Annotated in this window: 371 protein-coding genes, 4 tRNA genes, 1 other RNA gene, 5 pseudogenes and 1 riboswitch (2 of these 382 running past the window's edge); of the genes and pseudogenes, 183 read left to right on the forward strand and 198 right to left on the reverse strand. The window is 53.1% G+C overall.

Translation table 11 applies throughout. The features are described 5' to 3' along the window. Positions 1 to 371, forward strand: the 3' end of a protein-coding gene (locus tag AABA21_RS15720; RefSeq protein WP_338251694.1) for a hypothetical protein. It extends 940 nt beyond the left edge of the window; 371 of the gene's 1,311 nt are visible here — the last part of the coding sequence; its start codon lies off the left edge, out of view; its stop codon occupies positions 369 to 371. Positions 372 to 480: 109 nt separating this feature from the next. Here the strand turns inward: AABA21_RS15720 and AABA21_RS15725 are convergent, their stop codons facing one another. Then, complete coding sequence (locus AABA21_RS15725) at positions 481 to 1,200, reverse strand: hypothetical protein (protein WP_338251696.1); 720 nt, start codon at positions 1,198 to 1,200, stop codon at positions 481 to 483. Between the two features lie 517 nt (positions 1,201 to 1,717). On the opposite strand from AABA21_RS15725, the gene pgmB reads away from it, so the two are divergent. From pgmB to AABA21_RS15800, 15 genes are all read left to right on the forward strand, one after another. After that, the gene (gene pgmB, locus AABA21_RS15730; RefSeq protein ID WP_338251698.1) at positions 1,718 to 2,368 is read left to right on the forward strand and encodes a beta-phosphoglucomutase; all 651 of its coding nucleotides are present in this window, start codon (positions 1,718 to 1,720) and stop codon (positions 2,366 to 2,368) included. Positions 2,369 to 2,423: 55 nt separating this feature from the next. Further along, on the forward strand, positions 2,424 to 4,643 hold the full coding sequence (locus AABA21_RS15735) for a glycoside hydrolase family 65 protein (protein WP_338251701.1): 2,220 nt from the start codon (positions 2,424 to 2,426) through the stop codon (positions 4,641 to 4,643). 154 nt (positions 4,644 to 4,797) lie between these two features. Then, positions 4,798 to 4,874 (forward strand) — tRNA-Glu (locus AABA21_RS15740). Positions 4,875 to 5,235: 361 nt separating this feature from the next. Next, a complete protein-coding gene (locus AABA21_RS15745; protein ID WP_338251702.1) occupies positions 5,236 to 5,619 on the forward strand; it encodes a cupredoxin domain-containing protein in 384 nt (127 codons plus the stop codon). A gap of 223 nt (positions 5,620 to 5,842) precedes the next feature. Beyond that, positions 5,843 to 6,508, forward strand: coding sequence for a hypothetical protein (locus AABA21_RS15750; protein WP_338251704.1), 666 nt, complete (start codon positions 5,843 to 5,845; stop codon positions 6,506 to 6,508). A 526-nt stretch (positions 6,509 to 7,034) separates the two neighbouring features. Continuing rightward, complete coding sequence (locus AABA21_RS15755) at positions 7,035 to 7,541, forward strand: (2Fe-2S)-binding protein (RefSeq protein WP_338251706.1); 507 nt, start codon at positions 7,035 to 7,037, stop codon at positions 7,539 to 7,541. A gap of 90 nt (positions 7,542 to 7,631) precedes the next feature. Further along, a complete protein-coding gene (locus AABA21_RS15760) occupies positions 7,632 to 9,968 on the forward strand; it encodes a xanthine dehydrogenase family protein molybdopterin-binding subunit (protein ID WP_338251708.1) in 2,337 nt (778 codons plus the stop codon). Between the two features lie 13 nt (positions 9,969 to 9,981). Further along, a complete protein-coding gene (locus tag AABA21_RS15765) occupies positions 9,982 to 10,848 on the forward strand; it encodes an FAD binding domain-containing protein (protein ID WP_338251710.1) in 867 nt (288 codons plus the stop codon). A gap of 300 nt (positions 10,849 to 11,148) precedes the next feature. Further along, positions 11,149 to 12,252, forward strand: coding sequence for an aminopeptidase (locus tag AABA21_RS15770; RefSeq protein WP_338251713.1), 1,104 nt, complete (start codon positions 11,149 to 11,151; stop codon positions 12,250 to 12,252). Positions 12,253 to 12,391: 139 nt separating this feature from the next. Next, entirely contained in the window at positions 12,392 to 13,249 is an 858-nt protein-coding gene (locus AABA21_RS15775) for an AAA family ATPase (protein WP_338251715.1), read from the forward strand. Continuing rightward, on the forward strand, positions 13,249 to 14,604 hold the full coding sequence (locus tag AABA21_RS15780; RefSeq protein ID WP_338251717.1) for a vWA domain-containing protein: 1,356 nt from the start codon (positions 13,249 to 13,251) through the stop codon (positions 14,602 to 14,604). Before AABA21_RS15775 ends, AABA21_RS15780 begins: the two co-directional genes overlap by 1 nt. Before the next feature lie 47 nt (positions 14,605 to 14,651). Next, positions 14,652 to 14,969 carry an XdhC family protein gene (locus tag AABA21_RS15785; protein ID WP_338251719.1) on the forward strand — a complete coding sequence of 106 codons (318 nt, stop codon included), beginning with the start codon at positions 14,652 to 14,654 and terminating at the stop codon, positions 14,967 to 14,969. A gap of 219 nt (positions 14,970 to 15,188) precedes the next feature. Next, a complete protein-coding gene (locus tag AABA21_RS15790) occupies positions 15,189 to 15,932 on the forward strand; it encodes an XdhC family protein (protein WP_338251721.1) in 744 nt (247 codons plus the stop codon). Positions 15,933 to 16,651: 719 nt separating this feature from the next. Next, on the forward strand, positions 16,652 to 18,010 hold the full coding sequence (locus AABA21_RS15795; protein WP_338251723.1) for an LCP family protein: 1,359 nt from the start codon (positions 16,652 to 16,654) through the stop codon (positions 18,008 to 18,010). Positions 18,011 to 18,173: 163 nt separating this feature from the next. After that, complete coding sequence (locus tag AABA21_RS15800; RefSeq protein WP_338251725.1) at positions 18,174 to 19,595, forward strand: FHA domain-containing serine/threonine-protein kinase; 1,422 nt, start codon at positions 18,174 to 18,176, stop codon at positions 19,593 to 19,595. Here the strand turns inward: AABA21_RS15800 and AABA21_RS15805 are convergent. Next, complete coding sequence (locus tag AABA21_RS15805) at positions 19,592 to 21,271, reverse strand: isovaleryl-CoA dehydrogenase (RefSeq protein ID WP_338251727.1); 1,680 nt, start codon at positions 21,269 to 21,271, stop codon at positions 19,592 to 19,594. The genes AABA21_RS15800 and AABA21_RS15805 overlap by 4 nt on opposite strands. A 269-nt stretch (positions 21,272 to 21,540) precedes the next feature. Between AABA21_RS15805 and AABA21_RS15810 the strand changes: the two genes are divergently transcribed. Continuing rightward, positions 21,541 to 21,864, forward strand: a complete 324-nt coding sequence (locus AABA21_RS15810) for a ferritin family protein (RefSeq protein ID WP_338251729.1) — start codon at positions 21,541 to 21,543, stop codon at positions 21,862 to 21,864. A 127-nt stretch (positions 21,865 to 21,991) separates the two neighbouring features. Here AABA21_RS15810 and AABA21_RS15815 read toward each other — a convergent pair whose 3' ends face one another. Continuing rightward, on the reverse strand, positions 21,992 to 23,023 hold the full coding sequence (locus tag AABA21_RS15815) for a homoserine dehydrogenase (RefSeq protein ID WP_338251731.1): 1,032 nt from the start codon (positions 23,021 to 23,023) through the stop codon (positions 21,992 to 21,994). Positions 23,024 to 23,042: 19 nt separating this feature from the next. Further along, a complete protein-coding gene (gene murJ / locus AABA21_RS15820; protein WP_338251733.1) occupies positions 23,043 to 25,400 on the reverse strand; it encodes a murein biosynthesis integral membrane protein MurJ in 2,358 nt (785 codons plus the stop codon). A gap of 315 nt (positions 25,401 to 25,715) precedes the next feature. Here murJ and AABA21_RS15825 point away from each other — a divergent pair, with 315 nt between their 5' ends. From AABA21_RS15825 to AABA21_RS15845, 5 genes are all read left to right on the forward strand, one after another. Next, positions 25,716 to 26,642: an acyl-CoA desaturase gene (locus AABA21_RS15825; RefSeq protein ID WP_338251736.1), complete on the forward strand. Its 927-nt coding sequence runs from the start codon at positions 25,716 to 25,718 to the stop codon at positions 26,640 to 26,642. A 202-nt stretch (positions 26,643 to 26,844) separates the two neighbouring features. Continuing rightward, a complete protein-coding gene (locus AABA21_RS15830) occupies positions 26,845 to 27,909 on the forward strand; it encodes a mannose-1-phosphate guanylyltransferase (RefSeq protein WP_338251737.1) in 1,065 nt (354 codons plus the stop codon). A 734-nt stretch (positions 27,910 to 28,643) separates the two neighbouring features. Next, positions 28,644 to 29,630: a glycosyltransferase family 2 protein gene (locus tag AABA21_RS15835; protein WP_338251739.1), complete on the forward strand. Its 987-nt coding sequence runs from the start codon at positions 28,644 to 28,646 to the stop codon at positions 29,628 to 29,630. A gap of 372 nt (positions 29,631 to 30,002) precedes the next feature. Beyond that, the gene (gene pepF, locus AABA21_RS15840) at positions 30,003 to 31,799 is read left to right on the forward strand and encodes an oligoendopeptidase F (RefSeq protein WP_338251741.1); all 1,797 of its coding nucleotides are present in this window, start codon (positions 30,003 to 30,005) and stop codon (positions 31,797 to 31,799) included. A 342-nt stretch (positions 31,800 to 32,141) separates the two neighbouring features. Beyond that, the gene (locus AABA21_RS15845; protein WP_338251743.1) at positions 32,142 to 32,372 is read left to right on the forward strand and encodes a CsbD family protein; all 231 of its coding nucleotides are present in this window, start codon (positions 32,142 to 32,144) and stop codon (positions 32,370 to 32,372) included. Positions 32,373 to 32,491: 119 nt separating this feature from the next. Here the strand turns inward: AABA21_RS15845 and zwf are convergent, their stop codons facing one another. Beyond that, entirely contained in the window at positions 32,492 to 34,081 is a 1,590-nt protein-coding gene (gene zwf, locus AABA21_RS15850) for a glucose-6-phosphate dehydrogenase (protein ID WP_338251745.1), read from the reverse strand. 333 nt (positions 34,082 to 34,414) lie between these two features. Here zwf and AABA21_RS15855 point away from each other — a divergent pair, with 333 nt between their 5' ends. Beyond that, a complete protein-coding gene (locus AABA21_RS15855; RefSeq protein WP_338251747.1) occupies positions 34,415 to 35,830 on the forward strand; it encodes a dihydrolipoyl dehydrogenase family protein in 1,416 nt (471 codons plus the stop codon). 34 nt (positions 35,831 to 35,864) lie between these two features. Here the strand turns inward: AABA21_RS15855 and AABA21_RS15860 are convergent, their stop codons facing one another. The 3 genes from AABA21_RS15860 to AABA21_RS15870 all read right to left on the reverse strand — a co-directional run bounded on the left by AABA21_RS15860 (position 35,865) and on the right by AABA21_RS15870 (position 39,965). Then, on the reverse strand, positions 35,865 to 36,914 hold the full coding sequence (locus tag AABA21_RS15860) for a hypothetical protein (RefSeq protein WP_338251749.1): 1,050 nt from the start codon (positions 36,912 to 36,914) through the stop codon (positions 35,865 to 35,867). A 287-nt stretch (positions 36,915 to 37,201) separates the two neighbouring features. Continuing rightward, complete coding sequence (locus AABA21_RS15865) at positions 37,202 to 38,257, reverse strand: alpha/beta hydrolase (RefSeq protein WP_338251751.1); 1,056 nt, start codon at positions 38,255 to 38,257, stop codon at positions 37,202 to 37,204. 190 nt (positions 38,258 to 38,447) lie between these two features. Beyond that, on the reverse strand, positions 38,448 to 39,965 hold the full coding sequence (locus AABA21_RS15870; RefSeq protein ID WP_338251753.1) for a phytoene desaturase: 1,518 nt from the start codon (positions 39,963 to 39,965) through the stop codon (positions 38,448 to 38,450). A gap of 380 nt (positions 39,966 to 40,345) precedes the next feature. Between AABA21_RS15870 and pncB the strand changes: the two genes are divergently transcribed. Further along, positions 40,346 to 41,740 carry a nicotinate phosphoribosyltransferase gene (pncB, locus tag AABA21_RS15875; protein ID WP_338251755.1) on the forward strand — a complete coding sequence of 465 codons (1,395 nt, stop codon included), beginning with the start codon at positions 40,346 to 40,348 and terminating at the stop codon, positions 41,738 to 41,740. Between the two features lie 199 nt (positions 41,741 to 41,939). Then, positions 41,940 to 42,734, forward strand: a complete 795-nt coding sequence (locus tag AABA21_RS15880; RefSeq protein ID WP_338251757.1) for a hypothetical protein — start codon at positions 41,940 to 41,942, stop codon at positions 42,732 to 42,734. Positions 42,735 to 42,778: 44 nt separating this feature from the next. Here AABA21_RS15880 and AABA21_RS15885 read toward each other — a convergent pair whose 3' ends face one another. From AABA21_RS15885 to AABA21_RS15915, 8 genes and pseudogenes are all read right to left on the reverse strand, one after another. Then, positions 42,779 to 43,549 carry a CPBP family intramembrane glutamic endopeptidase gene (locus AABA21_RS15885; protein ID WP_338251759.1) on the reverse strand — a complete coding sequence of 257 codons (771 nt, stop codon included), beginning with the start codon at positions 43,547 to 43,549 and terminating at the stop codon, positions 42,779 to 42,781. Positions 43,550 to 44,323: 774 nt separating this feature from the next. Next, entirely contained in the window at positions 44,324 to 44,785 is a 462-nt protein-coding gene (gene ndk / locus AABA21_RS15890; protein ID WP_126594371.1) for a nucleoside-diphosphate kinase, read from the reverse strand. Positions 44,786 to 44,811: 26 nt separating this feature from the next. After that, complete coding sequence (locus AABA21_RS15895; RefSeq protein ID WP_338251763.1) at positions 44,812 to 45,159, reverse strand: roadblock/LC7 domain-containing protein; 348 nt, start codon at positions 45,157 to 45,159, stop codon at positions 44,812 to 44,814. A 44-nt stretch (positions 45,160 to 45,203) separates the two neighbouring features. After that, entirely contained in the window at positions 45,204 to 48,716 is a 3,513-nt protein-coding gene (locus AABA21_RS15900) for a tetratricopeptide repeat protein (protein WP_338251765.1), read from the reverse strand. A gap of 23 nt (positions 48,717 to 48,739) precedes the next feature. Continuing rightward, entirely contained in the window at positions 48,740 to 50,008 is a 1,269-nt protein-coding gene (locus tag AABA21_RS15905) for a M16 family metallopeptidase (RefSeq protein WP_338251768.1), read from the reverse strand. A gap of 315 nt (positions 50,009 to 50,323) precedes the next feature. After that, on the reverse strand, positions 50,324 to 50,905 hold the full coding sequence (locus AABA21_RS15910) for a double zinc ribbon domain-containing protein (RefSeq protein ID WP_338251770.1): 582 nt from the start codon (positions 50,903 to 50,905) through the stop codon (positions 50,324 to 50,326). Positions 50,906 to 50,923: 18 nt separating this feature from the next. After that, positions 50,924 to 51,178 (reverse strand): annotated as a pseudogene (locus tag AABA21_RS39420) (double zinc ribbon domain-containing protein); the annotation flags it as partial. A gap of 280 nt (positions 51,179 to 51,458) precedes the next feature. Next, positions 51,459 to 53,555 carry an alpha-ketoacid dehydrogenase subunit alpha/beta gene (locus AABA21_RS15915; RefSeq protein WP_338251772.1) on the reverse strand — a complete coding sequence of 699 codons (2,097 nt, stop codon included), beginning with the start codon at positions 53,553 to 53,555 and terminating at the stop codon, positions 51,459 to 51,461. 293 nt (positions 53,556 to 53,848) lie between these two features. On the opposite strand from AABA21_RS15915, the gene AABA21_RS15920 reads away from it, so the two are divergent. From AABA21_RS15920 to AABA21_RS15930, 3 genes are all read left to right on the forward strand, one after another. Continuing rightward, positions 53,849 to 54,826: a thiamine pyrophosphate-dependent dehydrogenase E1 component subunit alpha gene (locus AABA21_RS15920; RefSeq protein ID WP_338251774.1), complete on the forward strand. Its 978-nt coding sequence runs from the start codon at positions 53,849 to 53,851 to the stop codon at positions 54,824 to 54,826. Positions 54,827 to 54,844: 18 nt separating this feature from the next. Continuing rightward, positions 54,845 to 55,510 carry an NUDIX hydrolase gene (locus AABA21_RS15925; protein ID WP_338251776.1) on the forward strand — a complete coding sequence of 222 codons (666 nt, stop codon included), beginning with the start codon at positions 54,845 to 54,847 and terminating at the stop codon, positions 55,508 to 55,510. Between the two features lie 273 nt (positions 55,511 to 55,783). After that, positions 55,784 to 57,799: a beta-galactosidase gene (locus tag AABA21_RS15930; protein ID WP_338251778.1), complete on the forward strand. Its 2,016-nt coding sequence runs from the start codon at positions 55,784 to 55,786 to the stop codon at positions 57,797 to 57,799. Between the two features lie 83 nt (positions 57,800 to 57,882). Here the strand turns inward: AABA21_RS15930 and AABA21_RS15935 are convergent, their stop codons facing one another. From AABA21_RS15935 to AABA21_RS15945, 3 genes are all read right to left on the reverse strand, one after another. Then, positions 57,883 to 59,280 (reverse strand): mercuric reductase, encoded by a 1,398-nt coding sequence (locus AABA21_RS15935; protein WP_338251780.1) that lies wholly within the window; start codon positions 59,278 to 59,280, stop codon positions 57,883 to 57,885. A 111-nt stretch (positions 59,281 to 59,391) separates the two neighbouring features. Next, on the reverse strand, positions 59,392 to 59,844 hold the full coding sequence (locus tag AABA21_RS15940) for an NUDIX domain-containing protein (RefSeq protein WP_338251782.1): 453 nt from the start codon (positions 59,842 to 59,844) through the stop codon (positions 59,392 to 59,394). 62 nt (positions 59,845 to 59,906) lie between these two features. Further along, complete coding sequence (locus tag AABA21_RS15945) at positions 59,907 to 61,040, reverse strand: amidohydrolase family protein (protein WP_338251784.1); 1,134 nt, start codon at positions 61,038 to 61,040, stop codon at positions 59,907 to 59,909. 274 nt (positions 61,041 to 61,314) lie between these two features. Here AABA21_RS15945 and AABA21_RS15950 point away from each other — a divergent pair, with 274 nt between their 5' ends. Together AABA21_RS15950 and AABA21_RS15955 are read left to right on the forward strand one after the other, a co-directional pair. After that, a complete protein-coding gene (locus tag AABA21_RS15950) occupies positions 61,315 to 62,439 on the forward strand; it encodes a competence protein CoiA (RefSeq protein ID WP_338251786.1) in 1,125 nt (374 codons plus the stop codon). A gap of 170 nt (positions 62,440 to 62,609) precedes the next feature. Then, positions 62,610 to 62,969 (forward strand): YtxH domain-containing protein, encoded by a 360-nt coding sequence (locus AABA21_RS15955; protein ID WP_338251788.1) that lies wholly within the window; start codon positions 62,610 to 62,612, stop codon positions 62,967 to 62,969. 232 nt (positions 62,970 to 63,201) lie between these two features. Here the strand turns inward: AABA21_RS15955 and AABA21_RS15960 are convergent, their stop codons facing one another. Then, positions 63,202 to 64,563, reverse strand: coding sequence for a glutamine synthetase family protein (locus AABA21_RS15960; protein ID WP_338251790.1), 1,362 nt, complete (start codon positions 64,561 to 64,563; stop codon positions 63,202 to 63,204). A 349-nt stretch (positions 64,564 to 64,912) separates the two neighbouring features. Here AABA21_RS15960 and AABA21_RS15965 point away from each other — a divergent pair, with 349 nt between their 5' ends. Next, on the forward strand, positions 64,913 to 65,815 hold the full coding sequence (locus AABA21_RS15965; RefSeq protein WP_338251792.1) for a hypothetical protein: 903 nt from the start codon (positions 64,913 to 64,915) through the stop codon (positions 65,813 to 65,815). 164 nt (positions 65,816 to 65,979) lie between these two features. Beyond that, on the forward strand, positions 65,980 to 66,471 hold the full coding sequence (locus AABA21_RS15970; protein WP_338251794.1) for an NUDIX hydrolase: 492 nt from the start codon (positions 65,980 to 65,982) through the stop codon (positions 66,469 to 66,471). A gap of 27 nt (positions 66,472 to 66,498) precedes the next feature. On the opposite strand, the gene AABA21_RS15975 is transcribed toward AABA21_RS15970, so the two are convergent. Further along, positions 66,499 to 67,704, reverse strand: a complete 1,206-nt coding sequence (locus tag AABA21_RS15975; protein ID WP_338251796.1) for a cytochrome P450 — start codon at positions 67,702 to 67,704, stop codon at positions 66,499 to 66,501. Between the two features lie 255 nt (positions 67,705 to 67,959). Here AABA21_RS15975 and AABA21_RS15980 point away from each other — a divergent pair, with 255 nt between their 5' ends. Together AABA21_RS15980 and AABA21_RS15985 are read left to right on the forward strand one after the other, a co-directional pair. After that, complete coding sequence (locus AABA21_RS15980) at positions 67,960 to 68,409, forward strand: GNAT family N-acetyltransferase (protein ID WP_338251798.1); 450 nt, start codon at positions 67,960 to 67,962, stop codon at positions 68,407 to 68,409. Positions 68,410 to 68,570: 161 nt separating this feature from the next. After that, positions 68,571 to 69,656, forward strand: a complete 1,086-nt coding sequence (locus AABA21_RS15985; RefSeq protein WP_338251800.1) for an L-threonylcarbamoyladenylate synthase — start codon at positions 68,571 to 68,573, stop codon at positions 69,654 to 69,656. A gap of 4 nt (positions 69,657 to 69,660) precedes the next feature. Here AABA21_RS15985 and AABA21_RS15990 read toward each other — a convergent pair whose 3' ends face one another. The 4 genes from AABA21_RS15990 to AABA21_RS16005 all read right to left on the reverse strand — a co-directional run bounded on the left by AABA21_RS15990 (position 69,661) and on the right by AABA21_RS16005 (position 75,410). Then, entirely contained in the window at positions 69,661 to 71,292 is a 1,632-nt protein-coding gene (locus AABA21_RS15990) for a helix-turn-helix domain-containing protein (protein ID WP_338251802.1), read from the reverse strand. Positions 71,293 to 71,473: 181 nt separating this feature from the next. Then, positions 71,474 to 72,289: a tetratricopeptide repeat protein gene (locus AABA21_RS15995; RefSeq protein WP_338251804.1), complete on the reverse strand. Its 816-nt coding sequence runs from the start codon at positions 72,287 to 72,289 to the stop codon at positions 71,474 to 71,476. 81 nt (positions 72,290 to 72,370) lie between these two features. Next, the gene (locus AABA21_RS16000; RefSeq protein ID WP_338251806.1) at positions 72,371 to 73,876 is read right to left on the reverse strand and encodes a MiaB/RimO family radical SAM methylthiotransferase; all 1,506 of its coding nucleotides are present in this window, start codon (positions 73,874 to 73,876) and stop codon (positions 72,371 to 72,373) included. 184 nt (positions 73,877 to 74,060) lie between these two features. Continuing rightward, complete coding sequence (locus tag AABA21_RS16005) at positions 74,061 to 75,410, reverse strand: phenylacetate--CoA ligase family protein (protein WP_338251808.1); 1,350 nt, start codon at positions 75,408 to 75,410, stop codon at positions 74,061 to 74,063. 273 nt (positions 75,411 to 75,683) lie between these two features. On the opposite strand from AABA21_RS16005, the gene AABA21_RS16010 reads away from it, so the two are divergent. Together AABA21_RS16010 and AABA21_RS16015 are read left to right on the forward strand one after the other, a co-directional pair. Further along, positions 75,684 to 76,337 (forward strand): HAD family hydrolase, encoded by a 654-nt coding sequence (locus AABA21_RS16010; protein WP_338251810.1) that lies wholly within the window; start codon positions 75,684 to 75,686, stop codon positions 76,335 to 76,337. A 54-nt stretch (positions 76,338 to 76,391) separates the two neighbouring features. Next, positions 76,392 to 76,487, forward strand: a tRNA-Sec gene (locus AABA21_RS16015). A gap of 2 nt (positions 76,488 to 76,489) precedes the next feature. On the opposite strand, the gene AABA21_RS16020 is transcribed toward AABA21_RS16015, so the two are convergent. From AABA21_RS16020 to AABA21_RS16035, 4 genes are all read right to left on the reverse strand, one after another. Continuing rightward, on the reverse strand, positions 76,490 to 77,359 hold the full coding sequence (locus AABA21_RS16020; RefSeq protein WP_338251812.1) for a carbohydrate ABC transporter permease: 870 nt from the start codon (positions 77,357 to 77,359) through the stop codon (positions 76,490 to 76,492). Beyond that, positions 77,359 to 78,339: a carbohydrate ABC transporter permease gene (locus AABA21_RS16025; RefSeq protein ID WP_338251814.1), complete on the reverse strand. Its 981-nt coding sequence runs from the start codon at positions 78,337 to 78,339 to the stop codon at positions 77,359 to 77,361. Before AABA21_RS16025 ends, AABA21_RS16020 begins: the two co-directional genes overlap by 1 nt. Before the next feature lie 79 nt (positions 78,340 to 78,418). Beyond that, positions 78,419 to 79,768, reverse strand: a complete 1,350-nt coding sequence (locus tag AABA21_RS16030; RefSeq protein ID WP_338251816.1) for an ABC transporter substrate-binding protein — start codon at positions 79,766 to 79,768, stop codon at positions 78,419 to 78,421. Positions 79,769 to 80,334: 566 nt separating this feature from the next. Then, a complete protein-coding gene (locus AABA21_RS16035) occupies positions 80,335 to 80,907 on the reverse strand; it encodes a hypothetical protein (protein WP_338251818.1) in 573 nt (190 codons plus the stop codon). Positions 80,908 to 81,236: 329 nt separating this feature from the next. On the opposite strand from AABA21_RS16035, the gene AABA21_RS16040 reads away from it, so the two are divergent. From AABA21_RS16040 to AABA21_RS16060, 5 genes are all read left to right on the forward strand, one after another. Further along, the gene (locus tag AABA21_RS16040) at positions 81,237 to 81,875 is read left to right on the forward strand and encodes a DUF47 domain-containing protein (protein ID WP_338251819.1); all 639 of its coding nucleotides are present in this window, start codon (positions 81,237 to 81,239) and stop codon (positions 81,873 to 81,875) included. Further along, a complete protein-coding gene (locus AABA21_RS16045) occupies positions 81,868 to 82,530 on the forward strand; it encodes an inorganic phosphate transporter (protein ID WP_338251821.1) in 663 nt (220 codons plus the stop codon). The genes AABA21_RS16040 and AABA21_RS16045 overlap by 8 nt, the downstream gene beginning before the upstream one ends. A 20-nt stretch (positions 82,531 to 82,550) precedes the next feature. Next, positions 82,551 to 82,877: an inorganic phosphate transporter gene (locus tag AABA21_RS16050; RefSeq protein WP_338258449.1), complete on the forward strand. Its 327-nt coding sequence runs from the start codon at positions 82,551 to 82,553 to the stop codon at positions 82,875 to 82,877. A 419-nt stretch (positions 82,878 to 83,296) separates the two neighbouring features. Beyond that, complete coding sequence (locus tag AABA21_RS16055; protein ID WP_338251824.1) at positions 83,297 to 84,166, forward strand: alkaline phosphatase family protein; 870 nt, start codon at positions 83,297 to 83,299, stop codon at positions 84,164 to 84,166. 238 nt (positions 84,167 to 84,404) lie between these two features. Then, positions 84,405 to 84,527 carry a hypothetical protein gene (locus AABA21_RS16060; RefSeq protein WP_338251826.1) on the forward strand — a complete coding sequence of 41 codons (123 nt, stop codon included), beginning with the start codon at positions 84,405 to 84,407 and terminating at the stop codon, positions 84,525 to 84,527. A 151-nt stretch (positions 84,528 to 84,678) separates the two neighbouring features. Here AABA21_RS16060 and nadE read toward each other — a convergent pair whose 3' ends face one another. Both nadE and AABA21_RS16070 read right to left on the reverse strand, forming a co-directional pair. Next, positions 84,679 to 85,518, reverse strand: coding sequence for an ammonia-dependent NAD(+) synthetase (gene nadE / locus AABA21_RS16065; RefSeq protein ID WP_338251828.1), 840 nt, complete (start codon positions 85,516 to 85,518; stop codon positions 84,679 to 84,681). 174 nt (positions 85,519 to 85,692) lie between these two features. Continuing rightward, positions 85,693 to 86,253, reverse strand: coding sequence for a P-loop nucleotide/nucleoside kinase family protein (locus AABA21_RS16070; RefSeq protein ID WP_338251830.1), 561 nt, complete (start codon positions 86,251 to 86,253; stop codon positions 85,693 to 85,695). Positions 86,254 to 86,576: 323 nt separating this feature from the next. Between AABA21_RS16070 and AABA21_RS16075 the strand changes: the two genes are divergently transcribed. Next, positions 86,577 to 86,972, forward strand: coding sequence for a PPOX class F420-dependent oxidoreductase (locus tag AABA21_RS16075; RefSeq protein ID WP_338251832.1), 396 nt, complete (start codon positions 86,577 to 86,579; stop codon positions 86,970 to 86,972). A gap of 27 nt (positions 86,973 to 86,999) precedes the next feature. After that, complete coding sequence (locus tag AABA21_RS16080; protein ID WP_338251834.1) at positions 87,000 to 88,067, forward strand: ABC transporter substrate-binding protein; 1,068 nt, start codon at positions 87,000 to 87,002, stop codon at positions 88,065 to 88,067. A gap of 636 nt (positions 88,068 to 88,703) precedes the next feature. On the opposite strand, the gene AABA21_RS16085 is transcribed toward AABA21_RS16080, so the two are convergent. The 12 genes from AABA21_RS16085 to AABA21_RS16140 form a co-directional block, all read right to left on the reverse strand. Further along, positions 88,704 to 90,224 (reverse strand): RnfABCDGE type electron transport complex subunit D, encoded by a 1,521-nt coding sequence (locus tag AABA21_RS16085; protein ID WP_338251835.1) that lies wholly within the window; start codon positions 90,222 to 90,224, stop codon positions 88,704 to 88,706. Then, complete coding sequence (locus AABA21_RS16090; protein WP_338251837.1) at positions 90,221 to 90,964, reverse strand: FAD:protein FMN transferase; 744 nt, start codon at positions 90,962 to 90,964, stop codon at positions 90,221 to 90,223. The genes AABA21_RS16085 and AABA21_RS16090 overlap by 4 nt, the downstream gene beginning before the upstream one ends. Before the next feature lie 7 nt (positions 90,965 to 90,971). Then, entirely contained in the window at positions 90,972 to 91,493 is a 522-nt protein-coding gene (locus AABA21_RS16095) for an FMN-binding protein (protein WP_338251839.1), read from the reverse strand. A 612-nt stretch (positions 91,494 to 92,105) separates the two neighbouring features. Beyond that, entirely contained in the window at positions 92,106 to 93,284 is a 1,179-nt protein-coding gene (locus AABA21_RS16100) for a 4-hydroxybenzoate 3-monooxygenase (protein ID WP_420917195.1), read from the reverse strand. Between the two features lie 18 nt (positions 93,285 to 93,302). Next, on the reverse strand, positions 93,303 to 94,652 hold the full coding sequence (gene pcaB / locus AABA21_RS16105; protein WP_338251843.1) for a 3-carboxy-cis,cis-muconate cycloisomerase: 1,350 nt from the start codon (positions 94,650 to 94,652) through the stop codon (positions 93,303 to 93,305). Beyond that, complete coding sequence (locus AABA21_RS16110; RefSeq protein WP_338251845.1) at positions 94,652 to 95,428, reverse strand: CoA-transferase subunit beta; 777 nt, start codon at positions 95,426 to 95,428, stop codon at positions 94,652 to 94,654. The genes pcaB and AABA21_RS16110 overlap by 1 nt, the downstream gene beginning before the upstream one ends. Positions 95,429 to 95,445: 17 nt before the next feature. Continuing rightward, a complete protein-coding gene (locus AABA21_RS16115; protein ID WP_338251847.1) occupies positions 95,446 to 96,276 on the reverse strand; it encodes a CoA transferase subunit A in 831 nt (276 codons plus the stop codon). 12 nt (positions 96,277 to 96,288) lie between these two features. Further along, a complete protein-coding gene (gene pcaG, locus AABA21_RS16120; RefSeq protein WP_338251849.1) occupies positions 96,289 to 96,873 on the reverse strand; it encodes a protocatechuate 3,4-dioxygenase subunit alpha in 585 nt (194 codons plus the stop codon). Then, positions 96,870 to 97,604, reverse strand: coding sequence for a protocatechuate 3,4-dioxygenase subunit beta (gene pcaH / locus AABA21_RS16125; RefSeq protein ID WP_338251851.1), 735 nt, complete (start codon positions 97,602 to 97,604; stop codon positions 96,870 to 96,872). Before pcaH ends, pcaG begins: the two co-directional genes overlap by 4 nt. After that, positions 97,601 to 97,996, reverse strand: a complete 396-nt coding sequence (pcaC, locus tag AABA21_RS16130) for a 4-carboxymuconolactone decarboxylase (protein WP_338251853.1) — start codon at positions 97,994 to 97,996, stop codon at positions 97,601 to 97,603. The genes pcaH and pcaC overlap by 4 nt, the downstream gene beginning before the upstream one ends. Positions 97,997 to 98,032: 36 nt before the next feature. Then, positions 98,033 to 99,118, reverse strand: a complete 1,086-nt coding sequence (locus tag AABA21_RS16135; RefSeq protein ID WP_338251855.1) for a cobalamin-independent methionine synthase II family protein — start codon at positions 99,116 to 99,118, stop codon at positions 98,033 to 98,035. A 235-nt stretch (positions 99,119 to 99,353) separates the two neighbouring features. Then, positions 99,354 to 100,091, reverse strand: a complete 738-nt coding sequence (locus AABA21_RS16140) for a mannosyltransferase YkcB-related protein (RefSeq protein ID WP_338251857.1) — start codon at positions 100,089 to 100,091, stop codon at positions 99,354 to 99,356. A gap of 206 nt (positions 100,092 to 100,297) precedes the next feature. Between AABA21_RS16140 and AABA21_RS16145 the strand changes: the two genes are divergently transcribed. The 5 genes from AABA21_RS16145 (at position 100,298) to AABA21_RS16165 (ending at position 104,779) form a co-directional block, all read left to right on the forward strand. Further along, entirely contained in the window at positions 100,298 to 101,155 is an 858-nt protein-coding gene (locus AABA21_RS16145) for a sensor histidine kinase (RefSeq protein ID WP_338251859.1), read from the forward strand. Between the two features lie 75 nt (positions 101,156 to 101,230). Continuing rightward, on the forward strand, positions 101,231 to 101,755 hold the full coding sequence (locus tag AABA21_RS16150; RefSeq protein ID WP_338251861.1) for a hypothetical protein: 525 nt from the start codon (positions 101,231 to 101,233) through the stop codon (positions 101,753 to 101,755). Between the two features lie 227 nt (positions 101,756 to 101,982). After that, a complete protein-coding gene (gene purU, locus AABA21_RS16155) occupies positions 101,983 to 102,843 on the forward strand; it encodes a formyltetrahydrofolate deformylase (protein WP_338251863.1) in 861 nt (286 codons plus the stop codon). A gap of 424 nt (positions 102,844 to 103,267) precedes the next feature. After that, complete coding sequence (locus AABA21_RS16160) at positions 103,268 to 103,675, forward strand: hypothetical protein (protein WP_338251865.1); 408 nt, start codon at positions 103,268 to 103,270, stop codon at positions 103,673 to 103,675. 372 nt (positions 103,676 to 104,047) lie between these two features. Then, positions 104,048 to 104,779, forward strand: coding sequence for a PadR family transcriptional regulator (locus AABA21_RS16165; RefSeq protein ID WP_338251867.1), 732 nt, complete (start codon positions 104,048 to 104,050; stop codon positions 104,777 to 104,779). A 104-nt stretch (positions 104,780 to 104,883) separates the two neighbouring features. Here the strand turns inward: AABA21_RS16165 and AABA21_RS16170 are convergent, their stop codons facing one another. The 6 genes from AABA21_RS16170 to AABA21_RS16195 all read right to left on the reverse strand — a co-directional run bounded on the left by AABA21_RS16170 (position 104,884) and on the right by AABA21_RS16195 (position 109,993). After that, complete coding sequence (locus AABA21_RS16170) at positions 104,884 to 105,198, reverse strand: DUF3307 domain-containing protein (protein WP_338251868.1); 315 nt, start codon at positions 105,196 to 105,198, stop codon at positions 104,884 to 104,886. Positions 105,199 to 105,319: 121 nt separating this feature from the next. Beyond that, complete coding sequence (locus AABA21_RS16175; protein ID WP_338251870.1) at positions 105,320 to 105,667, reverse strand: YrdB family protein; 348 nt, start codon at positions 105,665 to 105,667, stop codon at positions 105,320 to 105,322. A gap of 70 nt (positions 105,668 to 105,737) precedes the next feature. Further along, positions 105,738 to 106,310: a TetR/AcrR family transcriptional regulator gene (locus AABA21_RS16180; protein WP_338251872.1), complete on the reverse strand. Its 573-nt coding sequence runs from the start codon at positions 106,308 to 106,310 to the stop codon at positions 105,738 to 105,740. Further along, positions 106,300 to 107,028, reverse strand: a complete 729-nt coding sequence (locus AABA21_RS16185; protein WP_338251874.1) for an MBL fold metallo-hydrolase — start codon at positions 107,026 to 107,028, stop codon at positions 106,300 to 106,302. Before AABA21_RS16185 ends, AABA21_RS16180 begins: the two co-directional genes overlap by 11 nt. 164 nt (positions 107,029 to 107,192) lie before the next feature. Further along, positions 107,193 to 108,887, reverse strand: coding sequence for an O-antigen ligase family protein (locus AABA21_RS16190; RefSeq protein WP_338251876.1), 1,695 nt, complete (start codon positions 108,885 to 108,887; stop codon positions 107,193 to 107,195). A 383-nt stretch (positions 108,888 to 109,270) separates the two neighbouring features. Further along, complete coding sequence (locus AABA21_RS16195; RefSeq protein ID WP_338251877.1) at positions 109,271 to 109,993, reverse strand: metal-dependent transcriptional regulator; 723 nt, start codon at positions 109,991 to 109,993, stop codon at positions 109,271 to 109,273. Between the two features lie 342 nt (positions 109,994 to 110,335). On the opposite strand from AABA21_RS16195, the gene AABA21_RS16200 reads away from it, so the two are divergent. The 11 genes from AABA21_RS16200 (at position 110,336) to aroF (ending at position 121,920) form a co-directional block, all read left to right on the forward strand. Beyond that, complete coding sequence (locus tag AABA21_RS16200; RefSeq protein ID WP_338251879.1) at positions 110,336 to 111,154, forward strand: lytic transglycosylase domain-containing protein; 819 nt, start codon at positions 110,336 to 110,338, stop codon at positions 111,152 to 111,154. 594 nt (positions 111,155 to 111,748) lie between these two features. Beyond that, on the forward strand, positions 111,749 to 112,792 hold the full coding sequence (gene trpS / locus AABA21_RS16205) for a tryptophan--tRNA ligase (protein WP_338251881.1): 1,044 nt from the start codon (positions 111,749 to 111,751) through the stop codon (positions 112,790 to 112,792). 131 nt (positions 112,793 to 112,923) lie between these two features. Then, a complete protein-coding gene (trpE, locus tag AABA21_RS16210; RefSeq protein ID WP_338251882.1) occupies positions 112,924 to 114,546 on the forward strand; it encodes an anthranilate synthase component I in 1,623 nt (540 codons plus the stop codon). Then, positions 114,527 to 115,090 (forward strand): anthranilate synthase component II, encoded by a 564-nt coding sequence (locus AABA21_RS16215; RefSeq protein ID WP_338251884.1) that lies wholly within the window; start codon positions 114,527 to 114,529, stop codon positions 115,088 to 115,090. The genes trpE and AABA21_RS16215 overlap by 20 nt, the downstream gene beginning before the upstream one ends. A gap of 67 nt (positions 115,091 to 115,157) precedes the next feature. Further along, entirely contained in the window at positions 115,158 to 116,201 is a 1,044-nt protein-coding gene (gene trpD, locus AABA21_RS16220; protein ID WP_338251886.1) for an anthranilate phosphoribosyltransferase, read from the forward strand. A gap of 4 nt (positions 116,202 to 116,205) precedes the next feature. Next, positions 116,206 to 117,678 (forward strand): bifunctional indole-3-glycerol-phosphate synthase TrpC/phosphoribosylanthranilate isomerase TrpF, encoded by a 1,473-nt coding sequence (gene trpCF / locus AABA21_RS16225; RefSeq protein WP_338251888.1) that lies wholly within the window; start codon positions 116,206 to 116,208, stop codon positions 117,676 to 117,678. Between the two features lie 191 nt (positions 117,679 to 117,869). Beyond that, entirely contained in the window at positions 117,870 to 119,105 is a 1,236-nt protein-coding gene (gene trpB / locus AABA21_RS16230) for a tryptophan synthase subunit beta (RefSeq protein WP_338251890.1), read from the forward strand. A gap of 65 nt (positions 119,106 to 119,170) precedes the next feature. After that, entirely contained in the window at positions 119,171 to 120,076 is a 906-nt protein-coding gene (trpA, locus tag AABA21_RS16235) for a tryptophan synthase subunit alpha (protein WP_338251892.1), read from the forward strand. Between the two features lie 211 nt (positions 120,077 to 120,287). Then, positions 120,288 to 120,656, forward strand: coding sequence for a chorismate mutase (gene aroH / locus AABA21_RS16240; protein WP_126599354.1), 369 nt, complete (start codon positions 120,288 to 120,290; stop codon positions 120,654 to 120,656). A 43-nt stretch (positions 120,657 to 120,699) separates the two neighbouring features. Further along, complete coding sequence (locus AABA21_RS16245) at positions 120,700 to 120,828, forward strand: hypothetical protein (RefSeq protein ID WP_338251893.1); 129 nt, start codon at positions 120,700 to 120,702, stop codon at positions 120,826 to 120,828. A 12-nt stretch (positions 120,829 to 120,840) separates the two neighbouring features. Continuing rightward, complete coding sequence (gene aroF, locus AABA21_RS16250) at positions 120,841 to 121,920, forward strand: 3-deoxy-7-phosphoheptulonate synthase (protein ID WP_338251895.1); 1,080 nt, start codon at positions 120,841 to 120,843, stop codon at positions 121,918 to 121,920. A 78-nt stretch (positions 121,921 to 121,998) separates the two neighbouring features. Here aroF and AABA21_RS16255 read toward each other — a convergent pair whose 3' ends face one another. Continuing rightward, a complete protein-coding gene (locus AABA21_RS16255) occupies positions 121,999 to 122,499 on the reverse strand; it encodes a 6-pyruvoyl trahydropterin synthase family protein (protein ID WP_338251897.1) in 501 nt (166 codons plus the stop codon). 331 nt (positions 122,500 to 122,830) lie between these two features. Here AABA21_RS16255 and AABA21_RS16260 point away from each other — a divergent pair, with 331 nt between their 5' ends. Then, positions 122,831 to 123,151, forward strand: a complete 321-nt coding sequence (locus AABA21_RS16260; protein ID WP_338251899.1) for an SCP2 sterol-binding domain-containing protein — start codon at positions 122,831 to 122,833, stop codon at positions 123,149 to 123,151. 201 nt (positions 123,152 to 123,352) lie between these two features. Then, on the forward strand, positions 123,353 to 123,847 hold the full coding sequence (locus AABA21_RS16265; RefSeq protein WP_338251901.1) for a helix-turn-helix domain-containing protein: 495 nt from the start codon (positions 123,353 to 123,355) through the stop codon (positions 123,845 to 123,847). A 22-nt stretch (positions 123,848 to 123,869) separates the two neighbouring features. Here the strand turns inward: AABA21_RS16265 and AABA21_RS16270 are convergent, their stop codons facing one another. Continuing rightward, positions 123,870 to 124,610, reverse strand: coding sequence for a FadR/GntR family transcriptional regulator (locus AABA21_RS16270; protein ID WP_338251903.1), 741 nt, complete (start codon positions 124,608 to 124,610; stop codon positions 123,870 to 123,872). Positions 124,611 to 124,964: 354 nt separating this feature from the next. Between AABA21_RS16270 and AABA21_RS16275 the strand changes: the two genes are divergently transcribed. The 6 genes from AABA21_RS16275 to AABA21_RS16300 all read left to right on the forward strand — a co-directional run bounded on the left by AABA21_RS16275 (position 124,965) and on the right by AABA21_RS16300 (position 133,764). Further along, on the forward strand, positions 124,965 to 126,827 hold the full coding sequence (locus AABA21_RS16275) for a glycoside hydrolase family 15 protein (RefSeq protein ID WP_338251904.1): 1,863 nt from the start codon (positions 124,965 to 124,967) through the stop codon (positions 126,825 to 126,827). A gap of 713 nt (positions 126,828 to 127,540) precedes the next feature. Then, the gene (typA, locus tag AABA21_RS16280) at positions 127,541 to 129,403 is read left to right on the forward strand and encodes a translational GTPase TypA (RefSeq protein ID WP_338251906.1); all 1,863 of its coding nucleotides are present in this window, start codon (positions 127,541 to 127,543) and stop codon (positions 129,401 to 129,403) included. Positions 129,404 to 130,016: 613 nt separating this feature from the next. Next, positions 130,017 to 130,283 carry a glutaredoxin family protein gene (locus AABA21_RS16285; RefSeq protein ID WP_338251908.1) on the forward strand — a complete coding sequence of 89 codons (267 nt, stop codon included), beginning with the start codon at positions 130,017 to 130,019 and terminating at the stop codon, positions 130,281 to 130,283. A 22-nt stretch (positions 130,284 to 130,305) separates the two neighbouring features. Beyond that, the gene (locus AABA21_RS16290) at positions 130,306 to 130,920 is read left to right on the forward strand and encodes a DUF2085 domain-containing protein (protein WP_338251910.1); all 615 of its coding nucleotides are present in this window, start codon (positions 130,306 to 130,308) and stop codon (positions 130,918 to 130,920) included. Positions 130,921 to 131,158: 238 nt separating this feature from the next. Beyond that, the gene (gene mtaB, locus AABA21_RS16295; RefSeq protein ID WP_338251912.1) at positions 131,159 to 132,646 is read left to right on the forward strand and encodes a tRNA (N(6)-L-threonylcarbamoyladenosine(37)-C(2))-methylthiotransferase MtaB; all 1,488 of its coding nucleotides are present in this window, start codon (positions 131,159 to 131,161) and stop codon (positions 132,644 to 132,646) included. 5 nt (positions 132,647 to 132,651) lie between these two features. Further along, entirely contained in the window at positions 132,652 to 133,764 is a 1,113-nt protein-coding gene (locus tag AABA21_RS16300; protein WP_338251914.1) for a Vgb family protein, read from the forward strand. An 11-nt stretch (positions 133,765 to 133,775) separates the two neighbouring features. Here AABA21_RS16300 and AABA21_RS16305 read toward each other — a convergent pair whose 3' ends face one another. From AABA21_RS16305 to AABA21_RS16320, 4 genes are all read right to left on the reverse strand, one after another. Further along, positions 133,776 to 134,285, reverse strand: coding sequence for a nucleotidyltransferase domain-containing protein (locus AABA21_RS16305; protein ID WP_338251916.1), 510 nt, complete (start codon positions 134,283 to 134,285; stop codon positions 133,776 to 133,778). 254 nt (positions 134,286 to 134,539) lie between these two features. Then, entirely contained in the window at positions 134,540 to 136,567 is a 2,028-nt protein-coding gene (locus tag AABA21_RS16310) for a S9 family peptidase (protein ID WP_338251918.1), read from the reverse strand. A 94-nt stretch (positions 136,568 to 136,661) separates the two neighbouring features. Further along, positions 136,662 to 137,492, reverse strand: coding sequence for a hypothetical protein (locus AABA21_RS16315; RefSeq protein WP_338251919.1), 831 nt, complete (start codon positions 137,490 to 137,492; stop codon positions 136,662 to 136,664). A gap of 507 nt (positions 137,493 to 137,999) precedes the next feature. Next, a complete protein-coding gene (locus AABA21_RS16320; RefSeq protein ID WP_338251920.1) occupies positions 138,000 to 142,085 on the reverse strand; it encodes a hypothetical protein in 4,086 nt (1,361 codons plus the stop codon). 678 nt (positions 142,086 to 142,763) lie between these two features. Between AABA21_RS16320 and AABA21_RS16325 the strand changes: the two genes are divergently transcribed. From AABA21_RS16325 to AABA21_RS16340, 4 genes are all read left to right on the forward strand, one after another. Continuing rightward, positions 142,764 to 143,543, forward strand: a complete 780-nt coding sequence (locus tag AABA21_RS16325; RefSeq protein ID WP_338251922.1) for an ABC transporter transmembrane domain-containing protein — start codon at positions 142,764 to 142,766, stop codon at positions 143,541 to 143,543. Next, the gene (locus AABA21_RS16330) at positions 143,510 to 144,511 is read left to right on the forward strand and encodes an ABC transporter ATP-binding protein (RefSeq protein WP_338251924.1); all 1,002 of its coding nucleotides are present in this window, start codon (positions 143,510 to 143,512) and stop codon (positions 144,509 to 144,511) included. The genes AABA21_RS16325 and AABA21_RS16330 overlap by 34 nt, the downstream gene beginning before the upstream one ends. Further along, a complete protein-coding gene (locus AABA21_RS16335) occupies positions 144,508 to 146,283 on the forward strand; it encodes an ABC transporter ATP-binding protein (RefSeq protein ID WP_338251926.1) in 1,776 nt (591 codons plus the stop codon). Before AABA21_RS16330 ends, AABA21_RS16335 begins: the two co-directional genes overlap by 4 nt. Positions 146,284 to 146,416: 133 nt before the next feature. Beyond that, entirely contained in the window at positions 146,417 to 147,418 is a 1,002-nt protein-coding gene (locus AABA21_RS16340; protein ID WP_338251928.1) for a ferritin-like domain-containing protein, read from the forward strand. A 140-nt stretch (positions 147,419 to 147,558) separates the two neighbouring features. Here AABA21_RS16340 and AABA21_RS16345 read toward each other — a convergent pair whose 3' ends face one another. Further along, positions 147,559 to 148,182: a TetR-type transcription factor C-terminal domain-containing protein gene (locus AABA21_RS16345; protein ID WP_338251930.1), complete on the reverse strand. Its 624-nt coding sequence runs from the start codon at positions 148,180 to 148,182 to the stop codon at positions 147,559 to 147,561. A gap of 211 nt (positions 148,183 to 148,393) precedes the next feature. Between AABA21_RS16345 and AABA21_RS16350 the strand changes: the two genes are divergently transcribed. Beyond that, on the forward strand, positions 148,394 to 148,954 hold the full coding sequence (locus AABA21_RS16350) for an acyl-CoA thioesterase (RefSeq protein ID WP_338251932.1): 561 nt from the start codon (positions 148,394 to 148,396) through the stop codon (positions 148,952 to 148,954). 73 nt (positions 148,955 to 149,027) lie between these two features. Here AABA21_RS16350 and bcp read toward each other — a convergent pair whose 3' ends face one another. Together bcp and AABA21_RS39425 are read right to left on the reverse strand one after the other, a co-directional pair. Continuing rightward, positions 149,028 to 149,528 (reverse strand): thioredoxin-dependent thiol peroxidase, encoded by a 501-nt coding sequence (gene bcp / locus AABA21_RS16355; protein WP_338251934.1) that lies wholly within the window; start codon positions 149,526 to 149,528, stop codon positions 149,028 to 149,030. A gap of 234 nt (positions 149,529 to 149,762) precedes the next feature. Next, positions 149,763 to 151,090 (reverse strand): annotated as a pseudogene (locus AABA21_RS39425) (MFS transporter). 347 nt (positions 151,091 to 151,437) lie between these two features. On the opposite strand from AABA21_RS39425, the gene AABA21_RS16370 reads away from it, so the two are divergent. Continuing rightward, positions 151,438 to 151,728, forward strand: coding sequence for a DUF1330 domain-containing protein (locus AABA21_RS16370; protein ID WP_338251940.1), 291 nt, complete (start codon positions 151,438 to 151,440; stop codon positions 151,726 to 151,728). A 75-nt stretch (positions 151,729 to 151,803) separates the two neighbouring features. Here the strand turns inward: AABA21_RS16370 and AABA21_RS16375 are convergent, their stop codons facing one another. From AABA21_RS16375 to nadB, 6 genes are all read right to left on the reverse strand, one after another. After that, complete coding sequence (locus tag AABA21_RS16375; RefSeq protein ID WP_338251941.1) at positions 151,804 to 152,637, reverse strand: energy-coupling factor transporter transmembrane component T family protein; 834 nt, start codon at positions 152,635 to 152,637, stop codon at positions 151,804 to 151,806. Positions 152,638 to 152,667: 30 nt separating this feature from the next. Next, positions 152,668 to 154,455, reverse strand: coding sequence for an ABC transporter ATP-binding protein (locus AABA21_RS16380; RefSeq protein WP_338251943.1), 1,788 nt, complete (start codon positions 154,453 to 154,455; stop codon positions 152,668 to 152,670). 5 nt (positions 154,456 to 154,460) lie between these two features. Next, a complete protein-coding gene (locus tag AABA21_RS16385; protein ID WP_338251945.1) occupies positions 154,461 to 155,066 on the reverse strand; it encodes an ECF transporter S component in 606 nt (201 codons plus the stop codon). A 169-nt stretch (positions 155,067 to 155,235) separates the two neighbouring features. Beyond that, positions 155,236 to 156,420 carry a quinolinate synthase NadA gene (gene nadA / locus AABA21_RS16390; RefSeq protein WP_338251947.1) on the reverse strand — a complete coding sequence of 395 codons (1,185 nt, stop codon included), beginning with the start codon at positions 156,418 to 156,420 and terminating at the stop codon, positions 155,236 to 155,238. 24 nt (positions 156,421 to 156,444) lie between these two features. Next, positions 156,445 to 157,287, reverse strand: a complete 843-nt coding sequence (nadC, locus tag AABA21_RS16395; protein WP_338251949.1) for a carboxylating nicotinate-nucleotide diphosphorylase — start codon at positions 157,285 to 157,287, stop codon at positions 156,445 to 156,447. Further along, positions 157,280 to 158,956 carry an L-aspartate oxidase gene (gene nadB / locus AABA21_RS16400; RefSeq protein WP_338251951.1) on the reverse strand — a complete coding sequence of 559 codons (1,677 nt, stop codon included), beginning with the start codon at positions 158,954 to 158,956 and terminating at the stop codon, positions 157,280 to 157,282. The genes nadC and nadB overlap by 8 nt, the downstream gene beginning before the upstream one ends. A gap of 414 nt (positions 158,957 to 159,370) precedes the next feature. Here nadB and AABA21_RS16405 point away from each other — a divergent pair, with 414 nt between their 5' ends. Beyond that, positions 159,371 to 159,937, forward strand: a complete 567-nt coding sequence (locus AABA21_RS16405; protein WP_338251953.1) for a P-loop nucleotide/nucleoside kinase family protein — start codon at positions 159,371 to 159,373, stop codon at positions 159,935 to 159,937. Between the two features lie 431 nt (positions 159,938 to 160,368). Then, on the forward strand, positions 160,369 to 160,995 hold the full coding sequence (locus tag AABA21_RS16410) for a hypothetical protein (RefSeq protein WP_338251955.1): 627 nt from the start codon (positions 160,369 to 160,371) through the stop codon (positions 160,993 to 160,995). Between the two features lie 89 nt (positions 160,996 to 161,084). Here the strand turns inward: AABA21_RS16410 and AABA21_RS16415 are convergent, their stop codons facing one another. From AABA21_RS16415 to AABA21_RS16450, 8 genes are all read right to left on the reverse strand, one after another. Beyond that, a complete protein-coding gene (locus AABA21_RS16415; RefSeq protein WP_338251957.1) occupies positions 161,085 to 162,161 on the reverse strand; it encodes a sodium:calcium antiporter in 1,077 nt (358 codons plus the stop codon). 188 nt (positions 162,162 to 162,349) lie between these two features. Further along, positions 162,350 to 163,558 carry an ROK family protein gene (locus AABA21_RS16420; RefSeq protein ID WP_338251959.1) on the reverse strand — a complete coding sequence of 403 codons (1,209 nt, stop codon included), beginning with the start codon at positions 163,556 to 163,558 and terminating at the stop codon, positions 162,350 to 162,352. Between the two features lie 350 nt (positions 163,559 to 163,908). After that, complete coding sequence (locus tag AABA21_RS16425) at positions 163,909 to 164,799, reverse strand: carbohydrate ABC transporter permease (RefSeq protein ID WP_338251961.1); 891 nt, start codon at positions 164,797 to 164,799, stop codon at positions 163,909 to 163,911. A gap of 45 nt (positions 164,800 to 164,844) precedes the next feature. After that, entirely contained in the window at positions 164,845 to 165,756 is a 912-nt protein-coding gene (locus AABA21_RS16430; RefSeq protein WP_126599361.1) for a carbohydrate ABC transporter permease, read from the reverse strand. 191 nt (positions 165,757 to 165,947) lie between these two features. Beyond that, entirely contained in the window at positions 165,948 to 167,213 is a 1,266-nt protein-coding gene (locus AABA21_RS16435; RefSeq protein WP_338251965.1) for an ABC transporter substrate-binding protein, read from the reverse strand. A gap of 964 nt (positions 167,214 to 168,177) precedes the next feature. After that, positions 168,178 to 169,050, reverse strand: a complete 873-nt coding sequence (locus tag AABA21_RS16440; protein WP_338251967.1) for a carbohydrate ABC transporter permease — start codon at positions 169,048 to 169,050, stop codon at positions 168,178 to 168,180. A 15-nt stretch (positions 169,051 to 169,065) separates the two neighbouring features. Beyond that, positions 169,066 to 170,064 (reverse strand): carbohydrate ABC transporter permease, encoded by a 999-nt coding sequence (locus AABA21_RS16445; RefSeq protein WP_338251969.1) that lies wholly within the window; start codon positions 170,062 to 170,064, stop codon positions 169,066 to 169,068. 212 nt (positions 170,065 to 170,276) lie between these two features. After that, positions 170,277 to 171,752: an ABC transporter substrate-binding protein gene (locus AABA21_RS16450; RefSeq protein WP_338251971.1), complete on the reverse strand. Its 1,476-nt coding sequence runs from the start codon at positions 171,750 to 171,752 to the stop codon at positions 170,277 to 170,279. Positions 171,753 to 172,608: 856 nt separating this feature from the next. On the opposite strand from AABA21_RS16450, the gene AABA21_RS16455 reads away from it, so the two are divergent. The 3 genes from AABA21_RS16455 to AABA21_RS16465 all read left to right on the forward strand — a co-directional run bounded on the left by AABA21_RS16455 (position 172,609) and on the right by AABA21_RS16465 (position 176,310). Further along, positions 172,609 to 173,733 (forward strand): GntR family transcriptional regulator, encoded by a 1,125-nt coding sequence (locus tag AABA21_RS16455; protein WP_338251973.1) that lies wholly within the window; start codon positions 172,609 to 172,611, stop codon positions 173,731 to 173,733. 340 nt (positions 173,734 to 174,073) lie between these two features. Then, the gene (gene iscB, locus AABA21_RS16460; RefSeq protein WP_338251975.1) at positions 174,074 to 175,312 is read left to right on the forward strand and encodes an RNA-guided endonuclease IscB; all 1,239 of its coding nucleotides are present in this window, start codon (positions 174,074 to 174,076) and stop codon (positions 175,310 to 175,312) included. Next, entirely contained in the window at positions 175,309 to 176,310 is a 1,002-nt protein-coding gene (locus tag AABA21_RS16465; RefSeq protein WP_338251977.1) for a carboxylesterase family protein, read from the forward strand. The genes iscB and AABA21_RS16465 overlap by 4 nt, the downstream gene beginning before the upstream one ends. A gap of 65 nt (positions 176,311 to 176,375) precedes the next feature. On the opposite strand, the gene AABA21_RS16470 is transcribed toward AABA21_RS16465, so the two are convergent. Both AABA21_RS16470 and AABA21_RS16475 read right to left on the reverse strand, forming a co-directional pair. Next, a complete protein-coding gene (locus tag AABA21_RS16470; RefSeq protein ID WP_338251979.1) occupies positions 176,376 to 177,911 on the reverse strand; it encodes an AMP-binding protein in 1,536 nt (511 codons plus the stop codon). A gap of 96 nt (positions 177,912 to 178,007) precedes the next feature. Then, positions 178,008 to 179,384 (reverse strand): MFS transporter, encoded by a 1,377-nt coding sequence (locus AABA21_RS16475; RefSeq protein WP_338251981.1) that lies wholly within the window; start codon positions 179,382 to 179,384, stop codon positions 178,008 to 178,010. A gap of 265 nt (positions 179,385 to 179,649) precedes the next feature. On the opposite strand from AABA21_RS16475, the gene AABA21_RS16480 reads away from it, so the two are divergent. The 10 genes from AABA21_RS16480 (at position 179,650) to murQ (ending at position 191,495) form a co-directional block, all read left to right on the forward strand. Continuing rightward, complete coding sequence (locus AABA21_RS16480; protein WP_338251983.1) at positions 179,650 to 180,363, forward strand: response regulator; 714 nt, start codon at positions 179,650 to 179,652, stop codon at positions 180,361 to 180,363. An 8-nt stretch (positions 180,364 to 180,371) separates the two neighbouring features. Further along, the gene (locus tag AABA21_RS16485; RefSeq protein WP_338251984.1) at positions 180,372 to 181,910 is read left to right on the forward strand and encodes a sensor histidine kinase; all 1,539 of its coding nucleotides are present in this window, start codon (positions 180,372 to 180,374) and stop codon (positions 181,908 to 181,910) included. Between the two features lie 176 nt (positions 181,911 to 182,086). After that, entirely contained in the window at positions 182,087 to 183,301 is a 1,215-nt protein-coding gene (locus AABA21_RS16490) for an acyltransferase (RefSeq protein ID WP_338251986.1), read from the forward strand. Between the two features lie 570 nt (positions 183,302 to 183,871). After that, positions 183,872 to 185,182 carry an extracellular solute-binding protein gene (locus tag AABA21_RS16495; RefSeq protein WP_338251988.1) on the forward strand — a complete coding sequence of 437 codons (1,311 nt, stop codon included), beginning with the start codon at positions 183,872 to 183,874 and terminating at the stop codon, positions 185,180 to 185,182. Between the two features lie 121 nt (positions 185,183 to 185,303). Then, entirely contained in the window at positions 185,304 to 186,251 is a 948-nt protein-coding gene (locus AABA21_RS16500; RefSeq protein WP_338251990.1) for a carbohydrate ABC transporter permease, read from the forward strand. Positions 186,252 to 186,254: 3 nt separating this feature from the next. After that, a complete protein-coding gene (locus tag AABA21_RS16505; protein WP_338251992.1) occupies positions 186,255 to 187,115 on the forward strand; it encodes a carbohydrate ABC transporter permease in 861 nt (286 codons plus the stop codon). 2 nt (positions 187,116 to 187,117) lie between these two features. After that, the gene (locus AABA21_RS16510) at positions 187,118 to 188,299 is read left to right on the forward strand and encodes an exo-beta-N-acetylmuramidase NamZ family protein (RefSeq protein ID WP_338251994.1); all 1,182 of its coding nucleotides are present in this window, start codon (positions 187,118 to 187,120) and stop codon (positions 188,297 to 188,299) included. A 1-nt stretch (position 188,300) separates the two neighbouring features. Beyond that, positions 188,301 to 189,548 (forward strand): anhydro-N-acetylmuramic acid kinase, encoded by a 1,248-nt coding sequence (locus tag AABA21_RS16515; RefSeq protein ID WP_338251997.1) that lies wholly within the window; start codon positions 188,301 to 188,303, stop codon positions 189,546 to 189,548. A gap of 175 nt (positions 189,549 to 189,723) precedes the next feature. Then, the gene (locus AABA21_RS16520) at positions 189,724 to 190,470 is read left to right on the forward strand and encodes a GntR family transcriptional regulator (RefSeq protein ID WP_338251999.1); all 747 of its coding nucleotides are present in this window, start codon (positions 189,724 to 189,726) and stop codon (positions 190,468 to 190,470) included. Positions 190,471 to 190,559: 89 nt separating this feature from the next. Next, complete coding sequence (gene murQ, locus AABA21_RS16525; protein WP_338252001.1) at positions 190,560 to 191,495, forward strand: N-acetylmuramic acid 6-phosphate etherase; 936 nt, start codon at positions 190,560 to 190,562, stop codon at positions 191,493 to 191,495. A gap of 47 nt (positions 191,496 to 191,542) precedes the next feature. On the opposite strand, the gene AABA21_RS16530 is transcribed toward murQ, so the two are convergent. After that, positions 191,543 to 193,057 carry a CoA-acylating methylmalonate-semialdehyde dehydrogenase gene (locus tag AABA21_RS16530; protein ID WP_338252003.1) on the reverse strand — a complete coding sequence of 505 codons (1,515 nt, stop codon included), beginning with the start codon at positions 193,055 to 193,057 and terminating at the stop codon, positions 191,543 to 191,545. A gap of 36 nt (positions 193,058 to 193,093) precedes the next feature. Beyond that, positions 193,094 to 194,377, reverse strand: coding sequence for an aspartate aminotransferase family protein (locus tag AABA21_RS16535; RefSeq protein WP_338252005.1), 1,284 nt, complete (start codon positions 194,375 to 194,377; stop codon positions 193,094 to 193,096). Between the two features lie 529 nt (positions 194,378 to 194,906). On the opposite strand from AABA21_RS16535, the gene AABA21_RS16540 reads away from it, so the two are divergent. Then, positions 194,907 to 195,941 carry a hypothetical protein gene (locus AABA21_RS16540; protein ID WP_338252007.1) on the forward strand — a complete coding sequence of 345 codons (1,035 nt, stop codon included), beginning with the start codon at positions 194,907 to 194,909 and terminating at the stop codon, positions 195,939 to 195,941. 76 nt (positions 195,942 to 196,017) lie between these two features. Here the strand turns inward: AABA21_RS16540 and AABA21_RS16545 are convergent, their stop codons facing one another. From AABA21_RS16545 to AABA21_RS16610, 14 genes are all read right to left on the reverse strand, one after another. Next, positions 196,018 to 196,431 (reverse strand): secondary thiamine-phosphate synthase enzyme YjbQ, encoded by a 414-nt coding sequence (locus AABA21_RS16545; RefSeq protein WP_338252010.1) that lies wholly within the window; start codon positions 196,429 to 196,431, stop codon positions 196,018 to 196,020. A gap of 114 nt (positions 196,432 to 196,545) precedes the next feature. Continuing rightward, positions 196,546 to 197,880: a glutathionylspermidine synthase family protein gene (locus AABA21_RS16550; RefSeq protein ID WP_338252012.1), complete on the reverse strand. Its 1,335-nt coding sequence runs from the start codon at positions 197,878 to 197,880 to the stop codon at positions 196,546 to 196,548. Next, positions 197,873 to 198,310 (reverse strand): hypothetical protein, encoded by a 438-nt coding sequence (locus tag AABA21_RS16555; RefSeq protein WP_338252014.1) that lies wholly within the window; start codon positions 198,308 to 198,310, stop codon positions 197,873 to 197,875. Before AABA21_RS16555 ends, AABA21_RS16550 begins: the two co-directional genes overlap by 8 nt. A gap of 272 nt (positions 198,311 to 198,582) precedes the next feature. Beyond that, complete coding sequence (locus tag AABA21_RS16560) at positions 198,583 to 199,104, reverse strand: hypothetical protein (RefSeq protein ID WP_338252016.1); 522 nt, start codon at positions 199,102 to 199,104, stop codon at positions 198,583 to 198,585. Positions 199,105 to 199,432: 328 nt separating this feature from the next. Further along, the gene (locus tag AABA21_RS16565) at positions 199,433 to 200,260 is read right to left on the reverse strand and encodes a hypothetical protein (RefSeq protein ID WP_338252018.1); all 828 of its coding nucleotides are present in this window, start codon (positions 200,258 to 200,260) and stop codon (positions 199,433 to 199,435) included. A 150-nt stretch (positions 200,261 to 200,410) separates the two neighbouring features. Further along, complete coding sequence (locus tag AABA21_RS16570; protein ID WP_338252020.1) at positions 200,411 to 200,836, reverse strand: M67 family metallopeptidase; 426 nt, start codon at positions 200,834 to 200,836, stop codon at positions 200,411 to 200,413. Beyond that, positions 200,830 to 201,765, reverse strand: a complete 936-nt coding sequence (locus AABA21_RS16575) for a PLP-dependent cysteine synthase family protein (RefSeq protein ID WP_338252022.1) — start codon at positions 201,763 to 201,765, stop codon at positions 200,830 to 200,832. Before AABA21_RS16575 ends, AABA21_RS16570 begins: the two co-directional genes overlap by 7 nt. Before the next feature lie 14 nt (positions 201,766 to 201,779). Then, entirely contained in the window at positions 201,780 to 202,052 is a 273-nt protein-coding gene (locus AABA21_RS16580; RefSeq protein ID WP_338252024.1) for a MoaD/ThiS family protein, read from the reverse strand. A 142-nt stretch (positions 202,053 to 202,194) separates the two neighbouring features. After that, the gene (moeB, locus tag AABA21_RS16585) at positions 202,195 to 203,373 is read right to left on the reverse strand and encodes a molybdopterin-synthase adenylyltransferase MoeB (RefSeq protein WP_338252026.1); all 1,179 of its coding nucleotides are present in this window, start codon (positions 203,371 to 203,373) and stop codon (positions 202,195 to 202,197) included. A 366-nt stretch (positions 203,374 to 203,739) separates the two neighbouring features. After that, on the reverse strand, positions 203,740 to 204,783 hold the full coding sequence (locus AABA21_RS16590) for a HEAT repeat domain-containing protein (RefSeq protein WP_338252028.1): 1,044 nt from the start codon (positions 204,781 to 204,783) through the stop codon (positions 203,740 to 203,742). Between the two features lie 215 nt (positions 204,784 to 204,998). Continuing rightward, entirely contained in the window at positions 204,999 to 207,329 is a 2,331-nt protein-coding gene (locus AABA21_RS16595) for a xanthine dehydrogenase family protein molybdopterin-binding subunit (protein WP_338252030.1), read from the reverse strand. 220 nt (positions 207,330 to 207,549) lie between these two features. Beyond that, positions 207,550 to 208,434 carry an LLM class flavin-dependent oxidoreductase gene (locus AABA21_RS16600; RefSeq protein ID WP_338252032.1) on the reverse strand — a complete coding sequence of 295 codons (885 nt, stop codon included), beginning with the start codon at positions 208,432 to 208,434 and terminating at the stop codon, positions 207,550 to 207,552. Positions 208,435 to 208,704: 270 nt separating this feature from the next. Beyond that, the gene (locus AABA21_RS16605; RefSeq protein ID WP_338252034.1) at positions 208,705 to 208,959 is read right to left on the reverse strand and encodes a hypothetical protein; all 255 of its coding nucleotides are present in this window, start codon (positions 208,957 to 208,959) and stop codon (positions 208,705 to 208,707) included. 554 nt (positions 208,960 to 209,513) lie between these two features. After that, on the reverse strand, positions 209,514 to 210,524 hold the full coding sequence (locus tag AABA21_RS16610; RefSeq protein ID WP_338252036.1) for a Gfo/Idh/MocA family protein: 1,011 nt from the start codon (positions 210,522 to 210,524) through the stop codon (positions 209,514 to 209,516). A 208-nt stretch (positions 210,525 to 210,732) separates the two neighbouring features. Between AABA21_RS16610 and AABA21_RS16615 the strand changes: the two genes are divergently transcribed. Then, on the forward strand, positions 210,733 to 211,515 hold the full coding sequence (locus AABA21_RS16615; RefSeq protein ID WP_338258450.1) for an LLM class F420-dependent oxidoreductase: 783 nt from the start codon (positions 210,733 to 210,735) through the stop codon (positions 211,513 to 211,515). A 167-nt stretch (positions 211,516 to 211,682) separates the two neighbouring features. Here the strand turns inward: AABA21_RS16615 and AABA21_RS16620 are convergent. Further along, a tRNA-His gene (locus AABA21_RS16620) sits at positions 211,683 to 211,758 on the reverse strand. 161 nt (positions 211,759 to 211,919) lie between these two features. Beyond that, on the reverse strand, positions 211,920 to 212,303 hold the full coding sequence (locus tag AABA21_RS16625; protein ID WP_338252038.1) for a hypothetical protein: 384 nt from the start codon (positions 212,301 to 212,303) through the stop codon (positions 211,920 to 211,922). A gap of 343 nt (positions 212,304 to 212,646) precedes the next feature. On the opposite strand from AABA21_RS16625, the gene epsC reads away from it, so the two are divergent. After that, complete coding sequence (epsC, locus tag AABA21_RS16630; protein ID WP_338252040.1) at positions 212,647 to 213,417, forward strand: serine O-acetyltransferase EpsC; 771 nt, start codon at positions 212,647 to 212,649, stop codon at positions 213,415 to 213,417. Between the two features lie 228 nt (positions 213,418 to 213,645). Continuing rightward, a complete protein-coding gene (locus AABA21_RS16635) occupies positions 213,646 to 214,350 on the forward strand; it encodes a GerMN domain-containing protein (protein ID WP_338252042.1) in 705 nt (234 codons plus the stop codon). A gap of 88 nt (positions 214,351 to 214,438) precedes the next feature. Here AABA21_RS16635 and AABA21_RS16640 read toward each other — a convergent pair whose 3' ends face one another. After that, on the reverse strand, positions 214,439 to 215,368 hold the full coding sequence (locus tag AABA21_RS16640) for a nucleoside hydrolase (protein WP_338252044.1): 930 nt from the start codon (positions 215,366 to 215,368) through the stop codon (positions 214,439 to 214,441). Positions 215,369 to 215,630: 262 nt separating this feature from the next. On the opposite strand from AABA21_RS16640, the gene AABA21_RS16645 reads away from it, so the two are divergent. The 8 genes from AABA21_RS16645 to AABA21_RS16680 all read left to right on the forward strand — a co-directional run bounded on the left by AABA21_RS16645 (position 215,631) and on the right by AABA21_RS16680 (position 224,945). Continuing rightward, positions 215,631 to 216,839, forward strand: coding sequence for a 6-phosphofructokinase (locus tag AABA21_RS16645; RefSeq protein WP_338252046.1), 1,209 nt, complete (start codon positions 215,631 to 215,633; stop codon positions 216,837 to 216,839). Next, positions 216,836 to 218,017, forward strand: coding sequence for a phosphopentomutase (locus tag AABA21_RS16650; RefSeq protein ID WP_338252048.1), 1,182 nt, complete (start codon positions 216,836 to 216,838; stop codon positions 218,015 to 218,017). Before AABA21_RS16645 ends, AABA21_RS16650 begins: the two co-directional genes overlap by 4 nt. Next, on the forward strand, positions 218,014 to 218,580 hold the full coding sequence (locus tag AABA21_RS16655; protein WP_338252050.1) for a GNAT family N-acetyltransferase: 567 nt from the start codon (positions 218,014 to 218,016) through the stop codon (positions 218,578 to 218,580). The genes AABA21_RS16650 and AABA21_RS16655 overlap by 4 nt, the downstream gene beginning before the upstream one ends. A 91-nt stretch (positions 218,581 to 218,671) precedes the next feature. Then, entirely contained in the window at positions 218,672 to 220,033 is a 1,362-nt protein-coding gene (locus AABA21_RS16660) for a phosphohexomutase domain-containing protein (protein ID WP_338252052.1), read from the forward strand. A 233-nt stretch (positions 220,034 to 220,266) separates the two neighbouring features. After that, entirely contained in the window at positions 220,267 to 221,415 is a 1,149-nt protein-coding gene (sucC, locus tag AABA21_RS16665) for an ADP-forming succinate--CoA ligase subunit beta (RefSeq protein ID WP_126594517.1), read from the forward strand. 5 nt (positions 221,416 to 221,420) lie between these two features. Then, on the forward strand, positions 221,421 to 222,284 hold the full coding sequence (gene sucD, locus AABA21_RS16670) for a succinate--CoA ligase subunit alpha (RefSeq protein WP_338252055.1): 864 nt from the start codon (positions 221,421 to 221,423) through the stop codon (positions 222,282 to 222,284). Positions 222,285 to 222,607: 323 nt separating this feature from the next. Continuing rightward, a complete protein-coding gene (locus AABA21_RS16675) occupies positions 222,608 to 223,840 on the forward strand; it encodes a histone deacetylase family protein (RefSeq protein ID WP_338252058.1) in 1,233 nt (410 codons plus the stop codon). A gap of 238 nt (positions 223,841 to 224,078) precedes the next feature. Next, on the forward strand, positions 224,079 to 224,945 hold the full coding sequence (locus tag AABA21_RS16680) for a GNAT family N-acetyltransferase (protein ID WP_338252060.1): 867 nt from the start codon (positions 224,079 to 224,081) through the stop codon (positions 224,943 to 224,945). A 191-nt stretch (positions 224,946 to 225,136) separates the two neighbouring features. On the opposite strand, the gene AABA21_RS16685 is transcribed toward AABA21_RS16680, so the two are convergent. From AABA21_RS16685 to AABA21_RS16700, 4 genes are all read right to left on the reverse strand, one after another. After that, positions 225,137 to 227,092, reverse strand: a complete 1,956-nt coding sequence (locus AABA21_RS16685) for an adenylate/guanylate cyclase domain-containing protein (RefSeq protein ID WP_338252062.1) — start codon at positions 227,090 to 227,092, stop codon at positions 225,137 to 225,139. Between the two features lie 231 nt (positions 227,093 to 227,323). Continuing rightward, positions 227,324 to 228,223, reverse strand: a complete 900-nt coding sequence (locus tag AABA21_RS16690; RefSeq protein ID WP_338252064.1) for an SDR family oxidoreductase — start codon at positions 228,221 to 228,223, stop codon at positions 227,324 to 227,326. Positions 228,224 to 228,931: 708 nt separating this feature from the next. Continuing rightward, positions 228,932 to 231,301, reverse strand: a complete 2,370-nt coding sequence (locus AABA21_RS16695) for a sensor histidine kinase (protein ID WP_338252066.1) — start codon at positions 231,299 to 231,301, stop codon at positions 228,932 to 228,934. Beyond that, positions 231,301 to 232,071, reverse strand: coding sequence for a response regulator (locus AABA21_RS16700; RefSeq protein WP_338252068.1), 771 nt, complete (start codon positions 232,069 to 232,071; stop codon positions 231,301 to 231,303). The genes AABA21_RS16695 and AABA21_RS16700 overlap by 1 nt, the downstream gene beginning before the upstream one ends. Before the next feature lie 288 nt (positions 232,072 to 232,359). Between AABA21_RS16700 and AABA21_RS16705 the strand changes: the two genes are divergently transcribed. The 4 genes from AABA21_RS16705 (at position 232,360) to AABA21_RS16720 (ending at position 237,895) form a co-directional block, all read left to right on the forward strand. Then, a complete protein-coding gene (locus tag AABA21_RS16705; RefSeq protein WP_338252069.1) occupies positions 232,360 to 234,573 on the forward strand; it encodes an alpha-amylase/4-alpha-glucanotransferase domain-containing protein in 2,214 nt (737 codons plus the stop codon). A gap of 261 nt (positions 234,574 to 234,834) precedes the next feature. After that, positions 234,835 to 235,551 (forward strand): type 1 glutamine amidotransferase, encoded by a 717-nt coding sequence (locus AABA21_RS16710; protein ID WP_338252071.1) that lies wholly within the window; start codon positions 234,835 to 234,837, stop codon positions 235,549 to 235,551. A 435-nt stretch (positions 235,552 to 235,986) separates the two neighbouring features. Continuing rightward, positions 235,987 to 236,793 carry a PP2C family protein-serine/threonine phosphatase gene (locus AABA21_RS16715; protein WP_338252073.1) on the forward strand — a complete coding sequence of 269 codons (807 nt, stop codon included), beginning with the start codon at positions 235,987 to 235,989 and terminating at the stop codon, positions 236,791 to 236,793. 361 nt (positions 236,794 to 237,154) lie between these two features. Continuing rightward, positions 237,155 to 237,895: a nucleotidyltransferase domain-containing protein gene (locus tag AABA21_RS16720; RefSeq protein WP_338252074.1), complete on the forward strand. Its 741-nt coding sequence runs from the start codon at positions 237,155 to 237,157 to the stop codon at positions 237,893 to 237,895. 74 nt (positions 237,896 to 237,969) lie between these two features. Here AABA21_RS16720 and ftsH read toward each other — a convergent pair whose 3' ends face one another. The 5 genes from ftsH to AABA21_RS16745 form a co-directional block, all read right to left on the reverse strand. Further along, positions 237,970 to 240,258 (reverse strand): ATP-dependent zinc metalloprotease FtsH, encoded by a 2,289-nt coding sequence (gene ftsH, locus AABA21_RS16725; RefSeq protein ID WP_338252076.1) that lies wholly within the window; start codon positions 240,256 to 240,258, stop codon positions 237,970 to 237,972. A 928-nt stretch (positions 240,259 to 241,186) separates the two neighbouring features. After that, positions 241,187 to 243,019 carry a S9 family peptidase gene (locus AABA21_RS16730; protein WP_338252078.1) on the reverse strand — a complete coding sequence of 611 codons (1,833 nt, stop codon included), beginning with the start codon at positions 243,017 to 243,019 and terminating at the stop codon, positions 241,187 to 241,189. A gap of 32 nt (positions 243,020 to 243,051) precedes the next feature. Further along, the gene (locus AABA21_RS16735) at positions 243,052 to 245,325 is read right to left on the reverse strand and encodes a Tex family protein (RefSeq protein ID WP_420917196.1); all 2,274 of its coding nucleotides are present in this window, start codon (positions 245,323 to 245,325) and stop codon (positions 243,052 to 243,054) included. A gap of 340 nt (positions 245,326 to 245,665) precedes the next feature. Then, positions 245,666 to 246,076 (reverse strand): hypothetical protein, encoded by a 411-nt coding sequence (locus AABA21_RS16740; RefSeq protein WP_338252082.1) that lies wholly within the window; start codon positions 246,074 to 246,076, stop codon positions 245,666 to 245,668. After that, positions 245,985 to 247,394: a serine/threonine protein kinase gene (locus tag AABA21_RS16745; RefSeq protein ID WP_338252083.1), complete on the reverse strand. Its 1,410-nt coding sequence runs from the start codon at positions 247,392 to 247,394 to the stop codon at positions 245,985 to 245,987. Before AABA21_RS16745 ends, AABA21_RS16740 begins: the two co-directional genes overlap by 92 nt. Positions 247,395 to 247,917: 523 nt before the next feature. Here AABA21_RS16745 and AABA21_RS16750 point away from each other — a divergent pair. The 5 genes from AABA21_RS16750 to AABA21_RS16770 all read left to right on the forward strand — a co-directional run bounded on the left by AABA21_RS16750 (position 247,918) and on the right by AABA21_RS16770 (position 254,599). After that, a complete protein-coding gene (locus tag AABA21_RS16750) occupies positions 247,918 to 248,841 on the forward strand; it encodes a sigma-70 family RNA polymerase sigma factor (RefSeq protein WP_235845575.1) in 924 nt (307 codons plus the stop codon). Positions 248,842 to 249,657: 816 nt separating this feature from the next. Beyond that, a complete protein-coding gene (locus AABA21_RS16755) occupies positions 249,658 to 250,800 on the forward strand; it encodes a protein kinase domain-containing protein (RefSeq protein WP_338252088.1) in 1,143 nt (380 codons plus the stop codon). Positions 250,801 to 251,275: 475 nt separating this feature from the next. After that, positions 251,276 to 252,964: a HEAT repeat domain-containing protein gene (locus AABA21_RS16760; protein ID WP_338252091.1), complete on the forward strand. Its 1,689-nt coding sequence runs from the start codon at positions 251,276 to 251,278 to the stop codon at positions 252,962 to 252,964. A 49-nt stretch (positions 252,965 to 253,013) separates the two neighbouring features. Then, positions 253,014 to 253,739, forward strand: coding sequence for a cytochrome c biogenesis CcdA family protein (locus tag AABA21_RS16765; RefSeq protein ID WP_338252093.1), 726 nt, complete (start codon positions 253,014 to 253,016; stop codon positions 253,737 to 253,739). A gap of 32 nt (positions 253,740 to 253,771) precedes the next feature. Further along, the gene (locus AABA21_RS16770) at positions 253,772 to 254,599 is read left to right on the forward strand and encodes a DUF2085 domain-containing protein (protein WP_338252095.1); all 828 of its coding nucleotides are present in this window, start codon (positions 253,772 to 253,774) and stop codon (positions 254,597 to 254,599) included. Between the two features lie 79 nt (positions 254,600 to 254,678). On the opposite strand, the gene AABA21_RS16775 is transcribed toward AABA21_RS16770, so the two are convergent. Further along, on the reverse strand, positions 254,679 to 254,981 hold the full coding sequence (locus AABA21_RS16775) for an anti-sigma factor family protein (RefSeq protein ID WP_338252096.1): 303 nt from the start codon (positions 254,979 to 254,981) through the stop codon (positions 254,679 to 254,681). A gap of 157 nt (positions 254,982 to 255,138) precedes the next feature. Here AABA21_RS16775 and AABA21_RS16780 point away from each other — a divergent pair, with 157 nt between their 5' ends. Then, complete coding sequence (locus AABA21_RS16780) at positions 255,139 to 255,804, forward strand: sigma-70 family RNA polymerase sigma factor (RefSeq protein WP_338252098.1); 666 nt, start codon at positions 255,139 to 255,141, stop codon at positions 255,802 to 255,804. An 85-nt stretch (positions 255,805 to 255,889) separates the two neighbouring features. On the opposite strand, the gene AABA21_RS39430 is transcribed toward AABA21_RS16780, so the two are convergent. Continuing rightward, complete coding sequence (locus AABA21_RS39430) at positions 255,890 to 256,162, reverse strand: MarR family transcriptional regulator (RefSeq protein ID WP_420917159.1); 273 nt, start codon at positions 256,160 to 256,162, stop codon at positions 255,890 to 255,892. A 425-nt stretch (positions 256,163 to 256,587) separates the two neighbouring features. Between AABA21_RS39430 and AABA21_RS16785 the strand changes: the two genes are divergently transcribed. The 4 genes from AABA21_RS16785 to AABA21_RS16800 all read left to right on the forward strand — a co-directional run bounded on the left by AABA21_RS16785 (position 256,588) and on the right by AABA21_RS16800 (position 262,813). Next, positions 256,588 to 257,625 carry a queuosine 5'-phosphate N-glycosylase/hydrolase gene (locus AABA21_RS16785; protein ID WP_338252100.1) on the forward strand — a complete coding sequence of 346 codons (1,038 nt, stop codon included), beginning with the start codon at positions 256,588 to 256,590 and terminating at the stop codon, positions 257,623 to 257,625. Positions 257,626 to 257,714: 89 nt separating this feature from the next. Beyond that, complete coding sequence (locus AABA21_RS16790) at positions 257,715 to 259,253, forward strand: UDP-N-acetylmuramoyl-L-alanyl-D-glutamate--2,6-diaminopimelate ligase (RefSeq protein WP_338252102.1); 1,539 nt, start codon at positions 257,715 to 257,717, stop codon at positions 259,251 to 259,253. 102 nt (positions 259,254 to 259,355) lie between these two features. Then, complete coding sequence (locus AABA21_RS16795; RefSeq protein ID WP_338252103.1) at positions 259,356 to 261,299, forward strand: MraY family glycosyltransferase; 1,944 nt, start codon at positions 259,356 to 259,358, stop codon at positions 261,297 to 261,299. A gap of 209 nt (positions 261,300 to 261,508) precedes the next feature. Next, positions 261,509 to 262,813, forward strand: coding sequence for an MFS transporter (locus AABA21_RS16800; RefSeq protein WP_338252105.1), 1,305 nt, complete (start codon positions 261,509 to 261,511; stop codon positions 262,811 to 262,813). A gap of 108 nt (positions 262,814 to 262,921) precedes the next feature. On the opposite strand, the gene AABA21_RS16805 is transcribed toward AABA21_RS16800, so the two are convergent. The 6 genes from AABA21_RS16805 to AABA21_RS16830 form a co-directional block, all read right to left on the reverse strand. Continuing rightward, positions 262,922 to 264,157 carry a tetratricopeptide repeat protein gene (locus AABA21_RS16805; protein WP_338252107.1) on the reverse strand — a complete coding sequence of 412 codons (1,236 nt, stop codon included), beginning with the start codon at positions 264,155 to 264,157 and terminating at the stop codon, positions 262,922 to 262,924. Next, on the reverse strand, positions 264,088 to 266,694 hold the full coding sequence (locus AABA21_RS16810) for a CHAT domain-containing protein (protein WP_338252109.1): 2,607 nt from the start codon (positions 266,692 to 266,694) through the stop codon (positions 264,088 to 264,090). The genes AABA21_RS16805 and AABA21_RS16810 overlap by 70 nt, the downstream gene beginning before the upstream one ends. A 278-nt stretch (positions 266,695 to 266,972) precedes the next feature. Then, positions 266,973 to 268,286, reverse strand: a complete 1,314-nt coding sequence (obgE, locus tag AABA21_RS16815) for a GTPase ObgE (RefSeq protein ID WP_338252110.1) — start codon at positions 268,284 to 268,286, stop codon at positions 266,973 to 266,975. A 193-nt stretch (positions 268,287 to 268,479) separates the two neighbouring features. After that, on the reverse strand, positions 268,480 to 269,010 hold the full coding sequence (locus tag AABA21_RS16820; RefSeq protein ID WP_338252112.1) for a hypothetical protein: 531 nt from the start codon (positions 269,008 to 269,010) through the stop codon (positions 268,480 to 268,482). Between the two features lie 102 nt (positions 269,011 to 269,112). Next, positions 269,113 to 270,912, reverse strand: a complete 1,800-nt coding sequence (locus tag AABA21_RS16825; protein ID WP_338252114.1) for a serine/threonine protein kinase — start codon at positions 270,910 to 270,912, stop codon at positions 269,113 to 269,115. 70 nt (positions 270,913 to 270,982) lie between these two features. Next, positions 270,983 to 272,323 (reverse strand): NAD(P)/FAD-dependent oxidoreductase, encoded by a 1,341-nt coding sequence (locus tag AABA21_RS16830; protein WP_338252116.1) that lies wholly within the window; start codon positions 272,321 to 272,323, stop codon positions 270,983 to 270,985. Positions 272,324 to 272,720: 397 nt separating this feature from the next. On the opposite strand from AABA21_RS16830, the gene AABA21_RS16835 reads away from it, so the two are divergent. Beyond that, entirely contained in the window at positions 272,721 to 273,371 is a 651-nt protein-coding gene (locus tag AABA21_RS16835; RefSeq protein WP_338252118.1) for an ATP-dependent Clp protease proteolytic subunit, read from the forward strand. A 107-nt stretch (positions 273,372 to 273,478) separates the two neighbouring features. On the opposite strand, the gene AABA21_RS16840 is transcribed toward AABA21_RS16835, so the two are convergent. Together AABA21_RS16840 and AABA21_RS16845 are read right to left on the reverse strand one after the other, a co-directional pair. Next, positions 273,479 to 273,880 (reverse strand): hypothetical protein, encoded by a 402-nt coding sequence (locus AABA21_RS16840; protein ID WP_338252121.1) that lies wholly within the window; start codon positions 273,878 to 273,880, stop codon positions 273,479 to 273,481. Between the two features lie 269 nt (positions 273,881 to 274,149). Beyond that, a complete protein-coding gene (locus AABA21_RS16845; RefSeq protein ID WP_338252123.1) occupies positions 274,150 to 276,021 on the reverse strand; it encodes an alpha-amylase family glycosyl hydrolase in 1,872 nt (623 codons plus the stop codon). Positions 276,022 to 276,333: 312 nt separating this feature from the next. Here AABA21_RS16845 and AABA21_RS16850 point away from each other — a divergent pair, with 312 nt between their 5' ends. Continuing rightward, positions 276,334 to 277,128 (forward strand): class I SAM-dependent methyltransferase, encoded by a 795-nt coding sequence (locus AABA21_RS16850; RefSeq protein WP_338252125.1) that lies wholly within the window; start codon positions 276,334 to 276,336, stop codon positions 277,126 to 277,128. Between the two features lie 74 nt (positions 277,129 to 277,202). Here AABA21_RS16850 and AABA21_RS16855 read toward each other — a convergent pair whose 3' ends face one another. The 4 genes from AABA21_RS16855 to AABA21_RS16870 form a co-directional block, all read right to left on the reverse strand. After that, positions 277,203 to 277,346: a hypothetical protein gene (locus tag AABA21_RS16855; RefSeq protein ID WP_338252127.1), complete on the reverse strand. Its 144-nt coding sequence runs from the start codon at positions 277,344 to 277,346 to the stop codon at positions 277,203 to 277,205. Positions 277,347 to 277,439: 93 nt separating this feature from the next. Then, the gene (locus AABA21_RS16860; protein ID WP_338252129.1) at positions 277,440 to 277,838 is read right to left on the reverse strand and encodes a hypothetical protein; all 399 of its coding nucleotides are present in this window, start codon (positions 277,836 to 277,838) and stop codon (positions 277,440 to 277,442) included. 189 nt (positions 277,839 to 278,027) lie between these two features. Then, entirely contained in the window at positions 278,028 to 279,059 is a 1,032-nt protein-coding gene (locus AABA21_RS16865) for an endonuclease/exonuclease/phosphatase family protein (protein WP_338252131.1), read from the reverse strand. A gap of 192 nt (positions 279,060 to 279,251) precedes the next feature. Next, entirely contained in the window at positions 279,252 to 280,943 is a 1,692-nt protein-coding gene (locus tag AABA21_RS16870) for a sensor histidine kinase (RefSeq protein ID WP_338252134.1), read from the reverse strand. A gap of 311 nt (positions 280,944 to 281,254) precedes the next feature. On the opposite strand from AABA21_RS16870, the gene AABA21_RS16875 reads away from it, so the two are divergent. The 3 genes from AABA21_RS16875 (at position 281,255) to AABA21_RS16885 (ending at position 284,640) form a co-directional block, all read left to right on the forward strand. Then, a complete protein-coding gene (locus AABA21_RS16875; RefSeq protein ID WP_338252135.1) occupies positions 281,255 to 282,127 on the forward strand; it encodes a class I SAM-dependent methyltransferase in 873 nt (290 codons plus the stop codon). Between the two features lie 128 nt (positions 282,128 to 282,255). After that, positions 282,256 to 283,821 (forward strand): radical SAM protein, encoded by a 1,566-nt coding sequence (locus AABA21_RS16880; RefSeq protein WP_338252137.1) that lies wholly within the window; start codon positions 282,256 to 282,258, stop codon positions 283,819 to 283,821. Positions 283,822 to 283,830: 9 nt separating this feature from the next. After that, positions 283,831 to 284,640, forward strand: coding sequence for a class I SAM-dependent methyltransferase (locus AABA21_RS16885; protein ID WP_338252139.1), 810 nt, complete (start codon positions 283,831 to 283,833; stop codon positions 284,638 to 284,640). Positions 284,641 to 284,682: 42 nt separating this feature from the next. Here AABA21_RS16885 and AABA21_RS16890 read toward each other — a convergent pair whose 3' ends face one another. Further along, a complete protein-coding gene (locus tag AABA21_RS16890) occupies positions 284,683 to 285,573 on the reverse strand; it encodes a CDP-alcohol phosphatidyltransferase family protein (RefSeq protein WP_338252140.1) in 891 nt (296 codons plus the stop codon). A gap of 194 nt (positions 285,574 to 285,767) precedes the next feature. On the opposite strand from AABA21_RS16890, the gene AABA21_RS16895 reads away from it, so the two are divergent. Genes AABA21_RS16895 through AABA21_RS16905 form a run of 3 tightly spaced genes read left to right on the forward strand, consistent with a single transcriptional unit; the run spans position 285,768 to position 287,559 of the window. After that, positions 285,768 to 286,310 (forward strand): hypothetical protein, encoded by a 543-nt coding sequence (locus AABA21_RS16895; RefSeq protein WP_338252142.1) that lies wholly within the window; start codon positions 285,768 to 285,770, stop codon positions 286,308 to 286,310. Positions 286,311 to 286,342: 32 nt separating this feature from the next. Next, a complete protein-coding gene (locus AABA21_RS16900) occupies positions 286,343 to 286,894 on the forward strand; it encodes a hypothetical protein (protein ID WP_338252144.1) in 552 nt (183 codons plus the stop codon). Continuing rightward, entirely contained in the window at positions 286,891 to 287,559 is a 669-nt protein-coding gene (locus tag AABA21_RS16905; protein WP_338252146.1) for a class I SAM-dependent methyltransferase, read from the forward strand. The genes AABA21_RS16900 and AABA21_RS16905 overlap by 4 nt, the downstream gene beginning before the upstream one ends. A 77-nt stretch (positions 287,560 to 287,636) precedes the next feature. On the opposite strand, the gene AABA21_RS16910 is transcribed toward AABA21_RS16905, so the two are convergent. Continuing rightward, entirely contained in the window at positions 287,637 to 289,406 is a 1,770-nt protein-coding gene (locus tag AABA21_RS16910; protein ID WP_338252148.1) for a PAS domain-containing sensor histidine kinase, read from the reverse strand. Positions 289,407 to 289,824: 418 nt separating this feature from the next. On the opposite strand from AABA21_RS16910, the gene AABA21_RS16915 reads away from it, so the two are divergent. Both AABA21_RS16915 and AABA21_RS16920 read left to right on the forward strand, forming a co-directional pair. Beyond that, positions 289,825 to 290,958, forward strand: coding sequence for a hypothetical protein (locus AABA21_RS16915; protein ID WP_338252151.1), 1,134 nt, complete (start codon positions 289,825 to 289,827; stop codon positions 290,956 to 290,958). Between the two features lie 65 nt (positions 290,959 to 291,023). Beyond that, entirely contained in the window at positions 291,024 to 292,457 is a 1,434-nt protein-coding gene (locus AABA21_RS16920) for a dihydrolipoyl dehydrogenase family protein (RefSeq protein WP_338252153.1), read from the forward strand. A gap of 117 nt (positions 292,458 to 292,574) precedes the next feature. Here the strand turns inward: AABA21_RS16920 and AABA21_RS16925 are convergent, their stop codons facing one another. Together AABA21_RS16925 and AABA21_RS16930 are read right to left on the reverse strand one after the other, a co-directional pair. Continuing rightward, complete coding sequence (locus AABA21_RS16925; RefSeq protein ID WP_338252155.1) at positions 292,575 to 293,843, reverse strand: L-lactate MFS transporter; 1,269 nt, start codon at positions 293,841 to 293,843, stop codon at positions 292,575 to 292,577. 706 nt (positions 293,844 to 294,549) lie between these two features. Further along, positions 294,550 to 294,622, reverse strand: a tRNA-Ile gene (locus AABA21_RS16930). Positions 294,623 to 294,925: 303 nt separating this feature from the next. Between AABA21_RS16930 and AABA21_RS16935 the strand changes: the two genes are divergently transcribed. From AABA21_RS16935 to AABA21_RS16945, 3 genes are all read left to right on the forward strand, one after another. Beyond that, entirely contained in the window at positions 294,926 to 298,414 is a 3,489-nt protein-coding gene (locus tag AABA21_RS16935) for a phosphodiester glycosidase family protein (RefSeq protein ID WP_338252157.1), read from the forward strand. Positions 298,415 to 298,961: 547 nt separating this feature from the next. Then, positions 298,962 to 300,740, forward strand: a complete 1,779-nt coding sequence (locus AABA21_RS16940; RefSeq protein WP_338252159.1) for a 2-oxoacid:acceptor oxidoreductase subunit alpha — start codon at positions 298,962 to 298,964, stop codon at positions 300,738 to 300,740. A 2-nt stretch (positions 300,741 to 300,742) separates the two neighbouring features. Then, entirely contained in the window at positions 300,743 to 301,588 is an 846-nt protein-coding gene (locus AABA21_RS16945; RefSeq protein WP_338252161.1) for a 2-oxoacid:ferredoxin oxidoreductase subunit beta, read from the forward strand. Between the two features lie 123 nt (positions 301,589 to 301,711). On the opposite strand, the gene AABA21_RS16950 is transcribed toward AABA21_RS16945, so the two are convergent. From AABA21_RS16950 to AABA21_RS16970, 5 genes are all read right to left on the reverse strand, one after another. Further along, positions 301,712 to 301,936 (reverse strand): hypothetical protein, encoded by a 225-nt coding sequence (locus AABA21_RS16950; protein ID WP_338252163.1) that lies wholly within the window; start codon positions 301,934 to 301,936, stop codon positions 301,712 to 301,714. Positions 301,937 to 302,216: 280 nt separating this feature from the next. Continuing rightward, the gene (locus AABA21_RS16955; protein WP_338252165.1) at positions 302,217 to 302,525 is read right to left on the reverse strand and encodes a hypothetical protein; all 309 of its coding nucleotides are present in this window, start codon (positions 302,523 to 302,525) and stop codon (positions 302,217 to 302,219) included. 158 nt (positions 302,526 to 302,683) lie between these two features. After that, a complete protein-coding gene (locus tag AABA21_RS16960) occupies positions 302,684 to 303,148 on the reverse strand; it encodes a GNAT family N-acetyltransferase (RefSeq protein WP_338252166.1) in 465 nt (154 codons plus the stop codon). 83 nt (positions 303,149 to 303,231) lie between these two features. Next, positions 303,232 to 304,602, reverse strand: coding sequence for a cytochrome P450 (locus AABA21_RS16965; RefSeq protein WP_338252168.1), 1,371 nt, complete (start codon positions 304,600 to 304,602; stop codon positions 303,232 to 303,234). 268 nt (positions 304,603 to 304,870) lie between these two features. Next, positions 304,871 to 305,647, reverse strand: a complete 777-nt coding sequence (locus tag AABA21_RS16970) for an SDR family oxidoreductase (RefSeq protein ID WP_338252170.1) — start codon at positions 305,645 to 305,647, stop codon at positions 304,871 to 304,873. A gap of 165 nt (positions 305,648 to 305,812) precedes the next feature. On the opposite strand from AABA21_RS16970, the gene AABA21_RS16975 reads away from it, so the two are divergent. Then, entirely contained in the window at positions 305,813 to 307,240 is a 1,428-nt protein-coding gene (locus tag AABA21_RS16975) for a DUF4032 domain-containing protein (protein ID WP_338252171.1), read from the forward strand. A gap of 40 nt (positions 307,241 to 307,280) precedes the next feature. On the opposite strand, the gene recA is transcribed toward AABA21_RS16975, so the two are convergent. From recA to tyrS, 7 genes and pseudogenes are all read right to left on the reverse strand, one after another. Next, positions 307,281 to 308,351 carry a recombinase RecA gene (gene recA, locus AABA21_RS16980; protein WP_420917197.1) on the reverse strand — a complete coding sequence of 357 codons (1,071 nt, stop codon included), beginning with the start codon at positions 308,349 to 308,351 and terminating at the stop codon, positions 307,281 to 307,283. Positions 308,352 to 308,810: 459 nt separating this feature from the next. Beyond that, complete coding sequence (gene recR, locus AABA21_RS16985; RefSeq protein ID WP_126594570.1) at positions 308,811 to 309,419, reverse strand: recombination mediator RecR; 609 nt, start codon at positions 309,417 to 309,419, stop codon at positions 308,811 to 308,813. 2 nt (positions 309,420 to 309,421) lie between these two features. Beyond that, positions 309,422 to 309,718, reverse strand: a complete 297-nt coding sequence (locus AABA21_RS16990) for a YbaB/EbfC family nucleoid-associated protein (protein ID WP_338252176.1) — start codon at positions 309,716 to 309,718, stop codon at positions 309,422 to 309,424. Between the two features lie 16 nt (positions 309,719 to 309,734). Further along, positions 309,735 to 311,909, reverse strand: coding sequence for a DNA polymerase III subunit gamma/tau (dnaX, locus tag AABA21_RS16995; protein ID WP_338252178.1), 2,175 nt, complete (start codon positions 311,907 to 311,909; stop codon positions 309,735 to 309,737). Positions 311,910 to 312,024: 115 nt separating this feature from the next. Next, positions 312,025 to 312,124, reverse strand: an RNA gene (gene ffs, locus AABA21_RS17000) — signal recognition particle sRNA small type. A gap of 101 nt (positions 312,125 to 312,225) precedes the next feature. Then, positions 312,226 to 313,102 (reverse strand): annotated as a pseudogene (mtnP, locus tag AABA21_RS17005) (S-methyl-5'-thioadenosine phosphorylase). Between the two features lie 199 nt (positions 313,103 to 313,301). Beyond that, a complete protein-coding gene (tyrS, locus tag AABA21_RS17010; RefSeq protein ID WP_420917198.1) occupies positions 313,302 to 314,531 on the reverse strand; it encodes a tyrosine--tRNA ligase in 1,230 nt (409 codons plus the stop codon). 396 nt (positions 314,532 to 314,927) lie between these two features. On the opposite strand from tyrS, the gene AABA21_RS17015 reads away from it, so the two are divergent. After that, on the forward strand, positions 314,928 to 315,365 hold the full coding sequence (locus AABA21_RS17015) for an Hsp20/alpha crystallin family protein (protein ID WP_126594575.1): 438 nt from the start codon (positions 314,928 to 314,930) through the stop codon (positions 315,363 to 315,365). 81 nt (positions 315,366 to 315,446) lie between these two features. Here the strand turns inward: AABA21_RS17015 and AABA21_RS17020 are convergent, their stop codons facing one another. Further along, positions 315,447 to 317,048 (reverse strand): DUF255 domain-containing protein, encoded by a 1,602-nt coding sequence (locus AABA21_RS17020; RefSeq protein ID WP_338252186.1) that lies wholly within the window; start codon positions 317,046 to 317,048, stop codon positions 315,447 to 315,449. A gap of 403 nt (positions 317,049 to 317,451) precedes the next feature. On the opposite strand from AABA21_RS17020, the gene infC reads away from it, so the two are divergent. Both infC and AABA21_RS17030 read left to right on the forward strand, forming a co-directional pair. Beyond that, positions 317,452 to 318,156: a translation initiation factor IF-3 gene (gene infC, locus AABA21_RS17025; protein WP_338258451.1), complete on the forward strand. Its 705-nt coding sequence runs from the start codon at positions 317,452 to 317,454 to the stop codon at positions 318,154 to 318,156. Positions 318,157 to 318,408: 252 nt separating this feature from the next. Beyond that, positions 318,409 to 319,869: a S41 family peptidase gene (locus AABA21_RS17030; protein ID WP_338252188.1), complete on the forward strand. Its 1,461-nt coding sequence runs from the start codon at positions 318,409 to 318,411 to the stop codon at positions 319,867 to 319,869. Positions 319,870 to 319,961: 92 nt separating this feature from the next. On the opposite strand, the gene AABA21_RS17035 is transcribed toward AABA21_RS17030, so the two are convergent. Genes AABA21_RS17035 through glmU form a run of 4 tightly spaced genes read right to left on the reverse strand, consistent with a single transcriptional unit; the run spans position 319,962 to position 324,632 of the window. Then, positions 319,962 to 320,795: an AAC(3) family N-acetyltransferase gene (locus AABA21_RS17035; RefSeq protein ID WP_338252190.1), complete on the reverse strand. Its 834-nt coding sequence runs from the start codon at positions 320,793 to 320,795 to the stop codon at positions 319,962 to 319,964. Then, entirely contained in the window at positions 320,792 to 321,724 is a 933-nt protein-coding gene (locus AABA21_RS17040; RefSeq protein ID WP_338252191.1) for a hydroxymethylglutaryl-CoA lyase, read from the reverse strand. Before AABA21_RS17040 ends, AABA21_RS17035 begins: the two co-directional genes overlap by 4 nt. Positions 321,725 to 321,729: 5 nt before the next feature. Further along, positions 321,730 to 323,187: a hemolysin family protein gene (locus AABA21_RS17045; RefSeq protein ID WP_338252193.1), complete on the reverse strand. Its 1,458-nt coding sequence runs from the start codon at positions 323,185 to 323,187 to the stop codon at positions 321,730 to 321,732. A gap of 8 nt (positions 323,188 to 323,195) precedes the next feature. Then, positions 323,196 to 324,632 (reverse strand): bifunctional UDP-N-acetylglucosamine diphosphorylase/glucosamine-1-phosphate N-acetyltransferase GlmU, encoded by a 1,437-nt coding sequence (gene glmU, locus AABA21_RS17050; RefSeq protein ID WP_338252195.1) that lies wholly within the window; start codon positions 324,630 to 324,632, stop codon positions 323,196 to 323,198. 543 nt (positions 324,633 to 325,175) lie between these two features. Here glmU and AABA21_RS17055 point away from each other — a divergent pair. The 5 genes from AABA21_RS17055 to AABA21_RS17075 all read left to right on the forward strand — a co-directional run bounded on the left by AABA21_RS17055 (position 325,176) and on the right by AABA21_RS17075 (position 331,925). Then, entirely contained in the window at positions 325,176 to 326,783 is a 1,608-nt protein-coding gene (locus tag AABA21_RS17055) for a carboxyl transferase domain-containing protein (protein ID WP_338252197.1), read from the forward strand. Between the two features lie 173 nt (positions 326,784 to 326,956). Continuing rightward, positions 326,957 to 327,943 carry a magnesium/cobalt transporter CorA gene (corA, locus tag AABA21_RS17060; RefSeq protein WP_338252199.1) on the forward strand — a complete coding sequence of 329 codons (987 nt, stop codon included), beginning with the start codon at positions 326,957 to 326,959 and terminating at the stop codon, positions 327,941 to 327,943. 28 nt (positions 327,944 to 327,971) lie between these two features. Then, entirely contained in the window at positions 327,972 to 328,790 is an 819-nt protein-coding gene (locus AABA21_RS17065) for an enoyl-CoA hydratase-related protein (protein ID WP_338252201.1), read from the forward strand. A 90-nt stretch (positions 328,791 to 328,880) separates the two neighbouring features. Next, complete coding sequence (locus AABA21_RS17070; RefSeq protein ID WP_338252203.1) at positions 328,881 to 330,926, forward strand: acetyl/propionyl/methylcrotonyl-CoA carboxylase subunit alpha; 2,046 nt, start codon at positions 328,881 to 328,883, stop codon at positions 330,924 to 330,926. 9 nt (positions 330,927 to 330,935) lie between these two features. Continuing rightward, positions 330,936 to 331,925: an NAD(P)-dependent oxidoreductase gene (locus tag AABA21_RS17075; protein ID WP_479430358.1), complete on the forward strand. Its 990-nt coding sequence runs from the start codon at positions 330,936 to 330,938 to the stop codon at positions 331,923 to 331,925. Between the two features lie 74 nt (positions 331,926 to 331,999). Here the strand turns inward: AABA21_RS17075 and AABA21_RS17080 are convergent, their stop codons facing one another. After that, the gene (locus AABA21_RS17080; RefSeq protein ID WP_338252207.1) at positions 332,000 to 333,079 is read right to left on the reverse strand and encodes a site-2 protease family protein; all 1,080 of its coding nucleotides are present in this window, start codon (positions 333,077 to 333,079) and stop codon (positions 332,000 to 332,002) included. A gap of 190 nt (positions 333,080 to 333,269) precedes the next feature. Beyond that, the gene (locus AABA21_RS17085) at positions 333,270 to 334,595 is read right to left on the reverse strand and encodes an alpha-L-fucosidase (RefSeq protein WP_338252208.1); all 1,326 of its coding nucleotides are present in this window, start codon (positions 334,593 to 334,595) and stop codon (positions 333,270 to 333,272) included. Positions 334,596 to 335,074: 479 nt separating this feature from the next. On the opposite strand from AABA21_RS17085, the gene AABA21_RS17090 reads away from it, so the two are divergent. The 3 genes from AABA21_RS17090 to AABA21_RS17100 all read left to right on the forward strand — a co-directional run bounded on the left by AABA21_RS17090 (position 335,075) and on the right by AABA21_RS17100 (position 337,243). Beyond that, positions 335,075 to 335,839 carry an SDR family NAD(P)-dependent oxidoreductase gene (locus AABA21_RS17090; RefSeq protein WP_338252210.1) on the forward strand — a complete coding sequence of 255 codons (765 nt, stop codon included), beginning with the start codon at positions 335,075 to 335,077 and terminating at the stop codon, positions 335,837 to 335,839. A gap of 97 nt (positions 335,840 to 335,936) precedes the next feature. Then, positions 335,937 to 336,413 (forward strand): nucleotide triphosphate diphosphatase NUDT15, encoded by a 477-nt coding sequence (locus tag AABA21_RS17095; RefSeq protein WP_338252212.1) that lies wholly within the window; start codon positions 335,937 to 335,939, stop codon positions 336,411 to 336,413. Between the two features lie 215 nt (positions 336,414 to 336,628). After that, positions 336,629 to 337,243, forward strand: coding sequence for a hypothetical protein (locus AABA21_RS17100; RefSeq protein ID WP_338252215.1), 615 nt, complete (start codon positions 336,629 to 336,631; stop codon positions 337,241 to 337,243). 30 nt (positions 337,244 to 337,273) lie between these two features. Here the strand turns inward: AABA21_RS17100 and AABA21_RS17105 are convergent, their stop codons facing one another. From AABA21_RS17105 to AABA21_RS17115, 3 genes are all read right to left on the reverse strand, one after another. Next, complete coding sequence (locus tag AABA21_RS17105) at positions 337,274 to 337,636, reverse strand: hypothetical protein (RefSeq protein WP_338252217.1); 363 nt, start codon at positions 337,634 to 337,636, stop codon at positions 337,274 to 337,276. A gap of 81 nt (positions 337,637 to 337,717) precedes the next feature. Continuing rightward, entirely contained in the window at positions 337,718 to 339,049 is a 1,332-nt protein-coding gene (locus AABA21_RS17110; RefSeq protein WP_338252219.1) for an Nramp family divalent metal transporter, read from the reverse strand. Positions 339,050 to 339,230: 181 nt separating this feature from the next. Beyond that, complete coding sequence (locus tag AABA21_RS17115; RefSeq protein ID WP_338252221.1) at positions 339,231 to 340,469, reverse strand: competence/damage-inducible protein A; 1,239 nt, start codon at positions 340,467 to 340,469, stop codon at positions 339,231 to 339,233. A 297-nt stretch (positions 340,470 to 340,766) separates the two neighbouring features. On the opposite strand from AABA21_RS17115, the gene AABA21_RS17120 reads away from it, so the two are divergent. Further along, positions 340,767 to 343,133 carry an adenosylcobalamin-dependent ribonucleoside-diphosphate reductase gene (locus AABA21_RS17120; protein ID WP_338252223.1) on the forward strand — a complete coding sequence of 789 codons (2,367 nt, stop codon included), beginning with the start codon at positions 340,767 to 340,769 and terminating at the stop codon, positions 343,131 to 343,133. A 117-nt stretch (positions 343,134 to 343,250) separates the two neighbouring features. Here AABA21_RS17120 and AABA21_RS17125 read toward each other — a convergent pair whose 3' ends face one another. After that, positions 343,251 to 343,904, reverse strand: coding sequence for a ThuA domain-containing protein (locus tag AABA21_RS17125; RefSeq protein ID WP_338252225.1), 654 nt, complete (start codon positions 343,902 to 343,904; stop codon positions 343,251 to 343,253). A 388-nt stretch (positions 343,905 to 344,292) separates the two neighbouring features. Between AABA21_RS17125 and AABA21_RS17130 the strand changes: the two genes are divergently transcribed. Then, complete coding sequence (locus tag AABA21_RS17130) at positions 344,293 to 344,925, forward strand: mycothiol-dependent nitroreductase Rv2466c family protein (protein ID WP_338252227.1); 633 nt, start codon at positions 344,293 to 344,295, stop codon at positions 344,923 to 344,925. Positions 344,926 to 345,034: 109 nt separating this feature from the next. Here AABA21_RS17130 and AABA21_RS17135 read toward each other — a convergent pair whose 3' ends face one another. The 3 genes from AABA21_RS17135 to larE all read right to left on the reverse strand — a co-directional run bounded on the left by AABA21_RS17135 (position 345,035) and on the right by larE (position 348,833). Then, complete coding sequence (locus AABA21_RS17135) at positions 345,035 to 346,207, reverse strand: aminotransferase class I/II-fold pyridoxal phosphate-dependent enzyme (RefSeq protein ID WP_338252229.1); 1,173 nt, start codon at positions 346,205 to 346,207, stop codon at positions 345,035 to 345,037. A gap of 415 nt (positions 346,208 to 346,622) precedes the next feature. Further along, on the reverse strand, positions 346,623 to 347,777 hold the full coding sequence (nifS, locus tag AABA21_RS17140; RefSeq protein WP_338252231.1) for a cysteine desulfurase NifS: 1,155 nt from the start codon (positions 347,775 to 347,777) through the stop codon (positions 346,623 to 346,625). Positions 347,778 to 347,948: 171 nt separating this feature from the next. Beyond that, on the reverse strand, positions 347,949 to 348,833 hold the full coding sequence (gene larE / locus AABA21_RS17145; RefSeq protein ID WP_338252233.1) for an ATP-dependent sacrificial sulfur transferase LarE: 885 nt from the start codon (positions 348,831 to 348,833) through the stop codon (positions 347,949 to 347,951). Between the two features lie 292 nt (positions 348,834 to 349,125). Here larE and AABA21_RS17150 point away from each other — a divergent pair, with 292 nt between their 5' ends. Together AABA21_RS17150 and AABA21_RS17155 are read left to right on the forward strand one after the other, a co-directional pair. Beyond that, positions 349,126 to 349,767, forward strand: a complete 642-nt coding sequence (locus tag AABA21_RS17150) for a nucleotidyltransferase family protein (protein ID WP_338252235.1) — start codon at positions 349,126 to 349,128, stop codon at positions 349,765 to 349,767. Positions 349,768 to 349,779: 12 nt separating this feature from the next. Next, positions 349,780 to 350,157, forward strand: a complete 378-nt coding sequence (locus AABA21_RS17155) for a tetratricopeptide repeat protein (protein ID WP_338252237.1) — start codon at positions 349,780 to 349,782, stop codon at positions 350,155 to 350,157. Positions 350,158 to 350,485: 328 nt separating this feature from the next. Here AABA21_RS17155 and AABA21_RS17160 read toward each other — a convergent pair whose 3' ends face one another. The 6 genes from AABA21_RS17160 to AABA21_RS17185 all read right to left on the reverse strand — a co-directional run bounded on the left by AABA21_RS17160 (position 350,486) and on the right by AABA21_RS17185 (position 357,622). Next, a complete protein-coding gene (locus AABA21_RS17160; protein ID WP_338252239.1) occupies positions 350,486 to 351,268 on the reverse strand; it encodes a hypothetical protein in 783 nt (260 codons plus the stop codon). A 198-nt stretch (positions 351,269 to 351,466) separates the two neighbouring features. Beyond that, positions 351,467 to 352,840, reverse strand: coding sequence for an AI-2E family transporter (locus tag AABA21_RS17165; protein WP_338252241.1), 1,374 nt, complete (start codon positions 352,838 to 352,840; stop codon positions 351,467 to 351,469). A gap of 127 nt (positions 352,841 to 352,967) precedes the next feature. Beyond that, positions 352,968 to 353,621: a dTMP kinase gene (gene tmk / locus AABA21_RS17170; protein ID WP_338252243.1), complete on the reverse strand. Its 654-nt coding sequence runs from the start codon at positions 353,619 to 353,621 to the stop codon at positions 352,968 to 352,970. A gap of 63 nt (positions 353,622 to 353,684) precedes the next feature. Beyond that, positions 353,685 to 354,278, reverse strand: a complete 594-nt coding sequence (gene dcd / locus AABA21_RS17175) for a dCTP deaminase (protein ID WP_338252245.1) — start codon at positions 354,276 to 354,278, stop codon at positions 353,685 to 353,687. A 136-nt stretch (positions 354,279 to 354,414) separates the two neighbouring features. Beyond that, positions 354,415 to 356,520, reverse strand: a complete 2,106-nt coding sequence (locus tag AABA21_RS17180) for an exonuclease domain-containing protein (RefSeq protein WP_338252246.1) — start codon at positions 356,518 to 356,520, stop codon at positions 354,415 to 354,417. Between the two features lie 121 nt (positions 356,521 to 356,641). Continuing rightward, positions 356,642 to 357,622, reverse strand: coding sequence for an alpha/beta hydrolase family protein (locus AABA21_RS17185; RefSeq protein WP_338252248.1), 981 nt, complete (start codon positions 357,620 to 357,622; stop codon positions 356,642 to 356,644). Positions 357,623 to 357,855: 233 nt separating this feature from the next. On the opposite strand from AABA21_RS17185, the gene AABA21_RS17190 reads away from it, so the two are divergent. The 10 genes from AABA21_RS17190 (at position 357,856) to AABA21_RS17235 (ending at position 368,210) form a co-directional block, all read left to right on the forward strand. After that, on the forward strand, positions 357,856 to 358,722 hold the full coding sequence (locus AABA21_RS17190) for an alpha/beta hydrolase family protein (protein ID WP_338252250.1): 867 nt from the start codon (positions 357,856 to 357,858) through the stop codon (positions 358,720 to 358,722). Between the two features lie 41 nt (positions 358,723 to 358,763). Then, positions 358,764 to 359,720 carry a ribonuclease HIII gene (gene rnhC / locus AABA21_RS17195; protein ID WP_338252252.1) on the forward strand — a complete coding sequence of 319 codons (957 nt, stop codon included), beginning with the start codon at positions 358,764 to 358,766 and terminating at the stop codon, positions 359,718 to 359,720. A 95-nt stretch (positions 359,721 to 359,815) separates the two neighbouring features. Continuing rightward, positions 359,816 to 360,559 (forward strand): hypothetical protein, encoded by a 744-nt coding sequence (locus tag AABA21_RS17200; protein WP_338252254.1) that lies wholly within the window; start codon positions 359,816 to 359,818, stop codon positions 360,557 to 360,559. A 166-nt stretch (positions 360,560 to 360,725) separates the two neighbouring features. After that, entirely contained in the window at positions 360,726 to 361,871 is a 1,146-nt protein-coding gene (locus tag AABA21_RS17205) for a hypothetical protein (protein WP_338252256.1), read from the forward strand. A 104-nt stretch (positions 361,872 to 361,975) separates the two neighbouring features. After that, a complete protein-coding gene (locus AABA21_RS17210) occupies positions 361,976 to 363,151 on the forward strand; it encodes a cytochrome P450 (protein ID WP_338252259.1) in 1,176 nt (391 codons plus the stop codon). Between the two features lie 22 nt (positions 363,152 to 363,173). Beyond that, positions 363,174 to 364,287 (forward strand): peptide chain release factor 2 gene (gene prfB, locus AABA21_RS17215; RefSeq protein WP_338252260.1). Its coding sequence is split into 2 segments (ribosomal slippage): positions 363,174 to 363,239 and positions 363,241 to 364,287, totalling 1,113 coding nucleotides; the frame shifts between segments, so codons are not numbered across the junction. Between the two features lie 481 nt (positions 364,288 to 364,768). Continuing rightward, on the forward strand, positions 364,769 to 364,984 hold the full coding sequence (locus AABA21_RS17220; RefSeq protein WP_126594610.1) for a hypothetical protein: 216 nt from the start codon (positions 364,769 to 364,771) through the stop codon (positions 364,982 to 364,984). 262 nt (positions 364,985 to 365,246) lie between these two features. Continuing rightward, the gene (gene ftsY / locus AABA21_RS17225) at positions 365,247 to 366,254 is read left to right on the forward strand and encodes a signal recognition particle-docking protein FtsY (protein WP_338252263.1); all 1,008 of its coding nucleotides are present in this window, start codon (positions 365,247 to 365,249) and stop codon (positions 366,252 to 366,254) included. A gap of 13 nt (positions 366,255 to 366,267) precedes the next feature. Beyond that, the gene (gene accD / locus AABA21_RS17230; protein WP_338252265.1) at positions 366,268 to 367,143 is read left to right on the forward strand and encodes an acetyl-CoA carboxylase, carboxyltransferase subunit beta; all 876 of its coding nucleotides are present in this window, start codon (positions 366,268 to 366,270) and stop codon (positions 367,141 to 367,143) included. Between the two features lie 80 nt (positions 367,144 to 367,223). Continuing rightward, entirely contained in the window at positions 367,224 to 368,210 is a 987-nt protein-coding gene (locus tag AABA21_RS17235; RefSeq protein ID WP_338252267.1) for an acetyl-CoA carboxylase carboxyltransferase subunit alpha, read from the forward strand. Between the two features lie 82 nt (positions 368,211 to 368,292). Here AABA21_RS17235 and dnaK read toward each other — a convergent pair whose 3' ends face one another. The 3 genes from dnaK to AABA21_RS17250 all read right to left on the reverse strand — a co-directional run bounded on the left by dnaK (position 368,293) and on the right by AABA21_RS17250 (position 371,666). Then, entirely contained in the window at positions 368,293 to 370,173 is a 1,881-nt protein-coding gene (dnaK, locus tag AABA21_RS17240) for a molecular chaperone DnaK (protein ID WP_338252269.1), read from the reverse strand. Between the two features lie 282 nt (positions 370,174 to 370,455). Beyond that, a complete protein-coding gene (locus tag AABA21_RS17245) occupies positions 370,456 to 370,941 on the reverse strand; it encodes an Hsp20/alpha crystallin family protein (protein ID WP_338252271.1) in 486 nt (161 codons plus the stop codon). A gap of 338 nt (positions 370,942 to 371,279) precedes the next feature. Further along, the gene (locus tag AABA21_RS17250; RefSeq protein ID WP_338252273.1) at positions 371,280 to 371,666 is read right to left on the reverse strand and encodes a MerR family transcriptional regulator; all 387 of its coding nucleotides are present in this window, start codon (positions 371,664 to 371,666) and stop codon (positions 371,280 to 371,282) included. Positions 371,667 to 371,933: 267 nt separating this feature from the next. On the opposite strand from AABA21_RS17250, the gene AABA21_RS17255 reads away from it, so the two are divergent. After that, a complete protein-coding gene (locus AABA21_RS17255) occupies positions 371,934 to 372,794 on the forward strand; it encodes a sugar phosphate isomerase/epimerase family protein (protein ID WP_338252275.1) in 861 nt (286 codons plus the stop codon). A 439-nt stretch (positions 372,795 to 373,233) separates the two neighbouring features. Further along, on the forward strand, positions 373,234 to 374,973 hold the full coding sequence (locus AABA21_RS17260; protein WP_338252277.1) for an ArnT family glycosyltransferase: 1,740 nt from the start codon (positions 373,234 to 373,236) through the stop codon (positions 374,971 to 374,973). 83 nt (positions 374,974 to 375,056) lie between these two features. Here AABA21_RS17260 and AABA21_RS17265 read toward each other — a convergent pair whose 3' ends face one another. The 9 genes from AABA21_RS17265 to AABA21_RS17305 form a co-directional block, all read right to left on the reverse strand. Beyond that, a complete protein-coding gene (locus AABA21_RS17265) occupies positions 375,057 to 376,310 on the reverse strand; it encodes an MFS transporter (protein WP_338252279.1) in 1,254 nt (417 codons plus the stop codon). Positions 376,311 to 376,368: 58 nt separating this feature from the next. Next, entirely contained in the window at positions 376,369 to 377,178 is an 810-nt protein-coding gene (locus AABA21_RS17270) for a uroporphyrinogen-III synthase (protein WP_338252281.1), read from the reverse strand. 64 nt (positions 377,179 to 377,242) lie between these two features. Beyond that, positions 377,243 to 377,581: a Rieske (2Fe-2S) protein gene (locus tag AABA21_RS17275; RefSeq protein WP_338252283.1), complete on the reverse strand. Its 339-nt coding sequence runs from the start codon at positions 377,579 to 377,581 to the stop codon at positions 377,243 to 377,245. Between the two features lie 42 nt (positions 377,582 to 377,623). Continuing rightward, positions 377,624 to 380,077: a nitrite reductase large subunit NirB gene (nirB, locus tag AABA21_RS17280; RefSeq protein ID WP_338252285.1), complete on the reverse strand. Its 2,454-nt coding sequence runs from the start codon at positions 380,075 to 380,077 to the stop codon at positions 377,624 to 377,626. A 5-nt stretch (positions 380,078 to 380,082) separates the two neighbouring features. Then, on the reverse strand, positions 380,083 to 382,218 hold the full coding sequence (locus tag AABA21_RS17285; RefSeq protein ID WP_338252288.1) for a molybdopterin oxidoreductase family protein: 2,136 nt from the start codon (positions 382,216 to 382,218) through the stop codon (positions 380,083 to 380,085). 368 nt (positions 382,219 to 382,586) lie between these two features. Then, positions 382,587 to 383,645 (reverse strand): nicotinate-nucleotide--dimethylbenzimidazole phosphoribosyltransferase, encoded by a 1,059-nt coding sequence (gene cobT / locus AABA21_RS17290; protein WP_338252289.1) that lies wholly within the window; start codon positions 383,643 to 383,645, stop codon positions 382,587 to 382,589. A 134-nt stretch (positions 383,646 to 383,779) separates the two neighbouring features. Next, positions 383,780 to 384,415 (reverse strand): cob(I)yrinic acid a,c-diamide adenosyltransferase, encoded by a 636-nt coding sequence (cobO, locus tag AABA21_RS17295; RefSeq protein WP_338252291.1) that lies wholly within the window; start codon positions 384,413 to 384,415, stop codon positions 383,780 to 383,782. A gap of 52 nt (positions 384,416 to 384,467) precedes the next feature. Beyond that, entirely contained in the window at positions 384,468 to 385,469 is a 1,002-nt protein-coding gene (locus AABA21_RS17300) for an ABC transporter substrate-binding protein (RefSeq protein WP_338252293.1), read from the reverse strand. 121 nt (positions 385,470 to 385,590) lie between these two features. After that, a riboswitch (cobalamin riboswitch) is annotated at positions 385,591 to 385,786 on the reverse strand. 63 nt (positions 385,787 to 385,849) lie between these two features. Further along, positions 385,850 to 386,878 carry a D-2-hydroxyacid dehydrogenase gene (locus tag AABA21_RS17305; RefSeq protein ID WP_338252295.1) on the reverse strand — a complete coding sequence of 343 codons (1,029 nt, stop codon included), beginning with the start codon at positions 386,876 to 386,878 and terminating at the stop codon, positions 385,850 to 385,852. A gap of 204 nt (positions 386,879 to 387,082) precedes the next feature. Between AABA21_RS17305 and AABA21_RS17310 the strand changes: the two genes are divergently transcribed. Next, the gene (locus AABA21_RS17310; RefSeq protein WP_338252297.1) at positions 387,083 to 387,997 is read left to right on the forward strand and encodes a cation diffusion facilitator family transporter; all 915 of its coding nucleotides are present in this window, start codon (positions 387,083 to 387,085) and stop codon (positions 387,995 to 387,997) included. 38 nt (positions 387,998 to 388,035) lie between these two features. Here AABA21_RS17310 and cobU read toward each other — a convergent pair whose 3' ends face one another. Genes cobU through AABA21_RS17330 form a run of 4 tightly spaced genes read right to left on the reverse strand, consistent with a single transcriptional unit; the run spans position 388,036 to position 391,422 of the window. Then, positions 388,036 to 388,656, reverse strand: a complete 621-nt coding sequence (gene cobU, locus AABA21_RS17315) for a bifunctional adenosylcobinamide kinase/adenosylcobinamide-phosphate guanylyltransferase (protein ID WP_338252299.1) — start codon at positions 388,654 to 388,656, stop codon at positions 388,036 to 388,038. A 19-nt stretch (positions 388,657 to 388,675) separates the two neighbouring features. Next, positions 388,676 to 389,506, reverse strand: a complete 831-nt coding sequence (cobS, locus tag AABA21_RS17320; protein ID WP_338252301.1) for an adenosylcobinamide-GDP ribazoletransferase — start codon at positions 389,504 to 389,506, stop codon at positions 388,676 to 388,678. A gap of 3 nt (positions 389,507 to 389,509) precedes the next feature. Beyond that, complete coding sequence (locus tag AABA21_RS17325) at positions 389,510 to 390,244, reverse strand: histidine phosphatase family protein (protein ID WP_338252303.1); 735 nt, start codon at positions 390,242 to 390,244, stop codon at positions 389,510 to 389,512. Then, positions 390,223 to 391,422, reverse strand: coding sequence for an MFS transporter (locus tag AABA21_RS17330; protein ID WP_338252305.1), 1,200 nt, complete (start codon positions 391,420 to 391,422; stop codon positions 390,223 to 390,225). The genes AABA21_RS17325 and AABA21_RS17330 overlap by 22 nt, the downstream gene beginning before the upstream one ends. A gap of 338 nt (positions 391,423 to 391,760) precedes the next feature. Here AABA21_RS17330 and AABA21_RS17335 point away from each other — a divergent pair, with 338 nt between their 5' ends. Continuing rightward, positions 391,761 to 393,233: a serine/threonine protein kinase gene (locus AABA21_RS17335; protein ID WP_338252307.1), complete on the forward strand. Its 1,473-nt coding sequence runs from the start codon at positions 391,761 to 391,763 to the stop codon at positions 393,231 to 393,233. 130 nt (positions 393,234 to 393,363) lie between these two features. Next, positions 393,364 to 394,320 (forward strand): LLM class F420-dependent oxidoreductase, encoded by a 957-nt coding sequence (locus AABA21_RS17340; RefSeq protein ID WP_338252309.1) that lies wholly within the window; start codon positions 393,364 to 393,366, stop codon positions 394,318 to 394,320. 99 nt (positions 394,321 to 394,419) lie between these two features. On the opposite strand, the gene AABA21_RS17345 is transcribed toward AABA21_RS17340, so the two are convergent. The 4 genes from AABA21_RS17345 to AABA21_RS17360 form a co-directional block, all read right to left on the reverse strand. Next, entirely contained in the window at positions 394,420 to 394,875 is a 456-nt protein-coding gene (locus tag AABA21_RS17345; RefSeq protein ID WP_338252311.1) for a MarR family winged helix-turn-helix transcriptional regulator, read from the reverse strand. Between the two features lie 15 nt (positions 394,876 to 394,890). Beyond that, positions 394,891 to 396,807: a chloride channel protein gene (locus AABA21_RS17350; RefSeq protein WP_338252313.1), complete on the reverse strand. Its 1,917-nt coding sequence runs from the start codon at positions 396,805 to 396,807 to the stop codon at positions 394,891 to 394,893. 159 nt (positions 396,808 to 396,966) lie between these two features. Next, complete coding sequence (locus AABA21_RS17355) at positions 396,967 to 398,250, reverse strand: MFS transporter (RefSeq protein WP_338252315.1); 1,284 nt, start codon at positions 398,248 to 398,250, stop codon at positions 396,967 to 396,969. A gap of 838 nt (positions 398,251 to 399,088) precedes the next feature. Further along, positions 399,089 to 399,988: a hypothetical protein gene (locus tag AABA21_RS17360; protein WP_338252317.1), complete on the reverse strand. Its 900-nt coding sequence runs from the start codon at positions 399,986 to 399,988 to the stop codon at positions 399,089 to 399,091. Positions 399,989 to 400,216: 228 nt separating this feature from the next. Here AABA21_RS17360 and AABA21_RS17365 point away from each other — a divergent pair, with 228 nt between their 5' ends. After that, entirely contained in the window at positions 400,217 to 400,615 is a 399-nt protein-coding gene (locus AABA21_RS17365) for a response regulator (protein ID WP_338252319.1), read from the forward strand. Between the two features lie 176 nt (positions 400,616 to 400,791). Here AABA21_RS17365 and AABA21_RS17370 read toward each other — a convergent pair whose 3' ends face one another. From AABA21_RS17370 to AABA21_RS17380, 3 genes are all read right to left on the reverse strand, one after another. Next, positions 400,792 to 403,038, reverse strand: a complete 2,247-nt coding sequence (locus tag AABA21_RS17370; protein ID WP_338252321.1) for a transglycosylase domain-containing protein — start codon at positions 403,036 to 403,038, stop codon at positions 400,792 to 400,794. Positions 403,039 to 403,495: 457 nt separating this feature from the next. Then, positions 403,496 to 404,251, reverse strand: a complete 756-nt coding sequence (locus tag AABA21_RS17375) for a DUF72 domain-containing protein (protein ID WP_338252322.1) — start codon at positions 404,249 to 404,251, stop codon at positions 403,496 to 403,498. 342 nt (positions 404,252 to 404,593) lie between these two features. Further along, positions 404,594 to 405,931 (reverse strand): S53 family peptidase, encoded by a 1,338-nt coding sequence (locus AABA21_RS17380; RefSeq protein WP_338252324.1) that lies wholly within the window; start codon positions 405,929 to 405,931, stop codon positions 404,594 to 404,596. 508 nt (positions 405,932 to 406,439) lie between these two features. Between AABA21_RS17380 and AABA21_RS17385 the strand changes: the two genes are divergently transcribed. Next, on the forward strand, positions 406,440 to 407,075 hold the full coding sequence (locus AABA21_RS17385; RefSeq protein ID WP_338252326.1) for an RNA polymerase sigma factor: 636 nt from the start codon (positions 406,440 to 406,442) through the stop codon (positions 407,073 to 407,075). Between the two features lie 63 nt (positions 407,076 to 407,138). On the opposite strand, the gene AABA21_RS17390 is transcribed toward AABA21_RS17385, so the two are convergent. From AABA21_RS17390 to AABA21_RS17410, 5 genes are all read right to left on the reverse strand, one after another. Further along, the gene (locus AABA21_RS17390; protein ID WP_338252328.1) at positions 407,139 to 408,908 is read right to left on the reverse strand and encodes a helix-turn-helix domain-containing protein; all 1,770 of its coding nucleotides are present in this window, start codon (positions 408,906 to 408,908) and stop codon (positions 407,139 to 407,141) included. A 281-nt stretch (positions 408,909 to 409,189) separates the two neighbouring features. Then, positions 409,190 to 411,292, reverse strand: coding sequence for a hypothetical protein (locus tag AABA21_RS17395; RefSeq protein ID WP_338252330.1), 2,103 nt, complete (start codon positions 411,290 to 411,292; stop codon positions 409,190 to 409,192). Between the two features lie 81 nt (positions 411,293 to 411,373). Then, positions 411,374 to 412,219 (reverse strand): ferritin-like domain-containing protein, encoded by an 846-nt coding sequence (locus tag AABA21_RS17400; protein ID WP_338252331.1) that lies wholly within the window; start codon positions 412,217 to 412,219, stop codon positions 411,374 to 411,376. 522 nt (positions 412,220 to 412,741) lie between these two features. Continuing rightward, positions 412,742 to 414,838 (reverse strand): chloride channel protein, encoded by a 2,097-nt coding sequence (locus AABA21_RS17405; protein WP_338252333.1) that lies wholly within the window; start codon positions 414,836 to 414,838, stop codon positions 412,742 to 412,744. Between the two features lie 252 nt (positions 414,839 to 415,090). After that, a complete protein-coding gene (locus tag AABA21_RS17410; RefSeq protein ID WP_338252335.1) occupies positions 415,091 to 416,377 on the reverse strand; it encodes a hypothetical protein in 1,287 nt (428 codons plus the stop codon). A gap of 486 nt (positions 416,378 to 416,863) precedes the next feature. Here AABA21_RS17410 and AABA21_RS17415 point away from each other — a divergent pair, with 486 nt between their 5' ends. Next, positions 416,864 to 417,484 carry a TetR/AcrR family transcriptional regulator gene (locus tag AABA21_RS17415; protein ID WP_338252337.1) on the forward strand — a complete coding sequence of 207 codons (621 nt, stop codon included), beginning with the start codon at positions 416,864 to 416,866 and terminating at the stop codon, positions 417,482 to 417,484. Positions 417,485 to 417,630: 146 nt separating this feature from the next. Continuing rightward, a complete protein-coding gene (locus tag AABA21_RS17420; RefSeq protein WP_338252339.1) occupies positions 417,631 to 418,044 on the forward strand; it encodes a response regulator in 414 nt (137 codons plus the stop codon). Positions 418,045 to 418,080: 36 nt separating this feature from the next. Here the strand turns inward: AABA21_RS17420 and AABA21_RS17425 are convergent, their stop codons facing one another. The 3 genes from AABA21_RS17425 to AABA21_RS17435 are packed head-to-tail and all read right to left on the reverse strand — an operon-like array spanning position 418,081 to position 422,230. Then, on the reverse strand, positions 418,081 to 419,355 hold the full coding sequence (locus AABA21_RS17425; protein WP_338252341.1) for a sensor histidine kinase: 1,275 nt from the start codon (positions 419,353 to 419,355) through the stop codon (positions 418,081 to 418,083). Positions 419,356 to 419,396: 41 nt separating this feature from the next. Continuing rightward, positions 419,397 to 420,566 (reverse strand): sensor histidine kinase, encoded by a 1,170-nt coding sequence (locus AABA21_RS17430; RefSeq protein WP_338252343.1) that lies wholly within the window; start codon positions 420,564 to 420,566, stop codon positions 419,397 to 419,399. Continuing rightward, on the reverse strand, positions 420,563 to 422,230 hold the full coding sequence (locus tag AABA21_RS17435) for a PAS domain-containing protein (protein ID WP_338252345.1): 1,668 nt from the start codon (positions 422,228 to 422,230) through the stop codon (positions 420,563 to 420,565). The genes AABA21_RS17430 and AABA21_RS17435 overlap by 4 nt, the downstream gene beginning before the upstream one ends. A gap of 659 nt (positions 422,231 to 422,889) precedes the next feature. Between AABA21_RS17435 and AABA21_RS17440 the strand changes: the two genes are divergently transcribed. Both AABA21_RS17440 and AABA21_RS17445 read left to right on the forward strand, forming a co-directional pair. Then, positions 422,890 to 424,146, forward strand: coding sequence for an ROK family transcriptional regulator (locus AABA21_RS17440; protein ID WP_338252347.1), 1,257 nt, complete (start codon positions 422,890 to 422,892; stop codon positions 424,144 to 424,146). A 112-nt stretch (positions 424,147 to 424,258) separates the two neighbouring features. Continuing rightward, positions 424,259 to 424,933 carry a phosphatase PAP2 family protein gene (locus AABA21_RS17445; RefSeq protein ID WP_338252349.1) on the forward strand — a complete coding sequence of 225 codons (675 nt, stop codon included), beginning with the start codon at positions 424,259 to 424,261 and terminating at the stop codon, positions 424,931 to 424,933. A gap of 10 nt (positions 424,934 to 424,943) precedes the next feature. Here AABA21_RS17445 and AABA21_RS17450 read toward each other — a convergent pair whose 3' ends face one another. The 4 genes from AABA21_RS17450 to AABA21_RS17465 all read right to left on the reverse strand — a co-directional run bounded on the left by AABA21_RS17450 (position 424,944) and on the right by AABA21_RS17465 (position 429,159). Continuing rightward, positions 424,944 to 426,047, reverse strand: a complete 1,104-nt coding sequence (locus AABA21_RS17450) for a peptidoglycan recognition protein family protein (RefSeq protein ID WP_338252351.1) — start codon at positions 426,045 to 426,047, stop codon at positions 424,944 to 424,946. A 338-nt stretch (positions 426,048 to 426,385) separates the two neighbouring features. Further along, the gene (locus tag AABA21_RS17455) at positions 426,386 to 427,105 is read right to left on the reverse strand and encodes a hypothetical protein (protein ID WP_338252353.1); all 720 of its coding nucleotides are present in this window, start codon (positions 427,103 to 427,105) and stop codon (positions 426,386 to 426,388) included. Between the two features lie 63 nt (positions 427,106 to 427,168). Further along, the gene (locus AABA21_RS17460; RefSeq protein WP_338252354.1) at positions 427,169 to 428,356 is read right to left on the reverse strand and encodes a permease; all 1,188 of its coding nucleotides are present in this window, start codon (positions 428,354 to 428,356) and stop codon (positions 427,169 to 427,171) included. Between the two features lie 77 nt (positions 428,357 to 428,433). Beyond that, entirely contained in the window at positions 428,434 to 429,159 is a 726-nt protein-coding gene (locus AABA21_RS17465; protein WP_338252356.1) for a type 1 glutamine amidotransferase, read from the reverse strand. A 149-nt stretch (positions 429,160 to 429,308) separates the two neighbouring features. Here AABA21_RS17465 and AABA21_RS17470 point away from each other — a divergent pair, with 149 nt between their 5' ends. Beyond that, positions 429,309 to 429,659: a hypothetical protein gene (locus AABA21_RS17470; protein WP_338252358.1), complete on the forward strand. Its 351-nt coding sequence runs from the start codon at positions 429,309 to 429,311 to the stop codon at positions 429,657 to 429,659. Positions 429,660 to 429,674: 15 nt separating this feature from the next. On the opposite strand, the gene AABA21_RS17475 is transcribed toward AABA21_RS17470, so the two are convergent. Beyond that, positions 429,675 to 430,205: a DUF2243 domain-containing protein gene (locus AABA21_RS17475; protein WP_338252360.1), complete on the reverse strand. Its 531-nt coding sequence runs from the start codon at positions 430,203 to 430,205 to the stop codon at positions 429,675 to 429,677. Between the two features lie 219 nt (positions 430,206 to 430,424). Between AABA21_RS17475 and hisC the strand changes: the two genes are divergently transcribed. After that, a complete protein-coding gene (gene hisC / locus AABA21_RS17480; RefSeq protein ID WP_338252362.1) occupies positions 430,425 to 431,579 on the forward strand; it encodes a histidinol-phosphate transaminase in 1,155 nt (384 codons plus the stop codon). 355 nt (positions 431,580 to 431,934) lie between these two features. Here the strand turns inward: hisC and AABA21_RS17485 are convergent, their stop codons facing one another. Together AABA21_RS17485 and AABA21_RS17490 are read right to left on the reverse strand one after the other, a co-directional pair. Further along, the gene (locus AABA21_RS17485) at positions 431,935 to 432,342 is read right to left on the reverse strand and encodes a DUF4383 domain-containing protein (protein ID WP_338252364.1); all 408 of its coding nucleotides are present in this window, start codon (positions 432,340 to 432,342) and stop codon (positions 431,935 to 431,937) included. 419 nt (positions 432,343 to 432,761) lie between these two features. Then, positions 432,762 to 433,391: an RNA polymerase sigma factor gene (locus tag AABA21_RS17490; RefSeq protein WP_338252366.1), complete on the reverse strand. Its 630-nt coding sequence runs from the start codon at positions 433,389 to 433,391 to the stop codon at positions 432,762 to 432,764. 389 nt (positions 433,392 to 433,780) lie between these two features. On the opposite strand from AABA21_RS17490, the pseudogene AABA21_RS39435 reads away from it, so the two are divergent. Then, positions 433,781 to 433,879, forward strand: a pseudogene (locus tag AABA21_RS39435) (NADH-quinone oxidoreductase subunit D-related protein); the annotation flags it as partial. Between the two features lie 42 nt (positions 433,880 to 433,921). Here the strand turns inward: AABA21_RS39435 and AABA21_RS17500 are convergent. Beyond that, positions 433,922 to 434,659, reverse strand: coding sequence for an alpha/beta fold hydrolase (locus tag AABA21_RS17500; protein WP_338252370.1), 738 nt, complete (start codon positions 434,657 to 434,659; stop codon positions 433,922 to 433,924). A gap of 173 nt (positions 434,660 to 434,832) precedes the next feature. Here AABA21_RS17500 and AABA21_RS17505 point away from each other — a divergent pair, with 173 nt between their 5' ends. From AABA21_RS17505 to AABA21_RS17535, 7 genes are all read left to right on the forward strand, one after another. Then, complete coding sequence (locus tag AABA21_RS17505) at positions 434,833 to 435,591, forward strand: alpha/beta fold hydrolase (protein WP_338252372.1); 759 nt, start codon at positions 434,833 to 434,835, stop codon at positions 435,589 to 435,591. Between the two features lie 449 nt (positions 435,592 to 436,040). Beyond that, entirely contained in the window at positions 436,041 to 437,387 is a 1,347-nt protein-coding gene (locus AABA21_RS17510; protein ID WP_338252374.1) for an erythromycin esterase family protein, read from the forward strand. Positions 437,388 to 437,562: 175 nt separating this feature from the next. After that, on the forward strand, positions 437,563 to 438,660 hold the full coding sequence (locus AABA21_RS17515) for a hypothetical protein (RefSeq protein ID WP_338252376.1): 1,098 nt from the start codon (positions 437,563 to 437,565) through the stop codon (positions 438,658 to 438,660). 39 nt (positions 438,661 to 438,699) lie between these two features. Then, positions 438,700 to 440,985 carry a molybdopterin oxidoreductase family protein gene (locus AABA21_RS17520; RefSeq protein WP_338252378.1) on the forward strand — a complete coding sequence of 762 codons (2,286 nt, stop codon included), beginning with the start codon at positions 438,700 to 438,702 and terminating at the stop codon, positions 440,983 to 440,985. Positions 440,986 to 441,050: 65 nt separating this feature from the next. After that, positions 441,051 to 441,677, forward strand: coding sequence for a 4Fe-4S dicluster domain-containing protein (locus AABA21_RS17525; RefSeq protein WP_338252380.1), 627 nt, complete (start codon positions 441,051 to 441,053; stop codon positions 441,675 to 441,677). Beyond that, a complete protein-coding gene (locus AABA21_RS17530) occupies positions 441,674 to 442,204 on the forward strand; it encodes a QcrA and Rieske domain-containing protein (RefSeq protein ID WP_338252382.1) in 531 nt (176 codons plus the stop codon). Before AABA21_RS17525 ends, AABA21_RS17530 begins: the two co-directional genes overlap by 4 nt. Next, positions 442,201 to 442,512, forward strand: coding sequence for a hypothetical protein (locus tag AABA21_RS17535; RefSeq protein ID WP_338252384.1), 312 nt, complete (start codon positions 442,201 to 442,203; stop codon positions 442,510 to 442,512). The genes AABA21_RS17530 and AABA21_RS17535 overlap by 4 nt, the downstream gene beginning before the upstream one ends. Before the next feature lie 88 nt (positions 442,513 to 442,600). Here the strand turns inward: AABA21_RS17535 and AABA21_RS17540 are convergent, their stop codons facing one another. Both AABA21_RS17540 and AABA21_RS17545 read right to left on the reverse strand, forming a co-directional pair. Then, positions 442,601 to 444,034: a sialidase family protein gene (locus tag AABA21_RS17540; RefSeq protein WP_338252386.1), complete on the reverse strand. Its 1,434-nt coding sequence runs from the start codon at positions 444,032 to 444,034 to the stop codon at positions 442,601 to 442,603. A 340-nt stretch (positions 444,035 to 444,374) separates the two neighbouring features. After that, a complete protein-coding gene (locus AABA21_RS17545; protein ID WP_338252388.1) occupies positions 444,375 to 445,295 on the reverse strand; it encodes a formate/nitrite transporter family protein in 921 nt (306 codons plus the stop codon). Between the two features lie 564 nt (positions 445,296 to 445,859). On the opposite strand from AABA21_RS17545, the gene AABA21_RS17550 reads away from it, so the two are divergent. The 8 genes and pseudogenes from AABA21_RS17550 to AABA21_RS17585 all read left to right on the forward strand — a co-directional run bounded on the left by AABA21_RS17550 (position 445,860) and on the right by AABA21_RS17585 (position 452,780). Then, positions 445,860 to 447,086 carry a helix-turn-helix domain-containing protein gene (locus AABA21_RS17550; protein ID WP_338252390.1) on the forward strand — a complete coding sequence of 409 codons (1,227 nt, stop codon included), beginning with the start codon at positions 445,860 to 445,862 and terminating at the stop codon, positions 447,084 to 447,086. 406 nt (positions 447,087 to 447,492) lie between these two features. Further along, positions 447,493 to 447,963, forward strand: a complete 471-nt coding sequence (locus AABA21_RS17555) for an SRPBCC family protein (protein ID WP_338252392.1) — start codon at positions 447,493 to 447,495, stop codon at positions 447,961 to 447,963. A 38-nt stretch (positions 447,964 to 448,001) separates the two neighbouring features. Then, the gene (locus AABA21_RS17560; RefSeq protein WP_338252395.1) at positions 448,002 to 449,198 is read left to right on the forward strand and encodes a hypothetical protein; all 1,197 of its coding nucleotides are present in this window, start codon (positions 448,002 to 448,004) and stop codon (positions 449,196 to 449,198) included. A 197-nt stretch (positions 449,199 to 449,395) separates the two neighbouring features. Then, positions 449,396 to 449,554: pseudogene (locus AABA21_RS17565) on the forward strand (2Fe-2S iron-sulfur cluster-binding protein); the annotation flags it as partial. Positions 449,555 to 449,753: 199 nt separating this feature from the next. Further along, positions 449,754 to 451,115 (forward strand): cytochrome ubiquinol oxidase subunit I, encoded by a 1,362-nt coding sequence (locus AABA21_RS17570; protein WP_338252398.1) that lies wholly within the window; start codon positions 449,754 to 449,756, stop codon positions 451,113 to 451,115. 18 nt (positions 451,116 to 451,133) lie between these two features. Next, positions 451,134 to 452,183, forward strand: coding sequence for a cytochrome d ubiquinol oxidase subunit II (locus AABA21_RS17575; RefSeq protein WP_338252400.1), 1,050 nt, complete (start codon positions 451,134 to 451,136; stop codon positions 452,181 to 452,183). A 4-nt stretch (positions 452,184 to 452,187) separates the two neighbouring features. Beyond that, entirely contained in the window at positions 452,188 to 452,424 is a 237-nt protein-coding gene (locus AABA21_RS17580; RefSeq protein WP_338252402.1) for a hypothetical protein, read from the forward strand. Next, a complete protein-coding gene (locus AABA21_RS17585) occupies positions 452,421 to 452,780 on the forward strand; it encodes a hypothetical protein (RefSeq protein WP_338252404.1) in 360 nt (119 codons plus the stop codon). Before AABA21_RS17580 ends, AABA21_RS17585 begins: the two co-directional genes overlap by 4 nt. A 146-nt stretch (positions 452,781 to 452,926) precedes the next feature. On the opposite strand, the gene cydC is transcribed toward AABA21_RS17585, so the two are convergent. Beyond that, a complete protein-coding gene (gene cydC, locus AABA21_RS17590) occupies positions 452,927 to 454,708 on the reverse strand; it encodes a thiol reductant ABC exporter subunit CydC (RefSeq protein WP_338252406.1) in 1,782 nt (593 codons plus the stop codon). Beyond that, positions 454,705 to 456,468 carry a thiol reductant ABC exporter subunit CydD gene (gene cydD, locus AABA21_RS17595; RefSeq protein WP_338252408.1) on the reverse strand — a complete coding sequence of 588 codons (1,764 nt, stop codon included), beginning with the start codon at positions 456,466 to 456,468 and terminating at the stop codon, positions 454,705 to 454,707. Before cydD ends, cydC begins: the two co-directional genes overlap by 4 nt. A gap of 446 nt (positions 456,469 to 456,914) precedes the next feature. Between cydD and AABA21_RS17600 the strand changes: the two genes are divergently transcribed. Next, positions 456,915 to 458,705 carry a thiamine pyrophosphate-requiring protein gene (locus tag AABA21_RS17600; protein WP_338252410.1) on the forward strand — a complete coding sequence of 597 codons (1,791 nt, stop codon included), beginning with the start codon at positions 456,915 to 456,917 and terminating at the stop codon, positions 458,703 to 458,705. A 300-nt stretch (positions 458,706 to 459,005) separates the two neighbouring features. Here the strand turns inward: AABA21_RS17600 and nrfD are convergent, their stop codons facing one another. The 3 genes in view from nrfD to fdh are tightly spaced (at most 20 nt apart) and all read right to left on the reverse strand, a layout consistent with a single transcriptional unit that may run on beyond the window. After that, positions 459,006 to 460,109 (reverse strand): NrfD/PsrC family molybdoenzyme membrane anchor subunit, encoded by a 1,104-nt coding sequence (nrfD, locus tag AABA21_RS17605; RefSeq protein ID WP_338252412.1) that lies wholly within the window; start codon positions 460,107 to 460,109, stop codon positions 459,006 to 459,008. 6 nt (positions 460,110 to 460,115) lie between these two features. Beyond that, positions 460,116 to 460,892 (reverse strand): 4Fe-4S dicluster domain-containing protein, encoded by a 777-nt coding sequence (locus tag AABA21_RS17610; RefSeq protein WP_338252414.1) that lies wholly within the window; start codon positions 460,890 to 460,892, stop codon positions 460,116 to 460,118. Between the two features lie 20 nt (positions 460,893 to 460,912). Beyond that, on the reverse strand, positions 460,913 to 461,373 hold the end of the coding sequence (gene fdh / locus AABA21_RS17615) for a formate dehydrogenase (RefSeq protein WP_338258453.1). It continues 2,731 nt past the right edge of the window; 461 of the gene's 3,192 nt are visible here — the last part of the coding sequence; its start codon lies beyond the right edge, outside the window; its stop codon occupies positions 460,913 to 460,915.

The following is a 461,373-nucleotide window of genomic DNA, read 5'->3' on the forward strand; positions in this document are numbered from 1 at the left end:
CGGTCGCGGGTATCTTCCATGTGCTGCCGAAGGAGCCTTCGCTGTGGGTACCGATCCCGCTGTTTGTGGCGGCCGTCCTCTATACCCTTTTGCGGCGAACCAGCCTGCAAGAGCAGCGCGTTTTCATCATGTGTGGCGTCGTCTTCGCCATCTGCACCTACTGCATCTGGCATACCACCCCCTGGATGCTGCTGCTGGCTATCCCATCCGGTGGCACGGTCCTCCTGGGCGCCTGGCTCGGCAACTATATCTATGACATGATAGAGAAGCCGCGCCTGCAGTCCCTGGTAAGCTTCTTGATGGCCACCTGCGCCCAGATCCCGGCAGCCCTGGGAATTATCGATCTGTTCATGCGCCGCGCCACCCCCTAACAGCGTATACCGATTTTAAATGCGCAAGATCGAGGCCCCCTGCTCCGGTAAGCAAGGGGGCCTCGATCTTGCGCACAAAGTTTGTGGATTTTTCTTTATCGATATTTCGTCAATTACTGGCCTGCTTGGCATAGAGGCCAGTTTGCGAGACATAGATATCATAGGTTTTGCCATCGGCAGGTTCAAAGACACCATTGCCATACGTAGCATCCACAAACGGTTTGGTCAGCGAGTTACCATAGGTCTGGTAAAAGAAATCACCCGCCCCTCCGTTGAGTTCAACTACAACGTGATGAGAAGAACTTTCCAGCTTGGCATCATTATACGAGCCTTCGAGACGGGTCAATTTATAGCTGGAGTGAATGCCCAGGATGTTCATCCAGGCAGGAAATTTGATCATGACGCATTCCAGGCGCCATAGGTCTCCGTTGATCTGGTAACTCTTCGTTGAAGTTGGATTGCCGTCTTTATCCAGCATTGTCAACTGCAGATCCATATTATGTGGAGCGTTTTCAAAGCTGGTGGCCTGCACACGAGCTACTTTGATATCGTTGGTCAGACCCAGGTAGCTCTGGACGGCAAAGGTGAGCCAGAGCAGCGATACGGCCAGGATTAGCATGATAATGCCGCTAGCGCCACGTCTCCAGCGTAGTTCGCGGCGGCGCTTACGCCAGCGGCGATAGCGCTGGCCGTATTCGTCCTCAAATTCTTCCAGTTCGCGCCGACCACCAAACAGGCCCATAAGCGATGATATCAGCAGACCAACACCAAGTACCGCAACCAGGAACAGAACCAATTGCGGGGGACCAAGCTGTACAGGTGTATTCATATGAGTGCAACCTTTCGGATGTTATTCGCTATAAATTCAAATAAGCTCAAAGATACCTCTTCTTAAATACTATACGAGCAGAGCATTTCTTTCAGTTCAAAATCCCTTCCTGAGAAAAAAATGCCACTCTCTCAAGGAGAGGTAACCCTTTGTATATGATTAAACGCAGTCATGAAGGAAAGCTCTAATGTTATTGAAAGATACCCGTCTTAACAGGTAGGTAGGAGATACATCCTCTATTTCCACGTAATTTAATCAACGCGGCTTATACTATCTTACAGGAGCTATGAGATATATACCTTTTTTAAAAGCGTCAGTGTCAACATTTTATGGTGCTCTACGTTTACAATCTAGAGGGCTACGGCGTATGCTCAAGCGGGGTGCAGCGGTATCTCAGGCGAACTCAGTTGTAATACTTGTCATACCATGAATCCGGTATCTATGCTAGCTCACTCCTGTAAAGCAACGAATATGCCATATCAAGATAACAAATAACAAAGAATGCGAGGAATGAAAGATGCCCAAGGCGAAAGCGATCCTATTCGATTTAGATGGTGTGCTGACCGACACATCGGAATATCATTATCGTGCCTGGAAACAGTTAGCGGACGAAGAAGGAATTCCTTTGACCCGCGAGGAAAATGACGCGCATCTACGTGGTGTTGGTCGACGTGATTCGCTAATGTACATTATTCGCGGCCGCCAGTATAGCGAAGATAAGATTCAGGAGATGATGAAGCGCAAGAACGATTATTACAATAAGCTCATTGAGCAGATGAGCCCCAAAGAGGTGGTTGCCGGTGGTCGCGAGCTATTGCAGGAGATTCGTCAGGCGGGACTGAAAAGCGCAGTGGCCTCGGCTAGCAAAAACTGTCGCATCGTTTTGGAGCGACTGCAGATAATCGATCTCTTCGATGGCATTGCTGATGGCAATAGCGTAGTCAATGGCAAACCTGCACCCGATATTTTCGTGTTTGCCGCGGGCCTGGTACAGACATCCGTGATTGACTGTATCGGGGTTGAAGACGCAGACGCGGGTATCGAGGCGATTAAAACCGCTGGCATGTATGCGTTAGGAGTTGGTCCCAAAGAACGCTTCAAGCGTGCTGACAAGGTGGTACCAACAATGGAAAACATACGTTTAAAAGATATATTGGCAGATGCATGAGCATTATGAAGGTGCTTCTGCCCACAAAAGCAGAGCTAAGCATGGAGGATGCGACGTGGGAAATCTCTGGCAAGTAAACGAGGAATCGTTTAGTCCCAATCTCAAGCAGATACGCAGCCAGGAGACAGTGTTTACCATTGGAAATGGCTACTTTTGTACACGTGGCACCTTTGAAGAGGGCTATCCGCACGAAACGGCGGCAACCCTCCTTTTTGGCGTCTTCGATAGTGTCCCGGTTTCCAAGGAAGAACTGGCCAACGCCCCCGATTGGGTTGGGCTGCAATTGTTTGTCAATGGTGAGCGCTTCCGCCTGGATAGGGGGAAGCTGCTGGCCTATACGCGCTCACTGAATCTGCAAAACGGACTGCTGACGCGTACCGTTCATTGGGAAAGTCCCCTGGGTGTACGGGTACGTATCCACAGTGAGCGCTTTGCCAGCCTGGCGGATGAGCACCTGGGTATGATTCGCTATAGCGTCACGATCGATGACTCGCCCAAGGATCTGCCTGTGGCCATTTCGTTGCGCGCCAATTTTAACGCGGCCCGTGGCAATTATGATGTGATGCACTGGGAAACCACAGATCAGGGTCATAGCGCGGACCTGCTCTGGCTGCAAAGTGAGACACGCAGCACACATGTAACGCTGGTTCAGAGCATGAGCTTCAATGCGGATACAACCGCCTTCCAGAAGGAATTTGTGGATGGCGATGTCGAGCCGAGTATTCGCCTTACTGGTGCGCTGAACCCCCAGGAAAGTGTGGTCGCCGAAAAAGTCGTGGTGATGTATACATCGCGCGATAATGAGGATCCTCGCAAGGCCGCGATTATCCACCATCAACAAATGCTCAATACGGTCGCGGAAGAGACGCACAGCGACGCCCACAACGTTTTTGTCTTTGACTACCAAATACAAAAACAAGATGAGGCCTGGGCTCGCTTCTGGGAGCAGACGGACGTGGTCATCGAGGGCGACGAAAAAGCACAGGTAGGGTTGCGCTACAACATCTATCAGTTGCGCATCAATACCGCCGATAACGATAGCCGCTATAGCATTGCCGCCAAAGGCATGACCGGCTTTGGCTATCGCGGACACATCTTCCATGATACCGAGATCTTTATGCTGCCGTTCTTCACCTACGAACTACCGCACATTGCGCGCAATCTCTTACTCTATCGCTATCATCTTCTTCCTGCCGCGCGCAAAAAGGCCGCCAGCAATGGCTACGCCGGTGCTCAGTTCCCCTGGGAAAGTACGCTTAACGGAGAAGAGACCACCCCTCCCTCGATCGTCCACCCGGAAACCGGTGAGGTCATCCCTGTCCTCAATGGCTTTATCGAGCTGCATATCACATCCAGCATCGCTCACGCGACCTGGGAATACTGGCGCGTCTCCGCTGACGACGAGTTTATGCGCGACTACGGAGTTGAACTCTTGTTGAGTACCGCCCTGTTCTGGGATAGCCGGGCAGAGAAAAACGGGGACAAGGATGAGTATATCATCACAGACGTGATTGGACCCGACGAATGGCATGAGCACGTCAACGACAATGCCCATACCAATTTCATGGCCAGGCACAATATCCATATCGCCCTTGAGGTGTTTAAGTGGTTGCAGCAGACCGCCCCTTCTAAGGCCAAAGCTCTGGCTGAACAACTGGATCTGACAGATGAGCGCCTGGCACACATGCGCGATGTCATGGAACACCTGCGCTTCCCACAGGATCCGGTTACGGGCCTGATTGAGCAGTTCGATGGTTTCTTCAAGCTGGCGAAATTCGATCAGGAGAAGTATCGCGGGCGTAAAGATTCCTATCAGGGTATCCTGGGCGTGCATGAGGTGCAGAAATATCAGCTCATCAAGCAGGCCGATGTCTTGATGTTGCTCACGATGCTGCGCGACGAGTTCGACTACGATACTAAAAAAGTCAACTGGGACTACTACTTCCCGATTACCGACCATGACTATGGTTCCTCATTGACGCCCGCCCTGCATGCCATTCTCGGCTGCGAACTAGGCCATACCGAGGAAGCATACCGCATGTTTATGAAAGGGGCCCTGGTCGACCTGGAAAACCTGCGCGGCAACACACCAGAAGGGATCCATGCTGCCTGCGCTGGAGCCGTCTGGCAGGCCGCCATCTTTGGTTTTGCGGGCCTGCGCATTACCGACGATGGCTATACGACCCAGCCTCACTGGCCCGAAAACTGGCAGCGCCTCAGCTTCCAGTTTAAACATAAAGGAGAGCCGGTCAACATCGACTTGAAGCGCTCGTAATTGCCGACCTCGCCCTCCATTGGAGTTAAATCAAGGGGTGCAGGAGGGCGGCGAGCCCTCCTGCACCTCCCGCTTCGAGACCGAGAAAAAAAGCTTGACAAAAAGCCAGAGCCGGGTTATTATATAACGCGTGATCGATACACAATCCCTATGAGGCGCATTCGTCTAGCGGTTTAGGACATCGCCCTCTCAAGGCGGAGATCACGGGTTCGAATCCCGTATGCGCTACCAGGAAAAGAGGCCCAGGTGGAACTTCACCTGGGCCTCTTTTGACGCTTCTACTTTTTCGCATAGGTGATAAATAGCAGCGATACAGTCCGTGCGGATCGTCCACCGAAATGGGAAAAAGGATGGCTTCTTGTCAATCTGGCATTTTTTTGCTATTGATTATTAAGAGGTTAGGCAGATAAAAAGTCGTTTCTGTTCTGGCACCAGCACAGAAAAAACCAGCGCGGCCGCACATTTTCGGCCCCGCATCTTTGCTATATTGACGACATTTTGCTATAGTAGGAGTGTCCCCAGACAGGATACCCTTGTCATTATCAATCGATGGAGACGAACAGCTTTCTCAAGGAGGACTTCGAGGAACCCTATGAATAAAAAGATCCTGATTGGACTTTTAGCCCTTTCTCTTATCAGCGTTCTATTCTCTGCCTGTAGAGTTATCGATGCCAACTCTATCCCAAAGAACGTGGCCGCCCATATGGGTGCTTCAACATTTATTGAAACTGAGGTGACTGTCCCTAAAGGACAGAAACTGGACCTGATTGATAACGTTGCCGCTCCCCACGTTATTAAAAACGGTACCTGGAATGGTTCCACCCCAGATCCCACCACAGAGTCAGGTGCCCCCACTGTCAGTGCGAACTTCACCGGTGGCGATAAACAGACGGTCGGGCCTTTCAATACCGCGGGTACATTCAAACTGTATTGTACAATTCACGGCGGCATGAAGCTCACTGTAATTGTGAAATAACACGCTATCTTCTATCTTGAGAAGCACTGCCGATTATCAGCGGTGCTTCTTCTCTTTTTCCTCCTTTTTTCCTATCATCTACCTTTCATGGACCCGCATAGGCCTCAAGTACGGAAAGATATAGTACTTTCATGGCAGGTATAGCATAAATTCAGGGCCGCATACGGGAGGTGTGCTATACTACGCAGCAGTACTGAAAATATTCGAGGGTTATAGTCGATTTATGCAACAGAAAACAACCAATCCGGAAATAAAAGGAAAATCAGACTCGCTCATTCTTAAATGTGGAGCGGTGCTGCTGCTTTGTATACTCAGTGTTGTAGTTGCCGCCTGCGGAGCGAACGCGGATAGTACCAATGCGGCTGCCCAGGCGCAACCGACGCCGACTATTAATCTCAATGGAACATCACTAACCCCCACGCCAACCGTCCCGCCGCAAGCTTGCGGTGTGTGGATGGTCAATGCTTCTCCCACCTACAGCCCCGGTGGCGTAATCCCTATTTATGCTAAATTTGTTAAGATGGATGCGAATGGCAACCCTGTCGGCATCGGTGACGCTACTGTTACCTTTAATATCGCCTGGGGCGATATGACGACCGAGCCGGTCAACGCGGTAACCACCAGCGACGGTCTGGCAACCATCAGGCTTCCCATGGGGAATCATCCCGCCGCTATCAACCGGCTCTCATTGATTACAGCCCACTTCACGGCCGGAAATGTAACCTGTGACGTAGATAGTACCCGACCCCAGTCGTTTGTAATGAGGAGTGTCGGCAAGCCCAGTACAACCACTCCCACGGCGAGCACTGGTGGAGTTGATACCACTACTACCGGCGTTAATACCGGTGGCGGTGGTAATACCGGTGGCGGTGGCAAGAAACATCACTGACTGGCAATCAATGTAATCCAGTTAGCAGTAGTGGACCCCAACAATACTATCGTATTTGAGCAAAAAGGCGAGAACGCCATGAACGCGTTCTCGCCTTTTCACGTTGACAAGCTAACCTCACGTGTGCTACGCTCTTCTCGTTGTAGAATTCCTTTTCTGGATGTCCTAAGGGAGGGTCTTGAGGCGGCGGATGGAAAGGTATCCACGTTACCCTTCAGCCGACGAACAAACATTGATGAATTTCGATATTTGGTCGTTATCTGATTCTACATGTGGTATCGCTGTTGATCGCTTTGTTCCATCTTTCCGTTTCCTTCCTTTGTATGGAATGAAAGGAGTCAGGCCGATTTCTCAAAGTAGCGTACACTGAAGTTAAGTAAGAATGACAAAAATCATTCATTCCTCACAGGCACAAGTAAAGAACAGCAAACTATTTTGTATCGTCAGTTGCAAAGATGCGTCGTGCTCGGACCTTTCCAGGCTGTCGAAAGGGGCACGGCTAGCAGAGGTAAAGAAGGTAGTATCAATGACTACGAAGCGTTCAATCACCGTCACCGTCAATGGGCAAAAACATCAGAGCGAGGTCGAGCCGCGTACATTGCTGGTCCACTATCTACGTGAAACCTTAGATCTCACTGGCACCCACATCGGCTGCAATACTTCACAGTGTGGGGCCTGCGTTGTGCTGGTCAATGGGGAGGCTGTTAAGTCCTGTACCGTGCTGGCAGTTCAGGCCGATGGTACCGAGGTGACAACGATCGAGGGGCTGGCGCCTGAGGGCAGCCTGCACCCCATTCAGGAAGGCTTCTGGGAGAAACATGGCCTCCAGTGTGGTTTCTGCACTCCTGGCATGATCATGGCCTCTTATCAACTGCTCAAAAACAATCCTCACCCAACCGAGGCGGAAATTCGTCGCGGCCTCGAAGGCAATATCTGCCGCTGTACAGGCTATCAGAATATTGTCCGTGCCGTCCAGGACGCGGCCGAGCGCATGAGCACTAGCGCGGAGACCCCGGTTCCCACAGGAGACTAGCGCCTTTTTGTTGCGCAAGGATGCTCTCTAACCAGTGTTGTGTATGGAGTAGGTTCATTTCTCAATGTATGAGAAAGGATATGTATACTCATGGGCATTGCAGCTATGCTTGGGACGCCGATCAAACGGCGCGAGGATCCACGCTTGATTACCGGTCAAGCAACCTATGTCGATGACATCAAGCTTCTTGGTATGCTCCACATGGCAGTGCTTCGTAGCACCTACGGACACGCCAGCATCAACAGCATCAACACGGACGCCGCCCGCCAACTTCCTGGCGTGGTCGCCGTCTATACCGCGCAAGATCTAAAAGGTACCGTCGGCAATATCCCTGTGGCCGCGCCTCTTCCTCCCCATATCACTAATGGGATGGGACGACGCCTGCCGCTGGCCGAAAATAAAGTTCGCTTCTATGGAGATCCAGTGGCCATCGTCATCGCGGAAAACCGTTATGTGGCCCGCGACGCCCTAGATCTCATCGACGTTGACTATGAGCCGCTACCAGCGGCCATCGATATCGAAAAAGCTATGCAGCCGGACGCCCCGCTGCTCTATGAAGAATTTAATAGCAACGTCGCTGTCTCGATTCATCCTTCATCTGAAGCTATCGACAAGGCATTTGCTGAGACGGTGGCCAATGGTGGCGTCATCGTCAAAGAGCGCTTTGTCAATCAGCGCCTGGCTCCATCCCCCATGGAGACAAGAGGAGTGGTAGCGGAGTTCAGGAAGTCCGATAAATCGCTCAACCTGTGGAGCTCATCCCAGATCCCCCATCTGCTGCGCAACTACCTGGCGGAACAGCTCGGACTGGCCCAGCACCAGGTACGCGTGATCGTGCCAGAGGTGGGTGGTGGCTTCGGCTGCAAACTGAACATTTATCCGGAAGAGGCACTGGCCGCCTTCGCTGCCATGAAAACGGGCCGTCCGGTGAAATGGATCGAGGATCGGGATGAGAATCTGGCAGCCACCATCCATGGCCGTGACCAGGTCAATTATATCGAGGCGGCCGCGACCAGAGATGGAAAGGTCGTCGGGCTTAAATTCCATGTCATCTCGGACCTGGGCGCCTATCTGCAGTTCTTCACCGACGTAATTGCCATCGCCTTTACGCTCCCCATGCTCAGCGGCTGTTATGATATTCCCAATATCTACAGTAGCTGCGACACCGTCTTTACCAATAAGGCGCCAACCGATGCCTATCGTGGCGCGGGCCGTCCCGAAGCCACCTATATGGTTGAACGGGCCATGGACCTGGTAGCCAATGAGCTCAAACGTGATCCGGCCGAGATTCGCCTGCTCAACTTCGTGCAGCCAGAGCAGTTCCCGCATACGATGGCCACCGGCGCCCTCTATGATAGCGGCAACTATGCCGCGGCCCTTGAAAAGGCCATGGATATTATCCACTATGATGTGCTACGCGATGACCAGAAACGTGCGCGCGCTCAGGGAAAACTGATGGGTATCGGCATCTCGTCATACGTTGAGATCTGCGGCATTGGACCCAAAGGGACCACTCCCTTCGGGCTGTACGAAAGCGCCCGCGTGCGCATCGAGCAGACCGGCACGGTGATGGTCTATACGGGATCGTCGCCCCATGGACAGGGCGAAGAAACAACCTTCGCGCAGATCGTGGCCAGTGAATTCGGCATTCCCCAGGAAAAGGTCTTGATCCTGCACGGCGATACAGATTCCACCCCCGAGGGGCGTGGCACCTATGGTAGCCGCACCACCGCCGTCGGAGGAACGGCCGTCTACCAGGCATCGGGGCGCCTGAAAGAGAAGATGAAGACCATCGCCGCCGCCATGCTGGAGGCCAGCGCCTCCGATATTGAGGTGGAAGATGGCAAGTTTACCGTCGCTGGCTCACCGCAAAAATCCGTCTCATTTGAAGATGTAGCGGCCACCGCCAATACATCCAATACACTGGCTCCCGGAATAGAACCGGGACTGGAGACCACCGTCTTTTTTGAGCCTGAAGCCTGTACCTTCCCATTTGGTACCCACATCTGCGTCGTTGAGATCGATCAGGATACGGGAGAACCCGAGATCACGCGCTATGTGGCGGTCGATGACTGTGGCAAACAGCTCAATCCTCTCATCGTTGCCGGACAGGTGCATGGTGGCATCGCGCAGGGCGTGGGGCAAGCGATGTACGAAGAAGTGGTTTATAATGAAGACGGACAACTGCTGACGTCGACCTTCATGGACTACGCCATGCCGATCGCGCCAGAGTTGCCGTTCTTTGAGCTAGATCATACCGTCACGCCAACGACTGTCAACCCATTGGGTGTCAAGGGCGTTGGAGAAGCTGGCACGATCGGTTCGACACCAGCGGTCGCGGCCGCCGTAGCCGACGCTCTGAGTGTCAATCACGTCGATATGCCGCTCAAGCCTGAAAAGTTGTGGCGGATCATCCATAAGCAATAGAGAGGAAACATGTATGTCTGTACCAGCAGCATTCGATTATCATCCCGCCACCACGGTGGACGAGGCTATCGCGCTTTTGCAACAGTATGGAGACGAGGCAAAGGTGCTGGCCGGCGGTCATAGCCTGATCCCGGCTATGAAGCTGCGCCTGTCCCAGCCAGAACACCTGATCGATATCGCCAGGATCAGCAGCCTCTCCTACATTCGTGAGGAGGAGGGAAGCATCGCCGTGGGCGCCCTGACAACCTATAGTCAGATTGAAAAATCCGATCTGTTGCGCAAGCATTTTCCTTTGCTGCCAGAGGGAACGGCGATGATCGGTGATCAGCAGGTGCGCAATCGCGGCACCATTGGTGGCAGCATCGCTCACTCCGATCCCGCCGCCGATATGCCAGGTATCGTCCTGGCTCTGAAGGCTGAGATTGTGGTGCGGGGACCACAAGGACAGCGTACAATCGCGGCCGACGATTTCTTCGTGGATACCTTTACGACCGCGTTGGAGCCTGATGAGATCGTCATCGAGCTGCGCCTGCCGATCCCGGCCGCACAGACCGGTTCGGCATATGAGAAGCTGGCTAACCGGGCCTCTCACTATGCTATCGCTGGCTGCGCGGCCGTTATCACGCGTGGCAGCGATGGAACCTGCTCGGCTGCCAGCATCGCCATCACCGGCGCGACCGTACGCACCATTCGTGCTAAAGCGGTTGAAAGCGCGTTGGTGGGCAAGCAGTTGGATGAGTCAACGATCAGCGCAGCTGTCAGCCATGCTACTGACGGTGAGGATGTGGTTTCGGACATCCACGGTTCCGAAGAGTACCGCCGCAAAATGGTCGCCGTCGTTGCACGTCGCACTATTCTCAAAGCCATCGAGCGTATTTAACACATCGTATATCCGCCCGGCGGCATGCTGATTCCCAACATGCTAGGAATCAGCATGCCGCCGGGTGCGTTCCCGCCTGTGGCGCGCAAAAATCCGTTATAGGTTGGTGCATGGGGCGTGCGCAAATGCGCACGCCCCATGCACCAACCTATAAAACTAGTGCGTCCGCGCAGCGGACGCGCGTATGGGGCCGCACATGCGCCCCCATAATGACGAGAAGCAAACACCCTCATAAAGTTTGTATAATGAGGAGACACATCTCTACGATCTCATTCATTGCTAGAAAGAAACTATGAGCTCATGAACGATATCCGCATAGAACGCTGGGCACATACACTGGTCCACTATTGTCTCTATCTCAAGCCGGGGGACATCCTCTCCATTCAGGCAACGCCACTGGCGGCACCGCTAATCGAGGCTGTCTACCGCGAGGCGCTGCGTGTGGGAGCCCAGCCGGTTCCCCTGATCGAACTGGAAGAATTGACGCAGATCCTGTTGCGTGAAGGAAGCGATAGCCAGCTCACAACGCTTTCACCGGTTACCCTGACGATGGCAGAGAAGGCAACCGCCCGCTTGAATATCTCATCCAGCAGCAATCCTAAAGCTTTGAGCACCGTTTCGCCGGCGCGCAGCGCCAAACGTCAGCAGGCCTCTCGCTCGATCGCATCGACATTCCGTCAACGCGAACAGGCCGGTGAGTTTCGCTGGTGTGGCACCCTCTATCCCACCACCGGCTATGCCCAGGAAGCCAACATGTCCTTGAAAGAATTTGAAGAGTTTGTCTTTGATGTCTGCTTCCTGAATGATCCCGATCCCATTGCTCGCTGGAAGGAACTGGCCAGCCGGCAGCAGCGCTATGTCGATTGGCTGGTGGGCAAAAAACAGGTCCATGTACTGGGCGAGGGCACAGATCTCAAACTATCGATCGCCGATCGTATCTTCATCAATAGCGATGGCAAGCGCAACTTCCCCAGTGGCGAGTTCTTCACCGGTCCAATTGAGAACAGCGCCAACGGTGTGATACAATTTGATGTCCCGGCCACCTATGGCGGGAGGTCCGTTGAGGGGGTACGCCTGGTATTCCAGGAAGGCAAGGTCGTCGAGGCCAGCGCGCGTCAGGGCAATGACTATCTGCAACAGATGCTCAATATGGATGAAGGGTCCCGCTACCTGGGAGAGTTCGCCTTCGGCACCAATAAGGGCGTCACCCAGGCCACCAAACAAATCTTATTTGATGAGAAGATGGGAGGCACCATCCACATGGCACTGGGCGCCAGCTATCCCGAGACTGGCGGCCTCAACAAGTCCGCCCTGCACTGGGACATGGTCTGCGACCTGCGTACCTCCGGTGAGGTATGGATCGATAACACCCTCTTCCTTAAAGATGGTCAGATCTTGATTTAATTCTCGCCAAAAACAGATATACTATCATTATTCATTGGAAATGCTAACTTACCACGTTTTGAAAGGCAGGCTTACGTTGGAGCAGGCACAGTTTAGCCAAACGAACAACTTTGCAACGATTGAAGATGTACAACGTGCAATGTCCGAGCAACACTACATCACAGATCGCAGTCTGGCAACTGCTATCTTTCTATCACTCAAACGACGTAAGCCGCTCTTACTGGAAGGTGAACCTGGAGTAGGCAAAACAGAGATCGCCAAGGTGCTGGCGACCCTGCTGGGAACGCGCCTGATCCGCCTGCAATGTTACGAGGGCATCGATATCAATACGGCGGTCTATGAGTGGAACTATACGCGCCAGATGCTACACATTCGTCTGCTAGAGGCCAGCGCTGTTAATCAGCCAACCGAGATGAAAGAGATCTTTGGACCCGATTTCTTGATGCAGCGTCCACTCCTGCAGGCTATCGATCCCAGCAACCCTACCCCACCGGTGCTGCTCATCGATGAACTGGATCGTAGCGATGAAGAGTTCGAGGCCTATCTACTGGAACTGTTGTCAGACTTCCAGATCACGATTCCAGAGATCGGCACCATCCAGGCTAAAGAGCCGCCGTTCGTGATTATCACGTCCAATCGGACGCGCGAGATCCACGATGCGCTGCGCCGCCGCTGCCTCTACTATTGGATCGATTTTCCGACGCTGGAAAAAGAATATCAGATTATCCTGGCCCGCATGCCCGAGGCACCCGAGCGTCTGGCGAAACAGGTCACCCACTTCGTCCATGAGTTACGCAACCAGGAGTTGTATAAAGCGCCAGGCATCGCTGAGACGTTGGATTGGATGAGCTCGTTGCTGGCCCTGGATCAGCAGGAACTGACAGAAGGCGCGGTCCGCGATTCGCTGGGCGCTCTGCTCAAATATCAGGATGATCTGCTCAAAGTGGGCGGACTCGACATCGGCAAAATCTTACAGAAACTACGGGGAGCCTCCTGATGACAAACGCACAACCTCCAGAGGAGCAGGCGACTCAGGTGCTCACAACCAGGGACATCGAGCATGGAGAACGCCTGCTCTATCGCCTGACCGAGTTTGGTCGTCTCCTCTGGGAATCAGGCATCAACGTCGGACCACATCAGCTTCTGGAGGTGGCGGAGACGTTGAACGCTATTGATATCACCAATCCAGAGGATTTTTACGCTACCCTCAAGTGCAGTCTTCTGACGCGCCATGAGCAGGAACCGATCTTTGACCAGATGTTTAGCTACTTCTGGTCGCTGCGGAACAACCTGGATAAAAAGCTTGAGAACAATACCAACAACGCCATTAAGCGCGAGGAACGCCAGATGCGCCTGCCGCCCTCGGAACGTAAACGGCTGGCCGAGCACTTGAAAACCAGTGAGACGCGCAAAGAGCTACGCGGCGAGATGCGCCCCTCGGAACGCAAACGCACAACTGAGGAGGACGACAAAGAGACGAAGAATGACCTGGGTGAGCCCCAGGGAACCGCTTACAGCGCCATTGAACAGTTGCGCAAGAAGGACTTTGAGAACTTTACCTGGGAAGAAGTGCAAGAAGCCAAGCGTCTGATGTCCGAGATGCACTGGAATCTGGGACAGCGTTCCACCCGACGCAAGGCTCCATCTCGCACAGGCTCGTATCCCGATATGCGACGCATGGTCAGGCGCAATCTTAAATATGGGGCGGAAATGATCGAGCTAACGTGGCGCGAGATCAAGCAGAAGCCGCGTCCCCTGGTGATTATCTGTGACATCAGTGGCTCGATGAGCCTCTATTCACGTCTGCTGCTCCACTTCATTCATACCGTCTCAAACGGCCTGATGAACGTGGAAGCCTTTGTCTTTGGCACACGCCTGACGCGCATTACGCGCCAGTTGAAGAGGCGCGACGTGGATGACGCAGTGCGCGACGTCTCCAAGTTAGTGCAGGATTGGTCGGGAGGCACACGCATTGGAGATGCCCTGCACTACTTTAACTACCACTGGTCGAAGCGCGTCCTTGGACGTGGCGCCGTGGTCTTAATTATCAGCGATGGCTGGGACCGGGGCGAGGCCAGCACGCTGCAGGTCGAGATGGATCGTCTGCAGCGTAGCTGCCATCGCTTGATCTGGCTCAATCCGTTGCTTGGCTCACCCGACTATCGACCACTCACCATCGGCATGAAAACATCGCTCCCATTCATCGATGATTTCCTGCCCTCAAACAACCTGGATAGCCTGATCAACCTGGGCCATCTGCTCTCCAACATCAATGAGAGTCGGCCAGATCGCAGCACGGCCGCACGGCGCAAAGCGGTTGAAGCGTGGAGCAAGCCCAGAAAGCAATATTGATATTCTATGCAAGAGGCACTGTTTAGTTAAGCGCGGAGGAAACAGATATGCGCGACGTACTACCCGATATCGAGAAATGGCGTGCACAGGGCGAGCAGGTCGCGGTGGCGACGGTCATCAGTATGATCGGCTCGGCCCCGCGCCTTCCTGGCGCCAAACTGGCCGTCAGCGAAAAAGGAGAACTCACCGGCTCCGTCAGCGGAGGCTGTGTCGAACCAGCCGTGGTGCAGGCCGCCATGGAAGTAATTAAAAACGGCCAGCCCCAGTTGCTCGAATTCGGCATCAGCGAAGCCGATAACATCGAAAAGATCGGCCTCGCCTGCGGCGGCACCATCCGGGTCTTCGTAGAACGCCTGGATTGGTAACTCCCGTCCCCACAAACCCGTACGTGCGCCCCTCGCGGGCGCTTTGCCACCATAGGTGCCGGGCTTGCCCCGGCTTTGCCGCGAAGCGGCCCCGTGCCCGGGCGCATATGTTCCCCAAAGGTACCATCTCCCTGATCAGAGATGCATAGCGTTGAACGTATGATCCCTTGCAGACGCTTCACGCCACATACAAAAAACAAAAAGGTAGGAGGAGGTCCCATGGGTGGACTCTATGAAGAATTCAGGGATAGATTAGAGCAGGAGCAAGGTATCGCTATCGCGACAGTGGTGCGCGGCCCGGCACACGTCGGAGCAAAGATGCTCATCTATCCTGACGGCAGCAACCGGGGGACACTGGGCTCCTCCCACATCGATCAACAGGTAATTGGGGACGCTACGCAGGCTATCTGGAACGGAGCCGCCTCAATTCACACCTATGCCACAGAAGAGGCGGATTCTCAACCGCTTGAAGTCTTCATTGAAGGTTTCCCACCGCCTCCTGAATTGATCATTGTCGGGGCCGGCCACATCGCCATTCCACTCACCACATTCGCGAAAACCCTTAACTATCGCGTGGTTGTGATCGATGCCCGCGCCGCCTTCGCGACGGAAGAACGCTTTCCCCATGCAGACGAGTTAATCGTAGCGTGGCCGGATGAAATCTTAGCTCAACGGCCAATCTACCCATCGACATCGATCGCCGTCCTGACGCACGATCCCAAATTCGATGAGCCAACCCTCAAAGTCGTCCTTGAGCGGCACGCTGGCTATGTAGGAGCAATTGGCAGCCGCAAAACCAGCGCCGAACGCGCCGATCGCCTGAAGCAACAAGGGCTCAGCGATGAGCAGCTCGCGCGCATCCATGGTCCCATTGGCCTCAACATCGGCGCCACCTCCCCCGAAGAGATCGCCCTGGCCATCATAGCCCAGATAGTCGCCTATCGCCACAACAAACAACTCTAACACCATCTTGCGCCAGCGCGGAAAAGGCGCTGGCGCAAACCTCAATGCTTCTCTCCAACGTGAGCACACACTTATTTGGGGAAGTATACATTTTTGAGGGAATGTGGATGCTCGGGTACGGGGTCGCCTGTCGGCTCCGAGCTGGGGCAAGCCCAGCACCTACGATCGGCTGATATTTTCGCTCTCCCCTTCTTTCATATCCCCTTCCAACCACGTAACCCCATCCTCTTTCATCATGCCCCCTTCCAAACACGCAACCCCATCCTCTTTCATTATGCCCCCTTCCAAACACGCAACCCCAGCCCCTTTCATATCCCCTTCCAATCACACAATCCCATCCTCTTTCATATCCCCTTCCAATCACACAATCCCATCCTCTTTCATATCCCCTTCCAACCACGCAACCCCATCCTCTTTCATATCCCCTTCCAACCACGCAACCCCATCCTCTTTCATGTGAGGTGAAGTGGGGCGGCCGCAGCCGCCCCACTTCACCTCACATATCCCCAGGCGCCGAAGGCGCCTGCAATTGTATTAGTACTTTGATGGGATAGATGAGGTCAAAAAAGCTGATATGAAACTTCTCCAACCTTGAATCGTCTTTATGTAAGAGCCTAGAATTCACGATTCTTTCCATTCACGGGGTCAAGCAAATGGCCCAAAACATGTATTATGCTATATCATACTAGTGCAAAAAATTTCTAAGTAAAGGATATACAATGTCGGATAATCGCTATCGACCGGACGATGCAACCGAGGCATTCCCTCCGCATCAACCACAATCGGGTCAGGGCCAGGGACCTCAGGGAAAGTTGATTCTTGGCAGCTTTCATCAGCAGCAACAGAACCAACGTCCGGCACAACCATTTCCACCACAGCAGCCTGGTCCGCAACCCTTTAACCAGCCGCACCAGCATGCGCCAGCGCAACATCAGCAGCATAGCTATGCGCCTCAGCAACCCGCGCCTAATGCGTATCCTTCGCATCAGCCAGGGCCTGGACCGCGACCTGGGCATGGTGGTCAGTCTGGCAATACGCCGCAGCCACCAATGAAACCACGCAAGAAAAGAAACAAGCGCAAGATCGGCTGCCTGAGCGTCCTGGCCGTCCTCGTCGTGCTCATCATTGTTGGGGTGATTACAACACAACGTGCGCTGGCCTTTGGTTCAGCCATCTCCACCCAGGCGCCACTCACTACACAGACGGGCTACATGAGCACCGATCAACGCACCAACTTGCTGGTAATGGGCTACGGTGGCGGCAATCATGATGGAGCCAATCTGACCGACTCGCTGGTCGTGATCAGTATGATTCCTTCTACCAAGCATACTTCGCTCATTTCGATACCCCGCGACCTATGGGTACAGAATCCACCCAACTCGGGCAACTTTTCAAAGATCAACTCGGTCTATCAAACAGCCTCCAACAACGGTCAGAATCGCACAGCAGGTGCCGATGCAATGACCACAAAGGTGTCGCTGATCACGGGTATGGACGTCAAATATTGGATGATGATCGACTTCACCGGCTTTAAGACGTTTATCGACTCCATCGGTGGCGTCGATGTCTATGTGCCAGACTCATTCAATGCCTGCTATCCCAACAACGACGATGCTGCGAAAGACGCCAGTTGGAGGGTGGTAGATTTCGAAAAGGGCAATCAGCATATGGATGGGGCGACCGCGATTGCTTACGCACGCGCGCGCGAGCCCATGAACGTGTGTAGCAATAAGCCCTCTAAGAATCAGGCCGAATTAACCGACTTTGGCCGTTCCGCGCGCCAGCAGATTATCATCAAAGCGGCTCTGTCCAAACTTCGTAATATCACCACCTGGCCACGCTTCTTCAGTGCGATGGACGCGCTGGAGAAGACCGTCCACACCAACATGTCGCTGGCCGACCTGGGCCTGTTCTCACAAAAAATGGACCTGAACGATCCGCATACCGCGCACATCGGTCTTAGCACCAGCAACGTGATGGCTATCGATACCGCTAGCGATGGCGAATCTATCGTTGTCCCGCAAGGGAATAACTGGGGGATCATTCCAGCTTACATTAAGCAAAACCTTTACAACTAACAACTGACGATAGCTTGCACGCAAAAGCCCGAAGCTCTCCCCATCTAAAAGGAAAGCTTCGGGCTTTCCCTGTTATTTTCACCTTTTCTGGTTTGTGTTACAATGCCAGCAGCGATACGGCGCATCAAGAAGGTGCGTTCTTCCTCAGTTGAAAGGAATAGCTATGCCACAACGTGACACACGTCTCATTGGTGGAGTTTACCGCATCGGACAAACCATTACGTCCGGCGGCATGTTGACCACAGCGACAGCCTATAACCACAATACAAATGACGTGGTGGGACTGTATGTGCTGGATATTCCTTCTACTGACCTGCTGGATACTCTTCCTGGCCTGCTGCGACCATATGAGAAACGCCGCAGCATCAACTCCCCACATATATTGCGCGTGCTGGATTGGGGTGTGGATGGCACACGCCTCTATATCGCTACTGATCCTCCAAGAGGCATTACACTGCAACATGTGCTGGATACGGAGAACGTGAACCTCGCGCGAGCCCTGGATTTTTGCCGTCAACTGGCCATGGGTCTGCAGGCATTGCATGCCGCTGGCATCTTCGGCCTGGACCTGCGTCCGCAGTTGATCACGGTAGATACCCTGGGCATACAAGACAGGGTGCAGATTGATGATATCGGCCTGCGTCCATTACTACAGCAGTTGCGTTATATTCCCCGCCAGAGCAATGAAGACATTGGCTATCTAGATCCCCGTTACGCGCCACCAGAATACATCAATCACCAACCATCCAGTGCTCAGAGTGATATCTACCAGGCGGGCCTGCTCCTCTTTACCCTGGTGACGGGTCGGCTCCCATTTGTGGGGCGCACGGCCGCTGAAACAGGCATCCTGCAAACCAGTAGCCCGGTTCCCTCGATGCGCGTCTTCAAACATCAGACACCTGACGAGGTGCAACAACTGGTTGAGCGAGCAATGACCAAAGATCCGGCCAGGCGCTTCAGCAACACGGATGAGTTGCTTCTGGCGCTGGAACAGGTGCAAAAACAGACGCAAAGGCAGAGCCCGGTTCCAGGTCCTATCTTCAATGAAAAAGTAGCTGAAACCGACAGAGGTATCAGCTATACGGCGGAGATATCGCAGGCAGAAATGGAAGCCGCCTTAAACACGCCAGAAACACGGATAAAGTCCGCCGGGACCACCGAGGCCGCACAGGGGGCCCGACTCGCGCAACCGTTACCAGCCAACCTGCCCACCAGTCAGGGCGTTTACGCTTACCTCTGTCATGAGCAGGGAGATTATCCACAGCGCATTGCGATTACGCAGCCCAGCATCATCGTTGGCCGCCTGGACCCCAAGCGGGGACTGAGTCCCGATCTGGACCTCAGCCATATCGATCCAAAGATGAGCATCTCACGCCAGCATGCGCGTATCCGCTTTGAAGGCGCCTTCTTTACAATTGAAGACCTCAAAAGTCGCAATAAGACCAGGCTGGAAGACCAGGTGCTAACCCCTCTGAAGCCAGAACTGCTCAACCATGGAGCGCAGATCTCCTTCGGCAGTGTAAGCCTGTACTTCGAGGTTCCAGGTATGCAGAGTCACCAGCACCCCAGGCCTGCTGATAATTAGAGCGCCAACCAGGCTCGATTCAGGATAGGTTCCACATCAACTCCAGCTGGCAAGGTGCCAAAGGCATGGCCGCTTTCTTCTGCCAGCCGTGATGCACAGAAGGCATCAGCGACCTCTGAGGGAGCATGCTGGACCAACAGAGATGCCTGCCAGAGAAGCGCCATCCTTTCAACCAGGCGGCGTGCCTGCCATTCACGTTCCTCCGGCATCATATGGACAAGATCCTGCTGAAAGCGCGCGCTGGCCCTGTCCAGCCGCTGATCGGCGCCACGTCCCCGTGCTATCTCAGCCAGAAACGCGTCAAGCGATTGTGGATCTTTGCCCATCGAGCGCAGCACATCCAGGCAGATAACGTTGCCAGAGCCTTCCCAGACCGAATTGACCGGCATCTCACGATACAGGCGCGGCATCCCGCTCTCCTCCACATAGCCGTTACCTCCCAGGCACTCCAGAGCCTCAGCGGCAAGTTGTGGACCACGCTTGGTCACCCAGTATTTGGCAATGGCCGTTCCCATGCGCTGGATAAAGCTCTCGTGCGCATCCGATTGGGACCGGTCGCAGGCACGCGCGAGACGGAAAGCCAGGATAGTAGCAGCGTCAGACTCGATGGCCATATCGGCCAGAACATTGCGCATCAAGGGCTGCTCCAGCAGACGACGGCCAAAGGCCTCGCGGTACGTGGCATGGTGAATGGCCTGGGTCACTCCCTGCCGCATCAGAGCGGATGTTCCCAGCACGCAATCCAGGCGCGTACAATTCACCATCTCAATAATCGTCCGCACTCCACGTCCCTCTTCGCCAAGCCTCAGTGCCCAGGCATCTACGAATTCCACCTCGCTGGAGGCATTGGAGCGATTGCCCAGCTTATCTTTTAAACGCTGCAAAAAGAAGTTGTTGCGTGTGCCATCGGGCAAGATACGTGGCAGCAAGAAGCAGGTCAGCCCGCCAGGAGCCTGGGCCAGTACCAGAAAAAGATCACTCATAGGGGCCGAGCAAAACCACTTGTGTCCCGTCAATACATAAGCTGGCTCGCCATGCTCGCCCATCACCGGACGGGCCTGTGTGGTATTGGCTCGCACGTCTGAACCGCCCTGCTTCTCAGTCATCCCCATCCCACACAACAGCCCCTGTTTCTCTTGAGGAGGGCGCAGACCTGGATCATAGATATTGGTGGTCAATAATGGCAGCCAGGGAGCGGTTACCTCGGGATAGGCACGCAGGACAGGATAAGCGGCATGCGTCATGGAGATAGGGCAGCCATGGCCAGCCTCGGCCTGGGTACACAGGTAAAAAGTAGCGGCCCGCGCCACATGGTTGCCCTGTGGCTGCTCCTGCCGCCAGGAAAGGGAGTGTGCCCCGTGCTTTGCCGACATCTGGAGGAGCGAGTGCCAGGCTGGATGGAACGTTACCTCGTCGATGCGCTGGCCGTAGCGATCATGGGTACGCAATACCGGTCCAGATGTGTTGGCTGCCTGGCCCCAATCGATAACCTCCTCACTACCCACCAGCGCACCCAGTCCAGTTAAACGCGCCTCGGCCCAGTCTGCTCCTTCGCGTCGTACACACTTCATTAAAGTCCGATCCTGTGTGAACGCATTATAGTTCACCAGCGACGGCGGCTGATTCAAAACTGTATGGGTTGCGTGCAGTCCCACAACAGGTTCAACGCTCTTCATGCTAATCTCCTTTGATCTGCCCGAATTGCTCTTTCAAAGAATATGATACATTCAATTTGAGGCGAAAGCTACAGTTTTTCTACGAGAAAACCTGATTATTCCTTTGGCCCACCTCTCTGGACAACTAATGAGCAACGATTATCGTGTAATAAGCAGTATGCTACTTACGCTATATCCATACCAGACGCCACCTCGATGCTCAAGGTAGCTAATAAGCATCATATGCATACAGACAAACCACACAACTATTAAGAAAAGAGATAAGAGACATGGGTACAAACCAATATCATGAGCCGGCGGCAGAGCTTTCACCACAGACACGCACGTTCGCCCGTATCATAACCTCGCTACAGGAAGAGTGCGAGGCCATCAACTGGTATCAGCAGCGTATCTCAGTGGAGCCCGATCCAGAGGCGAAGGCGATTATGCAGCACTCGCAGGAAGAGGAGTTTCTGCACTTCTCGATGGACCTGGAATTTCTGCTGCGCCGTACGCCCAAGTGGAGGGCAGCCGCGCAAAATATCCTGTTCAAGGACGGCAATATTATAGACAATGCCGAAGAAGGCGAAGAGGAAGAAGAGAAGCTCGATTAATCCGCGAGATGAATACTCCGCACGGGCGGCCGCTGGCGCGGCCGGATCTGGTTTTTATATTGCTGCAAGGGGGCCATTCGCGCCCCCTTGCAGCAATATAAAAACCAGATCCCATTGTATTATCTGTCTACAGCGTCTTAGCGATGGCGATCACATCAGCTAGTAACCCCTGTCCGGTCTGTAGGCGTCCGGCGCCGGGGCCGCTGATGGTAACGGTAGATAGCGAGTCACCATGGAAGGTGATGGCATTCATAGCGCCATCAATGTGGGCCAGAGGATCCTCCAGCGGCAAAGCCACGGGTTCGACACTGGCCTGCAGTTGTTCCCCATCACGGGAGAGTGAGGCGATCAGTTTGATACGCCTGCCATCGCGGGCGGCCTGCTGCACCTGTTCAAGTGTAACGCTGGTAATACCCTGGCGCTGAACCTGAGCGGGCTTGATAGATTGACCAAAGACCAGGGCGGCCAGGATCACCGTTTTGGCCACCACATCATACCCTTCAACGTCCGCGGTTGGGTCTGCTTCGGCATAGCCCTGAGCCTGAGCTTCAGCCAGCACCTCGGCATAGTCACGTCCCCGGGCCATGGCGCTCAAGATATAATTCGTGGTGCCATTAAGGATGCCACGTACCGCGTGTACCTCAACACCAGCCATCCCCTCACGCACCGTGCTCAGTACAGGAGTCCCCGCCATCACGGTGGCCTCCATCCGCAACTGGACCCCTTGCTGACGAGCCAGGTCCAGCAGTTCGCTGGCCGCCAGGGCGGCTGGACCTTTGTTGGCCAGCGTCACGTGCATTCCCTTCTGCAAAGCCGTACGTACATAGCTCAGCCCCGGCTCGGCATCCCGCAGATTCGTCCAGGTCGCCTCAGCCAGTATATCTGCCTCAGTGGCCTGCAATCCTTCCAGCACACTAGACCAGTGGCGCACACCAGAATGCTGAGAGAGGGGCTGACGCCGCGCCGCCAGTTCGAGCAGGACGGCTATATCCAGCCCCTCTTCACGATAGATGAAGCCATGCCGGCTATTGGCCACGCTCACCAGCGCGACATCCATACCGTACTCACACCGCAAAAGTTCTCGCTTCGTCTGCAAAAGCTCGGCCAGGCCCTGACCGACAACACCAAAGCCGATAAGAGAAAGACGTACTCTTTTCATACACACCAACCAGCCTGAACTATATCCACGATAATTTGAGACGATCCAGGATACGCTTGACGGGTCCCAATTCCTGGATACCCAGGAAGCGCGAGGCGCGTACATATACAAACAGGCCCACAAAAACTTCTACGCCCAGTTTGACCATCGCCTCAATAGTGCCGATAAGACCAGTGGACTGTCCATTCGTGGTATCCAGAATACGGTCGAGCAACTCGCGCGCCACAAAGACAACCACCGCCATGGCCAGCGAGGCCAGCAATACACGTCCGATAAACCTCAGCAGTTCTCGGACCTGCAGATCTCCCAGGCGTTGGTTTAATAGCCAGAAAAGAACCGTTGCCTCCAATATGTTCGCCGCCGAAGTCGAGAAAGCCAGCGCAGCCAGGCCCCAGTTGGTTCCCCAGACCGCCGCATTGACCACCACCAGGCTCAACGCAATCTTAAACACAAATTGAGCTATACTCACGATCACCGGTGTCTTGGTATCGCGCAAGGCATAGAACGATCGCGTCAATAATTCAACTCCGCATAGGCCCGCCAGGCCCAGCGAAAACGCCGCCAACGGCCAGTAGGTTGCCTGCGCACTACTTAAATTATAGTGTCCGTGCTGCAAGAGAACCTGGATCACAGGCAGGCCCAGAATGATCAATCCAACGCTGGAAGGGATCGTCGTAAAGAGGACGCTACGCAGCGTCTCAAGAATTGTGCTGCGTACACGATCGAAGCGCCCTTTGGCTACGTTTTCAGCCAGCGTCGGGAAGACGGCGGTCGCCGGCGAGAGACCAAAGATACCGAAGGGTAGCAGTACCAGTTGGAACGCCTGGTAGTACTGGGTGACGCCACCACCAGCTGAACCTACAACCAGCAAGATCAGGCTGCGGTCGACGAATGTCGACAGATAGATCATCGCCGAGTTGCCGATACGCGGCAACATTGAGCGTGCGATCTGTATCACCCCCGGATCTTTCCAATCGAACGAGCGGGTATACTTCATGCCCACCTTAGCGAGTCCGGGGACCTGCGCACCAACCTGCAGCAGAGCACCAACGACCACACCCCAGGTGGCGGAGTAGACAGCCAGCTGTGGGTTTCCCCGGCCGGCAAAGGCGATGAAGATACCAGGGACCAGACCACCGATCAGGCCAACGTTATAGAGAACCGAGCCGATAGCGGAAAGCTTGAAATCCTGTTGCGCGTTCAGCACTGACGTCACGATGACACCACCACCCAGAATGACCGATTGCAATAACATGATGCGGGTCAAAGAAGCAATCAGATCCAGCTGGGCAGGAGGGGCCCCGATGTTATAAATGGGAACAATTTGACGCGCAAAAATGATGCCAATCAATGCCAGGACGGTCATGATCGCGATCGCCAGGTTTAATGCCGAACTGGCTACATGCCAGGCCTTCCTTTGATCACGCTCACCAACCATATAATTAGTGAACACAGGGATAAAGGCCGAGCTCAAGGCACCACCGGAGACGATGTTAAAAATAAAGTCAGGGATCAAAAATGCCTGCAGGTACGCATCGGAAACAGGACTGGTACCAAAGACATAGGCGAACATTGACGTACGCAAAATACCCAGGATACGGCTGGCCACAAACGCGATCGTGAGGATCGACATCGCGCGACCCACGCGCACTTTCTGGATCATACCGGTGTCTTGAGATGATGCAGAAGCGGGCTGCAAATTGGCATTAACGTTAGCCGTAGGTGGCTCGCGCCTGGGCAACCTCAGGCTCTCGGGAGGCTGGGTGGACGCGCGTACCGGGGACATCGTCTTTTCATCGTCGTAATCCGGCAATGACACCCGTGGCGAAAATTGTGATGGCGGGGCCGGTGTGAGCGGCTCCCTGGGGCTGGCACTCAACGAACCACTGGGAGGCGGCAGACTATCAGCCGCGGCCCGTGCCGCCTTGTTCCCCCCTCTCCAGGGAAACATAGCCGTGACATCCCCACCACGAATACGGCGCTGTTGACGCCGCATACGCTCTTCGCGTAACTGTTGCAAGCGCTCCTGACGCAACTGGGCCATGGGCTGCGACGGCTGGGGCACGTCAAAGTACTGGTATTCGGTCCCCTGACCAAACCCCAGAGTCATACCCATATCCTGCATCGGTTGCTGGGATTGCTGGTGATATTGCTGTTGATACTTAGAAGGCACCTGTGTCTGCTGAGGATCCTGTGCCTGCGAGGGATACTGCGGTAATGGCCGTCCTGGCGGAGAGGCGAATGACCGAGGAGGAGCACCTGAAGGAGTTGGAGGCCTCACTTCGGTGGCATCCTGATCATATTGCCATCCATAATACCCTTGTTGTTCTGATTGCCTCTGATCAGATCGAGGCCGCTGCTGTCCTTCGTTTTCCACGTTCTTCTCTATCGATAAATCGCAATGAGCATAATAACTCAATCCAATTACATTTTTATACAGTATTGTGCGTCAAGCATACCATACTAGCACGGTTCCTGACTAGAGGATCAGTATGATGGTACTCATCACTTCTCTTCCCACTGTCCATTATCGGCAGGCAGCAGCCGGCTATGCAGCAGAGCATATACAACGAGCATAGGAAAATCGGGACCAATATAAATTGTGTGAAACAAATCAGAAATAGATTAGCTCTTACTTATATAACAACTGTCAGGATAAGACAAAAACAAGATTCGTCTCGCAGAGAGATGCATGAAATCTAGCAATAGAGCAATCGGAGGTTTGATGAAATCCAGTCCCCTGTATAAAAGTGTCCTTATACTTGTAGTAACACTTCCCTTCCTGGCCACGATATATGCGATGTGGGCCCTCTGGAACAGGGCGGTCTTCCTATCAGATATTGTTATGCTGCTTATTATGTACACCTGCATTACCTTTGGCGTCACCGCCGGCTTTCATCGCATGTTGACACACCGCAGCTTTCGCGCCCACCCCATCATTAAGTTCCTCTTACTGGTCTTTGGATCAATGTCGCTGGAAGGATCGGCCTTAGAATGGGCCTCCACCCACGTCAAGCACCATGCACAGGCCGATAAAGAGGGCGATCCACATAGCCCAACCGAAGGCTTTATCCACGCGCACCTGGGCTGGCTCTTCAAAGATCGTATGGCCGATCCCAATGTCTATTGCCGCAACCTGGTCAATGATCGCATGGTTGTCTTTGTCAGCCGCACCTTCCTGGTGTGGGTAGTGCTTTCTCTGCTTATCCCCCTGGCCATCGGTGGCTGGCATGGCCTGCTCTGGGCGGGACTGGTACGTATCTTTATCGTGCACCATGTGACCTGGAGCGTCAATTCTATCTGTCATACCTTTGGCAAGCGTGAGTTTGAAACCACCGATAAGAGTCGCAACGAATGGATCGTTGGACTGCTGGCCTTTGGTGAGGGCTGGCACAATAATCATCACGCCTTCCCACGCTCAGCCTTCCATGGCCTTCACTGGTGGCAGGTCGATCTCTCGGCTTACCTGATTCGGGCGATGGAAAAAGTAGGGCTGGTCAAGGACGTGTATCGCATTCCTACCGATATGCTCAAAAATCGCTATCAAAATATGACGCCTAAAACAGCACTGGCACCTTCAACCCCGATCATCGAAAAAGTGGCAAGCGTCAGCAAATAAGCAACATACTAACATTCACCCATAATATATATAGTATGCCAGAAGGACAGGATAGTCCTTCTGGCATTTTAGTTCTACTGTTTGACACCGGCGACAAACACCGATACAATCCCCCCATAGACTTAGATACGCGACAACAACTTCCCGCAATCAGTCATAGTCGACAATGCAGGATTCGCAATAGGAGGCGGATAAGCTCTTTATGAAACACCTTAATGCCGTCATTTTAGCGGGTGGCAGCGGCACACGTTTATGGCCCCTGAGCACACCCAGCTTTCCCAAACAATTTCTCCCACTTCCAAGTGGTCAAAGCATGATACAGGAGACGCTGGACCGTGTTACCCCACTCGTGACCCCCGAACAGTCCTGGGTTGTTACAGGGAACAGTATGGCGGACCTGGTACAGGAACATCTGCCAACGGTACCCGCCAACCATATTTTACGTGAGCCAATGGGGCGCAATTCGGCCCCCGCCATCGCCTGGGCCGCCGCGTCGATCGCCCGACAGGATCCAGATGCGATTATGGCCATCTTTAGCGCGGACGCGGTGATCACCCAGGTCGAAGGCCTGCGTCAGACGCTGGTCCTGGCCTATGAACTGGCTGAACAGGGCAAACTGGTCACCATTGGCATCCAACCTACCTCACCCGAAACCGGCTATGGCTATATTCGTTTCGCCGATGAGATGGCGCAGGGGGCTGGTTACAAAGCGTTCCAGGTGGAACGTTTCGTGGAGAAACCCAACCTGGAAACTGCCCAGAGCTATCTAGATGACGGTCACTACGTCTGGAATGCGGGGATCTTTATCTGGAGTGTCAAAGCTATCCTGGCCGAGTTTGAGGCACACCTGCCACAGGTAGCCAGACAGATACAAGACATCGTTGATGCGGCTCCAACCGAACATGGGAAGGCCACGCTGGCGAACGTATGGCCAGAGATTCAGTCCATCTCCATCGACTATGGGATCCTCGAGAAGACACAGAACCTGGCCGTCATACCGGCACAACTGGGCTGGAACGATGTCGGCAACTGGGAGCAGTACGGCGCACTCTTCCCCTGTGATGACCAGGGTATCCACGCGGTAGGCTCCCACATCGGCCTGGGCAGCCAGAACGTCATCGTGTACAACAACACCAAACGCCGCGTGTATACCATCGGCCTGGAAGATATGATCGTGGTTGAAATGGATGATATCACCGTCATCTGCCATAAAACCCATGTCCACCGCGTCAAAGAGTTAGCCGAGCAGCAGCACAAACAAGCATAAAGGGAATCTCATACCTCCGTAAAAAATGGGCAGTTGCGCATGCGCAACTGCCCATTTTTTACGGAGGTATGAGATTTAACATGATCTCTCTATGTTTACCAGGTCCATCGCGCAGAGGTCCTAAAACATATGCTATAATTGTTCAGAGATTCGTAATGCCTCGTCGAAAAGGGGGTTGCCCATGTTACTCTCCAGCTATATATGCTCCGATAAAGATACACGCATCCCATCTCTCTTAGACCGCTCACTGTGGCAACAGGCTTATAGGTTTCCACACCGGTAGCGCACAACCAGGGGCCATTAGCCCACAATCAGCAGGTCCGTTTCTTCTCACATAGCAAAGGGATACTCCAATGAGGCATAAATACATGCACATACGTGGCATCGATATACAATTGCTTGCGACTATGATAGACTTTGGACGCTACGTCCACTTGGTTACGTTGACCCAATGATAAAACAGCAGGTATGTCCCACGAAAAGGAACCGCACATAGCCAGAGTTCCACAGCAGTCGAGCAGATACAGACAGCACCCGGGTATGACTACAAGCAAACACCATAACGTATTCATACGCTGGTGCTTCATCGTTAACCTGTTCGTGATATGTAGGGGGAGGATGGAATGGGACCAGGAACGTACTTTCGAGGGACTACCGACCCGTATACCTGCTATATCGGGCTGGTAGGAATGTTTCGTGGATAGAGTTTAGAGTAGCAAGGAAGGACATTACAGATGACTACCCGTCCATATCGTCAAAGTATTCCCGAAGAAATTCTCGCACTTTCGCATGAACGTGACCTCCTTCGGCGTAAAGGACAATACGATCGTGCTGATGTCCTCAAGCAGCAGCTTGAGGATGCTGGCTACGTCGTCAAAGATAATCCACATGGAGCCCACCTGGTCATTCTGCCCCACATTTTTGTGGATGGCACGTTGTATCGTACGATCCGCCAACTGCCTTCATTGCTTGATGAAGCTGACCTGTGTACCTTTTCGGTCAATATTCTTGCCCAGAACAGCAGCGAGCAGACGCGCCGCTGTGTTGATAGTGTACTCAGCCACGCAGGCAATACGTCGATTGAAGTTATTCTGGTAGATAATGCTTCACAGGATGGCCTCGACATCTGGGCGGAAGCGCTGCAGCACCAGGACAGCCGGGTGCACTTCCTACGAGCCACGCGCAAGATGGGGGTCGCCGAGGCGCGCAACATCGGACTCCAGCAGAGTCGTGGCCACTATATCCTGTTTCTCGATAGCAATGTCGTGCTCACGGGCGACATCTTTACTCCTCTGGCTAAAACACTTGAGGCCCCCCAGGTCGGCCTGACGGGTCCGCATGGCCTGCGTACCGATGATCTGCGCCATTTTGAGGAGAGCGAGGAGAACGAGGTTGAAGTTATCGATGCCCGGTGCATGGCCTTTAAGCGCGCGCTCTTGAAAAAAGCTGGCCTGCTTGATGAGGGATATCGCTATCCAGACTACATGGATGTCGACTTCTGCTTTGCTATTCGCGACCTTGATATGAGTATCGTGCGCACCCCGGATCTGCCCTTGCTGTCTCATCCCGCGCCACACAATCCCGCGCTATCGGAGTCCGAGCGCACGCGCCTGAAGAAGCGTAACTTCTATCGCTATCTCTCCAAATGGGGCGCGCGTGAAGATCTGTTGCTTGAGGGATTTGATGATGAAGAGGAGTATGAAGACGAAGAGGAAGAGTAGGGCCTTCATTACGCCATCCTAGTACCATAAAAAGGAGTGCATAATTTTTCTATTATGCACTCCTTTTTATGGTACTAGCAGCTCCTGTGTCTGGCGTCCCCAAAAATTGGTGTTTCTATCCCTTATTTATGATAAGCCACGCCGCGCTTTCTCCGCGATGGCCTGGCACAGCCTCGATCCAGCGCAGTAACAGCCCCGGAAAAAAGCCCGGGCATGTATATCCCCGCATAGATGGCATCCCGGCGTACTGAACTACGGGCGCATACGTAGAGGGGACGCCTGTCACCGGGGCTGGGGGCATATGATATTATGTGAGTACATCCAGAAACAAACAGGACCGTTTCCTATCATTGATGAAAGGTCGTACCAACATTGCAAACGTTTAAGAAGCGTGAAGAGATCCCAACCGAGTATACCTGGAACCTTGAGAGCATCTATACGCAAGATGATGGTTGGGAGAGTGATTTCCAACATATCCAGCAGCGCCTGCCAGCATTGGAAGCACTCAAGGGAACATTGGCACAAAGCGGGAGCGCCCTGTTAAAAGTGCTGCAGACACGCGATGAGATCACAGAAGCACTGGAAAAACTGTATGTATATGCCTCCATGCGTAAAGATGAGGATACAACCAATAGCAAATACCTGGCGATGGCTGATCGGGCGATGCAATTATTCGTGCGCACATCGACGGTCGCGGCATTCATTGAGCCAGAGATTCTCGCTCTTCCACAGGAGACACTCAATCAATACATTCAGCAGACGCCGGGCCTGGACCTCTATAATGTCCAGCTTCAGGATTTGAATCGCAAGCGGCCACACGTGCGTTCCGCTGAAGTAGAGGCTGTGCTGGCGGCCGCCGGCGAAATTAGCGATGCTCCAGATTCGATCTTCTCAATGATTGATAATGCTGACCTGAAGTTGCCCGTGATTCGCAATGAAGAGGGTGAAGAGGTTGAACTGACCCAGGGCAATTATCTGACCTTTATCCGCAGTAAAGATCGGCGCGTGCGTAAGGATGCGTTCGAGGCCCTGCATGGCACGTTCTTGAAGCAGCGCAATACCATCGCGGCCACCCTGGCAGCGCAGGTGAAAACCGATATCTTCTATACACGTCAGCGCAACTACAGTTCCAGCCGCGAACGCGCGCTCTCACGTTACAATATCCCGGAGAGCGTCTACGATAATCTGATCACTACGGTCAGCGAGCATATCCCGCTGCTCAATCGCTACATGAAGTTGCGCAAGCGCATCCTGCAGCTTGATGAATTGCACATGTATGATCTCTACACCCCGATTGTGGAAGAGACCACCGATGCCATCACGTATGGGCAGGCCCGCGACACTATTATCCAGGCCCTGGCACCGCTGGGTGAAAACTATATTTCCATACTGAAAGATGGCTTTTCAAAACGCTGGATAGATGTGTTTGAAACACCGGGCAAGCGTGGCGGTGCCTATAGCGGCGGCGCCTATGGGACCCAGCCGTTTATCCTGCTGAACTTCCAGGAGAAGCGCGAGAGCATGTTTACGCTGGCACATGAACTTGGCCATTCGATGCACTCGTACTTCACCCGCAGCAACCAGCCCTATCAATACGGAGACTACACCATCTTTGTCGCCGAGGTTGCCTCGACCCTCAATGAGGGTCTGCTAACCGAATACCTGCTAAAAAATACCGACAATAAAGCGGTGCGCATCTCTATCCTCAACCATGCTCTGGAGGATATCCGAGCCACCCTCTTCCGACAGACAATGTTCGCTGAGTTTGAGCAGCAGATCCATAGTCAGGCAGAGAATGGAGAGGCCCTGACCGCCGATACCCTGACCTCCCTGTATCGAGGACTCAATGAGAAGTACTATGGTGGCGAGGCCGTCATCGATAATCTGATCGGCATTGAATGGGCGCGCATCCCGCATTTCTACTATAATTTCTATGTCTATCAGTACGCGACAGGCATTTCAGCCGCCTCAGCCCTGGTGCAGCAGATCCTTAACGAAGGTCAACCAGCGGTTGAACGCTACCTGAAATTCCTGAGCTCTGGCTCGTCCAACTATAGTATCGATCTGTTGCGCAATGCTGGCGTCGACATGACCACACCGGAACCGGTTCGACAGGCGTTCCAACTCTTCGAAACCCATCTCTCCCAGATGGAAGAGCTTTTAGGTTAGTAATCCTTTAAGGGAAGACGCAGGGCGACCGCTGACGCGGCCGCCCTGGTTTTTTATATTGGTGCTGCAGGGACGCAGATGCGTCCCTGCAGCACCAATATACTATGGACTGTTGAGCACCACAGGGTCAAAACTCAAGCATGCTTCGAGCAATAACCATGAGCCATTGCGCGCCAACACCAGTTTTTTATATTGATGCTGTTAAAGCATGTGGATCTACTGATAGTAGAGTTTATTTGTATCCATCTGACCGCCCTAATGAGTATCACAAAAGAAGGGTGAAAATTAATTCATCCTAACGCAATAAAACGCAAGAGGATTCATTCAAAGGAGAAAAATCATATGAGCGACTACAATAAAGACCACAAAGACTTAGGCGACCAGGGCAACGAGGATACCCTGAAGGGTAAGTTGAAAGAGACTGCCGGTAAAGTTCAGAGTAAACTCGGCCACGCTACAGATAATCCTAAGGAAGAGGCTCGTGGCAATTCCAAGCAGTTCGAAGGCAAGACCCAATCAACTGTTGGTCATACCGAGCGCAAGATCGATAACACCCTTGATCCCAATAAATAAGGTGCCAGTTGCCACTTCTCCCCACTGTTAAAAGTGTACGCTACTACATCAGAACACAAAAGAGACGAGCAGCCAATCGGTTGCTCGTCTCTTTTGTGTTCTGATGCATGACTAGCGCATCAGGGATTTACCCACTCGCGACCATCACGCTCGATCAATTTATTCGCCTCTTCGGGACCCCAGGTGCCGGCGGCGTAAGGATAGACGGTCTCAGGCCCCATCTTTGTCCAGGCATTGGTGATGCTATCAATGATGCGCCAGGATTCCTCGATCTCGTCACGGCGGATGAACAGGGTAGAATCGCCCAGAATACAATCGGCGATCAGGCGCTCATATGCATCGGGCAACTCGATACCAAAGACGGTCTTATATGAGGCATCCAGGTCGATGCTTGAGAGATCATTGGCCGCGCCGGGTTTCTTGGCGCCAATACAGAGCGAGATCCCCTCTTCAGGCTGGATGCGCAAGATCAAACGGTTGGGCTTCATGCCGCTGATTTCATCCTTTGAGTACAACTGATGGGGCACACGCTTGAACTGAACCATGACTTCGGTGCTGCGTTTGGGGAGACGCTTGCCGGTGCGGATATATATCGGCACATCAGCCCAGCGCCAGTTCTCGATATACAACTTGAGAGCCATAAACGTATCGGTCTTGGAGTTAGGATCGACCCCCTTCTCTTGTTTATACCCTGGAACCTGCTGGCCATCCATGGTACCCGCGGTATACTGACCCCGCACAGTCCTCTCGGCCACCTCATCAGGTGTCAGCGTACAGATAGCGCGCAGCACTTTGACTTTCTCGTCACGAATATCGTTAGGCGAAAAGTCAGCTGGCGCCTCCATACAGGTCAGTGAGAGGATCTGCATCACATGATTCTGCACAATATCCTTAATAGCACCCGCATGCTCATAATATTCGGCTCGGCTCTCAATACCCAGACTCTCAGCAACCACAATTTGAATATGATCAATATACTTTTGATTCCAGAGCGGCTCCATAATACTATTGGCGAAGCGCAAAGCCACGATGTTTTGGACGGTCTCTTTTCCCATGTAGTGATCGATGCGGTAGATCTGATCCTCATGGAAGACGCTCCCGATGACTTTATTCAAGGCTTTGGCCGATTCCAGATCATGTCCAAAGGGTTTTTCTGTAATGATATGCACCCAGGATTTTTTCTCCTGTTGACCGTTGCTACTGCCATTCTGGGATGTCTGCTCGGGCTGAGCCAGGCCGGCCTTGCCCAATGATTGAATAATCTCAACATCCGTGTCCGGCGGTGTAGCCAGGTAATAGATGCGGTTTCCACCAGTTCCCTGTTCTTTATCTAATTTCTCGAGCAGTTGCTTTAAACGCTGGTAACCCTCATCCTCGTCAAAGTTCGACTGGCAATAGAAGAGGCGTTTCGCGAATGCTTGCTTGGCCTCATCATCCAATTTGTCATCTTCAGGCATATATTTATCAAGCGATTCGAGCACCATGGAGCGCCAGCCATCATCACCCAGTGGTCGACGGGCAAATGCGACGATACACATAGTTTCGGGCTGGGGATGGTCGTGGATAAGGTGTGCCAGGGTTGGTAGAATCTTACGTTGCGCCAGATCGCCGGTGGCTCCAAATAGCACAATGGCACAGGGATCTGGTTTACGGCCACTTTGCCAGATCGTGTGCTTCTTTAAATGAGGAGCTGTAGCTTGCTGAGTCATAAAGGTTTCTCCTTAAGAATACGAAACAATCTTCCCAACCTGTACGTGTCCCTCTACTGAATGACATTGGCGAGCCCGGGCAAACGTACACGTCTATGATATATACGTACCACACATATCACACTTTGACACTTAAGCCTTTGTTGAGCCAAAATATGCCCCGCGGGAGGCTCAAGGTATTTTTTATGGTGGATGGGATTTCAGATGTGTCTGCATCTGAAACCCCATCCACCATAAACATGCATCCATAGGGCAAAGGCGGGGAATCTTACCCGATAGGTGATCGGCGCTTTATCTTTATTTCACAACGCTCAAGGAGAATAGAACACTCTCATGAATTATGATCTCACCATTATTGGAGGAGGCTCGGCGGGGCTGACGGCAGCTCAGATCGCGCATTCACTGGGTGCCCGGGTACTTCTCATCGATAAAGAAAGATTGGGAGGCGATTGCCTTCATTATGGATGCGTGCCCAGCAAAAGCCTGATCCATGTAGCTGACCTGGTCACGCAGGCGCGTCAGGCCGCGCGATTTGGCATACAGGGTGGCCAGGGACAGATCGATATGGAAAAGGTTGGCCAGTACATTCAAGAAGTGATTGGACGCGTTGCCGCCAATGAGCAGACGTATATTGAAGGGGTAGATGTTGCCTTCGGCAAGGTAACATTCCAATCACCGACCATGCTGCGGCTCAATGACATGGACATCACCAGCCGCTATACCTTAATCGCAACCGGTTCTCGTCCCGCCATACCGGATCTCCCTGGTCTGGAAGAGCTTGATTTTTTGACCAATGAAACGGTTTTCGATCTCACGCGCCTGCCGTCTTCTCTGATCGTGCTGGGCGGTGGACCGGTGGGTGTGGAGATGGCACAGGCGCTAGCCCGGCTGGGAGCGCGGGTTACCATTATACAACGCGCTCCACAATTGTTACCACGCGAAGAGCCAGAAGTCGCGGAGGCCCTCGCTAATGTGCTGCGCGCGGATGGTATCACTATTTACACCCGGGCACAGCCACTCCATATCAGTCAGCATGACGGTCAGAAAAGGCTCGGCATACAGCAAGATGAGCAGACACTGCTTTTAGAGGCGGAGGCGGTGCTGGTTGCAACGGGTCGGCAGCCCAATGTTGCGGGGCTGGAGCTAGCCTCGATTGGCCTCCATAATACAGAACGAGGTATCGTGGTCAACGATTATCTGCAAACCAATCTGCCGCATATCTTCGCGCTAGGCGATGTGCTGGGCGATCTTTTCTTTACCCACATTGCCGCCTATCAGGCCGGGGTAGCCGTGCGCAATGCGCTCCTTCCAATTAAGAAGCAGAAAGTTGATTATCGCGTCCTTCCCTGGTGCACCTTTACCAGGCCCCAGGTCGCTCATATTGGCCTGACACAGGCGCAGGCGCAAAGCCAATATAAGCATGTACGTGTAGTTACCTTTCCCTGGCGTGAGATTGACCGCGCTCAAACAGAACATGAACAGGCTGGCTTCATCAAATTAATCCTCAAAGGCCGCAAGGAGGAGATCGTGGGAGCCCATCTGATCGGGTCACAGGCGGGAGAGTTGCTGGGAGAGCTAGCGCTGGCCATGAAACACCACCTCACTATCAACCATATCTACAATACGATTCACCCCTATCCTACCTACAGTACGGGCCTTCAACAGGCAACCTTTTATGCCTATCTGCTTGGGAGCACGGCTACCACCAATCGTAAGCTCATTCAAACTATTCTGCGCATGAAAAAATAAGCGCCCCCTTCTTTGGAGGCGCGTTTAACGCTACTTATGCCGCGTCGGGCGAAGAGGGAGCCACGTGTTTCTTACGCTGTGGCACGCTCTCACGCACATGTTTCAAGAAGCGCACAGGCGGGCTGACCATAATCGCCGCCAGCAACGCACAAAGAAGAATCGGCAATAAGAGAGACAACGTCACCGCTCCACTCAGCGCGATATGCAAAAACGCCAGGCAGGCAAACTGGGAAATAACCAACAACAGGAGCAGACCAGCAGAAGTTGAGAGCGTGACCGTCTTCCAACGCGTACGAAAGCGGTCATCTAAGAGCTTCTGGCGCATCTGCGCCTGCCGGGATGCGCTCTGTTGTAAGATAGCCAGCTGGCGCCTCTCCTCGTCAAGGTGCTGACGCTCCTTAGCCAGTATATCCGTTATGCGCTCCATCTCGCGCTTCAAATGAACTGCCTCCGCCAGGTATCGATCTCCATCGCTGCGCGCCCGCAGTTCCGCCGATTGCACAAAACGCACCAGGGGATCCGGCATCTCAGCCTCTACCTCCAGACCATCTAACGTCTGTGCCATAGCATTCAGGCGCTGCTGGATCTCCTCATCGACCGACTGCTCAAAGCGGTGGGCAAAATCCTGCTGCACCACCTTCAGGGCCGCATACTCATCATGCAGGCGATTGCGCTCATCCATCAATTCTAAGAGATGGGTTTGATAGTGAACAATATCTTGCTGATGCCCGCTATGGATGACGGCAACTTCCTCCTCAAAACGACCCTGCAACTGCGCCTTTTCTTCATCCAGTTGCTTGAAACTTTCTTGTAATTCCTCCAGAGAGAGCCGCAGGCGCCGATTCTCTTCACGTAGCTGCACCATCTGTCTCCAGACAAATTTAGTGCCAGGAGTTTCCGACCCAAGAGAGGGCAAGGCGTCCGTGTTCTTTTCGGACTGCTTCTGCTGTAAAATGTGTTGACGACGCTCATTCAAAGCACTACGGTGATCGAACGTACGTGGAAGCTTCTCGAGCGCTTCAGTCGTCTGTGAAAGCTGCTCAAGCGCTTCAGTCGTCTGTGAAACCTCTTCCGCTGGAAACATTTTTACATTTGCTCCTTCATGTACAGCAAAAACATACCTAGATGATAGAGTGCGTAGAATGCAACTACAATGTTGAGCGCTTCTTGTAATAGATTATGCACGTAAGTTCGCAAATATGCAAGGGGAGAGATCACAATGTTTATCACAAAATGGCTCTGTGCCTGTTTAAAAGATAGAAAAATATGTTGATGCGGCAGGGCACCGATCGGCGCTCTGCCGCATCAACATAGCTGAATAGGGGGACCCCTGCGTTCCCCAGGCCTGGAGAGACAGGGAAGCAAGTACCTTTAGAACTGACGATGGCGCTCGGGCAAAGCATCGGCGAGATGCCTGGCTAAAAATGACTGAATGACAAGATCATATTGCAAAGGATTCCAGCCATAGGCACCACAATGGACATTAGCATCGACAAAGTAGGTCTCGAGAGGAGCCCCATAGGCAGCCGCTTCCGCCTTGATTTGATGGGCGTGCTCTATTGGTATCAGATTATCTCCAGATGAGTGAATTAAGAGTATAGGTATAGGATGATACTTTAAAATCTTTTTCGAGCGTTGCTTCCAGCGTTTAAAGCTGGTATCGGGTCGCGCGATAACAGTAAAACCATAACGGAGCCGAAACACGATGCGGCTCATGCCAACGATGCTCCAGGCCAGCAGCGTCACCAGCAATTGTGGCAGTGGTTGTCGAGGATAACGCTTGAGCCATTCATCAACCAGCCGAAAGGCAACCAGGCGGCGTAGAATATCGTCTGAGCGAGCATAGGGACTATCAGCAATGATGGCAACCACATCTGGATGTGGAGGAGTCAGCAGGGCAACCGCCGCTCCCATTGAAAAACCATGAATGATAATCTTGCCGGGCAGGGTCTCTGGTTGATGGCCAGCTACAAAGATCGCCGCTTCCATGTCGCGTACCTCGGCATTGCCAGCAGTGGTCATGACGCTTTCGCTATCTCCATGGCCGCGAAAATCAAAAAAGAGGACGTTGTACCCTCGCGCATATTCCAGTTGCGCCACCGAACGCAGATGGGAGCGCGAAATGCGATAGCCATGACAGAGAATAACGGTTGGTGCCGGCTGGGGTTGAGCCCAGAAATCCCCGCAGAGCAGTGTTCCATCAGCGGTACTAAAGAGCAGTGAACGCTGCGCCATCTGTGGAGGCTCTTCAAGCAGGACCGAGGGCATCCCCCAGTCCATCGCCGAATCGGGGATGGGGGTATGAGGACGTGAAAACTCCTGTACAAAGAAATGCGCTACAAGTGCCAACCCGCTGGTGACTGTCAACCCCAGAATGCTTGCGGTACTGGTTGCAAGCCCTAGCGCCCATCGATGTTGCCCAGCCATAGACAAACTCCTTTACTTCCAAACTGGATCACCGATTAACACACATGTCAACCGAACACAAGGAGGTGAAGTGAAGAAATAGAGGATCTCCAGTTCTTCACCGCAGAAATAGCAGGGCGAGATACGACCTTCTCTATCCCCAAAAACATGTTCTGATATGGGCTATGCTTTCAGGATAAGAATCATATCATTACTTTCCCTTTGACGCTGGCGCCAGCGGCTGCATCACTTGATCAGATGCGCTAGCTCCAATCATATCTGCTACTATTTTACCCGAACTCATGACCCCAGGTAAACCCGCACCGGGATGAGTTCCAGCTCCAGCAAAATAGAGATTGGAAATATCTTCGCTAACGTTGTGGGGTCGGAACCAGGCCGACTGCGTCAGGATGGGTTCGACGGAGAAGGCACTGCCAAGATAGCTGTTGAGATCATCGCGGAAATGGAGCGGATCAATGTGGTGCTCGGTCACAATATGCCTGGATAGGTCCGGCATGTAGTGCTCTTCCAGATACTGGATGATTGAGTCGCGGTAGGGACGGGCGGTCGTGGTCCAATCGGTATCGCTTCCCAGATGAGGTACAGGCGATAAGACATACCAGGCATCGTGACCCTCCGGCGCCAGGGAAGGATCGGTAGCGGTCGGTCGATGCAGGTAGAGCGAGAAATCTTTGGCCAGGACCTTGCGTTTAAAGATGTCATCCAGCAATTCTTTATAACGCGGCCCCATCAGAATTTCATGATGAGCCATATTTTCATACTTGCGATCGGTGCCAAAATAGAGCACAAAAAGTGACATCGAGTATTGCATGTTTTTGAGCTTGCGATCGCTATTCTTCTGGCGAAAACGCTCGGGGATCAGGCGCATATAGGTAAAGGCTACATCGGCATTGCTGACGACGATATCCGCCGGGAAAAACTCACCCGCGCGGGTACTCACCCCTTCGGACCGCCTGGTTCGCTCATTAACGACGATCTCGCTTACCTCCTGGTTCAACCGCATCTGACCGCCCATATCCTCAAAGAGGCTGACCAGGGCACGCACCAGGGCGCCGGTCCCCCCCATAGCGAACCAGACCCCAAAGCGCTGCTCCAGCGTATGAATCAGGGCATAAATGGAGGTGCTCTGGAAAGGATTGCCGCCGATCAGCAAAGGATGAAAGCTGAAGACCTGGCGCAGACGCTCATCCTTGATATACTGGTTCACAAAGGCAGCCACGGATTTCTGGGATTGTAAGCGTACCAGGTCCGGCAATACTTTAGCCATTGAGCCAAAGGTGGTAAAAGGTTGATCGATCAGTTCAAAACCGGTTTTGAAGATCTTCTCGCCCGCGCGCGCAAACCGCAGGTATCCCTCTTCATCCACCGGGTTAAAGTCCCGAATCTGCTGCAACAATTGTTCACGATCGGCATTGTAGCGGAAAATCGAGCCATCTTCAAAGCGAATATTATAGAAAGGATCGATGGGTATAATGTTTACATAGTCTTCGGTTTTCTTCCCGCACAGTTCAAAGAGATCATGAATGAGCCAGGGGGCCGTAATGATCGTTGGACCACCATCAAAGGTAAAGCCATCCTGCTCATACACATATGCCCTCCCGCCGGGCTTATCACGCTTCTCAAACACGGTTACCTGGTGGCCCTGGGCCTGTAACCGAATGGCGGCGGTTAACCCACCAAAACCACTACCAATAACAATGATATTCATAATTGCTCCTCATCATAAAGGATGGTGATATGTATCTATTCAGATAACCTGCTGCGTGCACGAGTAAGAAGCCGCTGCAATTTGGGTATAGATGAGACCACTACCACGCTCAGCACTGTGTACGGTTATCTATAGCTGCTAAGCAAATAAATGCACTGGCGATTCTAAAGTTCTATCAACCAGAGCACTATAGTGACGCCAGACGCCTACGAAGAGGGTAGCAGGCTCAACAGATAGCAAGCATACGAATAGTATACAAGAGTGCCCGGCATAACAAATAAAGCTATACTTGTTTCAGTATGGTACAATGGTAGCACTTAGAAGGATATTGTAAAAAATACACTAAGTAGCAGCGCGCAAACGGAAGAAAGGGAGTAGCTATGAATCGTCGTGCCCCTAGTATACATCCAGGATTGATGACAGATATGTACCATCCAGACTCAGCATATGTCTCCTGGCGGACAGGACAGAATGGATTGACCACTTTTGATCTCTATACGCGCAGGGCCCCCTTTGGAGGCGCCTACTTACTGGTGGCCGGGCTTGAGGCTGCGGTAGAGTTTGCGCAGTCATTCCGCTATACAGATGACGAGTTGAAGTTTCTGGCCCATATTCGTGATTATGATGCGGCCTTCCTTGATGAGTTAGCGGAGCTCCGCTTTACCGGGGAGATCACGGCCATGCCCGAGGGGAGCATCGCCTTTCCACACGAGCCTATTTTGCGGGTCACGGCGCCATTTCGTGAAGCCATACTGCTCGAAGCCGGTCTGTTACAGGCCATCGGGCTGTCAACTCTGATCGCGACAAAGGCTTCCCGTATCGTCTATGCAGCCGAACAGGGGCGCCCCCGGCGCGTATCTGAATTTTCGTTTCGCCGCGCACAGGAACCCATGACAGTGGCGCGCGCCTCCTACATCGGAGGTTGTTCCAGCACCTCGCTGCTCAACGCGGCCTATGAATATCGCCTGCCCGCGACCGGCACGGTCCCTCATGCGCTGATCGAGATGTATCCCACTGAGAAAGAGGCTTTTGAAGCGGTGGCTGAGGCGTACAATCGCTATACACTGCTGCTGGATACCTACGATGTGCGGCGTGCCATTCTTACCGCGATCGAAGTAGGATTGCGCTTCCAGGAAACGCTGGGACATACGCTGGCGGCGGTACGCCTGGATAGCGGAGACCTGGTAGCTGATAGCGTCTATGTACGCGAGCAACTTGATAAAGCAGGGCTGCATAGCGTACGCATTCTGGCCAGCGGAGACCTGGATGAGTGGAAGATCCAGGAGATCCTGCAGAAGGGTGCAACCGTTGATTCATTCGGGGTAGGGACGGCACTGGGCAGTGGCGCGGGGTCACTTGAGCAGCATGCAGAGGGAGGCGCGCTGGGCACCGTCTATAAAGAAGCCTGGTACGTAGATGATCTGGGCAATGAATATCCCAAGATTAAAATCGCTGGCGCCAAGAGTACCTGGCCTGGCAAAAAAGAGATTTATCGCCATCCAGAGTGGAAAGAAGATGTCATCCAGCTATCCCATGAGCCACGGCCCGACAACTATCACCGGCTACTCAAGCCCGTCGTTCGCAATGGAGAAGTCGTACCCGGCAGCCTGCCGCCGCTCTCAGAGATTCGCGAGTTAGCCCAGTATAATCTCAATCTCCTGCCAGAACACTATCGGCAGCTCACGGTCACAGAACCGTATCCAGTGCACTTCAGCGAAGGCATGCAGGCATTGCGCAAACAGGCCTTCGACCTGGTCGGCGGCATCGAGGAATAAACCTGCGGTGCTCCAAAAGTTAAATCAGCGGTGGGGCGCAACGGGGAGCATTTGCTCTCCGTTGCGCCCCACCGCTGATTTAAAAGGATCTGCCATTAGGATCTCTGGTTGCCAGTGTGCCAGATAGCGGAACTCATTCGTTCTAAGAATAGATTCAACAAAATATAAAGATAAGGCTATTTTTGTGACGGATACAAACATGCAGTCTTCAACACATTCAGATATTATTTCTCAGCCGGAAGAGAATACAGCCGGCACCCAGGCCATCATCTGGACGCCGCCGTTTACTGTTTTCTTCACGGCCTTGCTTGGCTTTGGACTTGGCCTTGCCAGCCTGCTCACATTCATCTGGCTCAATAGCGGCCTCTACTCGGTTGAGCGCGTGGCTATAGTCTATAGTGTGGTCCTCATGGTTGCCTGGCTGGTGGTATTGCTCACCGGTCACTCGTGGTGGGTACGTGGTGGAGCTCTGTTTGGACTTATCTGGGCCGCCTGCAGCTTTGGCGGGTTCTGGCTAAGCAAACATGGCGTGGGTGCGCAGGATCCCTTAACGATTCAAATGCACGCCGCCACCAACAGTGCCTTGCTTGCCGGTTCCCTCTGTCTCTCTGTAGCTCGCGTACGACTGAAGTTATGGGATGCCATTCTGCTCTGGCTGGTACTCCTGGCCTTCTGTGCCTACCTTGGCTATAGCTATCTGAAAGTGCCTGCAGGGAGCAACTCGCTCCTATTTATCGAGGGCAGGATCGTAGCCTGGACACTTTATCTGAGCGTCGCGATCTGGTGGTTGCGCCCCTCTTGCTGGCGTGATCAGCCCGGGCTCACCTTTCTCTTTGGCCTGGCAACCATCCTGTTCATCGTTCTTAACAGATCCAGCACGCTAACCACTGAGCAAAACGTCTTCTTCCTCCAGGTAGGCTTTCTCTGCCTCTTACTCGCTGCCGTCAGGGTTTTTCAGGAAGAATGGCGTATCTATCGTCAGATCAATCGCTAGCCCATTGTGCTGGCGAGCAGGAGGCGAAACAACAGCTTATAGAATCAGATATGCACTCCGTGTACTGCCAGAATGATCAGCAAGGCGCTCAGGGCATTGTTTAAAAAGTGTAAGAAGTAGCCGGGCCAGTAAGAACCGGTCACCAGACGCAGAATGGCGAGGGCGATACCAATGAAGAAAAGGACCGGCAGTGAGGCAGGATCACCATGGGCGGCCCCAAAGATCAAGGCGCTCAATATCACCGCGATCACCGGTGGCATACCGTTTTTGAGTCCCATAAATGAGAAGCTGCGGAAAAAGATCTCCTCGCAGAAAGGCGCTACAACAACCGCTATGAACAGTGAGACGTAGGTCGTGATGGGAGCAGTCTTCGCGCGCTGCAAAACAAGCTGGTCGTTTGTTTGCAGAGGAAGATGAAACGTTGTAATCAGGTACGAGTAGACCTGGTTCAGTAAAATGATCAGCACCAACAAGCCGAGCACCAGCAGCACCGCCAGGCCTACATTACAACGACGAAACCCCAGCATTTGCCAGACTGAACGTTGATCGGCTCCATCTGCCTGGCTGTAACGCCGGGCATAAAAAAACGGCGCCATCAAAAAAGCGCTGTAGATAATCAGTGAAAAAATGAGCGAGACAACGGCGTTGGCTATATCCGCCTGTGGATCGAGAGGTTTGGCCGCCTGGCCTGTAGTACTGGTGCTGAAAAGAGAGCTTACAACTGTAAATGCAATCCATGGAATCAGGGTCAAGAAAATTCCATTGAAGGTCTGGGTAGTAGTCCAGGGGACGCGATCAAACTTCTGTTTAAGCAAGAGCTTACTCCGGTTTTTTCATAATCAATTATACCATTACACCCCCCACACTGTCTGTAGTCATACCCCTATTACTACAGAAAAGATATGGTATACTAGGTGCAAACCATCGTTTTCACATATAGCACGTCACATATAGTTAGGAAGGATACCTGGTTGGCAGGGACAATCGAAACAAATCCAGCAGAAAATTCCAACTGGCGCAGGCACAAAAATGCTTGCCCGTTTTACCGGGAACGTTGGTTCCCATGCAATGATGTGTCGGGAGAACCAATGTATCAGGTGTTCTGTCTCAAAGGCACCCCACCTGAGACCCTTGACGAACAGGAAAAGTGTTTCCGTAGCAAGGCTTGTTGCTGGCGTCTCAGCAAGAAAAGAAAACAGGCTCAGCATGCCACCGCTGAGGAACCTACGACCGCCGGGGCCGCCTCACGTTAAGCGCATCAGGCGAAAGATACTAGATCGCCGATATCAGTCCACGATCCATGTCCACCTGGAGCCTACGTCTCCATCTCGATCCCTGGACATGTATCAGCAATTTATCAGGACCGGAGCGTTTTCAGAGTATATCTGAATACACATACAGCTCATCCTCACCATACATGTTATCGCTTTCACCCATTTATCCATATAGGGCCTGCTCAGGCAGGGTCACACATGTGTGTTGATGTGGCTGCAGGGAATGATACCATGTAAGAAAAAGGGTCAGCGAGCACTTTCCCGGCAGGAAAGTGCTCGCTGACCCTTTTTATGTGGCAGGTGCTTTTTTTTTACTTAGCGCTCGGTGGAATTATAGACGTAATCCTGCAGGATATCGTCGTACTCAAAAAGCTCTTCAGGCTTGAAGAAGCGGGGCACCTCAACCTGCGCGGTCTCCAGGGAATCGGAGCAGTGGATCAGGTTGGCCTGCATGCTCATAGAGAACTCACCGCGAATAGTGCCAGGTGTGGCCTCACGGGAGTTGGTAACGCCGGCCAGCAGACGAACGGCGTCCACACATTTATAGCCCTCGACACAGATCGCGACGACAGGGGTGCGCTGCATGAAAGACTTCACCTCGGGGAAGAATGGGCGGCTAACCAGGTGGCTATAGTGCTCATTCAACAGTTCGCTTGACAGGCTCATCAGTTTCAAGCCAACCAGCTTGAGACCTTTGCGCTCCAGGCGGGAAATAATTTCACCGACGAGATCTCTTTGTACCGCATCGGGTTTAAGCAAAATCAGTGTACGTTCCATAACGTTACAGAAACTCCTTATATGTATTAATAACTGGCAACCAACTGGATCAGTTGCTGGCAGGCTTTTTTCATCTCTACGCGTACGCGCCCAAGATTTCCTGTGCCCTGTGTAGTAACGATGAGGATCAGGTCACCTGCTTCTTCCATTTGGATTGTACCAGTTTTTGTTTCGACAATCACGTGCCTCGCCTCACCATTATGTACCTGGTTCGTTAAATCACTAATGGAGCCAAAAGCGGCGGCCGCCATCGCCCCAGTAACTTCCTCATCCTCGCTGTGTAGTATACCAGAGACAATCAGGCCATCTTTCCCAACAAGAATCGCATCATATACCTCTTCGAGGTCTGTTAAACGTTGCAGGATGGTTTCCACTTAAAGACTCCTTCTTTCTGGATGATGTACCATACTCACCAATATCAGGCCTTCGCCTTCTTGGCCATTGTTAGCGCCTTATTGTACGCTTCCATCGCCTGTAAGTACTCCCCTTGACGCATATACGCGTCACCCAGAACGCGATATCCAGAAGAATAGTTGGGGGCCAGCTTCAGTAACGCGCGCACATTACTGACGACCTCACCAAGCAATTCAGGGGCGTTCCTGATGATCACACGATACTCTTGCATCGCGTTATCAAAATCTCCAATTAATTGAGCCTGGTAACCTCTAATCAAGCGCTCACGATGGCTGATGTTTACACCCTCGGCAATACGCTGTCCCACCCGTTCACCACTACGGGCACGATTTGCCCCCATACGACCCACGTCACGTGTAGTGGCACGCTGTATGGGCTGTAAGCGTACAGCTGGTCGCTTCATGGTAGTTTCAAGCTCACTGTCCAGCAAAGGATTCACGCGAGCTACTGGGGCCGCCTCAGATTCTGTGGACACATGCTCCGATGGCTGGAATGCAGCCGCTTCAGCAGGTCGCGCAGGGGCTACAGATGGCTGGGCAATTACAGGCTCAGACTGCCGCGTATCGGTGGTCTCCGGGGCAGTCTCTGTGATCGGCTGCTCAGGGACTTGCGCCTCTGATGGCGGCGTATTTCTCGCGGCAGGAACCGTGCCCAGAGCCGCTAACCAGGATGGCTCAGGCTCAGCGGATGGAGCCTGGGTCTCTAGTGGAGTTGGCTCAGCCGGTCGCGGGAAGAAGTTCCCCAGTTCTGCCAGAGCCGATGAGAGAGATGGCTCGGACGCGCTTGTGGATGAAGAGCGATCGCCTTCTGCCACCTCTTGCGGTTGCTCCTCTGATGCCTGTCCATTTTCCTGGCTATGGGCAATACTGGCCAGCGAATTTGGCTCAAGTGGTGTGAAACCACGCGAGCGCAGTCTCTGCTCTAACTCCTCCAGGGTAGTGACCAGATTTTGCTCTTCGGTGGCTTGCTGGGCCTCGTCGGGTTTCTCACCAGGTGCATTGGTTGTCTCTTCCTGCGCTGCGGGTGCACTGGCGGATGATTGGGTGCCTCCGGCCAGTTGCGCCAACCAATCATAGTCGATCGACTGCGATTGCACCTGCTGGTTGAGAATAGCCCAGGGATCTTCCACGACAGGCCGGGCAGATTCAGCGACTGGAGCGCTTTCGGCTGGCTGTATGGCCTCTTCGCGCGCCGGCTCTGGAGCTTGTTTCTCGTACCAGGAAGGATTAACCTGCTCGGCTGGCGCCTCATCCATTACATCGGGGTTCTGATCAGATGGGGAAGCGCTGCTTTGACTTAACTGCTGCATCCAGGAAGGCTGTTCAAGTGGCGCAGGCTCGCGATTGGACTCAAATGAAGACCAGAAATCCTGGCTCCCAGCTGGCTGCTGCTGCGATTGTGAAGGAGCATAGGCTGACTGCCAGGCAGCCCAGGGATCGTTGTTGGCCGGTGCGCTCTGTGACTCTTCAACCAGCTGGTTCAGTGCTGATTCAGCGGTTGATGAAGCCGCAGAAGTCTGCTGCTGCTCAGCGAACTGCGCATCAGGCTGTTCCCAGGTGGAACCGCTCTGCTTCTTTTGGGGCTGCGATGGAGACTCTAGCAACCAGGAAGGGTCCTGGAATCCCTGCGATTTTGACTGTGCAACCGGTGGTTTGGACTGCTCCCACGAGGCTCCGCTACTCTTCTGCACCGACGGCTGCTCCCACGAGGCTCCGCTACTCTTCTGCACCGACGGCTGCTCCCATGAGGCTCCACTACTTTGCTGGTTCGGAGCGGGGATCTCAGATTGAGATGATTGAGTTGGCCGGGCTTCAGCAGAAGCGGCCGCGACCTCTGGTTGAGAAGGAAGATCATCGGAGTGTTGCTGCCGTACTAATTCAGAAAAATCATACGCGCCGGTACCATCCAGGGAGGCTGCTCCAAGAGATTTCAGCCATGCCGGGCCAAAGGGTAATTCCTCCTCCAACACTTCTTCAGGCTGAGACGTATCGGCTCGCTCTGGTGCTGATTCAAAGGACTTTACAGGCTCTGCTTTCTGCTGAGTCTGGTCTGCCGGCTCTGGCTGCCACGTCTTCTCAGACGAGACAGGTTGCTCTTCCTGGGACTCCGCGACCTCTGGCTGCTGCGGTTGCACTGGTTTAGCTTCATCTTGAGCGAGCATGTTTAACCAGGCGGGGACCGCCGCATTATTCTTTGCCGCTTCAGGGATCGCAAATGACCATGACTGATCGGCATCGTCCTCTATATGATCATCGGCAGCAAGCTCTGCCTCCTGGCTATCAGAGATATCGGCATCTGCGTGCTGCGGAACAAAGCCAATATCACTTGTGTCCGGCCACGCTGGCGCATTGGAATCTTCCAGACCTGGATCGGAAGCATGACTGGCTACGTCGGGGCTGATGCTATTCAAGGCATTCTGCAAAAGCTGCCATGGCTCGGCCTGGTCAGGTTGCTCATTGGTTGCCGATGCCTGCTGTGGAGCGGCCGCGTTCCAGGCGTCATGATTATCCCAGGAAGACGTCGCGCTCTGTGATCTGGATGGAATATCCTCAGACATCCACGAGGGTAGTGACGAAACATCAGGCTGAGGGGAAGCTTCATCTGAGCGCGGCTTTACTAGCGTTTCATCGGTGCCCCAGTTCGCATTGCTACCCCAGGCGGATAAAGCATCGGACCCGACGTTTAACCCTGCCAGTGCGTCTGCCGGTTGAGATGGCGCCATGCTAGCCGATGAACCAGGCGCACCCAGTACCGCAGACGATTTACTTAACAGTTTCAGGAAGGGATCGCCAGCCTGATTTGCCATATGGTCAGCAAATAAATCATGGGCAAGCATCAGGTCCGGGTCCAGAGCCTCTACCTGTTTGATCAACTCCTGTGACCGCAACATATCCTGTGGTGCCACCATATACGCCAGTAACAATAACGCCTTGATACATCCAGGCACATCTTGAAGGATATGTTCTGCCAACGGGATAGCCTTTTCATGAAGGCCCTGCCGCCAGTAGACTTCCAGTAGACCGGTGCGGGCATCCAGACGATCGGGATACATTGAGAGCACGATATCCCACTCTTGCGCGGCCTGGATCAGCAGATCACCCCTCATATAAAGACGCGCGAGACCCGCGCGTGAGAACATAAAGCCTGGCTGACCCACCTTCTCACTCAGTTGATTAAATGCCTGCCGAATCTGTCCGTTCCCCCGACTCAACTCATAGGCCTGCTGGTAACAATCCAGAGCTGTATCATAGTCAGACATGCGCTCGCTGACCAGCGCGCGACTACAATAGGCAATGACATTGTCAGGATCATTGGTCAATACCCAATCGAACGCCTGCTGCGCATCCTCCAACTTATCTTGAGCCAGATATACCTCACCAAGAAGACGTTGCGCCTCAAGCGATTCCGGGAAAAAAGCCAGAACATACTGACAACTGGCAAGAGCTTCATCGACGCGTTTCGAACTAATTGCGTCCTCGATCTCTTGCAAATAATCACGAAGCGTTATTTGTGCCATAAAACTTGCTCTCCTCTTCCCGCCTATGCCCCCGTGAGCAATCTGTTAAATTGCTCGACCCGATGGGGAGAGTCTGGTCCGATAATCGCCAGACGACGCCATTCAGGAGCAAAGCAGTTCCGCGCTACACGCTGTATATCTTCAACAGTGACAGCATCCACCTTTGCAATTACCTCGTCCACGTTCCACACGCGGTTATAGAGGCATTCCTGACTTCCCAACCAGGAAGCCATCTGTTGCGTTCCTTCTAAACCGAGCAGAATACCACCTCGAACGTACGCTTTTATTCGCTGCATCTCATCAGCAGGAACCGGCTCCTGACGCAATCGGGTAAGTTCAGCAATAATTGCGCGAACGGCCGCCGAGGCGCGCGAAGGATCAACACCAGCACTGACGACCAGGCTACCAGTTTCATAATAGCTATTGACATAACTTCCAATATCGTAGGCCAGGCCCTGCTCTTCACGAATCGACTGGAAAAGACGCGAACTCATTCCATCACCAAGGATACCATTAATCAGCAGCAGAGGATAATAGTCTGAGGATGCATACGCGGCTCCAAGCGTGGCTAAACAAATATTTGTCTGCTCCGTATCTTTTTGAATCATACGCACGGGGGAAACACCACGAGGCGGAAGACTTTCCGTCCAGAGAGGATGCTCCGCAGGCTCCCAGTCCTCAAATAACTGCTTTACCTGCGCGATGACTTGCTCATGGTCAATGTTGCCCGCGATACTGAGCACCAGGGAGTTGGGTCGATAATAGGTACCCAGGTAGTCCAGCATCTGTTGACGCTGGATACGCGACACGACCTCCACCGAACCGGCGTCATCACGCCCCAATGGCAAACCCGGCCACATGACCTCATCGGCTAAAAGATTGACCCACTCTTGTGGATCATCCTGGGTGGCACTCAGTTCCTCAATAATAACGCCGCGCTCTTTCTCCACTTCCGTGGGATCAAAAAGTGGGTGTCGAATCATATCGGCCATGGCCTGCAGTACCACCGATAAATATTCACCGGGCACACGGGCAGTATAGTTAGTCAGCTCTTTACCGGTGCTCCCATTAAAACTACCTCCCACCCCTTCAATCGCATCAGAAATGGCCTTCGCACTTGGATACTGCTGAGAACCCTTAAAAAGCATATGCTCAATAAAATGGGAAATGCCAGAGATATCCTCTGGTTCATAGCGAGAACCAACATTAAAAAAGAAAGAGATACTCGCAGAGCGCATACCAGGCATATGGGTGGTAAGTAGGCGTAGTCCGTTATGTAGTGTTGTTCGCACGTAATTCATTCGCTAATTGGGCACAGAGCCTCATTCATGGGTGAAAAGAGTGCCCCGATCTCCTTATAGTACCTGATCAAAAAAATACTGATACAAATCCGATGGTTTAACTGTTCTTCGATTTCCTGCATACAAATTTAGATTACTCGCAGTATTATAGACGGTTTAGCAGGCTGCCGCAACAGAACACAAACGGAATAGGAAGAAAAGCCGCAAGCTTGACTAATGATTTCATCAGTCATATGAGCACGCCAACAGCGGTGCGAACGGTGTGGATGGAGCAGGTAAGCACATACTCCATCCGGAAAGGGGAGATTAAATCAGGCCGATATCGTCAGCCAGTCTACCCAGGCCGCCCAACATTCCATCGTCATCATCACGGCGATGATGGTGACGATGTCCCCCCATACCAATGTCGCCTTCAATCTCATTTTCGATGCCGCGCATCAACATTTCACCACCCAGAACGGCAGCGGCTCCACCCAACGCGCCCATGGCATATTTACCACCGTTGCCTTGCAAGAAACCACCCATGCCTGCCTGCTGACCCTGCATGGTAACAGGAGTCGGCACCACGCCAGCCAGGCTGGTTCGGCAACTCACACAGTTGGTCGAGCCAACAGGCGCCATAGCCATACAGGTCGGACAGCGCAGAGCTAGCGGTGGCTGTCCCATCATCGGCTGCGCCTGATAGCCGCCCTGCCCATAGGTCTGAGGCTGCTGGGGATACGGCTGCACATACGGCTGCTGATAGGCAGGATTAGGCGATTGTGGAGCGTACTGCCCCGACTGATTGCCCAGGGGCGCGCCACAGCCACCACAAAATCTCATATTGGCGGCATTAGCCTGACCACACTGCCTGCAATGCAGACCCGCGGGCTGGGCCGGTAAACGCATATCATGCCCACATTGCGTACAGAACGCACTATCCAACCCGACTTGTGTATGACACGCCGGACACGGACGCGTCGCAGGAGGTGGTGGAGTCACAGGGGCCGCAGTCCCCTTCAATGACGCGCCGCAATGCATACAAAAAGACGCATCCGCTCGCACCTCACCCTGACACTGAGGACAGTGTCCAATAGCCGCCGCTGGTTGTACGGCGGTACCACATTCAGGACAAAACTTTTTTCCAGTGACATTAGTTCCACAAAATGTACACGTTGCCATTCCGCGCCTGCCTTTCGCAACGTAGAACGTTGTATTTGCTACCTGTATATTTAAACGCAGTGTAGCATAGTTTCTTCAATTCGTCGAGCCACATATGACAAATCTTCTTCCATCCCCTTTTGCCCTCAGGCACACGCACAGGCGGCGCTCAAGCTATTTTTTAATAATTGGGGCAACACAGCAGGTGGGGCGAATGCCCCACCTGCTGTGTTGCCCCAATTATTAAAAAATAGGTGCGGCCGCGCTTGCGCGGCCGCACTGTTTCTACTGCCTGCTACTGCTATTCAGCCAGTAGTTCATTCAGCCTGGCTTCAATGGTGATGGCGGTTGGATAGAACTTCTCCTCTTCGCTTCCACTATAGGGCGATGGAGGAGCGGGGACCGCCGCCAGGAAAGCTGGCGTCCCATCCAGATCATAGAAACAATTCTGCACGATCCAGGAGTGAAGGTGACGGCCAAAGCTGGTCATGTCGATCTCTTCGGTGACGACAATCACACGATTAGCCTCTTTAACGGCGGACGCGACGGCCTCTTTGTCAAAGGGCTCCAGGGTACGCAGATCCACCACTTCAATGCTCACACCAGCACGTCGAGCCATATTGACGGCCGCGGTACAGGATTCCAGGACCATCGTCCCCCAGGCGATAATGGCGACGCTCAGAGGTCCCGTGCCAAAACGCAGGCGCCGTGCCTTACCAATAGGCAGGGTATAGTATCCTTCGGGCACATTCCAGTATTCAGCCATCTCGGGGATGATCTTGCCGTTGGCGTCCTTCGGTGGTTCAGAACGATAGAGGCGCCCACGCTCTAAAAAGACGACCGGCGATTGTGCACGAGCCGACTCTAGCAGCAAGCCCTTGGCATCAAATGGTGAAGCGGGACAGACGGTAATCATGCCCGGAATATTCGTGAACCATTGTTCACCTGTATTAGAGTGCCCATAGGCACCACCGCCTGCGGTACTACTGGAGATTGGACCACCGCCCCCACTACCGGACTTGGTGCGGATCAGCAAGGGGGAATTCCATTTGCCGTTTGTCTGATAAGGGATGCGCGCGGCCAGGCGAATCGTTTGCGTGGCGGACTGATGATAATCGACGAACTGGATCTCGGCGCAGCGAGCCCTGCCATCACGCAAGCCCGCGCCCGAAGCGATGCCCACAATCATTTGCTCATTTAAAGGGCTACTGATCGCGCGGCCGGGCATCTGTTTGACCAGCGAGGCGGTCGCGCCAAAGACGCCACCCTTGGGGCTCCCAACATCCTGCCCATACACGAAGAAGCCGGGATCACGCTGGGCCAGTTCAACCAGGGCCTCGTTGATCGCCCCCAGCATGGTCAGCGTACGTCGGTTGCCCCGGGGCGTATTCTCACGCCACTCGGGTATATTCACTATATGCTCAAGTACACGCTCGGGGCCCGGTTCAGGCTCTTTTAATACATCCTGCTCGATACGTTCAACCTGGGCGCGAATTTCCTTCCTGGTCCGCTCTATATCAGCGTCTTGCAATATTCCCTGCGCAACGAGCCAGCGACCAAAGTTCTTGACAGGATCTTTGGTGGCAGTCGTCTCCGCAATCTCTTCCCTTGTACGGTAGGAGCGAATATCGGTGCTACTCGAATGCGCGTCAAGCAGGCCCAGGCGCAGATGCATCAGGGCTGGTCCCTGACCTGAACGAATATGCTGCACCAGGCGGCGGCTCGCCTCATAGGTCGCCATCACATCGGTGCCATCAACCTCTTCCGCGTATACATTTCCGGCATTAGCCCAATCGACCAATGAACCTGACCATTGATTTCCGCCAGGCTGGGTAATGGCCCAGCCATTATCTTCAACGACGATCAAAATAGGGAGACGATGAATGCCAGCCTGTCGAAACAGCACGTTAAAATCATTTGTTGCCGCCCCACCATCACCGGTGGAACACAAAATTAAAGAGTCGCTTTTATCCCATTTTAGCGAAAAGCCAACTCCGCCAGCAAAGGGGCATAAGCCAGCAACTTCACTTACCGATGGAAGAATTTGATGCTGCTTACTGGCATAGTGCGCCGGCATATTGCGACCGGCATTCATTGGCCCGGTCACACGCGAGTAGGCCTCGCGCAGAGGTCCATACACATCACCGGTCCGTTGTAGCCAGGCGCCCAGATCGCGATAATATAATGCGAGCCAATCATTTTCATTCAGAGCCGCCACAACGGCAGCCATTACCTCATGCCCGGCACAACCAATGTAAAAAGGGAATTTTCCCTGTGTCTTACGTGTTTTCAACAAGTCATTAATGACTCTGGCGGTGACCATGGTGCGATAGAGCGTAACGACATCCAGCGGCCCTGCTGGCGTCTCTGTCTCTGTTGCTCGAAGATTCGTTGTCATATTTGTACTAATGCCTCCACATATTTGTCTGCGTTGACGCTGTAGGCTTCATCGATGCTCCTAACATAATAAATCACATCACCATTATAATGGTTGATGGCTTTGAAAAGCAATAATCACTCCTTTTTCGCTACTCGATCGACAAAGCAAAAAACCAGAGCACATACTAGACATTCTCTCTGGTTGAGCACTATAATGTGTCTAACTATTTTTTTCATCGGAACATGTCTCACCAGCGAAATACTGGTTGGTGGCAGAGAAGATCATGGGTACCCAAAGAGATGTATCAGTAAATGACGAGCATAGCTCCACCTTCAGCAGTTTTACGAGATCTCTACACCAAGATGCTCTTAACTCGCATCGTCGATGATTGCGCATGGAGGTTATACGCACAGGGATACATCGATTTTGTTACCAGCAGTCGTGGACATGAAGCAGCCCAGGTGGGTAGCGCGGTCTGTATCGAGGTCGGCCAGGATTTTACCCTCCCCTATGACCGGGACCTGGGAGTCGTTCTGACCATCGGGATGACACCCTATGAGGTTTTCCGGACCTGTCTGCATTCCCAACGCCAGCAGGCAGAGAGAAAAAGGGGAGCAAAGCCGTCCTTTCAGCATTGGGGCTATCAGAAGCACAATACGATCACCGGTCCAGCGCCGGTGGCGACTCAGCTGTTACATGCCGCTGGCATCGCGTTTGCCAGCAAACTCCGTAAAGCCACGGTAGTTACGATTGCTTACTGCGGCGATGATGCCATAAAAGAACCGGATTTTGCAGAAGGGATGCGTTTCGCCGCCCAGCATGCATTACCTGTGGTTTTTATCTGCGAACAAGATTGTACCCAGATCTGGGGTACAGATACCTTTGCCACCTCGCTTCCCCCTTCCTGCCTACCCAAAGACGCTCTACCAGCAGGAATCGCCTATCAACGAATCGATGGCACAGACATTGTCGCTGTCTACACTGCGATGCGCCAGGCAATGCAGTATGCACGCGAGGGGCATGGCCCGACATTTCTGGAAATGGCGATCACCCGCTCTCAACCAGCTGTACTACTTCCCTATGGTCGGGATCTCTCCAACGTGGTACAGTATGCGCCTCCCCAGTCCAATGCAGGAAAGCTCTTTGATCCCCTGGTGCGATGTCAGCACATCCTACAAGAGCAAGGCATATGGGATGAGGAATGGGCCGCCCAACTTTCTACACGCATGATGACTGAGGTTGAGCGAGCACTCCAAAACGCGCTGCGCGATACTCTCCAGTCAAAATGAGAAAGCCGAGCAGAGGAGATGACACATTCACGCCTGGAAAGTATTGATTTGCGACACCTTACTACCAATCAGCCCTTTTGCGCTGGCGTCATTCTACTACAGCAGGGGCAATTGATCGTAAGGCTCAATACTGACTACCTTCCCTCTCAAAAAGGGAAACAGACCGCCGCGTACCGGATCAGGGGCCTGGGTGGGGATCAGAAGCAAGGAGAAACGATCTGGGAGTGCGCCTTACGTGAAGCACAGGAAAAACTACAGGTTGAGCTTCAACTGCTCCCCTCCGCTTCAACCTATTTCCACGAAATAGATACAGGTGAGCAGTATCCTGTTACATCGACCGATATCATTCCACCCTTCCTTCTTGAACGCCAGAGCAATCTCTACCCCTACACCCCCTTACGCCCAGGGCTCCCTACCGGTCCTTATACATACTATTGTCTATTTCTCGCTCGAACCCTGCAACCACTGACCCGGGCGGGGACGACAGAAGGTCTGTTGTATATTCGACCTGAACTCTGGCCGACGTTACTACAACAGCCAACGTTAGAGAGCATTCTGCAACAGGGCGCAAGCATCCTTGATGGATCCGGGCTTTCACACCAACGCCCGCTCTGGGTTCCCTCCTGGGAATCTGTTGCGCTGGCCGCGTCTCTGCTCCAAAAGCATCCAGATCTATTACACTAAGCTTAATGGTAATGCACCAGCAGCTCTTTACGCTGCTGGTGCATTACCATTAAGCTTCAATTCAGCATATCGCAGGGTCGAATGCGTGCGAAAGATGTAAGCAGGGAAACAAAAATGGCAACGCTTTGATATAATGAAGTACTACAGGTCCCCACCCCGATCGGTCAGGGGCGGATCATCCGTACGTGGCACGCACCCATTATTCACGTTGCCTGCTTCAGATAAGCATAAAGATAATGGTGTCAATCTTTTTCTATGAGGAAGTAGTAAGCTATGCAACACCCATTACCAGGCCACATCTTGTATGGTGGTGATTACAATCCAGAACAATGGTCAGAAGACGTCTGGCTGGAAGACATGCGCCTGATGAAACTGGCCAACGTCAATATGGTCTCGATAAATATTTTTTCGTGGGCCCTGCTTGAACCAAAGCCAGAGCACTATCATTTCGAGCAATTGGATCGCATTATGGATCTGCTGCACGAGCACGGCATCTCCGCGGACCTGGCGACCGCGACGGCCTCGCCGCCCACCTGGATGAGCCGCCTCTACCCATCGATGCTTCCGGTGACCCGCGAAGGGGTGCGCATGTCGCACGGATCGCGCCAGCACTATTGTCCCAATAGCCCCGATTTTCGGCGCAAGAGCGCGGCACTGGTACAGCGTCTTGCGGAACGCTACGCGCAGCATCCAGCTTTGGAGATGTGGCACCTCAACAATGAATATGGCTGTCATACCAGCCAGTGCTACTGCGATAATTGCGCCGAGGCGTTTCGCGTCTGGCTACAGGATCGCTACAACTCGCTGGAGGAGCTCAATACGGTCTGGGGCACCAACTTCTGGAGTCAGCGCTACTACGAATGGGAAGATGTCCTTCCTCCCCGCATCAGTCCGGCGCAGAATAATCCAGGCCAGACCCTCGATTACTGGCGCTTCATGAATGATTCACTACTCGGCTGCTATCGCATTGAGGAGGACATTCTGCGCGCGGTCACGCCAAATGTGCCTCTGACCACCAACCTGATGGTGGCGTTCAAGCCCGTTGACGCCTATGATTGGGCCAGGCATATGGATATCGTCTCCTTTGATATGTATCCAGCCCCTGGAACCGATCCGGCCTGGAATGCGCTGCACCACGATCTGATGCGCTCCGCCAAAGGAGGTCGCCCTCACATGGTGATGGAGCAGAGTCCCAGCCAGGTCAACTGGCAGCCGCAGAATCCGCACAAGCGGCCCGGTCAGATGCGCCTGCATTCGCTGCAGGGCGTCGCCCATGGAGCCGATGGTATCCTCTTCTTCCAGTGGAGGCAATCTAAAACGGGCGCGGAGATGTTCCACAGTGCCGTCGTTACCCATGAGGGGGATGAGCACAACCGCATCTTCAAGCAGGCTGCGCAGGTGGGAGCCGAGCTGGCAATGCTCTCTGAGAGCGTGGCAGGCACCAGCACCCAATCCGATGTCGCCATTCTAATGGATTGGGACAACTGGTGGGCGGTCGAATATCTGCCCGGCCCCAGCCATCGGCTGAAGTATATGGAGATTGTAGGACGCTACTACCATGCCTTCCATCAGCAAAACATCAGCATCGATATCGTCAAGCCGGATAGCGACTTGAGCAAGTATAAAGTCGTGGCAGCGCCATTGCTGTACATGCTGCGTCCGGGGGTCGCCGATAACCTGGAGGCCTTTGTAAGTAAGGGCGGAACCCTGCTGACCTCCTTCTTCAGCGGTATCGTTGACGAAAATAATCATGTCGCCCTGGGCGGTTATCCGGGGATGCTGCGCAAGCTGCTGGGCATCCACGTCGAAGAGTTTGATCCCCTGACACCAGCCATGCACAACCAGGTGGTCATCAAAGAAGGAGCGCTGGCAGGCAGTTATCCCGCCGAGATGTGGGGTGAGTTAGTGCATCTAGAGGGAGCACAGGCATTGGGAACCTTCGCCGAGGATTACTACGCCGATCAGCCAGCGCTGACCGTCAACCACTTCGGTAATGGTAACGTTTATTACCTGGCCACGCAGAGCAGTCAGCAGTTCCTCGACAGTCTGGCGCAGGAGATCTGCCAGCAGGCAGGCGTCCAGCCCCTGCTGTCGCTCGGAAGCGAGATTGAGGTGACGCGGCGCATCACCACCAGCGGTGCCAGCATCTACTTCCTGCTCAACCACCAGCAGCAGGATCAGCAGGTCACCCTCCCCGATGGCACCTACACCTCACTGCTGGATGGCGCAACGGTTAAAGATCAGCTGACCATCCCGGCGATGGAAGTTGCTATCCTGCAGGCCCGTTAACCGCTCTAAGCTATAAGAAAAGCAGCGGCCAGGAGAGATATTCCTGGCCGCTGCTTTCTCCATGCGTCAAGCCCCGAATCAGATCAGGATGCGAACGAGCTGAAGAGGTTGTTCAGGGATTCAGCGAGAGTGGGATGCGCAAAGACACCATCGCGCAACGTGGTATAAGGCAGCTTGCCAAGCATAGCAATCTCAAGCATCGACATGATTTCTCCGCCCTCCAGTCCCAGGATACAGGCTCCCAGGATCTGGTCGTTATCGGCATCGACAATCGCTTTCATGACGCCGCGTGACTCATCAACTTCCAGGGCGCGCGCGACATACTCCATGGGCATTTTGGCCACTTTGATCTTCCGCCCCTGCTGCCGGGCCTCCGTTTCGGTGAGGCCCACGCGGCCCAGTTGTGGATCGATAAAGACTGTGTAGAGCACGAGGCGGTTGGCTATGCTGGCGTTGCTGTGCTCGATCAGATTGGTGCGCAGGATACGGAAGTCATCATAAGAGATGTGGGTAAAGGCGGGACCACCTTTTACGTCGCCGAGGGCATAGATGCCGGGCACATTGGTTTCCAGGCGATCGCTCACCTGAATATAGCCTCTTTGATTAGCGGTAATACCGGCAGCTTCCAGGTGCAGTGAATCAGAGTTGGGAACGCGGCCAGCGGCGGCCAGCAGGTGTGAGCCGGTCAGGGTACGCTCGCCTTCAGGTGTCTGCGCCGTTAGTTGGATATGCCCGTCCGCGCTCTTCTTGACGCTCTTCGCGGTGCTCTCCAGGAGGATCTCAATACCATCTTCACGCAAGATCTTGAGAACCTCCTGCGAGATATCGGCATCTTCACGCGATAGCAACTGCTTGCCGCGCTGGATAACGGTCACCTGGCTGCCAAAGCGCCGGAACATCTGGGTAAACTCCAGTCCAACATATCCTCCACCCAGCACCAGTAAGTGCTCGGGAACCTGGTCCAGCTCCATAATCGTAGTTGAGTTCAGGTACGGGATCTCTTCAATACCTTCAATTCGAGGAGTTGCTGGACGCTCACCAACATTAAGGCAGATGATCTCACCTCGCAACTGGCGCACCTCGCCATCACGCAGACGCACCTCGACGACTTTTGGCTCGATAAAATAGGCTTCACCCAGCAAGAGATCTACGTTCTCCGATTTTTCCAGGCGGCTCTGGCTGCCACTGCGAAAGCTCTCCACAATGTCGCGCTTGCGCTTGCGCACGACCGTCATATCCACGCTTACCGATCCATGTGTCTCAACACCATAATCGGCGGCGCGCCTGGTTAAATACGCGACGCGAGCGCTGGCAACCATCGTTTTGGTGGGGGTACATCCCTCATTAATGCAGGTGCCCCCGACATGTTCGCGCTCAATAATCGCCGTCTTCTTTCCCGCCTGTCCAAACGCCGTCGCCAGGGGCCCACCCGACTGGCCAGAACCAATAATAATGACGTCATATGGTGTTACAGCTGGCATTCCGTTTTACTCCTCTAGACTAGAAATATCACTACAAGATGTCCTTCCCACCCCATCCTCTACACGCCTGCAAATGCTCAAAAAGAGACAGGCAGAGAAAAAACCAGCAACCTACTCTAGCGAGAGGCGCTGGTCATCCTCGGGGCGGCTCAGTTGATTGCGTAGAACCGCCCTTTCCTGCCGGAGCAGCGCATCGTCAACGCGCTGCCGATGTTTGGGCAGCAGGTTGCGAGGAAGATCGGTGGTTGCGAAGTAGCGGCACTCGCTGGACTCTTCCGTGGTGGTCAGGACTCCACCGATCACGTGGCAGCGAAAGGTCAACACTACCTCTTGCTTCTGTGGCTTTGAATAGACGCCTACCAGTTGCTCAATCTCAACCTTCAGACCGGTCTCTTCGAGGACTTCTCGATGTAGCGCCTCTTCAACGGTCTCCCCAATCTCCATACCCCCCCCCGGTAGATTCCACCACCCGATGTCACGGCGTAACGCCAATAAAATCTGTTCTTCATGAAAAATAAGTGCAGAGACAGCTACACGAAAATTCCTTAGTGAGGAATCGATCATAACCATTTTCTCCCTTGGCAGATGTGCGGGCAGAGGGTACGTTGTCACAGCGTATCTACACCTCAAAGTTTGTATACCGCACGTGCGTTCTCGCGTAGGATAAGACGCGCAAACAGGTATGCTTGCTCCTGATCAAGCTCATCGGCCGCGATCATCTCTTGCAATACCTGCCCGATGATGGCACGTCCACGGACCGCTCCGGCCCAGTACATCTCTGGAACGTGGATACCATCCGAACTATACATGAGTTTACTGACAGGCGCAACACTGAGAGCCTGGCGCGTGAAAGCACACATCTCGAACTTCTCTACCATTGGAATCATGTACGACAAATCAAAATAGACGTGTGGATAGATCGCTGCCAGGTAGGCACCCAGCTGGCTGTAAGGATAGCTTTCATGCAGCAGAATGATCGGCATCGTCTGATAATCGCTGACCTCTAACACCGCACGCAGGTGCAAAGGATTCCCCAACCGCATATCGGTATCGCTATCGCCATAGCCGGTGTGAAATTGGATGGGGACATGTTGCTGCGCCGCCAGCCGGAAGGCGCGATGCAATAAATAGTCAATCAACGGCTTCTGCGCCAGGCGCAACTTCCCCTGACGCTGCACAATCTGGCGTGCCTCGCGGAAAGCAAGCGCGGCCTCATCCTTACTCCATTCACGAATCTCAAGCCCGCAACGATACGCGACAATACTCTTGAGCGAACAATAGCCCTGGCCGCGCAGGTCCTGCAGCGCCTGCTCGAACAGCGCGATGACCGTATCGAAGTCGCTCTGCTCGATCACCAGGCGCTCCATCAATGTCTCTAAACGTAGCATACGCACGGTTCGGCAGCCCGCGGCCCGTTGAATGGTCTGGGGAGAAAAACAATGCTCGGGGAGGGGATGACCAGTATCCAGGATCAGCGTATCGATATGGGCCGCGCCCACCAGGTGCGCCAGCAGCTCTGTTCCCTGGAAACGATTGTGGGCGGCCAGCACTTCCTCTTCAACTGGTGCACACGCGTAGACGGTCGATAGCTGCCTCAGCAGCCAGGTATAATAGATGGTGTGCTGCACATGCTTTTGCGCAAAATCGGGATGCGTCGCCTCGGTAAAATAGCTGCGAAAGCGCAACACGTCCATCTGCTGCTCAAGAAGAATCGGATGGCAGTGATTATCGACCACGGCAATATGTTGTAAGTCCAGCATACGTTATACCCCTGACCTCCCAATGTATAAGTCAGGCCGGGCACAGCTACAGTCAGCGTCCCACCTGAATATGTGTACATTATAGAACAATGCCGCTAAACTTTGCGTAATCTACATATTCATATTTTACACATTGATATGTACCAGAACCAACGGAGCATTGCAGCGACGGCTTCTACTTCGGTACCATAACTATAGCAAAAAATCGCACCGGCAGGTGCTATAATAAGGGTACAATAGACTTTTTCTTTTACAGCCAGACCAGGAACAGCCCATGCTTGTCGCATATGGTCCCGATCAACATACAGTGATCGCAGGTGAGACACCGTTTACACAGCTCCAGCAGTGGTCCCGCAACCATCAGTTATATTGCCCGAATTGCCGTGGCGTTGTCCATATCCGTGGTGGAGCAGAGAAACGTACGCAGGTCCATTTCGCGCACCAGAAGGGCGAGTGTGCGTGGAGTACAGAGGCCGAATCGATCCGCCATGCACAGGGTAAGCTGGTATTGGCCCAATGGCTGCGCCAGCAATATCCACAGGCAGCTATCTCTCTGGAGAAACGGCTGCCAGAGCCGAACCGCATCGCCGACGTTTTTCTGCAACACACCAATGGACAGCAGTGGGCCATCGAGTTCCAGTGCGCTCCCCTCGATATTGAAGAGTGGAGGATGCGTCACCAGGCATATCGCAAGGCGGGCATCACCGATTGCTGGATCATCGGCAATAACCGTCGTGAAAAGCAGGAAGCCTTTATTGAGGCCCTGCTCGCCACTAATCATGAGTTGCTATTCCTGGATCCACTCGTCAATCCTCCACGTACCTGGCTGCGCTGGCCCATCACTCGCCAGCAGGCGTTAGAAAAGCAGCGGGTCCCGGCTGTTGAACAGGCGGCGCATCCTCAGAGCGCCACCATCGATGGCTGGGTGGGACGTACGGGCTATGGCATGACCATTCTAGGCACACTGAATGAGATCCAACTCGATAGGCAGGCCCGGTTGATCCATCCAACACGGGTAGCGCTGGAACAGCGCAGTACCCTGCTGCAAGAGATGGAGGCGGCCACAGCGATAGATGAGCAACAACTGGTAAACTATCTGCGACCGGCCATCAATGATGCCACGCTGCGCTTATTTGTCATCCCTTTGCTGCATGCTTATCAGTTGGACACTGAGCTGGCGCGTCGCTATAACTATGGTCGCGGCCTACCCGATCAGCCGCTGCACCCGGACGACCGGCAACGCATTGATAAGGCCTGCCTCTGGCTACGTGGCCTGGTTATCCATGGCTATACGCAAGAAAAACTACAGCTGGTAATCAGGGAGTTCCCCTTCGCCGGACCCTACGCGGCATTCGCGGGCTACGCGGAGACATTGCTGGCCCTTGCCTCTCAACGGTAAAATACATATCCTCTAACCAATATTTCCCACCACTTTTTTGAGTACAGCCTATACTATAGGTATCTGAAACCAAACGCTTTTGCTACACGTAATCTACTCAGTGAGACGGATTAATCTATCAATAATGCCGTAGCGAAGTACGACTTGTGTATAGAGAAAGGATAAACCGCATGAACAGCTTTGTGAAAGGTATTCTCTTCGGGGTTGGTATTGGTTTGCTCGTCGCTCCTATGAAGGGTGATGAGATGCGTCAGCTGGTCAGTGAGCGTCTTGGCGAACTGCGCGGCTACATTCCTGAAAATGAGCAGATCGACGTCTATAAGGGCCAGATCACCGATCGTGTGAACCAGACCGCTGGCGCACTGAAGGATTATGCCCAGCAGGCGGCGACAACTGTAAAGAGCTCAGCCAATAATCTCAGCAACATTGCTCAGAATGCTGGTACGACCGTGAAGTCCAGCGGCCAGGATGTGGCTAACACCACCAAAGATACCCTGAACTCAACGAAAAACAGCTCATCCAATCTATAAGAGCTAGCCGTCATATAAGTATGGCTCATGTTGGCATGAGCCATACTTATATGATAAAAAAAGATCCGCGTTGCTACTTCTTTCCATTCTATAGCAGCTACAGCGGATCTTTTTTTATGGAGTGAGTCTGACTTCCATCACCCTGAGACACGTGAGCGCCACCGATGCACCAACAACCATATGGCCGTTTCTGCATGTGATATGAGGATATGCATCGCATGCAGAAACACAATTAATATTTATAGAAATGTTGCAGGGCTTCCTCTTCTGGCGATTTGTCCAAAAAGAACGAGGCTTCTTCACGCTTCACAGCGATATAAGATGTGGCCAGCAGTGGCCCCAGTGCGTCAAGCAACACCTGATCTTGCTCTAAAGCATCCAGGGCTTCATTTAAAGACAGGGGCAGGCGACGGATACCAAGCCGAGCACGTTCCTCATCGCTGTAATTCCCCGGATCGATCGCCTGGGCATTCCCAGGCTCAATTTTGTTGATGATACCATCGAGGCCAGCCGCAATCAATGCTCCTATCGATAGATAGGGATTGCCACTGTGATCGGCGCACTTCAGTTCCAGGTTGCTCGAATCCTGTTCGCGCCCCTTAAAGAGCGAGGGCACGCGAATGGCCCCTTCTCGATTATCAAAACCATAGGCTTCATAGGCGGAACTCCAGAAATGGGGGAGCAGGCGGCGATAGGAATTGGGGCTGGCACAGGTAATGGCAACCAGGGCATGCAGATGACGCAACACGCCACCGATAAAATAGAGCCCCATCTGGCTCAGGCCGCCAGGCCGATGCTCATCATAAAAAAGATTTTGCCCGGCACGCGCATGGCCCGTCATTCCCCACAGGCTAAGATGAATATGGGCGCCATTGCCGCCTTGGTCCAGAAAAGGCTTGGGAGCGAACGAAGCGTAGAGCTGAAATAAACGTGACACGCCACGCACCGTTTCACGCACACGCAGCACCTGGTCAGCCGCGGGTAGCGCGTCCGCATGCGCCAAAGATAATTCTTGCTGGGCCGGTCCCAGCTCAGGATGAAACAGTTCAACAGCAAATCCCTGCGCTTCCAGAGCGGCCAGGATACTATCGACGACCATCGCCTGTTCGTCCATACCAACGCTGCTATAGCAGGCGCTATAGTCGGCCGGCACGTACTGACCTTCAACATCCCGGGCCAGGTAAAACTCATGCTCAACCCCAACCTCTGCCCGTATATGGTGCTCAGCCAGGCGGGCCAGCATACGCTTCAAAAAGCTGCGGGGACATGCCTCCCAGGCCTCACCATCCAGGCGCACCATATCACATAACATGCTGGCTGTATTAGGGACGTAGGGGAGCACGACAAACGTCGCGGGATCGGGCAGCAGGCGGAACTCGCCAACCGGTCCCATACCTTCCACAGATGCAAGTGTCTCGACGCCAGTAAAAGCCTGCATTGCCAGCGTCTGCCCTACGCCCTCATGTATGCGATTGCCCAGTTGCCGGGCATGGGTCGCCTTGCCACGAATAATGCCGCCATTGTCACAATACAAGAAACGCACAAGTCGTATCTTCGCCGCCTGAACCTGCTGTATCACATCCCGCGTATCCATAGCGATATTTTTCTCCTCATTTCAGCCTACCTTAACAGAAAAGAGCAATGACATCATTGAAAGTAGTATAACAGAGCAGGTTTAGCGAAACAATAAAACCATATGTATAAGCTTATATATGCAATCAAGCTCAAGGGGATAATTATCTGTTCTAAATCGAGCACAAGCATGCTTGACCTTTAGTTGTATCATTACTGGTCATTCCATCCGTGCAAAAAGTAGCCTATGATATCAGAGTACTTCGGCCGATAAACATATGGAGTTGAAAAAGAGGCCATCAGCGTTGCAGCAGGTGGCGATAGCCTGACAGATGCATCTCCAATAATGAAGCAAAGAAGGAGAGGTAGCCATGGCAGTACAAAGAAGATTGATAGTGGCAGTCTTTAACGAGCGCAGTAGTGCAGAAAGCGCCATAGAGCAACTGTACAATGCGGGTGTAAGCAGCGATCGCATTAGCTATTCTGGCTCGGATGCAGGAAACGCCGGAGGAGGCTTTGTCGAGAGCATAAAAAACCTATTTGGCGGCACCCATACCCGTACGCCAGCTGATGTAATGCACGATCTTTCAAACATGGGGCTGGCAGAGGATGAGGCACAATACTATGCGCAGGAGTATGCCACGGGGCGGACAATCGTAGCCGTCCACCCCGATGAACAGAGTCAGAATGTGCTGGCAATCTTACAGGACAGTGGCGGCTATCATTTTCATAGCCCCGAAGGCACAGGTCCGGCCGCTCAAACGAGCACCGAAACTGAGGTCAAGGAGAACCTGCCTGATTATACGCAAACAGAAACAGGTGGACAATCGTCCGGTTACGATGTCAACCAGCTCACACCAGCAGAGCGCAGTGCTATGGAGCCGGCTAACGAAAGCTATAAGCAAGATGTCAACCAGCCTGAGCAGAGCAGGCAACCAGTTCCAGAAACCAGCCATATCAATAAACAAGGTAGCAATGCGCCAGGATATAGCCCTGGCCCCCAGGATGGTAGTGTGCTCCCAGGCCCCACAGAAAATTATGGACAGGCTGATACATTGCGCCAGGGTGGCACCTATGAGCAAAATGTGGAGCAGGTAAGACCTCCCGAACATCCGGCAGGCCCGGCAGGACCATACAGCCAGGGCATCGAGGGCACAGTGAATACCCCGAAAGAGCCCAATGAGCAGTTTAACCGCAGGCTCGAATCCGAGCCCAACCCCAACTTCGATTATAGTCGTGAGCAGCGCGAGAATCTTGATCGTGAGGACATCTAGAGATGATTCGCTCCTACGGCGCTCAATTGTTTTTGAGGAGGTAGTGCAACACCAGGGACGAGGGCGAATGCCCTCGTCCCTGGTGTTGCACTACCTCCTCAAAAACAGGGTTTGAAACGTACTAGAAGCAGAGCCAATACACATCAACTTCAAGGAGACTATGGATGCTTTATTTCATCACGAAAAGCCTGGCGGGTATCTGCTTTAACATACTAAATATCCTCTTGCTGGGCAATCTGCCCCCTTTCGGCGGTGTCTGTGTGATTGTAGAAAAAGATGAGCACTTTTTGCTTGTAGAGCAGCCAGGCGGAACCCTGGCGTTTCCTGGCGGATTTATGAAATGGAAAGAATCACCCGAACAGGCATTGATACGCGAGGGAAAAGAGGAAACAGGATTAGATCTGCGCCTGCACAATCTAATAGGCGTTCAACCGGGCACCTGCCGGGCGCTGCATCAGATGAGCACGTTAACCCTCATCTATGATGGTGAGATTGCCGGGGGCAGCTTGCGCCCCAGTTCTGAAGGCCGTCCTTTCTGGCTACCGGCGGCCGAACTTCCAAAGAGACTTGATCCATACTTTCAAACCATGCTAGAGCAATACTGGCGCTATCATGCCTTGCACGGCACAACCTCCACAGAACCTAATCCGCTATAGACCATAATTCGGCTATACTACGGCCCGCTATGCGCGCACTTGAAAGGTAACCGGCAGATGACGCGGTCCCATAATGAAGACACTACGAATAGTTTCGATAGGCTGAAGCCGCTCACGGCGAATGTGCTCGAAGCGCTCTAGCAGGATGCTCAGCGCGATTTTCGTCTCCAGACGTGCCAGGGGCGCCCCCAAACAAAAATGAATACCATGTCCAAAGCCCAGGTGCCGATTAGGGGCACGCCCAATGTCAAAGCGCTGCGGATCAGGAAACTGGGCCGGATCAAAGTTGGCGCTGGCCAGCCAGCCAATAATCGACTCTCCAGTAGAAATCTTACACCCATGTATCTCAACCGGCCGCGTGGCATAGCGGCCGACCAGTAAGGCTGGTGGACGATAGCGTAAGACCTCCTCGATTGCCTGTGGTATCAGCTCAGGACGTGCATGCAGCTGCTCCATCACCTCGGGATGCTCGTCGAAGCAGAGCAAAGCATTGCCAATCAGATTGGTCGTCGTGATATTGCCTGCAACCAGTAATAGGGAACAGAAGGCCAGGATCCCTTGCTCGAACAACGACTCGCCCTCGATCTGTGCCGCCAGCAAGGCGCTCACCAGGTCGTGCTGCGGCCGCAGACGTCTCTCGGCCAGCACCTGGCGGAAATAGTCATAAAGCTCATCCAGGGTCTGGCGCATGATCGTGCGCACACGCTTATTGTATTCCTCAACATTGTCGCGGCTCAGATCCTCATACTCACTCACCACCATCTGATCTGACCAGTGCTTAAACCGGGCGCGGTCCTCCGACGGAACCCCCAGCATCTCAGCAATCACGATCACGGGCAAAGGGTAAGAGAAGTCCGCGATAACATCCATCTTGCCTTGACGAGTCACCTGGTCCAATAAGTCATTGGTAATCTCGGCGATGCGAGGCGCCATGCTGGCGATGGCCCGCGGCGTAAATGCCTGAGAGACCAGTGAGCGCAGCTGCCGATGGCGCGGGGGATCAGTGGTCAACACGCTCTGACCCTTCGTCATCTCCTCGGGATACTCGGCAAACGGTGACCCATCCGAAGAAAACGTCTCATAATCAGAGGCCAGCTCCAGCACATCATCATACCCAAACACTTCCCAGAACTTTCCCCGCTCGTTATAAGAAACGGGACCAAACTCAGTACGCAGGGCGGTAAAGCTCTCATAAGGATGGAGCAGTTGATCTAATAAATCGCGTGGATTCATCGCAGGTCCGGTGCTTCTTGTGAAGATACGCTCCCACGAAAACACCATCTCCTTTCTCTCGCCGCTAGCTCTTTATCGTTACATACCAATACGTATCATAGTAATGCAAATCGTCCCAGAAAACAAATCAGCGCAACGACATGCTACAATTTCTCAAGCATATAGCTCAACGAGCTGGCATTACTGAGCAGTGTGTGCTTCGTTTAATAAAAAAAAGAGGCATCAATAACTATTTTCAGGTAGGAGAAATCTTCAATGTCTTCTGAATGGCAGCGCGGTGAATATACTATCAGTACCGACAAACAACGCTTAGATATCGACGTGATCCATAACTTTCTCACCCAAGCATACTGGTCAATCGGGGTTCCACGCGAGACGGTGGAGCGAGCCATAGAACATTCAATGCCCTTTGGGCTCTATAAAGGTCTGGAGCAAATCGGCCTGGCGCGCATCGTTACCGATTATACAACCTTTGCTTATATCGCGGATGTCTTTATCCTGGAGCCTTATCGTGGTCAGGGTCTTAGCAAATGGCTGATGGAGGTAATCCTGTCTCATCCTGATCTGCAGGGATTGCGGCGCTGGCTCTTGATGACCAAAGACGCCCATGGCCTTTATCAGCAGTTTGGCTTCAACACGCCCCATTATCCAGATCGCGTTCTGGAAATACTCGATCTCAATGTCTATACTCGCGCAAACAAATAAGCGGTGAGGCGGAGCACAACGATACATTTTACCTCTATGGAAGGTCTGGACAGGTGTTCGATGGGCAGCCAGCATGCGACTTTCGTGCGCGATGGAAACGTGCTATACTCAAGCGAAAAGTTACGTGAACAAGTTTTTCTCAGAGGAATAGAAACACATCCATGCAGCAGCGAGAGACACAGATTATTCAACTCGACCCCAACCACCTGGACGAGCCGTATGCGAGACAGCAGGTCGAGTATGCGGCCCGCTTATTACAAGAAGGTGAGTTGGTGGTTTTGCCGACCGAGACGGTGTATGGTCTGGGCGCCAACGCATTCAATGCACAGGCGGCCGAGCAGATCTTCATCGCCAAGGGACGGCCATTGAGCGATCCTTTAATCGTACATATCGCTGATGAGCATGAGCTGGAAAATATTGTATCGGTGGTACCCGAAGCTGCGAAAAAGCTGGCCGCGGCTTTCTGGCCGGGACCTCTGACGATGATCCTGCCGGCCGGTCCCCGAGTGCCTGGTCTGATTACCTCGGGACTCCCAAATGTTGCTGTACGCATGCCCTCCCATCCGATCGCGCGTGCCCTGATTCGCGCGGCGGGAGTGCCCGTAGCCGCTCCCAGCGCCAACCGCTTCATGCACGTCAGCCCCACCACCGCCCGGCACGCATACATGGACCTTAAGGGGCGTGTTCCCCTGATCCTGGATGGCGGCCCCTGCACGGTGGGGGTTGAGTCTACCATCCTGGATCTCTGTGCCGAGGTCCCTACCATCCTGCGCCCCGGCGGCACCGGCCTGGAAGCGCTGCGCCGCGTGCTTCAAAAGGTTCAACCACCTCAACTAAGACAGATACAGAGCGAAGAAGAAGAAGACCTCACCCAGGCCCAGGCAGCACCAGGACAGATGCGCGTCCACTATTCTCCCCATGTGCCCACTTACCTGTTTGAGGGTTCAGTAGAAGACATGCGCCACGCTATGCTGGCGGAGCTACAAGCTCGCCAGGCACGGGAAGAACATGTAGGGGTTTTGATCGCCGATGAGGATCTGAACGCATTCCAGGAAAGCGGGGCCATTATCTACAGCCTGGGCCATACGCCTGAGCAGGCTGCAACCCGTCTCTTCGCCGGTCTGCGCACCCTGGAAGATGCAGGCGTCAACGTCATCCTCTGTCGCAGCTTCACAGAACAAGGATTGGGATTGGCCATTCGCGACCGTCTGCTCAAGGCTGCAGGCGGCAAGATCACGAAAGTCTAGTCGCTCAGTGCTTTTTGAGATGATGAATTTTGAGGGCGATCTGCAGCGCCAGTCGCAGCTCGGGATCTTCGAGTGAGCGGCCAAGCAGAGCTTCAATGCGGTTGAGGCGGTAGAGCAGAGAGTTACGATGGAAATGCATGGTGCGTGCCATCTCGCTGAGATTGCCGTTGCAGCGGAAGAAGCCTTCCAGCGTCTCAACGTAGGTGCTATCGTTATTGAGCAGCGGGCCTAGCGTCTCATAATAGAAATCATCCAGCTCACTATGCCCATTGAGGTGGAAGAGCAGGCGATAAATACCCAGGCGGGCAAACGAGTGCAGATTCCCCTCGCCAAAGAGACGGCGCCCAATCTCCAGTGCCTGTTGCGCCTCGCGGAAGGAGAGCGGAAGGCCTTGCAGATTCTTCGCGATCCGTCCGATGCCACAGGAATAGGTCGGACGAGCGGTGCCATTATTTTTCTGGGAAGAGATGCGAAAGACGACGCGCTCCAGGCGCGAATAGAGCGAATTCTCAAGCTCCCGCTCGTTTTCACTCTGATCGTCAAAAGGTGGCAGTGGCAGGATCGCGATCACGCGGCGAGCCTCGCTCTGTACCCAGCAAGCCGGCCATTCGCGCAAAAGCTCTTCACGGACGCGCTTATTCCACTGGGCATGGGCACTACTGCTCGAAAAATCATGCTCACCAGGCGAAATCTCAAACACGACGATGGACTGTGGGGTCGTTAAATCATAGCCCAGCAAACGGGCACGCGCCATCATCTCTTCGGGCTGCTGGTAGTGGCCCTGAATAACATCGGTAAACGCCTCGACCTGGTAGCGGCTCTCAACCTCGGTACGATCTCGTTCACGCGCGAACTCAATGGCGATAATAGGAGTAGCCTGGCCCAGAATGATGCGCTCCAGGTAATCGAAATCACTCTCATTGCCGATCAGAGAAAGGTAACCGGCGATCTCATGGCGACTACTGGGAATAGGTTCCACCACGCGCACTAATCCCTGACGACGGAGCTGTTCATCGGTTAGTGGACTGGGCAACGCCAGAGGGGCGACATTGGCGGGTGCCGCCTGCAGACGCACATGCTGATCAGCATCCTGGATTACCACCCACTTACCGCGGTTGGTCGCAAGATACTCACAGACACCCTGAATACCAGCCCCCTGCAAACTTAATTGCATCAACTGGCTGGCGATCTCGGTTGCTTTACGCTCGGTTTCACCACGAAAACTCACCACGAACGTGATCACTTCCCGCTCAATCTCTTCAAGCAGAGCATTGAGCGGAAGCAAAATCAGAGGCAGATGCATCTGATCGGCGAAATCTCGCGCTTCCGCACCCAAAGCCTCCACAGACGGCGCAGCAACTGCAACAACCGCTACGCCAGCCTGATGCAGACTCTTCAGGAGATGGGGGAGGGTCTCATCCAGGCGCCGCAACTGTGACAGCGTCAGTAAAGCGAGCTCTCCGCCCTGCACGCTTTCGAATGCAGGCAAGCGAGAACGCATACGGCACGCCCACGTGACACGGCGCTCCAGACCCCCTCCGCCAGCTACTAATTGTGCATCACGTGAAGCGAGCAGAGTTAAGATGTTTCGGACTGAAGCCGAAGATTGTGATTGCGACGGGGATAAACTGCTCATAACTCACACGCAAACTAGCAGTGCACAAAGTAATACAAATTAACGACGAGCAGTTGTGGGAGCCGAAGCGGCCTTCTGGACACGCTGCTTCTCTTTCAGCTTTCTCGCTTTTTGTAAATGCTTATGCCAGGCAACTTTCTTTGTCTTATTCATGTATTATACAACCTTTCATCTAACAATGTTACTCTTCAATATCGGAATTGCCCTCAAATTCGAACTCGTTCAGATCTTCGGAATCGTCACCACCATCATAGTACTCATCATCGGTCCCCATTTCGTCATCCTCATCGCGGTCATGACGCAAAATGGAGTCCTTGATATAAGCACGAACGGTGTCGCCACTCCCTTGAGAGGGGAAGCTGACGGTACCAAACATATTGGGATGCTGATACTCTTCGCGAATAATGATGCGAACAAGATGCAGATCCAGGGTCAAAATACCCGCGGCATACCGATTACCTTCTTTGATATAGCTGATCAAACGACCCGCCAGACGAGGCTCGACCTGACCGATCGTCTCTTCGGCCGCATTGCGCACCAATAAACGATGGCCATCGACAACCAGATTAACGCGATCCCCGACGCCCAGGCGTGAGAGGACAGGGGCGGGGCCCAGGTTTATCAGTTCGGTCGTGCCGGTCTTGCCCGTCTCTTCAATGAAGAGCCGTGGATCGATCCGATCTACGCCAACGGGTCCTGGAGCGGATGCATCCTGCAACGTCTGCAAGCGATCCAGGTTCTTCTTCGCAATGGTGTTTCCCGGGCTATATTTTAAGGTCTGTGAATACGCCTGTCGAGCTTCGGAATACTGGCCCAACTCACTATACGCCTTGCCCAAACGATTGTACGCATCTGGTTCCTGGGAAAACATATTGAGAATATTCTTATTCGTCAACACCGCTTCTCCCCATTGGCCTTCTTGAGCCTGCCGGATCGCCAGATCGGTCCACTGCTTCTTCAGTCGTAACTTTTCTTCAGCAGACAGTGCTTGTGTCATTAAAGCCTCCTCCAACTTCGTGGATATGTTGTGTTGTATAGCTTACGCACTTAAACAAAAAGCACGCACGATTAACGCAACTTATAGTACAACCGCCTCACCTTGTAATGACCAGGCTGTGGCCCGTTCGATGCGCACGTGTACAAAGTCGCCGGGTTGAAAAACACGCTGACCTTCGGATGATGTGCTATCCGGCACGGGGCAGAACACCAGTTTGTTGCTGCGATTGCGTCCCTTCAACTGCTGGCGCCCATGCGTCATATTCGTGTCCTCAACCATCACTTCCTCTACCTTCCCCACATAAGACTGATTCAGTTCAAACGCGATCTTACCCTGAATTTCCTCCACGGCATGCAGACGGCGCTTTTTTTCTGCCAGGGGAACATCATCCTCCCAGCGGGCCGCGACCGTTCCTGGGCGCACAGAGTAAGCAGCGACATGAACGACATCAAAACGGATCTTCTCCAACAAATCCAACGTATGCTGGAACTCTTCTTCAGTTTCACCGCAGAAACCGACGATAATGTCGGTCGACAAGGTAATATCTGGCCACAGTTCGCGCACGCGCTCAATCCGCTCAACGTACTCATCCAGGGCATAACCTCGCTTCATACGCTTGAGCATGGCATCGTCGCCAGATTGGACCGGAATATTGAGATGCTCACACACCTTTGGAAGATGCGCCATGCGCTCAATCATACTATCCGTCATGTGGCGCGGATAGGAGGTCATAAAGCGGATGCGCTCTAACCCATCGATCTCGCTTAAGTTGGTCATCAGGTCCGCCAGGTCGGGCTGACCGGGCAGGTCCAGACCATAGGCCTCGACAGTTTGGCCCAGCAGGGTCAATTCTTTAGCGCCCTTATCTACCAGCGATCGGGCCTCAATCATGAGCTCATCCATCGGACGGCTGCGCTCGCGCCCTCGGCGATAAGGTACAATACAATACGTACAGACCTTATTACACCCCAGGACAATCGGTAGCCACGCGCTCGGACTCGCCTTGGCCGGCTCTATTTTCGTCGGATAGTGGGCGATACGCTCCCCAGGCTTAGGGGTAATAGCCATGGGAAGTACGGTACGCTTACCGGCACGGCTGGTAGAGGTCGCAAATGTAGGCAGGTCAGGAAAAACGGGAATCTCATCGTCTGTCTCATCACTGGCATCGGGCATAAATTCAATGTCCAGACAGCCAGCGCCAGAGATAGGGGTCCATCGCTCTTCCAGGAAACGCGGTAAAATATCTGCATGTTCAACCTTCATAAACAGATCAATATGCGGGTAGCGCTTTTCCAGCGCATCGATCGTCTTCTGGTTGCCAATCATGCATCCCATTAAAGCTACCAGAAGATCGCTGCGCTCGTTCTTGGCCCGTTTCAATTGAGCAAGCAGATTATGCGCCTTCTCCTCGGGTGCCTGCCGCACGCTACAGGTGTTCAGCACGACCAGATTGGCCTGCTCCATGCTGGCTTCTTCCCACCCTAATTCATCAAGCATAGTCTGAATGCGCTGAGAGTCAGCCTGATTCATTTGACAGCCAACTGTCCAGATATGATATTTTCCCCGTGGAATACTAATTGTGGTCATTTCAGAGCCTCTCTTCGAGCATCAATAGCCTGTGTAGTAGCATATGGGATATCTTTTACCTACTCGTCCTTATTCTAGGATGGACGGTATTATACACCATGTAAGGTTGCCTGTCACCATTCTGGCGTGCAGATTTTTGACCAATCGTGTACTGTTGTTCCAGAGACAGTACACGATTGATGACTTATTTCTTTGGGCGCCGATCCTCAACGCGTGCGCTGGCGGTCTTGGACTCTCCTCCGGTCGCTCGCGGTAAGCTATCCTGAGGCACAAGCTCAACTTTAGGGGTGTTGCCGGTAATCGATTTAACGGCGGCCGCCATGCGTCCCTGAAGCGACGTGACGCGCTCTGTGTCCTCAAGAACCGAGCTATCATTGATTTCGACCTTCAAAGCGAAGGTATCGAGATCATTTTTGCGATCGACGATAATGCGGAAGTTCGAGGCGGTCTCCGGAAACTGTACCAGCGCGGCCTCCACCTGGCTCGGAAAAACGATCAGGCCACGAATTGAGACGGCATCATCGCTGCGCCCCTTGATGGCCGCGATTTTAGGATGGGTGCGGCCGCAGACGCAACGCTCCTCCCACCACAGGCGGGACAGATCACGGCTGCGATAGCGGATCATGGCGGTACCATCGCCCGTCAGCCAGGTCCAGACGAGTTCACCATCGGTACCCTCCTCAACCGGCTCACCGGTCTCGGGATTGATGCACTCGACCAGGAAGCTATCTGCCCAGGCATGCATGCCATCGCGCACCTCGCACTCACAGGTCATGCCAGGTCCAAGGAACTCGGTCATCCCGAACTCATCATAAGCCGTAATGCCAAAGAGGTTCTCGATCTTCTGGCGCGTCTCCCAGGGCCACGGCTCGGCCCCGAACAGACCAACCTTCAACTGCGTATCCTTGAAGTCCAGCCCCTGCTCAAGCGCCTTGTTACCGACATAGAGGCCAACCGAAGGCGTCATACAAAAAGCCTTGACCCCGAAGTCCCGGATAAAATCGAACATGCGCTCATACTGACGAGCATCAGAACCCATCGGAATGGACATCACATCCATAGCCATCGCGCCGTAGTGAAAGCCAAAGCCCCCCGTCGGCAGGCCATAGCCATAGCAGTTCATCAGCACATCGCCTGGACGCAGACCCACCATCCACAGTTCACGCGCATTTAAATCGGCCCAGTTCTGAATATCCTTTTTGGTCGCGAAGACCGGCACGCTCTTCCCGGTGGTTCCACTGGTTGCATGCAGTTGCAGCGCGCCCCCTTCACCACCCATCGAACGCATCGCTGTACCCAAAGGATACGCGGCCCGCACCGTCTTCTTCTCCAGGAAGGGAAGCTTACGAATATCATCTAACGTACGGATATCAGAAGGCTTCACACCAGCCTCATCATAGAGATTTCGATAGAATTGATTTTGCGTATAAGCGCGCTCAACGATGGCCTGCAGCCGCTCCAGTTGCAGAGCCTGTAGCTTCTGCTTTGGCAGCGTCTCCATCTCCTCATTAAAGAACTTGCGATGACTTACCACAGAATATCCTCCAAATCCATCGCACTTTCATTCCCGGCAAGCGGCAAGTAGACTCCTGTATTTCTACCCATCGCGGGATATGATAGTATCAACATAGAAATATCTCGGTGCATCCTTCCCTCAGGAAGAAGCATCAATAGTCAAAATATAGGGTATGCGTTAAAGAAAGGCTTATGCCTGGCACCCATTCTACCATGGTCGCCTGATCACGTCCATTATAGGACGGCAAAATAGGAGTGGGTGCCAGCAGGGTATACAGGAGTATTTTCAGGTATGACAGATACAATTCGAGCCATCATCTGGGATCTGGACGGTGTCATCATCGACAGTGCAGAGGAGCATAAGCGCTCCTGGTACCGCCTGGCGGCAGAGGAAGGGCTCCCTTTTAGCGACCAGCAGTTCTACGATACCTTCGGCATGCGCAACGACGCTATCATACCCATCCTATGGGGCATCACCGACAAAGCAAGCGTACAGGCGCTGGCGGATAAAAAAGAAGCCTACTTCCGGGAGTTTGTGCGCGATACCGCCGCCCCACTACCAGGGGCTATCGAGCTCCTTGCAGGGCTGAAGGCAAAAGGCTATAAGCAAGCGCTGGCCTCTTCCACCCCCATCAAAAATATCGAAGTCATCAGTGAAGCCCTGGGACTCGAAAAATACCTCAGCGCGCTCGTCTCAGGCGAGACCGTCCCCCATGGCAAGCCAGCCCCCGACGTCTTCCTCAAGGCGGCCGCCGAACTGGGCATGGAGCCTGCCCACTGCCTGGTCATCGAGGACGCAGTCGCGGGCGTTGAGGCAGCCCATCGCGGAGGCATGTATTGCATCTCTGTCGCGGGAGAAAGAAAGCTCCCCGGACTGAAGGCCGCGGAGCTCATGGTCAAGGACCTCACGCAGGTCAGCCCTGAAATTATCCGTGACCTCGCTTGACAGGCGTATCAAAGCGTGGCATCATGAAGAGGTAGCGCAGCTACACAACATCGTGGAGGTGTAGGGGCCCCGGTGGGTCTCACCGTCTTCAAAACGGCTGGGGGGGCGCTCGGCGCGTTCCCCGGTGGGTTCGACTCCCATACGCCTCTGTTTTACCCCTTCACACCTCCGGCCGTCAGACCGCCAATCAGGTAGCGCTGGAACACCATATATAAGATTACTACAGGCAGAGCACTCACGACCGAGGCCCCCATCAATTGTCCATACAACGGCAATCCCCCACCTTCCTGTGCGGAACTGAAAGCCTGCAATTGTACCGCAATGGTACGCGTTTCTGGAGCCGTAAGGACGCTGGCGAATAAAACATCGTTCCAACCGGTCAGGAAAGAAAAGACCAGAGCAACCACCACACCAGGAAGCACAAGCGGTACGATTACGCTCCAGAGCGCTCGCAGTCGCGTCGCGCCGTCGACAAGTGCCGCTTCCTCCAGTTCGATCGGGATGCTGCCCAGGTACGACACCATAAGCCAGGTGGCAAATGGCAGCGCGAACGTCAGGTATGTAACGATCACCGCCTGGTATGTCCCCACAAGTTTGATGTGGAGCACAGCCTGGATCGACGCAAAGAGTACAAAGAGTGGCAGCAGCAGCATCACGCCTGGGACGGTCTGCAAACCAATAAGAGAGTAAAGGTACGGTAGGCGCCCATGGAACTTGAAGCGGGAAATAACGTATCCCGCACCTACGGCCAGGATCACAGCGATGACGCTCGCGGTCAGCGAGATGAGCAGGCTATTAAACAGCCCTTGCCCCAGGTTTACTGTTGTCCACATCTCGATATAATTACTGAACGCCCAGTGGGACGGAATAAGATGTGTCCCATCACTAATCTCACTATCGGGAGTGACCGAGAGCAATACTGTATAGATGATGGGTATCAATGCGAAGATAAGCAGGAACACGGTCGCAATGATGCGTACAGATGGCGGTAAAATGTCCTGCGAATTTCTCTGTCTCTTCATTATACAGTCACCTCCCCCAGACGTAGCGTGCGAATATAAAAGATCCCGGGAATCAACATGATAAGCAGCGTAATCACCGACATCGCCCCACCGAGTCCGAAATTAAATAGCTGGAATGAGGAGACATAAATGTTGAGAGGCAGGACATCGACCTGTGTGGGAGGAGGAGTGCCAAACATCACGAACGGCAGAGTAAAGTTATTGAAGTGATTCAGTGTCGAGAGCAGTAGAGCAAGTCCCAGGATGCTACGTAGCTGCGGCAAGACGATCCTTGTTAGCCGTTGCCAGGAGTTCGCTCCATCTACTGAGGCGGCATCGTACATATCGGCTGGAATAGACTGTAATCCGGCCAGGACCATGATGTAGATGAACGCCCATGAAGCCCACACATCAGCGATAACCATCGCCCAGAAACTATTTGGTCCCAGCAGCCAGTACGTATTAATGCTCGCTACATGTATCCCCGCCAGGAAGCGATCAACGAGCCCGGTTTTATTCAAGAACATCATACGCCAGACGAGCGCGGTCACAAACGTCGGTATCACATAGGGGATCAAGTATAACGCGCGCACAACGCCACGACCACGATACGGGGTATTGACGGTCAATGCGGCCAGTATACCAATGGGTGTAATGATCACAGTCGTCAGTATCGCGAACCCAAAACTTACCCCTAACGATACCAACGTTGAAGTGCCAACTATGTTGCCCGAGGCAAACGATTCCACGTAGTTCTCAAGACCGACCCAGGGGGCATGAATCCAGCTCCTTAGTGTATATTGATCAAGATTCAAGAAGCTAATGTATAGGGCGATCAAAAAAGGAAGACCAACAATCACGAAGAGCATTAGGACGCTCGGCCACATCAGCCAGAGGGGCCGTCCGCCAGCGCTGCTACGGGGAGCCCGCTTAGGGATCCGTGCTCCGGAGATAGGAGGAGGACTTTCGGGGCCGGCTTCTGGAATAGGTTGTATCGACATATTTCCCACCTTCAAGGCTACGAGACCCGCGCCTGAACGCGGGTCTCTCTCCACTTCATATCAGAGTGTATCCTGATCCTCAATGCAGCTTACTTTGAATCTCCTTGTTGGCCTGATCCAAAAGTGGCTTGATCTGGGAGGGATTATAGTGGTTCGTCGCGACCGAGTTGGCCAGCTTGGAGCTGACGCTGGCTAATGAGATCTCGAGCGGTCCCCACTCACCGGAGAAGGGGGTTGGTGTGGCACCTTGCTCTGCCTTGACAAAGGCCGCAGTCTTCGGGTCCTTGTTGCTCAGGTAATTTGCGGCCTGCACGTTCGCAGGCAAATCTCCGAAGGTTTGAGTCCAGTCAAGCTGGTGCTGATAGTCCGTCACCAGGTTAATAAACTTGAAGGCCAGATCCTTCACATTGGAGTAATCAGCAACGGCAAGCATATCACCGGACACAATCGTCGAAGCGGGTGCACCGTTAGCTGGCCGCTGCTGCATACCATAGGGCACCGTTGGCATGGGAGCAAACGCGTACTTGCCTGCGACAGACGACTTCTGGAGTGTCGGTGTGATCGTCGGCGTGACCATATTCAACATGGCCACTTTACCATTACCAAAGGCACTCGTGGCATCAGTCGCTTTCCATGTCATCGAGTTCGGATCGGCGATCTTGAATGTAGTGGCCCAGTCAAACCAGAATTTGACGGAATTGACAGCCGTTGGGGTGTTCATTTCAGCGGTCTTGAGGTCCGGGGAGAGGAAACTTCCACCACCCATCTGCTCGTTGAACGTCCACCAGATCTTCCATGGATCAAATGAATCAGAGGGGTCTATCTCCGCGCCGTAGACACCGGCGGAAGTGTCTGTCATTTTCTTCGCGTCAGTCACAAAATCGCTCCAGGTTGTAGGAGGAGCACTGATCCCGGCCTTTTTAAACAGGTCCATATTATAGGCCATACCAAAAGGACGCATCACCCAGGGAACGGCAATCGCCTGATCGGGCGATGACCCGGCCATGGTCATCTGTTGCGGGAAGAAGCGGCTCTTCCCACCCACTTTGTTCCAGTCATCAGCGGTGAGCGTGGTGAAACCCTTCGTTGCTTGCGCCGTAGGCACAAAGGTCGTGCCCAGGCTAAATATATCAGGGCCACTGCCGCTGACAATCGAGGTCTGGATCTTTGTCTGTTCCTCGCTACTGCTAGAGTAGGTGTCCCAAACAATACTGCTGCCAGTCGCCTTGTGGAAATCGTTCCCAATCTGCTGCATCCATTGCTTCTGTTGTGCAGCAAAGGTTGTGTTCGCACCCACCAGAACATGGAGGGTCTGACCACCGCTATTCGTGGACCCGCTCCCACTGGAACCACCGCATGCTACTAGCACGAGTGGCAGCAGTACAATCCAGCATGAGCAAAGGATCATTAGTCGGCTGCTTGCTTTCATAGATTTTGTTTCCTCCATTGGATAACAAATACAGCACTGAAAAACTCCGACCAATACAAGGCCATATGATAAAAAATTTCCCTTATACATTCCGCATAAATACTCCGAAAGCGTATCTGACATAAAGGCAAAGAGTATAAGGGAAGCGACTCCATAGGGCCATAGGTCATCTTATATAGAAACAAGCATACTCAAATTTACAGTCAAAAGCAACCCTTCTTAAATAAAGCAAATGACATAGGCATATATTATCTAACACTGAGAATTGAGTTCCACAACTCTCCGTCCTTCCTTTTTTTGTTGACAAGATATGATAAATAATAGCTAAGAGATTGTGAACGAGAGAGACAATCGCTTTCTTTTTGCTACGCCAACGGATGATACGGTGATAGAAAGCAGATAGATACGTTCCTGAGTTGATGGAGAGCGTGGCAGGGGGAATCGTATCTGTTTCTCGCCATCTTAGGCGCGCCCATCATCTCTCCAGTAGTTTTGAACCCAGATCTGCCGCAAGACATGGACGGCAGGGATCTCTCGCAGTGGCACATAGAGGGAGGACACGACATTCACCGATGTAAAAAAAGGGCATGCACAAATGAGAGCTCAGCACTAAAATGATCCATCGGCCTTCTTCTGCCCGCTATATATTGCAAGGAAAAACTATACCTGTGTTTCATCCCCTGGCTTTCCAGATCTTTGTAACGCAGGTGAATTGCCAGGCAGCGCATAAAATTGTAGCCATCACTGAAAGTCGATGGTGGAGAGCCCCAGCCCTCTTCGTATGCCTGGTGGCGTAACGCGTCACCAGCTAGCGGGAGAATGCCGCGATAGAAATCTTCTGGTGAAAGGTTCACAAGAAGGCCTCGTAGCATCTCTATAGGTGGCACAACCCAGGTCCCACCATCTCCGTCAGGCTCCGCCTCATCCAATGACTCGAAAGAGGAGTAGATTGCGCCCGTCGTATCCGATTGAACACGGTACCCAAGCATATAGCGATACTCGTCACTCCAATCCAGGTATGCCAGCTCATCCTCAGCGCGATCGAGCCACTGTGTGAGTGTCTCCATCAGCATCACATCTGATAGAGCAAGGAGCGCGTCTTGTATCTGCTTCGCCAGATCTTTCGTTTTCTTTTTCATAATGATTTGCTTCTCTTCGAGAATGCCACACGCTGGCCAGGATCACCAACATACCCCAAACGGTAAGGAACCAAAGGATCGCGCAGCATCAGATTCTCGATGCGTAAAGGTACAATACCAGATAGAATTCACCACCGTATCATAAGAATTAACTATTTTTTCGGATACATTGTAATCTTGATCCACCTAAAGACACCCCATTTAAGGATGATATTCTCAAATAAGAAAGCCAGCCATGCAGGATTTGAACCCCCGAACACAAGTGTACCGTGTAAGTACATAAGGATGAAAGGGAATTTTTTCGCAGTGATGCGCCAAAGGAGTGTTATATGGTATTGGTACGCTTCCTTCCTCGCAATGAGCGATTCTTTGATTATTTTCGCCAGGCAGCTGAGAATAGTGCCAGGGTCGCGCAGGCTTTGTGCGAGCTACTCGAAAACTATAGTGACATCGAGCAAAAAACGCGGCAGATTCAGGACCTCGAACGCCATGGCGACGAAATCACGCACCAGATCTTCAAAGCACTCTATAGTACATTCGTTACGCCACTCGACCGCGAGGATATCGCGAACCTGGCCAATCGGCTCGATGACTTTGTTGATGCCATTGAAGAGGCTACTCGCCGCATCAGGCTCTACCGTATCGATCAACCAACTGAACATGCTCGCCGCCTGGCCCGCATCATCGATCAGCAGGCGACCATTATAGCGGAGACAGTGCCACTGCTGGAAAACAAAAAGCAGTGGAATAAGCTACTGCAATGTTCCATCTCCATCAACCGACTTGAAGGGGAGGCCGACGATACACTCGACCAGGCACTCGCATCCCAGTTTGATGGGGTGAGTGATATGAATGGCCTCATCAAAGCTATACGCTGGGGAGAGATCTACCAGCATCTAGAAGAAGCGGCTGACCGCGCAGAGGATCTCGCGGATTCATTGGAAGGGCTTGTGGCAAAGAATGCTTGATGCAAAATTTCTGCTGCTGGTGCTGATTGTAGCGATTGGTCTTATTTTTGATTTCATTAATGGCTTTCACGATACAGCCAACGCGATCGCGACCTCGGTCGCGACACGCGTTCTCAAGCCTGGTACAGCCGTATTGATGGCTGGCATACTCAATATCGTGGGGGCATTGACGGGTACTGCTGTCGCCACCACTATCGGAAAAGGCATAGTGCCACCCACGGTGGCAACCCAGCTCCTGGTTATTGCCGCCCTGCTGGCCGCGATCATCTGGGACCTCATTACCTGGCGCTTTGGTATCCCTTCGAGCTCCAGCCATGCGCTTATCTTTTCTATTGTGGGCGCGGGTGTGGCGTCGGCAGGCTGGCAGGTCATCGAACTTGGCGGCTTGACCAAAACATTTCAGGGGCTCATCTTCTCGCCACTACTCGGCTTCCTGGTCGCATTCCTCTTTATGATCCTGCTGTTATGGATCTTCGCTCAAATGCGCCCAATGCTGGTCAGTCGCATCTTTGGTCGCCTGCAAATCCTCTCGGCGGCATGGGTCGCCTTCAGTCATGGTGGCAACGATGCGCAAAAGACGATGGGAGTAATCACGATGGCTCTGGCCAGCTATTACGGCTGGACCGGCAGCAACTGGGGGTCCCCCTATGGGTGATCCTGGCGGCAGCTACCTCGATGGGTCTGGGAACATGTATCGGAGGCTGGCGCGTTGTGAAAACAATCGGACTAAAAGTCGTCGAACTGCGCCCCATCAATGGCTTTGCGGCTGAAACCGCTTCGGCCGCCATCATTGAGGTAGCCAGCCGGCTGGGCATCCCGGTCTCGACCACGCATGTTATCTCTTCGGCGATTTTAGGAGTAGGAGCAACCAAGCGTCTCTCGGCGGTACGCTGGGGAGTCGCCGGGCGCATCGTAGTAGCCTGGGTAGTAACGATTCCTGCCTGTGTCTTCCTGGGTTGGATCATCTACTTGCTGCTCCACTTCATAACAGGTATCCGCTAGTACAGCAAGCGCTGCTGCCAGAAGCGATGCATTTGTATAACTATCAAAATGTAAGTATAATAGCAATTATTGCCTTCCTTTACAAAACGATTAGCAGGCTTTAAATTGTCCTTAACGTTTTTCTGGTATGCTGGATCTGGAAGATGAGGACAAGATAGAGATACCTTTCCCATCACTATGCCAGTGCAGTCTGATGATAAGCAAAACTAAATGGTGCCATTAGCGAGCTTTGTTATTCAGACAAGCTTATCAATAGCATGCATTGATGCATGTTGATCACTCGCAATATCCATAACCATCACAATTGAAATGTAGCCTCACTGGCATAGCATCCAATAACCTGTGTCCAGATATACGTATGTATGTCCAGAGGGAGACCGACAATCTCTATCCTCCGGACATCCCATGGGAGGTTTTGCATGAACAATCGTATCTTTCATTCTTCTCTGGCCATATTTATGGGGCTTGCGATAGCCAGCCTGACACTTGCGCTGACAAACAATGTACTGACGCCCCAGGCCCATGCCGCGACTTTACCCCGTCCAGCACATGTCGTGGTGGTAATGGAAGAGAATCATTCTTATTCTGAGGTCATCGGCTCATCCAGCGCGCCATACATCAACTCGCTGGCAGGCCAGGGAGCGTTATTTACACATTCGTACGCGGTTACCCATCCAAGCCAGCCAAACTATCTGGCACTTTTCTCTGGCTCTACGCAAGGCATTACGAGTGATTCCTGCCCACATACCTTTACAAAAGGGAACCTGGCAAGCGAATTAATTGGCGCTAGCTTCACCTTTACCGGCTATTCTGAGAGCCTGCCCAAAGCCGGTTCGACCGTTTGCACCTCGGGAGCATACGCCCGCAAACATAGTCCCTGGGTCAATTTCTCCAATGTACCGACCAGCGACAATCAGCCCTTCACCAGCTTCCCGAGCAGCGCCAGCTACAGTACACTACCCACTGTCTCGTTCGTCATTCCCAATTTGAACAACGATATGCACGATGGAACGATCCAGCAGGGCGATACCTGGCTCAAAAACAATATCGATGCCTATGCTCAATGGGCCAAGAAGAATAATAGCCTGCTGATCGTAACCTGGGACGAGGATGATAGTTCCCAGAGCAACCAGGTCCCCACAATCTTCGTTGGTCAGTCGGTAAAGATCGGTCACTATAGCGAGACTATCAATCACTACAACGTCCTGCGTACATTGGAAGATATGTATGGACTGACAGCTCTGGGTAGCAGCGCCAGCGCCTCAGCTATCTCCGACTGCTGGAACTAAATCTGCACGCCGCCATTTCTAGAGAACGCAGGAACAGAACTCATCAGTACAGGGCCGATGGCCATTATTAACGGGGGAGACATATCAGACAGGATATATATTAACTGCCTGACATGTCTCCTCTCTTCTGCACCGGGAGGGAGTGAACAGGATTTGCCACCATTATACTGGGCCATACGTACTAATGTTAGGAAGGCGTTATTCCCTATCCGAAGGCAGAAATGGAAGGAGATCATCTATGTCTAGAAAAGATCGTTATAGAAGAGAGAAGAAAGGTTCTCCTCTTTTGAAGTGGGTCGCGGAAACGGTGTTGATCGCCGCTGCGGCACGTGTGATCCGCCGGGTGGTACGCGGTCGCTAGCAACATTGCCACATTCGCATAAACTAAATCATTGTTGGAATTTATTCAAGACACATGATTAACTCTCAAACATTACTCATTCATCTTTAACAGCGCAACCTGGTCGGGTTGCGCTGTTGTGATTTTGTGCTCGATTCCTGGCACTTTGAAGCTAAACGTTCTGCGTTTTCCACCAGGTGTCAAATGGCGCGACAGGTACCTGCCGTTTGTGTTCGGTTATGTAATATCGCCGCTCAATGCGCTGAGCTACGTCGGCGGGAACTTCCTTTCCTTCGAGGTAGTCATCGATCATATCATAGGTAATATTGAGCTCATCCTCATCAAGCTGGCCTGGATTTTCGTCGAGTAGATCGGCGGTTGGCGCTTTTGTGTAGATCTGTTCGTCTGCGCCCAGGTATTGCAACAACAGTTTTCCCTGGCGCTTGGTAAGCCCAGAGAGGGGTGTCAGGTCTACGCCGCCATCACCATATTTGGTAAAGAAGCCTGATACTGCCTCCGCCGCGTGATCTGTGCCTACCACAAGGACGTTGAAATGATTGGCGAAGCGATAGTGGACCGTCATTCGTTCCTGCGCCTTCTGGTTTCCCTTATTGTAGTCCGACATCTTGAAGCTAGTAGCCTCCTTAAATGAGGCAACCGCGCTATCAACCGCGGGCTGAATATTCACGCTGTAGGTGCGGTCAGGAGCAATAAATTGCAGTGCCTTCTGCGCGTCCTCCTCGTCCTTTTGCTCACCATAAGGAAGTCGAAGAGCGATAAACACGTAATCTTTCCCTGTCTGCTCACGAAGCTCTTCGACCGCAATCTGGCATAAGCGTCCAGCAAGGCTGGAGTCCTGACCTCCCGAGATGCCAAGTACAAAACCATCCATCGAGGCATATGTGACATAATCTTTGAGAAATTGTACGCGCGAGGCGACTTCTTCTTCTGGATCGATTACCGCTTTTGTATGCAGTGCTTCCATAATATTTTTTTGTCTGGTTGTTGTCATAAGAAAACTCCTCAGCGAATAGATCAGATCATCACCTGCGTTCCACACATTGGGTGCAGAAAATACATAGTGGTCTCCATGTTATAGCGTGCGATGAACGCTCAGGGATGCAAAACATAGCTAACTGGATCTAAAAAAGCGAGGCCTAACGACCACGATGAGGCGAAGATCAGTTTAGAGATTTCGTAGCAGTTGTTCAACGGTCTCGTCGGGCGTCTGTTCGGAGGTGTCGATCCAGAGTCCGATGCCTGACATCGTTGCACGCAGTTCATGATCAAGGTAGGTTGCCCAGGCATACCCTTGTGGATCCTTTGCGCGGGACAAGTCTCTATGTTGAGCCACGACATCTACTCGTGGGGCCAGCACTACCAGCGAGAAAGGGAGACCATGCAGTTCTTCCTGCAGATGCTGCCAGCGATCTCCAATGATGATGTCATCAAGAACGACCGTATAGCCTGCCTCAAAAAACGATCTGCCCAGCAAGCACATATGTTTGAGTCGCAGGCGAAGCTGTTGCGCAGCCTCCCCAGCCGGTTCGCCAGGCTCGCCGACCCACACGCCGCCTGAGACGATCATGCGCTGAAGCACATCCGCCTCAATATGCACTCCACGCGCAAAACGCTGTGCAAGCAGATGCGCGATGGTTGATTTTCCAGCGGCCATAATGCCGGTCACCACAATAATCCTGGGCTGATCTGGAACTACAGCCTGCGCTTCAGCAATATTTCTATGCATAATGGCCACTTCTTCCTTTGCAGCTATGTCTACAATACATTCATTCCCCGTATGACCCCAATTGGAAAAAAAGCTCTTCATGAGAGAGATTCTTCATAGTATACAGCTTCTGCTCCAACGTTTCACAATTCTTGAGTAGATAGGAAGATAAGCGAATTTTTTTATGTAAATGTAACGTGTATAGATTAAGTGGCCCGAGTCATAATAAAGATGTGCAAAAAGGACGACAATAATTATTGCTGGCCCCTGCACACTGTTAATTCTTGCTGATAAGAATAGAGTAAGAAGGATGCTGGCATAAGTACAATATAAAGGAGAGAACTATGGCTGTAATTCCAGAAAAATATAAGGATCTTTTGGAAACGAAATCGGGCGCACACATTGCCACCATTGGGCCCAAGGGAGAGCCCCAAAGCTCACCGGTCTGGTTCGGCTGGGATGGTGAGCATGTGCTTTTTAGCCTGACGAAGAAGCGTCAGAAGTTCCACAATCTGCAACGCGATGCGCGCATCGCTCTTTCGATCACCGATCCCAAGATGCTGGAGCGCTACCTTGAGATTCGTGGCCGAGTGGTACGATTCGATGAAGATCCAGATCTGAAGTTCATCAATTCGATGGCGAAAAAGTATCTCGGCCTCGATAAATATCCCTGGCATCAGCCCGGCGATGAGCGCGTGGTGATGGTGGTTCAGCCCGAGCATACCACTTCCCAGGGTTAACAAGATAAATAGAAACAGGCACCTGTGATGCCAAAGCTACGAGCGACGCTTGTAACTCCCCTGACCGGTTCACTGGCTCCATTTGGGCAGGCATGCGCGGCCGGACTTACCCTCTGGGCCACGCATGCGGCTGATCTTCCGAGACCGTGGACCGGAATCGATCTGGATGTGCGCGATGCCGGTCCTACCATGGATACAGCGATACAGGCGGCAATAGATACCCATCCAGATGTAGTATTTGGCCCCTATGGCAGCAACACCATGCTTACCACCGCCCGCGCCACACAACGTCTGATCTGGAATCATGGTGGCGCGACCTCTCGCCTATCGTATCCTACATTTCCCCACGTCATCAATATCCTCTCCCCAGCCTCCACCTATTTCGTGGGGACGCTTCAGGCGATGCGCGCGCTCGATCCAACCGCGACCACTGTTGTTCTTTGTCATTCAACAACCGGCTTTGGACGCGACGTGGCCGCTGGCGCGCAAAAAGCTGCCGCCGAGCTTCACTTCAAACTGCAATCCATAGCATTTAAACCGCAACAGGCTACCGCAGTAGCATCTGGAGTGCCAGATGCTGATGTACTGCTGGTGGTGGGAAACTTCGCCGACGAACAGGCATTGGCACCGCGCTTGCTGACACGCCCATGGCGGGCTGCGGCCTTTGTAGGCGCGGGCGTAACAGAAGTACTGGCCTCACTGGGGAAGCAACGCGAAGGCTTACTGGGTCCAGCCCAATGGATGTCCACCATACCAATAAAGCCCGATGAGGGACCCGGCGCAAGCTGGTTCACTAATAACTATAAGAAATTCATAGGGGGAGATCCTCCCTACCCGGCTACACAGGCATTCGCCGCAGGACTGATATACGCTCGCTGCCTGCGCGATAGCGGAAGTAGTGAGGAGGAGGCTCTGCTTGCCACGGCCCGCCAGCTCGATTGCCACACGCTGTATGGACGTTTTCATCTCGATCCACAGAGTGGTCTGCAAACGGGTCACCAGGTCCTCACCGTGCAGTGGCAAAATAGAGAGCGCCGTGTGGTATGGCCTCCCGAACACGCGGAGCGTCCCTTAATTCTGAAAAGCACAGGCTAAACGCTGAGAACCTGCTCCTGCGCCAAAGGATGATACTCACTAGAGACCCTTGCGATGCCGATGAGCATTGGAGTCGCTACCAGACCGCGATTCTCTGTCTCGAGCGCACGCCTGTGAGTCGGCCTCATGGGTTCGCCCCATGCGTGGATCCTGCTCTGACGGTCTTTTTTCGATCTGAGGTCGTGCGCCTGGATCTGTACGTGCCACTGCCTGAGCATGAAATCTGCCAGGCTTCTTGTATGATCCAGTGGTAATAACTGTACTTTTTCGTGGATTGTTCCGACCAGCTGACTTTTTTGAACGCCAGCCCTGATGCTGTTTTGCCATTTCTACCCCCTCTCGACCATTGAGAATGCAAAAGATAATCAGGCAATTCCATCATAGGATTACACGCCCTCAGCCAGGAATATTGTGACATCTCACTATATGTTAAGCTCAACAAATGCCCTCAAAATTATCGTCTGCGACCTGTATGTGTTTTCGCATCTTCGATACTCACGAGTTCATTGTATATTGGTACATGGGGTGCGCATCAGCGCACCCCATGTACCAATATACAAAACCAGTGCGGCCGCGCAGCGGACGCCCGTGCGGGGGCATATGAGTGTCCCCAGGGTGACGAGAGTCAGACCTGTTCTAAACAAGACCGGGGAAGAAGTCTTTTTTAATCTGGTCGTTCCTGACACCTATGTTCTTCAAAACCTGCTCATAGGCACGAACCATTTCTGGCGGACCCGAGAGGTAATAAGTACGCTCGGTGTAGTCAGGAACCGTCTGGAAAATCATCTGCTCATTGAGGCGGCCAACAAAGCCGGTCCAATTTTGAGGGACGGCAGTGGTATCGGTCAGTGTACAGAAGGTCTTGATACCAAGCTGGGTATACGCGGAGTTCAAAACGTCTTTATAGGCGATCTCGCTGGCGTACCTGTTGGCGTAGAGCAGAATAATGTCACGTCTCTGCCGCGTGTCAAGCAGATACTTAAGCATGCTCCTGAAGGGAGTGATACCGATGCCACCCGCGATAAACACCAGCTTCTGTTTAGGATCTTTTGGAAGGGTAAAATCACCGGCAATCTGTGCGGCGACCATCTTTGACCTGCCATCCATGCGCTGCATGGCATTCTTGAAACTGCTCCCGTTCTCATAGAAGCGCACGCCAAGATGAACGTTGTTCTCGGTCGGCGAGGAGGCCAGGGTGAAGTAGCGGCGGTTTCCCCGGCTATCGGCATGGGGATGCTCCAATGTGAACTCCATATATTGTCCAGGAGTAAACGCTAACTTCTGCGAAGGCTTGAAGACAAAATCCAGGATGTCTGGTCCCATTTTGATTTTCCTGTTAAGCCTGAGCACCACCCTCTGTTTGGGACTCACCAGATAGGAGAAGATGTTGCCAAACACCAGCGCCAGTTCAGGGGTCAGGTAGAAGCTGCCAACATGGAGTTGCGGGATGAAGAGCACCCCGACAATCGCCGAGTAAAGCCAACGCAAGCCTCTGGTGGGAGGAGCCGTCAACGGCTCGGTAAGCATCACGGTCGCGAAAAAGAACAGTGGCGAGAGTAACACCAGCTGGTTGATCTCGGTGAGGGCCGATTTTCCCTGCACCAGACCGACAACACAATCACAGACCAGCGCGGTCACGCTAAAGATGACCACCAGATCTATCTGGCGCAGCTTACGAGCAATCAGCAGGCCACCAACCAGGACGAAAGGAAGCATGCTGGTGGTGCCGATCCACCAGCTGGCCGACTCCCCCAATACAAACGAGGTGATCACGACAGCGATGGCGGCCGGATTAAAAACGTGCTTCTTGTAGGGGGCCAGCACATATTTGGAGGCCATGGCCAGGATAGCGGCCCAGCCCAGAAACTGAAAGCTGGCATGCGATTGTCCGGGATCGATAATCAGGGCCAGGATCAATGCGGTAATGGTGGCCGATTCAATGTTGGTGGGAACCTCAAAGAAGTAGCCAAAGATGGTATTTGCCGCCCAGCAGAGAGCAATCAGAATGGCGGTTGAAACCAGCAGCGCTAGTGGCGAGAATGGCAGGAACTTGAAGTAGGCCAGAACCGCGGCGGCCCCAACCAGTGCAATCAAGACGTAGAGGACCAGGCGGTACATAGTAATGCGATCAAGCACGTAATCTATTTTAGCGATCATGATTTTAGTACACACCTTTCAAATCCACTAGTATAGGTTGCACGAGCATGACTATCAATCATATATCCTTCAAAACCAGCTAATTTTTCAATAAATTGTATTCCCTTCCCCCCCATCGCAAAGGCAGCCGTGGCAAAGCGGTCCGCTTCATACACATCTGGACCGATCACGCTGATACTGACAATATCCGTTATCTGCCCCTGCGGATCATGCGGATTATAGATGTGCTGCCCCCGAATGGCCGTACCGGAAGTAGCAATCCCTTGATCTGAAAGAGTCAGGATCTTGACGTTCTGATTACGATTGAAGGGATTGCGTATGCCGATCCGCCAGGGACGGCCGTCTTTGCTGCCAGCGACCTGAACATCTCCACCGGCATCAATGTAGTAGTTCTGGAAACCCTGTGCCTTCAACAGATTCGCGGCGTTACGGATTGCCCAGCCCTTCACAATGCCAGAAGGATCACAGTACCCATCACGATAGATGTTGAAGTAGCCTTGCGTCTCCTTCCTGGTCTGCTCACCGAGCTCCAGGATCGTTCGCATATCATTACTGCAATCTTTAAGACTCAGCTCGCCACGATTGATGCGCGAGATTTCACTATCATCCTTATAGGTGCTAAAACGCTCATCTACCGCAACAAAGTAGTTAAACACTTGCTCCAGCGTGGCTTCAGTTGCATCTGGATCTAACACTTCCACTGTGATCGGCATGCCCATTAATAAACGTGTATCTTTCATGGTTTATTTATGCCTTGGCCTGGGACAGCGCGTCGCCCAGTGACTGAATAAAGGCTTCGCTCGAATCGGTCGCGCCGGTAACGATATCAACATTATTGGACTGAGCCTGAATAGCTTCCTGCGTCAACTGTGGATCGGCATAGCTATTGATTGAAACGGAACGATTGCGATCGTTGGGATACTGCAAGAACTGCACATCCGTGATCTTCCCATTCTGAATGATCGCTTTGACCTGGATATTGCCCCAGTGCGCGTCCGCTACACTGCCCGTATATGACCCGTCTTTATACCGGTCGCTGCTGGGTAAACCACCATTGCCCGATGCCGCTGTAGGCGTAGGAGTCGGGTTAGAATTGCCTGATGAACCAGACGAACCCGATGAACCAGAGGAGCTCGACGCGGTCGGGGTAGAGGTTACTGTGCTGGTAGAAGTTGTCGGCAAAGCAGTTACTTGATTCGCGTGACTGAATAATAAGCTATAGATAATGAAGGCGCCTACAATCAGGGTCGCCACCGTTACTTTCTTCATAATACTGATATCCCTTCAAGAAAGGCCTGAACCACCATATACACCAAAGGCAGAAGGCTCAAAGACTATAGATACAGACAAAGCTCTCTCTATCAACCAGGCCAGGACGATACTCATGGCATAATCAGCGAAAAGAGCCGGTGTCTGTGCTTCATACTTCTATGTATCCTCAATATACATTGCTTTTATTTGAACTACATTAAAACCCTACACTTATCTGCCCATTGTGACTGGAGTATTACCACCATGAGAAAGTGGAGCTCGGATTGGCGCCCCAAATCGGTGATACTCGCACCCTTTCCACATCAAACCTCTCTCCCATTGCTGCTTATGATACGTTTCTATTTACCATGCAGATATTAAGCAAAGGTGAGTGTTCAGTTCAGCATTTCCTGGTGAACAGGTCCTGTCTGGCAATTCCAGCAATCTTTCTCGGGGTCAGCATTGTCCCATACGTGAGTTAACTTAATATTAAGGCGGCAACATCAAAAAAGAGGCTAAAAGCTGTAAAAAAATTGTAAAACCTTCTCCTCAAAAAACCTCTTCCTTTACCATCACACGCGCATAAAGGAAGAGGCTAAAAGGCAGCTGGCAAGCAAAGAGTTGGGCGGCCTACACGCTAAAGGGAAGGCCGACATAGTTTTCGGCCAGACTCATAGAGGCGGCATGGGAGCCAACGGTATAGTTGAGCTGAGCGCGCTGCATGCGCTGCTGAAAAGGATCGTCATCAGGAAAACGATGGAGCATGGAGGTCATCCACCAGGAGAAGTGCTCGGTGCGCCAGACACGTCGCAAGCAGGTGGCCGAGTACGCGACCAGCAGGTCCTCACGCTGCTGTTGATAGAAGCGAGCCAGGGCTCTGGCCAGGTGACGCACATCAGCGATAGCCAGATTCAGACCCTTGGCCCCTGTTGGAGGGACAATATGCGCCGCATCCCCTGCCAGAAAGAGGCGACCATACTGCATCGGTTCGATCACAAAGCTGCGCATAGCCACAATGTTTTTTTGCACAATAGAGCCAACCCGCAATTGCCAATCATCATCGGTAACCAGCCGCGCCTCCAGCTCTTCAATAATCATCTCATCAGACCAGTTGGCGATATCGTCCTGCGGGTCACATTGGATATACATGCGCTGAAGCTGCGGTGAGCGTGTGCTGACCAGGGCAAAGCCATGCTGATGATAGGCATAGATCAGCTCTCTAGCAGATGGTGGCGCCTGCAATAGGATACCAAGCCAGCCAAAGGGATAAGAACGGCTGTATACCTGCTGCACAGATAAAGGTATATACGCGCGTGACACACCATGGAAGCCATCGCATCCGGCAATAAAGTCGCAACGCAGTTCGACCTGTTCTTGCTCATGCCTGAAATGGATGATCGGCTGGTCGCTGGCAACCTCGGCAAGCTGTACGTCCTGCACATCGAAGAAGATCTGACCTCCCTGCTGCAGCCGGGCGGCAATACAGTCCTTGACCACTTCATGCTGCGGATAGATCATGATGGCGCGCCCATTGGTGAGCTCATGCAGGTTAATACGATGTCCACATCTATCGAAGCGCAGCTCAATACCATGGTGCACCGCACCTTCGCGCCTCATGCGCTCACCGATCCCCATCTCCACCATCAAGTCTACCGTGCCCTGCTCCAGCACGCCCGCACGAATGGTCGACTCGACCTCCGCCCGACTGCGATTTTCAATCACGACCGAATCGATGCCCTCTAAGGATAAGAGCAACGCCAAAAATAAACCAGCGGGACCGGCCCCGATGATGCCAACGGGAGTATGCATATGCATAGCGATTTCTCCTCACTGGGGACCCTGTAATTCCTCTTGATACGCATTAAGCGAACGATCAATCAAAGCCTCTGTACTTCCCAGATAAGCGGCGGGATCAAGCGCCTGCTCGATGACGTCAGCCGACAGGACGGTATGTATCTGTGGCTCTGCCAGGGCCGCCTGGCGCAGAGATATGCCTGAACTGACGACGCGTTCGCAGGTAGCGTTGACGATGCGCTGTGCTTCCGGTCGTCCTATATGCGGAGCAAGTGCCATCGTCAGCGATTCGGCCATAATCAAGCCACTGGTGGCTGCGATATTCTCCTGCATACGCGTCTCATCTACCTGCAAACCAGTCAGGGCTGCGCCCACGTGCGCGACCGCGCCTGCTGTATAGCGGAAGATATCTGGCAGGGCGGTCCACTCAGTCTGCCAGCCGCCTGCCGCGCGCTCGTGCTCCTGCGCCATAGCCGAGAGGAGCACGGGAACCTCGCCCTGAGCCCGCCGAGCCGAGGCCAGAGCGGCAATCGAGTCAACGGGATTGTGCTTCTGGGGCATGGCCGAGGAGCCACCTTTCCCGGCCGCTCTTCCTTCCGACACTTCTCCGACCTCTCCCTGTGACAGCAGCATCAGGTCCTGCGCGACCTTCGCCATCGTGCCAGCGATGATACCCAACGTGGTAGCAATGCGCGCCACGCGATCACGCTCTGTGTGCCAGGGCAGATCGGGAGCTGGCAGTTCCAGCTCTTCAGCCAGGAACGCGACCACCTGCAGGCCCTGCTCACCAAGAGCAGCCAGTGTGCCAGCCGCGCCTCCCAGTTGCACAGCCAGCGCCTCTATCCGCAGCGCACGTAGCGAGCGTAGCTGCCGCAGAACCACGTCCAGCCAACGCGCCGCTTTGAGTCCAAAGGTAACCGGCAGAGCCGATTGTAGCAGCGTGCGCCCGACCATGACGGTATGCCGATAGCGCTCTACCAGGTGCGCGCACGCCGCGCATATATCCAGCAATGCCCTCTCAAGCAGGTCCAGGCCATGGCGCATCTGCAGCATCATGGCGGTATCGATCACATCCTGGCTGGTGGCGCCCCAGTGCACGTATTTTTGCGCTTCACCCGTGACCTGGGCCGTCAGCATGCGCATCAGGGGAATAGCTGGAGTGCCAGCCGTGGCGGCCTCACGATAGAGGGTCTCAATATCGAACGCCTCTACCTGGCAGTGGGACGCAATGGTGGCGGCGGCCTCAGCTGGAATGATGCCGGCCCGCGCTTCTGAACGGGCCAACGCCGCCTCAAACGTCAGCATCTCTTGCACATGCGCCGTCGACGAAAAGGCGGCTGCCATCTCTGGTGTACTGAATAAAGCATCTATTGGCTCTGGCATCAGGGTAGCACCTTTCCAGCGTGGGCCTGCTTTGTGCGCGCATGCAGGTCACGCAGGACCTCTAATTCTGTATCGGTCGGTGGCGGCGTGTGCTCCACCGTTTGTGCAAAACGGATCGGCCAGCCCGTGTTCTGTATGACCTCTTCACGCGTGACGTTCTGGTGCATCGAGGTTACCACCAGTTCATGAGTACCCGGTTCTGGCCGCAGCAGGCAGAGATCGGTTACAACCAGGGTGGGACCCAGCGTCGTAATGCCAAGACGCTCCCGATGGTCGCCTCCTTGACCATAGCCAAAGGAGGTAATGAAATCCACCTGCTCGACAAACGTGCGGCGGCTCTGGCGCATGACCACATAGGTCTGGCCGCACTGGCTGGCGATTTCTGGCGCGCCACCGCCACCCGGGAGCCGTACTTTAGGCCGCTCATAGCTGCCAATCACGCTGGAGTTGATATTCCCAAAGCGATCGATCTGCGCGCCTCCCAGAAAACCAATCGAGATCCGTCCTCCCTGCAGCCAGTACTGGAACATCTCCGGCACAGATACCGTCATCAAGGCGGTTTCACTGAGCTCGGGATCACCAATCGAGAGCGGCAGGACCGCGGGCCGCGTCGCGATCGTGCCCGATTCATAGATCAGCGTAATATCTGGCGCGTGGGTCAGCCGCGCCAGGTTACAGGCTTCGGAAGGTGCTCCGATACCGACGAAGCAGACGTCCTCATTTGTTAAGGCACGCGACGCCGCGATCGCCATCATCTCCGCAGTCGAATACTCCATAGCATACTCCCCCACTTTCATGAAAACTGACTCGCGGGCTGATCACTCAACACGTGCTCACGCATCCAGGCGTGAAAGGTCTCGCGATCCCTGGCGATGGCATCCCAGGCGGTATAGAAGGCATTATCGCGTCCATAGTAGCCATGGGTGTAGGATGGATAGGCGCCGTTTGGAACCTGCACAACCGAGTTGATGGTCCAGGAAGGGAGGACGGTAGCATTGGGACCCGGCACACGCAGATCATCGACGATCTCTTCGACGGTCACGATCACCTGCCGCGCGGCCAGCACGGCCTCTTTCTGTACGCCAATAATGCCCTCGATAAACACGTTGCCGCGACGATCGGCCCGCTGGGCATGGATAATGGTCAGATCAGGACGTACGGCAGGTACGGCCGCCAGTTGCTCGCCCGTAAAAGGACACTGGATGTGGCGAATATTGGGATTGATGCCAACCAGGTCCGAGCCCTGATAGCCACGAAAGATGGCGCAGGGCAGACCAGCGGCACCGGCGGCATAGGCATTGGCCAGAGCGGCATGGCTATGCTCTTCAAGCTCCAGAGGTCCCGGCCAACCATGCTCAACGGCATCCCGCAACCGGTGCAGGGTCCCAACACCTGGATTGCCGCCCCAGGAAAAGATCAGCTTACGGGCACAACCCATACCGATCATCTGGTCGTAGATCAGATCGGGTGTCATACGGATCAGGCAGAGCTGCTGCTTTCGCTGCCGGATGATCTCGTGGCCGGCGGCAAACGGGATCAAATGGGTAAAGCCTTCCATGGCAATGGTCATGCCATCCTGGACATACTCCGCGATCGCGGATGGTAACGACATAAAAGCGGTCATCAGCCTTCTCCATCAGACATTGAAAAACGCGGTTTCGTTCGCCCCCTGCAAGATAATATCAAAGCGATAGCGAACTAGATCCCCATCCATATCACGTCGGGCCAGCAGCGTTGGGCGTCGCTGCTCAGGGACGCGCAGCAGAATGGGATCACCGCTATTGGCCGCCTCTTCGTCCTCAAAATACAAGCGCGTCACCAGGTGGTTGAGCAGTCCACGGGCAAAGACGGTCACACAGATATGGGGCGCCTGCAACCGTGACCCATCAAAAAGCACCGCACCCGGCTTCACCGTCTCAAACCAGTAGCTCCCATCTTCAGCGGTACCGGAGCGGCCAAATCCACTAAAAGAAGGGTCAAGCTCAGCCGAGCCCTGGTCCGCGGGATGGTTATAGCGGCCATGCGCATTGGCCTGCCAGATCTCAATCAACGCATCAGACACCGGCAGGCTGTCGCCATCCCGCACGATGCCCTCAATACGAATACGCTCACCCATGGTCTGGGGACCAGTTAAAACGTTGCGCCGACAATCCTCACGCAAAAGAGCGGGCGCGAAGAAGGGACCAACCGTCTGCGCAGACGTCAATGTAGGCTTATTCATGCTCCTCCCTCTCCTGACGACTCAAACGGGGTCGCGTGGGACCCGCGCACAACGATATCCCAACGATATCCCAGCGCCCATTCAGGCTCGGTTACATCATGCGCATAGCTCGCGATCAGGCGCTGTTGGGCAGCTTCAGTCGGGACTGATTGCACCATAGGATCCAGCTGATGCAGAGGGTCGTCTGGAAAATACATCTGCGTCACCAGGCGCGACATCATCGACTGACCAAACAGGGAAAAATGGATATGCGCCGGCCGCCAGGCATTGGGATGATTCTTCCACGGATACGCCCCCGGCCGAATGGTCAGAAAGCGGTAGATGCCCTCGGCATTAGTCAAACAACGTCCCATGCCAAGGAAGTTCGGATCGAGCGGTCCCGGCCACTGGTCGCGCTTATGCAGATAACGACCGGACGCGTTGGCCTGCCAGATCTCCAGCAGCGTATTGGGGATGGGATTGCCCAGATCGTCCAGCACACACCCCGTGACGATGATACGCTGGCCGATCGCCTCACCGCCTGTGCCAGCGTTGCGCGTCAGGTCAGCATCCTCGGGTGTAACCGCGCTAATAGCCGGGCCGGGACCAGTCAGTTCAGAGATGGTCAGCGGCACATCAATCAGTGGCAACAGCGGGGCTCGGCGACGCGTGGATTGATAGGCCTCGTATAAATAGGGAGGAAAGATTTCTCTATCTCCCCGCACGATATCGCCGATAGTGATATGGCTCATTCCTCGCTCCCTTCATCTCGCATATCGGCGTCCGGAAACTCTTTCTTCGCTAGCTTGAAAGCGGCGTTGGCCGCCGGCACCCCCGCATAGACCCCTACATGTAAGAGCACTTCAGCAATCTCGTGTGGATCGACGCCACAATTGCGGCTGGCATGCAGATGCAGGGCCAGTTCCTCACGACCCAGCGCCGCCAGAATGGCGATCGTCACCAGGCTCCGCGTGCGCCTGTCCAGATCTGGCCGAGACCAGAGGGTGCCCCAGGCGGTCTCGGTAATGAAACGCTGGAAATCGGCGTCCAGGGATGTGGTATTGGCCTGCGCCCGCTCGACGTGCTCGCTTCCCAGCACCTCCTTGCGGACGCGCATTCCCTGCTCATAGCGTGACTCTGTCATGATTACAGCTCCAGTTCCTTAGAAACAGACGGCTGATTACGAGCCCCAGATCTCACACACCACGCTGGCGACGAGCTCTAATTTGCGGTGCTGATCCTCAAAGGAGATATGGTTGCCTTCCATGGTCGATGCGAAGCCACATTGAGGACTGAGCGCCAGGCGTTCCAGAGGCACAAATTGAGAGGCTTCCCGAATGCGATGACGCAGTTCGTCAGCGGTCTCCAGCCGTGTCTTCTTGGTCGTGACCAGTCCCAAGACCACAAAGCGATCATCAGGGACGTGGCGCAGCGGATCAAAGCCACCGGAGCGCGCATCATCGTACTCTAATAGGAAGCGCTGAAAGTGGGTCTGACTGAAGATGCGCGAGATGGGTTCATAGTCGCCGCTGGCATAGAACTTGCTCTGATTATTGCCGCGGCAGATATGCATGGAGAATGTGACACCTGGATGCCCGTCAATGATGGCATTATCCATGGCGATACATTGATCGATGATCTTATCCGGATCGCTGCCGCGCTGTCGATAGCCCTCGCGCATCTGTGGATCAAGCAGGGCAGCATATTGTGGGGCATCGATCTGAATATAGGTGCAACCCAACCGCACCAGTTCCGCGACTTCGCGGCGCGAGAAATCCACAATATCGGCCAGATAGGCGTCACGTGTGGCGTAGGCCGCCTTCGATTTCTCGGGATCATAATAGGCGGCGGCCTGCTGGGCACTGATCATAGTTACCTTACCGGGGCGCGACTTGCGTGATCGCAGATAGACCCATTCCTCAGCGCACATGCTGCGCTTCCACTGCAACTTCTCCACCACCACCGGACGCCTGAGGACCAGTTCCTCACCACTCTCGTCCCTGAAAGGGATGGCCCAGCCACCATACTTATCAAAGCCCGACAGAGCATCAACCAGGTGGCCATAAAAAGCATAGCGCCTCAGTTCACCGTCCGTAATCACATCCAGCCCGACCTCCTCCTGCAAGGAGATCGCCTCGTTGACCGCTCGATCCTCAATGGACTTAAAGTCCGCGGCGCTCAACTGATCTGCCTCAAATTGCTTCCTCGCCTCTACCAGGTAGGTCGGCCTGAGCAGGCTTCCCACCACCTCACTGTGATAGGCCATATCTATGTCCCTCCTAAAATAAATACAGGTTTTAACAAAAGAGAGTAACAGACCATGTTACCCATCAAAGCACTAACAACAACCTTATTTCATTTGTCGGGAGCCAGGATATCATTTATTACAATCTATAGAGATTTCTCCCCTATTTTAACATAATAAATCGCTGAGAACGCGAAAGAGTCTAATGACAAGGAGGTATGACAACGGTTGCCATACCTCCTTGCTGTTGGATTTACTAACTGCTGGCTTTACAATCGTAGAGCTGTGAAGAGCCGCCAAAGCCACTGCTAGTGGTCGATGTGCTGGATTGCCACTGACTGGAAGGAACGACCTTACAGCTTTGTGTCACCCAGGAAGTTGTACTGCTGCTCTGTCCACCAGGACCACCACCAAAGCCACCCGAACCGTTAGGCAGGAAGTAGCGCACGGTGCCGTTGGCGACCAGGGCCTTGAGCTGACTGCTCGTCAGGATGGGATCGCTACCGGAGAAGCCTCCAAGAGCCATGACGGCTTTGTTGGTAGAGAGGATAATTGAGTCGGCCGTCTGGGAACTGGGAACCGCCAGCAGGTATTTCGTGCTGCCCTGGTTGGCCTCCAGGTATGTGATCAGCGCGGTATCCACACTATTCCCACCGTTACCAGGCCCAGCCGCAGGTGAACCTCCTGATGCACCTGTGGGGGCTGGCTGATTAGTGGTTGTAGTTCCCTGTCGATCAAAGGCGAAGCGGCGACTATTGCCCGAGGCACCACCGGTGCCGCCAAATCCCTGGCTCTGACCAGCCATCGGCAGATCGGCCGCGATATTGTCGATGGCTGGGATAGCTGACCAGACGGTGGGGGTTAAAAGCAGCGCCGCCAGACCCAGGCCGACCGCCGGCATCAGCAGACGATCGGTAATCGCCTGGCGCGGCAGCAGGCGTCCCAGGAAGAGCACAATCGCGGCTATCGCGCAACCAATCCCGATGATCGGCATCAGCCAACTTCCCCAGCCTGCTCCCAACGCCCGATGCCAGCAGCCTGCCCTCAACATTTCTGGATACGAACCTGGTCAAAACCACGCTCAAAACGGGTCAGCCAGCCTCGGATATCGTCGATGGCGGAGGTACAGTCGGCCCTATCTATCGTTATGCCCTGCTCGTAACCGCGCCGGATAGTAATGCTACAAGTGGCGTTGTCCTGGTGGGCGAGACCATCCAGCCCCAGACATCCACGCTCAATCTATTGCTGGTTCTCCTACTCTCTGTTGGAAGTATCGCCTTAGTGGGAACGGGAGCAGGCGGACTCTTTCTGGCAGACCGGGCGTTGTCGCCGGCGCGTCAGGCGTGGCTCAAGCAGCAGCGCTTTATCGCCGATGCCTCACATGAACTACGCACCCCGCTCACATTGCTGCGTGCCGATGCTGATGTACTGCTGCGGGGACGGAAGCATCTGGATGAGGAGGATGCGGCCCTGCTCGATGATATCATCGGTGAAACCACGCATATGACAAAACTCACCACGAACTTGTTAACTCTGGCCCGCCTTGATAGCAACACCGTGCGTTGTGAGCGGGATATCATCGATCTGGCGGAGCTGACAGCCTGCATGGTACATCGTGTGCAGGCGCTGGCAGAGCAGCAGCACATTATCGTTCGGATCACCGAAAGTCAGCCGGGGCAGGTGCTGGGTGATCAAGGGATGCTGGAGCAGGCCGTCCTGGGCTTGCTGGATAACGCGATTAAATATAATCACCAGGGTGGGCAGGTGAATGTACGTACCCTTCGTCAGCAAAAGCAGATCATTGTAGAGATACAGGACACCGGCAAAGGCATTCCGGCAGAGCACATCTCCCATCTCGGTGAGCGTTTCTATCGCGTCGACAAGGCGCGCTCTCGCAGCATCGGGGGGACCGGGCTGGGGCTCTCTATCGCGAAAGAAAGCGTGCGGGCCACCGGAGGCAGATCGCCATCCAGAGCGACGCGGAACAGGGTACAACGGTACGCTTGGCCCTGCCTGAGATCCAGGAACTCCAACAGGCAGTTGATAGACCACCATTAAGATAGGTAAAATGGCAGGCCTTTGCTATAATACGATACATAGATAGAGATTTTTACCAGGAGCTAACGATATATCATGGAACAGCCGGCCAAAAAACGTCGTCTTATCTCTCCCAGAATGGGCACCATCCTGGGTATCATAGTCATCGCAATTGCGGTATATGGTGTGCTTCGCTCGGGTCCACACGAAGTAGAACACGACTCCCTGTTCGCCCCGCCACCAACACCCACAGTCGTCGTCACCAATCCGGTGTCGAGCACTGACCTGCATCAAAAATACACGTATAATGGGGTCAATATCACCTTTACGAAAGCTGAGATGGCCAGCAAGTTCTCCGATGATTTCAAGCCCGGAGGCACCTATGTCGTACGTGTCTCCCTGAATACCACCAACAACAATAGTGATACCATCGGTGTGGACTACGTCAGTCTGACGCGCTTGATCTTACCTTCAGGCCAGAGCGTCAAGGGGAAGGTGGCTTCGATCAATGCGGCTGTCTATCCTGGTAAGCCCCAGAACGGCTATATCGATTTCCCTGTCAATGACAAAGTTGACCTTACGCAGCTCAAGCTACAATTTGATAAGACGGTACTATCTTAATCAACCAACACAAAAAGGGTGCGGGCGCATACGCTCGCACCCTTTTTGTGTTGTGATGTCACAGTTGCTGACATAGCAATTGTGACCACGCGATAAAATAGATATGGCGGCATTGTCCATTGACACAGTTATGGACACGACGTACCATAGACGTCTGAACTATAGATACGCTGCTCGATGAACAGCATGAAATACTATTCATTAAAAACTGGTGGGAGGGCCACGCGGTGTCCACACAAAAAGATACGATCACATTGCTTATCTCCTGTCCTGATAAACCAGGCATTGTCTCCGCCGTCTCAGGCTTTATTTTTGAGCACCATGGAAACATTCTGGAATCCGATCAATACTCAACCAATCAGCACGACGGCAGCTTTTTTATGCGCATCAGCTTTGCGGAAAATACCTTTGCGCTCAATGAGAAGGATCTGCCTGCAGCGTTTCAATCCATTGCAAACCGATTTCAGATGCAGTGGCATGTCAGCTATTCGCGCCGACGCAAGCGTGTCGGTATCCTGGTCTCTAAATATGACCATTGCCTCGTTGATCTGCTCTGGCGCTGGAAGATCGGTGAGCTGACGATGGATATTCCTTTTATTATCAGCAACCACCCCACCCTGGAGGGACTGGCCAGCATGTATGGCGTTCCCTATTATCATTTTCCTGTCAAGCGCGAGACCAGGCAGGAGGATGAACGGCGCATGCTTGAATTTATTGGCGATCAGGTAGATTTCCTGGTGCTGGCACGCTACATGCAGATCCTGGAGCCATTCTTTGTCGACGCCTTTCCACAACGCATCATCAACATCCATCATAGCTTCTTGCCCGCCTTTGTAGGGGCCAGTCCCTATGACCAGGCCTTCAGACGCGGCGTCAAACTGATCGGGGCCACCGCCCACTACGTTACCAGTAGCCTTGATGAGGGACCCATTATCGCCCAGGATGTCATTCACTGCGATCATCGCGATGCCGTGGATGATCTGAGCCGTAAGGGCCGCGATGTCGAACGTCGCGTGCTCGCCGAAGCTGTACGCCTGCATACGTCAGACCGTGTGCTGGTCTACGAAAACAAAACCATCGTCTTCTAAACAGCGCCCTCTTCAGGGAACCACCTATCCTGCAGGGGGCGATTTCTTCAAGCTACGCAGCTATAAATAAAAACGACTCAGTTCTTCATAGATACTTTATCCACATTTCCTGACCTTTACTGTTCACATCTGATTATCGCAAACCCATTCGCAATTTTTTCTATACTACTTCTGTAGTAATTTATCGATAAACGTCCGGTTACCTAACAACACCCTCAAGTCTCTCTATAAGCGTATTGATGATTAGAATTATGCATTTAATGGATGAGCTTTTACGAGCGATTTTCTTCATAATACAGAGCTTAAAAAGGGCGTGTTATAAAAACTATATTTTTTGCGGCACCTGTTGAACTACTAGAGAAGGATATGATACTATTATGCGAGGTAAAAACGGCAACCCCCCAAATCCAAAAGAGGAGTTCAAATGAACGACATGCTTCGGTTCGCACCGACATTTCGTAAGGCACAAGTTGAGTTAAGTTTTGAGGAACAGACTCAACTCAACACTATTATCGATCTTCTTATCCCATCTGATGAGGATTTTCCACCCCCTTCCAGTTTGCATTTAATTGATGATATCCTGCTTCATATTTCGCCCAGAGCCGGGCGCAAAAATACCCCGATGTTGAGTGAGAAGCGTTTACGCACGGCATTGCATGAGCTGAATTTATCCGCCGATGGAAATTTCTGTCTCGCCAGCACTGAAAAGCAACAAAGCTTGCTTCGCCACCTTGAGTATCGTGATCCCGCCTTCTTTCAAGCGCTCTGGACTCTTGTCAATCATAGTTACTATGCATTGTTAGCCACACGCTGGCATCCACAAATGGCATAACTTATTTTCAAGACGTCGTCAGACAAGGCATTATTTCCCAACACCCATACAACCCATCAATAGAAATGCAACGATCCGCAGAGAGAAGTTTCCATTCTGCCAAAGAGAATGTGCGAACTCAACTGCGGATCTTTGTAAAACCGCCGATTTCCACCCGCTGTATTCTTCCTCTCTTAATGGGTTTATCAAGATCATCCTGGCACACCAATATGAGGCTTTTCCTGAATATCATCACAATTGACGTCTGTTATTTGTAACCTCCGACCAGATTGCACGTAATTCATATTGACAACAATACGATATATCGCATATAGTAAGAATACGATAACGATATATCGCAATCTAGTGGACTCAGAAAGGAGACCCGCTGAAATGTTTAACCGTTTTAACAGACGTTTTGCCTTTGGTTATGAAGGTGGACCCCAGGATTGGGAAGGATGGACACCACCATGGTTCAATCGTGATGAGCCTCATCATCACCATCATGGACCTCGCTTCTTTGGAATGCGTCGCGGACCCTTTGGCCCTGGTGGCCCCTTTGGCCCTGGCGGTCCCTTTGGTCCTGAGGGTGGCCCTTTCAGGGGTGGACGGTTCTTTGGACGAGGTGACGTCAAGTATGCGCTGCTTGAACTGCTGCGCGAACGTCCTATGCATGGCTATGAGATGATGAAGGCTCTGGAGGAGCGCTCTGGCGGCTTCTATGCTCCCAGCGCCGGTACTATCTATCCGACACTGCAGTTGTTGGAAGATCGCGGGCTCGTTACGGTCCGCGAGGAGAACGGCAAGAAGATCTATAGCATCACAGAGGAAGGGAAGAATTTCCTCAATGAGCGCCAGAAAGAGGAAGAGAACTTCACCCCGCCCTGGGCTCGTGGCCGCTTCTGGAATGAGCCGGAGATTCAGGCTATTCGCACCGAGGCCATGGAGGTTGCCCGCCTCTTTGCTATCGCGGGCCGCTCATCTTTCCGTGATCCCGAAAAGCTCGCTCGCCTGCGCGTGATCCTGGAACGCACCCACAAAGACCTGAATGACTTCATCTATGACACTCCAGAAAACACCGCCGGACCGGGAAGCGACACACCACCAACCAATCAAAACGTCTAACTCCAAATTTCTCTAACATCGAGGCTAGCAAATATAGATGAGGGGAAGCACAATCTGCTTCCCCTCATTTGTCGTAATATACTTTGTTTTAATGAGAGAATAGGCTAGAAATGAAAAAAGAGGATCAGAAGAATGGTAAGAATATGCAAGGCTTGATCTAACCAGATAGGATCAATCAGTTTGTAGCGCGCCTTCAAGGGGTCCACAATAAAATGGGTTCCAAAGATAATCGCAGTCGCCAGTAATGAGGGGTGGGCAAACAGCACAAAGGTGGCGGTATAGGTCGCGCAGTGATAAAAGTTAACCTCCCAACTCTTCCCTTTCTCCATGCTCATCCACGCGCTCTGAAAGGCGAAGTCTCCGATAAAGTGGCAGGCCAGCCAGATTAATAACGTGGTAGCCGAAAACGTAACGTTCATGAAATTCTCCCTGGCAGTCTCTTTTGTCCAGTTTAATCGCCAGGAAGAATAATTACAGTGAACTATATCGCATTCATATTATGAACCATTGCACAACTTTTTTCGGCCCCGGTTAAACATATTATTTATCGCGCCACATATAAGCCAGACCACAGGCCAGCACAACGAGAACCGCAAACACAATGCCCAGCAAACGCTGGCTGGCGGCGTAGAGAGCCAGGACAGCAGAGCCAAAGAAAACGATCTGCAGTAGTAGATACCAGGGACCATGCAGCTGCCGCTGCGACTTTGGCGCACCCCATATGCCCCAGACCACTATCGCCAGTACCGGCGCACCAATCCCCAATGCGATCTTCCCGATTACCCCCTCCCCATTGTGGAAGCCCCAATAGCACAGCGCCACCAACACACCCATTTCCAGAAAAAAGACCAGGGCCAGATTCATATTTTTGAACAGTGACAGAGACATAATCAATGGCATCCTTTCAATATAATAGGTATAATCGCTTGTTTTTGTGAGCTTGCTCGCATGATAAAAACTATAGCTTGTTTGAACCTTCAAGAGAGACGATAAACATGGTAATCAGCCAGTGGAAGCTGGCCTCGCGATCTATGGGCATGCCAAAGCCGCCGTTTACTTCCAGGGTGATAAAGCCATGTACAAGGCTGCGCAGTCCGCGAATGGCGTGAATGGCGTCCTCCTCCTTTAGCTGATACGGGACCAGGATGCGCTGGATAAGCTGCACCAGCTGGCCACCCATCTCCTGCCATTCCTGGTCGTCGGGATCGGGCGCCTGCTGGGTAAGCAGGTAGCGACCGGGGGCGATCCTGGCGTATCCCCGATAGGCGTCGGCCAGAGCCAGGATCGCTTCTCCCTTTGACTTGCCAGCGATGGCGTGCAGGATGCGCGTCTGCAAGTCGCGCAGGCTGTAGAGCACCAGTTCATGCTTGAGGCCGGGCAAACCTGCCACGTGATTATAGAGGGAAGGTGTACGCACCCCTAACCGTTCAGCCAGTCTGCCCAGGGAGAGATGCTCGATCCCTTCCTCATCAATCAGATGAGCCGCCGCCTCAACCACGCTCAATTGATCCAGACCAGCCCTACGCGACATGCATCTGCTCCCTTTGCTTCTGTGAGAGTTCCCGCTCCAGTACGTAAATAGCGCGCTCCATCGCCGCCTGGGGCTGACTCAGCATGCGGCCATGACCGATGGCCAGCAAAGAGGGCTGCAAAGCCAGGAGCTTGCGCGCGCTTTCCAGCGCAATGCCTTTATTCCAGGTAGAGAGCGCGGGCAATGGAAACAAAGGTTTGAATGTACCCGCAACCGCCACACCACCCAATGTCTGGAAAGCGTCGCCGGCAATCAGGGAGCGATCCCGCGTATCCAGGAACGCCACATGACCCACGGAATGGCCAGGTGAGAAAACAACCTCCAGCGAACCGATACGATCGCCCTCATTCAGCAGAAAGGTAGGTTTTGTCTGACAGGGGTAATTGCCGAGCTTCTTGTCCTGGGGCTCAGAAGGGTCCAGACTTACGTCTCCAGCCATTAAACGCGCCTCGCGCCCGCTGATCGCCACAGGAACGTCAGGCAAAGCGGCATGCAAGGCATCCAGTGAGCCAACATGATCACTATGGTCATGGGTCAGCAGGATGCGCACGATCGGTAGCCCCAGCTTTTTTGCTTCAGCCAGGATCGCCTGCGCCTGGCTAGCGGGCCATGCCGTATCGATCAAAGTAAATCCATCGTCCTCGCGTACCAGGTAACAATTAACCATCCCGAGATAAGTCAGTTGAAACAGATTATCGCCAGCAGCCGTTACTTTCATCGTTTACTCCATCTTTTTGTTAATGTCATTAGCAAATTAACTAATCACATTAGTATAATAAACTAATGTGATTAGTTTGTCAAGATAAAAAGACAGAAAAAATACAGGTCACCAGACTGTAGTTTGTGACCTGTACAGCTAAGCAGTAATTTCGCCTTATATTGCTAATGCTTCAGTCTCAGAGGATTGTTCCAGGACAGGCCGATCTGGGCGCGAATGACCAGCAAGGTGGCAACCAGGAGCCAGAAGCAGAAAACCAGGTCCTGTGCCAGAAATGAGCAATCGACCAGGCCCTGGATGAATCCGGCCAGCATGGCGGCGGCGGCCCCAAGCACCATCCAGCGCCAGTGCTCACCCTGCTCTACGGTCCGACTGGAAAGGTAGCGCAGGATGCGTGCAAACAGCCAGCAGAAGAGGACCAGGAAGGCGATAAAGGCCAGCAGCCCAAAGATGCCGATGCTCACCCAGATGTGCAGGAAGTTGTTATGTGGATGCGAGAGGCCCGGCTCATCATACATATGCGTCGTCTGCCCATTTTCCTCGCTGACGATGTAGTAGTGTGAAGCCGGTGGGCACGAGAGCATCCATGAATACTGGGGAGCCTTGAGCCCTCCATCTTTCACAAAATTTGGATCGGCAGAGGGCACCACATGAGGATCAGCATAGTGACAGATCCAGTTATCGAGCCCATAGCCGAACAGCGGCTGATCGTGAATCATGGCCTCGGCGCTCTGCCACAGGTGTATCCGTCGTTGCAGGGTGGTAACATGATTTTGATCCATGTGCCCGTTAATCACCGTATCCATGAAGACCTGATCCACTTTTTGGTGCATGGCACCGTAGCCCGCAGCGGCAAGCACTATGGCGATAGCTCCCCCAATCAATAAAACTTTGCGATTGCGGATAGCAAAAATGATGAGGAATACAAGTACCACAGGAAAGGCTGCGAGCGCCGAGCCACGCGAGTCATTGTGCAATAGCGCATATACAAATGGTATACACAATAGCAGGATCGGCAGGCGGGTCTTCCAGGAGAGGCGCGAGAAGACGATGGCCAATCCGATGGGTAGCGTGTAGTCAAAGAGCAGACCTACACTGGGGTCGCTTCCATAGACAGTATTGTTTTTTCCGAACATGGCATATTGCACAATAGCCATGAAAGCAATGATCAGGCCGCTGGCGAACAGCGCGCCAAGCATACGAGCAAGATCCTGGCGCGAGCGCAGGCAGCATAGTATCAAAACGACATAGAGCAGGGGATCTATAATCTCCTGCCGCAGGGCTCGCAACGCATCTCGCTGGGAACTGGCACCAATCAGTGAGATCAAAGCGGCCAGCACAAAAATAACAACTGGCCAGAAGAAAGGCCCAATGCGCTGCCGCAGTTCGGACCACGAGAGCCGATAGGACCAGTGCTGGCGCCTCAACAGTAACTGTACGGCCGCGATCGCGACACAGATCCAGAGCACAATCTCGGCCGGGCTAAATCCGGCCGCATGAATCACATCCTTGGGCGCCAGGTAATATGGCAACGCCAGCGGCAGCAGGGCTACGGCGAAGGATAAACGAGACCAGCAAAGGGCGATAAATATGGCCAGGAAAGGCAGGGCGAACCATGGGCTCAGTCGCTCCAGGCCACCTATCGGGAATTTAAGATTCTGGTTGCCAATCACATAGTACAAGGCCATCGAAAGAATCAGGCCGCACTCGATCAACCGATTGCGCCAGAAGGCGCGACGTGTTTCCATCGTTCCGCCATCATGATCTACTGGAGGGACATCCGCAACTGAAGGCGGCAGGTCGGCGGATTCAGTTGTGTTGGAAGCCCGCGCTTCCAGGTTTGCCTGTGATAAAGACATAGGTGAATCGCTCATGACACATTTTTACCATTCCGCACATCAGTGTGCATCGTTTCTATAGCCGCTCACAGCGGCACCAAAGGAGAAGGCAACGGGGATAAAGGCACAGCCATATTTGAAACTCGCTGAACTCGCTCGCTCACGTTACATCCTTGCCTGATTTTATAATACCTATGGGTGACTAATAACAAGCTGTAAACAAACACGAAGTATAGCAGAATATAGAAAGAGAGTCCATTACCTAAGAAGATCGGGGGGCGCCTGTATGGCTGCTTGTGCCCATATTCGCAGGGGAAATTTGAGGTGCTAATCAAACGGCACCAACTTCAAAAGCAGATGGAGGGACAGGAAGCCCATCTGCTTCTGCGGTCAGCATTATATGACTATTCTGGAACCACCCACAATTTGGTGGCCGCGTCGGCACTAATGGTCACGACCCGTTCGTCAACCAACAGACGTACCTTTTCCTGTGGCTCTCCGGTCGCGGCATCAACGGAAGAGGCGTCATCGGACTGGGCCAGCATCATCAGGCGCGTCCCCGGCGTCAGACCTTTCTCATGCATATACATGATCAAAGCCTCTTCATCCTCTACCACCTCGGACACACACAGTATTTTGACGTGGGCGCCGTTGGCGACGGTTGAGAGGCGCGCCGCGTGATTGTCTTTAAGATATGTGCGCGCATTGGGAACCGAACCGGGGATAGGATTGCCATGTGGGCAGGTCATCGGGTTATTGAGGTTAGCGATCACCCGTGACTCAACGGCACCAGAGATGAAGTGCTCAAGGCGGCAGGCCTCTTCATGCACCTCGTGCCACTGCATCCCCAACATGTCGACCAGAAAGCGTTCCGTCAGCCGGTGACGCCGCAACACAGCTTCCGCCGCCTCGTTGCCGACCTCGGTCAAAGTCACATGCCGCTTGGCATTCATCTCTATATAGCCATCTCGCACCAGGCGCTTCAACATCTCCGTTACGGTCGGAGCCGAAACATGGAAGCGTTCTGCCAGACGGGCCCCGATCACTACCTCATCTTCCATGCTCATGTTGTAAATCATTTCCAGGTATTCTTCAACCGTTGCACTCAAAATCTCTTCTGTTTTCATGACACCATGTCCCGTTTCTCTAGTATCTTCGACAAAGCTACGGCATGTGTAGCCAGGAGGCGCTGCAGTCTGGAGAGCGGAATGGAAGCAATGGGAGTATCCCTTTCCGTCAATTGTACACACATTTCGCCGGGCATCCACTCCACTACTAGTGTAACATTTTTTGTGCCTTCAGTCTATATGCATGATACAACGCTTACGCTATAATGCACATTTTTCCTATACAGCTACTATATAATATTTTTACTGCAATTTATAAGACTAGCATTTCTAGGGGTACCCGCATTTGTATTTAACAATTGTGAGAGAGCATATAGTAAATGGGAAAGGAGAAGTGGAAGTATGGAGCAGGACCCATTGCAAAAAATACTACATAAACCTGGTAGTAGCGGCCTCCAGGCGAATAGGAGTCGCCCAACTTTTTTTCGTTTCCTCACCCCCAAATATATAGTGCTCATCTTATGTAGCATACTACTTACTGGGGGTACCGTCGTGGCATCGCTGGTCCATCCCGACGCGTTCGCGGCCCCCCACTCACGCGCGTCGGCACATTGTTTCTGGCATCGCATCAACGCCGGCGATACCCTGGACGCCATTGCCGTTATGTATCGCGCCAATCTATGGACGATCGCACGCGCCAATCAGATCAACAATATCAATCTGATCTATGCCGGTCGCAGCCTGTGTATTCCATCAAAAGTGCAACGACGAGCCAACGCGGGCATCCAGGCCAATGGTTATGTCAGGTGGTACGCCTACCAAGCTCTGGATTGGTCTTCCCACGCGCAGGCCAACCGCTTATTGCGCAACGCCGCCGCCAGGCATGGGCTCCCGGCCAATCTACTCCTGGCTATCGCGTGGCAGGAAAGCGGCTGGAACCAGCATGTAATCGCCCGCGATGGTGGCATCGGCATCATGCAGATCATGCCCTATACCGCGCAGGGGCTCAATCGGCAGGTCAATAGACACCTTGATCCCTACAAGCTCTATGACAACATAGAACTGGGAGCCATTTATTTACGCGCCCTCTGGCATGGTTTTCACGGTAATATGAGCAAGATCATTAGCGCCTATAACGAAGGCGGCTGGAACGTGAAGCACCGTGGCATCTTTAACTGGCGCTACGTACACAACGTGCGCGCCTTGATGCGTTGGTATTGACCTTCATCTCACATAGATCTCGCGTTGGTTCCACTTGCTCATACATGAATTACAGACCCAGGAACAGTTTTCCAGAAACACGAGCATAGTCTTGACACTTGTTCGTATTCCCTTTATACTATTTTGTAAAGACAAAAGAATAGTGAAGCCACGAACAGGAAGAGTACATAGCTGTGCATGGACACAGAGAGTCGGGGATGGTGGAAACCGACACCAGTCTGGCTATGGAATGGGCCTGGTAGCTAAAGAGCGAACGTTTCGGCGTAGCCGGAATTATTAGTACTCTTTCGGAATGTCCCCCGTTACTGAGGACAGGATATCCTGCTCTAACAATTGCGCACTGCTTTCAAGAGCCCGCAACGTTAGTCTAAACGCACCGTATCCGGCAAGAGGGATTATCTGTCCTTTCCAGACAAACAAAGCATGTTGGACGGCTAATCTAAAACAGGGTGGTACCACGAAAGCGCTTCTTATCACGCTTCTCGTCCTTGTACGGATGAGGGGCGTTTTTTTATTGGAATTTTTCTCACTTTTTACAGCCCATACCATTCATGTGGAAGAGCCACACCCGATTCGTCGTGGAGGAAAGAAAGAATGACAGTTGAAACCAATCAAGCGGTACAGGAAGCTACACAGCCAGCGCAGGCGCCGGTAAAGAAACGCGTCTTCTCTGGCATTCAACCAACAAACAATGTTCACCTGGGCAACTATCTGGGTGCTATCCGCAACTGGGTCGAGACACAGGATCAGTACGATAACATCTTCTGCATCGTCGATCTGCACGCCATTACGCTGCCGATCGATCCCAAAGAACTGCATATTAATACCCGCAAGCTGGCGGCTCTCTACCTGGCCTGTGGACTCGATACCAGGTATTGCAAACTGTTTGTGCAATCACATGTGCGCCAGCATGCTGAAATACAGTGGCTCTTAAACTGCTACACACCGATGGGATGGCTCAATCGTATGACGCAGTTCAAGACCAAAGCAGGCGAGGATATGGATTCGGTAGGAACGGGGCTCTACTGCTATCCGGTGCTGATGGCCGGTGACATCCTGCTCTACCAGACCCACTATGTGCCCGTGGGCGATGATCAGCGTCAACATGTAGAGATGACGCGCGACCTGGCGCAACGCATTAACAGTCTGTATGGAAAACAGATCTTTACCATTCCAGAAGCCCAGATCCGGACCAGCGGGGCTCGTATTATGTCTCTGGAAGATCCAACCAAAAAGATGAGCAAGAGCGATCCCAATCCAAGCTCTTATATCACCCTGTTGGATGATCCCAAAACGATTAAAAAGAAGATCGCGCGCGCCACCACCGATTCGGAGCGCCTGGTCAAGTTCGATCCGGCCCGTCCGGGCATCACAAATCTGTTATCGATCTATCAGATCCTCACCGGTCAAACGCAGGAGGTGATTGAGGCCGAGTTTGAGGGCAAAGGCTATGGTGACTTCAAGGCGGCCCTGACCGATCGCCTGGTAGAGACGCTGAGTCCAATTCAGCAACGCTACCAGGAGATTATCAGCGATATGCCCGCGCTGGAAAATCTTCTGAAACAGGGGGCTGACGATGTTCGCCCGCTTGCCGAACGCACTACCGAGAAAATGAAGCGGGCTATAGGCCTGGGTTAGAGTTGAAATGACTTCCGCTGGCCTGTCTGTTGACTGCAGCAATCAGGCAGCCCAGCATAGCATACACTGTTGTCGGGGAACTGCGCAGATTCTCTGAGAGTGTGCGCAGCAGTAAATGGAGCAGGTGCTATATGTATTATCCAACATTGGATGAGGTGAAGCAGGTACGGGATGCGGTGATGGGGGAGAAGAAGAATGATCGCCGGCCACTTTTGCCGCTCTATAGCGATATCCTGGCTGATATGGAGACGCCGGTTTCAGCGTATTGTAAGACGGCGCAGAGACCATACAGCTTCTTGCTGGAGAGCGTCACGGGCGGTGAGCAGGTCGCGCGCTATTCGTTTATCGGTATTGATCCGTACCTGGTGATGATTCATCGAGGCGAAACGGTACGGTTGAGACGCATGCATGCTGTCCCTGACTCCTACAGCGAGGAAGAAGTCGCCTGCCACGATCCACTGCAGTTGTTGGAAGAGGAACTGGGACAATATCAGCTGGTAATGCCGCCTCACCTTGAGCGGTCCCACGATCAGCTCCCCAAGTTCTTTGGCGGCGCGGTCGGCTACCTGTCGTATGACGCGGCCGCCCGCTTTGAGCGTCTGCCTGAACCCAGGCCCAATGAACTGGATCTGCCCCTGGCGATCTTCATGCTGACCGAGACGGTGCTGGTCTTCGACCATGTACGCCATAGCGTACGCGTCGTGACGCACGTTCACCTGGATGCGCCAGACATCGAGGCCGAGTATCGGCGGGCGCAAGAGATTGTAGACGATGTGCAAACGCGGCTCCAGCAGCCGGTGCGCCTGCCTGAGGAACCAGAGCCAATCTATGACGAAGCAGCCCTCAGGGTCACGTCGAATCGCACACAGGCTGAGTTTGAAAGCATGGTCAGTCGCTCTATTGAGTATATTAAGGCCGGTGACATCTTCCAGGTGGTACCTTCACAGCGCCTGAGCCGCCATGTGAACGCCTCGCCATTCACCGTCTACCGCGCGCTGCGGGCCATCAATCCGTCACCACACATGTTCTTCCTGGACCTGGAGGACTTCCACCTGGTTGGGGCGTCACCAGAGCTGCTGGTGCGCTACGAAGACAACGAAGTGACCATTCGTCCGATCGCAGGGACGCGGCCGCGCGGCTCTGACAAACAGAGCGATGAGCAGCTGGCCGTTGAGTTGCAGCAAGATCCAAAAGAACGCGCCGAACATATCATGCTGCTGGACCTGGCACGCAACGACGTGGGACGCGTCAGTAAGATCGGCAGTGTACAGGTCGATGACTTTATGACCATCGAACGCTACTCACACGTTATGCACCTGGTCACTAATGTCTCGGGACAGTTGCGTGAGGGTGTCTCCGCCTTTGACGCGCTCCGGGCTGGCTTCCCGGCCGGAACGGTATCGGGCGCGCCCAAGATCCGGGCTATGGAGATCATCAGCGAACTGGAAGGCGAGACACGAGGCGCGTACGCAGGCGCCGTTGGCTACTTTAGCCATACGGGCAACCAGGAAACAGCCATCACGCTACGCACGATGGTCATCAAAGATGGAAAGGCCTATGTCCAGGCCGGAGGCGGTGTCGTCGCGGATTCAACCCCGGCCAATGAGTATCAGGAAAGTTTGAACAAGGCACGGGCGCTGCTGCGAGCACTCGATGAGGCCGAACATATTGCGCAGATCAATCGGCAGACGACCCATGAGTCACCCACCATTGCCCAGGGAGGAAAGAAGAAAGATGCTCCTGTTACTCGATAACTATGATAGCTTTACCTACAACCTGTATCAATACCTGGCGGAGCTCGGGGCAGAGGTTGTGGTAAAGCGCAACGACGAGGTCACGCTGGCAGACGTGGAACAGCTCCAGCCCGAGCGCATCGTCGTCTCTCCGGGCCCCTGTACCCCCAGCGAGGCCGGAATGTCCTGCGAAGTGATCGCCGCCTTTGGCTCGCGCATCCCTGTGCTGGGGGTGTGTCTGGGCCACCAATCAATCGGACAGGTGTATGGGGGACGCGTCATCCGCGCACCCGAACCGATGCACGGCAAGACGTCGCAGATGCACCACGACGGCAAAGGCGTCTTCAAGAATCTGCCCCGGCCCTTCGAGGCGATCCGCTACCACAGCCTGATCGTTGAGGAGGATTCGCTGCCAGAGGTGCTTGAGGTAACGGCCAGGACTGAAGACGGCCTGATCATGGGCCTAAAGCATCGCGCCTATCCGGTTGAAGGTGTGCAGTTTCATCCCGAGTCGATCATGACCAACGTAGGCAAAGATTTATTACGCAACTTTTTAGAGCAGTAGGCAATCCATTGGGCAGGGATGAGAGATAGATCGCCTGCAGACGAAGCCAGAGAGGATAGATTTGAGCATGATTCGCGAAGCTATTGCTCACATCGCGTCGGGCGCAACCCTCGATACAGAGGAAGCCGCCGCCGCCATGGAAGAAATTATGACCGGTGCGGCCACACCATCACAGATCGGCGCTTTTCTGACCGCTTTACGTATGCGCCCGGGGGCGGAAACGGTAGAGGAGATCGCTGGCATGGCCCTGGTGATGCGCGATAAAGCGCTCCAGGTTCATCTCGACGAGCCGGCCGCGAGTCAGGCCATGGACACCTGTGGGACCGGTGGAGATGGCTCAGGTACTTTAAATGTCTCAACGGCGGCGGGCATCATCGCTGCCGCCGCCGGGTCTACCATCGCCAAGCACGGCAATCGCTCGGCCACGAGCAAATGTGGCAGCGCCGATGTGCTGGAGGCGCTGGGTGTACAGATCAATCTGGAACCAGAAGCGCTGGCCCGTAGCATTCATGAATGCGGCTTTGGCTTTATGTTCGCCCAGGCCTACCATCCAGCCATGAAGTACGTTGGTCCCACCCGCCGTGAGATCGGTATCCGTACCGTCTTCAATATTCTGGGACCACTGACCAATCCCGCCCATACCCCTTACCAGGTGCTGGGTGTGGCGGATAACTCACTGATGCAGAAGATGGGAGAGGTGCTGCTGCGTCTGGGGTGCAAGCATGCCCTGATCATACATAGTGAGGATGGCATGGATGAATGTTCGATCAGTGCGCCTACCCACATCTGCGAAGTACGGGTCGGGCAGGAGCTACGCACCTACACCATCACGCCAGAGGACTTTGGACTGGCCAGTTCCAACAATCTAGAAGGCATCCAGGGGGGAGATCCAGCGCATAATGCCGCCATGCTGCGCGAGATCCTCTCGACGTATAACGCCAACCCGGCAACGGACATGATCTGCCTCAATACGGCGGCGGCCCTGATGGCCAATGAGCAGGTCGCGTCCTTTAAGGATGGAATTAAACTGGCACAGGCGACGTTACAGGAAGGAAAGGCCCGGCGCAAACTGGCCGAGGTCATTGAGTGTTCTCAGGCATATGGTAGGTAAAAACATGTTTCTTGATCGCATCGTTAATCAGACACGCATAGATTTAGCGCAACGCAAAATAGATCTGCCGCTGGAGCAGATCAAAAGACAGGCACTGGAACAGCCAAGTCCACGAGATGTGCTGGAAGCATTTGATCCTCGGGACCGCGTTCATCTGATTGCCGAAGTGAAACGTGCGTCACCATCCAAAGGATTGCTGGCACCCGACCTTGATCCAGTTGCCACCGCGAAGATCTATGAGCAGAGCGGAGCGTCGGTTATTTCCGTACTGACTGAGCCGCATTTCTTTCTGGGTTCACCTGAATACCTGACCGCCATCAAGAATGCGGTCAGCGTACCAGTCCTGCGCAAAGATTTTATCATCGATGAGTACCAGGTCTATGAGGCCAGGGCCTGGGGCGCCGATATGATCCTGCTCATCTGTGCCATCCTGGACGATCAACAATTGAGGGATCTCCTGAACGTGGCGACCAGTCTACGCATGCGCGCCCTGGTCGAGGTTCACAGCCAGGATGAGGCGCAACGCGCCATCGCCGCCGGTGCCGTCATTATTGGTGTAAACAGCCGCAACCTGACCACGTTTGAGATGAATCCCTACCTGATCCGTGACATTCGGCGCATCCTACCAGAGGATCGCGTGATTGTCGCCGAGAGCGGCATCCATAGCGAGGCCGATGTACGCCGACTGGCCCGCTATGATGTACAGGCCATGCTGGTCGGCGAATCACTGGTCGTCTCTAAAAATATTCCGGACCATATCCAGATGCTCCTGCGGCATGCTAATCATACCACCCAGGTGAAGATCTGCGGCCTGAGCGAGCCAGAACATATCGACACGGCCATTGAAGCCGGTGCCGACATGCTGGGCTTTATTTTTCATAAACCCAGCCACCGCTACATTCAGCCCGAACGCGTCTTGGAGGTACTGGCAGCCAGTCAGAGCTATACACAGCCACGCCAGGGGCAGGTGCTCCCAGACCTGGTAGGCGTTTTCGTGAACGAGGACGCGGATACAATCAATGCGATCGCCGACCAGATCGGTCTGCACTATATCCAGTTGCATGGCGATGAGACGCCTGAGTTCTGCCAGCAGATCAACCGACCCGTTATCAAGGCGCTCTCATTGCGGCAACTTGAGGATCTGGAACGTCTGGCGTCCTATCGGGATATTACCTGGCGCCTCTTGATCGACACACCCACTCCTGACTGGGGAGGCACAGGTCGCACCGGAGATTGGGAACTGGCACGCCTGGCGGCACAGCAGAGCAAGATTCTACTGGCCGGCGGCCTGACCGCCGAAAACGTCGCCACCGCCATAGATCAGGTCCAGCCCTGGGGTCTTGATGTCAGTAGCGGAGTTGAAACCGAGCGCAGAAAAGATAGCCAGAAGATCGCGGCCTTTATCGCTCAGGTACGCCAGAGCGAGAAGGGTCAGCAAGAGGCGCCAGAACGCCAGGAAGAGTCCTCGCTGCGCTAGCTGCACTCTTTCTCATCGGGCGATTCCCAGACAGGAGGTGCAGGAGGGCCGGCGAGGCCCTCCTGCCGGGGTTGGGGGTGTCCCCCACCAATCCCCTTTTTCCTCCCCCGCCGCAGGCGGGGATACAAGAGGTCTACCATGCCCGGTAAAAAAGGAAAAGATCATCATAGAGATAAGGGAAGAAGGCACATATGCAAGATACAAAAACGCACAACACTTATCAGCACAATCTGTATCCAGATGAGCGTGGACGCTTTGGAGATTTTGGCGGCAAATTTGTACCGGAAAATCTCATGGCGGCCCTGGCGGAACTGGAGACGGCTTATAAAGAAGCGATGCAAGATAAGGCATTTATAGGAGAGCTTAATCAGGAACTTGCCAGCTATGTCGGGCGGCCCACCACCCTGCATTATGTGCCACGCTTTTCGGAGATGGTGGGCAACAACGTCAAAATCTACCTCAAACGCGAGGACCTGGCGCATACGGGCGCGCATAAGATCAACAACGCACTGGGACAGGGCATGCTCGCCAAGCGCATGGGGAAGCAGCGCATCATCGCCGAGACCGGCGCGGGCCAGCATGGCGTGGCGACGGCGACAGTCTGCGCCAAGCTGGGCCTCGACTGCATCATCTATATGGGCGAGGTAGACATTCAGCGTCAATCGCTCAACGTCTTCCGCATGAAACTACTGGGCGCCGAGGTACGCTCGGTCGATAGCGGCACCAAAACGCTCAAAGACGCCATTAATGAGGCCATCCGCGACTGGGTCACCAATGTCGAGACCACCTTCTACCTGTTTGGTACCGCCGCGGGTCCCGCCCCCTACCCACGCATCGTGCGTGACTTCCAGGCCGTCATCGGTCGCGAGGCGCGCCAGCAGATCATGCAGCAAGAGGGACGCCTCCCGGATCAGATCTACGCCTGCGTCGGCGGCGGCAGTAACGCCATCGGCATCTTCTATCCCTTCGCCGATGCCAGCGAGGTTGAATTGATCGGGGTAGAGGCCGGTGGCACCAGCATGGATCCCGGCATGCATGCCTCCACCCTCGTCGCCGGTAGCCCCGGCGTCCTGCACGGAGCCATGAGCTATCTCCTGCAAAATGAAGATGGCCAGATTCTGGACACGCATAGCATCTCGGCCGGCCTGGACTACCCTGGTGTCGGACCAGAGCATAGCTATATGAAAGACAGCGGCCGCGCCAGCTACGTGACGGCCACCGATGCTACCGCCCTCAAGGGTCTGGAGGCTCTCAGCCGTACTGAAGGCATCATCCCGGCCCTGGAATCGGCGCACGCCATCGGCTATGTGCTGGAACAGGGACAGCAGGGCAAGCTTGCCGAAGGTTCACTGATCGTTATCAACCTCTCAGGACGTGGTGATAAAGATATGATGACCGTGGCCAAAGCCTTTAATGTCAATCTGTAATCGTTGAAAGTAGCCTGGAGCAGGCGGGCGGCGGATCAGGCACTTGCGTTGAAAAAAGAGAAGCAATGGCTGATCTGGCTTGCGACGCCACAGAAGAGCAGGAGGAAATGATGGACGCAATCCCAGGAAGCGTTATTGAAGAACAAGGCAGCCAGTATATACCGGCACAGAAAATCACCCGAGCCTTTGAACGCGCCCAGCAAGAGGAGCGCGGAGTACTTATTCCGTATTTCATGTGTGGCTATCCAGACGCCGCGTCAACGGTCGAGATCGTAGTGGCCGCGGCGGAAGGAGGAGCGGACATTATTGAGCTAGGGATGCCGTTTAGCGATCCTCTGGCCGATGGCGCCACCATCCAGCACGCGGGCCACATCGCCCTGCAAAATGGGATGAGCGTTAAGGGATGCATGAATATCGCCAGAGAGGTCGCGTCCAAAAGCGATGTCACGTTGCTCTTGATGGGCTACTACAATCCAGTGCTGGCCTATGGCCTGGAGCGCTTCTGCGCCACGGCCCGCGCCAACGGCATCAGCGGTCTGATCATCCCGGATCTACCGGCGGAGGAGGCCGATCCTTTGCAGGAGATCGCCTACCGCCACGGCCTGGCGCTGATCTTCCTGGTTCCGCCTACCGCACCGGATGAGCGCATCACCATGGCGGCCCGGCGCACCGCCGCCGGTCCCGGCGGATTCATCTACTGCGTCTCGCTCAGCGGCGTGACCGGTTCCCGCCAGCAGTTGCCCGCCCATCTGCAAAACTTTATCCAGCGCATCCGCACGGCGACACAGGAGCAGCGGCTCCCGCTGGCGGTTGGCTTTGGTCTCTCTACACCCGAGCACATCGCCACCGTCACCAGCTACGCTGAAGGAGCCGTCGTCGGCAGCGCCCTGGTAAAGATTATAGATCAGCATAAGGACGACAACCCGGCTGACGCAGTCAGAGAATATATTCGGCATCTGCGTCAAAAGTAGCCCAAATCTGGAGGTGAGAGGGTCAACAAACCGGTCTCTGAAGCGGAAGATCAATACCATCACATATTATCTGCACATAGAAGCGGTTATACTAACGGTCAGATAATACAGATAAAAAATTGCCATCATCCTTTACAATGGAAGGTACATCCGTCTGGCTTTTTCTCTAAAGTTAGAGATGTTATCCCATTGTGAAAGGGCAGAAGAAGTGATGTATTGCCGAGGCATTCGTGGTGCAACCACCGTAGAGCATAACGATCGCGAGGAAATTCTCGCGGCAACCAGGGAGCTCCTTGAGTTGCTGATCGAGAAAAATGATCTGAAGGTCGAGGATATCGCGAGCGCCATATTCTCCTTGACGGAAGATCTGGATGCCGAATTTCCCGCGGTCGCAGCCAGAGGATTGGGATGGACCGAGACCGCGCTGATGTGCACCCGCGAGATTCCAGTACCAGATAGCTTGCAAAAATGTATTCGTGTGCTCATACATGTAAATACGACCCGTAGCGCTCAAGAAATACAACATGTCTTTATTAAAGAGGCGGTTAATTTACGCCCCACGTTCGGAGTGGATGCGTAGTTGAGGTGGGGTCATTCCCTTGGAAATGGAATGAATCAATACGATGACAGTGCAAATTATCGGCAATCATGACGAAGAGGTCACGATGGACCGTTCATGCGCCATACCCCTATGCTATGCACTGGCGCCTGGCGCTTATCGTTGCCCCGACCTCTCTGATTTTCAAGTATAAGGAGTAATGTTCATGATTGTCGTGATGAAAGCAAATAGTAGTGAAGCCGATATCCAACATGTGTTGAATTACCTGGAAAAACACGGCCTGACCGGCCATCTATCACAGGGAGTGGAGCGTACCGTGATCGGTGTGCTCGGCGCGATCGGCCCGACCGGTGCACCCGGAAGTATCGGTGGAATCAATCCCGCAGTCGGCGAGGCTCTTGAGGGCATGCCGAATGTGGAGAATGTCGTTCGTGTCTCCAAACCCTATAAACTGGCCAGCCGCGAGTTTCATCCAGAAGATACGGTGGTAGAGGTCCCGGCGGCCTGTGTCTCCGGCGGAGTGGTAAACATCGGTGGTCCTGAGTTGGTCATGATGGCGGGGCCCTGTACCGTTGAAAGCGAAGAGCAGTTGATGACGACGGCCGCCGCTGTACGTAAAGAGGGGGCGGTTATCCTACGCGGTGGCGCCTTTAAGCCGTCCACGTCACCATATGGCTTCCGTGGCCTGGGCGAAGAAGGCTTAAGGTTGCTGGCGAAAGCGCGCGATGAGTTCGGCATGGCCATCATTACCGAGGTCATGACCCCGACCGATGTCGCGATGGTCTGCGAGTATGCAGATATCCTCCAGATTGGTACGCGCAACATGCAGAACTACATGTTGTTGGACGAAGTGGGGCGCACCCGCAAGCCGGTCGTACTCAAACGCGGTATGTCCTCCACTTTTGAAGAATGGCTGCTGGCTGCCGAATACGTCCTCTCGCAGGGAAACCGCAACGTGATCCTGTGTGAGCGCGGTATCCGCACCTTTGAGAAGACAACCCGCAACACCATGGATATCAGCGCCTTCCCCTTGATCAAACGCCTCTCCCACCTGCCGATCATCTCGGATCCCAGCCAGGGGACGGGTCGCCGTGACATCGTTGGTCCTATGTCACTGGCGTCGATCGCCGCGGGCGCGGATGCCCTGCTGGTCGAGGTGCATCCAAATCCAGATGAGGCTTTGAAAGACGGCGCGCAGTCGATCACCATTGAGCAATTCCGTCAGCTCATGCCGCAGGTCCAATCCGTGGCATCGGCGATCGGTCGCCAGTTTATCACCAGGTAACAGGTCTACTATCCAGGCAGAGCCCAGCTACGTCTCGCTTTCAGCCGGGACGTAGCTGGGCTCTGCCTGGATCCACGGCTATAAATGCAATTCCTGCCGATAAAAAGCCATCTGTGTGGGAGCCTCTTCTACCCCAACCATGATGCTGCGCAGCCCTGCCGTGGGATACTCTTCCAGAACCTGGCAGAGCTTTTCACCGATATACTGCGCCAGCAACTCAGATGTAGAATTCTCGATCGGCAACTCGACGACATCGGAATGCGGAAACACATAACGCCTCTCACGAAAACGAACTTCCCAGCCATCCGACGAACGTGTCAGTTCGAGGTGTGGATTGCGTAGGGGCAATAAGAAACGATGGTCTAGCTGCTGGCAGATCTCCTTCGTACGCTTCTTCAGGATCGTAAAGTCAAACACCAGTCCATCGGGACCCAGATCTCCCTCAACCTCAACTAACACACCATAATTATGTCCGTGCAAGCGCTCGCACTTTCCGCTATATGTAATAAAATGAGCAGAACTAAAATTCAGGTAGCCGCCTTCTACCTTTACCTTTCGCATAATCTGCGTACCAGCCATACCAGGGACCTCGTTTCCTCATAGAATGCTTTCGCCGCACCACGAACGCACTACCACCCTTCAGCCTCCCTCATCTATCGACGATGCCGGCAAAATTTAACCGTACCCACAGAATATCATTGCACAAACCGAGGCACAAGAGCACACTCTCCATTGTTAATAGCTTCGATGGTAAAATCCCCGCGCTGAGCGCGGGGATTTTACCATCGAAGCTATTAACACCACAGACGCGTAGCGTCTGAATAAAGGTCTACCTCAACAAGAATATGATATACTGTGAAAAGGCTAGCAGGAGCCCTTCCTGCTCGAACCACAAAGGAGACAGGTATACATGAAAGTTGTCGACACCTTCGCAGCTATGCAAAAGCTCTTCAATCCAGCGGCAGCGGCTGGCTTGAAGAAAACCATTCAATTAAATATTACAGGCGAGGACGCCGGGGTCTATGCCATAAAAATTGAAAACCAGACCTGCGAACTTGTCCCACCCGAATCTGTCAAACCCGATCTCACTCTGACCATGAGCGACCAAGACTGGATCGCCGTCACCCAGGGCCAACTCAATCCAATGAACGCCTTCCTATCAGGTAAAATTAAGGCAACAGGGGATATGATGCTTGCTATGAAGATTCCCAATCTTTTCCCAGCAAAATAAGGAGCAAGCGTCATTTTACTCCTGATAAAGTGAAAAGGGCTGATGCTGCTGATACGCAGTATCTGTCCTTTTGACGCTTTTAATGCACGAAACCTGATCAACCTTGCGGCACAGCCAGGACCTATGGTATACTCCACATGACTAAGTTATGTCTTTGCCAGGCACTTTTAGTATACGGCACACCGTAGAAAGGCGTCCGACATGGTTCTTAGGAGTAGTGAGCTACATCATAATCTTCAATATCTAAATGGTATGTTAACCACCCACGAGGCAGCGAAACATTTAGACCTGAGCTATTGGCACTTTATGCATCTGGTAGAAGCTGGAAGAATCCCCGGAGTACGGGTAGTTGATCGCTGGCTCTTTTCTCCGGACGACCTCAACGATTACAAACGCAGCAAATTCGGAGTCCTGGAAGATATGGCAAAAACAGCTCTCGAAAGCCCGGCCATTGGTCTGACAGAAAAACAGGCCATCATCTGTCACCATCTCGTCGCCAACGAACGTCCCTCTGAAATTGCCCGCAAACTTCAGCAATCCCGCCAGGCAGTCCATTCACAGATATCACTAATACGTGAGAAAGTTACGCGCTTACAAGCCACTTCCATTATTTCATCAGAGTCACCCACGATAGGAAACACGCCAACCACCATGAAACGCACAACACGCAGCAAACGCGCACAAACCTCCCTGTAAATAGAAAGCGAACGATGCTGCGCTACTCTTGCTTGTTTTCCATCAGACGCCGCCGCACATCCTGCTGATAGGCCTGGAAAACAGATTCAATATGTTCTTTCATAGCCTGGACCGTTCCATCTGGTGTCCCGTCTTTGAGTGCGGCAAAAATCGCATCGTGCTGATCGGCTGAAGCTAACAGTGATCCAGGCGCCCCACCGGTCGCCATTTTGATGGCCCAGCGTTGCAGGCGCATCACGGTAGCAACGGTTTCGAGCAGGAAAGGATTATGCGCAGCCTCAGCGATACCATAGTGAAAGGCATTATCGCTTTCAAGAAAAAGATCCCAGTCGCCCGCCTCGGCAGCCTGGCGATTAAGCTGAACAGACTTCTCTAAAACACGAAGCTCGGAGAGTGTAATACGTTCGGTCGCCAGTCGGGTCGTCAGGGACTCCTGCATACTCCTGAACTCAAATAGCTCGCGCACGTGCTCAGGATCGACCGGCATTGAGAACTCGATGGCGGCCGCGGCAAATGGACGCGTCTTATCGTTTACATAGATACCGCTGCCCCGTCGCGTGCGCACATATCCGCTGGCCGTCAGCATCTTTACCGCCTCGCGTACCACAGCCCGGCTCACACCAAGCTGTTCCGCCAGTTGCTGCTCAGTCGGCAGACGATCACCGGGCTGCAGTTTCGCTTGCTGAATAAACTCAACGAGCCGGGTGGCAATAGACTCATATTGGGGTTGATAGCTACTTTCAACTCTGGTTGTTGCAGTCATAAGTCCTTTTTTCTCTCCGCAGACATCATTGGCTGATAAAATGGCGGCTCACGTCTTTGCACGCCCAGACACAGGCTGAGCGGGGTCCAGAATAAGTATTACTATTTTGTGAGGACAGCATTCAATAAAAGATCACGTTGCTCTGCATTATAACGGAAAATATCATCTATGACAAGCGCCGCTAGCAACGTAACAGAAAAGGCGCTTTTCCCTATGCCTGTCGCTCTATGTCTGAGGCATGGAGAAAATTATTCATATTTATTAACTCGCATCTATATAGTCAGCAAAGGACATCTATTCGATAGGCGTAGAACGTATCAAAAATAAGGATGTGTCTATCTATTTAAGGAAGCAATGATGCAAGAACAAATATCCACTTCTCGTCTATCCAATAAGACCTATCAACCGATCGAGGATTACGGGGTTATTGGGGACCTGCATACGGTTGCGCTGGTAGGCAAAAATGGCGCTATCGATTGGTGTTGTATCCCAAGCTTTGATGCACCCAGCGTTTTTGGCGCCCTGCTCGATGTAAATAAAGGGGGCACCTTTCGCATCAGTCCAGCATTCGATCAGACCACCAGCATGGGGCGTCGACAGATGTACTTGCCCGAGACCAATATTCTGATCACGCGCTTCTTGACCGCCGATGGTGTGGGAGAGATTACGGACTTTATGCCCATCAAACAGCCCGGTTCCAAAGTCCTACAGCATCACATTATCCGTGAAGTCAAGGTGGTTCGTGGCTCACTGCCCTTTGAGATGGTGTGTACACCTGCCTTTAATTACGGACGCGATCCTCATACACGTAGCCTTTCCGCCCATGGTGTCGTCTTCCATAGCGCCTCACTTAGCCTGGGGCTGGCGTCTACGATCCCGCTTGCAGAGGATGAGGATGGGGGCGTGCACGCGAAGTTCACCCTGCATACCCATCAGCGAGCTTATTTTGTGCTCGAGAGCGCGCAAGACCACGATATAGAGCCTCAACCAATCAGTTCCCGACAGTATGAGCGTGCTTTTCAGGAAACAATGAACTACTGGCAACGCTGGCTCTCTCAGTGTCAGTATCAAGGACGGTGGCGTGAGATGGTGCAGCGCTCGGCCCTGGTGTTGAAGCTGCTTACCTATCAGCCAACGGGGGCGATCGTGGCTGCGGCAACCACCAGCCTGCCAGAAACACTGGGAGGCGCGCGCAACTGGGATTATCGCTATACCTGGCTACGCGATGCCGCCTTCAGCATCTATAGTCTGTTGATCCTGGGATTCTATCAGGAGGCGGAAGCGTTTATGGGATGGCTGGACGCCCGTTGCCATGAGCTCAAAGACAATGGCTCTCTACAACCAATGTACACCATCAATGGCGGGCACGATCTGACCGAATTAACACTCGATCACCTGGAGGGCTACCGACAGAGCGCGCCGGTCCGTATCGGCAATGGTGCCTATAAGCAAAAGCAGCTAGACATCTATGGCGAATTGATGGACTCAATCTATATCTTTAACCGACATCAGGATATCTCTTACGATCTCTGGCATAACCTGCGCCATCTGCTGAAGTGGTTAGGGGAGCACTGGCGAGAGCCTGATGAGGGGATCTGGGAGGTCCGTGGCGGCCAGCAGCACTTCGTCCATTCACGCGTCATGAGTTGGGTGGCCTTTGATCGCGCTATCCGTATCGCCCGCCATCGTGGCCTGCCCGCTCCCATAGCCGAGTGGAGCGATATCAGTGCCAGCATCTACGAAGATGTCATGCAGAATGGATGGGATGAAAAGACCAGAAGCTTCGTCCAGTACTATGGCAGTAACGCCATCGACGCCAGTTCGCTGCTCATGGTCCTGACCAAGTTCACCGGCCCGACCGATCCGCGCATGCAAGAGACCATTGACCGCATACAGAAAGAGCTCACCAGTGACTCGCACGTTTACCGCTACAATCCCACGCACGCGGCGGCCGATGGATTGGGCAGCTACGAAGGAACCTTCAGCCCCTGTAGCTTCTGGCTGGCCGAGACGCTGGCCCGCTCTGGCCGCCTTGAAGAGGCACGGCTGGTCCTGGAGAAAATGCTGACGTACTCCAATCATCTGGGACTCTACGCGGAAGAGATCGGACCGACCGGCGAGGCACTGGGCAACTTCCCCCAGGCCTTTACCCACCTCTCCCTGATCAGCACCTGCTATAATATGGACCGCGCCCTTAATGGTACCCTGTTGCGCTAACCGCTTATAAGCAGGAATAATATCCGACAGGAAACATTGGCGGCGCCCATGAAGGGCGCCGTTTTCTTTCCAGTCCTGGCATTGTCAGGAAAATCAGCGCCAGCAAGAGGTCCATTCAGGCGTCAAAGAAAGCCCGGGAATAGCCAATGTGATGGATTTGTTATCGTATAATGGGACAGATGGGTGGAGGATAGAGTATGATGTACTTGCACATGTGAAAATTGAGGCCAGCACCAGAACACATCCTCTGCTCGTGGCTGGCATGGCTGTTTTCACAACTCGATATAGATAGCAAAAAGAAATGTGAGCGGTTCCCGCATAGGAATATGCTAATGCAACAGGGCTTCAACTCGACAGAAACCCATTATTAGGATAAAATCTTACGGGAACTCAATTAAGTAAGATGCAATCTGCAAGGACGCATGATTACGAGAATGCGATTTCATGACTTGCGACATTCCGCGGCCACTACTGGCTATGAGCGTTGACCCCAATGTTGTACTGCAACGGCTCGGTCATGCAAGCGTACAGAGAACTTGCGTTTCGTATGGACTTCACTGAAGGTCCATGCCTCTAAATAAAAGCATTAAACGCTTCAAAGATTTTTAATGTTCGGCAGAAAAGCAAATTCGTAAATAGTTGTGTCCAGATGAGCGCACGCTGAGAAACTCGCGGCTTGATCTGTTTGTCACACGAAGGGAATTATACATTTTATGCAGGCTGAAACGGCTTTACAGGCGGACTCAAAATTGGTTAAACGAAATGATATTCGGAATGTCGCCATTATCGCCCACGTAGACCATGGAAAAACGACGTTGGTGGATGGATTGCTGAAACAGAGCCATATCTTCCGCGAAAATCAGCAGGTGGGTGCATTAATTATGGACTCCAACGATCAGGAGCGTGAGCGCGGCATCACCATCCTGGCGAAAAATACAGCCATCGATTACCGGGACACTCGAATCAATATTATTGACACACCGGGACACGCTGACTTTGGTGGTGAGGTGGAACGTGTATTAAACATGGCCGATGGCTGTATCCTGCTCGTCGACGCCGCTGAGGGACCGATGCCCCAGACGCGCTTTGTGTTGCAGAAGGCGCTGGAACTTGATCTGCAACCGATTGTGATCATTAACAAAATCGACCGCAAAGATGCACGCATCGACGCGGTGGTTGAAGAGACACAGGATCTCTTCCTGGAACTGGCGACATCGGATAGCCACCTGGACTTTCCGATCCTTTATGCGATCGGGCGCGATGGCGTCGCTATGTATAAACCAGAAGATGAGCGCAAAGACCTGCAGCCTTTGTTCGATACCATCGTGAAGACGGTACCCGCTCCTGAAGTTGCGATCGATGCTCCTTTCCAGATGCTGATAACAGCCCTGGACTATGATGATTATAAGGGTAAATATGCCATTGGCCGCGTCATCCGTGGACGCATCACGCCTAACACATCGGTGGCGCGCATCAATCGCGAGGGCGACGTTTCGCGTCAGAAGATCAACCTGGTCATGAACTATAAAGGCCTGCAGCGCACCGAGGTTCCAGAGGCGATCGCGGGCGATATCGTCGCACTGACCGGCATCTCCGATGCCAATATCGGTGAGACGCTGGCCGACATCGACCATCCTGAGGCTCTGCCCTCGATTGAGATCTCCGAGCCAACCTTGAAAATGACCTTTGGTGTCAACACCAGTCCTTTCTCGGGTCGCGAAGGAAAGTTCTCGACTTCACGGCAGTTGCGCTCGCGCCTCTATCGCGAGCTGGAGACCAATGTCAGTCTGCGTGTTGAGGATGGTAATACCCCTGACGAGTTTGTCGTCTCGGGCCGTGGCGAATTGCACCTTTCGGTTCTGATCGAGACGATGCGTCGCGAGAGCTATGAGCTGCAGGTTTCCCGCCCAGAGGTCATCACACACGAAGATGAGAACGGCCACCTGACCGAGCCAGTCGAGCACCTGGTTATCGATACCAAAGATACCTATATGGGCGTGTTAACCGAGGCTCTGGCCATTCGTAAGGCGCAGCTCACCAACATGACCAATGATGGCAGCGGCAATATTCGCATCGAGTACGACATTCCAACCCGTGGCTTGATCGGCTTCCGCAACGCCTTCCTGACCCTGACCAAAGGAAATGGCGCCATGAGCAGCCTGCTCAAAGGCTTCGTACCCTGGATGGGTAAGATCAACAGTGCCCGCATGGGCGCCCTGGTCGCGTCCGAGCTGGGAACCGCCGTCACCTACGGACTCAGCAACGCTCAGATGCGCGGCGATACCTTCATCGAGCCGGGCACACCGGTCTATGAAGGCATGATCGTCGGCCTCAATTCGCGTCCCGATGATCTGGTCGTCAACATCTGTAAAGAGAAGCAGAAAACCAATATTCGCTCCTCTACATCAGACATCGCGGTACGCCTGACGCCACCCATCCTGATGAGCCTGGAGCAGTCGCTCGACTTCATCAACAACGACGAACTGGTCGAGGTAACGCCAAAGAACATCCGGTTGCGCAAGCGCTACCTGACGCAGCACGAGCGCGCACGCATGCGCTCCCGCGAAAACGACTAATCAATTCAACCAGCCTGCTACTCTTGTGAAATAGTGCAAGAGTAGCAGGCTGGTTTTTATATTGGTGCAGCAGGGGTACGCGAAGGCGTACCCCTGCTGCACCAATATAAAAACCAATTTTCAAATTATCTTAAAAATTTGTCATTATTGAGCCATTAAATCTGTCTATATATGTGTACTACTATTCCCGATAGTAATACTTATGACAGACTAGCGCCCGAAACACAGGAACGCCAACGTTCCTTTTCAGCCGGTACAACGATAGTACAAAGAAATGGAGAGTTTATTATGGCAAAATTCCTGCGTAAAGCGGCCCTTGTCCTGTCTATATGCCTATCAGGCCTATTGGCACCCACATTATGGACAGGATATAGTGCTCCTTCCCACGCCACTCAGTACACGCATAGCTCCCAGGCTGCATCCCAGCTCACCAGTATACATACTTCCGACGTGCCTAACGTCACCTGCCCGCCACCTCCGCGCGGCTGCTGGTAAAAAAAACGGGATGGTACAGGGGGGATGGATAGCGATCTCTTGTACCATCCCTCTGCACCTTTGCCTGCAAATTGTGTTATGATTGAAGCAATAACACTACTAGATGGAGGCAGGGAGCGTGGAAGAACAGGCGCAAAACCAGAGGCTGCCGCAGGTCACGTTCTATACAAAAGCCGGCTGTCATCTCTGTGATGAGGCCCGCGAGTCGCTGGATGAGATCGCGACTCAGGCCGAATACGACCTCACCGAGATCGATATCCGGCGCGATATGGACCTTTTCGAGCGCTACCGCTATCGCATTCCGGTCGTGATGATTGATGAAACCATTGTGGCGGAAGGCCGTATAGAATATAGTGATCTGGCATCAGCGTTTAACATAAAGTAGTACAACAAGGAAGTAGAGAGCGATGGCAACACAATCATTCAATCACAATCACCAGCCGGGGACCCCTCCCCCGCCGCATGTGCTGCCAGGCCGATCAAAATCCGCCTTTGAGCGCTGGATTGATCGTGGCGGCGATTTTTTAACTGAATACTGGGCTTTGATTATCTCCATTGGGTTAGGGATACTGGTGGCGATCGCGATCGCGATCCCGTTCCTATCCTACCTGGGCCTGGATAGCATCGCCAAACCGCTCTTCTTTTCCTTACACTACGTCTGCGCCCAGATACCGTCGCACTCGATCTACATCTTTGGGCATCAGCTGGGCCTCTGTGAGCGCAACTTCTCCATCTATACCTCAATGTTTCTGACCAGCCTGATTTTTGTGTTGAGCAAGAAACGGATGCCTGGCATTCCCTGGTGGCTCTGGATCCTGATGCTACTTCCAATGGCCTGGGATGGCACGACACAGATGTTTGGCTGGCGGGAAAGCGACTGGATACTGCGCGTGATTACCGGTACCCTCTTCGGCGTTGGCAACATCTGGTTCGCCCTGCCCTTGATGCAAAAAAGCCTGAATGAAGCCACCCTGCCACCCCAAGTGAAAGCAACACCGCGCCAGGCGCACCCCAACCTGTAAACAAATTAAGGAGTGCGGGGTTCTCCCTGCTGGGGTGTGGGCGAGCATGCTGGGAGCATGCTCAGTCCCCACAAAACTTCTTTTTCTCTTTTTACGCGCCGCCGAAGGCGGCAATTAAGAATTGGCTGGTAGCCAACTATAGCGGAATGCGCTATAATCAAGCGGTTAGCAGAATTATCATCATACCGTTAGAGCCAGCAAGGCCCCTATGTAAGAGCCAGAAACAAGTAGAGAGAGTATGTCCGAGAATTTAGCACAACAGGAAACAACCTTTGCCGTAACCACCCTGGGCTGCAAAGTCAATCAAGCCGATAGCGAGGCCATTAGCGACCAGATGGACGCGGCCGGCTTCAAGCAGCGCGACTTTGAGGAGCCCGCAGATGTCTATATCGTCAATACCTGTACCGTGACGCACCTGGGAGATCGCAGCTCGCGCCAGCTGATCGCACAGGCTCATCGCCGTCATCCCGACGCGCTGCTGGTCGTCACCGGTTGCTATGCCCAGTTGAATCCGCAGGCCGTCTCTGCCCTGCCTGGCGTCGACCTCGTCATCGGAAATACCGAAAAAGAGGGGCTGGTCCCGACTATCCGCGAACACTTGTTGCGCCCGGGGTCTACAGATGAAGAGGTACAGGACGCAGGCATGGACAGCGAGACAGCGGCGACACAGCCGAAGCGCTCACTGCCCGTGCTGCCCCTCGATACCCAGCATATCGGCAGCGATAACGCGCTGACCTTCCGGGTCCAGGAAGATGAACCGCAGCCCGAAAATCCATCCCGCCTGACGCCGTTTACGGACAACGTGCAGACCAGCGAGCTGGCCAATAATCGTCTGTTCTCACGCACCCGCGTGCAGATGAAGGTACAGGATGGCTGCGATAATCGCTGCACCTACTGCATCGTGCCGTATGTGCGCGGCGGATCACGTAGCCGCAGTATCGCCTCAGTAGTTGAAAACGTACAGCGCAAGGCGCGCGCCGGCTTTCAGGAGATCGTGCTCACCGGTATTCACCTGGGCGATTACCATCCTGACCAGGATGAAAAGCTGGATCTGGGTGACCTGATCGCGACCTTGCTGCGCGACACTGATATGCCGCGCATCCGCGTCTCATCACTGGAACCCGAAGATTTTCAGCTGGAGTGGTTGGAGATGTGGGCCGACCCGCGCATGTGTCGCCATCTGCACCTGCCGATGCAGAGTGGTTCAGATGCCATCCTGCGCCGCATGGCCCGGCGCTACAATAGCGAACGTTACCGCACCATCATCACCACCGCCAAACAGCTGGTGCCTGGCATCGCCATCAGCACAGATATTATCACGGGCTTTCCCGGAGAGACCGACGAGGATTTTGAGCTGACCTATCAGCTGGCAAAAGAACTGGAGTTCGCCAAGTCGCACGTCTTCCGCTTCTCGCCACGCCAGGGTACGCCGGCGGCCCGCATGCGCGGCCAGATTAAAGATGTCGTGAAAAAGGCCCGCAGCCAGCGTTTGCTGGAATTGAACGATGAGCATAGCCGCCTGTTTCGTGAGCAGGCGCTCAACCAAACCGTTCCGGTACTGATCGAACAATTCAAGCATGGCAAGTGGGAGGGTCTGACCGACAACTATATCCGCGTCGAGGTCAACGACCTGCCCGAGAATCCCGCCGGCTGGCAGCATACCGTGGTCCAGGCTCGTCTCAATTACCTGATCGACGATGGCGTCCATGGCACCTATATCCAATAACACAGATGATACCTATACGCAAACGTCTGCCAGCCTGGAGCGTGGCTCTACTGGTAGGCATCTTACTACTCATCAGCGCGTGCAGTGATATGCCAGTGAACCAGGCTGGTGATCAGGCGCGCGCGCAGACCAATCAAGTGCGAGGGACCTTTAGCGAGTACCCACTGCCACAGGATAAAAGCGGGATCATGCGTCCCGCGATAGATAGTCATGGCCGCGTCTGGTTTGGTGAGATGGGCCAGAACTACCTGGCCTCATTTGATCCCCGCAGCAAGACCTTTGAGCAGATCACACCTCCCCAGGGGCAGGCTGGCATCATGGGGATCATTGTGGCACCCGACAACACAGTCTGGTATGCCGAGCAGTACGCCAACTATATCGGTCATTATAATCCTATCAATAAGCACTTTGATATCTATACGCTGCCCACTGTGACCAAACCAGATCCCACCAGCAGCAAGCAGACGCTCAAGCTGCCAGTCGCACCTAACGAATTATTACTGGATCGGCAGGGGAACATCTGGTTCACCGAAATGAACGCTGATGCCATCGGCAAGCTCAACGTCAAGACCGGTACGTTCAGCCACTACCCCCTATCCAAACCCAGGACTGTGCAGAAGCTCAGCCCCTATAGCATCACACAGGACAGGCAGGGAAAGATCTGGTTCACCAACTCGGGGACCAACACGATCGGCAGCCTTGCTCCAACCAATGGCTCTCTACGCTTTTATACCCCACCTACGCCAGCGGATCAGGATCCTTTTTCATTGATGGAGATTACAAGCGATCCCTCTGGCATGCTCTGGATCAGTACGTTTAATACCAACAACATAATCCACTTCGATCCACACAGGGAGAGCTTTACCACTTATGCCGCCCCCGGTACCAGTCGCGGCATCCCAGGCATCTACGGCCTGCTGGCTACCTCATCAAACGATATCTGGGCCACCGTCTCGGCCTCCAACTCTATCGTCCACTTTAATGTTAAAACAAAGGCGTTCGATTATTATCCCATCCCTAGCTCGAACTGCACCCCACTGGGTATCAGCCAGGCACCGGATAAGAGCTTCTGGTTTACCGAGTCGGCCACTAACCAGCTGGGTGTCCTCAAACCCTGAACAACCGTCTCTTAGCCTTCTTTGCGGGCGAATCTCTCGTACTCAGCAGGCAAGGCAAAACCAAAGTGTTCGCAGAGGACACGCACATCGTGATAGTCATTCTCATCCAGTTCATAGCCTGAATGAAACTTGAGCAGCCACTCGGGCGAGATGCACTTCACCGGGTATCCCCCTATCGTCCCACGACCGGTCAGGGAATCGGGCGGATACTCAACGCCAAATACCAGCCGACCCTGCTCATCAAATGTATAAGAATGAAAATCGACCTCGTGGCCCTGGTCATCGCCCATCACAAAGTTACAGTCGCGTGTATCATCGCGGGGCACGTCTCTATAACCATGCGCCTCAAGCAGAGAGCGCAGCGCGGGCACATCCTTATGCTGCAATGCGATATCCAAATCTTCATGCGGACGCGTCTGCTTTCCCACCAGGGCATCGACGCCCCAGCCACCATCGACAAAGACCTCGATACCATGCCGCGCACAAAGCTGCAGAAACCACACAACAGCATCCCCATTCATCTCCCTGCAGCCTTTTTGTTCAAAACTTCCAGTATGTTCCATCTGTCTTGTACCTCGTCATACACTACACTAAGGAGATATCTGAAAACCCGGGTTGCGCGCCTGCGGCGCGCAATTTATTTATGAGGAGTTGAAATAATACAGTATGTGGGTGCGAAAGCACCCACATACTGTATTATTTCAACTCCTCACTTGTGCAGCCGCGTATGCGGCTGCACAAGTGAGAGCGCTCAATTTCCCATTGACGATAAAGGTCAGGCCAGGTACGTGGCAAACCAATCCAGGATGTGCTGCAGGCGCACCTGGCGCAGTTTGGGATGACCGCCACGCGAGAGCCCATGGCTCTGTCCTTCGAAGCGCACAAACTTCACATCCCGACCCAACCATTTGAGGGCCGCGAATAGCTGCTCGGCCTGCTCAATGTTACAGCGCAGGTCCTGCTCGCTGTGAATAATAAGCAGCGGCGTGTGGATGTTCTTGACATAGGAGATGGGAGACATATGCATATAGCTTTCCAGGCTCTCCCAGGGAGTGGTGCTCAGAACGTCGCTGGCGAGATCCCAGCCGATGTCGCTGGTCCCAAACATAGTAGCCATATTGCTGACACAGCGATCGGTAATAGCAACCTTGAAGCGATCGTAGTGACCAACCAGCCAGTTCGTCATAAATCCGCCATAGCTGCCACCGGTAACCGCCAGGCGCTGCTCATCGATATAGCCTCGCTTGATTACCTCCTCCATGCCCATCATAATGTCGATGGAATCTTTCTCGCCCCAGGCGTTACGCACGGCATCGGCGAACTCATAGCCATAGCCCAGGCTACCACGAGGATTACAGTAGAACACGACATAGCCCTGTGCCGCTAACAGCTGCATTTCGTGGAAGAAGCCATAGCCGTAGCCTGTATTGGGTCCACCATGAATCTCGACCACCAGGGGATATTTATGGGCGGGATCAAAGTCCTGTGGCTTAAGAATCCATCCTTCGATCTCCCAGCCATCGGCACCGGTATAGGTAATGCGCTCCGGCTGTGCCAGGAAGATCTCATCAAGCAAGGCATCATTGGCGTGCGAGACACGCTGTAGCTCCGCCTGGGGGGCCAGCAAACACACAAAGATCTCCTGCGGCAATGTGGTTCCGCCAACCAGTAAGGCCAGTTTTTGTGAGGCGGCATCTATGCTGAGATCACGCACGTGCACCTCACCGGGGGTCAGTACAGGCGGATCGGTATTCTCGCTCTGGCTGGAGAGGGCAAAGACCTGAGAGGCGCCCCGGTACGTGGCGACCGCGTAGAGCGTCTGCCCATCCGCGGACCAGACCGGCGCGGGAGCCAGGTGCTCATCACCAACATCAGAGTTGGTCCAGTCAGCGAACGCCCCGACAAAGTCGGTCGAAAGGCAGGTGGGGACTGTATCCTGCGCATCGGCGGCAATGCGATACAGGCGCAGTTGACCGGCGGCATGCACCTTTGGGGCAGCCAGGAAGGCCAGCTGCTGTCCATCTGGTGACCAGGAGGGCGAAGAGCAGCCCAGTTTACCATCGGTAAGGCGCCGCGGTTCAGAGCTCTGCAGGTCCAACACATAGACATCATCACCAGGAAACTGCCAGCGGTCCTCGTTGTGATTGGAGGTAAAAGCGATGCGTGTCCCATCGGGCGACCAGACAGCTTCGCTATCATCCCAATCCCCATCCGTCAACTGGCGCGGCTCACCGCCGGTGCGGTCAACTAAAAACAGATGGGAGCGCCGCTCGTTGATGAAACCCACGCCATCCAGGCGATACCAGAGACGATCAATTACACGCACCTTGGGCAGAGGCTTCCCCTCGGCCGTCTCTTCATCAGCCGGTCCGACGGGGGCATTAAATGTCAATTGCTGGTTGTCAGGAGACCAGGCCGGGGAAGCGGCGCCGTGCTGCATATACGTTACCTGCCGGGCTTCACCGCCATCGGTGGGCATAACCCAGATCTGTGGCTTCCCTTTCCCTTGCTTCTTCTGCATGGCGGGATCACTACTGTAGCCTTCGCCCACGCGCTCTGAGACAAACGCCAGCCAGCGACCATCCGGCGACCAGCTGGGACTATGGGCGTTGGCAGGACCGGTTGTGAAGCGTCGTGCCTGCTGATCCTGTAGTGAAGCAATCCAGATCTCAGAATGATACTCATGCTTCTGCCCATCGATGATTGTTTCCACATAGGCAATTCGCTGTCCATCCGGTGAGATACGTGGCCGACTCAAAAACTTTAGCTGATACAGATCATCAATCGTAATGGATCGTCCCATAACATCAATCCTCTTCCTTAAAAAATTGAAACCCATGGTAATATATACGCTTGCATTCAGCATATTACCACGGGTTTTCGATCATTTGAAAAAATCACCGGCGGCGACGGCTGCGGCGATCGCGCTCCAGGGCGATATCGAGGGTCTCGTGCAGGCGCTCAAAGTCATCAACATCGAGCTGCAGCTCGATCGCCGGCAGATCTTCGGGACGGCCACGCCCCTCCTCGAACAATTGCAGAACCATTACCAGTTCGACCTCGTCCAGGCTCAATAAACCTTCGTCCGTCGGCAGGTCAAGTGGATTTTCGATCTCTTCGTCCTCATCGGTCTCCTCTGAGGTATCCGCGCGTGGAATGAACTCAATATTGGTACGGGCGCATTTCAGCCGTCCGGTAATCTTTAATGCGTCCGTGGACATCTCCTCAGCCAGTTCGCGCACCACCTCCATCATCTGGACGAAAGCATCCTGTAGCTGCTCCAGGGCATCTTCATCACTATCAGCATCCATCTCTGAAGCCAGTTCGTTATGGCCCTGACTACTACCAGCCTCCGGCAGGCGCTGGCGCGCCAGTTCATTGAGCTGCTTTAAAGCCTGAGCAAAAGCTGGCGAGAAAGAGGTCCCATCACGTTCAGCCGACCGGCTTCCCTCTTCATGCCCACCCTCATCGTGGCTGCGCAAAGGCTGCTCATCCTCTTCCTCCTCATCATCATCGTTGTTCCCCGCATTCAAGCCAAGAGCTGCCTCAATCATGAGAATCTGCTGATGAAGCTGCTCTGCTACTTCACGGGGGAAGTAAGAAATAACACGTGCCTGACGTGATGCTGCCAGTAATTGAAACTGGGGCCAGTCCCGGTACCGTTCTCGGCCACGCAGATAGCGAACTTCGACCACACCCAGCGTGTCCAGCCGCAGCGAAATTTCCATGACTCCCTCCTCATAAACCGAACGAACCGGCTATTGAATCCATTTGAAATACTACCATCCACACCGCCCTGTCTCACATACATGTGCTATACATGCTCAAGACAGGAGCGAAGTGCCTGTATCAGTCAAAATCCAACGACCATTTATACTACACAACCACCCGCACATATATGAAATACGCTTATGCTCTCTTTGCTCTGCTCTCCTGAACCAGAAATAATCCTCTTTTCACAGCACTTTTCACTGCTGAAAAGCGGGTCTGGTAAAGAGCAAAAAAGGTGATAGATAGGCAGATGCAATTTGGATATAGCCTGCTTCAGAATATACGTCACCATCATATCACAATGGTGAAGAATTGAGATAATCCTGCTCACCAGTTTCCCCTCACCGACTCCTATCGGAATGCTTGAGCGCCCCCTCGCAGGCGTCCGTGCTGATGTGTGAGGTGGTGCATCGGATACGCCATGCGCACCCGATGCACCACCTCACACATCAGTCATATCCTATCTATTCGGCACTGGCCCAGAAAGTGGCCAGGCGAGGGCGAACAAGCAGCAGCGTAGTGGCCAGGATGACCAGCAAGATGCCTAACAGGAAGAGCGCCAGGAAAGTGGGAATACCCAGCGAGGGCAGGAAGAGCACGTGGATCGCGGTGACGATCACCAGTGCCGCAGAACTGAGAACGAAGAAGCGAATGTGGGTAATAAACCCTAGCAATAACAGGATGATGGATTCACCGGCCAGCAACAATGAGGGTCCCACATTGGCGTGCTGGAAACTAAGCCAGAGCGTTGGCCCTAGCAAGAGGCTCGCTCCGGCAACCGAACAGAGCTGCCCAAGGACCTGGTGTTGTTGAATGCGAACATCATGGCCGATAAACGGCGCAATGACGATAAGGTACACGGCCGGAGTGGTGCAGAGGATAGTAAGTTCCGTCTGCCCCAGCGTATGCAGTTCCCAGCTCACGGCCAGGGAGCAGAGAAATCCTGCGACGTAGCGCAGTAGCCTCTGACGCGACTGATCGAGCTGCAGTTGACCCCACCATAAGATCAGGCCCGCCAATACGACCAGCGAACCTGCGGCAATATGTGAGGACTGACTATTATTTACCGACAACACAAAGCTGCAGAATACCACCAGCATCTCGCCGATGAGCGCCACCCCGCTGGTCAGCAGGTCCGCAGGAACGATCGAGTAGCGCGGCGCGAAGAGCCGCCAACCAAACTGGGACACGAACACCAGGCAGAAGATCAGGCACAGCAGTCCCAGTTGATTCCATTGTCCGATACTCGCATGCAGAATCGTCCAGGCAGCCAGCACAGTGGCCAGAATTATCAGCTCAGGCACCCGCTCTACCAGCACGATTATTATCACCAGCGCGGTAAACATACCCAGCGTCAACAGGAGCCATGGCAAAGGGATCGTCGACCCCTGCATCTCACACCAGACGCAGGTATTCGCCATACTCACCAGGGCGATCACGTACCAGATCCAGCCCCAGGCTTGCAGCGAAGAACCAGAAAAAAACTTCAGGACTCGCAGCGCAATCATTCCCAGCACACTGCACACCAACACACTGCCAACCAGTGCCAGCAGGACAAGTTGTGTCTGCATCAGACAGCCAACGCGACCGATACCAGGCAATACAACGATAGATGAACAGGCAACGATCGAGGGTAACAGCATAATTCCCCAGAAGGCCAGCAGGGCTACTAACCAGAGCCCATGTTTCTGCCGCTCAAGCAAAGAGATGCCGTACGCGGTCAACGCGAAGACGAACAGGAGCAGCGGTATCGCCGCATAAAAAGGCGTATTGACCCCGTGGAGGGTGCCTTGCACGCCAGTCAATATGGCTCCGAAGACGGCGGTAGCATAGACTGGCAACACATGGCGAACCTGCAGAGTACGCTGCTTCCCCGTTGCCTCCTCCATCCCAAAGCGTACATAGCGAATGCCCAGGCCGACACCCGCGAAAGCCAGCGTCAGCAAAGGAGGACGATACAGGTCCCCTAGCTGGCCGGCCGCGTAAACGGCCCAGCAAGCTAGAGCAGCAAAAATCCAGAGCAGGGCCAGTTGCACCCATTCATTGCGTTCAACGACCCCAGACAGATATATTAATGCCGCGAAACCGAGCAGGGTCCAGGACGCCGCCTGACTCCAGCCCTGCATTCCTCCCTGTATCTCCATCGCCAGCACCGCGCTGATGGCTACGATATACCAGGGGAGCGCCCACTTCAAGCTGAATACACGACTGATCACAACCGCCAGCAACAAGACTCCAATCGCTACCCCGGCCAGCCACCAGAATTGATTGGCCGGAATCGATACGCCCAGCGCGGCAAAAGCGGTTGCCACACCCAGTATCCAGACGTCACGATCGATCACGGCGGCTACATACCAGACAAGCGCCAGCAAGGCTATTTCTATACTCAATAGAGCGGGAAGCGATATCCAGTTGGACAGCGCATGCTGGGGCACAGCGTATTCATGGAAAGCAAAGGCAACGCTATACAGAAGTCCCATCACATACAAGGGCCACGCGCGATTGATCGAGAGCATACTATGCGCCCGCGCCGGTCGGTGCAACTTCTCCCAACGCGCACAGATGGCTGCTAGCACGGGCATCGACAATGCCAGACCGAAAAACGGAAGTGGTTGATCGACCAGGGTCAACAGTGAGGTGATCGCCAATACCACCGGCAGCACCAGCCAGTTATCTAGCTTCATATACAGAATCAGGGTATAAGAAGCGAAGATATACAGCAGCAGGAGCAGGACCACGCTTCCAGAGGGAAGCCTAAAACACAAAGACAAAGATTCACAGGCAACCCAGAGGGACAGAACCGCCACTGGATACGACCAGGAGGCACCCACCCAACGATAAATGAAGGCCGCCACCGCAGCCCATGCGATGGTCAGAACGCACAGGCCCCAGATCAGCGAGCTATTGGTCCAGAGCAGAAGCTGAATCTGTACAACATGCAACAACAGGCCAGACAACAGGAGTAGCCAGCACCAGCGGGCCACATCACGTCCCGGTATTTTTTGCCACCCCACATGATTTATGATGACTCCAAAGAGAGCAGCGCTCCCAATGACAACACAACACAGCTTGATCGGCAGCCAGACATCAACGACAAAGGTTGAATACCCGGCGCTGTCATACGGCATCCCATACGCCCGAACGAACATCTGGATCGGTAAACCGGGATCGGTATTATATGCCGTCAACATCACCAGCAGCACAACCAGGATCTCAAGCTGCAGATTCATCGCTTTGATGGGCCAGGAGCGTCGAGCACTTATGCGTGTTATCCACCAATAGAACACGGCCACCAGCGTCATGGCCAGCACATACCCCATGGTCGTCGCCAGGCCAGCAAAGAGGAGAGAAAGCACAAATGCCAGAAAGAGGTAAGGCAGCAGACGAGCCACATCATAGCGTCGCGAGCGCCAGGTAAACAGACTGGTCCAGGTCAATGCCAGCAAGGAGTACAGCGCGATCGACAGGCGGCCTCCAAGCTCTACCACGTTATGAGCATCCCGGTGAAGCATGACCATCATACTATCGAGCAGTCCACCCATGATAAGCGTCCCAAACACAGCGCTATACATGAGGAGAAGCCCCGGCAGGCGCAGAATCTCTAGCCGTTCGTTGCTCAGCTTTGAAGTCCCTGAACCGGTAACGAAGTAGAGCATGGGAAATGCCAGCAACATAAAAGCGCAGGACCACCACCAGAGGTTCAGTTGTAGCGCTGAGGCGACAGCCAGGTCAGTAATGGCCAGCGCCACCGCCGCCAGGTATCCAAATGGCTTGAAGCGCTGATAGACGGCCAGAGAACTATAAGCCAGCGTAGCGTAGGCAGCCGAGATCGCGATCAACGTCGCCGATGAGAGCTGCCCATGGCTGACCAGACGATAAAATGAAAAGCCAAGCAGGGGAATCTGTAGAGCGAAGATGGCGGTATAGATGATGGCAACTGTACGTACACGAGGAAAACGGAACGCAATGGCACCGGTAGCCCCGAAGAAGATGTGGACGCCTAAGAGAACCAGGAACGCCAGCAACAGATCGGATGTAGTAGCAATAAAGCTCAATGAGCCCACCAGGATCAGAAAAGCACCCAGTGAGGCCACGATATTAATCGATTGGTCCGCGAAAAACGAATGCCAGGAAAAGGTTGGCTGCGGCGCGATAGGCGCGGGAGACGGTGCAGATTGGCTGGTAGATGGGGCCTGCTGTAGCGGTGGTGCGGGCACAGCCAGTTTCTTCTCCTCCACTGGACGTGTAGACACTGAAACTGGTTGGGGATGGGGCAAAGCGACGGTGGTGTGGGCAGCAGACTGCTCCCCCCGAGCTCGCGCCTCAAAATCAACAAGATAGTCCAGGCGACGCTCATAACGGCTTATCAGATCGGAGACCGTAATCTTCGCGCCACCGTGGGTGGCGACACGCGCCAGTTCGCCAATCGCCCTGCTCAGGAACGCCTTCTCTCGAGCGAGGTCCATTGGATAGCCGCAACGCAAACACTCGCTTTCGCTCCCTGAACCTGGCGACCCGCAACAATCACAGCGGGAAGCATGCAGATGCATATCTATACTCCTCAAAAAACCATCAGGTATTTTCATACATCGATACAGAAAAAGACAATGAATGCGAAAGATGATGATTTCAGTGTACCGTGTTCAGTTTATGCTCAGCAGTGTCATATGTCCCATTTGCATAAGCAGTTGCCTCCATACCCATTGGTATGGGGCTAACGAAGCGCCCCCGCTCAGGCGTCCGCTACGCGGCCGCCTTTGTTATATATATGAGCTGGAGCAAAAAACGCGCGTCAGACGCGCGTTTTTTGCTCCAGCTCATATATATAATTTTTGAGCACCTACGCTCAAAAGAATACTTAAAGTGATACATTTTTTTCTTGACAAAGCGCAACAAATCGGTTAAGCTTTGTCTGCTTAGAAAAGATTGATATACATAGAGGGAGTAACACTGTGGTGAACATACAAGGGCTCGGCGTTCATGATTCTGTCGGCAAGCCTCTTGTGGCCCACAGTCGCATTCTGCTCATTTTTGCGGAATCTTTGAGGTAACTCCCCCTCTTTCTCGCTCATTCACACGACTGTGGACCCCCGGTAAAGTCCACGGTTTTTTGTTGTCCGCATTTCTACCTCATCTACACATCTAACCGCCAGGATAGATCCGGCCCGCCGTTCTTGTAAACCGATCATTAGATCATCCGTTGTTGCCTGTTCAGGAAAGGAGTCCCTATGCGCATCCCGCTCAAAGACTACCGGGAGCTCTTATGGCGTTATCTGGCCCCTCAGCGCATACGCGTCTTGTTGCTCGGGCTACTGCTCTGCGCTGATATAGCTTTGCAATTGATCAATCCGCAGTTTTTGCGTACCTTTATCGATACCATTACGTCCAGTGGGCCGCAACCAGTATTGCTCGGGTTGGCGATCCTCTTCATTATAGTAGCGCTGGTGCAACAGCTGGTAACTATCGCCGCCACCTACATCAGCGAGCGGCTGGCATGGATCGCCACCAATGCGTTGCGCGCCGACCTGGCCCTACACCTGGTCCGCATGGATATGTCATTTCACAAGGTGCATACGCCAGGTGAAATGATCGAGCGCGTCGATGGCGATGTGACGAATATGGCCAACTTCTTCTCGCAATTTGTGATCAAGATCCTGGGCGGTCTGCTGCTCTTGCTGGGTATCCTGGTCATCCTCTGGTATACCGAGTGGCACGTCGGGCTGGCGCTGAGTGTCTTCGCCATCATCGCGCTAATCTCCATTAATGCCGCGCGGGGCATCGCGATTAAACCCTGGAAAGCCTTTCGTCAGACGAGCGCGGAACTGTTTGGTTTTTGGAGGAGCGCCTGCGCGGCACCGAGGACATCCGCTCCAGCGGAGCGCAGCCGTATATTATGCGCCGCCTGTTCATGCTTACACGCGAACGTCTCAGAACGGGCAGACGGGCACGTATCCTCTCATCCATTCCCTGGAGCATGCCCGTCCTTTTCTTTGCCACGGCCTATATAATCGCCTTCTCATTGATCGCCTGGCTCTATGGCACACATAGCATCAGCATTGGCGTGGCCTTCCTGATCTATTACTATACCCAGCAGCTCTCGCAGCCGATCATGATGATCTCGAATCAGCTCGACGACTTTCAGAAGGCCAGCGCGGGCATTGTACGTGTACAGGAATTGATGGGGACGCAGAGCGAGTTGACCGATGGCGAAGGGATCCCCCTGCCAGAAGGTCCGTTGAGCGTAGATTTTAAGCAGGTTGACTTTGGTTATGGCGAAGAGGAGATGGTGCTACAAGATGTCTCGTTTCATCTTAAACCTGGTGAGGTACTCGGACTCCTTGGACGCACTGGCAGCGGCAAAACGACGATTACACGCCTGCTCTTTCGTCTTTATGATCCAGCAGCCGGTAAGGTCGAACTGGGAGGGGTTGATGTTGCTCATGCGCACCTGTCCGATCTACGCCGCCATATTGGGATCGTCACCCAGGATGTGCAGTTGTTTCATGCTACGGTACGCGATAATCTGACCCTCTTCGATAACAGTATTGATGATGCCCATATCGAGCGGGCACTGCAGCAGTTGGGGCTGACCGATTGGTTTCATAAGCTGGCGGATGGACTGGATACCATGCTGGCGGCCAATGGGGGTGGACTATCAGCGGGCGAGGCCCAGCTGCTGGCCTTCACGCGGGTCTTCCTGCACAATCCGGGTCTGATCATCCTGGATGAGGCCTCTTCCCGCCTGGACCCGGCCACCGAACAGCTCATTGAGCGGGCCGTCGATACCCTGCTCAGCGGTCGCACCGGTATCATCATCGCCCATCGCCTGGGAACCGTCAAACGGGCCGATACCATCTTGATTATGGACTCGGGGCACATCGCGGAATATGGGGAGCGGGAAGCGCTGCAGATGGATTCCCATTCTCAATTCGCACGATTGCTGCTCACCGCACACGAAGCAGAGGTGCTGGCATGAAAACGTGGAAATTCTTCGCGAGCCTGGTTCGCTTTCAGCCCTGGAATTATACCTTCAATTGCCTGGCTATCGTCACGGTCCTGCTGGCCGAAATGATTCCAGGCCTGGTCGGGCAACAGTTTTTTGATCGCCTGACGGCACGGCCGGCCGTGAATATCGAGCTCTGGTGGCTGATCGCGCTGTTGCTGTTTGCCGCTCTTGGTCGCATTGCCGGCATTGTCTGCTGCCAGATCACCAATTCGCCGTTCATCCTTTGCAATACGGCCCTGTTGCAGAAAAACATCCTGGCCCGTATCCTGCAGTTGCCGGGGGCATACGCCCTGCCAGCCTCCTCAGGAGAGGCCATCAGCCGCCTGCGCGATGACGTAGACGAGAACTCCGTCTTCTTAATGGCCTTTAATGATTTGATCGCCTTCACCGTTTTTTCACTGGTAGCCATGATCGTTATGTTGCGCATTAACGTCGTCATCACCCTGACCATCTTTTTACCGCTGGTCATGATTACCGCGATAGTTAACATCGCCAGTATGCAGATCAAGAAGCGGCGTGGCGAAAATCGCAAGGCGACGGGCGATGTGACCGGATTCTTAGGGGAAATGTTTGGTGCCGTACAGGCCATTCAGGTCGCCAATGCCGAGGAGCAAGCGATTCAGCACTTTCGCCAGCTCAATAAAAAGCGTATGGACATGACCGTACGCGACCGCATCTTTGACCAGGTCTTACAATCATTCTTCGCCAATACAGTGAGCCTGGGGACCGGCATGATCTTGTTGCTGGCCGGTCAATCGATGCATGCGGGTACATTCACCATTGGTGACTTTGCCCTCTTCGTCTACTATCTGGGCTGGATTACCGAGTTCACCACCCAGTTTGGTCTCGTACTGACACGCTATCGCCAGGCGGGTGTTTCGGTGGAACGCATGCTCACCCTGCTCAAGGGGGCGCCTTCCCATACACTCGTACAACCGGGTCCGATCTATACTAAAGGTCCATTTCCAGAGGTACCCGAACTTCCCCAAATTGGGGCCGACCGGCTACACATTTTGGAAACCAGAGACCTGACCTATCATCACTCGGGTAGTGAAGCGGGTATAGAACAGGTCAACCTGCAATTGGAGCAGGGGACGTTTACAGTCATTACCGGGCGTATCGGCTCAGGGAAAACAACCTTGCTGCAGACGTTGCTGGGTCTCTTGCCCAGAGAGCGGGGAGACATCTACTGGAATGGTCAGCCGATCCCGGACCCGGCCGCCTTCTTTGTTCCTCCACGCAGCGCCTATACATCACAGGTCCCCCAGCTTTTCAGTGATAGCCTGCGGGATAACATTCTGCTGGGGTTACCAGAAAATGAGCAGGCGCTGCAGACAGCCTTACACCTGGCGGTACTGGCGCCCGATATCGCCGAGATGGACAAAGGGCTGGACACGCTGGTCGGACCCAAAGGGGTACGGCTCTCAGGCGGCCAGATCCAGCGCTCGGCCGCCGCCCGTATGTTTGTACGACCGGCCAGCTTGCTGGTGGTGGATGACCTTTCCAGCGCCCTCGATGTCGAGACTGAAGCGCTCCTCTGGCAACGCATTTTTGCGAGCCCCGAACATACGGTCCTGGCGGTTTCTCATCGACGAGCCGCGCTACGCCGGGCCGATCAGATTATTGTTTTGAAGAACGGCAAAATCGAGGCCCGAGGCAAAATCGATGAGCTTCTGACCAGCTGCAGCGAAATGCGCCATCTCTGGCATGGTCAACACAGCCTCCAACCAGACACGGATTAACATGGCTCAGCACAAGCAACAGATACGCATTTGACATTTTAACTCCTGGTTATTCTAGTAGAGAGGCTATCAAATCGATAGTCTCCCTACCAGGATTTTTCTAATCCTTCTTGAGAAAGGACTTAGGTATCGTATGAGAACAAATGACGATCAGTCGCTTGATAATGTCCAAACGTACCTGACTGAAATGATCACTGCTCAGCGTGCACGCCGCACAGTTCTGAAAGGAGCTGTCGCGGGCCTGGCCTCTCTTTCGGCCCTGGGAACGGGCGCACTTATCAAACCTGGAGGAGTATTTGCACATAGCTTGAATTCGAAGCTTCAGCACATTCTTGATGTTGCCATAACAGCCGAACAACTGGCTGTCACCTTGTATAGCAGTGTGGACAACACTACCAATTCAGGCATGAAAAGTATTGGTCTAACCGATCTACACGCTGCTTTAGTTGAAGAGCAGATCCATGAGCTCTTTTTAGAGTCCCTGGGCGCGCAACCGCTCACCAGTACATTTAGTTTTCCAAATGGCGCCTCCACTTTTACCGATCTGCGAACATTCATCGAGACGCAACAGCAGCTAGAAGGTATTTTGGCCTCGATCTATCTGGCTGGCGTACTGGAAGTTGCACAGCTTGATCAAGAGAGGTTAGCCCAAATTCTGGCGCAAATCGCTGCCATTGAGGCTGAGCATCGTGTACTGGCTCGTCAGGTAGCCGGTCTTATCCCGGCAAATAATTACGCTTATGAGCCGGTATTGATTAAACACGTTGCGGACGCGATAAGTGTACTATCCACGTATGGATACCTGAGCCCGGTCCCCGGCAATAGCTATGCGTATTCCCAGGTCAGTACACATTTCCCAGGAATTGAGTATCGTACTCCTTACGTCACAAACAGCACTCCTGGTAGCACTGGTGGCTTATCCACTCTATCAGGCCCTGGTGGTCCCGGCGCTCCCGGCGCTCCCGCCGCTCCCGGTGGTCCTGGTGATTTCGGAGGCGCTGGCGCTCCTGGCGGTCCTGGCGCTCCTGGCACCTCTGGAGGACAGACTGGCCCTATTGACAATCTTCAGTACGGGGGTGGTGATAGCGGTCCATCCGGGTTTGCGCACAAGCGGCCAGTTAAGATGGGCTTCTAAGCGCTCAGTCTGATATTCCTGGCAAAGGATAGCAGGCTCTATACCTCTAACCCATCACATATACCCACTATGGCATAGAGCCTCTATCGACCCTGGTAGAGAGAATGCGTACACGCATGCTCATCACCACGCCAGAAGTATCAGTCTGGTTGCTCTTCTTTCTGGTGAAGGTAGTCGATAGCTCCATCCAGCGGCACCACATAATCAGAGCAGAGCGCATTCAGCAAGAGGACGCTGTATTGATCTGCCAGGCGGGTAAAGGTTAAAGCATCGCTGGCATTAAACCACTGATGCGTCCACTGCAGTGCCGAAAGCACAAACAAACAGGCGAGCAAGCTATCGGACACACGAAAGACCTTCTCTTTAACACCCGCGACAACAACGCGGTAAAAGTATGCATCATACGTTTCACGCATTGCCTGAATCTCCTGGCGCCGGACATCATCGAGAAAGACCCAATCGCGCAAAAAAACGCAGACATGATCGCGATCCTGCGCTACAACTTCCAGGTGACGATAGATCAACAGATGCAACTGTTCAGCCGGCGAAATCGTACGCGGCACGGTACGCGCCTGGGTTAAAAATAGACCAGCCACGCGAGACACAATATGCCAGAGCATTTCATCCCTGGTCCCGAGCAAGCCAACGACATGAGCTTCACTCATCTCTAATACACGCGCGATATCACGCATCGCCGTACCTTGATATCCCTTATCACCAAACTGCTTCGCCACGATGGCCCATAGTTCCTCTTTGTTACGCATCTTCACTTCACCCCCACCAGAACAACCACACATTACAATACTTGATATGCCGAAAGAGGTTATTCACCCCTGGCTACTCTAAAGATACCTACAAGTGTATCCAAAGCGGAAAAAAACAAGCCGAGAATATATATACAGGCAGCCTTGTTGCTCGGAACAGAATAAGATATAGTAGTGGGTGCAAAACAACCTATGTGTAAGAGAGAGTAACATGAACCCATTCGATAGAATATTCACACGCTACCGCAATTTTCCTGAAGTCGATTTGACGCAGGGGCGTAGTATCGCTTACTCGCGTAGCACCACGCGCAGAATCATGGAGTTAATCGACGCCAACGGACAGGGCAACGTCCATGGCGGCGTCATCATGCGCATGGTCGATGAGGCGGCCGCCATTGTCGCCATTAAACATTGCCAGAGTCCGACCGTCGTCACGGCCCGTGTCGAGCGCTTCGACTTTCTCGCCCCCGCCTTTATCGGCGATGTGGTCTCCGTTCTCTGTACCATGCATTACGTCGGCAGAACGAGCATGGAGGTCGGCGTAGAGGTCACCGCTGAGGACCTGATCAGCCGCGAGGTACGCAAGATCGCCAGCAGTTATGTCATCTATGTAGCCCTGGATGAGAACCGCAAACCACGGCAGGTCCCTCCACTGGTCCCGGCCGATGAAGAAGAGGCAAAGATCATTGAGCACGCACGCCAACGCCGTCTGCGCCGTCAGAAGATCGATGAAGAATTCAAACAGCTACAGCGCGAAACCGACGCACACTAAAACAACCCAAAAGAAGCGGCATCCAATACGTTAATATTGGATGCCACTTTCTATATGACTGGAACAGATATGTTTAGAGGCCCAGGGACTCAACAGTCTCCAGTACTTCGTTGGCGTGCTCGTCAGGCTTCACCTTACGCCAGACTTTGCGCACGACGCCGTCTTTATCGATCAAGAAGGTCTGACGGTCAACGCCCATATACTTCTTGCCGTACATGTTCTTTTCTTTCCAGACGTGATACTGTTCCGCGACCGTCTTTTCGGTATCAGCAAGCAGGGGGAATGGGAGAGAAAACTTATCTTTAAACTTCTGGTGGGATGCGATACTATCTACACTGATGCCGAGAACGACTACGCCGCGCTGTTGTAGCAGATGGTTGGCATCACGGAAGCTACAGGCCTCCTTCGTACAGCCAGGGGTATCATCTTTTGGATAGAAATAGAGAACAACAACGTTCTTGCCCTTGAAGTCTCCTAAATGTACCTGACCATCTTTGACTATATCTTCGCTACCAATAGCGGGCAATGTAAAATCGGGAGCAGGCTGCTGTTCCTGAATTTCAGTCTCGCTCATAAAAACACCTTTCATCTTAGCGTATATGGTTCGCGTTATAGGCCATCCCAGAAAACCAGATAGAGGACAGTTTCTGGTACGCTCTTTATATGCATTGTAACAGGGGCCATGCCAGAAATATTCCTCTCAATACCACAACACAGGCAGCAAGGAACACATAGTTGTGTCCTTTGCTGCCTGTGTTGTGGTATGGTTATAATTCCACGCGGAGATTCAGAATATCCAGTCTACGCCTCAGGCTTTAGAGGCGCCCACCATATCCTCTTGCGCCGTTTCTTTCTCATCCTCGCCAGGCATTTTGATCTGCTCGATACGACCTAGCAAGAAGAGGAAGCAGAGAACGCCTACGATGAGAATAGCGCCAGCGATCAGGAAGTTGGCCGCAAACGAGTTGGTTTTATCAATCACCAGACCAGCCACAATCGGAGCAATAATACCCGAGATGTTGCCCAGTAGATTCATAATACTTCCTACAGAGCCAACGGTTCCCTTTGGCGCGATGATGGCCGGAATACTCCAGGCCACCGGCGCAGCAAAGGCCAGACCACCAATGGCGATGCTGATCCAGATCGTCGCCAGGACGGCATTGGTCGTGAACGCGGCCCCGATCACCGCCAGACCCAGCAGCATACCAATCGTGACGATCGTTTTACGTACCCTGGTAGCGTCATAACCGCGAGCGATCAAAGCATCTACCAGCACACCACCGATAACCAGGTCGGTAATCGTTGCCACAATCCAGGGAATAATCGTGTACCAGCCACTTTTCAGGACCGACATATGCAGCGATTTCTGCAGATAGCCAGGGAGCCAGGTGAGAAACAGGTAGAATGAATAGTTGTAGGCCGCGAATCCAAGGCTCAGGCCCCAGACCTTTGGCTGACGTAACAAAAATCCAAAATTCGCCATCGCGTTGGTCGGAGCAACCTTCTCAGGCTGCGCGCCCCCTCAACGATGTAGCGATGCTCGTCCTCTGACAGCGCCTTTGAATCGCTGGGATCTCTATACAGCGCCCAGTAGATAACCGCGTAGACGATGTTGATGACACCAGCCGCAATGAAGGCGGCCCTCCATCCATAGCCCGCAACAATAAATGCCATCAGCGGTGCCCCGATCACCGAAGAGAACTTGGCGGCCGCGTCGAAGGCCGAAGTGGCCAAGCCACGCTCCTTGATGGGAAACCAGTAACCGGTCGCCTTGGAAGCGCCCGGAAAGACTGGAGCCTCACCAATACCAAGCAAGATACGAGACAGGATAATCAAACCGAAGCCACTGACCAGACCTGTCATGAACGTAGCCAACGCCCAGATAACACTACCTATGCGATTGAGCCAGCGCACACCAAAACGGTCCAACCACGCACCGACTGGTAGCTGCAAAATGGTATAGCTCCAGAGAAATGAAGAAAGAATCAAACCAGTTTCAAAATTTGAGAGCCCGAGCTCTTTTTCAAGTGGAGTAAGTGCAACTGAGATATTTACACGATCCAGGTAATTGACGATAATTCCTAGACTCAACAGGCTTGCAATGCCCCAACGCACATTCCCTACACGCTTTTTCATTGTAAATGTAAAACCTCCATATAAAAACCCATTGCCGGGTAACTCCACTGTAGCACAATTTTCTCAGCCCTACAATATGATTTTTCTACTAAAAGAACACTTGCTGTGTATATTTCAAAATCAGGTCGCATAAATAAGTTATTTGTATGTCAAAGCAACATAAGAATAAAATAAAGTAAATGTTGTAAACTGTTCAGCAGCCAGTACATTCTCCCTTTACTCTCTACAAAATGAATTTGACAGCATTGCTTCTTTTCCTTATGCTGTAGACAATGGTCGCTAACAAGCGTTCCGAGAAAAATCTGCCATCACGACTAGATCGCAAGAAAAGAAAGAAGTGAAGCTCAATGGCTGCATATTTTATTGTTGATGTTAAAGTGCATGATCCACAGATGTATGAGGAGTATCGCAAGCAGGTCGGTGCGACACTGGAAAAATACGGCGGCAAATTTCTGGTGCGCGGAGGCGCCTTCGAGGTTATCGAGGGCGAATGGCCCCTGCAGCGCCTGGTGATCCTGGAATTTGAAGACGCGGCACAGTTCAGGCGCTGGTACGATTCACCCGAATATTCAAAAATCAGGGAGATCCGCTTCCGCGCATCTGAAGCCCGGGCCGTGATGATCCAGGGAGCTGAATAGCTTCTGCTATAGCAGAGCCGCTTGACGTGGCTCTGCTATTTTTTTGAGGGGGGTGCGCAAACATGCAAATCAACGTCAGTGGCTAAACAGGAGATTGATGCCGACAAGAAGCGCGCAGATGATGATGGTTGCTGTCAGGGCCAGGATATCAAAGCGAGTGAAGTGCAGGGCGCGTAGCCTGGTGCGCTGCCAGCCCGCGTGACGTCCATAGCAGCGAGCCTCCATAGCCACGTTGAGGACTTTAACTTTTTTGAAGCCACTGACAAAGAGTGGAATGAGCAGCAGAGAGAGCTTTGAGACGCGCTGGAAGAGGTTGCCCTGGTCAAAGTTCAGTCCCCGAGCCGCCTGGGCCTTCATAAGACGTTCAACCTCGGTAACAAATATCGGGATAAACTTGAGGGCGATCACCAGCACCATCACCAGGGCATTGATCGGGATACCAATCCTCTGCAGCGGAGCGGCTAGCACCTCCATGCCGTCCGTCAGATCTACCATCGAGGTTGTAAAAGACAGCATGGTCGCCAGATAGTAAAGGAAGAGGACGCGCACAATCGTCAGTACGCTATTGATGATGCCCTGCCAGGTTATGCCTAAGATCCACCAGTGCCAGAGCCACTGCGAGCTATGTGGAGGCACATAGAATAGAACCTCAAAGATAAAGGCAATCAACAAAAAGATGAGAAATGGTCGCAGACTGCGCAGGACATAGCCGAGCGAGATGCGCGATAGCTGATGCAAAACGATACAAAACAGCAGGCAGAGCGCAAAGGCCTGAAAGGTACTCAGATAAGAGGTCAGGCCGATCAATAAAACAGCGCAGATCAGCTTGGCCCGTGGATCCATGCGCGCCAGCACAGAACCATTGTTCACATACTGCCCAAAGGTTATATAGCGAGAAAGCTCAATCATAGCCACCACCCTTGCAAGGACACCGATAGTTCAAAGAACACCGAAACGTGCTTTCAGCAATTCCGCTTCTAATTCGGCACGATCCAGGACATCAGTCCGCAATGCCGGTAGCTGCGCGCGCAAGGAGAGCGCGATCTGCGCCGCCTCCGGCAAGGCAATATCCAGGGCGCGCAACTCGGGTGCCCGCGACAGTGTCTCCCTGGGTGTACCACTAAAGACCAGGCGCCCCTTATCCAGTACATGAATGGTGTCCACCAGTTCGATCACATCCCTCAGGCTACTGGATGCGTAGATAAGCGTTAAACCCGAGCGCTGCTTGAGCGCTCGTATCAGAGCAAACAGCTCATGCCGTCCCTGTGGATCAAGACCGGCCATCGGCTCATCAAAGATAATCACCTCTGGCTGCAGGGCCAGCACGCCCGCGATCGCCACCCTGCGCTTCTGCCCACCACTCAAGGCATAGGTATACCGGGTACGGAAATCCTCATAGGGCAGTCCCACCGCCTCCAGAGACTCCTGTACCAGGCGACGCGACTCAGCCAGAGAGAACTTGCGCTGGCGCGGCCCAAACGAGACATCTTTGCCTACCGTCTCCTCAAAAATCTGCGATTCGGGAGATTGAAAGACGACCCCCACACGGGAACGTATGCTGGCCAGTTTAAATGCCTTATCGCTCGTATTCTTACCATTAAAATAAAAGAGGCCAGAGGTGGGTTTGATCAGGCCCGCCAGTAGATCGATCAGCGTTGACTTGCCCGAACCAGTCGGACCCACCAGACCGACGGCGCTCCCCGGCGTGATTGCCAGCGCCAGCTGATGCAGAGCCTCCTGCGCGAAAGGCGTCTCGCTTCTATGGATATAAGAAATACCATGCAGCCCGAATAGGAAGGCATCCCCTTTTTCTGTGATCAACTCGGGGGTGAGAGGATGAAGCGCATGGGGCTGATTGGCGCTACCCGGCTCGCTCGCGGTCACAGAAACAACCTGGCCGGTGGCCTCAGGAGAAACAACAAACTGCTCGGGACTCAGTACCACGGCTGGAAGCTGTAACCAGCCCTGAGCGCGCAAGGTGTGTCCGATATGCGTCACCATCGGAACGTCAAGTCCGACGGCCTGAAGTTCGTCGGTACGAGAGAAGATAGCCGCTGGTGTATCATCCATCAAGATGCGACCAGCGTCCATCACGATCACGCGATCAAACGAAACAATCTCAGGCATAAAATGCGTGATATGGATGACGGCAATCCCCTGCTCGTGCGCCAGGTTCTGAATCGTTTCCATCAGTTGACTGGCTGTATGACCGGAGATCATGGTGGTTGGTTCATCCAGAACCAGGTAGCGCGGTCGCATGGCCAGCACACCGGCAATGGCTACACGCTGCTTAAGGCTGACCGAGAGCTCGCTGATCGCGACCTGCGCGTAGTCTTCCAGGTCCAGAGCCTGCATGGCCTCTCGCACACGTATAGCGATCTCAGCGCGCGGCAGGCCCAGATTCTCTGGGCCAAAGGCCACCTCATCGATAACGGTGCTGGCGATCAGCTGATCATCCGGATTCTGAAAGACCACCCCGACGCGCTGGCGAATGGTCCAGATGTCGTCCCCACCGGCATCGGTGCGCAGGCCATCAACCAGCACCGAACCAGATTGGGGTGTCAGGATAGCGGCCAGCAATCTGCTGAGTGTGCTCTTCCCTGAGCCGTTCTGACCAATAATGGCGACCGTCTCCCCTTCACGAATGGTCAGAAAAATATCCCGCAGCGCAGGCGGCACGTCCGCCTGCGCGCTATAGTTAAATGTAGCGTTCTTGATCTCAATCATAATGCTTAATACGGCAGTTGATCACGCGGCTTCGTGTCAGGTGCGTGGACCAGGCGCGACTCCAAAATGTAGAAGATGCGTACCAGGATGACGGTCAGAATCGCTGCGATGATGGCCTCGATGATGGACTGCACCAGTACGATCGAAATAATCACCTGCGCCGGAAAATAGCCGCGAATAATGAGGGCTGCCACAACCAGGATGGTGTTGGTGGCCGCGCCTACAAAACCAGCCGCAGCCGCCGCCAGGTCCCGGTTGATGCGCACCAGGGCGGCAAAAGTAGCCCAGGCCGTCAGGCCAATAAAGATGCGCGGCAGAATAGCGACGCTTGGATCTTTAAAAAAAGGGACGGTGGCGCGAAAAAAGCTGAGCACTCCAAAGATCAAGCCCGAAATAAGACCGACGATTGGTCCGGCGATCACACCACCCACAATGGTAGGAATGTGCTCAATGGTCGCGTTACCAATCGCATTGGGAAGAGGGATAAAACCGAGGTTTGGGATGACGCCAAGGATAATGGTGATAGCAGCCAGTACGCCCGCGATGATGATCCGTTCCGTCGTCAATGACCAGGGACGAGTAGTGGAAGGATTAGAGCTAACGTCACTCACATTCTTGCTCCTTCTGAAGAAAAACCAGCTTCCAATAAAAAGGCGGTTTGCTTTACCAGTATAAACCAGATGAGTTCAAAAGAAAAGCGAACATGCGCGAAAAATAAAGAGGCTATCCATGCTCACGGGATAACCTCTTTTGTGCTGCTTCAGTTGTTTTATATTGATCTTACGCCAGATCGAGCATGCGCTGCAGAGCGACACGCGCCCAGTGGGCGGTCTCTTCATCAACGCTGACCTGGTTGATCACATTGTCTTCCAAAAGCTCTTCCAGCACCCAGGCGACGTAGGCCGGATGGATGCGGTACATGGTTGAGCAAGGGCAGACGATCGGATCGAGACAGAAGACAAACTTGTCGGGATTCTCCTGGGCGATGCGGTGAACCAGGTTGATCTCGGTGGCTACTGCCCACTGGCTACCGGCCGGGGCCTTCCCGATCTGCTCGATGATGTATTCGGTCGAACCGTAGAGATCTGCGGCATTGACCACCTCCTGGCGGCACTCAGGATGAACGATGACGTTGATGCCGGGATAATCGGCGCGCGCCTTCTCGATCTGCTCAACGCTGAAGCGCATGTGGGTCGAGCAGTGACCTTTCCAGAGGATGATCTTTGAATTGGCCAGTACCTCTTCCGCATCGTCAAAGGCCATCGGATCTTTAGGGTCCCAGACCACCATCTGGTCGGCAGCGATCCCATAGTGGGCAGCCGTGTTGCGCCCCAGGTGCTGATCGGGGAAGAAGAGCACACGTTTGCCCTGCTTGAACGCCCAATCGATAACCTTTGGAGCATTCGACGAGGTACAGACGATACCTCCGTTGACACCACAAAAAGCCTTCAGGTTGGCCGCCGAGTTCATGTAGGTGACCGGAATGATACCGGCGTCATCCCCCAGCGTCTCGTGCAGCAGTTCCCAGCACTCTTCGACCTCAGCAATATTGGCCATATCGGCCATAGAGCAGCCGGCCGCCGGATTGGGCAGGATGACCTTCTGATGCGGTTCACTGAGCACGTCGGCGCTCTCAGCCATGAAGTGTACGCCACAAAAGATGATATAGTCGGCGTTCTTGCGTTTAGAAGCCAGCTGCGCCAGCTTGAATGAATCACCGCGATAGTCCGCGTACTTGATGATTTCATCACGCTGGTAGTGGTGGCCCAGGATCACCAGGCGCTCGCCAAGGGCGGCCCGGGCCGCGCTGATGCGGCGGTCCAGTTCCTCACCACCCATCTCAGCGTAGAATAGAGGGATCGCATCTACGCGCTTTGAAAGGTCATAACGAGCGCGTTTCTGCGGATTGAGCAGCGGCAGTACATGCGTTTCCTGGCTTACGGCACACTCAGTTTTGACAGCCATGGGTTTGCTCCTTCAGAACATGCTTTATGCAAACTCTAGAGAGATGTTAAAATTGGGCGCTGAATGCGTCAGGGCGCCGAGCGAGATAAAATCTACGCCGGTCGCGGCAACAGCGCGTAAACGCTCAGGATTAGTTCCAATATCGCCAGAGGCCTCGATTAAGACACGGGGATCTTCACGGCGGATCACATCTACCGCCTCGCCCATCTGTTCGACCGTCATATTATCCAGCAGAATAACATCGGCACCCGCCTCCAGCGCGGTGCGTACCTCGGCCAGCGTCTCACATTCGACTTCAATTTTGAGCAGGTGGGGCGCCATCTGACGAGCACCGGCCACTGCGGCCTTGATGCCACCCGCCGCTTTAATATGGTTATCTTTAATCAGAACGCCATCATTGAGCCCAAAGCGATGATTATAGCCTCCACCCAGCAATACAGCCATTTTTTCCAGGGCGCGTAACCCCGGAGTAGTCTTACGCGTATCGATGATACGTGTACGCGAGCCTTCAACAGCCTGCGCACACTGCGCGGTTAGCGTCGCGACTCCAGACAGGCGGCCCAGAAAATTGAGCGCAACGCGCTCAGCGCTCAAGAGCGAGCGAGCGGGACCAGCCAGGAGCAGCAGGTTCTCATCGGCCTGCACCGACGCGCCATCCCGCACCAGTTGCTGAATCTGAATACGCTCGTCTACCTGTCGAAACACTTCGGCAGCCACAGCGATACCGGCAACAACGCCCGGCTTGCGCGCCAGGATACGTCCCTCCGACCACTGCTCCTCGGGTACCGTACTCAGAGTCGTGATATCAGCAAAGGCTCCATCTTCTTCTAACGCCTTCTTAATCAGATCCACAGGCGGTTTATGCATGTGAGACAGCCTCCTTCTGCAGCTCCAGTGATCCAAAAGGAACACTGTGCAGAGGCACAAAAGCGAGATGCCGGGCAGCCAGGCGTGTATCTGCGTTCTGATAATCCAGACGCCAGTGGCTCCCCCGACTCTCTCGTCGTTCGAGGGCCGCAGCAATGACCAGTTCGGCCACAAGCAGCATATTCAAGGTTTCCAAAGTAAAGGCATCCCGTCCTTCTGCCAGGAACAACTCGGCACGCAAGCGCTGAATCTGGCTCTGCGCTTCGAGCAGCCCTTCCTGATCGCGGCACAACGACACATACTGCCACATCACCTGGCGCACCGTCCGGCGAACCTGTGCTGTTGACAGCTCATACATCGAACCAGATGCCGATACATCTATGGCGCGAATTTCGTCATCGTATGTTAAAATCCGGGCCGCACGATATAGCGACGATGAGCCCATGGACTCCATGCCACCGGTTTGTACAAAATGATCGGCGATACGAATTCCATATACCAGGCCCTCCAGCAGTGAATTGCTGGCCAGGCGATTGGCGCCATGCACACCGGTACAGGCTACCTCGCCAACGGCATACAGGCCATCAACAGTAGTATGTCCATAGGTATCTACCAGCACGCCACCCATGCAATAGTGGGCTGCCGGAGCGATCGGCAATAGATCGGTCGCCAGGTCCAGACCATGTTGCCGGCAGAAGGCAGAGATGGTCGGGAAACGCGCGTGCATCTTCTCAGCGGGCAGGTGGCGCAGATCCAGATACTGACAATCGGTCTGCTCGCTCAGCATCTCGTTCAAGATGGCGCGTGCCACCACGTCGCGTGGAGCCAGTTCCTCCTGCGGGCTGTAACGCGGCATAAAACGCTCGCCAGCATGGTTGCGTAGATACGCCCCCTCGCCGCGTACCGCCTCAGAAATGAGGTTGGAAGCCCCATCAACCACCATCACAGTGGGATGAAACTGCATAAATTCCAGATCGGTTAGTGCGGCGCCCGCCTCCCAGGCCAGCGCCAATCCATCAGCCGTCGCACCAGCAGGATTCGAGGTATGCAGCCACAGGCCGCCCGCCCCACCATTCGCCAGCACTACAGCACGAGCCTCCACAGAGAAGGACTCTCCATTGCGGTGTGTCGCTTGCAAACCCACACAGCGACCATCACGCATCATCAAATGTTGTACAAAAGTATTTTCATATAAATCAATCGAGGAACGCGCTTGAATAGCAGTCGTCAGCGCGCGCTCAATCTCAGCGCCCGTTGCATCGCCACCGGCGTGCAGCACGCGCCAGCGACAATGGGCACCCTCACGGCCTAACAGCAGCCCATCGGGTGTGGCATGAGCATCTTCACCGGGCTGCGCCCGATCGAACTGGACACCCATTTCGATCAACCAGCGCACAGCTCCGGGAGCCTGCTCAACCAGAGTACGTACCGCATCCTCGTCACACAATCCAGCGCCGGCAGCCAGCGTATCCTGCAGATGAAGCTCGGGATCATCATCTTCTCCCAGAGCCACCGCCAGGCCCCCCTGCGCATAGCGCGTATTACTCTCACCGAGCTGACCCTTGGTGAAAAGGGCCACACGCACATGCTCAGGCAAACGCAAAGCTACCGAAAGTCCCGCGATGCCGCCACCAATGATAGCCACATCAAACGGTTGGCTGTGAGTCATGCCTTATTCTCCTTCGAATAAGTGTAACTTGTACACTTACGACTCAGACAAAAAAGAAAAGGTGTTTAATTTACACTAAGTCCGACCTTTAGTGTCAAGTGTACCCTATTTTGGGGCATTTGTCCATGCTAGATTGCGCGAATCTGGCGTTCCTCCGAAATTTCCTCCCCGGCAGCACTGTCCAGTTTTGGCCAACAAAATTCAGCACACATGATGTCAAAATACGCCTGGTTTTGAGCTCAATAACTGGGTATTTCACCCTCTTTCTCACGGATGAATATCGAGAGCATTTCGATTGGATGAAAAAACTAACTCCAGCCGAATTTTAGACTGATGAAGAGTATGGTAAAATATTATCTAGATAAGATTATCTCTCGCGATGTCAGATTTTAATATGAGAATACTGGAATTGCTATGAAAACGACGACGCCATTATTAGTCATTGTTAGCGGACCTGCTGCTACCGGAAAAACCTCTTTGGCGAAACAGCTCGCAGAAAAAAAGTCCATACCGGCTATATGCAAGGATGATATTAAAGAGTCTTTGTTTGATAGTCTGGGGTATGAAACTCCTGATTGGGTAGAGAAGCTTGAGGTAGCAACCTATGATTTATTATTTTACCTGGCTCATACCATGCTTAAGGTTTCAACATCACTCATCATTGAGAGTGATGTAACGCCGCATTTTAACGAGGAAAGAATTCAGAAAATCAGAGAACAATGTGATTTCCGAATTTTACAAATTGCTTGCCGAACTGAGGGGGAAACGCTGGTTAAACGATTTCATGAGCGTATGAGCAGTGGAACTCAGCACCCTGGCCATTTTGAGGCGTACTATCTAGAAAATTTTGAGGAGTTTAGAGAGTCGCTACAGAAAGGATATTCCACTACTCTCGATGTTGACAGTGATGTCATCGTTGTCGATACTACAGATTTTGCAAACATTGATTACGACCAATTGTTAAGCAAAATAATAGTATAACAATTGTGCTTATGCCCTGTGCCCTCTCCACCTCTAAGGTTTCTGACCCTGGTGAAGCAGCTGCTTCCTCGGTGATGCAGCTGCTTCCTCATCTCTGATGTCTATATAGGCAAGCTTTCAGTTTCCATTTACAGTTGTAAACGTGAAACTTATATCTTTGAAAAATTGTCTGGCAGAAAAGCGGGGCACACTTGTTATACACACGTTTCACACCATCTTCAAATTTATATTATCCGATTGAGAGAATTTTATTTCTTGTTAAGATTGCTTAACCCCACCTTTACAATAAACACATCATTATCACGGGTTTCTTTTACTTTTGCATAGGCAAATATATATACAATAATTAACAGCCCGTTTCTATCATTATTATTCATATTTTAGCTGTTGGTGGATGCACTACGCATAACTAACATTTGGCAAGAGGAATTATGTCAAAACAGGTTTTTGCATTGGATGCAACTGCAACGCATCGTATCACGGTGCATTGGGAGGCGGAAAATAATTCCGCTACCGTACTGGTTAATGGAACAATATTAGGCACGTTTTCTAGCGTTGAGGAAAAGGTAGCAGGTAAGGATTTTATCCTGCCCGATAATTCACCACTACATGTGCAATTTTTCAACGGTTACCCCCAGGCTTTTCGAGCCGGTTATCCACTGGCTACTGTACCTGATGTGGATGATACTCCCGTAAACCAACGACAGCGTGGTGGATGCCTGACCGCATGGATCATTTTCAATCTGGTGATTGCAGTGATAGGATTGGCGGTTAATCTTCTGGCTACCCTTGGCACGATGGTTAACAATAGGGTGGGGATTTCACCGCTAGTATTTCTTGTCCTCAGTCTGTTGGGAATTGTTGCCATTGTAGGCTTTAGCTTATTGCTTGCCTGGAAAAAATTGGGATTTTACCTGGTTGTGGGTCACGTATTGGCAGCTATTCTAATCATTTTGATAATTAGAAACTACGATATGAGAGTTTTTTTATCTTTGATAGGAATTGGAATTCTCTATGCCTGGCTCCAAAGAAGTGGTGTGTGGAAACAACTTAGCTAGTATATGCATGTATATATAGGGACGGGGCCAGAGAGCAGCGAATTGATGCTTTTCTCTGGCCCCTTCTTTTGTAGGTTATGCGCATAGGGTCATTTGCCAGGCATGAAAAGGAGGCCGATGATGGTAACGATGTAGACGCCTAACACGAGAACCGAGTCGATGCCGACGCGGTGGAAGAGTTGTTTGGGGCGGCGGAAGATGAGTCCATAGATGTAGATGCCGGTGAGCAGGCAGCCCAGACTGGCCAGGTAGATGTCGCTCTTCTGCGCCTGGGGTAGCACAGCCTGACCGGACAGGAGGTCGGCCAGAATGAAAAGGACGGGCAGGAAGGCGTTGCCGCCAAAGATGTCGCTGAAAGCCAGTTCGTAGTCGGAGATCCAGGTGGATTGCAGACCCGTTGAAACCTCGGGCAGCGATGTGGCTGCGGCAAGGATGGTAGCACCGAAGAGCACGCCACTCAAGCCGATATCCTTAGAGATGGCATCACCGCTAAACTCCAGGGCCGCGCCGGCGACCAGCGTAATGACAGATGCGATGATAAAGGTTAGCAGCGCGCGTCCGGTTGAGGTCTGCTTTTTACTCTTCTCCTTTTGCTGTTTTTTTGTGTTCTGTGCCGATGCATCCTGCGTATCACCGCCATCCTGATCTTTTTTAACCTGCCAGGGCAGGTCTTTGCGCGCCCTGCTTAAGAGCCAGAGTCCAAACACCCAGATCACGACGATAAGCAACGCCGAGGGCGACATACGCAAAAAAGCTATCCCCTGCGGAAGCTGGGTACCCATAATGGCAACCACCAGGACCGCGATTACCAGGACACCTTCCAGCACGAGCTCGATGGAAGAGGCAAGGTACGAGAGTGCATCTTTTTTTCTGGCTCCAAAGGCATCCAGGAGCACCAGCACCACAGTCTGAATGGCGATACCGCCCAAAATATTACCGGTGGCGATATCGATATTGTGGGTCACCCCCGCAGTCGCCGTAATGGCGATTTCCGGCAGGTTGGTGGCGACAGCCAGCAAGATCATACCGCCAAGCGCCTGCCCCAATCCAAAGCGATCCGAGAGGATATCAGTGCTATTGGACAGTTGAATTCCAGAGAGCCAGACCGCGATGGCCGCAACAATAAAAATCCCAATAAGGGCCAGTAGAGGCAATGATTGAAACATGGGATTCTCCCCGTATATAGAAATGCTATGAAACGTCATCTTTTCAGGCATGACATATCTCTATGATATAAGAAATACTGCCTCTTATACGTACTATCCCAGCCCCTGTGATACATACATGTGCTTACAACGGAGAGAAAAGGTCCTGGAGACAAAAGCATGCACCTTGCCACCGGGACCGTGAGTATTTAAAACTGTTTGGGGGAGGCAAAAAAGTCCTGAAGCACCAGACAGCCGGCGCCGCGCGCCCAGGATTCAATGGTCGTATTCTGCTCACAAATAAGCTGCAGATTCTTTCCCAGTTGTGAAAATGTGTGTTGCTTTAAGGCCGTTTTCATTGATGGCGATAGGAGCGACAGCAGGTGTTCACCTTCATTACAAATAATGAGGCATTCCGGGTTGAAAAGGTTAACCAGGCAAGCCAGACCATTGCCCAGATAAGTACCAGTCAGCTCAAACGCCCGCAGGGCATCCTGATTCCCCTGTACAGCCAGTTCAACCAGTTGCTCGACCAAAGAGACATTCACTGCCTCTGCCTGGGAGGAAGCGTCCGCGACAATTTCAGCGTAAGTGCGTAAAATACCATGGTCAGAAACATACGCTTCCAGACATCCTTGATTGCCACATTCACAGAAGCGCCCATGTGTATCGAAAGGAATGTGACCGAATTCCGCGCCCAACCCCTGCGCGCCACGAAACGGATTATCACGGATAATAGCGGCCATGCCCAACCCACGCCCAAAGGTGACAAGCAAAAAATTATGGTACATTTGCCCGCTTCTAAATAAACGCTCATAGCAGATCAGACAATTAACCGAATTATCCACAAAGACCGGCAACTTGAAATGTTCCTGTAACGGGGGACCAATCATCACATTATGCCAATCCAGAATCCAGCTATCCACCACCTCACCGAGTTCTGTATTGACACCACCAGAAACACCACAACCAACACCAAGCAGTTTCTCCCGTGGAACCCGGGTGCGCTCGATAAAAGCATCCACACTAGTAGTAATCCACTCAACAGCCTGCGCCCCATTACTACGGAAATGGGCTTCGTGGTGCTCTATCTCTACAATGTTGCCGTGCAGGTTCAGCAACACCATAATCAGTTCATACTCACGGATCTCTAGCCCAAGCACATATCCTCCTTCCGGATAGATTTCTAGGAGTTCAGCTTTGCGGCCGCCGGTCGATTGAGTCTCGCCCGTCTCGACGATGAGTTGTTGTTCTATGAGACTCGCAGTCATGCCAAAAATCGTGCCCTGACTTAACCCTGATAAACGCCTGAGCTCGGTGCGTGATACGGGAGCATGCACGCGAATCAGGTTGAGTAAGGTATTCTGGTTGATTTTTTGCATCATCTTACGATCTACTGGTGGGACCTGCCGATACATAAGTTCAATCCTCTTTTACCAAATGCACCAAAGAACGGTCGCGTGCTTCTATGCTATATATATCAGTACTTCTTGCATCTTAATGATGTCTATTCTATCATTGACAAAAAAAAGTATAGATGCAATGCCTGATTTTGGCAAGTGCATAGAGCACTCAACGGTTCCGTCGCTCGCCAGCGCTCATAATAAGCGCAATAAGAGTTCAGCTTATTTCTTAACAACCTTCAAGCAGAAAAGCTGTACTGGACTGTGAAGGTGAAAAAGAACCTGCCGCGGTAGTATGGCGGGCAGGTTCTCTTTTGCTCGTGTGGTCCGGTAGACACAAGATCGCCGTGTGACCTGCGGATAACTCAGCCTTTGAGACCAGTCTGAGTATAGCCTTCCACAATATAGCGTTGCAAAAACAGGAAGACAACAATCAAAGGCAGGATGGCAATCAGCGCGGCCAGGAAAAGCTCATGAAGCACGATGGTCTGGGCGGTCAAGAACGTTGAGAGTGAAACCTGCACAGTCCAGGCATTCTCATTTTGACCGGTAATCACCAGCGGCCAGAGGAAAGCATTCCATCCAGCAATAAAGCCCACGACAGCTAAAGCGGCAATAATAGGAAGTGAGTTAGGCACCACAATACGCCAGAGGATACCCCAATAGCCCAATCCATCTACACGGGCCGCCTCTTCCAACTCGCTGGGGAAGTTCAGGAAGAATTGTCGGAAAAGGAAAGTTGTGAAACCACTAAAGAGCCCAGGCACAATCAGCCCCCAGATATTTCCCACCCAGCCCAAAAAAGAGACGATCGTATAGGTAGGAATAAAGGTGACAGCTCCTGGAAGAATCAAGGTCGCAAGAATCGCTCCAAAAACCCAGCCATTCCAACGATAAGGAATACGGGCAATACCATAACCTGCGCATAAGGCAACGAGAACAGACCCTGCCGTCGTCGCAAGCGAGCTAAGTGCGGAAATAAGCAAACTATTAGCAAAAGGAACGCTTTCATCACTAAAAAGCTCACCGATATTCTCGAAATGCAGCGTACTCGGAAAAAAGGTCCAGTGAGGTGAGGTAATATCCTGTTCGGTTGCCAGGCCATTACGTAACAGCAGATAAAAGGGAATCAAAAAGAAGAGCGCGAGCACAATCAAGACGGCATAACGCACGATGCTACTGATTACTGCACCAGGGCGCGCACCTCTGGATTTCCTTCTTGCGGGTGTGCCAGTTCGAAGCTTCGTCACTGCCATAGATCTTTCCCTGTGTCCTTTCAAAATAATCTTTGGTGCAGTTGCTTAATTCGCTTTGCCAAAACTTAAAAATTTACTCTGCAGCAGCGTAAAGATCATGATTGTCAGGGCGATAATAATCGCACCAGCACTGCCACGACCAAAATCACCACCACTAATCGCTATCTGGTATAGATACAACAGCGGTGGGCGTCCAAGAACGATGTTACCACTGGAGCCGGTAAAGCTACCCAGAATGTTGTAAAATTCATCGTACGCCTGAAAAGCAGCGATCAGGTTGAGAATCAGAACGGCAACGGTCGTGTTACGCAAGAGAGGCAAGGTGATATAACGGAACGTGGCCCAACCTCGTTTGGCGCCATCGACTTCGGCGGCTTCGTACAATTCCCTAGGAATATCTTGCAGTCCGGCAATAAAAAGGATCATGTAGAAGCCTAATTGCAGCCATAGACGGCAGGTTACCAGGACAATCCAAAATAGCGGGGGGTTAGGGCTGGTAAGCCAGGTGGAGACGCGATCGATACCAAAGACTGCAAGCACCGTATTCATCAACCCTGATTGAAGGCCATTGAAGATATCCAATTTCCAGATCAGCGAGGCCACAACATAAGAACAAGCGGTTGGAATAAAAAAGACTGAACGGAAAAAGCCACGGCCATACCGGACACTATTCACCAGGAGCGCCAGGCCGAGAGCAAAGAGGCAGGTAGTTGGAATAATAAAAAGAGCGAACAGCACGCCAGTAACCATGGCGTTGCGAAAAGATTCGTCTTGAAACAAATTGAGGTAGTTGCCCAGACCAACAAACTGGGTGGGTAGAATCGTACTGCGAGCATCAAAGAAGCTCAGCATAATACTCCAGACAATAGGTATAAAGGTGAAAACGGTTAGACCAATTATGAGCGGTCCGACCATACTCCAATAAGCCCATGTAGTACGAAGCTGACGCCTGCGCATCTGCTTTCTGGTGCCAGGCTGAACGTGTTGTGGTTTGCTAGTGGCTTCATGCGCTGAGACCGAAGAGGAAGCATTCATTATGAGTATCCTTCCTATCTAGGAGGTAGTTGATGAGCGATAGCGAAAATGGGAGTAGTGGGCGGGTATGAATGCCTTTGGGCTATTTATACCCGCCCACTACTCATTTAAAACTACAGCAACTTCTGCAATTCGGTGTTACACTTGTCCTCGGCCTGTTTCAACTCACTTTTAATGTTAGCATTGTTCTTGACAGCACGAGTGATCACATCACTAAATGCGGTGCCCATAGTACCATCCCAGATAGGTGGGGTCGCTTTGCCATACTGTTTGGCGATAGTAACGGCATCAGAGGCAGGGCCACTCTGTAGCTTCGTCGCTTTGCTCGCCAGGCTGGCACGGGGAGGAATATGGAAGCCGTAGCTGAGACACCAATCTTCTTGATCTTTGGTGTTATCAATCCAGAGCCATTTCACGAAAGCTTTGGCAGCGTCTTTATTTTTTCCTTTGCCTGAGACACAGGCCCCCCAGCCACCCAGGAAGGTTGCCGGTGTCCCCTGGGCATCCAATTTTGGCCAGGCCATTACACCAAAGTCATCGCCCAGCGCCTTTTGAATGGCTGGCATCGCCCATAAACCTGTCCATTCCATGGCCGCCAGACCCTGCGTGAACGCTGATGGGTCCCACCAGTCCGTGGTGTTACCAAGCAGCAGTGCTTTCGTTTTATTCAATTCAACAATTTTTTCAATGGCCGCAGCCGTGCGATCATTGTTGAAAATAATCTTATTGTCTTTACTGACAAAATCGCTGCCCGCGGACCAGACAGCAATATTGCCCAGAGCCCCAATTCCACCGTCATTACCCACGAAGAGACCTTTCACATCCTTCGTGGTCAATTTCTGAGCAGCGGTGATAACTTCAGCGAATGTTGTGGGAGGTTGTACACCGGCCTTTTGCAGCATGCTTTTACGATAGTAGAGCAGGCCAGTATCATTGAGCATCTTGATACCATAGACTTTGCCATTAACGGTATATGGTGCCAGGCTGACATCGCTAAAGTCGCTTTTCGCGTCGCCAAACAGGTCATCTAGAGGCTCAAAAAAGCCATTTTTGATCTGATCAACACCAACCCCTGAAGTTTCAAACACATCAGGTGGATTATTACCGATAAGGGCCGAGTTCAGTACAGTAGCATAATCACCCGGAGTCCAACGCACAGTCACGTTAGCTTTGGTGTATTCTTTGGCATAACGCTTCGCAGCGGCTTCTGTACCACTCTCACCATACTGGTGATACCACTGAGATAAAGCGGTTCCCCCACCACTATTTGTAGCACCAGGACCTACCGAGGTATTTCCGCACGCGGCAAGCAACGAACCACTAATGGTTGCTGCACCAGTATATTGCAAAAAGCGGCGACGTGAAATAGATGATGCCATGATTGCTTCTCCATATCCACAGCAAGAGATCCATGGATAAAAACTAATCAATACACGATACAAACTTTTCCACAGGGAGCACACACTGTGTCCATAGACCTGCGGAGATCACCAGATCATATTGTTGAGAAACGTAATTGGCGTTGTTGGAAGAAGTGATGGGTATAGTTGCCGATTATCAGCATGCAACTATCAAAAAATGCATCTACGCATCTTTTTGCCAGGATTTGATTACGATGAAGGCATAAAACGATAGCGCCGCGAAGCAAATAACAGTAATGAAAAGAATCCCAGTTTATAGGCTGTGCTTGTGACGAACCTCTTGTCTGAGACAAAGTTTGGGGAAGGCAATTTATTTGCCTGGAGGTGATTTTTCTGATTTTTGCACTTAAGCAAATCAAAAAGGGTCTTTCCTTTTCCTGCTGCACTACAGTCTATCCTTTGTTGTTTGTGAAAGGCAACAATAAAACACCATCGTTTCCTGGACAAGAACCTGAGAAAAGCTCCTTTGAGGCTCATACCTCCTTTCCCAATACATTTGCTGGCTGCACACCATAAAATTATTACCGGAAAAGCTGTGCCTGTGCTAATCACAACTAGAGGGATCGGTCAGCACAAACATAAATGCTGGTGCATCAATAAACAGTATTGTGGCCTTACAACGTTGTAAATTTATAAAAAAACAACACTGCTTATTCAGCAAATTTATAAGTTGCTCGAAGACGGATAAAGTTACTTCACTCAATGACAATAATATAATGAATAGAAGAGCATTTGTCAAGTTTGTTTTGACAGAATTGTGATTTCCAATGTTCTTTGAACACTCAAAGAAAGAAGCCAGTATCAATTTTCAAAAACTACAGCAGATACAGAGGCAGTGGATAAAAAAGATAGGCCAGAGTGTGGAGCTCTGGCCTATCTCATTGGAGGTTCACCAAGGGTCAAAGTCGAAAGGGATAGTATGTTAGGATTTCACCGCTCCGGCAACTCCATTGATGAAGTAGCGCTGCAGGAAGATAAAGACCAGCATGATCGGCGCCAGCGTGATTACGGCGCCCGCTGTCAGGTACGACCACTGGGTCGAGTTCTGACCGATAAAGGCATACATGCCAACGGCCAGGGTCTGCAGATCGGGATTCGCCAGCGTGAAGACCAGGGGAATAAAGAAGTTATTCCAGGCCCCTATAAAGGTGAAGAGGGCGACCGTTGCCAGCATCGGTCCCGCCAGCGGAAACATAATCATCCAGAAACGCTGGTTAAAACCAGCCCCATCGACGCGGGCGGCATCCTCAATCTCTTTATCCATGGATGAGAAGTAACCGATAAAGAGGAAGGTGGGAAAAATCAGTCCACCGCCAGTCTCTACGACGATAACGGCGGACAGGGTGTTTAACAGACCCAGGCGCTGTATCAGGTCAAAAATGGGCAGGATAGTATAACCATGCGGCAAAAAGAGGGTCATAGCGATCAACCCGAGCAAGATTTTCTTGCCGGGAAAGCTGGTGCGCGAAATAGCGTAGCCGGCCATCGAGGTAAAAAGCAGCACAAAAGAGACCGTCAGACCAGAGACGATGACCGTATTGATGAAATATTGCCCAAAGGAGGCTTCATTCCAGGCGGCGGGATAGTTCCCCCACGCGATCGTCTTTCCTGGGAAGATACTTAAACCCTGGCTAAAGAAATCCTGGTCGGTCTTGAGTGAACTGCCCAGCATCCATAAAAAAGGATAGATCCAGACCAGGCCGCCAAGCAGGAGGATGGTGTGGGTGAGCCACATCGATTTGCCCGGCCGGCGTTTACGCCGTCGCACCATTCCTTGTTGCGCAATAACAGACATCTTTTTCTTTCCTCTCTAGGATACAAGCTCGCGTTGCTGCCTGACAGAACGGACGATCAACAACTGGAAGGCGGAGAAGACCATCAGGATCAGGCCATAAAAGAAGGAGGCGGCCGAGGCAAAACCGATGTTTGGTTGGACACCTGCACGCGCTGACCCACCAAAGGCCTGGTGGAAAATATAGGTATTCACGACTTCTGTGGCGTTAAACGGGCCACCATCCGTCATGACCATCACCAGATCAAAAATCTGCAGGCTACCTAGAATCGCCAGGATGAGAATGATCAGGCCAACCGCGCGCAACATTGGAACGGTAATATAGGCGAAGCGTCCAAAACTGTTGGCTCCATCAATGGTCGCCGCTTCGTACATCTCGGCGGGAATGGTCTGTAGCCCGGCCAGAAAGTAGACCAGGTTATAGCCCAGGGTATTCCAGATGCCTACCAGGATAATAATACCCAGCGCAAAACGGGGATCCCCCAGAAAGTCGATCTGGTCATGCGTGAGATGCAGGGCCATCAAGACCTTGTTGATGCCATCGCCAAAGTTCGAGACGATCAACTGCACCACAATACCAATGACCGCGGCCGAGGTTACAGCCGGTATAAAATACACAGAACGGTAGAAGGTGGAAAATTTCAATTTGGGGTTATTCAATGCCAGTGCCAGCACCAGTGCCAGCGCCAATTGTATCGGGACCAGCACCACGGTATAGATCAGGGTATGCAAGAACGCTCCCCAGAAGATGGAGTCATGCATGACGCGAGTAAAATTATCAAAGCCGACAAAGTCGCTCGGATCACCAATACCGTTCCACTGATAAAAGGTATAGCCTAAAGATGCAATCGTAGGGTAGATCGTAAACGCCAGGATAAGAATCACCATCGGGGCAATATAGAGGTATGACCAGCCACTTGCCATAATCTCTTGCCAGATTGTCCGCTTGAATGGTGTGCGCTGGCGAGATGCAGCTGGCTTCCCCGAGGGCTTAGAGGGCAATGTCGGTGCTTGCATACAATCTCTTTCCTTTACACATCAGCAGGTCAGGTGGGAGGAAAAGGGGTCTTTGCCCTTGCATGTGCGATGCTTTTTCGCTCCGACACGAAACCTGTGTTATATATATTTCTACGGCTTCCATTTTTTCTCTACGATGATAAGGGCGGCGGCTGTTGCGCAACAGTCGCCGCTCACCACGCGGGCGCTCCCGATTCAACATCAAACGGCGTCTACGCACCAGGTTTGGTGATGTAGGGCTTGGTCGGGTCCCAATCGGGGAAAGTCCAGTCGCTGGCGTTCACCTTATACCCTTTTTGCTGCGCCTGCTTGACCGCATCATCCTGAGCCTTCTGCATGCGCGCCTGAAGATCATTGAGTGAGCCCTGCAGGTCAGAAACCTGGCCGGTATACCAGCCAGAGGATAGATCTCCCAGGTCGGGTTTGACGGCCTGCACCTGCACGTTGGCCGTCTGAGGGTTACGGACACTGACATCAGGCGCTGGCAGGGTGAGCTTCGCGGTCGCCACGTATTGCGCGAAGGGTTTGAATTTCACCAGCGCGGGATCGTCGTTCTGTGAGAAGATCGAGAGATCCTCTCCCATGCTTACCCAACGCTTGCCCGCCTCCGGGCTGTATAGCCAATCCATCCAAGCCCACGCTTCATCGGAATGTTTGGTTTTAGATGACATGGCAAACAGGGTACCACCCGGAGTATAGGTAAAGTAAGCTTTTGGTGTAGCTTGAGGAGAGATCAGCGTCGTCAGGGTATAGTCAGTAAAGTTGTGCTGGCTCCACTCGGCCTGATTCCAGACGCCGCCAACGGTCATGCCAAATTTGCCGCGCTCAAAGTTGGCGCGTGCGATCTCATCGGTCATGCTCATCGAATTGGGGTGGAAATAGCCCTTGGTCTTCCATTCTTTAAACAGGGTCAGGAAGTCCGCGTAGTTGCGATCGCTCCCATAGGTATACTTGCCAACACGATTATCCATACCATAGGCGCCACCAGGGCTCCCGGCGCCACGCACAAACAGCTCAATCCACCAGAAGAGCAGGTTGAAGCTACTATTACCAAAGCCAAGACCATAGGCGTTGCCGTTACTCTTTTTGGTCACCTGCTCCGCGGCATGGGTCACATCATCCCAGGTCTTGGGCACAAAGATCGTTCCATCGGCATTGACCAGTCCAGCATCTTTAAAGACCTTATTATTGATGTAGAGCTGGAGCCAGGGAGCGTACCCGGAAAAGGGCGCCGTGTAGAGCTTGCCATTAAACATGTTGTTCCCCTCGTGGAAAGTACCGGTTGGGAACTTTTGTTTCCATGCATCATTCGCCCACTTATCAATTGGCATAAACCAGCCGTTGCTCACCTGAATATTAAAATTCGGCTTCTGAGGTATCATAGAAACGTCTGGTTGACTGCCGCTTTTGGCGGCCAATGCGTACAGGTTGTCGAAGGTATTACTCGCCTGGGTCGTCTTCTTTACCGTGATGTTTGGATGGGCCTTCTGGAAAAGCTTGATCTCATTATCTACCCAAGGGGCCTGGGAGACCCACCAGTCCCAATACTTGATGGTAACGGTAGAGCCACCACTACTAGAACCTGAACTGCCGCAGGCCGCCAGGGCGCTACCCAGCGTGGCAGCGCCAGCGGTAGCCGCCGCCGTTTGCAGAAAGCTGCGGCGATTCATACGCGAAAAATCACTCATGACCGAACTCGCTCCTTCACTCAAAATAAGGGCAGGACAAACATTTCATCAGCAGGCAAGGATGTGTTGACATCCGTTCAGCTGCATCGAAAGGGATATATATCGATCGTTTACAACCGTCTGGTCATAACGAAGGTGCCTTTGTTCTAGAACAGAAGTGTAAAAGATACACATACTGTTTTACATCTAGTAGCAAAAAGATAAAAAAGGCCAATATATACCAGGCTAAATGCTGAAGTCTCTATCGAGAGAAAAAAGAAAAGATATATACGAATCAATGCGTGAGCCGGCGCGTCCAACAATGATAGGTGAAAGGTATGCGCTTATGGTCAAAGCTAGAGGAAAATATTAATAAACATGGATACGGATGGGTGTCATAGTTGTAAATACTACAGGTCATACTTATGCTCCTTAGCACTCAAGCCCATCAGCACTTCTTCAACGAAGATGCCAACACTTTTAAGATCCTACGTCTGGCAAGCAGCGCCAACGGGTGTAGGGTGTAGGACTAGAACAGATAAGTAAAAACAAGAGATTATTCTCTTTTTCTCGAAACCCATGTCCTAGAACAAGTATAAGGCAGGGATTTATTTATTGTCAAGACTTTATCGCCTTAATTTAAGGCATAACACATTGAATACGTGATGAACGCCTTAAATAGGGCCAAAACTTCGATATAGAGCTATCGCTTCGTATACAAACCATCTATGTCGGGATATTTTTAGGGATAAACACCATAAAAGAAGCCTGGACGAAAAAGCTTGACAATAATTCTCACCCAAATTTATAATTGTCCTAGGACAGAAGAGATAAGAAAATCCTCAATACACGGTTTTAAAAATCGCTGGGAGCCACCTTGAAATCACAACTCAAAGCGGAAACAAAATTTGAGGGTATTTATAAGCGACTACGCGAACTGGCCTATACGCGTGGGCCAGGAGCGAAGTTGCCAACCATTCGTCAGTTATGCGATGAGTTGAGCACAACACGTGTCACCCTCAGCGATGCGCTCAACAAATTAGAAGCCGAACAGATTCTATACCGTAAAGACCGCCAGGGAATCTTCGTGTCACCTACGATTTACCACAAAGCGATCGGTATTCTCTTTGACCCGTCTCTTCTATCAGGTCCCGCGGCTTCTCCATTCTGGAGCATGCTGTGGATTAACTTAGAACAGGAAGCTCAGCAGCGAACCGCTTACCGTGAAGAAATCTGTACGTTTCGCTTCGTGAAGCCGATCAGCGATCACATCAATTCCCTGCCTGATGACATTCAGGAACTGATAGAGAACAGGAAGTTTAATGGGTTGCTAGCCGTTGGGCTTCATACCCGCAAGGCGCGAAGCTACGAAGATATGGATCTTCCCTGTGTTTCCTTCGCGGCTAATGGCTATTGGAATGTTACCCTCGATAGCAGAGAGCTGGGCCGCATGGCGACACTGGCGCTGATACAGCAGAATTGCAAGCGTATCGGCATCTGGACGCCAACCTTACAGTATCCCTATCTAGAAGATACGGAGCCTATACTGGCGATGCGGCAGCTACTCAATGAACAGAAACTCCCGTACTATCCAGAATTTACCCGCCAATCGTATGTTCCCCCCTCGCAAAAAACGCTGACCCTACAGGAGCAAGGATATCTATTGGCGAAAGAGGTATTCGGCGCGTTTAATCCAACACGGCCCGATGGCATTTTTATCTCCAATGACATGATGACCGATGGAGCACTGGTAGCACTGGAAGAGCTGGGGATCAGGATCGGGCAAGATGTCAACATCGTGACCCATGCCAACGCGGGCTCGCCGATCCTATTTGGTCGCACCAGAAACATGACCGTTTTTGAATTTGATCCTGCCTATATCGTTCAAGCTATGTTCTCTCTTTTGGATCAGCTTATGCTGGATCCAGCTCTGCCAACAACAACGATTCGTCTGCGCCCACAGCTACGCCAGTATCCCTTAACCTCAACTCGCTTTATATAAAATTGTGACATAAAATATAGTGAGATAAAAGTCGCTTCAAACGTATTCTATACTATAGACATGCATGCAGTTGTTTCCCGATCAGATTAGCAGTTAAAGAAGGATAGTTGCTAAAAGTCTAGCGAATCCTTGATTCCCTGGCTCATGGAACTACCAGCGGGCTTCACGCGAGTCGTGGAGCAGAAGTTTGTTGAGTGAATCACACCCTGGAATGGTGTCCCAGTTCCAGGCCCTGTGGCGCTGTATTAAGGAGAAGCGAAAGCTGAATGTGTGCAGCGTGTCAAAACCTCAAGAAACCATCGCGAGGGGCGTTTTACTTCCGAAAGGAGAGCTTAAAGCTATGATGTGTTTGGTGTATGTGGTCAATCAGAATGGCCATTGCTTGATGCCCTGCAAGCCATCCAAAGCGCGTAAATTGCTCAGGGATGGCCGGGCTCGCGTCAAGCACCGGAGCCCTTTCACGATCCAACTCCTCTGGGACTGTGAGGAGCACGTCCAGGAGGTGGTGGTCGGGGTCGATAAGGGCAGTTCGATAACAGGCTTCGCCTGTGTTGGCAACGGTGAGATCCTGCTGTCGGGGGAGATCGTTCATCGGAAAGACGTCAAAGAGAAGATGGAAACCCGCCGGATGCATCGGTGCAGCCGCCGCAGCCGCCGTTGGTATCGCCCGAAGCGGATACGCAACCGAGCTTCCAGTCGTCGCAGTGGGCGACTTCCTCCGTCGATCAAAACGAATGTGGAGGAGGTGATCCGTGTGGTCGAGCACCTGCCGTTGCCTCTCGCCCACATCGTGATCGAAGATGTCCAGGTAGACATCGCTCGTTTGAATGATCCGACGCTTCAAGCAAGTCGCTATCAGGACCCGACACGGCTGGATGAGAACCTCCGGATCGCGTGCCTGATGCGCGACGGCTACCAATGCCAGCACTGTCACAAGCGCGAGACGCGCTTGGAAGCGCATCACCTCGTGTTTCGCCAACACGGCGGCAAAGATACCCTCCGCAATCTGCTCACGCTCTGCGAGTCGTGTCATCACCGTGTGCACAAGGGCAAGATCACGCTGTCGGTGGCAGGCGTGAGCGGTCATTTGGACCATATCGCGCAACGGTCCATGCAAGGGAAAGCGCATCTGTACGCAACGCTGGAACAAGGCATTCCCCTGACCACCCTCTTTGGGTACCAGACGGCGATCTGGCGCAAACATCTGGACCTGCCCAAAGCCCATGATGTGGACGCTCTCTGCATTGCCACCTACGGCACCGGAGAAGTTATTCCCTGGCAGCAAGACCGTTTCTACCAGGTGGGGTTTCGCCCGCATCGAACGCGGCGGCACTACCATGATTTGCCTCGGAAAGGACAGGGCAGGGTGCGCTATCAGGTCAACAGCGAACTGGAGGGTTTCCGCAAAGGCGATGTGGTGCGCGTGAAGGGCACCTTTGTCAAGCAGATCAACTCGATCTACAGCGACGGCTATCTCGCCTTTCCACGGGTCAAAGGGGAACCCTCAAAAGCTCGACCGAAGGATTGCGTGTTGCTCGAACGTGGCACCACGATGCTCTGGCAAAGGACGGCAGGATGATCAAGAAATGTCAAGGATCCGTTATAAATCCAAAGAACGATCATAATACCCCAGCAGTGCAAACATCCCGGCAGAAAATTACGCTCACCATTATCAGTACGGCTATGCTCGTCCTCTGTATATGCGGTGGCTATGTGCTTCTGACCTATAACTTCCTCAGTAAAACCAGTCACGCGGCATCGGGCCCAACAGGCCAGGTAGCTCCCTCAGAGGTGAATAAGGCCGCCATGATTGACGGCTATCAGAAACGCGTCTTCACCGATGGACAGGGACATAGCCTGCCTTATTACCTTTACCAGCCGGCCCATTATAATCCCGCGCACAAGTATCCGCTGGTCCTCCTTCTCCATGGTGGAGGTGAACGTGCTCAGCCGCACAATACACCAGCACAGAACCGGGACTTGCTCTTTAAACAGGACTACGTCAAGGTATGGAGCGATACCTATACAGGAGCCCACAATCCTCATATTCAGCAGCACTGGCCAACCTTTGTCGTTGTGCCACAGGTCATGTTTCCCCATCAGTGGGTAAACACTCCATCACGCGAGGGCTCATATAAGCAGGTTCCCCATCCAACAACGGAACTGCTGATGGCCAAGCAGCTCATTGATAGCCTGCAAAAACAATATACAGGCGTTGATCCGCATCGGCTCTATGTTACCGGTGTATCGCAGGGAGGCTATGGTACCTGGGATATGATTGAACGCTGGCCGCACTACTTCGCGGCGGCCGCCCCCATTTCTGGCGCCGGCGATCCTTCAAAGGTAGACGTGTTAAAGGATCTCCCGGTCTGGGCCTTCCATGGCGCGAAGGACCCGATTGTACCTGTCTGGGGAACGCGCCAGATGATCGCCGCCATGAGGGCAGCAGGCGAATCACCACGCTACACAGAGCTTCCCCATGGCCAGCATTATATCTGGGGCGAAATCTATTCGTTGAACAACGCCAGCAATCCGGTCCCGAATTTTTATGACTGGCTTTTCTCACAAAAAAACTAGACTTGCGCTATGCCATGGAGTGGAGATGGGTATCCTAGCACATACCCACCTTCACCCCACGAAGACTATCTCTGGCGTTCCCTGTTCTGGAGCAGCTTGCGCTCGATCTTGCCGGTCGCGTTGCGTGGCAGCGCATCCAGCACCATAAAGTCAATGGGAACTTTATGGGAGCTTAGATGTCGCCGGGCATGAGCAAGCAGGCTCTCTTTGCTGTCTTCATCCCAATGCGTTCGTACGGCAATGTATGCCACGACCTGTTCGCCATAAAGGGGATCAGGACGGCCGACCACAGCGACTTCCTGGATAGCCGGATGCCGTAACAGCACCTCTTCGATCTCGCGCGGCGCGATATTTTCTCCACCTCGATTGATGACCTCGCGCAGACGACCGGTGATAAAGAGATAGCCCTCCTCATCCTGGTAGCCCAGATCACCGCTGCGAAACCAGCCATCCACAAAGGAGTCCTGACCTGCATTATTTTGATAGGCGCTAATAAGAGCCGGACCCGCGAGACAAATCTCACCAATCTCGCCAGACAACACATCTTTCAACGTATCTTTACCATCTCCTCGCGGGGCGCAGATGCGCAATTGGATACCTACCGGCAGACCCGCCGAGCCAGCCTTATGTTTGCCGGGTGGGATGGGATTGGCAACAACCTGGCTGGCCGCCTCTGACAGGCCATACGTTTCAATCACCGGGACCCCGAAACGCTGTTCGAACGCTTGCAGGTCACTGGCAGGCAATGAGGCCGAACCGGTACGTACAAAGCGCAGTGTACCCGGCAAGAAAGCTGGCTTGTCGGTCGAGAGCAACATGGAGACGATGGTGGGCACAAGGCTGGCCCAGGTCACCTGGTAGCGCTCAACCCAGGACCAGAACTGGCTGCGGCTAAACCGACGGGCTGTGACGACCGTGCTCCCAGCCAGGATAGACGAACAGAGGCTTACAACGGGAGCATTGACGTGAAAGAACGGCAATACCGTCAGGCCACGGTCCTGTGTGCTCAACCCATGACTGAGGCGCACCTGCTCGGCCGTCCACGCTACTTGCCGCTCACACAGGACAACGCCTTTAGGCTCTCCAGTGGTACCAGAAGTCGTCAGGCAGACCTGGCCTTCACGCTGCATCAAACAATCATCGACCATGGAGCCAGGTACAGGGGTGATTAAGGCTTCACACGTAGGAAGAGTCACGCTTACGGCAGTCTCCAGGCATGGAAATTGGTGAGCATCCTCCCTCTGTTCAGTGAACAAAACATCAGGTTGATAAGCAGCAACAATACGGCGCTTCTCATGTTCTGAAGCAGTTGGCGAGATCGGAACTAAACGATGTCCTCCACTGAGCGCACTGATCCAGATTACGGCATTGACGATGCCAGACGGCAAAGAGAGCACCAGCGTCTGTGGAGCATCCCCCAGAAACTGTCGCATAGCATTGACGGCTACCAGCATTTGTCGATAGGTCAAGGTACGTCCGCTCTCGGCCTCTACCAAACAGATCGCGCCAGGCTGCGTTTGGGCCCACTGAACCAGGCTGTGATAGAGAGATCCGGGAGTAAGGTGCACCTCTTGTGATCTATCTTCTTGTACTTTTAACATGATTATTCGTTTTTCTCTCTAACCCCTTGCGCTACTACAAGCAGTTGATAGGTATGACAGACAGTAAAAATGGCATACATTGCTGGCACAGCAACATCAAGAATTGGAGGCCTTCTCCAACACCACACCTCGCGTCTCGGTGCCTAACCAGGCCACCACACATACGCCAATCACAGCGATCACCGCCACAAACACATATGAGCCAGCCACATTAAAACTGGTTAGCAGAAAAGCCATGATAAAAGGGGCCAGCACCCCACCAAAGAGGCGTCCCACACCCTCAAACACGCCAATCCCCAGTTCACGCATGCGGGTTGGATACTGTTCGGCGCCATAGATTTTGATTACTGGATCAACCCCGATGCCGAAGAAGGAGAGTACACAGCCTGCGAGCAGGGCCAGCGCGCCGTTGTGGGCAAAGCCAAAGCAGAGCGCGCTCGCCGCTGCGATCAAGGTAAAGCTGATCAGGGTAAACTTACGGCCAAACCGTTCAATGGCGTACGCTGCGGCATACTTACCGGGAATCGAGGCCAGCACGATAATGGTGGTCAGTAAGAACGCGTTACTGATGCCGTAGCCCTCTTTCAGCAGAACCGTTGGGGTATAGGTCTGGATGGCATAAAAGATGAACAGGATACAGGCAAATGAGATGCACATCATCAGTGTCCGCTTGAGGTAGGCGCGGGAAAAGATGCCGGAGGATGCTCTGGACGGAGTGGGCATAGACTGCCCTGCATGGCTTCCAGGCTCCGGCAAGGCCAATCCTGTGCGGCTCTCAATGCGTTGCTCCAGTTGCGTAACGATCTGATCCGCCTCTTCACCCCGACCCTGAATCGTCAGCCAGCGTGGTGATTCGGGCATCCATTTGATCAGCACCGGGACATACAGCAGTGGCAACCCACCGATGTAGAACAGCATCCGCCATCCCCACTGCGTGGGCAATTGCGGGATCAACAGCAGGGCGAGTAACGGGGCCAGAAAGTAGCCAAAGGAAAGAAAGGAATCCAGCACAGCGGTCATAGAGCCACGAATGCGCTTCGAGGTCAATTCAGCCGCCATAGCATAGGGGATAGGGAACACAGCGCCCATACCCAGTCCCGCGATCAAGCGACAGACAATCAGCAATGGGATGGAAGGGACCATTCCGCACAGCAGTGAAAAAAAAGCGTACCAGGCCGTCCCGAACACTAACATCTTCTTGCGCCCAACCCGATCCGCTAACCAACCAGCCGGGATAATCGCCAGTACAATGCCCAGGGTAGAGACTGTGGCTAAAGAGCCGACCATAAAGCTGTTAAGCTGATACTGTTTTTCTAAAAGTGGCAGGATGTTGCCCATGATACCGATGTCGTATGACTCAATAAGCCAGGCGATACCAGCCAGCAGCATGATCCGCCATGTTTCTCGGCTCAAAGGGAGCCGATCAATCCTTTCCGGGATCGCATATTCTATGTGTGTCGTAGTGGTAGACAATCTCTGATCTCCTCCATCCTTGAACAGGTCCAACCATGTGTATATAGGTATCTTGTCAGAGATTGCTGAAAATCAAGCCATACATGACTGAATATTTGCTGAATATCATAAAACCAGGCCGCATTCAGCAAATATTCAGTTAGTATTGCTATATATTACAGAAGAAAAAATTTGCTAAACAAAACAGGATGGCATATAGTGATACATATGGACAGTTGATTATCTGAAAAACACAAGCCATCCTCCATTGCAGATACGAGAAGTCATGAACAGTATGATTGTTGCCACCGATAAAGATACGACACATAATAAACAGCCAACTATTTTAATTGTAGATGATGAACCACAGATCATTGATTTTCTGCAGATCGGGCTTACCTACGAGGGCTATAACGTAGTGAGCGCGACCAGCGGACCCGAAGCTATCGAGGCTACCAAAAATCATCTACCCGATCTGATAATCCTTGACATTATGTTGCCTGGATTTGACGGGCTGGAGGTCACGCGCCAGTTGCGCAAAACCCGTGATGTGGCCATTATCATGTTGACCGCCCGGGAAAGCCTGAATGACATGGTAACGGGGCTGGAGATCGGCGCGGACGACTATATGACCAAGCCGTTTGCCTTTAAAGAGCTGATCGCCAGGGTCAGGGCAGTAATGAGGCGCCACGGCACCCATTTCGTCGATACACTCACCTTCCACGACATCACCCTCGATCGCACAGCGCATGTCGTTACCCGTGGAGAGCAAACCATCGAGCTGACCCCCCGCGAATTCGAGTTGCTGGAGCTCTTTTTAATGCATCCACGGCAGGTGCTGACGCGTGAGATCATCCTGGCGCGTATCTGGGGCTACGATTATATGGGCGATGACAATATCATTGAGGTCTATATCCGTCATCTACGCGAGAAGCTGAACGATAATCCGCCACGCCTGCTCCAGACCGTGCGAGGCATTGGCTATACACTGCGGGGGTAAAAGACGCAATGGACAAGAGTAAAAAACGGTGGCGCTCCATTGCCAATAAAGTTTCTATCCGCTGGCGCCTCACGCTGATCTCTCTGGGCCTACTTACCCTGCTCTTGAGCGCGCTGGGTGTAATTATCCTCTTCACAGCTGAACAGGCTTTATATAGCAATGAAGCGACCTCACTGCGCTATGAAGCACGTCTGGCCGTTAATAGCTTGAAGAATCACCCGCTGCGACTGGTGGATGCGCCCGGTCCCCCTGCCGGCCCACTTGATCCCACCAGCGACATTCCGCTCAAGATTCTAGCTCAAAAAATCGCCAGCACCAGTGATGAAGCGACGATCCTGGCGCCCGATGGAACCATCATCGCCACTAGCACCAACGCGCCTTTTACCCCGTCTACCGTCTTGCTTTCATTCTCTCAGGTCAGGCAAACGCTACAAAATGATCAGCAAGGCAACAACTACCTGATTCAGAAAGACGTTCAGGGCAAACGTCAGATCGTTGTCCTGCTGCCCCTGGAGCAGGATAATGAAACCGTGGCCATTTTGCAGGTCGGCCGACCAATCGATTCCATCGACAATTTTATGACCACGTTACGCCTGATATTGCTGCTGGGAACCATTGGTGCCCTGGGCCTGGCGACAGCCCTGACCTTTCCACTGATCAGCGTGGCTCTGCATCCCCTGGTCGATATGGAGAGGAGCAGCCGCGAGATCGCCAATGGCGCTCTCTGGCTCCGCCTGAATACGGAACTGCCCAACGACGAGATCGGCGTGCTGGCTCGTTCGTTCAATAGCATGGTCGCTCAGCTTGAAACAGCCTTTCAACAACAGAAACGCTTTGTCGCCGATGTCTCGCATGAATTGCGTACCCCCCTGACGGCGTTGAATGGCAGCCTGGAGATGCTTCTGCTGGGAGCTGATAAAGGGAATCCTGAAACGACACGCCGCTTGACAAAGGGCATGTACGCCGAGGTGCAGCGCATGCATCGCCTGGTCGAGGACCTGCTGGCGCTTACCCGGCTGGATGAGCATAAGCTGCAGTTCCGCCAGGAGACAATCGACATTCAGAAATTCACGCGCACCCTCTACGACCAGGCACAGCAGCTGGCACATGGGCAGAACATCACACGCCTCGTCGCGGAAAATATCCTCCCCGTCCGTGCCGACGCGGACAAGCTGCAGCAAACGCTCTTGAATATCATCGATAACGCCTTGAAATTTACTCCTGCTACGGGCCAGGTGAAGATCATCGCATATAATGAGGAGCCTGATACGGTCATCATTGAAATTCAGGATACCGGCAAAGGCATTCCTGCCGATGCGCTCCCCCATATCTTTGATCGCTTCTATCGCGTCGATAGCGCCCGCAGTCGCTCCGCGCAGAAGGTCGGAGGCAATGGTCTGGGCCTGGCGATCGCCAAAGAGCTCATTGAAGCTCAGGGTGGCAATATTATTGTGCAAAGCCAGCTGGACAAAGGCACAACGGTCACGCTACGCCTGCCTGCGATCCCCCCCATCCAGGAACATAACGCCTCATCCGACCACGAATAACAGGCGGTATTCAGCGATTTTTCAGCCTTATACAGCCCTTTCTTCAGGCTGGTATGTCAGGATTCAATAGAGCCCGACTGATCTATCTCGTGGGTGATGGCTTGAGCAGATATTCTCCAGGAAGATATCCGGGCGTACAGAAGATATGCTGAATACTACATTTTGAGGTTTATTACATGAGCCAGGTAAAAAATGCGCGGCGTCCGTATATCTATGAGCTGGACCTGCTACGGGTTGTCACCATGCTGACGGTCATAGCGGTCCATATTACAGGGATATCTGCTGCATCTATCAATACAACTACTGCCGGTCTTCAGGCACAAAATGCGGTGGTCAATCTCTTGCATGTCAATCGTTCTATCTTTATGTTCATCTCAGCCTTCGCGCTTGTCTATGTGTATTACGGCAAACCTGTACAGACCATCCAATTCTGGAAGAAACGGAGCCTGGGCATCTTACTTCCTTATGTCGTCTGGAGCTTCCTGTATGAGATCTTCAAACTGCCACACGATGTGCCCTGGCCGATTTTTTTCCGGGTCCTGGCTGTCGATACCCTGACCGGGCAGGCCTCCTTTCAGCTCTACTTCATTCTGATCAGCATCCAATTCTATATCATCTTCCCCTTCTTTCTGGCCTTGATGAAGAAGGTGGCTCGACACCCCTGGATCACCCTGCTGACCAGCTTCACACTGCAGGTGGTGTACCTCTACGCGGACTATCATACCGTCCAGATGGGGCGCATCCCACTGGTTGGCTTCTGGCACTATTACGCGCGTTACGCTGAGCGCTGTATCCTGAGCTACCAGTTCTACTTTGTGCTGGGTGGCATCACCGCCATCTATTTTCCACAGGTACGAGCATTTCTGTTGCGCCATGGCAGGGTGGTGGTGAGTTGCGCGGTCATTGCGGTAGCCACCTTTACGCTGCACTATATCATACAGGTGCGGATCTATCACGAGCCGATTCCCCACGCGTCAGCCGTAACGCAACCCATGATGGCCTTTTATAGCCCCTGCATCATCTTCTTTTTATTCTGGCTCGCCAGCCGCTGGACCATCAATACCAGTCCGCAACAACCACCACGAGCCTTCAAATTCTGGCACACTCTCTCTGATACCTCCTTCGGCGTCTATCTGTGCCACGCCTTCATGCTCACGGTGGCTCTGAGCTGGTTGATACCAGCGATGCCAACCAGCTGGCCGGTCGCGCTACGCGTTTTTCTGGGCTGGCTCTTTATCGCCAGTATCTCTGTTTCCTTCTGCCTCGTATTGCTAAGGATACCGGTTCTGAGCCGTTTGATCGGACGTGAAGCGCCAAAGAAAGCGACTCCTCCACCAGAAAACAAATCATTGGCAACGCCCAACCGAGATGTAGTCAAACTAGGAGCCTGACTAGCATCAATCCAAAAAAACTGATTGTAGAGGTCTCAGGGGCGGCTAGCCGCCCCTGAGACCTCTACAATCAGTTTTTTTGGATTCTTCCATTCCTCCAATAGAGATAGCGATTATTCCATTCAAGTATAGGAAAATCAGTAGAACTGTCAGATGATCTCTAAATACATTATTTTTACTCGGGGCAAGATTTACGCTTGACAGGGTACGGAAAGTATGGCATAGTGTGATAAATCTATCTGTTGGTCTATACAACTTAACGACTAGAACACCTGTGATGCGAAGATAGAAAGGAAGCATCAATCAATGAAGAGGATGTGGCACTGTCTTCAACACTTATTTCTTCATCTTTTCATAGGTCTTCAAACCCTACAGCACAGTTCTCATATGGGAAGGATACGTATAAGCAGCTCAATTTTTTAAGACGGCTGGTTTGATACGGCATAGTTCCATATCAAGGCAGTTGCACTTTCTTCTTACCCTATGCATCACACTACATCCGTGTATAGCCCTAACAGAGGACATCATTTTCGCTATTCCCGATCTTTATTTCATCGAGGAGACACCAGCATGAGTTCGATAACACGACGACAATTCATGATCGACGGCGGCAAAGTTGCAGTTGGTACCAGCGCACTGGCAGCGCTACTGGCGGCATGTGGAGGAGGTTCTTCCGGTTCATCTACTCCGCAGGCGCAAACCTTACGCTATTGGGCCCTGGGTTACCAGCCAAATGGCGCTAATGCAACGGGTAAGCTGACCGACGCTGCTGTTAAGGCATACATGAAAAGTCATGCCAACACAACGGTCAAGGTCACTGGCTATACCGGAGACAATGCTGGCTTTACCAAAGTCACGCAGGCTGTCAATGGTGGTTCATCGGTGGATGTCTTCCGCATCCCATCCGATAATCTCCCTCTACTCGTCAAGCAGGGATCGGTGCAGCCAATTGACGATTATTTGACCGCCGACGACAAGGCCGATATCTATCCAAATTTGCTTGACGCCGTTAAAATTAATGGCAAGGCCTATGCCTGGCCGCTCTGGGTCCCTCCCGTTGGTATGTATTTGAACCTGGATATCTTTAAAGAGCGTGGTGTTCCTGTACCGACAGATGATTGGACCTATGAGCAATTTGTGGAGATCGCGCAGAAACTGACATTCACGCGCGCCAATGGTCAGAAGATCTATGGCTTTACCGGCATGATCGATCCAGGTGTGGTCAATACCTGGCCATTCATCATGGGCGATGGTGGCGTGCCCTTGACGCCGGATAATAAGAAATATGCCTTTGATTCTCCCGAGACTATCAGTGGGCTGCAAAAGTTGGTCGATCTGGCACAAAAGTATAAAGTGACCCCGCCCGACTTCGGCACCCAGGCAGCTGAGGATATCTCTACCGGCTTTAGTCAGCACAAAAATTATGCCATGTATTGCGCTCCCAGTGGCGACTCAAGCGGCTATGCGGCTATGAACATGAACTTCACCGTCAAACCGATGCCGATGGGGAAACTGGGCAAACATCTCACCACGGGCGGCATTGGCTTGATCGCTGTCGCGAAAACGAACAATAGTGATAGGATCAAGGCTGCCATGAATATGGCGAGTTACCTCACGGGTAACCAGGTCGCCAAGGATGTGCCCAAGTACTACCTGGCTCCAGGTGCGCGCAAGTCAATCACGGTGACCGATCCCATTAATAAGTTCACGCCCATGGTGTCGTATACCTATCTGATGCCGCTGATCGCGGAATGGACACAGATTCGTACACTGATCCATACCCATCTCCAGAATGCGGTGTTGGGTAAAGAAACACCGGAGCAAGCCCTCAAAGCACCAGCCAATGAGATCAACTCAATTCTCGCCGATAGTCAGTCCTAATGCTTACCACATGTAGATAGATACAATCGAACCGGGGAGCGCGACATGCTCCCCGGTCCCGCTTTTCCTTCACTGCTGTTTTGTGAAGCCAGCATTTTCAGCCCTTATGAGGAGGATGGTCATGTCAGACCTACAAGTAGCGGAGGCCGCCGAAACGCGCTCTGTCTACCGACCCAAACACAACAAGTTTCAGCGCTTTATCAAGGACCATGGCTGGAGCTACGCCTTTGTGCTTCCCAGTATGCTCGCCTTTACTATTTTTACCCTCGTTCCAGTTGTCTGGGCTCTGATTATCTCTTTTCAGCAAGGCGACATTGTTTCGAGTACTGAATGGGTTGGCTTCAGAAACTACATGCGGGCCTTTACAACCGGTAGTGGGGTCTTTACCAGGGCCATCGAGAATACTCTGTACTATACAATCATTACCGTTTGTGCCAATATCTTTATTGCTCTGATCCTGTCAGCCTTGATTCAAGGCAGGCATAAACACGTAAAGACCTTCTTCCTGGCGGCCTTCTATCTGCCGGCAGTAACCAGCTCGGTGATTGTCGCCATCGTCTGGAAGTTTATTTATAACTCAGAATACGGCTTTTTAAATTATTTGCTCAGTCTGTTCCACATCGCGCCGATGCGCTGGCTCTCTGATCCTGCCCTGGTACTCAATAGCATTACGCTTTCGACGATCCTGACCGTTCCGGCAACGGGCGTGGTGCTCTTTAACGCGGCCATGGGCAGCATTCCACCTGAATACTATGAGGCGGCACAGCTTGATGGCGCGGGTCCTGTCATGCGCTGGTGGCATATTACGTTGCCGCTGATCAAGTCTACAACGCTTTATGTAGTGGTACTCTATACCATCGCCAGTTTCCAGGTGTTCGAAAAGGTGTTTATCCTGGTCCCCAGCGGCGTGGGTAATAACACACAGTTTATCCTGACGCAAATCTACCAGAACGCCTTCCAGCAGTTCCAATATGGCATTGCCTCCGCTCAGGCCTTTATCCTGTTCTTAATGATTGCCGCGGTAACCATTGTACAGTTCCGCTTTTTGAGAAGCGATGTGGAGTATTAAACTATGGCACAATCTATCATAAAAACCAGCCGTACCACCCGGCCATTCAAGTGGACCACGATCGGGGCCTGGGCTGTTCTGATTGTGGCTGCCGTGATAGCACTGTGGCCAATGTACTGGCTCTTTGTCACCGCCATCACGCCTACAACCTATGCGATTAAGACGCCACCAGACCTTATCCCTGTGCATGCCAGCCTGTCGAATTTTCAACGCCTGCTTTCCGATGCCAGCGATTATTTATCCTGGGGAAAAAATAGTATCGTCATCGCGCTCACCATCACAGTCTTCCACATCTTTTTTGATACGCTGGCCGGCTATGCCTTCGCGAAAAAGCAATTCCCGGGACGCGATATCCTGTTCTGGATTCTGGTCGCGACGATGATGATCCCATCCTATGTGACCTTTATCCCGCTCTACGTCGAGACCCGTAACCTGGGCCTGCTGGACACGCTGCTGGCCGTGATTCTGCCTGGCATGGCTGGAGTCTTTGGCATCTTTCTGATGCGCCAGTTTATCCAGACGCTGCCAACGGAGTTGCTGGAGGCTGCTCGCATGGATGGCTGTGGCGAACTACGCGTCTTCTGGCACGTGATCCTGCCGCTCTCTAAACCAGCCATTGGCGCCCTGGCCATCATGGTCTTTGTGCAGCACTGGAACGACTTCTTCTGGCCGCTGGTTGTCCTGCAGTCCAGCAACAACTATACACTGCCAGTAGGGGTCGCAGGATTGCAAGGTGAGTTCACAACCGACTATGGCATTATCTTCGCGGGGGCCGCACTGGCCGCGCTACCGATGATTATCTTTTTCATGATCTTCCAGCGCAACTTCTTGAGTGGCGTACGCATGGGAGCTATTAAGGGGTAGTAGTGAGACAGACACGGGCACATGTAGAGTCCGGGCTGGAAGTGCTTCTGGCAACGGATATACCACAAGTAGCCGGCAAACGCGCCGGCCTGCTGACAAATGCGACGGGTATCGATCGGCGGTTTCGCAGTACAGTGGATCTGCTGCAGGCACACGGGCAGGTTGAGCTGTGCGCCCTGTTTGGACCCGAGCATGGCATTCGTGGGGATGTACAGGCGGGCGTCAAAGTAGCGGGCCAGGTAGATCAGCGTACCGGGCTGCCGATGTATAGCCTTTACGGAGAGACGCGCCGGCCAAATCCCGAGATGCTGACCGGTCTGGATCTCCTCATTTACGACATGCAGGACCTGGGTGCGCGCTACTCGACCTATATCGCCACGCTGCAATATGCCCAGCAGGCGGCGGCGCAGGCGGGACTGACCTTTGTGGTCCTTGATCGCCCTAATCCACTGGGCGGCGACCGAGTCGCGGGTAATATCCTTGATAACGCCTTCAATTCATTTGTGGGCTGCCATCCACTACCAATCCAGCATGGGATGACGAGCGGAGAGCTCGCGCGGCTGTTCGCGGCTGATTACGGCTGGCCCGAGCCGCTGGTGATCCCCATGCGCGGCTGGTGGCGCACGATGCGCTTTGAGGAGACGGATCTCCCCTGGGTACAGCCCACGCCCAATCTACCGACTCTGGACTCGATCAAACTATATCCAGGCACCTGCCTCGTTGAGGGCACGCCCTGCTCTGAAGGCCGGGGAACGACACGCCCCTTTGAACTGATCGGGGCACCTGATCTCGATCCTTTCGCGCTGGCAGAGGAACTGGACACGTATCAATTGCCGGGCGTGGTCTTTCGTCCGACCTATTTTACGCCGACCTTTTCCAAACATGCGCAACAGATATGTGGTGGGGTGCAGGTACATATAGTGGAGCCAGACCTGCTGCGGCCGGTTGAGATGGGAATATACCTGATCTATGCGCTGCATAAGCTCTCTTCAGCTCCCTTCAACTGGATCAGTGGCGCTGAGGGCAAATATTTTATTGATCTTCTGTACGGTAGCGATGCGTTGAGGCTGGCACTCGACGGCGGCGCGGAGGTTTCAGACATCCTCGCGACCTGGGAACCGGCATTAACCGCCTTTCAAGAGCGGCGACGTCCATTCCTGCTCTATGGGGCAGAGGAGGAATAGCATGTACGTCATTGGTATGAACTCGGGCACCTCGGTGGATGGGATTAACCTGGCACTGTGCGAGTTTTTAGCGGGTCCGCAGCCCCGTACCCTCTCTTTCCGCTTGCTCGCGCAGCGCGAATATCCCCATGAGGCAGCGCTCCGACAGCAGGTACTCGATCTGTGCCACTCCAAACGGGGTGCGCTGGATGAGTTGACGGAACTCAACTTTCGGCTGGGCGAGGCTTTTGCCAACGCCTGCCTCGCCTTTCTGGCCGAGGAAGGTCTACAGCGCCAGCAGGTGGATCTGATTGCGTCGCATGGGCAGACACTCTATCACCAGGTCGAGGCCGGACACGTGCTCTCAACCTGGCAGATGGGCGAGCCGGCGGTGATTGCTCAGCGCACCGGCATTACTACGGTCGCCGATTTTCGCGTGACAGACATGGCGGCCGGTGGACAGGGCGCGCCCCTGGTCTCTTTCTTTGATGCGCTGCTTTTCGCCGATGACGCGAAGACGCTGGCGCTGCAGAACATTGGTGGCATCGGCAACGTGACGCTCCTCCCCGCTGGAAAGGGACTGGCAGGGGCCAGCGCCTTTGATACCGGCCCTGGCAATGTCTGGATCGACTATGGCGCGCGCTACTTCTCGCAGGGACGAGAAACCTTTGATCGCGATGGGCAGATGGCGCGCTCGGGACAGGTCGATCAATCCCTGGTCTCCGAGGTACTCACCCATCCTTATTTCCAGCAGCCACCACCCAAGACGACCGGCCGCGAGCTGTTTGGAGATGCCTTTGCCCATGACCTGATCAATCAGGCCGCACAGCGCCAGTTGACAGACGCCGATACCATGGCGACCCTGACCGCCATTACCGCTGAGAGTATCGCCCTGGCCTATCGCCGCTTTGGCCCGCCACACATTGACGAGGTAATCGTCAGCGGCGGTGGCAGCTACAATCCAGTCCTGATGGCCCGCATACAGACACTGCTGCCTGCCAGTCAGGTTAAAACGCTGGAGGGTTATGGATTGACCGCCAGCGTAAAGGAAGCCGTGACCTTTGCTTTACTCGGCCATGAGACTATCTATGGGCGCGCCGCCAATCTTCCTCAATGTACAGGAGCGCACGCCAGGGCGATTCTGGGGAAAATCATTCCCGGCCCCAATTATACTGCTCTTTTGGGGCGCCTGGCCAAAGATTATCAAGAACAGCCATCTCAAGCAGACCAGCCAACTCAGCTTACCCGACTGTATTTCTTATCACAGTAAGGGGGTCATGCAGGAGTCAGCTTCATGGTAGTGCGACAGGCGCGCGAACACGCGCCTGTCGCACTACCATGAAAAAGAATGGGGCGGCTACGCGCCCCAGTTTCCGGGCATAATCATACAGAACGCGTATCATGATACAGGCATAACAGCTAGAGAGAAGAGATAGAATAAAGCTATGAATACAATTTATCGCAAGGGGCCGCTTCCCCGCTATTATCAATTGAAAGAGATTATGCGGGAGAAGATCAGCAATCGAGATTGGCTGCCCGGGCAACTGATTCCTTCGGAGCGGGAACTGAGCGAGCAGTACGGCATGAGTCGCATGACGGCGCGCCAGGCAATCACCGAACTGGTCAATGAGGGACTGTTCTACCGTGAGCAGGGCAAAGGCACGTTTGTCAGTCGCCATAAGATCACGCAGCAGCTCCTACACCTGACCGGTTTTACAGAAGATATTCGCGCCCGTGGTCAGCGTCCCTCTACCAGGGTTCTCTCGATGAGCATGAGCCCGGCCGACGAGAAGACGGCGGACTATCTGCGCATCAAACCCGGACAGCTTGTCTTTACACTGCAGCGGCTACGCCTGGCCGATGATGAGCCGCTGGCCATCGAGGTCTCCCACCTGAATTTTATTGGCTGCGAAAAATTTCTGGAAGAGGATCTGGAGCAGCATTCCCTCTATCAGTTACTGGAAACAAAATACGGCATGCTCTTGATCGAGGCCGAACAGGAGCTAGAGGCGGGCTTGATCAGCAGCAAGGAGGCGGAAAAACTTAAAGTACCCATAGGTAGTCCCGCCCTCTACACCAGGCGCACGGCCTACATCGAGCGCAATCAGCCGATTGAATATACCAGGTCGATCTATTGCGGCCATAAATACGTGTTCTACACCAGCTTGAAACGCGAGCAGCTCCTCTCCTAACATCTATCCGGAACTTCTACAGCCAGTCCAATGACTATACCGATACAACCACGAGCCGCTAGCTATCTTACTACGGGGAGTATGTCACTATGTCACAACAGCCAGCCCACACAGAACGCTTACTAAGCACACTGGAAACAGAACAGACTAATCCAGCTACCAGCCACATAGACCTGATGACGCCTTTAGAGATCGCCCGGGTGATAAATAATGAGGATGCTAGAGTGGCATTGGCCATTCAACCGGAGTTGCCCAAAATCGCGGGGGCCATGGAGGGTATCGCCACCCGCATGCGCCAGGGTGGCCGCCTGATCTATATTGGGGCCGGCACATCTGGACGCCTGGGCGTTCTCGACGCCTCGGAGTGTCCACCGACCTTCAATAGCTCACCCGAGCAGGTGATCGGCGTAATCGCGGGTGGCGAGCGCGCCCTCACCAATGCCATCGAGGGAGCGGAAGACGATCCGGCCGGTGGAGAAGCCGCCCTGGCCGCGCTACAGCTCACTGCCAATGATAGCATTGTGGGATTGGCGGCCAGTGGCCGCACGCCCTATGTGCTGGGAGCGGTCGCGTATGCACGCTCACTGGGCGCCCTGACGATCGGCATCGCCTGCACAAGTAACTCTCCATTAGAGCAGGCCGTTGAGATTATGATTGCGCCCATCGTGGGACCCGAGGTCATCAGTGGCTCCACGCGACTCAAGGCTGGCTCGGCCCAGAAGATGGTGCTCAACATGCTCAGCACCGGTGCGATGATCCTGCTGGGCAAAACCTACGGCAACCTGATGGTCGATGTACGGGCGACAAACTATAAGCTGGCCCAGCGCGCCATGAAAATAGTACAGCTGGCGACGGGATGCGCACAGGAACAGGCGGCCTCTCTGCTTGAGCGAGCCGGCGGCAACACCAAAGTGGCCATCATCATGGGCCTGACGAATGTCGATGCCGAGGTTGCTCGCGGGCAACTGGCTGCCCATGGACAAATCCTGCGGGCCGCCCTCAACGATACACATCCAACATCATGACAATACTGGTTCCCAGGGAGATACCCGGGAGCCAGTATCTGAATTATCTAGCGTCCGATACCGGTAATCGCTTGCTGTCCATCACCCGGCGTCCAGCGCGTAATGACCACTTTGCTCTCCGTGAAGAAACGCACGGCGTCACGTCCCTGGGGATGCAGGTTGCCAAAGAAGGAGCTCTTGGCCCCACTGAAGGGGAAGTATGACACGGGGGCCGCGACGCCAACGTTGATGCCGATATTGCCCGTCTCAACACGATAGCGGAATTCACGGGCGGCAAAGCCGCTCTGGGTAAAGATCGAGGCGGCGTTGCCATATTCTTTGGCGTTGATCAGCTCGATCGCCTCGGCTAACGTGTCGACCGGCACCAGCCCAATCACCGGACCAAAGATCTCTTCTTCATAGACGCTCATCCCTGGTCGCACATTATCCAGCACGGTAGGACCCACAAAGTAGCCCTGTGGGTAATCAGGGATGTCTACCTGGCGCCCATCCAGCACGGGCTCGGCCCCCTCTTCAATCCCACGCGCAATAGCGGCCGCGATGCGATCGCGCGCGGCCGACGAAACAACGGGACCCATATCAGTCCCCTTGTCCAATCCATTGCCGAGCCGCAGACGGGAAGCAGCTTCGCCAATGCGGGTGCGCACCGCTTCATGGGCGCTGCCGACCGTCAAAATGAGCGAATTCGCCAGGCAGCGCTGACCGGCCGCCCCAAAGCAGGAGTTCATGATGGTACCCAGGTACATATCCAGGTCGGCATCTGGCATGACAACAATCGCGTTTTTGGCTCCGCCCGAAGCCTGTACACGCTTGCCGTGCGCGGCCGCCTGAGCATACACGTATTGCGCGGTCCGCGTCGAACCGACGAACGAGATACCTTTGATGCCCGGATGCTCCAGCAAGCCATTCACAGCCTCCTTGCCACCGTTGACCATATTAATAACACCGGCGGGGAAACCAACCTGCTCGATCAGCTCAAAGACCCGTTTCTGAACGATCGGGTCCTGTTCGGATGGCTTGAGGATAAAGGTATTGCCGCACGCCACCGCGTAGGGCCAGAACCAGAACGCGATCATAAAGGGGAAATTAAAGGGAGTAATACCAGCAAAGGCGCCCAGCGGCTGATAGATAACCTCTTCATCGATACCATGGGCGGCCCCATCCTCCAGGCTATACCCCATCATTAATGAGGGAATGCCGCAGGCCGTCTCGACGTTTTCGATGCCGCGTTGGACCTCGCCGCGAGCGTCATCCAGCGTCTTACCCATCTCGGTCGTAATCAGGCGGGCCAGTTCGTCGCGGTGTTCATCCAATAGCTGGCGCAGTTTGAAGAAGTAACGCGCGCGCTCCTGGGGCGGAGTCGCTCGCCAGGCGGGAAAAGCCGCCCTGGCGGCCTCTACCGCCTGGTCAATATCACTACGGTTTCCCAACGGGACCAGGGCCAGCACCTCGTCGGTGGCGGGATTGTGAATCTGCTGGGTCTCATTAGAGGTCGATGGAACCCATTGGCCTCCGATATAGTTGTGTAGGATCTGTGCCTGCGTCGACTGCGAAATAGTCATAAATAATTCACTCCTTGAACTATAGGAAGCACGGCTTTAACTGCAGGCTTCCAGGGCGTGTTCAATAATCTGTAGAGCATGGGAGAGTTGTTCGCGCGTGATAACCAGCGGTGGCTGCAGGCGCAGGACGTTGCCAAACTGGCCCCCTACCCCGATCAACAGACCAGACTCACGACACAGGGCGCGCATCCGCGCTGCCTCGGCCGCGGCAGGCTCTTTTGTCTGACGATCCTTCACCAGTTCTATCCCCAGCATCAGACCCTGGCCACGCACATCGCCAATCAAGGGAAAGCGCTGCTGCAATTCGCGCAATGCCGGCAGCACCCATTGTCCCATCTCGGCCGCGTGCTGAATGATTCCTTCATCCTGCAACACTTCGATATTGGCCAGCGCCGCTGCGCACGAAACGGGATTGCCGCCAAAGGTGCTCAGATGCTCGCCCGGCTGGAAACAATCGGCGATCGCCTCCGGCGCGATAAAGGCGCCCAGCGGAAAACCATCCGCGATGCCTTTCGCCAGCGCCAGCAGATCTGGCTCAACATCTTCATGATGCTCGATCGCAAACATCTTTCCGGTGCGCCCAAAACCTGTCTGCACCTCATCCACCAGCAATAGAATACCCTCGCGCTCCAAAATCTGTTTGACGCGTGCGAGATACCCTTGTGGCAAGGGAATCAGTCCGCCCTCGCCCATGACGGGTTCAACGACGAAGGCGGCTACGTCTCCACTGGTCTGGGTGCGAATAACATCCTCGACCGCGTCGGCGCAGGCCAGACCACAACTCTCTGGCTCCAGCTTTAGAGGACAGCGGTAGCAGTACGGAGCCGGGGCAAAGGCCACGCCCGACATATAGGGTCCGCCACGCGTCTTGCGCGCCATATTCCCCGTCACGGACAGGGTGGCATAGGTTCGCCCATGAAAAGCCATCTGCAACGAGATAATCTCACGCTTGCCGGTGGCCACCTTCGCCATGCGTAGCGCTCCCTCAATGGCCTCGGCACCCGAATTGCAGAAAAAGGTCTTTTGCAATGCTCCGGGAGTAATCTTCGCCAGCACCTCGGCCAGGTCAGCCGTGGTTGGCACATAGTAGATATAACTGGCGGCATGGACCAGGCGATCAATCTGGGCTTTGGCCGCTTCAGCCACACGGGGATGAACATGGCCGGCGTTCACGACCGCTATACCGGCAAAGCAATCTAAATAGGTGCGTCCATCGGCCGCGAATATTTCCGCTCCCGCCGCGCGTTCTACCACCACCGGCTCGATGCTCTTCACAAAACTTGTGTTCACATAACGCTGGTATTTTTCAACCGTATCCATGATAAACCTCTAGCGCTAACCGCAATATTTTGCACAACTCCAGTATTCAGGTAATGTACCCGCCCACAAAAACCTTTGTCAATGCACAACTACCTGCTAGCATGCACATCAACACCCCCTCCATTGTAGAGCATGTCTGACTTTCATGATAATGGCCTGCGGGCTGCATGGGTTTTTCACACCTACGGTGCTTAACAGCCTATTGTATGTTGATGCAACAGGGGCGCGGATGCGCCCCTGTTGCATCAACATACAAAAAACATGCGGCCGCGTAGCGGACGCGCGTGTGGGGGCGCTCACGTGCCCCCGGGGTGACGAGAGTCAGGCACGCTCATAGAAAAATCGAGCAAAAACAGACAAAAATAGTTTCAGTTATTGATATCGTCCGGATGAAATATGAAAGAAAGACTATTTTCTGTAACTATTGCCAGAATATGCTTTCCTATGTATAAATACAATGATATGTGTACCGCTACCAAATATTCGTTTACAGTTACTAATAGGATTACCAGGCGACTGGAGGAAAATTTTGAAGACACTCTCTACCGATCTCCCCGTAGGGGTTAGCAGAAAAGCAAAGTTTGAAGGATCACGATTTGACCTGGTCTTTTCATTAGCGACCGCCTGGTTCCTAACAGGAGCCTGCCTGGATGCCTGGGCCCATAGCCACCTGGCCCGGCTGGAAACGTTTTTTACCCCCTGGCACGCGGTCCTCTATTCCGGGTTTCTGGTGACGGCACTGGTATTGGTCATTACCATCTGCCTTAATCGTACCCGTTGCTCTTCCTGGTATGAGGCCATTCCTTCCGGTTATGAATTGACCGTGCTGGCCGTGGCGGGCTTCGCCATTGGTGGTGTCGGCGATATGCTGTGGCACATCTTCTTTGGGATCGAGCGCGACATCGATGCTGAGCTCAGCCCCACTCACCTCTTGCTCATGATGTGTGGCTGTGTCTTCCTGGCCAGCCCCTATCGCTCCCTCTATCATCGCCAGGGTGGTTCCCTGCATGGTATCCAACGCCTGAACCTGGTGCTGTCGCAGATCCTGCTGATGGCCCTGCCAATCCTGGTCTCAACCGGCTTCCATCCCCTTGCCCACTTCTGGCCGACGGATACGCCCACAGGTGATGGCGAAGGGCAGATGCTGGCGGTGGTCAGTATCCTCTTTCAGGCCGTCGTCGTGACAGGCTTTGCCCTCTTTGCTCTCCAGCGCTGGCGCTTATTCCCCGGATTTTTTACACTTACCTGGGGAGCCACCGCCATCATCATGGCTGTGATGTCAGATAGCGTGTTGAGCGTCCTCATCGCAGCCCTTGGCGGCGTGCTGGCGGACTGTGCCTATCACTTTCTCCGGCCCGATCCAGAGAAGAACCTGACTAACTATCGGCTGTTCGCCCTGCTTACACCTATGTGCTTCTTCCTGGCCTACTTCCTGGTGCTGCAGTTTGCCACCCCGAGCGGTGTGATCTGGACGATTCACCTATCGGCGGGCTCGATCGTCGTCAGTGGTCTGCTTGGACTACTGCTCACCTACCTGATCAAGCCACCTCCGGTCAAAAATTGAGCAAAAGGCCCTATACCAACTTTTTGTTGGTATAGGGCCTTTTCTTTCGCAAATAATCAATCTAGCCTCACGATTATTACTCGCCAATCACCTTGACGATCACCTTCTTGTCGCGCTGGCCATCAAATTCCATATAGAAAATGCGCTGCCAGGGACCAGAATCGAACTGACCATTGGTGATCGGGATAACAACCTGGTGATGCAACAAGAGATTTTTCAGGTGGGCATCACCATTGTCTTCACCGGTACGATGATGCCAGTAATCAGGATTTTCGGGCGCCACTCGCTCGACCCATTCCATAATGTCATGCCAGAGCCCCGACTCTTCATCGTTGACAATGATGGAAGCGGTAATATGCATGGCAGAGACAAGCGCCAACCCCTCCTGTATGCCACTGGCGGCGATGATACGCTCGACTTCATCAGTAATCGGTACAATCTCCTTACGGTGACGCGTATGGAAAGTAAGATATTCCGTGTGTGATTTCATCTACTCTACTCCCCTGTTATAGGTTCAATTTCCTAACTAGCAATGACAACATGGTAGCCAGGCATACAGGAATTGTACCCGATCAGCATAAAAACCACTCACGACACCAGCCGGCTATATGCTTTCACGATGAGGATAGCAGATAGGGAGAAAGTAGGCGTTGTCGTCAAAGATCAGTTTGCGCGAGGCACGCACGCCCACAGCTGAAGGTCGGCCGGCGGTCACAAAACAGTTATGCACCAGGCTGACGCCCTGCTGACCGTGCTCGGTCTGCAATGTGGTTGTCGGCAAGGTGACATACTGTTGATAGACTTTGAGCTGTTTGTCATAGAAGTTGAGCTCGCTATGCTCAAGGATGCGCTGCTGATCTACAATGGTGATCGAAGAACCCTCGCGACCATAAACAGGCTTGACAACATAGGGCCCATTAAAGATTGGCTTCCCCTGCGCGTCAAGCGCCTCCAGATACGTTGGCAGCACGTATTGCTCAATCCAGCCATGCTCTTCCGCAGTAAAAATCTCACTCTGCGAGAGGTGTAGGGCCCATAACAGCGCCACCAGGGCTTTGTTCTGCAGAATAAACGCGATGGGCGGATTGATGATAGCCAGGCGTCGCCTGCGTACCAGGTCCATCAAAGCCAGGCCCACGGGGGTGCCGTCCGCCGCCATGTCTTCGATCAGATGCTCGGTTGGATACAGCTTATAGAGCACATCTACAGGATCACCCGCGACGGTCATCAAACGATCCCGCGTCACACGCAGTTTAGCGAGACCCTGGAAAGATGTACGATAAGGCAAGTTTCCCTGGTTTTCAAGCAGGTTGCGATAAAATTCGGTGGTGCCGCGCTCCTCTTTACGCCCCGCATAGGCGCTAAAGACTACCGACGCGGGTGACCGTGGTGGTGGTTCAATCCAGGCAAGGCCAGCCTGTATCGAGGTATGGATGGCCTGCGCCAGTTGTTGCTGGCATTGTGGATTGGGATCTTCCAGGCCAAAATCAATACAGACCTGGCCGTTCATGTGGAAAAGCTCCATTACAAAAGTGGGCGTCTCGGCATTGAATTCGATCAGGCGTGGCCCCTGAGCGGTCCAGGCGAACTCAAAGCGACCACACATCACGGCCGGCATGGCGGGCATGAAAATATGGCAATAGGGGATAGCCGGGGACGGAATACCTATATCCATGAGCGCCTGGTCATCGGACTGCTGCAGCAAGGTAGCCAGGCGCGTCATGATCCCATATAGCCTGCCGGATGCCAATCTCAGCGCCTGAACGTGGTTATGGGGCACCTCAAGCGCCCCATAAACCGCGTATTCTTCCACCGTGCTGCCAGGAAGCGTACCCCAGAATGAGGGAAAACGATTGTAATAGGCACGCCGCCAGTTTCGATAGTCTTCAGCGAAGTGCTGACCCTGGGTACGGGAGTCAGGATGTGGAGAATCAGCCACCCTCGCCTCCACCACCATGAGCTCCTCCTCCTTCGCCCCCACCCTCACCACCACTCCCGCCATGATCTCCGCCAACACCGCCATGCCCATCATCACCACCCACGCCGGATGCACCGGGTCTGGGATGCACACCGTCATCGCTCGGCACCCAGCCACCACGGCTTGGGTACCAGAGATAGTGACCACCGCTGTTGTTTGTACACGAGATAGGCTTGCTACTGCTGCTATCATTGGTCGCCGTAGGAGTGGGACAGGGAATATCACTGGTGGAACCGCAGCCACTGAGGGTTCCCAGCAAAGCCGCCCCCAGGCTGACAGCTGAAATCAGGCGCGCGATGTTCCCCGAAAGCTGACGGCTACCGTCCTCAGAGGTATGAGCGATAGGCTTTACCGATCCATCACGAATGACTGAGAAAAAAAGGGGCTTCAACTTCAGTGCTCTCCACTATACCAGGAGTAGATTGTGGAATCTGGTCTTGTACATCATGACAATCTGGAGCCGTCCACGTCGTCGGCTGCAACGATGATGATTCTTCAAACATATGTTTTTTCTCTTTTTATTAAAAAAAGTTATTATTATAGAATAAGATATATATACTCTATTTTATATTGAAATGCAAGCATGTTATTTTTCTTGTATGGTAGCAGAAACGGGTCGGCGAATCCGACCCGTTTCTGCTACCATACAAGAAAAATCGTGCTTCAAGGGTGCAGATCATTCTGATTTTTTTCGCTAAGGATGCGAAGTGCGTGGGCAACCTCGGCATCGATAACCTGTGAATCAGCATGCACGGCGTTAACACCTTCCGAAGTAAAAGCGGTGCCAGGTTGAGAGCTATCTTCAATCCTCATCCGCGCACCAGGTGCAGGTGCGAAAGAGAGATGGGGATGGCTCGCATAGTCGTAACCACCATGGCTGACAAGGATAACTTTCGCCTGCTCAACATATATACCCGCCCGGACCACCAGCAACGTCATTCCGGCCTCGTAAGCACGTTCATAAAAGTGTATCTCTGTCAGAGGAGTTCCAATCGACTCCAGATCAGCTTCAAGCTCCTCAACGCTTTCGTAGCGACGACTAAACATGTGTAAAAGCTTCCAGTGATCTGTCTTACGCGTGCACTGGATAGATTTGCGCGAAATGCCACACTGGTGTAGCTGATTAATCGCATGTTCCGCATGAGCGTAATTATCAAAAACGGCGATGAGAGGCTTCGTTAGCATAAACATCACCATCCTCCTTCTCATGATCCACAAATACAGTTCTATCTCTGCGAAATCCCGATAGCTTCTCTGTTGTCACGAGAAAATTGGAAGAAAGGAGACAAGCTATGAAAATCTGGATTGCTCTCCACCTTCCATAGCTCGGCTAGAGACACAATATTCCAACGTATACACGCGCCTATCATCGCTTCAGAACAACACTACGAGGCCTGCTGCTTATCCATGATCCGCTTTAATACACCGAGCAAGGCGATGGTGCCAAACCACGCGCCCGTAATCAACCAGTTGCGCTTCTTCGCATGCGGGTCATTCATGAGGTGCCTCCCATTTACCCATCCTGACGTTTTTTCTGTACCTCTGGGTCTGCGAAACGATCTTTCATAAGATTATTATACGCCGACGAGGTCATGTCTTGATAGTTCGGGATCACCGTTTCGGCCAGGGGTTGTGGATTAGTATGCGATTGCTGAACGGGCGAGGTGCGCTGTGCCGCTGGATTGCTGGGACGATCCATGGTCTGGCGGCCCAGTGTATTCATAACCAGCATATTACGTTCAGCCAGTACCTGATGAGGAACAAACGTATAGAGTGGACCCTGCATATCCGCCCGCTGCTGCTCAATCTGATCCGACCGATGCCCATACTCCGCGCAGGCCTGCTGGACCTGCCGCGAAAGCTCTTCCGGGGAGAGTGCAAAGAGGGCATCCAACATCCGTGTCAGGTTGTTCTGACGGTTAAGCATCACCTTACGACCATAGATCAGGCGCTGTATCTGCGCTTCCGCTGTATCCGCTCGCCGGGCCTCTTGAATCTGTCTGGTAATCTCAACAATAGGAAGCATATCTAATTTGCGATAGAGAAAAGCGACGACGGCCGCGACATCCCCTTTTTCTTGCCAGTTCTGCAGTAGGTTCAAGCAGAACAGACCATCATACTCCTTGACTGTACGCGGGATGCTCAACAGGCTGGTCTTACATTCACTGATCCACAGTGCGTGCAGGTAACGTACAACATCGGCGACTGAAAGCGAGTCAAAACGCTGATGCCCCTGTACCTGTTCAACAAAAAGAAAGGAACGCTCAAATTCAGGCTGCAATTGCTCAAAGGCAGCCATTTTCTGCACCACCAGTTCTGGCGGATCGGTCTGCACGGACATAACACTTCCCCTTTCCGCTATGCACAAACATGAGCTACTCTTAAAGCACGTCTGAAGGCGTTCAGAGGGAGACAAAAAGATAGAGAGCGAAGTGTGCAAATGAGGCCGGAACCCAATTTGCTCACTTCGCTCTCTATTCTGATTGGGAGATTAGTCGATAGCGATCTTGCCTTCGGTCACCTGACCCTGCGCGTCGATCTTGAAGACACGAGCGTAGGGTGGCTCGGGATGGTGACGGTGAGAGAAGATAATATAGAGGTAGCCGCTGCGCTTAGCATAATCGATGTCGCGCGGAGAAGGGTAGGCTTCGGTGATCGGGTGCGAATGGTAATAGATCAGGTCGCCATCATAGGTATCGATATCATCATAGATACGGATCAGATCTGTTTCGCTGATGATCGAGAAGTCATCGGGTCGCTCGGCGGCGTTAGCGGTTGGATAGTTCTTAACCGCCCGCCCATCGACGCTCCCCAACGCGCCACAGGTTTCATTGGGATATCCACTGCTCACATGCTCGACCATCTCTTGATAAATGGTCGAGGGAACATGCACCACAAAACTTGTTTCAGCTACCATAAGATTTTTGCCTCTAATGTATCTTCGATCTGCTCAATCGGGAGTGTCCAGAGATCTTCACTCAGATACTTCCAGCCACCATCCGGCAGCAAGGTGACGATCTTGCCCCGTTCCATACTCTCAGCCACTCGCAAGGCCGCGTGGAGAGAGGCACCGCACGATGGTCCGGCGAAGATGCCCTCTTGATCCTTTAACTGGCGCGTACGACGGATAGAATCGACGCTGGAGACCAGTATCTTGCCGTCCAGCAATGATTGATCCAGTACAGGAGGCACAAAACCATCCTGCAGGCTGCGTAGACCCTGTACTCCTTCGCCCTGCTGCGGCTCGGCCGCGACGACCTTGATAGCGGGATTGTATTCTTTCAGGCGGCGCGCGGTCCCCGTCAGGGTACCACCGGTGCCCAGACCCGCCACAAACACATCAATGTCGGGAAGGTCCTGGATAATTTCAACCGCCGTGGTCTCGTAGTGGGCGCGGGGATTGGCTGGATTGCCATACTGGTACAGCATCACGTAGCGATCATCTTCATCAGCCAGTTCCCTGGCCATCTTCACCGCTCCATTACTACCCAGGCGACCATCGGAATAGATGATTTTTGCGCCATACAGCTCGAGCATCTTCTGGCGTTCACTCGTTACATTATCCGGCATTACAGCGACAAACTGATATCCCTTAATACGAGCAATCATCGCCAGGGCGATACCGGTATTGCCACTTGTTGGCTCCAGCAAGATCGAACCCGGATGGAGTTTTCCAGCCGCCTCAGCCTCCTCGATCATCTTCTTCGCTACCCGATCCTTCACGCTACCCGTAGGATTGCTGCCCTCAAGTTTGGCATAAATCTCCACCCCCGGTCGCGGGCTGAAGCTCTTTAGCTCAACAAGTGGTGTGTTTCCAATTGTCTCCAGGAGGCTGCCATAGCGCATACGTCTTCTCTCTCCTAGCGCCCACCAGCCATAGCTGGCAGCAAGGTAATGGTATCGTTCGCGCCTACCTCGGTCTGCAGACCCTGTAGATAGCGGACATCTTGATCATTGACATAGACATTGACGAAGCGGCTCAGTTCCTGCTGGGGCTGAATCTGCTCCTTCAAGGAAGGATGAGCCTGGTACAGGTTGCTCAGGACGTCGCCCAGGGTTGCTCCCTGCGCGCTAACCTGCTTGGAACCGCCCGCGTACGAGCGCAATACCGGTGCTAAACGAATATTTGCCATGATGCTTTCTCCAGCTTTTCGAATTTTTTGCTTTTTTGTATACAGCCACCATCCGGTGGAAAAATAAGGTGGGAGCACAGGCCTCCGTACTCCCGGGCGGAGAACACAACGTTCTCCGCCTACCTCTATTGCTATCTATGCATTACGCGGGAATCGCGCAGACATCCGCGTAGGTTGGCAGATCTTCTGGATGCCCATGCTCACCACAGGCGGCGCAGTTAGGATCGCGGAAGAGCTTTAGCTCCATGAACTCGCCCGCCAGTGCATCATAGGTTAGCAGACGGCCAACCAGGGGCTCACCGATACCTAGCAAGACCTTGATGGCTTCGGTTGCCTGCAAGAGCCCAATGATACCAGGCAACACACCCAGCACACCGGCCTCGGCACAGCTAGGCGCCAACGCTGCTGGTGGTGGCTCCGGATACATACAGCGATAGCAAGGTCCCTCGTAGGGTTTAAACACCGTTACCTGTCCCTCGAAGCGGAACACACTGCCATGGATCACCGGCTTGTTGAAAAGCAGTGCCGCATCGTTGAGCAGGTAGCGCGTCGGGAAGTTATCGGTGCCATCAATGATCAGGTCATATTCGGAGACCAGTTGTTTGACGTTGTTATCGTCCAGACGCTCAATGTAGGTAACGACATTGACATCGGGATTAAGCGCATTGATGGTTGTGCGAGCCGACTCGGCCTTATATTGACCGATGCGCTCGGTGTTGTGGATTACCTGGCGCTGCAGGTTACTGTCATCGACCACGTCGGCATCGATGATGCCAATGGTGCCAACGCCAGCCGCGGCCAGATAGAGGGCCGCCGGAGAACCCAGGCCACCCGCGCCGATGAAAAGAACTTTGGAGTCGAGCAGCTTTAGCTGGCCCTGTTCACCAACCTCAGGCACGAGTAGATGGCGGCTATAGCGCTTTGACTGGGCATCGTTCAATGTACGCGGCTCCATAAAGCCCAGACCACTGCCCTTCCACTGACCAAAGCCACCGGCCATCGATACGACATCCTGATAGCCCATCTGCTGCAAGGTGCTTGCTGCCATGAGTGAACGCACACCACCAGCACAATACAGGACAACCTTCTTTGATTTATCGGGAACCGTCTCTTCAATCTGCGACTCAAGATGTCCCCGCGGAACATGTATAGCCCCGGGAATGTATCCTTCATTCCACTCGGTCTTCTCACGTACATCCACCAGTGTGAAATCTGCATTCCCCTGCTTACGCTGGTTTAATACATCATTCACCTGCGATGCGGACCACTCGGGCACATGTTGCCGTGCTTGCCGCAATATCTCGCGAAAAGCATCACCCATGTTACATCACCTCAATGTTGACTAAGTATATCAAATTTGTTTTTATCTAACTAACCAAAGAGTACCATGTAAGATTTTTTCTTGTCAAGAAAGCTGAGCTAACTACCGTTCTTCATGGGGCTCATCTGATTTGTTGAAGGTAGCGAAAAGGAAGGAAAATAGAGCAGGGATAGAATTTATCCCTAGCCTTTACGCTCTCAAGTATATCAACATTCTGCCAGCAGCTATTATTCCAGATAAGCGGCATTTCAGAGACAAATCCACTCCATCTTGTCAAATCGGCCAGATGGAGTGGATTTGTCTCTGATCAGGTTCACTCGGTCGCGGATAATTCACGCGTCGATGACTGTAATATTTTGTCTTGTTCTATATGCCGCAGCGTTTTTGGGCGGTATATCCGGTACCAATTTTGAAAGAGAATTGCTGCATCTCTTGCACCAGCGGTGCCAGATAGGGTTGTAATTTGCGATAGCGCAGGTAAAGCTGATGCAATACATATGAACCCGTCTCGGCCAGCCAGGGCGAAGTATCGGAGGTCATCAGTACCTGTAAAGTTGGCACAACGGTCAATTTACCAAATTGAATAAGTTCTTTGGCGGCCATCCAGGCCACACCATGGTCGGGATCGTTCAAGCTCCGGGCAAGAACGGGGACGGCCCTGGCATCGTTGATTTCACCCAGGGCACGCACGCAATGCCAGCGCGTCCAGGCTGAGAGGCTACTGCACTCGGCGATCAAAGCTGGTACGGCTGGTCCACCTATCTGCACTAACGCCTGAAAGATCTGCGTCCCCACGAACTCATCGGCGCTATGCAGGGTCTCCAACAACTCCGGCACAGCCGCAGCAGCGCGCATGCGTCCCAGGGACCTGGCCGCCTGCAGGCGCACCGCCGGCACAGCATCCTTCAAGGCTTCAATAAGCACCGGTACATCATGCTGATTTCCGATCAGGCCCAGGATGTAGGCCGCATTCTCACGCATGTGGAAATTGGGAGACCGCATGCCAGCCAGCAAAACACCGCGCGCTCGTTCACTATCCATGCCCGCGCCCGGCATAAAGAGGGTGCGCAGGCGTGTACGAGCATAAGGTGAACGTAGAGGCAGCGGTACTGCGAATGGTTTGCCAGCCCAGGTACCCAGAGCAATAAATTCCAACAGATCGCGGGCCAGGCGATCATCATCCGACGAAGAGACGGCAATCACTGCGCGTGGATCATTTTTAAGGATCCAGATCATCAAGCGCCAGGCGGCACCACGATGACCCTCGGCGGCCTGTTCAGCTAATACCTGTGGGGGAGTCTCTCCCATTGGTGGTGTGATATCAGAAGCCGGTGGCATCGAAGCCGGGATGGGTTGCTGCTCTATATTATGAGAATTTTGCGTATAAGGATCCGAATGGGGCGTCATCATAAGCTCTCCTGAACAGGATTAAACAACGCACCGTCAGAGAGGAAGATCCTAAAAAGAGACTACACTAAAGTATATCATATTCTCGCCCCACGGATGCTCAGCATCCGTGGAGTGATTGGGGGAATAGCGTGGGGTCACCCCACACCCCGGCAGGAGGACTCACCGTCCTCCTGCACCTCCTGCAATCGCATCCGTGGGGCGAGAATATGATCAGCTTATTGGTGGAGCGCGTTAAAGAGACGCTCAGGAGTGATGGGAATCTCGGTCGGAAGGACGCCAACCGCATCGTAGATGGCGTTGGCGATCGCGCCGGCTACCGGAATAACCGGGGGCTCACCGACACCTTTGGCTCCGTAAGGACCAGGCCCCGAGGGAACCTCGACCAGGATCGGTGTGATGTTGGGCACATCAAAGCTATGCGGCAGAGCATAATCCATGAAGGTAGCGGTAAGCAATTGACCGTTCTCGTCATGCTCCAGACCTTCAAAGAGCGCCCACCCAAGACCCTGGGTGACGCCACCGTGGATCTGTCCCTCAACGGCGGGTGGATTGATAGCCTGGCCGACGTCCTGAGCCGCGACATAATCCAGGACGCGCACCTCTCCGGTATCGGGATCAACCGCAACCCTGGCCAGGTGGGCCGCATACATTGGCGAGCCTTCAGGCACTGGCGTGCGACCCTGCCCATAGACGGGTCCGCGACGGCTGAAGCTGGTCGAGGCCTGGGCGATCTTTTGCAGCGACAGGGATTTGCCCGGTACGCCCTTTACCGCCACGCTATCGTTCTTGAACTCCAGATCGTCTACCGCCGCCTCCAGCATATCGCTGGCGATCTGCAAGATCTGTTGGCGAGCATCGCGTGCCGCCGCCATCACCGCGGGTCCCATCGAGTAGATCGTCTTACTACCACCCGTGGCACCACTATACGGCATGGTATCGGTGGCGTCGTGGGCCACATTAACCTGGGATGAGGGCACGCCCATTGCCTCGGCGGCGATCAGGGCCAGCGAGGTATCTGATCCGGTCAGGTCAACGGTGCCAACGACCACGGAGACCGTGCCGTCGGATTCCAGGCGACAGGCGGCGGCGGCCACATCATTGCCACCGGGCCAGCCGCCAACGGCCAGGCCAAAGCCAATCTTCCAGCCAGCCAGTTCAGCGGGAGGCTCTTTCGGCCCCTGGCGCTCCTTCCACAACGGGTGCTGTTCGATAGCGTCCAGGCACTCAATCAGACCCAGGGGCGGCAACGTAGGACGACGGGGATTGCCAGAAGGTTCACCACCGCGCAGGCCATTCTGACGCCGGAACTCAAGTGGATCGATCTGCATCTCCTGGCAGAGGTCCGCCACCGTTGACTCAAGCGCAAAGGCTGTCTGAGGCGCGTCTGGAGCGCGATATGCTCCCACACTGACCTTGTTTGTCAACACCTCGTAGCAACGAATGTCGGTATTGGGGCAGCGATAGACGCTCGAAATCAGGTGGCCGGCCAGGCCAGCCGCGGCGCCTGGAAAGGCACCAGAGTCAAGGATAATCCTGGCCTGCAACGCGACCAGCGTACCATCGCGATTCGCGCCCAGTTTGACTGTAATCACTGATTGTGGAGCGGGATTACCGGCCAGCATTTCATCCTGGCGCGTATAGACCAGGCGCACAGGCTTACGAATCGCGTAGGCCACCGCCGCCGCCAGGGGCTCAACCAGGCCAAACTTACCGCCAAAGGCGCCACCGATCGGCATCGGCTCGACCAGAATCTGGCGCTCCGGCAGGTTCAGGGCATTTGAGATATCCGTGCGTGCGTTGTAAAGGCCCTGCGTACTGGCATAGACGCGCATTTTGTGTCCAGAGGTCTGCTCTGGCACAACCGTGATCGACTGCGGCTCCATATAGGATTGATGGACCGAGTGCGTGCGATAGGTACGCTCAACCACCACGTCGGCCTCGCGTAAACCGGCCTCAATATCGCCAATATGCATATGCACATTGTCGCTAACGTTCTGTGACAGTTCTTCCTGCTCTTCCTCCTCAGCCTGCGTGTTGCCCACATCAGCATGCGTGCCACCACCAGCAATCTCAGAAGTCTCATCCTTGGAACGTGGCCGCGTCACGGGCGAATCAGGTTGGAGCGCCGCCAACGGATCAATTACTACTGGCAACGGATCATAATCGACATCCACCGCATCCGCGCCATCCTGCGCCAGGGCCTCAGATTCCGCCAACACAACCGCTACCGGATGACCACACCAGAATACTTCATCGCGAGCCAGGGGAGCCTGCGAGCGCGAACTCTCATGCGCTTTCGCCATTTTCAGCGTATCAGCTGTGTAAACAGCAACCACTCCTGGAATAGCCAGGGCCGCGGTCGTATCAATCGAGACAATGCGCGCATGAGCATATGGACTCAATACCAGCCGCGCATGAAGCAAACCTGGAAAAGCCAGGTCACCCGAAAAACGTGCGCGACCCGTCAATTTCTCTTCCGCATCCATACGGCGCGTGGGCTTACCAACCGCAACGCGATTTGTCTCGTGATCAATTGTTTGTGCCATATTGGAAAAATACTCCATCCGATGATCTAAAACAGTACATACGTTCACCAGTTATGGGTGCTGAGCCTTCCTCACCCGGCAGTGCCTGCAAACAAGCAGCAAAGCCGCGTCATGTAAGCTTTTCAGAACTTGCATAGACCTTCACCATAGCAGTGTATCACACCCATGGGTTTTATGTCAGACATAATCTATGCGAAATGGCATCTTCTTAGACCATATCTTACACGAAATGTGGAACAACATGGGCGACGAAATGCTGCAAGGACTCCACATCCAGAATGCGGAACATAAAGTGCGAAACCCCAATGGAGCGAAACCGCTCCAACTCGCGTATCACTTCCTCACCGCTGCCAGCGATAAAATGCTTGTTTGGATTACGTTTGACCCGCGCGGGATCATCTGAGACACTGATGGTGCTGAGATAGGAAAGGGTAATCTCCGAAAAATTCCGTCCAAAGTTGCTACAGTGCTGACGCAGAATCGCCAGCTTGCGCTCATATTCCTCGACTGTACAAGAGTTGAAGTTCCACCAATCCGCGTAACGGGCCACGATAGCCAGGGTGCGCTGCTCGCCGCCGCCCCCAACCAGCAAAGGAATCATAGGATTGGGCCTAGGGGCACCATAGGCATCATGCACCTGATAGTGCTTCCCCTCATACGTAGCTGGCTGCGTAGTCCACATGGCACGCAACACCTGAATCGCATCTTCCAGTTCCTCCATCCTGGTCTTCACAGGCGGATAGGAGAAGTTATAGGATATATACTCGTCCTCTTTCCAGCCCGCCCCGATACCCAGGATCAGGCGACCGCCCGTCAAAGCCTGCAGATTGGCGGCCATCTTGGCCAGCAAGGCGGGATTGCGATATGACTGGGACAGCACCAGGGAGCCGATCTTAAACTGCGGATACTGGGCCGCCAGGTAACTCAGGGTGGTCAGGCACTCCAGAGCATCGGTCTCACCAACCTGCACATGATCCTCTAACCAGAGCGTCGTAAAGCCCCTCTTCAGCTCTTCAATACATCGGCGGTTAAAATCCATCAACTCGTGCAACCCATGCCCTGGATCATTCTGACGCAGCATAAGACCAAATTCAACTGCAGCCAACTTCACACCTCCATTTTACTGCACTCGGAGAACAAACGCGGAAAGCACCTGCTGACTCTCTCCTATAGGTTATACCTTTCTACAGGGTACATTCGCTTCACATCGAAGCCTATCATGTTTGGGAGGAGAGAAGCAAGAAGGGAAAGCAGGATGGGCCTGGGAAACAGAGCAATAAAACAAACCAGGAGAAGCGCTATGCTTCATCGTGGCCTACAAATATACATCATTGAAGGAGCCAGCTACATATTCATAAAATACTGTTCGCTGCTGTTATTCGCTATCATCTTGAGGAACTGTTTCCACTCCTGGCTTTCTGCTGTCTTTATCCAGCACAATACTCGCCATATGTGGATCTGTATCACGCTCCTCTTGCAATGCCAGCAAGGTCGGCCGATAAGCGGTAATAAAATCCAGCAAACCCAGTGCCTCCTCAGGTGTCAGGTCAAAACTGATACCGGAAGGGTGTTTGAGGACCAGACCAGACTCTTCCATACGAGCGCGATAGCGCCCCACGATTGCATCCATAACTTTTGGCTCCTTCCTGCCGAGATATATCTCGTCAGATACATCACATCTCTTGTCTGTAATGCGCAATCCTACTTCCATTCTAGGTGGATACCAGGAATATAGTCAACAAACAGGCGGCGTTTTATACAGGTTTTCCATTTTCCTCTGTTAAACGCTCTCGATGCACAATTTTTGCGCTGTGGAGGAAGCAAAAGAAACACAGCAAAAACCAGTGCGACCGTTGCACGGTCGCACTGGTTTTTGCTGTGTTGGTACGGCAGGGGCGCAGCTGCGCCCCTGCCGTACCAACACACAAACGAACTCGTGAGCACCGGAGGTGCGAAAGCTCAAGGACCATATGTGTGTTAGTGCATCGAAGGCGCGAATGTGCCCCTGCCGTACCAACACACAAACGAACTCGTGAGCACCAGAGGTGCGAAAACTCAGGAGCCATATGTGTGTTGGTGCATCGAGGGCGCGAATGCGCCCTCGATGCACCAACACAAAAAAGAGTGCGGCCGCGCAGCGGACGCTACCACGTAGCCCCAGGGCAACAGGAGTCAGACCCACTCTTAAATAATTGGCCAATCGAGGCCAGCTGCCTCATAGATGGCTTCGATGGTAGCCAGGTTCTCAAGCGTCTCGCTTAAAGAGAGCTGTGGGTCCTGATGAGCACGAATGCATTGCGCGAAGTGTTCCACCTCTAACTGATACTGGTCCACACCCGAGAAAGACTGCTCCTGCATCTGACCGTCCTTTGTGATAAAAGCGGTCATATCATAGCTGCCTGGTGTAAAAGGGACGGGCAGCGTGATCATGCCAGCCTCGCCGATGATCTCCGCGCCCTGGCGCGAGGGCAGGCCAAAACTGCTGTCAAGAATGCCGAAGCAACCATCGCCATAATCCAGCACAGCGTTGGTGGCCAGATCAACGCTTACCGGGCCCGCTACATGCACGCGGGCGGCCACCGAACGGGGTGAACGCTCATAGATGGCTCGGAAAAGGTTGATAGGATAGCATCCCACATCCATCAACGAACCACCGGCCAGCTCGGGCTGCAAACGGATGTTTTCGCTACGCGTCCGAATATCAAAAGAGAATGAGGAACGCACCAGGTGAACAGGTCCAATTACACCCCTCGTGATCTGTTCCAGGGCCCAGACAATCTGGGGATGAAAGCGATACATAAAGGCTTCCATCAACAATACCTCGCTCTCATGCGCCACCTGCACCATCTCCTCACCCTCCTCACGCGTGACAGCCATTGGCTTCTCGCACAGGACGTGCTTGCCCGCCTGCAGGGCTCGTATGGTCCACTCTGCATGCAAGCTGTTGGGTAGAGGAATATACACCGCCTCAATCTCGGGATCCTCGATAATCGCAGCGTACGAATCATATATACGCACGTTCGGGGCAAAAGAATACGCCTCGGTGGCATGGTTTTTATCACGGCTGCCAACAGCGATCAGCTTTCCATTTGAGGACGCTTGAATAGCCGGCGCCACGGCACGCACACCGATATTGGCCGTACTTAAAATTCCCCAACGAACAGGGTCTTTTCGAATCAAAATCCTGGGTTCCATAGCAGGAAAATCCTTTCGATAAAATTCACTCTCAATTATAAGCGCAAACAATGGACCATGTTCAATAGCATTCACCCGATTTCCGCGTCAAGAATGGATAAAAGCCAGCTGAAACTTGCAACCTGTATTAAAACGTGCTTACACTCAGAGGGGTATGGGTATTACCATACCGCTAGCATAGAGAAAGGATATACATCTCGTGCCACAAATGACGAAAAAATATCCACTAAAGGTTGGAGTTCAGCTACACCCACAGCATACTTCTTACGAAGATTTCGCCAATGCGGTAAAACGCGTTGAAGAGCTGGGAGTGGATACCATCTGGAACTGGGACCACTTCTTCCCGCTCTACGGCGATCCACAGGGCAATCACTTTGAGGGTTGGACCCTGCTGACCGCCATGGGTATGCTCACCAGCAAGGCTCAGATTGGTTGTCTGGTTACCTGTAACACCTACCGCAATCCCGCCTTGCTCGCCGATATGGCCAAAACACTCGACCATATTACCAATGGACGCTTGATTCTGGGCATCGGCGCGGGCTGGTTCGAGCGCGACTATAAAGAGTACGGCTATGACTTCGGCACCGCGGGCAGCCGCCTGAACGCGCTGGAAGAGTCACTGGAGATCATCAAAAAGCGCTGGGAGGTCGATGTTCCCAAACCTGTACGAGGATCGGTTCCCATACTGATCGGTGGTGGTGGCGAAAAGAAGACCCTGCGCCTGACCGCTAAATACGCCGATCTGTGGCATGGCTTCGGCGATCCCGAGACCATTACCCATAAGATGGAAGTGCTCAACGACTGGTGTCAGAAAGAGGGCCGTGATCCCAACGAGATCGAGCGCACCTGCGGCACCGAAAAGGAAGACAGCGACGAGAAGCGTGATGCGCTCCTCAATGCCGGTATCAGTCAGCTCATCCTGGGCCTGGGTGCTCCCTGGGACTTTGAAGCGGTTCAGAAACTGGTACGCTGGCGCGATTCTCGCAAGTAGCAGTCTCTCGCCATATCTCAATACATCAGGTGTCCCCGGCTGTGTAGCTCACAGTCGGGGGCGCTTTTTGGCCTGGTCCTCTCATCACCGGTAGAGATAATAGCCACGTACGAGTGAAAAGACAAACAAAAAAGCGCTGCCTCCCAAATGAGAGGCAACGCTTTTAGTGGGGTGACCGATGGGGCTCGAACCCACAACCGCTGGAGCCACAATCCAGAGCTCCGCCTATTGAGCTACGGTCACCAGACTGTTTTTGTGTGCTCATTTCTTAGCACGTCGACAGTATACCGGAGCACTTGCGAATTGTCAATAGCTAAACAACATAATTTTTGTTAAATTTGGAAAAATCAATAAATTGATGGAGGTTACCTACGTTTTGTCGCCCTCACTACCCTATGTACAGGCTAAGAAAGGGCTGCGCGATTAAACACTGGCTTGATCGAGCGGTCCAAAAACAGATACCCAAGCGCGAGGGCGCTCATGGCGATCCCGAAGATAGGCCCGAACATGTGGATGATGTTTCTGTATTCAGGCGTGGTTAATAGATAGAGTTCATAGAGCACTTCGCTGCACTCATAGACGACCGTGGCCCAGTATGCCCAGTACTGCACGGTCCAGAGGCCAAAGACCACCACAAAGCCGAGCACGGCTCCCAACAGCAGAGCAATAAAATCACGCGATCCAGCGACGGTGAAAGGCAACAAGACAAGGCAGCCCAGTGATCCCATCAGCTCAAAAATGGCGAAGGTGGTAATACTGCGAGGGCGTGGACGGCGAACTAATTTCATGCGCATCTCTCTTTAAAGCATTTTGATATATGACGTGTCACAAACGAACATACTGGATATACTCTTCATATTTATACAGCACAGCCTGTCCATAAGTCAAAAAAGGACAGGCCACTGGTACCAACACAAAAAAACTCGCGTTCGGCCTGTACGCTTTTCCACACCTACGGTGCATATATATCATTTCACAATAGCGTCGCCGCGAATGCATGAATGCACATCCGCGGCGACGCTATTGAAAAAAGAAGTGGAGACACTTGACAAGCACAAATCCCTGTCCTACACTCCAAAGAGAAGACATAGGCCGAAATTTGGTCATCGAGAGAAAAGGACACAAGCAGGTATGTCACAGGGACCACAGAGTGCTTCAAACGGAACAGATGTTCCTGAGAACACGCAAGCAAACGACCAGCAATCCACTACTGATGGAGATGAACTGGCGTCTTTGCCAGAGTTGCCTCCAGGTATCTTTATTCCTGTTCCAGCCAAAACACCTCGTCGCAAAACGCGTTGGCCAGATGCCATCGATGTTATCTTTGAAAAAGATCCAGCCTGTAAAAACATCTTTGAGGCGCTGCTGTATCAAGGTCTATGGGCCATCCTGTTTCATCGCGTGGCGCATGAGCTTTATAAAAAGCATATCCCGCTCATTCCACGTCTGATCTCTCAGTTCGCACGCTTCATTACCGGTGGTATCGAGATCCATCCAGGAGCCCAGATCGGCAAACGATTCTTTATCGACCATGGCGCGGGCGTAGTAATCGGCGAGACCGCCGTGATCGGTGACAATGTGATGCTGTATCACCAGGTCACGCTGGGCGCCACTGGCTGGTGGAGGCCGAATCCATTTCGTAAGCAGCAGAAGAGACATCCCACCATCGAGGACGACGTCACTATTGGCGTCGGAACGGCCATTCTGGGTCCTATCACCATTGGCAAAGGCAGCAAGATTGGCGGTATGACCCTGGTGCTCGAATCGGTACCACCAAATTCGGTGGTCGTCTCCAAGCCAGCCGAGCTACTGGTAAAAGGTGGAGAGACGCTGGAGAAACACCAGGAACTGACCCAGGGCTGGAACGGCAAGGATCCCTGGGAGATGGACTACCAGATCTAATACTTCATCTGAATATCACTATTCGTAACGCACTCCCCGGTTAAAACAAGGGAGAGTGCGCTTTTTTTATATTCTAGCTGTTCTCTGTGATAATACTATGCCAGACATTTATGCGAATGTGATAAATTCGTTGCTAAAATACCCTATATTTGAATATAGGTCAGTTTATATAAGCAAAAATAATAAGGCAGTTTCATCTGCATAGAAAGGTATGAAAGGACAGGCACTATGTCTCACACATCAAAGCATTTCTATACGTCGGCATCTTTACCATCATGCACCACGATTTCAAAAATCATAGGATCTATTCTTCTGCTATCTCTGTTTGTTCTTTCAGCCTGTGCGTCAGGTCCGGCAAATACGCCTCACCAAACCCAGACTGGTTCTCAAACAGCTACATCACAGACGTTGAGCGACAAGGCAGGTGAAATCAATACTGTAATGCAGGTCAGTTCGCAAAACATGACAACCAATGGCTATATGATCAAAGTATACTTTTCAAAGTTTCCGAACTCCCTAAATTCCTCCACGGCTGTGTTTCCTGTGAATCGCATATCACCAACAATTGCAGTAGCGACATTCTCCCTCCAGCTCTTGATTGCAGGACCGACAAATGATGAGCATAACGCGGGATACTTTTCTGAGTTCAATAGTATCCTGACTGGCCCATCAAGCTGTTCCGCGCCTCACCCAACTGGTGGCCCCGACTTTACACTGACCTTAAACAAACAGGGGTCAAAGGCTAAACAGGGGACCGCGACGGTAAAGTTCTGCCGTGCAACTGCATCTCCCGGCATTGGTACGGATACACGCATCCTGGCGGAAATTAAAGCTACACTTACACAGTTTTCGAACATTAAAAATGTCGTAGTCCTTACCAAAGACGGACATTGCTTTGGTGACGAGAGCGGCCTGGATCATTGTTTACAGTAAGTGCCTGCCGATAAGGCTTTGTACCTTCTGTCATAGACCATGCTTCTTCTATAACAGGGGCTGATGCCACGAAGTTGTAATCGCTGGTTTAATAACACTGCAGGGTATCCAACAGCAAGTTCCAAAAACGCTCTACCTGTAGTGCATAGCCAACGCGTGCGTTCGCGGCCAGCCCCGTTTTCGCGTAGATATCGCAGACGGTACGCCCCACTGTCCATTCCCCCTGCGTTTCAATCTCCACATGCATCTCTTTCGTAAGAATAATGTCCGGATCAATCACGGCGGCTACGGCGCAAGGATCGTGCAGGGGCGGCGCGGGAAAACCAAACACCTGGCGGTAGGAATCCGCGAAATAGTGCAGCAGATCAGCAGCAAAAGTGGACACAGGACGCCGCATGGCGCGCAGGCGACCCATAATCTCTTCAGTTGCCAGGGCCTGGTGCGTCACTTCCAACGGGATCATCGTGATCGGCCTACCACAGGCAAAGACGATGGCCGCCGCCTCTGGATCAGCCCAGATGTTGAACTCGGCGCTGGCCGTGACGTTGCCCACGCTGATCGCGCCACCCATCAACGAGATGGCCTGGATCTTCGGTACGATGGCCGGCTCGCGCCTGATGGCCGACGCGATATTGGTCAAAGGTCCGGTAGGGACCAACACAATATCGCCATCGGAATGTAAGAGCAGATCTATTAACAGGTCAACGGCATGCTGAGCCGCCAGGGAAAAAGCGGGGGGAGGCACTTCAGGACCGTCCAGGCCTGATTCGCCATGGATATCAGCGGCGAAGCGCGGCGGCCGCAGCAGCGGACACTGCATGCCACGGGCCACCGGTATATCTAAGATACCGGCTAGCGTGCAGACCTTCAGCGCATTGGTCGAGGTCTTCTCCACCGACTGATTGCCGGCCACGGTGGTCACAGCCAGCAGTTCCAGCGCGGGATGGCGGGCCGCCAGCAACAGCGCGATGGCGTCATCGTGCCCCGGATCGCAATCCAGGATGATCTTCTGTCTCATGTGTCCTATCCTTTGTCAGCTACCTCAACATTGATAGTCAGTCTGAATCGATAGATGTCGTCTATACAGATGAGCATATTTATCGTAGCATGTTGATATAATAATTTTCAACTCGATACAAGAAGAAGTGCCAGCATCACAAATGAGACTGAATAGAACGAGCTCTACTTACATTTAGCACTCGACGCCAATCGATGGCATTGTTATAATGACCCTGAAAAACCATAGCTGCGACAGCTAGTTGAAAATAGAGGGTATTGTATTGTCAGCAAAAAAACCGGGCAATTTGATTATTGGACAATCCGGCGGAGCCACCGCCGTCATTAATGCCAGTCTTGTAGGTGCAGTGGAGGCCGCGCTCGCCGATCAGCGTATCGGCGGCATCTATGGCATGCACCATGGCATTGAGGGTCTTCTCAAGGAAGACATTATCGACCTGGGCAATCAACCGAACTCTGTATGGTCACAGCTTTTACATACACCATCGGCAGCTCTGGGTTCGTGTCGCTATAAGCTCCAGGAGCATGACCTGGAACGGACGATTGAAATTCTGCGCCGCTATGATATTCACTATATGCTCTATATCGGGGGCAACGATTCGGCCGATACAGCCCACCGCCTGGCCGAGGCGGCCCAGCAGAGCAACTATGAGCTCCAGATTATAAGCATTCCCAAAACCATTGATAATGATCTTCCCTTTACCGATCATTGTCCGGGTTATGGTAGTGCCGCTCGCTTCCTGGCGCAGGCCACCCAGGACTCTACCATGAATACGCTGTCGATCCCCTGGCACTATCCCATCAAAGTCATCGAGACGATGGGGCGCGACGCCGGCTGGTTAACGGCCGCAACCGTGCTGGGCAAACGCAGCGAGAGCGATGCGCCACATATCCTGCTGCTGCCTGAAAAACCATTCAATGAGCAAGGTTTTCTGACACAGGTTGAAGATATTTATAAGCAGCTGGGCTTTGTGATCGTCGCTGTGGCCGAGGCTATGCGCGATGAAAAGGGCAATGCCCTGGGTAGCTCGGGACAGGCCGGAACGGATGCTTTCCACCATCCTTTACTCAGCGGGGCCGCTCAGTACCTGGTAGAACTGGTTAAACGTGAGCTGAAGCTGCGCGCGCGCTTTGATAAACCCGGCGACCTGCAGCGTATGTCCAGCACCCATATTTCGGCGCCGGATCGTGATGAAGCGTACCTGGTTGGTAAGATGGGCGTACATGCCCTGCTTTCTGGTGAAAGTGATAAGATGATAACATTGGTGCGCGACGCACAGGCACCTTATCACTGTACAACTGGATTGGCGGCATTAAGCGAGGTCGCCAATGTACAGCGTCTGATGCCGGATGAGTACTTGAATGCATCCAAGACCATGGTCACGCAGGCATTCTACGATTATGCGTTGCCATTGATTGGCGATCCATTGGTACACCATACCCAACTGGAAATGACGAGGATACGGTCATGACACACCTGACGCGAGCGATCCTGATCGTGCTCGACGGCGTGGGGGCAGGCGAAAATCCCGATGCCCGCGCCTACGGCGACGAAGGGGCCAGTTCGCTCGAACACTGCGCCCAGGCCATTGGCGGCCTGGAACTGCCCAATCTCGGAAACCTGGGAATCGGCAACATCACTCCCATCGTTGGGACACCACCTCGTGACAGGGTCGCGGGTGCTTATGGGCGTATGGCCTCTGCCGCAGCCGGAAAAGATAGCACCACGGGCCACTGGGAAATGACAGGCGTGGTCCTCTCTAAACCACTACCCACCTATCCGCATGGTTTTCCCGCGGATGTGGTCGCCGCTTTTGAGCAGGCGATTGGACGTAAGGTTATCGGCAATAAAGTCGCCTCGGGCACCGAGATCATCAAAGAACTGGGCGAGGAACACGTACGCACCGGCTATCCCATCCTTTACACCTCAGCCGATAGCGTTTTTCAGGTCGCGGCTCACCAGGATGTGATTCCCCTCGCGGAGTTGTATCACATCTGCGAGATTGCCCGTAGTATGCTTACAGGCGATCATGCAGTCGGGCGAGTTATCGCGCGTCCCTTTATTGGTGAGCCGGGTGCCTTCAGGCGCACGGAACACCGCAGAGACTTCTCGCTAGCCCCCACCGGCACTACCTTGCTGGATCGCCTCAAGGACGCAGGCAAGGATGTGATTGGACTGGGTAAAATCGAAGACCTTTTCGCCGGACGCGGCTTAACCCAACGCGATCACACCGAGACGAACCGCGAGGGAATGGATGCTACCTTGAAATGGCTGGAGACAGATTTTTCGGGTCTCCTGTTTGTTAACCTGGTAGAATTCGATATGCTCTGGGGCCATCGTCGCGATAGCCAGGGATATGCGCAGGCTTTACGCGATGTCGATCAGTGGCTCCCACTGGTCCAGCAGCGTATGCGGCCCGGTGATGCGCTCTTCTTTAGCGCGGACCACGGGGTGGACCCCACCTATCGCGGGACAGACCATACCCGAGAATGCGTGCCCTTACTTGCCTATGGAGAGCCCATTCGTTCCGGCGTCGATCTTGGCGTTCGTCCAACCTTCGCGGATCTGGGGCAGACGCTCGCGGAAGCATTTGGTGTCGAACCCCTGGCCGCTGGAACGAGTTTCGCACCTATACTGGGGTTAGTATGACAGAATTACAACGTGATAACAAAGCAGATGTGGCCCAGGGACCCTATCTGCGTGGTGAACGCATCCAATTGCGCCGACCATCTATGAAAGATACAAACTATGTCTTTCACTGGGAACGCGACGATGAGGTGTGGCGCTATGATATTCATCGACCGTATTCACGTACCATGGGCGAATTCTTGCCCACATTCGAACGCAACTATATCCGTGGCAATGGACGCCAGTTCTGGTTCATCATCGAAGATGAGAACCGCATCCCGATTGGCACCATTACCTACTTTAACGTTGATAATCGTCTGGGACAGGCCGAACTAGGCCTGGGATTAGGCGATAAGACGCGCTGGGGTCAGGGATATGGGCCAGAAGCGATTCGCACGCTGGTACGCTATATCTTTACTCTGCCCGGTATCCGGCGTGTCTATGCCGAAACGGCCCTGGCCAACCATCCCTCGCGCCGAGCCTTCGAGAAAGCTGGCTTTACCGAGGTCGGCCAGATCTATGATCCCCGCAGCACGGGCGAGCCATGGGTGCTATTGGAGATATGGAAATCACATACCATGTAGTTCAGATAGAAGAAAGGAGCTGAGCTTTCTCCGACGATAGAACTGACCTGGGAAGGGTCTTTTATCAGGGAAAGCTCATACATAATTCATTATGAGCACTTCTCATACTGCTGTTGATCCATCCATTTTTAAGGCATACGATGTGCGTGGCGTTTATGGTGAAACGCTACAAGCTGAGACCGCCTACCGCATTGGACGCGCGGCCGCTCAGTATCTCAATGTGCCTGAAATCGCGGTTGGTCGAGACATGCGCGTCTCGTCTCCTGAAATCGCCGAGTCTTTGATTCGTGGTATCAGCGACCAGGGGGTCAACGTGGTTGACCTGGGACAGATCACGACCGACGGACTGTATTTCGCCGTGGGTAAATTTAATTACTCGGCCGGCGCTATGGTGACCGCCTCGCATAATCCCGGTAAATATAACGGCATCAAGTTCTGCCGCGCCCAGGCCTTCCCGATCAGCCTGGATACCGGTCTGGGCGATATTCGCGACCTGGCGGTCAGCGGCAATTTCGCCGAGCCAGCCAGAAAAGGTGAAGTCACAAAGCGCGATGTGATCGACGACTATGTGCAGCATGCGCTCTCCTTCATCGATGTCAACAAGATCAAACCACTCAAAGTGGTTATCGATGCCGGCAACGGCATGTCGGGTCTGATCATGCCCCGCGTGTTCAAGCACCTGCCCTGCGAACTGGTCCCGCTCTACTTTGACCTGGACGGCACGTTCCCCAACCATCCCGCCAGCCCGATCGAACCGGAGAACATGGTTGATGTGCAGAAAAAGGTGCGCGATGTGGGAGCAGACGTTGGTGCCGCCTTCGACGGCGACGCCGATCGTATGTTCCCGGTCGACGAGCATGGCGACCTGGTCGATGGCTCTCAGGTGACACTGGCCGTCACCAACAGCCTGCTGCAGAAAAATCCGGGCTCAACCATCCTCTACAACCTGATCGTCTCCAAGAGCGTTCCTGAGCTGATTGAGAAACTCGGTGGCAAAGGTCTGCGCACACGCGTCGGCCACTCGTTTATCAAAGCCGACATGCGCAAAGCCGATGGCATCTTCGGTGGCGAGCACTCCGGACACTTCTACTTCCGCGACAACTGGTTCGCTGACTCCGGCCTGATCGCGCTGCTGATCATGCTGGAACTGATCTCGGTCGAGAACAAACCCCTCTCAGAGATTATCCAGCCATTGGATCACTGGGTGCGCAGCGGTGAGGTGAACAGCACCGTCCAGGATGCCCAGGGCAAACTGCAGGCCCTGGAGGAGCACTTCGGCAAGTCGGCTAAATCGGTCGATAAGCTGGATGGCCTGACCGTCGACTACGGCGACTGGTGGTTCAATGTTCGTCCTTCGAACACCGAGCCCCTGCTGCGCCTGAACGTCGAAGCTAAAGACAATGCCTTAATGGAGCAGAAACGCGACGAGGTGCTGGCCTTCATTCGCGGCTAGCATCTGTCACAGCTTGTAATAATAGAGATAACGCCAACCCCGGATCAGGATTCCCTGTACTCCTGCCGGGGTTGCTCTCCGCGTGGTATATTACAAGCAGAAAAAAAGCGCGAGTATAACCGGCAACGCTCTGAAAAGAGTCATCCATATATTCCCTTGCGCATAATAGGTAATTTCTTTAAAATAGTGGGGAGTACAATGACGTACGACAAGTATCACAAGGAGCAACTATTTTGAAAATTCATGAATATCAGGCCAAAGGTATTCTGGGCAAGTATGGCATTCCGGTTCAACCGGGGAAGGTCGCCTATACACCAGAAGAGGCCGAAGCTATTGCCCGTGAACTGGGTGGGCCAGTTGTAATTAAAGCTCAGGTCTATGTCGGTGGACGCGGCAAAGCTGGCGGTATCCAATTCGGGGATACACCCGAGCAGGCCCGCGAGGCGGCTTCACGTGTCATTGGCATGGATATCAAAGGGCTCACGGTCGAAAAGGTTCTGGTAACTTCTAAAATCGATATTAAAGAAGAATACTATCTGGGCATCGTGCTCGATCGTAAATCTCAGGCGCCAGTGGTGATGGTTTCGACGGCCGGTGGCATCGATATTGAAGAGGTCGCGGAGAAAACGCCAGAAAAGATCATCCAGCAGCCGATCGATATGCGCTGGGGACTGCGCCACTTTGAGGCTCTGGACATCGTGGCCCGCGCGGGCTTTCCCTCCTACGTTTTGCGCCAATCAGCGGCCATCCTGGCGGCCCTGGCCAAAGCGTTCATTGAGAGCGACGCGAACCTGGCCGAGATCAATCCATTGGCCTATACCGCTGACGGCAAGGTGATGGCCGCCGACGGTAAGATCGTCATCGACGATAATGGGCTGTTCCGCCAGAAAGAATACGCCACCTGGGCCGAGCCTGAAGAGGCCAATCCCCTGGAATATGAAGCCAAGCAGGCCGGTCTGACCTACGTCAAGCTGGATGGGGATGTCGGCATTATCGGCAATGGCGCGGGTCTGGTGATGACCACGCTGGATATGGTGGCCCGCTCGGGCGGCAAACCGGCCAACTTCCTGGACATCGGCGGCGGCGCCAAGGCCGAGGTCATGTATAAGTCACTCACGTTTGTGGCCCGGGACCCACAGGTCAAGGGCATTCTCGTCAATATCTTCGGCGGCATCACGCGCGGTGAAGAGGTCGCCAAGGGCGTCATTATGGCCCAGGCCGAACTCCCCAAGGGCATGCCTATCGTGGTTCGCCTCTCGGGAACAGGTGCCGAAGAGGGACGAGCGCTGCTCAAAGACGCAGGACTGGACTGGGGTAAAGATATGCGCGACGCATCAGAGAAGATTGTGGCCGCGATCGCTCAAACGGAAAAAGGACTGTAAGGGACATGAGTATTCTATTAGATAACACAACACGCGTCATCGTTCAGGGTATTACCGGCCGCGAAGGTCAATACCATACCCGCAATATGCTGGCTGCCGGAACCAACATTGTGGGCGGTGTGACGCCGTCCAAAGGTGGACAGAGCGTCGAGGGTGTGCCGGTCTTCGATACCGTCTTCCAGGCCAGAGCCGCCACCGATGCCACGGCCAGCTGCATCTTCGTGCCCCCGGCAGGAGCCGCTGACGCGATTATGGAGGCCGCCACGGCCGGCATTGAGCTGATCGTGTGTATCACCGAGGGCATTCCCGTCATCGATATGACGCGTGCCATGCTGGTGGTGCGCGAAAAAGGCGCTCGCCTGATCGGTCCCAACTGTCCCGGCATGTGCACTCCTGGCTTTGGCAAGATCGGCATCATCCCCTACCAGATCTTCAATCCCGGTCCAGTAGGTTTTATTTCACGCTCAGGTACGCTGACCTACGAGGTCGTCTCCCTGCTAACGGGGGCTGGCATCGGTCAGTCCACCTGTATCGGCATCGGCGGCGATCCCATCATCGGCTCAACCTTTGTGGACTATCTCAGTCTCTTTGAGAAGGATCCACAGACGCAGGTTGTGGTGATGTGTGGTGAGATCGGCGGTAGCGATGAAGAGGATGCCGCTGAGTTCATCAAAACGATGACCAAACCTGTGGTAGCCTTCGTCTCCGGCCGCACCGCTCCAGCTGGCAAGCGCATGGGACACGCCGGAGCGATCATCTCCGGCAACACCGGTACCGCCCAGGGAAAAGTGGAGGCCCTGCAGGCCGCTGGCGTTCCTGTCGCCGATACCATTTTTGATATTCCTGACTTAGTCAAAAAAGTACTCTAACGCAACGCTGGGATATATAAATCATCCCGAACTTTTGAAAAAGTTCCCAAAACCGGGGTGTGGGCGAGCATGCTGGGAGCATGCTCACGTCCCCACAAAACTTCTTTTTCTTCTTTTTCGCGCCGCCTGCGGCGGCGCGAGAGGAGAAGAGGGAGTGTGGGGACACCCCACACCCCGGCAGGAGGGCTCGCCGCCCTCCTCCGCCTCCCGCACTGGGAGCGCGGAACCCGTTTTTCGAATGTTTCAAAAATCCGGGATGACTCATGTATCCCACCTAGAAAATAACCAGGCACTTAACGAAGCAGCCTGACCAAGGGAAATCTATGACAACGGCCCTCGTCTACGATCCAATATTTATGGAGCATCGTCCTCCCAAGGGGCATCCCGAACGTCCTCAAAGGATGGAGATGTCGATCGGCTATCTGCGCGCCTTGAACTGGCTAGAACGTCCAGGACTCGTGCAGTTGACGCCGCGCGCCGCCAGTATTGATGAACTGGCAACTGTACATGAACGCGAATACATCCAGGAAATCGAAGAGCTCAGCCAGCAGGCCGCCGAAACTGAAGCGGCCACCGGGGTCTCCACCAGCCTGCAGGCAGGCACCGATACATACGTGTCCGCTAAAACCTATGAAGCTGCTCGCAAGGCGGCGGGCGCTCCCCTGACGGCCCTGGATGCCATCATGAATGGCGAGGTGAAAAATGCCTATTGTCTGGTTCGCCCTCCCGGACACCATGCCGTAGCGGAAGCTGGCTTCGGGTTCTGCATCTTCAACAATGTCGCCGTCGCGGCTCGCTATGCGCTAGATCGCTATAGGCTAGAGCGCGTCATGATCATCGATTACGATGTACATCATGGAAATGGCACCCAGGAGACCTTCTATGATGATCCGCGCGTGCTCTACTTTTCGATCCACCAGGCTCCCTTCTTTCCCGGCACCGGCCTGTCCGAAGAGCGTGGGGAAGGAGATGCAATAGGTACAACCATCAATGTCCCGCTGCCGGCTGGCTCAGGTTATGAGATCTACGAGCCCATCTTCCGCCAGGTTCTGGCTCCGGCCGCCGACCGCTTTAATCCACAATTGATCCTGGTCTCAGCTGGCTATGATGCCCACTGGAAAGAGGCGGAAGGTCACACCGGCGTTCAGCCGGGCATGCGCATCTCTACCGCCGGCTTCGCCAAGCTCAATGAGATTATTCTCAAGCTGGCCGATACCCTCTGTGATGGCCGACTGATCATGATCCAGGAGGGTGGCTATGACCTGGATGTTGTCGCCAGCGGCGTCGCCACCAGCCTCAATCAGCTCCTTGGCGGCACCGAAGCCGTTGATAAGTATGGTCAGGCACCCGACATCGCCTTTCAGCTCAACACTGATGTCGTCATTTCAGAGCTGCGCCGCATCCACCAGCTCACCGGCTATCGCATGCGCAACCAGCCCAAACCAGACCGCGAGAAGTTGCTGCGTGAGATGAAGGGCCCCGTCATCACAAAGACACCAGCCACCCCTCAACCCTCAGATGACGCCAGCGATACCTGCTGCCAGAACGAAGAATAATCCTTAACAGCAGCAAGAAGGGGTTCTCGATTCCTCTCAGAGGAATCGAGAACCCCTTCTTGCTGCTGTTAGATTCAATGTTGACGCATGGGGATATGAAAGGTTACACTAAAAGCACGTAACAAAGACCACTTTGAGCATACATAATGCTCAAAAGTGTCTTCACTATAGGAAAAACACATCATAGCTTTGCGGCACATTTTGTGGCACATATCAAGGCTGCCGGCACAGAGGATATATGAAAAATAAAGAGAGACAGATACGGTTGCTTGGTGAGGAGGATATCCCTGCTATTGAACGGCTATTGCGTACATCGGAGTATATCTACCAGCGGTTTACACTCAGTGAGCTGCCTTTATTGCTAAAGCGCTATCCGGCGGTTGGTTTGTGGAATGATAGCACGCTCTACGGCTTTCTGCTATCACAGATTATTAGTTCGTCGCTGGCCTGGTTTAGCGGCTTTGGGGTCAGTTGGACAGAGAGCAAAGAATATGTGTCGGTGCTGGGTCGCTTGCTTGATCAGCTCTACGATCCATTACGGACTCAGGGCGTGCAGTATTTTCACTATTCTGGCAATGATTGCGAAAATGATTGGTTACGCTCCCTCCTTCTGGGTCGAGGCTTCATCCCCTATCGCAATCTCTATTCATACGACAAATTCGATTACAAGATTCCAACCGCTGGCAATCAAACGGTAACTATACGCAATGTAGATCTGGCGAGTGATATGCCCGCACTACTACGCATCGAAGAGGCCTGTTTTGAAGATCTGTGGCGCTATGATCCCTTCTCTTTTCAAGATATCGCCAGTACGCATCCTTACTTCGTTGTGGCTGTGCTCAATGGTGAAGTCGTGGGCTATCAGTTTAATGCGCTGGATGACGATTATGGCTACCTGGTACGTATCGCGGTACATCCTTCGGCGACGGGTCAGATGATTGGCGCGCGCCTGATGGCTGAGGCCATCTACTTTTTTGAGCGCGCTCGCGTCTCACGCATCATGCTCAATACCCAGGAAGATAACTATCATGCCCACCGCCTCTATGAGTGGTTTGGCTTTATCCGCTTACAGCAAAAAGGATTTGTGCTGCGCAAGCGTCTTTAATTTTGACTTTGGTGTATTGCGGGCGTAAGCGCCCCCGCTCGGGCGTCCGCATGCGCGGCCGCATAGTTATGAAATGAATGGAAGTGGCAGAAATTGCGCGATGCGCAATTTCTGCCACTTCCATTCATTTCATAACTATTTTGAGCTCTTACGCGCTCATAGGAGATGCAAGGCGCGTATCTTTAATTTATTCACCGCGGTCCCAGGACGTAGCGCACGGTGAGGGGAGCGCTCTTGTTTTTTACGATGAGGGAGAAGGGTTTGCCGGTCTGGATCTGGTTTTGGACCTGTTGATATGTGGGGTCGTTGAGCAAGATGTTGTTGTCGGAGACGTTGTTCTGCAGGCGCGAGGCGACGTTGATGGCGTCTCCAATGGCGGTATAGTTCTGCAGGCGTTCGTGCGCGCCTACATTTCCTACCGTTGCCAATCCGGTATTGACCCCGATGCCAAAGGAGACCTGCACCTCCTGCGGCTGCGAACGCTGGTAGTCGAGCACCGCCATGCGCATCTTCCAGGCTGCGCGTACCGCGCGCAACGCGTGATCAGCCTGGGGCAGGGGCGCGTTAAAGATGGCCATCAAGGCGTCACCCTGAAATGCCGTCAGGGTACCCGCCTCCTCCCAGATGGCATCGCACATGATCTTGAGGTAGCGATTGATCAGGTGCATGACCTCCTCCGGACGCATGTTTTCGCTCAAACGCGTATAGCCACGAATATCGGCGAAGATGACTGAGATCTCTTTGGTTTCACCACCCAGATTGAGGGCCATGGGATCGCGAATCAGTTGCTCAACAACATGGGGATGTACGTAGCGCTCGAAGATACCACGTATCTGCTTGGCGCGCGCCTGTGAGCGCTTCAGTTCGGTCTGGTCGTCGATAACCAGCGCCATACCGATATGCGAGCCCTGCACATCACGCAGAGAGCTGACATAATAGCTCAAGCTCACCATTTCGTCCCGCTCACGACCCGGAATCTGGCAGTTGATGGCCTGGTTAATTAATGTGCCGTGTTCGTGGTGGGCCTGCGCATTGTAGAGCATATCAATGACACCAACATCCGATGGCAGATTTTTAAAGGCATCGCGATAGTGCTTGCCCAGGGCCTGATTGGGATGTATACGCAGGATAATGCTGGCCGCCGCGTTAAAGGTGGTAATGATACCGGCAGAATTGGTCGTAATCACGCCATTGGCGATAGAGCCAAAGATGTTATCCATGTATTGCTTGTCTTCGCGCACCGTACGAATAGCACTGTTGAGATCAGCGAACAGACGAGCATTATCGATGGCAATGGCGGCCTGATTACAGAAGGCCAGCAGCAATTCCAGGTGCTTACGGTTAAAGAGACGAGTATTATAGCGGCTATCAACGTATACGGCTCCGATACAGTTGTTGCGCACGATCAGGGGCGCGCACATAATGGAGCGAATGCCATACACCAGGATGCTCTGGTTGTCTTTCAAACCCTCATCCAGTTGCGCGTCATCAGTTAGCAATGGCTGACGAGTCGCGATGACTTTCTTGATCGTGTTGCGGCTGATCTGCGCGGTAGCAAACGCGCTATCGGGGATATTGCTGGCGTTTTTGTCGCGCGCGACAGTCAATTCGGAGGCACCCGAACTGGTATTTACCAGCATCAACACACCGCGTTCGGCCTTCACAAATTGAATGACAAGGTCCATGACCAACGACAAAACCTCATCAAACTCCAGGGTCGAGTTAAGTGTGCGCGCGATCTCTGACAGCGTTTCCATTTCATCACGCTGCTGCTCCAGATGTAAGATACTGGTCACCATAGCCTGGCGCTCATTCTCGAAGGTGGGCCGGGACGACGAGGCTTGAACGGGAAGATCAACATCTTTGTGCGCTGGTCCCCTGGCGGGTAGCTGAGTTCTGGCCTCATTTACTGTACGCTGTATAGCCTGATAGATACGCCCTAGTTCCAGATCCGCATTGCGACTTACGTTCAAGGCATCGCTCAGCAGGCGCACACGGGGATCGCCTCCATCGCTCGCAAAAGTTCCCTCGACAGCGATCCCTAATCGCTCAGAACTTTCGTGGATGAGGCGTGAAATGCGGATCACCCTCTCACTGATCGCGCGTAATTCATCGCCTGCATTACCAGATAAATCGGCAGAGATCACGCAGATTCCTCCCTCCAGATAGAGCGTTGCCCCTCCCCGGGCCATGGCAAAGAGTTAGCAATGGTCGTCAGTATGTCATCCGATAGAGTTGCTACACAGCCATACGTTCAAAAGCGCACATGAAAAAGTGGACATATTCTTGTAACTGTAAATGAATATGCCCACCTATTATAGCACAGCAACGTTTTGCTTGCTTTATCATCTTCAGCCGCGCCTGCCTTTTACATCCTGCTACACTCCTTGTGTCTCCAGGTAAGTTTTGAAGGATTGTGGTTTGAAACCAAAGTCACGTTCGACACTATCCAGGTCGGTGGTGTTGTTGAATGAGAACAAGGCCATGGCGGCCTTCGTCAACGGTGGTTTGGGCATGACAGCCTCCATAACGGCGGCTCCCACGCCAACCAGGGGGGTTGGAGCGTACACCTTGGGTCGGCTATGATGGGTAGCTTGAAGCAGCATATCAAAGATCTGGCTAAACGAATAATATTCCGGCCCGCCAATCGTAAAGATCTTGCGATTGGTCTGATCTGGATTTTGCAGGACCTTGATAATCACCGTGACCACATCTTCCACGGAGATGGGCTGGAACATGGTTTTGCCCCCACCAATCAGCGGCACCACCGGTGCGGTCTCGATCAATTCCGTCAAGCCTTTAATAAAGGGTGCTCCTTTCCCGAAAAGCACGGAGGGACGAATAATGGTCCAATCCAGGCCGCTCTCCATCAGCATCTTCTCGGATAGGTAGCGCCCCTGCATATAACTACCTGGTTTATCTGGTTTGGTCCCCAGGCCACTGATCTCGATCATGCGTTTGACGCCTGCGGCTTTGGCCGCCAGAATCAGATTGGAGGTGCCCCCCACATTGGTCTCTTCATAGTTATTACCAGGAGACTGCTTGCGATCAGCGGTCATAAAGGCCGCGTGAATAATTGTGTCGACCCCCTGTAAAGCGGACTCCAGCGTAGCCGGCTGCGTGGTGGCTCCCTGCACTAATTCCACGCTCTCCACAGGTAAGATGCTGGCGGCCTGGTGCAGATCGCGCACCAGGCAACGTGGCCGCTCACCCTGGGCGACCAGGCGCGCTACCAGGTACCTTCCAATAAAACCAGTGGCCCCTGTAATGAGTAACATTGGCTCGTCCCCTTTCCTTCGAAATACATTCTTCACGTTAGTGATGCTGGATTGCCAGTCTTCAGGTAGCATTAGCTTCCCTATCCAGAACAGTTACCATAACGCCACAGCGGCACCATCAGACACAAACCAGCCGCATCTTCAATTGCCTTAAGAATGTGTCTTACTCACGTGCCCCCGGGGTACGTGGGCGCCCCCGCACGCGCGTCCGTTGCGCAGCCGCGCAGTATTTGTATATTGGTGTATGCGGGGCGCATCAGCGCCCCGCATACACCAATATACCATGGACCCGTGAGCACCAGAGGTGCGCAAGCTCACACGTCCACTTGCATGATGGTACATGGGGCACATGCGCGCCCCTGTACCACCCACATACCATGGACCCGTGAGCACCAGAGGTGCGCAAGTCCACACGTTCGCTTGTATGGTGGTAGATGGTGGGCTCATCAGCGCCCCTTATGCACCACCATGGACTCATGAGCACTGGAGGCGCGAAAGCTCACGCAGGCAGCAGTCAATGAGCATGAGAGTAAGCCACATTTTAAGCACAGTAGCTATTTGTACTGTAGTGCAAGATCAAGATCGGGACCAGGGCATGGCATCATGAATGTACTCATGAGCGGGCACATCCATTATGGGTGCCAGATCCTCGTTGACGGAAGGGATTAGCTCCTGCGGGGGGCGACAAAGCCGGGGCGGGCCCGGCAACTACCGCAAGGCTTCGATGGGGAGGAAGATGCGTACGCTGACACCTTCGTTGGGGGTTGTTTTGACGGTCAGGGTGCCACCGGCGATAGCCAGTAGCGCGCTATGCGTGAGCAGTCCGCCACCCGTTCCAGTGGTTGAGCTACTGGAAGAGACGATGCCGATGCCATCATCGGCCACAATAACTTCCAGATGCGGATTACAGGACGCTGAGAGCGTGAGTCGTAACCGGCGATGGATATCAGTACCCCGGGCATGGCGAGCGGCATTGCGTAGAGCCTCCTGCACGGCTGCAAAGATCAGTTCAGCGATTGCTGGCGGCACAAGATCATCAATTACCTGCATGGCCTCCTCTGAAACCTTCCATTCGACCACGTCAAAGGCCTGTTGAAAATCCTGCTCCAGCATGGTATGGATGGCGGTCATCATGCCATCACGCTCAAGGCGATGGGGGGCGCCGGTCGACATGGCTCGCATCATCGATGCCAGCTGACGATGGACGGTACTGATCGAGCCAATGGCCTCGTGCAAAGCCTGCTCGACACGCTCAGGGTTTTCGCTATCCTGCCCATGGAGGGAGCGCACCGTCTCCAGTCCCAGAAGAGCCAGGTGCAGCATCGGCAGGGTCTCATCGTGCAACACACGCCGTTGCTGGGCGCCCAGTAACTTGACGTCCACCACGCGCCGTCGCAGCAGGCCAGCCACCGCCAGCATGGCCTCGTGATCGCGCAACGTATCCAGGATACGCTGGCCGCATGCCTGGGCCAGGTCCATGTCCTCATTGGTAAACGCGCCACCATCCTGCCGGGGACCCAGATAGAGCCGGGCTACCAAACCCAACTCATCATAGATCGGCAATACCCAGCAGATCACCGGCATACCCTGCAATGACACGCGGATACGGTAGGAGTACAGGTCTGAGCGCAGGATCTTCGGACCGTGGATCTCGCCAGATACCGACTCATTCAATCCATCGCTGCTCAACTCCTCTACCTGATCAGGGAGGTCCAGGATTGACCAGCGATAGGAGAAGCTTCTTCTCACGGGACCAGTCAGAACGACCAGGCGCGCGCAGCGTACCTCTAATACTTCTTTGCACAGGTGAAAGAAGAGTGCCTCCATGTTTTGTTCGGTCTTTTGCAGGTCAGTATTGAGCCAGTGGCGTACGCTGGTACTACGCAAGAAGGGTCCTAGCAATGAAACATAGCGATCGTGCGCGGTATAGCTACTCCAGGTAAAGAGAGCATAGGCGCCGGTGGCGATGATGGTGATCAGTAGCAGGCTCCCTAGCGAACTATGCGTAATCCACATCAGGAATGAGATGAAAAGCGCGCTCGCCGTTGCCACAAATACGATACCACGCCACTGCTCAAAAAAGCCACGCCGGGCCAGGGGACGCTCAATAAGGATGCCATGCCTGACAATCGAGTAACCAATCAGCAAGACGATCACAGCCACGCAGCCGGTCGCATAGATATCCAGCAGGATCAGGTTCATGGGAATACTATTGAGGTCGGACGGATGGGGAGCGGGCAGGCCACCATTCCCCTGCATTCTCACCCAGGTGATGATCGACCAGACGCCCAACATACCCAGACTGAGGGTCAAACAGACCATCAACAGGGCCGCCAACAGGAGCACCGGACGCGCAAGGTGCCAGGATAATACGGGCTCATCCAGATTTTCCACGTCAATCTGGTCGTCCCAGAAAGCATCGACCAGGGCGCGCCGCAAAGAGTGGGTACGCACGCGCAGGACACCAAAGCGCCAGAGCGCACCGAGCAGGCGCGCTACCCGTGCCGGTGTAAACCAGGGTCCGATCACACAGAATGTCACATACGTTAAAAAGATCGGCAAGACCAGCAGCGGTAAAGATGGCCCCTGAGGCACAACACCATTGATATCACTTCCATAGGCCAGCAGCAATAGCGTTCCTCTGAACGTAAATACCGTCCGGTTGATGATTAGAATCGTCAGCACAATACAACCCAGCAACGCGCTACTCACCAGCAAATAGGGACGGCGATGGCGCCATTTGCTATTGAGGAAAGAGGCGTAGTACAGACCAATAACAAACCAGATATAGGGCACGCCAATGGCAGGGAACCAGACCAGGCGCCACAAAAAATCGGAGGAGATGGGCCCGCTCGTTGCCCTGGAGAGAGAGCCAGAGATCAGCAGCGCATGAATAAAGAAAAAGAGCGCCGCCAATCCTAGTCCTACCACGCCTACGCGCGCGATCATGCTGCGCCGATCGCCATTGAGCCACACGGTAAACGCCAGCCACAAAAAAGCGATCAGATTAAAAATCGATAAAGCCAGAGAGAGAGTTTGTAGAAATAGAGCCGGAGTCTGAAAAAACGGTACAGGCATTAGTTTTCTTCTTTGTAGAGAGGGACCCATTCACCCCGGCGATCCTGTACCAGGGCCACGCCCTCCTCGTTCCACATCACCATACGATTGAGCATATAAATCAGCGTCGCACGAGCACGCGCCACCTTATCATCGACGGCATTCTCGCTCAGTCCCCAGGCCGCGTAGATGCGCCCATTGGTGCGGCTGACAGCTCGCTTATCATGCAAATTGAGGCGTGCCGCGATCTGCTCGTTGGTCATGCCCTGGGCCATCAACTCGGCCACACGTAGTTCATTGGGCTCCAGAAGCGCTCGTGGAGATTGCTCATCCAGGTCGCGTACCTCTTGCACGCGATCCTCGATCTCCGGGTCAACCAGGCTGCGACCGCTGACGGCATCGCGCAACAGTGGGACCAGCATGCTTGGCAAGAGATAATTGCTCTTGCGTACATAGGCATAGTGCGTCAGGATGCCAGAAGCACGAAACTCACGGTAATATTCGTCGTCATCCTGAATTGAATAAAACACCACCGGCATACGCGGTCGCTCACGGCGAATGGCGACCGCGGCTCCCACGCCACTCAAAGCCCGCCGGCCCTCCCTGGGATCGCGCAATTGTACATCCATCAGGATGACGTCCACATCCAGTTCGAGCGCGCGCGCGACCGCTTCGCGACCGGTGGCAGCCTCGCCCAGCACATGCACCTCTCTGGTAGCCTCTAATCCCTCGTACAGCGCTTTGCGCAAAGGACCGTGGTCATCGACGAGCAATACATTTAATGTTCCCATATAAAAACGTGGCTACTCCATGCGCTGATATCAACTGTTGATCAGATGCGCGCCGCACTGACCAATCATCTACTCCCCACAACTCCACCATACGTACTGCCAAGTATAGCAATTTTTGACCGAAGAAGATAGCATCCGAAACCCGAAAATGTGCACCCGCGAACCAGGCCTCGGACATCTCATACTATCGCTTGAGGAATATCGTCTTGAAATCAAGCTGAGAAAACTATACTATAACACCGTACATAGTAGAAGCTATGCATACAAAATACAGAGGTTAAAGAGAACATGACAACAGCTCCAGAGCAGCAAAAAAGCATCCATATCGGACTGCTTTTACATAACCACCAGCCAGTCGGAAACTTCCCCTGGGTATTTCAGCAGGTATTTGAAGAATCTTACTTACCCATGATCGAGGCCCTGGAACGGCATCCCGGTGTACGTCTCTCACTCCATTATACGGGATCACTCCTGGATTGGTTGGAAGAAGCACATCCAGAGTTTCTGAGTCGAGTCGCCGCCCTGGTAGCACGCCAACAGGTTGAGATTGTCGGTGGCGGTTACTACGAGCCGATTCTGCCATCGATTCCAGATAACGACAAAGTTACCCAGATTCGCCGCCTGACGGAGCGCGTCGAGGCCGACTTCGGCACACGTCCCACCGGCATGTGGCTGGCCGAACGCGTCTGGGAGCCCAGCCTACCACGCTACTTAACTGAGGCGGGCATCCAGTGGACGATTCTGGACGATATCCATTTTAAGAATGTGGGCCTGGAAGATAAGGATCTCTATGGCTACTATGCCACCGAGGATCAGACCGGCATTCTGAAGGTCTATGCGACCAGCCAGTCACTGCGCTATACGATCCCCTGGCGTCCTCCCCAGGAAACCATCGAGACGTTGCGCACACTGGCCACCACGGCGGGGGATCGCATCGTGGTCATGGGCGACGATGGCGAGAAATTTGGGAGCTGGCCCGACACCCACCCATACTGCTGGGGACCCGACGGCCACTCCGGCTGGGTCGATCAGTTCTTCACTGCTCTGGAAGAGAATAGCGGCTGGCTGCAGACCACGCCACTGGGCGAGTATGCGAACCAGCACGCGGCCCTGGGACGCGTCTATATCCCAACCTCATCATATATCGAGATGACCGAGTGGGCCCTTCCCCCACAGCGCTCGTATCAGTTCTCTCAACTCCTACATCAACTGGAAAGCGAGCACCGCAGCGACATTATCCAGTTTATGCGCGGCGGCTTCTGGCGCAGCTTCCTGGTTCGCTATCCAGAGATTAATAACCAGCATAAAAAGATGCTACGCGTGCACGACACCGTCTATGCCGCGGGTGGAAATGAAGAGACCGGCCTGACCCATCTGCTCAAAGCCCAGGCCAACGATACCTACTGGCATGGCCTCTTCGGGGGCATCTATATGGCCCATGTGCGCTCAGCCATCTATCATCACCTGATCAAAGCCGAAAACGCCGCCGATCGCATCAACCATGGCCAGCAATCCTGGCAGCGCTACGAATTCACTGATTTCGAGCGCAACACGCTGCAGCAGTTGATCATTGAGAGCGATCAGCAAAACCTCTACCTGGATCCACAGCATGGCGGGAGCCTGTTTGAATGGGATCTGCGGCGCAGCGCCCATAATATGCTCAGCGTCATGACCAGGCAGGAGGAGAGCTATCACCAGACGCTACGCACCTATGAGCAGGAACGTCGTCGCCACGCGACCACGAAAGAAGAGACCCCGGCCAGCGGTGATCCTGGCAATCCACACAGCACCATCCGCACCAAAGAGGCCGACCTCGACCAACACCTGGTAATGGATCGCTATCGCCGCAGTAGCCTGGTAGATCATTTCTTGCCCGCGGGCCTGCCTCTCTCCAGCTACGCGCAGGTGCGCTACGAGGAGCAGGGCAACTTCGCCAATGAACCGTATCAGGCCGACGTCAAGCAGGACGAGGCGGGCATCACCGTCGTGTTGAGCCGCGAGGGAATGGTCAAACGTCCCGGTGCCCTGAGCCCCCTGCCAGTCTCCCTGACCAAAACCATCTTTGTTCCCAAAGGGGAAGAGAAACTGGTCATCCGCTACCAGGTCACCAATCGGGGGCAGGCTCGGCTTCAGAGCATGTTTGCCACGGAATTCAATATCAATCTGCTTGGTGGTGGCGGCAATCCACAGGCCTACTGCACCGTTGATGGCCAACAACTGGAGAGCCACAGCTTTGATAGCAGTGGCGAAGTCTCCAATGTGAGCTCGATACATGTCGGCAACAACTGGTTACAGCAGGACCTGGGTATCGCGCTCAGCCAGCCGGCTAACCTGTGGCGCTTCTCTATCGACACGGTCACCGGTTCAGAGGCAGGCTTTGAACGCACCCACCAGGGAAGCAATTTCACCTTTCTCTGGCCCCTCACACTGGATGGTGGTGAAAGCTGGAATGTCGAAATCACTGCTCTAGGATCCTCAACCTCAGTAGCCCAAAACTCCTAAATCTATAGGACCAAACAGGCGTGGTTACAAGAGAGGCTGATCTTTAACGTTAACTATATGGGGGAGAATCTATCTGACAACGCATGATTCTTCTCCCCTGTAGAAATTACGTCATAGATTTGTCTCTTTTTCTTACCATTCACTGTATTACTAAAAAAAGGCCAGGGAAACGGCGACAAATACACCTGTTGATATCTGGCATTCAGGTTGCCGGGATAGTTATCGATTATTGTGTATGTGGAACAGGAAGGAGCAAGGACTGTGCAGAGAATCCTGGTGCTACAACATGAACAAGAGGACCCCAAAGGATACCTGGGTGAGCTTCTGGAAGCCCATAGCATCACCCATGATGTCATAGAGGTCGAGAAAGCAACCCTTCCTGATCCATCAACCTATACGGCAGTTATCGCGTTAGGTGGTTCGCAACATGTCTATGCCGAACAAGCATACCCATACCTGGTTCAGGAAAAAGCCTGGCTACGCACAATCGTAGCGCAGGAGATTCCCTATCTGGGCATCTGCCTGGGAGCTCAATTGCTGGCGGATGTATTGGGAGGGCAGGTGCGCCAGCATATCATGACGGAGATCGGCTTCTTTGATGTCCAGTTGACGAGCTCCGGTCAGCAAGATCCTTTGTTCGCTGGCCTGCCAGGCTATCAGAAGGTGTTCCACTGGCATGAGGATACATTTGATCTGCCGCCAGGCGCCCGGCTCCTGGCGACCAGCGCGAATACGGAAAACCAGGCCTTCCGCCATGGGCGTTGCGCTTATGGATTGCAATACCATATAGAGCTTGACCACGACACGCTTAATACCTGGCTCTATCATCCGTCAATGAAAGAGAGTATGATTGCCATTCTGGGAATTTCAGCGTATCAAAAGATCGAAAAAGAACGGGAAATACACTTTTCCATCTATCAACAACATACGAAAATGCTATTTGAGAATTTTCTAAGAATATGTAATCTGATCCATTGAAATGATATTCGGGAGTGCAAAACCCTTTTCTTTTCATCCTACGATCTGCTATACTTGCACACAATAAGTTTATGCGACCCACACAACGGTTCGCCACATATGTTAATCCAGCGAACCAGCACTATATGCGGCAGGCACATCAGGGGTTGTGACAAAGTAGAGCATGTATAAGGATGTAGAGGATCAGCTTTAAAGGTATTCCTGGACCAAGCGGTCTGTTCTATTGTAAATGGTATAGACATGAATTATCAAGTGATGAGAAAAAGTACAACATCTATAGTAAAATCATTCGAAAGGCAGCAATCGACGAAGATGCCACACCAAACCAGACATAATAAGCGTACTACTATCCATCATCTTCATAAGCGATCACCTTTCGCTACTTCTAGTCGCAGCATCGCCAACGAACGCCACCCAAACCGTAATGAAGACTGCATGATCGTCGACGAGATCGGGGGTCTCTTCGCAGTCTTTGATGGCGTAGGAGGCAGCGCAGCCGCTGAAATTGCTTCGCAGACAGCCGCGAACTCTACGCGCGAGGCATGGAAGCTGATAATGACCAGAAATCCTCACCGGCGCAAGATCTATACATTTCTAGAAGATTGCAATAAACGTGATCTCTGCAAGATCCTGGAAGACCTGATCCTGAAATCAGATGAACAGGTACGCACCGGTGGCGCCCGGCGTGCGGGCACAGATGATCTGGCCACCACCGTCGCACTGGCCGCTTTTTGCCGCCAGCCAGGTTCTCACGAATACACAATGGTCTATGCGCATGTGGGAGATAGCCGCGTTTATCTACTACGTGGAGACGAGCGTATCAAGCGGCTCACCAGCGATGATGGTCTCCTGACCAAGCTGGTTGAAAATCAGATCGTTAACGAATACCATGCATTCCGCATCGACCAGGCAATGCGAGCCGATCAACTTTCTGAGGTCGAGTACAACTACTTCCGGTTGCGTGGCGGTATTACCCAGGCCCTGGGCGGCCCTATACCACCAACCATTCATACCGACAAAGTAAGCATACGACCAGGAGATCGCATCCTTCTCTGTACAGATGGCATTCACGATAATCTGACCGACGAAGAGATTGAAGATATTATAAGGACGAACCCACGTTCATCCGCATCCCGCGTCCTCGTTGAAAGCGCCCGCCAACGTTCCCATGAAGACCGTAGCCAGACAATTCGCTCCAAACCCGACGACATGAGTGCTATTGTACTTACCTGTCGTTTTTAACAGGCGTTTATCAACAGGCGGCGTTGACTCTACGCGCGACGTTCGCAATAACATAGCATAAATAGCGAGCACTGACAGGCAATGTACGACATCGCTTGCTCGTAGCTCGCTGCGTGGTCACGCCGCCGCAGATCCCCCACACCATACACCAACCAGCATGTGAGTCACCACCATACGGACAGAGCGGCGCTGAGGTGCGTCATTTTTTGCCGCTCTCGTTATCCCCAATCTGATTTTAGCCCGGCCAAAAAGCATATTCAGAGGAGAGATCAAGTCCTCAACATTTCAATATATCAATATTTCTGCCCGATGATCCGATAAAGGATAGTGCTTGAATATCCTAGCACATAAGGGAGGACCCATGAACTCTGTTGATATCGCACGTGCCTTTGTGCAGCAAACGTTCCCGAATTGTAAGGCCGCTATTCTTGCCGGAAGCGCTTCTCGAGGAGAAGAAACAGATACATCGGATCTGGACATTTTGGTAATCGTCGATAAGACGCAGTCGGTCTATGAAGAGTCGCTAAACGCGTTCGGGCGCGCGATCGACGTTTTGTTTTATTCCCATGAGGCCTGTCGCAAGCTCTTCAAGCTAGAAATCCAACGCCGTCGTCCGGTGCTGACGCATATGTGCGCGCACGGCATCATTTTAAAAGATCCAACGGGATTGGCGCTACAGATCCAGGATGAAGCCTGGCAGGTGCTACGCTATGGCCCAGAGGCGATGTCGCAGGAAGAACTAGACATGCATCGCAATGAACTGACGGATCAGCTTGACGATTTTATTGGCTCAAAGGATTGGTACGAGAGCAATATCGTCGCGTTTTCTGTGATCGTTGGCGCCATCAACCTTGTACTCAGCTCACGTCGCCATTGGCTTGGGGCGGGCAAGTGGCTGCTGCGCGAACTGCAAGACTATGATCCTCAACTGGCGCAGCAGTGCCTTGGCGCCATGGACAGCTTTTATAAACAGGGACGCAAAGATGATGTAATTGCCTTCGTAGAGCAAGCACTGGACCTGGTAGGTGGGCGGCTGGACAAAATTATCCACGGCAAAAAAGATACGCATCCGAATGAAGATCTGCTGGTATCCGAGACGTAACACAAAAAAAGAGGTGCAAAAAAAGAGGCTCCAACCATAGTAGACTGGTTGGAGCCTCTCTCTTCAGCGTACAATTATGCCTGCGCGACAACGGCTTCAAACTGATCGCGATCAAGCTGCTCGTATTCTATCAACGCACCAGCCAGCGTCGCCAGCATATCACCATGTTCGGTAAGGATGGCACGAGCCATGGTATGACCGTCTTGCAGGATACGCTGGACCTCCGCGTCAACTAGAGAGTTCATCGTTACACCACTGGTGGACCTGGAGGGCAACGTTTGCGCATAGTATCGGTCTGGAATGGACCGGGCCGTGCCATGCAGATGCAAATTGCCCTGCGCGTCAGCGACCAGGGTCCTGGCCTGTGCCGGGACCGCATCCGGATCGATCTGACGCAGATTGAGCTCATAGGATTCTTCAGGACGATAGTCCGCGAACATTACGCCTACGCGCTCACTCATTCCCCAACGCGTAACCATCTTACGAGCCAGGTCGGTCACCACCTGCAAATCATTTTCCGCCCCGGTGGTCACCCGTTCTGCTCCAAAGGTCAGCTCTTCCGCTACCCGACCTCCCAGACCGACCGCGATCCGCGCCATCAGCGTTTCACGGCTATAGTTATAACGATCCATCTCGGCGCTAAACTGCGTCACGCCCAGGCTCTGTCCGCGCGGCAAAATGGTCACGCGATTCACGCGATCAGCTTCGGGAAGGTGATGCGCAACCAGGGCATGGCCGCCTTCATGAACGGCAATAATGCGGCGCTCATCCTCACTCATCACCAGGGGTCGTAACGCGCCCAGCTGAATACGGGCCAGTGCCTCTTCGAAACATTCGTGGGTGACCGCCATTAAATCTCTTCGCGCCGCGGAGAGGGCGGCCTCGTTCACAAGGTTAGCGAGATCGGCGCCAGTCATGCCAGTGGTCAGGCGAGCCAGGCGCTCTAACGAGACATCCAGAGCCAGCGGTGTCTGACGCGAATGTACGCGCAAGATGGCTTCGCGGCCAACACGATCCGGCGGAGACACCGTGATGCGCCGATCAAAACGACCGGGTCGCAGCAGTGCTTTATCCAGGATATCTACCCGGTTGGTGGCCGCCATCACGATCACAGCCTGCCGCGCATCAAAACCGTCCAGTTCAACCAGCAGCTGGTTCAGCGTCTGGTCGCGCTCGTCGTTACCCGCGGCACGCAGAGAACGCTTGCGCCCTACCGCATCCATCTCATCGATAAAGATCACGCACGGTGCTACGCGGCGCGCCTGCTGGAAAAGATCGCGCACGCGGCTAGCTCCGACTCCGACAAACATCTCAACAAATTCAGAGGCACTGATACTAAAAAAGGGAACATGCGCTTCGCCCGCGACTGCTTTGGCCAGCAGGGTCTTGCCGGTACCAGGAGAACCCACCAGCAAAGCGCCACGAGGAATGTGAGCCCCCAGACGGCTGAATTTCTCCGGCTCGCGCAGAAACTGCACCATCTCCACCAGCTCAGATTTAACTTCATCGATACCAGCGACATCGGCGAACGTCACCGAAGGAATATTGATGATCGGCGTCGCACTTGATTTGCTCGCGGCCGTAGCGGAACCACGCATACCAGAGAGGGGCTTCGCATTATGGGCTTGCGTCGGCGGAGGTGATGCACCTTCGGGCAAGCGATCAAAGCGCCTGGCCCGGCTCTTACCAACCTGATTGATGCGGTCATCCATAGAGCCAGATGGATTTTGCCTGTTCCGCAGCACAAAAAACACCAGCAGCAGACCAAGCAACAGTAGTAAAGGCGCGAAGCGCAGCAACATAGTGAAGAGCAAAGATGGCTGTGGCGTAGAAAGAACGTGAACATCAACATGCGAAGACGCCAGCTGGCTCATGAGCAGATCTTTGCTACCAGCCGGGATGCGCACATAAAGCGTATGCTGCACAAAAGCGGTCGTATCCTGTGAAGCAGCCAGGGTGTTGCCATTATTAGCCAGGTAAGTATACCATCCTGCAGGATCAATCTGAGTCTCTTTTGCATTTTTAGGTATATTTTTAGTTGATTGAAGCGGATATTTAAGCAAGACATGAACATCATTATCTTGAATGGCCACCGCCGAAACATTTCCACTTTGCAATTGATGCATCAGGGTCGTGTAGTCCACAACCTGTGATCCATCGCTCGGATCACTGGCATCAGGTGCCGGTAGCCGCGAACAGATAGCAAGCAGTAATACGCATAGAACTATAATGAGTGTACATGTAAGAGCAGCATTACGGTGGTGCAGAAAAAATTGTCCTATCCTCCGCACATAATCATGTATCAGTCGCTGTTGACGCCTCCAATTGCCCGGCTTCATGCGGCGACTAGCTTTATCATCCATACCTTCACCTCGCCAAAAACAGGTTGTTCTATTACTAAGATCTCGATGCCAGTTCCCATAAAAAGAGAACTATCTGTAAACAAGAAAAGAAAATGCTGTCTCATCAGCACTGTATAGGTATAAAAAAAAAGCGCTCTATATCATCACAACTCTGTAGCTGTGAAATTGCTTTCTTTCATAAATATTTCGGGCCGCCACATCCACGTTCGCAGTCAGAAATAGACAACCATCAACCTAAGTCGGGAAAACAAACGTCGCCTTGGAGTTAAACTAGCTGTAGTTTACCGCGTTTCACCACGCACCGTACTATCCACAGTACTTTCTTCTTACTCCATATTATGTCAAACCATCTAAAGGTGTATCACTACATATTTCTTAAGGAGGTTTAGAAGAAGCCACGCTGCCAATTCATTTCCTATTTATGATGGTGGATAACATGAATAACGCCATCGATAAAATCGACCGCGCTGTTTCGGTAACGGATTCGTGTAACCTGGCACACGCCATCCGTACTAGTATTACGTTGCTCTTCTCTCTACAAGATACACATTTCACCCATAATGGGTACCACTTGAAACAAAAAGAGGCAAGACACCTGTACAGGTGTCTTGCCTCTTTTTGTTTCAAGTCTCATCTCGTTGGGGCGCATGCGCGCCCCTGTCACACCACCACACATAACCGATTTCGCACCTGCAGTACTCATGATTCTGTTTTATGTTGGTGCCTGAGGTACGCACATGCGCCCCTGTCACACCACCACACATAACCGGTGAGCACCTGTGGCGCTCAGAACCGATTTTTTTATGTTAGTGCATGGGGGCGCAGATACGCCCCCATGCACTAACATAAAAAAACCAGCGCGGCCGCGTAGCGGCCGCGCGTGTGGGGGCGTTCATGTGCCCCTAAGATGACGAGAGTAAAACACTCTCTAGGAGAGTTGCTGCTCCAGAAAGCGGGCGATAGCGGGATAGGCCAGCAGCCGATTGCTGCGTTTAATCAAACCATGACCCTCGTCTTCAAAACGCAGGTATTCCACCGGGACCTGACGGCGCTGGAGTGCAGCAACAATCTGTTCAGCCTCGCCAACGGGAACGCGTGGATCATTGGCGCCATGTACTACAAACAGCGGAGCGGTGATCTTATCGACGGAACGGATCGGTGAAATCTGCTCCAGGAACTCGCGATCGTTCTCAAGGCTACCATACTCGGATTCACGCAGCTTGCGGCGCCAGGGTCCCGTGTTTTCCAGGAAGGTGACAAAGTTGGCGATGCCCACAATATCAACGGCCGCGGCCCACAGATCGGGATAGGTGGTAATCGCCGACAAAACCATGAAGCCGCCATAGCTCCCACCCATCACGACGATACGCTTGCTGTCAGCGATACCACTATCGCGCAGCCAGAGGGCCGCGTGCTGCAGATCAGCCACAGAGTCCATGCGCAGGCGTACATCGTCCAGGCTCTGATAATCATATCCATAGCCAGTGCTGCCGCGCACATTTGGAGCCAGCACGGCAAATCCCTGGGACACAAAATACTGGGTTACCGGATCAAAGATGGGACGCGCCTGCCCCTCTGGCCCACCATGAACATTGATAATGACAGGCAACTGCTTTTGCTGTCCCGTGGGCAGATAAAGAAAGCCGGGGATCTCACGACCATCAAAGGTGGGATAGTGCACCAGGGTAGGATTGACAAAGGATGTTTGCGGGATGCCGCCGCGAGAGCTGTGGGTCGCGCGCACGATCGCGCCCGCCTCCAGATCCCAGACCCAGACATCCATGGCATCGTCAGCGGTAGCATACGATAAAGCCAGCCGTGAACCATCTTCAGACCAGGTTAAATCATAGATGACGCCACGAGGAAGAGTCGGCGTCAACAACGATCGTCGTTGCTCCCAACCCTGCGAGATATCGAACAGCGACAGCGTGGAATAGCCATCCTCATTCATAACCATCGCCAGCCGGGTGCCGTCTCTGGTCACTTCCAACAGCTCTACATCCCAGCGATTTTCACCCAGATAGCGCATAGCCAGGGTTGACAGATCCAGGTAAGCCAGTGAACGAAACTGGCGCTCATGGTTGCTCAAGAGATAAAGTCCCTGGCGATCGGCTGACCATGCCGCCGAGTGATAAACCGCCCCACGCCCCTCCAGATTCATTTCGGGAGTCAGCGCCCGCTCGGTTGCGGTTGCGCGATCCACCAGCAGCAGCTGGCTCCGCGTGTTGGAGAGCCAGCGCGTCAAATAGATCTGTGAGCCATCTGGAGAATAGCGATGGGCATAGTTGGTCCCATCGTGCTGCAGCAGTAAGCGCTGCTCACCGCTAGCGATCTCCATTTCATAGATATCGAAGTAACGGGCGTCGCGCTCATTGCTGCTGTAGGTGATGTAGCGCCCATCGGGGGACCAATCACCAAAGATATGCATCACCTCAAGGTTTGAGGTCAGCGCGGTCAGCCGCGAACCATCACCCGCCAGCAAAAAGAGTTGAGCCCGTTCATTGCCACCGATATCGCCCGCCACCAGGATGGTGTCCTCATGTGGAGCATATACCGCGCCAGACACGCGCTCACCACGAAATGTCAGTTGCTCTGGCCAGGATGGTGTCGCGGCCTGCATATTCAAGTCGACGCTCCAGACCTCCGCCACACCGGTAATGTTGGTCAAGAAACTTAGCTTCTGGCCATCCGGAGAAAAATGTGGTCCGAAAGCGGTACGCACATTGAGGTAACGCTCAAAACTATACGTCTCTTTTGCCATGCCCGATTTCTCCAATTCCTTTTGCACTTGTCTTATCCGTTGATGTTACGCATACTCAATTGTATCCGGCTACGCTTGATGTCGATATCCAGCACGCGCACCTGTACCACCTGACCCACCGAGACCACGCTGAGCGGATCACGTACAAAGCGGTCAGCCATCTCAGAGACGTGGACCAGTCCATCGTGCTTGACGCCGATATCGACAAAGGCGCCAAAATCAACGACATTGCGCACCGTTCCCTGCAAGAGCATACCCGGCTGCAGGTCCTCCATCTTCAACACATCGTGCCGCAGGATAGGCGCGGGTAGCTCATCGCGAGGATCGAGTCCGGGCTTCTCCAGGTTTTCCAGGATATCATTGAGCGTCGGCAGACCTACACCGATCTTTTCCGCCAGGTCGCGCCAGGCCGCGGCTTCACCGGACGCACCGGCGTTGCCCCGATTGCGATTTGAGCGGCCCAGGCTATGCTGCAGCTTGATAAATTGCCGGAACTGCGCGATGCGCTCGGCCGGTCTGGCGTTCTTCTGATCACCTTCGGGCAGCATCTTAAGCAGCGCGCGTGCCGCCTCGTAACTTTCGGGGTGGATGAACGTATTATCCAGCAGTTCACTGCCATTGGCGATCTTCAGGAAGCCGGCCGCCTGCACAAAGGTAGCCTGGCCCAGACCCGTCACCTTCAGTAGCTCCTTGCGCGTCTTAAACGGGCCGTTGGCCTCACGGTACTTCACAATCGCGTTGGCGACACGTGTATTGATGCCGGAGACGTGCTTCAGCAGGGCAGCCGAAGCCGAATTGACCTCAACACCGGCGAAATTGACACACGAAGCCACCACCCGCTCCAGTGCCGCCGCCAGCTCCTTTTGATCCACATCATGCTGATAGAGCCCAACACCCACGGCCTTGGGATCGATCTTCACCAGTTCGGCCAGGGGATCCTGCAAGCGGCGCGCGATCGAAATGGTGCCACGCTGGGTCGCGTCCAGAGAGGGAAACTCTTCGCGCGCGGCCTCCGAGGCCGAGTAGACCGAGGCGCCCGCCTCGTTAACGATCATATATCCGATCGTTTCCGCCTCCCGGTTGTGTTCGGCCAGCTCCCGCAAAAGGTCGGCCACCAGTTGTTCGGTCTCGCGCGAGGCCGTGCCGTTACCAATGGCGACCACGGTAATCTGATAATCGGTCAACATCTGCCGTAGCAGCTTGCGCGCCCGATCAGCCTGGTGCAGATACATGGTATCGGAGGTAATATATTTGCCCGTCTCATCCACAATGGTAAGCTTACAACCCGTACGGTAGCCCGGATCAATGCCCAGCACCTTTTTGCCGCGCAAGGGGGGTTGGAGCAACAGGTTACGCAGGTTGGTGGCAAAGACATTGATAGCATGCTCTTCAGCTTTGCGCGTCAGTTCCACGCGCACCTCACGCTCCATCGCGGGTGAAAGCAGGCGTTTATAGCCATCCTCCATCGCCTCGCTCAACATTGGAGCAAACGGCGACGTGGCCTTGATCGGATAATGGGTCGTAATGTCCCGCTGAGCCTGCTCATAGGGGAGTGAGATATTGACGCGCAGCACATCTTCGCGCTCACCACGATTGAGAGCCAGCACGCGATGGGGCACCAGCTTCGTCACATTCTCATTAAATTCATAGTAGAGCCGGTAGACGCCATTTGGATCTTTCTCCGCTACCTTCTCGGGATCGGTCACGCGCGCGCCCACAGCGGAGGCCTTGAAGAAGGTGGTACGCACCGAACCACGCACATTGGCATCTTCAGCGATCATTTCCGCCACGATATCACTGGCTCCGGCATAGGCTTCCAGACTGGTATCGACCCCTTTCTCGGCGTCCAGAAATGGCTGCGCGTGCTCTTCCAGCACCGCCTGGACATCTCCCTTTATCTCCTGCTGACGTAAGATGATTTCGGCCAGCGGGGCCAGGCCTTTTTCACGCGCAACGCTGGCACGCGTCTTGCGCTTCGGTCGATACGGAAGATAGAGATCCTCAACCTCCTGCAACGTCTTTGCCGCCTCAATCTGCGCGGCCAGTTCTGGAGTCAGCTTACCCTGTCCCCCAATCAGCCGATGCACGTCCTGCTTGCGCTCAAACAGCGCCCGCAACGCCGCTGCCCGGTCGGCAATAGCCTGAATCTGCACCTCGTCTAGGCTACCCGTTACCTCTTTACGATACCGCGCGATAAATGGCGTCGTATTGCCTTCATCGATAAGAGTGATCGTGCGTGCGATCTGTCCCGGACCAAGATTGAGCTCGGCAGCAAGGGCGCGGGCAATATCGTCAACCGACAACACAGCAATCGTCTCTGCCGCGGCCGTCGCTACATGATCAAGTGGTTCTTGAGTCGTCAATTATCTAAGCCTACCTTCCCTGAACAATTAGAGAGGTTCTTTTTTATTAAATAGAAGTAAACGTTTCCTCCCATCTCCGGGGGAACGCCCAATCAGTATAACACTTCACTCAGGCTGTTTCTATACGCAATGATGACTATACGATCATCCAGCCAGGTCTGTTTTCTCTTATTTCAATGGAGGTGCAGCAAGGGCGCGGATGCGCCCTTGCTGCACCTCCATTGAAATAAGAGAATGGTGACGCCTGCGTTTCCCACGCTCGGGGGCGTGCAGCTTGAACATTTTATTGCCGATGAGCACGGCCCCATAGACCACCCAGCCAGCCAAGGATCCAGGCAGTGAGCAGGCCCAGTAGCATCAGGAACAGAAAATTGACGAAAGGCGTTTGCCTGGTCAGAAACGCGGGGATCACGGGCCACTGCGGCTGCACAAAACTCCAGGCCTGCGTAAATAAAGCGCGCGAATCGCCCTGCGGATTATAGGTCATCAAGGTTTGATAGCGTTGGGTGGCACCAATCAACAGGCCCAGCAACATACCGACCCAGAAAACAACGGTGCCCCAGATGCCGGTCCAATAGCCGGCCCAGGCTCCGCGAAGCGGGCTACCACCCCGGCGCGTGGTCATAAAGCCAGCAAAGACATAGAACAGGAAGCCGAGTACCGTCGCCAGGTAAAAATCTGCCGCTTCCTTCAATGCTAATACCATCAGGGCCGCCAGGCAGCCCTGGATTAATCCCCACAGGCAACCCTGGCTGGACGGATTGGGTAAAGGCCGATTCTGGGCCGCATAAGCACGGGCGCGCTTCTTCTGTTCGGCCGGAGATAATGGGGGGGGCATAAGCATATCCCGGCGCTGGTTGTGGGGCTCCTACCTGACCCTGTGGCGCAGCGGGATAGCTGATCTGCTGCTGAACTCCACCCCCGTTATAGCCGTAAGATTGCTGCGGTTGTATAAATGGATATGGCGCTTGATTGTAAGCTGGCGGTCCGCCTCCTGGTGGAACCGGCACCGGCGGCATCGCCTGGGACGGTGAGCGGACTGCGATTGTTGGATCATTGTGCGGCCCCGCGTAGCTGTGCGTGGGAGGGGGAGTCAGAATGGGACCCGCTGGCCCCATCTGGGCCGCGATGGTTTGATCATTATAGGCGTCAAATGATGGCTCACGCAAGATTCGGGCCAGTTCTCCCATGCTCTCAAAGCGCTGATCCGCGTGGAGCGACAGCGCCTTCAGCAGAACCCACTCCATCTTTGGTGAGATCGCCGGGTTGAGCAGGCGTGGGACGATCAGCTCATCACGTACACTGCGACTGGTCGCAACGGGAGGGAGACGATTGGTCAGCAGGATATACATCGTCGCACCCATTGAATAGATATCTGACTGCGGCGAGGTCTTGCCGATGTATTGCTCAAGCGGGCTAAACCCTTCGCTCACCGCTCGCCCTAATGTCTGGGTGCTCGCGTTAGGATCGTAAAGCTTGGTCAGACCGAAATCAAGCAGGACGGCGGTATTGTTTGGCGTCAGCACGATGTTGCCGGGCTTGATGTCGCGGTGCATCACCGGTGGACGGCGGCTATGGAGCTCTTGCAGCGCATCCATCAGCGGAAGCAGCCAGCTTAAAACCTCCTGTTCGCGACAGGGACCACTGGACAACTGACCTGGCGCCTGCTCGCCAACCCGGCCACCAGGCACCCGCGAACGCAACACCTGCAGCAGATTCTGCCCCTCAATCATCTGCATAATCAGATAAAAACGCCCATTAGCCTCAAGGGCGTCATATACCTCCGGCAGATGAGGACTTCTCACGGTAAATAGCACGCTCGCCTCCATCAACGCCTGGCGGCGGGCGGCGGGCGTGACGTCGTACGTCTCTTTGATCGCGCATGGACGATTCTTTTCGCTCGTATCAACCCCGCTATAGACCGCGCCAAAGCCACCCTGATTAATCAGATTGCCAACAATATAGTGGCCTCCGATAAGCGTTCCTGGTGTTAATGCGACTGGTAAGCTCATGAGCGAGCATGGACCTCTACTTTCCACGAGACATAAACAGGAATGACAACCAGATCAGAAATGCGCAACATATTTACGTTACAAGGCAACGGGCGGTTACAGTAAATATTCTTTTTTGTTAAGCATTTGTGTCGGCAGCCCCAGCCACTATCATAGCACACCATACACTATCAGTGAATAATCTACCCGTTTTCTTACCATACTCCTGTATAACCAGGGTCTTAAGTCCTCTGGTCAGGCAAAAAAAAGATCCATCGGGATAGGTTCTACCAGGGCCACTGGAATAACGCAGCACACTTTGCTGTTCTCATGGGTATACTAAAAAAGGCGCAACACTTCACGTGGCCAGGTGTAGAGACCCTGTTGAGAACAGACAGGCAGCCGACACAGTAATAAACAGAGTAAACGTGGGTGGCAATCTTCAAAGAGAGGATGTTGTTGCTTGCAATACCATATACGTATGATACAATAAGCCAAGACTGAACTGATCTACGTACATGTTGCAGAAGAAGAGAGCAAGCACTTGGAACGAAATGTGATGTTTAACGCAGAACGCGACCGTGATAAGGCGGCTGAACCTGAACGCGAAAATGTAGCGGAAGCTGATATCAGTAACCTGGCACAAAGCGATAGCTTACGCCTCTATCTTCGTGAGATTTCACGCATTCCTCTGCTCTCTGCGGCAAGCGAGTCGCGCCTTGCAGAGAGAGCCGAGCAGGGCGACAAGGATGCACGAAACCATCTCATCGAAGCAAATTTGCGTCTGGTTGTCAGTATTGCCAAAAAATATGTTGGCCAGGGTCTTTCTCTGGAAGACCTCATTGGTGAAGGCAACATCGGTCTCATCAGAGCGGTGACCAAATTTGATTACCGCAAAGGTTTTCGTTTTTCTACCTATGCGACATGGTGGATTAAACAGGCTATCACACGTGCTATCCTCGAAGGAACCCGTGTGGTGCGACTCCCTGTGTATATTATGGAAGAGGTGATGCGTGTCAAACGCACCACGCGCCAGCTATACCAGGAAATGGGACGCGAGCCAACACCTGAGAGTATCGGTGAGCGACTCGGCATGACTGCAGAGCGTGTGAGCGAATTACTTATTTGGGCAGAAAAGGTCTTCTCACTCGATGCCCCTCTTTCGGAAGAAGAGGAAAATACCCTCGGCGATATCATTGAGGATATGCACGAGCGGGGACCAACCGAAATTACTGACCAGCAGTTACTACGCGAAGAGATTCGCAAGGTTCTAGGACAACTTACAGTACGCGAGCGACAGGTCATTGAATTGCGCTTCGGCCTCATCGATGACCATGATCACACGCTGGAAGAAGTGGGCAAAAAGTTAAAAGTTACGCGCGAACGTGTACGTCAGATAGAAGAACGGGCGATTCGTAAATTACGACACCCGCAGGCCAGCCGAATTCTGAAAGATTATCTCGACTAAATAGTGCTGATCACGGCATTGAGGGTGCAAGGCATAACATGGCTTTGCACCCTTTTTATCTAGAAGTGTGTCTGACTCTCGTCACCCTGGGGAGCACGTGAGCGCCCCCGCACGCGCGTCCGCTACGCGGCCGCACTGGTTTTGTGTGTTGGTGCAACAGGGGCGCTTTCGCGCCCCTGTTGCACCAACACATCATGGATTTGTGAGCACCAGAGGTGCGAAAGCTCAGGCGTGCTGCAGGCGATGATCATGAGAATCAGACACTCTCTCATTGTGTGGTGGTGCATGCGGGCGCGGATGCGCCCGCATGCACCACCACACAATGCTTCTTCAACTACACTCTTTCGATGGGGACAGAAAATCTGGACTTATAATGTATTGGAATATAAAATAACGTAAGATAGATATAAATTTAGTAGCTCCTTCACGTTTAAATGATGATATATAATCATCAGTATATATAGCTGCTATGCTGGCACAATGCAGCAGGTGGCCTGATCTTACCACTGGCTGGTATAAGTAATGCGTGCAGAAAATCAGAGCGCGCATTTCATGCTTTACATTTACGCTTTTAAAAGGTGAAAAACTCACGGCTATACATTTCATGAGCAAGGTACTTTTGGTCGCGGCTACTCTAGAAGTAGACATCATCCGTCTAGTTCAATAGCAGTAGTTGTAATATGGGGGTCAGAGATTTTTTGCGATAGCCGTAGAGCCGTTATCCATCACTAGGGATGGACAAATTCTTCATACCAGAAAGGAGAGCGACATGCGGCGTGCTGTTTACCATATAGCGCGCGTTTGTCGCAGCCTACTATGAATGAACTGGCAGGGCACATTCTTGGCGGATATTACCTTGAAGAGGAAGTTGGTCGGGGAGCAATGGGGGTTGTTTACCGGGCGAAACAGCTGGCATTAGGACGCGAAGTCGCCATTAAAGTGCTCCCACAGGGTCTGGCCCGCGATGCATCTTATGTGGCACGCTTTACCCGTGAAGCCCAGATTATCGCGGGTCTCAATCACCCCAATATTGTACAGATTTATGATGCGGGGCAACAGCAAAAATTGCTCTACTTTGCCATGGAGTTTGTACAGGGTCCAACGCTGGCCAGCCTTCTGAACTTAGATGGCGCGATCGCGCCTTATTTCGCCGTAGAATATGCAGCCCAGATTGCCGATGCGCTCGATGCCGCCTATCGCGAACGCAACGTTATCCATCGTGATATCAAACCCGAAAATCTCATGCTCAATCGCTGGGGCAAAATTAAAGTAATGGATTTTGGGCTGGCGCGCGCGCCTGGCCTGCAGGTCATTACGGTGGCACGCACACTGGTCGGCAGCATTTACTACTCTTCGCCAGAACAGATTTGGGGCTACACCCTGGATAATCGGAGCGATATCTATGCCCTGGGTGTTGTACTCTACGAGATGGTGTGCGGACGCCGTCCATTCACCGGCAGGTCAATGCCTGAAGTCACCCAGGCCATTATTCAGGGTCAGCTACAATCACCACGCCTACACAATGCCGCACTACCCGAGGCGTTGGAGCAGATTATCCTTAAATCCCTGGAGCGTGACCGCCATTATCGTTATCGCGAGGCGAGTCTGATGGCGCAGGAGCTTCGTGAGCTTCACCTGCCGCCTCCCACCAATGATCCTCGTACGTCGCAATCGCCCTATGGACAGCAGCAGCAGAAAAAGCTGGCTCAACCGCCAAGGAGGCCACAGGCAGCATTTCCCAATTACCGAGCCTCCGTAGAGCAGCAACATACACATCGAACGCCAGCGGTACGCCCACAAGCAACCCAGGGCTTCTCGCCCATCTCAGCGCCTCCACAGCAGCGTGCGGCCCAATCAACCCAGGGCTTCTCGCCTCTCTCCCGTGGCAATACCCAGCCCATGTTCAGGCAATCCACGCAAGGCATAGATAGGCTATCCCCCCTTCACAACCGCCTGTGAGCCCACCACAATCAACCCAGGGCTTCACTCGTATGCCTGCACCAGATCAAGCCCCATCTCAGTCTACCCAGAGATTTTCACGCCTGTCTGCTGAACAGTCACAGCCAGCACAGGGGGTACCAACCACACCTATCTTGCCAGTAGACGGGGCTGGAGAACAAAAATCAGCAAATGAGGATGGGAGCGCAAAGCCCTCGCAGAAAGAAAAAGAGGAACCCGGCCTTAGCTTCTGGGATCAACTACACAAGTTATTCAAAACTCCGGAGCGCTAATAGCTTCCAAGAAATAAAGCAATTCAGAAAGGGCAGGCGCACGTCAATAAAAACGACAACAATTTGGCAAACCGGTTACACTAATAAAGGCACCGTCCACAATGTTTATTGGCGGTGCTACATGTGTTGATCTCTTGTATTTAAATAATGGCCACCCCATAAACAACCAGCAATCTATGCAAAAGAAAGCGTATTTGTAGTCTATGCAGCAAGAAAGCATTCAAGCGGCGCTCGCCCTTCTTCTGGGTCCGAAAACGGAATATCGGACCCGATTACGCGCCACACGCAGGCTTGCCAAACAGGGACCCACGATCCTCCCCCTGGTTCTGAGTACTTTCAGCAATTACCCGGAGATCACCAGGCCTGAATGGCCCTGGTGGCCACCACAATACGAGCATACCAGTCGCCTATTGCTCCAATTGAGTCAATATGAAAAGATGCCATTAGGAGACCTCCTGCGCCATCCTATCCTGGGCGACGCGCCCGGACCCGTCTTATGGACCAGCATTATGGAGGCCGCGGGGCTGATACCGCAGGAGGATAATGAAGCATTGCTCTGCCTGGGATTGCAGACAGCCTGGGGCTCGGTTCGTTACGCGGCCACCATGGCGCTGGCTACGCGAGCCAGGGCGCATAGCCTGCATCCTTCTACCTGTACGCTCCTCCACCATCACCAGGGCGAGCATGAAAGCTATCCAGTGCGTCTGACCGCCTCGTATGCCCTGTTAAATAATGGAGATCCGGCGGGCCTCGAGGTGCTGATGTGCTTCTTATCAACCGATGTACCGGATGAAATACGAAAAGCAGCGACCTTTATCCTGGCTACTGAGCGTCCATTGCAGATCACGCCTGAACAGCAAGAGAGATTGGCAACGCGCCTGATCGAGCTCTTGAGCGATGAGGACGTTGAAATTGCCCAGCATGCCGCCCATGCCCTTGGCAAGGTCACCATACCTCAGACTATTTTGCAGCTCTACCCATTGTTGGAGACCACAGATGAGCGCTTACAAATCCTTGTGCTCACCATCCTGGAAGAGAGCGCGCGGCGCGACAAAACCCTGCGCCATCAAATGCGCCAGCATACGCTAACCATGCGCCTGCTGCCTATGCTTAAATCTGCCCATCCCGACCTGCGGCGACAGACCTGCTATACCCTGGCTGCCTGTGGGGGTGAATATGTGGCGGCTGTGTTTGGAACTATTGTGATGAATCGAGAGCATCCGGCACAGGGAGAAGTTATTGAGTGTCTACGCTGCTTCCACAGTGCCTTACGCGCACCGCTGCGGGGACACATTGTGCGCTGGCTACTGCGCGTGCTGGCCACCTCCGAGGAAAATCTGCAGGTGACCGCGCTGGACTCGCTGGCGCAATTGCTCTGGCAGGCGCGCAACAACGGCCGCCAGTCAGCCTGGGAAGAGATAGGGCAGGAGGTTATGAAGAACGATGTCTTCAAGGCCTTGCTGCATGTGCCCAGCCCTCTGCTGAGGCAAAGGGCGCTGGAATTGTGTGCGGCCCTGGGCAAATTCTTGCACGCCACGCCAGAGCTACGCCCATATATTCAATCACTGCTGCTCGATGACAGCGATAGTGGCGTCCGCGCCTGCGCCGCCTACGTTTGCGCTAAGACAGAAGCGCGCTGGGCCATTTCAGCCCTGCTACAGGCTCTGCTTGATAGCGACGAACATGTCGCCTCTACCGCTCTACATGCGCTGGCAGGCATCACATGCGCTGAAGACACGGTCGTCGTCTACGCGCTCACCGAACTGACGCGCCTGCAAGAGGATACCCTGCCCTCGATTCAGAATCTGGCCCTTGAAGCACGCTCAATCCTCAAAAAGTGGCAAAAAACACAGCAGAATGAGGAGCATAAGACGTTGCACAGTCTGAACTAAACCCCTATACTATAAAGCAAACGAAAGCGGAATTGTTCAAGGAGCATGTATGAATCCAACACAGATTAGTCTGGGCATAGCATTTATCGCGGGATTGGCCTCGTTCCTCTCTCCCTGCGTGTTACCTCTGGTCCCCATCTATCTCGCTCAACTCGTAGGGCCCAGCGTTTACCAGTCATCCACGACCAAACACACTATTTCAACCCGCCTGACAACTTTCCTACATGCCACGACCTTTGTGCTGGGATTTACGATTGCTTTTGTGGCGCTGGGAGCTACGGCCAGTACGCTGGGAAGCTTCTTGCGCGACCACCTGACCATCCTGCGCCAGGTTGGTGGCATCATCATGGTGCTCTTTGGGCTCCATCTAACCGGGTTACTGCGTATTCCCTTCCTCAATCAGCAGAAACGCATCACCTTTATTCCAGAGCATCCAGGCTATCCAGCCTCCCTTGTGATGGGGCTGGTCTTTGGCATCGCCTGGACCCCGTGCATCACGCCTATCCTGGCGGGCATCTTGATTCTGGCGGCCAATGCCACTACGCTCCAACACGGTGTGGGCCTGCTCCTGGTCTATTCGCTGGGCCTGGGCGTTCCCTTCCTCCTGCTGGGGCTGGGCATTAACCAGATGAGCCGGGCACTCAAGTGGTTCAAGCCACATCTGGGCAAGATTGAAACCGCCACCGGTATCCTGATGATGATCGTCGGCTGTATGATCTTCTTCAATGTGCTGACCTATATCAATTCATTCTTTAACTCGGGCATCAACTTATAAGTCGGTACAGAAGGATCATACGAGAGGGTATTATGGAGCACCAGGTTCAGCAGAAGGTATCCACAAGAAATACGCGCTATCCCTGGCTGACCAGCCTGCTTGCCGTATTCTATCTCGCACTGCTGGTCGCCGCGCTATGGTGGCCAGGCGCAACCCTGCTAGAACGCTTACGCTGGCTGGATAGTGGAATCTGTGCCCAGTTGCTCACCCATTCGCTCTACCCGGGTGGAAAGAGATTGCCGCTGTGTTCACGCAACACAGGCATCTATCTGGGCTTTTTTGTAACCATGATCATGTTATTTATCAGGAAACGAGGACGCGCGCAGGCTCTTCCCGGAAAATCCCTGATTATCGCGCTCTGCGTGGGTATCTTTTTTCTGGCCGTCGATGGCACCAACTCGCTGTTCGTTGACCTGGGCATCGCGCACCTCTATCAGCCAAACAACCTGTTGCGCCTGGCCAGTGGTCTGCTTGCCGGTCTTGCCATGGGCGTCTTTGTGCTCCCGGTCATCAATGGGCTCATCTGGCGCCATGGCAATACGCAGCGCAGCCTGCCGGCGTGGATAGAGTTAGGCTGGTTCCTTCCCATCTTGTTCGTATGCTTCTACGCCGCCGCCTCCCAGAGTGGCCTGGCTCTCTACCCGCTGGCAATACTGAGCACGCTTGGTCTACTCACCGCTGTGGGCGGCATCAACCTTATCTTCATCCTCTTGCTCAGTAAACGCGATGAATCCTTCACGCGCTACACAGAGCTCATTCCATTCTGTGGCTTCGCGCTGCTGGCAGCCACAGGAGAACTGCTTCTGCTGGCTCAGCTCAAATTATCCCTCTTTCAGGCGCTTGGAATTCCTTTATCCTGATTCATTCGATAGAATAGCTCGATGCGATAAAATACCCGCATATCTACCTACGACTGCGTGCAGTTCGGTAATCCCAAGACTAGCAACCTTCAAGATCAGCCTTGATTTCCCGCTTGATCTCGTGTGCCAGATCAGCGTCAATCTTGCCACGCTCACCACGAGCCAGACGCATCACGGCCTCCCGCAAATGGGTAGGAGCACGCTCAATCGTACAGCGCTCATGGATAAGCCTCTTTACTTCTAAATCAAAATGAAAACGACATTCACAATGTGGGCAACCCACCAGGTGTTGCTGAACGATCGCAACCTCCTCGGTGCTCAATTCGCGATCGATGTAAAGATGCAAACGTGCTGTCGCCTCAACACAATCTAAACATTCCATAGTAAAACTTCTCCTACACTAGCTCGCCACTCTATCTGTTCATTCTAACATAATTAGGTAGCCCTTTCATTCCCTGGACCTATAAGATATACTGATAATACTTTCCGAAAGAAAGTAGGAGGACCTCGTGGTGAGCCCCTTGTCAGAGGAGTGTTTAATGCAGGATAAGTCACAATTCAACGAGCTACCTACAGAAGATTTAACAGCGACGTCTGAGGAAGATAGAGAGAACGAGCAAGTACAGGCTACAGAGCCGCCCTCGGAAAACTTTGAGGCGGGTCTGCTCGCCCAGCTAGATAGCCTCTACCGTACCGCATTACGCATGACCAACAATCCGCAGGAAGCGGAAGATCTGGTGCAAGAAACCATGCTAAAAGCCATCCGCTTTTCTCATACCTATCAACCAGGTACGAATCTACGCGCATGGCTTTTTCGCATACTCAATACATCGGCCATCAATCGTTATCGTAAACAGGCAAATCATCCAACGCCCGTGGCCTTACCGGAAGGTGAAGAGTTTTATCTCTACAACCAGATTCGCGATTTAAGCGGCCAGGAGCGTAGCCAGGGTGCTGAAGAAGAAGTTTTAAACCAGTACCTGGATGAAGATGTCTATAAGGCGCTCAATGATCTCCCCCCCAATTTCAGAATGGCCATCATCCTTGCCGATATTGAGGGGCTATCCTATAAAGAGATCGCGGAAGCACTACAGATTCCGATCGGAACCGTAATGAGCCGCATTTCACGTGCCCGTCGCCAGTTACAGAAATCACTATGGCAATACGCTAAAGATAGAGGGTATGTCAGGACGGAAGCGTCGTAAAGGCATTTCTGCTTACAGAAATGCTACACAACTTCCGTACTGGCAATACCGCCAGATATTTCATCTCAAAAGGTGCTATTTATATTTATACAGGTCTTGCAGTGTGACGTATAGCCTCATTTCCAGCACGTGTAATGCGCACATTCACGCACCGCCGATCCATGATATCCACTGAACGTGTTACTAATCCCTTACGCTCAAGACGAGCGATCGCTTTTGTCGCTGCCGCGGAGCTTACTCCTAGAGCGGATGCGACCTCACCTACAAGCCAGTGCTCACGCCGTGTCAAGAAAGCCAGAACTTCTAACTGACGAGAGGTAACACTGCTAGCTGTTCGGCGCACCGTAGTCATACGCATTTTCTCCTACACATCAAATTTCTATGCACATATACCAACTATATGCGTTCACCAAAAATGACGTTGTGTACAAGAAAAGCGGGTACCATTCAAAAAGGTACCGTGAGAGAATATTATACGAGAAGTTATGCTCTTTTTGAGCAGCTTTTTTGAAAGCTGCATAGTAATGAGAGCTTCTTTAGGATCTCCCAGGATTCTGGTTCACCTGTGTACAATCGGCAATATTTGCGTGTCAAATCGGCTTGCACCAAAGGGAAAGCGCTCATCGTTATATAAAAAGCAAGGCATCAAGGATAGAACAGATACCAGGGAAGGGTGCGAATCAACCGATATTACCTATATCATTTATCCATTGATGGATGAATGATTGACGAAACCCGGGTTTGTTTGTAGAATCGAAGCGAGAAAAGCAGAGAGGCAGGACCATGTCAGAGCTTACATACGGACCCGCGGAGGATGGTAGAGATACAATACGACAGACAAGCGATCCCCTGGGTATCCTGACCAGCACACGCGCGGTGGTTGATCAGGCCAGCCATGTTCGAATCAACATGGAACAGATTGAACAGCTTGGGAAACATTGGCTACAAGAAGAGGCGCAGGGACAAAAACCGCTCATGCCTCTATGGGATGAACGCTACCATTTCTCAGATGGCACAGGTCGTACCGTCAACTGGTTATTGTTGCTGGATGCGCTCAATTTCTGTTTCTGGGCCGAAAAAGACCAGCCACGCTGGACCATTGATTACCAGGGACAGACACTCAATGGTTATTGGGCTGAGGCGGCGGCTTTGAAACGCGCGGTGGAAGAGGGTCTACCCCTGTGGGACGCCGAATATCTACACACCATCTCAGAACAGACAATAGCCCATATTTTTCGGGGCTCCGGCACCATCCCTCTCTTTGAGCAGCGCGTTCTGAACGCGCGCGAAGTCGGCCACGTCCTGCTTGAGCGTTACGGAGGCCAGTTCACCAACGCAATCGAGCAGACCGCGCACGATGCGATTCAACTCGTGCTCTTACTAGAGCGAGACTTCCCTTCATTTCGCGATGTCGCCGTCTATCGCGGACAACCAGTGCGTTTTTTGAAACGCGCCCAGATTACCGTCGCCGATATCAATGGCTCTTTCCATGGTCAGGATTGGGGAAACTTTACCAGACAGGACCAATTAACCATTTTTGCCGATTATAAGCTCCCTCAGGTGCTGCGAGAATATAATGTATTGGAATACGATGTTCACCTGGCCCGCAGGATTGATGCGAAAGAACTCATTCAGTCTGGTAGTGAGGAAGAAATAGAGATCCGCGCCTGTACAATCTGGGCCTGTGAACTTTTGCGGCAATCGTTACAGCGTCAGGAACACGCAATAACCGCAGCTGAAATTGATATGCGACTCTGGTTACTGGGGCAAAGCTCGGAAGAGATGCGTCCCTACCATCGGGCGCGCACCATGTACTATTGACGCGCAGTACATGGCGTGTGCGTCTGTCTTCGCTACCCAACAACCAGTCGTCGTTCCTACATACACATATTGATGGTAAATAACAACTTATGCAATTACATACATTACTCGATGCGCTACCAGAATACTCGTGGCGCGCGCAACAACAATATACTTTTGATCCAACCAGCGAGATCATGTCGATCGCCTATGACTCCAGAAAGGTCACCGAACACGGACTCTTCGTGGCTGTCCCTGGCACCCATACAGATGGACAGTTCTATCTCCCCGATGCCGCCGCACGCGGCGCCAGCCTGGCCATAGGCGAAAAGTTGCAGTCAGATGACCAGGCGCCGCCACTACCGTACATCGAGGTCCCAAACGTCCGCGTCGCCCTGGCTGATCTGGCCCGTGCTTTTTATGGCTATCCAGCCGACCAGCTATGCACCATTGGTATCACCGGTACCGACGGCAAAACCACGACCAGCAATCTGATCAGCACGTTATTTGAAACCGCTGGTCGGCGTAATGGCTTGATGACAACAGCCAATTTCAAGATGGATGGGAAAGAGTGGGAGAATACCACCCGCCAGAGCACACTGGAAGCCCTGGAGATCCAGGAATTTCTAAGGCGGCTGGTCGACGCACAGGTGCCCTATGCCGTCGTCGAAGCAACCTCCCACGGACTGGAGCTAGGCCGTGTCCATGGCTGTAACTTCGATGTCGGCGTGGTCACCAACATTACCCATGAGCACCTGGACTTCCATAAAACGATCGAAGCCTATCGAAGAGCCAAGGCTCGCCTGTTTGAGATGCTCGATCCCGAACGAGATAAGGGCATCAATAGCCGCCCGGTCGCTATTTTGAACCGCGACGATGTAAGCTACGACGTGCTGAAGCCGTATTGCAAAGTTCCTATACTGGATTATGGGATCGATACGCCGGCGGCTGTGCGCGCCGTCGATCTGCACCTGGGAGCGCAAAGTACCAGCTTCCGCGTTGTGCTACCGGATGGAGAGGCACACATCGAAACACGCCTGGTCGGTCGCTTCAATGTCAGCAATAGTCTGGCCGCTATCGCGACCGCCTACAGTCAGGGGATCAGCATCGCCGATATTGAACGAGGAATGGCGGCTATCTCGGGTATCACAGGACGAATGGAGACCATCGCGGAAGGACAACCCTTCTCCGTTATCGTGGACTACACCCATACGCCCGATAGCCTGCAAAAAGTCATCGCCACCCTGCGTCCATTGACCACGGGCAAAATGATCCTGGTATTTGGATCGGCCGGTGAGCGCGATCTGCAAAAGCGACCGATTATGGGACGCATCGCAGCCGAGCAATCTGAGTTCTTCGTGATTACCGATGAAGATCCGCGCGATGAAGACCGCGAGAAGATCCTGCGCGAAATCGCCGATGGCGCGATCGCGGCGGGAAAACGAGAAGGCAGAGATTTCCTGTGCATCGCGGATCGCACACAAGCCATCGCCGCCGCCTTTGAGCATGCCGGAGCCGGCGATACAGTGCTCCTGGCGGGCAAGGGACATGAGCAGAGCATCATCATGGGACGTGAGAAACTTCCCTGGGACGATCGTAAGGTCGCGCGTGAGCAGCTGAACAGACAGGGGTGGCACCATGCAAGATAGCAACGCCTGGGCCTGGCAACGCGACCAGGTGAAAGCCCCCCTTTCGGGGGCTGTGCAACAACCATCGTTTGTATAGGCCATCATTACGTCTTGGGAGTACTTATGAATCCGAATTCTCCGTGGTTATTACTAGTCGTCTTTGTCGGCTGTGCTATTGCAAGTACGTTACTCTGCCAGGCGGCCAGGCTACTTTTTCCCAAGTTTCGCAGTGGTGAGCACAAACCCGGCACTCATCGCGCCGACCTCCCAACAGGGAAACGCGAGATCAGGACGATTGAGCTGCCGCTGGTTGGCGGGCCCGCCTTTACCCTGGCCATTATAGGGATCGGCATCGCCTCGGGATACCTTCTCAACTTTGAACGCGATCAATGGATCTTGCTCTTTATCTCATTAGGAGCGATGCTGGGCTACGCCCTGGTAGGTTTTATTGATGACTGGCGTAAAGTATATCGCAGTGAAGGGCTCTCTGAAATCGCCAAATTCTCTGGCGTCTTTCTGGTTGGAGCAGGCGCGGCCGCGCTCTATTTTTACCTGCTTCCTCAGAGTGGCCAGATCTCTTACAGCCTGTGGAAGGATCTACCGATCCTGAATACGTTCCTCTGTCCCACACCGATCCCGCATCATCCGGAAATCTGCTCGGTGGCGGGTAGCTCTGTCGGCTATTATGGCTGGCTCATTTTCCTGATGATAATGACCGGCGTGGTCGGAAGCCTGACCTCGGTCTCGGTGGACTTCAGCGATGGATTGGATGGCCTGGCTGGTGGACTGGTATTTAGCGCGTCACTGGGCCTGGGCATCGTAGTGACCGGCCTGGTGGGGACGCAGCCAAATGGGGTTGTGCTGGAAGTATTGTCGCTACTGGGTGCGGGTGCAATTCTGGGCTATCTCCCCTGGAACTGGCCATCGGCCTGGGCCGCCCGCCGTGGACACGCCACGAGGCGCGCGAAGATTTATATGGGCGATAGCGGAGCCCTTGGCATGGGTGGCTTGCTGGCGATGATCGCGATCTTTTCGCGTAACGAGACACTCTTGCTTATGATCGGCGGCGCGTTTGTGCTGGAGGGGCTATCAGCCTTGATCTCCGCCCGCCTGCTTACGCGCTTCTTTCGTCGCTATCTCACCATCTTGCGCTTTTCGCATACCAATACCTTTGTACCGCATACCGAATTTCCCCTGCCGTTCCTGGCGACGCCGCTCCATCATCACTTCGACCTGCTGGGCTGGGATCGCCGCCGCCTGGTATACGCAGCATGGGCGCTGGGCGCCTGCTTCGCGGTCCTTGGCATCATGGTCAGCCTGGTACCATTCTCATGGCAGCGCTATATCGGGCGCTTCCTGATTATTTTGCTGGCCATTTTGATCTGGTCTAGTGGTTCCTGGTCGAAGAACTATTTTGTGGGCAAGCACTTTGTGGCGGGGGCCCGGCGCCATCGGCTGGCCCTCTACTATGGCTATCCTTTCCGCATCATAGGTCTAAAGCTCTATCACCTGGTCGAAGTAGTAGAGGCCAGCGAAGACGTTATCGAGACGCCAGCCGAAGAGCTGGCCCTCTGGCAGCGTATGACGATCTTTGATGCCAGATCTATGCTGGGCCTCTACTGCTATCGCGCAGGCTACTATCCGGCCGCGCAGGCGCAATGGACCCGTATTCCAGAGCGCAACCGTGTCCTGCGGCCAGAGATCGTCCATCTGCTGAATGAGCTGGAAAATCAACTGGCCCTGGAAAAACAGGAGACGCAGCCCATTCGGCGCCAGGATATCTTGCGCCACAAGGAAGAGCCCATTCTGGAGGGCAACCTGCCTCCGGCAGACCTGCCCAATCCATACGAACCGGTCAGCGAAGAGGAAAATCAAACTGGACCACTCAAAGTATGGACCGCCAATACGCCTGATTATCCCATTGAGAGCAACGATGAAGAGATCAAGGTGACCTCGCCTCTCAATAGCGACGTGCTACTAAGCAAGCCTGTGTCAGAGCGACGCCCGGATAGCGGTCCCGCCACAAAAGACCATCTATCCCGTCCCCAACACATGCCAAAGAAATAATCAGGCGCACTTGTAATAATATATGGTGCGGGGACGGCGCTTAAGCGCCGTCCCCGCACCATATATTATTACAAGTGCGCGCGTCAGAGTTTCCAGACTGTGTACCATCCTTTTTTATTACCTGCATTTGCTTATTGAGGCATCTTTTGTCATAATATTTAGTAAATTTAAGCGTTGCAAAGTCATCAAAAAAAGAGGTCATACTTATAATGTCCAGGGTCCCCACCTTACCAGAAGAACCTTCACAGGAACGCGTAGCCAGGCGCAGAATCTCTCCATTACGTGCCTTACGCTACCGGGATTTTCGGTTGTTATGGATCAGCCTGATTGTCTCATCAGTTGGCACCTGGCTGCAGATCGTCAGCCAGAGCCTGTTGGTATTAAAGATTACGCATAATTCTCCCATCGCGCTGGGCATCGTCTCGCTGGCGCAGGCTGCTTCGTTCTTTATATTTGCCTTTATAGGAGGAAGTATCGCCGATCAAAGCGATAAACGTCGCTTCCTGTTGGTCACACAAAGCCTGTCTATGCTCCTGGCGTTTATCCTGGGCATTATTACGATCACCGGTATCGTACAGGTCTGGATGATCGTTCTGCTGGCCTTCTGCTCAGGCACGGTGCTTAGCTTCGACCAGCCTGCGCGCTCCTCGCTGGTGCCCACGCTGGTACCACGGGAAGACCTCATGAATGCTATTTCGCTGCAGTCAATCGTCTTCAATGGCTCGGCATTTGTTGGACCCACCCTGGCCGGCGTCATGATCGTTATCTTTAGCAGTGCCAGAAATGGCAATACCCTCTTTCCCTATGCGGGCAACTTCTTTCTTAATGGCATCAGCTTTTTAGGGGTTCTAGTCGTACTCTATATGCTGCGCATTCCCCAGGATGAGGCGGAACAAAGCACGGCCAGGCGGGGACCATTACTGGCTTCCATCAGGGCATCACTCGGTACGGTACGCAGGGATGAAGCGCTGCCATGGGTTCTCTCTGGCTATGGAGCGCTGCTCTTCTTTGGTCCATCGAATACGTTAATTTTACCAATCTTTGGGACGCAGATTCTGCACCTGAATGCGGCGCAACTGGGACTGCTCTTCTCGGCGGCGGGACTCGGCACTATCCTGGGGGCGCTGGTGGTGGCTTCGTTAGGGGACTTCAAATATAAGGGCTTGCTGCTGCTCTGTTCACTGCTGGTGTGGACAGGTTCGCTCCTGATCTTTGCGCTAAGCCATTTCTTTGGCCTCTCATTGCTGGCACTACTGCTCTTTGGTATCTCGCAGAACGGCGTTGGGGCAACGACGATTACTCTCCTGCAGACACGGGTGCCACCTCAAATGAGAGGGCGCGTCATGAGCCTGAACACGCTGATGGTTATGGGCATCCGGCCGCTCGGTGATTTTCCGGCCAGTGGACTGATCGCGTTGATTGGCGGCCCGTTTACAGTATTGCTGTGCGCCGCCATCGTCGGTCTCTACTCGCTGTACCTGCTACTGGCCCGACCGGTTCTGCGCACACTGTAGGTGGTAGGCGATAAACGATCTGGTGGCCGTCCGCATACAGCGCCCAGGCAGCCCAACAAAAAAATTGGGGACCTGTAAAGAAAGGTCTCCCCACACCAGGAATAGACACTATACCAGGTTGAAGCGATTGCGCGAGGCACGATATTCAGCCTCCAGGTGTTGATCAGCGACCAGAGCCTGCACCTTATCTTGAATATCCCTGTACTGAGTCGAGGACTCCTCTACGCCTACCGCCAGGGCCTGTACCCAGGTATCGAGGGCCTCTTGATAGCGCTGCTGCGTCTGATAGAGCGTGCCCAGATGGTACAGAATATTCAGGCGCTCCCGATTCAAAGAGAAGCCTGTCAGCAAGCGCTCAGCCTCACGATAGTGGCGTTCCGCGTCAGCGAACTGACGCAGTACAGCCGCAACGTCTCCCTGACCAGCCAGCGCCAGGCCCTGAATATAGGAGATAACACTTTCCTGAGCCAGAAACTGCGCCTGCTCGTAATTATTTCTCGCCTCCAGGTAGGTGCCTTCCAGAAAGAAGAGAGACCCGATGAGGTACATCGTTAGCGCTATGTTCATACGATCGCCCAGGGCATTAAAGATAGCCCAGGATTCGCTATAACAATTGTGCGCCCGCTGTAACTCCTGCTTCTGCCGATAGAGATCCCCCATCGTACGCAGGGTCAGGGCCTCGCCACGCCTCAGGTGCCGCTCGCGGAAGAGAGGCAGTACCTCCTGGCAGGACTGTTCCGCCAGGTCCAGTTTTCCCTGCAGGATGTAGATGGCGCTCTTATCCATCATCACCCATGATTGGTCAACCGGGCGATCAAGCTCGTTAAACAGGCGTAACGACTCTTCAAAATCACGTACGGCCCGGCTGTATTGACCCAACGCACCATAGGCCGTGGCGCGATTATGCAGGGCTCTGGCATGGCCCAGCCTATCTCCCTGCTGCACGCAGATACCGATGGCCTGCTCGAAACAACGCAGCGCTTCAGCGTAACGAGCCTGATCGCGATACACCATCCCCTGAACATCCAGAACACGAGCCAGGCCGCGCTCCTGTCCGCACTCCTTAAACTGTGTTTCCGCTTGCTGGATACAGGTCAGTGCCAGAGGAAAATCCCCCTGGTCATGGAGCAAGAGAGCCAGTTCATACTGCGACCAGCCAATATACTCGGCCTCTTCTGGATGGCGCTGATGGGTCGCGAGGCTGCTTCTCAGATATACTTCTGCTTCGGCATAATCGCCCAGTTGCCGCAACAAAGCGCCCAGGCGACATTGTATTAAGCCCGTGCTCGTCCGATCTCCCAGGCGGGCCGCATAGCTCGCGGCGCGGCGCAATAGTTTTTGCATGGCCTCAAAATGGCCCTGCCCTTCAAGGGGGGCGCCGCCCTCAAAGCGACCTGGATCGCCTCATGTAGATCCAGGGGCTCGCCCGCCGCTTCCAGGTGCTCAAACGCCTCGATCCATTCCTCCATCTTCGGATGGGGCAGGCAATAATAATATGCGGCGACCACGCGATGCACCCGGCGGCGCTCCTCCAGCGGTAAGCGCAAGAGGGCAAAGTGGCGGATCTGTGGATGGATAGAGTACGCATATCCATCAAATAAAACAATTGAGGCCTGCACCAGTTCATCACGAGCCTCCCGCCACCGCTGGGGCAGCAGCGCCGATAGGTGTTCGGGCCGTTCTGGCTGTGCATCGCTATTCACCTGCGGCGATATCGGCTCGTGGGCAGTCGACAGGGTATCAGGAGAGACAAGCATCGCAATCTGCTCGCGATTAAACGGAATGCGGAACGCGGCCAGATATGAGAGCAACAGGCGAGCCGATGCGCTTAAACGCTGGTAAGAGACCTCCAGCACAGACATAATACCGGCCAGGGGGTTATCATAGAGTTCATCGCGTATCTCCTCAAGGGAACGCGTAGCTGCCTCTGGCGTATAGATATGGCCACCGATGGTGCGGGCGGTCCCAAAGATCAGCTCGGCTCCCAGGGGATAGCCATCCAGGAGGGCACAGATCTCTTTTAAGATGAACTGCTGGCGTGGTTCGTTCAATTGGATGCGCTGATCCAGGCCACTGGCGGCCGCCAGGTCCGTGAAAAGCGTCAATAAATCGCTATTGCTCATCTTCCCAATGCGATATTCATACCAGCGGCCCAATGTCCCATCCGTAACCAGCATGCTCTCAGGATTTGAGTGCGAGGTGACTACCACGACTACTTCTGGGGGCAGGCCGTTCAAAAACGTTAGCCACTGTTCCAGCTCAGAGCGCTCTGTGATCGATTCAAAGCCATCTAGCAGAAGGAGAGTGGGAAGATCACGACTGGCCAGCGAACGCAGGGTACCCTGGACGAGGCGAGAACGCTGCCGGGCATCACTGCTGGCGAGATTGCGCGCGGGAATCTGCAAGGCATGAATGATCTCCAGCAATGCATCGTTAAATAATTTTCCATTCTCCAGTGAAACACCGACGATACCGCCAGGAAACTTATCTCGATTATGTCGAATGGCTTCCAGCGCCAGCGCGGTCTTGCCAATGCCGGGCGAGCCCGTCAACGCGATATGCTGATAGCCCTGGGGCTTGCGCATACTCCGGCGAGCGGATGGAGAAGGCCGGTTCGTCGCGGCCAACGTCAGCAGTTGCTCAACGTCCCGCAGCTCGCGTTCCCGACCCACAAATGAAATGGCGGGCCCCAGGTGGGTCAGGGGGTGGGCATGGTCCTCTCGCGTATCAGATGTTACCATCAAAGCTACCGGCCCCTCATCGTCCTCGGCAACATGGCGATAGAGCACAGGGATAAACCAGCTCTTCTGCTGCATAGGTAACATCGCCTGTCTCGCCCGGGATAGCGCCTCTTCTAATGTACGGCCATCCGCCAGTGCCTCATAAAAATGATACATGAAGGTCGGACTGAGGTCATCTTGCAAAGAGAACGGCATGGCAACTACAGCCGGTACCTGGGCGGTCACTAAAGAGGTCGCCAGGGTCGAGTCGACCGCGGCCAGATGTTGGGATGGCGGTGCGTTTCCACCGGAGACTCTGTCATTGGTGACCAGAGCGGTCTCGCAGGCCGCAAAGACGCCGAGATGGACATCGCTACTGACCAGCACGCCCCGCAACGATTGCGTATCAATAAAATTGTTGTAGCCATCCTCATCGCAGAAACAGAGGTATGTTTGTGGCTGTACGCGGCTCAACGAGGTTCCACATTCCATGCATTTACGGGCGTCTGGATTACTGACCGTCTCACAACCATCCTTCGGGCACAGCTTGCCATAGGCCCCATGGCCATCGAAATGCACGACATAGCAAGGAAGCGTTGTATCGCTATCCTCGAATGTGCCCGCTCCCCCATATGAGTTCAGGTAGCGCACAAACTGGCTGAAAGTAGGAGGTTCCAGGCGGTCCAGGAATATCTGGCCGGTCTCGATCAAGGGATTTAACGCTTCCTCCATCGCCTCAAAGCTACGCTCGGTCTCCAGGGGCGCAAAATTGATGGGAGAGGCACTGATATACAATATACGAAAAGGAGGGTGTACAGGCAATTCAGAGCCGACAGGGGCATCCGGGCGCATGAGGGCACGGCTGAGCGTGAAAGTCCCAGAGGCAATCAAAAAGTGATTCCCATTATAGAGCAGTTCCCACGGGAGGCGCACAAACTCCTCGCAGCCGGGGGCAAAGATCAGCGTTAACGCGACCGTTCCCCGCCGCTTCAATGTGCGCTGGATAATGTTGCGCAGAACAAATGCGACCGAGGACTCAGCAGGCTGCATTGGATGGCGCTGAGAAGGATCGATATCGCAAACGGCGCAAAAGAGGCGATAGCCAATTCCACGTAATTCCGCATCGCTGCTTTCAAGCGTGTTCAACTTTTTCTGTAACACGCTTACCTGCCTGGAGGCATATGGAGGCACAAAACGTCCACTTACCGCATGCCCCGACCAGCTATCCTTTATTTGTACCTCGTACGAACCATCATCACACGTACAGAATAATAAGCTAAGTGTTTCTCCCATGGGCTTCAGTGATCTCGCATTCCATTGCTTTGCGTTCCAGTACACGATATCAAATATGGAATATGCCGCTTTCTCAGGTATAAGTATACCACAGATGTGCTTGTTATGATGCTATTGCGTGGTCATAACAAGCACATCTACAGGCTCTATTCACCCCAGTAGAGCTCAACCTTCCCAAAACGTACGGTATCGCCGACCTGTACGCCAGCTTCTTCAAGCGCCTTCGTGACACCCAGCTTTTCAAGCTGCACCTGCATGCGATCCATACCTTCTTCGCTCTCCTGATTCGTCATACCGACCAGGCGCTCGACACGCTTGCCGCGTACAATGTAGATCCCCATTTCCTTCGAAACAGTAAACGCATCATCGGGCATGGGACGTAAGATGGGGCTCTCGCCCTCACGAAGATCAACCACCGTCTGGGCGGCGGCACGCTCGGCCTCTTCGCGGGCAAGCTCATGCAGACGCCGTGAGGTCTCGGCTATCAAGTCATCCGTTCCCTGATGAGCGGCCGCTGAGATGGCGAATGCACTGTAGCCAGCCGCCTCAACTTTAGCCTTAAATTCGGGCCAGCGCTCCTGAGCCTCAGGTACATCCATTTTGTTAAGCACAACCATCTGGGGACGCTTAGCAAGCTCAGCGTCATATTCGCGCAACTCTTTATTGATCGCCTCAAAATCCTGCCAGGGATCACGCTCGACTGCGGAGCCGTCTACCATATGAATCAACAGACGCGTACGGCGAATATGGCGTAGAAATTCATGTCCCAGGCCAACTCCCTGGGCCGCCCCCTCGATCAGACCTGGAATATCAGCCATCACAAAGCTATAGCCATCGCCACCTCGCGGCTGCCCGACCTCAACCACACCCAGGTTGGGCTCCAGTGTTGTAAAGGGATAATTGGCAATCTTTGGATGGGCGGCGGAACAGACCGATAATAGCGTCGACTTACCCGCATTCGGATACCCGACCAGGCCCACATCGGCAATAACGCGTAGCTCCAGCTTAAGCCAGCGCTCCTCGCCGGGCTCGCCACGCTGAGATTCCTTTGGGGACTGGCGCGTCGAGGTAGCGAAGTGGACATTGCCCAGACCTCCACGCCCGCCACGCGCAACCATCACCTGCTGTCCCGGCTCAGTCAGGTCAGCAATCAGCGCATCCGTCTCCGCATCTCGGATAATCGTGCCACACGGCACACGCAAAACAATGTCATCTCCTTTGGCCCCGTGCATCTTCTGACGCACACCTGGGGCGCCCCCATCAGCTTTAAACTGCTGTTTATAGCGGTAATCAATCAGGGTATTCAAACCATTGGTGGCTTCAAAGTAGATGCTTCCACCTCGCCCACCATCTCCACCATCCGGGCCGCCAAATGGAGCGAATTTCTCGCGACGGAAGTGCGTTGATCCGTCACCTCCATTCCCGGCTTTAACATAAATCTTTGTATGATCGTAAAACATAAACCATCCCCAATGCGTTTTGCAGGCGTTAAAATCTGTATCTTTGTGGCGAAAGGCAGTATATCACAAAAGGGCCGCAGGCACAAAAATAGCCTGGCGACGTTGCGCGTGTATACGCCATGTCGCCAGGCTTAGTGCATAGAGAAAAGAGACGCGCTTTACAGCTTGACGCTCACTCTCCAGTTAGCTGTTTTTATAACAGACCATTGTCGTTGTTCTGGTTACCACCGAAACCACCCTGATTTCCTCCGCCAAAGCCGCCCTGATTTCCTCCGCCAAAGCCACCACCCAGAAACTGCTTGGCTGCCAGAGCCGCCACACCGGCAACGGCCATTTTCGCCCAGGGACTACCTAATGCACCGCCCGGGCCAAGCACCTGGTGCAGTATATCAGGCTGCTGCTGCTGGGCATAGCCAGTCACACGAGCGGCCTCCTGCGGCGACATGGTATAGGGATCGGTATTTTGGACGCCCAGCTGCTGTGGAGTTACCCCACGCTGCGTCAGACCATTTAAAATGTTCTGGAGTAAACCACCGCGCTGCTCAGGAGGCATCTGGGCATACACCTGCTGATGTGCCTGCTCAAGCACCTGTGGTGGCACATTCTGCGCGAACTGATTATAATTCTGCCATGCCTCCTGATGGGGAATCTGATTATAGGTTCCCTGGTCCCAGGCATTGGCATATTGCTGGCCCATTTGAGGATTATTCTGATATGGATTCATATATTTTCACCCTCTCTATTTCACAATAAACAATATCATTATTGTAATTTCATTCGTGCTTACAGTTGACCGTTGTAATACGTGATGCATTGAACCAAAGTTTCACAGCAGATTGCTCTCCATCCACCTCTCCACATCAGCCTGTTGCTCGCCCAGAACGAACGACGCCGCTACAGGAAGGGTTGATGGGACCAGCGATCCCGCACTGCCGCCACCAGGACTGACCTGCCAGCTGCCATATCCACCCCCACTGCCATAATCACATTGATTATTCTGTAAACTACAATATGTGCCACTGATAGAGCCATCGCCCTGGATCTGTCCCATGAAAAGGAGGGGCTGATGCCCGGCATAGCTTGGCACCTGGAACTGGATCTTTTTGTCGTTAGTCACCTGGCCAGTAAAGTCGCCATCACCCTGCAGGCCTGCTCCCAGCGTCAAATGACCATTGATTGTCCCCTGCTGCTGCCTCATGCTGGTCAATGTCATAGTTGAATCCACAGATGCAGGCGTGTTATGGATGGTACCACTGTAGGATGACGCGATGGTTGGGAAACCAGCAGCCGGCGGCGGCGCGGGCGCCCTGGTTGGGGCCGGCGTTGCCGGAGGTGCTGGCGTCGGCTTCGGCGTTGCAGTCGGCTTCGGCTTCGGCGTCGCTGTACTGGTCGGCGTTGGTGCTACCGTCTTTTGAGCTATAGGGGTAGATCGAGTCGTGGTTGGAGGAAAAAGTCCCGCCACCGGCAGCATATGGAACCAGGCCAGCACGGCAGTTCCGCCTCCCACCAACAGAAGCAACGCAATGAGCAAAACGATCAGTCCGGCTTTGCGGCGCCGTCGCGGCGAGGATGAATTTGGAGAAGCTCCACCGGGCTCCGAGGGTCCACCGGATACAGGAAAATCCTCGGTTTCGACGAAGTCACTCCCTCTGTCAGTATCAGGTACGGTGGAGACCGCCGCTGAGTGTTCCAATCTGCCAGTGGCAGGCAGGAGAGCTGGTGCCAGCGCCGGCGTCGCTTCTTCCTGTACCAGTAACGGGCTGGTTCGCTGCTTTGAACGTTCTTCCGGACTCAGCATGGCAGCCTCTAACGCCTGCCAGAACTCATCTACGGTAGCGAAACGATCGTTACTATTGACCGCCAGCGAGCGATGAATGGCCGCAGCAAAATCGGCCGGCATTTCCGGCACCAGTTCACTGATCGGCACCAAAGGATCAGCGCGATTCACGCTCAGGCGTGTGATACGGTAGAGCGCATCAATCGGGATGGTCCCTGACAACAGGGTATAGAGAGTAGCACCAAAGCCATAGATGTCGGTTCGGCTCTCCGTTCCACTCACATACTGCTCAGGAGCTCCATAGCCAGGGGAACAATGCCGGATGGCGGTTGTCGTGGCATCCTGATCGTACTCTTTGGCGATACCAAAATCGACAAGCACAGCGTTTTCGCCAGAAGTTGGGATAATGATATTGGATGGCTTGATATCCCGATGAATAATGGGAGGCTTCTGTGCATGCAAATAAGAGATGGCCGAAGCGATCGGGGCCATCATCTCCAGTACCTGGTGTATCTCGAAACGCTTACCAGGCTGTTCGGAACGCAACTGCTCCAGATTCGGGCCGGCAACATAATCCATCAAAATGCAGATGCGATCCTGTTTCGGCTCTTCAAAAACGCGGTAGACACGAGGCAGGGCAGGATGATCCAGGCGACGGAGAACTTCCCCTTCAAACAGGAAGCTCTCCTTCTGACGCCGCTCCAGACTTTCTACCTCTTTAAGCGCAAAGACATTTCCTTTGACTCGTCTATCCCTGACACGGTATACCGCGCCAAATCCACCCTGCCCCAGTAGATCTTCAATAATATAGCGGTCTCGGACTATCTTGCCCTTTGGAAATTCTTGCATCCCTTCACCTCAAGTTCTCCTTGTTTAGTACTTGTGACACTTTGTACACGAAGGGGCGCAAAAAGAAATTCTAGCTTGGTTGCAGTTCCCGCTCCACAGACTTCGCTTTTGTCACCGCCGGCTGCTGCTCATGTGTGATTAAACGAGCATTGCGCTGGAAAGTGACATATCCCCAGAATGACTGGAAAAGCACCAGAAAACGATTGCGGAAACCAATTAAAAAGAGAATGTGGGCCACGATCCAAAAGACCCAGGCAGGGAAACCGGTAAATTTCACCTTCCCTAGATCGGCAATGCCATAAGAGCGTCCCACAGTCGCCAGATTGCCCCTATTATGATAACGGAACTGTTGACTATTTAGTTTACCTGCGACACGATCTTTAATGACGGTAGCAGCATATGTGCCACCCTGCATAGCGGCCGGGGCAATCCCTGGAACTGGCTTACCATCCTGGGTAGCGGACGAGGTATCACCCACAATAAAGATATTGGGGTAACCGGGCAGGTTTAAATGCTCATCCACTTTGGCACGGCCCGCGCGATCTACCTCTGCCCCCAACCACTTACCGGCCGGCGAGGCAGAAACACCCGCGGTCCAGATCACGGTGCCGGCTTCAATCTGCTGGCCCCCAATCACCACCCCGTGCTCGTTCACTTCCTGGACGGCAGAGCTGGTACGAACTTCGACACCCAGATTATGCAAGCCGTCCTGTGCCTTTTTAGCCAGGTGCTCATTGAAAGCCGGCATAATACGTGGTAAAGCCTCGACCAGAATGATACGAGCAGATTTCGGGTCAATGTTGCGGAAATCTGATGCCAGGGCGACGTGGGCCAGTTCGGCTATCGCGCCAGACATCTCAACACCGGTAGGACCAGCACCGATCAGGATAAAGGTGAGCAACGCACGCTGGCGATCGGGATCGGTCTCCTGCTCGGCCTCTTCAAAAGCCAGCAGAATCTTACGCCGCAGCGCCGTGGCATCGGCGATCGACTTCAAGCCAGGCGCGAAAGGTGCCCAGTGATCATTGCCAAAGTAGCTATGGCTGGCGCCCGTAGCCACAATCAGATAGTCGAATGGGATCGAGCGGTCGGCGGTCAGCACCACTTGCTGCTCGCGGTCAATGCCGGTCACTTCGGCCAGCACAACCTTCGTATTTTTTTGTCCGTGCAAAATGTGACGGATAGGAGCCGAGATATCGGCCGGCGACAAGACAGCTGTAGCCACCTGATATAATAAAGGTTGGAAGAGATGGTGATTATTGCGATCGATCACAGTGATATCGACAGGTGCATCCTTTAGGGCTTTGGCAGCATTCAGACCGCCAAATCCAGCACCAACAATAACAACATGAGGTCGTTTTGCAGCACCATTAATAGTTGTCGAGCCACGTTGAGTGTGTAAAGCGTCCAAAGTGTGTCTCTTCTTCCTAAGCTCATCCAAGAGATAATAGTTCTTCGCTGAACCGTTCGATTAATCACTCTTAAAAATTGATAAATATATACCAGTCTATTAAAAGTATCACCAGTATACCTACCTATCTATACCCTCTAGCTTATCATGTTTTCTCTTTTTACAAAACACCTTTCCCTATTTACCTATCCTTTTCATGAGAATTCTATAAAGATTGCGTTACCACTGTGTATGAATTATCCATAGCCGGCAAACTTGGACAATTGCGTCGAGATCTTGTATCATGGAGACATACAAGTCACCCTCTAGAAATGCTATCCGTGCTACCTGCCAGGAAAGAGGAGCGCGTTCTCCATCGGTAAGATGGAAAAGAATATATCGTTATTCAGGAGCCAATATGAGCAAATTCAATCCACGCGATCCAAAGTGGATCAAAGAGTCTCGCGATTTTCTGGAGCCAAGAGGGATCATTCCTTACGTGGTAGAAACAACGCCACGCGGCATTATCAGCCATGATCTCTTCTCGCGCCTGCTCCAGGACCGCATCATCTTCGTAGGTACACAGATCGATGATATGGTTGCCAATAGCGTTGTAGGCCAGTTACTGTACTTGCAGAATGAAGATGCAACCAAAGATATTAGCATGTATATCAATAGCCCCGGTGGCGTGATCTATGCGGGCCTGGCGATCTATGACACGATGCAGTCGTTGAAAGCCGATGTCTCAACCGTATGTATGGGTATGGCGATGAGCATGGGAGCGGTGCTACTGGCTGTCGGCGCGCATGGCAAACGCTTTGCGCTCCCCAATTCAACCATCCTGATCCACCAACCACTGGGTGGCGCCGAAGGGCAAGCCTCCGACATCGAGATTACGGCACGCGAGATCATTCGCCTGCGCCAGAGTCTGCTGGGCATCCTTTCCAAGCATACCGGTCAGCCGATTGAACGCATCCAAAAAGATGCCGATCGTAACTACTATCTTTCCGCACCTCAGGCCGTGGAATATGGCCTCATCGACGAGGTGCTCACCAAAGAAGAGCAATAGTGCTACGCTTCAGATAACAGCACAAAGGAGCCAGCGAACACCGTGTTCGCTGGCTCCTTTCAGATTGACTGGTTACTATAGTTCTGGTTCAGTATCAGAAACCGTTATTAGTGGTGAGCCGCGCCATGAGCAGCGGTACCATGATGGGCCGCGCTGTGATGACCACCGTGATGGACTGAGCTGTGATGACCACCGTGATGGGATGCTCCATGGTGTCCACCATGAGGCATGGGAGCGGAAGCAATCAGGGCGCCACTAACGATGTGATGGGCAGCTACACCATGGTGAGCCGCGCCATGAGCAGCGGTACCATGATGGGCCGCGCTGTGATGACCACCGTGATGGACTGAGCTGTGATGACCACCGTGATGGGACGCGCCATGGTGTCCGCCGTGAGGCATTGGGGCCGCATGGATCGCCATCTGGCCAGGAACAAAGGCCAGACATCCACCAAGGGCTGCTCCAGCGGCAATCAAAGCCAGTTTACGTGTAATATCATGCATAGACATCTGAAGGAAACCTCCACAAACAAATCGTTTACTAATCGTTTACTATAGGTAGATTTTGTGGGCCAGGAATGTGCAATGTAGAAACCATATTACGGCCCTGAACACTATCTCCATCGCATGCCATGCATGTTCTGGAAATCTAGTATTATTTATCGGTAAGACTGATCTATTCAATAGAGGAGGCAAGAGGGTATACACAACGGCGACGGCGTGTCAGGCACGTCGTCGCCGTTGTGTATACCCTCTCTTCAGGCATGCAACAGGGTAAGTTACTCTTTGATGAAAATAAAACCATAGTGGCCGGGCACCTCAAGCTCGAACATCTGGTTCTCCTCAGAGACCTCGATCTCATAGGGCTCGCTACGCTTCTGGTGATCGATCATCTCGCGATAGGTACCTGTACAGGGGAACGGCACATCTATCTTCTGGGGCGCGTCCGAGAAGTTGAGGAAGACAAGCGCGACCTGGCCGCTTTCGCCGTGGTGACGCCGGTAGGCCACGATTTTGTCTTCAATGCGCGACTCAGCACTATAATAGAAGGACTCTCGACTACGCAGCGCGGCATAGTCGCGGCGCAGCGAACCCAGCGTACGGTAAAGCTGCACCAGGGGAGTTCCATACTCATCATAGAAATACTCCCAGCTGATGTTGCGCTGATAGCAGACACGCGCCCGGCCTTTAGTCGGCAAGACATAGTTTTGCGCGAACTCCTGACCCTGCCAGAGCATTGGTGTGCCCTCACAGGTATACAGCGCAATGGCAAAGGGCTGCAGCTTATAAAACTGGCTGCGATCCCCAAATGGCACATCATCGGGAAGAATAGCAACGTGTGAGATCAACTGGCTGTTGTCATGGTTCTCCAGGTACTGAAACGGCATCACGGGCATATCGACAGGCTGCCCCTCTATGTCCTGCACGGTCTTGGTGTAAGGATAGCCGGTATAGTTTTGATCCAGCACAACATGATGGACAAAATGTTCATCCACGGTCCCGGTCTCCGCCATGCCTTCCGCCATACAACGCAGACTGTCCTGCCAGGTGCTGGTCGAGAAAGTATTCTTGAGAATCTCCTGTGGCCGGTTCTGGGCCTCGGTACACTGGATTAAACGGCTATACTCACCCGCCTTACCGGTAGGCGTAAAGCGTGAAATCTTGAGAGATTCATTATAGGTATTGTAAGCGATCTGCGCGTACTGAATACCCATCGGACCATCGTAGAGGTCCGTCACCTCATCGTAGCGGAAGCCATCAACATGGTACTCATGGAGCCAGTGATAATTGGCGGTCTGAATATACTCTCGGGCAAAATCTTTCGAGAAATCGATCTCGGGACCAAAGGGACCATCGCCACCAATCATAGGACTCTCCAACCCTGTATCCTTATAAATAAGGTTATAGGGAAAGCTGGCGTCCACGTGCTGGTACACAACATCCAGGATCACAGCGATACCCTCGTTGTGGCAGGCATTGACCAGTTGCTTCAAGCCCTGGATGCCACCCCAGCGCTCATATGGAGCGAAGTAGTGTAGCGGCTCATATCCCCAGTTGAAGTTCAGCTTCAGGCTGGTAATCGGCATCAATTCCAGGCAGGTTACGCCCAGGCTCTTCAGATATGGGATACGCTCAATCACGCCCGCGAAGTTGCTATTAAATTCTTCCACATTCAATTCATACACGACCAGGTCGGCCAGTTCGGGCGTCTTCCAATCCTGATCGGTCCATTCAAATGGCGAAAAGCTCTCGGGCGTCACGACTGAGGAGAGCAGGCCGATATCGGTCGCCAGGGCAAATGGATCGGTAAACCAACGCGTCACGACGCGCTTTTCCTCACTAGCAGGATCTTTTTGCAGCAGCTGATAACGATAAAGGTACGTTCCAGAGAGACCAAAATGGGTTCCCTCCTCCAACGAAAGATGCACATCTACATGCCAGAGATCATTGGCCGCTCCTTCTCGGTAGCGAAGGAGAAAGTCGCGCGGTAGAACATTTTCATAAAAGTGATCCGCTTTATGCAATACCTGTACATGCACTTCATAACCATCCTGTGCAGTAATACCAGGTAGATAGATGCCAAAAGTGATATCCACCCCATCTTGATTGGCCGGCCTGGCATAGGCGCCAACTTCACGCAAATTGATCATGGATGCTCCTAAATTAAGATCTTCTGTCTCATAGGGGATTGATAGTGCTCCTGGTGGAAATCGCTCAGTCCTCCACGTATCACCCCCGGGTAAAACCCAACCATATCTAGCACGTAGCAGAGCTTTTACAGGTTTCAAACCGCCCCTTTACCACATCTGAACTCATCACGATGTTCGTATTACTGGAAAAACAATGCCAGCAGCATTTGATAGCGATGATGCTTTTTACTACGACGTTATCTGGTTATAGAGTAAGATATATGAGAAGATGTTGACATAATATACTGGTTCTAGATGAAGATAGGAAAGAGCATGCAACCCAAACCCGACAACTTCGATCGCCAGTTCGCGAAATCGTTTCAAAATCAGCAGGTGGTGGATGCCTACCGCTATCGCGCACCATATCCACCAGAAACGTTCTCCATCCTGGCCGACCTGATCAAAGATGAGCCGCGTACACTGCTAGATGTGGGAGCCGGTTCAGGCGATATTGCCCGCCAATGCATCCACTTTGTGGATCGTGTGGACGCGGTCGACTTCTCACAACACATGATTGAACGGGGGAAACAGTTGCCCGACGGCGATCATCCTCATCTGCACTGGATCTATGGCAAGATCGAAGAGGTCCCCCTTAGCCCACCCTATGCCTTGATCACCGCCGGCTCCAGCATTCACTGGACGGAGTGGGAAATAGCCTTCCCGCGCTTTCACGACCTTCTTACGCCACGGGGTGTGCTGGCCCTGGTCCACCGCCGTACCCTGTCGATGCCCTGGAACGAGGAGCTCTCACAGTTGCAGGCGCGCTACTCTAGCCACCGTGGACATCGCTCAACCTATGTGCGCAAAGAATTGGAGGAGCGCGGCCTGTTCCACACGATTGGTGAAACCGAGACCACGCCAATTGATTTTCATCAGAGCATCGAGGACTTTATTGAAGGACTGCACTCGCGCAGCAACTTTACTCGTGAACGCATGGGCCAGCAAGCGGCCGAAAAATTTGATCACGAGGCCAGCTCCTTCCTCTTGCGCTACCATCCTCATGGCATGATCCCCCTCCAGGTCATCGGCACCGTGGCCTGGGGGCATCCGCTCAAACCAACCAGCTAAAATGAGAGTAAACGGATCGCGCCGATCTGCAGAGAGCGGTGTGATCCCTCGGCTCAACACAGCCTATCGCAGTGCTAAAAGAAATTGGCGACATACGGCCAGAAAAAATAGAGCAGGCAGAGCAGAATGATCACAATAACGATAAGAATCAGGCGTATAAAACGTGCCCTGGGATAGTTTTCCCGGGCATACGATGGACGTCTATCGCGCTCTTCCATAAAATTCAAGCACTCCTAGCGATCTTTTTGAGATATGGGCAACAGTTAAGGTCTTGTGACGCATTGCTGCTCAGTCCCCAGTTAGTACAATGGTTAATCGTGTAAAGGAAGGATACGCGAGATGCGTTCAGGCGAAACGAAACGACCAAGGATGTTCCAGGACTTAATGGTGTGGTCATGACCACGGGCCGTGACAATGTAGGTGATATTCTCAGGGTCCAGATACCAGCGTTGAATGGCCCTATCCTGGTCCTCCATGGGACCATAGACGCCCCCGCGCAGGAGCACACGGCGGACCACCCCTTCACGGGCACAGGTCTCATCGCGCACAAACTGGACACGGTCCCCTTTACTATATTCAGGGGATGGTAGCGAGGCCGCGTCAAAGCCCTCGGGCCAGCTGACAACCCTCTGTCCGCGGCGAAAATCCACGGCCTCCCATTGGTTCAACGCTCCATTCCAGACTGGCGTGGGCAAATATTTCTCAGTCATTACTACAGATCACCTCTCTTAATATGGTCGTTATCCGACTCTTCTTAGCATACGTCTTACACGCAAGATCATTGCCTACCGGGTGCCTGGATTTTCGCACCTGTGGTGCTCAGGGGTTATTTGTATGTTGCGGCATCGGGTACGCGGATGCGCACCCGATAAATAACCAGTGTGGACTTATTCTAACCGCTAGACAGAAAACTGGCCAATCAGAATACAATGCTGACTGCCACGCGCGACGCAATTCGTGTCCAGCTTCAAAGGCTTAACGTTGGGTGATACGAGCATGTAGTCGATGCGAAAAAACGTCCATACCCGGTTGAAGTAGTTGATCCCCCACGATTGTCCATACCCCCCTCCTACCTGTAGCTGGCTATCAGTCAGACTGGAAGAGAGATCATGGTAGGACGGCTCGCGATCGGTGAGATTCATATCACCAAGTAGCAGCAGGTGCTCTCCATGCGCCAGTAGCGGCTGCAAAAACTGGTGGAGCGCCAGCACCTGATTATCGCGCCGCTGAGGGCAATACGTACAGCCATATACCGTATTGACGGACGAGATGGGATGCGCATTGACAACCATCATGGTGCGGCCATGACCTAGATCCAGGCGCACCCAGAGGACACGCGGAATATCCCACACCGCCCGCGATCCGTTCGCGGCCTGTACGCTGCCATGGTCTACAATTGGATATTTGCTCAGTACGGCCTCACCCGGAGGAACATCATTTGGCCGGTACAGATGATACGGATACGCCTGCAAAAGGTCCGTCGCCACGTCGATGCCGGTCCAATCAGCCTCCTGCAATGCTATGATATCAGGATTGGTTTCATTGATGATCTGCCTGAGATATCCGTCTCGCTTATTTCTGCCCCGGTAATTCCAGGTCAGCGCGGTGATTTTTTGCCCTGAGGCAGACTCCTGTGCATTTCCAGCGCCCGGCCGCGGTGGAAACCAGAGGCACAACAGCACGATCCCTGAGACAAACACAATGCGTAGCACCGTGGTAAAACGCCAGAACAGGAAAGGGACCAGGATGACCAGCGGTATAAACAGGTAGGGCGCAAAGATAGAAACCAATGGCAACACACCGGCCCGCTGGGGCACCAGGGTCTGGATCGTCAGCAGTGTGGCCAGTATCAAAAGATAGCTCAGGGTTCCAACAATCAAAGCTTTGAAGCGTTGCTTCTTCCAAACTCGAAAAAACCAGTTCCCGACCATTCTTCGTGAATCCTCTATTCAGCAGATGCAGATTTATGATGCTATATGACCATGCACCAATGCAGCATTTCATCCTTTTATCGTATTGTGCATTCCACGCATTAATACTCATGCTCCTTATACCGTAATTGATTTACTCGATAGAGTCAAGGTATAAGATTACTATTCAGCCAATCGAGCATAAATCGCGTGCTAGTCGGCGGCCTCAGTGACGATTTGAGATGATGCGTATAATGGCAGGTGGATGTAAAATGTTGAACCCTTGTGCAGTTTGCTTTCAACCCAGACGCGACCACCGTGACGATTAATAATTTCCCTGGTCACATAGAGTCCGATACCGAAGCCACTTAAGGAGGAGTTGTTGGTCGCACGTGCCCGATAGAAACGCTCAAAGATGCGTGAGCATTCATCGGGAGCGATCCCCATCCCTTGATCTTTCACCCACATCCAGGCCTCACGATGCTTCTCGCTCCGCTTATCGACGGGAACCACGCGCAAGCCGACTTCGATCTTGCCACCATCAGGGCTGTATTTGATCGCGTTATTGATCAAGTTACTGATGACCTGGATGATGCGCTCTTTATCAAAGACGCCGAGTAGTGGCTCTTGCTCATGCAGTCCCTCTACCGTTAGATGGATCTGGTGGCGGCTGGTCGTCATCACCTGGCTATCGACAACCTGCCTCAGGAGACGGTGAAGATCGTGTAACGCTCGATCGAGCCGCAATTGCTGCTGCTCAATCCGGGTAATATCCAGCATCGCGTCGATCAAACGGGTCAGGTATTCACTCTGGTCGACGATATGCATGAGCGCCGACTGCGTCAACTCGTTGAGGGAGCTTGCCTCCAGGGGCACATGCGCTAAGAGATCCGCAAATCCCTGGATAATGGTGACGGGCGTGCGCAATTCATGGCTGGCGATGGAGAGAAATTCATTTTTGTGCTGCTCAATGTTTTTTGTTTTTGTAATGTCTTGAAAGAGGATGATCGCTCCGGTCAGGATCTGCTGCTTATCGTGCTTAACTGAGATCGGGGCGCATGAAATCAGCACGACGATTCTCTGACCATCGGGGGTAACAAGCGTTGCTTCTTTACTGCGAATGATTTCGCCGCTTAACGCTTGAATCAGAAAAAAATTCCAGGGCGGAAGCACCTCCGGAGCCATATGCTGTACCTCAGGTACAGGCTGACGTGTAAACTGGTGTACTGGCAAACCGATCAACTGAGCGAGGGAGGTTTGCAATAAGCCAGCAGCCGCCTCATTGGCATAACGGATAGAGCCACTGATAGCATCGGCGATCAGAGCCCCCTCAGGAATTTGATCCAGAATAGTATACAGGCTTGTCTGCTCGCTCTGAATCGTCAGATTCATACGCGCCTGTACCAGCGCGGCCGCAATGTATGTACCAGCCGCCGTTAATGAAGATATCAGTGTTGTTTCCTGCGGCAACACGTTCGCAAAAGCCGCCGTCAACATGCCCTCATAATGATTGCCAAACCACAATGGAATAAAGATAATGCTCTGTATCTGCTCGTGATCCCAGAACCGCCACTTCTCCCCCTGCTCCTCACGCATGCCAGCCTGCACATCCGAGAGCACAAGCGGCTGCTGTCGGTTATGCGGCCACTCGTTGAATGGGCAAACGTGTTCTGATAATGTATGTAAACGGCGTGCCAGAACATCGTCATCACAGGTGGAATGAATGCCCAGCAAACGATAGCTCTTACGGGTATCATCTACAACGTGGAAGCATGTGACACTTGTATGCAAATGGGTATGAATAGTCTCTAGAGCCCTATCAATGATAGCCGCAATGTCGGAAGATTCACGTACGCTCTGCGCTACGCTATCAATGATCTGCTGGCCTATTTGCGTATGATCCATTGCAAGCCTCACTTCAAAATAACATTTGCACACATATCCCAACAAGCACGTGGCCTATTGCGACCAGCTACACACGCAATTAGTGTTCAGGTTGTGTTTGTCTTTGTTATAACTTACAAACAATGAAATACTATACGTTCCTTTAACAAACGTGTCAAGAAAAGTTTATCCTTGCATAAAAAGTAACATGTCTTTATACTAGCAAGTACTATTCTTATCACGTTTGAACAGACGAAAACGCCTATTACTATAGGATACGCTACGATCTCTACCTATAAATTCCTGACAGTTACAGTAAAAGGGGAAACACAATGGCAGATTTAGAGCATACTCCTTCACAGGGAGAGGCGTACTTCACTGATCCAGAGAGTGCCTCTGAAATAGCCAGGCTTACAAAGCAGGCTCGCCTGCTCACCAGGGCCATGGGAGGCCCCCTGGATGAAGCGATCGATCAGGCTGGCATCATCGACGTGCTTGATGTAGCCTGCGGGCCCGGCGAGTGGGCCCTGGAAATGGCATACCTTTATCCCAATAAACAGATCACCGGCGTCGATATCAGCCAGCTCATGATTGAATACGCCCGTTTCCAGGCATCGCAGCGCTCCCTGTTCAATACCCATTTCCACACTATGGATATTTTGCAGTCACTTGATTTTCAGACTGATAGTTTTGACTTTATTAATGTTCGCCTGATCGCTTCTTTCATGTTCCGCTCCAGCGACAACTGGCCCAGGTTCTTACAGGAATGTGTCCGGGTAGCGCGCCCGGGTGGCATCATTCGCCTGACAGATTGCGAATGGTTTATCAGCAACAGTCCAAAGACCGAAACATTATTTGGCTTATGCACACGGGCTATCCATCTCAGCGGCAATACATTCTCACAGGATGGGCGTCAGATAGCGATCACTCCTATGCTCAAGCGCTTCCTGCGCAATACCGGGTGTCGCAACGTTCAGCACAAAGCGTTCGCGGTTGACTGCTCCGCTGGCTCGGATTCTCACCAGAGCTTCTATGAGGATATGCAGGTCTTTCTCAAGCTTCTGCAACCCCTGGTCATCAGCACGGGGATCGCCAATAAAGATGAGGTAGAGTCGCTCTATACTCAGGCGCTGGAAGAGATGAAAATGGACGATTTTAACTGTCTGTGGTACTACCTCACCACCTGGGGAGAAAACGCAAAGTAGGTATCCAGGCAGAGCCACCTATAGTATTTCTACTTCTAATCGGTTACCATCAATACATAGTACCTGGCAGGCGATATTAACTCGAGCATGCGTCACAATAGTTGAGGGTAAAGCCGGAGGAGATTTTCATGCATCAACAGGATAAGGTACCTACCCGGGTCATTACAACTCCAGAGATAGCGAGAGATACCATAGCCAGCACTCCGGGACCAGGCTTGCGCCGCAAGGAAGACGCGGATTATGTCTTTCTCGAACTGACTCGCAGTATCTGTCCCGACTGCCGCAAAGTGATTGATGCGCATATACTTGTACGCGACAATAAAGTATATATGCGCAAGCGCTGTCCCGAGCATGGAGTATTTGAAGGACTGGTCTATGGCGATGCACAGGCCTACGTCTCCGCCACCCGCTTCAATAAACCGGGCACCATCCCCCTGGCTTACACCACAGAGGTACAAAACGGCTGTCCGTACGACTGCGGACTCTGTCCAGATCATCAGCAGCATGCCTGTCTGGGCATCATTGAGGTCAATAGCGCCTGTAACATGGATTGTCCGCTCTGTTTTGCCAATGCGGGCGCGGGTTTTAATCTGACCCTGGAGGAGGTTGAGGGCATCCTGGATCATCTGGTAGAGACAGAGGGCAATCCCGAGGTCGTGCAGTTCTCAGGCGGTGAGCCAACCATCCATCCGCAGATTATCGAGATGATCAAGGCGGCCAAAAAGCGCAATATCCGCCACGTCATGCTGAACACCAATGGGAAACGCATCGCCGACGATGATGAGTTCTTGTGGCAACTGGCCGATCTACGTCCTTCTATCTACTTCCAGTTTGATGGCTTTGAGGCCGAGACCTACCGTATCCTGCGCGATGAGCCCGCTATCCTGCCGCAAAAGCTGCGCGCGCTGGATCGGCTGGCAGAGATCGGCGCGCATGTCGTCCTGGTGCCCGCGGTGGATCGCTTTGTGAATCTACACGAGGTTGGCGCCATCGTCAACTTTGGTCTACAGCATCCAGCGGTACGCGGCATCAATTTTCAGCCCGCCTTCCAATCTGGTCGCCATGGTGAAAGCGATCCTATGCAGCGCCTGACCATCCCTGATATCCTGCAAGCATTGGAAGAACAGACTAATCAGACCCTGCTGGTCTCGGACTTCGTACCGGTCCCCTGCTGCTTTCCTACCTGCAACTCGGTAACGTATGTACTCAAAGATGGGGATACCGTTCTGCCGCTGACGCGCGTGCTCAATGTCGAGGATTATCTGGATTACATCGCTAACCGGGCGGCGGCTGACCTCTCAGAGGATATTAAGGCTGCCCTGGAGGGCCTGTGGTCATCTTCCGCTGTACCGGGATCGGACAAGGCGGCGCAGCAGTTCGCCCTTTCCTGCGCCGCCTGTGGGTTACCTGATAATGGATTAGACCTACAAGCGTTCGCGAACAACATCTTTATGATCATGCTCCAGGATTTTATGGATCCCTGGACATTTAACCAGAAGAACCTGATGAAGTGCTGTAAAGAGATCCTGTTACCAGACGGCAAGCAGATTCCGTTCTGCGCCTATAACAATGTGGGCTATCGCGAGCAGGCACGCGTCCAGCTACAGGCACGTGAACGCCAGCGCAGCCAGGCCAGGCGCTCCAGTATCCCTTATACACCCGAACCACTGACCTTCACCTTTGAGCAGAAATGAGGTTGGCCGATGAATACAGAGCATACATTTGACGCTACAAAGGTGAAGGCGTGCTGCGCGCTGGCCTATCAGAGCGATGCCGCCAGATTGCTGCTGGGCGATTCATTTCATCCAGGCGGTATCAAGCTAACCGAATACCTGGGATCCCTGCTACGCCTCGGGGAAAGACAGCGTGTGCTGGATGTGGCATCAGGGCAGGGGGCCAGCGCGATCGCGCTGGCCCGGCGCTTCGGCTGCCAGGTTCTGGGTATCGAGTATGGTGCGGAAGCGGTCCAACAGGCGACCCGGGCGGCTGCTGCCGCTAACCTCTCCCATCTCGTCACATTCCAACAGGGGGATGCCGAGCACCTGCCTGTATCGGACAACTCTTTTGATGCGCTCATCTGTGAGTGCGCCTTCTGCACATTCCCAGATAAAACGCTGGCGGCCTTAGAATTCCAGCGCGTCCTCAAGCCAACGGGCCAGTTGGGTCTGAGCGATCTCACATGTACAGGCGCGGTGCCCGAGGATCTACAGGGCCTGCTCGCCTGGATCGCCTGCATCGCGGATGCGCAACCGGTAGAGTCCTATATCCGCTACCTGGAGAAGGGGGGCCTGAATATCACCCGCATTGAAAACCATGACTCGGCACTGCATGACATGGTCGAGCAAATTCAAGGCAAGCTACTGGGAACAGAGCTGCTGCTGCGCCTGCAAAAAATCGAGTTGCCAGCTTCGTTTGACATAGAACAGGCAAAGAGGCTGGCCCGCGCAGCCAAAGCAGCTATCCAATCCAACACATTTGGCTACGTCACGCTCCTGGCACGTAAAGAATATTAAAAATCTAAAAATTTAAAAATCGCCGCCCGGCCCAGGAAGCACTTATGATGAGGCTTGCGGCCGTATATTTGCTATCAACTGGGCGGCGGGCGCAGCTATTAATAGAAAGATAACGATGCAGAGTAACGGAGCAGCCAGAAAATGAATGTGGATAGCCAACGAGGCCGGCAGCAGCAGGTAGAGAAAGTAGAGGCACTGTGTCAGGCCAGCGGCTTTGCCCCACCATGTTGAGCCAAAGCGTACGGGATGGGCCAGCGCCAGGTAGCTTACAAGCGCCGCCAGCAGGGGCAACAGAAAGCGTAGCAGCATGATCGCTCCGATCCAGAGCGGCAGCATACCATCCCGTAAGAAGATGAGCGTGAGCGTCAGATAGAGGCAGAAATCGGTCTCCCCATCGGCGATCTGCCCCAACCTGCTCTGCGTGCGCAGGTAGCGAGCAAGATAGCCATCCAACATATCGGTCGCGATGCCAGATAAAAAGATGACCAGCGTCAGAGCGGGAAACATGGTTAATCCGCCCACGAGCCGGGCCAGCAGATAGCATGTGCCCAGTCCCCGCACCCAGGTAAGCGTATTAGCGATTCCCACATGGGGCAATAGCTGACCGTCAGATGCAGAGCGGTTCAGACCCAGGTGCCAGAACAGGTCGCACTGTTGCCAGACGATACAGATAGCGAAGACTGGCAGCAAGTACGCGGTATCAGCGATACCCAGCAACAAGGTGTTGGCTAACAAAATAAGCAGGGATAGCACGCCAATGAGGCAGGTTATCCGCAGCCAGGAGCGTCTCAAGGACGGATGCCCACGGGCTGTCTGACAGGCCATCAGCCAGGAATGCAGGAAGAAACGTCCCCAGGCACGCGGACTGAAGCGGCTATCGCGCAGCGTCGTCAACAGTTCAACCACAAAGGTCTGTTCGGCACCTTTTTGCATAGGTCATGGTTCTCCTGGTACTATTTGTGTAAGGATCATGCATTTCAACAGGTAGCACTCGGCACTATTGTCGCACACGAGCGCCACGCGACGCTATCACGACATGATCAGATGCGTTTGCATGTCCGCAAAGCGTGTAAAAATATCCAGGCTCAGACGTGTTGTAGTATGAGCAAACAAAAGGAAAAATAGCATTGGAAACGCAAAAATCCATGGGGACAAAAGCGCCGGACAACAAAACCACCGCGCCACAGGGAATTGGCATGGCCGTCGCCTTTGACTGGGGACTGGCCGTACAGATCCTGTTTACGCCCGTGTACCTGCTCGTGTTCCACCCCTCAAACACGCGCATCAGCGGCATACTGTTTTTTATTATTGCGCTGATCGTTGCCTGTCTACCAGCACTCTTCGGCGAGATGGTCCGCAGTGGACGCGACTGGGCCCGACGCATACAAATCGTGGCCAATATAGTCCTCTCGCTAGGCGGCCTGATCTCGCTTGTTAACCTGTATCAGAGTGCCAGGATTGGCAACTACTGGCCCTTTGTAACGGAGATCATCTTGCTGATCTTCTCGCCCCTGATTGTATGGCGCCTGAGCCGTCCGGTCACCGCTCAATGGTTTAAAACGGTAACGACGCGCGAGGCGCGCCGGCGGCATGGGGGCATCTGGATATTTTTCATTATCCTATGGGCTTTAGCCGGAGGCATCTTACAAACCTTCGCCGCCCTGAGATAGGCTAACCAGAAACATACATAGAGGGAACACGTATGGCCAGATCATTTTCGGTAGCACGGATCCATTCTGATCAGCGCCAGGCATATATTCTGCTCCTGTTAGGAATCATCGCGCTGTTGGTGGCCTGGCTACTGCATCCTAATCCTTTTAAATATCCACTCGGGGTATTGTCTCTGGGTATAGGCATGCTGATCGCAGCGCTGTTCAATCCCGGCCGCCTGGTGATCGCCAGTAGTCTGACGACGGCCATCGGGATCGCGGTCTTCTTTACCTTTACCGGCCAGTTACCCGGCAACCTGGTCTTTCCGGTCTACATCCTCGCGCTCGGCATAGGACTTCTCATCGTCGCCTTCGCCGCCAGGCGCGGCTATGTTGGACATGGGGCACTATCTCCGGCCATTATTGTCATGGGAGTAGGCATCATCGAGATACTGCTGGCAAGGCACCTGACTCCGGCAAACTTTATCCCTTTCATGCTCTCATTCTGGCTCCCAGGACTGGGCCTGCTAGTGCTTGGCGTCATCTATCTTCTGGCCAGTCTGCGATCCAGAACAGTCAACCACGAAAGCCAGCCTGCCAGATGAGCACATATTATCAGGGGAAACGAGCCACGACCTATAACCGCACCTGGAAAACTTTTTCAGAGAAGACGCTGTCTGCTACGCTTGAGCAAATCGACAAACCAGGTCTATACGAAAAGGCTAAAAATCAGGATCAGCCTGTACGCATCCTGGATGTTGCCTGTGGTACCGGGCTCCTTTTACAAAAACTCACCCAACTGTTTCCACAGGCCGAATTATATGGCATCGATCAGAGTGCGGACATGCTGGATCAGGCAAGTCAGTTGCTGGCAAACCAGCCACACATCCACCTGATACAGGGTACCCTGAAAAGCGACCAGATGAGCACCTTGCCTTACCAGCCAGCTTCTTTCGATCTGATCACCTGCACCAATACTCTGCATTATCTGGACGATCCGCAGGCCGTACTACGAGGACTGAGGGCACTGCTAACTCCTCATGGACAACTGGTCGTAGAGGACTATGCGCGCCGCCCATTTCCTTTCCCCTGGCGACCATTCGAATGGCTGATCAAGCACGTGGACCCGCAGCACAACAAAGCATACACCCCGATCGAGGCACAACAGATCAGCGCGGCTGCCGGGCTACACGTCCTATCCAGTCGCAATTTCTCAGCTGGTTGGATGTGGCGATGCTGGGTCATACGTTCAACAGTCGGACAGCAATGAAAGCAGATCGAGTGTATTGTTTCTTGATTTTCCTGCTATCCTAACGTCCTGGTACATTATTCTGGTTTTCCCTCAGTTCACAGTGGTAACGTAAACCAGAACGTAGCGCCGTGACCTGGTTCACTTTGTACCCCAACACTACCCTGGTGGTGTTCAATAAAGGCCTTACACAGAAAGAAGCCCAGCCCCATGCTCAGGTCAAGTTCCTGCTGGACCGCACTCCCTTTGCCGCGATAGAAACGGTCCCAGAGACACTCTTGCTCCTTCACAGGAATACCTGCTCCTTCGTCATGAACCGAGACATGTATCATATTCTCCTCGGCCCTGAGTCGCACCATCACTGGCCGATCAGTCGGAGACGAAAGCAGAGCATTCTCCAGATATGTGGCCACAACCTGCTTGATTCGCTCAGGATCAGCCACAACAGGGATCGCCTGCTCCATCGGGGGCATATCGAGAACAATGGAATGCATGGGATCTGAGTGCTGATGTTCGAACACTACCTCTCTGAGCAAAGCAAGCAAATCGCAGTCTTTTTTGGATAGCTGAAACATTCCGACTTGCAAGCGTGCGTCATCAACGATGGCATTAATGATTCGCTGTTGCACACGCGCTCCCTCTGTCGCCGAATCTAAAGGCTGTTGTATTTGTTCAAGGTAACCAGTTATGCCTAGACTTTGCCCCGTAGCGACAGGCTTGAAACGATTCAGGCGGCGCTCAGCTACCTGAATGTTGCCTTTGATTGTCGTGAGTGGAGTGCGTAATTCATGCGCAGCTAGAGTCAGGAAATCATTGCTTAGACGATGTATTTCATGCATCAATACGGCAGCATTCCGTTTCTCCGATTGCGCCTGCAGATAGTGAAGGCCTTCAATGATGAGCATAGCTTGCGCCGCAACAGTTTTGATCAGCGCGACATCTTCCAACGTGTACACGCTGGCCACTCCCGCCTTCTTCACACTTAGTATCCCACTGAGTTGCTGTGTGAGGAAGAGCGGGACCACAAGGAGCATGCCAGGGCCATAGTCTGGAGGGGCAGTGGCCGGAAGGCGCATCTGCTCTGTCGAGATTTGCACCTCCTGGTTCGCGTACAATAGAGCTATTGTTGAATCATCGAAAACCTCAGAGAGGATGGCTGGCCCTACAGCTTCCCAACGATAGTTTTCTTGCTCGGCAGTCAGGCCACTTCCCGTGATATAGTAGATGTGCCCAGTTGCTGCCCCTGGTGCCCACAGTGTGACATGTTGGCACTCCAGGACCTGCCAGATGACATCCACGAGCTGCTGCGCTATCAAAAGGATTGCAGGAGACAGTAACGGTGTTTCTTCTGGTAAGGGGAGTTCTAAATGATAGGGGACCTGTGCGATAGCATCAATCAACGCCGATGTAGCCTTTGAGACCCGTTGGAGATAAATAGCTTTTTCATACAAATATGTCATATCTTGCAAGACGAGAAGCGTTCCCACACGGTGTTTCTGGTCATTATACAGAGAAGAATGAACCATGCGAACCGCGATTTGCCGCCCTGAAGGAAGGAGACAGAGAAAATGTGTTTCAGAAGGATGGGGTGGCGCTTCTTCGCCCATAACTAGATTTAAAGGCCAACTCATGGAGGCGAGTGTACTTTGCGATATCTTTTCCCCCCTATAACACTGGAGAAACTGCTGGAATCTGGCTCCTTTCCATACAGCTTTTTGTGGCCCTTCGAATAGGGCATGAGCAGCGGCATTGAGATAGATCATCTTCTCTTCTAAATCACAAACAATAACCCCATCTAGGAAGTTGTCAAAGATGCTTTCCAGACGCCTGAAGAGTTTCATCTCTCTGTACTGGTTAGTGAGTTTCATAGCTCATGCATCTTTCAGTTAGTTGCCTGATGAAAACCAGCGACCTCTTCTCATAATTTTTATGTCCTCGAGTATCATCATATCTTGGCGAGAAAAAGAACGCAACTCATTTGAGCCCTCTCCTCTCACTGAGCTCAGAGCGCATCTTCTCCTCACTTTAGCCTGGATCACAAAAAGGAGATGTCACTTCGTCCACGTGGCAGGAGAGAGCATTAAGGTTGCCCACAATGAGCAAGATAGCAAACTAGCAGCATCATACACTATCTCACTTGCCGGTATTCTAGTCATAATGTAGTGCTTTACTTTTGATTGAAATTGGCGGGAATATTTCCACAAAAAAGTGGTCTAGAGAAACAAAGGAAAACAGACAAGGAAGTGAAGCAGTAGAGATTACCTATTCAAGACAAGGAGATTTCAGATGAGTAAGGTGCTTTCCATTGACACGACAGAGCAAGTTTCGTTAAAAGAGCCGCCGAACACGTTTGTAAAGCGATACACACTTCTGAGTGCATGTGTATACACCATTCTTAGCGTTGTCATGCTGATCCTGTCCTTCTTTACACCACTGAATATCGCCTTCAGGGGACAGGAGATTGCTGTCAGCCTGAGCACAATCATCAAGGTAGCTGAGATTGTTTGCTGCATCGGCATGCTCCACGCTGCTGTTATGCTTTGGATGGCCATCTTGCGCGAAAAGCATATTCACCATGGCATAGGGGTACTCCCCGGTGACGCCGCTCTGGCTAATGCGTTTTTATACTTTGGCTTCTCCATGACGGCTTTCCATCTAGGTTATACGTCGCCAATGATCGCCCTCGCTCAGTTTATTGCTGCCCTGTCCGGCTTGATCTTCGGGACAGGTGGGTTAATCCTGTCCGGAGTTTCCAAGCCTGCTCGTCCGCTGGGCCACATAACCTTCTCAATCATGCTCCGTGATGGAGTGATCCTGATAGTGGGAACCATCTTGTTTGCGATCGCGATTGGCCAGTTAGCAGGAGATGCACTCAAACCTCCACAGTGGAACTGGATTAGCTTTCTAGGTATTGCGGTTCCTGGCATGTTTTTGCTCATAGGTCGTGAAGGCATCCGAGGACGCGTTGAGACATGGCAGGGTCTGGGCTGGATCCCTCGCCTGCTGGTCACAGATACACTCCTCATCCTTGGCTTAACAATTATGTTTTATGGAAGCTACTTCAACCTGACAGTGGGTCTCAACGGCTACCAGGTAGGACCAAAGGGAAATATAGCCGGACTATTACTCTGGATCATTGCTGTATTCCTGCTCCTGCTGGTACGCGGAGTCTACAAGATAGCAATTGCGCAAAAAGGCGATAATATCGGCTACCGGATGATCAGCAAACTCTTTTACGTGGTAGCGATCGTGCTCTTCTTCTATGGTGAGCGCTCCTTCCTCTCAGGCCACGCGCCAGTTTTCGCGGTGGGGAAAGCTGCTCCAGCCGTAGCGCTGATTCTGCTTGCGGCGTTCGTGATCCTTACTGCTGGCAGAACCGCTGCTCAAAAGGTCAAACTACTGTATGTTAAAACAAGCTAAAGAGGCACGTCGGGAAGGGCGAGGCTTGTCCTCGCCTTGTCTCCAAAAATCCGAAAGGATCATCTATGGCTTACGACGTAACTATTATTGGTGGTGGCTCAGCGGGCCTGACCGCTGCGCATCTCGCGCAGTCTCTTGGCAACAACGTGCTCCTTGTGGACAAAGAACGGCTCGGAGGTGATTGTCTCCATTATGGTTGTGTTCCGAGTAAGAGCCTGATCCATGTGGCACGTATTGTACAACAGATCAAGCAGTATGCACAATTTGGATTAAAAGCAACATATCAAGGTGTTGATATGGCAAAGGTGAGCGCTTATATACAGGCCGCTATTCAGCGCGTGAGTGTGGCGGAAAAGGCATATGTTAAAGGCGTCACCGTACGATTTGGACAGATCTCATTCACCTCACCAACAACGCTTCTTTTAGAGGGTGAGAAAATCATCAGTCGTAACATCTTGTTGGCGACAGGCTCGCGTCCTGCAGTGCCATCAATCGAAGGATTGCAGGCGACCGGGTATATGACCAATGAAGATGTGTTTGATCTGACGACACTGCCAGAGTCATGTGTTATCGTCGGCGGGGGGCCTGTTGGCGTAGAACTGGCACAGGCATTGCGGCGACTGGGCACAAAGATCACCCTTATTCAGGGGCCAGAGCGTCTCCTGCCACGAGAAGATCCCATAGTATCACAGGAGATCACTGCTACGCTGCAGTTTGAGGGCATTGAAATTATCACGAATGCACGCGTCATAAAAACCTATACAGAGGGAACAAAGAAGATAGTAGTGGCCCAACAAGGCATAAAAATACTATCGTTTGCGGCACATGAGCTGCTCCTGACCGTTGGTCGTCAACCCAATATCGAACATCTCAATCTTGAGGCGGCGGGGGTTCATTCCAGCAAACAAGGCATTCAGGTCAATGAGCATTTGCAAACAACAGCCAGGAACATTTATGCCTTTGGAGATGTGATAGGAGGATACCTTTTTACACACGTGGCCTCCTATCAGGCAGGAATAGCCGTGCGGAATGCGCTGGTACCTGTGGCTAAGAGAAAAGTGGACTACCGTGTTCTCCCCTGGTGTACTTTTACCGATCCAGAAGTTGCCAGAGTTGGATTAACAACCACACAGGCGGAACAACAATATCCATCTGTGCGCACCGTCACATTGCCCTGGTCAGAGATTGACCGCGCCCAGACAATGCATGAAACAGTCGGTTTTATCAAGCTGGTACTGGCTGGCAAAAAAGAGCAGATTGTCGGCGCACATATTGTTGGTGCCGGTGCCAGTGAGTTGTTGGGAGAGATCGCCCTGGCTATGCAGCAACACCTCCCCATTGGAAAGATCTTGAACACGATTCATACCTATCCCACGCTCAGTACAGGCTTACAACAGGCAGCATTGGAAGCGTACCTCACTGGTACTGATATCGTCCGGGATCGCAAATTCATACGCCTGCTATCTTCTATCCGCTCTAAACCTGTAGCGGATGCATAGCCTGTAGAATCCTATATCCGCTACCTTGAAAAGGGAGATCTGACCGTCACCCGGCCTGAAAACCACGACACGGTCCAGCAAATCCACAGAGATGCTCTTAAGTGTGAGACTGTATCACTAGTGCCCAGGGGCTGCAGTGACCTCAACAATGTCACCGCGACGACGTGCAAGTCTACGAGCGACGAGTGGTAGGGCTGCACTCACGAGCATAATAACGGCGATGATGTAGAGTGGTGTCACGTAGTCGGGGTTGGTGGTTGTACCGAAGCTAGTAATTAGCATTGGCCCAAAGATGCCACCTGCGCTCCATGCCGTGAGCATTACGCCGTAGATCGTACCGGCGTTCTTTGGCCCGAAGAAGTCGGCGGTGAAAGCTGGCATCGTGCCGAAACCGCCTCCACAGCACATTGCAATGATGGCTGCCGGAATGAGGAGCAGGGTAAAGTTGCTAACCGATGGCATAAGAGCGAAAACGATGGCCTGAATAACGAAGATGCTCAGAAAGGTGAAAGGACGCCCGATGCCATCGGAGAGCCAACCCCAGAAGAGCCGTCCCAAGGCGTTAAAGATGCCAATGTCACTGACAATAAGTGCAGCCGTCACTGGAGCAACACCGGGGAATTTCTGTGCTAATGGGGAGGCGACCGAAATCACAGCTACCCCGGCGGTGACATTTAATGCCAGCATGAGCCACAGGATATACCAGCGCGGGAGACGTAATGCTTCTGAAAGGGTATATTCACGTACAGAGCGATCTGTTTGTTGGCGCGCTGAGGGTATCCAGCCAGCAGGGGCATAGCCATCGGGAGCAGTGCGGAAGCATTGTGCCACAATGACAATGATCACCAGATAGACTATGCCGAGGCAGAGGAAGGTGCTGTTGACACCAATAGACTTAATCAATGATGCAGCGACCAGACCTGTGATCACAGCGCCTCCGCCAAAGCCTGTGGCTGCCAGGCCGCTGATGAAACCGCGCCGGTCAGGGAACCACTTGATGAGCATCGCGAGAGCAACGATGTAGCCAAGGCCAACGCCGATACCACTAATGATGCCAAAGGTGAGATACAAGAGAAACAGGTGAGGTGCCGCAAATGTTGCAAGTATGAGGCCAAGGCCATAGAGAATGCCACCTGCTGTGGCGATAACGCGGGGACCAAAGCGGTTATTGAGGTATCCGCCGAAGCCTGCAGTGCTACCCAGGGCGAGTAACACGATGCTAAAGGTGAGGTTAGCCTGAATCCTTGTAACATGATACAGCGCTATCACCGGATTGAGAAAAACGCTCCAGGCATAGACAGAGCCCAGAGCGAGCTGCATGATAACGGCAGCAATAGCGAGTACCCAGCGGTTGGGAAGGAACAACTGTAGCGGTGATCTACTCATGAGTGCCTCCTCTCGGAATAATTCCAGACAATAATAGGAACAACCTGAAGCACATTCCCCAAGGGGGAGCGGATAGTAAGTTAATTTGAAGAAGAATCTTACTATCCTCACATAGATATATAAAATACTATGCTACTCTTGCAATAGATTGCGCCGACACATTTGCACCTACCCAGGTTCTGGTAAATAGCGCGAATGTTCTTTCTTCCATGAGCACAAATCAGCCAGCAGGAATTTGTAATTTCAACAAGCACCGCCCCTTACGCAGGCACAACAATGTTAAAGGTTCCGTTCTGTACCGAAACCTTTCCCACCACATGGTCCTTACTTTGTGCATCCAATTGATTCACCACCCCATGACCATATCTCCTTGCCTACATCAGGATATGTTATTAACAGAAAACAACAATTGTGTTGATCAGCAATAGTACCTTTTTTTGGTGCTAATATTACATTTAAATTAAAAACAATTGAACACAATATTAAAATATGTTAATCTATCTTTTATGTTGATTAACATTTTTACCCATATTATTTTTTGAGTGATCATGAGAAGTCTTCCTTTCAATGGCACACTCACAGGTCACTGATCGCTCATACATTTTTGAGCTGATTGATCATTCAGCGCTTCTTCGACCGGTTTCCGCCAAAAAGAAAACAGCCAGCCTGGCATGAGTATGCCGGACTGGCTTCCTGAGCAATAGGGTGGGCCCAGCTGGGTTCGAACCAGCGACCAATCAGTTATGAGCCGACTGCTCTAACCGCTGAGCTATGGGCCCTTGCGCACAGTATTGTAGCATATCTTCTGCCGTTTGTGAAGGGCTTTCAAGCAGATTTTTTCGGCTGCCTCGCCTTTTCTCTTTATTACTCTATGATACGAGTTATCTTTTTTTAACGAAAGGAAAACTTATTTATGAATTTTAATTAATACTGCAATAGTAAAATGTTTACGTAGATTCTTATGTTTAATCCTACGCTGTTAAAATTTTATCTTTCATGTTAAGATTTTATAGCGTTTTTTACTTTTTACCGTCACATTTATTCATTGAGAGTGCCGTATGAGTTTTGTGCAAAGAGCTAAGGTGCCAACCCTCCACCATTATTTTGCTGGACGCATAGCACGCATCGGTATGAGTGCGACCATGATGGTCTTTTTAACGTTCTGCCTGGCTGGCCGGGCGGTTTCAGATTTGCAGATGGTCCCTGAAGACAACCACAACTGGTTGCCCACGACACCTCCCAGCTGGCCTCTGGTGGTGCAGCAACATAAATCGCCCCTACAGGTGCTAACACGTGGGGTAACTACATACAACGAGACTTTGAAAACGGTCGGAGGTCCCGAGCATGCGAGCGTGTTAAACGTCGACCTGGGTAGTAAAAATGTGCGCCTGGGCGTGGTACAGGCTCATGAGCAGTTATTAAGTTCCGATGAGACCCTCAGTTCGATGGCCAATCGCTCCCATGCTGTGGCGGGCATCAATGGTGATTTCTTTGAGATCAATGGCACCGGCGATCCAATCAATATGGTGATGCGTAATGGCCAGTTGCTCCAGAGTCCAGGGAACTATGCTGTTCTGGGGGTAACCCGTGATGGGCAGATCACCATGGCCCACGAGGCGTTTTCTGGCACGGTTACCGCAGGCGGGGCGACCCGCGTTTTGAACTCCGTCAATCGCTACACAGGTGCTCGGGATAACGGCCTCACGCTGATTACACCTGCGCTCGGCGATATGCCGCTCACCAATAATACGGTGGTGCTCCTCCAATCGGGGATGCCTGGGACCAATACCTATACCGTCCGGACGGTGCAGACAAAACTGGCTACGTTGAAGAAGCTCCCCAGCGGTACACAGGCTCTGGTGGGAGGTGGCACGGCCGGTGCGTGGTTGAGGTCAACGCTCCATAAGGGTGATACCTTATCGATCTCACAACAGATTGTGCCAGATAACAATCTGGTCCAGGCCATAGGTGGCGGTCCAATCCTGATCAAAAACGGGCAATTCTACAATGATCCGATCGCTCCCAATCCAGGCGATACGAATGTGCATAATCCATTGACGGCCGTAGGATTGGCACAGGATGGCAGGCATGCCATCTTCGTGGTGTTCGATGGTCATGAAGCCGGCATCACTCGGGGGCGTGGCCTGACGCGTCCACAGATGGCGGGCTATCTCCTGGCTCATGGTGCCTACCAGGCGATGATGTTTGATGGTGGCGGCTCCTCAGAAATGGTGGGGCGCCTCCCCGGCCAGAAAAAAGTTTCTGTGCTCAACACACCATCCGATGGTCGCGAGCGGCCGGTAGCCAACGGTCTGTTCGTCTACAGCACCGAAGAGCGACTGAGCCGGGCAACCTCGGTGGTCATCAATAATAACAAGCCGATTACACTGCTGACAAACACGTCGATCGCGGTCAAAGCCTATGCCCGCGACGCGATGAGTAATACGGTGGACCGCGCGGTCCAACTCACCGTTCATCCCAGTACGCTGGCTCGCATAAGACAGGGAAGATTGATCGCTGGTAACCGAACAGGCCATGGCTTGCTCGTTGGCCGGGCGGATAAAGCATTGAGCAGCCTGCCGATAACAGTAGTAGATCATGTGGACAGCCTGCATATCACTCCTCTCGACCCGGATCTGGATCATGGGCAGAAGCAACAATTTCAGGTGTCGGCAACCGTTCATGGAACAGACATCGCGGTCCCGGCCGATGCGGTTCACTGGAGCGTCACGCCGGACAGCCTGGGTAGCATCACGCAGAATGGCCTCTTTACCGCTTCGGAGACGGCGGTGACGCTGGGACAGGTTACGGCCACCCTTGGCGGCACGAGCGCCTCGGTCAGCGTGGCAGTGGGCAAAGAACCGGAGGCGATCACTCCCCTGACCGATCTCAGCAATTGGGGAGTCACCGATCGCTATCTTAATATCAGCCCACGTCCTTATGGTCTGGTGCCGGCGCAGCATATCGCCTCGGACGGATCGATCTTCCTGAGCACCAGTGAGAAACAGGCTCCTGGTGACGTAGGCTCACTGGATCTGCATTATGACTTTGCCAGCGCCCAGAAGGTCTACAATATCAGCGCCTATCCCGCCGCGCCCGAGAATGTACTGATCGGCTCGAAGAATGGTCGCTATCCTTCCGCCCTCGGGTTATGGGTCAAGGGCAACGCGACCCTGGGTGCGTTGAACGCAACGAATGTGACCTTGAAGGTGGGATTCTATCAGAGCGATAATACCGCCACCAATATCTACCCGACAGTTGCCATCGGCAATTACTGGCGATATGTCACCATCCCCTTGCAGTCCACCTACTCATTTCCATTGCGTCTGAATTACCTGGCCCTGGTAGCCGACAATCCGGAAAGCGAGCTCAAAGGGGATATCTACTTTAGCAAGCTAGCGGCACTATATCCACCTCGCCCGTTGGCGGTCACACCTTATCAACCATTTCCACACAATCCAGATTGGCTCCAGTTCAAGCAGAGTCCTACCCAGTTCAGCCAGGACGGGACAACCATTGCCGCCTTTGACGATGCGCACACCACTGCGGCCGCCCCGGACGCGACCGGCGAGGTGGTCCTCAAAGCCATCGGTAAACAGTTACAGCGCTGGCCGAATCAGGCTCGGCCGGCGCTCGTCCAATCATTAGGCGATATGGTAGAAAATGGACAACTACCCAATCTACAGCATGTAAAGTCGATCATGGATGGCTTTGGCATGCCATATCATATCGCGGTAGGCAACCATGAGATTACGCAGGGGGCCACGCCGGAGGATCAGAACTTTACCGCAGTCTTCGGGCCAACTCATTACGCGTATACGGTGGGCAACTCTCGCTTCATTGTGCTAGACAGTTCACATATCGGCCTGCTATGCTCTGATGCTTATCAGGTACCCAGCGAGCCACAGTACGAGTGGCTAAAACAGCAATTAGATGCTAACACCGCACAGACCGTCTTTATCACCACCCATGTACCGGCCTATGATCCTCATTCCGCTAAAAATAGCCAGTTCAGAGATGGCTTTGAGGCGGCCATGTATGAGGAACTGGCCCATCGCTATGAGCAGACACACGAGGGAAAGCACGTGGTCCTGTTGTTTGGGCATGCGCGTGGCTTCTCCGAACAACGACTGGATACCAACGGGATTGCTGTCAAAAATGGGATTCCCAATTTTGTCGTCGCCGATGTCGGGGCGCCAGCCTATGCACCGGCCAATCAGGGCGGCTTTTCGCATTATGCCCTGTTCCATATTCGCCCCAACGGGGTGGTGCAGTTCGCGGTATTGCCTGTACTGAGCAAGATCGAGGTCACGGCCAGCCGCAGCCGGCTCAAAGTAGGACAGACCGTGCAGGTGAAAGCGACCGGTACCACCGTAACCGGCGGCGATCTACCAGCCATCAAAATGCCGATCCAGAATCCAGCCTCACATCTCTGGTCGAGCTCTGATACGCACGTCGCCTCCATCGACACAGTCACCGGGCTGGTTAAAGCACGCCATCCTGGAACCGTCACCGTGACCAGTACATCGGGACAAACGCAAGGCAGTATGACACTGATGGTTACCAGGTAAGCAAAGAACACAGGTAGAGTGTATCAACACATTTCATCTGTGTTCTTCCGCTTTTAGCGCTCAGCAAAAAGATGCCTGATCCTTTTATTAGCGTGACATTGATGCTATCTTTCCCGCTCGAATCTGCAAATATACCATCAAATATAGCCTTTTTGGGCACTGATTGGATGCAAATTGTTGCATATAATGTAATTTCATCATTTTGCGCGTCCACTCATCCATTTGGTATGATATAATAGAAATAGCCAGGTGCTATGTTTACCTATATAGAGTCGAGTAGAATGGACAGTTAGATTGAGGATATATCCGCTCAGTCAGCTAGGAACGGATATGGTATTATGCACTTGCTGATACTGACCGTTTGGTGTTGTCTGGCACGTGGAAGAAGAATCTGTATTCACAGGACTCCTATATCCCTTATTCATAAACAGGGATATATAGATGCTATTGTGACAAAAATCCCCAACTTAAAGCACAGCCCGACTTTGTACATACCGCGCTATGCTCTGATGAGTGGCGCGGTCAACATTTTTCCAGGGGGCATTCAATGGAGAATGAAGTAACTATTCGTATTGGCGGTGAGTCTGGTGAGGGCACCATCTCAGGTGGTGACATCCTTGCCCTGGCCTCCGCTCGCTGGGGGTATCATGTCTATACCTTCAGGACATTCCCGGCCGAGATTCTCGGCGGGCCTTGTATGTTTCAGGTTCGTATTAGCGATCACCCGGTAAAATCGATGGGTGATTACGCAGATGTCCTGATCTGCTTGAATAAAGAAGCTTATGATCGTAACGTCGGTGAACTGCGCCATGGTGGCGTGCTTATGTATGATCCCTCCGACTTTACGCCCGAAGCAGGCGACTATATCACGTATGCCGTTCCCTTTAATGAGATTGCGCGTAAAGAGGTTCAGCTCTTCCAAACCAAAAATATGGTGATGCTGGGAGCTATCTGCGGGTTATTTGGTCCCCCTCTTGAGGCCATCATTCAAGTAGTGCAGTCGAAGCTCTCGCGCTCACGTAAGGCCAATGCAACGCTAATGGAAAAGAATTTGCTGGCCCTCGACGTCGCGAAGAAGTATGTTAGTGAAAAGATCACCAAGAGCGATCCTTACCTGCTGGGTCCTGTGGAGAAGGCCGATCGTGTAGTGCTGAATGGAAATCAGGCTATTGTTGCTGGCGCCCTGGCAGCGCAATGCCGCTACTTCGCAGGTTATCCCATCACGCCGGCCAGCGATATCATGGAGGGAATGGCGAAGGAGTTGCCACAGGTAGGTGGGACATTCCTGCAGGCCGAGGATGAAATCGCGGCCCTGGCCTCCGTACTGGGAGCATCATTTGGTGGTGTGCGCGCGATGACGGCCACCTCGGGCCCCGGCTTCTCTCTGATGACCGAGTTGATCGGCTTGAGCTCGATGGCCGAGTTGCCGGCGGTTATCGTTGATGCCCAGCGTGCCGGTCCCAGCACCGGTATGCCGACCAAAATGGAGCAGTCGGACCTTAGCTTCGCGCTTAACGCCGGACACGGTGATACGCCACGCATCGTCATGGCTCCTTCGAACGTGGCCAATTGCTACGAGTTGATCATCCAGGCCTTTGAGATGGCCGAGCGCTATCAGATGCCAGTTCTGTTCTTGAGCGATCAGTCTCTAACAGCGCGTGTTGAAAGCGTCGATAGCCACGTCTTCAAGAAGCCTGAGGTTCACGGACGCATTCAGTACAATGGCAAGCACGCCTCCAATGGCAGCAACGGCCATCAGGCGGAGCCCATGCTGGTAGGTGCAGGCGCGGCAGCCCATGAGTATGAGCGCTACGCCAATACACCAACCGGTATCTCGCCCATCAGCACTCCTGGATCGGGTGCCCCCGCCTATGTAGCAACCGGACTGGAGCACGATGAGGCCGGGCATCCTAACTATGAGCCGGAAGATCACACTGAAATGATGCAGAAGCGCTTCCGCAAACTGGCGACAGCAGCGGCGGAGATGCCGAAACCACAGCGCTATGGGGACGCAGACGCCACCGTTGGTATCATTGGCTGGGGCTCAACTGAAGGCACTATTCAGGAAGCCGTGGATCGCGCGCGGGCTAAAGGTCTGAAGGTCGCTTCACTCCATCCCACCATTCTCTCCCCGCTTCCCGACGAGGCGATTCAGGAGTTTATCTCCTCGGTAGAAAAGGTGATCGTACCGGAGAACAACTACTCGGGCCAGCTAGCAAATTTATTGGGTGCCAAATATGGGCTGCAGGCTGTTCGCCTGAATAAATATGGGGGAATTCCATTCACCGCCGCCGAAATCCTGCGGGCAATTGAGGAGGTTCACTAATCATGACTCAAACACTGATTAATCCGACGCCAAAAGATTATAAGAGTGAAGTAAAACCTACCTGGTGTCCCGGTTGTGGAGACTTTGGCGTGCTCAATGCGGCATTCCGTGGCCTGGCTGAGCTGAAGCTGCCAACCGACCAGACGGTGGTCGTCTCGGGCATCGGCTGCTCCAGCCGCTTCCCTCACTTTATGAAAACCTTTGGTTTCCATAGCGTGCACGGTCGTGCCCTGCCAGTCGCACAGGGACTCAAGATGGCACGCCCCGACCTGAATGTGATTACGGTCGGTGGCGATGGTGACTTCTTTAGTATCGGCGCCGGACACCTGATCCATGCCGCCCTGCGCAATATCGATATTACTGTTGTCGTCATGGATAATGAGATTTATGGACTGACCAAAGGCCAGACCTCACCGACGTCGCCACATGGTCATGTCACAAAGTCAACGCCATATGGTTTGCTGGCCTCGCAGTTTAATCCGATCGCGACCGCGCTTTCCTTAAATGTCAGCTTTGTAGCGCGCGGCTACTCGGCAAAACCGAAGGATCTGGCTACGTTAATCCAGCAGGGAGTTCAACATAAAGGGTTCTCATTCATTCATGCGCTTAGCCCATGCCCGACCTTCTATCATACCTTCGATGCCTGGGACGCAGCGGTCACCCCGATTGATTCCAGTCATGACAGCCATGATAAAGCAAAGGCCATAGCCCTGGCACTGGAGACGGAAAAACAGTATACAGGCATCTTCTACCAGGAAGAGCGCCCAACTATGGACCAGGCAGCCCATCAACTGGTACAAGAATCTAAATCATTTGATATTGCACAATATATGCAGCGCTACGCATAATCGCCCGGTGGAGAAATTATAAAGAGGGACTGGCCAATAATAGGTCAGTCCCTTCTTTGTAAATGAAATGCAACACATCCATCAGGGTGGTAGTCAGTACAAAGCGACGCTTATGAATATACTCTACTGTTGCTGCTGGGGTAGCTGCGCATAAGTAGAGACGCTAAGAGAATTGGCTACGCCCTGGGCGAACAGCTCACCACAGGTGCGACAAAAAACGCCGCTTTCATTGTGATAGGTGCCACCAATAGCCGTGAGCTGCCGTTCGGCAGGCTTGCCACACCATTCGCAGACGCTACCACGTGGAGCAAAATCTACGGAGACGGGTCGCTGGAATTCATTGGACATGAGGAGCCTCCTCTACTGTGCTGATCAGTGGTACTGTTCATACATATAAAAGACAAACAGCACACAACAAAGGGGGACTATCGTATCCAGTGGTAAGCACACGCCTTTGAATACACCCCACAATGATACGCAAATCCGCTACGTCTTTGCCCATGAGCCCCATTGCTCTTCTACTCAACTCCATCGAAGATAAAAATAGTGGAGTTGAGTAGACATACTATACCATAATTTGACACAAGTTACTAGATCTACTGATGAGGGAGCAACAAAATAGGTTCTCTTATTGCCCTTCCGGTAGGTCAGGATTTTGTCTCTCCGGGGTATTACGTTCGGCAGCTTCAGAAGTTGCATTCGCATTGGCACGCATAGCCGCCAGCTGCTGCCTGGTGGTAATATATGCCCCCCAGATCCAGCCAACAAGCCCCAGTCCAATGGTGATCCCCAACCAGATCAGCAAGACGGTATTGAAGGCAACGTTAAAGCCCGCGGCCAGCACACCGGCTAAAACGATACCAATGATCAGTCCCAGAGTCACACCAATCAGACAACCGGGATGGGCGAGGTTGCGCCCTTCTAAACGTTTCATCATGATAATAAATGATACCTCTACGAAAAATACTATTGTATAGGATGATAGCGCGACTACCCAGGAGCGTCAAGGGATTTTTTTCTGACAAAGAATTTTTGCTGCCTGCTTCTAACTATACGACAGATATTGATATGCCAGTGACCTCTGCCGGACATCTGTCAGGCCAGAGTATAGCGCAGAATCAGCATGTCACGTAAGAGAATGCCATCATTGACGATAGGCGGATGGATATAGGAAAAGAAATCGGGGCGCACGTGATCCATACGAAAACCCGCCTTCTGGTAAAAGCCGATGGTACCAAGCGCGGTATTGTCGGTCCCGACGATAATCGAGCGGACGCCACGCCGGCGCGCTTCCGTCACTATCTGCGCCAGCATAGCTGTGCCATGACCGTGTCCCCGTAACTGTTCGCCCACGGCGATATATTCGACCTCACCGCACTCCTCCTCCCAACGCATGACCACCGCCCCTACCATCTTCCCTTCCTGCCACCAGGCGTAAGAGGTGTGGTGACCATCCGTGACAAGGCTGCGAATCCGTTCATCATCCTCATCAGCGTCATGTAATAAAGGTAATAACTCAGTATAATCGGCCGGCGTAACCAGGCGCCACGGTATCTCCATAAGGCAATGTCCTTTTCTTTTTTTGATTCAACGCAAAGAGGGCTGCCGGAGCGCGCTCCGGCAGCCCTCTTTGCGTTGGGCCTTTATTTGCCAGAACGGCGTTTCACCACCATCTTGATCGGCTCATGGGGCCGGATGGTGATCGTTTTATTGGGATCGGGCACGATATGCTGTCCCGTTACCAGTTCGAAGGAGACGTGCTGAGCCAGGGTGACCAGCAGCAAATGACCTTCCATGAGGGCGAAGTGATTGCCGATGCAGATGCGCGGACCGGCCCCGAAGGGCATGTAGGCGTAGCGTGGCAGTTGCTTTTCGCGCTCGGGCGTGAAGCGCTCAGGATCGAACATTTCGGGATTCGAGAAGTATTCAGGGCGACGATGGATGGCGTAGATGGCAGCCAGCACAAGATCCTGCTTTTTAATGGGATAGCCATTGAGGTCACAGTCCCTTAAGGCAACGCGCGACACCGCATAGGCCGGTGGGTAGAGGCGCATGGCCTCTTTGAAGACCTGCAGTGAGTAGGGCAATTGAGCCAGGTCCGCATAGGTGGCGGTGCGCCCCAGCAGGGCCGTGTCAACCTCACGCTGCACCCTCGCGAAGATCTCGGGATGCTGGGCCAGCAGATACCAGGTCCAGGTCAGAGCGGTAGCGGTCGTCTCATGTCCGGCGCCAAACAGGGTCAAAGATTCATCGCGCAGCTGCTTGTCATCCATGCCGCTCCCATCTTCACGGGCACGCAGCAGGACCGAGAGAAAGTCGTTTTTCTCGCTGTCACTGGCGCGACGATCGGCGATCATCTGGTTAATGCGTCGATCAAGCACCGTCAGGGCCTGGCGCGCCCTTTTGCTGCGCGGTACCGGCCACGTTATCGGTATCGGGAACAGGTTTGAGAGGGAGTAATTGACGAACGAGAGCACCGTGCTCATGGCCGCACCCAGTTCATCCGCTTCCGTAAACACCTCGGCATCAAACAGAACCTTGCCCACAATGCTCATCGTCAGCTGCGTCATTTCATGGCCGATATCGACCACCTGTCCATCGTGCCAGGTGCGCTGGATCTGCTCGCTGTAGCGCACCATATCATCGGCGTAGCTCGCGATGTGGCGCGGCTGGAATGATGGCGCCATGAGCTTGCGCTGCTTGCGATGAAGTTCACCCTCGCTGATAAACAATCCATTGCCAATAATAGGATGAAAAGCTTTGTGCATCCCATCGCCCTTGTCGAAATCAGCAGTATGCTCAACCAGCATGCTGCGCACCAGGTCAGGTGAATTAAGCTGGACCAGGCGAAAGGGACCATAATGCATCAACCCGATATCACCATATTCGCGCGCGACACGATGATAGAGTGTCAGGCGATCGGCGTTGTGCTTGAACATAGAGCCAAGCAGTGGTGGCTCTGGAATTTCAGGAATGCTTTTCGCGCGGGGAGCATCCTTTATCTCTGTAACCATTGTCATCTGCCTTCTGACATACATCCCTGTTAAACCAGGGCATGCGCATACAACTGCATTGCCAGATTTAAAATTTATTATCTACATCATTCATTTACACATCAATATTATAGCACTCGTGATACATCCCAGGACAACTTTTACGACGGCACGCCGGGCTCCTCATACAAGGCTCCCAACCCACATCTCACCTGCCGCGCAGCAAGAAACCTGTACTGACATAGTACAGGTTTCTTGCTGCGCGGTTCACACATCACATTGATCGGCGTTACCAGGCGGTTGAGCCGCCATCGACCACGACGGTCTGCCCGGTCATATAGGCCGCGGCGGGCGAGGCCAGGAAGACGATCACGCCCTTGATATCGTCGGCTCGGCCAAAACGGGCCATGGGAATATCGGCCAGCATGGCCTCCCCGTAGCGCTCCAGCAGGGCGTTCGACATGCGCGTGGGAAACCAGCCCGGGGCGATGGCGTTGACGGTGATCCCATATTGCGCCCAGCTGGTCGCCAGGTCGCGCGTCATGTTGATGACCGCCGCCTTACTGGCGTGGTAGCCAACCACCTGGATATATTTGGGATTGCCACCGGTCAGACCGGCGACCGAGGCGATATTGATGATCTTACCCCCCTGCCCACGAGCGATCATACGCCTTCCAACCTGCTGGCTCATCATAAACGTGCCTTTGATATTGACATCGATGACCTGCTGAAACTTTTCAAGCGGCATATCTTCAGCCGGCGCCCCCCAGGTGGCCCCGCTATTGTTGACCAGGATATCGATGGCGCCGAACTTTTCCTCCGTGGCCTCCACAACGTGCTCGATATCGCTCAGCTTCGTGATATCACACGCCAGTGACAGCGCACGACCGCCGCTGGCCTCTATCTCACGCTGCACCTCTTCGCATGCGGCAAGTTTGCGCGAGCAGAGCACCACATTGGCGCCCGCATCGGAAAACGCCTGCGCAAAATACTGCCCCAGGCCACGCCCACCACCGGTAATAATCGCGGTCTTGCCGTCCAGGCGAAACAGATCCAGTGTCCCCAATGTAAAACCTCCTTGTGTGCACTAAAAACTTCTTCGTCATTCAGTTTGCGATTCATGTTCCAGACATGCTATCATCACTGTAACACATACTCGAGATTTTATCCGCTTACCGCTATCATAAGGAGTTTTTTTATTACTACCACTAATATTAAAATACAATTTACGATGGGCGCGGAAGATCGCCATCGGCTGGAGGGTCTGCCCTGGGACATCCAGTTAGAGGAATGGGAAAAGCAGGGAGTCCCCGTGCTGGTAGTACGGCGCGGCGACTCTCGCCATCCGGTGATCTTCGTTGAGCGGCAGGGAGCCCGCTATGCGATTAAAGAGACCACACCACGCATGGCTGAGCGCGAGATCCGCAGTCTGCATGAGATTGAGCAGCGCGGCATCCCGGCGTTGAGTCCTATTGGAACCGTGCTGGTATCGGCGCCCGCGATCGCGATCGAGGTACCGGGCTTAAAGGGGATGCGTCAGTATATCAGCGGGGATCGCGGCTATACTGTGACACGCCTGGCACCTCGCGTAGTACCGCACGTCTTACTCTATCGTCTGCCCCTGACCAAGCGCACCAAGCAGAGAATGCTCTCGGCGGTCGCCGTGCTGATGGTTGAGCTGCACGAGCATGGTGTCTACTGGGGCGATCCCTCTCTGGCCAATGCATTGATCCGCATCGATGGCAAACAGATCCTTTCGATCATGGCCGATGCTGAAACCGTAGAGCTGTTTCCGGGACCCATCAGTGAGGGGCTGCGCGAACAGGACCTGGCTCAGTTTGGTGAATCGCTGGCCTGGCAGGCTGAAGATCTGCGACAGGCGAAAGGATTGCCGGAAGATGTGCAGGTACTGGACGACTCCGACTATCGCTACTTCTGCCAGCGCTATCGCACGGTACGCCGCGAACACTCGCGCGTCACGGGTCCGCACGATCTCAATACCATCTATCATACCCAACGCCTGTTCCGCGCCATGGGTGATTGGAGAGATGTACTGGCGGAAAAGGCCAACAACGCCATGCACCAGATTACGCCGATCCTGCCAGGTTGGTATCAGCAGGCCATCTATGATCTGCTCCACGTAACCATTCCACGCGCCTACGCGCGCCGCTTCTACAATCTGATCGTCGGACACCAGGCGATCATGAGTAAGAATGAGCAGCGGGAGGTCAGTCTGGAGGAGGCCGCCCAGGATTGGTACGAGAAATATCACTTACCCACGATCCTGATGCTGCGCCAGCGTCTGACGAACGAGCAAGATCCGATGCAGGCCTACTTCGCCATTATGCAGCATAAGTGGGAAATGAGCATGAAAGCGGGCTACGAGATACCGCTGGATGAGGCGATCCTGGACTGGGAGTTGCAGACAGCCCAGACCGGCAAGCTGGGTCCGGTCGATCCCGCCTCCATTGCGACCTGGTGGCGACATCGCCAGCCAGTGACCACGGTACTGGAACCACCGATGATTGAGAGCGAGGAACTGGATCCACTGCTCTCAACGGCCGAACGTCCCCTGGTGCACCTGGACCTACCACAGTTGGAACAGGAGATGCCAAAGATCTTGAATAAAGAGAGTAAAGAAGAAGAAGAACAGAAATAAAAATCTCCCTCCTTCCTCTGGGGAAGGAGGGAGAGACAAACTAGACCTCTTCATCCACACCGGCTTCAGCCAGGGCTACCTCTTCGGGATCATCCTCTTCTTCGACCCCTTCGGCTTCAGCTGCCTTGAAAGCCAGGATGTTGCCACGGATCTGGTCTTCGATGGCGGTCGCGACATCGGTATTCTGACGTAAGAACTCTTTGGCGTTCTCACGGCCCTGACCCAGGCGAATATCGCCCACGGTAAACCAGGCGCCGCTCTTCTTCACCAGGCCCATCTCAAGACCCAGGTCGATCAAGCCACCCTCGCGCGAAATACCTTCGCTATACATGATGTCGAACTCGGCGGTGCGGAATGGCGGAGCCACCTTGTTCTTGATCACACGCACGCGGGTGCGGTTACCGACGACGTCTTGACCCTGCTTGATGGAGTCGGTACGGCGAATATCCAGGCGCACTGAAGCATAAAACTTGAGAGCCTTACCACCGGCAGTGGTCTCTGGATTGCCAAACATGACGCCAATCTTCTCACGCAGCTGGTTGGTGAAGATCACGGTCGTGTGGGAGTTATTGATCGCGCCTGTCAGTTTACGCAGCGCGTGGCTCATCAAACGTGCCTGCAGACCAACGTGCGAATCACCCATCTCGCCCTCGATTTCGGCGCGTGGTGTCAGGGCAGCCACCGAGTCGACAACGACCACGTCGATAGCGTTACTGCGTACCAGCGAGTCAACGATCTCCAGCGCCTGCTCGCCATTATCTGGCTGCGAGATCAGCAGGTTGGCGGTATCGACACCTAGCTTGGCCGCGTATGAAGGGTCAAGGGCATGCTCGGCGTCGACAAAGGCAGCAAAGCCACCCGCACGCTGCGCATTCGCGATGATATGCAAGCACAGCGTCGTTTTACCAGATGACTCAGGACCATAGATCTCGGTAACACGGCCACGTGGCACACCGCCAATACCCAACGCCAGGTCGAGCGCGATTGAACCGGAGGGGATAGCTTCGATCTGGACTTTGGCGGCATCACCAAGTTTCATAATCGAGCCCTTACCAAAGCGCCGCTCGATCTGGCTCAAGGCCAGGTCGATCGCCTTCTCACGTTCAGTCATACCAGCCGTATTGGTGTTACTGGCCGCAGCTGCTGCGTTTTTGTCCTTCTTGCTTATTGCCATGTTTTATTTTGGCAAAGCATGGAAAGGGGAGCTATGGACCGCGCCATATCCCCGGGAACCATACCCTGCCTTCCTCCTTTTTTCAATCCTCGCAAAAGGCGACACTTCTCAAAAGTATGTGTAACAGAGCAATCCACAGCACACAGACATCTGCGATTAGGATAGCCGCCATGGTGCTCTTGTAAATGTTCCTACAAAATAACTATTCTTTAGCAAAGGCAAAAAGCGGAAATTGATTGGATGTTTTTCTCTTTCCCGTGCAAAGTAGAACAAGTGTACCACGAGGCAATACATGTGTCAAGTTGTTTAAAAACTCGCGTCATCGCTGCCAGCGGCAGTCAAAAACGGGGTGAAACAGTAAACAGGGGATGCCCGGTTGAGACATCCCCTGTTTAGTTATATTTCGCGACGGCCTTCGAGAGCCCGGCTGAGCGTGCCCTCATCGGCGTATTCGAGGTCACTACCCAGCGAGAGGCCACGTGCCAGCGTCGTTACCTTCACCGGGGTCGCGATCCCATTCTTGATATCGTCTTTGATGACGCCTGCTGTGTAGTCGCCCTCAAAACTCGGGTTGGTGGCCAGAATGATCTCGCGCACATTGCCGGCCGAGAGGCGCTTGAGAAGTTCATCGATGCGAATATCTTTACGCCCGATGCCCTCCAGCGGCGACAGCGCGCCATGCAGGACATGATACAGACCCTTGTAGACGCCCGTCTTTTCTAAGGCCAGCACGTCGAGGGGCTCTTCAACCACACAGATACAATCCTGGTCACGACCCGGGTTGCTACAGATAGGACACGGATCGGTCTCAGTTATATTATAACAACGCGAGCAGTAGATAATGCTCTCTTTAAGGCGCAAAATAGCCTCGGCCAGGCGACGAGCCTGATCATTGGGGCTACGCAAAATGAAAAAGGTCAGACGCTGCGCCGTTTTTACGCCGACCCCTGGCAGCTTCGAAAGTTCTTCAACTAACGCTGCCACCGGAGCTGCGACATCACTCATATTTAAAACAGTCCAGGAATCTTCGCTCCACCAGTGGCGCCGGAGACAAGCTTCTGCTGCGCGTCGGTCACACGGTCGTGCGCGTCTTTGGCAGCTGCCTTCACCATTACCTCTAGCTCTTCGATATCATCAGCACTAAAAGCTTCGGGATCTACTTTGACTTCGGTGATTTCATACTTGCCGCTCATGGTGATGGTTACAGCGCCACCTCCGGCGGTGCCGGTAAACATAGTAGCTTCCAGCTCTTCCTGCATCTTCATCAACTTCTGCTGCATTTTTTGAATTTCACGCATGTTCATGGAAACAAAAACTCCTTTATTTTGGGTGTATCTCTTTGATCTCTGCTTTAAACATACGAATAACTTCCGTTACAACTGGATTGCTCTCCGCATGTTGCTTGATATTGTGCAAACGTGATCCGTTGTTTGCAGGTGCTTGTATAGTATTCTCTCTCACAGCCTCACTTCTGGCAAGTGGCGGGACGCTGGCCTTCACCGGTTCAACCAGTATGGGAGTCTGAGGCGCTGGCAGTGGTGCCGCTGGCCGCACCGTCTGCTGCCGCATCTCTGGAGCCTGGGGAATTGGCGGTGGGGGCGCTGGCCGCGCCGCTTCCACGTGCTGCCGCATCTCTGGAGCCGGGGATGCCGACCTTGGCGGCTGCACAGGCGCAGCTGGCGACTCGACGGGCGGAGGCTGTACCGCTGGCTGGGACGGCGCTACACCAGGTCTTGGAAAGGTTGAGACCGAAACGTTGGCATTGGGAGGAAGCAGACGAATATTGCATTCTGTCTTTAGCTCCACCTTGAGTGCCCAGCGAATAACCTCATAGTAATTATCGTTCTGCAGGGTTTTGTAATGGAAATCCATGTTGGCTTTGCAGACGACAATGGGGAGCCGGCTGGTACCCTCAACACCTAAGACGGAATATCCGCCCAGCAAAGCCGCTATCTTCGGTCCATCAGCCTTTGGGCGTGAGTGAACGCGCCTGCGCACCATCTCCCATCTATCTTTAACATCGGCCAGGGTCAGAGTTGGAAAGTCATCAGTCGGAATGCTTTCAGCAACAGGCAGCTCCTCAGCAGCAGGAAGCGGCTCCTCGGCGATAGGAGTAGGTAACGCGGCTACAGTCTCTTCAACTTCAACAGGAGCCGGCTCTCTTCTTTCTGAACGCGAAGTGGCAAGAGGCGTCAGTGAGTTCGTCATCTCGAGCTCGGCAGATGCGGATACCGATGCGGCAATATCTTTCACCTCTGTCCTGGCCGGGGCTCGATGCTCGGCCTCGGGTGCTGTCGTGTAGGAAGCCGCTGGCGTAGCTACACGCGGGCGAACCGGGGGTTGCGTGGGCGCACTAGGTCGTGCTGGAGCAACTACACCAGTTTGATCCGGACCATCCTGAGCGCCACGGTGTAGCTCTACACAGGCCAGAAAAGCCAGCTCCAATCCTAGCTGGGGAGTTCCCTGTCCTTTCTGCATCAGCTCATTCTGGGCAAAAGCACGCGCGCACTCCGTCAATTCATGTAGGCCAAAGTGCTGAGCGGCCTGCTGGATATCTCTGATCTCGTCCTCTGTATTGTCCAGAATCTCGCTAATGTTCGCGCCGGCCTTCGACAGCATCATGGCGCGCCAGAACTCCGCGACCTGAGTGTTGATCTGGCGCAGGTCAGCGCCAGCTTCAGACAACTCATTGATAAGGTGAAGCCCGGCGGCGCTATCTGTGTTCGCCACATGCAGGATTAACTTCTGGATCGCCTGGGGATCAGCCACACCCAGCATAGCCTGTACCTGTTCCAGGCTGATTACATTACCGCAGTAGGAGATGGCCTGGTCAAGCAGGCTCAAGGCGTCACGCATACCACCGGCGGCGGCACGGGCGATCAATTCCGCGGCTCCGGACTGCAGCTCGACCTGCTCTTGCTGCGCCACATAATGCAGGTGGCTGACTAGCTGGCGCAGACTGAAGCGCTTAAAGTCGAAGCGCTGGCAGCGCGAGAGCACTGTCGGCAACATTTTATGCACATCGGTGGTCGCCATCACAAATACGGCATGTTCTGGTGGCTCTTCCAGGGTCTTGAGCAGAGCGTTAAAGGCCTCGGTCGTCAGCATGTGTGCTTCGTCGAGGATGTAGACCTTGTACTTGCCAGTGGTGGGCGGCATCATGACTTTTTCACGCAGATCGCGGATGCTATCGATACCACGATTGGAGGCTGCATCTATTTCAGATACATTGAAGGAGCTGCCATTGGTAATCTCACGGCACTGCTCGCATTGATTGCAGGGCTCACCATTCTGAGGATTGGTGCAATTGATGGTCTTGGCCAGGAGGCGGGCCATACTCGTCTTACCGGTACCCCTCGGGCCGGTGAAGAGGTACGCGTGGGCGAGATTGCCACTACTGAGTGCATTCTTGAGTGTTTTGATAACGGGCTCTTGACCAACGAGATCGCCAAAGGTCTGAGAGCGCCACTTTCGGTAGAGTGATTGTGAGGCCATATTCTTTACTCCCGCCTATGTGTCCTCATGACGGGCCACGAGCCCACCCGCTGCCAGAAGAGTAGATGACACGCTTGACATAGAAAACCGATTTTCACCCGGTCCTGCCGGTTAGCGCAATCAGGAACCCCTACGTCACCCAGAGAGGTCCATTTACCGTTGCTTCCTCACGGACCTAGCGGAGTTCACAAACATCTGCCGCGCAGGACCCGATCACGCCAACCGACAGGACCGGAAGAAAATCGGTCCATCCCACTGGAATTTTTTTCTTTCCCCTCGTGGGATGAACCCATTTTACATCTGATTGGAACAGTTGTCAAGAGATATAGCGTCCAATTAAGAGGTCGTATTTCTCTTTGACTTCGGCCGGGATGCGGGCGGGATCAGTCATGATGGTTGAGGCCAGGGCGTGCTCACAGATACAGGTTTGCGCGCTACGATCAGCCGGCAGTTTCTGCGCGACTTTCTGCAGAATGCGTTTAGCATTCTCGATATTAGCGCTGAGATTCCCCCACCACCATGTCCACCGATACGCTCTCCTCCGACTCGTACCAGCAGTCGTAGTCGGTGGCGCAGGCGATGATGGCATAGCACAGCTCAGCCTCACGAGCCAGCTTGGCCTCAGGCAGAGCCGTCATGCCAATAATATCCATCCCCAGCTTGCGGTAGACGTTGGATTCCGCCTTCGTTGAGAAGAGTGGCCCTTCCATACAGACATAGGTGCCCCCCTGGTGCACGTTGACGTTCCCCAACTCGCGTGCCGACTCTAGCAGCAGTGAACCAAGCGTAGGGCAAAATGGCTCGGCGAACGAGCAATGCACGACCACGCCACCCTCATAAAAGCTCTTCACACGATCTTTGGTGCGATCAAAAAGCTGGTCGGGGATAACCAGGTCGCGCGGCGCGATATCCTCGCGCAGACTGCCGACAGCGCTGACCGAGATCGCCCACTCTACGCCCAGGCTTTTCAAAGCCCAGATGTTGGCGCGCGAGGGCACTTCCGACGGACTGAGGCGATGGCCGCGTCCATGTCGGGGCAAGAAAGCCATTGAGACACCAGAAACCTTGCCGATGGTGATCACATCGCTTGGATCCCCAAAGGGGGTTTGAATTTTGACCTCTTCGACATCGGTCATGCCCTCCATATGATAGAGGCCGCTCCCACCAATCACCCCGATCTTCGCCTGTGGCATAGAAAGCCCTCCTTGAAAGCTGAATGCGTGCGATGCTCAGCTATCTGTTGCTGAGCCTGGTACAGTCATTTTTGAGTTGGTGCAGCAGGGGCGCACCTGCGCCCCTGCTGCACCAACTCAAAAAACGAGGGCGGTCGCTTGCGCGGCCACCCGTATAGGGTGCTCACGCACGTCTGTAAAAAGCGTGTCTGACACGCTCTTACGCTTTGATGCGGATGTACTGGCGCTTGCCGACCTTGAGGATCGCTCCATCAATAACGTCCAGGGTGTAAGTGGGGTCAGAGATGCGCTCGGAATCGCCTGATGCTCCCTTCGGAAAGAGAGAGACGCCTCCCTGCTTGATCAGTTCACGCGCTCTGTTATTGCTGGCGGCCAGCCCGGCCTCCACGATAACCTCTACGATATTTTTGGACGCATCCAGGTGATAATCAGGGATATCGGTTGGCAGTTTGCGCTCGGAAAACTGGCGGATAAATGCTTCCTGCGCATCAACAGCCTCGGCCACGCTATGGAACTCGGCCACGATCTCACGCGCCATGCGCAGCTTGACATCACGGGGATTCAACGTTCCTTCGGACATCTTGCGATCGAATTCGTCCAGCTCCGTGTCTTCGACATCAGTGAGCGCCTCGAAGTAGGAGCGCATGGTCGGGTCGGGCAGGGACATCAGCTTGCCGAACATGTCGTTCGCCGGTGCCGTCATAGCGATGTAGTTGTCCAGCGATTTCCCCATCTTTTTGACGCCATCCAGACCCACGATCAGATTCATCGTCAGAATCTGCTGCGCCGACTGACCAAAGATCGGCTGCAGGTCGCGACCAACCAGCAGATTAAAGGTCTGGTCGGTACCACCGATCTCCACATCGGAACGTAAAGCAACCGAGTCATAGCCCTGCAACAGGGGATACATAAACTCGGCCAGCGAGATCTCAATGCCGCTTTTGTAGCGCTTGGCGAAATCGTCACGCTCCAGCATCTGGGCGACTGTCTTGAAACCAAGCAATTTAATCGCATCGCCAAGATCAAACTTGTCGAACCACTCGGTCTGGCGGTGTACCTCGGTCTGATCCTTATCTACAATTCTAAAGAACTGATCAAGGTACGTTCTGGCGTTGGCATTCACTTCTTCAGCGGTCAGGGGCTTGCGGGCCTCCACGCGGCCGCTGGGATCGCCAAGGCGGGCGGTCCAGTCGCCGATCACCACCACGGTCTTATGGCCCAGGCGCTGAAACTGGCGCAACTTGCGGAAAACCACCGCATGCCCGATCGTCAAGTCATAGTGCGTCGGGTCAACACCCAGCTTGACCCTCAGCGGCTCTCCCTTATTACCCTCTACCAGTAACCGACGCAGGTCGGCCTCTTTTTCTACTAGCGAGACACCACGCGTTAATAGATGGTCGATCTCTTTCTTTGTTGGGGACTGCTTCAACACCAATCTCATTCCTCCCGATATGCATAGTTTTGAACTTCACGGCATTGCGGTGAAGCTCCATGGCCTGGATCGCTTGTTAGCTGCATTGTAGCAGAATATACGAATGTCGTCGAGAGCTCCCCTGGAAGCTAACTTGATAACAACACTATCAAGTTTTCTAACAAATCTCTTACACTATGCTTACGTTCCTCTAACAGAAGGTAGAGTATAGTATCACCAGAAAGAAAAAACACAGAGATGAGGGGCGCGGGAACAGGGACGAGTGCAGAGGAGACCCGCTCCCGCCCTCCTCAGATCTGAGGATACCAGTGTGCTGATGAGAGCACACACCCATTCAAAACGCGTTACCAGATAGTCAACATAGAAGAAAAGAAGAGAAAAGGAGTTACTTCGATGGCTAATATCTCACGTTACAATCCATTTGGCGAGGTTGTTTCACTGCGCGAGGCGATGGATCGCCTGTTTGAGGATAGCGTTATCACCCCTCGTGTCAGCAACGGCAGCAGCCGTGGTGTCGCCGCTAACCTGTATGAGACGGCCGAGGGCTTCATTCTTCAATTGCCCATGCCTGGCGTCGATCCAGAACATGTTGAGATTACCGTTCAGCAGGATGTGGTCCAGTTGAAATGGGAGACCAAAGTTCAGGTTCCTGAGGGCGCGACCGTCCATTGGAACGGCTTCCAGTCCGGCCAGTACCACCAGGCGCTCACGGTGCCAGCTCCCATTAACGCGGAGCGTGTTGAAGCCAGCTATGCCGATGGCATCCTAACCCTGCGCCTGCCAAAGGCTGAGCATGCCAAAGCCCGCACCATCAAGGTAAACGCCCGCTAACCTTCTCATACATCGAGAGGTAAAGAAAAAGGGGTGGACAGAACGAGTCGCCGGTTCTGCCCACCCCTTTTTCTTTACCTCTCACAACCATCCCTGTTCAATAGCCTGCGCCACCACACAGGCGTAGGATGCACCTAAGATGCCGGTACGATAGTATTTCTGCATACATTCCATCAGGACCCGCATGGCGGTGTCGTGCAGATGCTTGCGCTGGCTATAGGCAGACATACGTAAGAGGCAGAAGGCGGCCAGCGCGTTCTCGGTCAATGGCTGCTCGCGTATGGCAAGGCGCCCGATCGCCCGAGGGTCAGCCGGATAGTCATAGAAGAGCCCGCTATCGGGATCTAATAGTTCCTGGCAGCTAAAGTGCATCAGGGCTATGGCTGTCTCCAGATGGTGCTTTGAGCCTGATACAGCATAGGCATCCAGCAGCGCCTGCGTCATCCAGACCTGGTCGGCCAGCTGACCCGGTAGCGAAGCCTGGCCATCAATGGCATAGTGCAGCATACTGCCGTCCCGATGCATGAGATGCGTGCATAAATAGTCCAGAGCCTGCAGGGCCTGAATGCTCAATGAGGTATCTTCTAACACCTGCGCCGCCAGCAGGTAGGAAGAGATCATGCGTGCATTCCAGGATGTATAGATGGCGTGGTCCACCTGTGGAGGCGTACGTGAGGCGCGCGAATACATGCCAGGCTCATAGTACTCCTCATCCGCACATTGACTGCCACTGAAAATCCCTTTATCAGGCTGCCAGAGGGTTGTATTGATATAGGCGATCAACTGCCTCGCCAGTTCGCTCCACTGGTGATCCCCAGATGCCTGGGCTGTCAGGACGAGTAGGCGCAGCATGGCCGCGTTTTCATCCAACATCTTCTCTGTATGCGGCATGCTCCAATCGCTGGCGGCGGAATAACGGAAGAACCCACCATCTTCATGGTCCCAGAGACCCCCGTCGCGCATCTGGACCAGCGAATAGCGCACCAGTTCATAGCTCCCTGAATCTTTTAACAGAAGCTCGAGCGCCTCGGGATGAGGAAATTTGAGATGGGGATGGATTGTAAAGCCACCCTGCTCGTGATCGTAGAGGTCAATGAGAATAGAGCTGGCCGCCGCCGGTAGTTCTTGCAAGGTGAGCTGCTCTTCTGGCTCCAGGGGGCGCAGGTCATAGCCAGCTAACGTCTGCGTGAGCGCGCGTGTGCGCCGATGCGTCTGCAGTTCAGACGCCTGAGCCGAAATCTCGACTCCGTGGTCCGCGTAGTATCGTCGAATATAGCCCAGATAATACAGCAGGGTTGTCGCGGGTACATACATGCCGCCCCAGAGTATCTCCCCCTCGGCTGAGAGCAGCAATACGCCGGGCCAGCCATTTTGATTGTAGCGCTGATTAATGTCGGGGCGTAGATCACTATCAACCCGAATTGGGATATAGTCCGCATTAATAACATCGATTACACGAGCCTCTGACAGCGTTGTTTCATCCATCAGCTGGCATCCCTGGGACCACACAGAGGAAATCAGTAAAAAGATGGGCTTATCCGTCTGGATAGCTTCGTCGAACGCGGCCTTACTCCAGGCGCGCCAGTGAATCTTGTGGGCCTGATTAGGATGAGAAGAGTAACGGAATACCGCAGGCATGGGAGCAAATGACCACGAATTGCTGGCGATCACATTGCCGCTCATAGGAGAGCCTCCTTCGTGTCAAGCCTGTTTTGCATAGTGGAGTCAAAAGTGGGAAGATAGGCATACCTCATACAACAAAATCCGTTCGGCTTTAAGTATACCATAAAAATGTGCTACACTACTATACACCAATATGAAATACATCTATACCAGAAGGTGACGGTCCCGTTAGCTATCATTCATGAAAAGCGATGGCCTGCCGATCATGTATCGGAGAAACTATACTTCTCATTTTATTGTTCACTTGCAAAGCTCGTTTGCAAGTAGTATACTTGAACAGACCGTTTGTGGCAGGTATTTTGTGCTGGGCAAAATTAATTGCTACAGAATACCCCTACGAACATGACACCTCATTGTTGAACGCAACTACCAATTAGTAAATTAAGAAGAGGAGAATAGCCCTATTAATAAGGATTTTCGGGGGAACGACCGCTCAAGAGAAACACGCGTGAATGAACGCATTCGCACGCGTGAAGTACGCTTAATCGATGAAAATGGCGAGATGCTAGGAGTGATGCCTCCTATGCGCGCATTGGATATCGCGCGCGACCGGAATCTGGACCTGGTCGAAGTTTCGCCACACGCAATGCCACCTGTCTGTAAGCTGATGGACTATGGTCGCTACAAGTATGAGCAGGCCAAGAAGGAAAACGAGGCCCGCAAAAACCAGAAGATCATCACGCTTAAAGAGATTCGCATGCGTCCACGTACCGATGACCATGATGTAGAAGTGAAGACGCGCAAGATCCAGCAATTTTTAGCTGATGGCGATAAAGTAAAGGTCAGCGTACAGTTCCGCGGACCTGATATGCGCCATCCGGATATCGGGCGTAAGTTGCTAGACGGTATAGCGGAAGAGTTAAAAGGTATAGCGACCATCGAACGCTCCCCGGCAATGGAAGGCCGCCTGATGTCGATGATCGTCTCCCGTGCACCTGGCTGGGAACCACCGAAGAAACAAGCGGCTCCCGCCGCGGGTAAGAATAAAAGTGCACAGGCAGCTGCGGAAACTGAGCAAGAACCAGTCGCTTCTGCAACTGAGCAAGAACCAGTCGCTTCTGCCACATCTGAAGCAACCGAAACACCCGGTGGATCACAGGAACAGTAGTACATATTCGCCTCATACACACTGCATCCTATCTCAATCGATCGTAGGTTGCTCAACAGTGGATTTCTAGAAAAACAGTAAAAGATGGTATAGTTCGTGGGGGACTATACCATCTTTTTTACCTGTTTAGCCCTCCTATCATTTGACTTTTAAGGAAACGACCACTAAGATAGAACTAAACATTCGGGTATATAAGGATCACAAGAAAATAAATAAGCGCACTCAAAGCAACGGTGCCTTAGGAGGCAATTGGTGAGCAGATACGATGACCCTAGCTGGTATGAACAGCAGCCAGAGGATGATCGAAACCCATCTCGGCAATCACAAGCGCACGCGGCAGATGACTTCGATCATTATCCGTTTCTTCCATCGCAAGATGCGAATAATTTTTCTTCACATCAACGAGAAGCTGTGACCTATCCTCCATTACATGAGACATCAACAACCCATCGGTTCCAACATATGCTCGGCCGCATACTGGCCCTGGTCGCACTGGTTGTTGTGGCCTTTTTAGGGGGTTGGTTCGGGCACCAGTACTTTGGTGAGGCCTACTTTAATCAAAATACGCCCTCCCAGTCCTATGAAGCCCTGTTTCAACAGGCCTGGAATAAAATTGATCAAAACTATGTGGATCGCAAATCTATAGACTATAAGAAGATGTCCTATGCCGCCATCAACGCGATGATCGCGACCCTGGGCGACAAGGGCCATACACGCTTTATGGACCCACAGGCGGCACAGGCTGAAAATCAGCAGTTGAGCGGCAAGTTCACTGGCGTTGGGATCTATTTAAGCCAGGATAAAACGAGCGGGAAGTTGATTGTTACGTCACCGATTCCAGGCTCTCCCGCAGAAAAAGCTGGCATTAAACACGGCGACGTTATTATCGCGGTAAACGGCAAGAGTACAGCAGGTAAAGATACAGCCGGCGTGAGCAGCATGATTCAAGGAAAGGTTGGCACAAACGTCTCCATTACGGTTCAGCGAGCCGGAGAGGCGAAGCCACTGACATTCCAGTTGACACGCTCGGAAATCAATGTTCCCAATGTGATTATGCACTATATCCCGGAAACCCACACGGCGCACATTCAGGTAGTCCAGTTCGCTGATGGGGTATCGGGGCAGGTAAAAGACCAGCTGGCAAAGGCCAAAAGCATGGGCGCGACCAACATCATCCTGGATCTGCGCGATAATCCAGGCGGCTTCTTGAATGAAGCGGTCAATATGACCAGCCTCTTTGTGAAAAGTGGACACGTTCTGCTGCAGCAGGATAGCAGTGGGAAGCGCATCCCCATCGATGTGACGGGCAATGCCGTCGATACGACATCACCGATGGTTGTGCTGGTCAACGGCAACTCGGCCAGCGCCGCCGAAATTGTGGCTGGCTCGCTGAAGGAGAATGGGCGCGCCACAGTCATTGGTGAGCGCACCTACGGAACCGGTACTGTCCTGCAGCCCTTCAACCTGTCCGACGGCTCACAATTGCTGATCGGTACCCAGGAATGGCTGACACCTCAGGGCCACTTCATCCGCAATAGTCCCGATAAGCATGACGGAGGCATCACCCCGAACATTGAGGTCAAGCTGCCAGCCACAGGCACGGTCCTGACCCCCAATGATGAAAACCAGGGGAACTTAAACGCCCAACAGATCCTAAAAAGTAAGGATACCCAGCTGATCAAGGCTCTTCAGTACCTGCAAGAAAAAAAGTAAGGACTTGTCCGAAAAACAGGTTTAGCGGGGGTTCACAGGGCGGCTAGCCGCCCTGTGAACCCCCGCTAAACCTGTTTTTCGGACAAGTCCTGTTATACCGCGAGGAGCGGTCCCCCTTTTACCGCGTCGTTACAGCGCAGGCAGGCCTCGTCGGAGCAATGGGTGATGTCGGGCTGCTCGCGGATGGCGCCGGACGCCAGTTGCAAGATCTCACCGGCCACGTATGCCTGCCAGAGGCTCTGCCCCACTTTGAGCTTCTGCTGGGCGGGCGACAGCACCGCCTCCAGTCGCCCAAAGCCTTCTGAGCAACTTCCAACCGCTACCAGCATAGGCTGGGAATCGGGTCCATTGGCACAGCGACGGAACAGCTCACGGCCCGCGACCTGCTCGGCGTAGTGCAAAAAGGTCATCCGCTCCAATCCAACACCCATCAAAATAATGGAGCCATGCATCAGGGTCAGGGTATGCAGAGGGGCATAGACATCGAGCGGATCCTGGCCAGCGATCAAGGTTTCCGCCAGTGGACCCAGGGCCGCAAACGAGTTCAAGGGATGATTGCCGCGCACACGCTGCGGATGCTCAACAACGTACTTTGGGATCTGTCCCATGGTGATATTCAGCTCACGCGAATCTGGCGTATAGACTGCAGTATTTCCCATATAGATCCTGGATGCGAGCTGTGTATAATCGATACCGTTGCGCGGCGGCCGCATAGCGGGTTGATCCGGTGGGGCGATCGCATAGGCGGCATCTGAAAAGGTCGGGACCAGCACGGTGCAGCCTTCGGTCAGAAAACCGGAGACAATGGTTTCGGCGCCGTGGGCTACCGGTCCAAATGAGCGCAGAGAGGAGTGGATGCACACAGGCATACCGGAAACACCCAGTATTTTTACGGCCTGGCGCACGTCATTCATGGTAACGGTCATTGCTCTGTTCCCGCCGCGGCGATAGTGGCCTGGTAGTATTTACTGAGGGGTGGATGATCCAGGTACGGGGCGATAAAGCGCGTCGCCTCCACTACCTTATCCAGATCGACGCCGGTCTTGATGCCCATCCCATCAAGCATATAAAGCAGATCTTCGGTGGCCAGGTTGCCGGCCGCGCCCGGTGCATAAGGACAGCCACCCAAACCACCGGCGGAAGAATCGATGGTGGTAATCCCCATCTGTAACGCGACCAGAACGTTGGCCAGCGCAGTCCCGCGAGTATCGTGAAAATGAACGCCGATCTGTTCCAATTCAATATCGGCCTGCAACATCAAATTTAAAACGTGGGCAACCTGCATGGGATTCGCCACACCAATGGTGTCTCCCAGCGAAATTTCGGCGACCCCCATTTCAAGTAGTGAGCCTGCGACCTCAACAACTCGGCGCGGATCCACCTCTCCTTCGTAGGGGCAACCAAAGACGGTCGAGATATAGCCACGAACCGGGATGGCTTCTTTACGCGCCAGTTCGAGGATAGGGCGAAAATTAGCCAGGCTTTCAGCAATGCTGGCATTGATATTATGGCGGGTAAAGCTATCACTGGCAGCGGTAAAAACAGCAACAGCACGCGCTCCAGACTCCAGGGCGCGCTCCATCCCTTTGAGATTAGGCACCAGCACGGGATATTCAACCGCTGGCTGACGCCGCAACGAGGTCATCACTGTTGCGGCATCACTCAATTGTGGAATGGCGCGCGGGCTGACAAACGAGGTGGCCTCAACCACCGGAAGACCAGCTTCGGCCAGCAATTGGATAAACTGGATCTTCTGCTCGGTTGGGATCTGACTCTTCTCATTTTGCAGACCGTCGCGCGGCCCTACTTCCACTATCCGAACCGTATCTGGCAATGTCGCGTTCACTAACTGCATCCTCTTTACGCACCTTTATATTCGAAATGAGACGGCTGTTCAGTCATATCTCCCTTATCTTCCACCTTCTTATCTTCAGATGTCTGCTGCTCGTCCTCGGCAGGAGCAGGTAGCAACAACACATCTGACTCTTCCTCCTGCTGCTGGCTCTTCACACACACGCGTATCTTGAGGATACGGCGTCCCCGCGTCGCCAGAACGGTCAGGGTAAGGTTCTCAAAGGTGATGGTATCTCCAACTCCTGGAATCTTATCTAGCTGCGCATAGACAAAGCCACCCAACGTCTCGTAGTCGCTATCATCCATGTCGGTATTCATCAGTTCGTTGAAGTCGTAAATGCTCATTTTGGCGTCAATGATATACTCGCTCTCATTTACAACCTCAAACAGCTTCTCTTCATGGTCGTATTCGTCCTGAATATCACCCACGATCTCTTCCATCAGGTCTTCAATGGTGACCAGTCCTGCCACCGAACCGTATTCATCGATAACCATCGCCATATGTGTGCGACTCTGACGCAACTCGCGCAAGAGATCATCCAGTTTCTTGGTCTCTGGTACACAATAAGCGCTGCGCACGAGATTATGAACCGGCAGTGAACCATGATTTTCACGCAACTGGCGCAGCATATCCTTGGTGTACAGGATACCCAGGATATCATCCATCCCAACGGAGGCTTCATAGACCGGGATACGGGAGAAACCGCCCTGCATGGCCAGGTCTACAGCCTGGTTGACCGTCGCAGTGCTGGGCAGCGTTACCATATCGATACGCGGCACCATCACTTCGCGCACGGTAGTATCGGCGAACTCAAAAATGCTGCGGATCATCTCGGTCTCTTCTTCTTCGAGGACGCCCTCCTCTTCACCCACGCTTACCAGCAGGCGCAGTTCGTCTTCGGTGATGAATGGCCCACGATGCTTCATCTGGCCGCCCAGTAGGCGCACCAGGCCGGAAGTAATTACACTGAGCAACCAGACGATTGGGCGCAAGACCCAGGCGGCGGCTCGCACCGGATCAATGAAGAAGCGGGCCCAGCGCAAGGGACTCTGTACCGCGGCCGTCTTGGGAGAGATCTCACAGAAGATTAAGACAACCAGTGAGGTAGCCACAGAAGAGATCACTTCGCCCAGTGAGGCGGAAAAGAAGCGCAGCGTTAAGACTGTTGCCATGCTGGATGCCACCACCACAGCAACACTGTTGACAATCAGAATCGTTGAGAGGAAAACGTTTGGCTCAGCTAACAGACGCTCAACTTTAAGCATCTGCGTATCGCCCTCTTCGGCCAGATTTTTTAGCTTGATGCGGTTGACCGAGGTAAAGGCGGTCTCAGCGGCCGAAGCCAATGCACAGAGCACCAGCATAACCAGCATGATAATCAACTGGAGCCAGGCCTGTGCATCAAATTGCGATGTGTGAAAATTAATATTGGCGGCTAAGCTCGATAAGCCAGGGCCGTCCATATGTGCACCTATTCCTTTTTGCCACCATCCGCCGCCCCATCTTCCGATACTGGCAGCGTACGCACCTGTCGTGCTGGAACACCATACACTAACATGCGGGGTGGAACATCTTTATTAACGAGCGCGCTGGCCCCGGTCATGGCGTGTTCACCAACGGTTACAGGGGGCACCAGCACGGTATCACACCCGATAAAGGCCTCATCGCCAATCGTTGTGCGATACTTTTGTTTGGTGAGGCCATTATAGTTGGATGTAATGGTTCCCGCACCGATATTGACATGGGCACCAACGGTTGCATCACCTATGTAACTGAAATGATGCATATCTGTTTCGGCACCAAGATACGAGTTTTTAACTTCCGCGTAATTACCCATCTTTACACCATGCGCCAGGTGTGCCCCCGGCCTGCAATGGCTAAATGGGCCCATACTTACTTCATCTTCTAATACGGATTGCTCAAGCGCCGAGTTGCGAATGACACAGCGATCGCCAATGGACGATTGATCAATAGTCGTCGAGGGACCAATCTTACACCAGGAGCCAATGATTGTCTGACCCGTGATCATCGTACCCGGCAAGATAACGGTGTCGGTCCCGATCTGAACCTCGTCGTCTATGTAAGTCGAAGCTGGATCGATGATGGTTACCCCGGCATACATGTGCCGCTCCAGAATACGGCGGCGCATAACCTGCTCGGCTTCGGCCAGTTGCACGCGATTGTTGATCCCCAGCGTCTCATCCAGCGAACCTTGCACGGTGGCAATGCGGCGCTCCTGCGCCCCCGCGACCGCGATCAGGTCGGTCAGATAATACTCGCCGCTGGCATTACGCGGCAGCGCCCGCAGGGATTCCCACAGCCACGCTCGCTCAAAGCAATAGACACCAGAGTTGACCTCGGTGATCTGCAGCTGCTCAGGGGTCGCTCGCTTGACCTCCACAATCTCTTTCACCTGCCCATGGCTGTCACGAACAACACGCCCATAGTCTGATGAAGGATCGGCATCGGCGGTCAAAAACGTCACGGTAGCCTGCTGTGTGAGATGTTCAGCCAGCACACTGGCCAGCATCTCGCTTCTCACCAGCGGTGTATCGCCGTAACAGACAAGCACGGTATCGGGCAGTGGGTCCAGCGTGTCAACAGCCTCCCGAGCCGCCAGTACAGCGTGACCTGTACCTAGCTGCTCATGCTGCATCGCATACTGGCAACGCTCGCCAAAGGCGGACAAGATCTGCTCGGCCTCGTGACCTAGAACCACCACGGGACGAGATGTAGTCACACTGTCACGCCAGGGAGCAAAGACAGAGGTGGAAGGAATAGCCTCAACAGATTTGAGCACATGAGATAATAACGGCTGACCCGCCAGTGGATGAAGGAGCTTTGACAACGTTGAACGCATCCGCGTACCTTTGCCCGCGGCAAGGACGACGGTCGCATATCTATTCATAGTTTGTTTCGCAAACCCTTTATGTTTTTTTTAATGATTTCTGGAGGAAACACGTAAAAATAGTTACTTATTTTTTAACTAGATCAGCTTAATTCCTACTTTTACACATGTATAGTACACGAAAGGGAACCTGTCTGTCAACCAAACCATGTGCCACCTGGCAGGTGGTGGCTCTCGCCAGCAGTTCGTGCCTGCGGCCCTTGACTCTACGCACCTACGGCGCTCGCGTCATTTAATCCTGACTCTACGCACCTACGGCGCTCACGTCATTTAATTAGGAAGGGGGTGGTGCCATACAACAGGGGGTGCGACCGCACCCCCTGTTGTATGGCACCACCCCCTTCCTAATTAAAAAGGGCGGCCGCGTAGCGGACGCCCGTGCGGGGGCGCTCAGGCACACCAATAGAAGGGAGCCTGACACCCTGTCACATACTCTCTTGACGGGCACATGGCTGGGTGATATGCTCATTTACAGCGCAATGATGCGCAACAATAATCACAAAAATCCTATTCTATCATCGTTGTTGAGAGGATATAGATACTATGGCTGTCATCGAAACCCACATAGATCGTCATAGCTCTGATTTTGTGGAAAATAGGCAATATTTCCAGCAACTCATCGAGCAATTGAACCTCAATATTCAACGCGTTCAGCAGGGCGGCGGAGAAAACGCTATCGCCAAGCATCGCAAACGCAACAAGCTACTTGCCCGTGAACGCATCCAACTTCTCTGCGATCCCGACACACCTTTCTTGGAGTTCAGTCCACTGGCAGCCTGGGATATGTATGATAACGATGCGCCTGCCGCCGGTATCGTGACCGGTATTGGCCTGATTGAGGGCCAGGAGTGCATAATCGTGGCCAACGATGCCACGGTTAAGGGCGGAACGTATTATCCGGAAACAGTCAAAAAGCATCTGCGTGCGCAGGAAATCGCGGAACAAAACCATCTCCCTTGCATTTATCTTGTAGATTCAGGCGGCGCCTTCCTGCCCTTGCAGGCCGAGGTATTCCCCGATCGCGATCATTTCGGGCGTATTTTCTATAATCAGGCGCGCATGTCCAGCAAGCGCATCCCTCAGATCGCGGCTGTGATGGGTTCCTGTACCGCCGGTGGGGCCTACGTTCCGGCCATGAGCGACGAAACGGTGATTGTGCGCGGCAATGGCACGATCTTCCTTGGCGGCCCTCCCCTGGTGAAGGCCGCGACCGGTGAGGAGGTCACGGCGGAAGATCTGGGCGGGGCCGACGTGCACAGCCGTACGTCGGGGGTAACCGACCATTATGCCCACAATGATGAACATGCCCTGGCCATCTGCCGCAGCATCGTGTCCCACCTCAATCGGCGCAAGTATATTCCCTGGGAGATTCGACCGGTGGTTGAGCCACGCTACGCGGCCGATGATCTGCTGGGTATTGTGCCGGGCGACAATCGCCGCAGCTACGATGTACGCGAAGTCATTGCTCGCCTGGTGGATGGTAGCGACTTCCATGAGTTTAAGGCGCTCTACGGCACGACCCTGGTGTGCGGCTTCGCGCGCCTGATGGGCTTTCCCGTTGGCATTATCGCCAATAACGGCATCCTCTTCTCCGAGAGCGCATTGAAGGCGACCCACTTTATCGAGCTGTGCGTGCAGCGTCAGACACCTTTAATCTTCTTGCAGAATATTACCGGATTTATGGTGGGACGGCAGTATGAAAATGGTGGTATCGCTAAAGATGGCGCCAAGATGGTGATGGCGGTCGCCACGGCGGCGGTCCCCAAGTTCACGGTGATTATCGGCGGCTCCTTCGGGGCTGGCAACTATGGGATGTGTGGACGCGCCTACTCACCGCACCAGCTCTGGATGTGGCCAAACGCGCGTATCTCGGTGATGGGAGGACAGCAGGCGGCGACAGTGCTGGCGACGGTACGCAAAGAAGGGCTGGCGGCACGCGGTAAATCTATGAGCTCGGAAGAAGAAGCCAGCTTTATGCAACCCATCCTGGATAAGTATGAGGCGGAGGGCAATCCCTACTATAGTACCGCGCGCCTGTGGGACGATGGCATCATTGATCCACGCGATACGCGCACGGTTCTGGGACTGGGCATTGCGGCATCACTCAACGCGCCAATGCCTGAAACCCCCTTCGGCGTGTTCAGGATGTAAGCTGTACACCTACGACTGATTGCCTGAGGTATCGAAATACTTCACCCGTTGCGTATATCATTTGAGGGTAAAGAGCAGTTGCCATTTCCTGCTTCAGGATAGACACGCTCTCTTCTTTCTCATATATGTATGTAGAACGGTCCTGTCAGGTAAGGAAGGGTACAGCAAAAATCATGCAACAAGCTATGGTCTGGCGGGAGGGATCGTTGATAGGCGATTGTTCACTTGAGCAATTGCACGATGCGCTACAAGATCCCCACGCCACAATCTGGCTCGATATTCAAACAGAGCATTGTCCAGAAAAATATATTGATTTACTGACACAAGAATTTCATTTACAACCATTAACCATCGAAAAGATCCAGGAAAAAGGGGAGCGCGCCAAGCTCATCAGTCAGCATAATTACTTTTACCTGGTTGTCCATGGCCTGGAATTTGATGGGGACGAGATAGAGGCGGCGACGCCAAAGTTAGATGTTATTTTTAGTAAGCGGTTCCTGATCACGATCCATCCCGCTCCGCTCCCCTGGCTCGCAGAGCTATGGGAGGCGACCCGTGAGGACGATTCGGAAGATTGCTTGATGCGACTGGGCGTTCCCTACCTGCTTCACCAGGTGCTGGATACCCTGGTCGATAGCTATTTTCCAGTGTTGGATGAGATCGATGACCTGGTTGATGAACTGGAAGACGCCACGGTCCAGCAGGATAGCCAGGATACCCAGAAACGAATCTTTAGTATGAAGCGGGTGCTGGCGCAGATGCGGCGTGTCATCAGTCCCCAGGTGGAGGTGTCGAACTCGTTGATTACACGCACCGGCGAAACGATCCCGACCGAGGTTGAGCCTTACTTCGCCGATGTCCACGATCACCTGGTGCGTACCTTTGAGGTGCTCGACTCATATCGTGATCTTATGAGTAGCCTGCTCGACGTCTATCTGACGACGGTCGCCAATCGTCAGAATGAGATTATGAAGCAGCTGGCTTTGATCTCGACGATCTTCTTGCCAATTACCTTCGTTACAGGCGTCTTTGGTCAGAACTTCGGGCATTCTCCCCAGGTAGATCACGATGCGGGCTTTAACTTCTGGTTTGTCCTGCTCTTTATGGCCCTGGTAACGATCATGCAGATCTGGTATTTCCGTCACCGAAAATGGATTTAGACTTCAACTGAGAAGGAGAAAAAGAAAATTGGCCGCGACGTTTCAGCATTTAAGTGTGGACTATCGCTTTGAGAACAGGATCGCGGTGGTCACATTGCAGCGTCCTCAGGTGCGCAATGCTCTCAATGCGCAATTGATCCAGGAGCTTGCAGCGGTTTTTACGCAACTGAGCGTGAATGAGCAGTTACATGGGGTGATCCTGACAGGTGAGGGCAAGTCCTTTTGCGCGGGCGCGGATATCAAGATGATGCAGGAGGCGGTCGATTATACGGCGGCCCAGAATGTAGAAGAGGCACTGCGCCTCTCCGACATGCTGCACGTGATCAATTCTTTCCCCTGTCCGGTCATCGCGCGCGTCAATGGTGATACACTGGGAGGAGGTGTAGGGCTGATCGCCGTCTGCGATATTGTGATCGCGGCCGAGCATACCCGCCTGGCTTTTAGCGAAGTAAAGCTTGGCATCGCGCCCGCCGTTATTTCACCGTATGTGTTGCGCAAAATTGGGGAGAATATGGCCCGCGTCCTGTTCGTTACCGGTGAGCGTTTCAGCGCGGCCCGCGCCCATGAAATTGGCCTGGTACATTCGGTTGTGCCCATGGAGCACCTTGACGATGCCGTCTCGCGTGCCGTCAATGAACTGCTCAGTGGAGGACCTCAGGCCATTCGCGCCTGCAAGGCCCTGGCACTCCAGGTGGGACAGATGAATACTGAAAATGGTCGTCGCTATACGGCGGAGGCCATCGCCCAGTTGCGCGTCAGTCCAGAGGGACAAGAGGGGCTACGAGCATTTCTGGAGAAGCGTCCTCCACGTTTTGCCGTATCCTCACAGGGATCGAAAGAAAAATAGTGACCACCCCTCCCGTTAACAGTGGAAGGGGCTATACTAAATCAAGGCCGATGAGGCCAGGTGATTTTGCATCAGGTTGATAAGGGAACTATGTTCAAGAAAATTCTTATTGCCAATCGAGGTGAGATTGCAGTTCGGATCATGGCGACCTGCCGTGAGATGGACATCCGCAGCGTCGCGGTCTATTCCGAGGCTGACCAACGCGCGCAGCACGTATTGTGCGCCGACGAGGCCTACCTGATCGGGCCCGCGCCAGCCAGCCAGAGCTATTTGAATACAACGGCCATCCTGGAGGTTGCCCGCCGCAGCGGCGCGGAGGCAATCCACCCGGGCTATGGCTTCCTATCCGAAAACGCCGAGTTCGCGGAGGCCTGCGAACAGGCCGGGATCGTCTTTATTGGCCCCTCGGCCGCCGCCATGCGTCTGATGGGCTCAAAGATCGCCGCCAAGCAATTGGCGCGCCAGGTCGATGCGCCGACGGTCCCTGGCTATAGTGGAGAGAGCCAGGATCCACAGGTACTGCAGCAGGAGGCGCTCAATATCGGGTTCCCCCTCCTTATCAAGGCCTCGGCCGGTGGAGGCGGTAAAGGAATGCGCGTCGTACAACAGGCTGAGGAGTTTCCAGAGCAGCTGGCCGGAGCCAGGCGCGAGGCGCAGGCAGCCTTTGGCGATGGCACGGTATTCCTTGAGCGCTACCTGCAGCAGCCACGCCACATCGAGATTCAGATCCTGGCCGATACACATGGCCATATCATTCACCTGGGCGAGCGCGAATGCTCGATCCAGCGTCGCCATCAAAAAATCATCGAGGAGAGCCCTTCAGTGGCGCTCACACCGGAGTTGCGTGATGAGATGGGACGCGCCGCTATCCGCATCGCACAGGCGGCCAACTATGTCAACGCCGGAACACTAGAGTTTATGCTAGATGCCGATTCACGCTTCTACTTTCTGGAAATGAATACGCGTCTGCAGGTAGAGCATCCCGTCACCGAGCTGGTCACCGGACTGGACCTGGTACGGCAACAGCTGCTCATCGCGGCCGGAGAGCCCCTGGCCCTGACGCAGGACGATATTACGTCGCGCGGGCACGCGATCGAGGCACGACTCTACGCGGAAGATCCAGAGCAGCAGTTTCTGCCATCCACCGGCGTCGTCAGCGGCTTTATCACGCCTGAAGGTCCTGGTGTACGCCTTGATAGCGGCGTCAAAGCGGGCGATGAGATCACGCAGTATTATGATCCGATGATCGCGAAATTAATCGTGTATGGCGAAGATCGTCAGGCGGCCATCGCCCGCTTGCGGTCCGCGCTGGAGCAGTGCGCCATCTTTGGGGTAACCACGAATATTTCGCTTCTGCATCGCATCAGCATGCACCCGGCATTCGCAGAGGGCGCGACCACCACCAGTTTTCTGGACCAGCATGGTCTGCTAACCACCACGGCCAGTGATGGAGAGGATCAGCGTCTGCCCGACGCGCTTCTGATGGCCGCCGCCATCAGCGACCTGCAGCAAGAAAAGCAAAATCAACCCTTCACGCCTATCTCCAGCAGCGATAAGCGGTATGATCGCTATAATCCCTGGCAGAAAGTGGGACCCTGGCGTATCGCGGGCAGTAGCCGCACCTTCACCTATACATATAAAGATCGCGATTACAGAGTCGCGGTCCAGCCTTCTACTGCCGATCCAACAACCTGGCGCCTCAGCATTGATGAGGGGGCGGCTCAGGATGTGGCAGGCATCAGCGCCAGCCATCAAAGACTCATCCTGCGCACCCTGACCGGGCAACAGGCGATCAGTGTACAATCGGACCAGGCAGAGGTACAACTCGCGCTGGCGGGACAGCACTATCGCCTCTATAAACATCAACCTCCGCAGGTGGATAGCGCGGCTCACGGAGCCGGCGCATCCCACAAACAAAAAAGCCTGACCGCCCCCATGGCGGGTACTATCGTCAAAGTCCAGGCCCAGGATGGTGATATAGTAGAAGCGCACCAGGTATTGGTGATCCTTGGTGCAATGAAGATGGAACACGCGATTACCGCACCTTATGCGGGCAAGATCAAACACATCTACTATACAGAAGGTGCCGTGGTGCAGGGTGGCGCGGTCGTCGTCGAGATGGAGGAGGATAGTTAAGCACTTAACTTGTCCTCCCTCTCACCGGTCGGAACGCCCTTCAGAGGCCCTAACAACATCAAGCATCATCCTTATACAGCGAAAGGACAGACAGGTATGCAGGTAGGTTTTATCGGTATCGGAGTCATGGGGCGCCCAATGACACTCAATCTGCTTAAAGCAGGCCATGATGTCACTATCTACGCGCGCCATCCCGAGAAGGAAGAGGTACAGGAAGTACTGAAAACAGGTGCCAAACAGGCTCCTTCTTCACGCGCCGTCGCTATGGCTTCCGAGATCGTCATCACCATGGTCCCCAACTCTCCCCAGGTTGAAGAGGTAGTGGCGGGCCCCGGTGGTATTTTAGAGGGCGCGCGCAAGGGTCTGATCATCATCGATATGAGCACGATCGCTCCCTCTGTCACCCGCGCCCTGTCTGAAAAAGCCGCCGCCCAGGACGTCTACTTTCTGGATGCCCCGGTCAGCGGAGGTTCGCAGGGAGCTATCAATGGAACCCTCTCGATCATGGTTGGCGGTGACAAGGAGGGCTTCAATCGCGTGCTACCTGTACTGGAGGCCATGGGTAAAAAAGAGAATATCACCTATGTGGGACCCAGTGGCTCAGGCGAAGTGGTCAAGCTGATCAACAATATGCTCGTCGGGACGATCACGGCCGCCACCGCCGAAGCCCTGGTGCTGGGTGTTAAGGCCGGAGCCGATGTCGCAACGATGGCGAAGATCATCGGCACCAGTACAGGAGCCAGCTGGCAGCTCGCCAACCAGTTTCCACTGCGCGCGTTCAACGGCAGCTTCAAGCCCGGCTTTATGACCGATCTGCTGTATAAAGACCTGGGGCTGGCCCTCGACCTGGCCGCCGAAAATAAGACAGAGACCGAGATGACCGCCCTGGCGCGCCAGTTCTATGAACAGGTTCAGGCCGCCGGTCATGGCAAAGATGATTATACCTCCCTGCTCAAAATTCTTGAGGAAAAAGCAGGCGTCGAGGTACGCATCAAATAACGCCATCAGATCAGTATAAACAATAAAATGGAGCCGCCTTCAAGATGATAGGCGGCTCCGTTTGTTATCAACTATTATTGAATTCCGGGTATCAAGCCATGGGATATGGTCATGCCTAAGAAGAGGACCGCGACCAGACCGAAGTACAGCAGCCCCATCAGGATGCGGGAGCTGAGCGGTACATCGTAGTAGGCTCTGGTCTGCGCGTTCTGCGGTCCGAAACCGCGCGACCATAACTGCATGGCGGCCATGACGACAAACAGTAGCAACCAGGGATAGAAGTTGCCGGTCATCCACTGCCAGATCTGGTACGCCAGCAACAGGATAAAGCCAATAATCCAGATGCGGCGATCAATGGCGGCCAGCACACGTCCACCATCAAAGGGCAGGATAGGGATCAGATTGAACAGGTTCAAGAAGAAACCAAAGTAGGCCAGTGGTCCCCAGATGCTACCAGGATGCTGGTAAGCCAGAAGCAGACAGGCACTGGCAGCCAGCGCGCCCGCAATCGGACCCGCGATACCGACCTCGGCCTCATCTTTGGCGTTCTGTGGCATCTGGCGCATCGTCACCGCCGCACCTAACAGCGGCACAAAAATCATGCCACCCATGGGGATTCCCTTGATGCGCATGACAAGAGCGTGCCCCATCTCATGGATAAAGAGCATCACTACCAGACCGATGGCAAATGGCCAGCCAAAGAGCAGCGAATAGACGAATACAGAGGCCAGAGCCGAAAAACCAAACAGACCGAACTTCAACAGCCAGCCAAACTTGAGTAGCAGGCCGCCAAGCGCGATCAGCAGGCCACCCAACCCGGCTGCGCCCTTTTTACGCGCGCCTCCTTGAGCTGTTCCAGCCTTCTCTTGCTGCTGCACGGCATAGTCCTGCACACTCTGTGGACCGCGATACTCTGGCGTCGGTTCGCCATAATGCGGTTGATACGAAGGCTGGTCCTTATAAGGATTATACCCCTGCGGCGGCTGATACTGGACGTATGCATCGGCATACGGATCAGGCTGCGGGGCAGGCTGAGCAGAAAAGGATCTCGGCTGCTCAGAGGGAGCATGATAGTACTCCGGGTGAGCATAATCTATTTCTTGAGCACTCCCATCACGATAGGCAGAATAATCTTCGGGATTGCTGTTATACACAATTATGCCTCATTTCTGGGTATCAAAACATGGTGTTGTGCATAAGTTTACCATATATTATTGTAAACAGCGAAATCGCCTTCTCTATTCCCGGATGATCCTTCCCATGCCTGAAAAACAGGTAAAGCCTGTGGCTGTTGCTACGTTAGCAACAGCCACAGGTTTTACCTGTTTTTCCTTTTTTCAGAGCTCAAGCGTCTTGCAGTATGAGTTCTACAACAGGCAGAATGACATCAGGACGCTGCGCTGGCAGTTCCAGGGTCAGTACGTCCTCGGCCAGGTCCGTAGGTGTGGTATGGCTGCCCGCTCTGACGCCACTTTCAAAGCGGAGCGCGGAGTTATCGTTCATAAAACGGGCGTATTTGACCTTGTTGGCCAGGCCTGGCAAAAAGATGTGCCCCATCGGCCAGGAGAAGAGGTGCAGGTAGAGACGATCTCCGCGCTGCGTGTAACGGCTGTCTGGTGGAGGAGTAAAGCGGCTGGCGGTCGTTCCATAGATCGCCTTGCCGTGATGCTTCATCCATTCTCCAACCTCTTGCAGGATGGCGCGTCCGTGAATATCTATCTCGCCACGGGCGGTCGGACCTACATTCAACAGCATATTGCCACCATTAGAGACCGATTCGATCAGCATGCGAATCAGCAGGTCTGGTGATTTCCAATTGGTATTATCGCGATCATAGCCCCAGCTGCCATTGAGGGTCTGACAGGCTTCCCAGGTCACACGCTTACCATTCACGGTCAACCAGCTACGTGGCTGGACCTGCTCAGGAGTAATAAAGTCGGCCGCCTCCTGCAGGTCGAGGCGATTGTTGAGGAGCACATCAGGCATCAACTCACGCACCAGCTCGACAACCTGCTCCGATTGCCAGTCCTCATGCCCTTTTCCACGCGCCCAGCCCCAATCCATACCGGGATAGGAGAAATCGAACCACAGCACGTCGATCGGACCATAGTTCGTCAGCAACTCCCGCACCTGTCCGCGTAGATATTCGCGATAGATCGCCATATCGCGTTTTTCTTCGCGCAGGGTCGTATCTTCCCGCCTGGGGTGCAGACCATCGACAGGAAAGTGGGGATGATGCCAGTCGATCAGCGAATAGTAAAAGCCAACCCGTAGCCCTTCAGCACGAAATGCCTCGACCCAGGGGCGTATCAGGTCCCGGCCAGCAGGCGTGTTGGGAGCCTTGTAGTCGGTCAACTGCGTATCCCAGAGGCAGAAGCCATCATGATGCTTGGTGGTAATCACCGCGTACTTCATGCCGGCCGCCTTCGCCATCCGAGCCCATTCACGAGGATCGTAGAGGTCGGGCTCAAACGTATCAAAATACTGTTGATACTGCTCTTCACTGATCTGATCCAGGCTCTTCGACCACTCGGCCAGGCCACCTCGTCCATAACGGGCGATGGCCGAATAGATGCCCCAGTGAATGAACATTCCGAAACGATCGTGGACGAACCACTGCGCGCGTTCTGGCACTACTGGAAATTCAATATCCGTCTGGTTCTCGCTCATAAAACGCTCCACTTCCAAAATAATTGATTTTTCGATTGCTGTACAATCCTTTAGTTACCCATTCCGTGGAAATGCAGGGGCAAGCATCGATGCATCTGGCCATTATTGCGGACGATGAAGGAGATAAGGCGCGAAATAAATAGCATTAATACCACATCGATTCAAGCAATGAACCATGCCTATTATGCTACATAGAAACAAGGCAAAATACTATATCATCGTCCACTCTGACATTATTGTACGCGTACAACTTCGTTACATGTGTAACATATAACATGTGAAATACGCCAATGTCAAGCAAACTACAATGCTATGTCTATTTAATCAGCCAATTTCCACATAATTAGTATGATCTATTCCAGGGCCATACCATGTTTGCCTGATTCGCCTAAAAAGATTCGCCATATGCTAAGCTGTAATGTAGGAATACGGCAACACAGGAACCTGAGCTTTTTTCTTTAGTGGGAGGATTGGTAACTATGCGCTTACAGAATAAAGTCGCTTTAATTACAGGTTCGGCCAGAGGCATGGGGAGATCAGCTGCCGAGTTATTTGCTCGTGAAGGAGCCAGTATTATCCTCACCGATATTGCTGAGCAGGAAGGAGCGGAGACGGCACAAAGTATTCAGGCGGCCGGAGGCAATGCCATCTTTGTGCCGGCCAACGTGTCACGAGCGGCGGATGTAGAGGCGCTGGTAGAGACCGGCATTAAACACTTTGGCTCGATCGATATTCTGTATAATAACGCGGGCATTATGCCGGCCGCCGACACCAGCGTGATTGAGACCAACGAAGAGACGTGGGAACAGGTGATGGATGTCAACTTGAAAAGCGCGTTTCTATGCTGCAAATACACACTGCCATATATGGTGCAGCAGCGGCGCGGCTCGATCATCAACATCGCCTCATTCGTCGTCTTCATGGGATCGAGCGTACCGCAAGAAGCTTATGGCGTCTCCAAAGGGGGATTGCTCGCCCTGACGAAATCACTCGCTGTCCAATATGGTCCTGCGGGTATCCGTTGCAATGCCATCTGTCCGGGTCCCATCAACACCGGCTTGCTTGATCATCTCTGGACCAGCGATGAAGAACGCAACCGCCGTTTATCGCGTATCCCCCTGGGGCGATTTGGCATGATCAATGATATTATCTACTTCGCCCTCTACCTGGCTTCCGATGAATCCTCCTGGACAACCGGCACCTGGATGACAATCGATGGTGGGATCTCATCAAACTACTTCTAAGTCAGCATACCTCTACCAGATCAAGTATGGGCACCATGCTTTGGATCTATATGGCAAAGATCAGCGTGATAAGTAAAAGTGGAAGGAGGAATTTAAAATGCCAGAAGGTCATGCACCATCAGCAAACGTTGGAGTTTCTGTTCTGATTAAAAACGGAGATCGTATTCTGTTGGAGAAACGCGTCAATACCCATGGCGCGGGCACGTGGGGACCACCAAGCGGGCATATCGATTTTGGAGAGACGCCGGAAGAGGCGGTCCTGCGTGAGACTCAGGAGGAGACGGGTCTGCAAATCAAGGATGTAAAGTTTCGCTGTATCACCAACGATGTCTTTCAAGATGAGCAAAAGCATTATATTACACTCTGGTTTGAAGCTCACTATGTCTCAGGAGAGCCCCGGGTCAAAGCTCCCGAAGAAGAGTCGGAAGTACGCTGGTTTACCTGGAGTGGACTGCCCGAACCACTATTCTTACCAGTCCAACATCTGATGGAAGGAAAAACATATCCTTCCCAGACCACACAGGACAAGATTGGCTCGGCGATCGAAACCCCTCCCTTGAGGTCCGAAGCATAGTAGCTCAAGAGAAACCGCGATATTCAGAGAGCGAATCTTCCAGCTCATAGGCAAGATTCGCTCTTTCTTTTTATATAAATCTTGCATAAATCGGGCTGATAGCGCTACAACAGTGGCAGGTTTATTCCATGCTAAACGAAACTTTTCTACACCAAATACGTGCATAAAAATACTCCGGGAAAATTCCTATCAGTGCAAAGGAAGGAGCTATACTTATGCCAAAACGACATCAGCAATCGATCGCGAAATCAGCTACAGGCAATAACAATCCAACGAAAACTACCGAACATACACATGAACATAGCGAGTTAGATCTTACCCATAAGGCTGACTCCCAGCGCCAGGAGGAGGATCCAGCCAGGCGTAGTGGAAGCGATTCCAATGCTTCTAACCATCGCAAAGGCACCCACTTACATCATGACGCCATAGAAGAACCGGCCGGCAAGCCCCCCGAAGGTCCTGATTTCAACCAGGATTTGGAGAGCGATAACCGGGCCGGTGAAAATCACGGCATGCGCGATCCCAATGTGATGGATCGCAGCCGCAGTGCTTACGATATCAAAGAACTCCATCAGATTCTGGCGGATCTTACCGCCGATGAAATGAAGACCATCTTCCTGGTTGCACCCGGCAAGCAATTGGAACAGGGAGCAAAATATATTGATCTTAAGCACCTTGAACGAGGTGAGTTCACCGCGACGGCCAGCATGCAGGCCGAACCAGATCACTACTACGTTCCCAAGAAAGAGACCGATTACGTTCTCTGGAATCGTCTAAACCAGGTCGACAACCCGGTACGGATGGATGAGCTAGAAAATTCTGAGGGGTAAGATGCGAAAAGAGAAGAGATGTAGCGATACCTACATCTCTTCTGATGGCGCGGAAGGCTTACGATATTTGCGGTCCCATTCAGCCTTTTTGCGCTCTGTCTGCGCCTGATCGACCAGCGCATCATACAGGTTTTCACGTTCATTGCGTGTGGCCGAAGCGGAAGAAAAAGGATGCTCTTCAGCATAATGATCGAACCACCAGAGCTGTTCTTGCGCGCGCTGCGCAACCAGGCTCAAGAGCTTATCAGCCTGTAGTGAACTGGCAGCATAAAAAGCAGCAACCAGAGCATGATAAGAGGTTTCAAAGAGTCCCCTGGCAAAAGTTTCGCGATTAAGCGCCATCAACTGATCATATATTTTTTCTGTCGTATTTTCATCGTCGATATTGGACATATGGACTTCCTTATAACACGCCACATGACAAATGCAACTTCCTGGCATATTCAGTTTATTACACCATAGCAAGCAACGAATCTATCCCATAATACTCGGGAAGATGGTGGTGACGAGGAGCAGGGCGACCAGCACCGTGACCAGCACCACGGTTCCCCAGGAGATAATGTTAAAGACGAGCCCATTGACATGGCGCCCCATCAGACGGCGGTTATTCACCAGCAAGGTGATAAATATCAACAAGATGGGCACCATGGCGGCATTCAGACTCTGCAGGATCACCAATACCTGGATGATTGGGAGGCCAGGAATCAACGTCACCAGGACGCTGAGGATGATGAGGCCGGTAAAGATGCTCTGAAAAACCGGAGCTTCGCTAAAGCTGCGGGAGACTCCACGCTCAAAACCAAAGGCTTCACAGATTCCATAGGCCGTAGACAGGGGTAGGACCGCAGCCGCCAATAATGAAGCACCAAAGAGACCGATACCAAAGAGGATCGACGAGAAACCACCAGCCAGTTTATCCAGCGCCATGGCGGCATCCAGCGGAGTCTCGACGGGATGGTTAGGGAAAAGGGCCGCCCCGGTGGTAATAACCACGAAGCCGGCGATGAGTACAGCGAAGATGGTACCACTATAGACATCGAGTTTCTCGTAAAGGTATTCACTGGCAGGAATACCTTTATCGGCCACCGAAGATTGTACAAAAAATTGCATGTATGGACTGATCGTGGTGCCAACCAGAGCCACCGCGGCCAGGATGTACGCATTGCTGCCGGTGATGTGAGGCAGGATGATACTATGAGTAACCGCTCCCCAGTTAGGGCGAGACGCAAAGGCAGCCGGGATATATGCCAGAAAGCCCAGCGACATAAATAAAAAGATCTTTTCTACACGGCGGTAGGATCCTTTGATAACCAGCCACCAGATAGCGATGCCGCACACGGGCACAACAAGATAGACCCAGGGCGTATGTACATCATTGGCGAACACCTGGACGCTGGCGGCGATTCCCAGGAACTCAGAAATAGTAACGCCGGTATTGGCAACCAGCAGAGCCAGCATGGCCACCACGGTCCAGCGCACCCCGAATTCTTCTCGGATGAGATCGGCCAGACCCTTACCGGTGATGACCCCCATGCGGGCACACATCTCCTGCACAATAGCCAGGCAGAAACCGGCTACTACCAGAGCCCAGAGCAGGTTATACTGATAGGTCGCCCCCGAAGTAGAAAAGGTGGCGATACCACCAGCATCATTGCCCGCATTGGCGGCGATCAAACCGGGTCCAAGAATAGCAAAAAGCTTAAACACAGAAGATGAACGATTAAGACGAAAACGAGACCGCCCACGCGACTTGCGCTCGGTGCGGTCTTTTTGAGGTTTCTGTGCTTTCTGGCGAGTTGTATCCATAGGGTGCACACACTGGGGTATGGCATCAACGTCATTCAGATGCTCGCGTACCCGCCCTTTCGTCCGTGTTATTTCTTGACCTGATCATAACACGCTCAATCTATAGAGACAAGTAGAAAATCAGGTATACCATCAGGCTTGCTTCTTAGAACTACACGGGTGAGCCCCCTATAAAAGATACTTATTCCGGAGTGATGGTCCCCTCCAGATAGCGCCGTAGCAGATTGAGAGCCGTGAGAACAGCATGGCGTTTATTATCAGCCCTTCCACCACGCCAACCGGGCCCCTTGCCTGTGATGATCCCCTCTGGGCCTTCTATGGCGATGTGGACGGTGCCAACAGGTTTATCATCCTGCTTGCCGGGGCCAGCTACTCCCGTGACGCCGATACCAAAGTCCGTTCCCAGCCGTTCGCGTACAGCATGGGCCATGGCGCGGGCGGTTTCTTCACTGACCACGCCATAGCGATCAACGGTCTCCTGCGGTACCCCCATCTGCACCTTGAGGTCGGTACTGTAGGTGACGATGCCTCCGATAAAATGTTTTGAACTGCTCTGGAAGTCAGTGATGGTGCTGGCCAGCATGCCGCCGGTCAGCGATTCCATGACACCCAGGGTTTGCTGACGCGCCTGTAGTGCCTTACCAATGACGCTGGCCAGGGTATCACCTTCGATGCCAAAGACATGGTCGCCCAGGAGGTCACGAGCCTTCTCTTCCATCTCAGCAACCAGTTGGAGCGCATCCTCAGTCCGCTCAGCCTTGGCGGTGATGCGCACATCAACGGCATCAATTTTGGCGTAGGTAGCAATGGTGGGATTGGTGGAAGGCAGTAAAGGTGTCAGGATCTCTTCAACGGTGGATTCCCCCAGCCCATAGACGCGCAGCAGGCGCGTAAAAATCAGGCCGCCGGTATATTTAGCCAGGCGAGGGACGATCTCTTCCTCCCACATACGGTACATTTCACGCGGCACGCCAGGCATCGCCACCAGAATATGGCCCTCCTTTTCAACCCACCAGCCCGGCGCGGACCCAACCGGATTGGGAATGCTCTCGGCTGAAGGGATGAGCGTAGCCTGCTTGATATTTCGCTCTGGCATGGTCCCTATATGGGCGAAGCGGGCTCGTAGCTGTGCTTCCAACTGGGGATCAACGGTCATCTTTTCGCCCATCAGTTCACTGATCGATTCACGGGTCAGATCGTCTTCCGTGGGTCCTAGCCCACCGGTCATAATAATCAGGTCGGCACGCTGCCAGGCCTGGCGCAATAACTCAACAACACGTCCCTGATTATCACCCACCTGCGACACATTATACAGATCAATACCCTGGGCCGCCAGGCTCTGAGCAAGATAGGTAGCATTGGTATCGGTAATATGGCCTAATAACAGTTCAGTGCCACATGATAAAATCTCTGCGCGCATGCATCCTCCTGCTTGCAAGGCAATCATAGCCTTTTTCAATAGTACCCGGACGGCAAACTCTTGCTAACCGTAACGGGTAGTCTTATAATATCATACTGTGTCTTGCATCAACATATTGTGCTATTCATAACTTTCAAATCAACATATTGTGTCCAGAGGGTTGTTTTTGGCAAGATTTACGAGTATACTGAGTGCGGTAGACAAAAAACACAAAAAATCCGCCTGCTAGAGATTAGCAAGGCATACTTTCTTAACTCCATACAATAAAAAAAAGAAATGAAAGAGGAGTAGTTCAGGATGCTAGAGCAAGAAGCCCGCTCAGTTGAAAATAGTGGTGATAACGCTAACCCGACGATAACCCAGCTGGAAGGGATTCGCCAGAAAGTCTTTATGGATCGCTATTCCCTCAAAGATCCAGATGGCAAAGCGTTGGAATTCTACCCGGAACAGATGTGGCAACGGGTAGCACGCGGCATCGCCGAGGTAGAGAAGACCGATGAGAAGCGCGCCGAGTGGGAAAAACTTTTTAACGAAGCCCTGACCAATTTTCAATTTGTGCCCGGCGGCCGTATCCTCGCCGGCGCCGGCACCGGACACCAGGTGACCTACTACAACTGCTACGTCATACCGAGCCCTGATGATAGCCGACAGGGGATTCTTGATAATCTCAAAGTCATGACGGAGATCATGGCGCGTGGTGGTGGTGTGGGTATCAATCTTTCAACACTTCGCCCTCGTGGCTCTTATATCAAGACCGTCAACGGCACAGCCTCAGGCCCCTGTTCCTGGGCACAGCTCTACTCGGTTGCCACCGGCGACGTCATTCAGCAGGGCGGTTCCAGGCGCGGGGCTTTAATGCTCATGCTCGACGATACGCATCCTGACATCGAAGAGTTCATTACGGTGAAGCGTACAGCTGGCAAGATCGAGCACGCCAACCTGTCAGTCTGTATCTCCGACGCCTTTATGCAGGCCGTGAAGGATGATGCCGACTGGAACCTGATCTGGCAGGGTGAGGTCAAAAAGACCATTCGCGCCCGTGAGCTGTGGGATCTCATCTGCACCTCCGCCTGGGAATCTGCTGAGCCCGGCGTCGTCTTTATGGACCGCTACAACAAAGAGTCCAACACCTGGTACTACGAGAACATCCGCTGCGTAAATCCCTGTGGAGAGCAGGGTTTACCGCCATTCGGGGTTTGCAATCTGGGTGCCATCAACCTGTCAGCCTTCGTGAAGGATGGGGTGATGGATTATGAGCGGCTGGCCCACATCAGTAAGGTCGCCATGCGCTTCCTGGATAATGTAATCGATTCTACCGAGTACTTCATTAAGGAGAACGCGGAGGCCCAACTGGGCACACGCCGTACCGGTCTGGGAACGATGGGCCTGGCCGATGCGCTGATCAAGATGGAAGTCGCCTACGGTAGCGAGCAGTCGATCCCGATCATCGAGCGCATCTACACCACCATCCGTAATGCCGCGTACGAGGCTTCAGCGGATAATGCCGCTGAGAAAGGGGCCTTCCCCAAATTCGATCGCGACAAATACATGCAGGGCAAGTTCATCAAGCGCCTGCCGAAGAATCTGCAGGAAAAGATTCGCAAGCAGGGTACTCGCAACGCTGTTATCCTGACCCAGGCACCAACCGGTACCACCAGTCTGCTGTCCGGTGTCAGCTCGGGCATCGAACCCGTCTATGACTTCGCGATGATCCGCCGCGACCGTACCGGCGAGCACATCATGTATCATCCACTGCTGCAGGCATGGCGCGATGGGCATCCCAATGAGCCAACACCGGACTACTTTGTCTCTTCGAAGGATCTCACTCCTGAAGAGCACGTCCGTGTTCAAGGCATGATCCAGCGCTATACTGACTCCAGCATCAGTAAGACGGTGAATGCTCCCAACAACCACACGGTTGAGCAGGTTCAGACGCTCTACCGCCTGGCCTATGAGATGGGCTGTAAAGGTGTGACGTACTATCGCGATGGCTCACGCGATGCTGTGCTGACACGTGTCGAGGATGAGAAGGCCAAGCAGCCTGCTGCGGCGCCCGAGACGGCACCAGCCCCGATGTTTGAGCCGGTGACCTCGATTCACCAGGGCATCAAGCAGCGGCCAGCCGTTGTGCAGGGCTATACGCGCCAGGTCACTGCGCCTGAGGGCAAGATCAACATTACCATCAACAGCGATGAGCAGGGACCCTTCGAGGTCTTCGTCAACGTCGGTAAGGCTGGTAGTGATATCGCGGCGCTCTCCGAAGCGCTGGGTCGCCTGATCTCGATCAATCTGCAGCTGCTCAGCCCGCTCTCGCAGACCGATCGTGCCCAGGAGATCACCAATCAGCTACGCGGCATCGGTGGAAGCCGCTCGGTTGGCTTTGGCGCCCAGCAGGTGCGCTCTCTGCCAGACGCCGTCGCCCGCGCCCTCGAACTGCACCTGGATACCCTGCAGGAAGCGATTAACACGGTTGCTGAGACTCATACCGAGGTCAAAGCCAGCGCCGCCGTGCCTCCTCTGGCACCGGCGAACGGGCACTCATCCAACGTGAACGTGAGCCAGCTCAAGCTCACCGGTAACCTGTGTCCCGAGTGTGGCTGCAACACCATGGTCTATGAGGAAGGCTGCCGCAAGTGCTATAGCTGCGGCCACAGCGAATGCTAACAACGCTAGATCAGGTGCGTTAGTACCTGTCGTCGTTATATAGTTTAAGGGGCATGCTCCGGAGCATGCCCCTTAAACTATTACGTCATAGCTTTTGCGTAAACCTACAACAACAATCTATTCCTTCAAATTGGCGGCATAGCTGATACCTCCCCAGAGATGGGCCAGAAACAATGGCTCGGAATAGCTTTCGGGAGTATGACCCATAGCGGTATACCAGGAACGTCCCTCCTCAAAATCATGGTACCAGGCAAGTGGGTGGTCAGAGCCCATTGTACCCCCCTGGTACGTTTTCTCGTCCACTGTCAGCAAGACATGCACATGGCCACGTGGATTCTCCTGAAAGTTATACCATTCATCGGTGCGTACCCACTGCGCAGGTAGCATCGAAGTTGAACTCGTCTTGGGATCGTCTACATGCACGGTCGCCTGAGCAATTTGTGGATGGTTAGTAAAAAAAGCTCCTACGAGCTGACCATACCAGGGCCAATCGTGCTCTGTGTCACTGGCCGCATGCACGCCGACATAGCCACCACCCGCGTGTATATAATGTTTAAGCGCAGCTTTCTGGTCATCATCAAAGATATTGCCCGACGTATTCAAAAAGATCACAGCCCGGTAACGAGCGAGGTTTTCCGCGGTAAAGAAAGCTGCATCTTCAGATACCTGCACCTCGACATGATGTGTGGCGGCAAGCTGCTTGATAGCAGCGATACCATTTTCAATCGATGCATGGCGATATCCCGCTGTTTTTGAAAAAATCAATATCATTGGAGTGTCTCCCTTGCTTTTTGCTGACGCCGTGCTTTTTGATGCTGGTCCGTTATTGCCTTCGTACGATAAGCGATAAGTCCCAAAGATCACAAGACTGGCAAACAGCAGCAAGCACGCCCCCAGGCTGATTATAAGACCTGATCGCTTAGACATTCCTCCCCCGGATGTAGTTAGCCAGACCATACTGTTCTCCTCATAGTCTACCACCATAGATGCTTTTTTTCACGCGTCCGGCCCGCTCACACACGTTATAAAAGAGCAGCAGAGCAAGCCAACAACTTTTCTTGACATAATTCACACGGTGAACGTATGCTATAAAAGCTCGCTTCACTTTATGAAGTAAAGGAAGCAGGACAATCACATGAATGAAAGAAGGTTTTCTCTGATGAGTACAAAAGAGGCAAGTGTCAACATCAACTTCCACTTTGATCCGCTCTGTCCACTGGCCTGGCGTACCGCGCTATGGGTACGCGAAACACGTCAGATACGCCCACTTCACATTACCTGGCGCCTTTTTAGCCTGGAGATCGTTAATCGAAAACCAGATGCGCAGCCTGATTACGTCAATGGTAACGGCTGGGCAGCGCTACGTACCCTGGCATTAGCGCGCCGTCTGCATGGCAATGAGAGCATTGAGAAGCTCTATATCGAACTGGGGAACGCCGCCCATAGCCGCAAAGAAGATATTCGGACGCGCCCGGTAGTTGAAGCGGCGGCCGAAGCCGCGGGGCTGGGGAAAGATTTCGTGGGGCAGGCCCTGGCCGATGATTCAACCATTCAGGACGTCATTCAGGACCATGAAGAGGCGGTAAAAAGATATCATGCCTTCGGTGTACCAACCATTGCGCTTGAGGACTCAAATGTCGGCTACTATGGTCCGGTGATCCACAGTGTACCGAAAGGCGAGGACGCGGCCGCGCTATGGGATCACTTCATCTGGTTCCTGCACAACGACAATATCTATGAGTTGAAGCGCGATCGCGCCGGCGCACCTCCTTTTGGACCTGTATCGGCCTAAATCATTGTCACCGTTGCCGCGGGTACGCTCCCTGTGGGCGCTTTTTACCCATCGTGTCCCTTCTTGCGAGCGCTTCTCAGGCGCCCACAGGAAGGGACACACCTGCGGATCAGGCGTGCTTTTTAATGAAGCGCTCGATACGCACCAGAGCCTCTTCAAGCTTCTCATAGGCTGTGCAATAGGTCGCGCGCACATAATTCTGGCCGGCCGCGCCAAACGAACTCCCAGGCACCACGGCTACCTCTTCTTCAAAGAGTAGCTTTTCGGCGAACTCTTCATCACTCATCCCCGTATTGCCGATGTAGGGAAAGGCATAGAAGGCACCTCGCGGCTCACAGGCCGGCAGTCCAATGCGATTTAAACCATCAACAAACATACGCCCGCGGCGCGCATAATCGGCATGCATGCGCTCTACATCGGGCTCTCCATGGCGCAGGGCCTGTAAAGCCGCTTCCTGTGCGGCCGTACCCGCGCACATGATCGTATACTGGTGCACCTTGAGCAGCGCACTCAGAATCTCTGCTGGTGCCAGCACATATCCCACTCGCCAGCCAGTCATAGCATAGGCTTTGGAAAAGCCATTCAGGATAACGGTACGCTCTTGCATCTGCGGCATATTGGCGATGCTGACATATTCGGTGCCATACACCAGGCGGCTATAAACCTCATCACTGGCGACGATCAGATCGTGCTCTACCGCCAGTCTGGCGATCCCTTCCAGTTCTTCACGGGGGATAACCGCACCGGTCGGATTATTCGGGTTTCCCAGCAGGATCATTTTGGTGCGTGGCGTAATGGCGGCCTCGATCTCGGCGGCGCGTACCCCGAAATTATACTGTGCATACGTAGGTACGGGGACGGGGACGCCACCAGCAAAGATGATATCGGCCTCGTAAGCAACATAGCCTGGATCAGGTGAGATGACCTCATCACCTGGGTCAAGGATGGTGCGCATAACCAGGTCAACGCCTTCACTCACGCCAACGGTCACCAGGACCTGAGAGATAGGATCGTAGGTCAAGCCATATTGCCGCTGCACCATGCTGGCGATCTCTTCACGCAGTTCGACGGTCCCCGAATTCGACGTATAGCGTGTACGCCCTTGCTGTATAGACTCGATGCCGGCCTGGCGAATATGCTCAGGTGTCACAAAATCTGGCTCACCAACACCTAACGAGATCACATTGGGCATGGTGTTGATAATATCGAAAAATTTACGGATGCCCGATGGCTTCACCTGGCGTACCCGCTGAGATATAATTTCTCGCTTGAGCGTATCCATTGTAATGTATTACCCCTTCTTTCGAGTCAGAGCGTTGAAATATCCAACTAACAACCATACAACTTATGGTAGGGGATCGCGCGATGACAGTAAACTAAATACATGCCCATCCACCACTACCCTCAACACTCCTCTTCTCATGGTAACATAAACTCTATGAATGACACAATAATGAGGTGACCCTCCTCGTCAGGAGGGTCACCTCATTGTATTCTCTTTTATGGCGAACATGAGCGCCCCCTTTCGGGCGTCCGCATACGCGGCCGCATTAATTTTATTTATTGGGGCGATAGTGCTAAAGAGGTGCGCTCAGCGCACCTCTTTAGCACTATCGCCCCAATAAATAAAATTGTTTGAGCGCCGTAGGCGCGTAATGTCAGGGGCCGCGCGCGCGAATCCTCTGGCTTGATGTGAATTAGATGCCGAGTCCGCGCAGGCGCTCGATGATGCCTGGCAGGGCATCAATAACGGTCTCTATCTCTTCTTCGGTGTTGCGCTTGCCCAGCGTCAGGCGCAGGCTGCCGTGGGACCACTCGGGGGGAAGGCCAATAGCGACCAGGACGTGCGAGGGATCAACGGAACCCGAGGTACAGGCCGAGCCTGTTGAAGCGGCCACTCCCAGCAGGTCCAGATTCAAGAGGATAGATTCGCCTTCAACGCCCTCAAAGGCGAAGCTGGCATTATTAGGCAGGCGCCGGGTGGGATGTCCTGTGAGACGGCTACGAGGAATCTGCAGGATGCCCTCGATCAGGCGATCCCGTAAAGCCTGGACGCGGGGCGTTGCCTGGGGCAATTCGGCGTACGCCAGTTCCAGGGCCGTCGCGGCCCCCACAATACCCGCGACATTTTCTGTGCCGGCGCGACGTCCCCGTTCCTGCGAACCACCCTGCATCTGTGGGAGGATGCGCATGCCCTGGCGTGTATACAGGATACCTACGCCCTTGGGGCCATAAAACTTGTGCGCCGACAGGGATAACATGTCCGCCTTGAGCTCCAGAACATCGATCGGCAAGGCTCCACCCGCCTGCACGGCATCTACGTGGAAAGGAACCTTGTAAGCCCGGCAGATACGGCCAATTTCAGCGATGGGCTCGATGGTCCCCACTTCGTTGTTAGCATACATGACAGAAACAAGACATGTCTGATCGGTAATCGAGCGTTCAACATCGTCAGGATCGACCATGCCATACTCATCCACAGGCAGATAGGTGATAGTAAAGCCAAAGCGTTCCAGATACTGGCAGGTGTGCAGCACCGCGTGATGCTCGATCGGCGTGGTGATAATATGCTTGCCCTTCTTTTGCTGCGCAGCAAACGCCATCCCTTTGATAGCAAGATTATCGCTTTCCGTGCCACAGCCTACAAAGGCAATTTCAGAGGGGCGAGCATGCAGAAGCTCGGCCACCTGCTCACGTGAGTGGTCGATCGCCTGCATGGCGTGACGTCCAAGCGTATAGATACTGCTGGCATTGCCATACTCAGTGGTAAAGTAGGGCAACATAGCATCAAGGATACGTGGATCTAGCGCGGTTGTTGCTGCGTGATCGAGATAGATAATGCGCTCTGACATGGTACCTTTTCCTGTTATCCAGCTGTAAGCAAGACATGCTTCCATCATTTAACGAGTATTTTTGTTCTTATTCAACACATAGATTATATCACAGAGGGTGCTGAGCAGGCTGGCTGGTATGCTGGAAGCGCGTCATCCGATACAGCCATGCCTGTCCTGCATCTGCTGTCATCAGGCGTCGGCCGGCTTCTTTTTCTTTTTGAAGAATGTCTCGTTCATGCTGCCGGTACGGTAGCCCAGCAGATCCATCGTTACATAGGTATACCCAATTTTACGCAGGCCATCAGTGACCTTGAGGCTCATTTCAGGTTCCACCAGCAGAGGAATCTCTGAGCGTTCCACCTCGATGCGGGCAATCTTGTCGTGATGGCGCACACGCAGTTGATGGAAGCCCAGTTCGTGCAAGAACTTTTCCGCCTTATATACCATCTGCAGCGATGCAACGTCCACCTTGCTGCCATAGGGAATACGAGAAGAGAAGCAAGCCATGGCTGGTTTATCCCAGACCGGCATGCCAAGCAGGCGAGCGACGGCGCGGATCTCTTTCTTCCCCATTTCCGCTTCCTTCAACGGTCCGCGCACCTTAAACTCACGAGCCGCGCGCTGCCCCGGCCGAAAATCACCATCATCGTCTTTATTGACACCATAGGCGATATGCGCCAGCTGGTGCTCTTTAGCCAGTGGTTCTAGATTGGTGAAGAGCTCATTCTTACAGAAATAGCAGCGATTGACATCGTTTTTGACATAGCGCTCGTCTTCTAATTCATGGGTCTCCAGCGTAATCAAAGGCAACTGCAGCTGACGCGCAACAGCGATGGCCTCTTCCGTCTCCTCAGAGGCATAAGCCGGTGAGGAGGCAATGGCCCCCATAGCTCGATCGCCAAGCACATCATGGGCCACCTTGAGCAGGAGCGCGCTATCTACTCCACCCGAATAGGCGACCAGCACCGAACCCATCTCGCGTAGAATCGCCTGTAGATGCTCGTATTTTGCTTGCGTCTCGGCATCCAACGCTACAACATTTTTGTCTTCATGTATCTGGGAGGTATTTACCATTTAAAACTCCTGAACGCATACAGTCTACGACCAACGTAACTGCAGTCTGGAAGAGGGCGGTTTCAGCCACACAATTCTGCAAGAAATAGCCATCCGCGTCATTGTCAGGGTGACTAGCCGTTATTATATCATCAAAAAAACCGCGTGAAGGCCCATCTGCCTGCAAAGCAGCGGAAGAAATGTATCAATAAGCTTCTTCTTTCCAGCTTTGAGCGCGTAAAATACAAGTGTACACACAATCAGCAATCGACATTATGTTAACCAGTTCATCACCCAAAGAAAAGAGTGCCTGATGTCAACATTAGATTCGGTTGCCGCCTTAATCCTGGCGGCGGGCAGTTCGAGCCGCATGTCACACGGCCACCACAAGTTGCTCCTACCACTTGGTGAGCGGCCGGTGCTCTCTCATGTAGTTGAGGCAGCCCTGCAGTCTCAAGCCACGCCAGTACTCGTTGTGCTGGGACACCAATCTGCCCAGGTTTTTGCCGCGCTCTCTAGTTACATGAACCATAACAAATTACACGTCCAGGAAAATCCCGACTATCGCTCTGGAATGAGCACGTCTCTGCGTATAGGTATCCAGGCGCTTACTCACTATCCTGACTGCTCGGCGGTCCTCGTGCTGCTGGGCGATCAACCTTTTGTTAGCGCGCAACTGATCGATCGCCTCCTCATGGCCAGGCGGCAGAGCGGGAAACGCATCATCGCTCCGTGCTATCATGGAAAGCGTGGCAATCCAGTTCTCTTTGATGCCAGCTTATTTTCAGAACTGGCCACCGTTAGTGGAGATGAAGGGGGGCGCAGCGTGATCGCCCGCCATGCCGATGAAGTGGAGCAGGTCGAGCTCAGCGATGCCCTGGCCCAGCACGATGTTGATACCTGGGAAGCCTATCAGGCGGCGCTCACCATCTGGCAGAGCCAGCAAACCACATAAAAGGACATGACAATGGAGATATCAGAAGCACAGAAAAAACAGGCCCTGTTCTGGCTTGACTACAGTCAGCAGCTTTCCAACTCGATTCGGTACGCGGAGGCGCTGGCGGCGGCCCAACGCTCGGTCAAGCTGGATGCCAGCAATGCCGACGCCTGGTATGCCCGCGGCACCTGCCAGGCCATGCTCGCCCACTATGAGGAGGCCCTGTCCGATTTCGAACAGGCCATACAACTCAATCCACGACATGTGGAGGCCTGGGATGGCAAAGCCTGGGTGGAAGGAATTCTCGGGCATAAAGAAGCGGCCCTGGCGGCTGTAAACAAGGCGCTGGAGATCGAGCCAGATTATCGCGAAGCCAGGCAGCGCAAAAAAAGATTGGAGGCCCTATAAGGGCGATGCTATCGTCCTTATAGGGATGTTGAGCGCCGCCGCTCGGGCGTCCGCATACGCGGCCGCAAAAGGTTTATATAAGTGCGGGACAAAAAAGGCGCGTTGAACGCGCCTTTTTTGTCCCGCACTTATATAATGTGGAGCACGCAGGTGCGAAAGCGCTGGCTCATATAATGTTGAGCACTGCATGCTTAACCCCTGTTTTTCTGATTCTTCCTGAGCATAGGCGGTTGTTATCTGCGGGATAAGCCTATGGCCGCGTCTCTGCCTGGGTGGCGTTCAGGAGCAATGGGAGCAACCTGAGGGGCGCGCTCTTTTTCGGTCAGGATCAGCAAGCCAATCCCGCAACATCCAAGGGCGATGCCCAGTAGATAGCCAGCGATGGTATCGGTAATAAAATGCACCCCGATATAAAACTGCATAAAACCGCCCAGAAACGAACCAATGGTGAAGATAAAGGCCAGAATTTTCCCCAAAAGCGCGGCCGCAGATAGCGGGCCATGATCCAGGCCAGCATCAGACCTGCCAGGCACCAGCGGGTCGCATGTCCTCCTGGATAGCTGTTCTCACTATCATCCATAACCGAGCCAATCGGCATCTGTGCCACGTCGCGCGCCCAGCTTACCTGTTTGCGGGGAGGATCTGGTACCTGCCCCAGCAGGCCCAATCCCGCGGCAACCTGCACCGAAGTAGGTTGACCCTCCATCTGTGGACAGGTTAGTACGGTCATGCCCGAACGCAGGGTTCGGGGCATCGGCTGGTCAAACGCCATCTTTCCACCAAGTTCAAACGCTACACTCACACCCAGGAGCAACAAGAAATAGATCAGTATTCGCTTTTTATGTCCAGCCAGAATACATAACACGCCCAATATTAACAGGACGACAGCGGTGGCCTGAGCCTCGCCCAGATGACGCCATTCATAAAAGGAGCAATCCAGTCGCGTGATGGGACGCCAGAGCAGCCAATGTTCAACTGCCAGCGTCGATTGACTCAACACACCACTGGCATACACAGCCGTATAGATCAAAAACGCGATCCCCGCACCAATCGCCGCCATAAACCATGGAAACGCAGAAGCTTTTTTTTGAGAAGGTACACGTATCTGCATCAGTCAAATTTCCCTATCATCAATCACATAGCATTAATGTTTATCATATATCAGCATATTTACGAAAATTGTAGTGATTTTGTTGATGAATGGCAAGCTTATTAGGCATTTTAGACAAAAAGAAGAAAGTAAACTGGTTGTGGGGTCTCAGCGGCTAATCGCCGCTGAGACCCCACAACCAGTTTATAATGAGGCTGATTATTTGTTGTCGTCGGATGCGGAGACAGGTTGCTCAGGGGCGGCCCTCTCCTGATCCGCCTGCGTTGACCCACTTTCATCAGCGGTGGCTTGCTCGCGATTTTTATCAGGCGCTGAAACCGAGATGATGTTGTTGCGCGTCACGCCGCCGGTAGCGACTGGCGTGCGTCGACGCAACATACCGGAGACCGATCCGGGCGCTTGCTGCTGCCTGGACTTCCCTGAGGACGGGGAGGGCCGCTTGAGCGTCCAGGGCGCACGCTTGCGGGACAGAATTTGATCCGCGGTCTCACCTCTGGCCGAACGATACAGACTGGCAACGACGACCCAGGCGGCGGCCACAATAGGAGTCGCAACCAGCGCGCCAATGGCACCACCAAAGGGTCCATATGAGGCGCCGAATAATTGAGCAAAAACGACCAGAGACATAATCGAGACAACCGGGTGCAGGCCGACCGCATGACCAACGATACGCGGCCCCAGGATATTGCTTTCAAGGATCTGAATAACGATAAAAGCGACCGCGACGATCAGGGTGCGCGGGAAAGGATCGGGCAGCAGCAGCGAGACCACGATTGGTGAAATCGAAGCCAGGCCGGGTCCGACCATGGGAATCGTTTCGAACAAGAAACCCAGCACGCCAAAGATGACCGCGAACTGCCCTAATCCAGTCATCCAGCAGACAATAGCGACCGCGACCCCTATGATCAAAGCCAGTGTCAATTGTCCACGAATATAGTTTCCAACCACTCGTGTCAGCGCATCCTCAAACAGTAGAGCCGTCGGGAGAGAGCGTTTGGGCATCACACTCATGATGCTATTGCGAATCCGTTTGCCATCCAGGGTCAGGTAGAAACTCACCATTAAGACAATCAAAAAATTCAAGAATGTATTGGTTAAAACAAAGATGATATTAATGGTGTTGGTGACAGCGGCATTGGCGAAACTGGTGACCTGAGAATTCAACTGGCCCAGCATCTCATCAATACGCGCCTGTGGGATACCCGCCTGCTTATTCAGAAAGCTCAAAAAGTTACTGAAGGTCTGCGGAATATGCTGGGTAAAGCTTACGATGGTGTCGGAAAAAATCGTGACCTGATTAACAAACGAGGTCACAAGAATATAAGAAAAAAGTCCAAGGAGCACCAGCACACACACATAGGAAACAACGGTCGCGAACAGCCGGGGCAATCCCCTACGCTCCAGAACATTGGCCATAGGCGTAATCAGGAATGCAACCGTCATTGACAACAATAATAGAAAGACTGCATCGATAAACTGATTGACGAGATTCCAGGCCGTCCATATGATCAATCCCATACAGATGATACAGATCAAGATATCTCGCCGTTGTTGCCAATTTATTTGGCCCATGCTTTTTATCCTTCTCGCTCAATAATACCAGGAGAAAAAGTCAGTACATTTAACAGACATAGAATTTGTAACCTTTTCTCTAAGGGTAATACGATCCAGTGCATAAGATTGCTGCAATGTTGTTGAGCTAAACAAAACTCTGACTCTGATTAAGGCGTGGGTCTATAAGCTCCACAATATGCTGATGGATGCGTTCGACAGGTTGAGCGGCGTCGATAACTTTGATGCGTTGAGGTTCAGCCTGTGCCAGTGCCAGAAAGGCCTGGCGCAGACGGGTGTGAAACTGTTCCGAGGCACGATCGAAGCGGCTCTGCTCCTGGCGGCCATTATGTGAGGTGCTGGTACGTTTATGCACCAGAGCCGGATCGAGATCAAGAAAGATAGTGAGGTCGGGCGCATGTCCCTGCGTGGCGATACGAGAAAGTTGAGCGATCAGGTCGGTTCCCAAACCCTGCGCGGCTCCCTGATAAGCAATACTAGAATCAAAACAGCGATCCGATAGAACAACCTTGCCCGCCGCCAGCGCGGGCAGGATGCGAGTCTGGAAATGCTGCGCCCGGTCTGCCTGGAAGAGAAAAGCCTCTGCCAGCGGCGTAATTGTCAATTCAGGCTGGTGGAAGAGCAGGCGCCGGATCTCTACTCCCAGAGGTGTACCGCCGGGCTCACAGGTACGTATATACTCCATCCCTCTCCGCTCCAACCAGCCTGCCAGCAGTTCCATCTGGGTCGTCTTGCCAGCGCCATCCAGACCCTCAAACGAGATAAAATATCCCCGGCCCATATTCAAAGTCTACCTTCCTGCTACATTCCAGATATACATTCCAACCCACATCACCAGCACTGGCTAGCGCACCCGGTCGGTACGATATACATCGTAGTCCCAGTCAAAATAGGGTTTGGGCAGCATGTCCTCAGGCGACCACTGCTGATCCCTCTTCCCATATTTACCATGATACTCTTTCAGGGTCTCACCTACATACTCAAAGGTAAGCTGACAGATGCGGAACCCCACCGGGACCCAGATGGTCGTCTGTGTATGGTTACTGATCTCCATCGTCCAGCGACTGATGTAGCCAACATCCCCCACACCCGCGCAGCGGCAAACAGAAAGACCCGAGCGTGCCACCGTACTGCGCGAATACATCTTGGCCAGGTAGCCATTGTGTCCACCAATGACCTCCTGGGTATGCGCCAGGATGGTGGTGCCAGGACGAATAGCGATCTTGCCATCTTTGGCCTGGCGTGGCTCTCCCCAATAGCCACGAATCTCTTCCGGAATATCCAGGTGCATCACCTCTATATTGGCGTTGCCCTGGAAATACCAGTCCCCCAATCGGCAATCGTACGAATTTGGTCCCAGGTGACGCTCGTTGAACGGCTCAATAATAATATTGCCGTTTTTCATCTCTTCCACAATACGCTTATCGGACAGTAACATGAAACTAAAGCTCCTCGTGTCATTTTGACTGACTATTGATGGTATCCCCAATCGCTCTACGCCGCGCTAGTGCAGGATGAAGATAAATGTTGAACAGGGGTAGCTTGACCCGCTTGTATACTTATTAGTCAGCTTATTATAGCGCATCGTATTCAGATGGAGTAGTCCCTGCGATGAGCATTTCCGCTTCATTGCTTTCAACTGTCAGTGTGAGCGCGCGGGCCGCATCTACTTCATGCCAGATACGCTGAACCAGGGTCGACTTCTCTTCAGGGCTGCTCAATGCGTGCTGGAATGGAAAGAAGGCCCGATCATTGCTGTGATGATGCAGCCAGCGACTGATGATATTGATCTGGTCGACCTCGGCCTTGCCAACCACAGCTGGTGGCTCACCCAGTGCGACAGCTCGCTGGAGCAGCCGGTCGATCGCTACCCTCATCTGCTCGGCCTCATGAGAGATACAACACTGCTCGATCAGGCGACCATGGCGGATAAAAAAGATCTCGTTACAGCCTTCCTGGGAAGATGGATAGACGATAAATAGATTGTTGGCCTCGACAGCACCCGTGATCAGGCGCTGGCCGATCAAGACCTCGTCGGCGCTGCGAATGGCGTCGCGCAACCAGGCCGCGCGTTCAAAGTTGAGCTGCTGCGCCGCCTCTAACATCTGCCGGCGCAGGCGCTCCAGCAGATCTTCGCTCTCTCCGCCCAGAAACGCGCATACTTGCTGGATGATGCGCTGATACGCCTCAACGTCTCCATCGCCACGGCAAGGAGCCGAACAGCGTCCCAGGTGGAAGCGTAAGCAGGGATCGCTGGCTTTGGCGGCCGGTGGCAGGCTACGCGTACAGGTGCGCAGGGGGAAAATCTTCTGCAGTAGTTCGATGGTGAGATCTACCATGCGCCGGCTGCGAAAGGGCCCAAAATAACGCGCACCGTCCGCCGCCACCTCGCGGGTCGCGTACACACGCGGAAACGTGTGATGCACGTCAATTTTGATAAAAGGATACAGTTCATAATTGCGCAGCTGCACATTATAGGCTGGTTGCAGCTCTTTAATCAGGCGCGACTCTACCAGCAGGGCTTCTAACTCTGAGCCCAGCACACGTGTCTCGATCTCTTTCACATTTTGGAGCAGCCCATCCATCTTCCGTGTATAACCCAGTGGCTGGCTATAGTAGGATGAAAGGCGATCCTTCAGACATTTGGCCTTGCCTACATAGATAACCTGTCCATGCTCATCCTTCATTAAATAGACGCCGGGCTTGGTCGGAAAGGTCCGTTTCCAGGCTGGATTGAGAAATAGGGCGCCATTGGGACGCGCACTGGCAGCGGCGGTGGGTGAGAGGCTCCCATCAGCGCGCCATTGCGCCTCCTCTTTCTTGGAGTGAACCTGCGTGATATCGCCACTCCAGGTGACAGGCAGTTGTAGGCGACGCCGCAAATGTCCCAGCGTCAAGATGCCCTCTTTACAGGCCAGGGACAGGATACGCAAAAATACTTCCGCCGTCACCTCGGCATCCCCAAAGGCGCGGTGCCGGTGCCGGGTTTCGATGTTGAGATGAGCGGCCACCATGTCCAGCTTAAAACGCTTCAAGGCGGGCAGGAAACGGCGCGCCAGGGGAATGGTATCGAAGCCATCAATCGGGAAGGAGAGGTCGAGCAGCCGGGCCTCAAAATTTAAGAAGTTGAGGTCAAAGCCCAGGTTATGCCCCACCAGCGGCGCTCCATCGATAAAGGCCAGCAGTTCGGGCAGCACCTGGTCAGCCGTAGGAGCCTCATTGATCATCGACTGCGTGATGCCGGTAAAGCGCTCAATAAAAGGAGGGATACGCCGGCGCGGATTGATCAGGCTATGATACGAACCTAGAATCTGGCCATGACCGACACGAACGGCCGCGACCTCAATAACTCGATCCGAGCCTGGACGCAGTCCTGTGGTTTCGGTATCAATTACCACAAACTCAACCGTATCCAGCGCTTGCTGCGTACTGCGCCAGGCACGCAAAGACCAGCATAGCGCGACGCCGGTAGCGGGATCGCCCTGCTCTTCAAATAAATCCGAACTCCGCAGTGCCTGCCGCAGCAGCACCGTCCAAAAAGCCACATTACCCTGCGCCCCAAATAATTGCTGGATCAACAGATCCTCACCCGTTGGCTGCCCCAGCACCTCCAACAGGTCATAGGCACGGCGCAACAAAACACTACGCTGCGGAGATCCACTCTCCCCTTCCTGCACCATAACAGCATGTCTCCTCGTACAAACAGGTCAAAAGCTACTAGATCATATGTCCGAGAATAACATGCATAAAACAGTTTGGCAAGCGAAGAAACAACAGGGCTATGCAGGCGCATCGCTATCCTTAAGAACGTAGCCAGCGATCCAACCAGCTATAGGCCAGTTGACGCACCTCGGAGGGAAAACTATGGCCGGAAGGAAATTCATGATAGCGGAAAGCCAGGGGAGGTGCAGACCGCTCTTCGTAGGCCTGACGAGCGCCCTGCGCGATCTGCCGTACCCCGTCGATCGGAAAGATCCAGTCCTGCGCCCCCGCCGACATGAAAAAAGGAGTTGGCGCAATCTCGGCCACCAGCACATCCATGTCGCCCACCTCCAACATCCCCGGAATGTAGGCTGCGAAGTTATGGTTGATGCCGTTGCGCAGAATCGCTTCAAACATGCTGATGCCACATGAGCAGACACCCGCTTTGACGCGCCGATCAAATAAGAGGAGCCAGCATACTTCCTGTCCACCCAGCGAATGCCCGAGCGTCCCTATACGCCCGGCATCCACGTCTGAGCGGCAGGAGAGATAATCCACGGCCCGCGACAGGTCCCAGACGTAGCGCGCCTGTAGAGTGCTGCCTTGCAGCAGATATTTCATCGCCAGATATTGCTCATACGCTCCTGCTGACAGGACTCTGGGAGCGGTACGCTTCCACAACTCTATGTTCTCGGTGGAGGCCTGACGCTCCTCAAAACCTTCCTGATCGGGGGCGATCACAATATAGCCACGCCGGCAAAGCTCAAGGGCATAAAATACATCGGGGTTGCCGGCCAGACCAACCGGTTCGCTCTTCCCTATATGGAACTCGCCATTATGCTGGTGGATGCATACGATGGCCGGAGCCGGTGCCACCAGGTGCCGGGGAATTAAAACATACGCGGGTACCCGCACGCCCGGACTCGCCTGATAGCTGATACGTTCGCGGGTATAGGTATCTCCTTCATATCGTTCTTCCACCTCCACATCCAATGGGCAGGATAGGGGCAATGTTCCCAGACGCTCCAAAAATGCCTCGCGGCGTCCGGATGGTTGTAGATCATTTTCCGATATCAACATGGACGGTAACTCCTCTTTAAGATAAAGCGAACGGCTTGCGAGCAACCAACAATGGCTTTTCTCGTTCTATCTACAGAACGTTCGTTAACCCCGTCATTTTGCTATCTACCATTAGCAATAGTACCATGCAGGGGTATTTGTGATATTAGATATGTATTTTCACTCGCCACAACCAGATTTTGTGGTACAATCTCAATAATAGTACAGATGTTCGAATAGGAAAGGGAACGACCATGACGCAACAGTATTCCGCTGAAGAGCAAGCACCAGAAAACCTGCAGCGCCGTCCCGTTGTTTATACCATCCCTGAAATGGAGAAGGTCGAGGTCCAGACCAACATTACATATAAAACGGTAGAAGATACCGCGTTGAAGCTGGATGTCTATTATCCACCGCACTACCAGAAACAAACAGCACTGCCTGCGGTCATCCTCATTCATGGAGATGGGCCGGCTGATTTTCTGAAGGATATTAAAGACAGCGGCCAGTATACCTCCTGGGGCAAATTGATCGCGGCCTCCGGTTTGATCGCCGTCATCGCCAACCATCGTTCTACCGAGGGGCTCACCAATGTTGTTGGTGTCGCCAACGACGTTGACGATCTGATGACCTATATCCGCGAACACCATAAACGGTTCCACATCAACGCGAACCGCCTTGGCATCTGGACCTGCTCGGCTGGCGCTCCCTTTGGATTGCGCACCGCCTTATACGAGACCCCAAAGTTTATCCGCTGCACCGTTTGCTACTACGGCTTTGTCGAGCTTAAAGCCTATTACCAGGGCCTTTATGGGGAAACAAACTATAGCGCGCCAGTCTTCAGTGAGGAAGATTTCGATGAGTTTTCCGCCAGCGATCTCTTATTGCGTCGAACACGCGATATCGCCCCACTCTTTATTGCTCGCGCCGGCCTCGATTACGCGGAGCTCAATGCCGCGCTGGATGGCTTTATCGGTGAGGCGCTCTCCCAGAATGTAGCACTCACTGTCATGAACCATCCCACCGGGCAGCATGCCTTTGACGTGCTTGATGCCGATGCGCGCACCGAAGAGATCATTGAAGAGACACTGGAATTCTTGCAGACACATTTGCTACAATGAGCCTTACCATACCCCAATAAACAGAAACGAGGAATAGCTCTTTGGCAGATGACCGGATTGAAGAGATCACGCGCCGCTTTCGTCACTTCGTTGCCGGGCAGGGCTGGTCGATCTGCGATGAAAAAGCCATTGCCCATGGTTATCAGTGTACGGTTACCGATGGCCAGGCCAGGGTGCCGGTCGCGCTGTATGCGACTGGCAAGACCCTGGTGCAGGGCAAAGCCAGCGCGCTGCAGACCGCGCTCAAAGCCTGGGATCAGCCTCGACCGACTCAGAATACCCTCCTCCCAGCCACCGAATCCTCTCCCTTAACTGTTCCGCATACAGCCATACCACAGGCGACCGGTGTGGCTCGTATCGGCTCCGATGAATCGGGCAAAGGAGATTTTTATGGGCCGCTGGTGATCGCAGCCGTCTTTGTTGATGAACACAATGAATCACAATTGCTGCGACTCGGCGTGCGAGATAGCAAAAAGCTGACCGATAAGAACATATCCGCGCTGGCCCGCGAGATACAAAAATTATGCCAGCATAAAATCCTGACCTACGCCCCGGTCGTCTACAACCAGCTTTATCAGCGCATGTCCAACCTCAATCGATTGCTGGCCGGGGCGCATGCGAGGGTAATCACCGAGTTGTCAAAAAATGTCCCAGCCCGGCTCGCCATTGTTGATCAGTTTGGTGACGAGTCGCTCGTACGCCTGGAGCTGCAAAAAGCCGCTTCGCCTCTACGCCTGGAGCAACGCCATCGTGCCGAAGATGATACCGCCGTCGCCGCCGCATCGATCCTGGCGCGCGCCAAATTTGTGCGTGACCTGGACACGCTCTCAGAAGAGATCGGTGTCCAGCTCCCTAAGGGCGCATCCAATCCGCAGATCGTCACTATTGGTCGTCAGATTGTTGCCCGGCGCGGCAAGGACGCATTGAGCTCCATCGCCAAGCTCCACTTCAAGACGGCCGCGACCATCCTGCAAACAGCGCCAGAAGATGAAGCATAAACGCCCACGAACGCATGGTGGCTGCCCCTCCATACGTTCATTGCTACGCTGCTCTTCATAGGTTATAATGAGGGAAATATAAGGAAGGAGCACTCATGATTTTCTGCGGTCAGTGTGGCCTGCAATTGGCCCCTGGAAGTACACGTTGTCCTCGCTGTGGCGCGGTGGTCGAAGAGACCGGTGCGGGCGGCACTGGAGGAGAACTACATACCGATGATGCCACGGTCGCCACACCCTCACTGCTGGTACAAAATCAGTCACCATCGCAGCCCCAGAGTGGTAGCCAGCAACCCTTGATATTGCGTCCGGGCGCCAGCACACCCGGTAACAATAACGATTATGGCAATCAGCTGCCCTATGATGCAACCAGCATGATGGATGCGACCAGCCAGACTCAGTCGCCACCAAGGGGCAATTCCTACCCGGGCTATCCGCCCCAGAGCGGTCCGGCATATCCTCCACAAAGCGGTCCCAATTATGCTCCCGCGCCACAAAGCGGCGGCAACTATGGTACGCAAAATATCTATCCGCCCGAGTATACAACCCATGGCGCGGGCGCCTATGGCAGTGGGATGTCGTATCCTCAGCAGCCAATGGGATATCCGCAAGCCACCAATCAATATCAGCTTCAACAAGATGAACACGCGATGCGGGCAGCCCGTGGACGTACCACCGGCCTGATCCTGGTCCTGTGCGGCCTCCTCTTTATTCTTACCGCGGTAGTGCTCTTCGCCCTGCAAAGCGGCCTCTTTGGAGGCAATAAAGCCCTTATTCCTGGCGGCACTGAACACCTGCTCGCGCTCGGCATGCTTCGTATAACAGCCGCCCTCGTTCATTAACCGCTATCATCTATCATGATACCTTTGCCGCCGGCCGGGCATTATCTCCCCTGGCTGGCGGCTCCTATTCCCTGCTTCCTCGCTTTTTATCTATCCCAAATTACATTTTGCGCGCATGTTAGAATAAAACAGGAGTGATAGAAAGTGGAGAGGGTGAACAGGGGATATGTTAAAAAAGCAACATAAGCCACGGCCTGAAATAGCCTATATAGCCCGACGTCGCAAATGGCGGCCCAGGCTCTTGATCGTTGTCCTGGCGCTGCTCGTCCTGTTAGCCGCGGCTCATTTTATCGCCGTCTATCATATCAGCCAACCCAGCCTGGCCTCCACCCAATCCTGCGCCTCACTGATTCATAAGACCGATTATACCCAGATTGTGCAGGTACAGCCCAGAACGCAGCGCATGGCCGCGGTACAATTTGTGAATGAGGTAACCGGGGGTCAGCCATCAGCCCTGATCCAGGTGGAAGATTTGAGCTCGCAACAGAAACTAGATGTCTATCTGTATACCTGCACACGCCAGCAAAGCAAACCGGTACTGAATCTGATTTTTAAGCAGCAGGGATTGATCAAAGGCATGATCGATGTCACCCAGGCCCATACATTGAGCGTCGGCCAGATCGACACGACACTCCCTCCGGATAGCGATGCCCTGCTTTTGCCGCTGCAACAGAATGTCTTTCAAGAATATGGCTGGCAAAATGGCTCGCTGCACCAACTCATCTTCCCAGGCCTCTATCCCGTAACCAGTCGAAGCGAAGCGGAAGCGCTACAGGATGAAGCCAATAACGGGCAGTCGTTGCCCTGGACAGATCCTCTGGCAACCGCGCGCCAGATGGCGCAGGATCTTTTCCAGTGGCCATCGAAAGCGATTCAAGCCACCCTGAAAGATAAGGGGACAAATGAAGCCCACGTGCTATTGGAGAAAACAGACGCCCGCATAGAAGTCGCCGTGACGCTTGACCGCCTGGTCCAGGACAATAACAAAGGACTCTGGTGGGTCACTAACGCCCAATCGCCTGGGATTACCCTCGATCAGACTCAATTCAATAATCCGCAATCATCTCCCCTGCAGATTCAAGGGGCGATCATCCCCACCCATGAAAAGATCACCGCCACCTTGTTCAACCATACCCTATCCACCATTCCCCTGCAACATAATAGCGACCTGCAAGCGGATAGTTCCGGTCACTTCTCCGGCACCCTCACCTACGACAATCTCTTCCCGGATCAACCCGCCCTGCTCCTTATCACCACCTACCCCAAAGACGAAGATGCCCGCCTCTTCCTCACCAACCTCATCCTCAATTAACTCTTTTATTAACCTGCAACCCCTTCCTCGTACGAGGCGTATAAAAAGAGGAACTGCGCGCCGCGCAACCCCTGTATATAAAGATATTTGTGGAAGGAAATACAATGTCTGAAACACCATACAGGCCTTTTGCCCATGTGCCACTGGCCGTCTTTCGCCAGATGCGCCAGCAGGATCCGGTCCATTTCGATCCACGCATGCACGGATGGGCCGTCTTTCGCTATGATGATGCGCAATATGTATTGAGCCATCCGCAACTATTTTCTTCCGAGGCCATCCTGCCGGGACAGCCACACCTGCCCAGTTTTCTCGGCATGGACGATCCGCGCCATCGCAAATTGCGCAACATTGTGTCGCAGGTCTTTACCCCCCGCATGATCGAACAACTGACGCCACAGATCACCGCCGTCGTCCATCAGCTCCTGGATCAGGTAGCGCCGCAGGGCCACATGGATGTTATTCGTGACTTCGCCTATCCGCTACCAATCACCATCATCGCCGGCCTGCTGGGCGTACCAGCCGAAGACCAGGATACCTTCCGCTCCTGGTCCGACTCGTTAACCGCCGCCAACGGAACAAATGATACGCCAGAGGCGCGCGCCACCAATGCTCAAAGCTTTCAGGACTACTTCTTACAGAAACTGTCCGAGCGCCGCCGGCAACCACAGCAGGATCTCATGAGCCGCTTGATTAATGCTGAAGTGGATGGAGAGAAGCTCAGCGACGAAGAACTGCTGGAATTCTGCCGCCTACTGCTCATCGCGGGTTATGAGACCACCGCCAATCTCCTGGGCAACGCATTTGTCTGTTTTGATCAGTACCCAGAGGTTGCAGAAAAACTACGGCAACATCCTGAATTTATGCCTGGCGCCGTCGAAGAGATCCTGCGCTGCTTCCCATCGGTGGCGGGTGATACTCGCGTGGCGCTGGAGGATACGACCCTGGGAGGAAAACAGATCCAGAAGCACCAGGTTGTAAGCGTGGTAGCCACTTCCGCTAACTATGATGAGTCCCAGTTCCCTGATCCCGAACGCTTCGACATTCATCGCGATCCCAATCGCCACCTCACCTTCGGCTATGGAGTCCATTTTTGTCTCGGTGCTCCCCTGGCCAGGCTAGAAGCGCGCATCGGACTCACCATCGCCCTGCGGCGGCTACAGAACATCCAGCGCGATCCCGGCCAGCCAATCGAGCCCGTGCAAAGTCCCTTTATCATTGGCGTGCGCAACTTTCCCATCACCTTTACAGCAACCGCGCACGAAGAATATACAACGCCATAGAAATCATGCTAAAATATCCGCTATGAGTGAATTGACAAATCGAATCGAACGCCTCCAGGGACGCGTCGAGAAAACCATGGTGCGTCTTTGACCTGGCGACAAAAGCTAAACAGATTACGACCTTAGAAGCTGAAAGTATGGAGCCGGACTTCTGGTCAGATAACCGGAAGGCCCAGTCCACCATGCAGCAGTTGAACGCCCTGCGCGAAGAGGTTACAACCTGGGAGGGGATCGCCACCCAACTTCAAGACCTGCTTGGATTAGCCCAATTACTGGAAGAGGAGCCAGATGAGGATATGCAGGCAGAGGTTGAGCAATCCCTTCCCCCAATAGAGGAGCAGATCGAGAAACTACAGTTCTCCTTAATGCTCAGTGGTGAGCACGATGAGCGCGATGCTATTGTCAGTATCCATGCCGGTAGCGGCGGTGTCGATGCCCAGGACTGGGCGGAGATACTGTTGCGCATGTATCTCCGCTGGGCCGAGCACCATCGCTTTAAAACCGAGATCTATGATTATAGCGAAGGTGAAGAAGCCGGACTGAAAAGCGCCACGGTCGAGATCAGCGGACGCTATGCGTATGGCTATCTACGCTCGGAAGCGGGCACCCATCGCCTGATCCGCCTCTCGCCCTTTGATGCCGCCCATCGGCGCCATACGTCTTTTGCCAAAGTAGAAGTTCTTCCGGATATTGAAAATTCGATTGAGATCAACATTCGACCGGAAGACCTTGACGTGGATACCTACCGTTCAACTGGAGCAGGTGGTCAACACGTGAACAAGACGGATTCCGCCGTACGCATCCGCCATATCCCAACCGGTATCGTGGTCACCTGTCAGAATGAGCGCTCACAGATTCAAAATCGTGAGGTAGCCATGAAGCTGCTCAGGGCCAAGCTCTTTGAGTTGGAGCAGAAGAAACACGAAGAAGAAACGGCCCGACTCAAAGGAGAACACGTGCAGGCGGACTTTGGCACCCAGATTCGTTCGGTAACGGTGCACCCGTATAGTATCGTCAAGGATCACCGCACCAATTTTGAAACAGGCAACACCGATGGCTATCTGGCCGGGGATGTCGATCCTTTTATCCAGGCTTATCTACAGGACAAAGCCGGTGGGGTCGCAACCGCCGAGTAACCAGATACTCATCAACCATAAAAAGCACAGCCCGGTTGTAGGTCGGGCTGTGCTTTTTATGGTTGATGAGATGATATGAGAAGCACCGTCCAAAAATGAAAATATTTCAAGAATTGAAGTATTTTACACAACGTTCATGATAAGCTTATTTCAATAGATATGAATGCTTGACTAGAGTTGTATCACCTGTTATGCTGAAGGTAAGAAGCAAAGAACTATGCTTCCTACCACTTCTGCTGCCAGAAAAAAGGTGAAGGATACCTCTTTTTTGCTCAACTAAATGAATAATTCTTCACCTAAATGCTGACAGAGGAGGGGACTTATGGTATGATAGGTAGGGCATGGGTTACTTACACCCTGCTGTGGGGACGCGGATGCAGCGGCGGAGGCTCCCCCTAGGCTTACTATCTCGCTAAGCCACGCTTGCTCATAAAATCGACAAGCGCATATTACCTCCAGAGAGAAGGAAGGAGGCGATTTCGTGGAAAACGCTTTTCCCCGGTGTCGCAAATGTAGTGAAGGTGATCTGGTTCCGCTTTCGGACTTCGGTAGCCAGGGAGCTTCTATAGAGTACAAGGCCTGGGTTTGCACCAACCCTTCTTGCCTGTACAATATCAAGATCCGCAATGGAGATATCATCATTAATGAGCCTATTAGTGATGGATCACTCCATACCTATCGCGGCAGTCGGCAGTAGGGGTGTTCACAACACCAAAAACAGCGCTTGCAAGCGATTACGATTGCTTGTGAACGTAAAAAGGAGGCAAAAGGTTGGCGATATACACACTTCCTTTTGCCTCTCTATATATCGAGGGGGAGTCACCCAAAAGGCCACGGCAGTGACCTGAAAGGGTGATGACTATCCCTCTATTTGGCTTTTTTACAACAAATACGGTATAAAGTCATAGAGTATCACTCATTTAGATTTTTTTAACTTACTAAAAGGAGTCAATGCTGACGTGCTCAATCGCTTCTTTGGGCAGAAACCTCAGGAAGACCCAAAACAAAATCAACCAAAAGACGATACTGCTCCAGCACAAACCGCTGGACAGCAACCGCCTGCGGAACAACGTTTTAGCTTCCTGGGCCGTACCCGTCAAATTTTCAACCGGCTGGGCAACACTGTTCAGGAAACCGACACCATCACCGATAGCCTATGGGATGAGTTGGAAGAGTCATTGTTGGGGGCTGACGTGGGACCAAGCACGACGCTATGGCTCATAGAGCGCCTGCGCCAACGCGTGAGCGACGAAAATATGCGTACAGGCGGCCAGGTACAACAAGCATTACGAGAAGAATTATCCACCCTCCTTGGAAAATCTTCATCTCTGCGTTTCTCCAAACAATCTCCTCTTACAGTGATCCTTGTGATCGGTGTCAACGGCTCAGGGAAAACTACCAGCATCGCTAAAATGGCTTATCGCCTGAAACGCGAGGGACATAGCGTCATGCTGGCTGCTGCCGATACTTTTCGCGCAGCCGCTATTGATCAGTTACAGGAGTGGGGTAATCGTGTTGAGGTACCGGTCATTAGCCAGAAACAAAATTCTGACCCCGGCGCCGTCGTCTTTGATGCACTTCAAGCCGCCCAGAGCCGTGGCAGTGATGTGCTGATCGTCGATACAGCCGGTCGCTTACACACCAAGTTTAACTTGATGGAAGAATTAAAGAAAATTAATAAAATTATTCAGAGATTCGTTCCAGATGGTCCACATGAGCTGCTAATGGTCATCGATGCTACCACGGGCCAGAATGCCCTGCTGCAGGCACGCAAGTTTGCGGAGGACATTGGTCTGACCGGTGTTATCATCACCAAGATGGATAGTACCGCGAAAGGTGGCTTTGCGTTTGCGGTCGCGGACGACTTAGGTGTGCCAATTAAATTTATTGGTACGGGTGAAAAAGTAGAGAATTTGATGCCATTCGAACCGCAAAATTTCGTGGCAGCGCTCTTCGCACAACAGTAACCGGAGGTTCCTTATGGCAAAAGAAGCTGCTGTCCCACTCACCAGGCAGGCTTCCTCCCCCACTGAGGATAAGCCTGCTCTGCCCTCAGTGGGCAATATAGCTGTCAAATGTCCAAAATGTAAAGAGATTCTGTACAGTCGCGATTGGGAAAAGAATCTGAAGGTGTGTTCACGTTGTAACCACCATTTCAGGTTGACCGCCCATGAGCGCATCGATCTACTGGTTGATCCTGGAAGTTTTGCTGAGCTGGATGCGGATATTATTTCTGTCGATCCTCTCCAGTTCACGACCTTTCCTCCTTCGTATTCGGATCAGCGCAACTACGCCGATAAGCTAGACGCCGAACGAAAGAAGGCCGGGATCAATGAGGCGGTGGTCATTGGCCACGCGACCATTGAGAACAAACCACTATCTATGGCGGTGATGGATTTCCACTTTATGGGAGGCAGCATGGGCTCCGCCGTAGGTGAGAAGATCACGCGCGCCATTGAGTCGGGGATTGAACGCCATGTCCCTGTGTTGATCGCCTCTACTTCAGGTGGCGCGCGCATGCAAGAGGGGCTTTTCTCTTTGATGCAGATGGCGAAGACCTCGGCCGCCCTGGCCCGCCTGGGTGAGGCCAGACTCCCCTATATTAGCCTGCTTACCGATCCCACGACCGGCGGCGTGTCGGCCAGCTTCGCGATGCTGGGCGACATTATCCTGGCCGAGCCAGGCGCCCTGGTGTGCTTTACCGGTCCACGTGTTATTGAACAGTTTATGCATATCAAACTGCCTGAAGGAACGGTGAACTCCGAATTCGGGCTACAACATGGTATGATCGACGCCGTCGTACATCGACGCGATCTACGTTCAACACTGGGACGGATCCTGAGTCTCTATTCGTGAGCAGTCGTCCGGAAGTGCCGTTCGTGGTCACGTCACGTCCGGACAGCACGAGACGGGAAAGCATAATAGAAGGGAAAGTGATGGCCTACGATCTTGAATTTGAAAAACCGCTGGCGGAGTTAGATAAAAAGATCTCTGCCCTGCAGCGCAAAGGTGATCGCCTGAAGCCGGATGAACAGGTTCAGCTCCACGAACTGGAGCGCGAACTGCGGCAAAAGACCGAGCAACTGTATAAAAATCTGAATACCTGGCAAACGGTGCAGGTGGCACGCCACAAGGATCGCCCTTACGCCGCCGACTATATTCGGCTGATGTGCGAAGACTTCTTTGAGATGCATGGTGACCGCTCCTTTGGCGATGACCACGCCATCATGGCGGGTCCAGCAAAACTTGGAAAGCAGACCGTGATGCTGGTCTGCCATCAGAAGGGCCGCGATATGAAGGAGAAGCAGTTCCGTAACCTGGGAATGCCCCATCCTGAAGGATATCGCAAAGCGTACCGCCTGATGGAACAGGCCGAGAAGTTCCAGATGCCTATCGTGTCGTTGATCGATGCCTCCGGCGCCTCGCCAGGCCTGGTCGATGAGGAACGTGGACAGGCCGAGGCGATCGCCTCCACGCTGTATCTGATGCCCCGCTTGAAGGTTCCTATCATCGCCACCGTGATCGGTGAAGGGGGGAGCGGCGGCGCCCTGGCCATTGGTGTGGCCGATCGCGTCTTGATGCTCGAACACAGCATCTATATGGTGGCCGCGCCCGAGGCGGCGGCGTCAATTATGTGGCGCGATGCGGCCTACGCATCCTACGCGGCCACCGCCATGCGCATCAGCGCACGCGAATTGCTGCCGCTGGGCTTGATCGATGAAATCCTGCCAGAACCAGTTGGCGGCGCCCATCGCAACTATCAGCAGACGGCAAGCACGCTAAAAGCAGCCCTGGAACGTCACCTGGAAGAGACGAAGAGCCTGCCAACCGACAAATTATTGGAGCTGCGCTACCAGAAGTTCCGCAACATAGGCAAGTATGGCTCTATTCAAGAGCTCACGCTCACCAGCACGCAGTCCTAGTCATTGACTTTTGCAGCTCAAAACCAGGTAGAAAAGCAGGAAAGCCGGGTCTGACCCGGCTTTCCTGCTTTTCTGTCTTTACTCAGACCTCTCGGTATTCACCTTCGACGGTGCCGCTATCTTCTGGAGTGGAGCGACCCGCGCCAGATCCGGCCGCATTCTGGCTATCATAGATCTCCTGTCCCACACGCTGCAGTGTCTGCTCAAGATCGCTGGTCAGCGATTGCAGGCTGGCGGTCTGGTTTGCGGTCAGCGCGTCGCGCAGAGCCTTAATCTTCTGCTCCACATCCGAACGCAGAGCGGCGGAGATTTTACCCTCGACGTCCTTCAGCGTCCGTTCGGCCTGGTAGGCAACGCTATCAGCCCGGTTGCGCAGTTCAATCTCCTCTTTGCGAGCGCGATCCTCCTGCGCATGCATCTCGGCCTCATGCACCATGCGCTCAACCTCAGACTTGGAGAGACCGCTGGAGGCGGTAATCGTGATGCGTTGCTCACGGCCGGTCGCCTTGTCCCGAGCGGTCACACTCAAGATGCCATTGGCGTCGATATCAAAGGTAACCTCAACCTGTGGCACGCCACGTGGAGCGGGCGCGATACCTTCCAGACGGAAGTGCCCCAGGCTCTTGTTGTCGCGCGCCAGTTCACGCTCACCCTGTAAGACGTGGATCTCAACGGCCGGCTGGTTGTCCTCCGCCGTACTGAAGACCTCGCTCTTACGGACCGGGATGGTCGTGTTGCGCTCGATCAAGGGAGTCATCACGCCACCCAGGGTCTCAACACCCAGGGAGAGCGGGGTGACGTCGAGCAGGAGCACATCCTTTACATCGCCCTGCAGCACACCGGCCTGGATCGCGGCACCAATCGCCACTACCTCGTCGGGGTTGACACCCTTATGGGGTTCTTTGCCGAACAGCTTGCGTACCATATCTACCACGGCAGGCATACGTGTCTGTCCACCAACCAGCACCACCTCGTCGACATCGGCGGGACGAATCTCGGCATCCTCCAACGCCTTCAACACCGGACCTCTGGTGCGCTCGATCAGTCCACTTACCAGCTGCTCCAGTTTGGCACGCGTCAGATTCATGACCAGGTGCCTGGGACCGCTGGCGTCGGCGGTAATAAAGGGCAGATTGATCTCGGTCTGCATAGCGGACGAGAGCTCTATTTTTGCTCTTTCAGCCGCCTCTTTAAGACGCTGGATAGCCATGCGATCGTTGCGCAGGTCAATGCCATTTTCGCGCCGGAACTCGTCTGCGATCCAGTCCATAATCACCTGGTCGAAGTCATCACCACCCAGGTGCGTATCGCCATTGGTCGACTTGACCTCAAACACACCCTCGCCTAGTTGCAGAATGGAGATATCAAAGGTACCGCCACCCAGGTCATAAACGGCGATCGTCTGGTCGCTCTTCTTGTCCAGACCATACGCCAGGGACGCGGCAGTCGGCTCGTTGATGATACGCAACACTTCCAGGCCAGCAATGCGGCCAGCGTCCTTTGTTGCCTGGCGCTGCGCATCGTTAAAGTAGGCGGGGACCGTAATTACGGCTTGCGTCACCGGCTCACCCAGGCGCGCCTCGGCGTCCGCCTTCAACTTCTGCAGAATCATAGCCGAGATTTCAGGAGGGCTATACTCGCGTCCGGCCAATCCTACACGCGCATCACCATTGGCGGCACGCGATATCTTATAGGGCACACTCTTGATAGTGCGCTGCACTTCAGCATCGTCAAAGCGGCGACCCATCAGACGCTTCACCGAGAAAATGGTGTTATCCGGATTCGTGACTGCCTGGCGCTTGGCCACCTGCCCGACCAGGCGTTCACCACTCTTCGTAATCGCCACGATTGAAGGGGTCAGGCGCGAACCCTCACTGTTCTCCAGTACGGTTGGATCGCCAGCCTCGATAATCACCACGACAGAGTTTGTGGTACCCAGATCAATACCAATTACTTTTGCCATAATTACGTTCCTCCTCATGAAACGAGGGTGTTGTATTTGCTACTCGAAAACGAGGTATAAGATTCATCCCTCAAGCAGTTTAAGCATAATGACACCTCCTCCACGTCCCCAACCACGTCGCTTTGCTTATGCTTAAAAGAGTTTAGATCTATATAAAACAGCCGCATGAGCTGTGGTCTTTCTATGTCACCTGTCTGGCAGGATAGAATAGAGGAAAGATAGTCTTCATTCAGGGGACCCGCAGGTCCCCTGTACATTCTGTTTGTCGTGCTGGCACAAAACTTATTTGGTGCCGGACTCAACAACCTGTTTGGGCTCGGTCTTGCTGCTAGATACCGCGATCTTGCGTGGACGGCTCTCTTCAGCAACCGGTATAGTGATGGTCAGCACACCATGTTCATAGCTGGTTTCGATACCGTCGGCATTAATGGGTTTCGGGAACGTAATGCTGCGCTCGAATTTGCCGGAGCCGCTCTCCTGAATCAGCCAGTTCACCTTTTCCTGCTCGCTCGTCCAGGGATGGAAGGTACCTTTCAGGAAGAGGGTATTGTCGCGTACGGTCAGTTCAATATCTTCTGTTTTGACACCCGGCAGCAGGGCCCGCACATGGTATCCTTGCTCGGTCTCATACGCGTCGATCATCGCATGCATGCCCTGAGAAGACTGCCCCCAGGTTGGACGGACAAAGCTCTGCTCAAACAACTGGTCCATCGCATTGCGCAGACTGACAAAATCACGGAATGGATCGTGCCGCATCATCATTGACATAGTAACAGCCTCCTTTTCTCTTTATAACCAGTTTTCTCAATGAGCTATTCACCTTCGCAATTCTGATTGAGGAGCAGTACCGCGCTTGTTCGCTTCTACATTCCTGCCTTCCTCAATCACCTTACGACCATATTATGCGTCACTTTACAAATTTTGTCAAGTCACCTGCAGACAAATTTTCATCATTCTAACAAATCTCTAACAATTGACACATAGCACTATGTAAACTTAATGATGTACATTCAGTAATACCCTTGCACGCTTATACTACAAATAAGGGAAAAAGATAACGGCGGTTGGCACGGAAAGTGCCAACCGCCGTTATCTTTTTCCCTTATTTATTCGTGTTCCTTCTTCTTTTCAGAGGAAGACTCAATAACATATTCGGTGTGTTGTACATGCATCAGTAAGGTACGAACCTCGTGCACCTCTTGTTTGAGACTGATGACCTGTTGACGCATCTGAAGAATATGACGGATACCCACAACATTCACCCCCTGATCGGCCAGTTCCGCGATCTCTTGTAACAGGGAGAGGTTTTCATCTGAGTAGAGGCGATTCTTGCCATCCTGGCGCGCGGGATCCAACAGTCCAGCTTCCTCATAGCGACGCAACGTCTGTGGAGGTATACCAACTAATTGCGAGACCACACCAATAGAATACTTGGGCAGGCGGCGATGCTCATCATCGCTCATCGGCTGAGACGCACGAGAACGTCTCTTCATGGGTAACCTCCTTCTAGCCACCCTTCTTATCATAGAAAAGCGAGCATGACCTCGTTTTTATCATGCCCTCTGTGGCTACCTTATTTATAGTTATTATAATATGACTTAACATTTTTTGTCAAGTCACATAGACAAAAACAACAACCTGCAGCTTTTTTTGCTTTTATTTTCGCCATTGCATCTTTATAGCTACTCTGTTACCATAAAAGAGTATTTCTATCAATAGAAATGTAGCGAACAAGTCACCCGTCAAAGGAGTATGTATCAATGTTCACAAGTTTAGATCCCGGAGCGATCGGTGTCTCTGTATCATTTGAAGAGGCGCTCAAGCTTGCTCGAGATGCCGGCTTCGAGGGCTTAGATTTGCCATTGAAAGATTTGCTGACCCGCGCCCAGCAGACTTCCGTACAAGAAATGAAAGAGCGCTTTCAACAGGCTCAGCTGCGACCTGGAGCCTGGGGGCTACCCGTCGATTTTAGAGGAGATGAGGAAAGCTATCAGACGGGGCTGGCTCAGTTGCCAGCATACGCGGAACTGGCTCAGGCGCTGGGTAGCAGCCGCTGTTCAACCTGGATTCTACCATTTTCAGATACACGCGACTATCAGTCTAATATGGAGTTCCACGCCAATCGCCTGCGTCCCATTGCCAGGATTCTGGCCGATCATGGCCAGCGCTTTGGCCTGGAGTTCGTCGGTCCCAAAACGATGCGCAATGGCCATCAATATGAGTTTATTTCGACCATCGCAGGTGCGCTCGAACTGGGACAGCAGATCGGCACCGGCAATACCGGTCTGTTGCTGGACAGCTATCACTGGTTTACCTCACATGGCACAGTGGCAGATATCCAGCAATTGACCAATCAGCAGATCGTCTATGTCCACGTCAATGATGCGCCAACCGATCGCGATGTAGATGAGCAGATCGACAGCGAACGCCTCTTGCCGGGCGCCAGCGGCGTTATCGATATCGCTGGATTCCTACAGGCTCTACAGAGCATTGGCTACGATGGTCCGGTGGTTGTTGAGCCATTTAATGCCGAGCATCGCACCCTGCCTTATGCAGAACGCGTCAAAGCTACGCGCGCCAGCCTGGCCAAAATCTGGCAGCAGGCTGGACTTAAAGCGTAAAGAAAAAAGATGCGCGGTGGATCTGATGCACCGCGCTGGTAGCACTGAAATACTTCTGTATGCGATAGTGCCGGAAAGACGCCAGACGTCTTTCCGGCACTATCGCATACAGAAGTAAAGTAAAAAAGTAGAGCGGTATCATGATCATCTCACCCGTAACGCTCCCTGTGTCTTGTCTTATCATATAAATGAACCTATACAGACAAGGAAATAGTCCTGAATATGGGATATGCACTGGCAAAAAAGATATAATATATAATTGTCCTGGTCGTTATATCGTCTACATTGCATGTCTGCTACTCTGCAAATGGAGACTATGACCCGGTCATCGATATAGCCCTTTTCTTGACTTTTCAGCGCCCGACTAGTAGCATGATGGTACTGTTGAGAATACATTTGTTTTTATTAGTACATATGCGATCAAGCAGAGGAATCACCATTGCTAAATGTTCGTCTATTAAATCGAAAGCTTAATGCATACAGCCTGATTGCAGGGGCGATCATTGCGTTCGCCCTGGGCTTACGCCTGATCCTTATCCTTTTGCATTGGCCCGCGACCAATAGTGATGAGGGGATCATGGCCATTATTGCCAATGACATCGCCTATCATGGGAAATGGCCCTTGATGTTTTATGGCCAGGATTATATGGGTGTCATTGAAGCATACCTGGGAGCTCTTTTTTATCATCTCACCGGGGGACTATCCATCACGGCTCTGCGTCTAGGCGTCGTTTTGCTCATCGGACTCTTCTTCATTGTTATGTATCGTCTCACCAGTCTCATTTACTCGCAAAAGATGGCGCTGCTTACGCTGGTAATCCTTTGCTTTAGTACGCTTTCCTATGTGGGTCGCCTGGTTTTAGCGACCGGTGGTTCCGCCGAGACGATTTTATTTGGCTCGCTCTCTTTCCTGATAGCAGCACGTCTCTCATATACATGTGAGCGCCAGACAACGATGCGCACCAGGCTCTTGCGCCTACCAGGCTATCTGCTCTTTGGCATCGTTGTTGGACTAGGAATCTGGAGCGATATGGTCGGCCTGGCTCTCTATCTGATGTCTACCCTGCTGCTAATTATCTTCTGCTGGCGCGAAATCTTTATCTGGGGTGGCTGGCTGATCGGACTCATAGGCGGTGCCATCGGGTTACTGCCAACTATTATCTATTCGATCCAGATTGGCACCAGCCCCATCGCGGACCTGCTGGGCAAGGCAGAGAGCACTCCACTCAATGCGACACCAGAACAGTTAACCCTCTGGCATAAAATTGTCGAGACCTTTCAGGTCAGCTTACCAACCGCGACCAGTTCTCCCTTCTGCCCGGTGATTGAATACCCCTTTATGGGCGATAATACACCGCGTACTGTAACCTGCGGCATCATTCAATCCAGCTGGAGCATTGGCTATGTGCTGTTGCTCATTGCATCGATTACTCTTACCATTCTGGCGCTCAAATACCTGAGAAGAAATCAAGAAGGGTTGAGCTCACAAGAGCAGCACCAAAAACGGGTCAGGTATGTTACACGCCTCTGTATGCTGGGGGCCGCTATCTTATCGCTCTTGATCTACATCAACAGCGCGGGACCCGTTAATCAACCCGGCTATCATGCACGCTACATTATCAGCCTGGTTGTGATTACGCCCGCCATCCTGGCACCCCTATACGAAGCAGCCCGCCATCTGCGGCCGGAACTGAAGTGGGCCAGGTTGCGGTTCTATAGTGGTCGCGCCGTCCTGGTAGCCCTGGCTGTCATCTTTATTGCTGGTACATACATCGCCTTTCAGGAAGTGCCGAAAGCGCAAGCGGCCAGCAACCAACGTGAGCAACTCATCAAGCAACTGAACGCACTGCATGTGAGCTATCTTTATACCGATTACTGGACCTGCTATAGCCTGGTTGTGGCGACCATGAATACGAAACATCCCATTATCTGTGCAGTCGTTGATGATCAGCTGAGCAATAAGCATAATCGTATCAAAGACTATGAAGCATTGGTGAAACAGTCAAAAAGACCTCCCTTTATGTGCGCAACGGATCTCAACCTTACGACAAAAGAAACCTACAACTGTGCACCAGCCGCTGAAAAACTGGCCAATGATACAAATCACCAAATAGGTCACTATTTTGTGATCCATAAACTCGATGGCTATCTGCTCTTCAGGGCTGAGCCAAAGTCTTAAGCTTTTCAAGTTCGGATAACTGCCGATGCACCATTTCTTCTTAAGAGAGGGACGTTACAAGATGTAGCGCCCCTCTGTTCCTGTCACATTTGATATTCCGGAACCTCAGCCAGAACCGGATCTTCAGCTACGTTTAATGCCCTCCAGCGGCTACGCCATCCACGCTGGCGCAGTACAAGTATACGTAGCATCGCCAACACGAGTAAGGCTACTCCAGCCAGCACGATCCATCCAAAAGTATATGATCCACTCGTCTGTTTAAAGCTACCCAGGATCAGAGGTAAGATAAATCCGCCAATTCCACCAAACGCTCCTACGACGCCAGTGACAATGCCGATTTCCGTCTGAAAGCGCTGCGGAATAAGCTGAAAGACCGCGCCATTCCCTACACTCAAAAACATTACGCCCATCACTAGCAGAGGAGCCATGAAAGGCAGGGGAAAGAGAAAAGCCGCCATTGCATAGGCCAGGGCAACCAGCAGAAATACTCCCGTTAAGATGCGTATACCGCCCAATTTATCAGCGATATAGCCACCAAAGGGTCGGCAGGTACTGCCAACAAAAGTTGCCAGAGCTGTTAAATAACCGGCATTGACCGCACTGATCCCATACTGGTTATGAAAAAATTGTGGCAGGAACGTACCTAGTCCCACAAAACCACCAAAGGTCACGCTATAGAGCAGGCAAAACCACCAGAGATCGCTCGTCTTTAAAATGGCGGCATATTTTGTGACTCCATGAGGTTGTGGACGTGTGGGACAGTCACTGGCAAACAGGAAAAAGAACAGCAATACCAGCGCCAATGGTAACATAGTTATACCCAATACAACATGCCAGCCATACGTTCTGGCGAGCGAGGGAGCCAGTAGATTGGCAAAGACTACCCCCATGTTCCCCGCTGCCGAGATGCCCATTACCAGGCCCTGTTTAGAGGGGGGATACCAGTGGCTGGCCATTGGTAAGGCCACCGCAAATGAAGAGCCCCCAATCCCGAGCATCAGGCCGATACAGAGTACAGCGGGAAAGTTTATGTTTAGCAGCCATCCTAACAAGAGGGGGATGAACAGAAAGATCAGCATCAACAGACCAACGCGCCTACCACCAAAACGGTCTCCTAATAATCCCATCGGGATACGCATTAAGGATCCGCTCAAGGTAGGAACCGCGACCATAACGGTCTGGAGAAAAGGGTTCAAGCCCAGGCTCTGAGAGATCGGTACACTCAGAGATCCCAGGAGAACCCAGATCGTAAAACACATATCAAAGTGCAGGAAAGAGGCCAGTACAGTCAACTTCGCGCTGGTCTGTATACCGTCGCGAGAATGCATAAAGGACATGCAGAACTCCTTTTCTGGCTGAAAAACAGGAGTGCTGTCGGACACGACGTCAGAATGATCAAGAAGCCATACGTTCCGCCAGAGCCTTGATTAAATGTCCCATCTTTGGATGCTCTGGAACAACATGCGGGGTGACGCCATATCCTTCTAACACACCTGTACAGGTAGGGCCGATCGAGGCCACTATGGTCCTGGTATTTAAGGCCGTGATGAGCTCGCTGGTGCAGTTCAACTCGGCAGCGATCATAAAGAGGTGGCGGACCTGTATCTGGCTGGTAAACATGATGGCGTCGACATTGCCCGCGATCAGTTCATGTACCAGTGTACGCAGTAAGGTAGTGTCGTCTGGTAACCGCCATTCGTACAGGCTTAACTCGGCCAGAATGGCTGCGCGATCACGCAGAAATTGGGCGATCTGGTCGTTGCGCTCACCATAATGCACGATCCCCACGGTTCGGCCTGCTACGTCAAAAGGCTTGAGCACCTCCAGCAGCTCAACGGTAGTGTAAGGCTCCTTAGCGCTGGCAGCAATCGGGATCTGTTCTTTTCTCAATACCGCCGATGGCTTGGGACCCCGACAGATAACGGTACATCTTCTTAAAGCGACTACTATTTCGTCTCGCCGCCCCAGTTGATCCGCCACTTGCAGCAAGGCTTTTACACCGACACCGGTGAAGAAAATGACCAGGGTGATCTCTCCCGCGCTCAAGTGATCAATAAAAGCCACCACCGGCTTGGAGCTTTCGATGGCTGCCTCGCGAACAGCGGGTACGCTCCAGGCGGCCCCTCCGTTGCGCCGAATCAGGTCGGCCATCTCATCGCTCATGCGCGCTTCTAGTACAGCAATCCGAGCATCGTGAAAAGCCATGTATTTACTCCTCATCCTTCCATACATTCCCAGGGAGGAGAAAGACGCTTCCTTAGCATACTGGCTATCGATCCAGACCGAGCAAGATTTCTCCGTTCGCTCCCAGCGAAACCTCATATGTTTTGAGGGACGCGCAGGTATTGCCAAGCGGTTCACCGCTCGCCAGGTGAAACTTATAGCCATGCAGGGGACAAACGACTTTACCATCGCCAGTCATCCCATCGGCCAGCGGCCCATTTTTATGGGGACAACTAGCCTGAAGCGCAAACACCTCACCGCTACGGGTACGAAAAAGGGCAATTCTTGTCTCCCCGATCTGAAATGTGCGTCCTTCTCCCAGGGGAAGTCTATCCAATGGGCCGAGATTATACATGACTCGGCCGGGTGTCATCATAATGCTCATACGTAACCACACCTTCCTCAACTTGTAAAGTTGCCGTTGTTCCTAACGTACGCTTACTTTTTCAATTGGATGCAGGGCGTCTGCGAACTGGGCTGGCGTGGCCGGAAGCGTGGCCTCTTGCCAGGGATCAGCATACGCGTCGACGGCCGCCTGCATATCCAGGTCCAGCTGCTGGCAGATATGATCGCAATCTTCAATGAGCAACTGGCGCAACCTCTCTATCCCGATGCGTTCAACAAAGCTGTGGGTGCGCTCAAGATATTTCGCCTGTTCACGGTAATACTGCATAAAGCGTCCAATATAAAGCAGCGCATCTTCACGGGTATTAACTGCACAAAGCAGATCCCCCTTGCGCACTGTAGAGCCAGCGGCCCCACCTATATAGATCTCCCAGCGGCCCCCTTCGATGGCCACTACGCCGATATCTTTAGTCGTAGACTCCGCGCAGTTGCGTGGACAGCCTGATACTGCCAGCTTGAGCTTGTGAGGAGATTCGATCCCCTGGTAGCGCTTCTCAATGTCGATACCAAGCGTTGTGCTATCACCCAGGCCATAGCGACAGAATTCAGAGCCCAGACAGGTTTTACAGGTGCGAAAACTCTTGGTATATGCGTGTCCGGAGGGCATTCCAAGATCCTTCCACACCTCAGGCAGTTGTTGCTTGGAAATCCCAACCAGGTCGATGCGCTGCCCACCGGTAAGCTTTACCATGGGAACCTGGTACTTTTCCGCGACATCCGCGATGCGGCGCAATTCTCGCGCGGATGTGACTCCACCATACATGCGTGGTACGACGCTGAATGTTCCGTTGCTCTGGATATTGGCATGCACCCTGTCGTTGATAAAGCGGGCATCACGCTGATCATCATAGGCACCGCCCCAGATCGTCTTGAGCAGCGAGGCAAGTCCGGCTTTGCTGGCCGGATCTTCTTTACCCCTGGCCAGGGCAGCAAAGACAGCAGCAACGCTATAGAGCTGCAGTTCTTTGATCGCCTTGATCAAATCCGGCTTGGTTAGTGCCACGCCGGGAACATAATAGTGGATCGAGGGGTCTTCAACCACCAGTCCATCCGAGGCGGATTCCAGCAATGCCTGCACCTGGGACATGCAGGAGCCGCAGCCGGTGCCGGCCCGGGTTGCGTCACAGAGCATCTTGAGGCTGCGCTTCCCCTCTTTAACACATTGCACGATCTTCCCCTTTGAGACACCATTGCAGTTGCAGATCTGCGTCTCGTCGGGCAGATCCGCCACATTCGTGGCCTTCTTTTCTCCCATGAGCGAGAAGAGGAGTTCAGAACGGTTCTCTGGTAGGACCGAACGGCGATCAAATAACTGGGAGAGTCGGGGGATAACCTCACCGTCACCCAGCACAATGGCGCCGGCGATCTTACCATCGCGTATGATTAATTTCTTGTACACGCTACGCGAGGGTTCTGAATATATCACAATCTCATCATCGGCATGCAGGGGCTCCTTGTCGCCCATAACGGCCAGATCGACTCCCATCACCTTGAGCTTGGTTGATTCGCGCGATCCTTGATAGATCCTCTGAGAAGTGGAACTGGTGAGACGTTCCGCCAGGCACTGCGCCTGTTCCCACAGCGGAGCTACCAATCCATATGTACGCTCCCGGTGCTGGATACATTCGCCAAGCGCATAGACATCGGGCACGCTGCAAGCCAGGTCATCTCCCACCAGGATGCCTCGATCAGCTTTGATACCAGCCTGGCGAGCCAATTCTACATTCGGCCGAATACCCGTTGAAATGACGACCATATCGCAATCCATACTGCTACCATCCTCAAAACCCAGTCCCTCCACCCGTTCTTGGCCGAAGACAGCGGTGGTGCGCTTCTCCAGGTGCAGTTGAACGCCCATGCGCTCTAAAGAAGTGCGGAGCATCTTGCCCGCCACCATATCGAGTTGAACGTTCATCACATGGGGAGCGACATGTACGACGCTCACATCCAGTCCTCGATTGAGCAGACCACGAGCCGCCTCCAGTCCCAGCAGTCCACCACCGACCACTGCCGCCCTGCTCGCCCTGGCGGCATATCCCAGCATCGCGGTACAATCATCAATAGTGCGGAAAACAAACGCGCCCCGCTTGAGCGTCCCATCTATGGTAGAGAGATTATCCAGGGCAGGGATGGCTGGCGAGCTTCCCGTAGCCAGCACCAGTTTGTCATAGGCCATCACCGTACCATCTGAAGCATACACCGTCTTTGAGCGGTGATCGATGGCATGGATGCGATTTCCAGCATAAAGTGTGATCCCATTGTCCTGATACCAGGCCAGAGAGTTGATGAAGATGTCGCCAGGATCGTGGCTGCCTGCCAGTACATTTGATAAAAGGATGCGATTATAATTGCCGTATGGTTCATCACCAAAGACTATGATCTCGTACTGATCGCGGCCTTGATGCGCTAACACCTCTTCAATCAGGCGTGCTCCGGCCATGCCGTTTCCAATAACAATCAAACGTTGTTTCTGCATCCTGCTTAAACCTCCATGATTGATGAAGCGTTTGCACGCTCTATACGCACCGTGCAGACCTTGAACTCGGGCATACGACTCTTTGGATCGAGCGCGGGATTGGTAAGACGATTGGCAGATTGTTGTCCACCCCAGTGAAATGGCACAAAAATGGTGTCCTCACGGATAGCAGCGGTAACTTTAGCGCGAAATACAGCGGAACCACGCCGCGTGGTCGCCTGTACCAGTTCGCCGTCGACGACGCCATACGTGCCCGCTGTTGTGGGATGCACCTCGAGCCAGGGCTGAGATGCAATGGCGTTCAACTGCTCAACGCGACGCGTCTGGGTCCCTGATTGATATTGCGCCAGGACGCGGCCAGTAGTCAGATACAGGGGATACCTGGCATCAGGCTCTTCGGCTGGCGCCTGGTGAGTAATGGAATGGAAGCGTGCGCGCCCAGAAGGCGTAGGAAAACGCTCCTGAAACAGGCGAGGCATTCCCGGATGTTCTGCCGAGGGGCAGGGCCAGAAAACCCCATCCTGCGCGTCAATCTTTTCATAGCTGATCCCGGCGTAATCAGCCGGACCACCGGCGCTGGCTCGTGCCAGTTCAGCAAAGATCTGGCGCGGCTCCGTATACGAGAAATAAGCCCCCTTGCCCATGGCGGCGGCCAGCATGCAAAGGATCTCACTATCAGCATAGATGCCCTGGGGTGCCGGAAAAGCTCGCTGGCGCCGCAGCACGCGCCCTTCGAGGTTGGTGATTGTCCCCTCTTCTTCCGCCCATTGCGTTGCAGGCAGGACAACGTTGGCCAGCTGAGCAGTTTCAGATAAAAAGAAATCCACCACAACCATAAATTCGGTGGCTCGCAGCCGCTCTTGAATATGCAGCGCATTGGGAGCGGATACCGCCAGGTTGGTTCCCATAATCAGAAGTGCATAAATACCACCTGGTCGCCCCAACGCCTCCAGCATCTCATAGGCGGATCTCCCCGGACCTGGAAGCGTCTCTTCGGCGACGCCCCATACATTAGCGATATGCCGCCGCGCGACTGGATCTGTGATGTGACGATAGCCCGGCAACTGGTCTGCCTTCTGACCGTGTTCCCGACCACCCTGGCCATTCCCCTGGCCCGTCAGGCATCCATAACCACTCCCTGGACGACCAACCAGGCCCAGCGCCAGGGCGACATTGATATAGGAAAGCACATTATGCACGCCTTGATGCTGCTGCTCGGCGCCACGCGCGGTCAGAATAATGGCGGAACGGGCCTCTCCCAACATACGCGCCATCTGGAATAATTGCGCTTCCGCAATGCCGGTAATGCGTTCGACACGCTCAGGCCAGTACAGGGCTACATTCGCTTTGACGCGTTCAAAGTCGGTGGTGCGCTGCTGAATATACTGATAGTCCAGCCAACCTTCGCGAATCAAGATATGGAGAATACCGTTTGCCAGGGCGGCATCAGTACCAGGGGTCAGGCGCAGGTAAACGGTAGCAGTCTGCGCTGTGATCGATGCGCGTGGATCGACCACAATCAAACGCCCACCCTGTTTGCGCTGGGATTCGAAGTATTGCATTAGCGGCGGCATAGTTTCTGCCGCGTTGCTGCCCACCAGCATCACCACATCAGCCTGCGCGATATCAGAGACAGGAAAAGGCAAGCCACGATCGAGACCAAAGGCAGCCTGCCCAGCCGTAGCCGCTGAAGACATACAGAAACGTCCATTGTAGTCGATCTGCGATGTCCCCAAAGCCACTCGGGCAAATTTTCCCAGCAGATAGGCTTTCTCATTGGTCAGGGAGCCACCGCCCAGCACCCCTAACGCATCCTTCCCGTAACGAGTCTGCACCCGTCGAAAGTTGTCAGCAATGGTAGCCATTGCTTCTTCCCAGGAGATCGGCTCGAATGTACCATCTGCCGCACGTCGTAGTGGTGTGCGCAAGCGCTCGCGATGCTGGAGGGTCGCCGCAGCGTGCCAGCCCTTAATGCACATACGGCCATTGTTTACCGGAAACCGGGGATTGCCTGCAATTGTGGCTCCCTCACGCGGCCCGCTAATGTACATGCCACACTGTAAGGCGCAGTATGGACAATGCGTAGCAACCTTATGTTGATCAGGAGCCCACGCTACCTGCGGGTCAACAGTATTCTGCATATCGCGCTCCCTCTTAAGACCTGTTGTTTGTACGTCAGTAATTCAGGACGTAATTAGCCACCCTGAAAACCAATATCTTATTGGTTTCTCTGATAGGTCATTCTATTGAGGTATATGTGCGGAACAAGCAGCACTGCAAGACCGGCTAATGGTATAAACGTGAACGAATTGATATTAATTTGTATAAATTGTACAAATATATCGTTCGAAGATATACTAACATCAAATTAATTTTGATAGAACGGCTGAAAAGTATAAAATATCCTGGCCTGTATTGTGCATATTGCACAATACAGGCCAGGATAGCGGTTGCGACATCACATATTTGTGCTTTATTTGCAAAGCGGGGGGCTTAGTCATGAAACGGTCTATGCATTGTCCCTGTTGCTGACGCCGGCCTCAGAGAAGGTGGCCATCTCTTTGTGCGTAAGCAGGGCCCCCTCAATAATGTGCATGGCCAGCACGGCGCCGGTGCCTTCACCCAATCTCAAGTTCAGGTTAAGCAGCGGCTCCAGGCCTAGCTTTTCGAGGATAAGGCGGTGGCCTCGCTCAACCGAGAGGTGGCCGGCGAAAAGAGAGTCGCGCACCCCGGGAGCAAGGGCCCAGGCGACCAGAGCCGCCGCGCTGGAGATAAAGCCGTCGATGATAATCGGGATACGCCGGGAGGCAGCGGCCAGAATTACGCCGACCAGGCCAGCTATCTCGAGTCCTCCCAGCTTTGCCAGTACATCGAGCGGCTGAGAGACATCAGGTGCGTTGTGGGCAATGGCACGCTCAATGATGCGCACCTTGTGCGCCAGTTGCTGGTCATCAATACCTGTCCCTCGGCCGGTAACGTATTCAGCCGGTACATCCAATAGACAGGCGGTCAGGGCGCTGGCCGCGGTCGTATTGCCGATCCCCATCTCACCGGTAGCCACCAGGTCCAGACCCTGGCCGGCCAGATTTTCAAGCACCTCGATACCAATGTTGATGGCCTGCAGAGCTTCGGCCTGGCTCATGGCCGCTTCACGCGCCATATTGGCGGTCCCACGCCGTACTTTACGCGAGAGAAGGTTGGGGTGCTCAAGGTCAGCGGCCACACCGATATCGACTACGGTCACATCGGCATGCGCCTGACGGGCCAGCGCGTTGATAGCCGCGCCGCCAGCCAGGAAGTTGAGCACCATCTGGGGCGTCACGTCTTTGGGATAGGCGCTCACGCCCTCGGCGGTTACCCCGTGGTCAGCAGCCATCACAATGACCCCGCGTCGCTGTATAACTGGAACTACACTCCTGGTGATGCCCGCCACCTGCGCCGCGATCTCTTCCAGACGTCCCAGACTCCCAGCGGGCTTGGTCAACTGCGCCTGCCGCGCACGCGCCTGCTCAACATAGTTGGAGTCAATCGGTGTAATACTGCCAATTAAAGCCTTCAGATCAGTCATAACATATACCCTTTTCGCACTGGCTCAGTCGCCTGATTGATGCAGGAGGCATCAATCAAATTGTTCTTGTGACGTTGTGGAAACTGTGTCCGACTATGCCGGACACAGTTTCCACAACGTCACAAGACAGAGAACTAAAAATCTATGCCCTTCTGGGCAAGGATCCCTTCATGATAAGGATGTTTGATCTCTGTCATCTCAGTAACCAGATCGGCATAGTCGATCAAGGCCTGGGGGGCGTCGCGCCCGGTAATAATCACATGCATTTTGGGATTGCGGGCCTGCAGCGTGCTCAGCACCTCATTCACATCGAGCCAGCCGTAATTAATGGCATAGGTGATCTCGTCCATAATCACGATGTCATACTGATTGCTCTCGATCTTTTCACGGCAGAGTTGCCAGCATTGCCGGGCCAGCGCCTTATCATGCTCCAGATTATCACTGTTCCAGGTAAAACCCTCGCCCAGCGGGATAATCTCCACGCCCATTTTCTGAGCGGCGCGAATCTCACCCCATTTGCCGGTCTGAGATTTCAAGAACTGCAACATCACCACGCGCATGTTCTGTCCCCAGGCACGGAACAAGACACCGAGGGCCGCCGTGGTCTTGCCTTTGCCATTGCCAGTATTGATGATCACCAGTCCTCTGGCTGGCTTGCGATGCGCACGCATCTCGGCCTGCTCTTTACGAAGGCGCGCACGTCCCTCTTCAGTTAATTCGTCAACTTCGACGGACTCATTGTGAGTCTCAGAATATTGCTGTTCTTCCATTCTTTTTTTATCCTATTCCATTAAACTTGAGGGTGTAAAAAATACAAAACAACTATACACTGGCTGTACAATAGCTCGGCAGCGCACCAGAAAACTTGTCGGGATGCACAACCTGCGCCAGGCAGCGCAATCCCTGCACGATGCGGGGTCCGGGACGCTGCATGATATCAGAATTAATGTGATAGACATGGTGAGATTTTACCGCCGCGATGCCACCCCAGTTTGCTCGCTTGTATACTACAGATGGCTGACCGCCATACATCGGGTCCTCGGTAAGAATGATATATTGTGGATTAGCAGCGATAATGGCCTCATCGGTGACCTGCGGATAGCCGCCGTTAGTGGTATTGCTGTGGAAGATATTGGTGGCGTTGGCATAGCCGGCCATCTCATCACCAAAGGAGTTACCGCCAAAGACGTAGGGTTTGCCGGGCGTACTATCGTCAACCTCTAACAGGGTTTTGGCCGTGGTTGTCCCTTTAACAGCGCTCTGCACCTGGGCAATCTGCTGCTTCATCTGCGCGACCAGCGGATTAGCGACGTTTTCAGTATGAGTCAAACGGCCAATCAGGGCAATCTGATCCATCGTCTGCGCGATAGTGGGTGAGGGGAGATCGACCACCTGTAAACCTAATTGCGACATCTGGGTATCATATTTGTTGGACAACCCACCCGAGCTCAAAACCAGGTCCGGCTTCAAAGCCACGATGGCCTCCACATTAAAACCCGAGCTGCTCGAAACCTTTTTCAAACCGGCCAGTGAGGGTGGATAGTTGGTGAACGCATCGACGCCAACGACCCGCTTCTCCAGGTGGAGGGCGCCCAAAATTTCGCTGATGCTGGGTGCCAGCGACACGATGCGCTGCGGTGCCGTTTTCGGGATCGCGATCGGGGTTCCATACGCGTCCAGCGCGGGAGTTGGGGTGGCTTGCGCGGCGGGTGTGCTGCCACCCGACGTCTGAGAATTGTTACTTTGCCCACAGGAAGCCAGAATAAGCACCAGGCCCAGTAAGAAGACACTTAATAAACGTAGTGAGATGACATGGGTGCGCATATGATGTGTATCCTTCTAGATAACGCCCACGGTCACCTCGCGAAAAATAGCAGCCAGCCAGGTCAACACGAGACCAAAGAGGAGAATGCCTGGGTAGCTCGCTCCTTTTACGCGAAGGATGAAGAGCATCACTCACCAGGCAGGTCTCCTGACTTCTGGCATACTTACGCGGCCTTCCCATTCCAACAAGAAAGAACAGTGGCAAGAGGTGCGATAAGCCTGTACCAGTTACAGTAGCGCGACTGCGTCGGATTTTCACCGACTTCCCTATTCTGCCAGAACTTCATGTCCTGACCACCTGGTAAACTAAAAAAGTTGAGTTATTTCCTCAGCTAGTATACCGAGGTTTATCCGCTTATGTCAATAAACGCGTCGCTTTCCTAATAGCCGCGTTCCTTATCAACCGCGTTGTAAAGCGACTCTCCCTTGAGATAGCGACGCAGGTTTTCGGTAAAGATCATGGCCACCCGATCATTATAGTGAGGCGTCATACCCGAGATATGGGGGCTCATGATGACATTGGGGATGCCAAAGAAAGGGCTGCTATCGGGCAGCGGCTCATCCGCGAAAACGTCCAGGGCGGCACCGGCGATCTCTTTTTCCTTTAAAGCTTTGATCAGGTCGGGCTCGTTACACACGTCGCCGCGCGCGATGTTGACGAATAATGCGCTATCTTTCATGGCATGGAATGCCGCGGCATCAAACATTCCCCTGGTATCGGGTGTCAACGGCACCGCAGCGACGACCACATCGCTCTCAGCCAGGGACTGGTGGAACTGATCTTTTGTATAATAGTGATCAGGCAAGGTCCCCTCTGGATCCCCAATATCCGGGAAGAGAAATCCGCGATCGCGATGATCTGGTCGCTGCTCCATGGCGATGATGCGCATGCCAAAAGCTTTGGCCAGCCGGGCAACTTCGCGTCCGATACTGCCATAGCCGACCACGTTGAGCGTCTTTCCACGCAACTCTTCGGGCATGAACAGATCGCGCTCCTGCTCATCGGGCCAGTGCCCCTTCTGCTTCCAGCTACCGAACTGGTGATACTGATGGAACCAGGTCAGCATCGTCGTCAAGACGTATTCGGCGATATTGACCGCATGCACGCCGCTGGCCGTGGTAATGATGGCATTGGACTTCGCCAGAGGACCAGTGAAAGCCTGGTTGGCGCCAGCGGAATAAAGCTGGACCCAGCGCAGGTTGGGCGCCTGCTCCGGCGTTGGAAAAGCTCCCAGGGTGAAGAGGATCTCCACATTTTTCCATAATTCATCCGAAATATCCTCTGCCTTCGCCCAGGGCCGCAGTTCGATAGTAAAATCGGGCGCAATCTCTCTTATACGATCGTTCCAGCTATCCGCCAGCTGCGCTGTAACCAGGATGGTGCGCCGGGAATCATTTCTGTGCTCCAAAGCAAAATCCTCCATGCATTCTTTTTCTTTTTATGTTATCACGCACAGACCCTGTATAGCAGATTAACCACTATCCGGCAGAGTTAGCCAATGAGAACTTTTTTATTTCCTTTTAATCCATCGTTCGTATTACATAGAGATGGTCATATGTGTAAGTATCAGTCAGCTGGTTTCGTGATAGCTGGCTGAAAACGAGAGGATTGTATGAAGCAGACTTCGCTCCGTTTGTACATGTTCTTATCAATAGCTGCCGCGCTAGCCACCATGGCGGTAAAGTTTATAGGATATTTTCTAACCGGGTCGGTGGGATTATTTTCAGACGCGGCCGAGTCGGTGGTGAATCTGGTGGCGGCGCTGGTTGGACTGTGGGCGCTGACGCTGGCCGCGCGCCCGGCTGATGAAGATCATGCCTATGGGCATACCAAGTCCGAATATTTCTCTAGCGGAGTCGAGGGCGCGCTCATCCTGGTGGCGGCCCTGATTATCGCCATCGAGTCGGTTCCCCGCCTCTTTCATCCCGAACCAATTGACCAGCCATTTCTAGGCCTGGGCTTCTCAGTCTTCGGTGCCATCATCAACGGTGTGCTGGCCTGGTTTATGCTGCAGGCGGGCAGGCGACAGCGCTCGATCACCCTGGAGGCGGACGCCCACCATTTATTCGCCGATGTGATAACGACGGTGGGCGTGCTGGTGGGAGTCCTGCTGGTCGCCATCACCAGGTGGTACATCCTGGACCCGATTGTGGCGCTATTGGTAGCCATCAATATCATCTGGACCGGCACAAAGTTGCTGCGCCAGACAGGTCTGGGATTACTCGATACGGCCCTGCCAAAAGAAGATATCGACATCGTCAATAGCGTCATAGAGCCATATCGCCAGCAAGGCATTGATTTTCATGCCCTGCGCAGCAGAATGGCCGGGCGCAGGCGCTTTGTGTCCTTCCACGTGATTGTGCCGGGCGATTGGACCGTGCAGAGAGGACACTCTATCTGTGAAGAAATTGAACTTGCCATCCGTAAAGCCCTGCCGGATAGCACGGTCTTCACCCACCTTGAGCCGAGAGAAGATCCCGTGACCTTCCAGGATATGGAGCTGGATCGAGCTCCAATCGAGTCTTGAGCACTTCTCAGGCATGCGCCAATGAGCCAGGACAGCAATTAAAGCCTTACCGTTTCATCCAATCGCTTGATATCTACTCCTAATCCTGCCATCATCAGGTAGACACGGATGGCAGCGGCGGCGATGCGCTGATTGACCAGTCCTAACACGTCCCGGTAGACACGCCCCAGGGCATAAGCCGGGACGATACCCAGGCCAACTTCATTGCTCACCACAACCAGGGTCTTACCCGGCTCCCATTCTGAAACCACCTGCAGTAGAGCATCAATCTCCTGCAGGGCTCCGGCATAGTGCTGCGCGCTGATCGTATTATCGTCCTCCAGTTGCGCGCTATTACCTTGCGCGAAGAGCCAGTTGGAGAGCCAGACCGTCAAACAATCCAGGATCACGACGTCGGCCACAGCGGCCGCCTGCCGTAGCGCCTTCGCCAGGTGGAGCGGCTCTTCGATCGTTCGCCAGTCAGTGGGGCGGGAGGACTGGTGGCGGGCGATGCGATCGCGCATATCTTCATCGATCGCCATGGCGGTGGCGATGAAGGCCACGCTGCGCCCGCTCGTTGTGGCCAGGCGCTCGGCAAACGTACTCTTCCCACTGCGTGCCCCACCCAGCAGGAGCACCAGGCGTGGAACCTCATCCACATCAGTATCTCTATTAGTCATGCTTTCATCTCTTCCCTATTTATAGCCAGAAGCGCAGCAGCGTCCATAAAAGGAGTAACGCTACCTCCATCAGTTCAGCGATCGTGCCATAGCTATCCCCGGTCAGACCACCTAGTTGAGCGGTAATCCATCTACCTACCAGCCAGGTCAACAGCGAGGCAGCCACGCACAAGACCAGGCCCATCACATGGCCTATCAGGCCCGCGATCAACAGCGTCAGGGCAGTGGCGCAGACCAGGCGCGGGCGCGTCGCGGTCTGGCGAAAGGCCGCTCCCAATCCCTCCTTACGAGCGGGGGGAAAAGCATACATCGCCAGCACCATGGTCCAGCGCGAGATTGGGAGAATGGTCAGCAGAATCCAGGGCACCAGTTGGCGATCCAGACTAGCCAGCAACGCGAATTTGAGCAGAAGGATGCTACCACCCCCCAGCATGCCAAAGCTGCCCAGGCGGCTATCGCGCATAATCTCAAGCTTGCGCTCACGGCTGCGCCCCCCAAACAGGCCATCGCAGGTATCCATTAAACCATCCAGGTGTAGACCACCGCTCAATATAATCAGCAGTACGACCAGTAAAGCGGCCAGCACCAGCGGAGAAAGTAGAACACCGGCCACCCGGGCCAGCAAAGCAGGCGCGATCGCCAGTAGCAGACCTACCAGCGGGAAATAAGCGCTGCCTAGAAACAACCTGCTATCGGCTTGGCTACCGTCGGTACGAAAGAGTCGGGTACTGCCCGGAACCGGCAGGGTAGTCAAAAAACGGATGGCGGCCACCAGCTCTTTATATTGATCAAGCCACCAGTTATGGTGCACTGATACCTCAGGATCAGTAGCAGGGTAGGTCTCAGGCATCCGCTATCGCTTCTCCGTTCTATTGCTTTTCATGTCTATATGAACTCCTGTCCGGTGATAATTGAGTAATGCCAGTGTTGTAGTCGCGGGCACATCTCTTGCCTCGGCCACAAAATCGATGGCACTGAGCGAGCCATGGGCGAATTGTAGCTGCCACTGACGCTCAAAAGGTATGCCCAGCAGTGAACAGAGCAACACGCGCAGCGGGCCCGCGTGGCTGACTAATGCGAGCTCTCCAGATGGTAAGCGTAGAGAGTCCCGTACCAGTTGAGCGAGCGCCTTCTGCACGCGCTGCTGTAGCGCGGCAAAGGTCTCCCCACCTGGTGGCGAAAACTGCACAGGCTGCGTAAAGAAACCCAGTTGATCTGGATAGCGCTCCGACACCTCCGCATAGGTCAACCCTTCCCACGCACCAAATGAAAGCTCACGCCAGGCGGCGGAGGTCTGCACTACCAGCGGCTCTGGTAACTGATGCGCCAGGATCGACGCGGTCTGGCGCGTCCGTCGCAGATCGCTGGCATATAGAGCAACCAGCGGCCGTGAACGCAACTGGTCGCCCACCCACCGCGCCTGTGACGCACCCTCGTCAGATAGAGGCACATCGTGCTGCCCGCAGAGGCGCCCCTGGCTATTCCAGTCCGTCACCCCGTGACGGACCAGCCAGATCCGGCGCACATAGGGCTCACCGCGCGCCTCCTCCGTTTCTCTTACCGCTGCTATTGGTGACTGATCTGCCATGTAGCCTTATCCTTCTTCACCCGAAATATTATCCACCAGAATAACAGCATCAACAGGGTCAAGGCAAGGTTATAGGGCAGCAGGGACCAGATACCAAAGTACTGGGCCAGGATACCAGCGATGCCGGGAAAGACGGAGGTGCCAAAGATACTCAGGCTCACCAGAAAACCGATCGCACTGGTCACCACACGGCCTGGGACGAGACTGGGGGTGAGCGCGACCGTCGTCGGATAGATGGGTCCCAGGCAGTAGCCAATGATACAAAAACCAATGGCTGCCACGCTATCAAAAGGTAACCACCAGATCAGGATGGCACACAACGCGACAATGATCGTACAGATATACAATAAGCGCACGTCGCTCATGCGCAGATAGCGGGCAAGCTGACTCAAGGTAAAACGCCCCAGGGTCAATCCCAACCAGTAGCCACTGACGATCCAACTGGACAAGGCAACCGACTGATGACGCCCCTCAACCAGGAAGCTATAGGTCCAGTTACCAACGCTCACCTCCACCCCCACATAGAGTAACAGAAATATACACAGCAGCCAGACGATCGGCAACTTCAATGCCGCCATCCAGGCACTGCCGGTCTCTTTGTTTTCTGCCTCACTACCGGAGACGCGAGGCGGTTCCGCGCTAAAGGTCAGTGCCACACCCAGTAAGAAGGGGATACTGAGCAGCATCCAGAGGTAAAAGACACTGCTCCAACCCCAGGCGGTTGTGAGCAGGAAGGCTGCCACCAGCGGACCAAATAATGCTCCCGCGCCATAGAAAGCATGCAGCGTATTGAGCTGAGAAGCATGGCGTGCCTGCGCTACCACATAAGCATTCAACCCCATCTCGATCATAGCGACCCCGAGTCCCATAAAAAGACGCGTCACCAGCACAATGCCGAAATCTGGCTTGATGCCAAGCGTCAAGGCGCCCAGCAAAAACGTAAGAGCGCCAATTACCAGGAAGAGGCGCATTCCCAGGCGCTCTAATACAATACTACTGAATAATGCTGAAATAAAATAACCAATTGAAGAGGTAACAAAAATAAGGCCAATAACAGATTTATCCACCCCATAATAACGACTCATGTCGGGCAGCAATACCCCAAAGGCTCCGCTATACAAACCAATCAATACAAAACCGAAAAAAGACAACAGCATTTGTAGAAACGATCGTTTCACAGCATCCATCCTTGTTATAGCATCGTGAGACATCATGCAAACATGAATTTTAGTATAACACCAATCACTGCTCGCTCAGGGGCATTGACCGAAAGATTCGCGCCTTCGGCCCCTGACACTACGCGCCTTCGGCGCTCACATGTATTTTTTAATGGGTGGTGCCACATCATGGTCGGGTGCATTTGCACCCGACCATGATGTGGCACCACCCATTAAAAAATAAGGTGGCCGCGTATGCGGCGCCCGAAAGGGGGCGCCGGGCTTACCACCTCCACGGAGTACACAAAAAGAACTACATATTTTGCATCTTTAGTGCTCCACTGAACCGTACCATACTTATGATGGAGTTTATTGGGACAAAGTTGGGGAATTACCGCATCCTGAAACGTCTGGGACACGGTGGCTTCGCGGATGTCTATCTCGGTGAACATGTCTATCTCCATACGCAGGCTGCAATCAAAATTCTGCATGCACAGATTGAGCAGGAGGAGATAGATCGTTTTAGCAATGAGGCACAGGTCATTGCACACCTGATACATCCACATATCATTCGTGTGTTGGACTTTGGTGTGGAAAATAGCACACCCTTTCTGGTTATGGAGTATGCGACCGGGGGAACGCTACGCCAGCAGGTGCCACGGGGCACGCGTCTGGAAGCCGCGGCCTTTATGCCCTATGTGCAGCAGGTAGCCTCTGCCCTGCAATATGCCCATGACCAGAAATTGATCCACCGGGATGTGAAGCCGCAGAATATGCTGCTGGATCAGCATGGAGAACTCAGGCTCAGCGATTTTGGAATCGCCGCCATTGAACAGACTTCGCAGAACCAGCAGACCGAGGAAGCCGTGCTTGGCACCATCGCGTACATGGCTCCCGAGCAACTTCAGGGAAAAGCCCGTCCGGCCAGTGATCAATATTCCCTGGCCGTCGTGGTCTATGAATGGCTGACCGGTCATCGACCATTTGCGGGCTCCCATGTCGAATTGATCACTCAGCATCTGACAGCTCCACCATCACCGATCGATGAACAGGCATTACAAATACCGCACGCGTTCACCGAGGTACTATTCAAAGCCCTGGCAAAAGATGCGCATGCGCGCTTTGCGCGTGTACAGGACTTCGCCGATGCGCTGGAACAGACCCTTGATCCCAGAAGAACACCTACTACCATCACGACACCACCCACATCCAGAGCTGAGGCGGCTGAACAGAGAACATCACACGTATCGACAACCCAGCTGCCCGCTGCCGCGAGTCTTCCACAGACGGCGGCAGCAGGATTTCAACCACAGATGGCTCAAAGTATCAGCAGCGATGGGCCCTTTACATCGATCATGACCAGATCGAAGCCGGTGGTTAAAAAAGCCGCTGGCTGCACGCGCAATCTGGTTCTGACCCTGCTGATCATTCCCTTACTACTCTGTGGGCTGGGATTCGCGGGGTATAGCTACCTCATCAATCGCAATCCTCCATCGCAGGCCAGCGAGATTGCCAATAACTTCATGGGTGCCCTGCGCGTCCATAACTATGAACAGGCATACAATGATCTGGGTGCTACGGTCAGCGGGCACGACAGCTTCATTAAACAGGCTCAGGGAGAAGATCGCTGTTATGGCCCGGTCGCCAGCTATACCGAGACCAGTTCAATTGCCCCCAATGGCACCCAGGTGCACAACTACACGATTACGCGCTCCAACCTGAGCAAACCCTATCATCTCCACCTGACGCTGGGTAAAGACTTCCTGGGAAACTGGCACGTCACCGATTATAATAGTGACATCTCTAGCGGCAATCCTGCCTGCAAGATTTGATTCTGCTACTTAACACAACATTCCCTGGCACCTGTACTTGACATCTTGCCCCTCCATCAACCTTAAATAAAGATGGTAATCGTTTTCTATCTATTTAAGAACAACCCGGAAGGAAAGGGGTATCTACCTGATGGCTTTAAAATTTGGTGTGATTGTTCCCCAGGGATGGCGCATGGATCTGGTGGGCATTACAGATCCGGTGGAAGGTTATGAGACGATGACACGTGTGGCCCAGGAGGCTGAAAATCTTGGCTTCGATTCGATCTGGCTGTTTGACCACTTCCATACGGTTCCCCAGCCCACGCAGGAGCCAACGTTTGAATGCTGGACCAGCACGGCGGCCCTGTCCCGCGATACAAAACGGGTACGCATCGGTCAGATGGTGACCTGCAATAGCTATCGCAATCCCGCTTTGCTGGCGAAGATGGCTAGTACGGTGGATGTGCTCAGCCATGGACGCTTGAACTTCGGTATCGGCGCCGGCTGGTACGAGCATGAATACAATGCCTACGGCTATGACTTTCCTGATGGTCCTACACGCCTGCGCCAATTGCGCGATGCCCTGCGCATTATTCGGGCGATGTGGACGGAAGAGGAAGCCACGGTCGAGGGCAAATATCTGCACGTCAATGGTGCCATCAACCAGCCCAAAGGGGTACAGAAACCACATATTCCCCTGCTGATCGGTGGCGCGGGCGAAAAAGTGACCTTGAAGCTAGTGGCGCAGTACGCGGACGCCTGTAACATTCAGCACCTGGACAATGAGGGACTGGCCCGCAAGTTCTCCATCATCAAAGAACACTGCGATAATGTTGGTCGCGACTACAACTCGATCTGGAGAACAGTGCTGTTCAATTGTGCCATCGCGGAAACCGATCAGGAAGCGTTGACCAAAAGCGCCCCATATCAGCGCAACACCCCGGCGGATCGCATCCGTCAGCAGGCGCTGGTGGGAACTCCGGATGCCATTTACAAGCGCGTCCAGGAGATTGAGCAGGCCGGCGCCCAGGAACTCATTATCTTCCTGCAGGACTCCGCCCAGTTGGAATCCCTGCGCATGTTCGCCAAAGCCTGTATCAACAGATAACCAATAAAAAGTGTCAGAAACACTTTTTATTGGTTATCATGAATACTCACACACGGGCGGCCGCATATACGGCCGCCCCTCCTAATAAAAGTCTATTGATCAAGATTTAGCACCGGATCTATCCGGCAGCGATTGGGCGGGCTCACCAATCAAGGCATTCAAAGCTTCTACCAGGGCAGGACCAGACGAACGTAATTCAGTTCGATGAAGCAGCGACAGTTTCTTCAGGATATCTTCACCGGCGGGGGTCAGGGTGATAAGCACACGACGCTGGTCAACGGTGTCGCGGGTACGCTCAATCAGGCCATGCTCGGCCATACGGTCAAGAAGTTCAACTGTGCTATGATGCCGCAGTTGTAAGCGCTCAGCGATATCGCGGATCGTAGGCGAGCCACGCAGCGAGAGTCCCTTGACAGCCAGCAACAACTGATGCTGCTGAGGCTCCAATCCGGTCGCGCGGGCCGCCTCCTCACTAAAATGGAGAAAACGGCGGATCGCATAGCGAAACTCACTCAAGGCGGAATAATCATTATCAGTCAACACTTCATCAAACATAAACAAACTCCATTCTTAGGGATGCACTCGCTCACCGGGCTCCTGCTCCTCTTCTCCTCCTACGTTCTCTACTTCTTCTACAACGTCAGTTGTGTTCGGTTGCCCACGTCTCGGCAAAAACAGGCGCAGGCGCAAAGGACGTTCTCGCCGACGTTCTTCCTCCAGATTATGCGAACGTGCCTTGAGGAGCGCACTCAGCGAAATTATGCCCAGTAATTTTGATGAGTTTTCGCTCTCAACAACAGGTAAACGGGTATAACCGCTGGTAGCCATTCGATTGATTACATAACGCAACGGCTCATCAGCATAGGCCACGACGGGTTGCTGGGTGATCAATTTACCAATCGGCTCCAATGAAGCACGCTCTTGCTGTATGAGACGCTGCAGATCATGGCGCGTTACTACACTGACCAGTAATTCCTCCTCGTTCAGGACTGGGAAGAGATGCTGTATGCGCTCCTGCTTCTCCAATTCATCGTGCACCGATGGGGGCAAGGCCGTTAGCAAAAGCGAATCAGACAGAGCTACCACATCGGTACGCATCACTTCACGTACAAAGAGCAATTCCAGTGGATCAATCGCGTACTCTCGGCTAAGATGATAACCACGGCGGCTAATCTTTTCTGTTAGAATCGAGCGGCGCATCAACAATACAATAAGGGCATAAGCAACTGTTACAGCAATTACCAGGGGTATTAACGCGTTAAAATCGTGCGTCAACTCCAGAGCAAAGATAATAGCGGTAAAAGGCGAACCTATTGTACCACCCAACACGGCCGCCATACTAATTAACGCCCAGAAACCCGCTCCTTCATTGGGCAGAAACATCGCTTCAATGCCACCCAGCGCACACCCTACCATGAGCAAAGGTGCCAGCACACCACCCGATGTGCCAGAACCCAGAGAAACACTCCAGATAATGGATTTGACCAACAGTACCCCTAGTATGATCTTGATCGAAACATCCCCTTGCAGTAATGCGCCAATTGTATCATAGCCCACACCCAATGCCTGCGGGAAAATCAATCCACCAATGCCGATCACCAGACCACCCAGCATCGGCCACCACATCCAATGAATAGGCAGGCGATGAAAAAAATCTTCACTACCATACACCATCAACGTTAGCAATGCCGCGGCACCACCAGCCAGCAGTCCCACCAGCACACAGCCGAGAAAACCTACCGGGCCGATAAAAGCGCTATGCGGTGGTACGGGAAAAAGTGGTCCACTCCCCAGCAGGTAGTGACGCAGGATGGCAGCGGTGACGCTGGCCAGCGCCACTGGCACCAGGCTACGTGGCTTCCACTCAAACAGCAACAATTCCACCGCCAGCAGGATGGAAGCAATGGGCGCGGCAAATGTCGCCGACATACCTGCCGCCGCACCCGCAACCAGTAGCGTCTTGCGCTCCACGCTGGTTAGATGAAAAAATTGCGCCACCATCGAGCCAAACGCCCCACCGGTCATAATAATGGGACCCTCAGCACCAAAGGGACCACCGGACCCGATTGAAATAGCTGAGGCAATTGGCTTGAGGAGCGCCACCTTTGGCTCGACCTTACTTCCATTGATCAAAATTGATTCAATAGCTTCAGGAATACCATGACCTCGAATGCGTTCAGAGCCATAGCGCGCCATAAAACCGATGATCAGAGCCCCCACAACAGGCACCAGCACTTCCAACAGTCCCAGTTTGTTTCCCACTGGCGAGACCAGATTCAGACCCCAACGTTGATAAAAGAAAAGATTGGTAAACAGTCCGATGAGCTTCAATAAAATGACGGCAATAAATGTACTACAAATACCAATACCAATAGCCAATACCGCAATAAAGAGCATGCGTGGAGTGGTAGTAAAATCCCCAAGTTTCTTCACAGGGATAGAATCTTCTAATAAATCTGCCTGACTGCCAGAACGAGTTGATGCCATAGACCTAGTCTCTCCCTTGTAATTACAAAGTATGATTGTTTAATCCTCTCAATTATATCGCATTACGATATAATTGCCAAGCAGTAAAAAGGCTGGCTGCTTAATTTTTCGTACTAAGCGGCCAGCCGGGTCAAAAATGATACTCTTACGCGAGCAACATTAATCGTCCTGTGTGGAGCGATGGACCAGCACTATGGAACGAATGCGTACCAGCAAGTAGCTAGTGATACTTCCAATCGCCAGGGCTCCAGCGGTCCAGCTGTAGACGGCGCTATAGCTGGAACTGGTCAGACCCAGTCCAAAGAGCGGAAAGAGCACGATCATGGCGAGGCTAAACATGCCGGTTTCAAACGAGAGCACCATCGCGCGCTGTGCCTCCGGGCTATCCTCGTTCAGGCGCGTGCTGACCGTAGGATAGAGAATAGCGCTTGCGGCCTGCAGAAGTACCAGAAAACCGAACAGGCTAAGCACAGCACCAGGCATTATCATCAACACCACGCCGACGAGTTGGCAAAGGACACAGGCCGGGATCAAGAAGCGTACCGCCACACGCCGCATCAGAGCGGGAGCCAGCGCGGTAAACAGACACTGACTCAGGCTGCTGATGGCCATAATAATACCAATGCTGCTCAGCGCAAACCCGAGATTATGAAATTGCAGTTGGACAAAAAAGTAAATGGTGGTACCACAACTTTCAACGAGGCCCGAAATCAAGATCAGTCCGAGCAGGCGCGGCGAGTGCCAGACTACGCGCAGGCCCTGCTTGAGGTGCAACAAAGGATGTGGACGCTCGCGCACCTCTGCCTGCTGGGGCTCCGTAACCGCCTTTGGCAGCAACAGCAAAGGAATGATTGCCAGTAAACAGACCAGCGCACGGCAGATAAAGGGTAGCGTCTGCATTATATTGCCCAGATAGCCCCCCAGCGTGGTGCCGGCCATTTCACTGATCACACTGAGCATCAAAGTCACGCTCAACAATCTGCTGTAGCGCGCCGACTGCTGCTGCACATCCCCGAGAGCGGCATAGCTGGTCAGGGACCACAAAACGGCCTCGTTGGCCCCCCCCAGGAAAGCATACGAGATACCGGAGAGCGCGAAGCTGATAAACAGAAATGGCAAGGTGGGCTGCAAGAAGAACAGCGTCTCGATGGCCCCCAGCAAACAATAGAGCATCAAGCTCTTACGGCGCCCCAGCAGGTCCGCGAAGATACCGGTCGGCACCTCGGCCACGAACTTGGCCAGGTGGAAGGTCATCTCCAGCAGTCCAATCATAAACGGCGAGTAGCCGTGGGAGGCAAGGTAGATCATCCAGATGGCGCTGGTAAAGAGCAGGCGCATGGTGCCGTTATAGCAGAAAAAAGCGACTAGCCAGCGCCGCCATGGTAGAGTTTGTTGAGCCAGAGGCTCCGAGAGCGCGGATGGCTCTATCACAGGTTTGTTCATACTTCATCAGGCCCTTTCAAAACATAGAGTTTAGCAATGGAATGAAAACAGGAGCGACACATTGAGGGCCTGGCGTAAATACCAAACGGAGAAGAGGCGCTGTTCGTCTCTTATATCTTCTGCCTTCGCATAACAGGCGGCATCATTCAAATGGAGAGAACAATACACAGCCACACAGGAAAGAAGATCGTCAGAAAGGAGGAAAATAGATCCACGCCAAACAGAGCATGCCTATCAGAAGCAAGCATGCACGATGATCAGCGCTACTATTCGCCGCACAAGCATTTCAGCGCCAGGCTGCTTATGCGGCACGCACATGTGTAATGGCTTTATAGGGGTAGTGGTAAGCCAGAAACTGAGCAATCTTGTCTTGCTCGGCACGGCAAATGTATTCATCCTGCATAATGTAATGAGCATACCTGATCCATAAACCGCTGTCAAGCAAAATACACAAACAGGATGCCATTCACATTTTGACGCTGTTGGCGAATGGCAAAACGAGCGTGAGAATGCCATTTTGGGTTCCAAATAAGCGATCAAAAGGTGCAAGAAAGACAACAAGAAAAGCGGACATGCGTCCGTAGGTGTCGGGCTTGCCTCGACTTGCCGCGAAGCGACCCCGTACCCGGACGTGCACGTTCCACCAACGGTGATATCGTTCCTTGCGAGCGCCGATGAACGCAAGCGCGTGCCATCCATTGGCTCATCCTTTTCGAGGAATGCTCATGTATTGAAAGAAACAAATGCGCCCGCCTTCGGGGCCGCTTCGCGGCAAGTCGGGGCAAGCCCGACACCTACGTGAATGACTGGCAGCGTAGCCTCTCTAGCTACTACCAATCTAATACTTATTGCGTAGATCGACGAGGGGTAGCCCTGTTTTCTGTACGATCAGCGCGTGCAAGCTCTGCAACTGCTGCATGTATTCATCCATTGGCAGAACTGGTTGGTTTAAAGAGACTACATTAGGCCACTCTTTCAGGTTGCCATACCAGCAAATCACTACTTGCTCACTCGCTAGCTCAAATTGGAAGGGCGGCCGGGTCTTTTTATTACGACCATCACTGCTGGTAACATCGTCGATAGCAAATAGGCGCGCGTCGGACCACAGAATAGTCTGTACTTTCTGCGACCGTAATTGAGTCAGGGTCAACCCATGTTCATCTGCCAGCAATTGATGTCCTGGCTGAAACCTCCACATCCACCAGCAAAAAGCACTCAAAAAAAGCCACACACTGAAAAGAGATGCAATGGTCATGCCTAAAAATTGCAGCCAGGTATTCACAATAAGAATCACCAGAAGTACAATAGTTGCACTTAAAAATATAGTTAGCAGTTTTGATTGATCTATTCGATAGTCTAACACAATCGGCACTACTATCTCCTGCGCAGATAACAGCGAGCCTGGTTGTTGCTCCGCCAGCAGTTGCTTCTCACCACGCACAACGGCCTGGCGCTTCTGCTCAAAATACTTGATCGAGCCACGCGAAACAATGCTCATGAGCAGCAGCATGATGCCAAACCAGAGAAGGAAATTGGGGTTAGCCAGCAGGAAAGGTACAAGAAAACTACGTGCATGAAAAATAAGCTCATATACAATGGCAATAACAAGCAGCAGCAGATAAATGCCAAGGCAGTAGAGGCTCAGGAACAATGCCCTTTTATTCTGCCCTACGCGCGGATGTATCTGAACGCGGGCAATTTTGTGATCGACGCCTGATCGAGCTGGATCCTTCAACATACAGCCCCCTATCCTCTATTCTATATCTTCTATATACATATTACATGAAGCCAGGCTGTATACATAACGGATAGAGCAAGAATGAAGATGCAGCACTGACGATTCTACATCCCTTTGATGCAATTAACGCCAAAAGTCGTATGCAGTGAAGCTCTCGGGGCTTTTGTCGCGTAGTAAGAAAAACAAGAGTTTCTTTGTAGATACTATTGCTAAAAGGATGCAGTTATTATGTCGCTCGATCATAAAAGTGAACAAGCACACGATAATAAAACGATTCTGGTCATTGAAGATGACGGCAGCGTCGGATCCAGCCTGGTGCAAATTATTGTGGAAGAGACACAGCACCTGGCTTTTTTAGTCACCGATCCAGAACAGGCGCTCAAAGTATTTGAAGATTTACTGCCGGACCTGTTGATCATCGATTATCACCTGCCGCATATGAATGGGATTCAGCTTTACGACTTTTTGCAGCAGCGTCGCGAGTTCCAGCATGTTCCCACCATTATTATCAGCGCGGCATTACCCGAGGGAGAGGTTACAGCGCGCCACCTATTCGCGCTAAATAAGCCATTTGATATCGATGATCTTCTCTCGGCAATCCACAATTTCCTGGATACTCCTGACTAAAGCTTCGCCCTTCTATCACCTCGCCACAGCCCTGAAGGATTATCCCACGAAAAAGCTGGCATAGCACCTATCGATGTACATAAACCGCACATCTCAATGCCATACCAGCTCTTGTATGTATGCGCTACCTCTCCTTCACTTCACCTGTGCTCCTGTAGTCAAAGAGAGAAGAGACCTTACTGCTTTAACACCCAGTCACCATTCTGTTTGACAACGGTCGAGGGCGGTCCCGGAAATTTGACGATTGGCTTATTCTGGTTCAGGTAGAGCTGAACATCATGCCAGATCGGTCCGGCTCCGTCAACACCAGTTACATTTATCATTTGAGAGTTGTCATTATTGCCGGCCCACACACCTACGGTATAGTGGGCGGTATACCCCATGGTCCAGTTATCGACAAACGAGTTAGAGGTACCGGTCTTTGCGGCAGCCGGAATGACCTTGCCCGGATTACCAGAGTAACACTGAGAGGTACTGCTGGTATAGAGATAGAGCGAGCTACACGGTCCAAACTCGATGTTTCGAGAAGGATTATCGGAGAGCACGTTCGTCATCATGAAGGCGGCGGCCGGACTCAGGACGCGCTTGCCGGTTGTATCCGGCTTGAAAACGGCTTTGCCATTCTGATCAGTTACCTCGGTGATTGCGTGGTAAGGGACGCGCACCCCGCCATTAGCGAAAGTGGCATATCCCTGTGTATTGTCAATCAAGCGCACGCTGAGTGCGCCCAGCACCATAGTGATGTTGGGAGTACCGAAGAAGACATTGGCGGCCTTGGACTGGCTCCCGTCGCTAATATTCATCATGTTCTCGGCCGTCTTCAAGGATGCATCAATACCAGCGGTCTGCTCGATCTTAATGGCCGGAATGTTCAATGAATTGTCCAATGCGATACGATACGGCATCCAGCCACCATAGGTCATACTATAATTATGTGGCTGATAAGGGGGCAGACCACAGCACATCGGCACGGTAAGCGGAGCATCCAATACCTTGCTGCCAGGGCTGGCCGTTCCCTGCTCAAACGCCGTCGCATAGACGTATGGCTTAAAAGAGGAACCGGGCTGGCGATAGCCCTGGGTGGCCACGTTAAAGGAACCATATTTGGGATCGTTGGGATCGATGTTGCCAACGATGGCGCTGACCGCCCCCGTATGCTGATCCATCACCACCACGGCGGCATTGGTGATATGGTGGGCCGTCATCTGCTGCACATGCAATTTGGCGTTAGCCTGCGCGAAGTTCTGCAGCTTCAGATCCAGAGCCGTCTTCACCACCAGTCCAGATCGTGGCAGGTCCGCGGGCTTGACATGCAGATCGTTTGTCAGCTCGCTGAGCACATAGTTGACATAGGTTGAGGCCTGTTCAGGCGGCAGACCCGTACGCTTAATAAAGTCTGGTTTCTGTAGCTCCTTAATGGCATCGGCCTTTTGCTGCCCGGTTATATAACCCTGGACGTACATCTGCTGCAATACCTGCAGGGTGCGGCTATAGCTATTGCGCGGATAGGCGATGGGATTGCGCAGTTCTGGATTACTGGGAATGCCGGCCAGGGTCGCAGACTGCGCAATATCCAGTTGCTGCGCCGCTGTCTGCGTGGGTGTATCCTGCAAGCCAAAGTAGCGAGTGGCCGCCGCTTCGGCCCCATAGACCATATTGCCATAATAGATAGTATTGAGATACATCCCCATAATTTGTTCTTTGGTATAGTGTCGCGTTACTTCGGGCGCCAGGATAACCTCCTGCAATTTACGCAGGGCTGTATCTTTGTTACCGACGATCGTATTCTTCACCAATTGTTGCGTTATCGTACTACCACCAGCCACCACCCCGTGGGCGGTCAAGTCAGCAATGGCAGCTCGCACGATACCGGTAATATCAAAGCCGCTATTTTTCCAGAAATTCTGATCTTCGATCGCGACCTCGGCATTCACCAGATTCTTCGAAATCTTGTTTAGCGGTTGCGTTGTCTGGACCCCATCATCAGCTCGCTGAAAAATCAGGTTGTTCTGTGCGTCATATACTTTTAAGTTGTCTTTAGGCAACATGTCTTGCAGGGTTAAGATGCTGCCATGATACTGCTTATCAACGGCATTGGAGAAGCTCGCGTAGGAAACAAAAATGATCACGACCAACAGCAGGACAGAGAGCCCGCTAACGATGACCGAAAGCATGGTGCGCGTCGTATTGCGCGCCCTGGCTTCCACCTGTGTATTAGTACCATGTAACGACTTACGCTTAAAATAGCGCTTGGTATGCCAGCCAGCTTCATGTACACGCTTATGCGAAGCCTCATACATAACTCCTGGAGTTGGTGGCTCTGGTGCCTCGCCCAGGCGCTGGGCAACGGCAGCCTGACTATAAGCCGGGAGCTTCATGGGTTGACGTTGAGGGGAAGATGTCCCTTCAGTCTGCGGAACCATTGGAAGTGTCTTCTTTTCTTCTCCTTCTCCTGGCTTCGATGTATTCCCGGGACGCATTCCGGTTGCCATATTACTCTGTCTTTCTAGCTTAATAGAAGTTCTTATTCTAATAAAAACTATGATATGCCGAAAAAAGTTTCGATTAATATAATGAATTCTAGTAAGCAACCTGGGTAGAGAAACGCACGGCAGTTGGGCTACTAAGGGGATAAATATAATGATAAAGATGCTCTATGCCTGATGTTGCGTTTACCAGCTTCCCTGGTTTTTATACTCTCCAGCCATAAGTATACCAGAGAAATATCGTAATCTCTGCATATAACACTTTCATACCAGCCAAATAGGACTTTTTATATCCTTACGCATCCATCAGGGAAATGGTGACAGGGGCATGATACTGCCTATCCGCTTTTTCGCTTATTCCTGGTACCCTACCATTCATGGCACGCTATGGTGTTCAGCCAGGTTGGACGGCCTGTGATCCAACCAGTTCGCGCAAACGCTGGGCGTTGTAGATAGCGCAGGCATCGGGATCATTATTGAAATAGGCATAAACATCACGCCCCTGCTTTGACGCATCTTTTAAGCGCTGAGCCCAGAACGTTAATTCTTCTTCGCTAAGGCCAATGCCATGGGCGCCATGATGGAAACGGACATAGGTAAATGGACCAACAGCGGGCAGATCGAGGGGAGTAGGAAGGGCGCCGCCGACGCTCTGCACCAGCACAAAACCCGCATCCTGGAGGATCTGTGCCAGGCGAGGAAAATGCTCCGGCTGCAGCCAGCTAGGATCACGAAATTCAAAGGCAGCTCTGTGATGAGACGGCAATTGCCGCACAAAGTCCGCCAATCGTTCCAGGTTTACATGCCAGCGCGGGGGCAATTGATAGAGAAAAGGTCCCAGGCGCTCCTGCAATCCCTCTGCGGCGGTAACGAGACGCTGAATACCTTCCTCGGGATCGTTGAGCTTCTTCATATGCGTCAGGTAGCGGCTCCCCTTGACAGCGAACACAAAATCCGGATGATCCTCGGTCTGCTGGTATAAGGCGGCGAATTGCTCACGCGTCGGCAGCCGATAGAAGCTTCGATTGAACTCGACGGTCGGGAAACGCTGAGCATAGTAGGCCAGCTGAGCGCGCTCAGGCAGCTTTTTGGGATAGAAACGCTCCATCCAATGCGGATAAACCCAACCCGAAGTACCGATCCAGATCATATACCACCTCACGTATTGCAATCAAACACCATCAAAAAAACCATGCCTGATGAAGGCATAAAACGTTCGCTTATTGTGAATACGCATACAGGAACAAATTCGCTCCCAGGCCTCCCCGCTGTTATTTTCTTTATAGCCATACTATGCTACCAGAGCGACAAATTTCAGCAACGCTTCCGCAAATGGTTGCTGCCATATTTACAATTACACCGTCCCGGGCTCATGCAACGCCTGCAGGCTAATGACTTCCCAATTTCTAATTCCTGACCAACACAGGACCCATAAATAAAAAGGGATGTGTGGCTCGAAGCCACACATCCCTTTTTATTGTCGAGCACTATGCTACGGCATAGCATTGACGTCGTTGACAAAGTTTTTGGGCGTGCCCAGACCGGTGATGTAGTCATAGCCGGCTTGAGCTGTACACTGGAAGCCACAGCTACCATTGCTGCCGCTGGTAATGTCGCGGAAGGCATCTGGATGCTGCTTGGCCACGCTATAGATCAGATCTGGCGTGAGCTGCTTGTTCACCAGAGCGGCGATACCGGTCCAGATTGGGGCAGCTACGCTGGTACCAACCATGCCGTTCCAGCGACCCTGATAGAAGATGGACATATGTGTTCCAGAGACCGCGGCCACATCAGGTACCGCGCGCTTACCGTTGGCCTGAGGAACGCCATAGGCTTTCTGACCAGCAGGTTCCGCATAAGTCGTCGAACCACCGCCGGAACCGTTCCAGGCGGTCTCGACACCATTGTTAAGAACAGTACCACCAACAGCGATCACCCCTGGATAGCTGGATGGGAAGGAACCCGGTACGGCGTGACCGTTATCACCACTGGCAGCGATGAGCGCGACATGGTTAGGATTATTTGCATACAGCGACTCAAACTGCGAGGCAGTGCTGCTATCAAAACCATAGCTCATGTTGATAGCCTTGAGGCCGGGAGTTTTGATGATCTCCGATGGTCCTGTCGCCAGGCCGTTACTGCTCTTCTGCACATTGTAAAGCAATAGTTTGGCCTTTGGCGCCACGGCATGGATCGTCTCAATGTCCAGGGTACCTTCAGCCTGGTCCGCTCCCGGAGAAATAGTCTGACCGCCCTGATATTTGATGGTCAGGCAGCCACTGGCAACGGTACACTGTGGCAGGCCAAATTTCGTGCTATATGCAGCCAGGTCAGACTCAATGGTCGGAAGGCCACCGTCAATAACCACGGCCACCAACTGGCCTGCGCCACCATTGGCACCGGGCAAATTATACTGCTTCCAGAGATCCTGCGGTGTCAGATAACCGGCGATAGGTGAACTACTGGCACCTGGGCCTCCCGGACCACCACCTGGGCCTCCCGGACCACCACCTGGGCCTCCCGGACCACCGCCTGGGCCTCCTGGACCCCACGGACCTCTCGGACCACCACCTGGACCTCCCGGACCCCACGGACCTCCCGGGCCAGCCATATGCTGAAAATTAGAATTGGTAGATACCCTACTACTTAGTCTGGAGTAGAGAAAAGTAGAGCTCAGTAATACAATAGTAACCAGCGCAAGTAGGAGGAGACGAACAGAAAGTTGCCCGTTCCCTTCATATTGAGCTGAATAAGCGCTCTGGCTAACGGTATTGTAGGTGTTTGGGGGAGTTTTCATCGTCAATCGGTTGTCCTGACGTAATTTAAACATGATAACCTCTTGTACATACTAGTGACACTCCTCCTTGCCCTTGTAACCATCCCAAGTCAGTATGGCTCGGAGAACTCAAAATCCAAAGTCTCTATATCAGACATCCAGATGTATTGATGTCTGATACCACTTTCACAGTAAGCACTCTACAGATGCTGGCTTCTTCTTGAAACAAGCAGTATATGCTCTGCTTGCTTACTGTTGTGTAAAGCATAACATGGATCACATTGATATATATTGATACATGGAGAAATATAGCCTAAATAGGCTAACCTCTGCATAGCAGGTATGTGGTAAGACATGATTAGCACAACAGTAATTTGCGTTTCGGGCATAACGGGGAGAGCCCTTATAATTTTCTTATCTCATTAGATTTCCCTTAAGATTTAGCCGGGGTCCAATTTTTCCATGGAATTCCATAGAAAAATAAGTTACGCTACAAACTATAAGGTTAAAGAAACACATGTGCTGTGTTTTCTGTGATGATAGTAAGAGGACGGACGATATTATGATACAGCAGCAATCACCTATAGAGAGAGAAACTGTATGGGAGATTCCCTCACACGAAAGCCTGCTCGCAATGCGCGTGCTCGCCGGTGATCAAGAGGCATTTACGCATTTCGTAAAATATTATAGTGGTCCACTATATAACTATATTTATCATGTTTTACAGGATGCAGAGCTATCAGCTGACATACTACAAAACGTATTTACGCGTTTCTATACGTTTCTTCCCCAGATGAATCTGGATAAGCCCTTCAAGCCATGGCTCTTTCAAGTCGCTCATAACTTCTGCATCGATGAAATACGTAGCAAACGCCGGCGCATGACGCAGACATTTTCTACCCTGATCATCATGGATGAGGAGACGAACACGGAAGGTATCCTGGATATTGAAGATCCCAAATCAAGCATTGAAGAGATATGCGAGCGTCACGATATGCAGACATCAATACGCAGGGCGCTCAAGGCGCTCTCATTAAAAGCCCGCAATGTGGTTATCTTGCGCTGCACCTCCAATATGACGTTTTCACAGATTGGCCAGGCCCTGGATATGCCAGAACAAACAGCAAAGACCTACTTTTGCCGCGCAAGAAAAATACTGCGCCAGGAATTACTGAAGGATGAGATTATTCAGAGGTAGATTGCAGGGCGGCTACCATCTCCATGCTGACCTGAAAAACACAGCAGTTCTTTCAGGTCGCACTTACTGAGCAATGGTCTCGAGAAGAGGAAACATAAACACACCTGGGAAAGTGGCGAAGGCTTCTTTCACCATGAGCAAAGCACGCGTTGCTATTGCCTGGTTATCCTGTACGCTATGTATACGTTGTTCAAGGATAGTAGCATAGCGCAGGTAGATCCGCAGTAAATAACTGGCGTCTAGATCCTGGTTGGGCACGATACGCGAGGCTGTAGCGAGAGCCTGTTGGAAAAAGTGATCCGCCAGGTCGAAACGTTTGAGCTGGTCATTGTTCTTACTGGCTCCTTCAACCAGGGCGATTTCTTCGGCCAGGATGCCAAACGCAAAACATAGATCCGCTAATGTGCCAGTATCATCGGTCAGGGAAGCCTTCATATGCTCAAGGGCCTGTGCCAGGTCAAATGACTGGTTACAGTCTTGCATGTCATTGTCAGATACGTGCGCGCAATGCCGAATGACATCCCAGGCAACATCTGGATTTTTGAGGAAGCGCAACACCCATTCACATATACAAGCGGCCAGCTGTCTCTCTTTATTCGCAATACTGCTATGGTTATTCAAGCGAGCAAGCATAGCACGCCGCACCGTGACATGTATAAGATAAGCCAGAGCGGTGGTCGCGGTCTGACGCATATCGGCAGGGAATCCGGCTTTAGCTTCGTAGCGCTCCATCAGTTTCAGAAAAATCTGGCGGCATTGCTCATATGCATTATCGAGCAGTCCGCTGGGAACGGACGGGCAAACATTATGCTCGTTGCTAAGCAAGGTACCCGCAAAGGTGGAAGAGTTCCAGTAACCCCAATCGATCAGAACCATAGTTTGCATCAGGCGGGCATGCATCTCACCCACCATATCGCTGCTGATCTGATACAGGCTACAACTCTGTAACAGATAGGTTACGGCCTGATGGAAACTCTGCTCGATCTCGGCGGTCGATAAGCCTTTCTCGGCCTGCAATCTATGGGGAAAAGCTTGAGGCAGGGCCGCATAGATACAATACCCCCATCCAAGATAGAGCTTACCAGCGCTGGCGAGATTACTGGTAGCCTGCAGATACCGATTTGCTTCCTCAAAATAGAGACAGGCTTTAACATGGTAGCCCAGGGCCCGGCAATCATCGCCACAGCGATATGCCACCTGTTGCAGCAAATCCTCATTAGCAGGGTTATGCTCTTTCAGCGAGGCCAGGGCACGCTGGTGATAGCGCAGTGCGCTGATATAGTCATACTCCCGGGCATAATTATTTCCCAGGGCATTGCTGATAAAAGGATGGTAGTCGGAGGCAGCTAACGCCAGCGCTTGCTCCAGTGAGGCGCGCGCCCTGGCATATTCGCCATCCTCTTGCAACACCAGACCATTTAAGAAAAGGAGCCTGGCTTGCCGCTCCTGCCAGGTGAGCCCTTGGGAAGATGAGAAAAGGGAAGAGCTTCTCAATTGCGCAGGCAGCGAAAAAGGAATCTTTTGCTGGCCTTTAAGGACCATGTCCAGCAGAGCTATAATTTCCTGATCATCTTCGTTCTGCTGTGAAAAAGAAACAGGCTGTGGGAAGTATTGATTTTTCGTCTCCGCGTCTTGTAAGTGTCTCTCAAAATCTTCTGGCGCCTGCTGCAATTTTTCCGCAAAGTGTAACAAGGCACTATGTGATGGAATAATACTATTGCGCTCAACTGCACTGACATACGATTTGGAAAACTGATCAGCCCCTAACTCACTCTGAGTGAGGCCTTGCTGACGACGCAACTGGCGAAGGTATTCACCAAAGGATTGTCGCATTAGAAGCACCTCTTTCAGCGGCATTGTTTACATCTTTATATATTGCGAAAGCTCATTTCTCTAATATTGACCATTTTATGTTACACGTTAAAGCAACTAAAAACGTAGTATACGCAGTTCTTTCGAAGCCGTCAAGAAAATGAAAGAAACACAAAATTTTCATTGATGGCTATTTGTCAGGTGTTCTTCCTCCTATAAAATGATCGCCTGGCTTACTGGGAGCCAGGCGATCATTTTATAGGAGAAGACTGTCTCCACACTACGCGAGCCAGAGGTGAAAGCTAATAATGGTGCTTTTTGTGGTGTGTCTGAGTACCCTGGCCACCATTCGCGTTTTGATTGCCTGGATTCGTAGCTGGAGCACAGGCAGCGGTGGTTGGCATAGTGGCCGGGGTCGCGCCCGCCACAGGCGTTGTTCCTGCTACCGGCGTCATTCCTGCGACGGGAGTTGTTCCCGCTACTGGCATCGTGCCTCCCGCTGGATTAGCTGGAATGCAGGCTGTGGCGACCGTTCCTAGTGTCGCGGTTCCGGTGATGCCATTGGCGGTCACCGAGCCACAGCCAACCACCATGTTGTTCTGGGCCGGATCGGTCACGGTAAAGAACCAGTTGTTGGGGATAGCCTGTACCCCCTGTAAATTATTGATCACCGTGTTAGCCATGTTCTGGCTATTGCCGTTGGTGTTTTCCCGCTGCGTAAAGATAGGCGTACCTGTGCAGCTGTTGGTCGCCACATTCACGTTGATTAACTGGTTGGGATGGTTAGGATAGGTAATGTTCAATGCAACGGGCGCATTACCAGCAGCCGTGACCAGATTGATGGTTGCTCCGCCGGTCGCGACCTGCTGCACACCACCAGCGCCTGTGTTGCCGTTTCCATTACCAGCATTACCATTTCCGTTAGCCGGAAGCGGTTTGACTGTGATGGTTGCAGCCGTTACCACACCATTGCCATTCGTGGTGAGCGCGATAGGATTCTGAATGTTCAATGCACCGACACAGTTGAGTCCACCGGCACCCAGTGTCGTATTCAGGCGGTTAGCCAGGAAGGTGAACAGGCTATTGGCCGTGGCGCCACCATCAGGCGATGCTACATTCTGGAAGTTCTGCATATCCAGATTTAAGCGTGGCAGCGCGACATTGACGATATTCTGACAATAGGTGGTTGTGCTGGCATCGTTCAGGGTCGCGGCTAGCGTCTGGTCGACACCCGCGCGATAGGCATTGATCTTATTCAGGTTGGGTTGGCCATTGACGAGCACGAAGTCATCCATGGAAGGGATCAGCGCGACAGGAGGCTGCTGCTGAGCGGCGGCCTGCAACTCGTCAGTTGGCATGGTAGCCGTCGGGGTACCTGGATTTACCTGGTCAGGAATGGTAAATGCTGTACAGCCAAGGGCTGGATCAAGGACTTTGGAGACCAGCGCGTTATCACTGGGATTACCCAGCGTGGTTGCGCCTTGTAGTTGGGCCTGGTTGGCCGCGTTCAACTGAGCGATCTGTCCATTGGCCGTAGCAAGATACTGGGTCTGCACATTATCACTCTGATCCATATCAACGATACCAAAATCACGAGTCGAAGGACAGGCCATGCCATCTTTGGCCGTACCTAGCGCTGGGATCGTGATCTTTCCGGCAGCGATCAGCTGATTCGCCGTCTGGAAAAAGTTGACCGCGTTACAATAGGCGAACTGTCCAAAGGAAGAGTTAGCAAGGCCATTCACACAGTTACCCGTGTTCATACCGGGTCCGGCCACCTGCATCTGTCCCTGTTGCACGACATTTTGTGCCTGAGCCTGGGTCTGCTGCTGATTCTGGGCGGCATTGGCATTCGCCTGCTGAGCGGCCGCGTTCGTATTCTGGGTAGCGGCATCGTTGTTCTGGGCAGCCGCCTTAGCATTGTTCTGCAGTGTCAAAACAGTGCCGTTGTCACCAAACCAGATACCCACGATGGCTCCGGCCGGTAGCTGAGGCGCGACTGGCGCTACAGCTGGCTGCGTCCCCTGATCGACAACCACCGGCTCATAGGCAGACATCTGCCCGGTCTGTGGATCCAGGATCACCGCCTGCACAAAGGCCGCCTGATTGATGTTGGCTTCATGGCAGGCACCCTGAGCAGGATTGGTGGCGACGAGTTGATAGGGGGTAGCCAGTCCCTGTGCCGTTAACGGATTAGCGGGGATAATCAACGTACAGTTCATATTGACCCCCGCGGCCGCATGTGACGCCAGGCGCGGTATGATAACAAATACACTGACGCCAATAAGCATGGCAATCACTGTAACCGCGGCTCCGATGAGCATCAAAGGTGAAAAACGTTTCTGCCTGCGTATGCTCGCAGAACTCCTTAACATTTTTGCCGGATCACGTGGTTTTGTCAACATATGTTTTCTAACCTCTTTCGTACCCTGGGCGGCTTATACCCAACAAGCCGCCTTCACTTCATGATCTCTTATCGTCAATCGCTAAAATTTCAGATGCGCTGCCGGTGTAGCGTTAGTAATTGGCGGTGTGGTCGGTGCCGGTGTAATCGTTGTCGTCTGTACCATGGTGGGCATCGTCATGGTTACCCCTGCGCCCCTAGTAAGGACAGCATGGAATTCAAAGGTGTTGTCATTGCGAGGTGAAAGGTATCCCGCCCCCTTGAGAAACGCGGGCGCGGCGGCAACATTCTTGAGTAGCAGCGGTGGAAACGCCTCGTTATCGATCGGCAGCATGGCTCCGATAAGGCGTCCTACGACGCGATGCTCGGACTCAATCGCGGCCAGCTGCGCGGCTACCTGGGCCAGGTCGGGACGCCCCAACATCGCCAGTTCTTTTACCGCGGCCAGGTACGCGGCTACAAAAGCCGATTCCAGTTGCTGTTGCGTCTTGAGAAAGAGCTCAAGATTTTTAAAGGTGTCGCGGCCGAATGGGAAGCTGAAGTTTTTAGCCGCGGACTTTGCTCCCTGCTTGTTCAGAAATAGGAGATGGAGCTGTTCCTCGACCAGGGTGGCTTTGAGGTTGATACGCGTGGCCTCTTTCAATCCCAATTTATCAGCATGGGAAAGGACCTGTGAATAGAAAGTCACAGCCAGGGTTTCGGCCGTTGCCGCAATGTTGAGGATGGCGGTGATGGCCTGAGTATTGGCAACCGGTGTCGCCTGATTAGGAGCGGCAGCATGAGCACCCTGACTGGATTGCTCGCTAAATAAGACGCCTGCTCCAACCGCACCGCCGACAACGGCCAGTCCTGTTACTCCAACAAGGGCGCCTTTCAAGGCGGAACGGCGCGATTGATTGCGGGTTGACATATTCAAACCTGGTTCCATGATTCTTAATCCTTTCTTCACCTGAAGAACTATTACTTTCTGTCACCGAGAACAGAAATGTTCAATACGGTTTGACGACCTGTCTACCGGTCATCATTGCTACATTTAGCGATGCTTTGGATGTTGTCTCCTGGCCCTTGCGCCAGGCCGTGCCAGATCATCATCGCGTGACTTGTAAGAAGCATAACACACCTAAAAGAGCTCTATTATCAGAGAATGCAAATACCTATATTAAAGTACTAATATGGCATTGAGAAAATTTAACCGCTTTAATCTATTTTAGGGGCAATAGTACTAGGTGAAATGAGTACAGTAAAAATATGGTTCTTTAAACGTGAGGGGAATATCACATCCATTATGGGATCGATATAGCGGCGGAGAGAGGACATTATCGATGTGAAGTGAGGAGTGCCGTACTTTCTATAGTACAAAAATGGCGCGCTGATCTATGCCGCTACTTCAGTAGCATAACATATTTCAGCGCACCGATACGGGCGGTTAAGATGTCGTTAACCGGTTCGCTCAGGATACGGCAAGGGCAGGAGTGCGATTAGCCAGATAGCTCTGAAGCAATTCTTCTCCCTGGGGGCTTACCAGGAACGTAACTGTATCACCAACCTGAATCACGCTGCTTCCACGCGGGAAGATTAATTCGCCATTGCGCCGGATCGATACAATCAAACACTCAGAAGGGATCCGCGCGTCGCGCAGCCTTTTGTTTACCAGGGGAGCGTGCTCCTCTATTTTCGCCTCTAACATGACTGTGCCTTCTACCACCCCGCGCATACGGCGCGAGTCCTTGGCCAGGGTCCGCCGATATATCTGCGCGATGCTGGCAGCTGTCAGGATACCCAGAACCTTGCGCGCCGGAGACAGTGGATCACTGTCAACGACAGGAGCCCAGCTTACGCGGGCACTGGTCAATTGCTCCAATGCTTCATCCAGGGTGGCATAGGAATCGAGCGTGACAACATTTGTATTCATAATCTCTTTCAAGGATTTATTGGCACGCTGGTTCTCAGGCAGACGTTGAATATCAGTAACGGTTACAACACCCTGTAAATTGCCATCATGATCAACCACAGGGGCACCGCTGGCCACACCATCGGCCAGCGCCGCTTCGGCATCGGCCGCTGTCTGAGAGGTTGAGAAACACAGCGTTAAGGCGCTCATCGCCTGGTGTACAGATAGGGTTGACAGTAGCGGGAACGACATTTGTAGGCGGTGCGCCGGCGAATCAGCTTTGGTGTTCACCTGGCTGCTATAGATGGTATCTTTCCCAACTAAGATTGATGAGATACTGACCGCGATCATGGCTGGAGCGAGCAGAGAGAGGTTGCCAGTCATCTCAGCAACCATGAGCATAATGGCCAGAGGCGCATGCGCGATACCCCCGAAGAGCGCCATCATCGCCACGATCACAAAAGGTCCAGGAATAGCGGGTACCCCAGGTAGAACGTGATAGCTCAGACGCCATACGGCGGCGCCCAGCATGCCTCCAATCACCATACCCGGACCAAAGATACCGCCAGATCCACCAGATCCAACCGTGAGTCCGGTGGTGAGGATCTTCACAAATGGGAGCAACAGGATGATCCAGATGGGCAGTGAGAGCAGGCCAGTTCCCATGCTAACCTGAACCCAGCCATATCCCATGCCAATCGCCTGCGGAATAACCAGGCCAATCAGACCAACAAGCAAACCACCAATGCCTGGCTTAATCCAGCGGGGCAACGGCAGACGGTGAAATTGATGGGTGAGGCCATAGAAACCACGCGCATAGAGACGACCGATAAGTCCACACAGAATACCAATCACCACATAATAGAGCAACTGTGGTGGCGAGCTAAACGCGAGATCCCTGGGCACCGAAAAGATCGTATGCCAGCCAGAATAAGCGCCAAATATGCTATAGCCAACAATCGAGGCGATCAGCGCGGGCATGATGGCTTCCACCTCAAGATCATCTTTATACAGGATCTCCGCGGCAAGGATAGCACCTCCCAGGGGCGCGCTAAAAATAGCGCCAATACCAGAACCCATACCAGTGGCCAGCGCGATACGCCGATCCTGGGCGTCCAGGTGCAGCACATTAGCCATGATCGAGCCAAAGCCCGCGCTGATCTGGGCGGCTGGCCCTTCACGTCCAGCAGACCCGCCCGTGCCAATGGTAATGGCCGATGCCACCAGCTTGATCAGGGGAATGCGTGCCCTGATCGAGGTGCCTTCATGAAAGGCTTTGATCGCCGCATCCGTACCATGTCCCTCAGCCTCAGGTGCCCAGGTAAATACAATAAAACCGGCCACCAATCCACCCAGGGTCGTAATAACGGGCAACAACCAGGGGCGCGCCGAGCTCCAAAAGGACATGATGGTCGTTGGTCCCTCACCAGCAGGACTAGGCTGTACATAGCCAACCAACCCTTCGACAAACCAGTGGTTGGCATAATGGATCGCGGTATAAAACACGATAGCCCCCAACCCGGCGACGATTCCGATGAGTGTACTTAAGACCAACCACTTTAAAAGATAGCGAGGACTCTCAAAGCTGCGATGCAGACGATTGAAACGAAATAAACGTCGCACCAGGCCGGCATTCCCGGCCGATTCTGAAACCATAAGTTATACTCCAATATATATTCATTCTGATTAAGTAAGCAAGCATTAATCCCATGTTTAATGAATGGTTGCCCACTCATTAAACATGGCAAAAAGGAAACGACCTGATTCATCAAAGGGATATACACGCTACAACCTTAACATCAATCATAGGAGGATTCTTAAATCCTATGTATTAGCTTCTTCCAGGTCGCTGTAATTAGTATACAACATAAATGGGCAATCGGTCAATAAAAATCTGGCAGCACCTGCTCATGGCGTTGTACGGCGCAATATCAGATCGATCACGCCTTGAAAGGTGGGGATCTGCGCGCAAAAGAACAACAAGAACGTCGCGAGCTTGTCAGGCGTGGGCTGGCTGAGCATCGAATAAAACCAGTTCCCAATGCGCGCCCCGATGAGCATGGTCCCAATGGCTGGCGGCACCAATAATATCATCCAGAACATTGTATGCCAGATTGCAAATGTGCAGCAGCTAAAGACGACGCCGCAGATGATATAACAGAACTGTTCTCTCAAACCACACCTGCGACATATTTCAAACACCACCGCTGCCAGGAAGAGCGGTTCTGGTACCCAGAGCGATGGCTCATGCCATGCCACAGAAAGGATGTCGAGTGGGTGAGAAACACCATGGTAGTGCAATAGTACGAGGGTATAAAGATTACGCGTGAGAATAAAGCACGTCCAGCATAGAGGAGCAACCAGGAAAATCCTCAAGCGCCGGTCCATGCAACGCAATAAAGCCAGCGCGGCACCGGCGAAGAAAGCCACCTGCGGAATGAACAGGGGGCAAGTCTGCCTCGTCAGGCCATGATTCAAGTAGATGCGATACATGTGTTGCGCGTCAGGCTCTGTGCGCACAACCGGAAGATTTGCCAGCGCATGCAGTAAATGCGGGGAATAGTTCAGGTAGAAGGGTCCTAACATGGGCGGACACATGAACTCTATCACGAGCACCGCGATTACAATGTTGGTAAACCATGATAGGGGACGGTAGTGCCGGAAGGCGATGCGGCAGGCGGCAAAGCCAAAAATGATGGTAAACCAGCACCATCCCAGCATATCGTGTGGCATGGACCACTGGGTCTCGTCCAGACCAAATGCCGAATGCCAGAAGTTATCTAGTATAATCGTAATACATAACAAGACCAGGCCACTTCCCAGCATGAGAAGGGCTGCTGGAACGCGAAAGGGGACTCGAGGCAGCCGCACAGCGGGACCAAACCAGATACGCAGCGATGGGGTTAGAGCCAGAACCGCCACCAATGCTCCCGTACTGGCAGTGACAACGAAGACAAAGAAGTGGGGAGGTGACCAGAAGGTATCAAAACGCCTGGTCGCGTGCCAGACACGATCCCAGAGCTTTCCGCTGCCGGTTCCGGCAAAGAATAGTACAAATGTAAACCAGAAAAGACCATAGGCCCACTTTACACTCCAGGGTTCATTACGTCTCCTATATGACATTGTGTGCAGAGGCAAGTGAGCATCAAGTTCCTGATTTTCATCAGTAGCGGGCGCGTATGTTAGATCATTCATAGTGTATTGCCTCCTGACATGCCAACTTTGATTGCATCTCTATGGACCACAAAATCAGCAATGCCGATAAAAGCTGACCGTCAAGTCATCGTAAACCTATAAGACAGAGGCCGGTAGCATCAACCATACATGCAGAGAATATGGTGGGGGATGCTCCTCTTCTTTTTATGAATGATCGCCCACCCATAATTTTTCTGAAGAGTCAAAGAGCGCCTGCTTTGTATTGAAGAAAATACTTTGACTTTCTCAGCAAAGTGTGATACACCAGTATAGAAGTTGCGCGCATTGCGCGCCGCGAAGATCCATTTCTTATTCTGTAGCGACGTTAGAAGCGGGCAAACTGTTTTATGCGCCTTGCAAAGGTAGATATTCGACCCGCCATACATGCCGATATCGTTGGCCAATATTTTTACTGACTACCGGCCCATCAATGTGATACGATAAAGGGTACATGAGGAAACAAAAGCGAAAACCAGGGAGGAACTGATGCCAAAGATCGTAGATGAGCAAATGCGAGAGGCCACACGACAGCATATTATCCATGAGGCGGCCCAGGAGTTTGCTCGTCTCGGCTTCGATCAGGCAAATATCAATCTTATTGCGGAGAAAGCTGGCATCGGCAAAGGGACGATCTACCTCTATTTTGAAAATAAACGCGAGCTTTTCCTGGCTATGTTGCGCTTTATCGCCCAGACTCAACTGGCGGCTATCCGCGGTGCTCTGGCCCAGAATGGGGATCTTCAGACGCGCCTGGAACAGCTCTTCCTGGCATTCGTTCGCCTGGCGGAAGAGGAGAGCGACTCCTTTAACGTCTATATGAGCGCCCTGTATGGCGTCAATCGCGCCTTCAGGACGGAGGCCACAAAACTGTTGCGTGACTACGTGGCGGTAATCGCCATGGTACTAGAGGAAGCTCAGGCACATAACGAAATTCACATCGATGATGTTGATACCACAGCACTGATGGTGCTCTCGCTTACAGAGTCCTTTATTCTGTCTGCCCGCGTGCTAGGTCAGTCGCAACAAAACCTGATGGCACAGGCCACGCGCACTGCGCAGTTCATCCTGCAAGGGCTGGGCGCCACCCGCCAGCCAGAAGAAGTGTAAGCAGGACATGACAGTGGCCCCGGGCAACGCCCGGGGCCACTGTCATGTCCTGCTTACACTCTGATTATTTGAAACTTTCCTGGGCGCTTAAAAGTATCACTATAAGAAAGTTTTTCGTCCGCCACCGAATTGCGAGAGTGACAAAGATGCAATACCAGGAAAGTAGTCTAAAAGAAATCAACAATCAGGAGAAAGTCATCTTAGTTGTTGAGGATGATAAACGTATAGGCTATTTACTTAGCGAAACTATTGAAGAGGAAACGCCTTATCACGTTATGCTTGTGCCGGACGGCTTCCAGGCGTTAAAAACTATCCGAACAATAAAGCCGCATCTGTTTCTAGTTGATTATATGCTTCCCTCTATGGATGGCTTGGAGTTGTATGACCAGCTTCATGCTTCAGAAGAATTCAAGCACACGCCTGTTCTTTTTATGAGTGCGACTCCTCCCACACGGGCCCTTCAAGAACGTGGTGGTATCTGCTGCATCAAGAAACCATTTAATCTTGAGGAACTGTTACAGGCAATTGAACGCTGCCTTATAGAAGATAAGGTCTCATAAATCAGCATGGGTAGTCAGGATCATCTGGTGATACAATCATACGATCCTGATTACCCATGCTATGTGTAGCGGGGATGCTTTAGCTACAGAACCTTCTTCCTGAGATAGAGGTAGGATAATGGAAAAGGTGCTGCCTTCTCCCGGGACACTCTGAACCTCCATGTGTCCCCCATGCTGTTCCACAATCGCGCGCGTAATATAGAGTCCCAGACCCAGGCCGGTAAATTCTCCCTCTTGCACATTGCTATTGGGCACACGATAGAATTGTTCATAGATATGTGCGAGGTGTTCAGCGGAGATCCCTGAACCGCAATCAGTTACCGACAGGCAGACCTCTGTTGCCTGTTGCTGCAAGGTGACAGTGATAGGCGTTCCTTTGGGCGAATACTTGCGCGCATTGGAGAGTAAGTTGAGAAACGCCTGCCTGATACGGTTGCTATCAATATTCACATCAAGGGTCTCGTACTGATCCGGACAACAAGGCGTAGCGATATCATTCACCATAAATTCATCCAGCACATTCTGACACAATTTGATCAGGTCATAGGAATCGCGTTGCAGGATAAACTGGCTTGTCTGAATATGAATCGCATCGCGTAGATCCTGGATCAATACTCCCAGATGATCGGCCGAGGCCTCCATTGTCTCAATATCGCGAAGAACCTTGTCGATGGCCCCATGATTTAGCCGCCGATGGGCCAGTTGAAGCAATCCCTTTAAGCTAGTCAGTGGGGTCGCCAGTTCGTGTGCGACCATACTGAGCATGCGATCCTTGGCATCATTGACCGACATGAGCTCCCTGGTGCGTTGCTCAACCTGGCTCTCCAGGGAATGTGCATACTGCTCCAGGGCCTGCTGCTTCTCCTGTACCAGGCGCAATAGCTGACGCGTTTGCAGGGCGCGTCGGACGGACGCTACAAAAAAATCACGATCGATGGGCTTGAGGGTATAATCATACGCGCCTTCCTGCAAGGCTTGCATGGCCAGTTCGTGCTCGCCATGCCCGGTAATCAACAGAACCGGGATCTCGGGCATACTTTCATGCACATTTGCCAGAAGCTGCATCCCATCCATGCCGGGCATCTTGATATCGCTTATCACCGCGTCATAATCTTTAGTCTTGATCAGTGAAAGCGCTTCAAAGGCTGAAATGGATGTGTCCACCTCAATATCACGCATGCGCAGCCGGAACGTGCGGGAAAGGGCGCTTAATGCCGCGCTGTCATCATCCACAAGAAGGATACGCGGCGTACGCCTCTTTTTCGCTTGCTCCATCTCCATTAAAGGAGTGGTCGGACGTGGGCATATCATATTTTGTTCTTCTCTATACTGTTCCACTGTTGTATGTCCTCCTACGGAACGGCTTCCTCGACCTGCTGCAAAAGAGGAAGGTGGATGACGAAGGTGGCCCCTTCCCCCGGATGGTTTTCAAGTACGATGGTTCCTCCACAATCTCGGATAATGCCATAGGTGATAGAGAGGCCCAATCCGGTTCCCTGCCCAACCTCCTTGGTGGTGAAGAAAGGATCAAAAACGCGCCTCTCCAGTTCTGGTAGAATGCCGGTTCCCGTGTCGCTCACACGTATCTCGACGATATCCCCGTTCACCGTACAGCTGATGGTGACGCGTTTCTGTTTACTCTTGACCATAGCATCGCGCGCGTTGGTAAGCAGGTTCAGAAATACCTGCTCCAACTGAATCGCGCTTCCCAGCACTTTGACCTCCTCGGGCGGAAATTTGAGGCACACCTCTATCTGGCGTAAGCGCAGCTGTTCCTGAATGAGCGTCAGGGCCTCGTGCACGACGAAGCCTAGCAAGATCGGTTCTCGGCGCGCTGATGCTGTCCGACCAAACGTGCGCAGGTGGGAAATGATGCTGGTGGCCTTCCCAACCTGCTGCATGGTGTTGCGTAGCTCTTGCAAAAGGTGCTGGGGTTCTGTACTCGCCAGACCCAGTTCGACCATATCAATGGCATTGCCCACAAACAGATTAATGCCGTTCAACGGATTATTCAGCTCATGGGCCACGCCGGTCGTCAATTCACCCAGCGTGGCGAGTTTTCCAGCCTGCACTAGCTGCTCGTGCTTTTCACGCAACTCCTGCTCCTGACGTTTGATCTCTTCGGTAGTCTCCTTCAGGTCAGTCATAATATGGATCATCGCCTTACGACTTTCCTCCAGACGCAGGTTAGAATGATGGGAGTCCTGCAGAATATGCAGGAGCGTGCGTCGCGAATTATCCAGGCGCACCGTCTGCTGAGCCATACCACGACGGTCCCGCTCATAATCAGCCAGGATGTGAAGCATGGCTTTGCGTTGATCTGATAGCTGCTTATTGAGCTTATTCAAACCATGCAAGATATGGATCAGGGCACGCCGCCTCTCTTCGCTCCTCACGATGCGCGTCTCAAGCGTCTGATGGTACTCTAACTGACGCTGGTATTCCCGTTCCAACCACCGGCGGTCATGTATCTTATCGCCGGCCTCCATCAGCACTGCATCAGACGGGTCGGAAGTGGTCATTGTTTAATTCCTTGCTCTCGATTATCTACCTGCAGCAAAAGGTTCTCAATACGCTTTTCAAGGGCGATCATCTTGAGTTCACGGCCAACCACTACCTCTTCAAACTTTTCCAGGTCTAGAATCTTTTCCTGCAATTCCGCTTTTGACTCCTGAAGATCCTGTAGCACCTTTTCATAAGCACGCATGTCACGCAGGATACCAATGGCTCCAATCACGCGTCCATCGGTATCGCGCAAGGCGGAGGCATTCAGCGTGGTGGGGATCACCTCACCGGAGGCGCTGCGGGGATTGAGGCGCGCATTACGCGTGACGCCACGAGCAATAACCTCGCGTAAGGCGGCCAGAAACTCTCGCGTCTCTTCTGGACCAATGAAGCGTGAGAGCGATTGCTCCAGCACTTCATCAGGACGGAAGCCGAGCAGTTCATAGACCGCGTCATTGGCCTGCAGAATCTTGCCTTCCAGATCCGAGACAAACACCGGATCCGGCGCGTTCTTAATCAGGCTATCGGAATACGCGAGGGCCTTATCCAGTTCGCGCATGTCACGCAGGATACCAATGGCTCCAATCGCGCGTCCATCGGCGTCGCGCAGAGCCGAGGCGTTCAGACTGGTGGGGATGATCTCGCCTGAGGCGCTGCGAGGATTGAGGCGCGTATTGCGCGTGACGCCGCGCTCAATGACTTCACGTAGGGCGGCGGTAAACTCTCTGGTCTCCTCCGGACTGATGAAGCGCGAGAGCGATTGCTCCAGCACCTCGTCGGTACGAAATCCCAGCAGTTCATAGACCGCGTCGTTGGCCGAAAGGATCTTGCCTTCCAGATCCGAGACAAATACGGGGTCCGGCGCGTTCTTAATCAGGCTATCGGCATAGGCCAGGGCTTTATCCAGTTCGCGCATGTCACGTAAGATACCGATGGCGCCGATGACATGTCCATCACTGTTACGCAGAGCCGAGGCGTTCAGACTGGTGGGAATGATCTCGCCTGAAGCACTACGGGGATTGAGGCGCGCATTACGTGTGACACCACGCTCAATAACTTCACGTAGAGCGGCGGTAAACTCTCTGGTCTCCTCCGGGCTGATGAAGCGCGAGAGCGATTGCTCCAGCACCTCGTCAGTGCGAAATCCCAGCAGTTCATAGACCGCGTCGTTGGCCGAAAGGATCTTGCCTTCCAGATCCGAGACAAATACGGGGTCCGGCGCGTTCTTAATCAGACTATCGGCATAGGCCAGGGCTTTATCCAGTTCGCGCATGTCACGTAAGATACCGATGGCGCCAATGGCGTGACCATCGGCATTGCGCAAAGCCGAGGCGTTCAGACTGGTGGGAATGATCTCGCCTGAGGCGCTGCGGGGATTGAGGCGCGTATTACGTGTGACACCACGCTCAATGACTTCACGTAGAGCGGCGGTAAACTCTCTGGTCTCCTCCGGACTGATGAAGCGCGAGAGCGATTGCTCCAGCACCTCGTCAGTACGAAATCCCAGCAGTTCATAGACCGCGTCGTTGGCCGAAAGGATCTTGCCTTCCAGATCCGAGACAAATACGGGGTCCGGCGCGTTCTTGATGATGATATCAGCGTCAAGCGATCCATGCGATTTTACCGGGTAATGCCTTGTTGAAGAGGGATTCGCTGCGGTTGCGGGCATATAATCGGACATACGGGCCTCCACTTTATATCAAAGCGACATGCAAGCGGCAATGTTCTTTATAATAAAACATCTTCTAACTAGCAGGCGACTATACGAGTGACGCTATACTAATCTGCTCATACTGCGAATAGCCCCGCGGCTATCGCCATATGCTCATCGATAAATAGGAGAGATCAACACATAGATCATATTATAATGTCTATACGAATGTCAATCAAAATAAGATTAATTGTAGATCTCTAATCAACAATCTGATGCATATTTAATATATACAATTTTAATCATTTTATTATTAGTAAACCTATTGTCGAAGAAGCATATCACCTACAAACGATAGCTTTTTGACGGCGTTTTCCCGGCAGCAGGCCAGAATCGACATCACTACTCAGAATGTGTCTTATCCTCATCATTATCGCCTTCGACCTGCATGTGTTTTCGCACCTACGGTGCTCAACCTCCCATAGTATGGTGCATAGTATACGTGTCATTTCATGACGCCTTTCGTCATATTTCAGTTAGCCAATATTTGGGAGACACGCATTTTGGTATCTGTATCTATTGACAATACGAGCAGGCAAACACACATAATAGCTATACCATAAAAGTCGGATTTGGCAGAAAAACTATGATATCGTGCCCGTGCTGCATAAGAGAGGAACACTTCATTCATGGCACCGACGCGTACTGGTAGCAAACGGCTACTGCATGATCTCAATCAGAGCATTGTATTTAATCTGATTATGGAACATCAGGCAATCTCACGCATAAAGCTCGCCCGTAAAAGCGGTTTACCGGCATCAACCATCACAAAGATTGTGGGAAACCTTGTGGCCGCCGGGCTGGTGCTGGAGGTCAGCGCTGATGAGTCCAGCGGCGGCAGACGGCCTGTGTTATTGAGCATTAATGCTACCGCTGGTTATGTCGTTGGGGTGAGATTGCGTGAAGCGACAATCACATTAACGATATGCGACCTCCAGTGCAATAGTACCTACACCAGAGAATGCTCATACCAGCCTGGTACTTCTCCAAAGCAAGTAATCACCATCATTGCGGCAGCGATCAGAGACCTGATTGCTGAAGCAGGGCTTACCATACAGCAAATTTTTGGGGTTGGTATCGGCCTCTCTGGCCTGATCGATTCGGCCCGAGGGTTATGCCGCGTCTCTACAATCCTTGGCTGGCAAAACGTTGAGCTTGGGCCAGCATTGGAACGTCAACTCAAGATACCGGTGCGCGTCGATAACGATGTCAATACACTCAGCATCGCTGAGCATTTGTTTGGACAGGGGCGTGAAGCAGATAATTTTTTACTGGTAACCATTGGGCGCGGGATCGGCATGGGCATTATTCTGGGAGGTGAAATCTATCGTGGAACCTTCGGGGGAGCGGGCGAGTTCGGGCACATGACGGTTGATGTGCGGGAGGATGCACCTCTCTGTAATTGCGGGAAACATGGCTGCCTGGAGGCGCTAGCCTCCGATTATGGGATTGTGCGTGCCGCGCTGGGAAATGATCCCGGTCATGCTATTGAAGATGCGATCGTGAACTTGATAGCCCGCGCCCGCGCTGGCGAGCCTGAAATCGTAGCGATCTTCCGTAAAGCGGGGATAACCATGGGCATCGCCATCGCCAACCTGATCAATATCTTTGAACCCTCTCATATTTTAATCGCCGGTGAGGGTTTGAGAGCGGGCGACCTTTTCCTGGAACCTATGCGGCAGACCATTCCTCCGCATGCCTTTGGCGCGCGCGACGACATCGAGATTCTCATCTGCCCCACCAGTGATGATTTATGGGCTCGTGGCGCGGCTAGCCTGATCTTGCACGAGATCTTCCAATCCCCTATTTATGAGGATGAGGAGGCGCTCGCGCTCGACGATCTCGTTTCACAGGCCAGCAAAGTCCAGAAACGCCATAAAAAGTAGGATGTGATGGCTCGGCAACAGCTAGCACAGATTGAAACGTATAATTCAATTCAGTCGTATCCTATGCATCCGAGATGATGATAACATAAGAAGTATAGGACCATAAAAGACAATGAAGCGAGATAAACTCTTACTCACCGGTGCACTGGCGCAATTTACCCTTTTTATCCCTGTTGCGATCTGGGCGATCAAACAGAAACAACCCGCTATCGAGGTGGCTATCGCCCGCCGCATGCAACAAAAACAATCTCCACGTTCACACGGTACTGTACATATGTTAAATAAAACCTTCTGTTCTTCTGCCGCCCTGGATATTCTGATATTTCCACTAACTGGATTACTGTGGAAGAAGCATCGACCATATGATGCACTGCACACCCTGGTAATGTACTGGTTCAGTCAGCTCATCAAGACAGGAATCAAATATGCAGTCAGGCGCCCTCGCCCTGACCCTCAACTCATGCGTACCACGAAACCAAGGAACAGCAAAAGCTTCCCAAGCGGAGATGTTGCCTCCACGGTACACTTCTGGGGATGGCTGGTGACGCTGGTGCTCCGCTCAAAAAACATCAGCAAACCGCTTAAAGCTTTGTCAGTGAGCGTTGGCGCGCTATTGACAGCGTTTGTCGGTCCAGCCCGCATCTATCTCGGTGATCACTGGACCTCAGATGTTCTTGGCGGTTACCTGATGGGTGGTGGATGGCTATGCCTATCGCTATATACATATGGGAAATGGCAAGCTGCAGACACCTCCTATACATACCCACCCATTCGTCAACTCTCATGAAAACGACAGGCTATGCTACCATCCCACCGACCAGCGCGCACCATGTATTCGGGCCTACATACCCAACAACTGGCAGGCCCATATTGCTTTGAAACCGCTGCACCACGCTCTTCGTGATCGGGCCAAACTGTCCATTAACGACGCAGGCATAGCCCTTGCTGTTCAACTGGCTCTGAATAGCCCGCACACCATCTCCCACACTTCCAATCGAGAGCGGCGTGATCAACGCCTCCCACGTCTGGGGACCGACAAATCCAACCGTGCTAATACCTTTTGTGGCCTGGAACTTTGTGACAGTGCTCGCCGTGCTACTCCCAAACATGCCCACCACACTCATGTGGTAGCCATGCGAGCGCAACAAATATTGAATGGTATTCACATTTTCGCCGCTGATTCCACTTTTGATGACAGGCCAGGTGCGCGCGGGCAGCGTCTGACCCAGCCTGGCATGCACCTGCAGGCGTAGTTCACGGAGTCGTCCATAGAGTTCCGCTCCTGGACAATCGGTCCCATAAAAGTCGCGATGCCCGAAAATAGCATTGGCATTGAGGCCATACTGTTGACAGACATATGTGCATAAATTGACTAAAGAGATCCAGAGCGCATCAGGAGGCAGAGCGGCATTATAATTGCCTTCATTTTCAATGCCCACCGCATAGCTGTTAAGTATGGGACAATGGGCACCGCGCACGAAGGAGTTCCGCGCCTGCAGCATTTGCAGACTCTTGTGACGCCCTTCCATGATGTAGCCGCCACGGCTGATAGTGAAATGCTGGCCTGTATCGATCCACCCATTGGCAAAGTGAGATTGCTGGATTGAGCGCCCCAGAGCATATGCTTCACCGCGCGAATAATTGGTCGTGTTGAGGGTATCGGTATGATGAATCAGGATGGTGGTCGGCTTATAAGGGAGGATTGTATTTGGCCCCTTCGCTGGCTGCGCGCCCCACGTGGCGGTACTGGCAATCAGGGGGGACGCGGAGGCATCTGGTTGAGAGAAGAGCATCAGTTGCACACCACCCAGCATGGCCAGCGTGCCGGCGCCAAGCTTGATCAACGTGCGACGATCCAACCTACAGATCTGTTGATTCTCTTTCGCGGGGGTATCATCCATCGCGTGATCCTTTACTTCCACAAGATAAACAGCATCATGCAACAGACAAAGAGCGCGAACCTTCGGAGGCACAGCACTTGAGTTATTCCATTCCTCTCACAAAGAAGCATATCCGATTTTTATCAATAAATCTAGCTTTCAACCCCTTTGTTTTATAACAAGTTTAATTTCTAATTTTTGCTTGTGTTACATAGTGATAAGCAAAATAAAATTTATTATAAATGCAAATAGAATAATAAAGAGGAGAGACTCAAAAGAATACATCAATATTCTTTTGAGTCTCTCCTCTTTACTGGAACCGGGTGGTTCTTCAGGCGCCAGATCAGATAGTCTTCAGCTTATGCATTCCAGTCGCCATATTGCAGAGCATAGACGAGAGCCCAGTCCTGGTCATTGGCCACAGGGTCCGCGATATGCGCCGGATTTCCGTCAACGCAGCCAGGATAGACAAAGGCGCATGTCGCGGACCCGTCATCGGCAAAATTAACCAGGTTCGCCTTCAAAATGGCGTCCGCCATCGCTTTCGCTTTGGGGCAATCGATCTCTTTCGGTAGCCGCCTCAGCACAGCCGCATTCAATACGCTCCAGTAGTGAGGGAAGACATCCCCCCACAGATGCAATGCTCCAAACCAGTAGCCATCCCAGTGACGAATAGCGATGTGGCGCAGGCGCGCATGTGGTTGCGGACCCGCGAAGGCTAGCAGCCAGGGCAAGCGTTCCTGAATAGCAGCCAGATATGTATCAGAAGGGTTGAGGTGATACGCCGAGATCAGAAGTTGCAGCAGAGGAGCTACTATAGATTGTTCATAATTAACCTCGTGCGCGGGCAGGTCAATTCCTACCGATAGGAAATAGTCTGCATGGGCCAGTACCTGTCTGCGCAATCGCTCAGCTCGCTGTCCCTCGCCCGTTCTCCTCAACTGCTCAATGACCGCTTCAGCGCTCTCAGCGACTCCAATCGCCAGAAATTTGGAGCCGCCCAGTTCATAATAGCGCTCCAGAATAGAACAGGCGGTCGACCAATCTTCGTGATTGCTATAGAGGTGATAATGATTCAAAAAGTAATCAACTCTCTCATAAAAAGGGCAATGCCGCAGACCATGGAAGGAAAAACTGAGAGCTTAATCAGCCTCTTCCATACTATGGTGCTCATGGTCATGATGATCCATCTGCTGCGCGGGCGTATTCATCATTTTTAACATGGAGAGGCCGCCGGTACGCACAAAGCGGATCACCATCAGAGCCGCCAGCACCAGGAAAATGATGTTGAGAACGGTTGTATAGTTCCAGTGGATACCCTCGGTAATCGCCACGACGTTGCGGTTCTGAGGAATGATCCCCAGAGCGGCAAACAGGAATTCGATCACATAACCCGCGGCAGCCATGGTGATATAGAAGGTGACCAGAATGTAGCCCATCATCTTCCAGCCATAATACTTGCGATAGATATCCAGAATGGGCAGGATAATCAGGTCGGCGAAAATAAAGCTAACCACTCCGCCAAAGCTGATGCCTCCGCGCCATAGGACCGCGGCCAGCGGCACATTGCCTACCGAACAGACGAAACTTACCATGGCCACCAGCGGACCCATCAGCGGGCCTTCAATCTTTGCCAGCGTGGGATTGTTAGAGAAGAAAAAAGCCTGCCAGAACGAATCCGGCACCCAGGCCGCCAGCGCGCCCGAGATGAGCAGACCCAGAGCGATATCGATCCAAACAGACGCCCAATCCATCACAAAGTAGTTGCTGACCGCGGTCAAACCTTTGCCGCTAAAGAGCTTATTCCAGAATGAACTGCCTGAAACACTCATGTCCATCGCCGCGTGCCCCTCCATTTTTCCCATCATTCCCTTTTCCGCCTGCTCTCTCGCTCTGTCTACCATGCGCCGGGTCAGGGTCAGTCGAAAAATCAGTGCCAGCAAGATCACCATCAGCAAACCACCAAGATACTCGGCCGCCATAAATTGCCAGCCCATTAAGACGATCAGGATGATGCCCAGTTCGATGACCAGGTTGGTGGAGGACAATTGAAAGACCATGGCCGAGGTAAAGCTGGCGCCTTTCTGGAAGATGGAGCGCGCCAGGGCGACCGCCGCATAGGAGCAGGAACTGGAGGCGATGCCGAATAGAGTGGCTAGACCCAGGTGCCTGGGAGAATCACCGCCTAGCGCACGGGCGATCGACTGGTGAGACACCACCGCCTGCACGATGCCAGAAAGCGTAAAACCAAGGATCAGCGGCCACAGAATCTCCCAAAACATGCTGAAAGCCATAAAGAGTGCCTGCCCAATGCTATTTATGATCTGCATAATCAGCTCACTTTCTGTTGCTTCTTCTTCACTCAGTCCTCTATGCAATCTACCTACCCTACCATCAATGAATCCCATTACGCAGGAATTAATCGAGCGAGGCGTAAAAAATTCTCTATGACCTTGCTTGCATGGTCGTGGTAGGCAGGGTAAAGCTGATCGTACTCACGATCTGTTTTGTTGTAGGTCTCTATCCCTGTCCTCTCAATGAATTCTTTGCGAGAATCGGGATCTTCGAGCCAGTTTTGCAGCATGGCCGCGGTTAATTCGATATGGTAGAGCACTCCATAGGCGTTCTCACCCCAGCGAAAGGCCTGCGATTCACGACCATGAGCGGTCGCTAGCAATACTGCTCCGGCGGGCAGGTCAAAATCATCATCATGCCACTGGAAAGCTTGCTGATAATCCGCGAAACCGTGGTAAAACGGATCTCGTTGCCCATCCTCGGTCAGGTCGATGCGCACGAACCCCAGCGAAGGGGTACATTTGTAGACCTCCGCACCCAACGCTGAAGCCAGCAACTGACATCCGAAACAGATACCCAAAAAAGGCAGCTTTCGCTCCAGCACAGACGCAACCAGACGCTTTTCCCGCGTAATGAATGGTTGCTTCAGCTCATCATAAACATGTTCTAGCCCACCGAAGATAATAGTCGCGTCATAGCCAGCCGCATCGGTCGGCATCTCCTCTCCTTCCGCGTGAACAACATCATAATCAAGATCATGCTTCGTCAGAATATCACCCAGTAAACCAGGAGGATTGACCGATGCATGTTGAATCGTGAGTAGCTTTTTTCTCTGCACCTTTATTCTCTTTCTATCAAATGGCAGCATTTTTTGCAGGCCGCGAAACTTCCGACACCAAAGTATCGTGCCACTACGCAGAAAGAACTTTTACGCGTCTGAAGTTGCGGTTCATCAGAAAGTAGTTCGCGATCAAAATAATGAAAGACATGAGTAAAACACAGAGGCAGATCGGACTCATTATCTGCTGCTGGCTGTGCCTGTTGATGGCTGGTGATACACTGCTGCATATATACTATACGCTGTTCGCTTTTTCATCATCATGGCTTTTACCCTTTTTATCAGGCTTTATTTATCTCATAAGCGGCCTCTTTCTCGGCGCCTGGTCCAGGCTCGCATTGCGCCACGCTCCTAAAATTAGCATTCCGATGCGCATCGCGTTATTGCTGGCGCTAAGCCTGGGTATCGTTCTTATCATAATTGGATATATCTTCTTCACCAGCACAATACAACAACTTCCGAGAATCGCTCATACTCTGTACCAGCCACCGTCCTTATAGTGCATCAACTGTCGATTAAACAACCCGACGGCGTACGCGTTGCCACCAGATGATGCCCGCGACTAAAATGGCCAGCGCAATCACATCAAATACTATCTCGTATGGAATATCGTTGAGGCAGATGCCGAAAAAAGTGGGTTGACCGCCTGCTATCACGCTACAGACATGTTCATTCACGATATGTAGGCGCAAAATAACATGCTGAACAATACCATCGTACAGGTTAAAACCTCCCAGACCAATGAGCAAAGCGGCCAGAATAGCATTGCGCTGCAAAGGATTCCAGTTATCACGTCCTTTCCAGAGCCTTAATGCTCCCCAGAGCAAAAGCAGCGTACTAAAAATATGAAAAATCCCATCGCTAAGCAATCGGCCCTGCGGCGTTGTATACCAGTACAGGGTATGCCATTGCAATAATTGATGGAAAATCGTCTCATCCAGAAAAGCCGCAATCCCTATTCCAAGCAGGACCCCTGTCCAGAAAGCCGAACGTATTGTTCTCTTCGAATCAGATGCGGAATGATCCGTCTGTGCTTGAGAAGACATTTTCTCACCTTTCACCATACGCTCACGTTTTGATCATCTCTTAATGACACGCAGTAGAGGAAAAAAGGGAGAAGGTTAGAAGGCATTTGCCATCTAGTGTGCTCTGATATGCACTAAATAAATGTCACTTTTTTATGTATTTCACCGTGTTACCACTATAGGAAATTACATCTCAATTTCTCAGGCGCATTATACATTTGCCATATAGAAAGATAATTCATGAAACCAGACTCTATGAAGAGTGCGTTGTTGACTCCACACGCTGTAACGTCTGATCGCCGCCCCCATCAACCTGATATTGATCATCTATTACCATATACTCCCGGCGAATCGTTGCAGACCTTTAGCCAACGCACCGGTATTCCTGCAAACAATGTCATCAAGTTGAACGCTAATGAAAGTCCCTATGGTCCTGTTCCCTCTGCATTACAGATGTTACGAGACCATGCCTGGTATAACCAGTACCCTGATGTCCAGGCGCAGTCGCTCACCGAGGCGATCTCTCGCTATACGGGACTTGAGGGCGCACATATTGTGCTGGGCCATGGCAGTATGGAGGTGATCCGCCTCCTCTGGTCTTTGTTTCTCAGTCCAGGGGATGAGATCATTACCTGCTCACCGACGTTCTCACTCTATACTTCAGCAACTCGCGAACGGAAAGCATATTTACGCAATATCCCACGTCGGGCTGACTACTCTATTGATCTGGCCGCGGTCCTGGCCGAGTTGACTCCAGCGGCCCGCATGATCGTGCTGTGCTCACCCAATAATCCGACGGGGAATCCGCTTCCGGAAGATGACCTTCTTACCCTGCTCAAGACAGGGCTGATCGTGGTTGTGGACGAAGCGTATGTCGAGTTTTCGAGTCATCCAACCGGCTATGCACACCTCGTTCCTCACTATCAGAATCTGGTCGTCATGCGCACATTCAGCAAGTGGGCTGGCCTGGCCGGTCTGCGGGTAGGTTATGGACTCTTTCCTCAATGGATCGTATCCGCTGCCCGGCAGGCCCAGTATCCCTTTGCGGTGAACGTCGCCGGTCACCTGGCCGCCACAGCTACCCTGAACCATCTTGATGAGGCGCGTGAACGTGTACAGTGGATCATTGAAGAACGTGAACGGCTCTCCCACGTTCTAGCTGGCTATCCATTCCTGAACCCAATCCCTTCAGAGGGCAATTTTATTCTGGCTCGCATAGATCATCAGCAAGTTAGCCTGTGTCAGTTCCAGAGTACCATGGAAAAGCATGGCCTCCTGCTGCGCTACTTTCCGCTCCTTGATGGACGTCATGACTATGTTCGGGTTACTGTGGGCCTGCCAGAACATACTACCCGCCTGGCAGAAGCCATTGAACAGATCAGAGTCACTGTATAAACATGTACAAAGGTTACCTTTTTTTCTTTACGCCGTGTTCTGTATAAGACAAAAAAATAGGAATATAAATTTGCATATGAGTGGATTAAACCGACAATCCTATATAGAGCTGAAAGGACCAACACGCGATGAATAATGTATTGCCAGTCTTCAATCAGATCTGCTGCCTTATCCCTTGCCCGGCTGCCCTCCTGGTCTTTGCGCTTCCATTGATGTCTTTAACAATGAAAAAACGACGTCAGAGATTACGCGATACAATTGCTAACTAAACTCTCCAAAAAGAGGAGCGCCGTTTTACACTGTAAAACGGCGCTCCTCTTTTTAGGATCTATCAGAAGTCATTTATATTATATGCTTATACAGCTGTCGTTCTATTCGTGGCAACGACATCCTCATGTACAAAGAAACCAACAGCAATAGCGATGATACCAATAATAAGATGGAAAACATTATCTCCAGCATTGATATGCATAAGACCAAGCAGACGGCCATCAAAGTAGAGGGCCGGGATCAGACCTGCCAGGCCAATTACCAGGTATATAATGCCAAACACTCGATTGAAGACGCGCGACCATCCCATATATACAGCCAGCAGAGCAACTATACCCGTCACCAGATGGACAAGATTATGCACAATATCAACATCCATCCCCATCAGGCTACCCGGCATCATAGTTGACGAGACAAAAAAGCCGATAATACCAATCACTACAAAGATGATCCCAAGAATCAAAGCAACAATACGATTCGGTATCCAAACCATGATCATTCCTCCTCATTATTATTGGACATATATATGCAAACTCTCACGTGCTTTCATATAAAAAGTTTCATACGTCAATTACTATAATTTCATATTTATTCTCTTAACTCTTCTATTATTCACAATTAATATATAAAATAGATCATAGCTTATAGCCTCCAGCCCCTGACACTGCACGCCTACGGCGCTCAAATATCTATGTAGTGTTGGTGCATGGGTACACGAATGCATACCCATGCACCAACACTACATACAAGTGCGGACGCGCGTGCGGGAGCGCGCGAGTGCCCCCAACATGATGGGAGTCTGACACTCTCTCACAAAAAATAAGCAATAGTCAAATGAGAATCCTGATCAGTAGAAATGCTGTCTGAATGGTCATTTGATTATTACTCTAATTGGAGGGGTAAACAATGAGCTTATTGCAATTTACTACCGAAGATAGAATCTTTCTTCAACTCTTCACGCAGATAGCGCTTGGCGCGATTAAAGTACGTTTTCGCTGTAGCTTCTGGAATATTCATGATGCGTCCAATTTCTCCAAAGCGAAGATTTGATGTATATCGTAAAAGCACAACGGTCTTCATTTTTATAGAAAGGGTTGAAATGGCACGCTCCAGCTTTTCCTGCAAGACATGCTGCTCACACAGTTCGTCGATGGGCGTTGATGAATCAGGCATATCAAAAGCCACCTCTTCTCCGCGGTCATTCTCGGAAAGGAACTGGGAGAAATGCATGCAGAGCTTATTGTGACCGTGCCTCACTTCATCTACACAGCAATTATGAGCCACGTGATATAGCCAGGGCTTTAGGGGCTTGGAGGCATCTAGTTGCGGTAGAGCGATATAAAATCTTAGAAAAACATCCTGCAATGTATCACTGGCCTGCTCATAATCATTGAGAAAATGATAGATGAAATGGAACAGCGGCTTTTCATAGCGCTGTACAAGCTCAGCAAATATCTCGCGATTCCCCGCTAGCACAAGTTTTACCAATGCCGCATCAGAAACGGCCGCCTCATTTTTATGTGAATATTGGGTATGGACCATGAACAATGCTTCCTTAACTACTACCAGCTATCTATCTCAAGTTGGGGTTATAACATCTTTAAGAGGTTTATGCTAATAAGGTTACCATCTTAACAATAAAAAAGTCTATGGAATTTCCAGGAATTAAAAGTGATCAATACCCATTTTAATCGAATACTAATCGAATACTCCGATTATTAGAAACGGCAGAGTAATACCATATACTGATGAGAATAAATGTATAAAGCAGGTTTTTCTATCTGATCAATACAAGAAATACCTGATCAATACAAAATGAATGAATAAAGAGGGATAAAGTAAGCTGCCCGATGGCAAATCCAGATGATTCGCGTATAGATTTATATAATCCTGTGACAAATGAGGAAAAACGCAAAGGGATGCCGCTTACGCTAGAGATCCTTCCTGAACTACTTCGTGGGCATAGGATGAGCGATGCCGTCGCCATTCTGGGCAGTATCGGCATCATCCTGGGTTGCGTCGATCGCTGACATTCCAGTAAAGAGGTGGCTGCAACATGAGATAGCAGGAACTCATACAAACGATCGAACGGCTGCGGCTAGCTCAGCGGGTGAATTGTAATTCACATCGTGGGCCGCCCTTTTAATTATAGTCAGTTTTCCCTGCGGAAGCATCTGTGTTACATATTCGGCCCACTCCTGCGGCACCACCGTATCCCATGTACCACGCACAACCAGGGTAGGGAGCTCCATCTGCTCCAGGTATACCTCTATGCTATCCTCAAGCCCATAGTGAAAGGTGGCTGCGAAACGGCGAAAACCAATCTCCATGAAATCTCGCAGCACCATGGGATAGAGCGATACAGGCTCACGCAAAACGTTCACCAGCCAGCGGCCAATCTCCTGGTGGGCGGTACGTGCGCGCACATCCATCGTAGGGCTGACCAGGATGGCCGCCTGGATGCGATCTGGATGACGAATGGCAAAGCGTGCGATGATCTGGCAACCCAGGGAATTGCCAAGCAAGATCGCACGCGAGAGTCCGACCGTTGTCATCCATGCCGCCAGGGTATCGGCCATCTCGTTCAGGTCCTGGTAGTGATCCGGTTTCTGGCTTTTCCCAAATCCCGGCAATTCGGGAAGATAGACATGATAGTCAGGCGCCAGCTGCTCTGCCGTCGGCGTCATGTATCGACTCGAAACGACCAGTCCATGAACCATGACAATGGCTAGCCGATCGGAATCCGGTCGCTGATGTGGAACACGATAATGCATGGCACAGCCTGCTACCCGCACCCATTTACTTTCCATGTTTCTTTTCGCCTGTCTCATTATGTATAAACACGAAGTGCAACGCGAATAGGATGCAAACCGTGAAGAAAAAAGGATGGAGAAATGCTTCTCATTCTCTATAAATGCAACTATATAAAAAACGCTATATATCCATCAATAAGGAGCTCGACATCGATACACAACAATTTATAATGCCAGAGCTGCGTACGGTGCAGGTCGAGGACTACCACGTGCGCTACCAGGTATTGGGAGAGGGAGATCCGTTGATCCTGGTACACGGTCTCTCTGGTTCGATGCGTTGGTGGAACCGCAACGTTCAGACACTTGCACAGGATCATCGCGTCTATCTAATTGATCTTCCCGGCTTCGGCACTATGAGCAGGGTGCGCAATCGCTTCGCTATCATACATGTCGCTCGCTGGCTGCTCGCATGGATGGAAGCGGTAGAGATCCAACGAGCACATTTCGTCGGGCACTCAATGGGGGGATACATCTGTATCTGGATCGCAGCCCACCGTCCCGAGGTTGTCTCGCGCCTGATTTTGGTCTCGCCCGCGGTACTCTCAAAGATCCATACGGTATGGGGGTATACACGTCCTCTGTTGACCGCCGTGCGCTATATAAAGCGGGGCTTCTTCACTATTCTGGCGTTTGATGCCCTGCGAGCCGGTCCTTTCACCTTGCTCCGTGCCGCCCATGACCTTCTCTCAGTTGACGCGCAAGAGGATATTATCAAGATCCAGGCCCCGACGCTGCTGATCTGGGGAGAACATGACACACTAGTTCCACCATCGGTAGGGAAAATATTATGTACCAAAATCACGGATTCCTACCTGGTGATATTAAAGGATGCCAGTCATGTGAGCATGTATGACCAACCCGAGCAGTTTAACCGGCTCGCGGAGGCATTTCTAAAAGGACAACCGCTTGATGAAGCCTCCTCTTGTTAGCCTGTTTACTTTGCATGCAAGTATGACTGTGCTCTGCTGCGCAGAGCACCTTTTTGTATTGTGTGCCGTTGCAGGACAGTGCCGGGGGGCCCCGGCACTGTCCTGCAACGGCACACAATACAAATCAGCCCTATTTTCGTAGCACCCGCTCAGGGGATGAAAACCGCACGCACACAACCATCTTGCTTGTGCTTGAAGATCTCATACCCTTTAGTTTTTATTTTTGGACTTGTCCACGTATTTTCTTCCGAGAAATATCTCAGCATTTGATGCAACACATCCCCCTAAATGTCAATAGATCACATTAGTGACACGGAGATGCTTCAAAAACGTGTCAGTTTGCGCCATTGCCAATACGCAACAAGGAAATAGAGATACTTTTCCCTTACCATTAACGTGTTCATTGCGAGAAGTTGAATGCTCATTGAGATTCCAGAGGAGAGCATGCTATGGCAGAAACTCGTGTAACGATGGTCGCGGATGCCATTCGAGAGGTAGCCCATCCGCTCACCGGCGCTATTGCAGACTATGATCCCTTGTTAGATACAATTGGTGGTGCGCGCTTTGTGCTAATCGGTGAAGCCTCTCATGGTACCAGAGAATTCTACCGGGAACGGGCTATGATCACGCAACGGCTAATCCAGGAGAAAGGCTTTTCCGTTGTCGCCGTTGAAGCCGATTGGCCGGATGCCTATCGCGTCAATCGCTATGTTCGTGGAGTCAATGATGATACCGATGCCCGTATGGCACTGGATGGCTTTAAACGTTTCCCCAGCTGGATGTGGCGCAATACAGAGGTGCTCGCGTTTGTAGAATGGCTGCGCAACTACAATATGCAGCTGCCAGCTTCAGCCCCCAGAACAGGATTTTATGGCCTCGATCTCTATAGCCTCTATGCATCCATGGAAGCAGTAATTAATTATCTGGAACGCATAGATCCTGAAGGGGCTAAACGGGCTCGGACACGCTATGCCTGCTTTGGATCACCCACACAAGATAGCCAGTCTTATGGCTATGCAGCGAACTTCGGTTTGACCCCAATCTGCGAGAATGAGGTGATCGGCCAGCTCCAGGAATTGCAGCAGAAGGCGGCTGACTACGTTCGGCGCGATGGACGGATAGCGGAGGATGAATTTTTCTACGCGGAACAAAACGCACGCTTAGCCTGGGATGCAGAGAAATACTATCGCAGCATCTATAGAGGATCGGTCGAGTCGTGGAATATACGTGATCGCCACATGGCAAGAACGCTTGATGACCTGATCGCCTACCTTGATCACTATCATGAGCCAACAAAGGTGGTGGTCTGGGCCCACAACTCTCATCTTGGCGATGCCCGCGCGACATCAATGGGAACAGAGGGGGAGTTAAACGTTGGGCAGCTTGTGCGTGAGGCCCATAGCGAACAGGTGTGCAACATCGGCTTTACCACCTATAGCGGCACGGTCACGGCAGCCTCAAGCTGGGATCGGCCGGTGGAACGCAAACGTGTGCGTCCCGCGCTCGACGAGAGTTACGAAATGCTGTTCCATCAAACAAACCTACCGGAATTCTGGCTGGATCTTCATGCCAATGAACGAGTGGCAACCAGCTTAAAGGGTCCGCAGTTAGAACGTGCCATCGGGGTGATCTATCTTCCCCACAGCGAGCGCATCAGCCATTACTTTTATGCACGCCTACCCGAACAATTTGATACCATCATCCACCTTGACCATACCCATGCCCTGGAGCCTTTAGAACCAACAACATTATGGCACGACAAAGAGGTTGAGGAAACCTTCCCAACCGGCATATAAGTTTGCCGTTCTAAAAGATCGATGCACACGAATGACACCAAAAAGAAAAAATAACGTGTCAGTTTGTATGTAGCAGTGCTTGTATTCGGGTGCCGCGAAGAACATATCGCCTTACGATATGTTCTTCGCGATAATCATCGTAGAACAACCTGTTTGACTAGAAAAGAGTCAGCTGATGGAAAACAATATGAAACAGGAGAACGGCGGTCGCCATGTTTCAGCGTGGGTAGTCGCGCTCATCGTGGCGGCGCTCCTCATTGTGCTCATCGTGCTTGGATCGCGTGGTCTGCGTGACTTTGATGCCGCCCTGATTGGTTATGCCGTCGCATCTGTCTTTATGATAGGAGCAATGGCATATCGCTATACGCTCTGGATCGGTCGTCCTCCCACGTGGCGCTATTTTAAAGCAGGGTGGACCAACTTCTTATCGTTGCGCAATTTCCGCCGCTACACATTGTTGATCCCTCAGGCCTGGTGGACCGACATATTCGCGCAGACGTTTATCTTGAGGCGTAGCCTCCTGCGCTGGATTATGCATATGTCGATCTTCTGGGGGGTTATCCTCTCGTTGTTGATCACCTTCCCGTTGACCTTTGGCTGGTTACGCTTCACGCTGGTGCCGCCCGATCATTACCAGGTCTGGGTCTTTGGCTTTCCCACCATTATCTTTCCCATTCTAAACGGCATCGGCTTCATGATCTATCATGGGTTGGATTTTAGTGCCGCGCTGCTAGTCATCGGGCTATCGATAGCCTTCTGGCGACGATTGAATGAGATGGGGCTCTTCATGACGCAACGCTTCGGCTTCGACCTGATGCCCCTGATCCTGCTCTTCGCGATCTGCATCACCGGTCTGGCGCTTACCGCCTCATCCCTCTGGTGGGGAGGCCAGTTCTACTGGTTTATCTCATTAACCCACCAGGTCGTCGTCGTCCTCTGGCTGCTGATGCTACCATTCGGCAAGTTTTTCCATATTATCCAGCGACCGGCCAGCATTGGGGTCACCCTCTACCAGACCGTCAACCAGGACGTCGACCATTATACCCGGGATGCCGACAGTCCTCAGGCGATCGGCACGGGACGCTGTAAACGCTGTGGTCATGAACTGCCCTCCGAACAATTTATCGCCGATCTCAAAGGGGTAATCAACGACCTGGGACAGGATTATACTCTCAACAAAAACGGCGATTCGCTGCACGATTACTGTCCCACCTGCAAGCGCGTGTTGCGGGGACAGGCCTACTACCAGATGATGGGGAAACACTTCCTGTAACTTCCTGTCATAGATACGCTTAGAAAATGGAGCATTGATATGTCTGTCAACAAAGATATATTTGAGATAGGACGCGAACCGAACTACGACTTTCAGTCGTCTGGTCGCCCCGAGGTGCAGTGGAGTGAAGCTGATCGCCTGGTAGAGGATCTTGTGCCTACCCATTGTTGCTTCTGTGGAGTCCAGTGCGGCATGAACCTCAAAGTGCATAATAATAAGGTCATCGGCGTGGAGGCACGCAATTATCCACATAATCGTGGTTCCCTTTGTCCCAAAGGCGTCGTTGCCTACCAGCAGGTAGATCATCCTGATCGCCTGCGCTATCCATTGATGCGCAAAAGAGGCAAGGGGAGTCCACTGGAACGGGTGAGCTGGGATGAGGCGCTGGACTACATCGTTAAGCGCTGGCAGCAGATCCAGCAGCAATATGGCCGGGACGCCGTCTCAATCTATAGCGGTTCCTCTATGACCAACGAAAAATGCTATGTCATGGGTAAGTTTGCCCGCGTTGGCCTGCGCACCCGCCACGTAGACTACAATGGTCGCCTGTGTATGTCCTCATCGGCGGTCGCCTATAGCCGCGCATTCGGCGTTGACCGCGCACCCTTGCCCTTGCCGGATGTTGAACTGGCAAAATGCATTATGGTTTTCGGCTCCAATGTCGCCGAATGTTTTCCTGTTGCCATGCAGTGGATCTGGCGCGCACGCGATCGAGGAGCCAGCCTGATCGTTGTCGATCCACGCGAGACTCCGCTTGCTCGTAGCGCCGATATCTGGCTACCCGTCAAACCGGGCACCGATATCGCCGTCACCAACGCGATGCTGCGACAGATCATCAAAGACGGCATGGTGGACGAAGCCTATGTACAGGCGCGTACGAATGGATGGGAAGAGGTCAAGGCTTCGGTAGAGACATGCACTCCCGAATGGGCTGAGCAGCTTTCGGGGATCCCTGCCGAGCGTATCGTGGCTGCGGCGCGCCTGTACGGTCGGGCCGATCCATCATTGATTATGCACGCACGCGGTATTGAGCACAGTTCGCATGGGGTCGATACCTGCCTGTCTCTGGTCAACATGGCGCTGGCACGTGGTCAACTTGGGAAGCCGGGCGGCGGCTCGATGATGATCACAGGGCAGGGCAACGGACAGGGAGGGCGTGAAATGGGGCAGAAAGCGAATCAACTCCCTGGATACCGCCACATCGATGTGCCTGAAGAGCGGCAATACATCGCTGACTTCTGGGGCATTCCAGAGGAAGAACTACCCTGGGAGGGCGCGGCGGCAACCGAGATGGTACACCTGATGGCCGCCGGTGAGATCAAAAGCTGCATGGTAGTTTGCTCCAATCTGATGGTCTCGCTGCCCGATAACCATGTCGTCCAGCAGGCCTTGACCAATCTGGATCCATTAATTGTCGTCGATTTCTTTATGTCGGAGACGGCGGAACTGGCCGATGTAGTGCTGCCGGGCACGGTCTGGTGCGAGGATGAGGGGACGACAACCAATCTTGAAGGGCGCGTCATTAAAATCAATAAGGCGGCAGACCCTCCAGGCGAAGCACGACATGATTGGAAGATCGCTGTTGAACTGGCGAAACGCCTCGGACGCGGGAAATTTTTCCTCTATACATCCGCGTATGATATCTTCGAGGAGATAAGGCAGGCATCAAAGGGCGGCATGTCCGATTATTACGGCATCACCTGGCAGAAGATTGAAGATCAGCAGGGGGTCTTCTGGCCCTGTCCCTCGCTTGACCATCCAGGAACCCCCAGGCTCTTCGCCGAGCGCTTCGGACATAAAGATGGCAAAGCGAAAATGTTTGTCATCCCCTATCAACCCGCCGTGGAGGAGCCAGGCCCCGAGTTTCCCTTCCGCCTGACTACGGGACGCGTCGTGTATCACTACCTCTCGGGAAATCAAACGCGCCGCCTGGGCTTCCTCAATGCGCAGGCGCCAGAGCCATGGGTAGAGATTCACCCACAGGCCGCTGAAAGGCTGGGCATCGCGAACGAAGAGGTGGTGCGTGTTACCTCTCCACGCGGGTCCATAGAGCTTAAGGCGCTGGTGGTACCCACGATCCGGCCCGATACGCTGTTCGTTCCCTATCACTGGGGACATCGGGCGGCGATCAACCAGATTACCAGCCCGGCGGTTGAACCAAATGTCAAAATTCCTGAATACAAGGCCTGTGCCGCGCGCGTCGACAAGTTGAGCGCCCCCGAAGTAGAGGTCAGGGCGGATGGCTTCAAGATGAACCGCACGCCCCAGGACACGCCAAAGATGTTCCCCTACACCATAGGGGGAGACCAAAGATCCATCCGCTAAGAAGGCCAAAGCGTACTGATCGGCAAAGCGTCTGGAAATGACAGAGAGTGAAGAGGAGCCTAAAAATGCCTGTAAGGACATTGTTCATTGATCCATCGCGCTGTATCGGCTGTCGTTCCTGCGAGGCCGCCTGCCGAGAATGCGATTCGCACAAGGGTGAAAGTATGGTGATGGTCGACTTCATCGATCGCGGCATCAGCGTGGCAACACAGCCCACCGTGTGTATGCATTGTCAGGACCCGGTTGCTCCCTGCGCGCAGGTCTGTCCCGTACTGGCCATCCAGATCACCCCTGATGGCGTGGTCCAGATGGCCGAGCCTTCACGCTGTATCGGCTGCCGCAACTGCGTCTACGCCTGCCCCTTTGGTGTGCCCAAGTTTGATATTAAGGCGCGCCTGATGAAAAAGTGCAACCTGTGCTATGATCGCACGGTGCAGGATTTAAAGCCCTGGTGCGCACAGGTCTGTCCCACCCAGGCTCTCTGGTATGGTGACTACGAGGAGTTCATGAATCAGCGTGAAGGGCATCCCATTAACGTCACCTCGTTTGGCGAACAAAAGGTACAGACGCGGGTACACTGGGTCGCCCCCCAGGAAGAGGAGCTCTTCAGACTGGCTGACCTGCTTGAAGAGGCCAGAAGTGGCCTGCAGAATGATAAGATGAAACCACGTGAGGAGGCATGGGTATTATGAGTACGCCACAACGGCTAATCGGACACAGAATACGTTCGCGCATTACGCGCTGGCAGACAACCTTCCCCTATCACTGGGACGCCGACGAATTTGTCTCGCGCCGCCAGATGCTGCGTCTGACGATTCTCTCTTCAGGCGCGCTCTTTGCCGCGACCGCTGGAGTCGTAGGACTGAACTATGCCCGTCCCATCAAGACCACCACCAGTCGAAAGGCTATCATCAGTGCTTCAGCACTGCCCGTGGGTAAGGTCCACTACTTTGAGTATCCAGCCCCCGGCGATCAGGCGATCCTGCTCAATCTGCCACATACGGGCTTTGTGGCCTATAGCGGAAAATGCACCCATCTCTCCTGTGCCGTGTATTATCGGGAAGATGAAAACAGGCTCATCTGTCCCTGCCACGATGGGGTCTTTGATCCACAGACCGGTATCCCGATAGCAGGGCCGCCGCAGCGTCCACTGCCAAAGATAACGGTGAAGCAAGATGGGACGATGTTGTACGCATTGGATGAGAGGCCGCAATCATGAAAAACCAGCTCACACAGACAGGCTGGCGCAATGACGGCTATATAAACAGTGAGACAACGGGGGAGGTGGTCCATGCCCCACCCCATGGTCGCCTGGCTATGCTGCTGGCCGGCTTGATCATCGGCATCATACTGCTTGGAATCCAATTATGGATGCTCACGGTCGCCCTCAACCAGTATCTCCAGGGTCAGACCACGGGCTCATGGCAATTAGTAGTCGTCTCGGGACTGGTCCTTATTGGTGGCATCATCGTCTGGCGCGTCATGGACCGCCAGATTCCAGGCCGATCTAAAGAGATGATCCACTAACATCAGCACTAAACTCTACATATATAAGAGAGAGGAGGTGGGTAGGTTGTACCCGCCTCCTCTCTCTTTGTACGCAAAGGAGCCACTATTAGTGAAGGGTAGCCGGAATCCGGTTACGGCTGCCTGTACTGGTCGCGTGTTCACCCTGACTGGTATGGCTACCAGCTACGAGCGCCAGACCTGCTGACACCGTGTCAATGGTCTCGTTGAAAGTGCTCCCGGTAGGCGCGGTGGCAACAGCAAAGACGGGGAAGGCCTTACCATTGGCGAAGGAGGTCGAGATATAATCACCGACCATACGTCCCTGGCTGGTATTGGCGATCCAGGATAGGCTAATGGGGGTGCTGGTAAGCGTTGTGACCGTTGACCAGCTGGCTCCTCCATTGCTTGAGGAAACAAAACCCACCTGCAACTGGCAACTACTCGAACAGTAGTAATAGGCCAGGGCGAGATGTGTGGAGCTACCAGAAGTCGCTTTATCGACGGCGATACCCGGGATAACGTGATCGATGCCACTCCCGATAGCGTCCGTGGGGATACGCGTGACCGTTGACCAGGTGCTTCCATTTGTTGAAGTGCTCATCACGATATCGTTCGCGCTACACCCTGATTCAAAGCGGCAATCCTGCCAGACAACATAGACCTTGCCTGCACCATCGATCTCGGCCGAGGGGAGTGCCTCCGTGCGCAAACCAGAGACGCTGTGATCATTGACAGCAGAAACCGTTACAGCTCTCGTCCAGCTTGTTCCTCCATTACTGGAAGTAAAGGCAGCAATAGCATCTGAAGAACTCAGGTAGGGAACGATCACCGTCCCATTAGGCTGTACTAGAGGCTGACCTCCCAGGCCATGGTTATTGCCTGCGGTCGCTTTAGCGGCCCCCCAGGTAACACCACCATTCGTAGAAGTACTCATCTGAAGCAGATTACTGGAACTCGTTCTATCCCATTCGGTATAGCAGTGTCCATAGTAAGGACTGCTCGCTGTATTATCACAGACGATCCAGTTTTTATCGAGCGAGCCGCTGGCTACGATAATAGGATTGGACCAGGTGTGGCCTCCATCGGTTGAACGACTTGTCACTACCACTTCTGTATTAGATGTGGTAATGCCCAGACTCGAGATCAGCCAGACGTTGTGGGCCGCGTCATAGGTGACGCTCGCATCGCTAATGGCGGTAAAGGATCCAGCGGGAGTTGCAAACGTGGTTGTGCCCGGCAAAAAGCCATGCGACCACGTCGTTCCACTATCATTGGAGGTGGCCCAGCCAATATTTGAGCTACCACCTCCGTAGATACGGCCAACCTGAAAGGCCGATACGATGGTTGATCCAAAAGAAAAACTATCGGGCTCAACCTCAGTCTGGTGCTGACTACTGGAATTGGTATAGGGATCGGAACTTAATTGAACAAGGGTCGTTGCCGCGCTGGCGAGCGGCGGAAATACAAGCGCCCCTAGCCATGCAGCGATCAGGGGGAAAACGAAAAACAGGCGTCCACGCCCATGCCGAAAAGCATCCATGCATACTCCTCCTGCAGTGGTAACGCACAACACAAACAATCATGTGAAAGCGCACAACAATAGGGATCACATTGAAGCAATAGGGCAAAATACGTTTCATTAAATACGTAGCAGGATCTGGCACATCCCTTGCTATTTATATAGCATATAAATATATTTAAAGTCAATGATATAATGAGATGCAGTAAACTATAACTTTCTCGGCATAGTATTTATGAGCTACCACACACTGGCGATCTGGGCAAAAGGTGATGTGGAGATCTCCAGGATTACCTAATCCTGGAGATCTCCACATCACCTTTTTTCGCTTTTTCAGAAGTCCTGAATGGCTTATAGGCCATTATTGCTTATCTTCTTTCTGCTCTCCTTTTTCTTTTTTGGATGCTTCGGTAGCCACCTGCCCATAATTGAGGACAGCTACAAGGGTGACGCCACCAATGATATTGCCGAGTAATATAGGAAGAAGATACGCTCCTAATGCATACCAGAAACTGACTTTGCCAAGGCTCACAAGGTAGAACGCGCTCACTGCATCAACAATAACGTGAGCAAAGGCGGCAACCCCAATAATGTAGGTGACAAAAACAATGATATGCAGGCGCATGTTCTCAGATGCCGGCAGAAGCCAGACCATGAGGGCAATCAACCAGCCCGCAAAGATCCCCCTCAGTAAGAGCAACCCAAACCCGCCCTCAAATGCTTGCTGCGAAAGTTGGGTGAAAACATCACGTATACCCGGAGGAAAGAGCAGTGTCTGCGCGACAAGGGTAGCCAGCAAGAATGCCCCAACGAAGTTTCCCAGCAGCACAATTCCCCAGAGCCGCAGCACGCGTAGAGTGGTTCGTTTATCGAAATGGGTAAGCAAGGGAAGAATGACAGTCAACGTATTCTCGGTAAAAAGCTGCTGCCGACCAAGTATAACTATAAGAAAACCCAGACTGTAGCCAAAATTGTCAACCAGGGGACGCCAAAAAGCGGTCGTGGGCAGGTAATAATGGATCACGCCCCGTCCAATGAGCGAGAAACCCATTGATAAGCCAGCGGCTAACGAGGAGCAGGCCAGGGCAAAAATCGTTCTATTGAGCTCAATCTCTCCTTCTACACGTATAGCTTCATGGATGACAGCCGGGCTAATACTGACACGGTTCTCAACCTGTTTATACTCCGATGATACAAGCTGGGGCATCATCTCTACATTCTTTACCTTGTTTTCATCCTGATCGCCCTGTGGATACTGTTCTGATTGATCACTTGTATTCATAAATACACATATCCCTTATATGCGTCCCCTCAAAGTCACCATACAGGTTTGTAGCAGGGAAACACCAGATTTCATCAGCCGCAAGAAATTTCTTGCGGCTACGTACTGAATATAGTCTATCAAGCATAATGTATCTTTAGGTAAAAAACAAACTGGGCAGTAAAAAGTGCAGAAAAGGAAGCAAAACATTTTTCGCTGTTACCTTCAGCAATTCTCCTTTGATATAGATTTGCAAGCTATTTAGATTCCAATCTTGCAGTGTCTCAAATTCCTACTGCATCATCATTGTAAGTACCGTGATCGTTTACGTGAACGCTTACGAATCAGGGTGAGTAATGGTAAGATACTAATCAAACCCGTTTTAAATGTATTGTAGTTACTCCCTATCTGACTCGCAATGGTACTTACTTAGACATAGCGCGAGCAGATAGCAGCATCATCTAATGGCGAAAAACAGGTTGCAAGATACTCCAACGATGGTGATGGAAATATCGACGCAAGAACATTTGTGAGCATGACGCTACAGAGCCGGTTACAATACCGGAGTCATTGGAGGACGCACATATGACGCCGAATCGTCGCCTGAAGCAGGCTCGTGAACTACGGGGGTGGTCACAGGCCAAAGTCGCGGAACTGATCGGAACGGACGCCACTACAGTGAGCCGCTGGGAGCGGGGCCTCTTTTATCCAACCCCCTACTTCCGTGAGAAGCTATGTGTGCTTTTCGCGAAAAACGCGGAGGAGCTGGGGCTCCTTGATACCACGTGCCAGCCTGAGAGCACACCAACAATCAATAAAGCTGGTTCTGAACCCGCAACCAGTACGATCGTTCCGCTGATACCGCCATCCTGGTCTGATCGCTCCGATACATTTTCCTACATCCTGCATAGCGCTGTTCATGATCACCAGGCTCACATTCTCTGGGAAGATGCGTATGTGCGCGCATTGCGCGGCCAGCATATGGAGGCGCAGCAACTCGGAGAAGCTAGCATGAACGCATTTGAACGGATCGGTCACCTGAATGCGGCGGCAATCCGCGAGTGGCTCAATCAACGGGAATTCTCCTCCCAGTCACAGGCAAGCATGCCTCCACTTACCCCAACCACTCACACCGGGCAAAGTAAGCGTGCGGCAAAGTCCTTCATGCACACCATAAAAAGCGGGATGACGCTTTTCCTGCTACTGATATCGATATTCGCCGGAATCGCTTTCGTCTGGTCCCGTACCACCTCGCCTATGGCACAAAGCTCGGCCTACGCGGCCTCAAATACTCCTGGTCGAGCGAAGATAGCAGCAGATACCCTGAACCCAAAGGGGAGTATAACAGCATACGCGACGCCAACTCCGGTGCCCACTTCTTCGTCCACAGGCAGCGCTCATACATCCGTGGTTGCCACGCCAACTGTGACGCCCATGCCACCGGCGCCAGTCTCGACTCCTACTCCTGTCTCTGGCACAGGCTCAGCTTCAACATCTTCATCACCCATATCCTCCCTCAGCGCAAAGGTACTTCCGACCAGCGTAAACCCACAGGTCTGCTACGCGGAACCGCTTGGGAATCGTTGTACCCTGACAGTGTGGCTGTTTGGATCCAGCAATGAACCATTTACCTGGTCGGTCAGCAGCAATATCCCGGTCCAGTTTAATCCAACCGGCGGCACCGGGACCATGAGGCAACCGACACAGATCATCGCCTATGTTCAGGGTTCACCAGGCCAGAGTGGTCAGTTCGTGTTCACATTCCATACACCTGGTGGAGACAGCACTGCGATCAGCAGCTGGCATGGCTGAGCCTGCAATCTCAGACAACGATATATTTGCATCATGTCGAATTGAAGAGGGTGGGAAAAGGCCACAAAGGCCTTTTCCCACCCTCTTCAGCATCCACAAAAATATAGGTAGGTAAACCTTTCCAGGGCTGGTATGGTAGAGGGAGAGAAGGAAATGTCATCAAATAAAGTTGATCTCCAAATATACAACGATGTAAACTAATATACGAAATACCCACTTAGCCTGTATATCCATAAATACTCCTTACGTATTTGAGACATATTAATAATCGTTCCCATTACCATCTGGACCTGGAAAAGAAGTACATATATATTGTCAAATAAATATTTAATTGTTATAGTATATTAAATCTCTTCCTGTTACTACTATAGATATTTATATAATGGGCGAACGAAAGGATATAACCATGGCTCAATCATCATTTGAACAGGATATTTTTATACACGCCTCGCCAGAAGAGGTTAAAACATTTCTATCTACCCTGGACAATCATACCCAGATTCACCCACTGATTGTAAATATTCGGCATACACATACAAGTACCGCTCCGGATGGCACAACGATCAACCACTACGTCATTCGCGATCGCATGAAGCAGGGACCTTTTCTTATGACATTCTCCTATCGTGTTGAGATGAGCATCAACGCGCAGGGGACCATTGTCTATGATGCCCATCAAACTCCAGGTATCTACCTGCATAACACGACGCAGTGCCTGGCTGAAGGGGGCGGCACACGTGTCAAAGAAAGGGTTGAGATTACCTCTCCAGGGCTGCTGGCAAAAACGGTGTATACCCAGGCTCTGGCCTCACATCAAGAAATGTTCATCAAGCTAAAGCAACTTCTCGAAGAGAGATATACCAGAACTGTATCCTGAGGTCGAAAGGATAGGGAAAAGCAGAAAGAAGCAAGACAATGTTACAACCTTCTATGCACGAACAACCTGTAGACCACCAACCAGCTCCAAAGAAAGCCTCGCTACCCCGTGTCAACTGGTGGATACGTCATACAAGCTGGGGCTGGGATCAGCCCCAGGACACCATTGAGCAACGTGAAAAAACGCGCCGCAGTCGCCTGATGGCCTGGATCTTCCTGGCCATGTTAGCATGCCTGGCGGTATTCACTTTTTCTATATTTAGTGATCGGGCATCGGCGATTACCGTGGTGGCCACGGCTATTTGTGTGCTCATTGCCATCGTACTGAATCGCAAAGGATTTGTTACCATAGCCGGAACATTTCTGGTTGTGTTGACTATCGCGGCGGTCATGGCCGTGATTGTTGGCTCTACCGATGGAAAGATCCACCTGGTCTATCTGCCAGCCTTCGACATCCTTGTGGTCTCGGTCATTCTTGGGGCCTCGATTCTGCCGCGTTACGCGGCCTTTATCATCGCCCTTGTGAATGTTATTTTGATCTATACCGATCTGCTACTCCAGCCCTGGTCTCCTGACCTGCATCAGGCCATCGCTCAATACGGTATGCCGGTTATCGCGGGGCGACCGGTCGCGATCCTGATCGTTGCCGCCATCATCGCCTTCCTCTGGACGCGTGGCATGGACCAGGCAATCCGGCGTGCGGACCGCGCTGAGGAGTTGCGCGCCCTGGAGCAACGCTTCAAAGAATCGGAGGCCGAACATGCCAGGCTTATCGAGGAATTTATTCGCAATGTGATTACAGCGGTTGAGGCGCTTGCCAACGGACAAGAAGGGACGGTGCAATTGCCACCCAACCATCCACTCCAGGGGCAGGCGGCATTCGTCAACACACAGCTCAAGCAGTTCTACAGGCTCAAGCAATCCAATAGCATCGCCAATGAACAGGCGCTGCATGCCGCCCGCATACTTTTGACGATGTTGCAGCGCATCAATAACGACCAGGTCATGATCAACGGGCTCGATCCAAGGCAATTTACAACACAGGTGCCAGTCATTGATGAGATTGCAAGGTACCTCTACTACTTCCTGCATGGGCAACGTGTTCCACAACAATCACCGGTGGCAGGACCATACGGAGCCGGGGTAAGTCCTAGCCAGCAACGCTTTACCAATCCTAACCAGCATAACACCAATCCCAATCGGCGTTCGATGTATCCCAATCAGCGATCATGGTAGGAAGAAAGAAGCCTCCCAATCGCTGGCTCGTCCGTATGGACGGGCCAGCGGTTTTTTTCTCTTAACTCGCCATCATTATCCTCGCAGATGCTTTTCTTTTCTCTGCCAGAGCGCCCAACGTTACTTTTCTCAACCAACGCCGTGTACGTGGGTAGGAAAAAGATGAAGAGAGAGAAATTGAGGCTATCATGAAAAACGTTATTCTTTTCATCAATGGACAAGAGCATGTGTTGCAGATTGATCCACGGGTGACGCTCCTTGACGCGCTACGCGAATATCTGGACCTCACGGGAACCAAGAAGGGATGTGACCATGGGCAGTGCGGTGCCTGCACGGTCCTGGTTGAGGGGCGGCGGTGCTAACAATCTGCGCTCCAGACTCCAATAACCTGTAGTTTTGTCGTCTGTCCGCATGGTACAGATGAGATACGAATTAGCGCTGATATCCGTGTTATAGCATGAGGACTGTTGAGCCCACCTGCCAGAGGGCAAGGCCGATACTATTTATGATGAGGATGGTGAGACAGCCCAAAAAATACTAGAGGATTTTACTGCTATGTTCTGGACCAATCTTCTCGCCGCACGTACCCAGATGGGCGTCTCTTTTGTCTTCCATATCATCTTTTCAGTGCTGGGCGTTGGTCTACCGGTCCTGCTCTGCATCTCCGAGGGGCTGGCACTTTTCCGTAAAGATGCTCATATGATGATGCTCGCCCGTCAATGGACGCGCGCCTTCGCCATTCTCTTCGCCATCGGCGCGGTTTCCGGCACCATTGTTGAGTTTGAAATCAGCCTGGTCTGGCCTATTTTCGCGGGTAAGGCGGGCGCGATCATCGGGCTTCCGTTCGCGACCGAAGGTTTCGCCTTTTTTATGGAAGGCATCTTTCTTGGCCTGTATCTCTATGGCTGGGGACGGCTCTCACCAAAGGCACACTGGCTCTGCTCATTCCCTATCGTGCTCAGCGGAAGTAGCTCTGCCTGGTTCATTACCAGCGCCAACTCATGGATGAATTCGCCCACTGGCTTCCAGATGGTCAATGGAAAGGTGACCAATATTGATCCCTTCGCCGCTATCCTGAATCCCAGCACGCCATTTGAGACGGTACATATGATTCTGGCCTGTTATGTCGCGACCGGCCTGGGGGCCGCGGCTATCTACGCCTTCGGCATGCTGCGTGGTAAGCGCGATGATTATCACCGTCGTGGCCTGCTCATTGGACTCGCGCTAGGGGGAATCGCCATTCCACTGCAGATTGCATGCGGAGACTTAAACGCGCGCTCGCTCGAAGATACGCAGCCCGCCAAGTACGCCGCGATGGAGGGGGTGATGCAGTCAGGCAATGGCTTGCCGCTCTATATCGGCGGCATACCAGATCCAAACACGAAACAAACGCGGTACGCGATCATTATTCCACAGGGCGAAAGCTTGCTATCCCATTTTACTATCAATTCTCATACAACCGGCTTCGATGCCTTTCCACCCGCCGATCGGCCCGATCCGGTCCGCGTTCATCTCGCCTTTGATGCCATGGTGGGCTGTGGATTTTTCATATTCTTCATCAGCGCGCTCTTCTGGTTTCTCTATCTTAAGCGCAAAGGGAGGATTCCAGAAAATAAGTGGCTATTACGAGGCGTGATCGTGGCCGGAGTGTGTGGATTTCTGGCGGTTGAGCTTGGCTGGATCACGACCGAAGAAGGCCGTCAGCCATGGATCGTCTATAATATTATGCGCGTGGGAAGCGCGGTTACGCCCAATCCATTGATGACTATCAGCCTGATTGTCTTCTCCTGTATCTATATTCTGCTCGGAGTGACCCTGGTAGCCTTCTTAATTCTGATAGCCCGTCGCAGAGAAGCACAGCGTTCGTGGTCTGAACTGATTGTGAAAGATACCGTAAAAGCTGAACCTATCAAATAAATAAAGGAGCACCATTTCATGATTCTGGCATATGCGGTTGCGGTCCTGCTCTGGCTCTCCTTAATCATCTATGCTGCTCTGGAGGGGGCTGACTTTGGAGGCGGCGTCTGGGACTTGCTGGCCTTTGGTTCTCAAAAAGAGCCGATGCGCAACCTGATTAAAAATGCCATCGGGGCGGTCTGGGAGGCAAATAACGTCTGGCTGACATACCTCATCGTCGGCCTGATGACGGCATTCCCGTTTGTCGCCCAGACACTGACAACGGCATTTTTCATCCCGCTGGTGCTGATCCTGATCGGCATTGTGCTGCGTGGCGCCGCGTTCGTTTTTCGTACCTTCAGCGCAAATACCAAACTGGTGAGCACGGCCTGGGGCCGGATCTTTAGTATCTCAAGCACGTTTACGCCTTTTCTCTTCGGGGCGATGGCCGCGGCGGTCTCCAGTGGGCAGGTCCGTATCGTGAATGGACAGCCCCCGGTGGGTCTGGTCAGCGTCTGGCTGACCCCATTCGCGATTGTCGTTGGTCTGATGGGTATCGCGCTGAGCGCTACCATCGCCGCCACCTACCTCACGGTCGAGGCGCAAGGACAGGGTGATACCGCCATGATGGAGGCCTTCCGCATTCGTGGTCTCATCGCGGGAGGTGTCATGGCAGCGTTAGGCGCCGTGGGCATCGCGCTCTCTCCCTGGCAGGCCCCCATTCTCTGGGGAGGGATGATCGCTCATGCCATATGGGCCGTGGTGATTACCGTTCTGCTGGGTCTGGCGGTCGCCTGGGCCCTTTTCTACCGGCACTATCGGCTCTCGCGCCTCCTGATGATCATTGAAACAGGGGCCCTGCTCGGCACCTGGGGATTAGCGCAGATTCCATACATTATTCCTCCGGATCTGACCGTCGCCAATACGGCCAGTCCCCAGACGACGCTGACAGAGCTCTTCATTTCGGCGCTCATCGGCATGTCTATGCTCATCCCCTCGTTCTGGTTCCTTTTCCACGTCTTCAAAGGGGCGCTCGTCATGCCGCCGATCCGCGAAACAGAAGTCAGAGAAGAAGGTGAAAGGAGTTAACATAATGACGCAGAAACAACTCATTGAATCCATTCTCGTTTATTCATTGATCCCGCTTTTCACGATTGGACTCCTTTTTCTGGTGGCGATCATCGCTCATTATCAGCAGGGCTTGCTCGCGCAGAATCCTCTGAAAAAAACTGAACGATCGTTTTCGCCCCTTCCCTACATTGTAACGGCGCTCCTGTTCTTGCTGTTTACGCTGGGGGCGGTTGCCAGTAGCAGAAGGAAAAAGGGATGAACCAATCATTGCATTCAAGTGCACAACAGAAGTCACAATCACAACGGCAACTGGAGTTTGAGCAAGAGGAAAAGCTCTCTGCTTCCGTCAAAGCTGAGGAAGAGTTAACGAGACAGATGGAGGGGGCACTGGCCAAAGCCCTGATCTTTCTCAGCATAGCCTGGTTTTTTCTGACGGTCGGGGTGTTTACAGTCAATCCAGTGGGCCCTGTCGGCATATTCTCTCTGTGCGTAGGGATTCCTTGCGTGATCATCTGTATCACCTACTTTATCCGTTATGAACGGTTCACGCTGAAGATTCTGCGCCAAAGAAAAGATAGAGAGGCCATCGAGAAGCTACAAAAACAAGCCCAATAGGTTCGAGCCTTGCGCCCGATTTAATCCCTATGGACGATTATGCACGTATTAAGAATGAATGAGATGGGGATGATGCGGTAGACATTACGTGCATAAGAAACGCAAGATACCGTCTCTTCCCCTATACCCATAATGTTGTCCAACACCTACCAGCGCTCTGTCTCCAGAACCTGTTGTTGCTGCGTCCAGAGATGCCAGTATAAACCCTCGATCTGCAAGAGCTCATGATGCAATCCCCGCTCGATGATCCTCCCAGCCCGTAGTACCAGGATTTCGTCCGTGTGCTCAAGCCCGACCAGCCGATGGGTAATGATGATGGTTGTGCGTCCACGCATAAATGTGCGCAGTAAATCGAGAATGCTTTGTTCGCTAACGGCATCCAGGTGCGCGGTAGCCTCGTCCAGAATCAGCACAGGCGCGCCTTTGAGGATAACGCGGGCAATGGCCAGGCGCTGGCGCTCGCCTCCGCTTAATTTAACCCCCTGCTCTCCAATGCGCGTCTCGTAACCATCGGGGAGTTCCTGGATAAAATCGTGCAGGAGAGCCTGTTTCGCGGCCTGCTCAATCTGCTCCTGCGTGGCATCGGGACGAGCAAGGAGCAGGTTTTCGCAAATGGTCGCATTAAAAAGGTGGGGATGCTGCTCAACGACCCCAATATAGCGATGAATATCCTGCTGTCCCAGCGCCTGCAATTCTTGCCCGCCCAGCGTGATTGATCCCCGTTCATATTCCCAGAAGCGGACCAGCAGACTCGCTAGGGTCGATTTCCCGGCACCACTGGGGCCAACAATAGCCAGGCACTGTCCCTGCTTAAGCGAGAAGTCCAGGTCCTTGAGAACGTCTTCCCCCTGTTCCTGGTAACGAAATGACAGGTGCTGTACCTGTATATCATAGTGATCGAGAGCAGGGGCCGGCGTCTGGGGATCACGCACAGCGGGCGGCTCCTCGGCGACCGAGAAGAGCCGGCGCGCAGCGGCGATGCTATTGCCAAGTTGCTGGGCAGCATTGGCTAAGGGACGGATGGACTCGAAGCTGCTGAGGGCGGCCAGAATGATCAACGCGAGATAGATACCGTTTAGCTGGCCGGTGCGAATGAGAGGGATGGCCACCAGGATCATCGCCCAGGCACATCCATCCGATAGCATGATATCCAGACCCTCACGCAGGCCACCGATACACGCCTGCAGAGCCTGGTAATGAACAAGCTCGCGATTGAGCCTCAGCGTTCTCTGCAGCTGCTCATGGTCGCGATCGAAGATCAATAGATCCGCGACACCTTGAATGCTATCTACCAGAGAGGTATTTAAGGCCGCGCGCGCCATAACCAGGCGCTGTCCCAACCTCCGGCTCATCCAATACAACAGTATGGGTATGACGATTCCTCCCAGGAACATGAAGGCAAACAGGACCAGGGCGAAACGTATATTATAAGCTCCCAGAATAAAATACATGCCCACACCAATGATCAGCGCGATAGCGGGTGGTGAAATGACACGCACATAGAATTCCTGCAGCATCTCGACGTCAGCCACCAGCCGACTCAGCAGGTCTCCACTGCTGTAGCTCACCGACGCTATAGAGCCTTCAGAGGGCGCCAGGCGGGCCGGGACCAGCGGCTCCAGCGCCCGGTAGAACCAGACCCGGAACCTCGCCAGCAGACGAAAGGTGAGGTCATGCGAGATCAGTCGTTCAATGTAGCGCACAACGCCACGAAGAACGCCAAAGATACGCACACCAAGCATGGTAACCGCCAGCGCACTGAGTGAGGGATGCTGTGCCGCCACAGAGATGAGATAGGCGGAAAGCGTCATCAGGCCGATGCCGCAGACGATCGTCGCCAATCCAGCAACTATCGCCAGCACCATCCAACCCGCCAAAGGCTTGAGCTGGCGCAACAGGCGCCACAGGATAGTAGGTGATGCACTCATTCTTCCCCATCCTTCCTTTCCGCTACCTGATAGCTCATCAGCAATTGCTGATACATCTGTGATTCCTGAAGCAGTATGCGGTGATCGCCGCGCGCCACCAGGTGTCCCTTATCAAGCACGATAATCTGGTCGGCATCGAGCACCGTCCGCAGGCGATGGGCGATAACCAGCACCGTGCGTCCCTGCCGAAGCCGGGCAATGGAGTCCAGAATCTGGCTCTCGTGCTCAGAATCCAGGTACGAGGTCACCTCGTCCAGAATAACGAGGGGGGCCTGCTTCAAGAAGGCCCGTGCCAGGCTGAGGCGCTGTGCTTCTCCACCGCTGAGCCGGGCACCACGCTCTCCGATGACGGTCTGATAGCCCTGGGGCAACTGGCGAATAAAGTCATCCGCATGGGCGGAGCGAGCCGCCTCAATCACCTGCTCCATCGTCGCCGAGGAAGATCCCAGGCGAATATTTTGCTCGACCGTGGCGTTAAAGAGATAGGGATGCTGGGGGACCCAGGCCACCTGCTCACGCCAGGTAGCACGCTCGATATCTGGCAACGGTTGATCTCCTACCAGAATACTCCCCTCATCAATATCAATGAAGCGTAACAATATCTGTACGAGTGTGCTTTTACCGGCCCCGCTGGGTCCTATGAGCGCGACCTTCTGCCCGGCATTAATCTGAAATGAGATGTCATGGAGTGCGGGACGCTGGCCATCATAGCTATAGCTCACGTTCTCCAGCCGAATGGCACCCCATGTAAACGGTGCCGACGCGCTAACCTCTTTGGAGCCATGCTCTGCAACAAGAGACGTATCTACAGGAGCCGGCGTTTCCAGTATTTCGACGATGCGCTGAACCGCCACTGAACCCGTCATCCCCGCATGATACTTCGTTGCCAGCAACCGTAAGGGTTGGAAGAACTCAGGTGCCAGCAGGAGGACAAAGAGCGCTGTAAAGAAGGACATATTGCCTATAAGAAGCCGCAGTCCGACCTCTACCGCGACAATAGCGGTACTGATGGTGGCGCATTCTTCAAGTACAAAGGACGAAAAAAAAGCGATGCGCAACGTACGCATCGTGGTCTGGCGAAAATCGTCACTGACCCTCTGTACCTCAGATGCCTGCTCCTCACTACGTCCCAGCAGTTTCAAGGTGGTCAGACCCTGTACCGTATCAAGAAAAGCGGCGCTCATCACGCTCAAGGCGCGCCAGTGCTTCTTTGTCTCGGCGCCCGCCATCATGCCAGCCATCGCCATCAAAAAGAGCAGAATGGGAGTCATGATCAGCAGGATAATGCCAGAGGGAAGATCCGTCCTGATCACCACAAAAAATATGACCACGGGAACGATACAGGACAGGAAAGCTTGCGGTAGGTACTGACTAAAATAGGGGTCCAGCGCTTCCACACCCTCGACGATGGTGTTAATCAATTCACCGCTGCGTTCTCCCCGCGTATAGGCTGGCCCGGCCGAGAAGATATGTGTAAGCAGCCTGGTGCGCATATTGATTTTGAGGCGCCCGGCCAGCCGATTGGCCAGCCATGTATTCCCCCAGGTAAGCAATGCGCGAATCAGAATGATCGTTAGCAACAGCAGCATCGGGGACCAGACCTGCTGCATATGCTGAGAATCCAAAAAGACTCCGCTCACGACATAGCTGAGGTTATAATCTTGCCAGATAATCAGGCTACCAGCAACAGAACCAATAAGAATGATGATCGCCAGATAGTATCTCGCCTCCGGTATTTGTCGTAATAACTTCTTGAACATCTTCATATCCGCATGCCTGTCTCTCCTTCTCTTTGTACCCTTTAAGCCCCGAAGATATAGCCCGATCCGCGCTTGCCATGAGTTATACCTGACTTGCCGCCCACATTCATGAATAATATATCTTTTCTGCCTCCTCATGTATTCATCTGTATCACGAGCAAGCTCGGACAAAAGGTAACAATGTTCACCATTGCCTCTACACATGCCGTCTTCAAAAAAGCCAGGGAAGCAAAAGCCTGTTTGTTACGGAAATACACCGTTATTCGTGTCTCATCTGTGGTGCCAAGAGAAAAGACTAACGTCCCATGCAGATCAGAATAGAAGTATTATTTTGCTCTCATGACCCTCTCCTTCTAACCGTCTTATGACCAAATTAGTTTATAAATGTCACGATGGCCACAATACCGACGAAAACATTTCGAACGGAATAGAAAGGTAGAAAATAAATGGCAGATAAAGTAAGTGATTTCCTCTTAAAGCGACTCTCGCAATGGGGCGTTAAGCTTATCTATGGCTTTCCCGGTGATGGCATTAACGGCATTCTGGGAGGACTGGAGCGCCACCAGGATATGTTCCAGTTTGTACAGGTTCGCCATGAGGAGGAAGCGGCCTTTATGGCCTGCGCGCACGCCAAGTATACCGGCGAGGTCGGTGTCTGCATGGCTACCTCCGGTCCCGGCGCCATCCATCTCTTAAACGGCCTCTATGACGCCAAGCTGGACCATCAGCCGGTGGTGGCCATCGTAGGGCAGTCCGCGCGCATGGCGATGGGCGGCAACTATCAGCAGGAGGTCGATCTGCAGAACCTGTTTAAAGATGTCGCCGGCGAATATGTGCAGACCGTCATGGACGCGGCACAGATGCGGCAGGTGATCGATCGCGCCCTGCGCATAGCCCAGTCGGAGCGCACCGTAACCTGCGTGATCATCCCCAAAGATGTACAGGAGCTCGATGCTGTCGAGGCACCACCACACGTCCACAATTCGGTGCATACAGGTACGGGCTACTTCCGCCCCTATGTGACCCCCACGCAGGAACAGCTGCAGCAGGCGGCTGATATTCTCAACGCGGGATCCAAAGTGGCCATGCTGATCGGAGCTGGAGCCAAAGGCGCGGACGAAGAGGTCAGTGAGGTCGCCGATCTGCTAGGCTGTGGCGTCGCCAAGGCGCTGCTGGGCAAAACCGCACTACCTGACGACCTGCCCTTTGTCACCGGAGGTATCGGATTGCTAGGAACCAAGCCTAGTTGGGATATGATGATGAACTGCGATACCCTGTTGATGGTCGGTTCCAGCTTCCCCTACTCGGAATTTCTACCCAAGGAGGGGCAGGCGCGCGGTGTCCAGATCGATATCGATGGGCGCATGCTCAGCCTGCGCTATCCCATGGAACTGGCCCTGGTCGGCGATAGTAAGCAGTCTTTACGGGCGCTCATCCCCTTACTCAAGCGCAAGACCGATCGCGACTGGCGCAATAAGATTGAAGAGAATATCCGTGACTGGTGGAAGCTCATCGATGAACGAGCCCATCAAAAAGCCAATCCGATCAATCCGGAATTGGTAGCCTGGGAGCTTTCGCCTCGCCTGCCCGAAAATACGTTGCTGAGCGCCGACTCGGGCACCACCGCCAACTGGTATGGGCGCGATATCAAGATTCGCAAGGGCATGATCGGCTCACTATCAGGAAATCTGGCAACGATGGCGGCTGCGGTTCCCTACGCGATCGCGGCCAAATTCGCCTATCCCGATCGGCCAGTAGTCTCGCTGACAGGAGACGGAGCCGTCCAGATGCTCGGCATCAACGGCTTTATCACAGTCGCCAAATACTGGCAGGAGTGGAGCGATCCGCGCCTCATCTTTGTCGTTTTCAACAATCAGGACCTCAACCAGGTCAGTTGGGAGATGCGTGTAGAGGCCGGGAACCCGATGCTCCCCCTCACCCAATCCATTCCCGATTTTCCTTTTGATACCTTTGCCGATTCCATCGGTTTGATGGGCATTCGCGTTGATAAGCCAGAGGATCTAGGACCGGCCTTCGACCAGGCTCTCTCAGCCAACCGTCCAGTCGTAATGAACGTCTACACCGATCCCGAAATTGAGACGCTGCCACCGCACATCACGATTGAGCAGGCCAAGAAGTTCGCGGCCGCCCTGGTCAAAGGAGATCCCGAAGAGGCCGGTATCGTTACCAAATCGATGAAGGGCGTCATTGAGGGTGTTTTGCCACATAAAGGCTAACATTCGCAGAAACGCTTTTCACATCTGAAAAATCAGATGGAAGAGTGGATGTCCCGAAACCAAAGGGAAACGCCTGGAACAGATCGGGGGCTGCTGGAACAATAGTCGCACGTGGCCAGAGGAAGACCAGCAGAAAAAGTCACCACAAAGGCATGACAATAGTAAACATAGCGCAGCATAATATTATAAAGGAAGCCATGTAACCAGGGAAAATGCGCAAAGCGAAAAGGAGAGCGGGGCCAGCCGTTGAATACTTCTGGCCCCGCTCTCCTTTTCGCCACTGTGAAAGTTTAGAACAATCTATTTATGGCCTTCATGCCACTCGGTTGTATTATACTCGTGCGTATCAGCTGTGGAATCAGCGGATTTCCGTCCCGCGCGCACCCACTCCATACGTAAGATGAAGCCACCGATCAGCACTAGCAAGGATGATGCGATGGTCAGGGAACGAGAGTCAGTCTTCCTGGCCAGCCGTTTCCCGATGTTCAGGCTCAAAGGTAAGGCCATGCCAGCCCCAACCGAGCCGACGGTAAAGAGCAGCGAGCTCTTGCCTTTGAAAAGCGGCTTCCCAAGTGATCCCAACATAGGCACTAGGGATGCGATCAGGCCCAACTCGCTCGCAGTGGTAATCAACTCGGCCCGCTCTAAGCGCTCAACCGTATCGTGTTTGGGACGACCAAACGAAAGGATCAGCGACAGAGCAGCCAGCGCTGTTGAAAGACCCGAGGTCACAAACAATGGTCCCAGCACGCGCCTGGCCCTGGCCCAGATGGGTACCGCTGTCGAGGAGAGCAGTACACCCGTGTAGGAACCAACGAACAATCCCAGGATCGATCCCACAACCTCGAGCAGCTTCACCGGGATCAACTTGTTCGCCAACCAGGCCAATGGCTTACACCAGTTGAGCAGACCGTCGCTAGCCGCCTGGTGAACGGTCACCAGTCCATTACAAAGGCCAAAGGTCGTGATGCCCCATGTTCCCAAAGACATCACCGAGCGCAGCTTAAAGACGCGCAGCATATGCAAGAACCGCTCAGGGCGGCCCAGGTCTTTAATCAAGAGTACCGGGCTGATCAGGATCGCCACGAACGAGAGGTAGCGTCCCGCGCGCACCAGAGGAGCATCGCGCTCGGCGCCAAAGAAGTGCGCGATGGACGACACCAGAAATGCGCCACCGCTCAATCCTCCCAGGAAGAAGTAGAGCATGATCTCCCACGTCCAGTGCGCTTTCTTGAGCAAGGGAATGTTATAGTACGTATCCGCCGGGCCCTTCCACTCGATGCGCGAGTCGACAAGTGGGGTGCTCGTCTTTGGCTCATCTGAAAGGTCAGGCACCTTGTAGCCGACAACGGTACCAGCCCCATTGCGGATGTCTTGTGATTGCGCTTCATTATACTTATCCATCAACCATTACCTCTTTCGTGGCCATAACGACACCACGGTCGTCAGCGTCACAAAGCTGGCCATCACCAGGCTGGCAAAGAAACCGGTGGCGATATTATCCTGTGGCAGCTTCGGTTTCTCCGGCAGATTATAGGCGGATGGCCGATCGGTCAGCAGGAAGAATGCGTTGAGATCCCCCACCGACGTATCCTCATCCACGCCATAGAGGTACGCGCTCTCTTCTCCACGCTCATGCAGTTCCTGCACGCGCCCCTTCGCTTTAGTCCGCAGATCGTCGACATCACCAAAGGTAATCGAATCGGTCGGGCACGCCTTGGCACAGGCCGGCTCGATGCCAATCTTCTGTCGATCATAGCAGAGCGTACATTTGAAAACTCGTCCATCATCCATCTTCTGATCGATGACCCCAAAGGGGCACGACGGCACGCAATAGCCACATCCATTACAAATGTCCGGCTGCACATAGATATCACCGAATTCGTTGCGAATAATCGCGCCGGTGGGGCATGCCTCCATACAACCGGGATTGGCGCAGTGCTTACACACATCGCTCATCATCAGCCAATCGGTCATCTTGCCGCTCTTGTCCTGCTGGACATGTGGCTTCTCCACGAATGCCACGTGCCGCCAGGTCGTCGACCCGAGCATTTTGGTATTGTCGTAGCTGTTGCCGGTCCAATTGTAGCCGTCGGCAGGAAGTTGATTCCACTGCTTACAGGCAACCTCACATGCCTTACACCCGATACACAGCGTCGTATCGGTAAAAAAGCCCATATGGCCCATGTGGCCTCCTTTCTTCCTGCCTACTGCTGCTTTTTCTCTTGTTCCGGAGCACGATAGATCGGATCGGTATGGCGAGAAAGATCGCTACCGGCTGTTGGATACAGCTTCGAGTGATGGCGGCGTCCGGCCCGGATATTGCAGGTAAACGACTTCGCCTCGTGCATGCTAACATTGAGATCAGCTACCAGCAAAGCCAGATCATTGACAATATCCCCTTTCACCACACCCTGATAGCCCCATTGGAAAGGGATGCCAACCTGGTGCACAATGCGCTTGCCCATGCGCAGCGGTCGCATCCGATCGGTTACCAATACCCGAGCCTCAATCTCGGCACGCGCTGTCCAGATGACGATCCAATCGCCATTCTTCACCCCATGCTTCTCCGCCAGCTCGGGACTGATCTCAGCGAACAGCGATGGCTGCAACTCCGAAAGCCAGGGGATCCAGCGCGTCATGGCACCACCAACGTGATGCTCGGTGA

Source organism: Dictyobacter halimunensis (assembly GCF_036245075.1).

What these genes read in the sequence shown, in the direction of transcription:
- AABA21_RS15725 (WP_338251696.1), bottom strand. Translation starts at nt 1,200, where the DNA reads ATGAATACACCTGTACAGCTTGGTCCCCCGCAATTGGTTCTGTTCCTG.
- pgmB (WP_338251698.1), top strand. Translation starts at nt 1,718, where the DNA reads ATGCCCAAGGCGAAAGCGATCCTATTCGATTTAGATGGTGTGCTGACC.
- AABA21_RS15745 (WP_338251702.1), top strand. Translation starts at nt 5,236, where the DNA reads ATGAATAAAAAGATCCTGATTGGACTTTTAGCCCTTTCTCTTATCAGC.
- AABA21_RS15750 (WP_338251704.1), top strand. Translation starts at nt 5,843, where the DNA reads ATGCAACAGAAAACAACCAATCCGGAAATAAAAGGAAAATCAGACTCG.
- AABA21_RS15755 (WP_338251706.1), top strand. Translation starts at nt 7,035, where the DNA reads ATGACTACGAAGCGTTCAATCACCGTCACCGTCAATGGGCAAAAACAT.
- AABA21_RS15760 (WP_338251708.1), top strand. Translation starts at nt 7,632, where the DNA reads ATGGGCATTGCAGCTATGCTTGGGACGCCGATCAAACGGCGCGAGGAT.
- AABA21_RS15765 (WP_338251710.1), top strand. Translation starts at nt 9,982, where the DNA reads ATGTCTGTACCAGCAGCATTCGATTATCATCCCGCCACCACGGTGGAC.
- AABA21_RS15770 (WP_338251713.1), top strand. Translation starts at nt 11,149, where the DNA reads ATGAACGATATCCGCATAGAACGCTGGGCACATACACTGGTCCACTAT.
- AABA21_RS15775 (WP_338251715.1), top strand. Translation starts at nt 12,392, where the DNA reads ATGTCCGAGCAACACTACATCACAGATCGCAGTCTGGCAACTGCTATC.
- AABA21_RS15780 (WP_338251717.1), top strand. Translation starts at nt 13,249, where the DNA reads ATGACAAACGCACAACCTCCAGAGGAGCAGGCGACTCAGGTGCTCACA.
- AABA21_RS15785 (WP_338251719.1), top strand. Translation starts at nt 14,652, where the DNA reads ATGCGCGACGTACTACCCGATATCGAGAAATGGCGTGCACAGGGCGAG.
- AABA21_RS15790 (WP_338251721.1), top strand. Translation starts at nt 15,189, where the DNA reads ATGGGTGGACTCTATGAAGAATTCAGGGATAGATTAGAGCAGGAGCAA.
- AABA21_RS15795 (WP_338251723.1), top strand. Translation starts at nt 16,652, where the DNA reads ATGTCGGATAATCGCTATCGACCGGACGATGCAACCGAGGCATTCCCT.
- AABA21_RS15800 (WP_338251725.1), top strand. Translation starts at nt 18,174, where the DNA reads ATGCCACAACGTGACACACGTCTCATTGGTGGAGTTTACCGCATCGGA.
- AABA21_RS15805 (WP_338251727.1), bottom strand. Translation starts at nt 21,271, where the DNA reads ATGAAGAGCGTTGAACCTGTTGTGGGACTGCACGCAACCCATACAGTT.
- AABA21_RS15810 (WP_338251729.1), top strand. Translation starts at nt 21,541, where the DNA reads ATGGGTACAAACCAATATCATGAGCCGGCGGCAGAGCTTTCACCACAG.
- AABA21_RS15815 (WP_338251731.1), bottom strand. Translation starts at nt 23,023, where the DNA reads ATGAAAAGAGTACGTCTTTCTCTTATCGGCTTTGGTGTTGTCGGTCAG.
- AABA21_RS15825 (WP_338251736.1), top strand. Translation starts at nt 25,716, where the DNA reads ATGAAATCTAGCAATAGAGCAATCGGAGGTTTGATGAAATCCAGTCCC.
- AABA21_RS15830 (WP_338251737.1), top strand. Translation starts at nt 26,845, where the DNA reads ATGAAACACCTTAATGCCGTCATTTTAGCGGGTGGCAGCGGCACACGT.
- AABA21_RS15835 (WP_338251739.1), top strand. Translation starts at nt 28,644, where the DNA reads ATGACTACCCGTCCATATCGTCAAAGTATTCCCGAAGAAATTCTCGCA.
- AABA21_RS15845 (WP_338251743.1), top strand. Translation starts at nt 32,142, where the DNA reads ATGAGCGACTACAATAAAGACCACAAAGACTTAGGCGACCAGGGCAAC.
- zwf (WP_338251745.1), bottom strand. Translation starts at nt 34,081, where the DNA reads ATGACTCAGCAAGCTACAGCTCCTCATTTAAAGAAGCACACGATCTGG.
- AABA21_RS15855 (WP_338251747.1), top strand. Translation starts at nt 34,415, where the DNA reads ATGAATTATGATCTCACCATTATTGGAGGAGGCTCGGCGGGGCTGACG.
- AABA21_RS15860 (WP_338251749.1), bottom strand. Translation starts at nt 36,914, where the DNA reads ATGTTTCCAGCGGAAGAGGTTTCACAGACGACTGAAGCGCTTGAGCAG.
- AABA21_RS15865 (WP_338251751.1), bottom strand. Translation starts at nt 38,257, where the DNA reads ATGGCTGGGCAACATCGATGGGCGCTAGGGCTTGCAACCAGTACCGCA.
- AABA21_RS15870 (WP_338251753.1), bottom strand. Translation starts at nt 39,965, where the DNA reads ATGAATATCATTGTTATTGGTAGTGGTTTTGGTGGGTTAACCGCCGCC.
- pncB (WP_338251755.1), top strand. Translation starts at nt 40,346, where the DNA reads ATGAATCGTCGTGCCCCTAGTATACATCCAGGATTGATGACAGATATG.
- AABA21_RS15880 (WP_338251757.1), top strand. Translation starts at nt 41,940, where the DNA reads ATGCAGTCTTCAACACATTCAGATATTATTTCTCAGCCGGAAGAGAAT.
- ndk (WP_126594371.1), bottom strand. Translation starts at nt 44,785, where the DNA reads ATGGAACGTACACTGATTTTGCTTAAACCCGATGCGGTACAAAGAGAT.
- AABA21_RS15900 (WP_338251765.1), bottom strand. Translation starts at nt 48,716, where the DNA reads ATGGCACAAATAACGCTTCGTGATTATTTGCAAGAGATCGAGGACGCA.
- AABA21_RS15910 (WP_338251770.1), bottom strand. Translation starts at nt 50,905, where the DNA reads ATGCGTTTACCGGCCCAGCCCGCGGGTCTGCATTGCAGGCAGTGTGGT.
- AABA21_RS15915 (WP_338251772.1), bottom strand. Translation starts at nt 53,555, where the DNA reads ATGACAACGAATCTTCGAGCAACAGAGACAGAGACGCCAGCAGGGCCG.
- AABA21_RS15920 (WP_338251774.1), top strand. Translation starts at nt 53,849, where the DNA reads ATGACGAGCATAGCTCCACCTTCAGCAGTTTTACGAGATCTCTACACC.
- AABA21_RS15925 (WP_338251776.1), top strand. Translation starts at nt 54,845, where the DNA reads ATGACACATTCACGCCTGGAAAGTATTGATTTGCGACACCTTACTACC.
- AABA21_RS15930 (WP_338251778.1), top strand. Translation starts at nt 55,784, where the DNA reads ATGCAACACCCATTACCAGGCCACATCTTGTATGGTGGTGATTACAAT.
- AABA21_RS15935 (WP_338251780.1), bottom strand. Translation starts at nt 59,280, where the DNA reads ATGCCAGCTGTAACACCATATGACGTCATTATTATTGGTTCTGGCCAG.
- AABA21_RS15940 (WP_338251782.1), bottom strand. Translation starts at nt 59,844, where the DNA reads ATGATCGATTCCTCACTAAGGAATTTTCGTGTAGCTGTCTCTGCACTT.
- AABA21_RS15945 (WP_338251784.1), bottom strand. Translation starts at nt 61,040, where the DNA reads ATGCTGGACTTACAACATATTGCCGTGGTCGATAATCACTGCCATCCG.
- AABA21_RS15950 (WP_338251786.1), top strand. Translation starts at nt 61,315, where the DNA reads ATGCTTGTCGCATATGGTCCCGATCAACATACAGTGATCGCAGGTGAG.
- AABA21_RS15955 (WP_338251788.1), top strand. Translation starts at nt 62,610, where the DNA reads ATGAACAGCTTTGTGAAAGGTATTCTCTTCGGGGTTGGTATTGGTTTG.
- AABA21_RS15960 (WP_338251790.1), bottom strand. Translation starts at nt 64,563, where the DNA reads ATGGATACGCGGGATGTGATACAGCAGGTTCAGGCGGCGAAGATACGA.
- AABA21_RS15965 (WP_338251792.1), top strand. Translation starts at nt 64,913, where the DNA reads ATGGCAGTACAAAGAAGATTGATAGTGGCAGTCTTTAACGAGCGCAGT.
- AABA21_RS15970 (WP_338251794.1), top strand. Translation starts at nt 65,980, where the DNA reads ATGCTTTATTTCATCACGAAAAGCCTGGCGGGTATCTGCTTTAACATA.
- AABA21_RS15975 (WP_338251796.1), bottom strand. Translation starts at nt 67,704, where the DNA reads ATGAATCCACGCGATTTATTAGATCAACTGCTCCATCCTTATGAGAGC.
- AABA21_RS15980 (WP_338251798.1), top strand. Translation starts at nt 67,960, where the DNA reads ATGTCTTCTGAATGGCAGCGCGGTGAATATACTATCAGTACCGACAAA.
- AABA21_RS15985 (WP_338251800.1), top strand. Translation starts at nt 68,571, where the DNA reads ATGCAGCAGCGAGAGACACAGATTATTCAACTCGACCCCAACCACCTG.
- AABA21_RS15990 (WP_338251802.1), bottom strand. Translation starts at nt 71,292, where the DNA reads ATGAGCAGTTTATCCCCGTCGCAATCACAATCTTCGGCTTCAGTCCGA.
- AABA21_RS15995 (WP_338251804.1), bottom strand. Translation starts at nt 72,289, where the DNA reads ATGACACAAGCACTGTCTGCTGAAGAAAAGTTACGACTGAAGAAGCAG.
- AABA21_RS16000 (WP_338251806.1), bottom strand. Translation starts at nt 73,876, where the DNA reads ATGACCACAATTAGTATTCCACGGGGAAAATATCATATCTGGACAGTT.
- AABA21_RS16010 (WP_338251810.1), top strand. Translation starts at nt 75,684, where the DNA reads ATGACAGATACAATTCGAGCCATCATCTGGGATCTGGACGGTGTCATC.
- AABA21_RS16020 (WP_338251812.1), bottom strand. Translation starts at nt 77,359, where the DNA reads ATGAAGAGACAGAGAAATTCGCAGGACATTTTACCGCCATCTGTACGC.
- AABA21_RS16025 (WP_338251814.1), bottom strand. Translation starts at nt 78,339, where the DNA reads ATGTCGATACAACCTATTCCAGAAGCCGGCCCCGAAAGTCCTCCTCCT.
- AABA21_RS16030 (WP_338251816.1), bottom strand. Translation starts at nt 79,768, where the DNA reads ATGAAAGCAAGCAGCCGACTAATGATCCTTTGCTCATGCTGGATTGTA.
- AABA21_RS16035 (WP_338251818.1), bottom strand. Translation starts at nt 80,907, where the DNA reads ATGAAAAAGAAAACGAAAGATCTGGCGAAGCAGATACAAGACGCGCTC.
- AABA21_RS16040 (WP_338251819.1), top strand. Translation starts at nt 81,237, where the DNA reads ATGGTATTGGTACGCTTCCTTCCTCGCAATGAGCGATTCTTTGATTAT.
- AABA21_RS16045 (WP_338251821.1), top strand. Translation starts at nt 81,868, where the DNA reads ATGCTTGATGCAAAATTTCTGCTGCTGGTGCTGATTGTAGCGATTGGT.
- AABA21_RS16050 (WP_338258449.1), top strand. Translation starts at nt 82,551, where the DNA reads ATGGGTCTGGGAACATGTATCGGAGGCTGGCGCGTTGTGAAAACAATC.
- AABA21_RS16055 (WP_338251824.1), top strand. Translation starts at nt 83,297, where the DNA reads ATGAACAATCGTATCTTTCATTCTTCTCTGGCCATATTTATGGGGCTT.
- AABA21_RS16060 (WP_338251826.1), top strand. Translation starts at nt 84,405, where the DNA reads ATGTCTAGAAAAGATCGTTATAGAAGAGAGAAGAAAGGTTCTCCTCTT.
- nadE (WP_338251828.1), bottom strand. Translation starts at nt 85,518, where the DNA reads ATGACAACAACCAGACAAAAAAATATTATGGAAGCACTGCATACAAAA.
- AABA21_RS16070 (WP_338251830.1), bottom strand. Translation starts at nt 86,253, where the DNA reads ATGCATAGAAATATTGCTGAAGCGCAGGCTGTAGTTCCAGATCAGCCC.
- AABA21_RS16075 (WP_338251832.1), top strand. Translation starts at nt 86,577, where the DNA reads ATGGCTGTAATTCCAGAAAAATATAAGGATCTTTTGGAAACGAAATCG.
- AABA21_RS16080 (WP_338251834.1), top strand. Translation starts at nt 87,000, where the DNA reads ATGCCAAAGCTACGAGCGACGCTTGTAACTCCCCTGACCGGTTCACTG.
- AABA21_RS16085 (WP_338251835.1), bottom strand. Translation starts at nt 90,224, where the DNA reads ATGATCGCTAAAATAGATTACGTGCTTGATCGCATTACTATGTACCGC.
- AABA21_RS16090 (WP_338251837.1), bottom strand. Translation starts at nt 90,964, where the DNA reads ATGAAAGATACACGTTTATTAATGGGCATGCCGATCACAGTGGAAGTG.
- AABA21_RS16095 (WP_338251839.1), bottom strand. Translation starts at nt 91,493, where the DNA reads ATGAAGAAAGTAACGGTGGCGACCCTGATTGTAGGCGCCTTCATTATC.
- AABA21_RS16100 (WP_420917195.1), bottom strand. Translation starts at nt 93,284, where the DNA reads ATGCATACTCCCGTTGGCATCATCGGGGCCGGTCCCGCTGGTTTATTT.
- pcaB (WP_338251843.1), bottom strand. Translation starts at nt 94,652, where the DNA reads ATGCCAGAGCCAATAGATGCTTTATTCAGTACACCAGAGATGGCAGCC.
- AABA21_RS16110 (WP_338251845.1), bottom strand. Translation starts at nt 95,428, where the DNA reads ATGGAGTATTCGACTGCGGAGATGATGGCGATCGCGGCGTCGCGTGCC.
- AABA21_RS16115 (WP_338251847.1), bottom strand. Translation starts at nt 96,276, where the DNA reads ATGACCGCTTTTATGTCGTTACCATCCGCGATCGCGGAGTATGTCCAG.
- pcaG (WP_338251849.1), bottom strand. Translation starts at nt 96,873, where the DNA reads ATGAATAAGCCTACATTGACGTCTGCGCAGACGGTTGGTCCCTTCTTC.
- pcaH (WP_338251851.1), bottom strand. Translation starts at nt 97,604, where the DNA reads ATGAGCCATATCACTATCGGCGATATCGTGCGGGGAGATAGAGAAATC.
- pcaC (WP_338251853.1), bottom strand. Translation starts at nt 97,996, where the DNA reads ATGACAGAGTCACGCTATGAGCAGGGAATGCGCGTCCGCAAGGAGGTG.
- AABA21_RS16135 (WP_338251855.1), bottom strand. Translation starts at nt 99,118, where the DNA reads ATGGCCTATCACAGTGAGGTGGTGGGAAGCCTGCTCAGGCCGACCTAC.
- AABA21_RS16140 (WP_338251857.1), bottom strand. Translation starts at nt 100,091, where the DNA reads ATGCCGATCATCGGGATTGGTTGCGCGATAGCCGCGATTGTGCTCTTC.
- AABA21_RS16150 (WP_338251861.1), top strand. Translation starts at nt 101,231, where the DNA reads ATGGAACAGCCGGCCAAAAAACGTCGTCTTATCTCTCCCAGAATGGGC.
- AABA21_RS16160 (WP_338251865.1), top strand. Translation starts at nt 103,268, where the DNA reads ATGAACGACATGCTTCGGTTCGCACCGACATTTCGTAAGGCACAAGTT.
- AABA21_RS16165 (WP_338251867.1), top strand. Translation starts at nt 104,048, where the DNA reads ATGTTTAACCGTTTTAACAGACGTTTTGCCTTTGGTTATGAAGGTGGA.
- AABA21_RS16170 (WP_338251868.1), bottom strand. Translation starts at nt 105,198, where the DNA reads ATGAACGTTACGTTTTCGGCTACCACGTTATTAATCTGGCTGGCCTGC.
- AABA21_RS16175 (WP_338251870.1), bottom strand. Translation starts at nt 105,667, where the DNA reads ATGTCTCTGTCACTGTTCAAAAATATGAATCTGGCCCTGGTCTTTTTT.
- AABA21_RS16180 (WP_338251872.1), bottom strand. Translation starts at nt 106,310, where the DNA reads ATGTCGCGTAGGGCTGGTCTGGATCAATTGAGCGTGGTTGAGGCGGCG.
- AABA21_RS16185 (WP_338251874.1), bottom strand. Translation starts at nt 107,028, where the DNA reads ATGAAAGTAACGGCTGCTGGCGATAATCTGTTTCAACTGACTTATCTC.
- AABA21_RS16190 (WP_338251876.1), bottom strand. Translation starts at nt 108,887, where the DNA reads ATGTCTTTATCACAGGCAAACCTGGAAGCGCGGGCTTCCAACACAACT.
- AABA21_RS16195 (WP_338251877.1), bottom strand. Translation starts at nt 109,993, where the DNA reads ATGAAAACAGAAGAGATTTTGAGTGCAACGGTTGAAGAATACCTGGAA.
- AABA21_RS16200 (WP_338251879.1), top strand. Translation starts at nt 110,336, where the DNA reads ATGGAGCAGGACCCATTGCAAAAAATACTACATAAACCTGGTAGTAGC.
- trpS (WP_338251881.1), top strand. Translation starts at nt 111,749, where the DNA reads ATGACAGTTGAAACCAATCAAGCGGTACAGGAAGCTACACAGCCAGCG.
- trpE (WP_338251882.1), top strand. Translation starts at nt 112,924, where the DNA reads ATGTATTATCCAACATTGGATGAGGTGAAGCAGGTACGGGATGCGGTG.
- AABA21_RS16215 (WP_338251884.1), top strand. Translation starts at nt 114,527, where the DNA reads ATGCTCCTGTTACTCGATAACTATGATAGCTTTACCTACAACCTGTAT.
- trpD (WP_338251886.1), top strand. Translation starts at nt 115,158, where the DNA reads ATGATTCGCGAAGCTATTGCTCACATCGCGTCGGGCGCAACCCTCGAT.
- trpCF (WP_338251888.1), top strand. Translation starts at nt 116,206, where the DNA reads ATGTTTCTTGATCGCATCGTTAATCAGACACGCATAGATTTAGCGCAA.
- trpB (WP_338251890.1), top strand. Translation starts at nt 117,870, where the DNA reads ATGCAAGATACAAAAACGCACAACACTTATCAGCACAATCTGTATCCA.
- trpA (WP_338251892.1), top strand. Translation starts at nt 119,171, where the DNA reads ATGGCTGATCTGGCTTGCGACGCCACAGAAGAGCAGGAGGAAATGATG.
- aroH (WP_126599354.1), top strand. Translation starts at nt 120,288, where the DNA reads ATGTATTGCCGAGGCATTCGTGGTGCAACCACCGTAGAGCATAACGAT.
- AABA21_RS16245 (WP_338251893.1), top strand. Translation starts at nt 120,700, where the DNA reads ATGACAGTGCAAATTATCGGCAATCATGACGAAGAGGTCACGATGGAC.
- aroF (WP_338251895.1), top strand. Translation starts at nt 120,841, where the DNA reads ATGATTGTCGTGATGAAAGCAAATAGTAGTGAAGCCGATATCCAACAT.
- AABA21_RS16255 (WP_338251897.1), bottom strand. Translation starts at nt 122,499, where the DNA reads ATGGCTGGTACGCAGATTATGCGAAAGGTAAAGGTAGAAGGCGGCTAC.
- AABA21_RS16260 (WP_338251899.1), top strand. Translation starts at nt 122,831, where the DNA reads ATGAAAGTTGTCGACACCTTCGCAGCTATGCAAAAGCTCTTCAATCCA.
- AABA21_RS16265 (WP_338251901.1), top strand. Translation starts at nt 123,353, where the DNA reads ATGGTTCTTAGGAGTAGTGAGCTACATCATAATCTTCAATATCTAAAT.
- AABA21_RS16270 (WP_338251903.1), bottom strand. Translation starts at nt 124,610, where the DNA reads ATGACTGCAACAACCAGAGTTGAAAGTAGCTATCAACCCCAATATGAG.
- AABA21_RS16275 (WP_338251904.1), top strand. Translation starts at nt 124,965, where the DNA reads ATGATGCAAGAACAAATATCCACTTCTCGTCTATCCAATAAGACCTAT.
- typA (WP_338251906.1), top strand. Translation starts at nt 127,541, where the DNA reads ATGCAGGCTGAAACGGCTTTACAGGCGGACTCAAAATTGGTTAAACGA.
- AABA21_RS16290 (WP_338251910.1), top strand. Translation starts at nt 130,306, where the DNA reads ATGGCAACACAATCATTCAATCACAATCACCAGCCGGGGACCCCTCCC.
- mtaB (WP_338251912.1), top strand. Translation starts at nt 131,159, where the DNA reads ATGTCCGAGAATTTAGCACAACAGGAAACAACCTTTGCCGTAACCACC.
- AABA21_RS16300 (WP_338251914.1), top strand. Translation starts at nt 132,652, where the DNA reads ATGATACCTATACGCAAACGTCTGCCAGCCTGGAGCGTGGCTCTACTG.
- AABA21_RS16305 (WP_338251916.1), bottom strand. Translation starts at nt 134,285, where the DNA reads ATGAATGGGGATGCTGTTGTGTGGTTTCTGCAGCTTTGTGCGCGGCAT.
- AABA21_RS16310 (WP_338251918.1), bottom strand. Translation starts at nt 136,567, where the DNA reads ATGGGACGATCCATTACGATTGATGATCTGTATCAGCTAAAGTTTTTG.
- AABA21_RS16315 (WP_338251919.1), bottom strand. Translation starts at nt 137,492, where the DNA reads ATGGAAATTTCGCTGCGGCTGGACACGCTGGGTGTGGTCGAAGTTCGC.
- AABA21_RS16320 (WP_338251920.1), bottom strand. Translation starts at nt 142,085, where the DNA reads ATGCATCTGCATGCTTCCCGCTGTGATTGTTGCGGGTCGCCAGGTTCA.
- AABA21_RS16325 (WP_338251922.1), top strand. Translation starts at nt 142,764, where the DNA reads ATGCGCATCCCGCTCAAAGACTACCGGGAGCTCTTATGGCGTTATCTG.
- AABA21_RS16330 (WP_338251924.1), top strand. Translation starts at nt 143,510, where the DNA reads ATGCCCGTCCTTTTCTTTGCCACGGCCTATATAATCGCCTTCTCATTG.
- AABA21_RS16335 (WP_338251926.1), top strand. Translation starts at nt 144,508, where the DNA reads ATGAAAACGTGGAAATTCTTCGCGAGCCTGGTTCGCTTTCAGCCCTGG.
- AABA21_RS16340 (WP_338251928.1), top strand. Translation starts at nt 146,417, where the DNA reads ATGAGAACAAATGACGATCAGTCGCTTGATAATGTCCAAACGTACCTG.
- AABA21_RS16345 (WP_338251930.1), bottom strand. Translation starts at nt 148,182, where the DNA reads ATGCGTAACAAAGAGGAACTATGGGCCATCGTGGCGAAGCAGTTTGGT.
- AABA21_RS16350 (WP_338251932.1), top strand. Translation starts at nt 148,394, where the DNA reads ATGAACCCATTCGATAGAATATTCACACGCTACCGCAATTTTCCTGAA.
- bcp (WP_338251934.1), bottom strand. Translation starts at nt 149,528, where the DNA reads ATGAGCGAGACTGAAATTCAGGAACAGCAGCCTGCTCCCGATTTTACA.
- AABA21_RS16370 (WP_338251940.1), top strand. Translation starts at nt 151,438, where the DNA reads ATGGCTGCATATTTTATTGTTGATGTTAAAGTGCATGATCCACAGATG.
- AABA21_RS16375 (WP_338251941.1), bottom strand. Translation starts at nt 152,637, where the DNA reads ATGATTGAGCTTTCTCGCTATATAACCTTTGGGCAGTATGTGAACAAT.
- AABA21_RS16380 (WP_338251943.1), bottom strand. Translation starts at nt 154,455, where the DNA reads ATGATTGAGATCAAGAACGCTACATTTAACTATAGCGCGCAGGCGGAC.
- nadA (WP_338251947.1), bottom strand. Translation starts at nt 156,420, where the DNA reads ATGGCTGTCAAAACTGAGTGTGCCGTAAGCCAGGAAACGCATGTACTG.
- nadC (WP_338251949.1), bottom strand. Translation starts at nt 157,287, where the DNA reads ATGCATAAACCGCCTGTGGATCTGATTAAGAAGGCGTTAGAAGAAGAT.
- nadB (WP_338251951.1), bottom strand. Translation starts at nt 158,956, where the DNA reads ATGACTCACAGCCAACCGTTTGATGTGGCTATCATTGGTGGCGGCATC.
- AABA21_RS16405 (WP_338251953.1), top strand. Translation starts at nt 159,371, where the DNA reads ATGAAAACGACGACGCCATTATTAGTCATTGTTAGCGGACCTGCTGCT.
- AABA21_RS16410 (WP_338251955.1), top strand. Translation starts at nt 160,369, where the DNA reads ATGTCAAAACAGGTTTTTGCATTGGATGCAACTGCAACGCATCGTATC.
- AABA21_RS16415 (WP_338251957.1), bottom strand. Translation starts at nt 162,161, where the DNA reads ATGTTTCAATCATTGCCTCTACTGGCCCTTATTGGGATTTTTATTGTT.
- AABA21_RS16420 (WP_338251959.1), bottom strand. Translation starts at nt 163,558, where the DNA reads ATGTATCGGCAGGTCCCACCAGTAGATCGTAAGATGATGCAAAAAATC.
- AABA21_RS16425 (WP_338251961.1), bottom strand. Translation starts at nt 164,799, where the DNA reads ATGGCAGTGACGAAGCTTCGAACTGGCACACCCGCAAGAAGGAAATCC.
- AABA21_RS16430 (WP_126599361.1), bottom strand. Translation starts at nt 165,756, where the DNA reads ATGCGCAGGCGTCAGCTTCGTACTACATGGGCTTATTGGAGTATGGTC.
- AABA21_RS16435 (WP_338251965.1), bottom strand. Translation starts at nt 167,213, where the DNA reads ATGGCATCATCTATTTCACGTCGCCGCTTTTTGCAATATACTGGTGCA.
- AABA21_RS16440 (WP_338251967.1), bottom strand. Translation starts at nt 169,050, where the DNA reads ATGTCTGTTATTGCGCAACAAGGAATGGTGCGACGGCGTAAACGCCGG.
- AABA21_RS16445 (WP_338251969.1), bottom strand. Translation starts at nt 170,064, where the DNA reads ATGCAAGCACCGACATTGCCCTCTAAGCCCTCGGGGAAGCCAGCTGCA.
- AABA21_RS16450 (WP_338251971.1), bottom strand. Translation starts at nt 171,752, where the DNA reads ATGAGTGATTTTTCGCGTATGAATCGCCGCAGCTTTCTGCAAACGGCG.
- iscB (WP_338251975.1), top strand. Translation starts at nt 174,074, where the DNA reads ATGATGTGTTTGGTGTATGTGGTCAATCAGAATGGCCATTGCTTGATG.
- AABA21_RS16465 (WP_338251977.1), top strand. Translation starts at nt 175,309, where the DNA reads ATGATCAAGAAATGTCAAGGATCCGTTATAAATCCAAAGAACGATCAT.
- AABA21_RS16470 (WP_338251979.1), bottom strand. Translation starts at nt 177,911, where the DNA reads ATGTTAAAAGTACAAGAAGATAGATCACAAGAGGTGCACCTTACTCCC.
- AABA21_RS16480 (WP_338251983.1), top strand. Translation starts at nt 179,650, where the DNA reads ATGAACAGTATGATTGTTGCCACCGATAAAGATACGACACATAATAAA.
- AABA21_RS16485 (WP_338251984.1), top strand. Translation starts at nt 180,372, where the DNA reads ATGGACAAGAGTAAAAAACGGTGGCGCTCCATTGCCAATAAAGTTTCT.
- AABA21_RS16490 (WP_338251986.1), top strand. Translation starts at nt 182,087, where the DNA reads ATGAGCCAGGTAAAAAATGCGCGGCGTCCGTATATCTATGAGCTGGAC.
- AABA21_RS16495 (WP_338251988.1), top strand. Translation starts at nt 183,872, where the DNA reads ATGAGTTCGATAACACGACGACAATTCATGATCGACGGCGGCAAAGTT.
- AABA21_RS16500 (WP_338251990.1), top strand. Translation starts at nt 185,304, where the DNA reads ATGTCAGACCTACAAGTAGCGGAGGCCGCCGAAACGCGCTCTGTCTAC.
- AABA21_RS16505 (WP_338251992.1), top strand. Translation starts at nt 186,255, where the DNA reads ATGGCACAATCTATCATAAAAACCAGCCGTACCACCCGGCCATTCAAG.
- AABA21_RS16515 (WP_338251997.1), top strand. Translation starts at nt 188,301, where the DNA reads ATGTACGTCATTGGTATGAACTCGGGCACCTCGGTGGATGGGATTAAC.
- AABA21_RS16520 (WP_338251999.1), top strand. Translation starts at nt 189,724, where the DNA reads ATGAATACAATTTATCGCAAGGGGCCGCTTCCCCGCTATTATCAATTG.
- murQ (WP_338252001.1), top strand. Translation starts at nt 190,560, where the DNA reads ATGTCACAACAGCCAGCCCACACAGAACGCTTACTAAGCACACTGGAA.
- AABA21_RS16530 (WP_338252003.1), bottom strand. Translation starts at nt 193,057, where the DNA reads ATGACTATTTCGCAGTCGACGCAGGCACAGATCCTACACAACTATATC.
- AABA21_RS16535 (WP_338252005.1), bottom strand. Translation starts at nt 194,377, where the DNA reads ATGGATACGGTTGAAAAATACCAGCGTTATGTGAACACAAGTTTTGTG.
- AABA21_RS16545 (WP_338252010.1), bottom strand. Translation starts at nt 196,431, where the DNA reads ATGAAATCACACACGGAATATCTTACTTTCCATACGCGTCACCGTAAG.
- AABA21_RS16560 (WP_338252016.1), bottom strand. Translation starts at nt 199,104, where the DNA reads ATGCTAACGAAGCCTCTCATCGCCGTTTTTGATAATTACGCTCATGCG.
- AABA21_RS16565 (WP_338252018.1), bottom strand. Translation starts at nt 200,260, where the DNA reads ATGTCCGTGCAGACCGATCCGCCAGAACTGGTGGTGCAGAAAATGGCT.
- AABA21_RS16570 (WP_338252020.1), bottom strand. Translation starts at nt 200,836, where the DNA reads ATGGTAGCTGAAACAAGTTTTGTGGTGCATGTTCCCTCGACCATTTAT.
- AABA21_RS16575 (WP_338252022.1), bottom strand. Translation starts at nt 201,765, where the DNA reads ATGCGCTATGGCAGCCTCCTGGAGACAATTGGAAACACACCACTTGTT.
- AABA21_RS16580 (WP_338252024.1), bottom strand. Translation starts at nt 202,052, where the DNA reads ATGGCAAATATTCGTTTAGCACCGGTATTGCGCTCGTACGCGGGCGGT.
- moeB (WP_338252026.1), bottom strand. Translation starts at nt 203,373, where the DNA reads ATGGGTGATGCTTTTCGCGAGATATTGCGGCAAGCACGGCAACATGTG.
- AABA21_RS16590 (WP_338252028.1), bottom strand. Translation starts at nt 204,783, where the DNA reads ATGATGACGCCCCATTCGGATCCTTATACGCAAAATTCTCATAATATA.
- AABA21_RS16595 (WP_338252030.1), bottom strand. Translation starts at nt 207,329, where the DNA reads ATGGCACAAACAATTGATCACGAGACAAATCGCGTTGCGGTTGGTAAG.
- AABA21_RS16605 (WP_338252034.1), bottom strand. Translation starts at nt 208,959, where the DNA reads ATGGATGCAATCGTGGGGCGCTATCGCGCTCGTATGGAAGAGTCTGGT.
- AABA21_RS16610 (WP_338252036.1), bottom strand. Translation starts at nt 210,524, where the DNA reads ATGGAACCCAGGATTTTGATTCGAAAAGACCCTGTTCGTTGGGGAATT.
- AABA21_RS16615 (WP_338258450.1), top strand. Translation starts at nt 210,733, where the DNA reads ATGACGAAAAAATATCCACTAAAGGTTGGAGTTCAGCTACACCCACAG.
- AABA21_RS16625 (WP_338252038.1), bottom strand. Translation starts at nt 212,303, where the DNA reads ATGAAATTAGTTCGCCGTCCACGCCCTCGCAGTATTACCACCTTCGCC.
- epsC (WP_338252040.1), top strand. Translation starts at nt 212,647, where the DNA reads ATGTCACAGGGACCACAGAGTGCTTCAAACGGAACAGATGTTCCTGAG.
- AABA21_RS16635 (WP_338252042.1), top strand. Translation starts at nt 213,646, where the DNA reads ATGTCTCACACATCAAAGCATTTCTATACGTCGGCATCTTTACCATCA.
- AABA21_RS16640 (WP_338252044.1), bottom strand. Translation starts at nt 215,368, where the DNA reads ATGAGACAGAAGATCATCCTGGATTGCGATCCGGGGCACGATGACGCC.
- AABA21_RS16650 (WP_338252048.1), top strand. Translation starts at nt 216,836, where the DNA reads ATGACACACCTGACGCGAGCGATCCTGATCGTGCTCGACGGCGTGGGG.
- AABA21_RS16655 (WP_338252050.1), top strand. Translation starts at nt 218,014, where the DNA reads ATGACAGAATTACAACGTGATAACAAAGCAGATGTGGCCCAGGGACCC.
- AABA21_RS16660 (WP_338252052.1), top strand. Translation starts at nt 218,672, where the DNA reads ATGAGCACTTCTCATACTGCTGTTGATCCATCCATTTTTAAGGCATAC.
- sucD (WP_338252055.1), top strand. Translation starts at nt 221,421, where the DNA reads ATGAGTATTCTATTAGATAACACAACACGCGTCATCGTTCAGGGTATT.
- AABA21_RS16675 (WP_338252058.1), top strand. Translation starts at nt 222,608, where the DNA reads ATGACAACGGCCCTCGTCTACGATCCAATATTTATGGAGCATCGTCCT.
- AABA21_RS16680 (WP_338252060.1), top strand. Translation starts at nt 224,079, where the DNA reads ATGAAAAATAAAGAGAGACAGATACGGTTGCTTGGTGAGGAGGATATC.
- AABA21_RS16690 (WP_338252064.1), bottom strand. Translation starts at nt 228,223, where the DNA reads ATGTTACTCATTACAGGGGCCACTGGTTTTATTGGAAGGTACCTGGTA.
- AABA21_RS16695 (WP_338252066.1), bottom strand. Translation starts at nt 231,301, where the DNA reads ATGCCTGTACCGTTTTTTCAGACTCCGGCTCTATTTCTACAAACTCTC.
- AABA21_RS16700 (WP_338252068.1), bottom strand. Translation starts at nt 232,071, where the DNA reads ATGGGAACATTAAATGTATTGCTCGTCGATGACCACGGTCCTTTGCGC.
- AABA21_RS16705 (WP_338252069.1), top strand. Translation starts at nt 232,360, where the DNA reads ATGACAACAGCTCCAGAGCAGCAAAAAAGCATCCATATCGGACTGCTT.
- AABA21_RS16715 (WP_338252073.1), top strand. Translation starts at nt 235,987, where the DNA reads ATGATCGTCGACGAGATCGGGGGTCTCTTCGCAGTCTTTGATGGCGTA.
- AABA21_RS16720 (WP_338252074.1), top strand. Translation starts at nt 237,155, where the DNA reads ATGAACTCTGTTGATATCGCACGTGCCTTTGTGCAGCAAACGTTCCCG.
- ftsH (WP_338252076.1), bottom strand. Translation starts at nt 240,258, where the DNA reads ATGGATGATAAAGCTAGTCGCCGCATGAAGCCGGGCAATTGGAGGCGT.
- AABA21_RS16730 (WP_338252078.1), bottom strand. Translation starts at nt 243,019, where the DNA reads ATGGCAAAAGAGACGTATAGTTTTGAGCGTTACCTCAATGTGCGTACC.
- AABA21_RS16745 (WP_338252083.1), bottom strand. Translation starts at nt 247,394, where the DNA reads ATGAGCTTACCAGTCGCATTAACACCAGGAACGCTTATCGGAGGCCAC.
- AABA21_RS16755 (WP_338252088.1), top strand. Translation starts at nt 249,658, where the DNA reads ATGAATGAACTGGCAGGGCACATTCTTGGCGGATATTACCTTGAAGAG.
- AABA21_RS16760 (WP_338252091.1), top strand. Translation starts at nt 251,276, where the DNA reads ATGCAGCAAGAAAGCATTCAAGCGGCGCTCGCCCTTCTTCTGGGTCCG.
- AABA21_RS16765 (WP_338252093.1), top strand. Translation starts at nt 253,014, where the DNA reads ATGAATCCAACACAGATTAGTCTGGGCATAGCATTTATCGCGGGATTG.
- AABA21_RS16770 (WP_338252095.1), top strand. Translation starts at nt 253,772, where the DNA reads ATGGAGCACCAGGTTCAGCAGAAGGTATCCACAAGAAATACGCGCTAT.
- AABA21_RS16775 (WP_338252096.1), bottom strand. Translation starts at nt 254,981, where the DNA reads ATGGAATGTTTAGATTGTGTTGAGGCGACAGCACGTTTGCATCTTTAC.
- AABA21_RS16780 (WP_338252098.1), top strand. Translation starts at nt 255,139, where the DNA reads ATGCAGGATAAGTCACAATTCAACGAGCTACCTACAGAAGATTTAACA.
- AABA21_RS39430 (WP_420917159.1), bottom strand. Translation starts at nt 256,162, where the DNA reads ATGCGTATGACTACGGTGCGCCGAACAGCTAGCAGTGTTACCTCTCGT.
- AABA21_RS16785 (WP_338252100.1), top strand. Translation starts at nt 256,588, where the DNA reads ATGTCAGAGCTTACATACGGACCCGCGGAGGATGGTAGAGATACAATA.
- AABA21_RS16790 (WP_338252102.1), top strand. Translation starts at nt 257,715, where the DNA reads ATGCAATTACATACATTACTCGATGCGCTACCAGAATACTCGTGGCGC.
- AABA21_RS16795 (WP_338252103.1), top strand. Translation starts at nt 259,356, where the DNA reads ATGAATCCGAATTCTCCGTGGTTATTACTAGTCGTCTTTGTCGGCTGT.
- AABA21_RS16800 (WP_338252105.1), top strand. Translation starts at nt 261,509, where the DNA reads ATGTCCAGGGTCCCCACCTTACCAGAAGAACCTTCACAGGAACGCGTA.
- AABA21_RS16805 (WP_338252107.1), bottom strand. Translation starts at nt 264,157, where the DNA reads ATGCAAAAACTATTGCGCCGCGCCGCGAGCTATGCGGCCCGCCTGGGA.
- obgE (WP_338252110.1), bottom strand. Translation starts at nt 268,286, where the DNA reads ATGTTTTACGATCATACAAAGATTTATGTTAAAGCCGGGAATGGAGGT.
- AABA21_RS16820 (WP_338252112.1), bottom strand. Translation starts at nt 269,010, where the DNA reads ATGAATCCATATCAGAATAATCCTCAAATGGGCCAGCAATATGCCAAT.
- AABA21_RS16825 (WP_338252114.1), bottom strand. Translation starts at nt 270,912, where the DNA reads ATGCAAGAATTTCCAAAGGGCAAGATAGTCCGAGACCGCTATATTATT.
- AABA21_RS16835 (WP_338252118.1), top strand. Translation starts at nt 272,721, where the DNA reads ATGAGCAAATTCAATCCACGCGATCCAAAGTGGATCAAAGAGTCTCGC.
- AABA21_RS16840 (WP_338252121.1), bottom strand. Translation starts at nt 273,880, where the DNA reads ATGTCTATGCATGATATTACACGTAAACTGGCTTTGATTGCCGCTGGA.
- AABA21_RS16845 (WP_338252123.1), bottom strand. Translation starts at nt 276,021, where the DNA reads ATGATCAATTTGCGTGAAGTTGGCGCCTATGCCAGGCCGGCCAATCAA.
- AABA21_RS16850 (WP_338252125.1), top strand. Translation starts at nt 276,334, where the DNA reads ATGCAACCCAAACCCGACAACTTCGATCGCCAGTTCGCGAAATCGTTT.
- AABA21_RS16855 (WP_338252127.1), bottom strand. Translation starts at nt 277,346, where the DNA reads ATGGAAGAGCGCGATAGACGTCCATCGTATGCCCGGGAAAACTATCCC.
- AABA21_RS16860 (WP_338252129.1), bottom strand. Translation starts at nt 277,838, where the DNA reads ATGACTGAGAAATATTTGCCCACGCCAGTCTGGAATGGAGCGTTGAAC.
- AABA21_RS16865 (WP_338252131.1), bottom strand. Translation starts at nt 279,059, where the DNA reads ATGGTCGGGAACTGGTTTTTTCGAGTTTGGAAGAAGCAACGCTTCAAA.
- AABA21_RS16870 (WP_338252134.1), bottom strand. Translation starts at nt 280,943, where the DNA reads ATGGATCATACGCAAATAGGCCAGCAGATCATTGATAGCGTAGCGCAG.
- AABA21_RS16875 (WP_338252135.1), top strand. Translation starts at nt 281,255, where the DNA reads ATGGCAGATTTAGAGCATACTCCTTCACAGGGAGAGGCGTACTTCACT.
- AABA21_RS16880 (WP_338252137.1), top strand. Translation starts at nt 282,256, where the DNA reads ATGCATCAACAGGATAAGGTACCTACCCGGGTCATTACAACTCCAGAG.
- AABA21_RS16885 (WP_338252139.1), top strand. Translation starts at nt 283,831, where the DNA reads ATGAATACAGAGCATACATTTGACGCTACAAAGGTGAAGGCGTGCTGC.
- AABA21_RS16890 (WP_338252140.1), bottom strand. Translation starts at nt 285,573, where the DNA reads ATGCAAAAAGGTGCCGAACAGACCTTTGTGGTTGAACTGTTGACGACG.
- AABA21_RS16900 (WP_338252144.1), top strand. Translation starts at nt 286,343, where the DNA reads ATGGCCAGATCATTTTCGGTAGCACGGATCCATTCTGATCAGCGCCAG.
- AABA21_RS16905 (WP_338252146.1), top strand. Translation starts at nt 286,891, where the DNA reads ATGAGCACATATTATCAGGGGAAACGAGCCACGACCTATAACCGCACC.
- AABA21_RS16910 (WP_338252148.1), bottom strand. Translation starts at nt 289,406, where the DNA reads ATGAAACTCACTAACCAGTACAGAGAGATGAAACTCTTCAGGCGTCTG.
- AABA21_RS16915 (WP_338252151.1), top strand. Translation starts at nt 289,825, where the DNA reads ATGAGTAAGGTGCTTTCCATTGACACGACAGAGCAAGTTTCGTTAAAA.
- AABA21_RS16920 (WP_338252153.1), top strand. Translation starts at nt 291,024, where the DNA reads ATGGCTTACGACGTAACTATTATTGGTGGTGGCTCAGCGGGCCTGACC.
- AABA21_RS16925 (WP_338252155.1), bottom strand. Translation starts at nt 293,843, where the DNA reads ATGAGTAGATCACCGCTACAGTTGTTCCTTCCCAACCGCTGGGTACTC.
- AABA21_RS16940 (WP_338252159.1), top strand. Translation starts at nt 298,962, where the DNA reads ATGGAGAATGAAGTAACTATTCGTATTGGCGGTGAGTCTGGTGAGGGC.
- AABA21_RS16945 (WP_338252161.1), top strand. Translation starts at nt 300,743, where the DNA reads ATGACTCAAACACTGATTAATCCGACGCCAAAAGATTATAAGAGTGAA.
- AABA21_RS16950 (WP_338252163.1), bottom strand. Translation starts at nt 301,936, where the DNA reads ATGTCCAATGAATTCCAGCGACCCGTCTCCGTAGATTTTGCTCCACGT.
- AABA21_RS16955 (WP_338252165.1), bottom strand. Translation starts at nt 302,525, where the DNA reads ATGATGAAACGTTTAGAAGGGCGCAACCTCGCCCATCCCGGTTGTCTG.
- AABA21_RS16960 (WP_338252166.1), bottom strand. Translation starts at nt 303,148, where the DNA reads ATGGAGATACCGTGGCGCCTGGTTACGCCGGCCGATTATACTGAGTTA.
- AABA21_RS16965 (WP_338252168.1), bottom strand. Translation starts at nt 304,602, where the DNA reads ATGGTTACAGAGATAAAGGATGCTCCCCGCGCGAAAAGCATTCCTGAA.
- AABA21_RS16975 (WP_338252171.1), top strand. Translation starts at nt 305,813, where the DNA reads ATGGGCGCGGAAGATCGCCATCGGCTGGAGGGTCTGCCCTGGGACATC.
- recA (WP_420917197.1), bottom strand. Translation starts at nt 308,351, where the DNA reads ATGACTGAACGTGAGAAGGCGATCGACCTGGCCTTGAGCCAGATCGAG.
- recR (WP_126594570.1), bottom strand. Translation starts at nt 309,419, where the DNA reads ATGAGTGATGTCGCAGCTCCGGTGGCAGCGTTAGTTGAAGAACTTTCG.
- AABA21_RS16990 (WP_338252176.1), bottom strand. Translation starts at nt 309,718, where the DNA reads ATGAACATGCGTGAAATTCAAAAAATGCAGCAGAAGTTGATGAAGATG.
- dnaX (WP_338252178.1), bottom strand. Translation starts at nt 311,909, where the DNA reads ATGGCCTCACAATCACTCTACCGAAAGTGGCGCTCTCAGACCTTTGGC.
- AABA21_RS17015 (WP_126594575.1), top strand. Translation starts at nt 314,928, where the DNA reads ATGGCTAATATCTCACGTTACAATCCATTTGGCGAGGTTGTTTCACTG.
- AABA21_RS17020 (WP_338252186.1), bottom strand. Translation starts at nt 317,048, where the DNA reads ATGAGCGGCAATGTGATCGCCAGCAATTCGTGGTCATTTGCTCCCATG.
- AABA21_RS17035 (WP_338252190.1), bottom strand. Translation starts at nt 320,795, where the DNA reads ATGACCGTTACCATGAATGACGTGCGCCAGGCCGTAAAAATACTGGGT.
- AABA21_RS17040 (WP_338252191.1), bottom strand. Translation starts at nt 321,724, where the DNA reads ATGCAGTTAGTGAACGCGACATTGCCAGATACGGTTCGGATAGTGGAA.
- AABA21_RS17045 (WP_338252193.1), bottom strand. Translation starts at nt 323,187, where the DNA reads ATGGACGGCCCTGGCTTATCGAGCTTAGCCGCCAATATTAATTTTCAC.
- glmU (WP_338252195.1), bottom strand. Translation starts at nt 324,632, where the DNA reads ATGAATAGATATGCGACCGTCGTCCTTGCCGCGGGCAAAGGTACGCGG.
- AABA21_RS17055 (WP_338252197.1), top strand. Translation starts at nt 325,176, where the DNA reads ATGGCTGTCATCGAAACCCACATAGATCGTCATAGCTCTGATTTTGTG.
- corA (WP_338252199.1), top strand. Translation starts at nt 326,957, where the DNA reads ATGCAACAAGCTATGGTCTGGCGGGAGGGATCGTTGATAGGCGATTGT.
- AABA21_RS17070 (WP_338252203.1), top strand. Translation starts at nt 328,881, where the DNA reads ATGTTCAAGAAAATTCTTATTGCCAATCGAGGTGAGATTGCAGTTCGG.
- AABA21_RS17085 (WP_338252208.1), bottom strand. Translation starts at nt 334,595, where the DNA reads ATGAGCGAGAACCAGACGGATATTGAATTTCCAGTAGTGCCAGAACGC.
- AABA21_RS17090 (WP_338252210.1), top strand. Translation starts at nt 335,075, where the DNA reads ATGCGCTTACAGAATAAAGTCGCTTTAATTACAGGTTCGGCCAGAGGC.
- AABA21_RS17095 (WP_338252212.1), top strand. Translation starts at nt 335,937, where the DNA reads ATGCCAGAAGGTCATGCACCATCAGCAAACGTTGGAGTTTCTGTTCTG.
- AABA21_RS17100 (WP_338252215.1), top strand. Translation starts at nt 336,629, where the DNA reads ATGCCAAAACGACATCAGCAATCGATCGCGAAATCAGCTACAGGCAAT.
- AABA21_RS17105 (WP_338252217.1), bottom strand. Translation starts at nt 337,636, where the DNA reads ATGTCCAATATCGACGATGAAAATACGACAGAAAAAATATATGATCAG.
- AABA21_RS17110 (WP_338252219.1), bottom strand. Translation starts at nt 339,049, where the DNA reads ATGGATACAACTCGCCAGAAAGCACAGAAACCTCAAAAAGACCGCACC.
- AABA21_RS17115 (WP_338252221.1), bottom strand. Translation starts at nt 340,469, where the DNA reads ATGCGCGCAGAGATTTTATCATGTGGCACTGAACTGTTATTAGGCCAT.
- AABA21_RS17120 (WP_338252223.1), top strand. Translation starts at nt 340,767, where the DNA reads ATGCTAGAGCAAGAAGCCCGCTCAGTTGAAAATAGTGGTGATAACGCT.
- AABA21_RS17125 (WP_338252225.1), bottom strand. Translation starts at nt 343,904, where the DNA reads ATGATATTGATTTTTTCAAAAACAGCGGGATATCGCCATGCATCGATT.
- AABA21_RS17130 (WP_338252227.1), top strand. Translation starts at nt 344,293, where the DNA reads ATGAGTACAAAAGAGGCAAGTGTCAACATCAACTTCCACTTTGATCCG.
- AABA21_RS17135 (WP_338252229.1), bottom strand. Translation starts at nt 346,207, where the DNA reads ATGGATACGCTCAAGCGAGAAATTATATCTCAGCGGGTACGCCAGGTG.
- nifS (WP_338252231.1), bottom strand. Translation starts at nt 347,777, where the DNA reads ATGTCAGAGCGCATTATCTATCTCGATCACGCAGCAACAACCGCGCTA.
- larE (WP_338252233.1), bottom strand. Translation starts at nt 348,833, where the DNA reads ATGGTAAATACCTCCCAGATACATGAAGACAAAAATGTTGTAGCGTTG.
- AABA21_RS17150 (WP_338252235.1), top strand. Translation starts at nt 349,126, where the DNA reads ATGTCAACATTAGATTCGGTTGCCGCCTTAATCCTGGCGGCGGGCAGT.
- AABA21_RS17155 (WP_338252237.1), top strand. Translation starts at nt 349,780, where the DNA reads ATGGAGATATCAGAAGCACAGAAAAAACAGGCCCTGTTCTGGCTTGAC.
- AABA21_RS17160 (WP_338252239.1), bottom strand. Translation starts at nt 351,268, where the DNA reads ATGCAGATACGTGTACCTTCTCAAAAAAAAGCTTCTGCGTTTCCATGG.
- AABA21_RS17165 (WP_338252241.1), bottom strand. Translation starts at nt 352,840, where the DNA reads ATGGGCCAAATAAATTGGCAACAACGGCGAGATATCTTGATCTGTATC.
- tmk (WP_338252243.1), bottom strand. Translation starts at nt 353,621, where the DNA reads ATGGGCCGGGGATATTTTATCTCGTTTGAGGGTCTGGATGGCGCTGGC.
- dcd (WP_338252245.1), bottom strand. Translation starts at nt 354,278, where the DNA reads ATGTTACTGTCCGATAAGCGTATTGTGGAAGAGATGAAAAACGGCAAT.
- AABA21_RS17180 (WP_338252246.1), bottom strand. Translation starts at nt 356,520, where the DNA reads ATGGTGCAGGAAGGGGAGAGTGGATCTCCGCAGCGTAGTGTTTTGTTG.
- AABA21_RS17185 (WP_338252248.1), bottom strand. Translation starts at nt 357,622, where the DNA reads ATGTTGATATCGGAAAATGATCTACAACCATCCGGACGCCGCGAGGCA.
- AABA21_RS17190 (WP_338252250.1), top strand. Translation starts at nt 357,856, where the DNA reads ATGACGCAACAGTATTCCGCTGAAGAGCAAGCACCAGAAAACCTGCAG.
- AABA21_RS17200 (WP_338252254.1), top strand. Translation starts at nt 359,816, where the DNA reads ATGATTTTCTGCGGTCAGTGTGGCCTGCAATTGGCCCCTGGAAGTACA.
- AABA21_RS17205 (WP_338252256.1), top strand. Translation starts at nt 360,726, where the DNA reads ATGTTAAAAAAGCAACATAAGCCACGGCCTGAAATAGCCTATATAGCC.
- AABA21_RS17210 (WP_338252259.1), top strand. Translation starts at nt 361,976, where the DNA reads ATGTCTGAAACACCATACAGGCCTTTTGCCCATGTGCCACTGGCCGTC.
- accD (WP_338252265.1), top strand. Translation starts at nt 366,268, where the DNA reads ATGGCAAAAGAAGCTGCTGTCCCACTCACCAGGCAGGCTTCCTCCCCC.
- AABA21_RS17235 (WP_338252267.1), top strand. Translation starts at nt 367,224, where the DNA reads ATGGCCTACGATCTTGAATTTGAAAAACCGCTGGCGGAGTTAGATAAA.
- dnaK (WP_338252269.1), bottom strand. Translation starts at nt 370,173, where the DNA reads ATGGCAAAAGTAATTGGTATTGATCTGGGTACCACAAACTCTGTCGTG.
- AABA21_RS17245 (WP_338252271.1), bottom strand. Translation starts at nt 370,941, where the DNA reads ATGTCAATGATGATGCGGCACGATCCATTCCGTGATTTTGTCAGTCTG.
- AABA21_RS17250 (WP_338252273.1), bottom strand. Translation starts at nt 371,666, where the DNA reads ATGAAGAGACGTTCTCGTGCGTCTCAGCCGATGAGCGATGATGAGCAT.
- AABA21_RS17255 (WP_338252275.1), top strand. Translation starts at nt 371,934, where the DNA reads ATGTTCACAAGTTTAGATCCCGGAGCGATCGGTGTCTCTGTATCATTT.
- AABA21_RS17265 (WP_338252279.1), bottom strand. Translation starts at nt 376,310, where the DNA reads ATGTCCTTTATGCATTCTCGCGACGGTATACAGACCAGCGCGAAGTTG.
- AABA21_RS17270 (WP_338252281.1), bottom strand. Translation starts at nt 377,178, where the DNA reads ATGGCTTTTCACGATGCTCGGATTGCTGTACTAGAAGCGCGCATGAGC.
- AABA21_RS17275 (WP_338252283.1), bottom strand. Translation starts at nt 377,581, where the DNA reads ATGAGCATTATGATGACACCCGGCCGAGTCATGTATAATCTCGGCCCA.
- nirB (WP_338252285.1), bottom strand. Translation starts at nt 380,077, where the DNA reads ATGCAGAAACAACGTTTGATTGTTATTGGAAACGGCATGGCCGGAGCA.
- AABA21_RS17285 (WP_338252288.1), bottom strand. Translation starts at nt 382,218, where the DNA reads ATGCAGAATACTGTTGACCCGCAGGTAGCGTGGGCTCCTGATCAACAT.
- cobT (WP_338252289.1), bottom strand. Translation starts at nt 383,645, where the DNA reads ATGACTGATCTGAAGGCTTTAATTGGCAGTATTACACCGATTGACTCC.
- cobO (WP_338252291.1), bottom strand. Translation starts at nt 384,415, where the DNA reads ATGGAAGAACAGCAATATTCTGAGACTCACAATGAGTCCGTCGAAGTT.
- AABA21_RS17300 (WP_338252293.1), bottom strand. Translation starts at nt 385,469, where the DNA reads ATGCGCACCCATGTCATCTCACTACGTTTATTAAGTGTCTTCTTACTG.
- AABA21_RS17310 (WP_338252297.1), top strand. Translation starts at nt 387,083, where the DNA reads ATGAAGCAGACTTCGCTCCGTTTGTACATGTTCTTATCAATAGCTGCC.
- cobU (WP_338252299.1), bottom strand. Translation starts at nt 388,656, where the DNA reads ATGACTAATAGAGATACTGATGTGGATGAGGTTCCACGCCTGGTGCTC.
- cobS (WP_338252301.1), bottom strand. Translation starts at nt 389,506, where the DNA reads ATGCCTGAGACCTACCCTGCTACTGATCCTGAGGTATCAGTGCACCAT.
- AABA21_RS17325 (WP_338252303.1), bottom strand. Translation starts at nt 390,244, where the DNA reads ATGGCAGATCAGTCACCAATAGCAGCGGTAAGAGAAACGGAGGAGGCG.
- AABA21_RS17335 (WP_338252307.1), top strand. Translation starts at nt 391,761, where the DNA reads ATGATGGAGTTTATTGGGACAAAGTTGGGGAATTACCGCATCCTGAAA.
- AABA21_RS17340 (WP_338252309.1), top strand. Translation starts at nt 393,364, where the DNA reads ATGGCTTTAAAATTTGGTGTGATTGTTCCCCAGGGATGGCGCATGGAT.
- AABA21_RS17345 (WP_338252311.1), bottom strand. Translation starts at nt 394,875, where the DNA reads ATGTTTGATGAAGTGTTGACTGATAATGATTATTCCGCCTTGAGTGAG.
- AABA21_RS17350 (WP_338252313.1), bottom strand. Translation starts at nt 396,807, where the DNA reads ATGGCATCAACTCGTTCTGGCAGTCAGGCAGATTTATTAGAAGATTCT.
- AABA21_RS17355 (WP_338252315.1), bottom strand. Translation starts at nt 398,250, where the DNA reads ATGAACAAACCTGTGATAGAGCCATCCGCGCTCTCGGAGCCTCTGGCT.
- AABA21_RS17360 (WP_338252317.1), bottom strand. Translation starts at nt 399,988, where the DNA reads ATGTTGAAGGATCCAGCTCGATCAGGCGTCGATCACAAAATTGCCCGC.
- AABA21_RS17365 (WP_338252319.1), top strand. Translation starts at nt 400,217, where the DNA reads ATGTCGCTCGATCATAAAAGTGAACAAGCACACGATAATAAAACGATT.
- AABA21_RS17370 (WP_338252321.1), bottom strand. Translation starts at nt 403,038, where the DNA reads ATGGTTCCGCAGACTGAAGGGACATCTTCCCCTCAACGTCAACCCATG.
- AABA21_RS17375 (WP_338252322.1), bottom strand. Translation starts at nt 404,251, where the DNA reads ATGATCTGGATCGGTACTTCGGGTTGGGTTTATCCGCATTGGATGGAG.
- AABA21_RS17380 (WP_338252324.1), bottom strand. Translation starts at nt 405,931, where the DNA reads ATGTTTAAATTACGTCAGGACAACCGATTGACGATGAAAACTCCCCCA.
- AABA21_RS17385 (WP_338252326.1), top strand. Translation starts at nt 406,440, where the DNA reads ATGATACAGCAGCAATCACCTATAGAGAGAGAAACTGTATGGGAGATT.
- AABA21_RS17390 (WP_338252328.1), bottom strand. Translation starts at nt 408,908, where the DNA reads ATGCGACAATCCTTTGGTGAATACCTTCGCCAGTTGCGTCGTCAGCAA.
- AABA21_RS17395 (WP_338252330.1), bottom strand. Translation starts at nt 411,292, where the DNA reads ATGTTGACAAAACCACGTGATCCGGCAAAAATGTTAAGGAGTTCTGCG.
- AABA21_RS17400 (WP_338252331.1), bottom strand. Translation starts at nt 412,219, where the DNA reads ATGGAACCAGGTTTGAATATGTCAACCCGCAATCAATCGCGCCGTTCC.
- AABA21_RS17405 (WP_338252333.1), bottom strand. Translation starts at nt 414,838, where the DNA reads ATGGTTTCAGAATCGGCCGGGAATGCCGGCCTGGTGCGACGTTTATTT.
- AABA21_RS17410 (WP_338252335.1), bottom strand. Translation starts at nt 416,377, where the DNA reads ATGAATGATCTAACATACGCGCCCGCTACTGATGAAAATCAGGAACTT.
- AABA21_RS17415 (WP_338252337.1), top strand. Translation starts at nt 416,864, where the DNA reads ATGCCAAAGATCGTAGATGAGCAAATGCGAGAGGCCACACGACAGCAT.
- AABA21_RS17420 (WP_338252339.1), top strand. Translation starts at nt 417,631, where the DNA reads ATGCAATACCAGGAAAGTAGTCTAAAAGAAATCAACAATCAGGAGAAA.
- AABA21_RS17425 (WP_338252341.1), bottom strand. Translation starts at nt 419,355, where the DNA reads ATGATATGCCCACGTCCGACCACTCCTTTAATGGAGATGGAGCAAGCG.
- AABA21_RS17430 (WP_338252343.1), bottom strand. Translation starts at nt 420,566, where the DNA reads ATGACCACTTCCGACCCGTCTGATGCAGTGCTGATGGAGGCCGGCGAT.
- AABA21_RS17435 (WP_338252345.1), bottom strand. Translation starts at nt 422,230, where the DNA reads ATGTCCGATTATATGCCCGCAACCGCAGCGAATCCCTCTTCAACAAGG.
- AABA21_RS17440 (WP_338252347.1), top strand. Translation starts at nt 422,890, where the DNA reads ATGGCACCGACGCGTACTGGTAGCAAACGGCTACTGCATGATCTCAAT.
- AABA21_RS17445 (WP_338252349.1), top strand. Translation starts at nt 424,259, where the DNA reads ATGAAGCGAGATAAACTCTTACTCACCGGTGCACTGGCGCAATTTACC.
- AABA21_RS17450 (WP_338252351.1), bottom strand. Translation starts at nt 426,047, where the DNA reads ATGGATGATACCCCCGCGAAAGAGAATCAACAGATCTGTAGGTTGGAT.
- AABA21_RS17460 (WP_338252354.1), bottom strand. Translation starts at nt 428,356, where the DNA reads ATGCAGATCATAAATAGCATTGGGCAGGCACTCTTTATGGCTTTCAGC.
- AABA21_RS17470 (WP_338252358.1), top strand. Translation starts at nt 429,309, where the DNA reads ATGAGTAAAACACAGAGGCAGATCGGACTCATTATCTGCTGCTGGCTG.
- AABA21_RS17475 (WP_338252360.1), bottom strand. Translation starts at nt 430,205, where the DNA reads ATGTCTTCTCAAGCACAGACGGATCATTCCGCATCTGATTCGAAGAGA.
- hisC (WP_338252362.1), top strand. Translation starts at nt 430,425, where the DNA reads ATGAAACCAGACTCTATGAAGAGTGCGTTGTTGACTCCACACGCTGTA.
- AABA21_RS17485 (WP_338252364.1), bottom strand. Translation starts at nt 432,342, where the DNA reads ATGGTTTGGATACCGAATCGTATTGTTGCTTTGATTCTTGGGATCATC.
- AABA21_RS17490 (WP_338252366.1), bottom strand. Translation starts at nt 433,391, where the DNA reads ATGGTCCATACCCAATATTCACATAAAAATGAGGCGGCCGTTTCTGAT.
- AABA21_RS17500 (WP_338252370.1), bottom strand. Translation starts at nt 434,659, where the DNA reads ATGGAAAGTAAATGGGTGCGGGTAGCAGGCTGTGCCATGCATTATCGT.
- AABA21_RS17505 (WP_338252372.1), top strand. Translation starts at nt 434,833, where the DNA reads ATGCCAGAGCTGCGTACGGTGCAGGTCGAGGACTACCACGTGCGCTAC.
- AABA21_RS17510 (WP_338252374.1), top strand. Translation starts at nt 436,041, where the DNA reads ATGGCAGAAACTCGTGTAACGATGGTCGCGGATGCCATTCGAGAGGTA.
- AABA21_RS17515 (WP_338252376.1), top strand. Translation starts at nt 437,563, where the DNA reads ATGGAAAACAATATGAAACAGGAGAACGGCGGTCGCCATGTTTCAGCG.
- AABA21_RS17520 (WP_338252378.1), top strand. Translation starts at nt 438,700, where the DNA reads ATGTCTGTCAACAAAGATATATTTGAGATAGGACGCGAACCGAACTAC.
- AABA21_RS17525 (WP_338252380.1), top strand. Translation starts at nt 441,051, where the DNA reads ATGCCTGTAAGGACATTGTTCATTGATCCATCGCGCTGTATCGGCTGT.
- AABA21_RS17530 (WP_338252382.1), top strand. Translation starts at nt 441,674, where the DNA reads ATGAGTACGCCACAACGGCTAATCGGACACAGAATACGTTCGCGCATT.
- AABA21_RS17535 (WP_338252384.1), top strand. Translation starts at nt 442,201, where the DNA reads ATGAAAAACCAGCTCACACAGACAGGCTGGCGCAATGACGGCTATATA.
- AABA21_RS17540 (WP_338252386.1), bottom strand. Translation starts at nt 444,034, where the DNA reads ATGGATGCTTTTCGGCATGGGCGTGGACGCCTGTTTTTCGTTTTCCCC.
- AABA21_RS17545 (WP_338252388.1), bottom strand. Translation starts at nt 445,295, where the DNA reads ATGAATACAAGTGATCAATCAGAACAGTATCCACAGGGCGATCAGGAT.
- AABA21_RS17550 (WP_338252390.1), top strand. Translation starts at nt 445,860, where the DNA reads ATGACGCCGAATCGTCGCCTGAAGCAGGCTCGTGAACTACGGGGGTGG.
- AABA21_RS17555 (WP_338252392.1), top strand. Translation starts at nt 447,493, where the DNA reads ATGGCTCAATCATCATTTGAACAGGATATTTTTATACACGCCTCGCCA.
- AABA21_RS17560 (WP_338252395.1), top strand. Translation starts at nt 448,002, where the DNA reads ATGTTACAACCTTCTATGCACGAACAACCTGTAGACCACCAACCAGCT.
- AABA21_RS17570 (WP_338252398.1), top strand. Translation starts at nt 449,754, where the DNA reads ATGTTCTGGACCAATCTTCTCGCCGCACGTACCCAGATGGGCGTCTCT.
- AABA21_RS17575 (WP_338252400.1), top strand. Translation starts at nt 451,134, where the DNA reads ATGATTCTGGCATATGCGGTTGCGGTCCTGCTCTGGCTCTCCTTAATC.
- AABA21_RS17580 (WP_338252402.1), top strand. Translation starts at nt 452,188, where the DNA reads ATGACGCAGAAACAACTCATTGAATCCATTCTCGTTTATTCATTGATC.
- AABA21_RS17585 (WP_338252404.1), top strand. Translation starts at nt 452,421, where the DNA reads ATGAACCAATCATTGCATTCAAGTGCACAACAGAAGTCACAATCACAA.
- cydC (WP_338252406.1), bottom strand. Translation starts at nt 454,708, where the DNA reads ATGAGTGCATCACCTACTATCCTGTGGCGCCTGTTGCGCCAGCTCAAG.
- cydD (WP_338252408.1), bottom strand. Translation starts at nt 456,468, where the DNA reads ATGTTCAAGAAGTTATTACGACAAATACCGGAGGCGAGATACTATCTG.
- AABA21_RS17600 (WP_338252410.1), top strand. Translation starts at nt 456,915, where the DNA reads ATGGCAGATAAAGTAAGTGATTTCCTCTTAAAGCGACTCTCGCAATGG.
- nrfD (WP_338252412.1), bottom strand. Translation starts at nt 460,109, where the DNA reads ATGGATAAGTATAATGAAGCGCAATCACAAGACATCCGCAATGGGGCT.
- AABA21_RS17610 (WP_338252414.1), bottom strand. Translation starts at nt 460,892, where the DNA reads ATGGGCCATATGGGCTTTTTTACCGATACGACGCTGTGTATCGGGTGT.